Source organism: Stenotrophomonas sp. YJH_SMC_17, from assembly GCF_059371655.1.
The window spans coordinates 167,070-616,140 of record NZ_JCAFUU010000003.1 but is presented as its reverse complement, the minus strand read 5'-3'; the positions used below and the strand labels follow the sequence as shown (position 1 = coordinate 616,140).

Annotated in this window: 408 protein-coding genes, 3 tRNA genes, 1 other RNA gene, 4 pseudogenes and 3 riboswitches (1 of these 419 running past the window's edge); of the genes and pseudogenes, 183 read left to right on the top strand and 233 right to left on the bottom strand. The window is 67.3% G+C overall.

Annotation, left to right across the window (positions count from 1 at the left end; genetic code table 11):
* The 3 genes from AC5P8Z_RS12545 to pepQ form a co-directional block, all read left to right on the top strand.
* Nucleotides 1-2,230, top strand: the 3' portion of a protein-coding gene (locus AC5P8Z_RS12545; protein ID WP_495229157.1) for a DUF1631 family protein. It extends 38 nt beyond the left edge of the window; the window shows 2,230 of its 2,268 coding nt (coding positions 39-2,268); its start codon lies beyond the left edge, outside the window; its stop codon occupies nt 2,228-2,230.
* Nucleotides 2,227-2,601, top strand: coding sequence for a PilZ domain-containing protein (locus tag AC5P8Z_RS12540; protein WP_286069731.1), 375 nt, complete (start codon nt 2,227-2,229; stop codon nt 2,599-2,601). The genes AC5P8Z_RS12545 and AC5P8Z_RS12540 overlap by 4 nt, the downstream gene beginning before the upstream one ends.
* Before the next feature lie 75 nt (nt 2,602-2,676).
* On the top strand, nt 2,677-4,008 hold the full coding sequence (pepQ, locus tag AC5P8Z_RS12535; RefSeq protein WP_495229156.1) for a Xaa-Pro dipeptidase: 1,332 nt from the start codon (nt 2,677-2,679) through the stop codon (nt 4,006-4,008).
* A 471-nt stretch (nt 4,009-4,479) separates the two neighbouring features.
* Here pepQ and AC5P8Z_RS12530 read toward each other — a convergent pair whose 3' ends face one another.
* Both AC5P8Z_RS12530 and AC5P8Z_RS12525 read right to left on the bottom strand, forming a co-directional pair.
* The gene (locus AC5P8Z_RS12530) at nt 4,480-5,802 is read right to left on the bottom strand and encodes an aminopeptidase P N-terminal domain-containing protein (protein WP_286072058.1); all 1,323 of its coding nucleotides are present in this window, start codon (nt 5,800-5,802) and stop codon (nt 4,480-4,482) included.
* A gap of 5 nt (nt 5,803-5,807) precedes the next feature.
* A complete protein-coding gene (locus AC5P8Z_RS12525) occupies nt 5,808-6,356 on the bottom strand; it encodes a YecA/YgfB family protein (protein WP_286069734.1) in 549 nt (182 codons plus the stop codon).
* Nucleotides 6,357-6,509: 153 nt separating this feature from the next.
* Here AC5P8Z_RS12525 and AC5P8Z_RS12520 point away from each other — a divergent pair, with 153 nt between their 5' ends.
* From AC5P8Z_RS12520 to AC5P8Z_RS12485, 8 genes are all read left to right on the top strand, one after another.
* Nucleotides 6,510-6,731: a TIGR02449 family protein gene (locus AC5P8Z_RS12520; RefSeq protein ID WP_005410898.1), complete on the top strand. Its 222-nt coding sequence runs from the start codon at nt 6,510-6,512 to the stop codon at nt 6,729-6,731.
* Nucleotides 6,728-7,024 carry a cell division protein ZapA gene (locus AC5P8Z_RS12515; RefSeq protein ID WP_006467013.1) on the top strand — a complete coding sequence of 99 codons (297 nt, stop codon included), beginning with the start codon at nt 6,728-6,730 and terminating at the stop codon, nt 7,022-7,024. Before AC5P8Z_RS12520 ends, AC5P8Z_RS12515 begins: the two co-directional genes overlap by 4 nt.
* Before the next feature lie 97 nt (nt 7,025-7,121).
* Nucleotides 7,122-7,307: non-coding RNA, 6S RNA (gene ssrS / locus AC5P8Z_RS12510), on the top strand.
* An 83-nt stretch (nt 7,308-7,390) separates the two neighbouring features.
* A complete protein-coding gene (locus AC5P8Z_RS12505) occupies nt 7,391-7,984 on the top strand; it encodes a 5-formyltetrahydrofolate cyclo-ligase (RefSeq protein ID WP_099588705.1) in 594 nt (197 codons plus the stop codon).
* Nucleotides 7,981-8,460: an EVE domain-containing protein gene (locus tag AC5P8Z_RS12500; RefSeq protein WP_099588704.1), complete on the top strand. Its 480-nt coding sequence runs from the start codon at nt 7,981-7,983 to the stop codon at nt 8,458-8,460. Before AC5P8Z_RS12505 ends, AC5P8Z_RS12500 begins: the two co-directional genes overlap by 4 nt.
* 23 nt (nt 8,461-8,483) lie before the next feature.
* Nucleotides 8,484-9,131: a ribose-5-phosphate isomerase RpiA gene (gene rpiA, locus AC5P8Z_RS12495; protein WP_295566743.1), complete on the top strand. Its 648-nt coding sequence runs from the start codon at nt 8,484-8,486 to the stop codon at nt 9,129-9,131.
* A 21-nt stretch (nt 9,132-9,152) separates the two neighbouring features.
* A complete protein-coding gene (locus AC5P8Z_RS12490; protein WP_286069741.1) occupies nt 9,153-9,599 on the top strand; it encodes a DUF192 domain-containing protein in 447 nt (148 codons plus the stop codon).
* 141 nt (nt 9,600-9,740) lie between these two features.
* Entirely contained in the window at nt 9,741-10,586 is an 846-nt protein-coding gene (locus tag AC5P8Z_RS12485; protein WP_286069743.1) for a SirB1 family protein, read from the top strand.
* A gap of 59 nt (nt 10,587-10,645) precedes the next feature.
* Here the strand turns inward: AC5P8Z_RS12485 and AC5P8Z_RS12480 are convergent, their stop codons facing one another.
* The gene (locus tag AC5P8Z_RS12480) at nt 10,646-10,870 is read right to left on the bottom strand and encodes a rubredoxin (RefSeq protein ID WP_080347542.1); all 225 of its coding nucleotides are present in this window, start codon (nt 10,868-10,870) and stop codon (nt 10,646-10,648) included.
* Between the two features lie 34 nt (nt 10,871-10,904).
* Between AC5P8Z_RS12480 and thiE the strand changes: the two genes are divergently transcribed.
* Nucleotides 10,905-11,531, top strand: coding sequence for a thiamine phosphate synthase (gene thiE, locus AC5P8Z_RS12475; RefSeq protein WP_495229155.1), 627 nt, complete (start codon nt 10,905-10,907; stop codon nt 11,529-11,531).
* Nucleotides 11,532-11,547: 16 nt separating this feature from the next.
* Nucleotides 11,548-12,837, top strand: coding sequence for a glutamate-1-semialdehyde 2,1-aminomutase (gene hemL / locus AC5P8Z_RS12470; protein WP_495229154.1), 1,290 nt, complete (start codon nt 11,548-11,550; stop codon nt 12,835-12,837).
* A gap of 106 nt (nt 12,838-12,943) precedes the next feature.
* Here the strand turns inward: hemL and azu are convergent, their stop codons facing one another.
* A complete protein-coding gene (gene azu, locus AC5P8Z_RS12465) occupies nt 12,944-13,393 on the bottom strand; it encodes an azurin (protein WP_495229153.1) in 450 nt (149 codons plus the stop codon).
* A 123-nt stretch (nt 13,394-13,516) separates the two neighbouring features.
* Between azu and AC5P8Z_RS12460 the strand changes: the two genes are divergently transcribed.
* On the top strand, nt 13,517-14,119 hold the full coding sequence (locus AC5P8Z_RS12460) for an HAD-IA family hydrolase (RefSeq protein WP_295566749.1): 603 nt from the start codon (nt 13,517-13,519) through the stop codon (nt 14,117-14,119).
* A gap of 93 nt (nt 14,120-14,212) precedes the next feature.
* Here AC5P8Z_RS12460 and AC5P8Z_RS12455 read toward each other — a convergent pair whose 3' ends face one another.
* Nucleotides 14,213-15,439 (bottom strand): acetylornithine transaminase, encoded by a 1,227-nt coding sequence (locus tag AC5P8Z_RS12455; protein WP_286069749.1) that lies wholly within the window; start codon nt 15,437-15,439, stop codon nt 14,213-14,215.
* A gap of 63 nt (nt 15,440-15,502) precedes the next feature.
* Here AC5P8Z_RS12455 and AC5P8Z_RS12450 point away from each other — a divergent pair, with 63 nt between their 5' ends.
* Nucleotides 15,503-16,375 (top strand): ion transporter, encoded by an 873-nt coding sequence (locus AC5P8Z_RS12450; protein WP_286069751.1) that lies wholly within the window; start codon nt 15,503-15,505, stop codon nt 16,373-16,375.
* A 62-nt stretch (nt 16,376-16,437) separates the two neighbouring features.
* Here the strand turns inward: AC5P8Z_RS12450 and AC5P8Z_RS12445 are convergent, their stop codons facing one another.
* The 3 genes from AC5P8Z_RS12445 to AC5P8Z_RS12435 form a co-directional block, all read right to left on the bottom strand.
* Nucleotides 16,438-17,403 (bottom strand): YiiG family protein, encoded by a 966-nt coding sequence (locus AC5P8Z_RS12445; protein ID WP_295566753.1) that lies wholly within the window; start codon nt 17,401-17,403, stop codon nt 16,438-16,440.
* 17 nt (nt 17,404-17,420) lie between these two features.
* Nucleotides 17,421-18,413: a YiiG family protein gene (locus AC5P8Z_RS12440; RefSeq protein ID WP_495229152.1), complete on the bottom strand. Its 993-nt coding sequence runs from the start codon at nt 18,411-18,413 to the stop codon at nt 17,421-17,423.
* Nucleotides 18,414-18,506: 93 nt separating this feature from the next.
* Nucleotides 18,507-19,325: an SDR family oxidoreductase gene (locus AC5P8Z_RS12435; protein ID WP_495229151.1), complete on the bottom strand. Its 819-nt coding sequence runs from the start codon at nt 19,323-19,325 to the stop codon at nt 18,507-18,509.
* A 108-nt stretch (nt 19,326-19,433) separates the two neighbouring features.
* Between AC5P8Z_RS12435 and AC5P8Z_RS12430 the strand changes: the two genes are divergently transcribed.
* Entirely contained in the window at nt 19,434-20,117 is a 684-nt protein-coding gene (locus AC5P8Z_RS12430; protein ID WP_286069755.1) for a hypothetical protein, read from the top strand.
* A gap of 51 nt (nt 20,118-20,168) precedes the next feature.
* On the opposite strand, the gene AC5P8Z_RS12425 is transcribed toward AC5P8Z_RS12430, so the two are convergent.
* On the bottom strand, nt 20,169-20,657 hold the full coding sequence (locus tag AC5P8Z_RS12425) for a DUF2867 domain-containing protein (RefSeq protein ID WP_495229176.1): 489 nt from the start codon (nt 20,655-20,657) through the stop codon (nt 20,169-20,171).
* Nucleotides 20,658-20,671: 14 nt separating this feature from the next.
* The gene (locus AC5P8Z_RS12420) at nt 20,672-21,334 is read right to left on the bottom strand and encodes a serine/threonine-protein kinase (protein WP_495229150.1); all 663 of its coding nucleotides are present in this window, start codon (nt 21,332-21,334) and stop codon (nt 20,672-20,674) included.
* A gap of 85 nt (nt 21,335-21,419) precedes the next feature.
* Between AC5P8Z_RS12420 and AC5P8Z_RS12415 the strand changes: the two genes are divergently transcribed.
* Nucleotides 21,420-23,414: a bifunctional DedA family/phosphatase PAP2 family protein gene (locus AC5P8Z_RS12415; protein ID WP_286069758.1), complete on the top strand. Its 1,995-nt coding sequence runs from the start codon at nt 21,420-21,422 to the stop codon at nt 23,412-23,414.
* A 145-nt stretch (nt 23,415-23,559) separates the two neighbouring features.
* Here the strand turns inward: AC5P8Z_RS12415 and AC5P8Z_RS12410 are convergent, their stop codons facing one another.
* The 3 genes from AC5P8Z_RS12410 to AC5P8Z_RS12400 form a co-directional block, all read right to left on the bottom strand.
* Nucleotides 23,560-24,138 (bottom strand): LON peptidase substrate-binding domain-containing protein, encoded by a 579-nt coding sequence (locus AC5P8Z_RS12410; RefSeq protein ID WP_495229149.1) that lies wholly within the window; start codon nt 24,136-24,138, stop codon nt 23,560-23,562.
* Nucleotides 24,135-25,499: a UDP-N-acetylmuramate:L-alanyl-gamma-D-glutamyl-meso-diaminopimelate ligase gene (gene mpl / locus AC5P8Z_RS12405; RefSeq protein ID WP_495229148.1), complete on the bottom strand. Its 1,365-nt coding sequence runs from the start codon at nt 25,497-25,499 to the stop codon at nt 24,135-24,137. The genes AC5P8Z_RS12410 and mpl overlap by 4 nt, the downstream gene beginning before the upstream one ends.
* A 327-nt stretch (nt 25,500-25,826) precedes the next feature.
* Nucleotides 25,827-26,390 (bottom strand): adenylate kinase, encoded by a 564-nt coding sequence (locus tag AC5P8Z_RS12400; RefSeq protein WP_014038375.1) that lies wholly within the window; start codon nt 26,388-26,390, stop codon nt 25,827-25,829.
* Between the two features lie 136 nt (nt 26,391-26,526).
* Between AC5P8Z_RS12400 and AC5P8Z_RS12395 the strand changes: the two genes are divergently transcribed.
* Nucleotides 26,527-27,783, top strand: a complete 1,257-nt coding sequence (locus tag AC5P8Z_RS12395; protein WP_286069761.1) for a 6-phosphofructokinase — start codon at nt 26,527-26,529, stop codon at nt 27,781-27,783.
* 26 nt (nt 27,784-27,809) lie between these two features.
* Nucleotides 27,810-28,199: a DUF488 domain-containing protein gene (locus AC5P8Z_RS12390; RefSeq protein WP_286069762.1), complete on the top strand. Its 390-nt coding sequence runs from the start codon at nt 27,810-27,812 to the stop codon at nt 28,197-28,199.
* A gap of 46 nt (nt 28,200-28,245) precedes the next feature.
* Here the strand turns inward: AC5P8Z_RS12390 and AC5P8Z_RS12385 are convergent, their stop codons facing one another.
* Nucleotides 28,246-28,749, bottom strand: coding sequence for a hypothetical protein (locus tag AC5P8Z_RS12385; protein WP_286069764.1), 504 nt, complete (start codon nt 28,747-28,749; stop codon nt 28,246-28,248).
* Nucleotides 28,750-29,036: 287 nt separating this feature from the next.
* Here AC5P8Z_RS12385 and AC5P8Z_RS12380 point away from each other — a divergent pair, with 287 nt between their 5' ends.
* On the top strand, nt 29,037-31,064 hold the full coding sequence (locus tag AC5P8Z_RS12380; RefSeq protein ID WP_495229147.1) for a sodium-translocating pyrophosphatase: 2,028 nt from the start codon (nt 29,037-29,039) through the stop codon (nt 31,062-31,064).
* A gap of 86 nt (nt 31,065-31,150) precedes the next feature.
* Here AC5P8Z_RS12380 and AC5P8Z_RS12375 read toward each other — a convergent pair whose 3' ends face one another.
* From AC5P8Z_RS12375 to AC5P8Z_RS12355, 5 genes are read right to left on the bottom strand one after another with little or no spacing between them, the layout of a single operon-like run.
* Nucleotides 31,151-31,870 carry an energy transducer TonB gene (locus AC5P8Z_RS12375; RefSeq protein WP_495229146.1) on the bottom strand — a complete coding sequence of 240 codons (720 nt, stop codon included), beginning with the start codon at nt 31,868-31,870 and terminating at the stop codon, nt 31,151-31,153.
* Nucleotides 31,867-32,292, bottom strand: a complete 426-nt coding sequence (exbD, locus tag AC5P8Z_RS12370) for a TonB system transport protein ExbD (RefSeq protein ID WP_286069767.1) — start codon at nt 32,290-32,292, stop codon at nt 31,867-31,869. Before exbD ends, AC5P8Z_RS12375 begins: the two co-directional genes overlap by 4 nt.
* A gap of 9 nt (nt 32,293-32,301) precedes the next feature.
* Entirely contained in the window at nt 32,302-33,030 is a 729-nt protein-coding gene (exbB, locus tag AC5P8Z_RS12365; protein ID WP_495229145.1) for a tonB-system energizer ExbB, read from the bottom strand.
* The gene (locus AC5P8Z_RS12360) at nt 33,017-33,484 is read right to left on the bottom strand and encodes a YbaN family protein (RefSeq protein WP_495229144.1); all 468 of its coding nucleotides are present in this window, start codon (nt 33,482-33,484) and stop codon (nt 33,017-33,019) included. Before AC5P8Z_RS12360 ends, exbB begins: the two co-directional genes overlap by 14 nt.
* 31 nt (nt 33,485-33,515) lie before the next feature.
* On the bottom strand, nt 33,516-34,103 hold the full coding sequence (locus AC5P8Z_RS12355) for a biliverdin-producing heme oxygenase (RefSeq protein ID WP_295566775.1): 588 nt from the start codon (nt 34,101-34,103) through the stop codon (nt 33,516-33,518).
* Between the two features lie 106 nt (nt 34,104-34,209).
* On the opposite strand from AC5P8Z_RS12355, the gene AC5P8Z_RS12350 reads away from it, so the two are divergent.
* Nucleotides 34,210-34,467 carry a DUF2789 domain-containing protein gene (locus tag AC5P8Z_RS12350; protein ID WP_006390068.1) on the top strand — a complete coding sequence of 86 codons (258 nt, stop codon included), beginning with the start codon at nt 34,210-34,212 and terminating at the stop codon, nt 34,465-34,467.
* Between the two features lie 126 nt (nt 34,468-34,593).
* Here AC5P8Z_RS12350 and AC5P8Z_RS12345 read toward each other — a convergent pair whose 3' ends face one another.
* The 4 genes from AC5P8Z_RS12345 to AC5P8Z_RS12330 all read right to left on the bottom strand — a co-directional run bounded on the left by AC5P8Z_RS12345 (nt 34,594) and on the right by AC5P8Z_RS12330 (nt 39,832).
* Nucleotides 34,594-37,512 carry a TonB-dependent receptor gene (locus AC5P8Z_RS12345; RefSeq protein WP_295566778.1) on the bottom strand — a complete coding sequence of 973 codons (2,919 nt, stop codon included), beginning with the start codon at nt 37,510-37,512 and terminating at the stop codon, nt 34,594-34,596.
* Nucleotides 37,513-37,748: 236 nt separating this feature from the next.
* Nucleotides 37,749-38,681, bottom strand: coding sequence for a FecR family protein (locus AC5P8Z_RS12340; RefSeq protein ID WP_286069773.1), 933 nt, complete (start codon nt 38,679-38,681; stop codon nt 37,749-37,751).
* A 104-nt stretch (nt 38,682-38,785) separates the two neighbouring features.
* Complete coding sequence (locus AC5P8Z_RS12335) at nt 38,786-39,286, bottom strand: RNA polymerase sigma factor (RefSeq protein WP_495229143.1); 501 nt, start codon at nt 39,284-39,286, stop codon at nt 38,786-38,788.
* A 72-nt stretch (nt 39,287-39,358) separates the two neighbouring features.
* A complete protein-coding gene (locus AC5P8Z_RS12330; RefSeq protein ID WP_495229142.1) occupies nt 39,359-39,832 on the bottom strand; it encodes a hypothetical protein in 474 nt (157 codons plus the stop codon).
* Nucleotides 39,833-40,016: 184 nt separating this feature from the next.
* Between AC5P8Z_RS12330 and ppa the strand changes: the two genes are divergently transcribed.
* Both ppa and AC5P8Z_RS12320 read left to right on the top strand, forming a co-directional pair.
* On the top strand, nt 40,017-40,553 hold the full coding sequence (gene ppa, locus AC5P8Z_RS12325; protein WP_005410935.1) for an inorganic diphosphatase: 537 nt from the start codon (nt 40,017-40,019) through the stop codon (nt 40,551-40,553).
* Nucleotides 40,554-40,704: 151 nt separating this feature from the next.
* Nucleotides 40,705-41,826 (top strand): HDOD domain-containing protein, encoded by a 1,122-nt coding sequence (locus tag AC5P8Z_RS12320; protein ID WP_495229141.1) that lies wholly within the window; start codon nt 40,705-40,707, stop codon nt 41,824-41,826.
* Between the two features lie 56 nt (nt 41,827-41,882).
* Here AC5P8Z_RS12320 and AC5P8Z_RS12315 read toward each other — a convergent pair whose 3' ends face one another.
* From AC5P8Z_RS12315 to thiC, 6 genes are all read right to left on the bottom strand, one after another.
* On the bottom strand, nt 41,883-42,092 hold the full coding sequence (locus AC5P8Z_RS12315) for a hypothetical protein (protein WP_010483987.1): 210 nt from the start codon (nt 42,090-42,092) through the stop codon (nt 41,883-41,885).
* A gap of 172 nt (nt 42,093-42,264) precedes the next feature.
* On the bottom strand, nt 42,265-45,123 hold the full coding sequence (locus tag AC5P8Z_RS12310; RefSeq protein WP_495229140.1) for a TonB-dependent receptor: 2,859 nt from the start codon (nt 45,121-45,123) through the stop codon (nt 42,265-42,267).
* A 49-nt stretch (nt 45,124-45,172) separates the two neighbouring features.
* Nucleotides 45,173-46,072, bottom strand: a complete 900-nt coding sequence (locus AC5P8Z_RS12305) for a helix-turn-helix transcriptional regulator (RefSeq protein WP_495229139.1) — start codon at nt 46,070-46,072, stop codon at nt 45,173-45,175.
* Nucleotides 46,073-46,187: 115 nt separating this feature from the next.
* Entirely contained in the window at nt 46,188-48,521 is a 2,334-nt protein-coding gene (locus tag AC5P8Z_RS12300) for a winged helix-turn-helix domain-containing protein (protein WP_295566788.1), read from the bottom strand.
* Between the two features lie 259 nt (nt 48,522-48,780).
* Nucleotides 48,781-49,452, bottom strand: coding sequence for an ion channel (locus tag AC5P8Z_RS12295; RefSeq protein ID WP_286069783.1), 672 nt, complete (start codon nt 49,450-49,452; stop codon nt 48,781-48,783).
* A 116-nt stretch (nt 49,453-49,568) separates the two neighbouring features.
* Nucleotides 49,569-51,413 (bottom strand): phosphomethylpyrimidine synthase ThiC, encoded by a 1,845-nt coding sequence (gene thiC, locus AC5P8Z_RS12290; RefSeq protein ID WP_495229138.1) that lies wholly within the window; start codon nt 51,411-51,413, stop codon nt 49,569-49,571.
* A gap of 82 nt (nt 51,414-51,495) precedes the next feature.
* Nucleotides 51,496-51,597, bottom strand: a riboswitch (TPP riboswitch).
* A 254-nt stretch (nt 51,598-51,851) separates the two neighbouring features.
* Here thiC and AC5P8Z_RS12285 point away from each other — a divergent pair.
* On the top strand, nt 51,852-53,429 hold the full coding sequence (locus tag AC5P8Z_RS12285) for a BCCT family transporter (protein WP_495229137.1): 1,578 nt from the start codon (nt 51,852-51,854) through the stop codon (nt 53,427-53,429).
* 543 nt (nt 53,430-53,972) lie between these two features.
* Here the strand turns inward: AC5P8Z_RS12285 and ggt are convergent.
* A complete protein-coding gene (ggt, locus tag AC5P8Z_RS12280; protein ID WP_495229136.1) occupies nt 53,973-55,691 on the bottom strand; it encodes a gamma-glutamyltransferase in 1,719 nt (572 codons plus the stop codon).
* Between the two features lie 665 nt (nt 55,692-56,356).
* Here ggt and ilvC point away from each other — a divergent pair.
* From ilvC to leuB, 9 genes are all read left to right on the top strand, one after another.
* Nucleotides 56,357-57,331 carry a ketol-acid reductoisomerase gene (ilvC, locus tag AC5P8Z_RS12275; RefSeq protein ID WP_295566796.1) on the top strand — a complete coding sequence of 325 codons (975 nt, stop codon included), beginning with the start codon at nt 56,357-56,359 and terminating at the stop codon, nt 57,329-57,331.
* 37 nt (nt 57,332-57,368) lie between these two features.
* Nucleotides 57,369-59,105: an acetolactate synthase 2 catalytic subunit gene (gene ilvG / locus AC5P8Z_RS12270; protein ID WP_495229135.1), complete on the top strand. Its 1,737-nt coding sequence runs from the start codon at nt 57,369-57,371 to the stop codon at nt 59,103-59,105.
* The gene (locus AC5P8Z_RS12265) at nt 59,089-59,340 is read left to right on the top strand and encodes an ACT domain-containing protein (protein WP_049428486.1); all 252 of its coding nucleotides are present in this window, start codon (nt 59,089-59,091) and stop codon (nt 59,338-59,340) included. Before ilvG ends, AC5P8Z_RS12265 begins: the two co-directional genes overlap by 17 nt.
* Before the next feature lie 96 nt (nt 59,341-59,436).
* A complete protein-coding gene (locus tag AC5P8Z_RS12260) occupies nt 59,437-60,528 on the top strand; it encodes a threonine dehydratase (RefSeq protein WP_495229134.1) in 1,092 nt (363 codons plus the stop codon).
* The gene (locus AC5P8Z_RS12255; protein WP_495229133.1) at nt 60,525-62,111 is read left to right on the top strand and encodes a 2-isopropylmalate synthase; all 1,587 of its coding nucleotides are present in this window, start codon (nt 60,525-60,527) and stop codon (nt 62,109-62,111) included. Before AC5P8Z_RS12260 ends, AC5P8Z_RS12255 begins: the two co-directional genes overlap by 4 nt.
* A gap of 10 nt (nt 62,112-62,121) precedes the next feature.
* The gene (locus AC5P8Z_RS12250; protein ID WP_495229132.1) at nt 62,122-62,901 is read left to right on the top strand and encodes a class I SAM-dependent methyltransferase; all 780 of its coding nucleotides are present in this window, start codon (nt 62,122-62,124) and stop codon (nt 62,899-62,901) included.
* Nucleotides 62,902-62,961: 60 nt separating this feature from the next.
* The gene (gene leuC / locus AC5P8Z_RS12245) at nt 62,962-64,380 is read left to right on the top strand and encodes a 3-isopropylmalate dehydratase large subunit (RefSeq protein WP_478406777.1); all 1,419 of its coding nucleotides are present in this window, start codon (nt 62,962-62,964) and stop codon (nt 64,378-64,380) included.
* The gene (gene leuD, locus AC5P8Z_RS12240; protein WP_495229131.1) at nt 64,380-64,958 is read left to right on the top strand and encodes a 3-isopropylmalate dehydratase small subunit; all 579 of its coding nucleotides are present in this window, start codon (nt 64,380-64,382) and stop codon (nt 64,956-64,958) included. The genes leuC and leuD overlap by 1 nt, the downstream gene beginning before the upstream one ends.
* The gene (gene leuB, locus AC5P8Z_RS12235; RefSeq protein WP_286069795.1) at nt 64,948-66,009 is read left to right on the top strand and encodes a 3-isopropylmalate dehydrogenase; all 1,062 of its coding nucleotides are present in this window, start codon (nt 64,948-64,950) and stop codon (nt 66,007-66,009) included. The genes leuD and leuB overlap by 11 nt, the downstream gene beginning before the upstream one ends.
* A gap of 122 nt (nt 66,010-66,131) precedes the next feature.
* Here leuB and AC5P8Z_RS12230 read toward each other — a convergent pair whose 3' ends face one another.
* Nucleotides 66,132-66,905, bottom strand: a complete 774-nt coding sequence (locus AC5P8Z_RS12230) for an SDR family oxidoreductase (protein WP_286069796.1) — start codon at nt 66,903-66,905, stop codon at nt 66,132-66,134.
* 117 nt (nt 66,906-67,022) lie between these two features.
* Between AC5P8Z_RS12230 and AC5P8Z_RS12225 the strand changes: the two genes are divergently transcribed.
* Nucleotides 67,023-67,928, top strand: a complete 906-nt coding sequence (locus AC5P8Z_RS12225; protein WP_495229130.1) for a LysR family transcriptional regulator — start codon at nt 67,023-67,025, stop codon at nt 67,926-67,928.
* Between the two features lie 127 nt (nt 67,929-68,055).
* Here AC5P8Z_RS12225 and AC5P8Z_RS12220 read toward each other — a convergent pair whose 3' ends face one another.
* On the bottom strand, nt 68,056-71,217 hold the full coding sequence (locus tag AC5P8Z_RS12220) for an efflux RND transporter permease subunit (RefSeq protein WP_495229129.1): 3,162 nt from the start codon (nt 71,215-71,217) through the stop codon (nt 68,056-68,058).
* A 4-nt stretch (nt 71,218-71,221) separates the two neighbouring features.
* Nucleotides 71,222-72,352 carry an efflux RND transporter periplasmic adaptor subunit gene (locus tag AC5P8Z_RS12215; RefSeq protein ID WP_495229128.1) on the bottom strand — a complete coding sequence of 377 codons (1,131 nt, stop codon included), beginning with the start codon at nt 72,350-72,352 and terminating at the stop codon, nt 71,222-71,224.
* Nucleotides 72,353-72,469: 117 nt separating this feature from the next.
* Between AC5P8Z_RS12215 and AC5P8Z_RS12210 the strand changes: the two genes are divergently transcribed.
* The 3 genes from AC5P8Z_RS12210 (at nt 72,470) to AC5P8Z_RS12200 (ending at nt 75,310) form a co-directional block, all read left to right on the top strand.
* Complete coding sequence (locus tag AC5P8Z_RS12210; RefSeq protein WP_286069800.1) at nt 72,470-73,147, top strand: TetR/AcrR family transcriptional regulator; 678 nt, start codon at nt 72,470-72,472, stop codon at nt 73,145-73,147.
* Nucleotides 73,148-73,287: 140 nt separating this feature from the next.
* Nucleotides 73,288-73,935: a protein-L-isoaspartate O-methyltransferase family protein gene (locus AC5P8Z_RS12205; protein ID WP_286069802.1), complete on the top strand. Its 648-nt coding sequence runs from the start codon at nt 73,288-73,290 to the stop codon at nt 73,933-73,935.
* Between the two features lie 16 nt (nt 73,936-73,951).
* The gene (locus AC5P8Z_RS12200) at nt 73,952-75,310 is read left to right on the top strand and encodes a TolC family outer membrane protein (protein WP_495229127.1); all 1,359 of its coding nucleotides are present in this window, start codon (nt 73,952-73,954) and stop codon (nt 75,308-75,310) included.
* A gap of 69 nt (nt 75,311-75,379) precedes the next feature.
* On the opposite strand, the gene AC5P8Z_RS12195 is transcribed toward AC5P8Z_RS12200, so the two are convergent.
* On the bottom strand, nt 75,380-76,606 hold the full coding sequence (locus AC5P8Z_RS12195; RefSeq protein WP_495229126.1) for an amino acid transporter: 1,227 nt from the start codon (nt 76,604-76,606) through the stop codon (nt 75,380-75,382).
* A 225-nt stretch (nt 76,607-76,831) separates the two neighbouring features.
* The gene (waaA, locus tag AC5P8Z_RS12190) at nt 76,832-78,130 is read right to left on the bottom strand and encodes a lipid IV(A) 3-deoxy-D-manno-octulosonic acid transferase (protein ID WP_495229125.1); all 1,299 of its coding nucleotides are present in this window, start codon (nt 78,128-78,130) and stop codon (nt 76,832-76,834) included.
* Between the two features lie 60 nt (nt 78,131-78,190).
* Between waaA and AC5P8Z_RS12185 the strand changes: the two genes are divergently transcribed.
* Nucleotides 78,191-79,108 (top strand): LpxL/LpxP family Kdo(2)-lipid IV(A) lauroyl/palmitoleoyl acyltransferase, encoded by a 918-nt coding sequence (locus tag AC5P8Z_RS12185; protein WP_495229124.1) that lies wholly within the window; start codon nt 78,191-78,193, stop codon nt 79,106-79,108.
* A gap of 99 nt (nt 79,109-79,207) precedes the next feature.
* On the opposite strand, the gene AC5P8Z_RS12180 is transcribed toward AC5P8Z_RS12185, so the two are convergent.
* From AC5P8Z_RS12180 to AC5P8Z_RS12170, 3 genes are read right to left on the bottom strand one after another with little or no spacing between them, the layout of a single operon-like run.
* A complete protein-coding gene (locus AC5P8Z_RS12180) occupies nt 79,208-80,539 on the bottom strand; it encodes an O-antigen ligase family protein (RefSeq protein ID WP_495229123.1) in 1,332 nt (443 codons plus the stop codon).
* A complete protein-coding gene (locus AC5P8Z_RS12175) occupies nt 80,520-81,635 on the bottom strand; it encodes a glycosyltransferase (RefSeq protein WP_286069808.1) in 1,116 nt (371 codons plus the stop codon). The genes AC5P8Z_RS12180 and AC5P8Z_RS12175 overlap by 20 nt, the downstream gene beginning before the upstream one ends.
* Nucleotides 81,636-81,650: 15 nt before the next feature.
* Nucleotides 81,651-81,848, bottom strand: a complete 198-nt coding sequence (locus AC5P8Z_RS12170; protein ID WP_005410967.1) for a zinc-finger domain-containing protein — start codon at nt 81,846-81,848, stop codon at nt 81,651-81,653.
* 421 nt (nt 81,849-82,269) lie between these two features.
* Between AC5P8Z_RS12170 and AC5P8Z_RS12165 the strand changes: the two genes are divergently transcribed.
* Complete coding sequence (locus AC5P8Z_RS12165) at nt 82,270-85,614, top strand: GH92 family glycosyl hydrolase (RefSeq protein ID WP_495229122.1); 3,345 nt, start codon at nt 82,270-82,272, stop codon at nt 85,612-85,614.
* Nucleotides 85,611-86,354 carry a basic secretory protein-like protein gene (locus AC5P8Z_RS12160; protein ID WP_286069811.1) on the top strand — a complete coding sequence of 248 codons (744 nt, stop codon included), beginning with the start codon at nt 85,611-85,613 and terminating at the stop codon, nt 86,352-86,354. Before AC5P8Z_RS12165 ends, AC5P8Z_RS12160 begins: the two co-directional genes overlap by 4 nt.
* A gap of 501 nt (nt 86,355-86,855) precedes the next feature.
* Here AC5P8Z_RS12160 and AC5P8Z_RS12155 read toward each other — a convergent pair.
* Both AC5P8Z_RS12155 and AC5P8Z_RS12150 read right to left on the bottom strand, forming a co-directional pair.
* Entirely contained in the window at nt 86,856-89,147 is a 2,292-nt protein-coding gene (locus AC5P8Z_RS12155) for an NADP-dependent malic enzyme (RefSeq protein ID WP_021204353.1), read from the bottom strand.
* Nucleotides 89,148-89,377: 230 nt separating this feature from the next.
* Nucleotides 89,378-90,721 carry a dicarboxylate/amino acid:cation symporter gene (locus AC5P8Z_RS12150; protein WP_286069815.1) on the bottom strand — a complete coding sequence of 448 codons (1,344 nt, stop codon included), beginning with the start codon at nt 90,719-90,721 and terminating at the stop codon, nt 89,378-89,380.
* 333 nt (nt 90,722-91,054) lie between these two features.
* Between AC5P8Z_RS12150 and AC5P8Z_RS12145 the strand changes: the two genes are divergently transcribed.
* Entirely contained in the window at nt 91,055-92,221 is a 1,167-nt protein-coding gene (locus tag AC5P8Z_RS12145) for an OprO/OprP family phosphate-selective porin (RefSeq protein ID WP_495229121.1), read from the top strand.
* A 66-nt stretch (nt 92,222-92,287) separates the two neighbouring features.
* Entirely contained in the window at nt 92,288-94,930 is a 2,643-nt protein-coding gene (locus AC5P8Z_RS12140; protein ID WP_495229120.1) for a hybrid sensor histidine kinase/response regulator, read from the top strand.
* 517 nt (nt 94,931-95,447) lie between these two features.
* On the opposite strand, the gene AC5P8Z_RS12135 is transcribed toward AC5P8Z_RS12140, so the two are convergent.
* From AC5P8Z_RS12135 to AC5P8Z_RS12115, 5 genes are all read right to left on the bottom strand, one after another.
* Nucleotides 95,448-96,098, bottom strand: coding sequence for a response regulator (locus AC5P8Z_RS12135; RefSeq protein WP_008268765.1), 651 nt, complete (start codon nt 96,096-96,098; stop codon nt 95,448-95,450).
* A complete protein-coding gene (locus AC5P8Z_RS12130) occupies nt 96,067-96,750 on the bottom strand; it encodes a hypothetical protein (RefSeq protein ID WP_286069818.1) in 684 nt (227 codons plus the stop codon). The genes AC5P8Z_RS12135 and AC5P8Z_RS12130 overlap by 32 nt, the downstream gene beginning before the upstream one ends.
* An 81-nt stretch (nt 96,751-96,831) precedes the next feature.
* Nucleotides 96,832-97,887: an ABC transporter substrate-binding protein gene (locus tag AC5P8Z_RS12125; RefSeq protein WP_495229119.1), complete on the bottom strand. Its 1,056-nt coding sequence runs from the start codon at nt 97,885-97,887 to the stop codon at nt 96,832-96,834.
* Nucleotides 97,884-99,275 (bottom strand): sensor histidine kinase N-terminal domain-containing protein, encoded by a 1,392-nt coding sequence (locus AC5P8Z_RS12120; protein WP_495229175.1) that lies wholly within the window; start codon nt 99,273-99,275, stop codon nt 97,884-97,886. The genes AC5P8Z_RS12125 and AC5P8Z_RS12120 overlap by 4 nt, the downstream gene beginning before the upstream one ends.
* Entirely contained in the window at nt 99,268-99,957 is a 690-nt protein-coding gene (locus tag AC5P8Z_RS12115) for a response regulator transcription factor (RefSeq protein WP_049435331.1), read from the bottom strand. Before AC5P8Z_RS12115 ends, AC5P8Z_RS12120 begins: the two co-directional genes overlap by 8 nt.
* Before the next feature lie 276 nt (nt 99,958-100,233).
* Between AC5P8Z_RS12115 and AC5P8Z_RS12110 the strand changes: the two genes are divergently transcribed.
* The 5 genes from AC5P8Z_RS12110 to AC5P8Z_RS12090 all read left to right on the top strand — a co-directional run bounded on the left by AC5P8Z_RS12110 (nt 100,234) and on the right by AC5P8Z_RS12090 (nt 106,645).
* A complete protein-coding gene (locus AC5P8Z_RS12110) occupies nt 100,234-101,373 on the top strand; it encodes an OprO/OprP family phosphate-selective porin (protein ID WP_286072060.1) in 1,140 nt (379 codons plus the stop codon).
* 75 nt (nt 101,374-101,448) lie between these two features.
* Nucleotides 101,449-102,777: a CitMHS family transporter gene (locus AC5P8Z_RS12105; protein WP_088480529.1), complete on the top strand. Its 1,329-nt coding sequence runs from the start codon at nt 101,449-101,451 to the stop codon at nt 102,775-102,777.
* Nucleotides 102,778-102,801: 24 nt separating this feature from the next.
* On the top strand, nt 102,802-103,542 hold the full coding sequence (gene phbB, locus AC5P8Z_RS12100) for an acetoacetyl-CoA reductase (protein WP_295566844.1): 741 nt from the start codon (nt 102,802-102,804) through the stop codon (nt 103,540-103,542).
* A 125-nt stretch (nt 103,543-103,667) separates the two neighbouring features.
* On the top strand, nt 103,668-104,204 hold the full coding sequence (locus tag AC5P8Z_RS12095; protein WP_495229118.1) for a hypothetical protein: 537 nt from the start codon (nt 103,668-103,670) through the stop codon (nt 104,202-104,204).
* 137 nt (nt 104,205-104,341) lie between these two features.
* Nucleotides 104,342-106,645: a TonB-dependent receptor gene (locus AC5P8Z_RS12090; RefSeq protein WP_495229117.1), complete on the top strand. Its 2,304-nt coding sequence runs from the start codon at nt 104,342-104,344 to the stop codon at nt 106,643-106,645.
* A gap of 527 nt (nt 106,646-107,172) precedes the next feature.
* Here the strand turns inward: AC5P8Z_RS12090 and AC5P8Z_RS12085 are convergent.
* A complete protein-coding gene (locus AC5P8Z_RS12085) occupies nt 107,173-108,426 on the bottom strand; it encodes a flavohemoglobin expression-modulating QEGLA motif protein (protein WP_495229116.1) in 1,254 nt (417 codons plus the stop codon).
* A 123-nt stretch (nt 108,427-108,549) separates the two neighbouring features.
* Nucleotides 108,550-109,659, bottom strand: a complete 1,110-nt coding sequence (rsgA, locus tag AC5P8Z_RS12080; RefSeq protein ID WP_495229174.1) for a ribosome small subunit-dependent GTPase A — start codon at nt 109,657-109,659, stop codon at nt 108,550-108,552.
* A 114-nt stretch (nt 109,660-109,773) separates the two neighbouring features.
* Here rsgA and AC5P8Z_RS12075 point away from each other — a divergent pair, with 114 nt between their 5' ends.
* Genes AC5P8Z_RS12075 through AC5P8Z_RS12065 form a run of 3 tightly spaced genes read left to right on the top strand, consistent with a single transcriptional unit; the run spans nt 109,774 to nt 112,393 of the window.
* Entirely contained in the window at nt 109,774-111,048 is a 1,275-nt protein-coding gene (locus AC5P8Z_RS12075) for a pyridoxal phosphate-dependent aminotransferase (protein ID WP_005414441.1), read from the top strand.
* Nucleotides 111,049-111,051: 3 nt separating this feature from the next.
* Nucleotides 111,052-111,669, top strand: a complete 618-nt coding sequence (locus AC5P8Z_RS12070; protein ID WP_495229115.1) for an SGNH/GDSL hydrolase family protein — start codon at nt 111,052-111,054, stop codon at nt 111,667-111,669.
* Between the two features lie 4 nt (nt 111,670-111,673).
* A complete protein-coding gene (locus AC5P8Z_RS12065; RefSeq protein WP_286069829.1) occupies nt 111,674-112,393 on the top strand; it encodes a class I SAM-dependent methyltransferase in 720 nt (239 codons plus the stop codon).
* 125 nt (nt 112,394-112,518) lie between these two features.
* On the opposite strand, the gene AC5P8Z_RS12060 is transcribed toward AC5P8Z_RS12065, so the two are convergent.
* Nucleotides 112,519-113,298, bottom strand: a complete 780-nt coding sequence (locus AC5P8Z_RS12060; protein ID WP_495229114.1) for a polysaccharide deacetylase family protein — start codon at nt 113,296-113,298, stop codon at nt 112,519-112,521.
* Between the two features lie 59 nt (nt 113,299-113,357).
* Between AC5P8Z_RS12060 and grxD the strand changes: the two genes are divergently transcribed.
* A complete protein-coding gene (gene grxD, locus AC5P8Z_RS12055) occupies nt 113,358-114,284 on the top strand; it encodes a Grx4 family monothiol glutaredoxin (RefSeq protein ID WP_495229113.1) in 927 nt (308 codons plus the stop codon).
* Between the two features lie 109 nt (nt 114,285-114,393).
* Here grxD and AC5P8Z_RS12050 read toward each other — a convergent pair whose 3' ends face one another.
* Together AC5P8Z_RS12050 and AC5P8Z_RS12045 are read right to left on the bottom strand one after the other, a co-directional pair.
* Entirely contained in the window at nt 114,394-114,933 is a 540-nt protein-coding gene (locus tag AC5P8Z_RS12050; RefSeq protein WP_495229112.1) for a DUF924 family protein, read from the bottom strand.
* Between the two features lie 43 nt (nt 114,934-114,976).
* Nucleotides 114,977-115,753, bottom strand: a complete 777-nt coding sequence (locus AC5P8Z_RS12045) for an AMP nucleosidase (RefSeq protein WP_005414446.1) — start codon at nt 115,751-115,753, stop codon at nt 114,977-114,979.
* A gap of 150 nt (nt 115,754-115,903) precedes the next feature.
* Between AC5P8Z_RS12045 and AC5P8Z_RS12040 the strand changes: the two genes are divergently transcribed.
* The 5 genes from AC5P8Z_RS12040 (at nt 115,904) to AC5P8Z_RS12020 (ending at nt 120,681) form a co-directional block, all read left to right on the top strand.
* Entirely contained in the window at nt 115,904-117,313 is a 1,410-nt protein-coding gene (locus tag AC5P8Z_RS12040) for an amidohydrolase (protein WP_495229111.1), read from the top strand.
* Nucleotides 117,313-118,575 carry an amidohydrolase family protein gene (locus tag AC5P8Z_RS12035; protein WP_495229110.1) on the top strand — a complete coding sequence of 421 codons (1,263 nt, stop codon included), beginning with the start codon at nt 117,313-117,315 and terminating at the stop codon, nt 118,573-118,575. The genes AC5P8Z_RS12040 and AC5P8Z_RS12035 overlap by 1 nt, the downstream gene beginning before the upstream one ends.
* A 20-nt stretch (nt 118,576-118,595) precedes the next feature.
* On the top strand, nt 118,596-119,228 hold the full coding sequence (locus AC5P8Z_RS12030) for a 2-hydroxychromene-2-carboxylate isomerase (protein WP_495229109.1): 633 nt from the start codon (nt 118,596-118,598) through the stop codon (nt 119,226-119,228).
* 95 nt (nt 119,229-119,323) lie between these two features.
* On the top strand, nt 119,324-120,265 hold the full coding sequence (locus tag AC5P8Z_RS12025; protein WP_286069841.1) for a DegV family protein: 942 nt from the start codon (nt 119,324-119,326) through the stop codon (nt 120,263-120,265).
* Nucleotides 120,266-120,342: 77 nt separating this feature from the next.
* Nucleotides 120,343-120,681, top strand: coding sequence for a hypothetical protein (locus tag AC5P8Z_RS12020; protein WP_279945304.1), 339 nt, complete (start codon nt 120,343-120,345; stop codon nt 120,679-120,681).
* 236 nt (nt 120,682-120,917) lie between these two features.
* Here AC5P8Z_RS12020 and AC5P8Z_RS12015 read toward each other — a convergent pair whose 3' ends face one another.
* From AC5P8Z_RS12015 to AC5P8Z_RS11990, 6 genes are all read right to left on the bottom strand, one after another.
* Nucleotides 120,918-122,363, bottom strand: coding sequence for a GGDEF domain-containing protein (locus tag AC5P8Z_RS12015; protein WP_495229108.1), 1,446 nt, complete (start codon nt 122,361-122,363; stop codon nt 120,918-120,920).
* Nucleotides 122,364-122,549: 186 nt separating this feature from the next.
* Nucleotides 122,550-123,380 (bottom strand): S-formylglutathione hydrolase, encoded by an 831-nt coding sequence (fghA, locus tag AC5P8Z_RS12010; protein ID WP_286069847.1) that lies wholly within the window; start codon nt 123,378-123,380, stop codon nt 122,550-122,552.
* 22 nt (nt 123,381-123,402) lie between these two features.
* A complete protein-coding gene (locus tag AC5P8Z_RS12005; protein WP_295566877.1) occupies nt 123,403-123,747 on the bottom strand; it encodes a YqcC family protein in 345 nt (114 codons plus the stop codon).
* An 8-nt stretch (nt 123,748-123,755) separates the two neighbouring features.
* Complete coding sequence (locus AC5P8Z_RS12000) at nt 123,756-124,865, bottom strand: S-(hydroxymethyl)glutathione dehydrogenase/class III alcohol dehydrogenase (protein WP_295566879.1); 1,110 nt, start codon at nt 124,863-124,865, stop codon at nt 123,756-123,758.
* Nucleotides 124,866-124,923: 58 nt separating this feature from the next.
* Complete coding sequence (gene frmR / locus AC5P8Z_RS11995) at nt 124,924-125,199, bottom strand: formaldehyde-responsive transcriptional repressor FrmR (protein ID WP_005411009.1); 276 nt, start codon at nt 125,197-125,199, stop codon at nt 124,924-124,926.
* Between the two features lie 71 nt (nt 125,200-125,270).
* Complete coding sequence (locus AC5P8Z_RS11990; RefSeq protein ID WP_286069853.1) at nt 125,271-126,176, bottom strand: LysR family transcriptional regulator; 906 nt, start codon at nt 126,174-126,176, stop codon at nt 125,271-125,273.
* A gap of 127 nt (nt 126,177-126,303) precedes the next feature.
* Between AC5P8Z_RS11990 and AC5P8Z_RS11985 the strand changes: the two genes are divergently transcribed.
* The gene (locus tag AC5P8Z_RS11985; RefSeq protein ID WP_495229107.1) at nt 126,304-127,407 is read left to right on the top strand and encodes an alkene reductase; all 1,104 of its coding nucleotides are present in this window, start codon (nt 126,304-126,306) and stop codon (nt 127,405-127,407) included.
* Between the two features lie 46 nt (nt 127,408-127,453).
* Here AC5P8Z_RS11985 and AC5P8Z_RS11980 read toward each other — a convergent pair whose 3' ends face one another.
* Nucleotides 127,454-128,023: a hypothetical protein gene (locus tag AC5P8Z_RS11980; RefSeq protein WP_495229106.1), complete on the bottom strand. Its 570-nt coding sequence runs from the start codon at nt 128,021-128,023 to the stop codon at nt 127,454-127,456.
* A gap of 285 nt (nt 128,024-128,308) precedes the next feature.
* Between AC5P8Z_RS11980 and AC5P8Z_RS11975 the strand changes: the two genes are divergently transcribed.
* Nucleotides 128,309-128,725: a VOC family protein gene (locus AC5P8Z_RS11975; protein WP_495229105.1), complete on the top strand. Its 417-nt coding sequence runs from the start codon at nt 128,309-128,311 to the stop codon at nt 128,723-128,725.
* 12 nt (nt 128,726-128,737) lie between these two features.
* Here the strand turns inward: AC5P8Z_RS11975 and AC5P8Z_RS11970 are convergent, their stop codons facing one another.
* Nucleotides 128,738-129,433: a DAPG hydrolase family protein gene (locus AC5P8Z_RS11970; RefSeq protein WP_495229104.1), complete on the bottom strand. Its 696-nt coding sequence runs from the start codon at nt 129,431-129,433 to the stop codon at nt 128,738-128,740.
* A 75-nt stretch (nt 129,434-129,508) separates the two neighbouring features.
* On the opposite strand from AC5P8Z_RS11970, the gene AC5P8Z_RS11965 reads away from it, so the two are divergent.
* A complete protein-coding gene (locus tag AC5P8Z_RS11965; RefSeq protein ID WP_495229103.1) occupies nt 129,509-130,171 on the top strand; it encodes a TetR/AcrR family transcriptional regulator in 663 nt (220 codons plus the stop codon).
* 109 nt (nt 130,172-130,280) lie between these two features.
* Here AC5P8Z_RS11965 and AC5P8Z_RS11960 read toward each other — a convergent pair whose 3' ends face one another.
* The gene (locus tag AC5P8Z_RS11960; RefSeq protein ID WP_495229102.1) at nt 130,281-131,165 is read right to left on the bottom strand and encodes a LysR family transcriptional regulator; all 885 of its coding nucleotides are present in this window, start codon (nt 131,163-131,165) and stop codon (nt 130,281-130,283) included.
* Between the two features lie 107 nt (nt 131,166-131,272).
* Here AC5P8Z_RS11960 and AC5P8Z_RS11955 point away from each other — a divergent pair, with 107 nt between their 5' ends.
* A complete protein-coding gene (locus AC5P8Z_RS11955; RefSeq protein ID WP_049428257.1) occupies nt 131,273-132,331 on the top strand; it encodes an NAD(P)-dependent alcohol dehydrogenase in 1,059 nt (352 codons plus the stop codon).
* A 92-nt stretch (nt 132,332-132,423) separates the two neighbouring features.
* Here the strand turns inward: AC5P8Z_RS11955 and AC5P8Z_RS11950 are convergent, their stop codons facing one another.
* Nucleotides 132,424-133,788, bottom strand: a complete 1,365-nt coding sequence (locus tag AC5P8Z_RS11950) for a glutamate--cysteine ligase (RefSeq protein WP_286069867.1) — start codon at nt 133,786-133,788, stop codon at nt 132,424-132,426.
* Between the two features lie 152 nt (nt 133,789-133,940).
* Here AC5P8Z_RS11950 and AC5P8Z_RS11945 point away from each other — a divergent pair, with 152 nt between their 5' ends.
* From AC5P8Z_RS11945 to AC5P8Z_RS11935, 3 genes are all read left to right on the top strand, one after another.
* Nucleotides 133,941-134,645, top strand: coding sequence for a VIT1/CCC1 transporter family protein (locus AC5P8Z_RS11945; protein ID WP_495229101.1), 705 nt, complete (start codon nt 133,941-133,943; stop codon nt 134,643-134,645).
* On the top strand, nt 134,642-135,466 hold the full coding sequence (locus AC5P8Z_RS11940; RefSeq protein WP_495229100.1) for a helix-turn-helix transcriptional regulator: 825 nt from the start codon (nt 134,642-134,644) through the stop codon (nt 135,464-135,466). The genes AC5P8Z_RS11945 and AC5P8Z_RS11940 overlap by 4 nt, the downstream gene beginning before the upstream one ends.
* 667 nt (nt 135,467-136,133) lie before the next feature.
* A complete protein-coding gene (locus tag AC5P8Z_RS11935) occupies nt 136,134-137,108 on the top strand; it encodes an MBL fold metallo-hydrolase (protein ID WP_495229099.1) in 975 nt (324 codons plus the stop codon).
* Nucleotides 137,109-137,213: 105 nt separating this feature from the next.
* Here the strand turns inward: AC5P8Z_RS11935 and yihA are convergent, their stop codons facing one another.
* On the bottom strand, nt 137,214-137,816 hold the full coding sequence (gene yihA, locus AC5P8Z_RS11930; RefSeq protein ID WP_111128274.1) for a ribosome biogenesis GTP-binding protein YihA/YsxC: 603 nt from the start codon (nt 137,814-137,816) through the stop codon (nt 137,214-137,216).
* Between the two features lie 156 nt (nt 137,817-137,972).
* Between yihA and AC5P8Z_RS11925 the strand changes: the two genes are divergently transcribed.
* The 4 genes from AC5P8Z_RS11925 to AC5P8Z_RS11910 all read left to right on the top strand — a co-directional run bounded on the left by AC5P8Z_RS11925 (nt 137,973) and on the right by AC5P8Z_RS11910 (nt 141,258).
* Nucleotides 137,973-138,773, top strand: coding sequence for a c-type cytochrome (locus tag AC5P8Z_RS11925; RefSeq protein WP_295566899.1), 801 nt, complete (start codon nt 137,973-137,975; stop codon nt 138,771-138,773).
* Between the two features lie 106 nt (nt 138,774-138,879).
* Nucleotides 138,880-139,530: a thiol:disulfide interchange protein DsbA/DsbL gene (locus AC5P8Z_RS11920; protein WP_286069875.1), complete on the top strand. Its 651-nt coding sequence runs from the start codon at nt 138,880-138,882 to the stop codon at nt 139,528-139,530.
* Between the two features lie 106 nt (nt 139,531-139,636).
* Entirely contained in the window at nt 139,637-140,467 is an 831-nt protein-coding gene (locus tag AC5P8Z_RS11915; protein WP_295566903.1) for a thiol:disulfide interchange protein DsbA/DsbL, read from the top strand.
* 53 nt (nt 140,468-140,520) lie between these two features.
* Nucleotides 140,521-141,258 carry an endonuclease/exonuclease/phosphatase family protein gene (locus AC5P8Z_RS11910; protein ID WP_286072061.1) on the top strand — a complete coding sequence of 246 codons (738 nt, stop codon included), beginning with the start codon at nt 140,521-140,523 and terminating at the stop codon, nt 141,256-141,258.
* A 113-nt stretch (nt 141,259-141,371) separates the two neighbouring features.
* Here the strand turns inward: AC5P8Z_RS11910 and AC5P8Z_RS11905 are convergent, their stop codons facing one another.
* Nucleotides 141,372-142,247, bottom strand: coding sequence for an EamA family transporter (locus AC5P8Z_RS11905; protein WP_495229098.1), 876 nt, complete (start codon nt 142,245-142,247; stop codon nt 141,372-141,374).
* Nucleotides 142,248-142,319: 72 nt separating this feature from the next.
* Here AC5P8Z_RS11905 and AC5P8Z_RS11900 point away from each other — a divergent pair, with 72 nt between their 5' ends.
* From AC5P8Z_RS11900 to fhuE, 3 genes are all read left to right on the top strand, one after another.
* Nucleotides 142,320-142,793: an Lrp/AsnC family transcriptional regulator gene (locus AC5P8Z_RS11900; RefSeq protein WP_495229097.1), complete on the top strand. Its 474-nt coding sequence runs from the start codon at nt 142,320-142,322 to the stop codon at nt 142,791-142,793.
* Nucleotides 142,794-142,870: 77 nt separating this feature from the next.
* On the top strand, nt 142,871-143,422 hold the full coding sequence (locus tag AC5P8Z_RS11895) for a M23 family metallopeptidase (protein WP_286069881.1): 552 nt from the start codon (nt 142,871-142,873) through the stop codon (nt 143,420-143,422).
* Nucleotides 143,423-143,595: 173 nt separating this feature from the next.
* Nucleotides 143,596-145,737, top strand: coding sequence for a ferric-rhodotorulic acid/ferric-coprogen receptor FhuE (gene fhuE, locus AC5P8Z_RS11890; RefSeq protein WP_286069882.1), 2,142 nt, complete (start codon nt 143,596-143,598; stop codon nt 145,735-145,737).
* Nucleotides 145,738-145,867: 130 nt separating this feature from the next.
* Here the strand turns inward: fhuE and AC5P8Z_RS11885 are convergent, their stop codons facing one another.
* Nucleotides 145,868-148,729 (bottom strand): TonB-dependent receptor plug domain-containing protein, encoded by a 2,862-nt coding sequence (locus AC5P8Z_RS11885; protein WP_495229096.1) that lies wholly within the window; start codon nt 148,727-148,729, stop codon nt 145,868-145,870.
* A 270-nt stretch (nt 148,730-148,999) separates the two neighbouring features.
* On the bottom strand, nt 149,000-149,410 hold the full coding sequence (locus AC5P8Z_RS11880; protein ID WP_286069884.1) for a biopolymer transporter ExbD: 411 nt from the start codon (nt 149,408-149,410) through the stop codon (nt 149,000-149,002).
* A gap of 198 nt (nt 149,411-149,608) precedes the next feature.
* Here AC5P8Z_RS11880 and AC5P8Z_RS11875 point away from each other — a divergent pair, with 198 nt between their 5' ends.
* A complete protein-coding gene (locus AC5P8Z_RS11875; protein ID WP_495229095.1) occupies nt 149,609-151,594 on the top strand; it encodes a transglycosylase SLT domain-containing protein in 1,986 nt (661 codons plus the stop codon).
* A 92-nt stretch (nt 151,595-151,686) separates the two neighbouring features.
* Complete coding sequence (locus AC5P8Z_RS11870; protein WP_286069886.1) at nt 151,687-152,907, top strand: multifunctional CCA addition/repair protein; 1,221 nt, start codon at nt 151,687-151,689, stop codon at nt 152,905-152,907.
* 65 nt (nt 152,908-152,972) lie between these two features.
* Here the strand turns inward: AC5P8Z_RS11870 and AC5P8Z_RS11865 are convergent, their stop codons facing one another.
* The 9 genes from AC5P8Z_RS11865 to AC5P8Z_RS11825 all read right to left on the bottom strand — a co-directional run bounded on the left by AC5P8Z_RS11865 (nt 152,973) and on the right by AC5P8Z_RS11825 (nt 163,963).
* On the bottom strand, nt 152,973-153,407 hold the full coding sequence (locus tag AC5P8Z_RS11865) for an SseB family protein (protein WP_049429399.1): 435 nt from the start codon (nt 153,405-153,407) through the stop codon (nt 152,973-152,975).
* A gap of 49 nt (nt 153,408-153,456) precedes the next feature.
* Nucleotides 153,457-153,792 carry a hypothetical protein gene (locus tag AC5P8Z_RS11860; RefSeq protein WP_286069887.1) on the bottom strand — a complete coding sequence of 112 codons (336 nt, stop codon included), beginning with the start codon at nt 153,790-153,792 and terminating at the stop codon, nt 153,457-153,459.
* A 3-nt stretch (nt 153,793-153,795) separates the two neighbouring features.
* On the bottom strand, nt 153,796-154,833 hold the full coding sequence (locus tag AC5P8Z_RS11855) for a S41 family peptidase (RefSeq protein WP_286069888.1): 1,038 nt from the start codon (nt 154,831-154,833) through the stop codon (nt 153,796-153,798).
* Nucleotides 154,834-155,061: 228 nt separating this feature from the next.
* Nucleotides 155,062-158,088 carry an autotransporter family protein gene (locus AC5P8Z_RS11850; protein WP_286069889.1) on the bottom strand — a complete coding sequence of 1,009 codons (3,027 nt, stop codon included), beginning with the start codon at nt 158,086-158,088 and terminating at the stop codon, nt 155,062-155,064.
* Between the two features lie 227 nt (nt 158,089-158,315).
* Complete coding sequence (locus AC5P8Z_RS11845) at nt 158,316-159,383, bottom strand: acyltransferase family protein (protein ID WP_495229094.1); 1,068 nt, start codon at nt 159,381-159,383, stop codon at nt 158,316-158,318.
* Nucleotides 159,383-160,531, bottom strand: coding sequence for an N-acetylglucosamine-6-phosphate deacetylase (gene nagA / locus AC5P8Z_RS11840; protein WP_495229093.1), 1,149 nt, complete (start codon nt 160,529-160,531; stop codon nt 159,383-159,385). The genes AC5P8Z_RS11845 and nagA overlap by 1 nt, the downstream gene beginning before the upstream one ends.
* On the bottom strand, nt 160,531-161,559 hold the full coding sequence (locus AC5P8Z_RS11835; protein ID WP_286069892.1) for an SIS domain-containing protein: 1,029 nt from the start codon (nt 161,557-161,559) through the stop codon (nt 160,531-160,533). Before AC5P8Z_RS11835 ends, nagA begins: the two co-directional genes overlap by 1 nt.
* Nucleotides 161,560-161,566: 7 nt before the next feature.
* Nucleotides 161,567-162,634 carry a LacI family DNA-binding transcriptional regulator gene (locus tag AC5P8Z_RS11830; protein ID WP_006391719.1) on the bottom strand — a complete coding sequence of 356 codons (1,068 nt, stop codon included), beginning with the start codon at nt 162,632-162,634 and terminating at the stop codon, nt 161,567-161,569.
* Nucleotides 162,635-162,673: 39 nt separating this feature from the next.
* The gene (locus tag AC5P8Z_RS11825; protein WP_286069895.1) at nt 162,674-163,963 is read right to left on the bottom strand and encodes a sugar MFS transporter; all 1,290 of its coding nucleotides are present in this window, start codon (nt 163,961-163,963) and stop codon (nt 162,674-162,676) included.
* 376 nt (nt 163,964-164,339) lie between these two features.
* Here AC5P8Z_RS11825 and AC5P8Z_RS11820 point away from each other — a divergent pair, with 376 nt between their 5' ends.
* From AC5P8Z_RS11820 to AC5P8Z_RS11810, 3 genes are all read left to right on the top strand, one after another.
* Entirely contained in the window at nt 164,340-165,356 is a 1,017-nt protein-coding gene (locus tag AC5P8Z_RS11820; protein ID WP_495229092.1) for a glucokinase family protein, read from the top strand.
* Between the two features lie 149 nt (nt 165,357-165,505).
* Entirely contained in the window at nt 165,506-168,130 is a 2,625-nt protein-coding gene (locus AC5P8Z_RS11815) for a TonB-dependent receptor (RefSeq protein ID WP_495229091.1), read from the top strand.
* Nucleotides 168,131-168,255: 125 nt separating this feature from the next.
* The gene (locus tag AC5P8Z_RS11810) at nt 168,256-170,595 is read left to right on the top strand and encodes a beta-N-acetylhexosaminidase (RefSeq protein WP_495229090.1); all 2,340 of its coding nucleotides are present in this window, start codon (nt 168,256-168,258) and stop codon (nt 170,593-170,595) included.
* A gap of 114 nt (nt 170,596-170,709) precedes the next feature.
* Here AC5P8Z_RS11810 and AC5P8Z_RS11805 read toward each other — a convergent pair whose 3' ends face one another.
* Complete coding sequence (locus AC5P8Z_RS11805) at nt 170,710-171,102, bottom strand: VanZ family protein (RefSeq protein WP_295566930.1); 393 nt, start codon at nt 171,100-171,102, stop codon at nt 170,710-170,712.
* Nucleotides 171,099-172,283 carry a class I SAM-dependent methyltransferase gene (locus AC5P8Z_RS11800; protein WP_495229089.1) on the bottom strand — a complete coding sequence of 395 codons (1,185 nt, stop codon included), beginning with the start codon at nt 172,281-172,283 and terminating at the stop codon, nt 171,099-171,101. Before AC5P8Z_RS11800 ends, AC5P8Z_RS11805 begins: the two co-directional genes overlap by 4 nt.
* A gap of 59 nt (nt 172,284-172,342) precedes the next feature.
* Between AC5P8Z_RS11800 and AC5P8Z_RS11795 the strand changes: the two genes are divergently transcribed.
* Nucleotides 172,343-173,080, top strand: coding sequence for a pteridine reductase (locus tag AC5P8Z_RS11795; RefSeq protein WP_286069904.1), 738 nt, complete (start codon nt 172,343-172,345; stop codon nt 173,078-173,080).
* 75 nt (nt 173,081-173,155) lie between these two features.
* Here the strand turns inward: AC5P8Z_RS11795 and folK are convergent, their stop codons facing one another.
* Nucleotides 173,156-173,641: a 2-amino-4-hydroxy-6-hydroxymethyldihydropteridine diphosphokinase gene (folK, locus tag AC5P8Z_RS11790; protein WP_286069905.1), complete on the bottom strand. Its 486-nt coding sequence runs from the start codon at nt 173,639-173,641 to the stop codon at nt 173,156-173,158.
* Nucleotides 173,642-173,732: 91 nt separating this feature from the next.
* Here folK and AC5P8Z_RS11785 point away from each other — a divergent pair, with 91 nt between their 5' ends.
* Nucleotides 173,733-174,482 (top strand): proteasome-type protease, encoded by a 750-nt coding sequence (locus tag AC5P8Z_RS11785; protein ID WP_286069906.1) that lies wholly within the window; start codon nt 173,733-173,735, stop codon nt 174,480-174,482.
* 72 nt (nt 174,483-174,554) lie between these two features.
* On the opposite strand, the gene AC5P8Z_RS11780 is transcribed toward AC5P8Z_RS11785, so the two are convergent.
* The 4 genes from AC5P8Z_RS11780 to AC5P8Z_RS11765 form a co-directional block, all read right to left on the bottom strand.
* A complete protein-coding gene (locus AC5P8Z_RS11780) occupies nt 174,555-176,066 on the bottom strand; it encodes an ATP-binding response regulator (RefSeq protein WP_286069907.1) in 1,512 nt (503 codons plus the stop codon).
* 4 nt (nt 176,067-176,070) lie between these two features.
* The gene (locus AC5P8Z_RS11775; protein ID WP_005411057.1) at nt 176,071-176,511 is read right to left on the bottom strand and encodes a response regulator; all 441 of its coding nucleotides are present in this window, start codon (nt 176,509-176,511) and stop codon (nt 176,071-176,073) included.
* Entirely contained in the window at nt 176,508-178,325 is a 1,818-nt protein-coding gene (locus AC5P8Z_RS11770; protein WP_495229088.1) for a sensor histidine kinase, read from the bottom strand. The genes AC5P8Z_RS11775 and AC5P8Z_RS11770 overlap by 4 nt, the downstream gene beginning before the upstream one ends.
* A gap of 232 nt (nt 178,326-178,557) precedes the next feature.
* Complete coding sequence (locus tag AC5P8Z_RS11765; RefSeq protein ID WP_049429380.1) at nt 178,558-178,941, bottom strand: BON domain-containing protein; 384 nt, start codon at nt 178,939-178,941, stop codon at nt 178,558-178,560.
* 170 nt (nt 178,942-179,111) lie between these two features.
* On the opposite strand from AC5P8Z_RS11765, the gene AC5P8Z_RS11760 reads away from it, so the two are divergent.
* On the top strand, nt 179,112-180,155 hold the full coding sequence (locus AC5P8Z_RS11760; RefSeq protein WP_286069910.1) for an oxidoreductase: 1,044 nt from the start codon (nt 179,112-179,114) through the stop codon (nt 180,153-180,155).
* Nucleotides 180,156-180,312: 157 nt separating this feature from the next.
* Here the strand turns inward: AC5P8Z_RS11760 and gnd are convergent, their stop codons facing one another.
* The 8 genes from gnd to AC5P8Z_RS11720 all read right to left on the bottom strand — a co-directional run bounded on the left by gnd (nt 180,313) and on the right by AC5P8Z_RS11720 (nt 188,821).
* The gene (gene gnd, locus AC5P8Z_RS11755) at nt 180,313-181,218 is read right to left on the bottom strand and encodes a phosphogluconate dehydrogenase (NAD(+)-dependent, decarboxylating) (protein WP_286069912.1); all 906 of its coding nucleotides are present in this window, start codon (nt 181,216-181,218) and stop codon (nt 180,313-180,315) included.
* Nucleotides 181,219-181,228: 10 nt separating this feature from the next.
* Nucleotides 181,229-182,464, bottom strand: coding sequence for a hypothetical protein (locus AC5P8Z_RS11750; RefSeq protein ID WP_286072062.1), 1,236 nt, complete (start codon nt 182,462-182,464; stop codon nt 181,229-181,231).
* A 17-nt stretch (nt 182,465-182,481) separates the two neighbouring features.
* Nucleotides 182,482-183,072 (bottom strand): DUF2242 domain-containing protein, encoded by a 591-nt coding sequence (locus tag AC5P8Z_RS11745; protein WP_495229087.1) that lies wholly within the window; start codon nt 183,070-183,072, stop codon nt 182,482-182,484.
* Nucleotides 183,073-183,255: 183 nt separating this feature from the next.
* The gene (locus AC5P8Z_RS11740; protein ID WP_495229086.1) at nt 183,256-185,433 is read right to left on the bottom strand and encodes a carboxy terminal-processing peptidase; all 2,178 of its coding nucleotides are present in this window, start codon (nt 185,431-185,433) and stop codon (nt 183,256-183,258) included.
* Between the two features lie 278 nt (nt 185,434-185,711).
* Nucleotides 185,712-186,722, bottom strand: coding sequence for a lipoyl synthase (lipA, locus tag AC5P8Z_RS11735; protein ID WP_286069915.1), 1,011 nt, complete (start codon nt 186,720-186,722; stop codon nt 185,712-185,714).
* Between the two features lie 18 nt (nt 186,723-186,740).
* Nucleotides 186,741-187,451 carry a lipoyl(octanoyl) transferase LipB gene (lipB, locus tag AC5P8Z_RS11730; RefSeq protein WP_495229085.1) on the bottom strand — a complete coding sequence of 237 codons (711 nt, stop codon included), beginning with the start codon at nt 187,449-187,451 and terminating at the stop codon, nt 186,741-186,743.
* A complete protein-coding gene (locus AC5P8Z_RS11725; RefSeq protein WP_005411067.1) occupies nt 187,439-187,717 on the bottom strand; it encodes a YbeD family protein in 279 nt (92 codons plus the stop codon). The genes lipB and AC5P8Z_RS11725 overlap by 13 nt, the downstream gene beginning before the upstream one ends.
* A gap of 168 nt (nt 187,718-187,885) precedes the next feature.
* Nucleotides 187,886-188,821, bottom strand: a complete 936-nt coding sequence (locus AC5P8Z_RS11720; RefSeq protein WP_495229173.1) for a CsgG/HfaB family protein — start codon at nt 188,819-188,821, stop codon at nt 187,886-187,888.
* Nucleotides 188,822-189,212: 391 nt separating this feature from the next.
* Between AC5P8Z_RS11720 and AC5P8Z_RS11715 the strand changes: the two genes are divergently transcribed.
* A complete protein-coding gene (locus AC5P8Z_RS11715) occupies nt 189,213-190,277 on the top strand; it encodes a lipid A deacylase LpxR family protein (RefSeq protein WP_495229084.1) in 1,065 nt (354 codons plus the stop codon).
* 239 nt (nt 190,278-190,516) lie between these two features.
* Here AC5P8Z_RS11715 and AC5P8Z_RS11710 read toward each other — a convergent pair whose 3' ends face one another.
* From AC5P8Z_RS11710 to mltB, 3 genes are all read right to left on the bottom strand, one after another.
* Nucleotides 190,517-191,737 (bottom strand): D-alanyl-D-alanine carboxypeptidase family protein, encoded by a 1,221-nt coding sequence (locus AC5P8Z_RS11710; RefSeq protein WP_286069919.1) that lies wholly within the window; start codon nt 191,735-191,737, stop codon nt 190,517-190,519.
* A 100-nt stretch (nt 191,738-191,837) separates the two neighbouring features.
* Nucleotides 191,838-193,106, bottom strand: coding sequence for a septal ring lytic transglycosylase RlpA family protein (locus AC5P8Z_RS11705; RefSeq protein ID WP_295566958.1), 1,269 nt, complete (start codon nt 193,104-193,106; stop codon nt 191,838-191,840).
* Nucleotides 193,103-194,248, bottom strand: a complete 1,146-nt coding sequence (gene mltB, locus AC5P8Z_RS11700) for a lytic murein transglycosylase B (RefSeq protein WP_495229083.1) — start codon at nt 194,246-194,248, stop codon at nt 193,103-193,105. The genes AC5P8Z_RS11705 and mltB overlap by 4 nt, the downstream gene beginning before the upstream one ends.
* Nucleotides 194,249-194,293: 45 nt before the next feature.
* On the opposite strand from mltB, the gene AC5P8Z_RS11695 reads away from it, so the two are divergent.
* Nucleotides 194,294-194,614: a DUF8588 domain-containing protein gene (locus AC5P8Z_RS11695; protein WP_495229082.1), complete on the top strand. Its 321-nt coding sequence runs from the start codon at nt 194,294-194,296 to the stop codon at nt 194,612-194,614.
* 515 nt (nt 194,615-195,129) lie between these two features.
* On the opposite strand, the gene rodA (AC5P8Z_RS11690) is transcribed toward AC5P8Z_RS11695, so the two are convergent.
* The 6 genes from rodA (AC5P8Z_RS11690) to AC5P8Z_RS11665 form a co-directional block, all read right to left on the bottom strand.
* Complete coding sequence (rodA, locus tag AC5P8Z_RS11690; RefSeq protein WP_495229081.1) at nt 195,130-196,224, bottom strand: rod shape-determining protein RodA; 1,095 nt, start codon at nt 196,222-196,224, stop codon at nt 195,130-195,132.
* A gap of 156 nt (nt 196,225-196,380) precedes the next feature.
* Complete coding sequence (gene rodA / locus AC5P8Z_RS11685) at nt 196,381-197,493, bottom strand: rod shape-determining protein RodA (RefSeq protein ID WP_286069926.1); 1,113 nt, start codon at nt 197,491-197,493, stop codon at nt 196,381-196,383.
* Nucleotides 197,490-199,565, bottom strand: coding sequence for a penicillin-binding protein 2 (mrdA, locus tag AC5P8Z_RS11680; protein WP_495229080.1), 2,076 nt, complete (start codon nt 199,563-199,565; stop codon nt 197,490-197,492). Before mrdA ends, rodA (AC5P8Z_RS11685) begins: the two co-directional genes overlap by 4 nt.
* A 3-nt stretch (nt 199,566-199,568) precedes the next feature.
* Entirely contained in the window at nt 199,569-200,054 is a 486-nt protein-coding gene (gene mreD / locus AC5P8Z_RS11675) for a rod shape-determining protein MreD (RefSeq protein ID WP_005411075.1), read from the bottom strand.
* Nucleotides 200,051-201,151 carry a rod shape-determining protein MreC gene (gene mreC, locus AC5P8Z_RS11670; protein WP_286069928.1) on the bottom strand — a complete coding sequence of 367 codons (1,101 nt, stop codon included), beginning with the start codon at nt 201,149-201,151 and terminating at the stop codon, nt 200,051-200,053. Before mreC ends, mreD begins: the two co-directional genes overlap by 4 nt.
* Before the next feature lie 121 nt (nt 201,152-201,272).
* Nucleotides 201,273-202,319, bottom strand: coding sequence for a rod shape-determining protein (locus tag AC5P8Z_RS11665; RefSeq protein WP_005411077.1), 1,047 nt, complete (start codon nt 202,317-202,319; stop codon nt 201,273-201,275).
* Between the two features lie 283 nt (nt 202,320-202,602).
* Between AC5P8Z_RS11665 and AC5P8Z_RS11660 the strand changes: the two genes are divergently transcribed.
* Entirely contained in the window at nt 202,603-203,541 is a 939-nt protein-coding gene (locus tag AC5P8Z_RS11660; protein ID WP_019660686.1) for a carbohydrate kinase family protein, read from the top strand.
* A gap of 385 nt (nt 203,542-203,926) precedes the next feature.
* Here the strand turns inward: AC5P8Z_RS11660 and AC5P8Z_RS11655 are convergent, their stop codons facing one another.
* The 4 genes from AC5P8Z_RS11655 to ubiE form a co-directional block, all read right to left on the bottom strand.
* Nucleotides 203,927-204,547 carry an HAD family hydrolase gene (locus AC5P8Z_RS11655; RefSeq protein ID WP_495229079.1) on the bottom strand — a complete coding sequence of 207 codons (621 nt, stop codon included), beginning with the start codon at nt 204,545-204,547 and terminating at the stop codon, nt 203,927-203,929.
* The gene (locus tag AC5P8Z_RS11650; protein WP_286069931.1) at nt 204,547-205,278 is read right to left on the bottom strand and encodes a hypothetical protein; all 732 of its coding nucleotides are present in this window, start codon (nt 205,276-205,278) and stop codon (nt 204,547-204,549) included. The genes AC5P8Z_RS11655 and AC5P8Z_RS11650 overlap by 1 nt, the downstream gene beginning before the upstream one ends.
* A gap of 127 nt (nt 205,279-205,405) precedes the next feature.
* On the bottom strand, nt 205,406-207,334 hold the full coding sequence (locus AC5P8Z_RS11645; protein ID WP_286069932.1) for a M1 family metallopeptidase: 1,929 nt from the start codon (nt 207,332-207,334) through the stop codon (nt 205,406-205,408).
* A gap of 243 nt (nt 207,335-207,577) precedes the next feature.
* Nucleotides 207,578-208,339, bottom strand: a complete 762-nt coding sequence (ubiE, locus tag AC5P8Z_RS11640) for a bifunctional demethylmenaquinone methyltransferase/2-methoxy-6-polyprenyl-1,4-benzoquinol methylase UbiE (protein WP_286069933.1) — start codon at nt 208,337-208,339, stop codon at nt 207,578-207,580.
* 81 nt (nt 208,340-208,420) lie between these two features.
* Between ubiE and AC5P8Z_RS11635 the strand changes: the two genes are divergently transcribed.
* The 4 genes from AC5P8Z_RS11635 (at nt 208,421) to AC5P8Z_RS11620 (ending at nt 210,233) form a co-directional block, all read left to right on the top strand.
* Nucleotides 208,421-208,873, top strand: coding sequence for a nucleoside deaminase (locus tag AC5P8Z_RS11635; protein WP_107231974.1), 453 nt, complete (start codon nt 208,421-208,423; stop codon nt 208,871-208,873).
* A gap of 198 nt (nt 208,874-209,071) precedes the next feature.
* A complete protein-coding gene (locus AC5P8Z_RS11630) occupies nt 209,072-209,332 on the top strand; it encodes a hypothetical protein (RefSeq protein WP_286069936.1) in 261 nt (86 codons plus the stop codon).
* A 75-nt stretch (nt 209,333-209,407) separates the two neighbouring features.
* Nucleotides 209,408-209,743, top strand: coding sequence for a hypothetical protein (locus AC5P8Z_RS11625; RefSeq protein WP_005411085.1), 336 nt, complete (start codon nt 209,408-209,410; stop codon nt 209,741-209,743).
* 67 nt (nt 209,744-209,810) lie between these two features.
* Nucleotides 209,811-210,233 (top strand): low affinity iron permease family protein, encoded by a 423-nt coding sequence (locus AC5P8Z_RS11620; RefSeq protein WP_286069938.1) that lies wholly within the window; start codon nt 209,811-209,813, stop codon nt 210,231-210,233.
* A gap of 115 nt (nt 210,234-210,348) precedes the next feature.
* Here AC5P8Z_RS11620 and smeF read toward each other — a convergent pair whose 3' ends face one another.
* From smeF to smeD, 3 genes are all read right to left on the bottom strand, one after another.
* Nucleotides 210,349-211,734 carry a multidrug efflux RND transporter outer membrane subunit SmeF gene (smeF, locus tag AC5P8Z_RS11615; protein ID WP_495229078.1) on the bottom strand — a complete coding sequence of 462 codons (1,386 nt, stop codon included), beginning with the start codon at nt 211,732-211,734 and terminating at the stop codon, nt 210,349-210,351.
* Between the two features lie 97 nt (nt 211,735-211,831).
* Entirely contained in the window at nt 211,832-214,954 is a 3,123-nt protein-coding gene (smeE, locus tag AC5P8Z_RS11610) for a multidrug efflux RND transporter permease subunit SmeE (protein WP_495229077.1), read from the bottom strand.
* A 12-nt stretch (nt 214,955-214,966) separates the two neighbouring features.
* Nucleotides 214,967-216,151 carry a multidrug efflux RND transporter periplasmic adaptor subunit SmeD gene (smeD, locus tag AC5P8Z_RS11605; protein WP_295566980.1) on the bottom strand — a complete coding sequence of 395 codons (1,185 nt, stop codon included), beginning with the start codon at nt 216,149-216,151 and terminating at the stop codon, nt 214,967-214,969.
* Nucleotides 216,152-216,361: 210 nt separating this feature from the next.
* On the opposite strand from smeD, the gene smeT reads away from it, so the two are divergent.
* Nucleotides 216,362-217,021, top strand: a complete 660-nt coding sequence (gene smeT, locus AC5P8Z_RS11600; protein WP_495229076.1) for an efflux transporter SmeDEF transcriptional repressor SmeT — start codon at nt 216,362-216,364, stop codon at nt 217,019-217,021.
* Between the two features lie 114 nt (nt 217,022-217,135).
* On the opposite strand, the gene hslU is transcribed toward smeT, so the two are convergent.
* From hslU to AC5P8Z_RS11560, 8 genes are all read right to left on the bottom strand, one after another.
* Nucleotides 217,136-218,509, bottom strand: a complete 1,374-nt coding sequence (gene hslU / locus AC5P8Z_RS11595; protein WP_087924230.1) for an ATP-dependent protease ATPase subunit HslU — start codon at nt 218,507-218,509, stop codon at nt 217,136-217,138.
* A gap of 94 nt (nt 218,510-218,603) precedes the next feature.
* Nucleotides 218,604-219,155 carry an ATP-dependent protease subunit HslV gene (hslV, locus tag AC5P8Z_RS11590; RefSeq protein ID WP_495229075.1) on the bottom strand — a complete coding sequence of 184 codons (552 nt, stop codon included), beginning with the start codon at nt 219,153-219,155 and terminating at the stop codon, nt 218,604-218,606.
* An 85-nt stretch (nt 219,156-219,240) separates the two neighbouring features.
* Complete coding sequence (gene xerC / locus AC5P8Z_RS11585; RefSeq protein WP_286069949.1) at nt 219,241-220,137, bottom strand: tyrosine recombinase XerC; 897 nt, start codon at nt 220,135-220,137, stop codon at nt 219,241-219,243.
* 13 nt (nt 220,138-220,150) lie between these two features.
* Complete coding sequence (locus tag AC5P8Z_RS11580) at nt 220,151-220,825, bottom strand: DUF484 family protein (protein WP_495229074.1); 675 nt, start codon at nt 220,823-220,825, stop codon at nt 220,151-220,153.
* Nucleotides 220,822-221,673 (bottom strand): diaminopimelate epimerase, encoded by an 852-nt coding sequence (dapF, locus tag AC5P8Z_RS11575; protein ID WP_286069951.1) that lies wholly within the window; start codon nt 221,671-221,673, stop codon nt 220,822-220,824. The genes AC5P8Z_RS11580 and dapF overlap by 4 nt, the downstream gene beginning before the upstream one ends.
* Nucleotides 221,666-221,917: an LPS translocon maturation chaperone LptM gene (gene lptM / locus AC5P8Z_RS11570; RefSeq protein ID WP_286069953.1), complete on the bottom strand. Its 252-nt coding sequence runs from the start codon at nt 221,915-221,917 to the stop codon at nt 221,666-221,668. The genes dapF and lptM overlap by 8 nt, the downstream gene beginning before the upstream one ends.
* A 163-nt stretch (nt 221,918-222,080) precedes the next feature.
* Nucleotides 222,081-222,506 carry a YbaN family protein gene (locus AC5P8Z_RS11565; protein ID WP_286069954.1) on the bottom strand — a complete coding sequence of 142 codons (426 nt, stop codon included), beginning with the start codon at nt 222,504-222,506 and terminating at the stop codon, nt 222,081-222,083.
* A 55-nt stretch (nt 222,507-222,561) separates the two neighbouring features.
* Nucleotides 222,562-224,673, bottom strand: coding sequence for a S9 family peptidase (locus AC5P8Z_RS11560; RefSeq protein WP_286069955.1), 2,112 nt, complete (start codon nt 224,671-224,673; stop codon nt 222,562-222,564).
* A gap of 191 nt (nt 224,674-224,864) precedes the next feature.
* Here AC5P8Z_RS11560 and AC5P8Z_RS11555 point away from each other — a divergent pair, with 191 nt between their 5' ends.
* A complete protein-coding gene (locus tag AC5P8Z_RS11555; RefSeq protein WP_495229073.1) occupies nt 224,865-226,052 on the top strand; it encodes a pyridoxal phosphate-dependent aminotransferase in 1,188 nt (395 codons plus the stop codon).
* Between the two features lie 110 nt (nt 226,053-226,162).
* Here the strand turns inward: AC5P8Z_RS11555 and AC5P8Z_RS11550 are convergent, their stop codons facing one another.
* Together AC5P8Z_RS11550 and AC5P8Z_RS11545 are read right to left on the bottom strand one after the other, a co-directional pair.
* Nucleotides 226,163-228,259 (bottom strand): prolyl oligopeptidase family serine peptidase, encoded by a 2,097-nt coding sequence (locus tag AC5P8Z_RS11550; protein ID WP_495229072.1) that lies wholly within the window; start codon nt 228,257-228,259, stop codon nt 226,163-226,165.
* 69 nt (nt 228,260-228,328) lie between these two features.
* Nucleotides 228,329-228,655 (bottom strand): hypothetical protein, encoded by a 327-nt coding sequence (locus tag AC5P8Z_RS11545; RefSeq protein ID WP_286069958.1) that lies wholly within the window; start codon nt 228,653-228,655, stop codon nt 228,329-228,331.
* Between the two features lie 128 nt (nt 228,656-228,783).
* On the opposite strand from AC5P8Z_RS11545, the gene AC5P8Z_RS11540 reads away from it, so the two are divergent.
* Complete coding sequence (locus AC5P8Z_RS11540; RefSeq protein WP_286069959.1) at nt 228,784-229,386, top strand: lipocalin family protein; 603 nt, start codon at nt 228,784-228,786, stop codon at nt 229,384-229,386.
* Nucleotides 229,387-229,456: 70 nt separating this feature from the next.
* On the opposite strand, the gene AC5P8Z_RS11535 is transcribed toward AC5P8Z_RS11540, so the two are convergent.
* The 3 genes from AC5P8Z_RS11535 to AC5P8Z_RS11525 all read right to left on the bottom strand — a co-directional run bounded on the left by AC5P8Z_RS11535 (nt 229,457) and on the right by AC5P8Z_RS11525 (nt 232,252).
* Complete coding sequence (locus AC5P8Z_RS11535; RefSeq protein ID WP_032961215.1) at nt 229,457-230,146, bottom strand: methionine ABC transporter permease; 690 nt, start codon at nt 230,144-230,146, stop codon at nt 229,457-229,459.
* Nucleotides 230,143-231,150: a methionine ABC transporter ATP-binding protein gene (locus AC5P8Z_RS11530; RefSeq protein WP_014038545.1), complete on the bottom strand. Its 1,008-nt coding sequence runs from the start codon at nt 231,148-231,150 to the stop codon at nt 230,143-230,145. The genes AC5P8Z_RS11535 and AC5P8Z_RS11530 overlap by 4 nt, the downstream gene beginning before the upstream one ends.
* A gap of 205 nt (nt 231,151-231,355) precedes the next feature.
* A complete protein-coding gene (locus tag AC5P8Z_RS11525; protein ID WP_142806776.1) occupies nt 231,356-232,252 on the bottom strand; it encodes a DMT family transporter in 897 nt (298 codons plus the stop codon).
* 91 nt (nt 232,253-232,343) lie between these two features.
* Between AC5P8Z_RS11525 and AC5P8Z_RS11520 the strand changes: the two genes are divergently transcribed.
* Complete coding sequence (locus AC5P8Z_RS11520) at nt 232,344-232,826, top strand: YajQ family cyclic di-GMP-binding protein (RefSeq protein WP_005419468.1); 483 nt, start codon at nt 232,344-232,346, stop codon at nt 232,824-232,826.
* Between the two features lie 35 nt (nt 232,827-232,861).
* On the opposite strand, the gene AC5P8Z_RS11515 is transcribed toward AC5P8Z_RS11520, so the two are convergent.
* The 3 genes from AC5P8Z_RS11515 to AC5P8Z_RS11505 form a co-directional block, all read right to left on the bottom strand.
* Nucleotides 232,862-233,959, bottom strand: a complete 1,098-nt coding sequence (locus AC5P8Z_RS11515; RefSeq protein ID WP_495229071.1) for a helix-turn-helix domain-containing protein — start codon at nt 233,957-233,959, stop codon at nt 232,862-232,864.
* Between the two features lie 348 nt (nt 233,960-234,307).
* Nucleotides 234,308-235,435 (bottom strand): NAD(P)-dependent alcohol dehydrogenase, encoded by a 1,128-nt coding sequence (locus tag AC5P8Z_RS11510; RefSeq protein ID WP_286069962.1) that lies wholly within the window; start codon nt 235,433-235,435, stop codon nt 234,308-234,310.
* Nucleotides 235,436-235,452: 17 nt separating this feature from the next.
* A complete protein-coding gene (locus tag AC5P8Z_RS11505; protein WP_495229070.1) occupies nt 235,453-236,919 on the bottom strand; it encodes a benzaldehyde dehydrogenase in 1,467 nt (488 codons plus the stop codon).
* A 193-nt stretch (nt 236,920-237,112) separates the two neighbouring features.
* On the opposite strand from AC5P8Z_RS11505, the gene AC5P8Z_RS11500 reads away from it, so the two are divergent.
* The gene (locus AC5P8Z_RS11500) at nt 237,113-237,679 is read left to right on the top strand and encodes a DUF1415 domain-containing protein (RefSeq protein ID WP_164147128.1); all 567 of its coding nucleotides are present in this window, start codon (nt 237,113-237,115) and stop codon (nt 237,677-237,679) included.
* Nucleotides 237,676-238,479 carry an SDR family oxidoreductase gene (locus AC5P8Z_RS11495; RefSeq protein ID WP_495229069.1) on the top strand — a complete coding sequence of 268 codons (804 nt, stop codon included), beginning with the start codon at nt 237,676-237,678 and terminating at the stop codon, nt 238,477-238,479. The genes AC5P8Z_RS11500 and AC5P8Z_RS11495 overlap by 4 nt, the downstream gene beginning before the upstream one ends.
* Before the next feature lie 82 nt (nt 238,480-238,561).
* Here the strand turns inward: AC5P8Z_RS11495 and AC5P8Z_RS11490 are convergent, their stop codons facing one another.
* On the bottom strand, nt 238,562-240,592 hold the full coding sequence (locus AC5P8Z_RS11490) for a M3 family metallopeptidase (protein WP_495229068.1): 2,031 nt from the start codon (nt 240,590-240,592) through the stop codon (nt 238,562-238,564).
* Nucleotides 240,593-240,762: 170 nt separating this feature from the next.
* On the opposite strand from AC5P8Z_RS11490, the gene AC5P8Z_RS11485 reads away from it, so the two are divergent.
* Nucleotides 240,763-241,167, top strand: coding sequence for a hypothetical protein (locus AC5P8Z_RS11485; protein ID WP_343229517.1), 405 nt, complete (start codon nt 240,763-240,765; stop codon nt 241,165-241,167).
* 48 nt (nt 241,168-241,215) lie between these two features.
* Here AC5P8Z_RS11485 and AC5P8Z_RS11480 read toward each other — a convergent pair whose 3' ends face one another.
* On the bottom strand, nt 241,216-242,328 hold the full coding sequence (locus AC5P8Z_RS11480; protein WP_495229067.1) for a PLP-dependent cysteine synthase family protein: 1,113 nt from the start codon (nt 242,326-242,328) through the stop codon (nt 241,216-241,218).
* A gap of 124 nt (nt 242,329-242,452) precedes the next feature.
* Between AC5P8Z_RS11480 and gloA the strand changes: the two genes are divergently transcribed.
* Both gloA and AC5P8Z_RS11470 read left to right on the top strand, forming a co-directional pair.
* Nucleotides 242,453-242,971 carry a lactoylglutathione lyase gene (gene gloA, locus AC5P8Z_RS11475; RefSeq protein WP_286069969.1) on the top strand — a complete coding sequence of 173 codons (519 nt, stop codon included), beginning with the start codon at nt 242,453-242,455 and terminating at the stop codon, nt 242,969-242,971.
* A gap of 124 nt (nt 242,972-243,095) precedes the next feature.
* Nucleotides 243,096-243,524, top strand: coding sequence for a VOC family protein (locus tag AC5P8Z_RS11470; protein WP_286069970.1), 429 nt, complete (start codon nt 243,096-243,098; stop codon nt 243,522-243,524).
* 67 nt (nt 243,525-243,591) lie between these two features.
* On the opposite strand, the gene AC5P8Z_RS11465 is transcribed toward AC5P8Z_RS11470, so the two are convergent.
* A complete protein-coding gene (locus tag AC5P8Z_RS11465; RefSeq protein WP_279939423.1) occupies nt 243,592-244,023 on the bottom strand; it encodes a CBS domain-containing protein in 432 nt (143 codons plus the stop codon).
* A gap of 446 nt (nt 244,024-244,469) precedes the next feature.
* Nucleotides 244,470-246,308 (bottom strand): glutamine--fructose-6-phosphate transaminase (isomerizing), encoded by a 1,839-nt coding sequence (glmS, locus tag AC5P8Z_RS11460; RefSeq protein WP_495229066.1) that lies wholly within the window; start codon nt 246,306-246,308, stop codon nt 244,470-244,472.
* A gap of 203 nt (nt 246,309-246,511) precedes the next feature.
* Between glmS and AC5P8Z_RS11455 the strand changes: the two genes are divergently transcribed.
* The 7 genes from AC5P8Z_RS11455 (at nt 246,512) to AC5P8Z_RS11425 (ending at nt 254,313) form a co-directional block, all read left to right on the top strand.
* Nucleotides 246,512-247,789 (top strand): efflux RND transporter periplasmic adaptor subunit, encoded by a 1,278-nt coding sequence (locus AC5P8Z_RS11455; RefSeq protein WP_495229065.1) that lies wholly within the window; start codon nt 246,512-246,514, stop codon nt 247,787-247,789.
* 35 nt (nt 247,790-247,824) lie between these two features.
* Complete coding sequence (locus AC5P8Z_RS11450; RefSeq protein WP_295567020.1) at nt 247,825-248,550, top strand: ABC transporter ATP-binding protein; 726 nt, start codon at nt 247,825-247,827, stop codon at nt 248,548-248,550.
* A gap of 10 nt (nt 248,551-248,560) precedes the next feature.
* Nucleotides 248,561-249,862: an ABC transporter permease gene (locus tag AC5P8Z_RS11445; protein WP_495229064.1), complete on the top strand. Its 1,302-nt coding sequence runs from the start codon at nt 248,561-248,563 to the stop codon at nt 249,860-249,862.
* A 20-nt stretch (nt 249,863-249,882) separates the two neighbouring features.
* Nucleotides 249,883-251,100 carry an ABC transporter permease gene (locus AC5P8Z_RS11440; protein ID WP_495229063.1) on the top strand — a complete coding sequence of 406 codons (1,218 nt, stop codon included), beginning with the start codon at nt 249,883-249,885 and terminating at the stop codon, nt 251,098-251,100.
* A 16-nt stretch (nt 251,101-251,116) separates the two neighbouring features.
* The gene (locus tag AC5P8Z_RS11435) at nt 251,117-251,494 is read left to right on the top strand and encodes a PDZ domain-containing protein (protein ID WP_495229172.1); all 378 of its coding nucleotides are present in this window, start codon (nt 251,117-251,119) and stop codon (nt 251,492-251,494) included.
* 123 nt (nt 251,495-251,617) lie between these two features.
* Nucleotides 251,618-252,964, top strand: coding sequence for a sigma-54-dependent transcriptional regulator (locus AC5P8Z_RS11430; protein WP_495229062.1), 1,347 nt, complete (start codon nt 251,618-251,620; stop codon nt 252,962-252,964).
* Nucleotides 252,961-254,313, top strand: a complete 1,353-nt coding sequence (locus AC5P8Z_RS11425; protein WP_495229061.1) for a sensor histidine kinase — start codon at nt 252,961-252,963, stop codon at nt 254,311-254,313. Before AC5P8Z_RS11430 ends, AC5P8Z_RS11425 begins: the two co-directional genes overlap by 4 nt.
* A 56-nt stretch (nt 254,314-254,369) precedes the next feature.
* Here AC5P8Z_RS11425 and AC5P8Z_RS11420 read toward each other — a convergent pair whose 3' ends face one another.
* Nucleotides 254,370-254,903 carry a GNAT family N-acetyltransferase gene (locus AC5P8Z_RS11420; RefSeq protein ID WP_495229060.1) on the bottom strand — a complete coding sequence of 178 codons (534 nt, stop codon included), beginning with the start codon at nt 254,901-254,903 and terminating at the stop codon, nt 254,370-254,372.
* Nucleotides 254,872-256,239 carry a bifunctional UDP-N-acetylglucosamine diphosphorylase/glucosamine-1-phosphate N-acetyltransferase GlmU gene (gene glmU, locus AC5P8Z_RS11415; protein WP_295567029.1) on the bottom strand — a complete coding sequence of 456 codons (1,368 nt, stop codon included), beginning with the start codon at nt 256,237-256,239 and terminating at the stop codon, nt 254,872-254,874. The genes AC5P8Z_RS11420 and glmU overlap by 32 nt, the downstream gene beginning before the upstream one ends.
* 83 nt (nt 256,240-256,322) lie before the next feature.
* On the opposite strand from glmU, the gene AC5P8Z_RS11410 reads away from it, so the two are divergent.
* Nucleotides 256,323-256,706: a GtrA family protein gene (locus AC5P8Z_RS11410; protein WP_295567031.1), complete on the top strand. Its 384-nt coding sequence runs from the start codon at nt 256,323-256,325 to the stop codon at nt 256,704-256,706.
* Nucleotides 256,707-256,909: 203 nt separating this feature from the next.
* On the opposite strand, the gene AC5P8Z_RS11405 is transcribed toward AC5P8Z_RS11410, so the two are convergent.
* From AC5P8Z_RS11405 to AC5P8Z_RS11365, 9 genes are all read right to left on the bottom strand, one after another.
* Complete coding sequence (locus tag AC5P8Z_RS11405) at nt 256,910-257,332, bottom strand: F0F1 ATP synthase subunit epsilon (protein ID WP_005411127.1); 423 nt, start codon at nt 257,330-257,332, stop codon at nt 256,910-256,912.
* Nucleotides 257,333-257,445: 113 nt separating this feature from the next.
* Nucleotides 257,446-258,852, bottom strand: a complete 1,407-nt coding sequence (gene atpD, locus AC5P8Z_RS11400; RefSeq protein ID WP_049429233.1) for a F0F1 ATP synthase subunit beta — start codon at nt 258,850-258,852, stop codon at nt 257,446-257,448.
* Nucleotides 258,853-258,890: 38 nt separating this feature from the next.
* Complete coding sequence (atpG, locus tag AC5P8Z_RS11395) at nt 258,891-259,754, bottom strand: F0F1 ATP synthase subunit gamma (RefSeq protein WP_006471334.1); 864 nt, start codon at nt 259,752-259,754, stop codon at nt 258,891-258,893.
* 83 nt (nt 259,755-259,837) lie between these two features.
* Entirely contained in the window at nt 259,838-261,385 is a 1,548-nt protein-coding gene (gene atpA, locus AC5P8Z_RS11390) for a F0F1 ATP synthase subunit alpha (protein WP_008266965.1), read from the bottom strand.
* Between the two features lie 44 nt (nt 261,386-261,429).
* Nucleotides 261,430-261,957 carry a F0F1 ATP synthase subunit delta gene (locus tag AC5P8Z_RS11385; RefSeq protein ID WP_286069985.1) on the bottom strand — a complete coding sequence of 176 codons (528 nt, stop codon included), beginning with the start codon at nt 261,955-261,957 and terminating at the stop codon, nt 261,430-261,432.
* A gap of 2 nt (nt 261,958-261,959) precedes the next feature.
* The gene (locus AC5P8Z_RS11380) at nt 261,960-262,430 is read right to left on the bottom strand and encodes a F0F1 ATP synthase subunit B (protein ID WP_005419512.1); all 471 of its coding nucleotides are present in this window, start codon (nt 262,428-262,430) and stop codon (nt 261,960-261,962) included.
* Nucleotides 262,431-262,536: 106 nt separating this feature from the next.
* On the bottom strand, nt 262,537-262,842 hold the full coding sequence (gene atpE / locus AC5P8Z_RS11375) for a F0F1 ATP synthase subunit C (RefSeq protein WP_005411133.1): 306 nt from the start codon (nt 262,840-262,842) through the stop codon (nt 262,537-262,539).
* A gap of 73 nt (nt 262,843-262,915) precedes the next feature.
* Nucleotides 262,916-263,716, bottom strand: a complete 801-nt coding sequence (atpB, locus tag AC5P8Z_RS11370) for a F0F1 ATP synthase subunit A (protein ID WP_057500511.1) — start codon at nt 263,714-263,716, stop codon at nt 262,916-262,918.
* Between the two features lie 30 nt (nt 263,717-263,746).
* The gene (locus AC5P8Z_RS11365; protein ID WP_006471338.1) at nt 263,747-264,112 is read right to left on the bottom strand and encodes a hypothetical protein; all 366 of its coding nucleotides are present in this window, start codon (nt 264,110-264,112) and stop codon (nt 263,747-263,749) included.
* A 459-nt stretch (nt 264,113-264,571) separates the two neighbouring features.
* Here AC5P8Z_RS11365 and AC5P8Z_RS11360 point away from each other — a divergent pair, with 459 nt between their 5' ends.
* On the top strand, nt 264,572-265,390 hold the full coding sequence (locus AC5P8Z_RS11360; protein ID WP_286069988.1) for a hypothetical protein: 819 nt from the start codon (nt 264,572-264,574) through the stop codon (nt 265,388-265,390).
* 269 nt (nt 265,391-265,659) lie between these two features.
* Here the strand turns inward: AC5P8Z_RS11360 and lpdA are convergent, their stop codons facing one another.
* The 3 genes from lpdA to AC5P8Z_RS11345 form a co-directional block, all read right to left on the bottom strand.
* Complete coding sequence (lpdA, locus tag AC5P8Z_RS11355; protein ID WP_495229059.1) at nt 265,660-267,471, bottom strand: dihydrolipoyl dehydrogenase; 1,812 nt, start codon at nt 267,469-267,471, stop codon at nt 265,660-265,662.
* Between the two features lie 107 nt (nt 267,472-267,578).
* Nucleotides 267,579-269,288, bottom strand: a complete 1,710-nt coding sequence (aceF, locus tag AC5P8Z_RS11350; protein WP_495229058.1) for a dihydrolipoyllysine-residue acetyltransferase — start codon at nt 269,286-269,288, stop codon at nt 267,579-267,581.
* 167 nt (nt 269,289-269,455) lie between these two features.
* Nucleotides 269,456-269,971 carry a DNA-deoxyinosine glycosylase gene (locus AC5P8Z_RS11345; protein ID WP_286069991.1) on the bottom strand — a complete coding sequence of 172 codons (516 nt, stop codon included), beginning with the start codon at nt 269,969-269,971 and terminating at the stop codon, nt 269,456-269,458.
* Nucleotides 269,972-270,157: 186 nt separating this feature from the next.
* Between AC5P8Z_RS11345 and AC5P8Z_RS11340 the strand changes: the two genes are divergently transcribed.
* The 3 genes from AC5P8Z_RS11340 (at nt 270,158) to glpK (ending at nt 274,030) form a co-directional block, all read left to right on the top strand.
* Nucleotides 270,158-270,793 (top strand): OmpW/AlkL family protein, encoded by a 636-nt coding sequence (locus AC5P8Z_RS11340; protein ID WP_133935633.1) that lies wholly within the window; start codon nt 270,158-270,160, stop codon nt 270,791-270,793.
* 192 nt (nt 270,794-270,985) lie between these two features.
* Nucleotides 270,986-272,467 (top strand): glycerol-3-phosphate dehydrogenase, encoded by a 1,482-nt coding sequence (glpD, locus tag AC5P8Z_RS11335; protein WP_495229057.1) that lies wholly within the window; start codon nt 270,986-270,988, stop codon nt 272,465-272,467.
* 63 nt (nt 272,468-272,530) lie between these two features.
* Nucleotides 272,531-274,030: a glycerol kinase GlpK gene (glpK, locus tag AC5P8Z_RS11330; protein WP_286069993.1), complete on the top strand. Its 1,500-nt coding sequence runs from the start codon at nt 272,531-272,533 to the stop codon at nt 274,028-274,030.
* Nucleotides 274,031-274,208: 178 nt separating this feature from the next.
* Here the strand turns inward: glpK and AC5P8Z_RS11325 are convergent, their stop codons facing one another.
* Together AC5P8Z_RS11325 and AC5P8Z_RS11320 are read right to left on the bottom strand one after the other, a co-directional pair.
* Complete coding sequence (locus AC5P8Z_RS11325) at nt 274,209-275,003, bottom strand: MetQ/NlpA family ABC transporter substrate-binding protein (RefSeq protein WP_286069994.1); 795 nt, start codon at nt 275,001-275,003, stop codon at nt 274,209-274,211.
* A 27-nt stretch (nt 275,004-275,030) separates the two neighbouring features.
* Nucleotides 275,031-276,002 carry a helix-turn-helix transcriptional regulator gene (locus AC5P8Z_RS11320; RefSeq protein ID WP_286069995.1) on the bottom strand — a complete coding sequence of 324 codons (972 nt, stop codon included), beginning with the start codon at nt 276,000-276,002 and terminating at the stop codon, nt 275,031-275,033.
* A gap of 80 nt (nt 276,003-276,082) precedes the next feature.
* Here AC5P8Z_RS11320 and AC5P8Z_RS11315 point away from each other — a divergent pair, with 80 nt between their 5' ends.
* Both AC5P8Z_RS11315 and AC5P8Z_RS11310 read left to right on the top strand, forming a co-directional pair.
* Nucleotides 276,083-276,685 (top strand): LolA family protein, encoded by a 603-nt coding sequence (locus AC5P8Z_RS11315; RefSeq protein ID WP_286069997.1) that lies wholly within the window; start codon nt 276,083-276,085, stop codon nt 276,683-276,685.
* Nucleotides 276,686-276,791: 106 nt separating this feature from the next.
* Nucleotides 276,792-277,568: a DUF481 domain-containing protein gene (locus AC5P8Z_RS11310; RefSeq protein ID WP_286069999.1), complete on the top strand. Its 777-nt coding sequence runs from the start codon at nt 276,792-276,794 to the stop codon at nt 277,566-277,568.
* A gap of 129 nt (nt 277,569-277,697) precedes the next feature.
* Here AC5P8Z_RS11310 and hemC read toward each other — a convergent pair whose 3' ends face one another.
* The 5 genes from hemC to mdoH all read right to left on the bottom strand — a co-directional run bounded on the left by hemC (nt 277,698) and on the right by mdoH (nt 283,681).
* A complete protein-coding gene (gene hemC, locus AC5P8Z_RS11305) occupies nt 277,698-278,609 on the bottom strand; it encodes a hydroxymethylbilane synthase (RefSeq protein ID WP_495229056.1) in 912 nt (303 codons plus the stop codon).
* A gap of 647 nt (nt 278,610-279,256) precedes the next feature.
* Entirely contained in the window at nt 279,257-279,988 is a 732-nt protein-coding gene (locus tag AC5P8Z_RS11300) for a LytR/AlgR family response regulator transcription factor (RefSeq protein WP_495229055.1), read from the bottom strand.
* Nucleotides 279,989-279,998: 10 nt separating this feature from the next.
* Nucleotides 279,999-281,042 (bottom strand): sensor histidine kinase, encoded by a 1,044-nt coding sequence (locus AC5P8Z_RS11295; protein ID WP_495229054.1) that lies wholly within the window; start codon nt 281,040-281,042, stop codon nt 279,999-280,001.
* Between the two features lie 3 nt (nt 281,043-281,045).
* Nucleotides 281,046-281,705, bottom strand: a complete 660-nt coding sequence (locus AC5P8Z_RS11290) for an alpha/beta hydrolase (protein ID WP_495229053.1) — start codon at nt 281,703-281,705, stop codon at nt 281,046-281,048.
* A 50-nt stretch (nt 281,706-281,755) separates the two neighbouring features.
* The gene (gene mdoH / locus AC5P8Z_RS11285) at nt 281,756-283,681 is read right to left on the bottom strand and encodes a glucans biosynthesis glucosyltransferase MdoH (protein ID WP_286070006.1); all 1,926 of its coding nucleotides are present in this window, start codon (nt 283,679-283,681) and stop codon (nt 281,756-281,758) included.
* 495 nt (nt 283,682-284,176) lie between these two features.
* On the opposite strand from mdoH, the gene AC5P8Z_RS11280 reads away from it, so the two are divergent.
* A complete protein-coding gene (locus AC5P8Z_RS11280; RefSeq protein ID WP_495229052.1) occupies nt 284,177-286,222 on the top strand; it encodes a TonB-dependent receptor domain-containing protein in 2,046 nt (681 codons plus the stop codon).
* A 60-nt stretch (nt 286,223-286,282) separates the two neighbouring features.
* Here AC5P8Z_RS11280 and AC5P8Z_RS11275 read toward each other — a convergent pair whose 3' ends face one another.
* Nucleotides 286,283-286,456: a hypothetical protein gene (locus AC5P8Z_RS11275; protein ID WP_286070008.1), complete on the bottom strand. Its 174-nt coding sequence runs from the start codon at nt 286,454-286,456 to the stop codon at nt 286,283-286,285.
* A 216-nt stretch (nt 286,457-286,672) separates the two neighbouring features.
* Between AC5P8Z_RS11275 and AC5P8Z_RS11270 the strand changes: the two genes are divergently transcribed.
* On the top strand, nt 286,673-287,059 hold the full coding sequence (locus tag AC5P8Z_RS11270) for a DUF2628 domain-containing protein (protein WP_286070010.1): 387 nt from the start codon (nt 286,673-286,675) through the stop codon (nt 287,057-287,059).
* Between the two features lie 98 nt (nt 287,060-287,157).
* Here AC5P8Z_RS11270 and AC5P8Z_RS11265 read toward each other — a convergent pair whose 3' ends face one another.
* The 3 genes and pseudogenes from AC5P8Z_RS11265 to AC5P8Z_RS11255 all read right to left on the bottom strand — a co-directional run.
* Nucleotides 287,158-289,689 (bottom strand): methyl-accepting chemotaxis protein, encoded by a 2,532-nt coding sequence (locus tag AC5P8Z_RS11265; RefSeq protein ID WP_295567055.1) that lies wholly within the window; start codon nt 289,687-289,689, stop codon nt 287,158-287,160.
* Between the two features lie 208 nt (nt 289,690-289,897).
* The gene (locus tag AC5P8Z_RS11260; RefSeq protein ID WP_495229051.1) at nt 289,898-290,791 is read right to left on the bottom strand and encodes an NAD-dependent epimerase/dehydratase family protein; all 894 of its coding nucleotides are present in this window, start codon (nt 290,789-290,791) and stop codon (nt 289,898-289,900) included.
* 98 nt (nt 290,792-290,889) lie between these two features.
* Nucleotides 290,890-291,480 (bottom strand): annotated as a pseudogene (locus tag AC5P8Z_RS11255) (S41 family peptidase); the annotation flags it as partial.
* Here AC5P8Z_RS11255 and AC5P8Z_RS11250 point away from each other — a divergent pair.
* Together AC5P8Z_RS11250 and AC5P8Z_RS11245 are read left to right on the top strand one after the other, a co-directional pair.
* Nucleotides 291,474-291,680, top strand: a pseudogene (locus tag AC5P8Z_RS11250) (MarR family transcriptional regulator); the annotation flags it as partial. The pseudogenes AC5P8Z_RS11255 and AC5P8Z_RS11250 overlap by 7 nt on opposite strands.
* Nucleotides 291,681-291,876: 196 nt before the next feature.
* Nucleotides 291,877-292,176 (top strand): KGG domain-containing protein, encoded by a 300-nt coding sequence (locus AC5P8Z_RS11245; RefSeq protein WP_286070015.1) that lies wholly within the window; start codon nt 291,877-291,879, stop codon nt 292,174-292,176.
* A 10-nt stretch (nt 292,177-292,186) separates the two neighbouring features.
* Here the strand turns inward: AC5P8Z_RS11245 and AC5P8Z_RS11240 are convergent, their stop codons facing one another.
* A complete protein-coding gene (locus AC5P8Z_RS11240; protein ID WP_495229050.1) occupies nt 292,187-292,426 on the bottom strand; it encodes a hypothetical protein in 240 nt (79 codons plus the stop codon).
* 1 nt (nt 292,427) lies between these two features.
* Here AC5P8Z_RS11240 and AC5P8Z_RS11235 point away from each other — a divergent pair.
* Nucleotides 292,428-292,580, top strand: a pseudogene (locus AC5P8Z_RS11235) (TetR/AcrR family transcriptional regulator); the annotation flags it as partial.
* A gap of 15 nt (nt 292,581-292,595) precedes the next feature.
* On the opposite strand, the gene AC5P8Z_RS11230 reads toward AC5P8Z_RS11235, so the two are convergent.
* Both AC5P8Z_RS11230 and AC5P8Z_RS11225 read right to left on the bottom strand, forming a co-directional pair.
* Nucleotides 292,596-292,946: a VOC family protein gene (locus AC5P8Z_RS11230; protein ID WP_495229049.1), complete on the bottom strand. Its 351-nt coding sequence runs from the start codon at nt 292,944-292,946 to the stop codon at nt 292,596-292,598.
* Nucleotides 292,947-293,060: 114 nt separating this feature from the next.
* Entirely contained in the window at nt 293,061-293,261 is a 201-nt protein-coding gene (locus AC5P8Z_RS11225) for a hypothetical protein (RefSeq protein ID WP_495229048.1), read from the bottom strand.
* Between the two features lie 189 nt (nt 293,262-293,450).
* On the opposite strand from AC5P8Z_RS11225, the gene AC5P8Z_RS11220 reads away from it, so the two are divergent.
* Nucleotides 293,451-296,843 (top strand): autotransporter domain-containing protein, encoded by a 3,393-nt coding sequence (locus AC5P8Z_RS11220; protein ID WP_495229047.1) that lies wholly within the window; start codon nt 293,451-293,453, stop codon nt 296,841-296,843.
* A 90-nt stretch (nt 296,844-296,933) separates the two neighbouring features.
* On the opposite strand, the gene AC5P8Z_RS11215 is transcribed toward AC5P8Z_RS11220, so the two are convergent.
* Nucleotides 296,934-297,386 carry a PA2169 family four-helix-bundle protein gene (locus AC5P8Z_RS11215; RefSeq protein ID WP_005419568.1) on the bottom strand — a complete coding sequence of 151 codons (453 nt, stop codon included), beginning with the start codon at nt 297,384-297,386 and terminating at the stop codon, nt 296,934-296,936.
* A gap of 476 nt (nt 297,387-297,862) precedes the next feature.
* Between AC5P8Z_RS11215 and AC5P8Z_RS11210 the strand changes: the two genes are divergently transcribed.
* Complete coding sequence (locus tag AC5P8Z_RS11210; protein WP_495229046.1) at nt 297,863-298,504, top strand: glutathione S-transferase family protein; 642 nt, start codon at nt 297,863-297,865, stop codon at nt 298,502-298,504.
* A gap of 24 nt (nt 298,505-298,528) precedes the next feature.
* On the opposite strand, the gene AC5P8Z_RS11205 is transcribed toward AC5P8Z_RS11210, so the two are convergent.
* The gene (locus AC5P8Z_RS11205; RefSeq protein ID WP_295567068.1) at nt 298,529-298,936 is read right to left on the bottom strand and encodes a hypothetical protein; all 408 of its coding nucleotides are present in this window, start codon (nt 298,934-298,936) and stop codon (nt 298,529-298,531) included.
* 49 nt (nt 298,937-298,985) lie between these two features.
* Complete coding sequence (locus AC5P8Z_RS11200) at nt 298,986-299,405, bottom strand: H-NS histone family protein (RefSeq protein ID WP_495229045.1); 420 nt, start codon at nt 299,403-299,405, stop codon at nt 298,986-298,988.
* 118 nt (nt 299,406-299,523) lie between these two features.
* Here AC5P8Z_RS11200 and AC5P8Z_RS11195 point away from each other — a divergent pair, with 118 nt between their 5' ends.
* Complete coding sequence (locus tag AC5P8Z_RS11195; RefSeq protein WP_286070026.1) at nt 299,524-299,916, top strand: DoxX family protein; 393 nt, start codon at nt 299,524-299,526, stop codon at nt 299,914-299,916.
* Between the two features lie 18 nt (nt 299,917-299,934).
* Here AC5P8Z_RS11195 and AC5P8Z_RS11190 read toward each other — a convergent pair whose 3' ends face one another.
* Together AC5P8Z_RS11190 and AC5P8Z_RS11185 are read right to left on the bottom strand one after the other, a co-directional pair.
* Complete coding sequence (locus tag AC5P8Z_RS11190) at nt 299,935-301,710, bottom strand: serine hydrolase domain-containing protein (RefSeq protein ID WP_495229044.1); 1,776 nt, start codon at nt 301,708-301,710, stop codon at nt 299,935-299,937.
* Between the two features lie 61 nt (nt 301,711-301,771).
* The gene (locus tag AC5P8Z_RS11185) at nt 301,772-302,413 is read right to left on the bottom strand and encodes a hypothetical protein (protein ID WP_286070029.1); all 642 of its coding nucleotides are present in this window, start codon (nt 302,411-302,413) and stop codon (nt 301,772-301,774) included.
* Nucleotides 302,414-302,601: 188 nt separating this feature from the next.
* Between AC5P8Z_RS11185 and AC5P8Z_RS11180 the strand changes: the two genes are divergently transcribed.
* Together AC5P8Z_RS11180 and AC5P8Z_RS11175 are read left to right on the top strand one after the other, a co-directional pair.
* Nucleotides 302,602-303,423, top strand: a complete 822-nt coding sequence (locus AC5P8Z_RS11180) for a hypothetical protein (RefSeq protein ID WP_286070031.1) — start codon at nt 302,602-302,604, stop codon at nt 303,421-303,423.
* Nucleotides 303,420-303,935: a hypothetical protein gene (locus AC5P8Z_RS11175; protein ID WP_286070033.1), complete on the top strand. Its 516-nt coding sequence runs from the start codon at nt 303,420-303,422 to the stop codon at nt 303,933-303,935. Before AC5P8Z_RS11180 ends, AC5P8Z_RS11175 begins: the two co-directional genes overlap by 4 nt.
* Nucleotides 303,936-304,078: 143 nt before the next feature.
* Here AC5P8Z_RS11175 and AC5P8Z_RS11170 read toward each other — a convergent pair.
* From AC5P8Z_RS11170 to dtd, 4 genes are all read right to left on the bottom strand, one after another.
* Nucleotides 304,079-304,154: transfer RNA gene (locus AC5P8Z_RS11170), tRNA-Ile, on the bottom strand.
* Between the two features lie 44 nt (nt 304,155-304,198).
* Nucleotides 304,199-304,354 (bottom strand): hypothetical protein, encoded by a 156-nt coding sequence (locus AC5P8Z_RS11165; RefSeq protein ID WP_495229043.1) that lies wholly within the window; start codon nt 304,352-304,354, stop codon nt 304,199-304,201.
* Between the two features lie 378 nt (nt 304,355-304,732).
* Nucleotides 304,733-306,586, bottom strand: a complete 1,854-nt coding sequence (gene rpoD / locus AC5P8Z_RS11160) for an RNA polymerase sigma factor RpoD (protein ID WP_495229042.1) — start codon at nt 306,584-306,586, stop codon at nt 304,733-304,735.
* A gap of 90 nt (nt 306,587-306,676) precedes the next feature.
* Nucleotides 306,677-307,117 (bottom strand): D-aminoacyl-tRNA deacylase, encoded by a 441-nt coding sequence (gene dtd / locus AC5P8Z_RS11155; RefSeq protein WP_043034581.1) that lies wholly within the window; start codon nt 307,115-307,117, stop codon nt 306,677-306,679.
* 61 nt (nt 307,118-307,178) lie between these two features.
* On the opposite strand from dtd, the gene AC5P8Z_RS11150 reads away from it, so the two are divergent.
* From AC5P8Z_RS11150 to AC5P8Z_RS11135, 4 genes are all read left to right on the top strand, one after another.
* On the top strand, nt 307,179-308,099 hold the full coding sequence (locus tag AC5P8Z_RS11150) for a lauroyl acyltransferase (RefSeq protein ID WP_286070038.1): 921 nt from the start codon (nt 307,179-307,181) through the stop codon (nt 308,097-308,099).
* An 86-nt stretch (nt 308,100-308,185) separates the two neighbouring features.
* Complete coding sequence (gene ribA, locus AC5P8Z_RS11145; protein ID WP_286070039.1) at nt 308,186-309,319, top strand: GTP cyclohydrolase II RibA; 1,134 nt, start codon at nt 308,186-308,188, stop codon at nt 309,317-309,319.
* 75 nt (nt 309,320-309,394) lie between these two features.
* A complete protein-coding gene (locus AC5P8Z_RS11140) occupies nt 309,395-309,895 on the top strand; it encodes a PH domain-containing protein (protein ID WP_495229041.1) in 501 nt (166 codons plus the stop codon).
* Nucleotides 309,892-311,430: a PH domain-containing protein gene (locus tag AC5P8Z_RS11135; RefSeq protein ID WP_495229040.1), complete on the top strand. Its 1,539-nt coding sequence runs from the start codon at nt 309,892-309,894 to the stop codon at nt 311,428-311,430. Before AC5P8Z_RS11140 ends, AC5P8Z_RS11135 begins: the two co-directional genes overlap by 4 nt.
* A 184-nt stretch (nt 311,431-311,614) precedes the next feature.
* Here AC5P8Z_RS11135 and AC5P8Z_RS11130 read toward each other — a convergent pair whose 3' ends face one another.
* A complete protein-coding gene (locus tag AC5P8Z_RS11130; protein ID WP_495229039.1) occupies nt 311,615-312,673 on the bottom strand; it encodes a CDP-glycerol glycerophosphotransferase family protein in 1,059 nt (352 codons plus the stop codon).
* On the opposite strand from AC5P8Z_RS11130, the gene AC5P8Z_RS11125 reads away from it, so the two are divergent.
* Nucleotides 312,672-313,478: a glycosyltransferase family 2 protein gene (locus AC5P8Z_RS11125; protein WP_286070044.1), complete on the top strand. Its 807-nt coding sequence runs from the start codon at nt 312,672-312,674 to the stop codon at nt 313,476-313,478. The genes AC5P8Z_RS11130 and AC5P8Z_RS11125 overlap by 2 nt on opposite strands.
* 30 nt (nt 313,479-313,508) lie before the next feature.
* Here AC5P8Z_RS11125 and AC5P8Z_RS11120 read toward each other — a convergent pair whose 3' ends face one another.
* From AC5P8Z_RS11120 to def, 5 genes are all read right to left on the bottom strand, one after another.
* On the bottom strand, nt 313,509-314,765 hold the full coding sequence (locus AC5P8Z_RS11120) for an O-antigen ligase family protein (protein ID WP_286072063.1): 1,257 nt from the start codon (nt 314,763-314,765) through the stop codon (nt 313,509-313,511).
* A gap of 150 nt (nt 314,766-314,915) precedes the next feature.
* A complete protein-coding gene (locus AC5P8Z_RS11115; RefSeq protein ID WP_286070045.1) occupies nt 314,916-316,625 on the bottom strand; it encodes an ArnT family glycosyltransferase in 1,710 nt (569 codons plus the stop codon).
* A gap of 24 nt (nt 316,626-316,649) precedes the next feature.
* Nucleotides 316,650-317,981: a 16S rRNA (cytosine(967)-C(5))-methyltransferase RsmB gene (rsmB, locus tag AC5P8Z_RS11110; RefSeq protein WP_495229038.1), complete on the bottom strand. Its 1,332-nt coding sequence runs from the start codon at nt 317,979-317,981 to the stop codon at nt 316,650-316,652.
* Nucleotides 317,982-317,984: 3 nt separating this feature from the next.
* Nucleotides 317,985-318,908: a methionyl-tRNA formyltransferase gene (gene fmt / locus AC5P8Z_RS11105; RefSeq protein WP_286070047.1), complete on the bottom strand. Its 924-nt coding sequence runs from the start codon at nt 318,906-318,908 to the stop codon at nt 317,985-317,987.
* 120 nt (nt 318,909-319,028) lie between these two features.
* Nucleotides 319,029-319,541 (bottom strand): peptide deformylase, encoded by a 513-nt coding sequence (def, locus tag AC5P8Z_RS11100; protein WP_286070048.1) that lies wholly within the window; start codon nt 319,539-319,541, stop codon nt 319,029-319,031.
* 126 nt (nt 319,542-319,667) lie between these two features.
* Here def and AC5P8Z_RS11095 point away from each other — a divergent pair, with 126 nt between their 5' ends.
* The 9 genes from AC5P8Z_RS11095 (at nt 319,668) to AC5P8Z_RS11055 (ending at nt 329,453) form a co-directional block, all read left to right on the top strand.
* Nucleotides 319,668-320,801 carry a LysM peptidoglycan-binding domain-containing protein gene (locus AC5P8Z_RS11095; RefSeq protein ID WP_295567128.1) on the top strand — a complete coding sequence of 378 codons (1,134 nt, stop codon included), beginning with the start codon at nt 319,668-319,670 and terminating at the stop codon, nt 320,799-320,801.
* Nucleotides 320,802-321,132: 331 nt separating this feature from the next.
* The gene (gene dprA / locus AC5P8Z_RS11090) at nt 321,133-322,260 is read left to right on the top strand and encodes a DNA-processing protein DprA (RefSeq protein WP_495229037.1); all 1,128 of its coding nucleotides are present in this window, start codon (nt 321,133-321,135) and stop codon (nt 322,258-322,260) included.
* Between the two features lie 43 nt (nt 322,261-322,303).
* Nucleotides 322,304-322,777 (top strand): DUF494 family protein, encoded by a 474-nt coding sequence (locus tag AC5P8Z_RS11085; RefSeq protein WP_005411195.1) that lies wholly within the window; start codon nt 322,304-322,306, stop codon nt 322,775-322,777.
* Nucleotides 322,778-322,816: 39 nt separating this feature from the next.
* Nucleotides 322,817-323,569, top strand: coding sequence for a pilin (locus AC5P8Z_RS11080; protein WP_295567132.1), 753 nt, complete (start codon nt 322,817-322,819; stop codon nt 323,567-323,569).
* A 49-nt stretch (nt 323,570-323,618) separates the two neighbouring features.
* Nucleotides 323,619-324,554 (top strand): RDD family protein, encoded by a 936-nt coding sequence (locus AC5P8Z_RS11075; protein WP_495229036.1) that lies wholly within the window; start codon nt 323,619-323,621, stop codon nt 324,552-324,554.
* Nucleotides 324,555-324,746: 192 nt separating this feature from the next.
* Entirely contained in the window at nt 324,747-327,245 is a 2,499-nt protein-coding gene (locus AC5P8Z_RS11070) for a DNA topoisomerase I (protein ID WP_495229035.1), read from the top strand.
* Nucleotides 327,246-327,344: 99 nt separating this feature from the next.
* Nucleotides 327,345-327,935 carry an L-threonylcarbamoyladenylate synthase type 1 TsaC gene (tsaC, locus tag AC5P8Z_RS11065; protein ID WP_495229034.1) on the top strand — a complete coding sequence of 197 codons (591 nt, stop codon included), beginning with the start codon at nt 327,345-327,347 and terminating at the stop codon, nt 327,933-327,935.
* Between the two features lie 43 nt (nt 327,936-327,978).
* Nucleotides 327,979-328,674 (top strand): DUF4124 domain-containing protein, encoded by a 696-nt coding sequence (locus AC5P8Z_RS11060; protein WP_286070056.1) that lies wholly within the window; start codon nt 327,979-327,981, stop codon nt 328,672-328,674.
* Between the two features lie 35 nt (nt 328,675-328,709).
* The gene (locus AC5P8Z_RS11055; protein WP_286070057.1) at nt 328,710-329,453 is read left to right on the top strand and encodes a hypothetical protein; all 744 of its coding nucleotides are present in this window, start codon (nt 328,710-328,712) and stop codon (nt 329,451-329,453) included.
* A 101-nt stretch (nt 329,454-329,554) separates the two neighbouring features.
* Here the strand turns inward: AC5P8Z_RS11055 and AC5P8Z_RS11050 are convergent, their stop codons facing one another.
* Nucleotides 329,555-330,331, bottom strand: coding sequence for an SDR family oxidoreductase (locus AC5P8Z_RS11050; protein WP_495229033.1), 777 nt, complete (start codon nt 330,329-330,331; stop codon nt 329,555-329,557).
* A gap of 111 nt (nt 330,332-330,442) precedes the next feature.
* Between AC5P8Z_RS11050 and AC5P8Z_RS11045 the strand changes: the two genes are divergently transcribed.
* Nucleotides 330,443-330,655 (top strand): hypothetical protein, encoded by a 213-nt coding sequence (locus AC5P8Z_RS11045; protein WP_286070060.1) that lies wholly within the window; start codon nt 330,443-330,445, stop codon nt 330,653-330,655.
* 120 nt (nt 330,656-330,775) lie between these two features.
* On the opposite strand, the gene sppA is transcribed toward AC5P8Z_RS11045, so the two are convergent.
* The 4 genes from sppA to AC5P8Z_RS11025 all read right to left on the bottom strand — a co-directional run bounded on the left by sppA (nt 330,776) and on the right by AC5P8Z_RS11025 (nt 335,999).
* The gene (gene sppA, locus AC5P8Z_RS11040) at nt 330,776-332,698 is read right to left on the bottom strand and encodes a signal peptide peptidase SppA (RefSeq protein WP_049427515.1); all 1,923 of its coding nucleotides are present in this window, start codon (nt 332,696-332,698) and stop codon (nt 330,776-330,778) included.
* A gap of 115 nt (nt 332,699-332,813) precedes the next feature.
* The gene (locus AC5P8Z_RS11035) at nt 332,814-334,178 is read right to left on the bottom strand and encodes an MATE family efflux transporter (protein ID WP_014038646.1); all 1,365 of its coding nucleotides are present in this window, start codon (nt 334,176-334,178) and stop codon (nt 332,814-332,816) included.
* Nucleotides 334,179-334,426: 248 nt separating this feature from the next.
* Nucleotides 334,427-335,002: a DUF3106 domain-containing protein gene (locus AC5P8Z_RS11030; RefSeq protein ID WP_495229032.1), complete on the bottom strand. Its 576-nt coding sequence runs from the start codon at nt 335,000-335,002 to the stop codon at nt 334,427-334,429.
* The gene (locus AC5P8Z_RS11025) at nt 334,995-335,999 is read right to left on the bottom strand and encodes a hypothetical protein (RefSeq protein ID WP_295567150.1); all 1,005 of its coding nucleotides are present in this window, start codon (nt 335,997-335,999) and stop codon (nt 334,995-334,997) included. The genes AC5P8Z_RS11030 and AC5P8Z_RS11025 overlap by 8 nt, the downstream gene beginning before the upstream one ends.
* Nucleotides 336,000-336,412: 413 nt before the next feature.
* Here AC5P8Z_RS11025 and AC5P8Z_RS11020 point away from each other — a divergent pair, with 413 nt between their 5' ends.
* Nucleotides 336,413-338,590 carry a primosomal protein N' gene (locus tag AC5P8Z_RS11020; protein ID WP_495229171.1) on the top strand — a complete coding sequence of 726 codons (2,178 nt, stop codon included), beginning with the start codon at nt 336,413-336,415 and terminating at the stop codon, nt 338,588-338,590.
* A gap of 96 nt (nt 338,591-338,686) precedes the next feature.
* Here AC5P8Z_RS11020 and AC5P8Z_RS11015 read toward each other — a convergent pair whose 3' ends face one another.
* Complete coding sequence (locus tag AC5P8Z_RS11015; RefSeq protein WP_295567152.1) at nt 338,687-339,307, bottom strand: glutathione S-transferase family protein; 621 nt, start codon at nt 339,305-339,307, stop codon at nt 338,687-338,689.
* A 79-nt stretch (nt 339,308-339,386) separates the two neighbouring features.
* Between AC5P8Z_RS11015 and AC5P8Z_RS11010 the strand changes: the two genes are divergently transcribed.
* On the top strand, nt 339,387-339,578 hold the full coding sequence (locus AC5P8Z_RS11010) for a hypothetical protein (RefSeq protein ID WP_152906551.1): 192 nt from the start codon (nt 339,387-339,389) through the stop codon (nt 339,576-339,578).
* Nucleotides 339,579-339,612: 34 nt separating this feature from the next.
* Here the strand turns inward: AC5P8Z_RS11010 and AC5P8Z_RS11005 are convergent, their stop codons facing one another.
* The gene (locus tag AC5P8Z_RS11005) at nt 339,613-340,392 is read right to left on the bottom strand and encodes an NYN domain-containing protein (protein ID WP_495229031.1); all 780 of its coding nucleotides are present in this window, start codon (nt 340,390-340,392) and stop codon (nt 339,613-339,615) included.
* A gap of 123 nt (nt 340,393-340,515) precedes the next feature.
* Here AC5P8Z_RS11005 and AC5P8Z_RS11000 point away from each other — a divergent pair, with 123 nt between their 5' ends.
* Nucleotides 340,516-341,796: an NAD(P)/FAD-dependent oxidoreductase gene (locus AC5P8Z_RS11000; protein WP_286070070.1), complete on the top strand. Its 1,281-nt coding sequence runs from the start codon at nt 340,516-340,518 to the stop codon at nt 341,794-341,796.
* A gap of 83 nt (nt 341,797-341,879) precedes the next feature.
* Here AC5P8Z_RS11000 and AC5P8Z_RS10995 read toward each other — a convergent pair.
* From AC5P8Z_RS10995 to AC5P8Z_RS10980, 4 genes and pseudogenes are all read right to left on the bottom strand, one after another.
* Nucleotides 341,880-342,334: pseudogene (locus tag AC5P8Z_RS10995) on the bottom strand (hypothetical protein).
* A gap of 3 nt (nt 342,335-342,337) precedes the next feature.
* Nucleotides 342,338-342,769, bottom strand: a complete 432-nt coding sequence (locus tag AC5P8Z_RS10990; RefSeq protein WP_495229030.1) for a nuclear transport factor 2 family protein — start codon at nt 342,767-342,769, stop codon at nt 342,338-342,340.
* Nucleotides 342,770-342,837: 68 nt separating this feature from the next.
* On the bottom strand, nt 342,838-343,254 hold the full coding sequence (locus AC5P8Z_RS10985) for a hypothetical protein (RefSeq protein WP_495229029.1): 417 nt from the start codon (nt 343,252-343,254) through the stop codon (nt 342,838-342,840).
* 144 nt (nt 343,255-343,398) lie between these two features.
* The gene (locus AC5P8Z_RS10980; RefSeq protein ID WP_107231869.1) at nt 343,399-343,674 is read right to left on the bottom strand and encodes a GIY-YIG nuclease family protein; all 276 of its coding nucleotides are present in this window, start codon (nt 343,672-343,674) and stop codon (nt 343,399-343,401) included.
* 40 nt (nt 343,675-343,714) lie between these two features.
* Nucleotides 343,715-343,804, top strand: a riboswitch (glycine riboswitch).
* Nucleotides 343,805-343,817: 13 nt separating this feature from the next.
* Nucleotides 343,818-343,921, top strand: a riboswitch (glycine riboswitch).
* 84 nt (nt 343,922-344,005) lie between these two features.
* Here AC5P8Z_RS10980 and AC5P8Z_RS10975 point away from each other — a divergent pair.
* Nucleotides 344,006-344,623, top strand: a complete 618-nt coding sequence (locus AC5P8Z_RS10975; RefSeq protein WP_033835258.1) for a trimeric intracellular cation channel family protein — start codon at nt 344,006-344,008, stop codon at nt 344,621-344,623.
* Between the two features lie 211 nt (nt 344,624-344,834).
* Here AC5P8Z_RS10975 and AC5P8Z_RS10970 read toward each other — a convergent pair whose 3' ends face one another.
* The 7 genes from AC5P8Z_RS10970 to AC5P8Z_RS10940 all read right to left on the bottom strand — a co-directional run bounded on the left by AC5P8Z_RS10970 (nt 344,835) and on the right by AC5P8Z_RS10940 (nt 350,316).
* The gene (locus tag AC5P8Z_RS10970; RefSeq protein ID WP_495229028.1) at nt 344,835-345,908 is read right to left on the bottom strand and encodes a 3-deoxy-7-phosphoheptulonate synthase; all 1,074 of its coding nucleotides are present in this window, start codon (nt 345,906-345,908) and stop codon (nt 344,835-344,837) included.
* A gap of 295 nt (nt 345,909-346,203) precedes the next feature.
* The gene (locus AC5P8Z_RS10965; RefSeq protein ID WP_286070078.1) at nt 346,204-346,461 is read right to left on the bottom strand and encodes a hypothetical protein; all 258 of its coding nucleotides are present in this window, start codon (nt 346,459-346,461) and stop codon (nt 346,204-346,206) included.
* A 112-nt stretch (nt 346,462-346,573) separates the two neighbouring features.
* Nucleotides 346,574-346,912 carry a DUF6616 family protein gene (locus AC5P8Z_RS10960; RefSeq protein ID WP_495229027.1) on the bottom strand — a complete coding sequence of 113 codons (339 nt, stop codon included), beginning with the start codon at nt 346,910-346,912 and terminating at the stop codon, nt 346,574-346,576.
* A gap of 54 nt (nt 346,913-346,966) precedes the next feature.
* Nucleotides 346,967-347,707 (bottom strand): DNA alkylation repair protein, encoded by a 741-nt coding sequence (locus tag AC5P8Z_RS10955; protein ID WP_295567167.1) that lies wholly within the window; start codon nt 347,705-347,707, stop codon nt 346,967-346,969.
* The gene (locus tag AC5P8Z_RS10950; protein WP_495229026.1) at nt 347,704-348,204 is read right to left on the bottom strand and encodes a MarR family winged helix-turn-helix transcriptional regulator; all 501 of its coding nucleotides are present in this window, start codon (nt 348,202-348,204) and stop codon (nt 347,704-347,706) included. The genes AC5P8Z_RS10955 and AC5P8Z_RS10950 overlap by 4 nt, the downstream gene beginning before the upstream one ends.
* 73 nt (nt 348,205-348,277) lie before the next feature.
* Nucleotides 348,278-349,576, bottom strand: coding sequence for a sensor histidine kinase (locus tag AC5P8Z_RS10945; protein WP_049413048.1), 1,299 nt, complete (start codon nt 349,574-349,576; stop codon nt 348,278-348,280).
* 32 nt (nt 349,577-349,608) lie between these two features.
* On the bottom strand, nt 349,609-350,316 hold the full coding sequence (locus tag AC5P8Z_RS10940; RefSeq protein WP_049413046.1) for a response regulator transcription factor: 708 nt from the start codon (nt 350,314-350,316) through the stop codon (nt 349,609-349,611).
* 105 nt (nt 350,317-350,421) lie between these two features.
* On the opposite strand from AC5P8Z_RS10940, the gene AC5P8Z_RS10935 reads away from it, so the two are divergent.
* From AC5P8Z_RS10935 to AC5P8Z_RS10925, 3 genes are all read left to right on the top strand, one after another.
* Nucleotides 350,422-351,351, top strand: coding sequence for an aspartyl protease family protein (locus AC5P8Z_RS10935; protein WP_286070084.1), 930 nt, complete (start codon nt 350,422-350,424; stop codon nt 351,349-351,351).
* Nucleotides 351,352-351,419: 68 nt separating this feature from the next.
* Entirely contained in the window at nt 351,420-352,574 is a 1,155-nt protein-coding gene (locus tag AC5P8Z_RS10930) for a serine hydrolase domain-containing protein (protein WP_286070086.1), read from the top strand.
* A gap of 73 nt (nt 352,575-352,647) precedes the next feature.
* On the top strand, nt 352,648-352,914 hold the full coding sequence (locus AC5P8Z_RS10925) for a hypothetical protein (protein WP_286070087.1): 267 nt from the start codon (nt 352,648-352,650) through the stop codon (nt 352,912-352,914).
* A gap of 114 nt (nt 352,915-353,028) precedes the next feature.
* On the opposite strand, the gene groL is transcribed toward AC5P8Z_RS10925, so the two are convergent.
* Both groL and AC5P8Z_RS10915 read right to left on the bottom strand, forming a co-directional pair.
* Nucleotides 353,029-354,678 carry a chaperonin GroEL gene (gene groL / locus AC5P8Z_RS10920; protein ID WP_005411226.1) on the bottom strand — a complete coding sequence of 550 codons (1,650 nt, stop codon included), beginning with the start codon at nt 354,676-354,678 and terminating at the stop codon, nt 353,029-353,031.
* Between the two features lie 81 nt (nt 354,679-354,759).
* Complete coding sequence (locus AC5P8Z_RS10915; RefSeq protein ID WP_006396661.1) at nt 354,760-355,047, bottom strand: co-chaperone GroES; 288 nt, start codon at nt 355,045-355,047, stop codon at nt 354,760-354,762.
* A 350-nt stretch (nt 355,048-355,397) separates the two neighbouring features.
* On the opposite strand from AC5P8Z_RS10915, the gene AC5P8Z_RS10910 reads away from it, so the two are divergent.
* From AC5P8Z_RS10910 to AC5P8Z_RS10890, 5 genes are all read left to right on the top strand, one after another.
* Nucleotides 355,398-357,188 carry an endonuclease gene (locus AC5P8Z_RS10910; protein WP_495229025.1) on the top strand — a complete coding sequence of 597 codons (1,791 nt, stop codon included), beginning with the start codon at nt 355,398-355,400 and terminating at the stop codon, nt 357,186-357,188.
* 68 nt (nt 357,189-357,256) lie between these two features.
* The gene (gene cutA / locus AC5P8Z_RS10905) at nt 357,257-357,595 is read left to right on the top strand and encodes a divalent-cation tolerance protein CutA (protein WP_286070092.1); all 339 of its coding nucleotides are present in this window, start codon (nt 357,257-357,259) and stop codon (nt 357,593-357,595) included.
* Nucleotides 357,592-359,964 carry a protein-disulfide reductase DsbD family protein gene (locus tag AC5P8Z_RS10900; protein ID WP_286070093.1) on the top strand — a complete coding sequence of 791 codons (2,373 nt, stop codon included), beginning with the start codon at nt 357,592-357,594 and terminating at the stop codon, nt 359,962-359,964. Before cutA ends, AC5P8Z_RS10900 begins: the two co-directional genes overlap by 4 nt.
* Nucleotides 359,961-360,524 carry a TlpA family protein disulfide reductase gene (locus AC5P8Z_RS10895; RefSeq protein ID WP_495229024.1) on the top strand — a complete coding sequence of 188 codons (564 nt, stop codon included), beginning with the start codon at nt 359,961-359,963 and terminating at the stop codon, nt 360,522-360,524. Before AC5P8Z_RS10900 ends, AC5P8Z_RS10895 begins: the two co-directional genes overlap by 4 nt.
* Nucleotides 360,525-360,657: 133 nt before the next feature.
* Nucleotides 360,658-363,180: a PepSY domain-containing protein gene (locus AC5P8Z_RS10890; RefSeq protein ID WP_286070095.1), complete on the top strand. Its 2,523-nt coding sequence runs from the start codon at nt 360,658-360,660 to the stop codon at nt 363,178-363,180.
* A 125-nt stretch (nt 363,181-363,305) separates the two neighbouring features.
* Here the strand turns inward: AC5P8Z_RS10890 and AC5P8Z_RS10885 are convergent, their stop codons facing one another.
* Nucleotides 363,306-365,846, bottom strand: coding sequence for a methyl-accepting chemotaxis protein (locus AC5P8Z_RS10885; protein ID WP_295567185.1), 2,541 nt, complete (start codon nt 365,844-365,846; stop codon nt 363,306-363,308).
* A gap of 203 nt (nt 365,847-366,049) precedes the next feature.
* Between AC5P8Z_RS10885 and AC5P8Z_RS10880 the strand changes: the two genes are divergently transcribed.
* Nucleotides 366,050-366,889 carry an arylamine N-acetyltransferase family protein gene (locus tag AC5P8Z_RS10880; protein WP_495229023.1) on the top strand — a complete coding sequence of 280 codons (840 nt, stop codon included), beginning with the start codon at nt 366,050-366,052 and terminating at the stop codon, nt 366,887-366,889.
* Nucleotides 366,890-366,954: 65 nt separating this feature from the next.
* On the opposite strand, the gene AC5P8Z_RS10875 is transcribed toward AC5P8Z_RS10880, so the two are convergent.
* The 3 genes from AC5P8Z_RS10875 to AC5P8Z_RS10865 are packed head-to-tail and all read right to left on the bottom strand — an operon-like array spanning nt 366,955 to nt 369,084.
* Complete coding sequence (locus AC5P8Z_RS10875) at nt 366,955-367,326, bottom strand: VOC family protein (RefSeq protein ID WP_495229022.1); 372 nt, start codon at nt 367,324-367,326, stop codon at nt 366,955-366,957.
* Nucleotides 367,327-367,348: 22 nt separating this feature from the next.
* The gene (locus AC5P8Z_RS10870) at nt 367,349-367,987 is read right to left on the bottom strand and encodes a response regulator transcription factor (RefSeq protein WP_286070100.1); all 639 of its coding nucleotides are present in this window, start codon (nt 367,985-367,987) and stop codon (nt 367,349-367,351) included.
* The gene (locus tag AC5P8Z_RS10865) at nt 367,984-369,084 is read right to left on the bottom strand and encodes a sensor histidine kinase (RefSeq protein WP_286070101.1); all 1,101 of its coding nucleotides are present in this window, start codon (nt 369,082-369,084) and stop codon (nt 367,984-367,986) included. Before AC5P8Z_RS10865 ends, AC5P8Z_RS10870 begins: the two co-directional genes overlap by 4 nt.
* A 166-nt stretch (nt 369,085-369,250) precedes the next feature.
* Here AC5P8Z_RS10865 and AC5P8Z_RS10860 point away from each other — a divergent pair, with 166 nt between their 5' ends.
* From AC5P8Z_RS10860 to AC5P8Z_RS10850, 3 genes are all read left to right on the top strand, one after another.
* Nucleotides 369,251-369,673, top strand: a complete 423-nt coding sequence (locus AC5P8Z_RS10860; RefSeq protein ID WP_286070102.1) for a DUF2141 domain-containing protein — start codon at nt 369,251-369,253, stop codon at nt 369,671-369,673.
* 26 nt (nt 369,674-369,699) lie between these two features.
* A complete protein-coding gene (locus AC5P8Z_RS10855) occupies nt 369,700-371,223 on the top strand; it encodes a carotenoid oxygenase family protein (RefSeq protein WP_495229021.1) in 1,524 nt (507 codons plus the stop codon).
* 62 nt (nt 371,224-371,285) lie between these two features.
* Entirely contained in the window at nt 371,286-372,002 is a 717-nt protein-coding gene (locus AC5P8Z_RS10850) for a transporter substrate-binding domain-containing protein (protein WP_286070105.1), read from the top strand.
* A gap of 25 nt (nt 372,003-372,027) precedes the next feature.
* Here the strand turns inward: AC5P8Z_RS10850 and AC5P8Z_RS10845 are convergent, their stop codons facing one another.
* Nucleotides 372,028-372,927, bottom strand: a complete 900-nt coding sequence (locus AC5P8Z_RS10845) for a LysR substrate-binding domain-containing protein (protein WP_286070106.1) — start codon at nt 372,925-372,927, stop codon at nt 372,028-372,030.
* 98 nt (nt 372,928-373,025) lie between these two features.
* Here AC5P8Z_RS10845 and AC5P8Z_RS10840 point away from each other — a divergent pair, with 98 nt between their 5' ends.
* Complete coding sequence (locus AC5P8Z_RS10840; RefSeq protein WP_495229020.1) at nt 373,026-373,229, top strand: hypothetical protein; 204 nt, start codon at nt 373,026-373,028, stop codon at nt 373,227-373,229.
* Here the strand turns inward: AC5P8Z_RS10840 and AC5P8Z_RS10835 are convergent.
* Nucleotides 373,226-374,770 carry an alkaline phosphatase gene (locus AC5P8Z_RS10835; RefSeq protein ID WP_286070108.1) on the bottom strand — a complete coding sequence of 515 codons (1,545 nt, stop codon included), beginning with the start codon at nt 374,768-374,770 and terminating at the stop codon, nt 373,226-373,228. The two genes, AC5P8Z_RS10840 and AC5P8Z_RS10835, sit on opposite strands and share 4 nt — an antisense overlap.
* A 121-nt stretch (nt 374,771-374,891) precedes the next feature.
* Here AC5P8Z_RS10835 and AC5P8Z_RS10830 point away from each other — a divergent pair, with 121 nt between their 5' ends.
* A complete protein-coding gene (locus tag AC5P8Z_RS10830) occupies nt 374,892-375,686 on the top strand; it encodes a D-alanyl-D-alanine carboxypeptidase family protein (protein ID WP_286070109.1) in 795 nt (264 codons plus the stop codon).
* A 6-nt stretch (nt 375,687-375,692) separates the two neighbouring features.
* Here the strand turns inward: AC5P8Z_RS10830 and AC5P8Z_RS10825 are convergent, their stop codons facing one another.
* Nucleotides 375,693-376,286, bottom strand: coding sequence for a TetR/AcrR family transcriptional regulator (locus AC5P8Z_RS10825; RefSeq protein WP_286070110.1), 594 nt, complete (start codon nt 376,284-376,286; stop codon nt 375,693-375,695).
* 16 nt (nt 376,287-376,302) lie between these two features.
* The gene (locus AC5P8Z_RS10820; RefSeq protein ID WP_495229019.1) at nt 376,303-376,899 is read right to left on the bottom strand and encodes an NAD(P)H-dependent oxidoreductase; all 597 of its coding nucleotides are present in this window, start codon (nt 376,897-376,899) and stop codon (nt 376,303-376,305) included.
* A 127-nt stretch (nt 376,900-377,026) separates the two neighbouring features.
* On the opposite strand from AC5P8Z_RS10820, the gene AC5P8Z_RS10815 reads away from it, so the two are divergent.
* Entirely contained in the window at nt 377,027-377,560 is a 534-nt protein-coding gene (locus AC5P8Z_RS10815; protein WP_286070113.1) for a hypothetical protein, read from the top strand.
* Nucleotides 377,561-377,629: 69 nt separating this feature from the next.
* On the opposite strand, the gene AC5P8Z_RS10810 is transcribed toward AC5P8Z_RS10815, so the two are convergent.
* Nucleotides 377,630-378,457, bottom strand: coding sequence for an isocitrate lyase/PEP mutase family protein (locus tag AC5P8Z_RS10810; protein WP_286070114.1), 828 nt, complete (start codon nt 378,455-378,457; stop codon nt 377,630-377,632).
* Nucleotides 378,458-378,625: 168 nt separating this feature from the next.
* Here AC5P8Z_RS10810 and AC5P8Z_RS10805 point away from each other — a divergent pair, with 168 nt between their 5' ends.
* From AC5P8Z_RS10805 to accC, 5 genes are all read left to right on the top strand, one after another.
* Complete coding sequence (locus AC5P8Z_RS10805) at nt 378,626-379,339, top strand: DOPA 4,5-dioxygenase family protein (protein ID WP_295567206.1); 714 nt, start codon at nt 378,626-378,628, stop codon at nt 379,337-379,339.
* 316 nt (nt 379,340-379,655) lie between these two features.
* Nucleotides 379,656-380,105, top strand: coding sequence for a type II 3-dehydroquinate dehydratase (gene aroQ / locus AC5P8Z_RS10800; RefSeq protein WP_286070116.1), 450 nt, complete (start codon nt 379,656-379,658; stop codon nt 380,103-380,105).
* 2 nt (nt 380,106-380,107) lie between these two features.
* A complete protein-coding gene (locus tag AC5P8Z_RS10795) occupies nt 380,108-380,527 on the top strand; it encodes a lysozyme inhibitor LprI family protein (RefSeq protein ID WP_286072065.1) in 420 nt (139 codons plus the stop codon).
* Nucleotides 380,528-380,580: 53 nt separating this feature from the next.
* Nucleotides 380,581-381,060 (top strand): acetyl-CoA carboxylase biotin carboxyl carrier protein, encoded by a 480-nt coding sequence (gene accB / locus AC5P8Z_RS10790; protein ID WP_005419696.1) that lies wholly within the window; start codon nt 380,581-380,583, stop codon nt 381,058-381,060.
* Between the two features lie 10 nt (nt 381,061-381,070).
* A complete protein-coding gene (gene accC / locus AC5P8Z_RS10785; RefSeq protein WP_286070117.1) occupies nt 381,071-382,438 on the top strand; it encodes an acetyl-CoA carboxylase biotin carboxylase subunit in 1,368 nt (455 codons plus the stop codon).
* A gap of 127 nt (nt 382,439-382,565) precedes the next feature.
* Here accC and AC5P8Z_RS10780 read toward each other — a convergent pair whose 3' ends face one another.
* Both AC5P8Z_RS10780 and AC5P8Z_RS10775 read right to left on the bottom strand, forming a co-directional pair.
* A complete protein-coding gene (locus tag AC5P8Z_RS10780) occupies nt 382,566-382,940 on the bottom strand; it encodes a hypothetical protein (protein ID WP_286070118.1) in 375 nt (124 codons plus the stop codon).
* Nucleotides 382,937-383,905: a hypothetical protein gene (locus AC5P8Z_RS10775; RefSeq protein WP_295567210.1), complete on the bottom strand. Its 969-nt coding sequence runs from the start codon at nt 383,903-383,905 to the stop codon at nt 382,937-382,939. Before AC5P8Z_RS10775 ends, AC5P8Z_RS10780 begins: the two co-directional genes overlap by 4 nt.
* A 162-nt stretch (nt 383,906-384,067) precedes the next feature.
* Between AC5P8Z_RS10775 and prmA the strand changes: the two genes are divergently transcribed.
* From prmA to fis, 3 genes are all read left to right on the top strand, one after another.
* Complete coding sequence (gene prmA / locus AC5P8Z_RS10770) at nt 384,068-384,988, top strand: 50S ribosomal protein L11 methyltransferase (protein WP_495229018.1); 921 nt, start codon at nt 384,068-384,070, stop codon at nt 384,986-384,988.
* Nucleotides 384,989-385,030: 42 nt separating this feature from the next.
* On the top strand, nt 385,031-385,795 hold the full coding sequence (locus tag AC5P8Z_RS10765; protein ID WP_495229017.1) for a DUF3426 domain-containing protein: 765 nt from the start codon (nt 385,031-385,033) through the stop codon (nt 385,793-385,795).
* Nucleotides 385,796-385,909: 114 nt separating this feature from the next.
* Entirely contained in the window at nt 385,910-386,185 is a 276-nt protein-coding gene (fis, locus tag AC5P8Z_RS10760) for a DNA-binding transcriptional regulator Fis (protein ID WP_005419706.1), read from the top strand.
* A 103-nt stretch (nt 386,186-386,288) separates the two neighbouring features.
* Here fis and AC5P8Z_RS10755 read toward each other — a convergent pair whose 3' ends face one another.
* The 6 genes from AC5P8Z_RS10755 to AC5P8Z_RS10730 are packed head-to-tail and all read right to left on the bottom strand — an operon-like array spanning nt 386,289 to nt 392,097.
* Nucleotides 386,289-387,284: a phosphatidate cytidylyltransferase gene (locus tag AC5P8Z_RS10755; protein WP_286070124.1), complete on the bottom strand. Its 996-nt coding sequence runs from the start codon at nt 387,282-387,284 to the stop codon at nt 386,289-386,291.
* Complete coding sequence (locus tag AC5P8Z_RS10750; RefSeq protein ID WP_005411260.1) at nt 387,281-387,910, bottom strand: lysophospholipid acyltransferase family protein; 630 nt, start codon at nt 387,908-387,910, stop codon at nt 387,281-387,283. Before AC5P8Z_RS10750 ends, AC5P8Z_RS10755 begins: the two co-directional genes overlap by 4 nt.
* Nucleotides 387,911-387,923: 13 nt before the next feature.
* The gene (locus AC5P8Z_RS10745) at nt 387,924-388,361 is read right to left on the bottom strand and encodes a hypothetical protein (protein ID WP_286070126.1); all 438 of its coding nucleotides are present in this window, start codon (nt 388,359-388,361) and stop codon (nt 387,924-387,926) included.
* Nucleotides 388,358-389,686 (bottom strand): phosphatase PAP2/dual specificity phosphatase family protein, encoded by a 1,329-nt coding sequence (locus AC5P8Z_RS10740; RefSeq protein ID WP_495229016.1) that lies wholly within the window; start codon nt 389,684-389,686, stop codon nt 388,358-388,360. Before AC5P8Z_RS10740 ends, AC5P8Z_RS10745 begins: the two co-directional genes overlap by 4 nt.
* Nucleotides 389,686-391,437 carry a bifunctional alpha/beta hydrolase/class I SAM-dependent methyltransferase gene (locus tag AC5P8Z_RS10735; RefSeq protein WP_495229015.1) on the bottom strand — a complete coding sequence of 584 codons (1,752 nt, stop codon included), beginning with the start codon at nt 391,435-391,437 and terminating at the stop codon, nt 389,686-389,688. The genes AC5P8Z_RS10740 and AC5P8Z_RS10735 overlap by 1 nt, the downstream gene beginning before the upstream one ends.
* 39 nt (nt 391,438-391,476) lie before the next feature.
* On the bottom strand, nt 391,477-392,097 hold the full coding sequence (locus AC5P8Z_RS10730; RefSeq protein WP_286070128.1) for a CDP-alcohol phosphatidyltransferase family protein: 621 nt from the start codon (nt 392,095-392,097) through the stop codon (nt 391,477-391,479).
* Between the two features lie 209 nt (nt 392,098-392,306).
* On the opposite strand from AC5P8Z_RS10730, the gene purH reads away from it, so the two are divergent.
* From purH to AC5P8Z_RS10710, 4 genes are all read left to right on the top strand, one after another.
* Nucleotides 392,307-393,890 (top strand): bifunctional phosphoribosylaminoimidazolecarboxamide formyltransferase/IMP cyclohydrolase, encoded by a 1,584-nt coding sequence (purH, locus tag AC5P8Z_RS10725; RefSeq protein ID WP_495229014.1) that lies wholly within the window; start codon nt 392,307-392,309, stop codon nt 393,888-393,890.
* 16 nt (nt 393,891-393,906) lie between these two features.
* Nucleotides 393,907-394,773 carry a hypothetical protein gene (locus AC5P8Z_RS10720; RefSeq protein WP_286070130.1) on the top strand — a complete coding sequence of 289 codons (867 nt, stop codon included), beginning with the start codon at nt 393,907-393,909 and terminating at the stop codon, nt 394,771-394,773.
* 58 nt (nt 394,774-394,831) lie between these two features.
* Nucleotides 394,832-396,115, top strand: a complete 1,284-nt coding sequence (gene purD, locus AC5P8Z_RS10715; protein WP_495229013.1) for a phosphoribosylamine--glycine ligase — start codon at nt 394,832-394,834, stop codon at nt 396,113-396,115.
* 156 nt (nt 396,116-396,271) lie between these two features.
* Complete coding sequence (locus AC5P8Z_RS10710) at nt 396,272-396,712, top strand: hypothetical protein (RefSeq protein WP_286070132.1); 441 nt, start codon at nt 396,272-396,274, stop codon at nt 396,710-396,712.
* Nucleotides 396,713-396,844: 132 nt separating this feature from the next.
* Here AC5P8Z_RS10710 and rpoH read toward each other — a convergent pair whose 3' ends face one another.
* The 6 genes from rpoH to rhlB all read right to left on the bottom strand — a co-directional run bounded on the left by rpoH (nt 396,845) and on the right by rhlB (nt 403,080).
* Nucleotides 396,845-397,720, bottom strand: coding sequence for an RNA polymerase sigma factor RpoH (rpoH, locus tag AC5P8Z_RS10705; protein WP_286070133.1), 876 nt, complete (start codon nt 397,718-397,720; stop codon nt 396,845-396,847).
* Between the two features lie 276 nt (nt 397,721-397,996).
* A complete protein-coding gene (gene ung / locus AC5P8Z_RS10700; RefSeq protein ID WP_295567228.1) occupies nt 397,997-398,710 on the bottom strand; it encodes a uracil-DNA glycosylase in 714 nt (237 codons plus the stop codon).
* Nucleotides 398,707-399,549, bottom strand: coding sequence for a response regulator (locus AC5P8Z_RS10695; protein WP_049428991.1), 843 nt, complete (start codon nt 399,547-399,549; stop codon nt 398,707-398,709). Before AC5P8Z_RS10695 ends, ung begins: the two co-directional genes overlap by 4 nt.
* 7 nt (nt 399,550-399,556) lie before the next feature.
* Nucleotides 399,557-400,504, bottom strand: a complete 948-nt coding sequence (ftsX, locus tag AC5P8Z_RS10690; RefSeq protein ID WP_099555248.1) for a permease-like cell division protein FtsX — start codon at nt 400,502-400,504, stop codon at nt 399,557-399,559.
* Nucleotides 400,505-400,507: 3 nt separating this feature from the next.
* Nucleotides 400,508-401,194 carry a cell division ATP-binding protein FtsE gene (gene ftsE, locus AC5P8Z_RS10685; RefSeq protein WP_111112972.1) on the bottom strand — a complete coding sequence of 229 codons (687 nt, stop codon included), beginning with the start codon at nt 401,192-401,194 and terminating at the stop codon, nt 400,508-400,510.
* A gap of 170 nt (nt 401,195-401,364) precedes the next feature.
* The gene (gene rhlB, locus AC5P8Z_RS10680) at nt 401,365-403,080 is read right to left on the bottom strand and encodes an ATP-dependent RNA helicase RhlB (RefSeq protein ID WP_286070140.1); all 1,716 of its coding nucleotides are present in this window, start codon (nt 403,078-403,080) and stop codon (nt 401,365-401,367) included.
* 511 nt (nt 403,081-403,591) lie between these two features.
* On the opposite strand from rhlB, the gene trxA reads away from it, so the two are divergent.
* The 3 genes from trxA (at nt 403,592) to AC5P8Z_RS10665 (ending at nt 407,678) form a co-directional block, all read left to right on the top strand.
* The gene (trxA, locus tag AC5P8Z_RS10675) at nt 403,592-403,921 is read left to right on the top strand and encodes a thioredoxin (protein WP_005411275.1); all 330 of its coding nucleotides are present in this window, start codon (nt 403,592-403,594) and stop codon (nt 403,919-403,921) included.
* A gap of 228 nt (nt 403,922-404,149) precedes the next feature.
* A complete protein-coding gene (rho, locus tag AC5P8Z_RS10670; protein WP_005414668.1) occupies nt 404,150-405,895 on the top strand; it encodes a transcription termination factor Rho in 1,746 nt (581 codons plus the stop codon).
* A gap of 208 nt (nt 405,896-406,103) precedes the next feature.
* Complete coding sequence (locus AC5P8Z_RS10665) at nt 406,104-407,678, top strand: sensor domain-containing diguanylate cyclase (protein ID WP_286070144.1); 1,575 nt, start codon at nt 406,104-406,106, stop codon at nt 407,676-407,678.
* Between the two features lie 34 nt (nt 407,679-407,712).
* Here AC5P8Z_RS10665 and AC5P8Z_RS10660 read toward each other — a convergent pair whose 3' ends face one another.
* The 11 genes from AC5P8Z_RS10660 to AC5P8Z_RS10610 form a co-directional block, all read right to left on the bottom strand.
* Nucleotides 407,713-408,603: an energy transducer TonB gene (locus tag AC5P8Z_RS10660; protein ID WP_286070145.1), complete on the bottom strand. Its 891-nt coding sequence runs from the start codon at nt 408,601-408,603 to the stop codon at nt 407,713-407,715.
* Nucleotides 408,604-408,669: 66 nt separating this feature from the next.
* Nucleotides 408,670-410,400, bottom strand: coding sequence for a bifunctional isocitrate dehydrogenase kinase/phosphatase (gene aceK, locus AC5P8Z_RS10655; protein WP_495229012.1), 1,731 nt, complete (start codon nt 410,398-410,400; stop codon nt 408,670-408,672).
* A 165-nt stretch (nt 410,401-410,565) separates the two neighbouring features.
* Nucleotides 410,566-410,925 carry a hypothetical protein gene (locus AC5P8Z_RS10650; protein ID WP_006473505.1) on the bottom strand — a complete coding sequence of 120 codons (360 nt, stop codon included), beginning with the start codon at nt 410,923-410,925 and terminating at the stop codon, nt 410,566-410,568.
* A gap of 52 nt (nt 410,926-410,977) precedes the next feature.
* Complete coding sequence (locus tag AC5P8Z_RS10645) at nt 410,978-411,394, bottom strand: roadblock/LC7 domain-containing protein (RefSeq protein WP_286070149.1); 417 nt, start codon at nt 411,392-411,394, stop codon at nt 410,978-410,980.
* On the bottom strand, nt 411,387-411,935 hold the full coding sequence (locus AC5P8Z_RS10640; RefSeq protein WP_495229011.1) for a GTP-binding protein: 549 nt from the start codon (nt 411,933-411,935) through the stop codon (nt 411,387-411,389). The genes AC5P8Z_RS10645 and AC5P8Z_RS10640 overlap by 8 nt, the downstream gene beginning before the upstream one ends.
* Entirely contained in the window at nt 411,928-412,890 is a 963-nt protein-coding gene (locus AC5P8Z_RS10635) for a hypothetical protein (RefSeq protein ID WP_495229010.1), read from the bottom strand. Before AC5P8Z_RS10635 ends, AC5P8Z_RS10640 begins: the two co-directional genes overlap by 8 nt.
* A 311-nt stretch (nt 412,891-413,201) precedes the next feature.
* Entirely contained in the window at nt 413,202-415,424 is a 2,223-nt protein-coding gene (locus AC5P8Z_RS10630) for an NADP-dependent isocitrate dehydrogenase (RefSeq protein ID WP_495229009.1), read from the bottom strand.
* A 375-nt stretch (nt 415,425-415,799) separates the two neighbouring features.
* On the bottom strand, nt 415,800-416,312 hold the full coding sequence (locus tag AC5P8Z_RS10625) for a hypothetical protein (protein WP_099555121.1): 513 nt from the start codon (nt 416,310-416,312) through the stop codon (nt 415,800-415,802).
* Between the two features lie 45 nt (nt 416,313-416,357).
* Nucleotides 416,358-416,651 (bottom strand): LysM peptidoglycan-binding domain-containing protein, encoded by a 294-nt coding sequence (locus AC5P8Z_RS10620; RefSeq protein WP_495229008.1) that lies wholly within the window; start codon nt 416,649-416,651, stop codon nt 416,358-416,360.
* Nucleotides 416,652-416,822: 171 nt separating this feature from the next.
* Entirely contained in the window at nt 416,823-417,641 is an 819-nt protein-coding gene (gene queF / locus AC5P8Z_RS10615; protein WP_495229007.1) for an NADPH-dependent 7-cyano-7-deazaguanine reductase QueF, read from the bottom strand.
* Between the two features lie 529 nt (nt 417,642-418,170).
* Nucleotides 418,171-419,490, bottom strand: a complete 1,320-nt coding sequence (locus tag AC5P8Z_RS10610) for a M20 family metallopeptidase (protein WP_312662963.1) — start codon at nt 419,488-419,490, stop codon at nt 418,171-418,173.
* A gap of 185 nt (nt 419,491-419,675) precedes the next feature.
* Between AC5P8Z_RS10610 and AC5P8Z_RS10605 the strand changes: the two genes are divergently transcribed.
* The 9 genes from AC5P8Z_RS10605 to AC5P8Z_RS10565 all read left to right on the top strand — a co-directional run bounded on the left by AC5P8Z_RS10605 (nt 419,676) and on the right by AC5P8Z_RS10565 (nt 433,864).
* The gene (locus AC5P8Z_RS10605; protein WP_286070158.1) at nt 419,676-420,920 is read left to right on the top strand and encodes an efflux RND transporter periplasmic adaptor subunit; all 1,245 of its coding nucleotides are present in this window, start codon (nt 419,676-419,678) and stop codon (nt 420,918-420,920) included.
* Nucleotides 420,921-420,994: 74 nt separating this feature from the next.
* Complete coding sequence (locus AC5P8Z_RS10600) at nt 420,995-424,228, top strand: efflux RND transporter permease subunit (RefSeq protein WP_286070160.1); 3,234 nt, start codon at nt 420,995-420,997, stop codon at nt 424,226-424,228.
* 31 nt (nt 424,229-424,259) lie between these two features.
* Nucleotides 424,260-427,382, top strand: a complete 3,123-nt coding sequence (locus AC5P8Z_RS10595) for an efflux RND transporter permease subunit (RefSeq protein ID WP_295567252.1) — start codon at nt 424,260-424,262, stop codon at nt 427,380-427,382.
* A 152-nt stretch (nt 427,383-427,534) separates the two neighbouring features.
* On the top strand, nt 427,535-429,712 hold the full coding sequence (yccS, locus tag AC5P8Z_RS10590; protein ID WP_495229006.1) for a YccS family putative transporter: 2,178 nt from the start codon (nt 427,535-427,537) through the stop codon (nt 429,710-429,712).
* A gap of 118 nt (nt 429,713-429,830) precedes the next feature.
* Nucleotides 429,831-430,625, top strand: coding sequence for an SDR family NAD(P)-dependent oxidoreductase (locus tag AC5P8Z_RS10585; RefSeq protein ID WP_286070164.1), 795 nt, complete (start codon nt 429,831-429,833; stop codon nt 430,623-430,625).
* Nucleotides 430,626-430,723: 98 nt separating this feature from the next.
* The gene (locus AC5P8Z_RS10580) at nt 430,724-432,613 is read left to right on the top strand and encodes an MFS transporter (protein WP_495229005.1); all 1,890 of its coding nucleotides are present in this window, start codon (nt 430,724-430,726) and stop codon (nt 432,611-432,613) included.
* A 181-nt stretch (nt 432,614-432,794) separates the two neighbouring features.
* Nucleotides 432,795-433,082, top strand: coding sequence for a CD225/dispanin family protein (locus AC5P8Z_RS10575; RefSeq protein WP_005419784.1), 288 nt, complete (start codon nt 432,795-432,797; stop codon nt 433,080-433,082).
* 34 nt (nt 433,083-433,116) lie between these two features.
* A complete protein-coding gene (locus AC5P8Z_RS10570) occupies nt 433,117-433,395 on the top strand; it encodes a CD225/dispanin family protein (RefSeq protein WP_019661492.1) in 279 nt (92 codons plus the stop codon).
* Between the two features lie 43 nt (nt 433,396-433,438).
* Entirely contained in the window at nt 433,439-433,864 is a 426-nt protein-coding gene (locus AC5P8Z_RS10565; RefSeq protein WP_286070169.1) for a DUF2752 domain-containing protein, read from the top strand.
* A gap of 522 nt (nt 433,865-434,386) precedes the next feature.
* Here the strand turns inward: AC5P8Z_RS10565 and ampE are convergent.
* The 5 genes from ampE to AC5P8Z_RS10540 all read right to left on the bottom strand — a co-directional run bounded on the left by ampE (nt 434,387) and on the right by AC5P8Z_RS10540 (nt 438,070).
* Nucleotides 434,387-435,274 (bottom strand): regulatory signaling modulator protein AmpE, encoded by an 888-nt coding sequence (gene ampE / locus AC5P8Z_RS10560; protein WP_495229004.1) that lies wholly within the window; start codon nt 435,272-435,274, stop codon nt 434,387-434,389.
* 134 nt (nt 435,275-435,408) lie between these two features.
* A complete protein-coding gene (gene nudC, locus AC5P8Z_RS10555) occupies nt 435,409-436,314 on the bottom strand; it encodes an NAD(+) diphosphatase (RefSeq protein ID WP_286070172.1) in 906 nt (301 codons plus the stop codon).
* Nucleotides 436,315-436,433: 119 nt separating this feature from the next.
* Complete coding sequence (erpA, locus tag AC5P8Z_RS10550; protein ID WP_005411302.1) at nt 436,434-436,826, bottom strand: iron-sulfur cluster insertion protein ErpA; 393 nt, start codon at nt 436,824-436,826, stop codon at nt 436,434-436,436.
* Between the two features lie 31 nt (nt 436,827-436,857).
* The gene (locus AC5P8Z_RS10545) at nt 436,858-437,322 is read right to left on the bottom strand and encodes a bactofilin family protein (RefSeq protein ID WP_286070175.1); all 465 of its coding nucleotides are present in this window, start codon (nt 437,320-437,322) and stop codon (nt 436,858-436,860) included.
* Between the two features lie 4 nt (nt 437,323-437,326).
* Nucleotides 437,327-438,070, bottom strand: a complete 744-nt coding sequence (locus AC5P8Z_RS10540; protein ID WP_019336613.1) for a DUF6776 family protein — start codon at nt 438,068-438,070, stop codon at nt 437,327-437,329.
* Between the two features lie 179 nt (nt 438,071-438,249).
* Here AC5P8Z_RS10540 and AC5P8Z_RS10535 point away from each other — a divergent pair, with 179 nt between their 5' ends.
* From AC5P8Z_RS10535 to AC5P8Z_RS10525, 3 genes are read left to right on the top strand one after another with little or no spacing between them, the layout of a single operon-like run.
* Nucleotides 438,250-438,867 carry a DUF4126 domain-containing protein gene (locus AC5P8Z_RS10535; protein WP_106550932.1) on the top strand — a complete coding sequence of 206 codons (618 nt, stop codon included), beginning with the start codon at nt 438,250-438,252 and terminating at the stop codon, nt 438,865-438,867.
* 44 nt (nt 438,868-438,911) lie between these two features.
* Nucleotides 438,912-440,798: an EAL domain-containing protein gene (locus AC5P8Z_RS10530; protein ID WP_295567266.1), complete on the top strand. Its 1,887-nt coding sequence runs from the start codon at nt 438,912-438,914 to the stop codon at nt 440,796-440,798.
* Nucleotide 440,799: 1 nt separating this feature from the next.
* On the top strand, nt 440,800-443,046 hold the full coding sequence (locus tag AC5P8Z_RS10525; RefSeq protein ID WP_295567268.1) for a hybrid sensor histidine kinase/response regulator: 2,247 nt from the start codon (nt 440,800-440,802) through the stop codon (nt 443,044-443,046).
* Nucleotide 443,047: 1 nt separating this feature from the next.
* Here AC5P8Z_RS10525 and bfr read toward each other — a convergent pair whose 3' ends face one another.
* The 3 genes from bfr to AC5P8Z_RS10510 form a co-directional block, all read right to left on the bottom strand.
* Nucleotides 443,048-443,518, bottom strand: a complete 471-nt coding sequence (bfr, locus tag AC5P8Z_RS10520) for a bacterioferritin (RefSeq protein WP_005419804.1) — start codon at nt 443,516-443,518, stop codon at nt 443,048-443,050.
* Nucleotides 443,519-443,656: 138 nt separating this feature from the next.
* Nucleotides 443,657-443,866: a (2Fe-2S)-binding protein gene (locus AC5P8Z_RS10515; protein WP_286070178.1), complete on the bottom strand. Its 210-nt coding sequence runs from the start codon at nt 443,864-443,866 to the stop codon at nt 443,657-443,659.
* A gap of 108 nt (nt 443,867-443,974) precedes the next feature.
* Nucleotides 443,975-444,595, bottom strand: coding sequence for an RNA pyrophosphohydrolase (locus AC5P8Z_RS10510; protein ID WP_005411310.1), 621 nt, complete (start codon nt 444,593-444,595; stop codon nt 443,975-443,977).
* A gap of 121 nt (nt 444,596-444,716) precedes the next feature.
* Between AC5P8Z_RS10510 and AC5P8Z_RS10505 the strand changes: the two genes are divergently transcribed.
* Together AC5P8Z_RS10505 and AC5P8Z_RS10500 are read left to right on the top strand one after the other, a co-directional pair.
* Nucleotides 444,717-444,793 (top strand) — tRNA-Met (locus AC5P8Z_RS10505).
* A gap of 55 nt (nt 444,794-444,848) precedes the next feature.
* Nucleotides 444,849-444,923: transfer RNA gene (locus AC5P8Z_RS10500), tRNA-Gln, on the top strand.
* A 253-nt stretch (nt 444,924-445,176) separates the two neighbouring features.
* Here AC5P8Z_RS10500 and rpsI read toward each other — a convergent pair.
* Together rpsI and rplM are read right to left on the bottom strand one after the other, a co-directional pair.
* Nucleotides 445,177-445,569, bottom strand: coding sequence for a 30S ribosomal protein S9 (gene rpsI, locus AC5P8Z_RS10495; RefSeq protein ID WP_005411311.1), 393 nt, complete (start codon nt 445,567-445,569; stop codon nt 445,177-445,179).
* Between the two features lie 2 nt (nt 445,570-445,571).
* Nucleotides 445,572-446,000 (bottom strand): 50S ribosomal protein L13, encoded by a 429-nt coding sequence (gene rplM, locus AC5P8Z_RS10490; RefSeq protein ID WP_005414692.1) that lies wholly within the window; start codon nt 445,998-446,000, stop codon nt 445,572-445,574.
* A gap of 198 nt (nt 446,001-446,198) precedes the next feature.
* Here rplM and coq7 point away from each other — a divergent pair, with 198 nt between their 5' ends.
* Complete coding sequence (coq7, locus tag AC5P8Z_RS10485) at nt 446,199-446,843, top strand: 2-polyprenyl-3-methyl-6-methoxy-1,4-benzoquinone monooxygenase (protein WP_286070186.1); 645 nt, start codon at nt 446,199-446,201, stop codon at nt 446,841-446,843.
* Between the two features lie 71 nt (nt 446,844-446,914).
* Here the strand turns inward: coq7 and AC5P8Z_RS10480 are convergent, their stop codons facing one another.
* Nucleotides 446,915-447,235, bottom strand: a complete 321-nt coding sequence (locus AC5P8Z_RS10480) for a DMT family transporter (protein ID WP_005411314.1) — start codon at nt 447,233-447,235, stop codon at nt 446,915-446,917.
* Nucleotides 447,236-447,403: 168 nt separating this feature from the next.
* Nucleotides 447,404-448,198 (bottom strand): adenosylmethionine decarboxylase, encoded by a 795-nt coding sequence (gene speD, locus AC5P8Z_RS10475; RefSeq protein WP_005411315.1) that lies wholly within the window; start codon nt 448,196-448,198, stop codon nt 447,404-447,406.
* Nucleotides 448,199-448,347: 149 nt separating this feature from the next.
* Between speD and crp the strand changes: the two genes are divergently transcribed.
* Nucleotides 448,348-449,037, top strand: a complete 690-nt coding sequence (gene crp / locus AC5P8Z_RS10470; RefSeq protein WP_012481435.1) for a cAMP-activated global transcriptional regulator CRP — start codon at nt 448,348-448,350, stop codon at nt 449,035-449,037.
* The last annotated feature ends 34 nt before the right edge of the window (nt 449,038-449,071 follow it).

The following is a 449,071-nucleotide window of genomic DNA, read 5'->3' as shown; positions in this document are numbered from 1 at the left end:
CCGCCTGGCCACAACCGACCTGCCGCCACGGGTGCGCGAGCTGCTGGGCGCGTTGATCGGTCTGTGCCGGCAGACGCTGGCCGCTCCCCTGATCCTCACCGTCGAAGCGCTGGAGCAGGCGTTGCTGCACGACGCTGATCGTGCGCGCAATCCCACGCAGCAGGCGGACCTGATGGCGCAGCGTGGCCAGCTGCAAGCCTTCGCCGGTCATTTTCCCGACCGCATGCTCGATGCCATCGCCGAGGCCCTGACGCGCCTGCGCGACCCTGCGGCGGTCCCCCCGACGCTTTCCACACCGCCACCGCTGCCCGGCATGCTGGGCCTGTCGCTGGTTGCCGAACACGACGTCGACCGCGACCTGCTGCTGACCGAGATGGTGCGACGCGAAACCCTGCGTTCGACCAACACGCTGAACCTGCTGGGGCAGCGGCTGGGGGTGCTGGCGGCCGCACCCGCATTCGACACCGACACGCTGCCCCTGGCTCCGCAGGCCCTGTGCGCGATGGTGCGCAGGCTGGCCGAGCAGGACACCCTCGGCATCGACGTCCAGCTGGCGCTTTACCGCAGCTTCGAACGCCACGTACTGGAGCGCCTGGGCGATGTACTCGACCGCGCCAATGCCCTGCTGGCCCAGCATGGCGTACTGCCGGGCCTGGTCTATACGCCGTACCTGGCGCGTTCGTCGAGCACGCGACGCATCATCACCCAGACCGTCGGCGGTGGCCGCGCCACGCAGCCGGCCAAGCGCGCCGCGGCGCCGTTGACGGGTTGGACAGGACCCGCCCCCACCGGCTCATGGTCGAACCTGCTGCAGGAGGCGGTGAGTGATACCGGCCCCGCCGTTCCGGGGCTGACCACGTCCGCTGGCAGTGCGCTGCACACGCTGCTGCAGCAGGCCCGGCATGCCACCGCGTCGGCGGCGCCCAGTGCTGCCGTGCCCAGCGCCGCAGTGGATGCCGTGCTCGCGCGCCTGCAGGCGCAGTCCAGCGCCGCTACCGGGGTTGCCGACCTGCAGACAGCCGTGGTCGCCCAGCTTCGCAGCGAACATGGCGACCAGGCGCAGCTGGCAAACCACGACCGCGACAACCTCGACCTGCTGCGCCTGCTGATGCAGCAGGTGCAGCAGCAGCAACGCCCCGACCCGGTACCCGCCGCCCTGCTGGCGCGGCTGCAGGTCCCCCTGGCGCGCGCAGCGATGGCGGACCCGGGCTTCTTCGTGCGCGATGAACATCCCGCCCGCGAGCTGCTCAACCAGATCGCCGAAACCGGCGCCAGCTGGCTGGACGATGATGACGTTGACCCGCAGCTGCTGCAGCGCATGGCGCAGAGCGTGCAGGATCTGCTCGCCCAGGATGTACGCACGCCGGACGTCTTTGCCACCGCCAACGAGGACGTGCAGCAGCACCAGCGTGCGGCGGTTCATCGCGCGGAGCTGGCCGAGCGCCGCCACGTTGAAGCCGCGCGCGGCAAGGAGCGCCTGGAACTCGCCCGGCGCCAGGCCAATGCGCAGATCGACCAGTGCTGCGATACGCAGGCGCCGCCGCGCTTCGTGCAGACGCTGCTGCGCCAGGCCTGGGCCGATGCTCTCACCCTCACCCGCCTGCGCCACGGCGATGATTCACCGCAATGGCAGGAACGCCTGCAGCAGACCCAGCGCATTGCAGCGGTGACCGCGCAGGCCGTGGACACCCCCGGTGGCACCGATGCCGCGCTGGCCGCCGATGTGGAAGCTGCACTGGTGCAGGTGGGCCACCACGCCGAGGAAGCCGCTGCGGTCGCACGCAGGCTGGCCACGCCCGGCGGCGAGGATGAGAGCACCTCGCGCACCGAACTCAGTGCACGCCTGAAGGCGCGCGCACGGCTGGGAGAGCACGCGGGCCTCACCAACACGGCCCCCTCCAGCCCGCGCAACGCTGCCGAGGAAGCCGCTTACCAGCAACTGTCCGCCCTGCCGTTCGGCAGCTGGTTCGACATCGACAATGGCGATGGCACGCTGCGCCGCCAGCGCCTGTCCTGGTACAGCCTGCTGACCGGCCATGCCCTGTTCGTCAATCCGCGCGGGCAGAAGATCGCCGATACGGACCTGGATACGCTGGCCCGGCAGATCAGCGCGGGCCGCGCGCAACTGGTCACCGAAGACAAGGGCCGGCTGGTCGATCGCGCCTGGCAGGCCAGCCTCGATGCACTGCGTGCACTGGCCGACGGCCACGCCGGGGAGGCGTCCGCATGAACACCCAACCGCCACAGGACACCCGTCGCGCGCCCCGCCGCCAGGTTTCGGACCTGGTGCCGGTCACAGACCAGATGCGCGAATGCGTGGTGGGTCGCCTTGGCAACGTGTCCGAAACCGGCATGCTGATGCTGGCCAGTGCGCCATTGCGCGAGGACGCGTTGTATCAGCTGCGTTTCCCGCTGCCGATGGTCGACGGCCGCCAGGAAGTCATCGACGTGGGCGTGCACCTGCTGTGGAGCGAGCCTGCGCACGCCCCCGGGCAGAGCTGGACCGGCTTCCGCTTCCTGACCCTGTCGCGCGAACATCGGCAGCTGCTACGGCAGTGGGTGGGTGAGGACTGCGACGAGGGACCGGTTTCGACGGCCTGAGTGCCGGTTCCGGCACAGCGGTTTTCTGCGGTATGCGGCAGAATCTAGGACCGTTTCCCGTGTCGAGCCACCGCAATGATCCAGCAAGACCCCGGCGCCCTGTATTCCGACCACCTGGCCGTGCTGTGCCGACGCGCCGAACAGGCGCTGGCCCGCGGAGGCTTCGACCACCTGGTGGTGCCCAGCGGCACCCTGCACTACCAGGTGTTCGACGATCGCGACTACCCATATGCGGTGAATCCGCAGTTCAAGGCCTGGTTGCCGCTGACCCGCGTGCCCAACAGCTGGATCGTGTTCACCCCCGGCAAGCGCCCGGCGGTGATCTTCCACCAGCCCTTCGACTACTGGCACGTGGTGCCGGATGCGCCCAGCGGCTGGTGGGTGGAGCACTTCGACATCCACATCATCCGCACGCCCGAAGAGGCGCTGGCCCTGCTGCCGGCCGATCCAGCACGCTGCGCGATCCTGGGCGAGCCGCAGAGCGCGCTGGGCGCCTTCGTGCCGAACAACCCGGCGCCGGTGGTGAACTATCTCGACTGGCATCGCGGCAGCAAGACCCCATATGAAATCGCGCTGATGCGCCAGGCGCAGGTGCTGGGCGTGCGCGGCCACCGCGCCGCCGAGGCCGCGTTCCGCAACGGTGCCGATGAATTCAACATCCACATGGCGTATTGCCAGGCCGTGGGCCAGGATGCCAACGAACTGCCCTACGGCAACATCGTGGCACTGAACGAGCACGCCGCGGTGCTGCATTACACCGAACTGGGCCGCACTGCACCGCAGCCGCTGCGCAGCTTCCTGATCGATGCTGGCGCCAGCGCGCACGGCTATGCCAGCGACATCACCCGCACCTACGCCGCCAAGGGGCATGACGAATTCGCCGCGATGATCGAGGCCGTGGATGCGGCCCAGCAGCAGATGTGCGCGGCGGTACGTGCGGGCTTCGACTACAAGCAGCTGCACGTGGACGCGCATCTTTCGCTGATGGGCGTGCTGAAGGACTTCGGCGTGATCAAGGTCTCGCCGCAGACTGCGCTGGAAACCGGCGTCAGCGCCGCGTTCTTCCCGCACGGCATCGGCCATCTGATCGGCCTGCAGGTGCACGACGTCGCCGGCTTCGCGGCCAGCGACGAAGGCGGCCGCATCGAACGCCCGGCCGGCCACCCCTATCTGCGCCTGACCCGCGTGCTGGAGCCGGGCATGGTGGTGACCATCGAGCCGGGCCTGTACTTCATCGACATGCTGTTGAACGAAGTGAAGGCCGCCGGCCACGGCGATGCGATCAACTGGGAGCGCGTGGACTTCTTCCGTCCGTATGGCGGCATCCGCATCGAAGACGAAGTGCTGTGCACCGAGGGCGAGGCGGACAACCTGACGCGGCCGGTGTTTGCGGCGGCGAACGGCTGAGCCCCTCGTGGTTGGGCGCTTGGAGCAAAAGCCGCGCTTGGCGGGGCGGGGTGGGTTCGCGGGGGACGCCGTGAATCCATCCTTGGAGGCTTGGCCGCGGCATCCATGCCGCGGACACCCCCGCGAACCCACCCCGCCCCACCTCTGACAGTTTCGGTGTGCGTCCAACCACGGAAGAAAGAAAGAAAAGCAAAAGCGGGTCGCCCGCTGCGCTCGCTCCGTGTCGACCCAGGTCGACACCTACCAACAGCCGCACGTCCCAACTACCGCCGTTACCCACCGCCGCGTGAACCTGTCGAAGGCGGGGTACTGTGGGTGTGCGGGGTGTGAGCGGCATGGATGCCGCGACGAAGCCCCCATGGATGGGTTTACGGCGCCCCCGCACACCCACAGTGCCCCGCCATCCCACGGACAGCCTGCTGTTGCTCTGGCTTGTAGCGGGTGCAGGGCTGCAAGCCCTGCCGAACCCCCTTACCCCGCCATCACCGCTTCGATCTCGTCGGCGCTGCGCGCCAGGCCTTCGGTCAGCACCCGATGGCCGTCGTCGGTGATCAGCACATCATCCTCGGTGCGGATGCCGATGCCACGCCAGCGCGGTTCCACCGTCGTGTCATCCACGCCCACATACAGCCCCGGCTCGATGGTGAAGGCCATGCCCGGCTCCAGCAGGCGCGAGTCGCCCGCCAGGCGGTAATCGCCCACGTCGTGCACGTCCATGCCGATCCAGTGCCCGGTCTTGTGCCGGTAGAAGCGCTGGTACAGGCCTTCGGACAGGTTCTTTTCCAGCGTGCCCTTCAGCAGGCCCAGCCGCAGCAGGCCCTCGGTCAGGGTCTGCACCGCGGCGAGGTGGCCGGCCTCGTACGGCACGCCCGGCCTGGCCTGGGCCAGTGCAGCAGCCTGCGCGTCGCCGACCAGATCGTGCAGCGCACGCTGCTCGGCACTGAAGCGGCCATTCACCGGGAAGGTGCGGGTGATGTCGCTGGCATAGCCGCGGTACTCGGCACCGGCATCGATCAGCACCAGCTCGCCATCGCGCGAACGCGCGTTGTTGTCGCGGTAGTGCAGGATGCACCCGTTGCGGCCGGCGCCGACGATGCTGCAGTACGCCGGCACGGCATCGTTGGCGCGGAACACGCGCTCCAGCTCGGCCTGCAGTTCGTATTCATGGATACCCGCCCTGGCCGCCCGCATCGCCGCCAGGTGCGCACGCACGCTGATCTGCGCGGCGTGGTGCATCAGCGCCACCTCCGCGCCCGACTTGAACAAGCGCTGCTCATGCAGCAGATGGCCCAGTTCGAGGAACTCATGCGGCGGCTGCGCGCCGTGGCGCACCTGCGAACGCACGCGGTTGACCCAGCCGATCAGTTTCAGGTCGAAGTCGGCATCGCGGCCGAAGTGGTAGTAGACGCGCGAGCGTCCCTCCAGCAGGCCCGGCAGGATGTCGTCCAGATCGTCGATCGGGTAGGCATCGTCCATGCCGTACTGCGCCACCGCTCCTTCCTGCCCGGCACGGCTGCCATCCCATGCCTCGCGCTCGGCATCGCGCTCGCGGCAGAACAGGATGGCCTCGCCGTGGCGACGGCCCGGGATCAGCACCAGCACCGCTTCCGGCTCCGGGAAGCCACTGAGGTACTGGAAGTCCGAATCCTGGCGGAACGGGTAATGGGTATCCAGGCTGCGCACCTTTTCGGCCGCGGCCGGCAGCACCAGGATCGCGTCTTCGCCGGCCATGTCCATCAGCTGGCGACGGCGACGCTTGTACTCGCCGGCCGCGATGCCGGTGCGCTGCTTGATGTCCATCAGTTCAGGCGCTGCCGATGGCGCGAGGCCAGCACCACGTCGCCATGCAGCAGCAGCACCGCCACCCGGATGAATTCCTCGATCTCCGACAGGGCTTCATCATCATCATCGCCACCGGCCTCGAAATCCTCACTGGAGGCACGGGCCAGGCTGGCCATGTCGGTCAGCGCTTCTTCGCCCTCCTCGGACAGGGTCGGGCGGCGGCCGCCGCTGCCCAGGCCGAAGCCGCCCAGGAACGAGCGGGTCCAGCTGAACATGGCATCGGCCTGCGCGGACACGTCGTCGCTGTCGGTCAGCAGCAGCTCGAAGGCGAAATCGCGGTCTTCCAGCTGCTTGATGGTGGCCTGCAGCAGCTGCTCCAGCACGCTGCCGGCGGCCACCGGCGGCAGGTTGTCGTCGGCCAGTACGCGCGCCGGCCAGTCGTTGCCGGGAGCGCCGCCGGCGGCCAACCAGCCGCACAGCGCACCGTGCAGCTCGGCAGCGGTGGCGCCCAGGCCCAGCGCCTGGCTGGCGTGGGAAACGTCGTCGACGGAGGGAAGTTCGGTCATCGTGCGGCTCGTTCGGAAAGGAAACCCGGAGCGCGCACGCGCGCGCCCGTGAGACCCCGTAGTGTAGCAACCCCACGGCATCCTCTCCGTGGCCGTCCAGCCTTGCTGCGACAACGCTTGACCGCCCTTACCCGGCTTGCCTATCGTGCCTGCATGGAACCCGCCGATCCCCTTGCCCAGCTGCAGGACTTCGCCGCCCGCGTGGAGGCGTTGCTTGAACGCAACCAGCGCCTGGCCGAGGAGAACCGCAGCCTGCGCCACCAGCAGGAACAGCTGGTGGCCGAGCGTTCGACGCTGCTGGCCAAGAACGAGCAGGCACGCTCGCGGGTGGAAGCGATGATCAGCCGGCTCAAATCCCTGGAGCAGCACACATGAGCGCCGAACCGGTCAGTGTCCGCATCCTCGATCGTGAATACACGGTGGGCGTCGGTGGCGACGAACGCGACAGCCTGATGGCCGCCGCGCGCCTGCTCGATGCGCGCATGCGCGAGATCCGCGGCAGCAACCGCATGGCCGCCGTCGACCGCGTCGCCGTGCTGGCCGCGCTGAACCTGGCCCACGAGCTGCAGCTGCTGCGCGACGAAAACGCCCGCCAGGCCGTGGCCCTGCAGCAGACGCTGGCCGACCTGAACCGGCGCCTGGACCGCGCCATCGACGGCGGCGCCTGAAGATCGCGCAGAACGCGTCTTCTCATATCTGAATTGGCACGGACTGTTGCCGACGAACGGCCTATCCAGATTCTGCACGCTGGCTATAATGGCCACGCGTTCTCTGCGGTACTCGACGGCATGTGCAAACATTCGCCTTGTCCCTTAAGAACGACACCGGGAGCGCGACAGCGCCGGGAGTGCAGGTCCGCCTTGTAGCGGGAAGCCCGATGGTTCTCCAGCGTTCCCACTTGAGCCCCCGGGTTCAAGGTCGTTTCGCATGCATCGACATTGCGGAGAATGCAATATTCCAGCAAGGGCGGCGTCTTCGGGCGTCGCCCTTGTTCTTTCCGGCACAATGACGGCTGATCCTTGCCGCACGCTGCCATGACCGACCCGCGCCAGGCCCTGCGCCACGACCTGCGGCAACGCCGCCGCGACCTTTCCGCCGTTGCGCGCATCGCCGCCGCCGAATCGCTTGCCGACGCCCTGCTCGCCCTGCCGTTCGCCCCGCGCGAAGGCGCCGTGGCCGGCTACTGGGCGCTGGATGGCGAGATCGCCCTGCACCGCTGGCAGCTGCAGCTGCCCGAGCAACTCACCTACTGCCTGCCGGTGCTGGCCGGCGAGGTGCTGCGCTTCGCACCGTGGCGGCCGGGGCAGCCGCTGACCAGCAACCGCTACGGCATTCCCGAACCGGACGTGGCGCTGGAAGACACCCTGGAACCGGCGCAGATGGCGCTGGTGGTGACCCCGCTGGTCGGCTTCGACAGCCAGTGCCGGCGGCTGGGCATGGGGGGCGGCTGGTATGATCGCAGCTTCGCCTTCCGCCACGATCGGCCGGCGCCGCCCTGGCTGGTCGGTGCTGCGTTCGCGGTGCAGCAGGTCGAGGCCTTGCCGGTGGCGTCGTGGGACGTGCCGGTGGACGCGATCTGCACCGAAGACGGCACCCTGTTCCCCTCCGCTGCCCCCGTGAACGCATGACCGCCCGCAAGCGCTACTGGCTGATGAAGTCCGAACCGGACGCTTTCTCCATCGATGATCTGGCCAAGGTCAAGGTCGAGCCCTGGAACGGGGTGCGCAACTACCAGGCACGCAATTTCATGCGCGATGGCATGCAGGTGGGCGACGGCATCCTGTTCTACCACTCCAATACCAAGGTGCCCGGCATCGTTGGCCTGGCCACCGTGGCCAGCCCGGCCTATCCGGACGACACCCAGTTCGACCCGACGTCCGACTACCACGACCCCAAGAGCACGCGCGAGAACCCGCGCTGGATGCTGGTGGACGTGGCCTTCGACCGCAAGCTCAAGCAGGTGATCGCGCTGGACGAGATCAAGCTGCACGCCGATGAGCTCGGCGAAGGCTTCCCGCTGGTTGCCAAGGGCAACCGCCTGTCGGTGTTCCCGGTGACCGCTGCGCAGTGGAAGCTGCTGCTGTCGCTGGAAAAGAAATCCTGATTCCCTGCCTGAGAGTTCTTCCCATGTCCGAAGCCAAGCGCCTGGCCGCCGAGAAAGCCATCGAGTACGTCGAAGACGGCATGATCGTCGGTGTCGGCACCGGTTCCACCGTGGCCTATTTCATCGATGCCCTGGCCCGAATCCAGCACCGCATCAAGGGTGCCGTGTCCAGCTCCGAGCAGAGCACCGCGCGCCTGAAGCAGCACGGCATCGAGGTGATCGAGCTGAACCACAGCGGCAACCTGTCGCTGTACGTCGATGGCGCCGATGAGTGCGACCCGAACAAGTGCCTGATCAAGGGCGGCGGCGCCGCGCTGACCCGCGAGAAGATCATCGCCGAGGCCAGCGAGCGCTTCATCTGCATCGTCGACCCGAGCAAGCAGGTGCCGGTGCTGGGCAAGTTCCCGCTGCCGGTGGAAGTGATCCCGATGGCGCGCAGCCTGGTCGCCCGCCAGATCCGTGACATGACCGGCGGCCAGCCGACCTGGCGCGAAGGCGTGGTCACCGACAACGGCAACCAGATCCTGGACATCCACAATCTGGAAATCACCGACCCGGAAAAGCTGGAGCGCGAGCTCAACCAGCTGCCCGGCGTGGTCTGCGTCGGCCTGTTCGCGCGCCGCCGCGCCGATGTGGTGATCGTCGGCGGCGAGCCGCCGGTCGTGCTCTGACCCTTTCGAAGGATCCTGACGATGTCGCTGTTGCGTTCGCTGCTGATGCTTCCGCTGCTGGCCCTGGCCGGCTGCGCCACCGACGCGGCCCGCCATTGGGTCGAGTTGGATGGCGCCCGCTACCAGGTGGAGCTGGCCACCAACGATGAAACCCGCGCGCGCGGGCTGATGTTCCGCGACCAGATGGCGGCCGACCACGGCATGCTGTTCATCCACGACCGCGAGGAAATGCAGGCGTACTGGATGAAGAACACCAAGATCGCGCTGGACATCCTGTACTTCGACAGCGAGCGCAGGCTGGTCAGCCAGCAGCGCAACGTACCGCCGTGCTCGGCCGGCGACATGTGCCCGCCCTATCCCAGCGGTGGCCCGGCCCGGTACGTGCTGGAGCTCAACGCCGGCCAGGCCGAGAAGCTCAAGCTGAAGGACGGCACCGCGCTGACCTTCGGCCCGGGCATCGAAAAGTAAAAGTAACGGTAGTGCCGGCCGCTGGCCGGCAATCCAACCCGGCCGGGGTCGGATCCCTTTCGCAAGCGAAAGGGATCCGACCCCGAAATTTTTCACGCGACACTGCTTGAAACCGTCTGCAATTGCCGCCAGTCTGTGGCCATGCAGGACCGGATCACACTCCCCGATTGGGATGCACTGGCCGACCTCGAAGACGAGGCGCTGCCCTTGTTGCCGACTGCGCTGCTGATCGCGCGCGATGAATACCCCGATCTGCAGCCGTCCACCTACGACGCGCTGATCCAGAGCCATGTCGACCACCTCCGTTCGGAAGTGGAAAGCATCGACAACAGCCCGTTGAAGATGGCGGCGATCAATCGCCACCTGTTCGACGAGCTGGGCTACAGCGGCGACCACGACGAGTACTACGACCCGCGCAACAGCTACCTCAACCAGGTCTTCGAGCGGCGCCTGGGCAACCCGATCTCGCTGGCGCTGGTGCAGATGGAAGTCGCGCGCCGGCTGGGCATCCCACTGGATGGCGTGTCCTTCCCCGGCCACTTCCTGGTACGCCTGCCGGTGGACGATGGCGTGCTGGTGATGGACCCGTTCAATGGTGGCCGCCCGTTGGACGTGGACGAGCTGCGTGAACGCGCCAAGTCACACCTGGGCGGGCAGATGCCCGATGACCAGGTGCTGGCGCAGATCCTCGACCCGGCCCCGACACGCGCGATCCTCATGCGCATGCTGCGCAACCTGCACGGTGTCTATGCCGAAGCCGGCGAGTGGGACCGCGCCGCGCGCAGCGCCGACCGCCTGTTGAAGCTGGCCCCGGAGCAGGACGACGCCCTTCGCGACCGCGGCCTGGCCTACCTGCAGCTGGAGTACCTGGCCGGTGCCCGCCACGACCTGGGGCAGTATCTGAAGCGCCATCCCGAGGCCAGCGACGCGCAGTGGCTGCGCGAAAAACTGATCGATCTGGGTGGACCGGTGCCGCGGTTGCATTGAGGTTATCGGTGTGCGGGCAAACGGTCCGCACCCACGGAAAGGCCTGCAGGCCCCACCGCTCAATCGACTTCGACCATCTCGAAATCGGCCTTGGTCACCCCGCAATCGGGGCAGGTCCAGGTCTCGGGAATATCCTCCCAGCGCGTGCCCGGCGCGATGCCCTCTTCCGGCAGACCTTCCGCTTCGCTGTACAGGAAGCCGCAGACCACGCACATCCAGGTTCGCAGGGTGGTGGGGGTGGCGTCGCTCATCGGATAATCAGGTCTGGATTCACGGGCCGCCATTGTCCCATCGCGGCCCACGCACCGGTAGCCATCGATGACTTCTGCTTCCCCGGCGCCCCGCGGCGTCTACCTGATCACCCCGGACGAGCCCGATACCGCGCGCCTGCTGGCCCGCACCGCGCCGCTGCTGGCTGCCGGCGCCACCTTGCTGCAGTACCGCAACAAGACCGCCAGCGATGCGCTGCGACAGGAGCAGGCGATCGCGCTGCAGGCGCTGTGCGCGGAATACGGCGTGCCGCTGATCGTCAACGACGACCCGGCGCTCGCCAAGGCCGTTGGCGCGGCGGGGGTGCATCTGGGCGGCACCGACGGCGACATCCCCAGCGCGCGCGCCCTGCTCGGCCCCGAGGCCATCATCGGCGCCTCCTGCTATGACCAGCTGGCCAATGCCGAGAGGGCCGTGGCCGCCGGCGCCAGCTACGTGGCCTTTGGCGCCTTTTTCCCGACCACCACCAAGATCACCACCAGCCGCGCGCATACCGACCTGCTGCGGCAAAGCGCCGCACTGGGCGTGCCGCGGGTGGCCATCGGCGGCCTGACGCCGGACAATGTCGGTCCCATCATCGATGCCGGCGCCGACCTGGTGGCCGTGGTCAGCGGCATCTACGCCGCGCAGGACCCGGTCACGACCCAGCGCGCCTACCTCGCCCAGTTCGCGTAATGCCCAGGAAAGCCCCATGAACCACGACCAGTCCCACGCCCTGTTCTCCCGTGCCCAGCAGCTGCTGCCGGGCGGCGTCAATTCGCCGGTACGTGCGTTCAAGTCGGTCGGCGGCGAGCCGTTCTTCGTCGAGCGCGCCGACGGCGCCTACCTGTATGACGTCGATGGCAACCGCTACATCGACTACGTCGGTTCCTGGGGCCCGATGATCGTCGGCCACAACCATCCGGCGGTGCGCCAGGCGGTGAAGAAGGCCATCGACAACGGCCTGTCGTTCGGTGCGCCGTGCGCGGCCGAAGTGACCATGGCCGAAACCATCACCCGGCTGGTGCCGTCGTGCGAGATGGTGCGCATGGTCAACTCCGGCACCGAAGCCACGCTGTCGGCGATCCGCCTGGCCCGTGGCGCCACCGGCCGCAACCGCATCGTCAAGTTCGAAGGCTGCTACCACGGCCACGGTGACTCGTTCCTGGTCAAGGCCGGCAGCGGCATGCTGACCCTGGGCGTACCGACCTCGCCGGGCGTGCCGGCCGGCCTGAGCGAACTGACCCTGACCCTGCCCTACAACGACTTCGACGCCGCCACTGCGCTGTTCGAGCAGCAGGGTGACGACATCGCCGGCCTGATCATCGAACCGGTGGTCGGCAATGCCAACTGCATCCCGCCGCGCGAGGGTTACCTGCAGCACCTGCGTGCGCTGTGCACGAAGCATGGCGCGCTGCTGATCTTCGACGAAGTGATGACCGGATTCCGCGTCGCCCTCGGCGGTGCGCAGGCGCACTACGGCATCACTCCTGACCTGACCACGTTCGGCAAGATCATCGGCGGCGGCATGCCGGTGGGGGCTTACGGTGGCCGTCGCGAGCTGATGCAGCAGATCGCCCCGGCCGGCCCGATCTACCAGGCCGGCACGCTGAGCGGCAATCCGGTGGCAATGGCCGCCGGCCTGGCGATGCTGGAGCTGATCCAGCAGCCGGGTTTCCACGCCGACCTGGCCGGGCGCACCGCACGCCTGTGCGCCGGTCTGGAAGCGGCAGCCGCCGACGCCGGCGTGGCCGTGACCACCACCCGCGTGGGTGCGATGTTCGGCCTGTTCTTCACCAGTGAAAAGGTGGAAACCTATGCGCAGGCCACCGCCTGTGACATCCCGGCGTTCAATCGCTTCTTCCATGCGATGCTGGACCAGGGCGTGTTCCTGGCACCGTCGGCGTACGAGGCCGGCTTCCTGTCGAGCGCGCACGACGATGCGGTGATCGAAGCGACGCTGGCCGCTGCACGCGTGGCGTTCAAGGCTGCCAAGGGCTGAGTCCGCGCCCGGCAGGTGCCAACCTTGGTTGGCACTGCCGCATCTGGTGGGTGCCAACCTTGGTTGGCACAGAGCAGCCGAGCATGGCTCGACGCTACAAACGGCATCAACCGAAGACGAACTTGCCCTTCATCATCGCGAAGTGGCCGGGGAACGAGCAGAAGAAGGTGTAGTCACCCCCCTTCTGCAGGCCCTGCGTGGAGAAGCGCACGCGCGTGGTCTCGCCGCCACCAATCACCTTGGTGTGGGCCAGCACGCGCTTGTCTGCCTTCGGCAGGTAGCTTTCGGCCAGGGTCATGCGCATGCCGGCCATCGCCACCGGCGGGTAATCGGCAGTGCGGGTCAGCACCCAGTTGTGGCCCATCGCAGTGACGGCCAGCTTGCCGGTGTGACGCAGGGTCAGGTCTACGGCGGTGCAATCGGCGGCGACCTTGATCTCGCGGCTGCTGAAGCTCATCTGGTCGGTGCTGTCGATGCTCACCGCACACACCCGCGCCATCGCCGACGGCGCCAGCATCAGCGCACCCAGTCCTACTGCCACCATCCAACCCTTCATCGTTGCGTCTCCTGCGGATTCAAGCGCCATTCTAGGCAGCCCCCTGTGGCCACGTCTGCGACCGTCTGTCGCATGGCTGCTCCAGGGTTTCCCGAGTGTTCACTGCAATGGCATGCTCGGCCGATGCGGATCGATCTGTTGCTGCTGGATGTGGACGGCGTGCTGGTGCAGTACCAGCGCGCGCAGCGTGTGCTGCGTCTTGCGCAAGCGCTGGGGGTTGCCCCTGCCGCAGTGCAGGCCGCGCTGTTCGACAGCGGACTGGAAGCGGCGCATGACAGCGGCGCGCTGGATGGCCCGGCCTATCTGTTGCGAGTGGGAGAGCTTCTGCACAGGACCGTCGACGTGGACACCTGGACGGCAGCGCGGCAAGCCGCCAGCCATCCGCAGCCCGCAGTACTGCAACGGCTGCAGGCCCTGCAGCTGCCGATGGCGGTGCTGACCAACAATGGCGCGTTGATGAAGCAGGCCTTGCCGTCCCTGCTGCCGGAGCTGTTCCCTGCCCTGCTGGGTCGCGTGTTCTGCAGCGCCGATTTCGGCCTGCGCAAACCGGCGCCGGAAGTGTTCCTGCGCACGCTGGAAACACTGGGCGTGGCGCCTGCGCACACGCTGTTCGTCGATGACCTGTTCGCCAACGTGCGCGGTGCACGCGCCGCCGGCCTGCATGCGGAAACCGTGCGCGATGGCCGTGGGCTGGGCAAGGTGTTGAAGCGCTATCGGATTGCGTGAACCACTGTAGAGCCGAGCCCATGCTCGGCTCACCGCCGTATCAGGCAACAGGAGCCGAGCATGGGCTCGGCTCTACAGATGCCTCTGCTGGCGTCAGCGCGCGGCAATGAACGCGGCAATCGCCGCACGCAGGCGCTTGAGGCCTTCGGCCACTTCTTCCTCGGTGATGTTCAACGACGGCACGAAGCGCAGCACGTCCGGGCCGGCCTGCAGGGTCAGCAGGCCCTGCTCGGCGGCGTGGTCGAGGATCGCACCGGCCTGGCCGGCGAAGCCCTCGCTCAGCACCGCGCCCAGCATCAGGCCACGACCACGCACGTCGCTGAACACGCCGAATTCTTCATTGATGCGCGCGAAGCCATCGCGCAGCGCCTTCGACTGGCGGCTGACATTGGCGGCGATCTCCGCCGAAGCCAGCTTGCGCAGTGCAACGCGCGCGACCGCAGCGGCCAGCGGGTTGCCACCGAAGGTGGTGCCGTGCGCGCCGAACTGCATGGTCTCGGCCACCTTGGGGCCGGCCAGCATCGCACCGATCGGGAAGCCGCCGCCGAGTGCCTTGGCCAGGGTGACCATGTCCGGCACCACGTCATCCTGCCAGTGCGCGAACAGGGTGCCGGTGCGCCCCATGCCGGCCTGGATCTCGTCCAGCACCAGCAGCGCGTTGTGCTGGTCGCACAGCTCGCGCACGCGCTTGAGGAAGCCGGTCTTGGCCGGCATCACGCCGCCCTCGCCCTGGATCGGCTCCAGCATCACCGCAGCCACGTCACCGGCGGCCATCGCGGTTTCCAGCTGCACCTCATCGTTGAAATCGATGTAGCGGAAGCCACCGGGCAGCGGCTCGTAGCCCTCCTGGTACTTCGGCTGGGCGGTAGCGGTCACCGCACCCATGGTGCGGCCATGGAAGCTGCCGCGGAAGGTGATGATCACCCGCTTGTCGGCCGGGCGACCCTGGCTGGAGGCCCACTTGCGGACCATCTTGATCGCCACTTCGTTGGCTTCGGCGCCGGAATTGCACAGGAACACGCGCTCGGCGAAGCGGCTGGCCTTCACCAGCTCCTCGGCCAGGTGCAGCGGCGGCGCGCTGTAGAACACGTTGCTGGTGTGCCAGAGCTTGCCGGCCTGCTCGACCAGCGCGGCCACCAGGTCCGGATCGTTGTGGCCCAGGCCGCACACGGCGATGCCGGCGGCCAGATCGATGAACTCACGCCCCTGGCTGTCCCACACGCGGGCGCCCTGCCCTCGCTCCAGCACCACCTGGCGGGGCTTGTAGACCGGCAGGTAGTAGTGCGAAAGGGAGATCAGCGGATCGGTCGCGGCAGTCATGGCAGTCGGCAGGGTTCAGGAATGCCCATTCTCGCGCCGGAACCCCTGCGGCACAATGCGCCCATGCGACCGTTTTCCGCCCCCCAGCTGAACCCCGCCACCGAAACCGGCTGGCGCCGTCGGTGGTTCGACATCATCTACCGCCACGACAGCCGGCCCTCGCGCAATTTCGACCTGATCCTGGTGGTGGCCATCATCGCCAGCATCCTGGTGGTGATGATCGACAGCGTGCAGCACCTGCATGCCGAATGGTCCACCGGCCTGTACATCCTGGAATGGGCCTTCACCCTCATCTTCACCGCCGAATACGTGCTGCGGCTGGCGGTGGTCAAGCGCCCGCTGCGGTATGCGGTGAGCATCTGGGGCATCATCGACCTGCTGTCGATCCTGCCCGCCTACCTGTCGATGTTCATCCCCGGCGCGCAGAGCCTGCTGGTGGTGCGTGCCCTGCGCATCCTGCGCGTCTTCCGCATCCTCAAGCTGACCCGATACATCGAGGAAAGCGGCGTGTTGATGACGTCGCTGTGGCGCAGCCGGCGCAAGGTGCTGGTGTTCCTGTTCACGGTGATCACCATCACCATCATCGCCGGCGCGCTGATGTACGTGATCGAAGGACCGGAACATGGCTTCACCAACATTCCGGCCAGCATGTACTGGGCGGTGGTGACCATGGCCACGGTCGGCTTCGGCGACATCGTGCCGCAGACCGTGCTTGGCCGCTTCGTCACCTCGGTGCTGATCCTGATCGGCTACAGCATCATCGCCGTGCCCACCGGCATCTACACCGCCGAACTGGCCAGCACGATGCGCGAGGCCGAGCTGGCCGCGCGCCGTGACGCACGTGGCTGCCCGCATTGCGGATTGGAAGGCCACGAGCCCGATGCACGGCACTGCCGCAAGTGCGGCGGTGAGCTGCCGGATGCGTTCAGCCATTGAGGCACATGCCGGCCAGCGGCCGGCACGACCTCTTGGCGCTTACGCATGGATGCGCGCGCGGCTCATCGCATGCGGTTGCTGGTCGTTACCAGATCGTTGTATGCGGCAAGGATCGTTGACTGCGCCCCTTCCGGGTCGGTGGTGAGCCAACTGCCTGACGCCTTCCGCTCTGCCGCCAGCGCTTCGGCGGTGATCGGCTTGTGCTGCTCCAGGCGCTCGACCCCACGTCCCGCGGTACGCACCAGCTTGTCCGCCGAACGCTGCACGTGGCCCCACATCGGGTCATCCTTGCCGACGCCACCGTTCTGGATCTCCGTCACCAGTGCCTGGAAGTCAGCCAGCTGCGCGCGCAACGCTGCAACATCCGGTGCGTCGCTCTGGAACGCCATGGCGAGCTGCTTGCCATCGCCCAGCAGGCGGAGATGGTAGTAGGCCAGCGAACGCCCTTCGCTTTCCTCGATCTGCTTCAGCTGCGCCACCCGGCGTTCGTTTTCGTTCTTTTCCAGCGCTACATCCATCGCTTCGCTGGCCTTGAAGAAATCAGCATAGGCCTGCATCAACGGGGCATGCTGGCTGCGCATCCCCTCACCGCCATCACGGCGATAGTCCTCGCGGGTGAAGTAGCCATCGGCGCGCTCGACCAGGGTGTTCAATGCCTGGAATGCCTGCTGGTAGTCTCGCGCGGCGCCATCCATCGGCAGTGCCGGGGTCTTCGCCAATGCATCGGTCACTGGCTGGCCGCAGGACTCGACGCGGTGCGACAGCACCTTGCCGGGCGAACGAGGTTGCGCTTCCTTGCCGGTCGGGCCGGCTTCGGGGTCCTTCATCCAGCGGGTGTAGGCCTGGAAGCCCTCGTGGACGGGCTGTTCAACGCCGTTGTAGCACTCGATGTAGGCGTTCACCTTTCCCAGGCTGGGGTCGGCCACAGCCAGCCCTGCCGATTTGTTGCAGCCGCTCAGGCCCGTCACAGCGCCGATCAGCAGCAGCGGCGCGATGCGCAGGCAGGACGTCGTCATGGTCCCTCGCATGGGTGCTGGCGCGCCGGTCACTGGCGGTTGCTCTGGAAAACGAGCGTGTTGTATTCCTGCATGAGCTTGCTGGCCGAACCGCGCGGCGCCATCGAGGGCGAATCCAGCATGCGTCGCTCGAAATCGCTGTAGGGCGTCTTGCTGCTGACCCGCTGCAGCCGCTCCTTGCCTTCGCGCCGGAAATTCTCGGCCTCACGTTCGAAGCCTTCCCAGTCCGACTTGCCCGGCTCCTGGTCGGCAACCTTGGCATGCGCTTCATCGGAAATGCGATTGAAGGCATCCAGGCGCTCGCGGGCCTTGGCCTGATCGAAATCATCGTCGCTCATCAGATCCATGATGGCCTTGGCCTCCAGCATCATCGCCAGCCGGTAGTACGCGCGCGTGCGGCCCTCGGCCTGCTCCAGCGCCTTGAGCTGCTCGCGCTGGGCGGCGTCGTTCTGACGCTCCAGCTCGGCATTGAACGTTTCGCTTGCAGCCACGAAATCCTTGAAGGCGGCCATCAGCGGCGCGTGCAGCTGCTTGCCCTTGGCAAACTGGTCGTCTTCGTAGTCCTGGCGATCGTAGTAATCGTGCGCGTCCTTGCTGAGCGGCACCAGCGCCTTCAGCGCCTGCTGGTAATGGGCCGCAGCAGCATCGAGATCGGCCAGCGCCGGCTTGGCAGCGATCGCCTCGGTCACCGGGGCGCCGCACTGCTTCATGTCGTAGTCGCTGATCTCGAACGGGCCGTACACGTGCGTCTCGCGCCCGGTCGGGCCAGCGTCGACATCCTTGATCCAGCGCGTGTAGGACTGGATGCTGCCGTGGGTTTTCGAATCCAGCGCGTTGAAGCAACCGATGTAGGCGTTGAGCTTGGCGGTCAACTGCTGCTGTGCATCGGACGGGGCCGCGCTGGCGTCCGGCGTGCCGGAGGAATCGGTGCCGCCCGCAGCTGTGGGAGCCTTGCCACCGCAGGCGGTCAGGATCAACGACAGCGAAGCGGCCAGCGCTGCGACGGAAAGAGTGCGTGACATGTGCTCACATCCCTGTTGGAAACGATTACAGCCGCGCATTCTAGCGCAGCAGGCCGAGTGTCGCAGCCCTCGGCCTCTTCCGGCAGTGGGATATCAATCCAGGAACAGATCCGGCAACAACGGCCGCGACGGATCCACCGCGTAGCCCGAAAGGTCGGTGGCACCGGCCTGCGCCAGCACCTCATCATCGATCAGGAACTGGCCGTGGAAACCGGCCGCTTCGCGCACCAGCACCGCGTGCGCGGCGTCGGCCATGATCTGCGGCGTGCGGCAACCGGCCGCATCCACGCCCGGAATCATGTTGATCGCATCGGTAGCGATCACCGTGCGCGGCCACAACGCGTTCACCGCCACGCCCTGCGGGCCGAACTCCGCCGCCAGGCCCAGGGTGACGAAGCTCATGCCCATCTTCGCCAGCGTGTAGCCGGTGTGTGGTGCCCACCACCTGGGTTCCAGGCTCGGCGGTGGTGCCAGGGTGAGGATATGCGGATTCGGCGCCTGCAGCAGGTACGGCAGGCAGGCCTGCGCGCACAGGAAGCTGCCGCGCGCATTGACCTGCTGCATCAGGTCGAAGCGCTTCATCGGCGTATCCAGCGTGCCGCGCAGCCAGATCGCGCTGGCGTTGTTGATCAGGATGTCGATGCCACCGAAGGTATCGACCGTGGCCGCGACGGCCGCCTGCACCTGCTCTTCCTCGCGGATGTCGCACTTCAGCGCCAGGCCCTGCCCGCCAGCAGCCGTCACCGCTTCGGCGGCGGTGTGGATGGTGCCGGGCAGCTTCGGATTCGGCACCGACGACTTGGCCGCGATGGCCACATTGGCGCCGTCGCGCGCAGCGCGCAGTGCGATTGCCAGGCCGATGCCACGCGAGGCACCGGTGATGAAAAGCGTTTTGCCCTGCAGACTGCCCACGATCCACACTCCAGCGTATGCAATGAGCCGCTAGTATGCCGCGCCGACGCGGAGTTCACCCGGCCTTGACGATACTCGGGCCTCCAGCCAACGCACGAGGTCCACGCCATGCGCCGTTCCCGCCTGTTGCTGCCTGCCCTGGGGCTTGCGCTGCTGACTGCCTGCCAGGGCCGTTCGCCGGAACCCGGAAAGGCGCCGCCCGCCGGTGACGCGCCCAGCGCGGAGAAGGCTGCCGCCGACGGCAGGATGCGCTGGAGCGAGGCCGTGGTCTGGGATGGCGATCTGAACGCGTGCCGCCAGGGTGAGAATGCGGCCACCCGTGACTGCCTGCGCGATGCGATGCGTGCCGGCGGTGCAAGCGCCGATGCGATCACCGCCGCCGAGCAACTGTCCAGCGCCGGGGAACTGGCGTATGTCACCGCGTGGCATGAGAACGAGGGGCTGGGCATTGCCACGGTCGAGTATCCCTTCCGCGCCAACACCAACGAAGGCACCCGCCTGGTCGACGCCAGCGGCAAGCGCATCGATGTGGACGCCGTGCAGCTGGACGACACGCTGCGTGCCGACCCGACCGTGCAGGAGCTGCTGAAGGCCAACCCGCAGGCGACGCCGTTTGCCCCTGCGCAGTCGGCCGGAGCGACACCGCTGGAGGGCGGCGGCATCCGCCTGCTGTACCGCACGCCGCTGCGAGACTGCCACGCCTGCCCGGACGTGGGCCAGCTGCAGATCGCCTATGACTTCGATGCCAAGCGCAACTTCATCGGCCAGCAGGTGGTGCCGGCGACGCCGTAACCCGGAAACACCGCGTATCGCCGGGCATGGCCCGGCGGACGCAGTGTCGCGTCATCGATAGGCCTGCACCTGCTTCTGCAGCAGATGCGGCACGATCAACCGGTGCACGGGCGCGACCGGTAGCATGTAAAGGCGGCCGAACGCGTTGTGCGTATGCACCACCGTCGCCACTTCCAGCACGTCGCCCTGCCATTGCAGGGCCAGCTGTACGCGAAGGTGGCGATCATCGTCTTCCAGCACGATGGCATCGTCATCCAGCGACTGCAGGGTGAAGATGCCCAGCCGCTGGCCGGGGGCCGGATCGACGCTGTCCTGCACCGCCCGCAGCGAGCCCAGATGTTTCATGCCGAGCAGGCGCATGCCCTGGTTGCGCAGCGCCATCAGGCCGTCGAACCAGCCGGGAATGATTGCCGCCATGTCGCGGTAGGCCTGCAGTGCGGTACGCCCGTCGCGCCGGGTGGTGGCCTGGCAGGCGTGCACGAAGTCGGCGCCGGGCAGCTGTGTACGCAGCACGCTGCCCGCGCTCGGCGGGGCGCTCATCACCTGCGATGCACTCACGGCTTCGGTCCCTGCCCTTCGTTGTCTTCCCAGTGCAGGATGCGGCGGGTGACGAAGCGATAGACCGGTTTGCCGGTGGCGAACCAGAGCTCACGCACCCACGAGGTGCGCTTGAGCACGCGCTTCTCCACCGGGGTGAGCGATTCACGGCAATACATGCGCTTGTGCTTGAGCAGGTGGCGCAGGTCCTCGCGCGCCAGCAGGCGCATCCAGCGCGAGCGCGGGTTGCCGATCACTGCCAGCTGGAAGTCGATCAGCGCCGGGCGGCCGTCCTCGGTGACCAGCCAGTTGGCCTCCTTGGCCAGATCGTTGTGGGCCACGCCGTTCCGATGCAGCTGCTGCAGCAGCCGGCGCGCGGAACGGAACCAGGCCACATCGCCGCGTGGCGGGCGCTGGTACATGGCATCGCCGGCCATGAAGCTGCGGTCGAGGTGGCGGGCATCCCATGCAAGCAACTGCGGCACGTCGGCCATGCCGTGGATATGGCGCAACGCGCGTGCTTCACGCCGCGCCAGCCACCACGCGGGCAGCCGCAGCCACAGCGGCGTAGCGCCCAGATCGCGGCGCACGAACCGGCCGCTGGGCCCTTCAACCAGAAGGATCCGGCCGAAACTGTCGGCCTTCAAAGCACGGTGGGGGGCGTCTGGTGTATGCAGCATGGCTCCATTCTAGGCGATGGCGCCGGTTGCAAACGGTCACCAAGCGGCTGGGAACCAGTCACCTTCACGCCCCTATAATCGGGCAATGGACTCTTCATGGATCGACGCCACGCTCGCGTGGATTGCCGCCCACCCCGTGCTGGCGGGCGCCGTTATCTTCCTCATCGCCTTCTGCGATGCGGTGATCATTCTCGGTGCCATCGTGCCGGCCCTGCCGCTGCTGTTCGCTGTGGGTGTGTTCATCGGCCTGGGCCAGATCTCCGGGCCGTACGCGGTGGCGGCGGCGGCACTGGGTGCGTTCGCCGGTGATGGCATCAGCTACTGGATCGGCCGCCGCTGGGGCGATCGTCTGCGCGGTATCTGGCCGTTCAGCCGCTACCCGCAGCTGCTCGACCGCGGCGAGAACCTGTTCCGCCGCAATGCGTTCAAGAGCATCCTGGTGGCGCGCTACGTGGGCGCGATCCGGCCGTTCGTACCGGCCATCGCCGGCATGATGAAGATGCCCGCCAGCCGCTACGTGCAGGCCAGCGGCATCGCCAGCATTTCCTGGGCGGTACTGTTCCTGGCCCCGGGCTGGATCCTCGGCGAAGCGTATGACGCGGTGGCTGCCGTGGCCGGGCGGCTGGTGGTGGTGGTCGGCCTGCTGGCGGTGATCCTTGGCCTGGTCTGGGCCATCGTGCTGTACGGCTACCGCTGGTCGGCCGCGCGCATGGACAACTGGCTGGCACGCCTGCTGGACTGGTCCAACCGCCACCCGACGCTGGGCCGCTACACCGTCGGCGTGCTGGACCCGAAGCGCCGCGAATCGGTGCCGCTGGCGATGCTGGCGCTGATGCTGCTGTTGCTGGGTTGGGGCTGGTTCGCGCTGCTGACCGTGGTGGTCGCACACGGCGAGCCACTCGCCATCGACCTGCTGGTGCACCAGGCCATGCTGGCGCTGCGCAATCCACTGGCCGACTACCCGATGGCCGCGCTGGCGTCGCTGGGGGCGTGGCAGGTACTGCTGCCGGCCACCGCCGCAGCGATGGGCTACCTGATCTGGCGCCGGCGCTGGATGGCGGCCGCACACTGGCTGGCCGCCCTCGCCTTCGGCCTGGCGTTGACCATGCTGCTCGGCGCCACCGTGGACGTGGTGCGCCCGGTCGATGCCAGCAGTGGCTTCGGCTTCCCGTCGGTGTCGGTGACCATGGCCACCATCACCTTCGGCTTCTTCGCGGTGCTGATCGCGCGCGAGATGCCCGGCCGCACCCGCGTCTGGCCGTACTTGGTGTCGGGCATCGTGGTCAGCCTGATCGGCTTCTCGCGCCTGTACCTGGGCGCGCACTGGCTGAGCGATGTGATCGGCGGCATGCTGTTCGGCACGTTCTGGCTGCTGGTGCTGGGCATCGCCTATCGCCGCCGCTTCAACCGCTCGTTCTGGGTGAAGCCGGTGGCGTGGCTGTTCTACGGCGTCTTCGCCGTGGCAGCGATGTGGTACGCGCCGCGCAACATCCCGGTGAAGCTGGAACGCTTCGAGCCGACCCTGCCGGCACCGCAGGCAATGGACATGCAGGCCTGGTGGCAGCACGACTGGGCGCAGCTGCCAGCACGCCGCAACGAATTCGACGACGATCAACGCTGGCCGCTGGACGTGCAGGTGGCCGGCCCGCTGGCACCGCTGCAGGCGCAGCTGGAGGCGCGCGGCTGGAAGCGGCAGGAACAGGCCGGCTGGCAGCAGGCGCTGCTGATGCTGGACAAGAACACCGGCGCCGATGAACTGCCGGTGCTGCCGGCCACCCTGGATACGCGCGTGGAAGCGCTGCTGATGGTGCGCCAGGGTGCGCAGCCGGATGAGCGTTACGTGCTGCGGCTGTGGCCGGCGCCTGCACAACTGCAGCCGGGCAACACGCCGCTGTGGCTGGGCAGTGCGCAGACCCTGCGCTACGAGCGCCACTTCGAGTGGATCGGCATGTGGCACCCGCTGCGTGGCGTCGATCCGGCATTGAATGCCGTGAAGGACGCCGTGCAGAACCTGCCGCAGCGCGAGGACGTGCACAGCGAAACCGGGTTGCCGGTGCTGCGGTTGAAGACGCAGCGGTGATGGTTTCGCCGGGCAGGGCCCGGCGCTACCGGAACGCGTTCCGGAGCGTGTAGAGCCGAGCCTGTGCTCGGCTGATTTTCGCGCGGTCCAGCAAGGCGAGCATGGGCTCGGCTCTACAGTAGATCCACGCAGCGCGTGGATGGCCCTACGGCATCCAGCCCAGCAACTGCTGCAACCGCTGGTGCGGGTCGTCCATCTGCAGCAGCTGCAGCCGCTGCTGCTCGCTCAGCGGCAGCAGCTCGGCCAGCCGCCAGCCGACCCAGCTGGCCTGGTCCAGCAACGCCGGATTGGCCGGCGCATAGGCCTCACCGGCCTGCTCGATGATGTGCCCCAGCACCGTGGCCAGCAGGGCATGCTGCGGCCGCAGTTCGTCATCGGGGTCTTCCTCGCACCAGCGCACATCCGCCACCACCAGGCCGTTGTCGCGCACGCGGGTGCGCTCGACATGGAAGCGGCGGGTGCCGCGCAGGCGCAGCTGCAGCACACCATCGGCGCCGACATCGAAGTCTTCGATGCGCACCTGTACGCCAAAAGCCGCCGGCGTTGCCGGGGCGCCCACTTCGTGGCCATCGAGGATCAGGCAGACACCAAAGCCTTCGCCACTGCGGCCGCTGTCGCGGACCAGATCCAGATAGCGCCGCTCGAACACGCGCAGGCCCACCGCCGCACCCGGCACCAGCGTGGTGTGCAGCGGAAACAGCGGCAGCGCGCCATCGACGCTCATCGGGCCTGCAGCGCAGCGAGGAAGCGGCGCGGCGCGCCGTCGAAGCCACCGTTGGACATGAACACCACGTGGTCGCCGCTGCGCACACTGGACTGCAGCTGCGCCAGCAGTGCATCGGTGTCCGGCACCGCGTGCGCTTCACCACGCACCGCGGCGATCACAGCGGCGGCATCCCAGGCCAGTTCCGGACGGTGCAGGAACACCACCTCGTCGGCCAGCGCCAGCGACGGGGCCAGTGCCTGCGCGTGCGCACCCAGACGCATCGAGTTGCTGCGGGGCTCCATCGCGACCACGATGCGCGCATCGCCGACCTTGGCACGCAGGCCTTCCAGCGTGGTGGCGATCGCGGTCGGGTGATGGGCGAAATCGTCGTACACGGTGATGCCCTCGTGGCTGCCGATCACTTCCATGCGGCGCTTGACGCTGCGGAAGCGCGCCAGCGCCGGAATCACCTCGGCCGGCGCCACGCCCACGGCATGCGCCGCGGCCAGCGCAGCCAGACCGTTGAGCACGTTGTGCCGGCCCAGCAGCGACCACTGCACGTCACCCAGCGCCTGCCCGCGATGGTGCACGCGGAACGCGCTGCCATCGGCGGCCAGCAGCTCCGCATGCCATTCGAGCGAGGGATCGAATCCGAAACGCTCGACCGGGGTCCAGCAGCCCATCGCCAGCACGTCGGCCAGGTGCTGATCCTCGCCGTTGACGATCAGGCGGCCACGCGCCGGCACCGTGCGCACCAGATGATGGAACTGGCGCTGGATCGCCGCCACATCGGGAAAGATGTCGGCGTGGTCGTATTCAAGGTTGTTGAGGATGGCCACCAGCGGCCGGTAGTGCACGAACTTGCTGCGCTTGTCGAAGAACGCGGTGTCGTACTCATCGGCCTCGACCACGAACTCCCGGCCCTGGCCCAGGCGCGCGGAAACGCCGAAATCCTCGGCCACGCCGCCGATCAGGAAGCCCGGCGAACGCCCGGCGCTTTCCAGCAGCCAGGTGAGGATGGTGGTGGTGGTGGTCTTGCCGTGGGTACCGGCCACGGCCAGGGTATCGCGCCCCGGCAGCACCTGCTCGGACAGCCATTGCGCACCCGAAATGTAGCGCTGGCCGGCATCGAGCACGGCCTCCACGGCCGCGTTGCCGCGCGAAAGCGCGTTGCCGATCACCACCTCATCGGTCCCGGCCGGCACGCTGTCGGCGCGATAGCCCTGGTCCAGAGTGATGCCCAGCTGCTCGAGCTGGGCCGACATCGGCGGATAGATGGCCTGGTCGCTGCCGCTGACCGAATGGCCGAGTTCCCGCGCCAGGGCGGCCACGCCGCCCATGAAGGTGCCGGCGATTGCAAGGATATGTACGCTGCTCATGACCGAGGATTGTGACCGATGACGGCTGTATAGGGCCAATGTCCGCTCCCGGGTAAGACAAGTCCTACACGGGATGTGAGAAAACTCCAATCTTCTGTCAGGGAATTCCCGATAGCGATGTTCTGTGAACCCGGACACAATTCGAACTGCCAGCCGCAGTACCCGAACCGGTCCTACTCCCCAAGAGGCCATCCCCAAGGGAGCTCATGCTGCGGGGCCCTGAGCAAGCCCTCTGCTGGCGCCTATCAAACGACACAGGCCTGATCCTCGCGGACCAGGCCTGTGCTTTTTTGCCCGAAGGGCCGGCAGCAGGCCGGCCCGGCCGGGTCAGGCCTTGATCGCCGCCAGGATGCGGGCTTCGATCTCGTCCAGTTCACCGACGCCGTCAACGCGGGCCAGAGTGCCACGGCCGGCGTAGAAGTCGACCACCGGGGCGGTCTGGTCGTTGTAGACCTGCAGGCGCTGACGCACCGCTTCCGGATTGTCGTCGGCGCGACCCTGCTCCTTGGCGCGACCGGCGATGCGGTCGACCAGCAGCTCGGTGGCCACGTCCAGCTGCACCACGGCATCCAGCGGCTGGCCGATCTTGGCCAGCAGGCCGTCCATCGCATTGGCCTGGGCCACATTGCGCGGATAGCCATCGAGGATGAAGCCCTTGGCGACATCGGCCTGGGTGAGGCGCGACTCCAGCATGCCCAGCAGGATGTCGTCCGACACCAGGTTGCCGGCATCCATCACCGTCTTGGCCTGCTTGCCCAGCTCCGTGCCCGCGGCGATTTCCGCGCGCAGCATGTCACCGGTCGAAATGTGGGCGATCCCCAGCTTTTCCTTCAGGCGCGTCGCCTGTGTCCCCTTGCCCGAACCGGGCGGTCCCAACAGAACCAATCGCATTGACCTGACTCCAACGTGTTGAAAACAAAGAAGGTTCGCGTCCCGGACGGACCGGTATCGCTGCACCGCAATAGCGCCACTTTACCGCATCCGGGTAATGTCCCTGCAATGTCCTTTCCCCCGAGCAGGTAGACGCATGCGCAACGGTACTCTCCTCTACGCCCAATCCGGTGGTGTCACCGCGGTCATCAACGCCACGGCGGCGGCGGTGATCGAGCAGGCCCGGGCCAAGGGCATCAAGGTCCTGGCCGCGCGCAACGGCATCCTCGGCGCGCTGCGCGAGGAACTGATCGACACCAGCAGGGAGAGCGCTGCGGCCATCCGTGCCCTCGCCCATACCCCGGGCGGCGCCTTCGGATCGTGCCGGGTCAAGCTGAAATCGCTGGACGCCGACCGCGCCCGCTACGACCGCCTGCTGGAGGTGCTGCGTGCCCATGACGTGCGCTGGTTCCTCTACAACGGCGGCAACGACTCGGCCGACACCGCACTGAAGGTCTCGCAGCTGGCCAGGGCCTCCGGCTACGACCTGACCTGCATCGGCGTGCCCAAGACCATCGACAACGACCTGGCGGTGACCGACACCTGCCCCGGCTTCGGCTCGGCGGCCAAGTACACCGCCGTGTCGGTACGCGAAGCAGCACTGGACGTGGCGGCGATGGCCGAAACCTCCACCCGCGTCTTCATCTACGAGGCGATGGGACGCCACGCGGGCTGGCTGGCCGCGGCCGCCGGCCTGGCCGGCAACGGCGATGACGAAGCTCCGCACATCATCCTGCTGCCCGAGCGGGCCTACGACGAGGCGGTGTTCCTGGCTAGGGTGAAGGCGGTGGTCGAGCGCGTCGGCTACTGCGTGGTGGTGGCCTCGGAAGGCATCGCCACCGCCGACGGACGCTTCGTCGCCGACGCCGGTGGTGGCAAGGATTCCTTCGGCCATTCGCAGCTGGGCGGCGTGGCCGCGCACCTGGCCGGCCGGGTCAAGGACCAGCTGGGCCTGAAGGTCCATTGGGCGCTGCCCGATTACCTGCAGCGCTCGGCCCGCCACCTGGCCAGCAGGACCGACTGGGAGCAGGCGCAGGCGGTGGGCAAGGCTGCCGTGCAGCTTGCGCTGAAGGGCCAGAACGGGGTGATGCCGGTGATCGTGCGCAGCAGCGACGCGCCCTACCGTTGGAAGATCGAAGCGGCGCCGCTGTCGAAGATCGCCAACCATGAGAAGAAGATGCCGGCCGGCTTCATCCGCCGCGATGGCTTCGGCATCACCGCCAAGGCGCGCGCCTACCTGTCGCCGCTGATCAAGGGCGAAGCGCCGCTGCCCTACGGCGCCGACGGCCTGCCGAAGTACGTCACGCTGAAGAACGTGGCGGTGAAGCAGAAGCTGCCGCCGTTCGAGGGCTGACCCGAAAAAGGGGACGGAGGAACACCATGGCACTGCGCGTTGTTCGATTGGGTACACCGCGTGCGCCCGGCGAGGGCCTGCGCATCGGCACCGTGCGGCGGCCGCCGCGCGGTGTGCCGCGCAGCGAGTTCGCCCGGCAGGACTGGTACGACGTCTGGTTCCCGACCCTGTCACCCAGCGCGGCACTGGTGAAGCAGGCGCACGAAGCGAAGACGGCCGCCGACTGGCATGCGTTCTTCCGCCACTTCACGGCCGAGATGAAGGCGCCTGATGCCGCCCACGCGCTGGACCTGCTGGCTGCGATGTCACAGCACAGCGACATCAGCGTGGGGTGCTATTGCGAGGACGAGGCGCACTGCCACCGCAAGGCCCTGCGCGAGCTGCTGGTGGCGCGTGGAGCGACGCTGGCGGATTAATTGCAATGGATCCACGCCACGCGTGGATGCGCCCTGCCACATGGGCTCAATTGCAGGCCTTGCCTTCCACCTGCAACTGCGCCGCAAACATCGTCACCTGCGGAATCTGGCCGGCCGCCGCCTGCTTCTTCGCCTCTTCCAGGTAGATCCGCGATTGGCCCTGCCCGTCCAGCTCCACCTTGTTGCTTGACGGCAGCCGCCACACGCGCACCACCGCCTGCTGCGCCGGGCACGCGGCGTTGGGCACGCGGATCACATCATTTAGCTTCCAGCCCTTGTCGGCACTCGGCTGCGCCTTGGCGTAGTCCACGAAGCGCGCGCGTGGCTGGCATTGTTCGCTGGTGCGCACCGCGGAGAAGCGATACGGCTCGGCGGCCTGGCCGGTGAACGCACCTTCCAGGCGCGCACAGGCCTCGGGGATCTGCCGCAGCGTGTGCACCGCGCCTACCGCCTGTGGTGCACCGACTGCGCGCTGCAGCTCGGGGGTTTCTGCAGCGAAGGCCGGCAGCGCCGGGACCAGGGCGGCAAGCATCAGCAGGGACAGGCGCATGGGGGATCTCCTTCAGGACTGAGCGCAGGCTTGCAGAGATTGGCTTAACGGGGTGCAAAGGCGCGTGGGTCGAGCAGCCGCTGTGCTCGCCGGGCGCGGCGCGGCCCGGCCCTACCATCCAGACGCGGGCGCACGCATACTGCGGGCACCAGGGAATGCTGAACACCGCCATACGTCGGACGACCGCCAAGGTCGGTACGGGTTGGTTCCAGGCTGCAGCCCGTCGTCCCCCTCGTGGTGCCGTTCATCGCCACTGGATGCCTACATCCATTCTGCGGAGGGGTCTAATGCTGGAACGTCACGGGCTGTCATTGGCGCTGGGCTGCGCCATCCTCGCAATCCTGTTCGGAATCGTCTCGGCGCGCTGGATCCTGCGCCAACCCACCGGCAATGAACGCATGGTCGCGATCGCCACCGCAATCCAGGAAGGTGCGCGTGCCTATCTCAACCGCCAGTACCTGACCATCGGCGTGGCCGGCGTGGTGCTGTTCGTGCTGGTAGGGGCGTTCCTCAGCTGGTACACCGCGATCGGCTTCGCCGTCGGCGCAGTGCTGTCCGGTGCTGCCGGCTACATCGGCATGAACGTCTCGGTACGCGCCAACGTACGCACTGCCGAAGCTGCTCGCCACGGCATCAGCGCAGCGATGGACGTGGCGTTCCGTGGCGGTGCGATCACCGGCATGCTGGTGGTCGGGCTGGGCCTGCTGGGCGTGGCCGGCTACTACGCACTGCTGCTGCGCATGGGCCTGCCGATGGAGCAGGCGCTGCACGCACTGGTCGGCCTGGCCTTCGGTTCGTCGCTGATCTCGATCTTCGCGCGGCTGGGCGGTGGCATCTTCACCAAGGGCGCCGACGTGGGCGCCGATCTGGTCGGCAAGGTGGAAGCCGGCATTCCAGAGGATGACCCGCGCAATCCGGCGGTGATCGCCGACAACGTCGGTGACAATGTCGGCGACTGCGCCGGCATGGCCGCCGATCTGTTCGAGACCTATGCGGTCACCGTCATCGCCACCATGCTGCTGGGCAGCCTGATGCTGGCCGAAGCCGGTGCCAATGCAGTGCTGTATCCGCTGGTGCTGGGCGGCGTATCGATCATCGCTTCGATCATCGGCGCACTGTTCGTCAAGGTGAAGCCCGGCGGTTCGATCATGGGCGCGCTGTACAAGGGCGTGATCGTGTCCGGCGTGCTGGCCGCCATCGCGTTCTACCCGATCACCACCGGGCTGATGGGCGACAACGTGCACGGGCCGATGGCGCTGTACGGCTGCGCGCTGATCGGACTGGTGCTGACCGGCCTGATCGTATGGATCACCGAGTACTACACCGGCACCCAGTACAAGCCGGTGCAGCACGTGGCGCAGGCGTCGACCACCGGCCACGGCACGAACATCATTGCCGGCCTCGGCATCTCGATGAAGTCCACCGCGCTGCCGGTGGTGGCGGTGTGTGCGGCGATCTGGGGCGCATTCGCGCTGGGTGGGCTGTACGGCATCGCCATCGCCGCCACGGCGATGCTGTCGATGGCCGGCATGATCGTCGCCCTCGATGCCTACGGGCCGATCACCGACAACGCCGGCGGCATCGCCGAAATGGCCGAGCTGCCCTCGGAGATCCGCGACATCACCGATCCACTGGATGCGGTGGGCAACACCACCAAGGCGGTGACCAAGGGCTATGCGATCGGTTCGGCGGCACTGGCCGCATTGGTGCTGTTCGCCGACTACACCCACAACCTGCAGGCGGCACATCCCGGGCAGGAATTCCGCTTCGACCTCAGCGACCACACGGTGATCATCGGCCTGCTGATCGGCGGCCTGATTCCGTACCTGTTCGGTGCGATGGCGATGGAGGCGGTCGGCCGCGCGGCAGGTGCGGTGGTGGAGGAAGTACGCCGCCAGTTCCGCGAGATCCCCGGCATCATGCAGGGCACCGGAAAGCCGCAGTACGACAAAGCGGTGGACATGCTGACCCGCTCGGCGATCCGCGAAATGATCGTGCCCTCGCTGCTGCCGGTGGCGGTGCCGGTGGTGGTCGGCCTGCTGCTCGGGCCGCGCGCCCTGGGCGGCCTGCTGATCGGCACGATCGTGACCGGCCTGTTCGTGGCCATCTCGATGACCACCGGCGGCGGCGCCTGGGACAACGCCAAGAAGTACATCGAGGACGGCCACTTCGGCGGCAAGGGCAGCGAGGCGCACAAGGCCGCGGTGACCGGCGATACCGTCGGTGACCCGTACAAGGACACCGCTGGCCCCGCGATCAACCCGCTGATCAAGATCATCAACATCGTGGCGCTGCTGCTGGTGCCGCTGCTGTAAAAGCCTTCTGTAGGGCCGAGCCCATGCTCGGCGCTTCGGCTTCGCGGGATCGGAGAACAGCCGCGCATCGGCTCGGCTCTACAAGGTCAACGCCCGCGCAGGAAGAAGGACACCGGCACCATCACTTGCACCGGGTCGCCGGCCACTTCGGCCGGCGGCGCCGGTACGGGGCTGGCGCGCTGCACCGTATCCAGCGTCTCCTGGTCGAGCAGCGCGAAGCCACTGCTACGGCCCAGCGCCAGTGCGGAGACGGCGCCATCGCGGGCGACGGCGAAGCGCACGTACACCACCCCCTGCTGGCGCAGCCGCTCGGCCTGGCGCGGATAGCGCCGGTGCTTCTGCAGGTGCCCCAGCAGGCGCCCTTCCCAGGTCGCCTCGGCACGGCTGCGCTCGCCGGCCGTGGTCTGCGGCGCGGTATAGCGCGTGGCCGCATCGGCAGCGACCTGTGGCAGTGCGTGGGTCTGCGCGACATTGGCGTCGGCGGTATCCGGCGAAGGCGTCGGCTCAGGCGCACGCGGCGGCGGCAGATCACCCTGAGGTTGCACCGGTGCCTTGGGTTGCTCCTGCACGGCCGCCTTCGGCGCCTGTCGCTGCTGTTGCTGCTGCAGGGGCCCGGTTGCCACCTCGCGCGGCGGTGCCGGTGGCGCCTGTGCCATCGGTGCCAGCTCCAGCATCAATGCAGCGGGCGGCGCTGCGGCGGCCACCGCCGGTGCGCGCGCCGCCCACCAACAGGCCACGCCGACCAGCAGCGCATGCACCAGCAGCACGATCACCAGGCTGATCGCCCAGCGCCGCAGTCCGCTCATCGCGCGCCCTGCTCCAGTCCAACCAGTGCCACCTTCAGGTAGCCCGCAGCACGCAGCGCATCCAGCGTTGCCATCAATTCACCGTAAGGCACGCGGGTGTCGGCACGCAGGAACAGGCGTTGCGAGGTGTCACCGTGGGTGGCTGCCTGCAGCGCAGCGGCCAGCCCGTCGCGTGCCACCGCCTGCTCGCCGACGCGCAGCGACAGATCGGCCTGCACGGTCACATACACCGGAGCCTGTTCCGGCGGCGTGGCACTGGCACTGCTGGCCGGCAGCTGCACCGGTACCGACACGGTGGCCAGCGGTGCCGCCACCATGAAGATGATCAACAGCACCAGCATCACATCGATGAAGGGCGTGACGTTGATCTCGTGCGATTCTTCCGGTGTGTCGTCGCGGTCGGACGCGGTCCTGATGGCCATCGCCGCCTCTCAGTGCACCGCACGCAGCGACGCCGCGGCAGCGCGTGGAACGGCGTGGTCGAGATCGCGCGAGACCAGCTGCTGCACGGCCGCCGACAGATCGCCGAGCAGGCCACGCAGACCGGCCAGCACGCGACTGAAGTGGTTGTAGACCAGTACCGCCGGGATCGCGGCGACCAGGCCGAGCGCGGTGGCCAGCAGTGCCTCGGCGATGCCGGGTGCGACCACCGCCAGGTTGGTGGTGTTGCTGTGGGCGATGCCGATGAAGCTGTTCATGATGCCCCACACTGTGCCGAACAGGCCGACAAACGGCGCCACCGCGCCAATGCTGGCGAGCACGCCGATACCACGTCGCTGCACGCGCGCGGTTTCCAGTTCGATGCGGTCCAGGCGGGAGGCCACGCGTTCCTTGATGCCTTCGCGGCCGTCCAGCGCCTGCGACAGGCGCAGTTCGGTACGCGCGGCATCCAGCATCGCCCGCGCGGTGCCCTGCTGCAGGCTTGCCGCTTCGCTCTGCGCCGGCAGCTGTGCGGACTGCAGCAACAGCGCGCGCGCCGCACGCAGCTGCCGTGCCTGCCGGGCCAGTTCCCAGCCCTTGGCCAGCAGCACGGTCCAGGTGGCCAGCGACGCCAACGCCAGCGCGATCATCACTGCCTTCACCACCACGTCGGCGGCCAGGTACATGGCCCACGGGGTCAGCGCAGGGGCGGCCACAGGGGCCAGGTCAGCAGGCAGCATCGTCTCGGGTTCCATCGGTATCGGGGGATGCGGCACGGCGGCGGGCCGCGCGCAGATCGCTGGCGTCGTCCACCTCCACCAGCGGCGTGGGTTCAATGCGTGGCGCGGGTCGACTGAGCACATAGCCGGCGCTGACCGCGAAGAACAGGCCCACGCCCAGCAGCAGGCGCCAGGACGGCTGCGCGCCCCAGCAGAACATCGCGAAGCCGACCGCCATGCCGACGCTGGCAAAGGCCTTGCCCTTGCGCGAAACGGCGCCCTGCTCGCGCCACAGCCGCAGCGATGGGCCATAGCGCGGATGTGCCAGCAGGCGCTGCTCGAACTTCGGCGAGCTGCGCGCGAAGCAGCCCACGGCCAGGATCAGGAAGATGGTGGTCGGCATCACCGGCAGCAACGCACCGATCACCCCGAGGCCAACCATCACCCAGCCCAGCGCGAACCAGAGCCAGCGCATCAGCACTGCACCGGCGGGTGGCGGGCGTTCATCAGGCGAATTCCACTTCAACGTGGCCGTGCACGCTGCGGAACGCGGCATCGGCGGCGTCGATGACCTGCTGTTCCTGCTCGGCGCTCAGCGGCACCGCGTCCAGCGCGGCGGTGAACTCGCGCCAGTGTCGGGCGGCGCCATCCGGATGCGCGGCCAGGTGGCGGGCACCGAAGTCACGGTCCAGGCCGAGCTTGGCCGCCATCTTGTACAGGATGGTACCGCCCAGGTTGGAGCCTTCGGCCACGTACAGCCAGCCCAGCGCGACCGGCAACGCGAGATCCGACGGCAGCGCGGCGATGTCCGCCCCCGGCAGGGTCTGCTCCAGATCCTGGAGGTCGCGCGCGACCTGGGGCAGGCGGCGGCGCTCGCCGAGATCGGGCAGCAGTGCGTCCAGTGCAGGGTTGGCGTACAGCGCGTCGATGCTGCGGTGGAAGCGGTACTGCACGCGCAGGAAACGGGCAAAGTTGCTGCGGTCGGCGAAGATGTCGCCGGCCATGATGCGCTTGTCCAGGGCGCCGTGGCTGTCGCGGGTGGCAGCCTTGAGCCGCAGGCTGCGGCTGTCATCAGGGGCAATGTGTGCGTTCATGGGGGATGCCTAAGGGGTCGTCGTGCTGTAGACGTTCGCCGCGGGGCTTTCCCCAAGCGCGTCTGTGCCGATAATGAGGCATCCCTTCTTCCCGCAGGAACCGACGATGATCACCACCGAACCGCGCATGACCAACCTGTTCCTGCAGCTGGGCCTGGATGCCAGCGCCGAGGGCATCGCCCGCTTCATCCGCGAGCACCAGCTGGCCACCGATGTGGAAGTGGTCGAGGCGCCGTACTGGAACGACGCGCAGCGCCAGTTCCTGTCCGAATCGCTGCAGGCCGATGCGGCATGGACGACCGTGGTCGATGAGCTGAACGAATCGCTGCACGAAGATGCGGTGAAGGCCGCGACCGGGCTGTAAGCGCTTGCCGGGCATGGCCCGGCGCTACCCCGTAGCTCCACGCCATGCGTGGATGGCCAGGCCCGATGGGGTCAAAGCCCCTTCCGCAGGAAAGGGATCCGACCCCGCTGGCAGATCACCCGTCGATCAGTACTTCCAGGTCAACGCCAGGCGCGCGGTGCGGCCCGGGGCCGGCATCACGCCCAGGGCGAGCGGGTCCAGGTAGTAGCGGTCGGTCAGGTTGTCCACGCCCGCTTCCACCGACCACTGGTCGTTGAAGTTCCAGCTGGCAAACAGGTCGACCAGCGTGGTCGGACGGTACAGCTGCTGGATCGCCGACAGGCCGACGTTCCACTCCTTGTCCAGCATGCTGATCGGGCCGGCATTGTGGATCACGCGGGTGCCGAAGGTCAGGCGCTCGTCGAACAGGCGCGAGCCCAGGGTCAGGTTGACCATGTAGCGCGGCGGGTTCTGGGTGTTGGTGTACGAGCCCTCGAAGCCGCCATCCACGCAGTCCGGCGTGCCGGCCAGCTCCGCATTCCTGCGCTGCACGCCATAGGCGCGGCGCTCGGCGGCGATGTCCGGCGCACAGGTCTTGGCCTTGAAGTAGTAGTGCGCGGACAGATCGGCGAACAGCTTGCCGCTGTCATAGCTGGACTGGAACTCCATGCCCGAGACCTTGAACTGGTCGACATTGCGGATCAGGCCCGCCGACAGCGTGCGGTAGTCGCGGGTGATCAGGTCATCGATGCGGGTATCGAAGTAGGCCAGCTTCAGCGCCAGGCGATCGCCAGCGGTGAACAGGTCGTAGCGGAGGGTGCTGGCACCGATCTCCCAGCTGCGCGCACGCTCTGGCTTCAGTTCGCCCACCGGCTTGGCGGCAGTGAACAGGCCCAGCGTGGTCTCGAACAGGCTCGGCAGCTTGGTGCCTTCGGCGTACTTCACGTAGACCATGGTGTCTTCGCTGAAGCGGTAGGCGACGCTGGCGGTCGGCGAGAACGCGGTGTCGCGGCGGCGGATCGGCTGCGACCAGGTCCAGCTGACCGGCACTTCAAGGTCCTGCGGCTTGCCGGCGTCGTAGAAGTTCCAACCGGTGATGTCACCGACCGTGCCCTTCTTGTACGGCGAGGCCAGCAGCGATTCCTGGGTGAAGTTGCCGTTGGCGTCCGGGTACCAGTTCAGCAGCGCGATGCGCTTGGCACGCCACGACGGCAGCGCCGGGTTGCCGTTGAGCAGTTCGGTGTAGCGGTACTGGCCCTGCACTTCATAGGCATCCGGCGTCGCCAGTCGGTTGCGGTCATGCACATCCACCCGGTTCCAGCGGCCACCGGCCAGCAGCTCCCAGTGTTCGTCGGGCTGCCACTTCAGCGACGCCACGGCGCTGTATTCCTTGCGCTCGGCGTTGCGCAGGAAGCGGTTGTTGACCAGGTCATCGTGCATGACCGGGCCGGAGCTGCCCGGCGCGATGTCTTCATCGCTGTAGGACAGTCCGTAGTCCAGCGTGAACACACCGGCACGGGTGTCGAACGTCGACGTGTTGCTGGCATCCAGATTCAGTCGCTTCTGCCGCAGCGGGTTGCGGTAGGCATCCTTGTAGCCGGGGTCGCCGCTGAAGCTGGGGGCGTCATACCACTCGGTGCGGCGGTCGAAGTACCACGGGGTGATACCGGTCAGGCTGTTGTACATCACGCTGTCGGTATCGGTGTAGGCAGCGTTGACACGCAGGTCCACCAGATCGCTGTCCGGGTTGAAGCGGTAGCGCAGCGTGTAGCTGTCCATGTCGACATGGCCCGGGTCCCACTGCGGAATGCGATCGCGGTCGACGCGGATGATCTGCGACGCCATGATCTCGCCGGCGGTGCCTTCGTAGCGGCGGTATCCGGCTTCCAGCGTCTGCGCGTCATCGATGCGCCAGGTGCCCTTGAGCAGCGCCGACTTCGAACGCGACGAGGTGTTGAACACTTCGGTACGCGGCGGATTCAGCGGTGCCAGCGTGCGACGGGTCTGCGGGAAATCATCGTAGCCGTGCTTGCCGGAGAAGTAGTTGCCGTTGTCGCGGTAGGCATAGGCGGCGACCAGATCGAATCGGTCCCAGTGGCCGGCGCCGGCCACGTTGAAGAACTGGCTGCCGGTGGCGCTGCGGTCGCTGCGTGGTGCGCCACCGTAGGCCGGCAGGTTGTTGGCACTGGCATTGGCCAGGCCACCACGCACGCGCACGCCGAAGTCGCGGCCTTCGCGCAGTACGTCACCGATCTTCAGCGTCTCCATCTCGACCACGCCACCGATGCCACCGGAGGCATTGGCCTGCAGGCTCGGGCCCTTGGTGATGGTCAGGCTGGAGATAAGGTCCGGGTCGAGATAGGTGCGCTGCGACTGGCCGGCATAGCCACGGTAGGTGTCCATGCTGGACTGGCCGCCGTCGATGATGACCGGTACGCGGCCCTGGCCCTGGATGCCGCGGATGTTGACGTCGAAGCCATTGCCCACGCGCGGGTCGCCGGCGGTGACGCCGGCCACGCCCTTGACGATGTCGCCATTGGAGGTGCCACGGAAGCGCTCCAGCTGCGTGCGATTGAGCGTCGTGGTGGACCCCACGCTGCGATAGCTGTCGAGCAGTCGCGCTTCGTCGCTGCCTGCGCCGCCGTCGACACGGTCGCCGGCCACGCTGAGCGTATCGGTGACGATCACACCGCTGTCGGCCTGTACCGGCGTTGCCGCTTCCAGGGTGACTGCGTCGGCGCTGATCCGGCGCATCGCCAACCCGCTGCCCTGCAGCAGCTGCTGCAGCGCCTCGTTGGCCGACAGGCTGCCGTTGACTGCTCGCGAGGTCACTCCCTGGGCGAGGGTGGCCGGATACACGACCTGCACGCCGGACTGGCGCATGAAGCTGCGCAGTGCTTCGTCCAGCGGCTGCGCCGGAATGTCGAAGCGCTGCACGGCAGCGTGGTTGCCGGTGGCGCTCTGTGCCAGCACGGATGGTGCGGCGCTGGCCAGGCCGGCGGCCAGCAGGGCGATGCACAGGCGGGACGGGCGCAGCACGCGGCCCGGGCGGTGGGAGTCGAACATGGGGAACCTGTCAGGTAATCGGTGCCGCAGGCGCGGCGTCATCCACGGGGGGCGTGGACACGGCGACGTACGTGGCGGCGGCGGGTACGTTCGCGGGGTAAGACGGTTGGGCACGCGACAACCCCAAGATGAATCTGCAGTCGCGGCAGTTGCCAACCGTTGGTCGCCCGGTTGTAGCGGTGGATGCCGACCGTTGGTCGGCACAGCGGCCATGATCATCCGCGCGTGGCGTGGATCTACTGCACGATGGCGACGCCGAATGGAAGGCGGGTGACCTGGAGACCGGCCGTCGCTGCCAGCGCGTCCAGCGCCTGCTCCGGGCGATCAATGCGCAATGCGGCACTCACTGCGGGTAGTCGCGACAGATCGCCGCGCACGAAGGTCGGGCCGGCGCGGTAACGCCCGACCCACTGCACGGCGTCGGCGACACTGGCCTGCTCCAGCAGCAGCTCGCCCTGCCGCCACGCGCCGACACTGTCGGCAGCCACGTCCTGCAGGCGCGTCACGCCACTGTGTTCGCCATAGATCGCACGCTGGCCCGCCTGCAGATACGTCCAGCCACCGTCAGCCGGACTGGCCACGCGCACCCTGCCCTGTCCGACCTGGGTTTCCACCTGGTCGCTGTCGCGTGCGACGGAGAACGCGGTCGAGATGTCCTCGACCACGCCATCGCCCGCACGCACGCTGAAACGCCGCTGCGCATCCGGGCTGACCTCGAACCAGGCGCGCCCGCGCAGCAGCTCGATCTGGCGTGCGTGCGCGTCGAAGCGCACAGCGATCGCGCTGTCCGCATCCAGCACCGCCCGGCTGCCATCGGGCAGCTGTACGTGCTGCACGGCATGCGTACTTCGGTGATCGGCCTGCAGGCGCAACCAGGCTTCCGGCCATGCCACCAGCATCGCCAGCGCTGCCGCCGCAGCCATCGCCCATCGCAGCCGCTTCGGGGGCCGGCGTTCGACGCGCCCGGCCTGCGGCCGCGGCCCGACGCTGCGCCACAGCGCACGCTCGTGCTCGAAGGCGCGACGGTGCCCCGGCTGCTGCAGCCAGCATTCGAACTCATCCATGCGCACATCGCTGATATCGCCTGCGGCCAGCCACGCGATCCAGCCCCGGGCCTGTTCGGCCAGGGCATCGTCATTGGCAGCGGGCAGCATGTTCGGCGGGCTCATCGGCTGGCAGACAGGCGCGTTCAAGCGCGGGCGGGGAAACTAGACCGCATCCACGGTCCAGTGATCAAGACGTTTCAGCGCGGGCCAGCCCCAAGCCGGGGCGATCATCGGCCGCTGCGCGCCCAGGCCAGGCGCTGCAGGGCAGCGCGCACATGGTTCTCGACCGTGGTCACCGACACGCCCAGGCGGCGCGCGATCTCGGCCTGGGTCAGGCCCTGCAGGCGGTTGAGCCGGAAGATGGTGCGGGTCGGCTCCGGCAGGTGTCCCGCCGCGTCGAGCACACGCTGCAGCTCATCCTGGGCCATCGCCTGTTCCTCGGTCGAGATCACCTCGTCCGGCCCCCACAGGTAGTGGTAGGCCAGCACGCGGTTGCGCCGGGTCGATTCTCTGCCATGGTCGGTCGCCAGATTCGCAGCCAGCCGGTACAGATAGGCGCGCGGGTTGTCGATGGTCTGGCTGTCGTCAACCCCGCGGGCCTTGAACCACACGGCCTGGATCACGTCCTCGGCACCGTTGTCGCCCCCAAGGATGCGCTGCACCCGGCGCAGCAGCGCAGGGCGCTCGCGGATCAGCAGTTCAGTGAGGGAGGCGGCATTGGAGGACATGCGCGGAACCGGGACGACAGGCGGAAGGCGCCGCGCATGCTACTCCGTTAATGAGAATCAGTCACGTTTGCATCAGTGGATGCAGCCGGTCAGCCCGTCATAGACGCTCTCCGACGTGCCAGGCAACGGATCATGCAGCGGATTGCGGGCCGCCAGCGCCGCATGGAAGTCCTCCACCGGGGTACCAGGCACCAGTGGCAGCCGGCACAGCCAGGTCGGCTGCCGGGCCACGATCTCACCGTCATGCCGCGACACGGCCAGATCACTGGCGGCAAATGCCCAGAGGCACTCCTGCACCGTGCCGCGCACCGCATCCACCGAACACCGCAGGCGCAGCGCCTGGATGTCGCTGTACTCGCCCTCGCAGAAGGTGTCGCCGCAGATTCTGTCGAAGCCGTGTTGCAGACGGCCCTCCAGGGCAAAGAAGCGATCCCAGTTGGCTTCCTGCCGCGGGTAATCGATCAGGTCAACGTAGGGGAAGGCCTGGGCGGCGGGCGCGATCAGCAGCGCGCAGAACAGGCCGAGTGACAGGGCGGATGGCTTCATGCGGGAACTCCTCGGGTAGGTGCATCCAGCCTGCGCGCGCACGCCGCCCGGCCCCATCGGTCAACGCCGGCCTGCCGGGTCGGCGCCTTCCTCGCCCTGCGGTCAGCCCCCTCCCCTGCACAGCGCCCGGCAAAGGCATAAAATGGGGGGCTATCCGTCTATATCCCCTACCTGGAGCACGACCATGGGTCTGGAACTCGTCTCGCCCGGCAAGAACCCGCCGGAAGAAATCAACGTCATCATCGAGATCCCGAAGGACTCGGAGCCGGTGAAGTACGAAGTGGACAAGGAAACCGGCGCGATCTTCGTCGACCGCATCCTGTCCACCCCGATGCGCTACCCCTGCAACTACGGCTACGTGCCGAGCACCCTGTGCGGCGACGGCGACCCGGCCGACGTGCTGGTGGTGCTGCCGCTGCCGCTGGTGCCGGGCTCGGTCGTGCGCTGCCGTCCGGTCGGCGTGCTGAAGATGAGCGATGAGGCAGGCAGCGACGAGAAGATCCTGGCTGTGCCGGTCTCGAAGATCTTCAGTGGCTATGCCCACGTTGAAGACATCGCCCAGGTCTCGAGCCACTGGCTGGAGCGCATCGGCCACTTCTTCGAGCACTACAAGGACCTGGAGAAGGGCAAGTGGGTCAAGCTGGACGGTTGGGGCGGCGCGGCTGAGGCCAAGCAGATCCTGATCGAGGCGCACCAGCGCCATCTCGACAGCAAGGCCTGAGCCTGAACCGGATCGCTCCGGCATGCCCTGCCGGAGCGATGCGGGTCACGTTTCATGATGACGGCACATCACTCTTGCCGTCGTATTAGGTAAATTGCGTCACTTCACACGTCGTCGACATCCACCGTCGAGACAGCCAGGGGAATGTGTCGTGCGTATTCTGCTTGTAGGGGATGCAGCCAGCCTGCCGGCTGAGCTGACCGAATTCATTGCCGATCTTGGGGAAGACTGGCAGCCGCTGACCGCCACCGACGGCCACACCGCGATGACTGCGGTGGCCACCCAGGGCGTGGACGCGGTGATCGTCTGCCCGCAGCTGCCGGACCTCAATGCCACCACGCTGCTCGGCCAGATCCGGACCCTGCGTCCGGAAGCCATCCGCATCGCGCTGGTGGACGCCCAGCATGGCAACCGGCCGCCACCGGCACGCCTGATCGGCGTTGCCCACCGCTTCCTGCCGTTGCCGCTGGCGCCGGAAGTGCTGCTGGAAGCACTGACCAGCCTGGAAGAGCTGCGCGAAGTGCTGGACAGCCCGCGCCTGCGCGATGCCATCGGCCGCATCGAGAAACTGCCGTCGCCGCCGCACCTGTACCTGAGCCTGACCCAGGCGCTGGAGCACGATGACGATGCCGACAGCGCCGATGTCGCCAAGCTGGTCGCCGCCGATCCGGCGATCGCCGCCAAGGTGCTGCAGCTGTCGAACTCGGCGTTCTTCAGCCAGGGCCGCACCATCGCCGACCTGCGCACCGCAGTGACCCGGCTGGGATTGGCCACGCTGCGCGACCTGGTCCTGGCCAGCGAAGTGTTCTCGGCACCGACGCTGTCGGCCGCCGAACGCAACTCGCTGCAGCAGCGTGCCCTGCTCGCCTCGCGCCTGGCTGCGCGCCTGCTGCCCGAATCGAGTGCCGAACTGGGCGCGACGGCAGCGCTGCTGGCCGACATCGGCCTGCTGTTGCCGGGCGTGCGCAACGAGCGCAGCGAACAGGCGCTGGACGGCGACCTGCGCCCCGGCCACGCCGAAGCCGGCGCTTATCTGCTGGGCCTGTGGGGCCTGCCGATGCCGATCATCGAGGCCGTGGCGTTCCACCTGCAGCCGCAGCGTGCCAACACCCGCAGCTTCTGGGTGACCGGCGCGGTGCACGTGGCACTGGCACTGGTCAATGGCGACCCGGTGGATGAGGACTACCTGCAGCGCGCGGGCGTGCTCAACAAGCTGCCGCAGTGGCGCGAGCATGCCAACGCGTTGATGGGATGGGTACCCAGCGAGGTCTGAGCCGTCACCGCAGGAAGAACCTCGAAGGCGCGCCCAAGGGCGCGCCTTTTTTTGCATCAGCGCGCGCCGCAGGCATCCTGCACGCAGTGGCGATACTGCAGATCGCACAGAACCTTCGACTTGCCTGCAGCCAGGCATTCCTGACGCAGTTCCTCGCAGTACAGCCCGCCCCCACAGACACCACCGGTCTGGGCGAACACCGCCCCCACCAATGTTGCATAGATCAGTGCAGCGGCAGACAGTTTGTGCAACAGCGTGCTCTTCATCGCTCTCTCCATGTGCAAGTGTCCGCAAGTGGACCTCGCAACTGTGTTGATTGCGACACGACAGGAACGTGACTCCGCTCACCTTCCAGGATATTTCGGAATTCCCTTACAAAAAAAAAGAGGGCGGACCTTGCGGTCCGCCCTCCCGGTACTGCTATCGCACTTCGAACAATCAGAAGCGCTGGGTGTACTTCATGTAGTAGAAGCGACCGATATCGAAGCCACCGTAGTAGGAGAAGCTCGAGTTCGGCTGGCTGTACATGACCGGGCCTTCGTGGTTGAACACGTTGTTGGCGCCCAGCGAGACAGTGGCTTCCCACGGCAGGTTGTAACGCACCTGCACGTCGTGGAAGGTGTTCGAACCCACCTTGCGGGTCGGCTGCGCCAGGGTGTAGGCCGAGTTGAAGTCAGGCAGGTTGCACTCGGTATCGTAGGAGCACGGCTCCTTCATGCCCGAGTAGTAACGCACGCCCCAGTTCACGCCCAGGTTGCCGTAGGTCCAGTCGACGTTGAGGTTCGAACGGACGCGGAAGTTGGCACCCCAATCGCCGGTCGCCCAGCTGGTGTGCTGCTCGACCGGGGTTTCGGCTTCGTTGTCACGCTTGTACTCGAGGTAATCGACGTAGGTGGTCTTCCAGTCGATGACGAACTTGCCGAAGGAGAACTCCGGCAGACGGTACTTGACGCCCAGGTCGTAACCTGCGGTTTCCTGGTAACCACCGTTGATCAGCGTACGGGTGACGTCGACCACCTGGTTGACGGTACGGCCTTCGGTGCCGCGATCGAAACGCTCACACGCCGATGCCACGCCCAGCACGTAGCACTGGTTGAGGATCGAGGTCACCGACTCGGCGGCGATCACGTTGTTGATGCGGATCTTCCACCAGTCGAGGCTGACGTCCAGGCCCTGCACGAAGTTCGGGCTGTACACCAGGCCGGCGGTCCAGGTCTTGGAGGTTTCCGGCTTCAGTTCCGGGTTGGAGCCCGACTCGAAAGCACTGTAGGACTGGGTGCCCGGGCCGGTCGACTGCGCACCGCCGGAGGTGATCTGGCGGAAGTTGGCCGGAACGCCGCGCGCCTGGCAGGCTGCCGCCACCGAGGCGTTGCGCGCGGCCGAGCCGAAGCTGCTGTCACACGGATCGGTGTAGGCGTCGAAGGTCTGCGAGGTGCCGCCGTACATGTCGGCGATGCTCGGGGCGCGGAAGCCGGTCGAGTAGGTCGCACGCACCAGCAGGTCGTCGATCGGCTTCCACTTCAGGCCGAACTTGCTGTTGATGGTATCGCCGAAGGTATTGTAGTCCGAGTAGCGGCCGGCCATGTCGAGCGACAGCTCCTTGGCGAACGGCATGTCGGCCAGCACCGGCACGTTCAGTTCGACGTAGAACTCGTCGAGCTTGTAGCTGCCCTTGGTCGGCTTGCCGGCCAGGTCGGTGCTCAGGCCCGACTGCAGCAGCGCATCCGGGTTGTACTCACCGCTTTCTTCGCGGTGCTCGTAACCGGCCGCAATGGCCAGCTCACCGGCCGGCAGCGAGAACAGCGAGCCACCGATGTTGGCGCTGTAGGCCTTGGTGGTGTTGGTGTAGGTGTCGTGGCTCGGCAGGAACAGGTAGGCCTGCAGGGCCGGGTCGGCCAGCGAGCCGTTGCCGGTCGAGCCGTACGGTGCCAGCGGGTTCCACGGGGTGCAGCCGGCGATGACGTGGCCCGGGGTGCCGCAACGGGCGACGTCGCCGTCCATGAAGGACGGGCCGACCGCGTTCTGCACGTTCGGAATGAACAGGTTGCCGGTGCCGGTCTTCACGCCCTTGTTCTGGTTGTAGACGTAGCCCACGTCCCAATCCCAGAACTTGTCGCCGAACTCGAACGAACCTTCCAGGCCGGCCGAGAAGCGGAAGGTCTCCTGCTCGGATTCGGTCTGGCGCGGGACTTCGGAGGTACGACGGATGAAGTTCGCGTCCGTGCCCAGCGGGTTGTAGATGCTGTTGGCCGACAGCGGGGTCTCATAGACCTCGGACTGGTACGGGTAGCCGGCAATCTGCTGGGTGGCCGTACGCTTGGTGTACAGCACGTTCGCGGTGGCGCGGATGTTGTCGGTCAGGTCGTAGTTGCCATTGGCGAACACCGAACGACGGGTCAGCTTGTTCTGCAGCCACATTTCCTGGCTGGCATTGGTGTAGTCAGCCGGGCCGAACTCGCGGAAATCGGCCATGGTGTTGCCCGTGCCGTTGTTGGCGCGGGTGTACCAGTTGTCGTTGCTGTCGATCAGCACGCCATGGTTGGATGCCGGCGACCAGCCGTTGGCATCCGTATCCGTCGGGTTCGGGTGGAACGGGCCATTCGGGTAGCGGCTGAAGGCACGATCCTTCGCCCAGACCGGATCTTCCTTGCTGTACTCGGCGCCGAAGGTGATCGAACCACGCTCACCGGTCTGGCCGTAGACGAAGTTGTAGACCTGCTTTTCGCCGTCGCCCTTGCTGTACTGGCCGCCGTAGACGCTGGCTTCCAGACCGTCGAAGTTCTTGCGGGTGATGATGTTGATCACGCCGGCGATGGCGTCGGAACCGTAGATTGCCGAAGCGCCGTCGGTCAGCACTTCAATGCGCTCGACCACCGAGGTCGGGATGGAGGCCAGGTCGGTGTAACCGCCGGTGCTGACGCCCATGCGCTTGCCGTCCAGCAGCACCAGGGTGCGCTCCGGGCCCAGGCCACGCAGGTCGACGTACTGGCCGCCCACTTCTTCGCCCGAGCTCAGGGCATCGGCGCGGCTGATGGCCGGCGAACCGGTGGCCGACAGGTTCTGCACGATGTCGCCGACACTGGTGAAGCCCTGCTTCTCGATGTCGGCACGCTGCAGCGCGATCACGGGCTGCGCCGTTTCCATGCTCGCCTGGCGGATGCGCGAGCCGGTGACCGAAATGCGGTCCAGGTCGGTCGTCGCCTTTGCTTCCTGGGCGGAAGCAAAGGCCGGCGCCAGCGCCAGCGCGATGCCGGCAGGCAGCAGGCCGAGCCGCACTGCGGGATTACAAACGTTCATCTATCTCTCCAAGGTACGTGTTAGCAGCGTGTTAAAACACCCCAGCACGTTACGATTGCGTTGCGACCCTGCATTTGCGCGACCCAACCGGAGAGTTTGCAGAGTGTGGCGGCAGCAGGCCGCCGTTCTCGCGGAATCGCGACGCCGACTGCCCGTAACGGGCGCGGAAGGCCCTGGCGAAGCTGCAGCAGTTGTCGAAACCGCTGGCGGCGGCGACTTCGCCGACCATCATGTCGGTATCGCGCAGCAGGTCGGCCGCCCGTTCCAGGCGCAAACGTGCCGAAAGCGACTGCGGACTTTCCTCGTAGAGGCTCTGGAAGGTCTTGGAGAGATACCAGCTGGAGAAGTTGGTCAGCTCGGCCAGTTCGCCGATTCGCACCACGCGGTGGCTGTTGCCTTCCAGATAGAGGCGGGCGCGCTGCATGCGGCCGAACACCTGACGCTTGCGGCTGCGCGAACGCCCGGGGCAACGCTGCACGTTGTCCGCCAGGCCACGCTGAAGGCTGGCCAGATGCAGCAGCAACGGTCGCAGTACATGCGCCGGCTGGCCGCTTGCCAGTGCATCGCGCCACAGCCGCAGGCCCACCCGTGCATCGCTGCGGCCCAGGCGACCGCGTCCCGCGTACAAGCCGCAGTCGGCCATTTCGGTCAGCACCCGCAACGCCTCGGCGTTCAGGTTCAGGCCCACGCAGAGTCCGTTGCGACCCGCCTGCACCAGCGGGCGCGATTCCTTCTCGAAGGCGATCCACTCCCCCTGGCGCAGCCGGAAACGCCCTTCCTTGGCCTCCACCCAGGAGCTGCCTCGCACCTGCATCCAGACGGTGAAGTGGGTCCCTGCGGTCTGCAGGCTGCCCAGCCGGGCAACGGCAAGGCAGGTCGGCGCGACGTCGTCGAGGGCCTTGTCGAGGGAGATGGTTTGGCCGCGATCGGCCAGCGAGAGTTGACGCATGGGGGCACCACGGATTTGCCTAGTACAGGCCTCCGTTTTGCCCAATCAGGCGGGACCGCGTCAGGAAAGACTGCCGAGATCGCCACGAATTCGCGGCGAGAACCACACGAAAGAATTACGAAGAGAAATTCTTCTTCAGAATCAATATCCTGGAGAAGGCCGGGAACAGTGCCGGGGCTTGCTCGGGCAACGGCATGATGCCGATGTCAGCGCCGTCGCTGACCGCCAGCGCCACATAGAGATCGCGCCCGTCGGCGCTGGCACTGAGTCCATTGCCTGCACTGAGCCGCTGCGGATCGAGGCAGCGCTCCGGCACTTCGGTACCGCCCTCGATCAGGACCAGGGTCGTGCCGCATTGCGTGGACGTGCCGAGGTAACCAATGCCACCGTTCCCGGCAACGGTCCAGGTGCGATAGCGCCAGCGACTCGGCAGGTCTTCAGTGACCTGTCGCACACTGCCCGGCGACAGTGCAGGATCGACCGACCACAGCCCGCCCGCGGCGAGGCGTGTGAACAGGACCCGCCCGCCGGCGCGATCGAAGCGTGCCTGCGACACGCCATCGATGCTGGCCAGCCGCCGCCAGGGTTGAGAGGTGCGATCAAACAGGCTCAAGCGCGTGCGCTGGTCGGCATCGCGCTCGACCACCAGCAGCTGGTCATCGCTGGCACCGTACAGCGCCTGCAGCGGTTGTTCGGCGGGCACCGGCAGCGGCTGCAGCCGCTCGTCACGCGGCGAGATCTCGTAAACCACGGTACGTCCGTGGTCATCGCGGCCAACCACCAGCAGGTGCCGGCTGTCGGCGGCCCAGTCCGGTGCCTGCCGGCCTTCCGGCCGCAGGCCTTCGACCAGCCGCAGCGAATCCGGCCGCTGCATGTCGGCCCACCACAAGGCAAAACTGCCGGAACGATCGGAGGTGAAGACCAGCTGGCGTCCATCGGGCGCGGCCATCGGCTGACCATCACGGCCACTGGACGCAAACAGTCGTTCTGCAGGTCCTCCCTCGATGGGAACCTTGAACACGCCGAACTGCGCGCGCCGGTGGACAAACGCCAGCACATCGCCATGCCGGGATACCGCGGGCCACTGCGCATCATCCAGGCCGGCGTCGCGCAGCGTGCGGCGCTCGACGTCGAGGTAATACAGGCGTACTTCGCTGTCCACGCGACGGCCGAACACGATGGTGCGCCCATCTCCCAGCCAGGCCCAGCCCCGCTGCTCCGCCGCTTCATTGGTCAGCTGCTCGGGGGTTCCGCCACCAGCGGGCATCCGCCACAGATCACCCATCTGTGGATTGCGCACGAACACCAGCCACTTGCCGTCAGGCGAGTAGCGCGGCGCATAGTCGAAATCATCGGCACCAACGCGGTAGTCCAGTTCACGCCATTGGCCACTGGCCAGGTCCAGCACGCGGATGCCGCGATGCGCGTAGCGTCCGACCATGCTGCCGAACACCAGCCCGCGGCCATCCGGGGTCCAGTCGAAACTGAGCAGCTCGGTGCCGTCGCAGCGGGTTGCCTGGCGCAGGGCACCGCCGGTGGCACTGGCGATCAGCACCTGGCAGCCGCCACCCGCGCTGAACCGCGCAAACGCGATCTCGCGCCCATCCGGCGACCAGCTCGGGAAGCGGTCGTTGGCACCGGCCGGAGGCGCCAGCAACTGGCGCGCGGGCGCATTGCCCGAGGTCTGCACCTTGATCGCGCCGCCGCCCTCCCCGTCCTCGTTGGCACCTTCGTAGGCGACCTGGGAGCCGTCGGGCGAAAGCGTTGGATACGTCTCAAAACCACTGGTCGCGGTGATCAGCCGGTAAGGCCGCTGCGGGCTGCCGATCACGCGAACGCCGTTCTCCACGGCCGCATCGACCGGTGAACTGACTTCCGGAGCCCGCCGCAGCAACAGCATCGTCAGCACGATCACCGTAACAAGCATCAACGCGCCGATTGCCAACAGCACCTGGCGCCGGACCTGTCGCCACGTCCGGCGAAGCCCCGGCACCGGCGTCGGCAACGCAGCATTGACCTGCGCCCTGCCGCCGGCGTCTGCGGGCGACAGCGGAAGATCGGACAGCTCACCGCTGTCCACCGCAGCCTCGGGCGCATCCAGCGCCTGTACCGGCACCAGCAGCCGATAACCGCTCTTGGCGATGGTCTCGATGTAGGCCTGGCCGTTGTCGTCGTCGTTGGCGAACGCCTTGCGCAGCTGCGTGACGGCCTGGGTCAGCACGTCATTGGTCGGCAGCGTGTCAGGCCACACTTCGGCAAACAGCTCTTCGCGGGTGACCACGCGGCCCGGCTGTCGCAGCAGAACGCGCAGCACACCCAGCGCTTTCGGCGTAAGCCGGCGCGGACGACGCGCACCTGCAACTTCGACCTCTCGCGAGGACAAAGTGACGACGCATTCGCCAACCTGGATACGGTCAGCGTCGGGCGGCTGGATTTCGCTGCTGTTCATTTTCCGATATACAGTAGGGACGGGCCTGGGCAGGTTTGACCAGCAATACCGCCCCCCTGCGGGGACAACAAAAAGCCAGATTCCGCACAAAGCATCGGCGCATACCGCAAAAACAATAACGCCCGCGGATATTAGCCTAAGCCGGTTACCCCGCCTATGACGGGGTCGACACTCAGGCTCTCTCTCGCCGACGCATTCACATAATCTGCATCACTATTCGCGCCCCTTTGGGCGCGAAATTTTTATCTGGCGTTCATTTTCACATTCGCCGAAGCATGGTCAAACCGACCAGTCGCGACACGACAAGGCCGATGTACATGACGCCTGCGAACTGCTCCAGCATGACCAGAGCACGTGCCTGCGGATGGAGAGGCACCACGTCGCTCAACCCTACCCCGGACAGCAAGCTGAAGCTCAGATAAAGCAGCTCCATCCAGCTGCGCTGATCACCGCCGCTGGCGCCGTGGAAACTGCCGGGATACCACTGCTGGCACACCGCGAACGCGAAAGCGAACGCCCAGGCCAGCAGGGTGAAGGTTGCCCCGGCGGCAAACAGTTCGTCGCGGGTGACTTTATGGTCCTGCAGCATGTAGGCGATCAACGCGCCCGCCGTATAGAAGTACAGCAGGCTCTCCAGCAGCTGGGCGGTGGTCAGCAGCCCGCTGCGGTCCAGCAGGGCACCGGCCAGTGAGAACACCACCGAGGGAATGGCCAGCAGCAGTGCCAGCCAAGTGCCCAGCGGGCTGCGCTGGACCACCCACAGCGCCAGGCCCAGTACCGCCATGCCGAACATGCCCAGCGCTGCACGGCCAGCGGCAGTGTCGTCGAGCGCCGGGTACAACAGCACCGCCAGCAGTTGCGCACCCAGCAGCCAGGCCGAGGGATGGCGGCGGGCGATCGCCAGCCAACGGGTGGTCAGAGCAATGGGCATGGTGTCCTTTCCACGGGGCGATGGCCGGAGCATAGCGGGTGGCGCCGGGCCACGCCCGGCGGCTTTCCGGGACCGATGCGCCCGCCGGGGCGGCGCCCGGCGATACCTGCCCGGCATCACCCCTGGTGGTAGACCTCTGCACCTGCGGCGCGGAATTCGGCGGACTTCTCCTTCATGCCGGCCTCGGCGTAGTCACGCACATCCTGGGTGATCTTCATCGAGCAGAAGTGCGGGCCGCACATCGAGCAGAAGTGGGCCAGCTTGTGCGCATCCTTCGGCAGTGTCTCGTCGTGGAATTCCTTGGCCTTCTCCGGATCCAGCCCAAGATGGAACTGGTCCTCCCAGCGGAACTCGAAGCGCGCCTTGCTCAGCGCGTTGTCGCGCACCTGCGCGCCCGGGTGTCCTTTGGCCAGGTCCGCCGCGTGCGCGGCAATGCGGTAGGCCATGATGCCGTCGCGCACATCCTGGCGATTGGGCAGGCCGAGGTGCTCCTTCGGCGTCACGTAGCAGAGCATGGCCGTGCCAAACCAACCGATCATCGCCGCACCGATCGCGCTGGTGATGTGGTCGTAGCCCGGCGCGATGTCGGTGGTCAGTGGCCCCAGCGTGTAGAACGGCGCTTCGCCACACTCACGCAACTGCTTGTCCATGTTCTCCTTGATCAGCTGCATCGGCACGTGGCCAGGGCCTTCGATCATGGTCTGCACATCATGCGTCCAGGCAATCTTCGTCAGCTCACCCAGCGTTTCCAGCTCACCGAACTGCGCGGCGTCGTTGGCATCGGCAATGCAGCCCGGACGCAGGCCATCTCCCAGCGAGAAGGTCACGTCGTAGGCCTTCATGATTTCGCAGATCTCTTCAAAATGCGTGTAGAGGAAGTTCTCCTTGTGGTGCGCCAGGCACCACTTGGCCATGATCGAACCGCCACGGCTGACGATGCCCGTGACCCGCTTGGCGGTGAGTGGCACGTAACGCAGCAGCACGCCGGCATGGATGGTGAAGTAGTCCACGCCCTGCTCGGCCTGTTCGATCAGCGTGTCGCGGAAGATCTCCCAGGTCAGCGCTTCGGCGCGGCCATCGACCTTCTCCAGCGCCTGGTAGATCGGCACCGTACCGATCGCCACCGGCGAGTTGCGGATGATCCACTCGCGCGTTTCGTGGATGTGCTTGCCGGTGGACAGGTCCATCACCGTGTCACCACCCCAGCGGATCGCCCACACCAGCTTTTCCACTTCCTCGGCAATGCCCGAGGACACCGCACTGTTGCCGATGTTGGCGTTGATCTTGGTGAGGAAGTTGCGGCCGATGATCATCGGCTCGCTTTCCGGATGGTTGATGTTGTTCGGCAGCACCGCACGGCCGCGGGCGATCTCGTCCCGCACGAACTCGGGCGTGATGATCTTCTGGATCGACGCGCCGAACGCTTCACCCGGATGCTGCTGCAGCAGGCCCGCATCGCGGATCGCGTCCAGCCGCTGGTTCTCGCGGATGGCGACGAATTCCATTTCCGGGGTGATGATGCCGCGCCGCGCATAGTGCATCTGGGTGACGTTGGCGCCGGCACGCGCACGTCGCGGCAGGGTACGCGCGGGGAAGCGCACGGCATCGAGCTTCGGGTCGTGTTCGCGATCGCGCCCGAACGAAGAGCTGAGGCCATCGAGCTGTTCGGTGTCCCCGCGTTCCTCGATCCACGCACGGCGCACTGCCGGCAGGCCCGCGGAAAGATCGATGCGGGCCTGCGGATCGGTGTACGCGCCCGAGGTGTCGTAGACGGTGACCGGTGCATTCTCTTCGCCGCCGAACAGCGTGGGCGTGCGGGTCAGCGCGATCTCGCGCATCGGCACCTGCAGGTCCGGGCGCGAGCCGGGCACATGGATCTTGCGCGAACCGGGAATGGGCCGGGTCACGGATTCGGAGAGTTGCTGGGCCTGTTGCTGCAGGGCGGAGAGCTGAGCGTTCATCGGGCATCGTCCAGGAGGGTCAGGGACGAAGCGGCGGCGCACGGCACCCGCGCACGGACGGTCCTTGGGCGGAGTCCGGGCACGGCTGCATTGCAAAGCTTCCCTACGCCGGTATGAGCCGGATCAGGTTCCAAGGGACTGTCTCAACCGTGGCCGGATGGCCGCGGTACCCCCGCTTCTTGCTGCGCATTAGAGCATAGACCGCCCGCCTACGGGGTCGGATCCGCTTTCCTGCAGAAAGCGGATCTGACCCCAAACCGCATTCGTTAACGGAACCATGACGTCGCGTTCAGTAAGGTGCACGTCCGTAGCGCTGCCGCGACCGATGCTTCCTTCGCCGCCGACGCGGCCCTTGCCCGGTTCGCGCTGCATGCCGCCGGCCCCTCGCTGCAAGCTCTGCTCGCTCCCCTCAATCCCCTTGATCGGAGAAGCTCCTTCATGGTGTTTCGCGTTTCCATCGCACTGGTTCTGCTGCTGGTGCTGCTGGCCGGCATCGCGCCCGGCCCCTTCAATACCGTGGTGCAGTCCATGCTGGCGGAGGTCATCCGCAGTGTCGGCTGGCTGTACCTGCTGGTGGTGTTCCTGGCCCTGGTGTTCCTGATGTACTTGTCCTTCGGCCGCTTCGGCAACCTGCGCATCGGTGGCGAAGATGCCGAGCCCGAATTCTCGCGTGCCAGCTGGATGTCGATGCTGTTTGCCGCCGGCATGGGCATCGGTCTGGTGTTCTGGGGCGCGGCCGAGCCGATCTCGCATTTCAGCAAGCCACCGGAAGGACTGGCACCGCAAAGCATGGACGCCGCGCGCGCCTCGATGCGCTACGCGTTCTTCCACTGGGGCCTGCACCCATGGGCGATCTATGCGCTGATCGGTCTGGCGATGGCCTGGTTCCAGTTCAACCGCAATGGCCGCGGCCTGGTCAGTGACATGCTGCAGCCGATCATCGGCCGCCACCATCGCGGCTGGATCGGGCGCGTGGTCAATATTGCCGCGGTGGTTGCCACCGCGATCGGTGTCGCCACCACGCTCGGCTTCGGCACCATCCAGATTGCCGCCGGTATCGAACGCGTCTTCAGCGTGCAGGCCACCGTCGCAGTGCAGATGATCATCATTGCCGTTGCCTTCGTGCTGTACATGGCCTCCACCGCCAGTGGCGTGGAACGCGGAGTGAAATGGCTGTCCAATTTCAACCTGGCATTGGCCGCGCTGCTTGCGGCGACCCTGCTGGTGCTGGGGCCGACCGGATTCATCTTCGATACGTTCACTACCACGCTGGGTTCCTACCTCAACCAGCTGGTGACGATGAGCCTGCGCATGTCACCGTTCTCCGGCAGCACGTGGGTGGCGGACTGGACGATCTTCTACTGGGCCTGGTGGATCTCGTGGGCACCGTTCGTGGGATCGTTCATCGCGCGCATCTCGCGTGGCCGCAGCGTGCGCGAGTTCGTGATCGGCGTAGTGCTCGCCCCGACGCTGCTGGGCTTCCTCTGGTTCGCGGTGTTCGGCGGCACCGCGCTGTGGGCACAGATCTTCGGCCACGCCGACCTGGTGCAGGCGCTGGGCAATGGCTATGAGACGGTGCTGTTCACCCTGTTCGACAGCATGCCGCTGCCGCTGTTGCTGTCGTGCATCGCGCTGGTACTGCTGATGATCTTCTTCGTGACCTCGGCCGATTCAGCGGTACTGGTGCTGGCCAGCATGTCCACCGACGAGGCCGGCGATCCACCGTTGAAGCGCAAGCTGGCCTGGGGTATCGCGGTGGCCCTGATCGCAGCCGCCCTGCTGCTGGCGGGTGGACTGGATGCGCTGCAGGGGATGATCACGATCGCGGCATTGCCGTTCGCGTTGCTGATGGTGCTGGTGATGGTGTCGCTGCACCGGGTGCTGGACCAGGAATACACGCGCGAGCGGCGGCAGGCGCAGCGCCAGCGGCACATGATCGATGCGTGGATCGCGCGCGAGATGGCGGCGCAGGAGGAGACCCAGGCCGAGGCCGCACGCGCGCACGATCAGGATTGAGGGTGTTTTGCAGCCTGCGGCTGCACTGCTTTTTTCAAGCAACGGCAACGTCTAAACCGGCTCTGGGATGCTGAGGGTTTGGCGGGGCGGTGTGGGTGGGCAGGACACGCCGTGAACCCATCCTTGGGGGCTCGATGGCGCCATCCATGGCGCCAACGGTCCTGCCCACCCACACCGCCCCACGCCCGACAGATTTTCGGTGACGGTTGGTTTTCCACGCTTTGCGGGGAAGATGTGTATCGGAAAACAAGAAGGGGTCGGATCCGTTTTCCTGCGGAAAACGGATCCGACCCCAACCCAAAGCCCGCGGCTGTTGCCGTTGCCTTTGCTCTTGCTCTTCTTTTTCTTTTCCTGCGGTGACGGACACGGAAACTGTCCGTGGCCGGGCGGGTGGGTTGGCTGGGGGCGTGAGCCGCATGGATGCGGCGACCGAGCCTACAGGGACGTATTCACGGCGTCCCCCAGACAATCCACCCGCCCGGCCAAGCCAAGCATCGCTGAACCATCACCGCAGAGGGGGCTGCGCCCGGTGGCCGGGAACCCTCAATACCCCGCCGCCTGCCCGTCCTTGCGACTCTCCGAAGCTCCGTAATAAACCCCGCTCTCGGGGTCGCGCATGATCGCCTGGTACCCGCCATAAGGCCCATCGGCGAACACGATGCGATGCCCCTTGCGCATCAGCGCACGCACCGTCTCATACGGGAAGCCGGTTTCCAGATTCACTTCGCCACCGTCGGTCATTGCCGTCGCCTGCCCGGTCGGCTCGGTGGAACCTTCATGCTGGATGCGCGGTGCGTCGCCGGCCTCCTGCAGGTTCATCCCGAAGTCCACCAGGTTCATCACGATCTGCGCATGGCCCTGCGGCTGCATCGCCCCCCCCATCACGCCGAAGCTGGCGTACGGCTTGCCGCCCTTGGTGATGAACGCCGGGATGATGGTCTGGAACGGGCGCTTGCCCGGTGCGTAGCCGTTGGGATGGTTCTTCTGCAGCACGAACATCTCGCCGCGGTCCTGCAGGATGAAACCCAGTCCCGGCGGTGCCATGCCACTGCCCATGCCACGGTAGTTGGACTGGATCAGCGAGACCATCATGCCGTCGGCATCGGCCACGGTCATGTAGATCGTGTCGCCCTCCTCCAGCTGCTTCGGCGTACCCGGCTGTACTTCCTTCAACGCCTTGTCCATCGAGATCAGCGCGCGGCGCTGCGCGGCGTATTCCTTGGAAATCAGTTTCTGCACCGGTGCCGGCTGGAACGCCATGTCAGCATAGAAACGCGCACGGTCGGCGAAGGCCAGCTTCTTCGCTTCGACGAACAGGTGCACATGTTCGGGTGAGCCGAATGGAATCTTCGAGAAGTCGTAGCCTTCCAGTACGTTGAGGATCTGCAGCGCGGCAATGCCCTGGCTGTTCGGCGGCAGTTCCCACACATCGTAGCCACGGTAGTTGCTGCTGACCGGTTCGACCCACTCGCCGAGGTGGTCGGCCATGTCCTGGTAGCTCAGGTAGCCGCCGTTGGCCTTGAAGTAATCGCCGATGGTGTGGGCGATCTCGCCCTTGTAGAACGCATCGCGGCCGCCATCTGCAATCTTCTGCAGGGTGCTGGCCAGGTTCGGGTTCTTCCACATCTCGCCCTTGCGCGGGGCGTGGCCGTTGATCGTGAACTGCTCCTTGAAGCCCGGGTACTGCGAGAGCTTCGGCACCGAGCGGTCCCAGTAGTAAGCAATCACCTCGGCGACCGGGTGGCCTTCACGGGCATAGCGGATGGCGGGCGCCAGGTTGTCGGCCATCGGCTTGCGGCCGAAACGCTCGTGCAGCGCGAACCAGCCATCGACCGCGCCCGGCACCGACACCGGCAGCGGACCGGTGGCCGGGATGTCCTTCAGGCCGCGGCGCTGGAACTCGGCCAGGGTGAGCGACTTCGGCGAGCGGCCCGAGCCGTTGTAGCCGTAGAGCTTCTGTGTCTTCGGATCCCAGACGATGGCGAACAGGTCGCCGCCGATGCCGTTGCCGGTCGGTTCCATCAGGCCGAGCGCGGCGTTGGCGGCAATCGCCGCGTCCACTGCCGAACCGCCGCCTTTCATCACATCGAGCGCGATCTGGGTGGCCAGCGGCTGCGAGGTCGCGGCCATCGCGTGCGGGGCGATCACCTCCGAACGGGTGGCGAAGGTGTGGCCGGTGATGCGGTCGGCGGCGAAGGACAGTGCAGGCACGGCAGCGAGCACGGCGGCAGCGAGCAGGGAACGGGCAAGGCGTCGGGACACGGTCGGGTTCCGATGGAAGGGTGGTTCCCCGATCTTCGCCGCTGCGGCCTTCACGCGGTATCGGGCAGAGGTCATGGGCCATGCCCGGCGAGCGAACCGGTAGAGATACCCTCATTCCCGCGCAAAAAACGCGCTGAAAAGAGTGAATTCGGGTTCACCGAAACACTTTCAGCAGCAACCATCCTTGTGCCACAAGCGATTGCGCTGGATGCAGCGGAAACCGATAAAAAATCTGCCGCCAGGGTTGACACCGCCGAAATGGCTGTGTTTCTCTCGATCACATGTTGCATCACAACACGCCACCGCGAACCCACATCGAAGCCGCCGACACCGGCGCCGCCTCGCTGCGTTCGATTCTTGTGCTCGTACTTATTACCCAGCCAACAGGTGCGGGACGAGCCAGCGTGTAAGCAACAAATACACCGGAACTCATCAAAACCCGCACCCGCCCCGGTGCGGGTTTTTTCATTTCAGGACCTGGTTTCAGACGCAACCACCATGCACACCGCCACCTTCAAAACCCGGACCCACACCACCACGGCACCCCGTGGCGGGTGTCCGTGTGCGATGCATGGCGCCTCCCCCACCGCTTTCCCCTGACCGGCCGGCACGTCACCTCGACGACCGGCCGTTCTTTTTTCTTCCCACCGCAAGGAACCTCCCCCATGAGCACCAACGACCTGCCCCAGACCAAGATCGCCGTCATCGGCTACGGCAGCCAGGGCCGCGCCCACGCACTGAACCTGCGCGAATCCGGTTTCGACGTGGTGGTAGGCCTGCGCCCGGGCGGCCCCACCGAGGTCAAGGCGCAGGCCGATGGCTTCACCGTCAAGGCCCCTGCCGATGCAGTGAAGGATGCCGACCTGGTCGCCGTGCTGACCCCGGACATGGTGCAGAAGAAGCTGTACGACGACGTGCTGGCGCCGAACATGAAGCAGGGTGCGGTGCTGTTGTTCGCGCACGGCCTGAACGTTCATTTCGACATGATCAAGCCGCGCGACGACCTCGACGTGGTGCTGGTTGCACCGAAGGGCCCTGGCGCGCTGGTGCGCCGCGAGTATGAAATCGGCCGCGGCGTGCCGTGCATCTGGGCGGTCTACCAGGACAAGAGCGGCAAGGCCGCCGACTACGCCCTGGCCTATGCCGGTGGCCTCGGCGGTGCCCGCGCCAACCTGATCCAGACCACCTTCAAGGAAGAGACCGAGACCGATCTGTTCGGCGAGCAGGCCGTGCTGTGCGGCGGTGCCTCGGCGCTGGTGCAGGCCGGTTTCGAGACCCTGGTCGAAGCCGGTTACCAGCCAGAGATCGCCTACTACGAAGTGCTGCACGAACTGAAGCTGATCGTGGACCTGTTCTACGAAGGCGGCATCTCGCGCATGCTGGAATTCATCTCCGAGACCGCCCAGTACGGTGACTACGTCAGCGGCCCGCGCGTGATCGACGCCGGCACCAAGGAGCGCATGAAGGAGGTCCTGAAGGACATCCAGGACGGCACCTTCACTAAGAACTGGGTGGCCGAGTACGAAGCGGGCCTGCCGAACTACAACAAGTTCAAGCAGGCCGACCTGGAACACCCGATCGAGAAGGTAGGCAAGGAACTGCGCGCCAAGATGGTCTGGTTGCAAGGTCAAGCCGCGTAACAACGCGGCATCCCCACCCGCTCTGCAAGGTTCCCCCATGAACTCTCCCACACACCGCAGCGCGCCGCCCAACGGCGCGCGCTGGCTGACCCAGGCGCTGGAGGCCGAAGGTGTCCGCACGCTGTTCGGCTATCCCGGCGGCACCATCATGCCGTTCTACGACGCGCTGGTGGATTCGTCGCTGAAGCACATCCTGGTGCGCCACGAGCAGGGCGCAGCACTGGCGGCCAATGGCTTCGCCCGCGCCAGCGGCCAGGTCGGCGTCTGCGTGGCCACCTCCGGCCCGGGCGCGTCGAACCTGGTCACCGGCATTGCCGATGCCATGCTGGATTCGGTGCCGATGGTCTGCATCACCGGCCAGGTCGGCACGCCGCTGCTGGGCACCGACGCCTTCCAGGAGCTGGATGTGTTCGGCCTGACGATGCCGATCGTCAAGCATAGCTGGCTGGTGCGCAGCGTCGATGATCTGCCGCGCGTGGTGGCCGATGCCTTCCGCATCGCCCGCGAGGGCCGCCCCGGCCCGGTGCTGATCGACCTGCCCAAGGACGTGCAGCTGGCCGATGCCAGCCATCTGCCGGTGCACCTGCCGAGCAGCGTCGAACCACCGCCGGCACCGGCCGACGCGGCCATCGCCGAGGCCATTGCGGCGCTGGCGGCAGCAGAGAAGCCGGTGGTCTACGCCGGTGGCGGCATCGCGCTGGGTGACGCGGTGCAGGACCTGCGCGACTTCGTCGAAGCCAGCGCGATTCCCACAGTGATGACCCTGCGTGGACTGGGGGCCCTGCCGGCCAACCACCCGCAGTCGCTGGGCATGCTGGGCATGCACGGCACCCGCGCGGCCAACATGGCCGTGCAGGAAAGCGACCTGCTGCTGGTGCTGGGCGCGCGCTTTGATGACCGTGCCACCGGCAAGCTGGCGGAGTTCGCGCCGTTCGCCCGCGTGGTCCACATCGACGCCGACGCCTACGAGATCTCCAAGCTGCGCAGCGCCGATGTCGCGGTGCCGGGCAATGTCAGCCATGCCATCCGCGCCCTGCGTGCGGCCTTCCCCTCCCCCCAGGCCCACCAGGACGCATGGCGCAAGCGCTGCGCCCAGCATCGTGATCGCTTCGCGGCCCGCTACGACGCACCCGGCCAGCACATCTACGCGCCGGCCCTGCTGAAGCGTCTGAGCGAACTGGCGCCGGCCGATGCGGTGATCGCCTGCGACGTTGGCCAGCACCAGATGTGGGTGGCGCAGCACTGCCGCTTCAACCACCCACGCAACCACCTGACCAGTGGCGCGCTGGGCACCATGGGCTTCGGCCTGCCGGCTGCGATGGGCGCGCAGTTCGCCTGCCCCGACCGTACCGTGGTGCTGGTCTCCGGCGATGGCAGCTTCATGATGAACGTGCAGGAGCTGGCCACCATCGCCCGCTGTCGCCTGCCGGTGAAAATCGTGCTGCTGGACAACAGTTCGCTGGGCATGGTGCGGCAGTGGCAGGAACTGTTCTTCGCCGAGCGCTACAGCGAGATCGACCTGTCCGACAACCCGGACTTCGTGGCCCTGGCCAAGGTGTTCGGCATCGCCGCCACCCGCATCGACGCGCGTGATGACGTCGAGGGTGGACTGGCCGCGCTGCTGGCCGAACCGGGCCCGGCACTGCTGCACGTGGCCATCGATGCACGCGCCAACGTGTGGCCGCTGGTGCCGCCCAACACCGCCAACAGCACGATGCTGGAAAGCAACCCCGCCCATGCCCGCCAGGAGACCCCCAATGCACTACCGGCTTGACCTGGTGCTGCACCCGGCCGAAGGCGCGCTGCTGCGCGTGATCGGCATGGCCGAGCGTCGCGGCTTCGCGCCGCGCGCGATCAGCGGCGCGCCGGTGGCCGCCGACGATGGCCGCTGGCACCTGCAGCTGGTGGTGGATGGCCAGCGCCCGGCGGAAACGCTGTGCCGGCAGATCGAGAAGATCTACGACTGCGTGTCCGTGCAGGTCACCGCCGTGGAAGGAGTATCGCCATGAACACCCGTACCGTAGCGACCACGGTGCCGGTACGGAGGCGTCTTCTTCGGCGCCCGTGCCCGCATGCGGCGCTCGACCGCAGCGCGCTGGTGGCCCATGCCGGCCGCTGATGCCAGCCAGGAAAGCGATGTCGGCGACGTAAGCGTCGCCGACGTCCTGGCCGCGCAGGCCCGCCTGCGCCGCTTCCTGCCGCCGACCCCGCTGCACCATGCCGAGCGTTTCGGCACCTGGCTGAAGCTGGAGAACCTGCAGCGCACCGGTTCCTACAAGGTACGCGGCGCATTGAACGCTCTGCTGGCCGGCCGCGAGCGCGGCGACAGCCGGCCGGTGATCTGCGCATCGGCCGGCAACCACGCCCAAGGCGTGGCCTGGGCAGCCTACCGTCTGGACGTGCCGGCCATCACGGTGATGCCGCATGGCGCGCCGGCGACCAAGATCGCAGGCGTCGCCCACTGGGGCGCCACCGTGCGCCAGCACGGCAACAGCTACGACGAGGCCTACGCCTTCGCGGTTGAACTGGCGCAGCGCCACGGCTACCGCTTCCTGTCCGCGTTCGATGATGCCGACGTGATCGCCGGCCAGGGCACGGTCGGCATCGAGCTGGCCGCGCATGCCCCTGACGTGGTGATCGTGCCGATCGGCGGCGGTGGTCTGGCCTCCGGCGTGGCCCTGGCGCTGAAATCACAGGGCGTGCGCGTGGTTGGTGCACAGGTGGAAGGCGTTGACTCGATGGCGCGCGCGATCCGTGGCGATGTCCGTGAGATCGCCCCCGTCGCCTCGCTGGCCGATGGCGTGCGGGTGAAGATCCCCGGCTTCCTGACCCGCCGCCTGTGCACCTCGCTGCTGGACGACGTGGTGATCGTGCGCGAAGCCGAGCTGCGCGAAACCCTGGTGCGGCTGGCGCTGGAAGAACACATCATCGCCGAGGGCGCCGGCGCGCTGGCGCTGGCGGCCGGCCGCCGCGTCGCCGGCCGCCGCAAGTGCGCGGTGGTGTCCGGCGGCAACATCGACGCCGGCGTGCTGGCCGGCCTGCTCACCGACATCCGGCCGCGCCCGCCACGCAAACCGCGGCGACGGCGCAGCGAAACACCCCGCTCGCCTGCCAAGGCCACCGCGCCGCCCTCCCCCACCTCTTCCCCTTCCCACCTGCAAGCCGCAACGCCCGCTGTCGAGGAGATTTCCCTGTGACCACCATCGAACGAATTACCACCCCGCGCATCCGCATCTTCGACACCACCCTGCGTGACGGCGAGCAGTCCCCCGGCTGCAGCATGAGCCCGCCGCAGAAGCTGGTGATGGCGCGTGCGCTGGACGAACTGGGCGTGGACATCATCGAGACCGGCTTCCCGGCCAGCTCACAGTCCGACCGCGAGGCAATGGCACTGATCGGCCGCGAACTGCGCCGCCCGAGCCTGAGCCTGGCGGTGCTGTCGCGCTGCCTGCAGGCCGACATTGAAACTTCCGCACGTGCGCTGGAAGCGGCTGCCAATCCACGCTTGCATGTGTTCCTGTCGACCAGCCCGCTGCACCGCGAGCACAAGCTGCGCATGACCCGCGAGCAGGTACTGGAGTCGGTACGCAAGCACGTAGCACTGGCGCGTTCCTACATCGACGATGTCGAATTCTCAGCCGAGGACGCCACACGTACCGAGCTGGACTACCTGATCGAAGTTTCGCGCGTGGCGATTGCCGCCGGCGCCACCACCATCAACCTGCCCGACACCGTCGGCTTCACCACGCCGGAAGAGATCCGCGCGATGTTCCAGCAGGTCATCGCCGGCGTCGCCGACGTGCCGAATGCCGCCAACGTGATCTTCAGTGCGCATTGCCACAACGACCTGGGGCTGGCCGTGGCCAACTCGCTGGCCGCCATCGAAGGCGGTGCTCGCCAGGTCGAGTGCACCATCAACGGCATCGGTGAACGTGCCGGCAACTGCTCGCTGGAAGAGATCGCCATGGTGCTGAAGGTGCGCCAGGCCTTCTACGAGCAGGACAGTTCGATCAACACCCCGCGCATCGTCGGCACCTCGCAGCTGCTGCAGCGCCTGGTCGGCATGCCGGTACAGCGCAACAAGGCCATCGTCGGCGCCAATGCCTTCGCCCACGAATCGGGCATCCACCAGCACGGCATGCTGCGCCATCGCGGCACCTACGAAATCATGCGTCCGGAAGACGTGGGCTGGGAGGACTCACAGATGGTGCTGGGCCGCCACAGCGGTCGCGCCGCCGTCGAAGCGCGCCTGCGCGCGCTGGGTTTCTGGCTGGACGAAGAGGAACTGAAGCTGGTGTTCGAGCAGTTCAAGGGCTTGTGCGAGCAGCAGCGCGTGGTCACCGATGCCGACCTGCAGACGCTGATGCAGGGCGGCTCCAATGCACAGGGCTACCGCCTGGCCTCGATGACCATCAGCGATGTCGGCAGCCGTGCCAATGCGCTGGTCGAACTGTCCGACCCGGACGGCAACCGCGTGGCCGAAACCGCCCAGGGCGACGGCCCGGTCGATGCCCTGTTCGGCGCGCTGTCGGCCGCCACCGGCGTGCAGCTGATGCTGGACAGCTACCACGTGCACAGCGTCGGCATCGGCGCCGATGCGCGTGGCGAAGCCAACCTGAGCGTGCGCCACGAGGGCGTGGAGTTCGACGGCACCGGCACCAGCAAGGACATCATCGAAGCCTCCGCGCTGGCCTGGCTGGATGTTGCCAACCGCCTGCTGCGCCAGCGCCAGGCCGCCGCCCACAGCAGCACCGACGTTCCCACCCCTGCCACCGCCTGAGGAACCCGAGATGAGCGCCTTCGACACTCCCACCCCGACCAGCGCCGCTGGCCAGCAGTGGAACGCCCAAGACTATGCGATCGATGCCGGCTTCGTGCCGCTGCTCGGCGGCGCGGTGGCGCGCCTGCTCGATCCGCGCGCCGGTGAGCGCATCCTCGACCTGGGCTGTGGCGATGGCGTACTCAGCACCGAGCTGGCGCTGAGCGGTGCGCGCATCCACGGCGTGGATGCCTCGCCGGAACTGGTGATCGCCGCCCGCGCGCGCGGCGTCGATGCGCAGGTGATGGACGGCCACGCGCTGGCCTTCGACAGTGAATTCGATGCGGTGTTCAGCAACGCCGCGCTGCATTGGATGAGCAACCCCGACCGCGTTCTGGAAGGCGTGCGTCGCGCATTGCGCCCCGGCGGCCGCTTCGTCGCCGAGTTCGGCGGCCATGGCAACGTGGCCACGATCATCGCCGCGCTGCAAGCCGCACGCGTGGCCCACGGCCATGGCGCCAGCGCCTTCCAGTGGTACTTCCCGACGGCCGATGCCTACGCCGGCCGCCTGCGCCAGCATGGCTTCCAGGTGCAGCTGATCGAATGCACGCCGCGCCCGACGGCGCTGCCGACCGGCGTGGCCGGCTGGCTGCGCGTCTTCGCCGCGCCGCTGCTGGACGACCTGACCAGTGAGGTCCGCGCCACTGTGCGCGACGCCGCCGCTGCACTGCTGGCCGATCTGCCGCGCAACACCGCCGGCCAGCCGCTGGCCGACTATGTGCGGCTGCGGGTCCTCGCCCGCCGCCGCTGACATGACCTTTTCGCTATCTTTCCTGATGTCCGCTATTTCGTACTTCCGCCAGGCACACGCATGACTTCCGCACCCCGCACCCTGTACGACAAACTGTGGGACGCCCACGTGGTGGTTCCCGAATCCGACAGCGCGCCCGCCGTGCTGTACATCGACCTGCACCTGATCCACGAGGTCACCTCGCCGCAGGCGTTCACCGAGCTGCGCGAACGCGGCCTGTCGCCACGCCGGCCGGACCGCACCAAGGCGACGATGGATCACTCCACGCCGACCCTGCCAGCCGCCGCCGACGGCACGCTGCCCTACGCCAGCGCCGCCTCCGAGGCACAGGTCGCCACGCTGGCGCGCAACTGCGCCGAGCATGGCATCGAGCTGTTCGACATGGCCTCGGACAACCGCGGCATCGTCCACGTGATCGCGCCGGAACAGGGCTTCACCCAGCCGGGCATGACCATCGTCTGCGGCGACAGTCACACCTCCACCCATGGTGCGTTCGGTTCGCTGGCCTTTGGCATCGGCACCAGCGAAGTCGGCCACGTACTGGCCACGCAGTGCCTGCTGCAGCGCAAGGCCAAGACCTTCGCGATCACCGTTGATGGCCCGCTGGCGCCGGGCGTCGGTGCCAAGGACGTGGTGCTGCACATCATCGGCGTGATCGGCGTCAACGGTGGCACCGGCCACGTCATCGAGTTCCGTGGCAGCACCATCGAAGCGATGGACATGGAACAGCGCATGACGCTGTGCAACATGTCGATCGAAGCCGGCGCGCGTGCCGGCATGGTGGCGCCGGACCAGGTCACCTTCGACTTCGTGGCCCGCACGCCGCGTGGCCCCAAGGGCGCCGACTTCGACGCCGCCGTCGCACGCTGGCAGCAGCTGCGCAGCGATGACGGCGCACGCTTCGACAGCGAAGTCCGCATCGACGCCGCCGACATCCGCCCGACCCTGACCTGGGGCACGCATCCGGGCACGGCCATCGCCGTGGACGCGCCGATTCCGGCGGCCAACGATGCCGCTGCACAGAAGGGCCTGGACTACATGCACTTCCAGGCCGGCAAGGCGCTGGCCGGTACGCCGGTGGACGTGGTGTTCGTCGGTTCGTGCACCAATGGCCGCCTGAGCGACATGCGCGAAGTCGCGCAGGTCCTGCGCGGCCGCCGCGTCGCTGACCGCGTGCGCATGCTGGTGGTGCCGGGCTCGGAGATCGTCAAGCGCGAGGCCGAAGCCGAAGGCATCCACGAAATCGTGCGCGCGGCCGGTGCCGAGTGGCGCGAGCCGGGCTGCTCGATGTGCATCGCCATGAACGGCGATCTGGTCGCGCCCGGCCAGCTGGCCGTGAGCACCAGCAACCGCAATTTCGAAGGCCGCCAGGGCCCCGGTTCGCGCACGCTGCTGGCGTCGCCGATGAGCGCGGCGTGGGCCGCTGTGAACGGGCACGTTGCCGATACCCGCGAACTGTTCGCACAGGAGGTGGCGTGATGGCCGGTTTCCGTACCCTGACCTCGGCCAGTGTGGTGCTGCGCCAGACCAACATCGACACCGACCAGATCATCCCGGCGCGGTTCCTGTCCACCACCGAACGCGCCGGCCTGGGCCGCAACGCCTTCAATGACTGGCGCTGGCAGGCCGACGGATCGCCGGTGACCGACTTCGCCTTCAGCCAGCCGCACAACGCCGGCCGCAGCATCCTGCTGGCCGGCCGCAACTTCGGCTGCGGCTCCTCGCGCGAGCATGCGCCGTGGGCGCTGACCGACCTCGGCCTGCGCGCCATCGTCAGCAGCGAGATCGCCGACATCTTCCGCGGCAACGCGCTGAAGAACGGCCTGCTGCCGATCGTGCTGGACGAGGCCGACGTGCAGGTGCTGATGCAGCGCCCGGACGATGAACTGACCATCGACGTGGCGGCGCGCGAGCTGCGCACGCCCGATGGCCGGGTGTATTCCTTCCCGCTGGATGGCTTCTCGCAGACCTGCCTGCTGGAAGGTGTCGACCAATTGGGTTATCTGTTGGGCCGTGTCCCTGAAATCGAACGTTACGAGAGTGAGCATGCACGCTGAAATTGTTGTCCTGCCCGGTGATGGCATCGGCCCGGAAGTGGCCGCCGCCGCGGTTGCTGTACTGAAGTCCGTCGCCGGACGCTTCAACCACACCTTCACGTTCAGCGAGCACGATATCGGTGGCATCGCCATCGACCGCCATGGCGAGCCGCTGCCGGCGTCGACCCTGGCCGCCTGCCAGGCCGCCCATGCGGTACTGCTGGGCGCGGTCGGCGGCCCGAAGTGGTCCGACCCGAACGCCAAGGTGCGCCCCGAACAGGGCCTGCTGGCGATCCGCAAGGCGCTGGGCCTGTACGCCAACCTGCGCCCGGTGCGCACCCACGAGGCCGCACTGCACGCGTCGCCGATCAAGGCCGAGCTGCTGCAGGGCGTGGACTTCGTGGTGGTGCGCGAACTGACCGGCGGCATCTACTTCGGCGACAAGACCCGCGATGCCGGCAGCGCCAGCGACCTGTGCCGCTACAGCGTGGCCGAGATCGAGCGCGTGCTGCGCAGCGCCTTCCGCCTGGCGCAGCAGCGTCGCGGCAAGGTCACCTCGGTGGACAAGGCCAACGTGCTGGAAACCTCGCGCCTGTGGCGTGATGTGGCCGCGCGCATCGGCCGCGAGGAGTTCCCGGACGTTGCCCTGGAGCACCAGCTGGTCGATTCGATGGCCATGCACCTGCTCGCCAAGCCGCGCGAGTACGACGTGATCGTGACCGAGAACATGTTCGGCGACATCCTCACCGACGAAGCCTCGATGCTGGCCGGCTCGCTGGGCCTGCTGCCGTCGGCTTCGCTGGGCGAGCCGGGTGCGGTCGGCATCTACGAACCGATCCATGGTTCGGCACCGGACATCGCCGGCAAGGGCATCGCCAATCCGTACGCAACGATCTTCAGCGCGGCGATGCTGCTGCGCCACTCGCTGGGATTGGAGGCCGAAGCGGCCGCAGTGGAAGCCGCCGTGCATGCGGTGCTGGACGATGGGGTGTTCACCGCCGACCTGGCCGCCAAGGGCCAGGCCGTGAGCACCGCTGCAGCCACCGACGCGGTGCTGGCCAAGCTGCGCTGACCCGTCGGGCAACGCCTGTAGAGCCGAGCCATGCTCGGCTCATTCAACAGCAGTCGAGCATGGCTCGACGCTACAGATAGCAGGCAGCCAGGTAGGAGGCAGCCACGCCATGCGTGGCTGCCTTACTTGGTGGTGTACCCACCATTGACCAGAATCGTCTGCCCGGTCATCCACCAGCCATCGGTCACCAGGAATCGGATCCACGGCACGATATCGGCGATATCGGTCAGGCCGGTGCGGGTGAATGCGGACAGCGCCGCCGCGGTCTTGTGGTACGCCTGCGCGTCGGCACTCTCTGCCGGGTAGAAGAACGGCGTGTCCATCGGACCGGGGCCGATCGCGGTCACCGAGATGCCGCGCTCGCCAAACTCCTTCGACGCCGCGCGGGTGAAGTGCTCCACCGGCGCCTTGGTGCCGGCGTAGCTGGAGTAGAACGGCGTGTAGGCACCCAGCAATGAGGTGACCAGGGTGCAGATGCGGCCACCGTCGTTGACGTGACGGCCGGCTTCCTTGAGGAAGAAGAACGCCGCCTTGGCGTTGACCGCGCTCATCTCGTCGTACTCGGCCTCACTGATCTCCAGCAGCGGCTTCTTCAATACCTTGCCCACCGTGTTGATGGCGATGTCAGGACGACCGACTGCGGCCACGGCGTCGGCGAACAGGCGCTCCATCGCTGCCGCCGACGTCAGGTCGCCCTGCAGGGCCACCGCCTTGCTGCCGGTGGCCTGCACCGCAGCGACGGTCGCCTCTGCATCGGCGTGGGTGGCGGCACTGTTGTAGTGAACCACGATGGCCCTGGCGCCTTGTGCGGCGAAGTCGCGGGCGATCAGTCCGCCCAGATTCTTGGCGCCACCGGCAATCAGCACGGTCTTGCCCTTGAGGGAATGGTCGGTCATGGCCTAGGTCTCGGAAGGGGGCTGCCCGGGGTGGCAACCCTGCCCTGACGACGATATCGTGCAGAAAAGGCGGATAAAGCCCGCCACATTGACTTGACTTTCCAGAGCCAGCGAACAATGGACCGGATCGATCGCTTCCGCATCTTCACCCGGGTGGTGGAGTGCGCCAGCTTCACCCGCGCCGCGGATCAGCTCGGTCTGCCCCGCTCAACCGTCTCGGCGGCGGTGGCGGACCTGGAGCAGCGGCTCGGCACCCGCCTGCTGCAGCGCTCGACCCGCCGCGTCTCCACCACCCACGACGGCGATGTGTTCCATGCGCGCTGCCTGCGCCTGATCGCCGAAGTCGAGGACGCCGAAACGCTGTTCCGGCAGGACGATGCGCAGCCGATGGGCCTGCTGAAGATCGACGTGCCCAGCCGCATCGGCCGCCGCATCATCGCCCCGGCCCTGCCCGACTTCTTCGCCCACTACCCGCAGGTGGAAGTGGACCTGGGCATGACCGACCGCGCGGTGAACCTGATCGAAGACGGCTGCGATGCCGTGCTGCGGGTCGGCCAGCTGGGTGACTCCAGCCTGGTGGCGCGCACGCTGGGGCAGCTGGATTTCGTCAACGTTGCAGCGCCGGCATACCTGCGCGAACACGGCATACCGCAGCAGCCTGCCGACCTGCAGCAGCACCGTGCGGTGAACTATGCGTCGCCGACCACCGCGCGGGTGGAACCGTGGGAGTGGCAGGAGGGCGGCCAGCTGCGCACATTGCCGATGCCTGGCTGGGTGCGGGTGAACAGCGCAGAAGCGTCGATCGCGTGCTGCGTGGCCGGGCTGGGGCTGCTGCAGATTCCGCGTTACGACGTGCAGGTCGAACTGCAGTCAGGCGCGTTGGTGGAGGTGATGCCGCAGCATGTGGCGCAGCCGTTGCCGGTAACCCTGCTGCAGCCGCATCGGCAGCACCGTGCGCAACGTGTGCAGGTATTTCTGGAGTGGCTGCTACCGGTGCTGCGAACCGGCCTGCAATTGAAGTAGATCCACGCCATGCGTGGCGGGATGCCCCCGTGCCCACCAAGGTCGGCCCCCCCGGGAAGGGACCAACCGGCATGGGTGGGGCCAGAGCCCTTTCCCCGAGGGAAAGGGATCCGACCCCGGTCGGGTATTACGCCCCGGCTTCGTCCGGCTTCACCCGGAACCACGCCGCGTACAGCGCCGGCAGGAACACCAGGGTCAGCACCGTGCCCACGATCAGCCCGCCCATGATCGAGATCGCCATCGAGCCGTAGAACGCACTGCGCGACAGCGGAATCATCGCCAGCACGGCCGCCAGCGCGGTCAGCACGATCGGGCGGAAGCGGCGCACGGTGGCGTCGATGATCGAATGCCAACGGTCATGCCCGGCATCGATGTCCTGCTGGATCTGGTCGATCAGGATCACCGAGTTGCGCATGATCATGCCCGCCAGCGCAATCGTGCCCAGCAGTGCCACGAAACCGAATGGCGCGCGGAACAGCAGCAGGAACGACGTCGCACCGATGATGCCCAACGGCGCGGTCACCAGCACCATCGCCGCGCGCGAGAAGCTGCGCAGCTGCAGCATCAGCAGCGTGGCCACCACCACCAGGAACAGCGGCATGCCGGCCTTGATCGAGTCCTGGCCTCGCGCCGAATCCTCCACAGTACCGCCGGTTTCCAGCAGGTAGCCGCTGGGCAGCTCGGCACGGATGCCGTCCAGCGTCGGCAGGATCTGGTGCACCACGTCCAGCGGCTGCATGCCATCGCTGATGTCGGCGCGCACGGTCACCGTCGGCAGGCGGTTGCGGTGCCAGATGATGCCGTCCTCGAAGCCGTACTCCATCGTCGCCACCTGCGACAGCGTGATGCTGCCGCCGTTGGTGGTGGGCATCGACAGGCTCGACAGCAGCTCCAGCTGGTTGCGCTCGTCGGCCGGGCCACGCAGCAGCATCTCGATCTGGCGGTTGCCTTCGCGATACACGCTCACCGACTGCCCGGCCAGCGAACTGGACAGGAACTGGCTGACCTGTGCGCTGCTTACGCCCAGCGCGCGGGCACGCTCCTGGTCGATCACCAGCCGCACCACCTTGCTCGGCTCACTCCAGTCCAGGTTGACGTTCATCACGTGCGGGTTCCCGCGCACCTTGGCCTCGACCTGGCGTGCGATCGCCTGCACCTTCTCGATGTGCTCGCCGGAAATGCGCATCTGCACCGGATAGCCGACCGGCGGGCCGTTCTCCAGGCGGGTCACGCGCATCTGCACGTCCGGGAACTTCGGGATCACCTCGTGCAGCAGCCAGTCGCGGGTGCTTTCGCGCGATTTGATGTCCTTGGCCAGCACCACGAACTGGGCGAAGTTGGTGGCTGGCAGCTGCTGGTCCAGCGGCAGGTAGAAGCGCGGCGAACCGGTGCCCACGTAGGACACATAGTTGGCGATGCCCTCGCGGCTGGACAGCAGTTTCTCCAGCTTCTCGGCCTGGGCCTGGGTCGAGCGCAGCGACGCGCCCTCGGCCAGCTCGATGTCCACCATCAGTTCCGGCCGGGTCGAATCCGGGAAGAACTGCTGCGGCACGAAGCGGAACAGCATCAGCGAACCGATGAACAACGCGATGGTCGCTGCGATCACCCACCAGCGATGGCGCAGGCAGGTATCGAGGAAGCGGCGGAAGCTGCGATAGAACGGGCGCTGGTACGGGTCATGGTCATGCCCGTGCTGCGGCGGCGCGATCAGATTGGCCAGCGCCGGGTAACGGTCGGCCCACTGCTGGCGCTTGGCGTGCCAGCGCGCAGGCAGGCTGCCCGGCTTCGGCGGCTGCGGATTGAACAGGTCCGGCAGCATCTTGTCGCCCAGGTACGGGATGAACAGCACCGCTGCGATCCACGACACCACCAGCGCGATGGTCACCACCTGGAACAGCGAGCGGGTGTATTCACCGGTACTCGATGCCGCCGTTGCAATGGGCAGGAAGCCTGCCGCGGTGATCAGGGTACCGGTCAGCATCGGGAACGCAGTTGATTCCCAGGCAAAGCTGGCCGCGCGCAGGCGGTCATACCCCTGCTCCATCTTGGTGGCCATCATCTCCACCGCGATGATCGCATCGTCCACCAGCAGGCCCAGCGCCAGCACCAGCGCACCCAGCGAGATCTTGTGCAGGCCGATGTCGAAGTAGTGCATGACGAAGAACGTCATCGCCAGCACCAGCGGAATGGTCACGCCCACCACCAGGCCAGTGCGCAGGCCCAGCGAGAAGAAGCTGACCAGCAGCACGATCACCACCGCCTCGGTCAGTACCTGCACGAACTCGCCGACCGACTCTTCCACCGACTGCGGCTGGTCGGACACCTTGCGCAGCTGCATGCCCGCCGGCAGGGTCTTCTGCAGGCGCTCGAACTCGGCATCCAGGTTGGCGCCGAGTTTGAGGATGTCACCGCCATCCTTCATCGCCACCGCCAGGCCAATCGCCTCCTCACCCATGAAGCGCATCTTCGGCGACGCGGGATCGGCAAAGCCGCGCTTGACCTCGGCGATGTCGCCCAGGTGCACGGTGCGCTCACCGGCGCGGATCGGGAACTGGCGGATCGCTTCGATGTCATTGAACTGGCCGGTCACGCGCAGCTGCACGCGATCGGTGGCGGTCTCGAAAAAGCTGGTGCCGGTCACCGCGTTCTGGTCGGCCAGTGCCTGCTGTACCTGCTGCATCGACACGCCCAGCGTGGCCAGCCGGGTGTTGGACAGCTCGATCCACACCTTCTCGTCCTGCAGGCCGACCAGGTCGATCTTGCCGACGTCGGGCACGCGCTGCAGTTCCAGCTGGATGCGGTCGGCGTAGTCACGCATCACCGCGTAGTCGAAGCCTTTGCCGGTCAGCGCGTAGATGTTGCCGTAGGTGTCGCCGAACTCGTCGTTGAAGAACGGACCGACGATCTCACGCGGCAGCGTCGCGCGGATATCGCCCACGCGCTTGCGCACCTGGTACCACAGGTCAGGAATCTGCCTGGAACGCAGGCTGTCGCGGGCCATGAAGATGACCTGCGATTCGCCCGGGCGCGAGTACGAGCGGATGAACTCGTACTCGCCGGTGTTCATCAGCGCCTTCTCGATCGGCTCGGTCACCTGCCGAGAGACCTGCTCGGCGGTGGCGCCCGGCCACAGCGTGCGCACCACCATCGCCTTGAAGGTGAACGGCGGGTCTTCGGACTGGCCCAGGTGCTTGTACGACCACGCGCCGATGAGGGCGAAGGCGAGCATCGCAAACAACACCAGCGGACGATTGGCCAGCGCCCATTCGGAAAGATTGAAGCGGCGCACCGGCTTACTCCTTGGCCTTGGCGGCGGCAGCCGGCGCGGCCGGCTTCAGCACCGGGCGGTTCTGCCGGTCCACCGCAATCACCGGTTGGCCGGCGCGCAGCAGGTGGCCACCGGCGGCGACCACCCAGTCACCGGCACCGACGCCCGACAGCACCGGCACCGATTCGCTGCCATAGGCACCGATGGTGACCGATGCAGCCTTCAGCGTGCTGTTGGCCGGATCGACCACCCACACGCTGGCGGTACCGTTGGCACCGCGCTGCAGTGCGCCCAGCGGCAGCTGCAGGGTGCCGTGGCGGCCGGCGCTGCTGTAGACGCGCGCGCTCTGGCCCAGTTCTACATCGGCCAGCGCATCGGCGGCCAGGCTGACGCGGGTGGCATAAGTGCGTGCCTGCGGATCGGCGGCGGCGGCGATCTCACGGATCGTGCCCGGCAAGCGCTGGCCCGGGCGGTTCCACAGCTCCACCTCGACCGGCTGGCCCACTGCGTAGTCGCGGATGGTGGCTTCGGGCAGGTCGATCAGCACTTCGCGGCCACCGTCGGCGGCCAGGTTGAAGATGGTCTGCCCGGCGGACACCACCTGCCCGGCCTCGGCCTCGCGGCTGGCGATCACGCCATCGGCCGGTGCGCGCAGTTGTGCGTAGTCGGCCTGGTTGCGCAGCACATCAAGGTTGGCACGGGCGGCATTGGCCTGGCCCTGCGCAGCCTTGAACGCCGCGGACTGCTGGTCCAGCTGCGAGCGGCTGACCAGTTGCTGGTCGGCCAGCACCTGGTAGCGCTTGAGATCGTCACGGGCGCGCACCAGGTCGGCTTCCGCCGCCGCCAGCTGGGCCTGCGAGGCACGCGCCTGAAGCGCGAAGTCGGCCACGTCCAGTTCGGCCAGCACGTCGCCCTTCTTCACCCGCTGGCCAGCATCGACATGGCGCTTGACCAGGTTGCCGCCGACGCGGAACGACAGCGGGCTTTCCTGGCGGGCACGCACGGTACCCGGGAACGCCGCCGGCGCCTGACCGGCCTGTTCGCCGGGGTGAACCACCAGTACCGGCACGGCCGCCTGCGGCGCCTGCTCCTGTCCCGAACAGGCTGCCAGCGCAGCCACCCACACCATACCGCCCATCCAGCGCACGATCTTCATCGGTCAACGTCCTGAAAACGCAGGGTTGCAACAAGGGGGAGCCGCGACTGCCGGCCCGATTTAATAAACCGGCCGGTATAGTATAAATATCGAACCGCTTGGTCTAGTATTGTTGCGATGAGTTCTTCCACTTCCCGCAAGCCGTCGGCCAAGCCTGCTGCCAAGGCCGCCGGACCCGGGCGCCCCAAGGATCTGGGCAAGCGCGCGGCGATCCTTGAAGCAGCCAAGGCCCTGTTCATCGAACAGGGCTATACCGGCGTGAGCATGGACGCCATTGCCGCCCAGGCCGGCGTCTCGAAGCTGACCGTGTACAGCCACTTCGGCGACAAGGAAACCCTGTTTTCCGAGGCCGTGCAGTCCAAGTGCATTGAAATGCTGCCCGACGCCCTGTTCGTGGCCGACGCGGACGGCCCGCTGCGCGACCAGCTGATCGGCATCGGCCTGGCCTTCTTCGAGCTGATCACCTCCGATGCGGCGATCTCGATCCAGCGCATGATGATGGCGCCGGAGACCGACGAACGCCTGCGCGAGCTGTTCTGGCGGGCCGGTCCGGAACGCACCTGCGAGGCCCTGGCCGACTTCCTGCGCGCCCGTGGCGAACGCGGCGAGCTGGCGATCCCCGACTACTCCCTGGCTGGCCAGCAGTTCCTGACCCTGGTGAAGGGCGAAGTGCACATGCATATGATGTGCGGAATGCCACTGTCACCGGTGGAATGCGATCCTCTTGCCCATGTGACCGCCAGCATCGACTTCTTCCTGCGCGCCTATGCGCCACGAGGGGCGGGAACCGGCTGAAACGGCAAACCTGAATGAACCGGAGGTCGCGATGACTTCCGGCACTGCGACCCCGGCCCCCCGGCAGCTGATGCTCTGGGCGCGCCGCCGGCCTCCGGCACCGGTAAAATGGCCGGCCCACTGCGCTGGATTTGAACCTCATGACGATTGATTACGCCCACGCCCGCGAACTGATGGTGGAACAGCAGATCCGTCCCTGGGACGTGCTGGACATCAAGGTGCTCGACGTCCTGGCCCGCCTGCCGCGCGAGGCCTTTGTCGCCGATGCACACCGTGCGCTGGCCTACGCCGATGTCGAACTGCCGATCGGCAACGGGCAGAAGATGATGAAGCCGGTCATCGAGGGCCGTACCCTGCAGGCACTGGATCTGCAGCCGGGTGACGAAGTGCTGGAAATCGGCACCGGCAGCGGCTTCCTGTCCGCCTGCATCGGCGCGCTGGCGCGCGACGTGCTGAGCCTGGAGATCGACCCGGAGCTGGCCGCCGCCGCGCGTGCCCGCCTGGACGCCTCCGGCCTGGGCACCAACGTCCGCGTGGACGTGGCCGACGCCCTCTCCTGGCAGACCGAACGCCGCTTTGACGTGATCTGTGTCACTGGTGCCGTCGACGTGGTGCCGTCACAGTTCGCCTCGTGGCTGCGTCCGGGGGGTCGCCTGTTCGTGATCCACGGCCGCTCGCCGGCGATGGAGGCCCTGCTGGTCAAGGCCGACGGCAGCACCGAATCCCTGTTCGAGACCGATATCGATTACCTGCGCGGTGCCGCCCCGGCACCCCAGTTCCACCTCTGAGTCCAAGGAAGCCGCAATGATCCGCCGATCCCTCGCTGTTGCGCTGGCCACTGCCCTGCTGCCGTTGTCCGCCCATGCCGCCGACCTGCTGCAGGCCTACGAGATGGCGCGCAACGGCGATCCGCAGCTGTCCGCCGCCGAATCGACCCGGCTGGTCGACAAGGAAGGTGCCGTGCAGGCGCGCGCCGCCCTGCTGCCGCAGATCAACGGCCAGGCCACGCTGAACCGCACCCGCAGCGAGCCCAACGCCGATGCCAATTCGGGCTCGTTCACCAGCAAGCGCCGCACCTACACGATCGATGGCAGCCAGACGCTGTTCAACTGGACCCAGATCAACAACCTGCGCTCGCAGCGTGAGCTGAGCAAGGCGGCGGATTTCACCCTCGATTCGGCCAACGACAGCCTGATCGTGCGCACCTCGGCGGCTTACTTCAACGTGCTGGTGGCGATCGAATCGCTGAACGCCGCACAGACCAATGAAGCGGCCGCGAAGAAGCAGTTCGACTTCGCCGACAAGCGCCTGGAAGTGGGCCTGGCGCCGATCACCGACGTGCACGAAGCCCGCGCCCAGTACGACCAGGCACGCGCCAACACCATCGTGGCACAGAACACCCTGGCCGATAACTACCAGGCCCTGACCGAACTGACCGGCCAGCCGGTGGTCAACCTGCGCGGCCTGCCGGCCGACTTCCGTCCGGAAGTGCCGGCCAACCGCGGCAACATCGACGAGCTGGTGCACCAGGCCACCACCCAGAATCCGGCGCTGAAGGCGCAGGAACTGAAGGTCAGCGCGGCCGAAGCCGGCGTGCAGGCCGCCCGGGGTGGTCATTACCCCACCCTGTCGCTGGGCGGAAGCTGGGGCAAGTCCGCCACCTGGGGTGACAGCACCGGTGCCGGCTCGCTGTCGCCGGATGCACGCACCAACAGCATCGGCCTGACCCTGAGCGTGCCGATCTTCGCCGGCGGTGCCACCCAGTCCGGCGTGCGCCAGGCGTTGGCCCAGCGTGACATCGCCCAGGACGGCTACGAGCAGCAGAAGCGTGCCCTGGACCGCAACACCCGCAATGCCTACCAGACCCTGGTACAGGGCATCAGCGAAGTGGAAGCGCGCCGCCTGGCGGTGGTCTCGGCACAGAGCGCCTACGACGCCTCGCAGGTCGGCCTGGAAGTCGGTACCCGTACCGTGCTGGACGTGATCCAGAACCAGCGCATCCTGTTCTCGGCGCAGCTGGACTACGCCCAGGCACGCTACACCTTCCTGCAGAACCGCCTCCTGCTGAGCCAGTCGCTGGGTGCGCTGGACGTGGCCGAGCTGCAGGACATCAACCGCCTGCTGACCCAGGACGCGGGCAACCCGGCCACGACCACGCACTGAGTCGTCAGCCTGCCGGCAACGAAGAAGCCACCCGCAAGGGTGGCTTTTTTCGTGGGCGCTGCACGGCCCTCAGCCGGGCCACGCCAGCACCCGCGCCACGGCAGCCAACAGGCAGAGTGCGGCGGCCACAAGCGCCAGCACCGCGCGGGCACCTGCCACCGGTGACTGTCCGCGCAGTACGGCCAGGCACAGGGCCGCCATCACCAGCAGCACGACCGGGCCGGGCAGCACCGGCAGGATGCCCACAGGAACGCCCAACGCCAGCAGCGCCGCTGACAGGACCAACGCGACCGGCACCGTCCGCGCACGCATGCCGAATGCTTCTTCGCGGAGCGCGGTCCACAGCTGCATCGCCAGGCACATGGCCACCCGCAGCAGGACCAGCAGCAGCGCGGCCAATCCGGCTGCGCCGGCCAGCGGCAGCAACGGCATCATCCAATGCAGTTGCGGGTGCTGTTGAAGCGCTACCGACAGCGGTCGCGTGCTGCCCAATGCCGGGAACTCGACCAGACCTGCCTGCAAGGCAGCAACCACGATCAGCAACAGCATGGCCAGCAGCAGCACACCCGGCAGCAGCAGCGACTGTCGCGCCCTCGCCTGCCCGTCCATGCCAGGAAACCCAAGTGCCAGGCCAACGGTGGCGAACACCCCCAGCAGCGGCACGCTCGCTGCCAGTACCCCGCCGGGCCCGAAGCGATAGGGTGCCGTTGCCTCCGGCAGCCAGGGAATCCAATGCGCGTACTGCACGTGGCGGGCTGCCAGCGCCACCAGCAGCAGACCGGTGCCGAGCTTCACCGTCAGCAGCGCACACGCCGCCAGAGCCGCACCTCGTGGCGGCAGCCACCCGACCACACCGATCAGAAGCAGTGCGAGGCTGGCCATCAGCGGATCCGGCACCGCGATGCCCGCATCGATGTCGCAACAGGCGAGCAGCGCGCGCAGATGACGGGCCAGGGACTGCGCCACGCCCCCCAGGGTCGCCACCAGTTCCAACAGCAGCGCGCCGCCGAGCAGACCGGCGGATACCCGGCCCCAGCGCGCCCGCAACACTCCGTGCAGGCCATCGGCAGCCGGCAGCTGCCGGCTCAGGGCATGCAGGCAATACAGCAGCGGCATCGCACCCAGCGCGGCCAGCAACAGGCTCAGCACGATGGCCGGCCCGGCCTCGGCCGCCGTGTGCTGGCCGACCAGCGCGATCACATTGCTCCCCAACAGCAGGGTCAGCGCCACCACCGCAAGATGATCCATGCCGGGCCGGACATCATCGATGCCCTCCGGCCTGCTGTCGCCATCCATCGCAAGCTCCCTTGATATCCGTCCAAGCGCGGTCGACAGCAGGCTGGCAGCCTGCGCCAAGGGGCGGTATCAGATTCGGTGCCGCGCACGCCGCGGTGTGACCGCAGACACGCCCGATGGCGCGCGCCCGGTCCTGTCGCGACAGGAATACGCTCGCTAAGCAGAATTGATGCAGTCGATCACGTCAGTCGACGGCTTGACCGCAGGCTTGTGCGGCCCGTGGACTCAGCTGCGGGGCGGCGGCAGATGCGGTGCCACCAGGGCCAGCGTGCGCTGCAATGCGCCGCGGCCGTTGCTGACCAGGGTGCAGCCCGCGCGCGCCATGTCCTCGCGTACCTGCGGGTCATCCAGCAGGTGCTGCAGCAGGTCGCCGACCGCCTGCGCGTTCTCGCCGATCAGCAGGGCCCCGGCTTCGCGCATGCGCCGTGATATCTCGGAGAAGTTGTGCAGGTGCGGACCAGTCACCGCGGCGGTGCCCATGGCTGCCGGCTCCAGCAGGTTGTGGCCGCCGATGGGCTGCAGGCTGCCACCGACGAACGCCACCTGCGCACACGCATAGAACGGCATCAGCTCGCCCAGGGTGTCGATGACGAACACGTCGGTGTCCGTGTCCGGCCACTGCTTCGCGCGCCTCGTCGCCACGTTCCAGCCCTGCTCGCGCGCCAGTGCCTCCACCTTCGGGAAACGCTCCGGGTGGCGCGGCGCCCACAACAGCAACAGATCCGGATGCTGCTGGCGCAGCCGCCGGTGCAGGTCGATCACCGCCTGCTCCTCGCCATCATGGGTGCTGGCGGCGATCCACACCGCTCGCCCGACGGGCACCCGGGCATGGAACTGCTCGACGAAGTCCTGAACCTCCGGCGTGGCGATGTCGAACTTCAGGTTGCCCAGCGCCTGCACCTGCTCGGGCGCAGCGCCCAGCTGCACGAAACGGTCGGCATCGTCCTGCGACTGCGCGGCCACGCAGGTCACCGTGCGCAGCGCGCGGCGGATCAGCGCCGCCAGCAGCCGGTAGCCACGCAGCGAACGTGCCGACAGCCGTGCGTTGAGGATATAGACCGGAATGCCACGGTCACGGCAGCCGAACAGCATGTTCGGCCACAGTTCGGTTTCCAGGATCAGCGCAAGGCTGGGCTGGAAGTGGCCGAGGAAGCGGTTGACGCTGCCGGGCACGTCATACGGCAGGTAGACATGGTCCAGCGCGTCGCCCCACAGCGCACGTACCCGCTCAGAACCGGTCGGGGTGATGGTGGTGATGACCCAGCGGATGTCCGGGCGCTGCTTGCGCAGGGCGTTCACCAGCGGCGCGGCGGCGTTGACCTCGCCCACCGAAACCGCGTGCAGCCAGACCCGGGGCTGCCCGGTCGGCTGCGGATAGGAGGCGTAACGTTCGTCCCAGCGCCGGAAGTATTCACGGACCCGGAAGCCGCGCCAGACCAGGTGGTACACGGTGATCGGCAGCAGGATGTAGAGCACGACCGAGTACAGGCCGCGCAGGATCCATTCGACAGGGTCTTTACGCATGCGGCAAGGATACGGGAGCCCCCCGGGAAAGACACGCGGCCGCCTTGGTAGAATGGGGCAATGTCCGATGCCACCACTGCCGTCCGCCCGTCGCTGCGCGATCCCCGCAACTGGCCGATGTTCGCCGCCATGTTCGGCGCCTTCGCCATCGCCCGCCTGCCATGGATGCTGCAGCGCGCACTGGGCCGGGGCGTTGGCTGGATCACCTGGCGCCTGCTGGGCAGCCGCCGCCGCGCCGCCGAGGTCAACCTGCAGCTGTGCTTCCCCGAAAAGGACGAGGCCTGGCGCCAGCGCCTGGTGCGCGACAGCTTCGATGCGCTGGGCGTGGGCGTGTTCGAGTGCATCCGCGCCTGGTGGGGCAGCATCGACAGCATCCGCCCGCAGGTGCAGATCGAAGGGCTGGAACACCTGCGGCAGATGCAGGCCGAGGGCCGTGGCGTGCTGCTGGTGTCGGGTCACTTCATGACCCTGGAAATGTGCGGCCGCCTGCTGTGCGACCACGTTGATCTTTCGGGCATGTACCGCAAGCACAAGAACCCGGTGTACGAGTGGGCGGTGAAGTTCGGTCGCCTGCGCTATGCCAAGGCGATGTTCGCCAACGAGGACATCCGTGCCACCGTGCGCCACCTGAAAAAGGGCGGGTTCCTCTGGTATGCGCCGGACCAGGACATGCGCGGCAAGGACATCGTGTTCGTGCCGTTCTTCGGGCACACGGCGTCAACCATCACCGCCACCCACCAGCTGGCGCGGATGACCGGCTGCGCGGTGATCCCGTATTTCCATCGCCGCGAAGGCGGGAAGTACTTCCTGAAGATCGGTGCACCGCTGGAGAATTTCCCCAGCGAGGATGTGGAAGCCGATACCACGCGGGTCAACCAGGCCATCGAAGAGATGGTGCGCGAGGCCCCCGACCAGTACCTGTGGATCCACCGCCGCTTCAAGCGGCAGCCGGGTGGGCGGAGCGATTTCTACAAGTAACGGTGGGACCGGGGGGCGTCATCCACGCATGGCGTGGATTCACCCTGGCAATGTTCGATTGGCACGGGCGCTAGGGCCACGCCATGCGCGGATGTGCCGTTACGTCTCCGTCGGTGTGTCATCCGCGTCCCGCGCCAGCAGGCTGCCGGCGAACAGTGCGGCCAGCAGCACGGTCAGGCCGCCCCAGAACGCCGAATAGAAGGCCAGGTGGGTGTTGAGCGGAAACACGGTCACCGCCAGCGCCAGCATCGCCGGGCGGGCGCGATCACGCGCAGCCGCCGGCGCATAACGCCAGGCCCGCCAGGCCTGGGCCACCGCCGCCAACCACAGCAGCAGGCCGAGCACACCGGTTTCGGCCAGGATTTCCAGCACGATCTGGTGGGCGTGCAGCGCAGGGGCAGTGCCCCACACCGCGGGGCCTTCATCGGCCACGCAGCCCGGATAGGCGTCGCGGAAGCCACGTGCGCCCACACCGTTGATCGGGTGTTCCTCGATCATGCACGCCGCGGCTTCCCAGATCCGCGCGCGCCCGGACAATGCCTGGTCGACACTCCGCTCGCCCTCATCCCAGGCCATCGCCGTGCGTGCGAAGCGTTCGCGCAGCTGTGGCACGCTGGCGGTCAGCGCGCCCGCGCCGAGCACCGCCACCAGCGCCAGCACGGCCAGCCGTTTCCAGCCGAACTGGCGCACGCCGCTGTAGGCCAGCACCAGCGCGAAGGTGATCCACGAGGCCCGCGAACCGGCCAGCAGCAGCACGCTGCCCAGCGCAGCAGCCGCAAGCAGCCAGCCGACGTTGCCGAAGCGGCGCGCCACGGGCAGCAACAGGAACGGCGACAGGCTGGCCAGCACCTGGCCGAACTTCAGGTTGCAGGGTCCCAGCGCGCCACTGAGCCGGTCGGCCACGGCGGCCTCGTCGGCCGGGCACAGGGCATGGCCGCTCACTGCCAGCTTCAGCTGTTCCAGTGACCAGAACCATGGGCTGGTACCGGCCACGGCCTGCACCAGTGCATCCAGCGTCCAGGCGCCAGTGATCAGCGCCAGGCCACCGAAGGTCAGCCGTCGCCGTTCCGGTGTGGCCACCGCGATCGCCACCAGCCACATGAAGGGCAGATAGCGCAGACCGGCGGCCGCTTTGGTCCACGACGCCGCCGGATCGATCGCATCGAACGCGGAAAACGCCTGCGGCAGCCAGTAGCCGAGGAACAGGATCGAGGTCAGTGCCCAGGCTGCCGTGCTCAACAGATGCGGACGACGCTGCAGTCGGCGCATGACCATGCGCGCGGCGGCGTAGACCGCGCCAAGACCGAGAATGGTTTCGGCGATGCCCGGCAACGGCCACATCGCCACGTACGCCAGCACCCACCAGGGCGCCCAGCGTCCGGCGCGGTCGTCGCGCACGATGACGGCAGGGTCAGCCGGCGAGGTCGGCATAGAGGCGGAGGGTATCGCGCTGCATGGCCTGCAGGGTAAACGGGATGCGGGTCGGCAAGGACGGCGGCTGCGCCAGCAGGGCCAGCGCGCGTTCACCCAATGCGTGCGCATCGCCCAGCGGCACGGCACCTGCGGGCTGCAGCTGCCGCAGCAGTTCGCCGACGCCACCGTGGTCCCAGCCCAGCACCGGGCGGCCCACCGACAGCGCCTCGACCACGGTGCGGCCGAACGCTTCGGGCTTGTCCGACAGCTGCAGTACCAGATCGCTGGCCGCGTAGGCCTGAGCGATGCGCGCGGTTGGCGTGCTGATCTGCACGGCGTCGGTCACGCCCAAGGCAGCGGCCTGCCGGCGCAGGTCGGCCACGTAGGCTTCACGACCGGGTTCATCGGTGCCCAGCATCCACAGCTGCGCCGGCACACCCGCGGCGCGCACGTCGGCCAGCAGCTGCAGCGCATGTGCATGGCCCTTCAGGCGGGTGCCCCGCCCCGGCAACAGCAGCAGCGGGCCATCCACCTGCGCCAGCCACGGGTAATCGGCTGCCAGCGCCAGACGCGGCCGGCGGTCGGCGCGCGCCACCCGCGGGAACTGGGCGACGTCGACGCCACGCGGGATCACCTGCAGCGTCTGTTCGGGCACGGTCGGGTAGTGCCGCTGCACGTATTCGCGCACGGTGTTGGACACGCAGATCACGCGTTCACCGCTGGTCATCACCGCGCTGTAGCGGCTGGGCGAATTCAGCCCGTGCACGGTGGTCACCCAGTGCGGGCGCTGCGCGGCGGGCAGGGCGCGGATCGCGTACAGCCCCAGCCAGGCCGGCAGCCGTGAGCGGGCATGCACGATGTCCGCGCCCACCTCGGCAAACAGGCGGCGCAGGGTCGGCAGATGGCGCAGGGTCAGCAGCGACTTTCGGCCGATGTCCAGAGTGAGGTGCTCGGCACCGCTATCGAGCAGCGGCTGCACCAGCCGGCCGCCGGCCGACACTACCAGCGCGCGATGGCCGGCGGCGACCAGGGCCGCAGCGATTTCCAGGGTCGAGCGCTCGACGCCGCCGGAGTGCAGCGCCGGCAGCAACTGCACCACGGTCAATCGGCGCATCGAGGGGGCAGCCGCTTAGTCGGCCAGCACGAACACGGAACCGCAGTACGGGCACTGCGCTTCGCCATTGGGCTCGTCTTCGATCGGCAGGTACACGCGCGGATGCGAGTTCCACAGCGCCATTTCCGGGGTCGGGCAGCTCAGCGGAAGATCGCTGCGGTGCACGGTGTAGCGCTTCTCGGCGTTGGCGGGCGCGGTGGCGGTATGGCTCATGGCGGATGTCGATGAACGGGTTGCGAGGCCTGTGATTCTAGCATCCGGGCCGCCCGGACATGGCGCCACGACAGGTCTTTGGGCGCGCAGGGGCGATTCCCCATGCCATTGGCTGGCACCGCGAGACGGGCCATCGACGGGAATTGCCCGGCCAATCCCGCAGGTTCACGCCGAAAAACGGCTGACCGCGATATTTACTGCATTTGGATCGAACTAAATGGCACTTGTCAGGTCGCTGCCGCTGTTGCAGGATCGGGCCCGGGTCGTGCAGCGACCCGTCCTATCGACCCGATCGCATGGCCCGCCCCCCCCGGACCGGCATCGTCTCTTCCACTGCCATCCCGGCGGGCGGAGCGTTGCTGTCCGTGGTGTCCGCCGATGCGGGTTCTGCCCGCCGCCTGCCCTTCCGGGAGACCCCTGCATGACCCTGTCCGATCCACGCCGCGCCCTGCTTCCGCTTGCCCTGGCCCTGGCCTGTGCAACCACTGCGATGCCGGTGCTGGCACAGGGACTGCAGACCTCGTTCGAACCCGGCGAACCTGCACCGGCGCAGGCCGCTGGCGCGCTGCAGGTGAGCATCGGCAACGGTCCGGCCGCGCCTTACACCGCCAAGCGCAACGCCGGCTACAGCGGGCTGCATGCCCTTCGCTACAGCAGTGCAGGGGGCAACGCGCGGCGCGAACTGTTCAAGACCGACCTGCCGATCGAGGCCGATACCACCCTGTCGTGGCTGGTGCTGCCGGAAATCGTCGGCAAGGACAGCGTGGCCTCGACCTATGTCTCGCTGGACCTGCGGCTGGACGATGGCAGCCGCGTGTCGGCCGGTGCGGCACGCGACCAGCACGGCGTGGCGATCGGCGCACGCGCGCAGGGCGATTCGAAGACGCTGTACCCGCAGCAGTGGGCGCGCAAGGCGGTACGACTGGGCGACGTGCCCGCGCTGAAGGGTCGCCGCGTAGTGGCGATCGAACTGGAGGTGGCCAGCGCCGATGGTGCGCCAGTGTCCGGCTGGATCGACGACGTACGCCTGGATGCTCAGCCGCGACAGCGACCGCAGCGCGTCTCCGACTGGGTGCTGACCACCCGTGGCACCCAGGCCAACGGCACCTTCTCGCGCGGCAACAATTTCCCGGCCACGGCGGTGCCGCACGGGTTCAATTTCTGGACCCCGGTGACCGATGCCGGCGCGCTGAACTGGCTGTACCGCTGGAACGAGCAGAACGATGCGCAGAACCGTCCGCAGCTGCAGGCGCTCGCGCTGAGCCACCAGCCCAGCCCGTGGATGGGCGACCGCCAGACCTTCCAGGTGATGCCCTCGGCCAGCCGCGGCGTACCCGAGGCCGACCGCCGCAAGCGCGCGCTGTCGTTCGACCGCAGCCACGAGAGCGCCCGCCCCTACCGATACGACGTGCGCTTCGACAACGGCGTCGCGGCATCGATCGCGCCGACCGACCATGCCGCGCTTTTCCGCTTTGATTTCCCCGAGGGCGGCGACGCCAACCTGCTGTTCGACAACGTCGATGCACGTGGCGGCCTGACCCTGGACGCCGCCACGCAGACGCTGTCCGGCTACACCGACACGCGCAGCGGCCTGTCCAACGGTGCCAGCCGCATGTACGTGGTCGCCAGCTTCGACAGACCCTGGCGCAGCAGCGGTCGCATCGACACCGGCCGCCCGACGGGCTACATCAAGTTCGATGCCGGCAGCCAGCGGCAGGTGACCATGCGCATCGCCACGTCGCTGATCTCGGTGGAGCAGGCACGACACAACCTGGCGCTGGAAATCGCTGCTGCCGACACGCTGGAGAGCGTGGCCGGCCGCGCGCAGGATGCGTGGGATGCGCGCCTGGCCCGCTTCGATATCGGCACGGCCAGCGACGACCAGAAGACCACGCTGTACTCCAGCCTGTACCGGCTGTACCTGTACCCCAACTCCGGCCACGAGAACGTGGGCAGCGCGGCTGCACCCGACTGGCGCTACGCCAACCAGGCCAGCGCCAGCGACGACAACACCGATGGCAGCGCGACCCGCACCTTTGCCGCCGTGCGCGATGGCAAGGTGTTCGTCAACAACGGTTTCTGGGACACCTTCCGCACCACCTGGCCGGCCTACGCGCTGTTCACGCCCGCCGATGCCGGCCAGATGGTTCAGGGCTTCATCGAGCAGTACCGCGCGGGTGGCTGGATCGCACGCTGGTCGTCGCCGGGCTACGCCGACCTGATGGTCGGCACCAGTTCGGATGTGGCGTTTGCCGATGCGTGGCTGAAAGGCATCGGTGGCTTTGATCCGGCCGAAGCCTACGCCGCCGCAGTGAAGAACGCGACCGTGGTACCGCCGGACCGCCATGTCGGCCGCAAGGGCATGGACCGCTCGACCTTCCGCGGCTACGCCAGCGCCGACGTGCATGAGGGCATGTCGTGGACGATGGAAGGCGCGCTCAACGACTTCGGCATCGCCAACATGGCCGACGCCCTGGCCAAGCGCGCAACCTCGCCCGCCGCACGCGAACGCTACAGCACCGAGGCCGACTACTTCCGCCACCGCGCCGCCAGCTACGCGACGATGTTCGATGCGGCGGCAGGCTTCTTCCAGGGCCGCACGGCCGACGGCCGCTGGCGCGTGGATGCCAAGGATTACGACCCGCGCGTGTGGGGCCACGACTACACCGAATCCAATGGCTGGACCTTCGCCTTCACCGCCGCCCACGACGGTGAAGGCCTGGCCGCCCTGTACGGTGGCCGCGACAAGCTGGCTGCCAAGCTCGACACCTTCTTCGCCACACCGGAAACCGCCGACGCGGCGTTCGCCGGCTCCTACGGCGGCACCATCCATGAAATGACCGAAGCGCGCGACGTGCGCATGGGCATGTACGCGCACAGCAACCAGCCGGCGCACCACATCCCGTGGATGTACCTGTATGCCGGGCAGCCGTGGAAGACCCAGCAGCACGTGCGCGAGATCCTGTCGCGGCTGTACGTGGGCAGTGAGATCGGCCAGGGCTATCCCGGTGACGAGGACAACGGCGAGACCTCGGCCTGGTACGTGCTGGCCTCGCTGGGCCTGTACCCATTGCGCATGGGCGCCCCTGAGTATGTGATCGGCTCGCCGGCATTTGAGCATGCGCGGGTGGAACTGCAGGGCGGTGCCGTGCTGACCGTGAACGCGGCCAACAACTCGCGTGAGAACGTCTACGTGCAGTCGCTGAAGATCAACGGCCAGCCCTGGACCAAGACCTGGGTGCCGCACGAGCTGATCGCCAAGGGTGCGACCCTGGACTTCGTGATGGGCCCGCAACCTTCGCGCTGGGGCAGCGGCGTGGATGACGTGCCGCGCTCGCTGACTGCCCGTGGCCAGCGCCCACAGATGCTGCACGACCTGCTGGGCAGCGGCGCGAAGGCCACGCTGGCCGATGGCCGTGACCTTGCGGCACTTGTCGATGACGATGCGGCCACGACGGTGGGCCTCGGCGGCGGCGCGGCCATCGCGCTGACCGGCCTGGCCGACGGCACCGCGACGATGTACACGCTGACCAGTGGTGACGGCCGCATCCGTGGCGGTGAATGGACGCTGGAGGCGCGCAATGGCAGCGGCAGCTGGACCGTGCTCGACCAGCGCAGTGGCGAAGACTTCGAATCTGCCCGCCAGACCCGTCCGTTCCGCATCGCCAAACCCGGTCGCTACAGCGAGTACCGCCTGCGCTTGGCAGCCCCAGGGCGGCTGCCACTGGCGGAGATCGAACTGCTGGCGGTCGGCACCGTACAATGAGCCGCATGCGCTACCGTCTTCTGCCCCTGGCCCTTGTTGCCCTGTCCTTCTCCAGCTTCGGCCAGACCCAGGCGTTCGATACGCAGCTGACCCGCGACGGCGTGACACTGAACTACCAGGACGCGCGTGGCGCCCTGTCGGCGCCGCAGCGCAAGCGGGTGATCGATACGTTCTTCTTCGCCTACCTGCGCGAGCGGGCTGACTTCCATCCCACCGCGCCGTCGAGGGTGCGCATCGTGATCGATCCGGCCTACACCGGCATCGCCTTCGTCGGCGACAAGGACCAGGCCGCAACCATCACCATCAATCCCGGCTGGTTGGCGCAGCATCCGAACGACATCGACCTGGTCACCCACGAGGCGATGCACATCGTGCAGGGCTATCCCGGCTACGGCGATGCACGGGTACCGGGCTGGCTGGTGGAAGGCATCGCCGACTACGCACGCGACCGCTATGGCATGGACAACGCCGCCGCCGGCTGGGCGTTGCCGGTCAAGGTCGAGAAGGGGCAGAACGTCGACAGTGGCTACCGGGTGACCGGCGCCTTCCTGAAGTGGGCGGAGAGCGAGCATCCCGGCCTGGTGCTGGCGCTGGACAAGGCCCTGCGTGATGGCCGCTATACGCCTGCGCTGTGGCAGAAGCACACCGGAAAGGCACTCCCGGCATTGTGGTCGCAGTACGCCAAGCCGCGTTCGGATGCACCACCGCCGGCCCCGGCACGCCGCGGCAAGCGGCACTGACGCCCAGGCACCACGCATTCGCCGGGCATTGCCCGGCGCTACCGCATCGCTGCCTCAGCGCGACTGCACGAAACCTGCGTACAGCGCGAAAAGCTGCTGGAAATACCGCCGGGTCACTCGATTGCGCATGACACTTTCGCCGATGGGGAGGTGGTCGGGCCCAGGGTGGGAAGGCCGGTCCGGTCCCTTCCCACGGCCGGGCCGCGTGGGCGTATTGGGCCGCAACGGCGTTGCAGGGAAATGACCGGGTTGCGTAGCGTGTGTGGCAGCGATGGCATCGGCATCGGGACCGGCGTTGGGACCGGCGTTGGGACCGGCGTTGGGACCGGCGTTGGGACCGGTAGAGTCGACTGTTAGTCGACTATCGCGCGATCGCGCGGGGTTTTCGGCGTCCGAATCAAGAGCAGTCGACTAACAGTCGCCTCTACCCGTTTCCGCTGCGCGGAAACAGAAACGCGCCCCGTGGGGCGCGTTTCTGCAGATCGAATCGGGAAGAAGGCCTCAGGCCTTCTTCTCCGCTTCGATCTGCTTGCGGATCTGCGCATCGACCGCGGCGATCGCGGTCATGTTCAGGATCCGGCGCGAGGTCGCGCTGGTGGTCAGGATGTGCACCGGCTTGTTCACGCCCATCAGGATCGGGCCGATCGCCACGCCGTCGGTGAACACGCGCACCAGGTTGTAGGCGATGTTGGCCGCTTCCAGATTCGGCAGCACGAACAGGTTGGCGCGGCCCTGCAGGGTCGAGCCCGGCAGCAGCTTCTGGCGCAGCGCTTCGTCCCACGCGGTGTCGCCCTGCATTTCACCGTCCACGTTCAGACGCGGGTTGCGCTTGAGCAGCAGCTCACGCACCTGGCGCATCTTCAGCGCGTCCTTCGAATCATGGCTGCCGAAGTTGGAGTGCGACAGCAGCGCCACCTTCGGCTCGATGCCGAACAGCTTCATGCGGTAGGCCGCCTGCAGGGTCGCTTCGCACAGCTGCTCGGCGGTCGGGTCTTCCTGCACGTGGGTGTCCACGAAGAAGAACACGCCCTGCTGGTTGATCACGCCGGTCATCGCCGAGGTCGAGGTGACCTTCGGCTCCAGCGGCAGCACGCTGCGCACGTAACCCAGCTTCTTGTGGAAGCGGCCGACGATGCCGGTCAGCATCGCATCGGCTTCGCCACGGGCCACCATCACCGCCGCGATCAGGGTCGGGCGCGAACGCATCAGGTTCTTCGCCGCGGCCACGGTCACGCCACGACGACCGGTCAGGCCGTGGTAGTACTGCCAGTATTCGTTGAAGCGCGGGTCGTCGTTGATGTTGGTGACTTCAACGTTCTCGCCGATCTTCAGGCGCAGGCCGAGGCGTTCGATGCGTGATTCGATCACTTCCGGGCGACCGATCAGGATCGGGTGCGCCAGGCCGTCGTCGACCACGTTCTGCACCGCCTGCAGCACCACTTCCTCTTCACCTTCGGCGTACACAACGCGCTGCTTGTCGCTGCGCGCGCGGTCGTAGACCGGCTTCATCATCAGGCTGGTGCGGTAGACGAACTGGGCCAGCTTGTCGCGGTAGGCGCCCATGTCCTCGATCGGGCGCGAGGCCACGCCCGAGTCCATCGCGGCCTGGGCCACAGCGGCCGACAGCTCCACCAGCAGGCGGCGGTCGAACGGGCGCGGGATCAGGTATTCACGGCCGAAGCTCGGGGTCTCGCCGCCGTAGGCCGAGCCCATGTCGGTGGCGGCACGGCGTGCCAGCGCGGCGATGGCGCGCACGCAGGCGATCTTCATTTCCTCGTTGATGGCGGTCGCGCCCACGTCCAGCGCACCGCGGAACAGGTACGGGAAGCACAGCACATTGTTGACCTGGTTCGGGTAGTCCGAACGGCCGGTGCCGATGATCGCGTCCGGACGCGCGGCGCGCGCCACCTCCGGCATGATTTCCGGAGTCGGGTTGGCCAGTGCGAAGATCACCGGGTCCGGCGCCATGGTCTTGACCATCTCGGCGGTCAGGATGCCCGGGGCCGACAGGCCCAGGAAGATGTCCGCGCCGTCGACGATCTCGGCCAGGGTGCGCTTGTCGGTGTCGCGCGCATAGCGCTGCTTTTCCGGATCCAGGTCGGTACGACCGGTATGGATCACGCCCTCGCGGTCGAAGGCCAGGATGTTCTCCGGCTTCAGGCCCAGCTGCACCAGCATGTTCACGCAGGAAATGCCGGCGGCGCCCATGCCCGTGGTCGCCAGCTTCACGTCCTCGATCTTCTTGCCGGTGATCGCCATGGCGTTGAGCACCGCTGCGCCGACGATGATCGCCGTGCCGTGCTGGTCGTCATGGAACACCGGGATCTTCATGCGCTCGCGCAGCTTGCGCTCGACCACAAAGCATTCCGGAGCCTTGATGTCTTCCAGGTTGATGCCGCCGAAGGTCGGCTCCAGCGAGGCGATGATGTCGACCAGCTTGTCCGGGTCGGTTTCATCCACTTCGATGTCGAACACATCGATGCCGGCGAACTTCTGGAACAGCACGCCCTTGCCTTCCATCACCGGCTTGCCGGCCAGCGCGCCGATGTTGCCCAGGCCCAGCACCGCGGTGCCGTTGGAGATCACCGCCACCAGGTTGCCGCGCGCGGTCAGCTCGCTGGCCTGCTGCGGGTCGGCCTTGATCGCTTCACAGGCGTACGCCACGCCCGGCGAATACGCCAGCGACAGGTCGCGCTGCGTCAGCATGGGCTTGGTAGCGGAAACCTTGATCTTGCCGGGCGGAGACATCCGGTGGTAATCGAGGGCGGCCTGTTTGAAATCTTCGTTGGACATCGATGTGGGTTACATGAATGGGCAGAAGGGACAGGGGATGATACCCCCGTTGGAGCGTCTGGACCTGTCGCTATCCTGTCGCAGGCATGCTGCGACCGCACAATCCTGTGCCGTATGCGACGGTACCGCGAGACCAGCTTCGGCGCCTCCCGTGACAGCCGTGGGACGCCTTGAAACGCCGCGGGGCCGTACCACTTTCGTGATCGGCCCCGCGGTACCACACACCTGTGTCAGCCCTTGGCGGGCAGAGCCTCCGGCACGGCATCGACCGGCGGCGGCAGCTCGCTCTCGCGGCCGTCCAGCGCCAGCTTCAGGCGGTCACGGTCCAGCGCGCCTTCCCAGCGCGACACCACCACCGTGGCCACCGCATTACCGATGAAGTTGGTCAGCGAGCGGCATTCGCTCATGAAGCGGTCCACGCCCAGGATCAGCGCCATGCCGGCCACCGGCACTTCCGGCACCACGGCCAGGGTGGCGGCCAGGGTGATGAAGCCGGCACCGGTGACGCCGGCCGCGCCCTTGGAGCTGAGCATGGCGACCAGCAGCAGGGCGATCTGGTGGCCCAGGGTCAGTTCGGTGTTGGTGGCCTGGGCGATGAACAGCGCGGCCAGGGTCATGTAGATGTTGGTGCCGTCCAGATTGAACGAATAGCCGGTGGGGACCACCAGGCCGACCACCGACTTGCTGCAGCCGGCGCGTTCCATCTTCTCCATCAGCGACGGCAGCGCCGATTCCGAGGACGAGGTGCCCAGCACCAGCAGCAGCTCGGCCTTCAGATAGCGGGCCAGCTTGAACACCGAGAACCCGCACAGGCGGCAGACCAGGCCCAGGATCACCGCCACGAACAGGAAGGCGGTGAGGTAGAACGAGCCCACCAGCCAGGCCAGGTTGATCAGCGAGCCGACGCCATACTTGCCGATGGTGAAGGCGATCGCGCCGAAGGCACCGATCGGGGCGGCCTTCATCAGGATGTGCACCAGCTTGAACACCGGGGCGACCAGCGCCTCCAGGAAGTTCAGCACCGGCTTGCCCTTCTCGCCCACCATCGCCAGTGCGATGCCGAACAGCACGGCCACGAACAGCACCTGCAGGATGTTGCCGTCGACGAAGGCGCTGAGCAGCGTCTTCGGGATGATGTCCATCAGGAAGCCGACCAGGGTCAGGTCATGCGACTTCTCGACGTAGCTGTGCACCGCGGTCTGGTCCAGCTCGGCCGGGTTGATGTTCATGCCGGCGCCGGGCTGCACCACGTGCGCCACGATCATGCCGACGATCAACGCCAGCGTGGAGAAGAACAGGAAGTACGCCATTGCCTTGGCAAACACGCGGCCCACCGTGCGCAGGTGGGTCATGCTGGCGATGCCGGTGACGATGGTCAGGAAGATCACCGGTGCGATGATCATCTTCACCAGGTTGATGAAGGCATCGCCCAGCGGCTTCATCTTCTCACCGATCAGCGGTTCGTAGTGGCCGAGGATGGCGCCCAGGACGATCGCCACGATCACCTGGAAATACAGCTGGCGATAGATCGGCAACGGCTTTGCAGGCGCCGGGGCTGCGGACGGGATGTGCATGGCGGACTCCGGAAGGGGCGTTTTCAGGCACGTACGGACCCGGGACAGCGCGGGAACCGTTACCGTGGAAACTGATCGCAGGCCCTGTGCACGACGCGCAGCGGGTGCGACCAATGGACGCCTTTGTACGCGCCGGGCACGCCGGCGCAGATAACCTATTGGTACTAGCCCCCCGGTTCAGCTGGCGGCGATGCCTACACTGGCGACGCACCGCCCGATCCTGGGGGAGGCCGGTGGCCCAGGCTGAACGGCCGGGCGTGTCCTTGCGAAAGTTTCGGCCCCGACGGCCGTTGTTGTCCTGTCCACACGCAATCTGAGAGAGCCGCACCCAACATGCGCCCGATTCCCACCTTGCTGGCCCTGTCCCTGGCCGCCCTTCCCGCCTTCGCTTCGGCTGCGGATTTCGACAACTGGCCGACCAAGTACACCTTCGGCAACGGCACCGAACTGGCCGCCACCGCCAACATCGCCTACGACTACAACGACTTCTCCTCGGGCAGCGGCCTTGAGGACGACGACGCCGTGCGCCGCAAGGAGTTCGGTGCGACGCTGAAGAAGAAGGGCGTCTATGACGCAATGGTCTACTACGACTTCCAGTCCGACACCTGGCTGGACGTGTTCGTGCGCGTCGAGAGCAAGGCCCTCTTCGGCCGTGACGTCGGCCGCTTCCGCTTCGGCTACATGAAGACCCCGGTCGGTCTGGATGCGAACACGTCCTCGCGCGCCGGCACGTTCCTGGAGACCGCGTTGCCCGTGCAGGCCTTCTATGCCGGCCGCCGTACCGGCGTGGAATGGGTGCTGGAGCGCCCGCAGTACCTGCTGCAGGCCGGCGCCTACGGTGGCAAGGACCTGCAGGGCGACAACCCCGGCACCACCCAGGCGGTGCGTGCGGTGTGGACGCCGGTGAAGGCGCCGGGTGACGTGATCCACCTGGGCGTGGCCTATTCGCAGGAAAATCCGCGTGGCTACAGCGATGGCCGTGATGTGCACCATGAGGCCAGCGCACGCCTGCGCGCACGCCCGGAAGCTGGCCTGACCGACATCCGCTTCGTCGATTCCGGCGCGCTGGTCACCGCCGACCAGATCCGTCGCACCGGCCTGGAAGGCATCTGGATCCGCGGCCCGTTCTCGCTGCAGGCCGAAGCGCTGCAGGCCACCGTCACCCGCAAGGGCCTGCCGGATTACACCGGCAGCGGCCAGTACGCGATGGCCAGCTGGGTGCTGACCGGTGAATCGCGCCCGTACAACGCTGGTGCCGTGGCCAACATCAAGCCGGCGCATGACTACGGCGCGGTGGAACTGGTGGCCCGCTACAGCCGCCTGGACCTGGACGACGGCAGCATTCTCGGTGGCCGCCAGCACGGCCTGACCCTGGGCGCGAACTGGTACCTGACCAGCCACTTCAAGTTCCAGGCCAACTACGTGAAGGTCGACGCCAGCCGCCGTGGCGTGCACAGCACGCCGGAGATCTTCGAACTGCGCGCGCAGATGCACTTCTGACCCCTTCCACGTCAGATCCCGGCGGGCGTGCATGCCACGCCCGCCGGCCCTGCGTAGACTGCCGCCATGTACTGGCTCAACCGCCATCGGATGCTGTTGCTGACCGTCCTGGTGATGGTCGGCGGCACCGTGCTGTGTGCCGTCGCCGCAGGCCACTACGCCTGGCGCCGCGCACTGGGCCAGGAAAGCAGCCAGGTACAACGCCAGCTGCAGTTGTATGGCCAGGGCCTGCAACAGCGCATCGACCGCTTCGGCACGCTGCCGCAGGTACTGGCGCTGGACCCGGACCTGCTGCATGCCCTGCGCGTACCGCCCTCGCCTGCCGAACGGCAGCGGCTGAACCTCAAGCTGCAACGCGCCAATGAGGTCACCCGGGCCTCGACCCTGACCCTGGTCGGCCACGACGGCGTGGCGGTCGCAGCGAGCAACTGGGACCAGCCGACCACCAATGTCGGCGAGAACTACAGCTACCGTCCCTATTACCGTCAGGCGCTGGCCAAGGGCCGTGGCCGCTTCTACGGCATCGGCATGACCACCGGTGTGCCCGGCTACTACCTGTCGCAGGCGATCGAGGAAGATGGCCAGCGGCTGGGCGTGGTGGTGATCAAGGTCGAGCTGTCCGCACTGGAACAGGAATGGTTGAGCAGTCCGGACGTGGTGCTGGCCAGCGACGATCACGACGTGATCTTCCTCGCCAATCGCGACAGCTGGCGCTACCGGCTGCTGCGCCCGCTGGGCGCCGACGAGCGCCGCGAGATGCTCGATGCCCGCCAGTACGCCGACCGCGCATTGCAACCACTGCGTGCGCGTACCGAAGACGTGCTGGCCGATGGCGGCCGCATGGTGCGCCTGCTGGACCCGACGTTGCCGCAGCCGATGCTGTGGCAGAGCCTGCCGCTGCCCGCCGAAGGCTGGAACCTGCACCTGCTGCACGATGCCAGTGCAGCCACATCTGCCGGGCGCGCGGCCGCACTCACCGGCGGTGCCGCATGGCTGGCGCTGGGCTTCCTGGTGCTGTTCGTGCAGCAGCGCCGGCGCCTGGCCAAACACCGCCTGCGCAGCCGCCGCGAACTCGAAACCCTGCTCAAGCAGCATGCACAGGAACTGCGCACCGCACAGGATGGCCTGCTGCAGGCTGCAACCGACGCTGACAGCGGCCTCAGCCGCAGCCTGGCGCACCTGCCGCAGGGCGTGGTGGTGATCGACCGCGAGCTGCGGCTGGTGGCATGGAATGCGCGCTATCTGGAGTTGTTCCGGTTCCCGGCAGACCTGGTTCGCGTCGGCCGGCCGATCGAGGAACTGTTCCGTTTCAATGCACGCCGTGGCCTGCTCGGTCCCGGCCCGGTGGACGAAGCCATCGAGCGTCGCCTGAACCACCTGCGCAGCGGTCGCCCGCACATGCGCGAAAGCGAGAAGGACGACGGCACGGTGCTGGAGATCCGTGGCAATCCGCTGCCCGACGGCGGTTTCGTCACCAGCTATGCCGACATCACCAGCTACAAGAACGCCGCGCGCGAACTGCGTTCGCTGGCCGATGCGCTGGAGCACCGCATCGCCGAGCGCACCCGTGACCTGGACGAAGCACGCCGCGAAGCCGAACAGGCCAACCGCTACAAGACCCGCTTCGTCGCCTCGGCCGTGCACGACCTGCTGCAGCCACTCAACGCTGCACGCATGTTCGTCTCGGTGCTGCGCGGCAAGCTGAGCGACCCGGCGCAGCAGCAGACCAGCGACCACATTGATGCCGCGCTGGCTGCGCAGGACGCCATCCTCAACAGCCTGCTGGATATCGCGCGACTGGAATCGGGCAGTCTGCCCACGCGCGTACAGGCGTTCCGGCTGGGCCCGCTGCTGCAGACGCTGGCGCGCGAGTTCGGCATCGCCGCACAGTCCCGTGGCCTGGTAGTCGACTGGGTCGATACCGCTGCGGTGGTGGTCAGCGATGAAGCGCTGTTGCGTCGCATCCTGCAGAACTTCCTGTCCAATGCCCTGCGCTACAGCGAGCGTGGTCGCGTGCTGCTTGGCTGCCGTCGCCGTGAAGGGTTGCTGTGGATCGAAGTGCACGACCAGGGCCCTGGCATTCCGGACGCATTGCAGGGCGAAATCTTCGAGGAATTCCGCCGCCTGCACGACGGCCAGCAGCGCGGCGCCGGTCTCGGCCTGGCCATCGTCGACCGCATCGGCCGCCTGCTCGGCCATCCGATCCGGCTGCGTTCACAGCTGGGCCAGGGCAGCGTGTTCGCGGTGGGCGTGCCGTTCGGCGAGGCCAGCGCGATTCCTGCCAAGGCACCGGCGCCGGTGCTGGTGCAGGAACCGGCTGCGGACAATCCACTGCGCGGGCGCCGGGTGTGGGTGATCGATGATGATCCGCACGTCTGCGCAGCCAGCCGTGCACTGCTGGAGCGCTGGGGCTGCGAGGTGATGCTGGCCGATGGCCCGCAGGCCGCGTTGCAGCTGGCCAGTGTCGAAACGGTGCCGGAGCTGGTGCTGCTGGATGTGCGCATGGGTGATCACCACGGGCCGGTGTTGTACGAGACCTTGGCTGAGCTGTGGCGGGCGCGCCCGCCGGTAGTGCTGGTCACTGCAGAGCGCGATGCCGGGCTGCGCGAGATGGCCGCCGAGCGCGGTTGGGGAATGATGGCCAAGCCGGTGAAGCCGCCGGCGCTGCGGGCGCTGATGAGTCAGTTGCTGATCCGCCATCGCGGGTAGTTTCCAGCCAACGGCGCAGCCCCTCGTGGGTGGTGTCTGGTTGGTCGTGGAAAGCAAAAGCCGTGGGTGGACCGGTCGGGCTGGGTGCGCGGGGGGCGCCGTGAATCCGTCCCTGGAGGCTTGGCAGCCGCATCCATGCGGCTGACACCCCCGCGCACCCAACCCGACCGGCCTCCGACAGATTTCGGTGGCCTGCACCCACGAAGAAGAAAATAAGATCAAAAGCGGGTCGCGCGCTGCGCTTGCTCGTGTAGAGCCGAGCCCATGCTCGGCTTCGCGGATCGGCCGCAAAGCAGCCGAGCGTGGGCTCGGCTCTACAAAAGGCGGCCTGCCAGGCTGCTTTTGCTTTTGATTTTCTTTTTCTTATCCGCGGGTGACGGGCCACCGAAATCTGTCAGCGCTGCGTCCCCCGCGCACCCAACCCGACCGGCCAGGCATGGCCACGCACGGCGCAAGTCGACTAACAGTCGACTGTATCGACTCACCACCCACAAGGGGCTGCGCCGTTGGCTGGAAACTACAGCCCGGCGCCGGCGTCGCCTTCCGGCTCCAGCGCCTTCACCAGCACCGCCGCCTGTGTGCGGCTGTGGCATTCGAGCTTCTTCAGGATCGCGGTGACATGCACCTTCACCGTGTTCTCGGCCAACCCCAGCGTGTAGGCGATCTGCTTGTTGAGCAGGCCATCGGCCAGGCACAGCAGCACCCGGAACTGCTGCGGCGTCAGCTGCGCCAGGCGGCTGGCCAGCAACGCATCAGCCTCGGAACGTTCGGCGGCCATCGCCGGGAACCACAGGCCACCATCAAGTACCGCCTGCACCGCCTCGCCGATGGTCTCGGCGGGGGCCGACTTCGGGATGAAGCCAGCGGCGCCGAACTGCTGGGCGCGGCGGATCACCCGTGGATGATCGTTGGACGAGAGGATCACCACCGGAATGTCCGGATGCGAGCCGCGCACGTGCAGCAGCGCGGAAAAACCGTGTGCGCCGGGCATGGTCAGGTCGAGCAGCACCAGGTCCACATCCGGGTGCGCGTCGAGTGCTTCGGCCAATGCCTCGGCGCTGGCGACCTCGCGCACCTGCGCCAGCGGCAGGCTCTGCCGCAAGGACTGCACCACCGCCGAACGCAGCAGCGGGTGGTCATCGGCGATCAGGATGGTGTATTCGCTCATGAGGCAAGTTTGGCACGTCTCCCACCACCAAGTCGTCCTCCACCGGCTGATCAGTTTCCGGAGGACGAGAGATGGCCATGCTCGCGGTATGCGCCAACTGCTCAATGCGGACAACCACAGCGACATAGAGCAGCAGCTGCACTGCCATTGCCAGAGCCACACCGAGAGGACTTACCAAGGCTTTCATCCACTTCCCATGAACCCCTGAAATGTGATCCCTGTCCCACGCCATCTCGATCCGCCGCAACTGCTGCAGATAGTCCAGCACCATTGCCGAGTAAGCCTTCGCAGCCAGTACTTCCTGGCGACGTTCTTCGAGTATCCCCAGACGCGCCTCCGCGTATAGACGTTCTGCAGCTGGGCAGTGAACTTCAGCATCTGTCGATCCTGACTGACGTGCGATGGAACACTGTTCTGCAGATTCCATACCCGCCTTTACAAGATCCTCCTGCAAGGCTCGCTCATACCGCTCTACCCCTTCAGCCCCTTCCTGAGTCGATTGGTGGAATGACACCAGAAGAATCACGCAGTAGCCGGATACCAGCAGCGATGCGAACGCGAAAACAATGCACAGACGCCGCCAACGATGAAGCGCTGCCCAGCGTAGAAGGACATCGAACCTTCTGCCGGACTCGATGGCAATCGTGGCCAACCTGCTTGCATCCATCCTCGTTCCGCTTCAAAGGGAAGGATCATGGATATCGGCCGACAGCTCCATTCATGAAGCGATAGGTCAGCGCCCGGCCGGCTCCACGCTGCTGCGCCAGGCGTCCAGGAACTGGCGGCGCTTGAGCGCATCCAGGTACACCAGCAGGCCCGGGCCGAGCTGGATCGGGCGGCGGCTGCGGCCGGGGGCATCGTCGCCGCGCGCGTTGCCGGTCACGATCGGCATCAGCCGCGCTTCGCGCGACAGTACCTGCTGGCCGCGCGGCGACAGCAGGTAATCGAGGAAGCGCCGGGCTTCTTCCGGGTGTGGGCCGGTACGCGGGATCACTGCGGTGCGCAGTACCACCAGCGTATAGTCCTCGGGCTCGACGATGGCCAGCGGCGCGCCGGCATCGACACGCGCCTGCGCGTAGGAGCCGAGCACGTTGTAGACCAGTGACAGCTGGCCGCTGGCAACCTGGTCCAGCAGCACGCCGGTGCGTTCCTCGCGCACCACTTCGTTGTCGCCGAGTGCGCCCAGCAACGCGCCGGCGATGCTGCCGCGCTGTGCATCCTGGGTCGCCAGCAGGTAGCCGACGCTGCTGCGCTCGATGTCATAGGTGCCGACCCTGCCGCGCAGTGGCGCGCCTTCGGCACGCAGGCGGTCAAGCAGCTGGCGGCGCGTGTGCGGCACCTTCGCCGCGGCCATCGCGCGGGTGTTGTAGACCATCACCACCGGCTCGTAGCTGATGCCGAACGCCTCGTTGCGCCACTGCGCCCAGCCCGGCAGCGCAGCGGTCTGCGCCGAGCGATGCGGCAGGGCGTGGCCATCGTTGACCAGCTTGGTCTGCAGGTCCATGCCACTGGAGATCAGCAGGTCCGGCGACGCCGGCCCGGCGCGGTCATGCAGGTAACGCGCGTACAGGTCCTGGGTGATGATGTCCTCGTACACCACTTCGGTGCCGGGATGCAGGCGCTGGTAATCGGCGATCACCACCGCGAACACTTCGATATCGGTGGTGCCGTGGATGCGCAGCTGCGCCGTCGCGGCCCCCTTCGCAGGAAAACGGCGCACGTCGCCGGGCGCGGCCAATACCGGCAGGGCCAGCAGCAGGGCAACGGCAGCGACGAACAGGCGGATCATGGCGTACTCCGGGGCAGGCGGATGGTGGCGATCAGCCCCCCCTGCGGGCGATTGCTCAGATCGATACGGCCGCCGTGGCTGTCGACCACGCGCTTGACGATGGCTAGGCCCAGCCCCGCGCCTCCAGACGGTGCTCCGTCGCCACGTGCGAAGCGTTCGAAGACGCGCTCGGCATCGGCGGCCGCGATCCCCGCACCGTGGTCGGCGATGGTCAGCACCGCTTGTCCGCCGTCGACGGTCAACGCGATCTGCAACGGACCGTCGCCGCCGTACTTCAGTGCGTTGTCGACCAGGTTCTTGATCGCCTCGCGCAGCAGCAGCGCGTCGCCATGCACCTGCACCGGCTCGGCGGTCATCGCCAGTTGCACGCGCGGCGCCGGTCCGGCCTGCGGCAAGGCTTCATGCAACGCCTGGTGCACGGTATCGGCCAGGTCCACCGCGGCAAAACGCTGCAGGTGCGAACGGTGGATCACACTGGCATCGCTGAGCAGCTGGTTGAGCAGGCGGCTCATATGGGTGGCATTGCGCTCGATCGCCTGCAGGCTGCGGCGCATGTCGTCCGGATCGTCATCATCGAGCGCCAGCTGTGCCTGCGCACGCAGCGCCGCCAACGGCGTGCGCATCTGGTGCGCGGCCTCGGCCATGAACGCGCGCAGTGTCTCGTTGCTGCTGGACAGGCGCTCCATGAAGCGGTTCAACGCTGCCACCATCTGGTCCATCTCGCGCGGCACGCGCGCGTCGAGGGGCTTCAGGTCGGACGGTTCGCGGCGCGACAGCTCGCGTTCCACCCGCACCAGTGGGCGGAACGCGCGGTGCACGCCAAAGGCCACCAGCGCCAGCAGCAGGCCGGACAGCACGCCGATCGCCAGCAGTGCGCGATTGACCATGTCCTGCGCGACCGCTTCGCGCGCGCGTCGGGTCTGGCCCACCTGCACCTGCACTTCGCCCTGCGCCGACGCCGCGGCGAAGCTGCGGCCGACCACCACGAAGCGCACGGTCTCGCCGCTGTAGGTGGCATCGAACAGTTGCGGCTGCGTGCCGGGGCGACGCGGCGGTGCCGGCAGCTCGCCATAGCCGGTGATCAGGTTGCCGCGGCTGTCGGCCACGCGATAGAACACGCGGTCTTCCGGGGCCATCGCCAGCAGATCCAGCGCGGCGTAGGGCAGATCGACCTGCCACTGGCCGTCGACCAGCGCCACCGAATCGGCGATGGACAGCGCCGAAGACACCAGCAGGTGATCGTAGGAACGGTTCGCCGCGCGCTGGCCATAGTCGCGCGCGGCGAACAGCAGTGCCACCGCGAACACTGCCAGCAATGCACCGAGGTAGAGCAGCAGCGTGCGGCGCAGCGAGCCCGGTGCCGCGTTCGCAGCGCGTACGTCAGCCATCGGCGTCGGCGCTGCCATCACTGGCTTCCAGCAGGTAGCCGACGCCGCGCACGGTAGTGATGCGCAGCGGTGCGCCGGCCAGTTTCTTTCTCAGGCGACCAACATACAGCTCGATGGCATTCGGCCCAGCCTCGTCATCGAAGCCGAACAGGCCGTTGCCGATCTCGTCCTTGCCCACCACCTGGCCCAGCCGGCCGACCAGGATCTCCAGCAGCCGATATTCGCGGTTGGGCAGCTCGATCGGCTCGCCGTCGAGCGTGACCCGGTGCGCTGCGTTGTCGAACTGGAAGCCGCCGATCTGCACCACTTCGCTGGCCTGGCCACGCGCGCGCCGCAGCAGCACGCGGCAGCGCGCTTCGAATTCACGGAAATCGAACGGCTTGCCCAGGTAGTCATCTGCACCGACGTCCAGTGCCTGCACGCGGTCTTCGATGCCATCGCGCGCGGTCAGCATCAGCACCGGCGTACTGTCGCCGCGCTCGCGCATGCCGGCCAGCACGCGCAGGCCGTCGAGCTTGGGCAGGCCGATGTCCAGCACCACCAGGTCGAAGCTCTGGTAGCGCAGCACGCTGGCGGCGGCCAGGCCATCGGCCTGCCAGTCCACGGCATGCCCACTGCGACGCATGCGACGGATGATCGCATCGGCCAGATCCGGGTTGTCTTCGACCAGCAGCAGGCGCATGGGCACGACGGTGGGAGGGGAAGCGAATGCTACCGCATGGCGCCGGGTCCGCCCGCCGGTCATGGACCGGCGCTCCCGGGATACACCACATGGGTAGCGCCGGGGCGTGCCCGGCGGCCTTTTACGCTGCACCGCACAAACCGCTGACAGGACGATGACAGCTACGGCGACCCAGACTGCGGCCGCGCACCGTCCGGTGCCCACGATTGCCGCGCGCCTGGCGCGCACCTGGGAGGGTTTGTGGAATTCACGTTTGCCTGGCGGCGTCCTGCCGCCATGATGGCGCTGGCGGCCCTGTCGGCGCCGGCCTTCGCTGCCGAAGACGATCGTCCGGTCACCGCCACCCTGGGTGGCCGCCTGCACCTGGACTTCGCCACCTTCGACAACGACAACCGCGGCGCCCCGAACAAGGACGACACCGAAATCCGCCGCGCGTGGGTTGACGTGTCCGGCAAGTTCTTCGTAGTCGACTACAAGCTGGAGGCCGATTTCTCCGGCGACCGCGTCGAGGCCAAGGATGTATACCTGGCGCGCAGCTTCGGCAAGGCCGGCAAACTCACCGTCGGCCAGTTCAAGCAGTATTTCTCGCTGGATGACCGCACCAGCTCCAACTACGGCAGCTTCCTGGAGCGCGGCAACGCCGGCACCACGCTGGCACCGCTGTACCGCCTGGGCGCGTCGTGGCAGGCCAATCCGGGTGACTTCACCTGGGCGGCCAGCATCTACAGCCTGGAAAGCATCGATGCCTGGCAGGTGAAGGGCCGCGCCGCCGGTGGTCGCGTTACCTGGGCGCCCTCGCCCGCCGACGGTGACGTGCTGCACCTGGGCCTGTCGCTGGCCCGCGAGGCCTATGACAACCCCGGCGCTAACGGCGTTCCGGGCCTGAAGATCCGCCCGCGCCCGGCCGGCCACCTGTCCGACAACAGCCGCCTGACCCTGGTCGACTTCTCCACCGGCCGCGATACCGACGTCAACAAGTGGTCGCTGGAGTACGCGCAGGTGCGCGGCCCGCTCTCGTGGCAGGGCGAGTTCAGCGGCGCCACCTTCGATGACGGCGCGCAGCGTGGCGACGTGATGGCCGCCTACGGCATGGTCAGCTGGTTCGTCACCGGCGAAAGCCGCGCCTACGACCGCAAGACCGGCCGCTTCGCGCGGGTGAAGGACATCCGCCACAAGGCCGGCGCCTTCGAAGTGGCGCTGCGCTATGACCAGATGTGGGGCGCGCAGCATCTCGATGGCGCACCGGACCTGCGTCGCGGCAGCACCGAAGCGTGGACGCTGGGTGGCAACTGGTACCTGCGCGACAACCTGCGCTTCATGCTCAACCTGATCGAAAGCCGCAACCGCGACCGCCTGGCCGGGGTGACGGTGGATCGCACGCGCGCGGTCACCGGCCGCCTGCAGTACGACTTCTAAGCCCGGATTCCCGGGCATGCCGCCCGGGCCCCTTCCACTCACCCACGTCCTGTTTTCGCAAGGAGTCCGCAGATGATGCTGAGCATCCTCGGCTTTGGCATGGTCATTACGTTCATGTACTTGATCATGAGCAAGCGCCTGTCGCCGCTCGTCGCCCTGATCACCATCCCCATCCTGTTCGCGCTGATCGGCGGGTTCGGCGCCGGCATCGACGAGATGATGCTGGAGGGCATCAAGAAGATCGCGCCCACCGGCGTGATGCTGATGTTCGCCATCCTCTACTTCGGCGTGATGATCGATGCCGGCCTGTTCGATCCGCTGGTGCGGGTGATCCTGCGCTTCGTCAAGGGCGATCCGATGAAGATCGTACTCGGCACCGCGGTGCTGGCGATGCTGATCTCGCTCGATGGTGATGGCTCGACCACCTACATGATCACCGTCTCGGCGATGCTGCCGCTGTACCAGCGCCTCGGCATGAACGCGCTGAACATGACCTGCGTGACCATCCTGGCCGGCGGCGTGATGAACCTGACCCCGTGGGGCGGCCCGACCGCACGCGCGGCCACCGCGCTGCACGTGGACCCGGCCGATGTGTTCGTGCCGCTGATCCCTTCGATGGTGATCGCCTGTGCCGGCGTGCTGCTGCTGGCCTGGTACCTGGGCCTGAAGGAACGCCGCCGCCTGGGCGTGGTAACCCTGCCGCAGGGTGGCAGCTGGATGGACAACAGCGTGTCCGATGACAACAACGCGCTGCCGTCGGTGGAGGACGCCGAAGACATCAAGCGGCCGAAGCTGCTGTGGGTGAACCTGGCCCTGACCGTAGCGCTGATGACTGCGCTGATCATCGGCGTGCTGCCGATGCCGGTGCTGTTCATGGTCGGCTTCGCCATCGCGCTGGTGATCAACTACCCTAACCTGGCCGAACAGCGCCGCCGCGTGGTCAACCACGCCGGCAACGTGCTGTCGGTGGTGTCGCTGATCTTCGCTGCGGGCATCTTCACCGGCATCCTCAACAACACCGGCATGGTCGAAGCGATGTCCCACAGCTTCCTGGCCGTGATCCCGGAATCGTGGGGACCGTACCTGGCGGTGATCACCGCTGTGGCGTCGATGCCGTTCACCTTCTTCATGTCCAACGATGCCTTCTACTTCGGCGTGCTGCCGATCCTGTCCGAGGCCGCCGGCAACTACGGCATCACCCCGGTGGAAATGGCGCGCGCCTCGCTGGCCGGCCAGCCGGTGCACCTGCTCAGCCCGCTGGTGCCGTCCACCTACCTGCTGGTGGGCCTGGCCAAGGTCGAATTCGCCGACCACCAGAAGTTCACCCTGAAGTGGGCCATCGCCATCTCGATGCTGCTGATGATCGGCAGCCTGCTGTTCGGCCTGTATCCCCTCGCCGCCTGACCCTTTGCCAAGGAGCCTTCTGCAATGACGCTTCGAATCGCTTACGTCACCAGTGGAATGGGCAGTGTCGGCACTGCCATCTGCCAGAGCCTGGCCCGCAGCGGCCACACCGTGGTTGCCGGCTGCGCGCCGAACTCACCGCGCAAGGCCAACTGGCTGCGCGAGCAGCGCGAACAGGGCTTCGATTTCATTGCCTCGGAGGGCAACGCGACTGACTGGGCCTCGACCAGTGCCGCGTTCGCCAAGGTGCGTGCAGAAGTCGGCGAGGTGGACGTGCTGGTCAACAATTCCGGTGGAAGCCGTGATCTGCTGTTCCGGCAGATGAACGTGGAGGACTGGAATGCGGTGATCGCCTCCAACCTCAATGCGCTGTTCAACCTGACCAAGCAGGTGGTTGACGGCATGGCCACGCGTGGCTGGGGCCGCATCATCAACATCGGTTCTGTCAGCGCCCACAAGGGCCAGATCGGCCAGGTGAACTACGCCACCGCCAAGGCCGCGATGCACGGTTTCAGCCGTGCACTGGCTGCCGAAGTTGCGTCGCGCGGCGTTACCGTCAACACGCTGTCGCCGGGCTACATCGCCAGCCAGGCGATCAGCAGCTTCCCGCCGGATGTGCTGGACCGGCTGGCGGCGTCGGTGCCGGTGCGTCGCCTGGGCCGCCCCGAGGAAGTGGCCGGCCTGTGCGCCTGGCTGGCGTCGGATGAAGCCTCGTATGTGACCGGTGCCGACTACGCCGTCAATGGTGGCCTGTACATGGGCTAAGCCCTCCCCCACGGAGTGCGCCGGGGCCGGAGAACCTTCGCATGCGAGGGGGATCCGGCCCCTTTTTTCTGCCTGTACTGCGCCCGTGCTATACCGGCGACGAGCCAGGCACCGGGAGTGCGCGCATGCAGCGCTGGGGGTGGACCATCGCGATGATGCTGTTGCCCGCGCTGTGCGTGGCGGCTACACCGGCTGCGATGACCATGGCTGATGAGATGCAGGCCGACCGGCTGGTGGAACTGAGCCGGCGCTGGGCGGCGCCATGGCCGCGCACACCACGGCTCGCCGACCTGCATTCGGTCATTCCTGCGCCAGCGGCGGCCATCGAAACGCGCGCGGCGCCGCCGCACCTGACATTGCCTTCGATGCCGCTTTCACCGCCGCTGCGGGTCACGGCCGGCGTGGTGACGCTGCACCCGGACCATCAACGCGTGCAGTCCGTGCGCCTGGACATCGGCGGTGCCTGCGTGACCCGCCGGCAGATCAATCAGCGCCTCGGCCTTGCTGACCGGGTGCTGCCTCCCAGCGGCCATGCACCGGAACAGGCATTGACGCTGAGCTACGCCAAGCCCGACCGCTGGATCAGCTACCTGTTCCCCGGCGTGGATCACCGCTGTGTCTCGCAGGTGGTTCTCAGGCCGGCGGAGGCGTCTGCTCCGTGACAGTGATGTTGCGGAACACGCATCACGCCCCTGCATCGTTCGTTGGTTTTTCGTAAAGAAGGTTTCATGTTCCGTTCGCATAGTGGCCATGCACCGCGCACGCGTGCCGGTGACCACCCCCAATGCAACGGACCACCATGCAGACCCGACACCTGACGATCGCCGTGGCGATCGCGCTCTCCGCCGCCGCCAGCGCACATGCCGCCACCGTGGCCGACACCGGCGCCAACGCCAGCACCGACACCGCGCTGAGCGCGCAGACGCTGGATACCGTCTCCGTGATCGGCCAGGGCGAGACCCGCCAGGTGCAGCGCATCACCGCCGTCGACAAGCAGGTTCTGCCGCCGGGCACCAGCGGCCAGAAGATCCTCGATCGCCTGCCGGGCGTGTCGGTGCAGTCCAACGATGCCTTCGGCGCCAACGAGGAATCGCAGACCATCAGCCTGCGCGGCTTCGACAAGAGCCGCCTGGGCTATACGCTCGATGGCATTCCGCTGGGTGACAACAGCTACGGCAACTACAACGGCCTGAGCATCGCCCGCGCGATCATCGCCGAGAACCTGGCCGGCGCCGAACTGTCGCAGGGCATCGGCTCGCTGGGCGTGGCGTCGACCAGCAACCTGGGCGGCACCATCCAGTACTTCTCGATGGACCCGTCCACCGAATTCGGTGGACGGGCCAGCGTCACCGTGGGTGACAACAACCAGCGTCGCGGCTACCTGCGCGTGGATACCGGCGACATCAACGGCTTCTCGGCCTATGTCTCCGGCGTGCACCAGGACCAGGACATGTGGGCCGCGCCGTACCAGAACCAGACCACGCGCCAGTTCAATGCCAAGGCGGTGTGGAATGTCGGCGACCACCGCTTCGGTGCGTTCGTGGCCACCTCGCGCGCCAGCCAGGCCAACTACGCCTACCTGTCCAAGGACATGCTGGCACGCGGGCTGGGCTACGACTGGAACATCTATGCACCGGACTGGGACCGCGCCGTCGCTGCCGCGTACTGCGCACCGGGCACCTACAACAAGGCACGCTGCAAGTTCAGCGGCGGCGTCAACAGCATCGACGATGCCTACTACCAGAGCCGTGCGCTGCGCGACGACAACCTGTACTCGGTCGATGCCGATCTGCGCCTCGGCGAGCAGGGCCGCCTGAAGCTGCTGGCCTACCACCATGACAACCGTGGCCAGGGCCACTGGTGGGCCCCGGGCCAGCCGTCCTACCCGGGCACCGACAAAATGCTGCCGATCTCGATCCGCAGCACCAACTACACGATCAACCGCGATGGCCTGACCGCCGCGCTGTCGTGGACGGTGGGCATCCACGAGCTGGAGGCCGGGCTGTGGTACGAGCAGAACGACCATAACGTCTCCCGCAACTTCTACTACATCAGCGGCCCGTTCCTGGACGACCTGTACCTGAAGAACCCGGACCGCCTGCTGTTCAACCAGGACTTCGACATCCGCACGCGCCAGTTCTACGTGCAGGACCGCATGCGCTTCCTGGACCAGCGCCTGACCGTGGATGTCGGCATCAAGAGCCCGAACACCCGCATGCGCGCCACCGCCAAGCCTGGCGTGGAAACCAGCATCGCCTCGGGCACGCTGACCGCCAAGGAATCGGTGCTGCCGCAGGTGGGTCTGGGCTTCAAGCTCAACGCCAACAACGAGCTGTTCGCCTCGTACGCCGAGAACATCGCCGCGTTCGTCGGTGGTGGCAGCGGTGGCCCGCTGCAGGTGTCGCCGGAATCGTTTGCGGCCAGCGCCGGCCTGGAGCCGGAGAAGTCCAAGAGCCTGGAAGCCGGCTTCCGCACCTTCGGTGAGAAGTACCAGGCCTCGATCGCCGCCTACAACGTGAAGTTCGACAATCGCCTGCTGTCGCTGAACCCGTGCTCGAGCATCGAAGTCGGTACGCGTCCGGAGTGCGTGACGCGCTTCATCAACGTCGGTTCGGTGAAGAGCCACGGTGCGGAGCTGACCTTCATCCTCAAGCCGATCGACGGCCTGCAGTGGTACAACGCGCTGTCCTGGAACAAGACCACCTACGAGGATGACTACACCTCGGGCGGCGCGATCGTGCCGGTAGCCGGCAAGATCACGGTGGATACGCCGCAGCGCATGGCCTCCAGCGAGATCAGCTGGAACCGCGACGGCTTCTTCGCCAGCCTGCGTGCCAAGTACACCGGCAAGCGCTACTACACCTACACCAACGACCAGTCGGTGCCGGGCGTGACCACCTTCGACGCCGGCGCGGGCTACGACTTCGGCCCGGGCCTGGGCCTGCGCAACGTGCGGGTGTCGTTGAACGCGACCAACCTGACCAACAAGCGCTATGCGGGCCAGCTGAGTTCGTTCGCGCCGACCGATCCGAAGGGCACGCGGTATGCGATCCATGCGAGCGCGCCGCGGCAGTTGTTCATGACGGTGGCGGCGGAGTTCTAAATCGAAAGCGTTGCCCCGCGGCGTCTTGATTACCGCTGCGGGGCAGGGCCGGATGGGCCGGCGCAGGACACGCCGTAAACCCATCCATGGGGGCTCGATGGCGCCATCCATGGCGCCAACGGTCCTGCGCCGGCCCATCCGACCCTGCTCGACGGTTTCCCGCGCCACGGTGCGGAGGACAAAGAAGAGCAAAAGCAAAGGGCCGGGCATTGCCCGGCTCTTTGCTTTTCAAGATTTTCAAGCGCAATCCCTTCGGTGCGGTGATGTGCTGCCGCCCGCGCGGGAATCTGTCTGGCGGCGGTGGGACACCCTGGCCAGGACCGTGAGGCGCATGGATGCGCCGATCGAGCCCCCATGGGTGAGGGCGCTTTGCTTGCGAAGCACTGCTTCGCAAGCGCCCGAACGCCCAGCCGCCAGCGGCTGGGCCGGACCGCGAAGCGGGGTTTACGGCGTGTCCTGGCCAGGGTGCGCCACCGCCGCCCAGCGATATCAATCGAGGCGCCAGCGCATCATCCCGCCAACGCCTTTCATTCCGGCGCCAGCTGGTCCATCCGTATCCGGTTGGCGAACAGCGAGAACGCCAGCATCCCGGCCAGGCCGTTCGCCCGGCTCACCCAGTGCGGCAGCCAGCGCGGCGGCTTCAGCACAGCCGCTTCGAACAGCGGCGCGAACGCGATCGCATCGGCCAGGCTCATCTTGCCGGCGAACAACCAGCGGCAGACCTGCAGGCGGTCCTCGGCCAGCATGTGGCGGAAGAAAGTGTGCACGGACACCAGGCCGCGCAGATACACCGTGTCTTTGGTAAAGGCCAGGCCGCCACTCGGCGGTACCCCACGGAACACGCGCTGCGCCGAAGCGAAGCTCTCCTCGGCGTTCTGCCCGGCATCGCAGAAGTAGTGGAACACCTCGATGAAGTCGGCGCCTTCGCGGGCCATCGCGATCGCTTCGGTGCGCAGGCTGATGCGCTTCAGGCGCTCGATGTCGATGCTGCCGGTGATCTGCTCGGCAAACGTCGCCAACCCTTCCTGGGTAGCGGTCACTCGCGGCGACGACAATGCCAGGCTGGGCAGCACCGGCTGTTCCCGACCGTTCAATGCGGTCAGCGAATGCACCAGTGCTTCATGGTGGAACAGCTGCGCGCGGTCGTAGGCGCTGAAGCGCGCACTGGTGCGCAGGCGGATGCGGGTCGGGCCGGCAGCGGCCTTGGACACCAGCTCCGGATCCAGCTGCACCTGGATGATGCGCGATTCGAAGAACGCATCGAGGTCGTTCTGCAGCTGCAGCTGCAGGGCAATGGCCGAGACCGGCACCTGCTCTTCCGGCGCCAGCAGTTCGTGATCGAGTTCGGCAGCAATCTGGATGAAGTGACGCGCGGCTTCGCGCGTGCTCGGGCCGTTGCCCGGCAGCGGCTGCTCGGGCGCGCCGAACAGCTGTACTGAACAGGTATCGACCGCCGCGGTTCCCAGACCTTCCAGCAGCTGCGCGGCCAGATCCCAGCTCTGCGCCGACTGCCGCACGTAGTGGCCCAGCGGATGCGTGTCATCGCAGTCGGCGGCAATCGCGGCCAGCGCGCGGCGCTCTTCGCTGAAATCCAGTCGCGGGTAGTCCACCTTCGGCAGCACCGGTTGCCCACGTGCCACACTTTCCAGGAAAGGTGCCTGCAGCGTGGCCGGCCAGCTGGTCAGGCCGAGCAGGCGGATGCCCCCGACGGCCTCGACCAGGCGCGCGTCGAGCGCTGCATGGTGGGCCACATCACGATCCAGCGTTGCGGTCGGTTCCATGGGCGGACTATAGCGCCCTGCCGTATCCGGCGCAGTGCGCCGCCGCCCGAGCATTGGCTCGGGCGCTACAAGGTGTCCCGGGATGCAACCCTTGTAGAGCCGAGCCCACGCTCGGCCGCACTGTCAGCGCCGGCGCGGCTTTCCGGCCGGACGGAACTGCTGGCCCTTGCCCTTCCTGCCACCACGCTCCTGCGCGGTCTCGGCCTGGCGCACGGCCAGCTTGGCCGCGGCGGCGGCCACTTCTTCCTTCAGCTTGAAGTAGTTCAGCAGGCGGCTCTCTTCGATCTCGCCAGCCTCGATCGCGGCACGTACCGCACAGCCCGGTTCCTGCTGGTGCTTGCAGTCGTTGAAGCGGCACTGTGCGGCCAGCGCTTCGATATCGGCGAAGCCACCTTCGGACAGCGTTTCTTCACCGGTCGGCTTCAGCTCGCGCATGCCGGGGGTGTCGATCAGGCAGGCACCCGTCGGCAGCGGCATCAGCGCGCGATGGGTAGTGGTGTGGCGGCCGCGCGAATCGTTGGTGCGCACCGCGTTGGTCTTCATGCGCTGCTCGCCGAGCAGGGTGTTGGTCAGCGTGGATTTGCCAGCACCCGACGAACCCACCAGCACCACCGTGCGGCCCGGCCCCAGCCACGGTTGCAGCACGGCAACGCTGTCGGCATCCAGGCCGTTGATCGCATGCAGGGCAATGCCCTGCATCTCCAGCTCTTCCAGCACCGCCAGTGCGTCCTCGCTGTATTCGGTCTGGTCGGCCTTGGTCAGCACCACCACCGGTTCCGCGCCGCCACCGCCAACCAGCAGCAGGTAGCGCTCGATGCGGCGCGGATTGAAGTCGGCGTCCAGGCCACAGACGATGAACACCGTATCGATGTTGGCCGCGATCACCTGCTGGTGGTAATGCTCGCCGGCCGCACCGCGCTTGATCGCGGTACGCCGCGGCAGCAGGGCGACGATGCGGATGCCGTCGAGCAGCACCCAGTCGCCCACCGCCGGCCGTTCATGGCTGGGGAAACGCGGGCGCTGCCATTCGGGCAGCGACTCGGCCTTGATCGAGGCGTCCGGGCCATCGGCCACCACGTAGTGGGTGCGGTGCTGTTCGATCACCCGCGCCGGGCGGGCCTGCGGGTGCGCGGCCATCGCGGCCTGCCAGTCGGCCTGCTGCGCCGGGCCAGGCCAGGGCCAGCCGATGGTCTGCAGGGCGGTGAAATCGGGGGTCTGGGTCATCGCCACCATTCTACCTGTGCCGATGCCCTGCCAGCCCAACAACGGCAAGCCCTGCGCCCTTGCCATGCAGTGCAGCAATTCCGGTAGGATGGAAGTCCCATGCCTTTTGACGGCCCAGCGCCCATGTCCACCAACTCGCCCAAGCCCCTGGCCATCCGCGAGCGCCTTTCCGAAGTGCGCTACGAAATCCGCGGAGAACTGGCGCGGCGAGCCCGGGAGCTGGAGGCGCAGGGTCGCAAGCTGATCAAGCTCAACATCGGCAACCCGGGCGCTTTCGGTTTCCGCGCGCCCGAGCACCTGCAGCGCGCGATCGCCGACGACATGGGCCGCACCGACCCGTACACCCACCAGCAGGGCCTGCCGGTGGCGCGCGAAGCCATCGCCAGCTACTACGCCCGTCGTGGCGCGCCCGATGCGCACCCTGACCGTGTCTTCCTCGGCAACGGCGTCAGCGAGCTGATCGACCTGTCGCTGCGCGCGCTGCTCAACCCGGGCGACGAAGTGCTGGTGCCCTCGCCCGACTACCCGCTGTGGTCGGCCTCGACCATCCTCAACGATGGACGGCCGGTGTACTACCGCTGCGCGCCGGAGAACGGCTTCCAGCCGGACCCGAGCGAGATCGAGACGCTGGTCTCTTCGCGCACCCGCGCCATCGTGCTGATCAATCCGAACAACCCCAGCGGCGCCAGCTATCCGCGCGAGCTGCTGGAGCGGGTGGTGGAAATCGCGCGCCGCCACAACCTGCTGCTGCTGGTCGATGAGATCTACGACCAGATCCTGTACGACGACGCGGTGTTCCAGCCGGTCGCGCCGCTGGCCGGCGACCACCCGTGCCTGACCTTCAGCGGCCTGAGCAAGGTGCACCGCGCCTGCGGCTGGCGCGTGGGCTGGGCCCACCTCAGCGGTGACGATGCCCGCCTGGGCGACTTCCGCGCCGCGCTGGACCTGTTGGGCGCGCTGCGCCTGTGTGCCAACGTGCCGGGCCAGTACGCCATCGAGGCGGCGGTGAACGGTCCGGACACCATCTCCGAGCTGTGCACGCCAGGCGGCCGCCTGTATGAAACCCGCCGCGCGGTGATCGAAGCCTGCGAAGCCAGCGAGCACCTGTCGCTGGTCGCACCGGCCGGCGCGCTGTATGCGTTCCCGGCCGTGGTCGGTGCCGCTGCGAAGGGCTTCGACGACCACAACTTCGCGCTGGACCTGATGAACAACGAAGGCGTGCTGGTGGTGCCGGGCTCGAGCTTCAACGTGCCCTACCGCCATCATTTCCGCGTGACCCTGATGCCGGAAGCTTCGGTGATGCGCGATGTGTTCGCCCGCATCGACCGTGTGCTGGCGCGCCGTGCCGAGGATGCGACCAAGGTCGTGCCGCTGAAGCCGCGCCGTTCGGTGGCCTGAGCCGTGGCATTGTCCTACCTGGCTCTCGGCGATTCGTACACCATCGGTGAAGCGGTTGCGATCGAAGGCCGCTGGCCGCACCAGCTGGCCGCGGCGCTGCGTGCGCAGGGCATCGACCTGTCCGATCCGCAGACCATTGCGACCACCGGCTGGACGACCGACGAGCTCGATGCCGGCATCGACGCGGCCGCAGCGCAGGGCCCGTTCGATTTCGTCAGCCTGCTGATCGGCGTCAACAACCAGTACCGCGGGCGTCTGCTGGACGAGTACCGTCTCCAGTTCCAGGCCCTGCTGCAGCGGGCAATCGGCTTCGCCGGTGGCCGCCCCGAGCGTGTGCTGGTGCTGTCGTTTCCCGACTGGGGTGCGACGCCGTTCGGTGCCGGCAGCGGCCGCGACCTGGCCGCGATCGAGATCGAAACCGACGAGTTCAACGCCGCCGCCGAGGTGATCAGCACCCAGCAGGGCGTGGCCTTCGTCGACATCACCGATATCAGCCGTGCACAGGGCGACGATCCGGCGATGATCGCCGACGACGGCCTGCATCCCTCGGCGCGGATGTACGCGTTGTGGAGCGCGCGGGCATTGCCGGTGGCCGCGCATCTGCTTGGCGGCACGGACTGAGTCGATGGGCGGCACGCCACGGAACGGCCCGCCCCTGCCCTGCACGCCACTGTCAGCCCTACAGGCCCGTTCGATTGCCGAGGCGTTCCGCCCGGCACACGCCTTGGGCAACCGTCGCGATTACTACTACACCCTCAGCAAGCTCTGCAGCGACCCACTCTACGACGGCGTGCTGCGACACCTTCCGGATGACGCGCAGCCGGTACTGGACCTGGGGTGCGGGCTGGGCCTGTTCGCCCATGTGCTGCGCCAGCGCGGCGGCACCCGGGGCTACGTCGGGGTGGACGTGGATGCCGGCAAGATCACCCGCGCGCAACGTGCCGCCGTCGAGCTGCCTGACGTGCGCTTCGACTGCGCGGACGTGCAGGCGCCACTGCCGGCGCAGGCCGGGCATGTCCTGCTGCTGGACGTGCTGCACTACCTGGACGCGGGCCGACAGCAGGCACTGCTGCGCGTGGCCAGTGCGCGGGTGGGCCCCGGCGGCCGTCTGCTGCTGCGTACGCCACTGGCCACCGGCGATGGCCGCGACCGCACCACGCGGGTGGCCGACCGGTTGGCCTGGCTGGTCGGCTGGATGCGCACGCGGCCGCGGCACTACCCCGATCCGGACGTGCTGCAGACGACGCTTGCCGAAGCTGGATTGCAGGTGACCGCCCCCCGGCCGCTGCATGGGCGTACGCCGTTCAACAGCTGGCTGCTGGTGGCCGAACGCCCCGCGCTGTAGAGCCGGGCTGCGACGTTTTTCCGGTGCTGCGTACCGCCACCCGAGCATCGGCTCGGGCGTTACAGTAGCGCCTCCCTTGTAGAGCCGAGCCCATGCTCGACTGCTCTACATCACCAGGGCCGGCGTTACGGGACCGGCAGCTGCGCTTTCAGCCCGCGTTCGTCCAGCGCCTGCAGCACGCGCGCGATGATCACCAGGTTGTGGCCGTGGGCGGCGCCTTCATGCAGCAGCACGATCGCGCCGGGGCGCAGGTCAGGCAACAGCCGCGCCAGCACACCCTCCGGCGTGCAACCAACGCCGTCATAGCCACGGGCACTCCAGCCCACGCGCACCAGGCCGAGCGCCTTCAACACCGGCGCCACGAACGGGTTGGTCATGCCCACCACCGAGCGGTACCAGCGCACCGGATGCCCGCTCAGGGCCTGCAGCGCATGCTGGCAGCCTTCGATCTCCGCCCGCATCGCCGCTGGACCCAGGCGCCAGAATCGGGCCTGCGGGTGGCTGAGACTGTGATTGCCGAGATCGTGGCCACGGCGCAGGATCTCGGCCACCAGTTCAGGCTGCGCCAGCGCGCGCTCGCCCACCAGGAAGAAGGTGGCACGCGCCTGATGGCGGTCCAGCAGATCAAGCACGGCAGGGGTTTCCGCGCTGGGGCCGTCATCGATCGTCAGCCAGACACTCTTGCCGGGGTCCGGTACCCGGCTCAGTACCGGCGCATAGAAACGGCTGTTGGGCAGGAACACCGGCACCATGAACAGTGCATGGCTGGCCACCATCAGCATTACCGCCCAGGCCCAGCCGGCCAGGGCCCAGACCAGGATCACGGCCAGCTGCGACGCTACCAGCCAGGGCAACCAGCGCCAGGGCCGGCCGGGGATGCGATGCAATGTTCCTGCGTTGCTCATCCCCCATGATGCCATGGGGGGTAGAATTGATGATTCGAATTCCCGGAACCCCGACGTCCATGTCCCTCGATCCCGCCCTGCGTTCGCGCATCGAATCCATCCTCAACGCCAACCGCGTCGTGCTGTTCATGAAGGGCCAGCCGTCGATGCCGCAGTGTGGTTTCTCGGCCAAGGCCGTGGGCGCCCTGCAGGACCTGGGCGTCGAGTTCGCCCACGTCAACGTGCTGGCTGACCAGGAAATCCGTGAAGGCATCAAGGCCTACGGCGACTGGCCGACCATCCCGCAGCTGTACATCAACGGCGAACTGGTCGGCGGCAGCGACATCGTGCTGCAGATGGCCGCCAGCGGCGAGCTGAGCAGCGTGCTGGGCCTGGCCGCACCGGACCGCACCCCGCCGAGCATCACCGTCACCCCGGCCGCCGTGGAAATGCTCAAGGGCGCGCTGGCCGACGCCCCGGGTGCCGCCCTGCAGCTGACCATCGATGCCGGCTTCCAGCCGAACTTCCAGCTGGCCCCGCATGACGAAGGCGCGATCGCTGCCGAGTCCAACGGCCTGCGCGTGCAGTTCGACCTGTCCAGCGCCCGTCGCGCCAACGGCATCACCATCGACTGGGTGGACGACATCCGCGGCAAGGGCCTGGCGATCGACAACCCGAACGCGCCGAAGCCGGTGCAGGAAATCAGCGTGCGTGATGCCGATGACCTGGTGCGCGCCGGCAACATCACCCTGGTGGACGTGCGCCCGGCCGACGAGCGCGCCATCGCCGCCGTCGGCGTGCCGTTCAAGAGCTTCGACGGCAATGGCCGCGCCGAGCTGGAAGCCCTGCCGAAGGACACCGCACTGGCCTTCCTGTGCCACCACGGCGGCCGCAGCGCACAGGCTGCCGAGCAGTTCCGTGCACTGGGCTTCACCAAGGTGTTCAACGTCACCGGCGGCATCAATGCCTGGTCGGAAGATGTCGATAACGGCGTGCCGAAGTACTGATCGGCCGCAGCATGGGGTCGGATCCCCTTTCCGCAGGAAAGGGCTCTGACCCCACCACAGAAAACGCCGGCATTCGCCGGCGTTTTCTGCATCCACGCCTGGCGTGGATCTACCCGGCGAAACCACCTTCGGCCAGGTAATCCAGCTCTTCCGCCGTCGGGAAGCGACCGAGCACGGCATTGCGATGCGGGAAACGGCCGAAGCGGCGGATGATGTCGCTGTGCAGTTCAGCGTACTGCAGGTATTCCTTGTCACCCAGCACGTCGAACATCGCCACCGAACGGTCCTGGTCCATCGGATCCTCGGAGTGCTCGAATGGCAGGTAGATGAAGGCGCGCAGCTTCGGGACCAGCTGCAGGTCCAGGCCTTCCTCGATCGCACGCATGGCGTAATGCCGCGCCAGGCCATCGGTGGCGTAGGAATGGGCGGTCCCACGGAAGCAGTTGCGCGGGAACTGGTCCAGCAGCAGCATCAGCGCCAATGCCCCTTCGGCACTGCCCAGCCAATGCTCGCGCGCGCGCGACGCCGCAGCGAAATGCTCATCCAGAAACAACTGGCGGAACTGCGCGTCGAACGCATCGTCGCGGGCGAACCACTTCGCAGGGCCCGCTTCTTTCCAGAATTCCACCACTTGCGCGGCAACGTCCATCACCTACTCCCCAGGGCCGGCGCGCCGCGCCAGGCCATCATCATCATTCGTCGAAGCGCAGGTGGCGGACCGACTTGCCGTTGCGCCGGATAAGCTTAAGCGCCTCGATACCGATCTGGATATGGTTTTCCACGAACTGGGAGCTGACCTTGGCATCGGAGGCCTCGGTCTTGACCCCGTCGGGGATCATCGGCTGGTCCGACACCAGCAGCAGCGCGCCACTGGGAATATGGTTGGCAAAGCCGGCGGCGAACACCGTGGCGGTCTCCATGTCGATGGCCATGCAGCGCATCGCCCGCAGCCGTTCCTTGAACGCCTCGTCGTGCTCCCAGACCCGGCGGTTGGTGGTGTAGACCGTGCCCGTCCAGTAGTCGTGGCCGAGGTCGCGGATCATGGTCGACACCGCCCGCTGCAGCGCGAACGCCGGCAGCGCCGGCACTTCCGGCGGCAGGTAGTCACCCGAGGTACCCTCGCCACGGATCGCAGCGATCGGCAGCACCAGGTCGCCCAGCTGGTTCTTGCGCTTCAGGCCACCGCACTTGCCCAGGAACAGCACCGCCTTGGGCATCACCGCCGACAGCAGGTCCATGATGATCGCGGCATTGGGGCTGCCCATGCCGAAGTTGATCATGGTGATGCCATCGATGGTGGCACTGGCCATCGGCCGGTCCAGGCCGATGACGGGGGCGCCGGTCAGTTCGGAAAAGGTGTGCAGGTAGCCCCCGAAGTTGGTCAGCAGGATGTGCTGGCCGAACTGGTCCAGGGGCACGCCGGTGTAGCGCGGCAGCCAGTTGTCGACGATTTCCTGCTTGCTCTTCATGGGCGGTCCGGTACGGCGGGGGCGGCTATTTTCGGCCAGCCGGGAGGCGCCGTCGAGCCGCCGTCGGCCAGCCTGTGAAGAAGGTCACTTGGCAAGCCCACCGCCGCCCGGCTAGCGTCGACGGCTGAACCAAGCTGCAAGGGGAACTGCATGGCATCGACGTTGTTGCGCGCCGGGGTGGCACTGGCACTGCTTTCATTGAGCACGGTGCCGGCGGTGGGGGCCTCGCGCTTCGTCGTCGACCCGTACCCCAGCACCTACCAGGCCCATCCTGATGCGCCGGTGCTGATCCAGAACGCCACCGTGCTGACCGGCACCGGCCAGCGCCTGGACAACGCCGACGTGCTGCTGCGCGACGGCCGTATCTTGGCCGTGGGGCCCCGGCTGCAGGCCGACGCCGGCGTCACCCGCATCGATGCGCAGGGCAAGTGGGTCACCCCCGGCCTGATCGACGTGCACTCGCACCTGGGCGTCTATCCCAGCCCGGGCGTCGGCGCGCACAGCGACGGCAACGAGATGACCGCGCCGGTCACCGCCAACGTCTGGGCCGAGCACTCGGTGTGGCCGCAGGACCCGGGCTTCGCCACCGCGCTGGCCGGCGGCGTGACGAGCATGCAGGTGCTGCCCGGCTCGGCCAACCTGGTCGGCGGTCGCGGCGTGACCCTGAAGAACGTCCCGGCCATCACCTACCAGGCGATGAAGTTCCCCGGTGCGCCGTGGGGCCTGAAAATGGCCTGCGGCGAGAACCCCAAGCGGGTCTATGGCGAAGGCAAGGGCGTGGCTCCGGCCACGCGGATGGGCAACGTGGCCGGCTACCGCGCCGCCTTCATCGATGCCGCCGACTACATCGCCAAGAACACGCCCAAGCCGGCCAAGCGCAAGGGCTGGTTCGGCAGCGACAAGGGCGACAGCGCCGGTGATGCCGGCGGCAAGCGCGATCTCAAGCTGGACACGCTGGCCGGCGCCATCCAAGGCGACATCCGCGTGCACATCCACTGCTACCGCGCCGACGAGATGGCCACCATGCTCGACCTGGCCAAGGAATTCGGATTCAAGGTGGCCGCCTTCCACCATGGCGTGGAGGCCTACAAGCTGGCCGACAGACTGGCTGCCGACGGCGTCTGCGGCGCACTCTGGGCCGACTGGTGGGGCTTCAAGATGGAGGCCTTCGACGGCATCCAGGAGAACATCGCGCTGGTCGACCGCCCGAAGAACAGCTGTGCCATCGTCCACTCCGATTCGCCCGAGGGCATCCAGCGACTGAACCAGGAAGCGGCCAAGGTGATGGCTTCCGCGCGCCGTGCGCGCATGCCGGAGATCACGCCCGAGCACGCCATCACCTGGATGACCGCCAACGCCGCCAAGGCGCTGGGCATCGAAGGCCAGACGGGCACCCTGGAGGCCGGCAAGATGGCCGATGTGGTGGTGTGGAACGGCAATCCCTTCAGTTCGTATGCGCTGGCCGAGCAGGTCTTCATCGACGGTCGCCGCCTGTACGACCGCAGTGCGCCGGCAGCGACGCCGCGTTCCGATTTCCAGCTCGGCCAGGAGGTGCACTGATGGGCGCGGTGAACAAGCGTCGCCGGGCATGGCCCGGCGCTACCGTAGTGGCATTGCTGTTGCTGGCAACCACGGCATCGGCGCAGGACCTGCTGGTGCGCAATGCCACGGTGCATACCGCCAGCGCGCGCGGCAGCCTGCAGAACGCCGATGTACTGGTGCAGGGCGGGATCATCCGCGCGGTCGGCCCCGGCCTGTCCGCGCCGGCCGGGGCCAGCGTGATCGAGGCCGAAGGCCGCCCACTGACGCCGGCGCTGTTCGGTGGCATCACCGAGATCGGCATCGAAGAGGTTTCCGGTGAAGCGAGCACGGTCGACAGCACCCTGAAGATGGGCGAACAACCGTTGCGCCCCGAGTTCGACGTCACCCTGGCCTACAACCCGGCGTCGGTGCTGATTCCGGTGACGCGGCTGGAAGGCATCGGCTTCACTGCACTGGGTGCGGCCACCGGCGGTGGCTTCGTGGCCGGCCAGGGCGGCGTGATGCGCCTGGACGGCAGCGTTGACCCGCTTGGTCCGCGCGCGCTGTTCCTGCGCATCGGCGCAGCCGCTTCCGAACTGACCGGTCATTCGCGTGCCGCGCAATGGATGCTGCTGCAGCAGATGATGGACGAAGCACGCGGCCAGGTTGCGGCGGATTCGCCGCACGCGCTGCTGACCCCGGCCGGGCGTCGCACGCTCAGCCGCTATCTGGCCGGCCAGGGCCGCATCGTGGTGGAGGTGGACCGCGCATCGGACATCCGCCAGCTGCTGCGCTGGTCCGCCCGCGAGAAGGTGAAGATCGCCATCGCCGGTGCCAGCGAAGCCTGGCAGGTGGCGCCGGAGCTGGCCGCCGCCCACGTGCCGGTGTTCGTCGATGTGCTGGCCAACCTGCCGGCCAGTTTCGACCAGATCGGCGCCACCCTGGAAAACGCGGCGCGACTGCAACGCGCAGGCGTGGCGGTTTCCTTCGTGCAGCGGGGTGATGCCAGCCACAACGCGCGCAAGATGCGCCAGCTGGCGGGCAACGCCGTGGCCAACGGCCTGCCCTGGGCCGACGGCCTGGCCGGGCTGACCCGGGTGCCGGCACAGGCCTTCGGCGTAGCCGACCAGATCGGCAGCATCGAGCCGGGCAAGCGCGCCGACCTGGTGCTGTGGGAAGGCGACCCGCTGGACGTAGCGCACTATGCCGAACAGGTCTGGCTGGACGGCCGCGCGATGCCGATGCGCTCGCGCCAGACCGACCTGCGCGACCGCTACCTGCAGCGCAACGCGCAGCCCTGATCGCATTGGATGACCCACCCATGACAACACTGCGCTGGTACTTCGATTTCGTCTCGCCCTACTCCTACCTGCACTGGCAGAAGCTGAAGCAGCTGCCGCAGTTCGCGCAGATCCAGACCGTACCGATCGCCTTCGGTGCGGTGCTGCATCACCTGGGCAACCTGGGTCCGGCGGAAATTCCGGCCAAGCGTCGCTTCGCCTACCGCCACCTGCAATGGACCGCGCAGGCCGAAGGCACCCCGATGCGCTTCCCGCCCGGCCATCCGTTCAATCCACTGGCTGCGCTGCGCCTGTGCCTGGCCGCGGGTGCCAGCGCGCGGGCAGTGGACGTGCTGTTCGACTGGATCTGGCGCGATGGCCACGCCGGCGACAGCGCCGAAGCCCTGCGCGAACCCGGCGCACGGCTGGGCATCGAGGATGTCGCATCCGCCATTGCCGGGCCTGCGGTGAAGGAGCAGCTGCGGCGCAACACGGAGACCGCGATCGCGGCCGGCGTGTTCGGCGTACCCACCTTGGCCATCGGCGACGAACTGTTCTGGGGCAACGACGCACATCCGCTGATGGCCGCGGTGCTGGCCGATCCGGGCATGCTGCAGCAACCCGCCTGGCAGCACCTGGACAGCCTGCCTGTGGCGGTGCAACGCAATCGCTGAACAGGGCGCGACGCCTTTCCCTCGCGCGCCCGGCCAGGTTTTGAGATAGTTTTCACATTTCCGAACCTACAACCGCCCTGGAGGGGGAGCTGCGGATGCGCATCGGAATCGTCGTCGACTCGGCCTGCGACCTGCCGCAGGACTTCATTGCCGAGCACAACATCGTGCTGCTGCCGATCACTGTACGCATCGGCGAAGCGGTGCTGGCCGATCACCGCGATGAGCAGGCCACGCTGAGCTTCCTGCACGCGCATGTGGCCGAACATGGGGCTGAAGCGGAGACCATCCCCTTCAGCGTCAACCAGATCCGCGACCTGTTCCTGCAGCAGCTGGTGATCGATTACGACCACGTATTCTGCATGACCATCACCAAGACCCGCAGCCCGATCCACGACAATGCGCTGCAGGCCAGTTTCGCCATCCTCAACGACTACAAGCCGGTGCGGCAGGCGGCGGGCTACAACTCGCCGTTCGCGCTGCGCGTGCTCGACACGCAGAACCTGTTTGCCGCGCAGGCCGTGACCGCGGTGGAGGCGGTGCGCCTGCGCGACAGCAACGCCAGCGTGCAGCAGATCCGCGAACGGCTGGAGGAACTGGCCGGCAACGTACACGGCTACATGGTCACCCGCGACCTGTACTACATGCGCGCACGTGCGCGGCACAAGGGCGACCGCAGCGTCGGCCTGCTCAGCGCGGCGCTGGGCAGCGCGCTGGACATCAAGCCGGTGCTGCACGGCTACCGCGGCGAGACCGGGCCGGTGGCCAAGATCAAGGGCTTCGACAACGCCGTGCAGAAGCTGTTCGCGGTGGTCGGCCAACGCGTGCGTGCGGGGCTGATGACACCGACCGTGTGCGTCAGCTACGGCGGCGAACTGGACGAACTGCGCACCCTGCCTGGCTACGCACAGCTGAAGGAGGTCTGCGCCGGCCACGGCGTGACCGTGTACGAATCGGTGATGAGCCTGACCGGCATGGTCAACGTCGGCAAGGGTGCGGTCACCGTGGGCTTTGCCGATGGGCCGCATCGGTTTGAATGAAGGCCGACCGTGGCGGGAATCTGCACATCGATTCCACCGCGACTGTGCCAGCCTTGCCGCACTTCAAGGAGAACACCATGCCTGCGCAGTACCACATCAGCCTGCCCGACCCGTCCAAGGCCCGCGGCAACGATCCTGACCTGTCCTTCCATTCGCAGGGCGCCGCCGGTTTCGCCGAAGAGCTGCAGGACGCCCTGCGCAGCGGCACGCTGTTCGAGCGCTGGAAGGCCAAGCAGCCCGACCCGGATGCGGTGGAGCCGCAGTGGGGGGCAACCGATCCGGATGCCACCGTGACCGGCGAGCAGAAGGATCTGCGCATCAACCTGGTGGCCACCACCCGCATCGACAGCGACGTGTTCAAGCAGCGCCTGCGCCTGCTGGCCGGCCACCATTGGGAACTGCGCGACGTGCGTTGAGGCATCCGCCGGCGTCGCCGGTGAAATTTGGCGCGCTCGACTCTTCCGGTCGAGCGCACTGTCGTGCCGCCCCCCATGCAGGTTGCACGGAGTGCACACAGCCACTAGCCGGCGCGGCCAGAGTGTCCAGCGTGATGCGCTGGGGGACGGCACTTCAAGCAGGTCGATTCTGAGCGACCAGAGCAGGATGCGGTCCGGAGGCAATGCGCCGTCAGCGCGTCACCGACGGATCCGGATCAGCAATCCATCGTGCCGTGCGTGCTGCCTTCGTCATCCAGCACGTGCGCATGCAGGATCACCTGGTTGCGGCCGGCCCGCTTGGCCGCATACAGGCCGGCATCGGCATCGGCCAGCAGCTGATCGGCACTGGCCATCGCTGGCGGATGCAGGTACCCCACACCGATGCTGATGCTGACCGATCCTTCCGCCAGTGGCAGCGCTTCCACCGCCTCGCGCAGGCGCTCAGCCAGCGCCAGTACGCTGGACAACGGGCTTCCCGGCACGATCACCGCGAATTCCTCGCCCCCGTACCGCGCAACACTGTCGCCCGCACGGCCCGCGCCTGCCTTCAGAATCGCAGCAACCGCCTGCAGACAGCGGTCCCCCGCAGGATGGCCGTGCTGGTCGTTGAAGGCCTTGAAGTGGTCGATATCCAACAGCAGCAGGCCCAGCTCGGTGCCACTGCGCCGTGCGCGGTTCCACTCGGCCAGCAGCAGCGCGTCGAACTCGCGCCGGTTGGCCACGCCGGTCAGGCCATCCTGGCGCGCCAGCTGGTCCAGCGACGCCTGCCGTTCCATCAGGTCCACCTGCAGCAGGATGCTGCGCAGGCCGAAGCCCAGCGTCGCCACCACGAACCCGCTGACCGCCAGCGGTCGCGCATGGTCGACCACCAGGGTGCCGACCACCAGCAGCAGCAACGGCAGGATCATCGGGCCGGCCGCCTGCACCGTGCGCGCCATCCGCGGATGCGGCGCAAGGATCCGCGCGGGTGCCTGGCTGAGTGCGAGCAGCGCCAACAACAGTAACGGCAGATCGATCAGCAGGTCGGCATAGGCACCGAACGCATCGTCGGAGGTGTAGTGGTTGATGTAGTACGCCACCAACAGGTAGGTGACCGCATACATCGCCAGCGCACGGAAAAAGGTGCGCCGCTCGGGAACGTCGCCGGCCAGCCAGCGCACCACCGCGAACATGGCGATGCACAGGTTCTGGATATCGAACATGCGCTGCATGTTGGACAACGCGTGGTCGTCGATGTCAACACGGGCGGCAAACGACTGCGCGTGCACGAAGAACAGCACACCCAGCAGCGCCGCCATCGCCGCATCGATCAGGCTGATGCTGACCCGTTCCCGGCGCGCCCGGGCCAGGATGAACACCAGGGGCACACCGTAAAGCACGTAAAGGAACAGGCTAGCCCGCGGGGTGAAATCGGCACGGCCGGCGCCCAGAGCGTCGATCATGTTGAACGCCATGCCGCCGGCCCACAGCAGCAGCGCCAACGCCGTGGCCCGCCACCCCAGCGCCGCGCGGTCGCGGCGGGCCCGCCACAGGCAGGCGACCGCAGCCAGCAACGGGGCGCCGGTCAGGAAAACGAAGGAACCCGCCCCGGCGGGACCGGGCCACAGGGCCAGCACCACGCCATGGCACAGCACATACAGCAGCGCCAGCACTACCGGCATGCCTTCCCCCATCCGCAAGGCCGTATGGGCGCACGATAGCGCGCCGGCACGCTACAGCGGCGTGATCCACTGCGGCAAAACAACACGCCGCGGGCACCGCCCGGTAGTGCCGGCCAGTGGTCGGCAACCTGCAGTTCCGTATCTCCCTGGGGGGGCCGGCCAGCGGCCGGCACTACCGCAGACGCCTCAGGCGTTGAGGGCGCGGGCGTGGTGGGCGATGTGCTCGCCGATGAAGCTGCCAATGAAGTAGTAGCTGTGGTCGTAACCAGGCTGCAGGCGTAGGGTCAGCGGATGGCCGGCGGCCGCGCAGGCCTCCTGCAGGCGCTGTGGCTGCAGCTGGGTCTGCAGGAACTCGTCGGCCTCGCCCTGGTCGACCAGCAGCGGCAGGCGCTCTTCGGCGGTGGCCAGCAGCGCACAGGCATCCCACGCTGCCCAGTCGGCGGGGTTGTCGCCGAGGTAAGCATGGAAGGCCTTTTGACCCCACGGCACGTGGCTGGGCGCGACAATCGGCGAAAACGCCGACACGCTGCGATAGCGCCCCGGGTTGCGCAGCGCGATCACCAGCGCGCCATGGCCGCCCATCGAATGGCCACTGATCGCGCGGGCATCGGTCACCGCGAAGTTCGCTTCGATCAGCGCCGGCAGCTCCTGCGCCACGTAATCGTGCATGCGGTAGTGCGTCGCCCACGGCACGCGGGTGGCATTGAGGTAGAAGCCAGCGCCCTTGCCCAGGTCGTAGCCCTCGGCATCGGCCACATCGTCACCGCGCGGGCTGGTGTCGGGTGCGACGATGATCACCCCATGCTCGGCCGCATAGCGCTGCGCGCCGGCCTTGGTGATGAAATTCTGCTCGGTGCAGGTCAGGCCGCTCAGCCAGTACAGCACCGGCAGCGCCTGAGTATCCGCCTGCGGCGGCAGGTACACGGCGAACTGCATGTCGCAGCCCAGCGTGGTCGAATGATGGCGGTAGACGTCCTGCCAGCCACCGAAACAGGCGCGGTGTTCAATGCGTTCCATGGGACTCTCCTGCGTGCCGGCGTCAGCCGTCACGTGTGTTGATCAACTCATCCAGCTGCGACAGCAGGCGCAGCAGCGGCTCGACGCCGGGCTGGCCATCCAGGTTGCGGTACGCGGCCACCGCCACATCGCTGCGCGGTGGCCATCGGCCATCGGCGCGGGCCTCGTGCAGCCGCGGCAGGAAGACCTGCGCCAGCCAGTGCTCGAACGGCATCTCATCGATGCCGAACGGTGAATCCACCGGGCGCGGGGCACCGACCTCGCCTTCGACCCAGCCCAGCGCGCGCAGCACCTGCTCGATCGGGGCGACCAGGGCCGCGCGCGGGTCTTCCGCACGCGGCCGGCGCAGGGCATCCAGCCAGCCCATGCCGTGGCTCAGTAATGCACGACCGAACGGATCGACTTGCCTTCATGCATCAGGTCGAAGGCTTCGTTGATCTTGTCCAGGTCCATGGTGTGCGTGACGAACGGGGCGAGCTCGATATCGCCCTTCATCGCGTCCTCGACCATGCCCGGCAGCTGGCTGCGGCCCTTCACGCCACCGAAGGCGGTGCCCATCCACTTGCGGCCGGTCACCAGCTGGAACGGACGGGTGGAGATCTCCTGGCCCGAACCGGCCACGCCGATCACCACGCTCTGGCCCCAGCCACGGTGCGCGCATTCCAGCGCCGCGCGCATCACGTTGACGTTGCCGATGCACTCGAAGCTGTGGTCCACGCCCCAGGTGGTCATCTCGACGATGACCTGCTGGATCGGCGTGTCGAAGTCCTTTGGATTGATGCAGTCGGTGGCGCCGAATTCGCGCGCCAGTTCGAACTTGGACGGGTTGGTGTCCACCGCGATGATGCGGCCGGCCTTGGCCTGGCGCGCACCCTGGATCACCGCCAGGCCGATGCCACCGAGGCCGAACACCGCCACGCTGTCGCCTTCCTGCACCTTGGCGGTGTTGTGCACCGCGCCGATGCCGGTGGTGACACCGCAGCCAAGCAGGCAGACGTGTTCCGGGTTGGCGTCCGGATTGATCTTGGCCAGCGAGACTTCGGCCACCACGGTGTACTCGCTGAAGGTCGAGCAGCCCATGTAGTGGTACAGCGGCTCGCCGTTGTAGCTGAAGCGGCTGGTGCCGTCGGGCATCACGCCCTTGCCCTGGGTCGCGCGCACCGACACGCACAGGTTGGTCTTGCCGCTCTTGCAGAACAGGCACTCGCCGCACTCGGCGGTATACAGCGGAATCACGTGGTCGCCCGGCTTGACGCTGGTCACGCCCTCGCCCACGTCCACCACGATGCCGGCGCCTTCATGGCCCAGCACCACCGGGAACAGGCCTTCCGGATCATCGCCGGACAGCGTGAACGCATCGGTGTGGCAGACACCGGTGTGGGTGATCTTGACCAGCACTTCGCCTGCCTTCGGCGGGGCGACGTCGATCTCGACGATCTGCAGCGGCTGACCGGGACCAAAGGCGACGGCGGCACGGGACTTCATGGTGGTTTCTCCAGAGACAGGCAATGACAGGATGGGCGGCGCCATGTTGCGCCACCGTTTACTTCAGGTACGAGCGGATCAACGCGCTCATGTCGCGCACGCGTTCGGCGCGTTGTTCATCAGAGGCCGCGGGCTGGCCGAATTCCTCGCGCAGATGGGCCTCCATCACCTCGGACATCAGGCCGTTGACCGCGCCACGGATGGCCGCGATCTGCTGCAGCACCGGCCCGCAGTCAGCACCGGCTTCCAGCGCGCGGTCCAGCGCATCGCACTGGCCACGGATGCGGCGCACGCGGGCCAGGACCTTCTTTTTCTCTTCGGGGGAGTGCGGCATGACGGAGGCAGCTCGGAACTATACTGGGGGATAGTATACACGCCAGGTTTCCTGACTCAATCCGGGGGGCCTCAGTCGAACGCTCCCCGACCCGCCAGCCGCGCCAGTTCATCCACCACATAGCGTACCTTCGGTCGCAGGTGGCGGGTCGGTGGCCACAGTGCGTGGATGTCGATATGCCGCTGCATGTGCGCATCCAGCACCGAGTGCAGCGCGCCGGACTCCAGATGACGGCGCACCAGTGAGATGGGCATCTGGCAGATGCCGAGCCCAGCGATGGCCGCGTCGATCACCGCGTCGCCGTCGTTGAGCTGGTAGGCCGCATTCGGAATGAAGGTTCCTTCCGCATCATCGCTACCGATCCGCCACGCCACCGGCTGGCCGTGGCGGAAGCCGACGATGCTGCGGTGCTGCGCCAGCTCCTCGACAATGTGCGGGGTACCATGTGCCTGCAGGTACGCTGGCGATGCACAGGTGACCAGCCGCTGGCGCCCCAGCCGGCGTGCCACCAGATGCTCGGCCTGGTGCAGCCCACCGAAGCGGATCAGCAGGTCGATGCCTTCCTCGACGGGATCGATGAAGTGATCGGTGAAGGTCATCGTCAGCTGCAGGTCCGGGTACTGCCGGCACAGCCGCAGCAGCACCGGCAGCACCACCAGCCGCCCGAACGAGGACGGCATGTCGATGCGCAGCCGCCCGCTGGGCAGCCCGGCCGACCCCAGGCAGGCCTCGGCGGCGGAGATTTCTTCGAGCGCCGCCGCACACGATGCGTAGTACGCCTCGCCGTCGGTGGTCAGCGCGATGCGCCGCGTGGTGCGGTGGAACAGGCGCACGCCCAGCCGCGCTTCCAGCCGGGCGATGGCTTTGCCCACCGCCGAGCGCGAGATGCCCAGCGCATCGGCGGCTTCGGTGAAGCTGCCCGAGCGCGCTGTGGTGACGAAGGTCACCAGGCCATTCAAGGATTCCAGTGGCAACAACTTTCATGCTCCATTGGGGACAAATAGTCCCCAGCTACGGGAAATCGAAGCGCTTTATGCGCCCGCTTGTCAACGCCATCCTGTGTGCATCGCGCCGCTGGCGCCTCCCCGCACCGAGATGACCTACATGACCGCCGCCCTGTTCCAGCCGTTCGACCTGTCAGGCACCGCCCTGCGCAACCGCATCGCGATGGCCCCGATGACCCGCGCCCGCAACCCCGGTGCGGTCGCCAACGAACTCACCGCACAGTACTACCGGCAGCGCGCCAGCGCCGGCCTAATCATCAGTGAAGGCACGCCGGTATCGCCGCAGGGCCAGGGCTACATCGATGTGCCCGGCATCTGGTCGGCCGAGCAGGTCGCCGGTTGGAAGCTCGTCACCGAGGCGGTGCATGCCGCACAGGGCACGATCTTCGCGCAGCTGTGGCACGTGGGCCGCATGTCGCACAGCTCGCTGCAGCCCGATGGCGGGCAGCCGGTCAGTGCCGGCACCCGCCCGGTCGCCAGCGCGCCGAAGAACACCTCGTTCGTGTACCTGGACGACGGCAGCCGCGGCCACGCCGATCCAACCCCGGCACGTGCGCTGGCCACCGACGAAATCCCGGGCATCATTGCCGACTTCGCACGCGGCGCCGACAACGCGATCGCCGCCCGCTTCGACGGCATCGAACTGCACGCCGCCAACGGCTATCTGTTCGAACAGTTCCTCAACCCACTCATCAACCAGCGCGACGACCGCTATGGCGGCTCGCTGGCCAACCGTGCGCGGTTGATCCTGGAGACCGTCGACGCCATGGCGCAGCGCATCGGTGCGCACCGCATCGGCGTGCGCCTGGCACCGAACAACCTCACCTTCGACATGCCGTTCTATGCCGGCAACGAGGCCACCTATCTGTACCTGGCCGAGGAACTGGGCAAGCGCGGCCTGGCCTACGTGCACCTCAACGACAACCTGCAGCAGGGCGAATCGGTGCTGGGCGAGGCATTTCTGCAGCAGTTCAAGCAGTCCTACGGCGGCACGCTGATCCTGGCCGGCGGGATGACGCGCGCACGTGCACTGCAGCTGGTCGAGGCCGGTACCATCGATCTGGCCGCGTTCGGCCAGCCGTTCATCGCCAACCCGGATCTGGTTGAACGCCTGCAGCGGGACGTCGCGCTCGCCACGCCGGACCGCAACACCTATTACGGTGGCGGCGAGGCCGGTTACCTCGATTACCCGCGCGCACAGTAGAGCCACGCCCTGCATGGATGCGATGCAACTCTCGCTGCGGAACGCATCACGGCGCCTTTTCTACCTTGGTCGAGTCCGAATCAAAGGTCAGCACACGGGTGCTGATCTCGCCCCTGGCCGAGTCCTTCCGACTCAGCTCCAGCCGCCCCTGGTTGCCCTGCGCCACCAGGCTGGCGGCAAAGCTGCCCTCGTTGGACAGTGCTGTGATCACGGCGGTGCCATCGGGCGCGACTCTCATGCCCACCCGATCGCGCACCTTGTATCCCACGCCAACCGGCGCATCCAACGCCATTACCGCGCTGCCATTGGCCATGGTGCCGATGCCACCGCGCTCATCGCCCTTCGCGTCGTAGATGGTCATGCCCGTTGCGCGTGAGTTGCGGGCAATGTCACTGGCATCCTCGGCAATCTGCACGCGCGTGCGCCCTTCACTGTCGAGCACGGTCAGCTTGTAGGTACGGATCTCCGGCACCACGCCGGCATCGGGCGTGGCCACGCTGGTTCCGACCAGGGCCAACGTCGCACCCAGCACGAACATCCAGGCGGCGAGCAGATTCCTGCGGCGCAGCCTGCGCTCCAGACGCTCCAATCGTACGGCTATATCCTGCTCATGCATGTTGCGCTCCCTGGTTGGGTCTGTGGTTGTTCCGTCACCTGCCCTCTGCCTCCACATGGATCACACTGGTGGAGGCTCCGCCCGGAACGGGCATTGCCAATCGCAGCCAGCGCCATCGGCCGACGTGGTACCCCAGGGTGCGCGCCCGCGCTTTCTCTTCCCGCCCACGCATGGAATCCTCCCTGGCAACGGAGCCACCGGTCGGAACGACTACGGCACCCGGTCTGGCACTGCAGTTCGATCCTAGATGGCACCTTCGAGCCCAACAACATGACGAAAGTCCCCATGAACTCTGTCACCACGTCGTTCATCGTCAACCTCGACGTCCCCCATCTTGCGGCCGCTGAAACGTTCTACATGCAGGCATTCGGGCTGCGCGTCGGCCGCCGTCTCGGACCAGAGGCCGTGGAACTGCTCGGCGGGCCAACGCCGCTGTACCTGCTGCAGAACGAAGCTGGCAGCGTCGCAACTGAAGATGGCGACGTTCGCGACTACGAGCGCCATTGGACGCCGCTGCACCTGGACTGGGTGGTGGATGACATCGAAGCTGCAGTGGCACGTGCGGTTGCGGCCGGGGCGACACTCGAGCAGTCCGTGCGCGAGCGTCGCTGGGGGTGCATCGCCGTGCTGGCCGATCCGTTCGGCCATGGCTTCTGCCTGATCCAGTTCAGCAGCGAAGGCTACGACGTGCTGGTCGAATGACCATTGCACCACTCACCACGGCAACGGCACCGCTTCGCCGTTGGCACGCTCGCCGTAGTACAGCGACGGCAGCAGGCGCGAGAGGAAGCTGAACTCGGTGTAGCAGTGCTTGAGCAGGCCCAGCCCGACCGCATCGCTGGCATCGCGGTGCGGATCGGTGCTGTCCAGGCCGAGCACGAAGCGGCTGCGCAGCACGCAGCCAAACGGCGTATCGCGCGCCACGTGCAGCATCTGCCCGTCGCAGGGATCACCGTTTGCATCCAGGCGGACGTGGTCGCCGAAGCCGATGCGCGCGGCGATCACCGCCGATACATCGCCTGCATCCTGTACCGCCTGCAGTCGCTCGGGCGCCAGCAACGTGCGCGGGTCATGGAACTTCAGGCGCGCCGCCACCGGCGGAATGTCGGCCAGCGATTCCACCGCATGGATGCTGGCGCCGTGGTAGCTGTGCCCGCGCTGCCAGGCCTCGTCCCAGCCGCGATGCTCGACATGATCGACCGGATGCCACCAGCGGATGTGCTGGGTGGTCTCGAAGAAGGTGAACCACCAGTCCAGCATGCGGCCCTTGCAGCCGTGCAGATCGGTGCGCACCGCCACCAGCAGGGTGCCGTCTTCGCGGCGCTGGATGCCGGTCTCCAGATGCATCGGCGCCGGGTCCAGCAGATCGTGGTGGTCCAGCCAGGCGCGAGCGTTCACAGCGGTATCCATCGGGGTGTCCTACGGGTTGGGAGACCTGACAATACGGAAACGTACATCGTTTCGCAATTAGATGGGTGCGGTAAGATGGGCGCAATGAACAGCCCCCCCCTGCCCGAACCCACATCACCCACCCGCCGTCGCGGCCGCCCTGCACGACCGGAAGCCGAAGTCCGCCACGCCGTGCTGCAGGCCACGCTGGAGCTGCTGCTGGCGCAGGGTTACGAGGCCACCACCGTCGAAGCGGTGGCGGCGCATGCCGGGGTGGCGAAGAAGACCGTCTATCGGCATGCCAGCAACCGCGAGGAACTGGTCGGGTTGGCGGTGCGTGAGTGGACGGACGGCTTCGCGCCACAACTGCAGCGCGATGCGCGCAATACCGACGAGGTGCTGCCGTTGCTGCAGGACATCCTGCACGCGGTGTGCGCACAGGCGCTGTCGGCGCAGGCGGTGCAGGTGTTCCGCCTGCTGGCCACCGATTTCCCCGGCAAGGACGCGCTGCTGCAGGCCTACCTGGACAACGGCATTGAACGCGGCCGAGCGCTGCTGGCTGACTGGCTGGCGCGACAGCAACAACGCGGGCTGCTGCGCGAGGGAGATCCTGTTCGCATGGCGCGATTGCTGCTCGCGATGGCCGTGGCCGAGCCACTGCGCGAACGCGTGATCGGCGTGGTGGCCGAGGATGCGCCGGTGGACGCGCACCTGCGTGAGTGCATGGCGTTGTTGGGGCCGGTGTTGCAGGGGGCGTAGGGTTGCTCCATCCACGCATGGCGTGGATCTACCGGCCGATCCCGATTCGTTGGTCGGCAATGGCCTGCCCCGGTGGGTGCCGACCGTTGGTCGGCACGCCTGCAGCACCTCACTCGCGCAGCATATCCACGAACGCGCGCAGCGCACCGGGCATCTGCCGCTGCTTCGGGTAGTACAGCGCGAAACCAGCGAACGGTTCGCTCCAGTCTTCCAGCACCGCCACCATCTGCCCCGATTCGATGTACGGTCGCGCGGTGTCTTCCAGCACGTAGGCCAGGCCGATGCCATCGAGTACCGCTCTGACCACGGTACCCTGCTCGCACAGGGTCAGCCGCCCGGGCACATCGATTTCCAGCGCCTGCCCATCGCGCTCGAACTGCCACTTGTACAGATGCCCGCTGGCGAAGCGGAAACGGATGCACTCGTGTGCCGCCAGATCACGCGGATGCTGGGGAGCCGGACGTCGCTGCAGATACTCTGGCGAGCCGACGATCAACCCGCGCAGCGGCGGTCCCATCGGCACCGCCACCATGTCCTCGGGCACGAACTCGTGCAGGCGCACGCCGGCGTCATAGCCCTCGGCGACGATGTCGACCAGGCCATCGTTCTCGGTCAGTTCCACCCGCACGTCCGGATGGGCGTGCAGGAAGTGGGCCAGCCGCGGCCCCAACTGGGTCGCCACGGCAGCGCGCGTCGCATTGATCCGCAGCAGGCCGGCAGGGGCGGCGCGGAACTGGTTCATCTCCTCCAGCGCGTCATGCACCTGGCCCAGCGCCGGCTGCAGGCGCTCCAGCAGGCGCTGCCCAGCCTCGGTCAGGGCCACGCTGCGGGTGGTGCGATGGAACAGGCCGACGCCCAGCCGCTCCTCCAGCGCGCGGATCGCATAGCTCACCGCCGAGGTCGACAGGGCCAGTTCGGCACCGGCACGGCGGAAACTGCGATGGCGGGCCACCGCGGCGAACGCGGCCAGATGGGTGAGGTTGTCACTGGCCATGATTGTGCAGTTCCACTTGATGAATCATGCCGATATCCGCGCTTCTTGCCGCTGGGAACGGGGCGTATTGTAAAACGCCTTTCGACAAACCCTGCCAAGGATTCTCCATGTCCCTCGCCCGTGGTTACGCCGCCCATTCACATACCGACCCGCTGGTTCCGTACGAGTTCGAACGCCGCGCGGTCGGCCCGGACGATGTGCGCATCGAGATCCTCTACAGCGGCATCTGCCACTCCGACCTGCACCAGGCCCGCGACGACTGGGGTGGCTCGATCTACCCGATGGTGCCGGGCCACGAGATCATCGGCCGCGTGACCGAGGTCGGCAGCAACGTCACCCGCTTCAAGGTGGGCGACCATGCCGGCGTCGGCTGCATGGTCGACTCGTGCCGTCACTGCGATGCCTGCGAGCACGACCTGGAGCAGTACTGCGCCGAAGGCGCGACTTGGACCTACAACGGCCGTGAACGCGAAAGCGGCGCACCGACCTACGGTGGCTACTCCGACCACGTGGTGGTCGAACAGCGCTTCGTGGTGAAGGTGTCCGACACCCTCGACCTGAAGGCGGCCGCCCCGCTGCTGTGCGCCGGCATCACCACCTGGTCGCCGCTGCGCCACTGGAAGGTCGGCCCGGGCCAGAAGGTCGGCGTGATCGGTCTGGGTGGTCTCGGCCACATGGGCGTGAAGTTCGCCAAGGCACTCGGCGCGCACGTGGTGATGATCACCACCACCCCGGAAAAGGGTGCCGACGCCAAGCGCCTGGGCGCCGACGAAGTGCTGGTCTCGCGCGATGCCGCGCAGATGAAGGCGCATGCCGGCAGCTTCGACTTCCTGCTCAACACCATTCCGGTCGGCCATGACACCAACCCGTACATGGGCCTGCTCAAGCGCGAGGCCACCATGTGCCTGGTCGGCGTGCTGACCGAACTGGACCCGCCGCTGACCGGCGGCAGCGTGATCTTCGGCCGCAAGCACCTGACCGGCTCGGCGATCGGCGGCATGGCCGAGACCCAGGAAATGATGGACTTCTGTGCCGAGCACGGCATCGTCAGCGATGTGGAGATGATCGACATCAAGAACGTCAACGAAGCCTGGGAGCGCATGGCGAAGAACGATGTGCGCTACCGCTTCGTGATCGACATGGCGACGATGAAGAACGCAGCCTGATCCAGGGCAGATGTAAAAAATGAAAAACCCCGGCAATGCCGGGGTTTTTCTTCTGGGATTGCCGGCCAGCGGCCCGCACTACCGCAAGGCGATCAATACGCGAACTCGCGGAAGACCGGATCCACATCGCCGTGCCAGCGGCCATGGAACAGCGCCAGCTTGCGCTCGGCCGGGGTCAGGCCGGATTCGACGATCTCCTGCAGCACGTCCAGGAACTTGCTCTCGTCCTGGCCATCGGCATTGCGCGCGGCACGGCGCTTGAGGCCTTCCACCGAAATCTTCACCGCCTCGCGGGCCAGGTCGCGCACCGTGCCGTTGCGGAACGGCAGGTTCATCGCATGCTTCGGTACACCGTCGCGCAGCGCATGGCGCTCGGCCAGGGTGAAGTCGCGCACCAGGTCCCAGGCGGCATCCAGCGCGGTGTCGTCGTACAGCAGGCCCACCCAGAACGCCGGCAGCGCACACAGGCGGCTCCACGGGCCGCCATCGGCGCCGCGCATTTCCAGGTACTTCTTCAGGCGCACTTCCGGGAACGCAGTGGTCATGTGGTCCGACCAGTCGCGCAGCGTCGGCAGCGCACCCGGCAGCACCGGGAGCTTGCCCTGCATGAAATCGCGGAAGCTCTGCCCGCTGGCGTCGTGGTAGATGCCATCGCGGTAGGAGAAGTACATCGGCACGTCGAGCAGGTAATCGACATAGCGCTCGTAACCGAAGCCCTCCTCGAACACGAAGTCCAGCATGCCGGTGCGGTCGGCGTCGGTGTCGGTCCAGATGTGCGAGCGGTAGCTCAGGTAGCCATTCGGCTTGCCTTCGGTGAATGGCGAATCGGCAAACAGCGCGGTGGCGATCGGCTGCAGCGCCAGCGACACGCGGAACTTCTTCACCATGTCCGCTTCGGTGGCGTAGTCCAGGTTCACCTGTACCGTGCAGGTGCGGGTCATCATGTCCAGGCCGAGCGAGCCGACCTTGGGCATGTACGAGCGCATGATCTTGTAGCGGCCCTTCGGCATCCACGGCATCTCATCGCGCTTCCACTTCGGCTGGAAACCCATGCCGAGGAAACCCAGCTGCAATTCGCCTGCCACCTGCGCCACTTCATTGAGGTGGGTGCCGGTCTCCACGCAGGTCTGGTGGATGGTCTCCAGCGCTGCACCGGACAGTTCCAGCTGACCGGCCGGTTCCAGCGTCACCGAAGCGCCGTCGCGCAGCAGGGCGATGGTGTTGCCGTTTTCCTGCACCGGCGTCCAACCAAAACGGACCAGGCCGTTTAGCAGCGCTTCGATGCCCCGCTCGCCTTCGAAGGTCGGCGGGCGCAGGTCATCCAGGCGGAAGCCGAACTTCTCGTGCTCGGTACCAATGCGCCACCGCGCGCGGGGCTTTTCGCCGGAGGCGATCTCCGCCACCAGCTGCGAGCGGTCGGTAATGGGGGTATCGGCGACGTGGCTGGGGCTCGACAAGGGGGTGGCTCGCTGGACAGTGGCAGGGGATGTGGGGCCCAGGGCCTTCCATCGCAAGGGCGCACTATAGCGTGGCACTCTGCTGCGTCATGCGACGGTGACGGGTTTCAGCATCCTACCGACGCCCTCTTGACCCTCGTACACTCAGGGTCATGAGCCGCCATTCACGACACCCCGAACTGCACCGCTCCGAGCGCGTCGGCTGGCTGCGTGCCGCCGTGCTGGGCGCCAACGATGGCATTGTCTCGGTGGCTGGCCTGGTGGTTGGCGTGGCCGCCAGCGGCGCCTCGGCCAGCACGATCCTGGCCACCGGCGTGGCCGGCACCGTGGCCGGCGCGATGTCGATGGCCGCCGGCGAGTATGTCTCGGTGCAGACCCAGGCCGACACCGAGGACGCCGACCTGGCGATGGAAAAACGCGAGCTGCGCGAAGACCCGCATAGCGAGCTGGAAGAGCTGGCCGCGATCTACCGCCACCGCGGACTGGAACCGGCGCTGGCACGGCAGGTGGCCGAACAGCTCACCGCGCACGACGCGCTCGGTGCCCACGCCCGCGACGAACTGGGCATTACCGATACCCTGCGCGCACGCCCCCTGCAGGCGGCGCTGGCCTCGGCCGGCGCCTTCACCTGTGGCGCCGCACTGCCGGTACTGACCGCCCTGCTCGCACCGGTGGACAAGGTCGCGGTGATGACCACGGCCAGCACCCTGCTCGGCCTGTGCCTGACCGGCGCGATGGCGGCCCAGGCCGGCGGCGCACCGCCGGTACGCGGCGCGATCCGGGTGATGTTCTGGGGCGCGCTGGCGATGGCCGCGGCCGCAGGCGTCGGTCGCCTGCTCGGTGCCCACGTGTCATGACCGCCATGCTGCCCCCGGCCACCGCGCTGCTGGCCGAGATGGCCAGCCTGGCCGGCTGTGAACGCGCCGAGAGCTATGCCTGCATCACCGCACGCCGCGAGCATGGCGCAAGTTCGGTGGAGATTCCGCAACCGCAGTTCGCGATCCTGCTGGAAGGCCGCAAGCAGGTGCGTACCGCTCATCAGTCTCTGGCGTTCGTTCCCGGCGACATCCTGCTGCTGACCCAGCGCTGCCGCATCGATGTGGTAAACACCCCCGATCCCCGCAGCGGCCGCTACCTCAGTGCCATCGTGCCGCTGTGCGCCGAAGTGCTCGCGGCAGCGCGCACGCTGTGGAGCGAAGCACTGCCCAGCGCCGGCCCGGCGATGGCACGGCTGCCCCTGATCGAACATGGCGCGGTACTGCGGCAGTGGCGGCAATCGCTGCAGGACGGGCGTTACAGCGAAGCACGGCTGGCGCTGGCGTCACTGGTGCTGACGCTATGCCGGCAGGGGCATGGCAACCTGCTGCTGCCACAGGCCCCGAGCCTGGGTGAACAGATCCGCGACCGCATCGCCGCCGAACCGGCACGCGACTGGCAATCGCGCGATGTGGAAGAACAGTTCGCGCTGAGTGGTGCGACCCTGCGTCGTCGCCTCGCCGCCGAGGACACCAGCCTGCGCCAGCTGCTCACCGAGGCGCGGCTGGCGCATGGGATGCAGCTGCTCTACACCACCGACCTGCCGCTGAAGACCGTAGCAGCACGCGCGGGCTACCGGTCTACGGCGAGTTTCAGCAGGCGCTTCGCCGAGCAGTATGGGCTGGCGCCCACAGACATCTGAGGGGGTTCTGCAGGGCTGCGCCCTGCACCCGCCGAAGCGAGTGCAAGAGCCGTAGCAACAGCAACAGCATGCATTCCGTGGGATGGCGGGGGGCGGTGTGGGTGGGCAGGACACGCCGTAAACCCGTCCCTGGGGGCTCGATGGCGCCATCCATGGCGCCAACGGTCCTGCCCACCCACACCGCCCCACCTTCGACAGGTTCACTCGGCTGTTGGCAACTGCGGCTTTGTTCCGCGCGGCTGTTGGTAGGTGTCGACCTTGGTCGACACATCTGTCAGATATCGAATGAGTCATCCACGCATGGCGTGGATCTACTGTGTCGACCAAGGTCGACACCCACTAAGGCAATACGTCGTTCCGACAGATCGCGGCCAACTGTCGAAGGCGGGGTGGGTCCGGTTGCGGGAGTGTCCGCGGCATGGATGCCGCGGCCAAGCCCCCATGGAAGGGTTTACGGCGTCTCCCGCAACCGGACCCACCCCGCCATCCCACAGGAAACCAGCTTTTGCTTCGGCCGTTGCCGTTGCCGTTGCCTCTGCGGGTGCAGGGCGCAGCCCTGCAGCCCCCCCCTTCCCTGAGCATTCCACGTAGTGGTTTGAGCGCCGCGCACACGCCAGCCACGGCACGCTAGGCCAACGGAACCACCCGTCATCCACCGAGAACCACCATGACCCTGCGCCACCTGCCCCTGCGCTCCGCCCTGCTGCTGGTCCTGTCTTCCCTGCCGCTGGCCGCGCTGGCCGAGGCTACTTCACCCGCCCCCACCCAGCAGGTGCCTGGCGTCTATCACCAGCGCGTCGGCGCACTGCAGGTCACCGCCCTGTTCGATGGCGTGGTCGCGCTGGGCCGGCAGGAAGTGGTGGACGTGCCGCCCACCCTGGTCAGCCGCCTGCTGGAAGGCCGCTACGTACCGGAGGACAAGAAGGGCCTGCAGACCGCGATCAATGCATTCCTGATCCGCCAGGGCAACCACCTGACCCTGGTCGATACCGGCACCGCGCAGTGCTTCGGCCCTGGCCTGGGCCAGGTGCTGGGCAACCTGCGCGCGTCCGAGGTGGACCCGGCCGAGGTGGACGACGTGCTGCTGACCCATGCCCATCCGGACCACCTGTGCGGCGTGCTCGATGCGCAGGGCAAGCCGGCCTATCCCAACGCCACGGTGTGGCTGTCCAAGGCCGATGCCGACTACTGGCTCAACCCGGCCAGCGAGGCCACCGCGCCGCAGGGCGTGCGCTTCGCCTTCCCGCTGGCGCGCAACGCGGTGGCGCCGTACCAGGCCAGCGGCCATCTGCGTACGTTCAACCCCGGCGATGCCCTGCCTGGCGGCGCCGTGGCGATGGATACCCATGGCCATACGCCCGGCCATGTCTCCTACCGGTTCGACAGCCAGGGCCAGTCACTGCTGGTATGGGGCGATGTGCTGCACTTCCATGCGGTGCAGTTCGCGCACCCGGAGGCCGCATTCGAAGCGGATTCTGACCGCAACGCGGCCACCGCCAGCCGACGCGGCCTGCTGCAGCAGGCCACCACCAGGGGCTGGTGGGTGGCCGGTGCGCACCTCCCGTTCCCCGGCCTGGGCCATGTGCGTGCCGAGGGCGAGGCCTATGCGTGGGTGCCGGCGGAGTATTCGCCGTTGAAATGAGCCGATGAGCCCTTGTAGGGCCGAGCCCATGCTGGGCTACCGGGCCTGGCCGCGCTGCGCGCGGCAGCCGAGCGTGGGCTAGGCGCTACAGGAAAACCGGAAGCCTTATTCCAGCCCCAGCCAGCCGCCGATCACGCCACGGGCTTCGTCCACGCCGGTACGGTCCTCGCCGGAGAACACCTGCACGCTGACGCTGTCGCCGTAGGCCGAGTGCAGCTCCTTGCGCACCTTCTGCAGGGTCTGCATCTGCTGGCTGCGGCTGAGCTTGTCGGCCTTGGTCAGCAACGCGTGCGCGGGCATGCCACGCTGCACGGCATAGGACAGCATCTGCCGGTCGTAGTCCTTCAACGGATGGCGGATGTCCATCACTACCACCAGCCCCTTCAGGGCCTCGCGGGTGCGGAAATAGCGGTCGATGAAGGCCTGCCAGTGGGCCTGCAGGTCCAGCGGCACCTTGGCGTAGCCATAACCGGGCAGGTCGACCAGATGCGCTTCCGGGGTGATCTGGAAGAACACCAGCTGCTGGGTACGGCCGGGCGTCTTGGAGACACGGGCCAGCGCGTTCTGGCGGGTCAGCGCGTTGAGCGCACTGGATTTGCCGGCGTTGGAGCGGCCGGCAAAGGCCACTTCGGCACCTTCGTCGGGCGGCAGCTGCCGCACGTTGTGGGCCGAGAGGTGGTAACGGGCGCGTTCGATGAGCAATGACATATGCCTAGGATCGCATGTTGCGGCGCCGCGCGCCCGTGCCGGCGGCCCCTGCGGACATTTTGCTGCACTGCTGCGTTGACCGTGCGCGGAAACGCCGTTGATAATCCGGGCGATGCCGGCGGCCACCGCCCGGCCCGGTCCATACGGAGCTTCAGCATGCGCCACGCTCGCGTTCTTGCCGTATCCGCCCTTGCCACTGCCGTAGTCGTTGCCGCTGCTGCGTTCGCGCAGACCACGTTGACCCCGCTGCCCGACAACGGGCCGATCAACACCGCCTCGCTGGAGGTGGACTTCAGCAAGACCCACTGGGGCGATGCCAAGGCCGGCCAGACCAAGGCCTCGGCCTGCGCGGCCTGCCATGGCGCCGATGGCAATTCCACGGTCGAGATGTATCCGTCCATCGCCGGCCAGAGCGAGCGCTACGTGGCCCAGCAGATGGCCCTGATCGCCAACGGCCAGCGCAGCTCGGGCGCCGCGGTGGCGATGGTCCCGTTCGTGCAGAACCTCACGCCGCAGGACATGCGCGATATCGGCGCGTTCTTCGCCACCCAGAAGGCCACGGCCGGCATCGCCGACGATACGGCGGTCACCGACGGCCCGTACAAGGGCATGAAGTTCTACGAGATCGGCCAGCAGCTGTACCGCGGCGGTGATGCCAAGCGCGGCCTGCCGGCCTGCATGGCCTGCCACGGCCCCAGCGGTGCCGGCAATCCCGGCCCGGCCTACCCGCACATCGGCGGCCAGCACGCCAGCTATGTCGCGCGCCGCCTGCAGGAATACCAGGCCGGCCAGACCAACGAGACCGACAAGGCCCACTTCCAGATCATGGCCACGGTGGCGCAGAAGCTGAGCGAGCAGGAAGTGCAGGCGCTGTCGAGCTACCTGCAGGGCCTGCACAACAAGGCCGACGACATGGCCGCCACGGTCGCGCCGACGCAACCGGCTGCCGCCCCCTGACCGCCACTGGTCGGCCCGGGCCGCCACCGCGGCCCTCGCCTGCGGTATGTTTCGTTCACGCCGGCGGCTGCGCCGGCGTTGCTTTTTTCAACGGAGATGCGTGTCGATGAGGTTGATTTCCCGCCTGCTGTTGTCCCTGCTGGTCGTGCTGCCGCTGGCGGCCAGTGCCGCCGCCCCTGCCAACGCACCGCTGGTGGAAGGCAAAGACTACGAACGCATCGCCCAGCCGGGCCCGTTCCAGCCGCTGGCCGGCAAGATCGAGGTGGTCGAGGTCTTCGGCTACACCTGCCCGCACTGCGCCCATTTCGAACCGCAGCTGGAAGCCTGGGCGGCCAAGTTGCCGGCCGACGTGCGTTTCACCCCGGTCCCGGCCGCCTTCGGCGGTGCCTGGGATGCCTGGGCCCTGGCCTATTACGCTGCCGATGAAGTCGGCGTGGCCAAGCGCAGCCATGCCGCCGTGTTCAAGGCCCTGCACGAACAGGGTTCGCTGCCGATGCAGAACGTCTCGGCCGATGAGCTCGCCACCTTCTACAAGGCCTACGGCGTGACCCCGGATCGTTACCTGCAGGCCCTGCGCGGCGACGCCGTGCAGAAGAAGGTTGACGCCGCCCGCGCCTTCGCCCAGCGCACCAAGGTGCCGGGCACCCCGGCCATCATCATCAACGGCCAGTACCTGGTGCGTGGCAACAGCTTCGACGATCAGCTGCGCATCGCATCGGCGCTGATCGCCCAGGCCCGCGCCGCCCGCGGCCGCTGAACCAACACCCACCACCGACACGGCGCTGTCGCCGCCGCGTGTCATCATTTCCCCCTGGCCCGCGCATGACGCCGGCCCCACCATTCCAGATGCTGGAGACGTTTCCATGAAGATCCGTTACGCCCTCGCCCTCGCAGCGCTGCTGCCGATCCTGGCTGCCTGCAAGGCCGACGACGGCAGCACCAACACCACCGCAGCCCCGGCCGAACCGGCTGCCGCTCCGGCGACCTCCGAACCGGCCGCTCCGGCTGCGGGTACCGAAGGTGCCGCCCCGGCCGCAGCCGAAGGCGAGAAGGCCGCGGCTGAAGCCGCACCGGCCGCCGCACCGGCCCCGACCACCGCCGCACTGACCGGCCCGGCCCCGGTGGAAGGCGCCGACTACCAGGTGATCCCGAACGGCCAGCCGTTCCAGCCGGCCGCTGGCAAGATCGAAGTGACCGAGATCTTCGGCTACGTCTGCCCGGCCTGCGCCGCGTTCCAGCCGCTGGTCGGCCCGTGGAAGGCCGGCCTGCCGAGCGACGTGAACTTCGTCTACGTGCCGGCCATGTTCGGCGGCACCTGGGATGATTACGCCCGTGCCTTCTACGCCGCGCAGACCCTGGGCGTGCAGGAGAAGACCCACGAAGCGCTGTACGCCGCCATTCACTCGCAGAAGACCCTGAAGGGCGAGCGTGGCCGTGACTCGGTGGAGGACATCGCCAAGTTCTACAGCGCCTACGGTGTGGACCCGAAGCAGTTCGCCGCCACCATGGGCAGCTTCGCAGTGAATGCCAAGACCAACTCGGCCAAGCAGTTCGCGCAGCGCAGCCAGATCAGCGGCACCCCGTCGATCATCGTCAACGGCAAGTACCTGGTGAAGGGCAAGAGCTTCCCGGACATGCTGCGCATCGCCGACCACCTGATCGCCCGCGAACGCGGTGCGGCCCAGGCTCACTGATCCAAGAGAAGCGTTTCCCGGCCGTGAATTCCCCCCGTACACGGACCCTGCGCTTGCTGACGGCCAACATCCAGGCCGGCTCAAGTACCCGCCGCTACAGCGACTATGTGACCCGCAGCTGGTCACATGCGCTGCCGGCGGGCCGCAAGCGCAGCAGCCTTGACGCGATCGCCACCCTGGCGCGCGAACATGACATCGTCGGCCTGCAGGAGGCCGACCCGGGCAGCCTGCGCTCGGGCTTCACCAACCAGACCCACTACCTGGCCCAGCGCGCCGGCTTCAACTACTGGAGCCACCAGCCGAACCGGCGTATGGGCGGGGTCGCCTCCAGCGCGAACGGGTTGCTGAGCAAGCTTGAACCGGTGGAAGTGCAGGACCACGCCCTGCCCGGCCGCATCGGCGGGCGTGGCGTGCTGCTGGCCAAGTTCGGTGACGGTGCCGACGGCCTGGCCGTGGCGGTGGCCCATCTGTCGCTGGGCGCGGGCTCGCGGATGTCGCAGCTGGGCTTCATCGCCGAGCTGCTGTCCGACCACCCCAACGCGGTGCTGATGGGCGACTTCAACTGCCTGGCAGAACGCCCGGAAATGCAGGTGCTGTACCAGAAGACCCGGCTGCAGCCGCCCGGCTGCATCGTGCCGACCTTCCCCAGCTGGCGCCCGGACCGCGCCATCGATCACATCCTGGTCAGCAGCGGCCTGCAGACCCGCACCGTGGAAGCCTTACCGGCCGCGTTCTCCGATCACCTCGCCCTGGCGATGCAGATCGACGTCCCGGCTGACGCCCTGCGCTGACCACTGCTGGTGCGTGCCAACCTTGGTTGGCATGTTGCCCAAGGGCTGCGGACAGCTGCTCTTGTGGGTGCGGACCGTTGGTCCGCACGCTCTCGGCCGCGCATGGCCCGGCGCTACCCGGCCTGCACCACCGGCACCTTCAACCGCCTTGCCGTCATCGTGCTGCCCACCGACGCCAGCACCGTGCAGCCGATCGCCAGCCACTGCAGCCCATGCAGGTGCTCGTGCAGCAGCAGCATCGCCCACAGCGCGGCCACCGCCGGTTCCATGCTGATCAGGATGCCGAACGTCTCCTTCGGCAGGCGCTTGAGCGCCATCATCTCCAGCGACATCGGGATCGCGCTCGACACCAGCGCGACCAGCAGGCCCGCCGCCAGGATCGTCGGATCGAGCAGTGCGGCGCCGGCATGCACCACGCCCACCGGTACCACCACCAGCGATGCCGCCAGCAGCCCCAGCGAGACCGAGTGCCCGGCATGCAGATGACCGGCACGCTTGCCGAACACGATATACAGGCCCCAGCACGCCGCTGCGCCCATCGCATACAGCACGCCGGCCGGGTCCAGCGCCGGGCCACCGCCGATCGGCAGCAGCAACAGCAGCCCCACTGCCGCGCAACCCACCCAGAGGAAGTCGATCGGACGTCGTGATGACAGCATCGCCACCGTCAGCGGCCCGGTGAACTCGATGGCCACCGCAATGCCGAAGGGAATGGTGCGCAGGGCCATGTAGAACAGCAGGTTCATCAGGCCCAGGGTGAGGCCGTAGCGCAGGATGGTGATCGCATCCACGCGACTGGTCTTCCAGCGCCACGGCCGCCAGAACAGCAGCAGCAACAACGCGGAGAAGCCCACGCGCAGCGCGCTGGTGCCTTGGGCACCGATCAGCGGGAACAGGTGTTTGGCATAGGAGGTGCCGATGGCCAGCGAGGTGACCGAGCCGAGCACCGCCAGCGCCGGCAACATCGGCGCAAGTCGTGAGGTCTGCATGCGCAAAGTCTATTGCGCCCGCGCCGAGCACTTGGCTCAATTGGCAGCCTGTTCGTGCAACTTCTGCTCACCATGGCCACCGCCCCCGTGCTCGACAGCTTCGACCGCGCCATCCTCGACCTGCTGCAGCGGAACAACGCCCTGCCACAGCGCGAGATCGCCGAGACCGTGCACCTGTCCACCCCGGCCGTGCAGCGCCGCATCAAGCGCCTGCAGGACAGTGGCGTGATTGCCGCCAACGTGGCAGTGGTCGCTGCGGCCAAGGTCGGGCGGCCACTGACCATCATCGTCGAGGTGCGCGTGGTCAGCGAGCACCGTGAACGCGTGGCACCGTTCAAGCACCGTGTGCAGGACGATCCGGCGGTGCAGCAGTGCTACTCGATCACCGGCGACGGCGATTTCCTGCTGCTGCTTTCGGCCGCGTCGATGGAGGAGTACGAGACGATCACCGAGCGCCTGTTCGGCGGCGATGACAACATCGAGCGGTTCCGCACGTCGGTGGCGCTGGGCACGTTGAAGCGGAGCTTCGAGGTGCCGCTGCTGTAGCGTCGGGCCGTGCTCGACGGCATTTGGACTGCATGGCAACAGCCGTCGAGCATGGCTCGACACTACAATCGAAAACCATGAGCACAACACCGTCCCGCGCCCGTCGCCTGCGCCGCTGGTTGCTGCGCGGCCTGTTCCTGGCCATCGCCATCGTTGCGGCGATGGCGTTGTGGAACAGTCCGTGGGCCGTCGCGCCGAGAATGCTCTGGTCGCTGGCCCGGATGCCGCCGGCCACGCAGCTGCCGGTGCCGGTGGACGGCGTGCGTCCACGGCAGATCGCCGATACGTTCGGTGCGCCGCGTGGCCGTGACCGTTCCCACGCCGGCATCGACATCTTCGCCAAGCGCGGAACGCCGGTGCGCAGCGCAACCGCCGGTGTCATCGCCGACGTCCGTGAAGGCGGGCTGGGCGGCCGCCAGGTGTGGGTGATCGGTCCGGCCCGCGAGCGCTACTACTACGCGCACCTGGAGGATTGGGCCGAGGGCCTGGCGCGCGGCCAGGTGGTGCAGCCCGGCGACCTTCTCGGCCACGTGGGCGACAGCGGCAACGCCAAGGGCACCCCGCCCCACCTGCACTGGGGCATCTACGGCACCGACGGCGCGCGCGACCCGCTGCCGCTGCTGCGCTGACCCACCGGTCCCGTGAACGATGGGCTGCGTGCTCATGATTTGTAAATAGGAATAGTTCGTATTACGATTATTTCGTTTCCGGTAGCGCCAGGACGGCCTGCCCGCCCTCTCGCTACCCATAGCGCCTCGCCTCCTGGATGCCGGCTGATGGCGCGTGCTCGCCCAGGACCCCCATGATCCGTTCCGCCTTCCGTACCCCGCAGCCGCAACGGCTGTCCGTTGCCGTGCTCGCCGTTCTCTGCGCCGTCGCCCCGGCCGCCTTCGCCGAAACCGCCGCCGACCCGACCACCCTCGACAAGGTGGTGGTGAAGGGCGAACGCGCCGAAGGCTATTCGGTGCGCCGCACGTCGGCCGGTACCCGCTTCGACCTGGCCCCGCGCGAGATCCCGCAGTCGATCAGCATCATCAGCCACCAGCGCATCGAAGATCAGAACCTGGACGACATCATCGACGTGCTGGCCAACACCACCGGCGTGACCAGCACCCAGTCCGACAGCGAGCGCACCGAGTTCTATGCGCGTGGCTTCTACATCGATGCCTACCAGTTCGATGGCCTGCCCACGCAGATGGTGCAGAACTGGAGCTATGGCGACTCCGGCCTGGACTTGGCGCTGTACGACCGGGTGGAAGTGGTGCGAGGTGCCACCGGTCTGCTCAGCGGTGCCGGCAATCCGTCCGCGTCGGTGAACCTGATCCGCAAGCACGCCGACAGCGCCGAACTGGCCGGCAGCGTGTCGGTGAACGTCGGCAGCTGGGGCCGCACCCGCACCACCGTTGACGTGGGCAGCGCGCTCAACGCCAGCGGCACCGTGCGCGGCCGCGTGATCGGAAGCTACCTGGACACCGACGGCCAGATGGACCGCTACAACCAGCGAAAGACGCTGGGCTATGCGGTCATCGACGCCGACCTGACCCCGGACACGCAGCTGAGCGTAGGCTACGACTACCAGCACAAGAAGGCCACCGCCCCCACCTGGGGTGGCTTCCCGATGTGGTTCTCCGACGGCACCGAAACCAACTATCCGACCTCGTTCAATCCGTCGCCGGACTGGACCTTCTGGGACACCACCAGCAAGCGTGCGTTCGCCACCCTGCAGCACGCCTTCGGTAACGGCTGGAAGTTCAAGATCGGCGCCACCCACGACCGCACCGATGCCGACGACAAGCTGTTCTATCCGTTCTATGGCGGCGGCTTCAACAAGACCACCGGCGCCGGCGTGCTGCCGATGGCCGGCTACTACAAGACCCACCGCAAGGTGGATGGCGTCGATGGTTACGTTGATGGCCCGTTCCAGCTGTTTGGCCGCGAGCACCAGTTCATGGCGGGCCTGAGCTACAACAAGCGCGAGTACGTGAACACCGGCGACTTCCAGTCGGCCTGGGCGCCACTGGACAACTACCTCACCTGGACCGGCAGCTTCCCGGAGCCGAACTGGGCGGCCACGCTGCCGACCCAGAGCCAGGGCACCATCAAGCAGAAGGCCGCCTACGCCGCCACGCGCCTGTCGCTGGCCGATCCGCTCAAGCTGATCCTTGGCGCGCGCTACACCGACTGGAGCCTGGACGGCACCGAAGGCGCAACCCTCAGCCGCTTCAGCCACAAGGTGACCACGCCGTATGCCGGCCTGGTGTTCGACATCAATGACACCTGGTCGACCTACGCCAGCTACACCGAGATCTTCCAGCCGCAGACCTACCGCAACCAGCAAGGCCGCTACCTCGATCCGGTGGACGGCAAGAGCTACGAAGTGGGCGTCAAGGGCGCATGGTTCGACAACCGCCTGAACGCCTCGCTGGCGGTGTTCCGCATCGAGCAGGACAACGTCGCCCAGCAGACCGGCGGCTTCGTCGACGGCTCGGCCAACGAGTACGCCTACGTCGCCGCGCGCGGCACCGTCAGCCGTGGCGTGGAGTTCGAACTGAACGGCGAACTGGCCCCGGGCTGGAATGCCACCTTCGGTGCCTCGCGCTACGTGGCCAAGGACATCAATGGCAGCGACATCAACACCCAGCTGCCGCAGACCGCGATCAAGGCCTACACCAGCTACACCCCGCAGTCGCTGACCGCGCTGACCTTCGGCGGCGGCGTGAACTGGCAGAACGGCATCTACTACACCGACCCGGTGTATGGCCGCTTCAACCAGGATGCCTACGCCCTGGTCGGTGCCTTCGTGCGCTACCGCATCGCACCGCAGTTCAGCGTGCAGGCCAACCTCAACAACCTGCTGGACAAGAAATACTACGCGCAGATCTACGGCTATGGCGGCTATGGCGAAGGCCGCAACGGCTCGCTGACGTTCACCTGGTCGTTCTGAGTAGGCGCAGGGCACGATCGGCTCCGCACCAGTAGAGCCGGGCCCATGCTCGGCTCAGAGCATCAGCCGAGCGTGGCTCGGCTCTACACCCGCAAGGCGGCGCCGGGCCGAGCCCGGCGCCACTCGCTCATCAGAAGCGCAGATCCGCGCGCAGGTACCAGTAACGGCCACGCGGGATGTCGTACGTCGAGGCGTCGTAGCCGTTCAACGAGCACGACAGGCAGATCGGCGGATCCTTGTCGAACACGTTGTTCAGGCCGGCGGTCAGCTGCAGCCCCTTCATCCAGTCGATCTTGTAGCCCACCTGCATGTCATGGAAGGTGGTGGCCGACAGCGTGTTGGTGCCCGCAGCCTGGTTGCTGCACACCGGGAAGGCCGCAGCATCGCCACAGTTCTCGGTCAGCTCGGAGATGTGGCGCACCGTCCAGTTGGCGCTCCAGCGGTCCATCGTCCAGCCGATGCTGGCGTTGCTGGTCCACTCCGGAATCGAGCTGTCAGCCACTTCCACGCCCGGCTTCTGCGGCTGCTTCTGCCCGGCCGCGCCGGTGGCCTCGTAACGGCCGACGAAGGTGTTCTTCCACGCCAGCTTGAACTGGCCGATGGCGGTCTGTGGCAGCGTCCAGAACAGATCCACGTCCCAGCCGTCGGTCTTGATCGACCCCAGGTTGGTCAGGCGGTTGTTGAAGCTGCTGACCGCACCGGTGCTGGCACGGGTAATGCCGTTGCAGTAGATCGGGTCCAGCGTATCCACGCACAGGTCCAGCTGGGTCTGCGCGTTGATCGCCTGGATCGCGCCGTCGATGGCATGGCGGTAGAAGGTCACCTCCACATCGAAGCGCTCCGACCACGAGGCGTTGTTGCCGAACCACGGGCTCCACACGAAGCCGGCACTGAAGCTGCGCGAACGTTCCGGGTCCAGCTCGCGGTTGCCGCCGGTGGTCACCGAGATCTGCGAGTTGGCCTGCTGGAAGCCGGCCGGCACGCCCAGCGCGGCACAGTTGGCCGCGCTGCCACGCGGCGGCGTACCGCCCAGGCCCACCGAGCACGGGTCGAACAGCTGCAGGTCGGCACGGGCCGCCGAGCCGTACAGTTCACCGATCGACGGCGCGCGGAAGCCCTCGGCGTAGGTGGTGCGCAGCACGAAGTCATCGGTCACCTGCCAGCGCAGGCCGTACTTGGGCGTGAACTCGCCGCCGAAGGTGGAGTAGTCCGAATAGCGGCCGGCCAGGCTCAGGTCGAGCTTCTTGCCGAACGGGGAGTCGGCGAAGATCGGCACGCTCAGCTCCAGGTAGGCCTCGTTGACATCATAGGAACCGGAGGTCGGCTGCGACGGCACGCCGTTGTAATGGCCGATCACCGTCAGCGGATCGGGCTGGTAGGAGCCCTTGTACTTGCGGTACTCGAAACCGGTGGCGAAAGACACCGGGCCGGCCGGCAGCGAGAACAGCTCGCTGGACAGGTTGGCGGTGAACAGGCTCAGCTCGTTCTGGCTGCGGTCTCGCACCACCGGCTGGATCCACTCCAGCATGTCCGGGGTGATCGAGCCAGCGCCGCCGAAGATGTTCAGCGGCACGCAGCCCGGCGTGGCCGCGCACACCGCCGGGTCGCCCAGCGCCATGTTCACCTTGTAGATGTCATAGCTGCCGTAGTTGGTCTGTTCGGCCTTGTTCTTGCTGTACATGCCGTTGACGTCCCAGTACCAGCTGCGGTCAGCGGCGTGGAAGTCACCCAACAGGCCGGTGGCGAAGTAGGTGGTGTCCACCTTCTGCTTGAACACGCGCGCACCGCCTTCCACCGGGCGACGACCGATCAGGCTCATGTTGTCGCCGGAAACCAGATCGAAGCCGAACGGGTTGTACGGGTTGAGGGCGGAAACGGTGATGTTGTCGGCCAGCGGATTGCCGGTTGCGCCATCGGGACCGAAGAACAGCGGCTCGGGGCCGGCCTGGTTGGTCGACTCGCGACGGTTGCCAAGCGCCTTGACGTACCACTGCACGTTGTCGGTGATGTCGAAGCGGAACTGCCCGAACAGGCCTTTGCGCTCCGACGGCGTCAGCACCATGTTGTATTCGGCGAAGTTGAAGCGGTCGGCGGTGGTGAAGCAGTGGTAGTCATCCGTGCGGCTGCAACCGGCACTGCCGTCGTAACGCGGATTGCTCACGCCGGTGTTCGGCACGATGTTCTGCACCGCGCCGGTGTTCGGGTCTGTGAACATGAAACGGCCCTGCGGGATGCCACCGCTGCCGAACGCCAGGCCGGTACCGGGAATCGGGAAGCGCGACTGCTCGCGGTCCTTGGCGAAGACCGGGTCCTGCTTGGTCCAGCTGGCGCCCAGGAACAGGCTGAAGCGATCCCCGCTCTTGCCCCAGGCCAGGTCCACGCCCTTCTGCGTGCCGTCGCCCTTGCTGTACTCGCCGTAGTTCAGCGTCACCTGGCCACCATCGAAATCGCGGCGGGTGATGATGTTGACCACGCCAGCGATGGCGTCGGAGCCGTACAGCGACGACGCGCCGTCCTCCAGCACTTCAATGCGCTCGACGATGGCCAGCGGAATGGTGTTGAGGTCGGTGGCCGAGCCCACGCCGGACGCCGAGGATTCATTGACCCAGCGGATGCCATCGACCAGCACCAGCACGCGCTTGGCCCCCAGGTGGCGCAGATCGACCTGCGCCGAACCGGCGCCCACGCCACTGCCATCGGGCGGGAAACCGAAGTTGCCGGACGAGTTGAACTTGGCGTTGAGCGCCGAGCCGGAGCCGGTCAGCTGCTGCAGCACCTCGCCGATCGAGGTCAGGCCGGTGCGTTCGATGTCACCGCGCGTCAACGTCTGGATCGGCACCTGGCCTTCGACTTCAGCGCGCTTGATGCGGGTGCCGGTCACTTCCACCGCGTCCAGGTTGGTGGTGGATTGTGCAGCGGCACCGAGCGGTGCCAGAGCCGTCACGCACAGCGCAACGGCAACCGCCAACGGGCGGTGGTGCAGGTGAATCATTCGCTCTCTCTCCAAAGGAATGTCGGGACATGGACTGCCGCGCTCCCCCCTGCATGGCGGCAGCGTCTCCTTTGTAAACAAACGGTAAACGCCATGGCGTGATGATCGACACTCTTTCACGCAGATTTGACGTAGTTGGCAACCAATCGCGTCAGATGCATGCCGCCGGATACCGGACGGTACTGTTCGAGGCGACGGGTTTCATGCCGGGCACGACAGCACACGCCGAACTTTGCCAGCGGTCATCAAGCGCTCTCGCAAGTGCCGATGCTAGTAACCCTGCGCTGTGACGCGAAGGCCACGCCCCTCGATGGCGAGCAGCACCCGCACCATGTCGCCGTAATCGGTGCTGTCGGCGGTGGTCAGGTGCAGCGAAGGCTGGAGCGCCGGCGGCAACTGCTGGAGCTGAGCGAGGGCGTGCTGCAGTGACGGGTCGTCCAAGGGGCGGTCATTCCAGTAGACGGCACCGGCCGCGTCGAGGCGCAGCGCGATCGATGCCGGTGGCGTGTGCCCGGGCCCCGGAGGACAGACAGTGCGCTGGTGGAACGGGCGCACCGCCGTCGTCTGCGCCATCGGCAAAGTGGTGACCACCAGTGCCAGCACTACCAGCAGCACATCCACCAGCGGTGCCAGATTGATCCCGGACATCAGCGCACGAGCCTGCACGGATGAATAGCGCATACCACGCTCCTTCGCGGATACAGCGGCCCACGTCGGGCAGACCGCGCTGTGCGGGAATCATCGCACGATCGCGATCCGCGCCAAGGTTGTCGCTTCTGCCGCCCCCCCGCATGCGCACCGTCCCGGCAGGATCCATCGTCTACCCATTCCATCCGCGGCGTGCACACGATGCGAAACTGAATTCAGCCAGCCCCCGCTATGCTCATCGCCATGACCCGACGCACTCCCACTACCCTGTCCCTGCTGCCCTTGGCCACCACGCTGCTGATCGGTTGCGCCAACGCCCAGTCCCTCGACGCGCAGAACGCGCAGCTGAAAGCCGCGATCGCTGCCGCCGAACGCGGCCAGTTCGATCCCGGCCAGGCCGGTGCGCTCAGTCGCCACCCGGCCTATGGCTGGCTGGAGTACGCGAACCTGCGTCGCAACATCGACACCGTCGATACCGCGCAGGCCCAGGCCTTCCTCAAGCGCTACGACGGCCAGGCCGTGGCTACTACCTTCCGCAGCGTGTGGCTGCCCTCGGTCGCACGCCGCCAGGACTGGCCGACCCTGCTGGCCAACTGGGCGCCCACCGACAATGTCGGGCTGCGCTGTGCGCAGCTGACCGCGCGCCAGGTCACCGGCAAGATCGATTCGCAGTGGATCAGTGAGGCGCAGGACCTGTGGCGCAAGAACGGCAAGTCGCTGCCGGACGGCTGCGACGCGGTATTCGCCGTGCTGCAGGCACAGGGCGGCCTGAGCGACGCCCTGCGCTGGGAGCGCATCGATGCCGCCGCCGACGCACAGCAGCCGGCCGTGATGCGCAGCGCCGCACGCGGCCTGCCCGCCGCGGACCTGGCGCAGGCCAACAGCTACGCCGCCTTCGTTGACAAGCCCAACGCCAGCGCATTGAACTGGCCACGCAACGAGCGCAGCCGGCGTATCGCCACCGATGGTCTGGAAAAGCTGGCCAAGGCCGACCCGGGCGCCACCGAACAACAGCTGCCACAGTACGCACAGGCCCTCGGCCTGAGTGCGGCCCAACAGGGCCAGGTGCTGTACCAGATCGCCCTGTGGACCGTGGCCTCCTACCTGCCGGATTCGGCGCGCCGCCTCAATGCGGTGCCCGAATCGGCCTATGACGAACGCCTGCACGAGTGGCGTGTTCGCGAAGCAATGTCGCGCGGGGACTGGCCCGCAGCGCTGACCGCGATCCGCAAGATGGGCAGCAAGCAGCGCAGCGACCCGCGCTGGCGCTACTTCGAAGGCCGCATGCTGGAGAAGACCGGCCAGGCCCAGCAGGCGCAGCCGCTGTTCCGCGAGGCCGCGCGCGCACCGACCTTCCATGGTTTCCTTGCCGCCGACAAGCTGCAGCAGGGCTACACGCTGTGTCCGTGGAAGCCGAATGACAGTGCGCAGGCACAGGCGGTGATCGCGCGTGACCCGGCCATCCAGCGCGCGATGGCGCTGTACCAGATCGACCGCACCGGCTGGGCCGTGGCTGAGTGGAACAGCGCGCTGTCGCGCTTCGATGACACCCAGCGCCGGCTCGCCGTGCGCGTGGCGCAGGACAACGGCTGGTTTGATCGCGCCGTGTTCGCACTGGGCAAGCAGCCGCAGGAGCAGCGCCTGTACGACCTGCGCTTCCCGCTGCACCACGACGCCACCATCCGCCGTGAATCAGCACGCAATGCGATCGACCCGGCCTGGGTGGCTGCGGAAATCCGCGCTGAAAGCACCTTCACCCCGCGCGCGCGCTCGCCAGCCAACGCCATGGGCCTGATGCAGGTGCTGCCGGCCACCGGTGCCAGCGTGGCCAAGTCCATCGGCCTGACCGGCTATGGCGGCGCCGACAGCCTGTACGACCCGGACACCAACATCGCCATCGGCACCGCCTACCTGCGCCAGTTGATGAACAAGTACGACGGCCTGCCATACGTGACCATCGCCGCTTACAACGCCGGCCCGACCCCGACCGCGCGCTGGCAGGGGCAGCGCCCGGGCTTTGACCCGGATCTGTGGATCGAGACGATCAGCTACAAGGAAACCCGCGAGTACGTGGCTCGCGTGCTGGCCTTCAGCGTGATCTACGACTGGCGCCTCAATGGTGATGCGCTGCCGTTGAGCGACCGCCTGATGGGCCGCCTGGTCGACAAGCGCAAGAATTTCAGCTGCGCCGCCAACGCCGACCAGGGCGGGGACTGATCACACTGCGGTGGTGCCGGGCGCTGGCCAGCATCGGCCGATGTTCCGGGGTTGCCGGCCAACGGCCGGCACTACCGTGCGATCATCCCCCCATGAAGATCTATCTTGTCGGCGGCGCCGTGCGCGACCGCCTGCTGCAGCGCCCTGCCGGTGATCGCGACTGGGTCGTGGTCGGCGCCACGCCCGCGCAGATGGAAGCGCTGGGCTACACCGCGGTGGGCCGTGATTTCCCGGTATTCCTGCACCCGAAGACCGGCGAGGAATACGCGCTGGCGCGCACCGAGCGCAAATCCGGCCGTGGCTATCGCGGCTTCGTGGTCGATGCCGATCCGGCGGTGACGCTGGAAGAGGACCTGCAGCGCCGCGACTTCACCATCAACGCGATTGCCTGCGACGAGGACACCGGCACGCTGGTCGATCCCTATGGCGGCGTGCGCGATCTTGAGCAGCGCGTGCTGCGCCACGTCGGCCCCGCCTTCGTCGAAGACCCGCTGCGCGTGCTGCGCGCGGCACGCTTCATGGCCCGTTTTGCGCCACTGGGCTTCAGCGTCGCCGAAGAGACCATGGCACTGATGCGCGAGGTGGCCGCCAGCGGCGAGCTGGACGCGCTGGTGCCCGAGCGCGTCTGGCAGGAGCTGCGCAAGGCGCTGGTCAGTCAGCGGCCCTCCGCGTTCCTGCGCACATTGCACGATGCGCGTGCACTGGGCCCGATCCTGCCCGAACTGGAAGCGCTGTACGGCGTGCCGCAGCGTGCCGAATTCCACCCGGAAGTCGACACCGGCATCCACCAGGAAATGGTCAGCGACATGGCTGCCAGCCTGGCGCCGGGCGATGACCTGGTGGGTTTCGCCGCGCTCACCCACGACCTCGGCAAGGGTCTGACGCCACCGGAAGAATGGCCGCGCCACATCATGCACGAGCAGCGCGGCATCAAGCCGTTGAAGGCATTGTGCGCGCGGCTGAAGGTTCCCACCGAGCACCAGCAGCTGGCCGAGGCGGTCTGCCGCGAGCACTTGAACGTGCACCGCATCGACGAACTGCGCGATGCCACCGTGCTGGAACTGCTGGGCCGCTGCGATGCGCTGCGCCGGCCGGAGCGCGTGGCCCGCATCGCGCTGTGCTGCGAGGCTGACAAGCGCGGACGGCTGGGATTTGAGGACAGCGACTACCCGCAGGGCGAGACGCTGAAGCGCCTGCACCAGGCGGCGTTGTCAGTACAGGCGCGGGATCTGGATACCACGCACCTGAAGGGGCCGGCCATTGGCGAGGCGCTGGCCAAGGCGAGGGTGAAGGCGATTGCGGCGGCACGGTGATCCGCAACGGTCGCCACCGCTATTGGTAGTGCCGGCCGCTGGCCGGCAACCAGAAAATCGCGGGATCAGTGCGCCATGCCGCGGGTAATCGCCGCAGCACGCTGCTTCAGTTGCGCCACCGCATCGGGAATCATCTCCATGCCCACGTCCAGGCCCGGGTTCAGCACAAGCCCGACGCCGTCGCCGATACCGGCCAGCAGCGCGTGCACCGCGATGGGCATGGCATGGGCGAACTGCGGCAGCTGCTCATGCCACAGGCCAGCGCGCTCGGGCGCAGTGAACACCGCGAACATCGGTTCGCCGCTTTCGCTGGTCAGCACCAGCGGCGAGATGCTCTCGTCCCAGGCGCCATCTTCGCCAATGGCCTTGTCCAGCAGCACGAACGCCGTCGAGGTCAGCAGGCCGTCGAGGAACTGCGACGCGGTCAGCGTGCCGTCCTGGGCCTGCAGCAGGCGCACCTCGAGGTCGTTGAGGGGGTCGAACGGGGTGTCGTGGTCCATGGTCGCTTCCGGTACGTGATTGCAGGGCAGACTTTAACAGGCCCGGTCCTCAACCGAGGAATCCGTGCCGCCACAGCCAGCCCAGGGAGGCCAGCCCAGCCAGGCCCACCAGCATCAGTGGCAGGCCAAAGCGGTGCCGCCACGGGATCGGCACCCCGCCCAGCTGCTGGTCCATGGACTCGGTGTCCAGCACCCAGCCGTGTTCGCACCGGGTGCACGCCAGCTCGTAGCGGCGCTGGTAGGTGAAGCCGAACAGCAGGTCGATGCGCGCCATTTTGTAGCGCAGCTGCGGGGCGAACTCGGTTTCCGCCCCACAGCGCAGGCAGTGGTGGGCTTCGGTGGGGCCGACGATCAGCACCCGTTCCTGTTGGCCGATCAGGATCATGGATCAGCGCGCCTGGCAGGCGGGCTGGGCCAGCAGCCAGGCTTGGGCGGCGGCAAGGGTGGCCGCATCGCCTGTCGTCGGTTCATCCGGAGTAATCCTGGCACCGGCACCAACGCCAGTGCGGTCTTTCATCACCGCGGTCGTCATCGAAAACACGCTGCCATCCACCAAGGTGCGCGTGACGTTGCTTGTCGAGAAGCCCGCTGTCGACTGCCCGAAACTCCGCGCCTGTGGCCGCCCCCTGAACGACAGCATCGTTGCTTCGCCAGAGCTGGCGGTATTCGACCCGACCAGAACGGCGACGGGCGCGCCGGGCTGCTTGAGGGAATACCCCGGTCGACCGAATCCCAGCGTGGGACGACCATCGACCTGCACCATGGTCGGCGTCAGACTCCAGCGCTGCGGCCCGCGGGCAGTAGCAAACGACCCGACCTCTTCCACGCCTGTCGACGAAGTGCGCAGCAACGGTGCAACACCCAGCAGCATCGGCCACATGTTGCCCCCACTGTTGCTGCGCAGATCAACAATCCAGCCACAGCGATCGCCGCTGTCCTTGCCACGGATGACATCCTGCCATTGCAGGGCGCGCTGGATGTCCTGATTGAACTCGTCCTGCCGCGTAGCCCGTGGCGTAGGGGCATAGCCTTCGATGACCACCCAGCCAATGCGTGCATCGACTGCACCAGCCACTTTCGCCTTGGCAACGGCCTCAGCGCCGACCTGCTTCGAGCGCTCCGTGACTTCACGCTTGCGTGCAAGCGTCATCCAGACACCATGGCCCCCGGTGCTCTCCACGATGATCTCACGCAGGGCGGTATGCAACGCACCCGGGTACGCCTGCAACGACGCCAGGCGCTTTCGAGCGGCAGGCCAGTCCACCTTGTCCCGATACAAGGCTTCATGCTCGAGCAGATCCAGGATCTGCACCTGTGCATCCGGCGAAGGTATTTCGGTGGTGGACGCAGCGGCGGCCGTTGCGTTGGCTGCCAGAAGGATCAGCATCAGTGCACCAATCCCACGCAGTCCCTTGCGCATCTGCATGCGACGTTTCCTTGTCGTTGGGTCAGATCTACAGCATAGCCGTGGCGGATCATGCTCGCCATTGCGCGGATAGCCGTTGTAGAACCGAGTCCATGCTCGGCTTTGGAGGAGCACGACTGACGCAGCCGAGCATGGCGCGGCTCTACAGAGTCATGACGGTGGCAGGATTCGTGTCGACTCAGGTCGACACCCACCAGAGCGGTTCATGCCGCCGGGCATGGCCCGGCGCTACCAGTCCGCGCGCAGGCCGATGTTGCCTTCGATGATGCGGCGCTTCTCGTTGCGGTCACCGCCCAGTTCGCGGGTGTAGTCGGCCATCGCGTACGCGCTGATGGTGCGGTTGAAGCGCCCGACCACGCCCACACCGGCTTCGAGCGCGCGTGAGCGCTGCGAATTGATGATCGTGTCGTCGTCGAAGCGGATGCGATCCTCTCCAGAACGGCCATGCCAGTAGTTGAGCTTGAAGTACGGCTGCCAGCCGTCGTCAGCCAGCTGGTAATCGCCGGCAACGCGCAGGCCGACGCGGCCGGTCCAGGCGTTGTCGTTGTCGAAACGCACGCGCGACACCTCATCGCGGCGGTCGTCCAGCGACGTGCGTTGCCAGATCACCTGCACCTGCGGTTCCAGCCACCATGCGGACTGCCCGACGTGCAGCAGCGGCTTGCCCGCCTCCACCGACACGCTGGTGCCATCGCCCTTGATGCCGAAGCCGAGCCCACGCGAGGAACGCACGCGGCCGTCGTAGCGGCTCTGCATCGCCACGGCGTCGATGTAGCCGCCACTGCTGTCGGTGAAGGTCCAGTACAGGCCCACGTGCTTGTCGTCCAGGCGGTTCTGGCCCACCTGCACGTTCTCCCAGCCCAGCGCCAGACCCGTGGTCCTGCCCTGCGCGCGGGTGCGACCGACGAACACGCCGATCTGGTTGCGATGGTTGTCGGAGGCAGCGGCCCACACGTCCAGACCCGCCTGCAGGCCCATCACATCGCCATCGAAGCCCGGCTGCGCATCCTCCTTCCAATGGATCTCGCTGCTCTGCCCCACCAACCGCCCCCAGGCGGTGCGGAACGCGCCCTGGTTGTACAGCAGGCGCTGCTCGCCCTGCCGCTCGTGGAAGGTACCGAGGCTGGCCAGCGAGGTCTCGCGCAGCAGCGGCGGCACCACCGCATAGGCGGCGGTCTCCACGCGGTACAGCGGTACCACTGTGCCCTCGGCGGGGCGTGCACCCGGCGTAGGCGGCGCGCCGGTGCCGGGCAGCGCACCGCCGGCCACCGGCACGTCCGGCACGGCCGGATCGCTGGGTGGCGCCACCGGCACCGGTTCCGGCGGCGGTGGCGGCGGTGCGGTCTCGCCCGCGGTCAGGTCCGGATCGGTGGCGCCTTCGGGCGGCGGTGGCGGCGCAGGGGTGATCGGCGGCGGCGGGGCCACGGGAGGCGTCAGCGGTGGCGGTGTCGCGCTGCCGCCACCGTTGGGTGCTGGCGTCGGCCCGGTCACCAGCGTCGAACGCAGGTACCAGTTCTCTGCGGTACCGGCACTGACACCGCCCTTGAACAGGAAGTACTCGTAGGCACCGGCCGCGACCGGTGCGAACAGCGAGAACGCGCCCGGCGCGGTGCGGCCACCATTCAAGGCCTGCACCACCAGGATGCCGTCGGCCAGCGTGGCCGCGCCGCTGCCGCCGGCGTTGAGCACGCCGATGCCGGTGGTCCCGGTGGCAGTACCGCCGTCGATCACCAGACGGTCGCTGGTGGAGTTGTCCGCGCCCAGCACAGTGCGCAGGTACAGGCCACCACCGTCTCCGCGGTAGTTACCACGCACGGTGAACACGTCGCCAGCGCCGGTGCCGGTCAGGTCGATGCGCCCGGCATTGACCATCTCCACCAGTGCACCACTGTTGAACGGACGGATGGCATGGCCGCCGCTGCCCGCGTACACAGTACTGGTGTCATCCACCGTGAGCGTGCCGGTGCCGGTACTGCTGTCGCCCAGCACCAGGTCGCCATCGAAGCTCAGCTCCGTGCTGTTGGCCAGGTTGATGGTCTCCCAGTTCTGGAAGCGGCCCACGCCGGCGGTCTTGACGTTGCTGAGGTTGAGCTGGTCGATGCCGCTGCCACCGTCGAACAGCGGCACCGCGCCAAGGTTGCCCTGGTTGAGGTTGCCGAGGGTGGCCACGTCGTTGTCCGGCCCCATGTCGATCGCACCGTAGACGATGCCACCGCCATTCCAGTTGAAGGTGTCATCGCCGGTACTGAGCAGCACCTGCCCGCGCACGGTGCCGTCGGTGATGGTCACGCTGTCGTTGCCGCCGCTGACGCTGATGTTGCCGCCGATATAGGCCGTGCCAGAAATGATGATGGTGTCGGTGTCGAAGCCGGTCACCACGTTGCCATCCACGGTACCGCCGGACTGGTCCCACAGGTTCTTGTCCAGCTTCATGTTGACGCGGCCGATGCGGCCTGCGGTCATCCAGGCCTGGTCGCCATCCTCGAACGCACCGATGATGCGGCCACCGCTCATGCGGAAGGTATCGATGTTGTCGCCCTGCTGCAGCGCGCCGATCGTGCCGCCACTCATGACGAAATCATCGCGGCCACTGCCCTGCGCCACCACGCCGGTGACGGTGCCACCGGTGACGGTCATCTGGTCATCGCCACTGCCCTGGTCGACGCTGTCGATCGTACCGTTGCCCAGCACCAGCACGTCGTTGCCATCGCCCTGCAGGACGCCGCCGCTGATGCTGCCGGCCTGCATGTCCAGGCGGTCATTGCCGGCACCGAACTGCACGCCGGTGCGCCCGCTGATCGTTCCGCGGTTGACCAGCACGCTGTCGCCCGCGCCGACGAACTGCAGCGCGGTGTTGTTGCCGGTACTGATGCTGCCCGCATTTTCGACGCGGCTGCCACCACCGAGCTGGACCGCCACGCCGCCCACCGAACTGATCGTGCCCAGGTTGGACAGCAGGTGCCCGCCAGCACCCACCAGCGCAATGGCGCTGGCGCCGCCGCTCTGCTGCAGCTGCGCTCCGCTGTCGACGTTGACGGTGACGCCGGCCGCGCCCGTGGCGGTGATCGGCACCGTCTGCGGATTCGGTGCATTGGCATCGCAGGTGACGGTCTGGCCCGCAACCGGAGCGACGGTGTCACAGCCGGCCCAGGCGGCGCCGGCGGTCAGCAGCATGATGGACGGGACGGTCAGGGCCTGCAGCACGGAAACCGTGAGGCGGCATGGACGGAAAGCGCGCGGAACGGCACGGGGCATACAGCACTCCTGGACAGGGGATCAGGAACTGCGGATATGCGGTACTGCGCAGGCAGTCTGCCGTGTGGTGAACGGTTTCGACAGGTGAAATTTCGTGGCGGCCATCACAGTTCAGTTGCGAACTTGATGGAGCATCACCTCACATCCACGTGGCTGAAACTCTTCATCTTTGCGGCGAACACAGGCCGCCGCGGAAAGCATCCACGCATGGCGTGGATGAGATGCCGTCAGATCTTCAGATAGATCTTCCGCCGGTCCAGCCACCCCGCCACGCCCCACCACAGCGCGACGAACGCCAGCGCCTGCAGCATCGATGCCAACTCAAGCGCCTGCGGCATCGCGGCGGCCAGTTGCTGCCAGATCCAGCTCCAGGCACCGCTGGCCATCAACGCCACCGACATCACCGAGGCCCCCAGATACGCGGTGATCGCATTGACGCCGAAGCGCCGGCCCAGCGCCGGCCATCCCTTCTGGTCGATCAGCACGTGGCCCAACCACAGTGCCAGCGCGGCCAGGCCACCGGTCCACAGCACGTAGCTGGGCGTCCACAGCTGCTTGTTCAACGGCAGCACCGTGGCCAGCAGCAGCCCCAGCACGGCGGTTGCCACACCCAGGCCAGCCAATGCCGCCGCACGACCGCTGCGCAGCAGACCACCGGCCAACAGGCCGAGCACGGTACTGGCCAGCGCACCCAGCGTGCTCAGCAACCCTTCCGGGTCATGGCCCAGCCCGGTATCGGCCTGCCACTGGTAGATCCAGGGGGCGAACAGCGTGGTGTCCAGGCGGCTGGCCGGGTTGGTCCATGGCGCCACGTCACCGATGCCCAGCAGCAGCGCGGTGTAGCCCACCAGCAGCGTGACCAGCACGCCCACCTGCACGCGCGGCCGCGCATACACCGCCAGCACACCCACCAACGCTGCGCACACCGCAATCCGTTGCAGCACGCCCCAGATGCGGAAGTGATGGGTATGCAGCGCCCACCAGATCAGCAGGTGCAGCAGCGCACCGGCCACCAGGATGCGCAGCGCGCGCTCCAGTACGCCGCGCGCCAACGCCGGTCGCGCCGCCGTATCCTGCGCGCGCGGTGCCACGCTGAAGGCCATCGACACGCCCACCAGGAACAGGAAGAACGGGAACACCAGGTCGGTGGGCGTGCAGCCGTGCCATTCCGAATGGCGCAGCGGTGCGAACACCGCACTCCAGTCTCCCGGGTTGTTGACCAGCAGCATCGCCGCCACGGTGATGCCGCGCAGGGCATCGATCGAGCCCAGGCGGCGTGGCGGCGTACTGTTCATCAGGCGGCCTCGTACTGTCCGGCAATCCAGGTACCGCGCACCTGCAGGGCTTCGTCCAGCAGCACCAGGTCGGCCTGGTAGCCCTCGGCGATATGGCCCAGGCGGTCGTCGACGTTGAGGAACTGCGCCGGATAGGTCGACGCCATGCGTGCAGCTTCGGCCAGCGGTTGGCCAAGCAGCTGCACGGTATTGCGGACGGCGGTGGCCATGTCCAGCGCAGAACCGGCCAGCGAACCGGCGGCATTGCGTACCACACCATCGATGGCGGTGATGGTTTCGCCATACAGCACGTAACTGGGATCGTCGGCACCGACCGGCGGCATCGCATCGGTCACCAGCAGCAGGCGACCACGCGGCTTGGCCGCCAGTGCCACGCGCAGGCTGGCCGGGTGCACATGCACGCCGTCGACGATGATGCCGATCCAGCTATCGCGGTCTTCCAGCGCAGCGCCCACCGCACCGGGCTCACGGCCCTGCAACGGCGACATCGCGTTGTACAGGTGAGTGAAGCCGCGCACGCCCGCATCCAGGCCGGCGCGGATTTCTTCGTAGGTGCCTGCGGTGTGGCCGGCGGCGACGATCACGCCCCGCTCGACCAGTGCACGGATGGTCTCCAGCGGCACGCGCTCCGGCGCCAGCGTCAGTAGGGTCACGCCGTTGTCCAGCGACGCGGCCAGTGCGATCTCTTCTTCATCCGGCACGCGGAACTTGCTGGCATCGTGCGTGCCCTTGCGCGTCGGCGCGATGTACGGGCCTTCCAGGTGGATGCCGATCACCCCCGGCACGCCCTGCGCGATGGCCTCGCGCATCGCACCGATGGCTTCGCGCATCACCGCCACGTCATCGCTGATCAGCGTGGGCAGCATCGCGGTGGTACCGAAACGGCGATGGGCCTGCGCGATGGTGCGCAGCGCCGCCACGTCCGGCGTGTTGTTGAACAGCGCGCCGCCGCCGCCATTGACCTGCACGTCGATGAAGCCGGGCAGCAGCCAGCCGCCGCCCAGGTCCACCTGCTCGGCCGCGTGGCCGAGCTGCGGCGCGGCATCGGGCAGCAGCGCGCTGATGCGGCCGTCTTCGATCACCACCGCCAGGTCGTCGCGGAACTCATCGCCCGCCAGGATGCGGGCGTTGCGCAGCACGGTCGCCATCACACGGTCTCCGTCACCTTGTTCAGGTGCGGCGGCAGATCCGGATTGAAACCACGGCGCAGCGCCAGCGTGTTGATTGCGCGGTAGAAGCTCTGCACGGTCAGCAACGGTGCGCACAACGGATGCGGCGCGGCGGCCACCGGCAGGTTTCCACCGGCACCGGCCAGCCACACCTGCGCGCCGCGTGCGGTGAACTCATCGACCACCGCACGGGTACCGGCGCCGGTTTCGTCCGGCTGGGCGAAGGCCAGCACCGGGAAGCCGCGGTCGACCAGCGCCATCGGGCCGTGCTTGACCTCGGCCGAGCTGTAGGCCTCGGCGTGCAGGCTGCAGGTTTCCTTGAACTTCAGCGCGGCTTCCTGCGCTGCCCCCAGGCCCAGGCCACGGCCGAGCACGAACAGGTTGGTGGCGTCGACCAGGCCCTCGGTCACCGCGCTCCAGTCGCACTGCCACGCTTCGCGCATAGCATCGGGCAGCAGGTCCAGCGCGTTGCGCAGGCTGCTGTCCTGCTTCCAGTACGCGGCCAGCTGCAGCAATGCGGCCAGCGAGGCCAGGTAGCTCTTGGTCGCGGCCACGCTCTTCTCGGCACCGGCATGCAGCGGAATGACCGTGTCGGCCAGCTGCGCCAGCGGCGAGTCTTCGACGTTGACCAGCGCGACCACGCGCGCGCCCGCCGCCTTGGCGGCCTCGGCGTTGCGCAGCAGGTCCGGGCTCTTGCCCGACTGCGAAATGACGATGAACAGCGCGCCACGCAACTGCAGCGGCGCGGCATAGACCGAGCCCACCGACGGCGACGCGGAGGCGACCACCAGGCCCAGCTGGGTTTCCAGCAGGTACTTGCCGTAGGTGGCGGCATGGTCCGAGCTGCCGCGGGCGCAGGTGACCACGAACGGCGGCGGTGCTGCGCGCAGGCTGGCGGCCAGGGTTTCCATGGTGGCGTGGTTGCGCGAGAACTGGCGGGCAACCACGTCAGCCGCTTCAGCGGCCTCGGCGAACATCAGGGTGGCGGTGGGGTCTGACAGCGACATGGCAGGCTCAGGCAGGATCGGAAGGAAGGGGGCGTGCACCGGCGGGGCGCATCGGCGCGGTCGAACCGCGCACCACCAGTTGCGGCACGAAGCCCTGGTTGTGCAGCGGAGCCGGCGCATCGTCGTAGGCGTCGCTGCGCAGCTGTGCGATCAGCAGGCGGGCGGCGTGGCGGGCAATGTCTTCGGTGGCCTGCTTGGCGGTGGTCAGCGGTGGCCACGACTGGCGCGAGAACGGGCTGTCCTCGAAGCCGGCGATGGACAGGTCGTACGGCACGTTCATGCCGGCCGACTTGGCGGCGGCCAGCACGCCGGCAGCGATTTCGTCATTGGAGCCAAAGATGGCGGTGGGCGGCTCGCGCAGCGCCAGCAGGCGGCGCGCACCGCGGAAACCATCGTCGAAGGTGTAATCGCCCTGCACCACCAGGTGTTTGTCCACGGTCATGCCGTAGTCCTTCAGCGCGGCTTCGTAACCGGCGTAGCGTTCGCCCGACGAGCGGTGCGAGATGCCGCCCCAGAGGAAGCCGATGCGCTGGTGGCCGAGCTGGATCAGGTGCTCGGTGATCTCATAGGCAGCCTCGCGGTCGTCGACGAACACGCAGGCGCCGTCGGCCGGGTCTTCGGTAGCGGCGATGATGCGCACCAGCTTGATGCCGCGCGCGGTGAGCGCCTGGATCAGGTCGCGGCGCTCGGACATCGGCGCGGTCAGCACCAGCCCGGCCAGACGCGAACGCTGCACCCAGTCGGCCAGTTCATCGGCCAGCAGCGGCGAGCTGGAATCGCAGGGATGGATCTGCAGCCCGAAACCGGTCTCGCGGCAGGCGGCGAGCACGCCGTTCTGCACGCCGATGATGTGGTACGGGTTCGGGTTGTCGTAGACCAGCCCGATCACGAAGGTGGTGCCGCTGCGCAGGTTGCGCGCGGACGGATCGGGCTCGTAGTCAAGCTCGGCGATGGCACGCAGCACCCGCGCACGGGTGGCCTGCATCACCGACGGTTCGTTGTTGATCACCCGCGAGACCGTCTTCAGCGAGACCTTGGCCTTCTCCGCAACGTCCTTGATGGTCGCTCTGCGCATGGGTTTTCCCTGGGGTTGGCTGCCGTCCATCATCGCCGATCAGGCCTTGTCCTGCGGCAGGCCGGCGCGATGGCCGATCACCGAGTAGAACAGGATATACAGGTAGCACGGCACCATCAGCAGCACGAACACCAGCTGGAAGTCGATGTGCTGCTTGAGCACCGCGAACAGCTGCGGGATGATCGCGCCGCCGGCGATGCCCATCACCAGCAGCGCCGAACCGGTTTCGGTGAAGCGGCCCAGGCCACGGATCGCCAGCGGGAAGATCGCCGGCCACATCATCGCGTTGGCAAAGCCCAGCAGGGCCACGAAGGCCACCGAGACGTAGCCGTGGGTGGCCCAGGCGCAGAGGCAGAACACCACGCCCAGCACCGCCGAGATGGTCAGGTAGCGCGACTGCGAGACCACCTTCGGGATCAGCAGCAGGCCGACCACGTAACCGACCAGCATCGCGCCCAGGGTGAGCGAGGTGAACATCTTGGTCTGGTCCAGCGGCAGGTCGAAGCCGTGGCCGTAGGTACCGATGGCATCACCGGCCATCACCTCCACGCCGACGTAGACGAACAGGCACAGCACGCCCAGCCACAGGTGCGGAAACTGGAAGATGCTGCGGCGCTCGGCGGCACCGGCCGCGGCCGGGGTGGCGTTGGCTTCGGACGACTTGATTTCCGGCAGTGGCGAGAACAGCACAGCAACCGCCAGCAGTACCAGCAGGCCGGCCATCGCCAGGTAGGGTGCATGGATCTTGGCGGCGAATTCGTTCAGCAGCTGTGCCTTGGTCGCCTCATCGGCCGCGGCCACGCTGGCCGAGAGATCGCCGATGCCGTGCAGCACCACGGTACCGATCAGCACCGGCGCGAGCATGCCCGCGATCTTGTTGCAGATGCCCATCAGCGCGATGCGGCGCGCCGCCGTTTCGATCGGGCCAAGGATGGAGATGTACGGGTTGATCGCGGTCTGCAGCAGGGCCAGGCCGCTGCCGATCACGAACAGACCGCCGAGCGCGCCGGGGTACCAGCGCTGGGTGGCGAATTCGCCGAACAGTGCGGCGCCGCCGGCCATCACCAGCAGGCTCAGGCTCAGGCCCTTCTTCATGCCAGTGCGGCGCAGGATCCACGACGCAGGCAGCGCAAGGAAGAAGTAGGACAGGTAGAACACCATCAGCACCAGGAAGGCGCCGACCTCGCTGAGTTCGAAGGCGAGCTTGACGAAGGTGATCAGCGGGCCGTTGAGCCAGGTGAAGAAGCCGATCAGGAAGAACAGCACGCCGACGATGGCGATGGAGGTGGCCACGTTCGGGCGCACGCTTGCAGCGGAGACGGCGGACATCGGGAAGGGCTCCTGCGGCGACGGCCGCAGAACGCGGCGTCGGAGAGTGGCTGGGAACAACGTTGTCACATTCTTTCGATGGACAACCGCGGTTTGTCAACTTGATTGCACAGGCGCGATGCGGCCGTGCTGCACTGCGCAACAGCACCGTCGCGATCTGGCCTGAATGCGCTCTGCCCCTAGAAGCCCATGGCGCAACGGCTTGCGGGTTAAAGCAGGGCCAAGACCATGTAAACGTTTACGGTGTCTCTCGTTCGTTGCGGCGCAGCAACGAAAGTGTCACGAACTCGTTGACATCGTTGTCAACGCAGTTACAGACTCCGCCCCATCGACGGGCCTTTCGTGGGTCCGCTTCCCACCTGCAGCAGGAGCCCGCGTGACCGCCAGCCATCCCGCCCCGGCCCATGTCCTGTCCCGCGTCGCGCCCTCGTTCCTGGCCGCCGACGTCGGCGGCACCCATGTGCGCGTGGCAAGGGCACAGGCCAGCGGCGACGAGGCCCACCCGGTGCAACTGCTGGAATACCGCAAGTACCGCAATGCGGACTACGCCGGCCTGAGTGCGATCCTCACCGACTTCCTCGGTGACAGCGCGCGGCCCAGCCAGTGCGTGGTCGCCACCGCCGGCTTCGCGCGCGAGGACGGTACGGTGATCACCGCCAACCTGCCGTGGCCGCTGTCGGCCCGGCAGGTGGAAGCCGAGGTCGGCCTGCAGCACGTGCACATCGTCAACGACTTCGAAGCGGTGGCCTATGCCGCGGCGCAGGTTGACGCCAGCGGCGTGCTCCACCTGTGTGGCCCCGGCACAGCGCCACGCGGCCCGACCTTGGTAGTCGGCCCCGGTACCGGCCTGGGCGCCGCGCTGTGGATCCCCACCGCGCACGGCCCGGTGGTCCTGCCCACCGAAGCCGGCCAGCCGACGCTGGCCGCAAGCACCGAACTGGAAATGGCCATCGTCCGCCACATGCAGCGCGACCGCGCGCACGTGTCGATCGAACATGCGCTGTCCGGCCCTGGCTTGATGAACCTGTACCACGCCATCTGCGCCCTGCAGGGGCAGACCCCGGTGCTGGCCAGCCCGGATGCGGTGACCGCCGCAGCGATGGCCGGCACCGATGCCCTCGCCCGCCAGGCGCTGGATGTGTTCTGCGGCCTGCTCGGCAGCACCATCGGCGACATGGCGCTGTTCTATGGCGCGCAGGGCGGTGTGTACCTGGCCGGCGGCATCCTGCCGCAGATCCGCGAATACCTGCATGCCAGCACCTTCGTCGAACGCTACCTGCAGAAGGGGCCGATGGGCGAAGCGCTGGCACGCATCCCGGTGAAGGTGGTCGAGCACGGGCAGCTGGGCGTCATCGGCGCCGCCAGCTGGTTCCTGCTCCACGCCAACGCCTGAACCGCATTACGCAGCAAGCAGTACGCAGCACCGCAGTACGCACGACGCACTGGAATCGCACCATCGCGCCCGGCAGCCCCTGCTGGCGCCAGGCATGACCGCCATTCGTTCGCCGCCGACAACGCACATCAGTGATGAGGAGAGACATCATGAACACCCGCAAGACTCTGCTTTCGGCAGCCATCGTCGGCTGCCTCGCCTTCTCGGCGCACGCCCAGCAGGCTACCCCGCAGGACCTGGACACCGTGCAGGTGGTGGGCATCCGCGCCAGTCTGGAAAAATCGCTGGACACCAAGCGCAACAACGTCGGCGTGTCCGAAGCGATCACCGCCGAGGACATCGGCAAGTTCCCGAGCACCAACGTTGCTGAAGCGCTGTCGCAGATCCCGGGCGTGACCCTGGACCGCCGCTTCGGTCAGGGCGAGCGCGTCAGCATCGACGGCACCGACCCCAGCCTCAACCTGTCCTTCCTGGACAACCACCCGGTGGCGCAGGCCATCTGGCTGTACGGCGAACAGCCCAACCGCGGCTTCGACTACACACTGCTGGCCCCGCAGATCCTGGGCCGGGCGGAGATCATCAAGTCGTCCGAAGCGCGACTGACCGAAGGCAGCCTCGGCGGCACCGTGCTGATGCACACCCGCCAGCCGCTGGACCTGAAGCAGAACGAAGTGGCCGCCTCGGTGGGCTACAGCTACAGCCAGCAGGCCAGCGAAGGCAAGCCAAACGCGGCCATGCTGTACAGCTGGAAGAACAACGACGAGACCTTCGGCGTGGCCGTCTCGGCCCAGCACTACGAAGAAGCCGTCGACCGCCAGGGCAAGGAAGTGTTCGGCTACACCAAGGCCAGCACCTTCCCCAATGCCACCGGCGTGGCTGCCGACGTGGACGTGCCGAACTCGTTCAACGCCGCTTGGTTCCAGCAGGAACGCAAGCGCGACAGCGCCGTGGTCAACCTGCAGTTCAAGCCGACCGATGAGCTCGAGTTCAACCTGAGCGGCATGTACATCAAGGAAAAGTTCGACAACTACAACCAGTCGCTCTATTCCTTCCTGACCTGGAACCCGGGCACCGTCAACGCCGTCAACCAGCTCGGCAATGTGCGCAACGGTGTGGCCACCAGCGGCCATTCCAACGCCAGCGCCATCGCCAACAGCGGCACGCTGATCTATGACAACAACGTGCGCCTGTCCGAAGTGGTCACCAAGGGCGTGGACCTGCGTGGCGCCTGGAAGGGCGAAAGCTGGGGCGTGACCGGTCAGGCCGGCCAGAGCAAGTCCGACAACAAGAACCTGGCCCAGTACTTCATCGAGCCGTTCTACAACGGCGGCTACAGCTGGAACATGGACAAGGGCATCACCTTCGATGACCCGGCAGGCGCCCGCGACCCGGCCAACTGGGGTTCGGCCGGCGGCTGGTTCGGCAACAACGGCGTGTTCTCCACCGAGAGCAAGGACACCTACGCCCAGCTCGACTTCAACGTCCAGTTCGACAGCATCTTCAACCAGCTGCAGTTCGGCGTGCGCCACGGCAAGCACGATGAAGCCTTCACCCTCAACGTGTACGGCGGCGTCACCCCGGGCACCCTGGCCGACGTCGGCACCATCGGCCTGACCGACATCCAGGGCTTCACCAACGACCAGGGCCACCACGTTCAGGCCGGCCGCAACAACGTGCTGAACTGGGTGCGCAACAGCCCGATCGACTACAGCAACCCCGATCCGGCCAGCTACCTCAACAACAGCTGGGCGTTGACCCAGACCAACAACGCAGCCTACGCGCAGCTGAACTTCTCCAATGGCCCGCTGCGCGGCAACCTGGGCGTGCGCTACGTCGATTCCAAGACCGAAGGCAGCGGCTTCGTCTACGGCGGCACGCCGACCCTGACCGATCTGGACAGCAAGTGGCAGACCCGCACCAAGAAGGAAGACTTCGTGCTGCCGTCGTTGAACGTCGCGTGGGACACCGACAACGACTGGGTGTTCCGCTTCGCCGCGGCCAAGGTGATCGCCTGGGCGCCGTACAACCAGATGGTCAACAACACCTTCCTCAACGACACCACTCTGACCGGTTCGGGCGGCAACGCCGATCTGTCGCCGTATGAGTCGTGGAACTTCAATGCCTCGGCCGAGTACTACTACGCGCCGCAGGCCGTCGTGGCCTGGTCGGTGTTCTACAAGAAGATCGACAACTACATCGATACCTCGGCCACCATCGAGCGTCAGTACAACTCGATCCGCGATACCTCGCCGGCCACCTGGGCGAACCTCGTCGGTACCAACGGCTGCACCGCCGACGGCTACTGCGATTACAGCATCCAGCGCCCGCGCAACGCTGGCAGCGGCCATGTCAAGGGCTTCAACATCAGCTTCCAGCAGCCCTTCGGCGAAAGCGGCTTCGGCCTGACCGCCAACTACACCTACGCCAACGGTGAGAACAACACCGGCGATCCGCTACCGTACCAATCGCGCAACGCCATCGCCTTCAGCCCGTACTACGAGAAGGGTCCGATCAACGCGCGCCTGACCTACAACTGGCGTGACAGCTACCTGGCCGGCGGCTACGTGGCCGGTGCTGCCCCGTCCAGCGTGGACGACTACGCGGAACTCGGGGCCAGCTTCGGCTACACCTTCAACGACAACTGGTCGCTGACGGTGGACGCGCAGAACCTGCTGGACGAGACCTACTTCCAGTACCTGGGTGACAAGGAACACCTCGCTGGCAAGTACAAGAGCGGGCGCCGCTACATGGCCACCCTGCACTTCAAGTTCTAAGACTCTACCCAGCTGCACATCGCGACGGGCCCGGATTTCCGGGCCCGTCGTACGATGGGAGATCGGAATCGCCGCCTGCGCGGCGGCCACGCGCGGCACAGCGAGCCGCCCACCACAGGAGTGAGATGATGCGACCCTTCCCCCTTGCCAGTATGCTGCTGGGCTTGGCGATGCTTCCCGCCGCCGGCCGCGCCGCAGAGGCCTCGGCACTGGATGCCCGCCCCGGCCCACAACTGCGCGCCGGCAGCCTGATGCTGATTCCCGCCCCGGCCACCGTGCAACGCAGCCAGAGCAGCGGTATCACCGTTCGCGCCGATACCGTGCTGCAGGCCGAAGGCGAAGCCGCGCAACGCGTTGCCGCCCAGTTCGCCGACCTGCTGGCCCGCAGCGGCGGCCCGCGCCTTGCGCCGGCCAAGGGCACGGCGGCAGCCAAGTCGGGCAGCATCCGCTTCGAGATCGTGCCCACCTTCCGCGACAGCGGCGAAAGCTACACGCTGGAAAGCACCGCGCAGGGCGTGGTGATCCAGGCCGGCAACGAAACCGGTCTTTTCTATGGCGCGACTACCCTCGCCCAGCTCGCCACCGGCGGCAGCAACGGGGTGCTGCCCGCGGTGCAGATCCAGGACGCTCCGCGTTTCAGCTGGCGCGGCTTCATGCTCGATTCCGCCCGGCACTTCCAGAGCCTGGACGAGATCAAGCGCGTGCTCGACGCGATGGCCGCGCACAAGCTCAACACCTTCCACTGGCACCTGACCGATGACCAGGGCTGGCGCATGGAGATCAAGCGCTACCCGAAGCTGACCGAGGTGGGCAGCTGCCGCCTGCCGGCTGGCGATGGCGGCATCGATCCGGCCAGCGGTCAGGAACATCCGTACTGCGGCTTCTACACGCAGGACCAGATCCGCGAGGTGATCGCCTATGCGGCCAAGCTGCATATCCAGGTGATCCCGGAAATCGATGTGCCCGGCCATGCCACCGCGGCGATCGCCGCGTATCCGGAACTGGGCTCGATCAATACCCCGCTGAAGCCGATCAGCGAATGGGGCGTGTTCCCGAACCTGTTCAACACCGAAGACAGCACCGTCACCTTCCTCGAGAACGTGCTGGAAGAAGTAATCGCGCTGTTCCCGGCGAAGTACGTGCACGTGGGTGGCGACGAGGCAGTGAAAGACCAGTGGAAAGCCTCCAGGCAGGTGCAGCAGCGCATGCGTGCGCTGGGCATCAAGGATGAGATGGCCATGCAGAGCCACATCATCAAGCGACTGGAGAACTTCCTGGAGGAGCACGACCGGCGCCTGATCGGCTGGGATGAAATCCTCGAAGGCGGCCTGCCGCCGCAGGCCACGGTGATGTCGTGGCAGGGTACCGAAGGCGGCCTGGCCGCCGCCAGCGCCGGCCATGACGTGGTCATGTCGCCGGTCGGATACCTCTATCTGGATTACCTGCAGACGGCCTCGCCGAACGAGCCGCCGGGCCGCCCGACCCAGGTCAACCTCGGCAAGCTGTACAACTTCGAACCGGTGCCGGCCGAGCTGGCCGCCGACAGGCGCGGGCACATCCTCGGCCTGCAGGCCAACATGTTCACCGAGCACACGCGCACCTACGCACGCCTGCAGCACAACCTGTTCCCGCGCCTGGCCGCCGTGGCCGAGACCGGCTGGAGTACACCGGAGCATCGCGACTTCCGCGATTTCCTCGCGCGCCTGCCTTCCCAGCTGCAGCGCTACCGTGCCTGGGGCCTCGCCTATGCGCAGACCCCGTTCGAAGTGGGCGTGGACTACACCGACAACCGCGCTGCCAATACGGTGACCGTGTCGCTGGCCAATCCGCTGGGCTATGAGGTGCGCTACAGCACCGACGGCCAGCCGGTGAGCGCGCAGTCGCCGTTGTACCAGCAGCCGCTGACCGCACCGCTGCCCGCCACCGTGCAGGCAGCGGCGTTCTACCAGGGACAGATGCTGGCGGCGAAGCCGACGGTGGCGGCATTCACCGCGCAGTCGCTGCTCAGCCGTCGCAGCGATGAGCTGCTCAGCTGCGTGGGCACGAAGGGCCTGGTATTGCGCCTGGAAGACGATGGCCCGCGCGAGGGTACCCGTGCAGTGTTCAACGTGGATATCTTCCAGCCGTGCTGGCGTTGGCCGCAGGCGCAGCTGGACGGCATCGGCAGCGTGCAGGTACGTGCCGGTCGCATTCCGTACTACTTCCAGCTGGCCCACGACGAACCCAAACGTCGCTTCGAGAAGGCCAGGCGTGCGCATGGCGAGATGCTGGTGCGTCGCGGCGACTGCAGCGGCAAGGTGCTGGCTGAAGTACCGCTGCCGGCCAAGCCGGATGCCGATGGCTTCGTGACCCTGCGTGCAACGCTGCCGAAGGGCCCCCAGGGCAATGCGGACCTGTGCATCAACTTCACCGGCGACACGCGTCCGGCGATGTGGGTGCTGGATGAGGTGACGCTGGGGAAGTGACGGAGGTTGCGCTCTCGGGGCATCCACGCATGGCGTGGACCTACTGTAGAGCCGAGCCCACGCTCGGCTGCCTTTCAGGAGGGAGCCGAGCACGGGCTCGGCTCTACAGGAACCTCAGCCGCGCCAGCGCAGCAGCAGGTCGCGCAGCGGGGTCAGGGCCGTCGCCATACCGGCCAGCACACCGATCGTGTTGGCGATGGCATCCATCGGGTCGGCAGTGCGGTTGCTGGTCAGCGCACCCTGCGCGAACTCGATGCCGATCCCCATCAGCACCAGGCCCACGGCTACGCACAGCAGCGGGCGGCCCCGACGGAACAGCTGCACCGCGCTGCCGGCCAGGATGAAGTAGGCGAGGAAGTGCTCGCCCTTGTCGCTGTTTTCCGGCAGCGGAATCGGCGGCGGTGGGATCAGGCAGACCACGACCACCAGCAGTACCGCCAGCATCCACAGCACGGTCCACAACCGCGGCCGCCGCAGCGGCTTGATCACCGGCAACGCACTGCTCACAGGCGCCAGCTCAGGTCACCCAGTTCGAAGGCTGGCTCGAAGTCGACGCCACGTTGCAAGCCGATGGCCTGGAAGCGCTCGCCCATTTCCGTAGGCAGGGTCAGTTTCTTCACCTGGTCGCGCAGCTGGATGCGGCCGACTTCATCGGTGCGTTCCTCAGCCAGCAGCAGCACCTGGTCCAGACCATTGCCGAGCAGGAAACTGGCCTGGCTGCAGTAACCGGCCAGCTCGAAGCCCCCGTGCATGCCTGCTTCGGCCATCGCGGTGAAATCCACTGAGGCGGTGATGTCCTGCAGGCCCGGCCAGCGATACACATCGTTGTGCACGTGGTGGCGGTAGAACGCGCGCACCGTGCCATCGTCGCGGTCATGCTGGTAGAACTCGCCACGGTTGTAGCCATAGTCGACGAACAGCATCGCGCCACGCTGCAGGCCGCCGGCCACCGCCTGCAGCCAGTACGGCAGCTGCGGCAGCACTTCGGAACGGTAGCCTTCGGCAAAGGGCTTTTCCAGGTAGCGCTCGATGTGACGCACCGCGCCGTTGAGCAGGATATCGGCCGGCTGCGCGCCGCGGATGAAACTGCCGTCGCCATCCAGTTCAACGGTTTCCTCGTAGACCTCGCCATCGCGGATCAGGAAGCGCGGGGTCGGCAGCGCGTCGATCACCTCGTTGGCGAACACCACGCCTTCCCAGTCCTCTTCGAACGGGCGGTCGACCCAGTCCACGCGCGCGGCCAGCTCGGCCGGCAGGTTCTGCCGCAGGCGCTGCTGCTGGCGCTCGCGCAGGTCGGCGCTGGGTTCGAGGATGGCATAGCGCGACGGCACAGCGTCCAGCTCGGCCAGGCGCAGCAGCACCGCTTCGGCGAAGGCGCCGGTACCGCCGCCCAGTTCCAGCATCTGCGACTGCGCGCCCAGCTGCCCGAACACCGGGGCCAGCGCGTTGGCCACGCTGCCGGCGAACAGGCTGCCGAGCTCGGGTGCAGTGGTGAAGTCTCCGCCGCCACCAAACTTGCTGGCGCCGGCGCTGTAATAGCCCCAGCCGGGGGTATACAGGCACAGTTCCATGAATCGCGAGAACGGCATTGCCCCGCCCTGGGCAAGGATCTCGGCGCGCAGGGCGGCGGCCAGCTGGTCGCTGTGGGCCAGGGCATCGGCTTCGGGCTGGGGGAAGGTGGGCTGCATGGCGTCTTCGAATGCGGTGACAATGGTGCACAGGATAGCCGAGCCTTGGAGGACCCTCGATGAGCGATACCCACCCCGTGGTCCTGATCACCGGCAGCGCGCGCCGGATCGGTGCGGCCATCGCCCGCCAGTTCCACGCCTGCGGCTGGTCGGTGGTGCTGCACGCCAACACCTCCAGCGCCGAGCTGCAGCAGGCCGCGTTCGATTTCGACAACGTGCGTCCCGGCAGCGTGCTGGCCCTGCAGGCCGACCTGCGTGACGCCGACGCCTTGCCCGACCTGGTGGAACAGGCCGTCACTCACTTCGGGCGGCTGGATGCGCTGGTCAACAACGCCTCCAACTTCTTCCCCACCCCGCTTGGCCAGGTCACCGCCGAAGCAATGGACGCGTTGTATGCGGTCAACGCGCGGGCGCCGCTGCTGCTGTCACAGGCGGCAGCGCCCTACCTGCGCCGCCAGCAGGGCTGCATCGTCAACCTGACCGACCTGCACGGCACCGACCCGATGCGCGACCACATCGCCTACACGATGGCCAAGGCTGCGCTGGAAATGGCCACCCGCTCGCTGGCGCTGGAGCTGGCACCGAAGGTGCGGGTCAATGCAGTGGCGCCGGGTGCGATCCTGTGGCCGGAACAGGGCAAGGACGATTTCGCCCGCGAGGCGCTGCTGGCGCGCACGCCGCTGGCGCGGATCGGCACGGTCGAGGAGATTGCCGAAGCGGTGTACTGGCTGGTGGCCGAAGCCAGCTTCGTCACCGGCCACACATTGCGCGTGGATGGCGGGCGCACGGTGAGTTGACTCCGGGCAGGACGGACGACCGGGTCAGATCCCTTTTCCCTGCGGAAAAAGGGATCTGACCGCAACGCAACCTGATCATTCCAGATCAACGATCTCAAACGCTTCGCCATGCTGCCGGTGCGCACGCCACAGTGTGGCCAGGTCCAACCCGCTCACGGGGTCGATGAAGTCCGGGGCGATGTCGGCCAGCGGCTTCAGCACGAAGGCGTGCTTCAGTTCCGGGCGCGGGATGCGCAGGTGTCCGGGGCCTTCCACCACCAGGTCACCGTAGAACACCACGTCGATGTCCAGGGTCCGGTCCGAGAAGCGTGGCCCGCTGCGGTCGCGGCCGTGCGCGTCTTCCAGCGCGTGCAGCCAGTCGTCCAGTTCCCCCAGCGGCAGGTCGGTGTCGATCGCCACGGCGTTGTTGAGGAAGGCCGGGCCGTCGAAGCCGACCGCGGCGGTACGGTAGGCCGGCGACACCCGCAGCGCGCCGAAGCGCTCGCGCAGGGCCGTCACCGCGGCGTGGAGGTAGCGGCGGGGCTGGACGTTGCTGCCCAGGCTCAGGAGCACGGTGGTCATGCGGTTCAGGTGACAGTGCTTGGGGGGCGTGGACATGCCGTCGTCACGGCGGCCTGCCTACAATCCGGGACGCACATGATAGGGCACCGACATGACCTATTGCGTTGGAATCGAGGTGGACGAGGGCCTGGTCTTCGCTGCCGACACCCGGACCAATGCCTCGCTGGACGATGTGCGCGTGCACCGCAAGCTGCACGTGTTCGAGTATCCCGGCCAGGCAGCCTACGTGCTGATGGCGGCCGGCAACCTGGCCACCACCCAGCTGCTGGTGTCGCGCCTTGGGCGCGATGCCAGCGAACGGCGCACGCCCAACCTGCGCGACATGACCCACCTGTTCGAGGCGGCCGAGTATGTCGGCCAGCTGCTCGTGGACAGCCAGGTGCACAGCAGCCACAGCGAGCACGGCCATGACGGGGTCAACACCCAGGCCACGTTGATCTTCGGCGGCCAGATCGCTGGCGAGCGGCCGGGCCTGTACATGGTCTATCCACTGGGCAACGCCATCGCTGCGTCGCCGGAGACGCCCTATCTGCAGATCGGTGAGTCCAAGTACGGCAAGCCGATTCTCGACCGCATCCTCAGCCCGGCCACCCGCCTGGAGGACGCGGCGCGCACGGCAATCGTGTCGCTGGATTCGACCATCCGCTCCAATCTGTCGGTAGGCCTGCCGATCGACCTGGCGCTGCTGCGCGATGGTGAACTGCGCATCGGCCAGCAGCTGCGGCTCGGCGCGGATTCAGCGTTGTATGCGGACATCCACCAGAACTGGTCGCGGCGGCTGGAACAGGCAGTGGACGCGCTGCCGCGGTTCCCGTGGGAATCCGTGGATCGATCGACCTGACCTGCCGCCGGGCACGGCCCGGCACTACCGAAGGCGGTGGGGTATCGCCGGGCCATGCCCGGCGACGCTTGCTCAGCCCAGCGCTTCGGCCACCGCGCGGAACACCTGCTGCATCTGCAGCGGCTTGTGCAGCACGTGTATCTCCACGCCGGCCGGGAACGCGTCGGCCGGCACCGCCACCGCGGCGTCCTCCAGCACCAGTGCGGGGCCGCGATAGCCCAGCGTGGCCATCTCGCCCAGCAGCTGGCTGGCCGGCAGCAGCTTGGAACCGGCATCGGCGATCACCAGCGCGGGCATCGCCTCCTGCTGCATCCAGCGCAGCGCGGCCGGGCCGTCGGAGGCCAGCTGCAACTGGTAGCCCTGGCTGGACAGCGCATTGCCAAGCAGCGACAAACGCGTGGCTTCGCCATCGACCACCAGGATCGACTGGCCACTGCCCAGTGCCACCAGCTGTTCGATCGGCTCGCTGCCATCGATGGCCTCGTGCATCGGCAGGCGCAGTTCGAAGCAGGTGCCCTGCCCCGGCTGGCTGCTGACATGGATGCTGCCGCCTGCACCTTCGACGATGCGCTTGCAGGAAATCAGCCCCAGTCCGGTGCCGTCGGCCTTGGTGGTGAAGAACGGATTGAACAGGTGCGACAGCGTGTCCGCATCCATGCCGATGCCTTCGTCGGCCACACGGATGTGCATCCAGTCCACGCCATCGCGCTGGCCGGCATGGCTGGCGGTCAGGCTCAGGCGACCGCCGTTGGGCATCGCCTGGATAGCATTGAGCGCCAGGTTCAGCAGCACCTGCTGCAGTTCGGTGTAGTTGGCATCGACCACCAGGCCTTCATCCTGCACCTGCAGCTCCAGGCGCACGGCGTCGGGCACGTTGCTGCGCAACAGTAGCGCCACCGCATCGAACAGGCCATCGATCTCGATGCGTTCGCTCGGCTTGCGCGAACCGCGCACGAACGACAGCATCGATTCGGCCATCTCATGGCCACGGCGGCCGCACTCGGCGATGACATCGGCCAGGTGGTGCAGCTGCGGATCGTCGGTGCGCGCCTTCAGCAGGTCCGGCATGATCAGCAACGGCTGCAGGATGTTGCGCAGGTCGTGGCTGAGGCCGGCGGCGAGCAGCGACAGGCTTTCCAGGCGCTGTGCGCGCATCAGTTCGGTTTCCACCCGTGCACGCTCGATCGCACTGCGTGCATCGCGGATCGCACGCGCCACTGCCGACGGCAGGCGTGCCGGCAGATGCTTGATGATGTAGTCATTGGCCCCCTTCTGCAGCGCCGCCACCGCGTTCTCCTCACCCATGGTGCCGGAGACGAAGATGAAGGGCACTTCCGGCGAGGTCTCACGCACGATGCGCAGCGCATCGTCACCGGAGAACCCCGGCATGCTCAGGTCGGACAGCACGATATCCGGCTGGAACGCGGCCAGTGCCTGGCGCAGTTCCGCCTCGCTCTCGACACGCTCGAAGCGGGCCTCCAGGCCCGCATCGAGCATCTGTTCGGACATCAGCTCGGCATCTTCCGGTGAGTCCTCCACCAGCAGGATGCGCAGCGCTCCCAGAGCGGGATCGGTCAGGGGCATGGGCTCACTCGAGTTCCGGTGCCTGGTTGATCAACGCCCAGAACTTGCCCAGGGTCTGCACCGCGCCGAAGAACTGGTCCACGTCCACCGGCTTGACCACGTAGGCGTTCACGCCCATGTCCCAGCTGCGGGCCAGATCGCTCTCTTCGCGCGAGGACGACAGGATCACCACCGGCAGGCGCTTGAGTTCTTCGTGCTCGCGGATCTGCCGCAGCACTTCCAGGCCATCCATGCGCGGCATCTTGATGTCCAGCAGCAGAACCGCCGGCAGGCCTTCCTCGCGGTTGGCGAAGGCGCCACGGCGCAGCAGGTAGTCCATCACTTCCACGCCGTCCTCGACGTGCACGATGGGATTGGCCAGACGCGCTTCTTCCAGAGCGTCGATCGCCATTTCGGCGTCGGCGGGGCTGTCTTCGGCAAGAAGAATGGTGCGCAGAGTCGTCATGCAGAGGGACCTTGTTTATCCGCGTCGATCGCGGGAGGCAGATAGAAGTGGAAGGTGGCGCCGACGTCCGGTTCGGCCTCCGCCCAGATACGGCCGCCATGGCGGGTCAGCACGCGGCGTACGCTGGCCAGACCAATGCCGGTGCCCGGGTAGTCGCTGGCCTTGTGCAGGCGCTGGAACACGCCGAACAGTTTCCCGGCGTAGGCCATGTCAAAGCCTGCGCCATTGTCGCTGACCGTGAACTGATGACCGCCATCGGGCTGCGGCTGGTAGTCCACGCGGATCTTTGCCGGCTCGCGGTTGCCCGAATACTTCACCGCGTTGCCGAGCAGGTTCAGCCAGACCTGGCGGATCATGTTCTCGTCGGCCACCACGATCGGCAGCGGCGCGATGCTCCACTCCACCTGGTGCGCATGGCCGCTGCCCTCGGCTTCGGCCTGCAGGTTGGCATCGAGCATGGCGCGGGTATCGGCCACCAGCGACTGCATGTCCACCGCCTGCTGGCGCATCGCGGCTCGGCCCAGCCGCGAGTAGACCAGCAGGTCATCGATCAGCGCCGCCATCCGCCGGGCCGAACTGGAGATCACTTCCAGGTAGTGGCGGCTCTTGTCATCGGCAGCATCGCCCAGGTGGCGCGACAGCTTGTCGGAGAACCCGGCGACGTGGCGCAGCGGTGCGCGCAGGTCATGCGAGACCGAGTAGCTGAAGGCCTCCAGCTCGCGGTTGACCTCGGACACCTGGGCAACCTTGCCTTCCAGCTGGCGGTTGAGCTCTTCAACGCGCAGCTGGACTGCGCGTTGCATGGTGACATCGCTGACCGTCATCAGCACCACTTCGTCATCGGTATCGGGCAACGGCATGCGGCGCGCGTTCAGCAGCATGTAGCGCGCCATGCCATCGGCAGTGCGCTGTTCGTGCTCGAAATCCCACAGTTCGCGACCGCGCAGCAGCACGTCGGACAGGCGCTGGCGCACTACGGCGTCCTTCCAGGCGCCGTCACCGACGGCTTCCAGCAACAGGCCATCGGCACGCTCGTCCTGAAGCCCGTACAACTCGGCGAAGGCCGGGTTGTGCAGCTGCACGCGCAGGTCGCCGTCGAGCAGCACGATGGGTTCACGAACGGTCTGCAGCACCGAGGCGGCGCGTGCGGCCGAGCGCAGCGACTGCCGTTCGGCATGCAGGCGGCGGCCGATCTGCCGCTGCAGCAGCCACAGCACGAGACCAAGCAGCGCCAGCTGCACCACCAGCGAACTCCACGACACCAGCTCGGTCTGCTTGCGCTGCCGCGCGGCCTGCTCGGCACGCAATGTCAGCAGTTTCTGCTCGCTGTCCTGCAGTTCTTCAACCAGTCCACGGATCGGGTAGCGCGTGCTGAGATCCTGCACCAGTTCGCGCTGGTCGCTGTTGGGCTCGGATCTGGCGAGCTCACGGGCAAGTGCCATGCGCCCTTCCAGCATCGATTCGATGCGGCCGATCCGGATCAGCTGGTCGGGATTGTCGCGGGTCATCCGGCCCAGCTCGGCCAGGCGCCCGGGGATTTCGTTGGCCCTGGCCATGCGCTCGCGCAGGCCCGGTGCGTCCACGCCCTTGGACAGGGTCAGCGCCGCCGACTCGACGTCACGCACATCGGCCTGCAGCTGCTGCAGGGCCACACTCACGGCCTGGGTATGGTTCACCCAAGCCATCGCCTGCTCGCTGTCCTGCTGCAGTTTGCGCAGGGTCAACCACGGCACCACGATGATCGCGGCAGCCGCCAGTGCCAGGGCCGGCAACCGCCAGCGGTCCCAGATGTCGTCACTGAAAACCAGCGCCATAGTTCCTCTTCAGCACGGCCGCGGAGCGTCGGCCGGGACCTGCCCGGCTGCGGCGGAACCGGCAATATAGCGCAGGCGATCACAACACTGGGCTTTCCGGCCCGGTTGGCTGAACGGGTTGGCAATCCCACCTGTAGAGCCGGGCCCACGCTCGGCTGGAACCCAAAGGCAGGCGAGCATGGGCTCGGCTCTACAGGGTGGCGGGCGCCCCGCTTGGGGCGCCCGATAGGGCTCAGCGCTTGGCGGCAGCGCTGACCTTCAATGCGGCAGCATCAACGCGGGTCACGCCCTTGATGCCCTTGGCGGTGGTGACCGCCTTGTCTTTCTCGGCCTGGGTGGCCACAGCGCCGCTGAGGCTCACCACGCCGTTCACGGTTTCCACCTTGATTTCAGTGCCCGGAACGTTGCTGCTGGCGAGCAGGTCGGCCTTCACTTTGGTGGTGATCCAGGTATCGGTCACCGGCTCGTTGGAGTCATGGCGATCGGCGTGCGTGGCCGGATGTGCGCTGGTCGGCGGGCTCTTCGCGGCCGGATCCTTGGCGAATGCGGCCGAGGAGGACAGCGCCAGGCCCAGGGTCAGGGCAGAAGCAATCAGCGTGCGGGTGGTATTGCTCATCGTGTCGTACTCCTTCGGAATGTGCTGCCAGTCTGGACAAGCAGGCGTGGAGCACGCGTGGCGCTGCGGTCATGCCGCCGTGAATCGAAACGTTTCCAACGGCAACGGTTCAGTTTTGGCCTGCAACGGCCCGTCGTTTACCCTGCCCTTCCCACTGCCGGAGCTCTGTCATGCGCCCCGACCTGCAACTGGCCCTGATCGGCTACGGCCTCGCCGGCCGTGTCTTCCACGCACCGCTGATCCAGCACACGCCCGGGCTGGTACTGCACAGCATCGTCAGTTCGCAGCGTGACACCCTGCTGCGCGCGTTCAGCGACGTGCACGTTCGCGCCACGCCGCAGGAAGTGTTCGACGACCCGGCCGTGGATGCGGTGGTGATCGCCACGCCCAACGGACAGCACGCGCCGCTGGCGATCGCAGCCCTGGCGGCGGGCAAGCATGTGCTGGTCGACAAGCCGTTCGCACTGGACGTGGCTGAAGCGGAAGCAGTGCTGGCTGCGGCGCGCGATGCCGGACGCATCGCGACGGTGTTCCAGAACCGGCGCTTCGATGCCGACTTCCTCACGCTGCAGGCGCTGCTGGCCGGAGGTGTGCTGGGTGAGGTAGCCGAATGCCACGCGCACTTCGATCGCTACCGTCCGCAGGTGCGCGACCGCTGGCGCGAGCAGGACGGTCCCGGTAGTGGCCTGTGGTACGACCTCGGCCCGCATCTGCTGGACCAGATGCTGGTGCTGTTCGGCTGGCCCGAGGCGATCGACGCGGATCTGGCCGTGCAGCGCGAAGGCGGTGCCGGCATCGACTACTTCCACGCCGTGCTCCACTACCCACGGCATCGCGCCATCGTGCATTCCGGTTCGCTGGTGGCGGCGCAGACGCCACACTTCAGCGTTCATGGCAGCCAGGCCAGCTGGATCAAGCATGGGCTGGACGTGCAGGAAGCACAGTTGCGGCGCGGTGTTGCCCCGGGTGCGCCGGGATGGGGCATCGACCCGCGGCATGGCGAGCTGGTGCGCTGTGATGCCGAGGACAACGTGCAGCGCAGCACCATCGACAATCTGCCCGGTGACTACCGGCGGCTGTATGCGCAGTTCGCGGCGGCGGTGAATGGTGATGGCGAAGCTACGGTCAGCCCGGTACAGGCGCTGCAGCTGATGCGGTTGCTGCAGGCAGGCATGGAGAGTTCGCGCGAGGGGCGGCGGGTGCGGTTGGGGTGATCGGCAGGGCTGCGCCCTGCACCTGCCGAAGCAACGGCAACATCACCGTCAAATGCTGGTTTCCTGCGGGATGGCGTGGCAATGATCGGAATGCACTTGTGAGGCCTCATGGGGTCGGATCCCTTTCATGCGGAAAGGGATCCGACCCCGGCAAGACTTACGACTTCTTGATCGCGTGGCCGCCGAACTCGTTGCGCATCGCCGACAACAGGCGGTCGGTGAACGAATTGGATTCGCGCGAACGCAGACGCTCCAGCAGTGACAGGGTGATCACCGGCGCCGGTACGTCCAGCGCGATCGCTTCGGCCACGGTCCAGCGCCCCTCGCCGGAATCCTCGACATACGGCGCGATGCCATCCAGCGACGGATTGCGCTTGAGGGCTTCGGTACTCAGGTCCAGCAGCCAGGAGCGCACCACGCTGCCGTGGCGCCACACCTCGGCCACCTGCGCCAGGTCCAGCTCCATCTCCTGCTTGCGCTCCATCAGCGCGAAGCCTTCGGCATAGGCCTGCATCATTCCGTACTCGATGCCGTTGTGGACCATCTTGGTGAAGTGCCCGGCGCCAGACGGTCCGACACGTGCCCAGCCACGATCGGCGGCCGGTGCCAGCGTGCGCAGCAGCGGTGCGATCTGGTCCACCACGGACGCTTCGCCACCGACCATCAGGCTGTAGCCTTCCTGCAGGCCCCACACGCCACCGCTGGTGCCGCAGTCCACATAGCCCAGATCGTCTTCGGCCAGCGCCTTGGCGCGGCGGATCGAGTCCTGGTAGTTGGAGTTGCCACCGTCGATGACGATGTCACCTTCGGCCAGGTGCGGGGTCAGCTGACCCAGGGTCTGGTCGACGGTTTCGCCAGCCGGCACCATCAGCCACACCACGCGTGGCACCGGCAGCGCGGCCACGGCCGCGGCCAGCGAATCAACCACCTCCAGGCCGGCCTCGGCGGCGCGCTGGCGGGCGCCTTCGCCCGGGTCGTAGCCGACCACGCGGTGGCCGCCGCGATGCAGGCGCTGGGCCATGTTGGCGCCCATGCGGCCGAGGCCGATCATTGCAATATCCATTGTTTCACCTTCAGTTGGGGTCTAGGGTCAGGCTGCCTGGCCTGCCGGTAGCCGCGCAGTGGCGCAGCTGCGCCTCGCGCCAACGCCGGTAGAGCGTGGTATGCAGATTGTGCACCGCCAGATCGATCGAAAACGGGGTTCGCGGATTGCGGTCGAGCAGGCGGGCGATGTGGTAACCGATGGGACGTATACCGCGCGGGTGCACGTAGATCACGAACTGCTGGTAGAACGGATCGTCCAGCAGCTGGTCCATGCGTGCCAGCGTGTCGCGGTAGCGCGGTGCCAGCGTCGCGCGCAGCTGCGCATCGCGCTCGAACAGCAGGCGCTCGAAATAGCGCTGGCCAACGCGCGGAATGCCCTGCGCCAGTTTCCACACCTCGGCATTGCGCTGGTCGTACCAGGCCAGGCCGCCGTGCGCAGCCAAGGCCTGCGCGGCCTCCTCGCCCACCGACACCACCACGAAATTCTCGGCCTGGTTGCTCAGGTCGTCCAGCGTGCCCTTTTCGTAGACATGTTCGATGAAACCGGGCACGCCGACGAAGGCCTGCCGGCCCATCGCCGATGTGCGTACCGCCTTGCCATCGGCGAAGAAATCACCGGCATGCGCGCCGAGCAGGATGCTGTCGGTCTGGTGCAGTGCGAGGAAGGTGCCGATCGACAGTTCCTCTGCAGCAAATTCGGCATCAAATGCCGTGTCGCCATACAGTTCGCGCTGGGTGGCCAGTTGTGCGACCTGGCGACCGACCCCGCATTCGGCACGCACCTTGCCGCTGTAGAACGCCTGCAGCGCCTGGCTGTTGCCCGCAGTGGGCACGAAACCACGGCCGAAGCTTCGCGTGCGCTGCCAGCCTTGCGCCTGTGCGCCGCGTACGCCGAAGCCGATCCAGCCCAGTTGGGGGCCGGAGAAACGAAAGCCTTCGTTGCCCTGCAGTGCGGTCGCGGCACGTTGCGTGGCGGCGCCCAGCTGGAAGGCATAGGCGCAGACCGTGGCCGGATCGTCCAGCAGCTGCTGCAGCCACGCTTCGCGGGCGGCAGCCGGCATTTCCGCCGGCCATTGCACGCGCAGATCACCCGCCGCCTGTGCCTGCGCCAGTGACGCGCGCGTGCATACCGGACCGCCGTGCACCTGCGGTGCACTGATCGCGCGTGTTTCGAAGTGCCACCCCAGGCGCTGCAACAGGCCCTGCGTGCAGTCCAGCGGCGCGGCTGCCGCGCCCAGCGCGGGCAGCAGCAGGGCCACGCCCATCCATCTGCCGCGCACGATCAACCCTGGTCCGTGCTGGCCGGTGCGGGTTCGGGAGTTGCAGCCGCGGGAGGCGCGGGCGTGCCGCTGTCCGATGGCAGGTACTGCTGCAGGCGCTGGAAGAAGCGGCGATAGAACTCGGCATCAGTGACCGTGCTGCTGGCCACCTTCACCAGCGAGTCGTCGTTGCTGCCGAACGGCAGCGATACCGAACCCAACGCGCCGACACCGACACTGGCCGAGGTCGGGCTCTTCTTGAGCGCATAGCGATCCTGCACCGCGCTGACGAACACCAGCGTCTGGCTGCCGCGCGGCGCACAGGAGATGCGCAGCACCAGTTGCTCATGGTCGTCATCGCGGGGCTGGAAATTCTTGTTGCCCTCCACCTGTGCCGCATCGGAACGCGCAATGGCGTAGCCCTGGCTGAGCAGGGTGCGGCGTGCCGCTTCACACGCATCTGCCGGGCGACCATCGACGGTGCGCGAGAAGGTGTCGCCGGAGTCGAAGGACTCACGCAGCAGGGTGCTGTCGGCGGCACGGCCACCACAGGCCGACAGGATCAGGGCGCCGGAGAGCGCCACGACAACGCTGGAAAGACGGGAGGCCCGCATGGGTACTCCTGCGAGGACGGTGCCGCCAAGGGTAGTCCCGTCACCGTGTGCAGCAGGTCGAAACCGGCGCCACGAGCTGCCACCGTTGCTGACGGTTCATGCGCCGGTAGCGCCGGGAACGAGGCCCTCAAACAGGAAAGGGCCGGCAATGCCGGCCCCTCCGTTACACATGCACCTGCCGGTTCAGTCGGCCCAGCGACCGGCACCGGTGGACTGCGGCAGCACCTGCGCCGACAGCGGGCGGTCGTTGGCCAGCAGATTCACCGCGTCGGCCAGGATCGAGGCCGATTCGCGCAGCAGCGGGTCCGGTCGCTTTTCGGCGGCCTTCTCGCGCGCGGCATCCTTGACGATGTCGCGCTCGTTGCCGGTCAGGCCGTCATCGCTGCTGTCATCGGCCAGCGGGTCCAGGGCCAGGCCCAGTTCCTTGCGCTGCTGCTGGCGCTCCTTGCGCTGGGTGTCCTGGCGCTCGCGCTCGGCGCGACGGGTCGCCTCGTTCAACGAGATGTACTTCTTCGCCGCTTCAGTGCGGAACTGCTGCACGTCCTCGTTCCACCACTGGAACTCCTTGTCGGTGGCGATGCGGGCGTCGTGGCGGGTTTCCAGCTTCGGCAGCAGCGGCGCGAAGTTGCCGTACTGGGTGTGCGGCACGGCCGCGATGCGGGTCCACGGCAAGGCGTTGTCGTAGGTGCTCTCGCCAAACTCGGTGGCATCGACGCTGGCCGGGAAGGCCAGGTCCGGCACCACGCCCTTGTGCTGGGTGCTGCTTCCGCTGATGCGGAAGAACTGGGCGATGGTCAGCTTGACCTGGCCGAAGCGCTGGGTCTCGCCACTCGGCCAACGGTCGAGGTCGACGATGTTCTGCACGGTGCCCTTGCCGAAGCTGGTCTCACCGATCACCAGGCCACGGCCGTAGTCCTGGATGGCGCCGGCGAAGATTTCCGAGGCCGAGGCCGAGCCGCGGTTGATCAGCACCGCCAGCGGGCCGTCCCACGCCACGCCCTGGTTGCGATCGCTGTTGACGGTAACGCGGCCACCGGACTCGCGCACCTGCACCACCGGGCCCTGCTCGATGAACAGGCCGGTCAGTTCGATCGCTTCATCCAGCGAACCACCGCCGTTGTTGCGCAGGTCCAGCACCACGCCGTCCAGCTTGTCGTTCTTGAAACCGGCCAACAGCTTGGCCACGTCGCGGGTGGCCGAGGCATAGTCGGCGGCATTGCGGCGACGGCCTTCGAAGTCCTGGTAGAACGTCGGCAGCTTGATCACGCCGATCTTGCGCGCCGGCTCACCATTGGCGGCCGGGATGGTCATGGTCTCGCCCTTGGCGGCCTGTTCGGCCAGGCGCACCTTCTGCCGGGTCAGCACCAGCGTGTGGTGCTTGCCATCGGCACCTTCGGCCGCCGGGATGAATTCCAGCTTGACCTCGGTGTCCTTGGCGCCACGGATCTTGGCCACGACATCGTCGATGCGCCAGCCGATCACATCCTCGACCTGGCCGGACTTGCCCTGGCCGACGCCGACGATGCGGTCGCCCGGCTTCAGCGTGCCGTCCACCGCCGCCGGTCCACCGGCGATGATCTCGCGGATCACCACCACATCGTCCTGGCGCTGCAGCTGCGCGCCAATGCCTTCCAGCGACAGCGACATCGCCTGGTTGAAGTTCTCGGCGGTACGCGGGGTGAAGTAATCCGTGTGCGGATCGACGGCGCTGGTGTACGAATTCATGAAGAACTGGAAGACGTCCTCGCCCTTCAGTTCATTGACCGACTTCTCCAGCGTCGCGTAGCGCTTGTCCAGCGTCTTGCGGATGTCATCCGGCTTCTTGCCGGCCAGCTTCAGGCGCAGCCAGTCGTTCTTGACCGACTTGCGCCACAGCTCGTCCAGCTCGGCGCTGCTGGCCGCCCACGGCACCTTCTTGCGGTCGTACTCGAAGCGCTCGTCGGTGGTGAAGTCCGGCTCCTGCTTGAGCAGCTTGCGCGCATAGGCCACGCGCTCACCGACGCGCTGCTTGTACACGGCGAACACCTGGAACGCGGGCTCCAGCTCGCCACCACGGATGGCCGAGGAGATGTTGGCCTCGAACGGCGCGAAGCGCGCCACGTCGGCCTGGGTGAAGTACTGCTTGCCGCCATCCAGCGTTTCCAGATAGCGCTTGAACACGTCCTTGGAGGTGGCCTCGTCCAGCGCGCGCGGGCGGTAGGCGTAGCGGCTGTCGGACAGCAGGCCGTACACCAGCTTGGAGGTGGTCACCTGGTCGGCGGTGGCCGCCGCGGGCAGCGCAGGCGAGTCGGCCTTGGCCGCCAACGCCAGCGGCGCGACCAGCGCCAGGGCCATCAGGAATGCGGGGGCTTTGAATTTCATTGACGTGCTCGAAGGCGCCTTGCCAAGGGGGAGACTGCGTGGTGTTCAGACACCACGACAGTGCCGAAAGTTGCCGGGTTTGTCACCCGGCCGCGCTCGGTGGAAAACCAGCCTAGCCGGGCCGGTGTAGCGAATTGTGAATGCATGTAGAGCCGAGCCCATGCTCGGCTGGCCGGCAGCAAGCAGCCGAGCATGGGCTCGGCTCTACGGCAGGCAGAGGTGTGCGGACCAACGGTCCGCACCCACAGGAGAAGCAGCTCCCACCCACCGGCAGGGTGTCAGGAAACGCCGGCGCCCTTGGCCTGCACGTCGGCGTGGTACGACGAGCGCACCATCGGGCCGGAGGCTACGTGGCTGAAGCCCAGCTCGTAGCCGTAGTCTTCCAGCGCCTTGTAGTCTTCCGGGGTCCAGTACTTCAGCACCGGGTGGTGGTGCGCAGTCGGCTGCAGGTACTGGCCGATGGTGATCATGTCCACGTCATGCGCGCGCAGGTCGCGCAGGGTGGCCTTGATCTGTTCGAAGTCTTCGCCCAGGCCCAGCATGATGCCGCTCTTGGTCGGCACGTCCGGATGCTGCGCCTTGAAGTTCTTCAGCAGGTTCAGCGACCACTGGTAGTCCGCACCCGGGCGCACGTTGCGGTACAGGTCCGGCACGGTCTCGATGTTGTGGTTGAACACATCCGGCGGGTTCTGCGCCAGGATCTCCAGCGCGCGCTCCATGCGGCCCTTGCCACGGAAGTCCGGGGTCAGCACCTCGATGCGGGTGCCCGGCGACTTGGCGCGGATGGCGGTGATGCAGTCGACGAAATGCTGGGCACCACCGTCGCGCAGGTCATCGCGGTCGACGCTGGTCACCACCACATACTTCAGGCCCATGTCGGCCACGGTCTGGCCGAGGGTCGCCGGCTCATTGGCATCCGGCGGCTTGGGGCGGCCGTGGGCCACGTCGCAGAACGAGCAGCGACGGGTGCAGACCTCGCCCAGGATCATGAAGGTGGCGGTGCCGTGGCTGAAACATTCGTGGATGTTCGGGCAGCTGGCTTCCTCGCACACGGTCACCAGGCGGTTCTCGCGCAGCTTGGCCTTCAGGTTCTGCACGGCATTGCCCGAGGGAATGCGCACGCGGATCCAGGACGGCTTGCGCAGCACCGGCGCATCGGCGAACTGAACCGGCGAACGGTTGATCTTGTCCCCGCCCATCTGCTTGACACCCACCTGCAACGGCGCGGCGGACGGAGAGTCGCCCTGCACGATCTGCAGGGGAATGGAACGGGCGGTGGTTTCAGTCATGGCAGTTCCGGGGGGCGGTCAGGCGGCCGCAGAAAGATCGGGCAGTTCGGGCGTAGGCTGCAGCAGCAGGCCGAACTGGCGGGCCAGGTGGTCCAGCAGCACCGGCTTGACGGCGTCCATCCCGGACGGGCCACCCAAGTCTACCACCGAGGTCACCTGCAACCCCTGGTAGCCACAGGGGTTGATGCGGTGGAAGGGTTCCAGGTCCATGGCCACATTGAAGGCCAGGCCGTGGAAAGTGCAGCCGCGGCGCACGCGGATGCCGAGTGCGGCGATCTTGGCGCCCCCCACGTAGACGCCCGGGGCGCCCTCGCGGCGTTCGGCACCGATGTTCCACTCGGCCAGGGTGTCGATGATGGCCTGTTCGATGCGGCACACGTAGTCGCGTACACCGATGCCCAGCCGCGGCAGGCGCAGCAGCGGATAGACCACGATCTGGCCGGGGCCGTGATAGGTCACCTGGCCGCCACGGTCCACATGCAGCACCGGGATGTCGCCCGGCGCCAGCACATGCTCGTCCTTGCCGGCCTGGCCCAGGGTGAATACAGGGTCGTGCTCGACCACCCACAGTTCGTCGGCGTGTTCGTCGGAGCGCTGGTCGGTGAAGCGCTGCATGGCACGCCACACCGGCTCATAGCCCTGGCGCCCAAGGTCGCGGACCACGGCCGGGCGCGGCGCGCGGTTTTCCGGGGCGGCTTCGGCCGGGCAGCTGTCGGCTACAGCGTCCACTTCACTTCCGGGTGGTCGCGCAGCGCCTGGTGGGCCAGGTCGTACTGTTCGCGGCTCTCGGCCTTGAACACGATGCGGACGGACACGTACTTGCCGTTGGACGAGTGCTTCCAGCTGATGCGTTCATTCACGACATCTATGCCGGCGGCCAGCAGCAGGCGGGGAAGCTCATGTTCCAGGCCGCGGTTGGCCGGGCCCATGGCGCTGAGCTCGAACTGGCCGGGGAACTGGAAGCCGTGGTCGGGGTTGTCGGACTTGATTTCCATGGACCCATTATCGGGCCGCAGGCCAACAAACCCAAGAGTATTCATCAAAGTCAAAGGCGGCACCGGCGAGCCGCTGCGTTGCAGGGGGCCGCGCAACCGACAAGGCCGGCCACGAAGGCCGGCCCGGGCAGCGGACGCGTGCCGGCACGCGGCCGGCACGCAGTCGGCTTACTTGGCCGTTTCCATCAGGGTGGAATTGACCCAGCCCTTGTTGCCCATTTCGTCTTCCACTTCCCACATGGTGCCTTCCTTGACGCCGGTGGGGTACAGCAGCATGCCCGGCTCCAGCGAGCGCACCGGCGCGCCGGTCCCCTTGGCATTGGCCAGCAGGCGGCCCGCCTTCAGCATGGTCACGGCCTGGCCCGCGTTGGCGGCCGAGGCATTGGCCGGCAGGCCGCCCAGCTCGGCCACCATGTTGGTGTAGGCCTGCAGGTACGCCAGGGTGATCACCTGGCCGATTTCGGTGTTGGCATAGCCACCCACGCCCATCGCGCCGATACCGCCACCGCCGAACAGGCCGCCTCCGGCGCCCCAGCCCAGGTCGGTCTTCTTGGAGTTGCCTTCAACGATCGCCACCTGCTCGGAGGAGCGCACGTCGGTCAGGGTCAGGGTCACGTCCGCGGTCTTGCTGCGGAAGTTCAGGCCGCTGACGACAGCACCGGCCTTGCCGCCGATCAGGCCACCCAGCAGGCCACCGATGGCGTTGCCGCCGGCGTTGCTGTTCTGCGAGATCAGGTCCGGCACCAGCACGTAGTCGGCGGCGCGGATCTGGCCCTTGCCGATGTTGGAACGACCACGCAGCTGGCCTTCACTGGCCAGCGCGCGCTCGGCCTGGGCAGCGGCCATGCCGACGCCACGGTCCACCAGCGTGAAGCACTTGGACTTGTTGACGAACACCTTGATCAGCTTGGAAGGCGCCGGCAGCTGCTGGCCGGTCCACCAGTTCACCACGTCTTCCGGCTCGATCACCGAGATGGAACCCAGCGGCTTGGTGCAGACCGGAATCTCGGCCTGGCCCTTCTTGCTCTGCTCCTGGGCGGACGTACGGCTGTTGGCAAAGCTGTCGCGCAGGCCAGCCGACGCCGGGGCACTGACAGCCACCATGCCAACGCCCAGCAGCGCGCAAGCCAACGCATGGGCGAGCGAATTCGATTTGTTCATTTGAGTCATCCAGCGCTTCGCCGACGGCGAAGCACAATCCATGGTTGAGAAAGGGTCTGGGACCTGAATCCTTTGCGACGCCCCCCAGGCGTCGGCGCAGAGAATAGGGCATGCCCACCCCCAACCACAACCGCAGCTGACTGAAAATGTCGATGACGGCACGCTCGGCACACAGGTGCCGTGGCGCCGTGGCTTCCGCCGCCCCCCACGTATCACATTGTGTCAGGGGGACAATGTTGTTTTCGGAACAGACAAGTGAGCGGCATGTGGTCGTTTCGGCCGCCACGTGGGGGTACCGTGTCGCGGCTGAAAACGACAAAAGAATCCGCCCCCCATGAGTCCCCGCTGCCTTGCAGCCTTCGGGCTGTCCAGCCTGCTTGCCGCTGCCCTCCCCCTTGCCGCCCAGGCGGCCGAACAATGTGGCCCGGACGCGATGCGCGACCACCCGCCGCAGGTCAACTTCCGCGTCGACAACGACCTGTTCGGCGGCCGCCACCAGGACCAGGGCTACACCAACGGCGCACAGCTGACACTGGTCTCGCCGAACCTGGTCGACTACACCGACGACCCGTGCCTGCCGCGCATGGCACGCTGGGTGAACCGGTATCTGGAAGGCCTGCACCCGGGCAAGTTCGAGCAGCAGAACATGATCTTCAGCATCGGCCAGGGCATCTTCACCCCGAGCGACCCCACCCGCCGCGACCTGATCGAGGATGACCGGCCGTATGCCGGCGTGCTGCTGGCCAGCTTCGGCTTCAACGCACGCAGCGGCGACCGCCTGCAGACCACCCAGCTGGCGGTGGGCGTGGTCGGGCCGTGGGCACAGGGCAGGCAGGTGCAGGATGCGGTGCACAACATCCTGGGCGACAAGAAGTTCGAGGGCTGGGACAACCAGCTGCACAACGAGCCGGTCTTCATGCTGACCCACGAGCGCATGCGCCGTTGGCCGGCCGACGCCAGCGTCAACGCCGGCGGTTGGGGCTGGGATGCGATCAGCCACTACGGCGGTGCGATCGGCAACCTGGAAACCAAGGCCAACGCCGGTGGCGAAGTGCGCTTCGGCTGGAAGCTGCCGGACGATTTCGGCAGCACGCCGCTGCGCCCGGCCGGCGAGAACACCGCGCCCACCCGTGGCGGCCGCCCCAGCGGCTGGTCCTGGCACCTGTTCGCGACCACCGACGCGGCGTGGGTGATCCGCGACATCACCCTGGACGGCAACACCTTCCGCAGCAGCCACAGCGTGGACAAACGCCACGTTGTCACCCAAGGCGGCTACGGTATTGCGGTGATGCGCGGGCGCTGGAAGTTCGCCGTCGCGCGTTACCACAGCACCCGCGAGTTCTACGGCCAGCGCCAGTCCCCGGTGTTCGGCAGCTTCACCATCAGCCGCTCGCTGTAAGCGAGGGGCTGATGGTGAAGCGGGTAGGTGCCGACCGTTGGTCGGCACACCGGTTTGCATCGATCGCTGTAAGCGAGGGGCTGAGGGCAGTGCCGGCCGCTGGCCGGCAGCGGGCGTATCCGGCTGTGGCCATGAGGAGTCGGCCAGCGGCGGGCACTACCCGCATCCGCAACCGCCATCCCGGAAACGGAAAAGGCCGGCATTCGCCGGCCTTTTCCTTCAGCACGCGGATACGTGGATCATTCCGATTCCCACCACATCCAGAAGCTGTCCCACAGGCGCTTGAAGAAGCCGGCCTGCTCGACGGCAGCCACGGCCACCAGCGGTGCCTCGGCGATGACCTTGCCATCCAGGGTGACCTTCACGGTGCCGATTGGCTGGCCGGCGGTGAACGGCGCTTCCAGGGTCTTGGGCACGTCGATGCTCGGCTTCAGGTCGTTGTAGCGACCGCGCGGCACGCTGACCAGCATCGGCTGGGCCACGCCCAGCTGCACCTTGTCGGTGGTGCCCTTCCAGACCTTGTGCTCGGCCACGGCCTTGCCCGGCTCGTACAGGCGATGGGTCTCGAAGAAGCGGAAGCCCCAGTTCAGCAGGGCCAGGCTGTCATCGGCACGCTGCTTCTCCGACTCACCGCCCAGCACCACGGCGATCAGGCGCTGGTCGCCACGCTGGGCCGAGCTCATCAGGCAGTAACCGGCTTCGGAGGTGTGCCCGGTCTTGATGCCGTCCACGCTGCCATCGCGCCACAGCAGCAGGTTGCGGTTCGGCTGCTTGATGTTGCCGACCTGGAATTCCTTGATCTTGTTGTACGCGTAGGTTTCCGGGTAATCGCGCACCATCGCGCGGCCCAGCAGCGCCAGGTCGTAGGCAGTGCTGTGGTGGCCCTGTGCAGTCAGGCCGTGGGCGTTGACGAAGTGCGAGTCCTTCATGCCGATCTTGGCGGCGTAGCTGTTCATCAGCGAGGCAAAGGCTTCTTCGCTGCCGGCCACGTGCTCGGCCAGGGCGATCGCGGCGTCGTTGCCGGACTGGATCGCCATGCCCTTTTCCATGTCTTCCAGGCGCGCGGTCTGGTTGACCGGGAAGCCGCTGTAGCTGCCGTCGGTACCGGCGCCACCTTCGCGCCAGGCGCGCTCGCTCATCATCACCTGGTCATCTGCACGGACCTTGCCGTTCTTGACCTCGGCGGCGATCACGTAGGACGTCATCACCTTGGTGATGCTGGCCGGGGCCAACTGCTCGTGGATGTTCTGGCCCGCCAGCACCTGGCCGGTGGCGTAATCCATCAGCACCCAGGCCTTGGACACGCTCGGCACCGGGGCCGGCGGAGTGGCGACGGTGGCCGGGGCGGCAGCGGCGGCGGCGGGCGCCGGCGTGGCCGGAGTCGGCAGCGGCGTCTGGGCGGAAGCCAGGCCCACCACCAGGGTGGCGGCCAGGGCGGTGGCGGCGGAACGGAAATTCATTGGACAGCAGGCTCCAGGGGACGGCCGGGAATGGAGGGTGGAACGTAATGGCCATTGTAAGGCCGGGGGAGCACGGGCCGGCAGCACCGGCCCGGGCGGTTCAATCCTTGACGATCTGCGGCGAACCCAGGCCCAGACCGGCGATGCGACCGACAAGTTCCGCGGCACTGGCATGGTCGCTGGCGGGAACGCGCAGGCGGAACAGGGTACGGCCACCGGCGGCGATGTCGCTGATGGTCGCGCCCACGATGCCGGCGGCACTGAGCTGCCCCATCGCGCGGTTGGCGTTGTCGCGGTTGGAGAAGCTGGCGACCTGCACCATCACCGCGCCGACCATCTGCTGCGACAGGCTGGGTGCTGCCGGGGTGGCACGCACCGGTGGCGGTACCACCGCGCGCGGGCCAGCACTGGCCACCACGGCCGATGCCGGTGCCGTACTGCGCACCGGCGGCGCGCTCGGCGGCAGGCTGCTGACCGCCACATCCGGCACGGTGCTGGCCACGCCTTGGGTGGTGGCCGGCTGGCCACGCGCCGGGGCGCCATCGGTGGGCAGGCGGTTGACCAGGCGATCGATGTCGCTGTCGCCCGGCGCACGTGCGGCCGGTACGGGCCGCGCGCTGGCCACGGCGGTGGTCGCGGCCGCTTCGGCCGCGCGACGCTCGCGGCGCGACGGCTTCTGCGCCAGCAGGTTGCTCTCGCCCGGCTGCAGCGCGCGCACCTCGACGTTGCCGGTACCGCGCTGGGTGATACCCAGGCGCACGGCGGCGGCGTAGCTGAGATCGACCACGCGGCCATCATGGAACGGACCGCGATCGTTGACGCGCACGATCACCGACTCGCCGTTGTCCAGGTTGGTCACGCGGGCGAAGCTGGGCAGCGGCAGCGTCTTGTGCGCGGCGGTGAACTGGTACATGTCGTAGACCTCGCGGTTGGAGGTCAGGCGGCCATGGAACTTGGCGCCGTAGTACGACGCGGTGCCGCGCTCGACGTAGTTGCGGGTGTCGTCAAGCACGTTGTACGACTTGCCCAGCACCACGTACGGCGACTTGTTGCCGATCGCCGAGCGTTCCTCGGCGGTTACTTCAGGCTCGGGAATGCAGGCCACGTTGGGAATGTAGGTGGGCGTGCTGTCCTTCACCCCGGGCTTGTACAGGCCACCGGCGGTGTAGTTGCCGCGGGTGCTCAGGTCTTCCTTGGCTGCCGCATAGGGCGAACCTTCCGGGCAGTGCGCCGGGCGCGAACCGCGGCCCTGCACCAGCGTGCCGCTGGACTTGCCACCATGGCCAGCCGTGGCCGGCTTCTTCGGCGCGCTGCTGCAGGCCGCAAGCGCGAGGACGATCAAGCTCGGAACCAGCCATCTGATGTTCATGCCGGGGGCAGCTCCTGTCCGGCGATGGCCTGGGACAGCTGGAACACGGCCATCGCGTACATCTTCGAGAGGTTGTAGCGGGTGATCGCGTAGTAGTTCTGGAAGCCCAGCCAGTACTGCTTGCCGGTGCTGCCTTCAAGCGTGATTGGCGTGGCGGTGGCGCCCGGCTGCACCGGCGCGCTGGGCTGGTAGCCGCGCTGTGCCAGGTCGGCCAGCGACCAGGTGGGCATCCATTCGGTCGGGTTGAACTCTTCGCGGCCCGGCGCCAGCGTGGCCGGCACAGCCACCTGGCCGCCACGCACCCAGCCGCCCTTCTTGACGAAGTAGTTGGCGATGGACGAGAACACGTCGTCGTAGCTGGTGAACAGGTCGCGGCGGCCATCGCCGTTGCCATCCACGGCGTAATCCAGGTAGCTGGAGGGCATGAACTGGCCCATGCCCATCGCACCGGCATAGCTGCCTTTGAGCGTGGTGATGTCCAGCTTCTCTTCGCGGCCCAGCTCGAACAGCTTGGCCAGTTCATCGCGGAAGAACAGCTCGCGGCGCACTTCGCGTTCCAGCTTGGCCGGGTCGCCGCTGCGCGGGTAATAGAACGCCAGCGTGTACAGCGCATCGAGCACGCGGTGGCTGCCGGCATTCTTTCCGTAACTGGTTTCCACGCCGATGATGGCCACGATCACTTCGGCCGGCACGCCGGTGCGCTGCTGCACGCGGTCCAGTTCAGCGCGGTGTTCGGCCAGGAACGCACGGCCGCCATCGATGCGTGCCTTGCTGATGAACATCGGCCGGTATTCGTTCCACGGCTTGACCCGCTCGGCCGGGCGCGACATCGCGGCGATGATCGGCTGGCGCACCTGCGCCTGGTCGAGCACGCTGCTGATCTGCTCCGGCTTCAGGCCATAGCGCTTGGCGGTATCGGCGATGAAACGGGCCCGCGCGACCTCGAACGGCACCGGGGTGAGATCGACCGGCGGCGCGGTGGCGGCGATGGCTTCAGGTGCGGCCTCGGCCGGACCATGGGCCTGGGTGGCGGGCTGGCGCGGCGTACTGCTGGCCTGGGGCGAAGACGGTGGGGACTTCGGCGGGGTCGCGCAGGCGACCAGGCCGAGGGTGAGCATGCAGGCCAGAGTGCGTCGAATCATCGTCGCAGGTTAGCAGGTCATGGATGAATTAAAACCCCTAACACCATGAATCACAACGATTTGCCCGCGTTCAGCGGGAAATGTGAAGACGTCGTGATAAGGCTTCCCCATTCAGATAGAGGTGGCCGGTTGCGTCCCCATCCCCGCAGACGCAACCGGCGACCGGATCCGGTCGGTACCTGCGCGGCTGCCGCTCCCCAGTGGCAGTTCCCCGCGCTCCCTGTACCCGTTGGATCAGTACTGCTTCCCGCCCGACGCCCCCTCGCGCTGCAACGATTGACGGCGCGCCGTGCCGAACGGGCCGTCATTGTGCAGGCCGATTACGACAAGTCCATTGATCAGGATCAACGCGGCGTAAAAGTGTGAACTCATTAACAATTTTTATGGACTTTGGTCGGTGGGCAGGCATGCGCGCGTTGTTGTGAGAACGCTTCCACAACAGGCGTTGCGCAGAGTCAGGAAGGTTCCAGCCGACGGCGCAGCCCCTCGTGAGTGCCCGCGAGAAGCAATTCACGGGTGGGGCCGGGTGCCGAGCGCGTTCCCCCACGGAAAGAAAAGAAAATTCAAAAGCGGGTCGCGGCGCTGCGCTTGCTCGTGAGCCGGGCATGGCTCGGCTCTACAGGAGGCAATGAAGCAACCGGCCAAGCTGCTTTTGCCTTTGATCTTCTTTTTCTTCTCCGTGGATGGAGAACACCCGTGAACTGTCAGGGGCCGGGTGGGTGGGTAGTGCGGGGTGTCCGCGGCATGGATGCCGCGGCCAAGCCCCCATGGAGGGGTTTACGGCGTCCCCGCACGACCCACCCACCCGGCCAGCCCTCAGCAATCCGGCTTTAAGCGACCAGCCCAACCACCCACGAGGGGCTGCGCCGTTGGCTGGAAACCTATCCTCCGTGCACGGGCCGGTGCCCCCGCACCGCCATCACCAACCCGATACCCGCCAGCAGCGACACCGCCGAGGTGCCGCCATAGCTGATCAACGGCATCGGGATGCCCACCACCGGCAGCAGCCCGGAAATCATCCCGCCATTCACCAGTACATAGACGAAGAACGCCAACCCCAGGCTGCCGGCCAGCAACCGCGCGTGCGTGTCGCGCGCATGCACCGCGATCCACAGGCAGCGCCCGACCACGAACAGGTACAACGCGAACACGGTCGCCACGCCGATCCAGCCGAACTCTTCGGCCAGCACCGAGAACGCAAAGTCCGTGGTGTACTCGGGCAGGAAATCCAGCGTGGCCTGCGTGCCCTGCCCCCAGCCACGCCCCTGCCAACCACCGGAACCGATCGCGATGCGCGACTGCAGGATGTTCCAACCGGTGCCGAGCGGATCCGCCGCAGGGTCGAGAAAGGTCAGCACGCGATCCTTCTGGTACTGCCGCAGCAGGCCGAACCAGGCCAGTGGCGCAGCCACCGCCAGGCCTGTCGCGCCGGTGGCCACCCAACCCCAGTGCAACCCGGCCAACAGCAGCGCGAACACGCCGCTGGCGGTGACCAGCGTGGCGGTACCGAGGTTGGGTTGCAGCAGGATCAGCACCGCCGGTACGCCGATCAGCACGGCGGCGATCAGTACGGTGCGCGCCGACGGTGGCAGCGGTTGCCGATGCAGGTACCAGGCCATCATCAACGGCAGGCTGAGTTTCAGCAGCTCGGACGGCTGCAGGTAGAACACGCCCAGATTGAGCCAGCGCTGCCCGTACTTGCCGGTACCGATCACATACACCGCCATCAGCGGCAGCATCGACAGCCCATAGATTGCCGGCGCCCACGCGCGCAGGCGTGGCAGCGAAACACGCGACAACGCCCACATCGCGGCCAGGCCACCGGCGAATCGCGCCGCCTGCCCGGCCACCGGACCGGACACGCTGTGCAGCACCGCCAGGCCCGCCGCCATCAGGATCAACAGCGCGGCCAGCAACGGCAGATCAATCGTGCGCACGGCCTCACGGCAGCCGCCAAGCAGTCGTTTCCATTCCACGCGGGCACGGTAGCAATGCGTGCTTGCGTGAAGCTGTCATGGCCGATGTGCTTATGCAGCGCCGAGTCATTCGCGGCTCGGAACACGTGCGCATTGCACGGAGGGCAGCCGAGCATGGCCCGGCTCTACAAAGAGCAGGAGCAGGAAGCGCGGCGGCTAGCCGTAGCCGCCGTGCACCGGGTTGTGGCTGCGCACCGCCATCACCAGGCCGAAGCCGGCCAGCAGCGATACGGCCGAGGTGCCGCCGTAGCTGATCAGCGGCATCGGCACGCCCACCACCGGCAACAAGCCGGAAATCATCCCGCCGTTCACCAGCACGTAGACGAAGAACGCCAGGCCGGTGGCACCGGCCAGCAGGCGCGAATACGAATCGCGCGACTGGCTGGCGATCCACAGGCAACGCCCGATCACCACCAGGTACAGGGTCAGCACCAGGGCCACACCCATCCAGCCGAACTCCTCGCTCAGCACAGAGAACGCGAAGTCGGTGGTCTGCTCGGGAATGAAGTTCAGGTGCGACTGCGAGCCTTCGCCCCAGCCCTTGCCATCGAAGCCGCCGGAGCCGATCGCGATCTTCGACTGGATGATGTTCCAGCCGGCCCCCAGCGCATCCATCTCCGGGTCCAGGAACATCATGATGCGGTCCTTCTGGTAAGGCCGCAGCAGCCAGAACCAGGCCACCGGCGCAACCGCGGCCACGCCGCCCACGCCCAGGCCGACCCACCACCACGGCAGGCCCGCCAGCAGCAGCACGAACACGCCGCTGGCGGCGATCAGCACGCCGGTACCGAAGTCCGGCTGCAGCATCACCAGGCCGGTCGGCACGCCGATGATGACCAAGGCCACCAGCACCGTGTTGAAGCGCGGCGGCAGCGGCATCTTGTGCAGGTACCAGGCCACCATCATCGGCAGGCTGACCTTCAGCAGCTCGGCCGGCTGCAGGTAGAAGAACTTCAGGTCCAGCCACTGCCGGCCGTACTTGCCGGTGCCGAGCACGAACACCGCCAGCAGCGGAATCATCGAGATCGCATAGATCATCGGCGTGGCTGAGCGGATGCGCAGGATCGGCACCCGAGAGATACCCCACAGTGCCGCCATGCCCACCGCGAAACGCGCGCCCTGGGCCATCACCAGGCCATCGCCACCGGCGCTCTTCAACGTGGCCAGGCCGATCACCATCAGCGCGCCCAGGGCCAGGCACAGCACCCAGTCCAGCGTGCTGAAGAAGCGGCGCAGCATGTCGCCGGCCCAGCGCAGGAACACTTTCATCGGGCGGGCTCCGCAACCGTCGGGCGTGGCGTGGCCGGCAGTACGGCAGCGGCCGGCGCGCCCGGCTGCGGCACAGGGGCCGGTTCGGGCGTGGGTGCCCCCACCTGCACCGGGTGTTCGCCCAGCTGCGCGGCCGCCAGGTCACCGGCCTGGCGTGCGCCGGCGTCTTCGTTGTCGAACGCGGTGGCGCCGATGGCGGTGGTGCCACGCTCGCTGTCCAGCGGCTGCATGCCTTCGGGCATCTTGCCCAGCAGGTAGGCGTCGAACACCTTGCGTGCGATCGGCGCAGCAGCCGAACCACCGTAACCGCCACCTTCCACAGCCACCGCGATCGCGATAACCGGGTTTTCGACCGGCGCGAAGCCGACGAACAGCGCGCGGTGGCGCAGGTGCATCGGCAGGCTCTTCGGGTTCACGGCTGCGGTGCCCTTGCGGCTGATGACCTGCGCGGTACCGGTCTTGCCGGCCATCACGTACGGCGCACCGACCGCCACGCGCCAGCCGCTGCCGCCGGGCCGCATGGTCGCCATCATGCCCTCGCGCACCGCCTGCACGTTGTTGGGGTTGGGGCTGACCGGCTTGCTCTCGCCGGGCGGCGTCGCCGTCCAGTCGCTGTCGAAACCGTCGCGCTGCTGGATCACCAGGTGCGGGGTGCGCAGCTGGCCGTCGGCCAGGCCGCTGACACCGCGCGCCAGCTGCAGCGGCGTGACCTTCCAGTCACCCTGGCCGATGCTGATGTTGACCGTATCGCCGGGGTACCAGGCTTCCTTGCGGCTCTTCCGCTTGTAGGCCGGCGACGGCAGGATGCCGCCGATCTCGCCCGTAAGGTCGATACCGGTCGGCTGGCCGAAGCCGTAGTACTCCATGTAATGGTCGAAGCGCTCGATGCCCAGGTCCAGCGCCAGCTTGTAGTAATAGGTGTTGACCGACTCGGCGATGGACTTGCGCAGGTCGGTCCAGCCGTGGCCGCCGCGATGCGCATCACCCCAGCCACGGCTGGTGCCGGGCAGGTAGAACATGCCGGTGGACAGCACCTTGTCTTCCGGGCGGCGCACGCCCGAGTCCAGGCCGGCCAGGCCGATCAGCGGCTTCAGCGTGGAACCGGGAGCGACACCACCGAGTACCAGGCGGTTGAACTGTGGCCGCGACGGGTTCTCGTTCAGCGCCTTGAAGTCGGCATGGGAAATGCCGTTGACGAACAGGTTGGGGTCGTAGGACGGCAGGCTGACCATCGCCAGCACTTCACCGGTGCGCGGATCCATCGCCACCGCCGAGCCTTCCTGATCGCCGAAGGCGGCCACCATGGCGCGCTGCAGGTCGGCGTCGATCGACAGCCGCAGGTCGGCGCCGGACTGCGCGGCCACCCGGCCGATGGTGCGGATGGCACGGCCCTGCACGTTGGTCTCGACCTGCTCGTAGCCGACCTTGCCGCGGAGCTGCTGCTCGTAATAGCGCTCCAGCCCGGACTTGCCGATGTGGGTCAGCGCGGCATTGCCCTCGCCGAGGATCTCCAGATCCTTGTCGTCGACGCGGCCGACGTAGCCGATGATGTGCGCGAACAGATCGCCGTATGGATAACGCCGGGTCAGGTAAGGCTCCAGCTCGACGCCGGGGAAGCGCCAGCGGTCGACGGCGAAGCGCGCCATCTCCTCGTCGCTCATGCGCAGCTTCAGCGTGACCGGCAGGAACTTGCGGCGCGCCTTGCGCGACTTGTTGAACGCTTCCAGCTCTTCCGGGCTGATGCTGATGATCTTCGCCAGCCCTTCCAAGGTGGCGTCCATGTCCTTGACCTTGTCCGGGGTCACGTCCAGGCGGAACGCTGGCACGTTCTCGGCCAGCAGGCGACCGTTGCGGTCGTAGATCATGCCGCGCCCGGGCACCACCGGCCGCGGCTTGATGCGGTTGGCTTCAGAGCGCGTGGCGTAGACGTCGTGGTCAAGCACCTGCAGCTTGAAGTACCAACCGCCCAGGCCCAGCAGGCAGACCAGCACGCCCAGGAAACCCAGCGCCGCACGGCGGCGGAACTGTTCGGCTTCCGCGTGCGGATTCTTGACCTGGCGGCGCGGGATCATGGCTCAGCGCCCGCGCTTGCCGAAACGCACTGCGTCCAGCAGCACGAACACCAGCGGCCACAGGCCCATGCCCAGCAAGGGCGCCCACCAGTACGACCACGGCAGGGTCGGCTCGCCCACCAGGATATGCACCAGTGCGCTGACGATGCGATCGTTGAACAGCAGGCCACCGATGGCCAGCATCTGCTGCGACATCGGGAAGAAGCGGATGCGGGCGCGGAAACGCTGCAGGATGAAGGCCAGCATCACCAGCCGCAGCGCCTGTTCGCCGAGCACGCCGCCGTACAGCAGGTCGGCCACCACGCCACTGGCGAAAGCGATGCCCAGGCCGACGCGCTCGGGCGTCTCGATCACCCAGTACGCCAGCACCAGCGCCAGCCAGTACGGGCGCAGCGGCTGCAGCAACGCAGGCAGCGGCAGCAGGCCCAGCAGCAGGGCCACCACCAGGCTGGCCGGCAGCACCCACGGGTTGTCGCGCAGGCGGCTCATCGCTGGGCCTCTGCCGCGGGCGGGGGCGGTTCAGTCGGTTGCGGCACGGTTGACGCGGCCTCGGCTGGCGATGGGGCCGGCGGCGCGGCCTGGCGGCGCGCGTTGGTCGCAGCCGGGGTCGCCGTTGCAGGCGCAGGCGTTGCCACCGCCGAAGCCGGGGCCGCAGTGGGCGATGTGGCCGCCGGTACAGCAGCACCGGTGGCCGGGCCACCCGGAGCGTCGGCTTCCAGCTGCAGGCGCAACTCCGGCGGAATGCGGATCGCTGCACCCGGGCGCAGCAGCAGCACATCGCGGCCGCGGTCCAGCTGGGCAGCCGGCTTCAGTTCGCCGACCAGGAAGGCATGGGTGTCGTCCGGGCGCAGGCCGGTGATGGTGCCGACCGGGAAGCCCGCCGGGAAGCGGCCACCGAGGCCGGAGGTGACGATCTCATCGCCCACTTCCACGCCGGCGCTGAGCGGGATGTCGCGCAGCTCCAGCGTGTCGCCGCGGCCGTAGACGATCAGGCGCACGCCGTTGCGGGCCACGGTGACCGGCACCGCGTGGTCAGGGTCGGTCAGCAGCAGCACGGTGGAGGTACCACCTGTGACGCTGATCACCTGCCCCATCAGGCCACCAGCGTCGATCACCGCCTGGCCGACGTGCACGCCTTCGCGGCTGCCGGCGTCGAGCACCAGGCGCTGCTTCACCGGGTCCAGGTCGATGTCCAGGATCGGCGCCAGCTGCACGTCCAGGCCACTGCGCTCGGCCACGTTCAGCAGTTCGCGCAGCTGGGCGTTGTCCAGCGCAGCGGTCTGCAGACGGGTCAGGCGCGCGTTGGCCAGCAGCAGCTGGTTGCGCAGTTCACGGTTCTCGGTGACCAGCTGGGTATGGCTGGCCGCGGAATCCTTGACCTGGTTGCCGAGCTTGCCGGGCAGGCCGGCAAGCGCCCACACAGGCTGCACCAGGCTGTTGGCCTGCTCACGCAGGCGCGCCAGCCAGCCGGCCTGGTCGTCAAGGACGATCAGGGTGATGGCCAGCGCGAGGTAGGCCAGCAACCGCAGGGGGCTGGCGGCATCACCGGATCGGGAGGCAACGGGAGGACCGGCGTAGGGCGGCACGGCAACGATTCAACTGGCAGAAGGCGGGAGGGAAACACGCGGGCGCCCCGCCGGTGCCGGCCCGCCATGACGGCGGGCCGCACCCCGGAAGGGCGCGGCGGGCAGGAACGGCCGGGACGGCTTATTCCGGCGCAAAGAACTCGTTGCCGTGCATGTCCACCAGCTCCAGCGCACGGCCGCCACCGCGGGCCACGCAGGTCAGCGGATCGTCGGCCACCTGCACGTGCAGGCCGGTTTCCTCGGAGATCAGGCGGTCCAGGTCACGCAGCAGGGCGCCGCCACCGGTCAGCACGATGCCGCGCTCGGCAACGTCGGCACACAGTTCCGGCGGGGTCTGCTCCAGCGCCAGCTTGACCGCGCTGACGATGCCCGACAGCGGTTCGTGCAGGGCTTCAAGCACCTCGTTGGAGCTGATCTTGATCATCTTCGGCACACCCTCGGCGAGGTTGCGGCCGGAGATCTCCAGCTCCTGCACCTCGGCCTGCGGGTAGGCACAGCCCAGCTCGACCTTGATGCGCTCGGCGGTGGCTTCACCGATCAGCATGCCGTGGTTGCGGCGCACGTAGTTGGTGATGGATTCGTCGAAGCGGTCGCCGCCGATGCGGACCGAGGCCGAATAGACGATGCCGTTCAGCGAGATCACCGCCACTTCGGTGGTGCCGCCGCCGATGTCGATGACCATCGAGCCACGGGCTTCGGTGACCGGCATGCCGGCACCGATCGCGGCCGCCATCGGCTCTTCGATCAGGTACACGTCACGGGCACCGGCTTCCTCGGCCGATTCCTTGATCGCGCGGCGCTCGACCTGGGTCGAACCGGCCGGCACGCAGACCAGCACGCGCGGGCTCGGGCGCAGCACGCGCGACTTGTGCACCTTCTTGATGAAGTGCTTGAGCATCGCCTCGGTGTAGGTAAAGTCGGCGATGACGCCGTCCTTCATCGGGCGGATGGTGGTGATGTGGCCCGGGGTACGGCCAAGCATCTGCTTGGCCTCGGCGCCCACGGCTGCCACCGAGCGGGTGCCACCGATGGCACGGTCCTGGCGCACGGCCACGACCGACGGCTCGTTCAGCACGATCCCCTGCCCGCGCACGTAGATGAGGGTGTTGGCCGTGCCCAGGTCGATGGACAGGTCGTTGGAGAACATGCCACGGAGTTTCTTGAACATCTGAGGAAGGAGTCCTGAGGGGTGTCGTGCCCGCCGCGGGATGGCGAAAAAATGGGCAGAAATCGAGGCCGACAAGCCTAGCAACCCGCCTGCCGCCGAGCAAGGAAAAAACTAGCTGAACCCGCGTCTTGACAGGCTTTCGGCCGGATCGGGCATCACCCGGTTCTGGCCCTGAGCGGCACCAGCGGGTAACCTTTGCGCCGTCGGGCGCCCAAGGGCGCCGTTTGCTTGCCCGCCGAACCGGGCCGGCCCACCCCAAAATTCACCGCATAGGCTTACATCGATGTCCGCTCTGATCTGTGGTTCTCTTGCCTTCGACACCATCATGGTGTTTCCGGACCAGTTCAAGAATCACATCCTGCCGGACAAGGTGCACATCCTGAACGTGTCGTTCCTGGTCCCGCGCATGCGCCGCGAGTTCGGCGGCTGCGCCGGCAACATCGCCTACAACCTGCACCTGCTGGGCGGCCAGCCGATCCCGATGGGCACCGTCGGCTCGGACTTCGGCCCGTACCGCGAGTACTTCGAAGGCCTGGGCATCGACCTGTCGCGCGTGCGCGTGATCGATGAGCTGTTTACCCCGCAGGCGTTCATCACCACCGACCACGACAACAACCAGATCACCGCCTTCCACCCGGGCGCGATGATGCGTTCCTACGAGAACCACGTGCGCGGCGTGCCGGGCGTGACCCTGGGCCTGGTCGGGCCGGACGGCCGCGAAGGCATGATCCAGAACGCGCAGGAATTCCACGAAGACGGCATCCCGTTCATCTTCGACCCGGGCCAGGCCATGCCGCTGTTCAACGGCCCGGAGCTGCGCGCCTTCATCGACCAGGCCGACTACGTGGTGGTGAACGACTACGAGTCGAACCTGCTGCAGGAGCGCACCGGCTGGGACGAGAAGGAGATCGTCAGCCGGGTCAAGGCCTACATCACCACCCGTGGTCCGAAGGGCGCGGTCATCCACACCCCGGAAAAGAGCTACGACATCCCGCCGGCGCACGAGCGCCGCGTGGTCGACCCGACCGGCTGTGGCGACGCTTTCCGCGCCGGCCTGATCTACGGCATCCAGAAGGGCTACGACTGGCTGACCATCGGCCGCATGGGCAACCTGATGGGCGCACTGAAGGTCGAGCACCCGGGCACGCAGAACCAGCGTTTCACCTTTGATGAGTTCAACGAGCAGTTCAAGCAGCAGTTCGGTTACGCGCTGAGCGCGTAAGCCGAACTGCCCGCGCATCTGCTCGTTGGGTGTCGACCTTGGCCGGCACTACCGCAACCGCCGACCGGCACGTTGCCTGCGCTGTGTAGAGCCGAGCCCATGCTCGGCTCGCACGCGCCAGCGCGATCTGACCGCAGAGCAGCCGAGCGTGGGCTCGGCTCTACATCGTCAGCCGCCCGGCCAGGCCGCCAGCAACGCTCGGCAATCGGCGAGCTGTGCCCTGGTAGGTGTCGACCTTGGTCGACACTGCCGGCCAGCGGCCGGCACTACCGGAACCTCCCACCGGCACGTTGCCTGCGCTCCGTAGAGCCGAGCCATGCTCGGCTTGCGCGCGCCAGCGCGATCTGACCGCAGAGCAGCCGAGCGTGGGCTCGGCTCTACACGGTCATGTGGCCTGCCACGCCGCCAGCAAGGCGCGACAATCAGCGAAATGCCAGTCGGCGCGACCCGGCCACGGGTTCTCCGGCAGGTTGACCAGCACGGTATGCGTGCCGGCCGCACGGCCGCACTCCAGGTCGTAGGCGTGGTCTCCCACCATCACCGCCCCTGCCGCCGCGATGCCCCAACGCCGCAGGTGCTGCTGCAGGCCATCCGGCGAGGGCTTGGGCACCGCTTCATCGCGGCCGATGATGTCGGCATCGTCGAACAGTTCCCCAACCCCGATCGCGTCCAGCGTCAGCTTCGCCAGCGCATGATCGTTGCGGGTCAGGATGCCCAGCCGGCAACCGTCGGCTGCCAGCGCACGCAGCAGCTTCACCGCACCCGGCGCCGGCAGCGCGTCCTCGGCCAGCGCGCGTTCGTGATCCAGCAGCCACTCACGCTTGGCCTGCGCCGGTGCGTCCGGCAGCGCCGCGATATGGTCGAGGATGTCTTCCTCCGCGGCGATCTGCAGTGCGCGGCGGATCGCGGCGAAATCATGCACGGCTACCGTCAGCGTGCCGTCCATGTCGAACACCCAGTGCCGGATCGCGGACAACACGTTCACCGCGCTGTCCGTCGCGATCATCACTGCCACCACTGCGGCATGCGGCTGGCGTCGACGCCCCCGGTCTCGAACACGGCCGTACGCGTGCCGCCCGCCTTGACCGGGAACTCGATGCTGATCGACTTGCCCTTGCGCGCCAGCTTCCACAGCGCCTTCTGGTCGGTGATGAACATCGCGATGGCTTCATCGGTCTTCGGGCGCCACGCCGCCATCGACACCGGCTTGCCGTCGTCCACGGTCACCTTCACCGTGCATTGCGGGCAGCGGAAATCACCGGCCTGCAGCACCAGGTAAGCGTGCCGCTTCCACTCCGGGTGATCGCGGAACACCAGCTGCACCGGCTTGGCACCACTGCCGTCCACATCCACCCGTTCCTTGCTGTAGATCGACGCCGAGACCTGGTTGCCCTTGCTGCCGACCGGAATCTGGTTGTATTGCCACAGCCCCTGCATGCGGCGCAGGTCGTGCGCAGCATCGCCCTTGGCCTTTACATCATCGAAACCGGCGGCGATGCGCTCGGCGGCGGCGGTGTCCTTGTACTGGTCCAGCAGCGAGGCGCCATGCAGGCGCGCGCGCTCCCAGTCCTGTGCGGCCACGGCCATGTCGTACTGCTTGGCGACGTCCTCGGCCTTGGCCTCCTTCTGCGCCTGCACGGCCGCCGCGGCGGCTTCCTGCGCCTTGCGCTCTTCCTCGGGATTGCTGCAGGCGGCCAGGGCCAGGGTGCAAGCGGTGAGCAGGATCAGTCGTTTCATGGCGGAGGTCCTTTGCGGGTGCATCCCGATTCTATCGGCAGCGAAAAGCGGATACACCAACGGCGGGTTTCCCCGCCGTTGGTGGTGAAGCAATGACCGGTTGCCGGCCGGCGGCCGGCACGACCGCTTACTTGGCTTCCGCCTTGGCCAGCATGTCCTGCACCGAGGCCGTGGTGATCGGGTGGTAGCCCGGCTTGGCCTTTTCGAAGGCCTGCTTGGCCAGCTCCAGACCCTTCGGCGTCTTCACCAGTTCGGCGTAGATCGGCATGATCAGCTTGCGACGGCCGACGCGCTCGATGAACGCAGCCGCGCCTTCATTGGCCTGCTCGTAGCCGCTGCGGATCGCCAGCGGGTACCAGCGCATGGCGATCTCGCCATTCGGGGTGCCGGTGAAGTGGAACGCCTTGTCCAGCGTGGCCAGCTTGTCCAGCGGCTGGGTCGCGCCCAGGCCGTCAATGAAGCGCACCCATTCCTGCGTGCTCCAGTCGGCGATGACCTGGCTGCTCGGCACCGTGCCAGCGCTGACGAAGGCGATGCGCGCGGTATCGACGCTGCTGAAGTTGCGCGACTGCGCCTTGACCGCGAACGCCGGGATGCCCGGCTCGTCCAGCCAGGCCTTCAGTTCGGCCTCGGTCACGGCCGACGGGTTCTTCGGCAGCAGGTTCTTCTTCATGTAGTCGACGAACTGGTCGGTGTTCGCGCTCTGGAAGGCGTGGTCATCGAACCAGCCACGCAGGAACGGATCGAAGGTCTCGCGACCGAAGCGCTGTTCCAGGAACTCCAGGAACCACGAACCCTTGACGTAGGCCACCTGGCTGAGGGCTTCGTCGGGGTCGCGCTCGTTCAGCGGCGGCAGCGCCAGCGCCTGGTCGGCCGGGCTCATGTCCTTCACTTCGGCCAGCAGGTCGGTCTGGTCGATCTGCTTCTCCATCTCGGCCATCTCCTTGCCGTACAGGGCTTCGGTGATGCGGCCCTGGACGTAGGTGGTGAAGCCTTCATTGAGCCAGATGTCCTTCCAGCTGGCGTTGGTCACCAGGTTGCCCGACCAGCTGTGCGCGAGTTCGTGCGCGACCAGCGAGACCAGCGACTTGTCGCCGACGATCACGGTCGGGGTGGCGAAGGTCAGGCGCGGGTTTTCCATGCCGCCGAACGGGAACGACGGCGGCAGCACCAGCATGTCGTAGCGGCCCCAGCGGTATTCGCCGTACAGCTTCTCGGCGGCACCGATCATCTTTTCGGTGTCTTCGAATTCCTTGGCGGCCTTGTTGACCATGGTCGGCTCGGCCCAGACGCCGGAGCGGCCGGAGATCGGCTCGAACACCAGGTCACCGGCGGCGATGGCCAGCAGGTAGGACGGAATCGGCTGCGGCATCTTGAAGGTGTAGTCACCGTCACGCGCGGCCTTCGGATCGTTGTCGGCGCTCATCAGCACCATCACGTCCGGGCGCGACACCACGTGCGCGCTGTAGGTGAAGCGCACGCTCGGGGTGTCCTGCAGCGGCACCCACGAACGGGCGTGGATGGCCTGCGACTGGCTGAACATGAAGGGCAGCTTCTTGCCCTCGGTCATCGACGGTGCCAGCCACTGCAGGCCCGAGGCGGTCGGTGCGGTGTGGTAGGTCACTTCCACCTTGGCCGGCTGTTCCGGGGCCTCGATGGTCAGCTTGCTGCCGAACACCTTGTCAGCGGCGGCCAGCTCGAACTTCAGCGGGCTGCGTGCGCCATCGGCGGCGACGGCCTCGACCTTGGACACGGTCAGCTCGCGGGTGTCGAGCACCAGCTGCTTGGCGTCCTTCTGCTTCCATTCCAGGGTGTAGGTGGCGGTGCCGCCGATCTGCTTCTGGTCGAAGTCCAGCTTCAGATCCAGCGCGATGTCCTTGATGACGACCTTGTCCGGCTCGGCGTACGAGCTTTCGTCGTGGCTGCGGTTCTCGGCGTTCACGGGGGCGGCAGGGGCCTTTTCGGCAGTCGGGGCGGCGGCGGGCGCGGCCGCCTCCTGGGAACAGCCGGCGGCCAGGGCCACGGCCAGCGGAAGGAGCATCAGCGGATTACGCATGAATCGGGACCGTTACGGGGTTCAAACCCCAATGGTACCTCCCTCTGGCCCCGCAGGCGTTGCGCGGTGCGGGGTAATGCGGCCAAGGCCGATCCTGCGGCTGCGCCGCGGGCAGGGCCAACCTTGGTTGGCACGAATCTCTCATCGCATGTGGCAGGCCCGTGCCGACCAAGGTCGGCACCTACCAGAGCGGATCACCGCAGCGGCCGAGTGCCAACCAAGGTCGGCCCCCAGGGGCAAGGCTTACAGCTTGTAGCCGGAATGGATCGAGACGATGCCGCCGGTCAGGTTCTTGTAGTGGCAGCGCTCGAAACCGGCCTGCCCCATCATCGCCTTCAGCTCTTCCTGCGGCGGGTGCTTGCGGATGCTCTCGGCCAGGTACTGGTAGCTGTCCGAATCGTTGGCGAACAGCTTGCCCAGCTTCGGCAGGATCCTGAACGAGTGGAAGTCGTAGATCGGCTTGAACCAGTCGGCGGTGACTTCGGAGAACTCCAGCACACGGGCCTGCCCGCCCACCTTCAGCACGCGGTACATCTCGCGCAGGCCGGCGTCCTTGTCGGTCACGTTGCGCAGGCCGAAGGCAATGGTCACCAGGTCGAAGCTGTTGTCCGGGAACGGCAGGGCTTCGGCGTTGCACTGCACGTAGTCCAGGCCGAGCACCAGGCCACGGTTGGTCAGGCGGTCACGGCCGACCGACAGCATGCCGGCGTTGATGTCGCCCAGCACCACCGAGCCTTCATCACCCACGCGCTCCTTCAACAGGGCGGCGATGTCGCCGGTGCCGCCGGCCAGGTCGAGCACGCGGTCGCCCGGCTTCACCTGCGCGGTGGCCACGTAGTAACGCTTCCACGCCCTGTGCACGCCCAGGCTCATCAGGTCGTTCATCAGGTCGTAGTTGCGCGCGACCGAGGTGAACACCTGGCCGACGAGCTTCTGCTTGTCCTTGGCGGCGACGTCGCGGAACCCGAAATGGGTGGTACCGGCTTTGTAGGGGGATTCGCTCATGGCCCCGATTATCGCACCGCCGGGGGCCAGCGGCACCCCCTGCCCGTATCATGGCGGGCCACGACTTACCGGAGCCCCCGCATGATCACCACGCCCGACTACCAGGCCCTGCTGCAGACCGCCATCGCCGAAGCCCGCCAGGGGCTGGCCGAAGGCGGCGTGCCGATCGGCGCGGCGCTGTACCACAACGACGGCCGCCTGCTCGGCTGCGGCCACAACCGCCGCGTGCAGGAGGGCGACCCGTCCGTGCACGGCGAGACCGACGCGTTCCGCAAGGCCGGCCGCCAGCGCCGCTACCAGGACACCATCATGGTCACCACCCTGGCCCCGTGCTGGTACTGCTCGGGCCTGGTGCGCCAGTTCAACATCGGCACCGTGGTGGTGGGCGAATCACGCACCTTCCAGGGCGGTATCGACTGGCTGCGCGGAAACGGCGTCAACGTGATCGACCTGGACAGCCAGGAATGCGTGGACCTGCTGGGCGGTTTCATTGCGCAGCATCCGGAGATCTGGAACGAAGACATCGGTGAATGATCACCTCGCAGTGTCCTGTTGAACCCATTTAATGAACGCTTCAGTGCCGGCACGCCCTAGTGCCGGCAGCGTTTGCGGCCATTGCCGTGAACCCGTGCACAGTCAGCTGCGCAACCCGCACACGCTGCGATAACACCCCGCCCGGCTGCCGCGCCTAGGGTGAGGTTACCGGGACTTCCTTCCCCGGCGGAGCCAGCCATGTGCGCGCACGCCGTACGACCTACGCCAGATTCGATCATCGACCCGATCCGCGAACGCCTGCAGCGGCAATATGCGCTGCACCGGCGCGGCGCCTTGTTCTGGACCGCCTACCAGCGCATGCAGCTGGAGCTGGTCCGTCGTCATCCGCTTGACCACGAGCGCCTGTGCAACGCGATGGCCAACCTGGCCGAAGATCTCGGTGCCGTCGAGCATGCGCAGTTGGTCGGACATGCCAACGCCAGCTCCACATCGCGCTGACGCGGCATGCACCGCCACATACGCCACACTCCGATGAACCCCCACTCCCTTTCCACTCAACCGAACTGGATTGTCATGCACGCTGAAGTTCCCACCATTCCTCCGGTCATCAACGTAGACGCCGAGCTTGACCACTGGCGCCGCCAACATGCCGAAGGCGCACTGCCGCACAACTCGTTCGGCTCCTACGTGCCGTGGATCAAGTTCGCCTGCGATTCGCTGATCACCCAGCCGCGCGCCAGCGAGGCCGAACGTGACGAGATGTTCCAGACCCAGTACGCCCTGCAGATCATGCCGCGACTGAGTGAAGCCCAGGCGCGCGAGTTCGTCGACCGTTGCTGGCAGCACGTCTACCAGAGCAGTCCGGTGCGCAGCCTGCAGGCACCGCGGTTGCAGCGCATGCGCGCCTGATCGCCGTTGCACGGCGCCTGCACGGGCCACTGCCGATCATCCTCGTCACCTGAGTGGGGCGACGACGATGAAAGTACGAAACCTGTTCAATACGATCGCCAAGAAGGCCGCGGCCGCCACCGGCTCGCCGTGGACCTTCCTGGCTGCAGTCGCGATCGTGGTGATCTGGGGCATCACTGGCCCGGTGTTCGGTTTCAACGACACCTGGCAGCTGGTGATCAACACCGGCACCACCATCATCACCTTCCTGATGGTGTTCCTGATCCAGCACACGCAGAACGCAGATACGGCCGCGATGCAGATCAAGCTGGACGAGCTGATCCGGGCGACGGCCGAAGCCAACAACGAACTGTTGGATCTGGAAGAGCTGGACGAGGAGCGACTGGAAGAGATCCGCGCCGAGTACGAGCGCATGGCCCGCGAGGCCGGTGACGCGCTGCTGCGCGTGCGCGCCTGCCGCGCTGCCCCGCGCGATGATGAAGCGATCTGATGCTCGCGCCAGGCCATGCCCGGCGAGCACGAAGCGCGGTCCGTCCCAGATGTCAGTCATGCAGGAACGAAACGCCGCCGGGCGTAGCCCGGCGCTACCGTTATCGAATGGCTGCTCAGCTACGCTCGTGCCAGCCGCCGCCGAGCATCTTGTACAGGGTGATGCGGTTGGCCTGCAGCGCCAGCTGCGCCTGCAGCTGGGTCTGCTGCGCGTTGTAGGCGGTACGCCGCGCATCCAACAGGGTAACGAAGCTGTCCAGGCCGGCGTCGTAGCGAGCCTGCGACAGGCGATTGGCCTGTTCGGCGGCTTCCACCAGGCGCTGCTGCGCGCTCACCTGCTCATCCAGGCTGACATTCAGCGCGAGTGCGTCCGCGGTTTCGCGGAAACCCACCTGGATCGACTTCTCGTACTGCGCCAGCGCGATATCGCGATCCGCATTGGCAATGGCCAGGTTGGCGCGCAGCTTGCCGCCCTGGAAGATCGGCAGGGTGATCTTCGGCAGGAAACTCCACACGCGGGTGCCGCTGTCGAACAGGTTGGACAGTTCATTCGAGCCACTGCCGATGCTGCCGGTCAGCGAGATGCTCGGGAAGAACGCTGCGCGTGCCGCACCGATGTTGGCGTTTGCGGCCAGCAGCTGGTGTTCGGCGGCCATGATGTCCGGGCGCTGCAGCAGCACGTCGCTGGGCAGGCCGGCCGGCGGCGGGGCCAGTGCCAGCAGCTGCGGTTCGATGCTGTCCGGCAGCAGCGCCGGATCAAGCTGGCCGCCGGCCAGCAGCGCCAGCGCATTGCGGTCCTGGGCCAGCTGGCCACGCAGGCGTGCAGCATCCGTACGTGCGGTTTCCACCAGCGTGCGGGTCTGGCTCAGCTCCAGCGCCGAACTGCCGCCACGTTCGTGACGGGCTTCGGCCAGGCGCAGCGAATCCTCGTAGGTCTTCAGCGTCGCCTCGGCGATCTTCAGTTGCTGCGCGTCGGCCCCGTAGGTCAGCCATGCGGTGGCGGTCTCGGCCACCAGGCTCAGCTGCGCGTTGCGGCGGTTGGCGGCGACGGCGAAGTACTGCTGCAGCGCCGCTTCGCTGAGATTACGCACGCGGCCGAACAGGTCCAGTTCGAACTCGGCCACGCCGACACCGGCGCTGAACTGCTCGGTGACGCCCGCATCGGTACCGCGACGTTCCATCTGGCCGGTGACGGCCACGCCGGGCACGCGATCGGCGCGCTGCACGCGGTACTGGCCGCGCGCGCGTTCAACATTGAGCACGGCCACGCGCAGGTCGCGGTTGTTCTGCAGCGACTGCTCGATCACCTGCTGCAGGCGTGGATCGGTGAAGAAGTCCCGCCAGCCGACGGCGGCGACATCGGCCACCTGGCCCTGCGCAGCTTCGGCCGGCCACTGCGCTGGGATGGCAGGTGCAACGGCGGTGTTTTTCGGCGCCAGGGTGGAGCAACCGGCCAGCGCAAGCGCGGCGGCCAGGGATACAGCAAGAGAAGAGCATTTCATGGCGACACCTTGGGGGTCACGGTGGTAGCGCCGGGCCATGCCCGGCGGCTACGCGGTGAGGCATCCGCCGGGCACGGCCCGGCGCTGCCGGATTTCATCACATCGTGGATTTGCGCTTGAACACGCGCTGCACCACCACGAAGAACAGCGGCACGAAGAACACGCCGAGCACGGTGCCGACGATCATGCCGCCGAGCACGCCGGTGCCGATCGCCTGCTTGGCGCCGGAGCCGGCACCTGTGGAGATCGCCAGCGGTACCACGCCCATGCCGAAGGCCAGCGAGGTCATCACGATCGGGCGCAGACGATCGCGCACGGCGTGCATGATCGACTCGATCAGGCCTGCGCCCTTCTCCAGGTTCTCTTTGGCGAACTCGACGATCAGGATCGCGTTCTTGCTGGTCAGGCCCACCGTGGTCAACATCGCCACCTGGAAGTAGATGTCGCGTTCCAGGCCCTTGAAGGTATTGGCCAGCACCGCACCGAGGATGCCCAGCGGGGCCGCCAGCAGCACCGCCGTCGGCACGCTCCAGCTTTCGTACATCGCAGCCAGGCACAGGAACACGATCATCAGCGACAGCGTGTACAGCAGCGGCGTCTGCGAGCCGGCCTGGCGTTCCTGGTAGGACATCGCCGTCCACTCGATACCGAAGCCCGCCGGCAGCTGCTTGGCCAGCTGCTCGATCTCGGCCATGGCGTCACCGGAGGCGACACCCGGGGCCGGTTCGCCCTGGATTTCCATCGCCGACACACCGTTGTAGCGCTCCAGACGCGGCGAACCGTAATCCCAGTGCTTGGTGGCGAACGCGCTGAACGGCACCATCTCGCCCTTGTCGTTCTTCACGGACCAGAGGTCGAAGTCCTCCGGCACCATGCGGAACGGCTGGTCGGCCTGCACGAACACACGCTTGACGCGGCCACGGTCGACGAAGTCATCGATGTACGAGCTGCCCCACGCAGCGGCCAGCGTACCGTTGATCTGGTCGATCGACAGCCCCAGCGAGGTCGCCTTGGCCGCGTCGATGTCGATGCGGAACTGCGGCGTGTCTTCCTGGCCGTTCGGGCGCACGTTGGCCAGCTTCTTGCTGCCCGCAGCGAGGCCCAGCAGCTGGTTGCGTGCAGCCACCAGTGCCTCGTGGCCCTGGCCACTGTTGTCCTTCAGGAAGAAGGTGTAACCCGAAGCGGTACCCAGCTCCGGAATGGCCGGCGGCGGGAAGGCGAAGATGAAGGCATCCTTGATCTGGCCCAGTGCCGCCATCGCCCGACCGGTGATCGGCATCACGCCATTGTTGGCGTCACGCTCGCTCCAGTCCTTCAGCTTGACGAACGCCATGCCCGCGTTCTGGCCCATGCCGGCGAAGCTGAAGCCCTGCACCGAGAACACCGAGTCCACCGCATCCTTTTCGTTCTGCAGGAAGTGGTTTTCCAGTGCTGCGATCGATTCCAGCGTGCGTTCCTGGGTGGCACCGACCGGCGCCTGCACCAGCGCCATCAGCACGCCCTGGTCTTCGTTGGGCAGGAACGAACTGGGCAGGCGCACGAACAGCACGCCCATCAGCACGAACAGCGCCGCCACGATGCCCATGAAGCGCCACGGACGATGGATGATGCCGCGCACGCCGCGCTGGTAGCGTTCGCTGGTGCGATCGAAACCGCGGTTGAAACCATTGAAGAAGCGACCGGCCAGGCCGCGGTGGGCAACATGGTGCTCGCCCTTCTTCAGCGGCTTGAGCATGGTCGCGCACAACGCCGGGGTCAGCACGATCGCCACCAGCACCGACAGCGCCATCGCCGAGACGATCGTGGCCGAGAACTGGCGGTAGATCACGCCGGTGGAACCGCTCATGAAGGCCATCGGCACGAACACCGCCGACAGCACCAGGCCGATGCCTACCAGCGCGCCGGTGATCTGGCCCATCGACTTGCGGGTCGCTTCAAGCGGCGACAGTCCTTCCTCGGACATGATGCGCTCGACGTTCTCCACCACCACGATGGCATCGTCCACCAGCAGGCCGATCGCCAGCACCATCGCGAACATGGTCAGCATGTTCACCGAGAAGCCCAGCATCGCCAGCACGCCGAAGGTACCCAGCAGCACCACCGGCACGGCGATGGTCGGGATCAGGGTGGCGCGGAAGTTCTGCAGGAACAGGTACATCACCACGAACACCAGCACGATCGCTTCGATCAGGGTCTGCACCACGCCCTTGATCGATACGCGCACGAACGGGGTGGTGTCGTACGGGATCTCGGCCTTCAGCCCGGCCGGGAAGAAGCCCTTCATGTCCTCCAGCGCCGCATCCACGCCGGCGGCGGTATCCAGCGCGTTGGCGCCTGTGGCCAGGGTCACCGCCAGGCCGCTGGCCGGCTGGCCGTTGTAACGGGTGACGAAGTCGTAGGACTCGGCACCCAGTTCGACGCGGGCGACATCGCCCAGGCGCAGTTCGGCACCGTCCTGCGCGCCGCGCACGATGATGTTGCGGAACTGCTCCGGGGTCTGCAGGCGCGACTGCGCGTTGATGGTGGCGTTGAGCTGCTGGCCCTTCACCGACGGCGCACCGCCGAGCTGGCCGATGGCCACCTGGGCATTCTGTGCCTTCACCGCCGCGGTCACTTCGGCAACCGACAGGCCGTAGGTGTGCAGCTTGTTCGGGTCCAGCCAGATGCGCATCGCGTACTTGCCACCGAACACCTGGATGTTGCCCACGCCCGGCACGCGGCTCAGACGATCAACGACATTCGAACCGACATAGTCGGCGATGTCGTTGGCGTCCATGCTGCCGTCCTCGGACACGAACGCGATGACGTTCAGGAAGCCCGAGCTGGACTTGGCCACGTTGATGCCCTGCCGCTGCACTTCCTGCGGCAGCAGCGGCATGGCCAGCTGCAGCTTGTTCTGCACCTGTACCTGGGCGATGTCCGGGTTGGTGCCGCTCTCGAAGGTCAGGGTGATGGTGGCCTGGCCGTTGGACGAGCTGTTGGAGGAAAAGTAGATCAGGCCATCAAGGCCCTTCATGTTCTGCTCGATGATCTGCGTCACCGAGTCCTCGACCACCTTGGCCGATGCACCCGGGTAGGTGGCGCTGATTTCAACCGCCGGCGGTGCGACGTTGGGGTACATCGAGACCGGCAGCTTGAACAGGGCCAGGCCGCCGGCGAGCATGATGATGATGGCGATGACCCACGCGAAGATGGGTCGATCGATGAAAAAGCGTGCCATGGGGTTCTCCGCTTACTTCGCGTCGCCGGCCGGGGCGGCAGGCTGGGCGGCAGCTGCCGGCTTGGCCGGAGCAGCGCCCTTCTCGGTGGCCTTGACCGGCATGCCGGGGCCGATCTTCTGCAGGCCTTCGACGATGACCTTGTCGCCGGCCTTCAGACCGTCCTCGACCAGCCACTTGTCGCCAACCGTGCGGCTGACCTTGACCGGGCGCACTTCAACCTTGTTGTCCTTGCCGACCACCATCGCGGTGGTATCGCCCTTCGGATCGCGGGCGATGCCCTGCATCGGCACCAGCACCGCATCGCTGCGCACGCCGCCGCCGATCACCGCGCGTACGTACATGCCCGGCATCAGCAGGCCGTCCGGGTTGTCCACCTTCACGCGCAGGCTGAAGCTGCCGGTGGTCGGATCGACGCTCACTTCCGAGAACTCCAGCGTGCCCTTGTGCTCGAAGGTACTGCCGTCTTCCATCAGGATGCTGACCGGCAACGTCTGGTTGTCCTGCAGGCGGCCGGCGGCCAGCTCGCGGCGCAGCTGCAGCAACTCGGCCGAGGACTGGGTCAGGTCGACGTAGATCGGGTCCAGCTGCTGCACGGTGGCCAGTGCATTGGCCTGGCCGGCGCTGACCAGCGCCCCCTGGGTAACGCTGGACTTGCCGATGCGGCCGCTGATCGGCGCAGTAATGCGGGCATAGCCGAGGGTGACGTTGGCCGCATCCAGCGAGGCCTTGGCGGCACCGACATCCGCCTCGGCCTGCTTCTGCGCGGCCACGGCGTTTTCCAGATCCTGCTGGCTGACCGCATCGACCTTGGCCAGCTCGGTGATGCGCCTGGCGCTCAGGCGGGCGGCATTGGCGGTGGCTTCGGCGCGGGCCAGCTGGGCGCGGGCGCTGTTGGCCTGGGCACGGTAGCTGGCGTCCTCGATCTGGTACAGCGGCTCGCCGGCCTTGACCATGCCGCCCTCGGTGAACAGGCGCTTGGCAACGATGCCGCTGACCTGCGGGCGCACTTCAGCCACCAGGAAAGCATTGGTACGGCCCGGCAGTTCGCGGGTCAGGCCCACGGTCTCGGACTTCAGCGTGACCACGGTGACGTCGCCAGGTCCCTGCTCGGGGGCCTGGGGTTGGCCGCCACAGGCAGCCACGGTCGCGGCGATGACCAGCGATAGCGCGATGGGTCGGATTCGGCTCAGCAACATGACGGAAAGGCTCTTGGGGGAAGGGATCTCAAAACGCGCTGATACAGGCCGAAAGCGCCAGCAGACAACGCTCACCGGCGGGGAGCAGCAGCCGGCAACGGCCTGCCACGCACACGGCGGGAATGATGGGTGCGAAATATACATACATGATTGTTTGTTTGTAAACCGGTACAATTCAGCCACGTTTCACCCGCACTCGTACTCACACCCATGGCCCGCAAGACCAAAGAGGACACCCAGGCAACCCGGGAAGGCATCCTTGACGCCGCCGAAGCCTGCTTCCATGAACACGGCGTGGCCCGTACCACGCTGGAGATGATCGGTGCCCGCGCCGGCTACACCCGGGGCGCGGTCTACTGGCACTTCAAGAACAAGAGCGAGGTGCTGGCCGCGATCGTCGAACGCGTGCACCTGCCTTTCATGCAGGAGCTGGAGCGCACCTCGACCGACCAGCGCGATACCCCCGTGCACGACCTGCGCGCGGTGATGATCCACTCGTTCATCGAGCTGTCCGAGGACGAGCGCCTGCGCAAGACCATGGAGATCATGCTGCGAAGCGATGCCTCCGCCGATACCCGGGTACTGACCGAACTGCAGCAGGCGGGATTCCGCGACGCCCTTGAGCGGATGGAGCGCGCCCTGCGACGTGCGGGTGATCTGGGCCAGCTGCGCGACGGCGCCGACCCGAAGATCGCTGCGCGCATGCTGCACGCCACCATCCTGGGCGTGCTGCATGGCGCGATGGTCGAGCCGGAGCTGATGGACCTCAAGCGCGACGGCATGCTCGCGCTGGACATGACCCTGGCCGCGTACGTGAAGGACGGCGTGTTCGTGCCGGGCACGGTGCCCGAGCCACTGCCGGAGGTGTGAGGGTCGCCGGGCGTGGCCCGGCGCTGCCGTGGTAGATCCACGCCATGCGTTGATGCGAACGGACAAACAAAAAAGGCCGCCTTTCGGCGGCCTTCTGCTGTGGGGAACCTGGCATTACAGGATGTAGCGGCTCAGGTCCGGGTCCTGCACCAGCTCACCCAGGTGTGCATCGACGTAGGCGCTGTCGATGGCCAGGGTCTCACCGTCGCGGTCCGGTGCCTCGTAGCTGAGCGAATCCAGCAGGCGCTCCAGCACCGTGTGCAGCCGACGCGCACCGATGTTTTCCTGGCGCTCGTTCACCTGGAAGGCGATCTCGGCCAAGCGCTCGATGGCGTCGGCGGTGAAGCTGACCTTGACGCCTTCGGTGGCCAGCAGCGCTTCGTACTGCTTGGTCAGCGCGGCCTTCGGCTCGGTCAGGATGCGCACGAAGTCACCCTTGCTCAGCGCGCCCAGCTCGACGCGGATCGGGAAGCGGCCCTGCAGCTCCGGGATCAGATCGCTGGGCTTGGCCAGGTGGAACGCGCCGGAGGCGATGAACAGGATGTGGTCGGTCTTGATCGTGCCGTACTTGGTGGACACGTTGGAGCCCTCCACCAGCGGCAGCAGATCGCGCTGCACGCCTTCGCGCGACACGTCGCCACCACCGACGTTGTCACCGCGCTTGGCGACCTTGTCGATCTCGTCGATGAACACGATGCCGTGCTGCTCGCAGGCTTCGATCGCCGCGGTGCGGATGTCGTCTTCGTTGACCAGCTTGCCGGCCTCTTCCTCGATCAGCAGCGGACGCGCGGCCTTGATGGTCAGCGTGCGCTTGTGCGCCTTGGCGCCGCCGCCGAGGTTGGCGAACATCGACTTGAGCTGCTGGCCCATTTCCTCCATGCCCGGCGGGGTCATGATGTCCATGCTCACGTTCGCGGCCAGGTCGAGCTCGATCTCGCGCTCATCCAGCTCGCCGTTGCGCAGCATCTTGCGGAACTTGATGCGGGTCTCGTTGTCCTGCGCCGACGGCTCGTTGCGCGCCACTTCCGGATCGAAACCGATGCCACCGCTGCGGCGTGGCAGCAGCGCATCAAGGATGCGGTCTTCGGCGCGTTCTTCGGCCTGGGTACGCACGCGGACCTTGGCCTGTTCGCGATAGAGCTTCACTGCGGTATCGGCCAGGTCGCGGATGATCTGCTCCACGTCCTTGCCGACATAGCCGACTTCGGTGAAGCGGGTCGCTTCGACCTTTACGAACGGCGCGTTGGCCAGGGTGGCCAGGCGGCGCGCGATCTCGGTCTTGCCGACGCCGGTGGGGCCGATCATCAGGATGTTCTTCGGCATCACTTCATTGCGCAGCTCAGGGACCAGCTGCATGCGGCGCCAGCGGTTGCGCAGGGCGATGGCCACCGCGCGCTTGGCGTCGTGCTGGCCGACGATATGCCGGTCCAGTTCCTGCACGATCTCGCGCGGGGTCATGGTGGCGGAGGAAACTTCGATCTTCGACATGGATGTGCTCACGGATTCAGATGCATGTAGAGCCGAGCCATGCTCGGCTGACGGGCAGCCCTGCCGAGCATGGCTCGGCACTACAGAAGAGCGGTCAAAGCTCCTCGACCACCACGTTGCGGTTGGTGTAGATGCAGATGTCGCCGGCAATGCCGATCGCCTCGCTGGCGATGGTGCGTGCATCCAGCTCGGTGTGTGCCATCAGCGCACGCGCAACCGAAAGGGCGTAGGAGCCACCGGAACCGATGGCGATGATGCCGTCCTCCGGCTCGATCACATCGCCGGTGCCGCTGATGATCAGCGAGGTTTCCTTGTCGGCCACGGCCAGCAGAGCTTCCAGCTTGCCCAGGCGGCGTTCGGTACGCCAATCCTTGGCCAGCTCGACGGCGGCGCGCTGCAGCTGGCCATGCTTTTCCAGCTTGGCCTCGAACAGCTCGAACAGGGTGAAGGCATCGGCGGCGGCACCGGCGAAGCCGGCCAGCACCTGGCCATCGCGGCCGAGGCGGCGCACCTTGCGCGCGTTGCCCTTCATCACGGTGTGGCCCAGCGTGACCTGGCCGTCGCCAGCAATGGCCACGTGCTCGCCGCGACGGACGCAGACGATGGTGGTGGCGTGGAAAACGTTGGGGTTCTGACTGGGGTCCATGGTGCCTCCGGGGTGACAGAACCAGAGGTGGGGACTGCCCCGCGTCCTTCAAGACACCCGCGACCGGCTGCCGCAGGGACAACGTTCAGCTTTCTCCGCCGCCCACGTTGCCGTTGCGGCGCTTGGCGCGCGGGTGCGCGGCATCGTAGACCTTGGCCAGATGCTGGAAGTCGAGGTGGGTGTAGATCTGCGTGGTAGCGATGTCGGCATGGCCGAGCAGTTCCTGCACACCACGCAGGTCGCCGGAGGATTCCAGGATGTGGCTGGCGAAACTGTGTCGCAGCATGTGCGGGTGCACGTGCTTGAACAGGCCCTGGCGCTGCGCCAGCTGGCGGATGCGGATCTGCACCGCGCGTTGGCTGATCGGCCCGTTGCGGCCGGGGAACACTGGCGAGGCCGGGCCACCGCCACTTTCCGCGCGCCACGCCTGCAGCGCTTCGCGCGCCGGCCGGCCGAACGGCACCCGCCGCTGGCGGTTGCCCTTGCCCAGTACGTTGACCAGGCCACTGTCGAAATCCAGGTCGCGCCAGGTCAGTGCGCATACTTCGCTCAGGCGCAGGCCCGACGAATAGAACAGCTCCAGCAGCGCGCGATCACGGCGGCCCAGCTCGCCTTCCGGCTCCAGCTCGACCAGCTGCACGGCTTCGTCGGCATCGAGCACCTCCGGCAACCGGCGCGGCGCACGCGGCGCCTTCAGCGTCGCGGCTGGGCTGACCTCGATGCGGCCATGCTTGAGCAGCCACGCGTAGAAGCTGCGGCAGGCGGACAGGCGGCGCTGCAGGCTCTTGGCCGACAGGCCACGCCGATGCTCGTCGGCAACGAACTGGCGCAGCGCGTCGGCATCCAGGGCCTCCACCGCCACACCGCGCGGCTCGGCCCACAGCGACAGCGCGTCCAGGTCGCGTCGGTAGGCGTCGAGCGTATGCGCCGACATTCGCCGCTCCACCTGCAGGTGCTGCAGGAAGGCCTGCACCGCGCTCATCGCCGTGTCCTGCTCAGCCCGCGAAGCGCTTCAGGCCGGCGACCAGGGCGTCGCCCATCATGCGCAGGAACAACGTGCCCATGCCCGGGTAGAAGCGGTTCGGGTCATGGCTGCCGACCGCGATCAGGCCCACACCCGGCAGCGGCAGCAGTGCGGTGGTCTGCACTTCCTCGCTGCGCACGCCGTACAGCACGGCGTTCTTTTCCGGCTGCAGGCGGCCGCAGATCGGCTCGCCGTCCTTCAGGCAATCGCGGAATGGGCCCAGCTGCGGATCATCGGCGGCGATCACCTGCAGCCAGTCGGCCTGTTCCAGCCCGGCTACCGGCGTGTGCACCACCAGCCGCACCAGATCACCGGCGAAATCTTCCTGCAGCGACGCGGCCATCGCACGCAGGGTGTCGGCGGCGTTGTCCTGCTTCATCAACGCCAGGGTCAGCTGGTGCGTGCGCACCGCCAGGCGTTCGTTGACCTGGGCAGTCGCGCCCAGATCGGCCAACCGTCGCGACAGCTCGCGGTTCTTCTCGCGCAGCACTTCCAGCTGGTAGCTGGCCAGCGACGCGGTCGGGCCGTCATCGCGTGGCACCACCAGGGTCAATGCCAGGTCCGGGAACTGCTTGAGGAAGCCCGGATGACGCCGCAACCAGGCAGCGATTTCGTGGGCCCCGAGCTTGTCGACGGTTTCGGTCATGCGATCCACTCCCCTTCGAAGACGAATGCGGTCGGGCCGGCCATCACCACCGGCTGGCCATCGCCTGGCCACTGGATGCGCAGGTCGCCACCGGGCAGGCTGATGCGTGCATCGCGCTGCAGGCGTCCACGCTGCATCAGGGTCACTGCGGCGGCGCAGGCGCCACTGCCACAGGCCAGCGTCTCGCCGACGCCACGCTCGAACACGCGCAGGCGCGCATGCTCCGGGCCCATGACCTGGGCAAAGCCCACGTTGACCGAGCGCGGGAACGACGCGTGCTGCTGCAGCAGCGCACCGACGCGCTCGACCGGTGCAGCATCGATCAGGCCCACCTCGATCACCGCGTGCGGGTTGCCCATCGATACCGCGGCGAAGCGCACGCTCTCACCCTGCAGCGGCAGCAGGTATTCCTCGCGCGCATGGGCAAAGCCCATCAGCGGCACGTTGGCCGGCTCGAACGCGGGCACGCCCATGGTCACTGCGTACTGCCCATCGCCCAGCACCGTCACTTCGTGGCTGGCCAGCGGGCTGTCGATGACGAACTGCTCACCCTGTGCACTGCCCTCGCGCACCAGCCAGGCCGCGATGCAGCGCGCGCCGTTGCCGCACTGTTCGGAATTGGAGCCGTCGGCATTCCAGATCCGGTACGAGGCGACCGAGCCTTCCGCGCGCGGCGCTTCGATGGTCAGGATCTGATCGCAACCGACGCCGGTGTGACGGTCGGCCAGGCGCGCGGCCAGTTCAGGCGTGGGCGGCAAGGTACCGTCACGCAGGTCGATCACTACGAAATCATTGCCCGCGCCATGCATCTTGCTGAAACGCAGGGCCTTGGAACCGCCCTTACTCATTCCCGCCGTCCACCGGCTTGATCGGGTCCGGGGTGACCGAAGGGCTGCCGTCACTGGTCGGCTGGGTGGCGGCCGGGGTGGTCGCCGGGGTCGCTTCAGGCGCAGCTGCCGGTTCAACGGTTTCTTCCACCGGCACCGGCTTCTGCGGCAGTACCAGCGGGCCCTTGTTGCCGCAGGCGGCAAGGAACAGCAGCGAGGCCGCTGCCAGCGGAATCAGGATGGCGTTTCGATGGGGGATCTTCATGCCCCGAGTATAGCCATTGGCGGCTGAGCGGTTGGTAGAGTCGGCTGTTGGTCGACCGCTCTTGCAACGGCCGTGAAAAACCCGCGCTGCGCGCGATAGTCGACCAACAGTCGAGTCTACCCTCCCTGACCACCCGCCACGGGCCGCCCACGGCGGGCCATGTTCAGCCTTCTGGCGGCGGCAGCGGCCGGGTCCACAGCCAGATCGCCACCACGGTCATACTGCCGATCGAGAACCACTTCACCCAGGCGATCGGCACGCACCACAGCATGATGCCGGCGCACACCGCCATGGTGATCGTGGCCATCCACTTGCCGTAGCGGCTCACCGCACCATGGGCCTGCCAGTTGGCGATGGCCGGGCCGAAGCGCGGATGCTGCAGCAGCCAGGCATGCAGGCGCTCGGAGCCGCGCGAAGCGGCCCAGGCCGAAATCAGGATGAATACGGTGGTCGGCAGGCCCGGCACGAAGATGCCGACGATGCCGGTGCCCAGGCTGACGTAGGCCAGCAGCCACCACGCCCAGCGGAAACGCACCACGCGCGACGTCGTGGTGGCGTCGCGAGGGGCGGAAGGATCTGGCGCGCTCATGGCCGCAAGGATACCGGTTCAGGGTGCCAGGCAACGCCCGGCACCCCGTTCACCGTCACGGCTGGGCGATGCCCAGCTGCTGCAGCACGAACGCATACGACTCGGACAGTTCGCGGTAACGCTGGAAGCGCCCCGACTTGCCGCCGTGGCCGGCTTCCATGTTGGTGCGGAACAGGATCGGGTAATGGCCGGTGTTGTCGTCACGCAGCTTGGCCACCCACTTGGCCGGTTCCCAGTACTGCACCTGCGAATCCCACAGGCCAGTGCCCACGAACAGCGCCGGGTAGGCCTGCTTCCTGACGTTGTCGTAGGGCGAGTAGGACAGCATGTAGTCGTAGTACGGCTTCTGCTCCGGGTTGCCCCACTCGTCGTACTCGTTGGTGGTCAGCGGAATGGTCGGGTCGAGCATGGTGGTGACCACGTCGACGAACGGCACCTGCGCCACCATCACGCGGTAGTCCTGCGGCGCCTGGTTGGCCACCGCGCCCATCAGCAGGCCACCGGCGCTGCCACCGGAGGCCGCCACGCGATCCTTCGCCGCCCAGCCCTGCGCCACCAGGCCACGGGTGACGTCGATGAAGTCGTTGAAGGTGTTCTGCTTGTGCAGCAGCTTGCCGTTCTCGTACCAGTCGCGGCCCATTTCCTGGCCACCGCGGATATGGGCGATGGCATACACCACGCCACGGTCGAGCAGGCTCACCGCGGTCTGGTTGAAGTACGGGTCCATCGACATGCCGTAGCTGCCGTAGGCGTACTGGAACAGCGCGCCCTTGCCGTCCTTCTGGTAACCCTTGCGGTAGACCAGCGACACCGGCACCTTCACCCCATCGCGCGCGGTGATCCAGACGCGGTCGGTCTCGTACTTCGAGGCGTCATAGCCGATCACCGGCTGCACCTTCAGCTGGCGCCGCTCGCCGGTGGCGGTATTCAGTTCGAACACCGTGGTCGGGGTGGTCATCGAGGTATAGACATACCGCAGCCACGGAGTGTCGGCCTCGGTGTTGTCGCCCAGGCCCATCGAATAGGCCGGCTCGTCGGCCTTCACGTAGTCGCTGCGGCCATCCTTGAACAGCAGGCGGATGCGTTCCAGGCCCTGCGAACGCTCGGCGATGGCGGTGTAGCTGTCGAACAGCTCGAAGCCTTCGATGAACACGGCATCGTCGTGCGCGATCCAGTCCTTCCACTGCGCGCGCGAGGTCGCATCGGTCGGTGCGGTGACCAGCTTGAAGTTCTTCGCACCGTCGTTGGTGCGGATCACCCAGCGGCCATCGTAGTGGTCAGCGTCGTACTCGACGTCGCGCTGGCGCGGCGCCAGCACGGTGAACGTGGTCGGGTCGCTGGCGGGTGCGTAGCGCTCTTCCGAGGACACGGTGCTGTGCACGCCGATGGTGATGAAGCGATCGTCGCGGGTGCGGCCGATGCCCATGTAGAAGCTGTCGTCCTTCTCTTCGTAGACGACGGTGTCGGCGCTGGCCGGGGTACCCAGCACGTGCTTCTTCACCCGCACGGTCAGCAGCGTTTCCGGATCGTTCTCGACGTACAGCACGGTGCGGTTGTCGTCGGCCCAGACCAGGTCACCGGAACTGCCGGTGATCACATCGGGCAGCACCTTGCCGGTGGCCAGGTCCTTGAAGCGGATCGTGTACTGGCGACGGCCGACGTCATCCTCGGCCCAGGCCAGCAGCTGGTTGTCCTGGCTCACTTCCATCGAGCCGACGCTGAAGTAGCCCTTGCCGGCAGCCATCGCATTCACGTCCAGCAGGATTTCTTCGGCCGCGTCCATGCTGCCCTTGCGGCGCGCATGGATCGGGTAGTCCTGGCCGGTCTCGAAGCGGCTGTAATACCAGTAGCCGCGCTCGCGCGCCGGCACGCTGGAATCGTCCTGCTTTATACGGCCGACGATCTCCTTGTACAGGGTGTCTTCCAGCGGCTTCAGCGGCGCCAGCAGCTGGTCGGCATAGGCATTCTCGGCCTGCAGGTAGGCCAGCATGTCCTTGTTCTCGCGCTTGTCGTCACGCAGCCAGTAGTAGTCATCGTTGCGGGTCGCGCCAAACGGCGCCTTGACCACATGCGGATGCTTGGCGGCGTCCGGCGGAACAGGCAGGGGGGCGGCGTTGGCAGTGGTGGTCATCAGGCTGGCGAGCAACAGGCAGAGGGTGGATTTCATGAAATAAGGCTCCAGGCGCTTCAATGCAATGGTCTTCGACGGGGTCAGATCCCTTTTCCCGAAAAGGGATCTGACCCCAATCGCGGCGATGCAGCAACCCTGCGGATCGTCATGGTGCGGTTCCTGCTGGGGTCGGAGCCCTTTTGCATGCAAACGGGATCCTCGCCCGGCGCGCGGCGTACCATGGGCACATGAGTACCCTGCCCCACACGCCGGGCTACAGCCGGCGCAGCCATGAAATCGCCCCGTTCCACGTGATGTCCCTGCTGGCCCGCGCCCAGGCGCTGGAACAGGCGGGCCACGATGTGATCCACCTGGAGATCGGCGAGCCGGACTTCACCACCGCCGAACCGATCGTGCGCGCCGGCCAGGCCGCACTGGCTGCCGGCCACACCCGCTATACCGCGGCACGCGGCCTGCCGACCCTGCGCCAGGCCATCAGCGGCTTCTATCGCAGCCACTACGCGCTGGACATCGACCCCGAACGCATCCTGGTCACCCCCGGCGGCTCGGGCGCACTGCTGCTGGCCAGCAGCCTGCTGGTGGACCCTGGCCGCCACTGGCTGCTGGCCGACCCCGGCTACCCGTGCAGCCGCCACTTCCTGCGCCTGGTGGAAGGCGGCGCGCAGCTGGTGCCGGTCGGGCCGGAGACCGCCTATCAACTCACCCCAACGCTGGTCGAACAGCACTGGAACGCGGACAGCGTCGGCGCGCTGGTCGCCTCACCGGCCAATCCCACCGGCACGGTGTTGTCCGCCGACGAACTGGCGGCGTTGTCGAAGACACTGCACGCGCGCGGCGGCCATCTGGTGGTGGACGAGATCTACCACGGCCTGACCTATGGCGTGGATGCCCCCAGCGTGCTGCAGGTGGATGACAGTGCGTTCGTGCTGAACAGCTTCTCCAAGTACTTCGGCATGACCGGCTGGCGGCTGGGCTGGCTGGTGGCACCACCGGCGGCAGTACCGGATCTGGAGAAGCTGGCGCAGAACCTGTACATCAGCGCATCGAGCATTGCCCAGCATGCGGCGCTGGCGTGTTTCAGCGACGAAGCGATGGCGATCTTCGAACAGCGCCGGGAGGCATTCCGCCAGCGCCGCGACTTCCTGTTGCCGGCATTGCGTGAACTGGGCTTCCGCATCGAAGTCGAGCCGCAGGGTGCGTTCTACCTGTACGCCGATGTCAGCGCGTTCACCGACGACGCGCAGGCGTTCTGCGCGCATTTCCTGGAAACCGAGCACGTGGCATTCACGCCGGGGCTGGATTTCGGCTTCCACCGTTCAAACCAGCACGTGCGGTTGGCCTATACGCAGGAAGTGCCGCGATTGGAGGAGGCGGTGGAGCGGATCGCGCGTGGGTTGAAGAGCTGGGGCACCTGATCGCCCTGCTCGAACAGCATCCACGCATGGCGTGGATCTACTGGCTCCACGCCACGTGGATACGCGGACCCAACGAAAAACGCCGCCCGAAGGCGGCGTTTTTCATTCCATCACTTACCGCCGAGGCGTTCCCACAGGAAGCTGTAGGCCAGCGCCGACATGTGTGCAGCCTGCGCGTTGTTGGCTGCGCCGCCGTGGCCACCTTCGATGTTCTCGTAGTAGGTCACGTCCTTGCCGGCGTCGATCATCTTCGCCGCCATCTTGCGTGCATGGCCCGGGTGCACGCGGTCATCGCGGGTGGAGGTGGTGAACAGCACCGGCGGGTAGTTCTTCTTCGCGTCGAACAGGTGGTACGGCGAGAAGGTCTTGATGAACTCCCAGTCGCTGGTGTCCGGGTTGCCGTACTCGGCCATCCACGAGGCGCCGGCCAGCAGGTGGCTGTAGCGCTTCATGTCCAGCAGCGGCACCTGCACCACCACCGCACCGAACAGTTCCGGGTACTGGGTGAGCATGTTGCCGGTCAACAGGCCACCGTTGCTGCCGCCCTGCACGCCCAGGTGCTTGGCGGTGGTGATCTTGCGCTTGACCAGATCGCGCGCCACCGCGGCCATGTCTTCATAGGCCTTGTGACGGTTCTGCTTAAGCGCCGCCTGGTGCCAGCGCGGGCCATACTCGCCACCGCCACGGATGTTGGCGACCACGTACACGCCGCCCTTGTCCAGCCAGGCGCGACCCATGCCACCGGAATAGCTCGGGGTCAGCGAAATCTCGAAGCCACCGTAGCCGTACAGCAGGGTCGGGTTGGAGCCGTCGAGCTTCATCGCCTTGTCGTGCACCACGAAGTACGGCACGCGGGTGCCGTCCTTGCTGGTAGCGAAGTGCTGCTCAATCACCTTGCCCTTGGCATCGAAGAAGGCCGGCATGGTCTTCAGCGTTTCCGGGGCCTGGCCGATTTCAGCCAGTGCCAGCGTGGTCGGGGTCAGGTAGTCGGTGGCGGTCAGCCACACCGCATCGCTGTCATTGCTGTCGACCGCCGCCACGCCCAGCGTGCCGAAGGCCGGCGCACCGACAAAGCGGCTGGTCTGCCAACCATTGGCGCCCGGAGTCAGCACCGACAGGCGGTTCTTGACGTCGTCCAGCACGTTCAGCACCAAGTGGCTCCTGGTCCAGATGGCGCTGGCCAGCGAGGTGGTCGCGGTCGGGGTGAACAGCACGTCGAACTCGCGCTTGCCGGCCAGGAAGTCGTCCAGCCGGGTTGCCAGCAGCGAACCGGACGCATAGGTCTTGCCACCGACGGTCCACGGATCACGCAGCTCCAGGGTCAGCCACTGCTTGTGCAGGCCCTTCTCGGCCGAGTTCGGCGCGTCGATCTTGGTCAGCCTGCCATCGTCGCCACGCAGGTAGATCTCGTTGTTGTAGAACGCCAGCGTGCGGCTGACCAGGTTGCGTTCGAAGCCCGGGGTGTCATCGTGCATCGCCGCGATGTACATGTCCTCCGGCTTGCCTTCATAGACCACGCTGGCCGAGGCCATCGGCGTGCCGCGCTTCCACAGCTTGGCCACGCGCGGGTAGCCGGACGTGGTCATCGTGCCGGCGCCGAAGTCGGTGTAGACGAACACGGTGTCGCGATCAATCCAGTTGAGGCCACCCTTCGACTCGGGACGGAAGAAGCCGTCCTTGATCCAGGTCTTGTTGGCCAGGTCGAACTCGCGGGTGACGTCGGCATCAGCACCGCCGCGCGACAGCGCGATCAGGCAGCGGCTGTAGTCCGGGCGCAGGCAGTCGGCGCCGTGCCAGACCCAGTTTTCGCCCTCGGCCTTGTTCAGCGCATCCAGGTCGAGCACGGTTTCCCACTGCGGCGAGGCCTTGCGGTACTCGGCCAGCGTGGTGCGCCGCCACAGGCCGCGCTCGTGCTGCTGGTCCTTCCAGAAGTTGTAGTAGTAGTCGCCGATCTTCTGCACGGCGGGAATCTTGGCGTCGGAGTCGAGCACCTCGCGGATGCTGGCCTCCATCTGCTTGAAGGCCGGGGTCTGCGCCAGGCGCGCCTCGGACTTGGCGTTCTGTTCCTTGACCCAGGACAGCGGCTTGTCGCCGGTGACGTCCTCGAGCCAGGCATAGCGATCGGTGTCTTCAGCGGCCACGGCGGTCCCCACCGAGGCAGCGGTCATCATGCCGGCCAGCAGGCAGGCGGAAGCGAATCGTGACATTGCAGCTCCAGGCAGTCATAAGCCGAGGAACGCTAGCACGGATCGCCACGGCCGCCCCCGTGTCGAAGGTCAGGCCGCCGCCGTCGAGCCGCGGCGGCCACCGGCCGCGCCACGGCTGCGGCGACGCGCCTGTCCACCGGTGCGACGCGCCAGCCGCAACCACGACAGGCGTGGCAGCGGGAAGCGCAGCAGCGCCCACCATGCCACCAGCGGCATGCCCACCAGCCACATCGGCAGCCAGCCCAGCCAGGCGTTGCTGCCACGCGCGGCGGGCCATACCAGTACCAGGGCCAAGCCGGCCAGGGCCACCTGCCGCACGCTGCGCAGCAGGCGCGGGTCGGTGCGCTCCAGGCTGACGCGTTCAGTTGCAGGGCGGCGGACGGAACGTGCGTTCATGGGGCTTCTCCGGTGGACGATGCAACACAGCTTGGGCCTGTCCCTTCTCACAGGTTGCGACACCATTGACGGATCCCGCACGCACAGTCGACCATGCTCGGGCAAAGCCCATCCGAGCCCGCTCCCGCATGACTTCGATCCGCCCGTTCTGCGCCGTGCTGCTGGCCCTTTCCCTGGCCGGCCCCGCCGTGGCCGCCAGTGAGCCGCCGTCGCCCCGTACCAGCGCCTCTGGTGCGGCCGCCCTGGACGCACCGATTGACCTGAAGCGCTTCATGGGCACCTGGTATGTGATCGGCCGCGTGCCGAACTTCATCGAACGTGGCCATGTCGCCAGCGTCAACGAGTACGAGCTGCGCGACGCGCACAAGGTCGGCATCACCTACCGCTATCGCGATGGCTTCGGTGAACCGCTGCAGGAAGTGCGTGCCCGCGCCAGCGTCGACCCGGACAGCGGCAACCACGGCTGGCGCACCTGGTTCTACCGCGTAGTGCCGACCCATTCGCGGGTGCTGGAAGTGGCACCGGATTACTCCTGGGCGCTGATCGGGTACCCGGGCCGCGAGATGGCCTGGATCTTCTCGCGCACGCCGGACATGGACAAGGCGCTGTACAAGGAGCTGGCCGAGCGCCTGCGCGACGAGTACGGCGTGAATACCGACAAGCTCAAGCGCGTACCGCAGCATCCCGAGCAGGTCGGCAAGCTGGGCTACGAAGTGCCGAACGTGCGTTGATCGCTCGTGGGATTGCCGGCCAGCGGCCGGCACTACCCGAACGAGATGCCGGGCGCCGCCCGGCATTCTGTTATCTGCGGCTGTAGTGTGCGACCAGGCGGTCGCCGAGCATCTGCAGCAGCTGCACCAGCACCAGCAGCAGGACCACGGTGACCAGCGCCACGTCGGTGTGCGAACGCTGGTAGCCGTCGCGGAACGCCAGATCGCCCAGGCCGCCGGAACCGATGGCGCCGCCCATCGCGGTGAAACCGATCAGCGCGACGGTGGTCACCGTCGCACCGGCGATCAGGCCCGGGCGCGCTTCCGGCAGCAGCACGCGGGTAACCAGCTGCCAGGTGGTGGCGCCCATCGCCTGGGTCGCTTCGATCACGCCGCGGTCAACCTCGCGCAACGCGGTCTCGACCAGGCGCGCATAGAACGGTGCGGCACCAATGACCAGCGGCACGATCGCACCACGCACGCCCAGCGAGGTTCCCATCAGGAACAGGGTGACCGGAATCAGCACGATCATCAGGATGATGAAAGGCACCGAGCGCAGCAGGTTCACCACCAGCGCCAGCACGCCATAGGCGAACGGACGGCGCTTCATCTGCGGTGCGCCGAACAGGTACAGCAGCACGCCCAGCGGCAGGCCGATGGCCAGGGTCAGCGGCAGCGAACCGAGCAGCATCAGCAGGGTGTCGATGGTGGCCTGGCCGATGTCGGCCCACTTGCCCGCATCCAGGTGGCGGAAGAAGCCGCCGGCAGTAGCGATGATCATCGACGCAGTTCCTCAACATGCACGCCGGCGGCCACGAACGCGGCCTGCGCGGCGGACTGGTCGCCGCCCACCAGGGCGACCACCAGCTGGCCATACGGGGTGTCCTTGATCCGGTCAATGCGGCCGGACAGGATGTTGTAGTCGACGCCGGTCTGCCGCGCGACACTGCCGAGCAGGGGTTCGTAGGTGTCGCCACCGAGGAACGTCAGGCGCACGATGCGGCCGCCGACCACGTCGAAATCGCGGTGCAGCGCACCCTCGTCCACATGCTCCGATTCACTGACGAACCGGCGCGTGGTCGGGTGCTGCGGGTGCAGGAACACGCGGGTGACCGGTCCGGTCTCGACCATCTGCCCAGCGTCGAGTACCGCGACGCGGTCGCAGACGCGGCGGATCACATCCATCTCGTGGGTGATCAGCACGATGGTCAGGCCCAGCTCGCGATTGATCTTCGACAGCAGCGACAGCACCGAGGCCGTGGTCTGCGGGTCGAGCGCGCTGGTGGCTTCGTCACACAGCAGGATCTGCGGACGGGTCGCCAGCGCGCGCGCAATGCCCACGCGCTGCTTCTGGCCGCCGGACAGCTGCGCCGGGTACTTCTGCGCGTGCGCCTCCAGGCCAACGGTCTGCAGCAGCTCGGCCACACGCGCGTCGATCTCCGCCTTCGGCGTGCCGGCCAGCTCCAGTGGGAAGGCCACATTGCCGGCCACCGTGCGCGAGGAGAGCAGGTTGAAGTGCTGGAAGATCATGCCGATGCGCCGGCGCAGCGTGCGCAGGCCATCCGCGTCCAGTGCGGTGACATCCTCGCCGCCGATCAGCAGACGGCCACCGCTGGGCTCTTCCAGGCGGTTGATCATGCGGATCAGGGTCGACTTGCCGGCGCCGGAATGGCCGATGATGCCGAACACCTCACCGGCTTCGATGGTCAGGTCCAGCGGTTGCAGCGCGCTGACTTCGCGGCCGGCAACGGCATAGGATTTGTGCAGGCGCTGGAACTCGATCACGGGCGTGGCTCACCGGCTGGGTGACGGAAGGGGGCGTGCAGCCTACCAGCGCCGGCGCTCGCGCGCCCGCGCCATGGGCCAGAATGTTATTCATTTTGGTTCTAAGTCGCGTGTAACGGGGATGACGGTGGGGGTCAGAGCCCCTGCGAGGGTCTGCCCCCGGGGTCGGATCCCCGAAGGGGCTCTGACCCCATCCCGGGCAGATTCAGGGATGGTCCAGCGGCTTCGGCGGCTGCACCCGGTTCAGGCGCTCGCGGTGCAGCAGGTACAGGCCCGAAGCAACGATGATCGCCGCCCCCACCCAGGTGTAGCCGTCCGGCAGCTGGCCCCAGAAGGCCAGGTCCCAGCCGATCACCCAGACCAGGCCGCTGTACTCCAGCGGCGCGATCATCGACGCCTCGCCCAGCTGGAAGGCCTTGGTCAGGGCGATCTGGCCCAGCGCCCCGGCCAGGCCCATGCCGGCGATCAGCGGCGCATGCGCCAGCTGCAGCGGCACCCAGCCGGGAAGGGCCAGCAGCCCGGCACCGATGGCCATGATCACCAGGAACCAGACCACCATCGACTGCGAGGTGTCGGTGCGGGTCAGCAGGCTGACCGTGATCGCGGCCACGGCATAGGCCGTCGCCGCCGCCAGCACCATCAGGCCGGGCACCGAGATGAAGCCGTCCACGCCCGGTCGCAGCACCACCAGCACGCCGATCAGGCCGATGCCGATGGCCACCCAGCGCCGCGGCCCGACCCGCTCACCCAGCAGCGGCACCGAGAGTGCAGCGATCAGCAGCGGCGCAACGAAGTAGATGGTGTAGGCGGTGGACAGCGGCAGGTCGCGCAGGGCGAACACGAAGCAGCCGATCATCGCCATGCCCAGCGCGCCACGCAGCAGGTGCAGGCCCCAGCGCCGCGGCACCAGCGAGCGTGGCCCGGCACTGACCAGCACCCACACCAGCACGAACGGCAAAGAGGCCGCACCGCGCAGGAAGGTCACTTCCAGCGTGGGATAACTGGCCGACAGCTGCTTCATGCCAGCGTCCATCAGCGAGAAACAGGCGACCGCCGCGACCATCCAGGCCACCGCGCGCGAAGGGGAGCGTTGCACGTTCATGGCCCATTATCGCCGACCGCGCGCCCCGCCGGGCGCCGGGCATGGGCGCCGCGATAGAATGGCCGCCACTGAATTCCGCGGAGCCACGCCCATGCCTTCCTTCGACGTCGTGTCTGAAGTCGACACCCACGAACTGACCAACGCCATCGACCAGGCCAACCGCGAACTGGCCACCCGCTTCGATTTCAAGGGCGTCGACGCGAAGTTCGAGCGCGATGGCGATGTGATCAACCAGTTCGCGCCGACCGAATTCCAGCTCAAGCAGATGAACGACATCCTGCGTGCACGCCTGGCCGCGCGCGGCATCGATGTGCTCAGCCTGGAGTTCGGCGACATCGAGACCAACCTGGCCCAGGCCCGGCAGAAGATCACCGTCAAGCAGGGCATCGAGCAGAAGATCGCCAAGAAGATCGCCGCCGCGCTGAAGGAAGCGAAGCTGAAGGTGGAGAGCCAGATCAACGGCGACAAGCTGCGTGTGCAGGGCAAGAAGCGCGATGACCTGCAGGACGCCATCGCCGTGCTCAAGGCCGGCAAGTTCGAGCTGCCGCTGCAGTTCAACAATTTCCGCGATTGATCTGCCCGCCGGGCATGGCCCGGCGGACTGCAACGTCAACCGCGCAGCAGCTTGTACAACGTCGTGCGCGAGATACCCAGCTGGCGTGCGGCCAGGCTCAGATTGCCGTCCGCCGCCTGCGCAGCACGGCGCGCCGCGTCACGCTGCTGATCACGCAGCAGCGGTGCATCCATCGCCACCGCTGAAGGCCGTTGCGCGCTGCGGCCAGCGACCTTCCGCGGCGCCTGCAGGTGCTGCAGGTAAACCGCACTGCTCTCGCCTACCCGCACCCGATGCGGCGCTCCGGGTTGCAGCAGGCGTCGCCGCTGCGCAGCGCTGGCACCGGCAAAGACCGTCTCAAGATTCAACAACGGCAACGGCCCCCGACGCGGCAGGCCCAGCAGGCGCCGCGCAACACGGTTGGCCGCGCGCAGTTGGCCGTCCTCCTGCACCGCCAACAGGCCCTGCAACGGTGACGCCAGCCAACGTGGATCGTGCTGCAGCGCCAACAGGTGCACGTCGGCAAGCGTGTGGAACAGCCGGTTCTCGCTGGCCAGAGCGGCCTGCCGGAAATAGCCCTGCAGCAACGAGGGATCGCGCTCACCCAGGCCGGTGATATCGATCACTCCGCATACCTGCCCCTCAAGATCATGCAGCGGCTCGCTGAGGCAGAACACCGGCGCAAAGCGCTGCAGGTAGTGCTCGTTGCCGCGTACCAGCGCCGGCACGTCGTCAGCCAGGCTCACCGCCGGGGCGGTAGTACCGATCTCCGTCTCCCCCAGCCGCCGACCGACCTGGATCGGTCGCAGCAGGGGCGCATCTTCCAGGCCATGGGCCTGCTGCGCGATCACCACGCCTTCGCGATTGGCGCAGAACATCGTCCATCCACGCCCACCAAAGGCAGCCCACAACTGTTCCAGCTCCGGCCGCACGCAGCGCGCCAGCCGGCGGTCGCCGGGATCGGAAAGATGCCGGCCATCGCCCAGCAACGGACGGTACTCCGGCTCCTGCCCGGGCAGCAGGCCTGCCGCGCGTGACCGCAGCCATGACTGCTGCAGTGGCAGCGGCAACACGCCCAATGAGCGCGGATCGCCCTCCGCGAAGGCGGCACGTGCCGCCATCAACTGCTGCTGCCCGACTGTCGTGGCCATCATGGAGGCAGCGTACACCCGTCGGCGGCAACGCCACGTTACGTTCCGACAACGGAATGTTTCCGCCAGCGGTTCAAACAAGGGGTCAAAGCCGTTTTCCTTTGGAAAACGGATCCGACCCCGTGCCGACCAACGGTCGGCACCCACCAACAGCCGCGGGAACCTGTCGAAGGCGGGGTGGGTCCGGTTGCGGGGGCGTGAGCGCCACGGATGGCGCGACCGAGCCTACACGGACGTATTCACGGCGTCCCCCGCAACCGGCCCCACCCCGCCATCCCACGGAATGCCCGCTTTTGCTTTTGCCGTTGCTTCGGCGGGTGCAGGGCGCAGCCCTGCAATCCCACCCTCTGCTCAGGCCGCGATGCGCAGAATCGGCTTGAGCGTGATTCCCTTCGTACTGTCCTCCGCCGCCTGGTTGATCTGTTCCAGCGGATAGAACTTCACCAGCTTGTCGAACGGGAAGCGGCCCTGCAGGAACAGCGTGACCAGCTGCGGAATGAACACCTGCGGCACGCTGTCGCCTTCCACGATGCCGCGGATGCTGCGACCACCGAGCAGCAGGTTGTTCACATCGAAACTGGCGGTGGTGCCCAGCTTCGGTGCGCCGACCACGCCCATCATGCCCAAGCCGCCCAGCGCCTCGATACCCGCCGACAGCACCTCAGGGCGACCGGTCGATTCCAGCGCGAAGTCCGCACCACCGCCGGTAATCGCGCGTACGGCCTCGATCACGTCGGTTTCGCGGCTGTTCACCACGTGGGTGGCGCCCAGTTCCAGCGCCAGCTCCAGCCGCGAGGGCACCACGTCGATGGCGATGATGGTGGTGGCACCGGCCACCTTCGCCGCCATCACCGCACTCAGGCCCACCGCGCCGGCACCGTAGCTGGCGAAACTGCTGCCCGACCGCACCTGCAGCGAATTGAGCACCGCACCGGCACCGGTCTGGATGCCGCAGCCCAGCGGGCCCAGCAGTTCCAGCGGCGCATCGTCGGGTACCTTGATCGCGTTGATCTCGCGCGCGATGGCGAAGGTGGCAAACGAAGACTGCGCGAAGAAATGGTCGTGCAGCGGCTGGCCCTGCGCATCGGTGATCGCGGTATGGCCGTGGCCATCATCGCCACCGAAGTTCAGCGCAAAGAAGTCATTGCAGTAGGCACCGTGGCCGCCCCGGCAGGGATTGCAGTGACCGCAGGCGCCATAGGTCAGCACCACATGGTCGCCCACCTTGAGGTCGCGCACGTTCGGGCCCACCGCCTCGACGATGCCAGCCCCCTCATGGCCGAGCACTGCCGGCAGCGGCACCGGGTAGTACTGGTCGCGCACGATCAGGTCGGTGTGGCACAGGCCCGTCGCCACCACCTTCACCAATACCTCGTCGTCCTGCGGGCCACGCAGCCGGGCCTGCTCGATGACGAAGGGCTGTTCTTTGCCGCGGACCACGGCAGCGGTGATCTCGTGGGTTGTGGTCTTGTCGTTCATCGTGATGGCTCCTTCGATCAGATCGGGTAAGCGGGCGCTTCGCCCTTGACGGTCAACCACTGCCACTGGGTGAACTCCTCCCCGTTGGCGGGGCCACCGATGCTGGTGCCGTTGCCGGACGCACCGACGCCGCCGAACGGGTTGATCACTTCGTCGTTCACGGTCTGGTCATTGATATGCAGCAGGCCGGTGCGCAGGCGCTCACCGAGTTTCAGCGCGCGCCCGACATTGCTGGACACGATGGCCATCGACAGGCCGTACTCGCTGTCGTTGGCCAGGCGCACGGCATCCTCGTCATCGTCGAACGGCACCACCACCGCCACCGGTGCGAAGATTTCCTCGTTGAACGCCGGATTGTCGGCAGAGACGTTGCCAAGCACGGTCGGTGCGAAGAACAGATCGCGATGGGTACCGCCCGCCTCCAGCGAGGCACCGGCCTGCACGGCCTGTTCGACCACGCGCGTGGCGTGGTCACGCTGGCCAGCATTGATCAGCGGGCCGATCGCCACGTCTTCGCGCGCCGGGTCGCCCACCTTCAGCGAATTGGCCTTGGCCACCAGCTTCTGCAGGAACGCGGCATGGATCTTCCGCTGCACCAGCACGCGGCCGGTCGCCATGCAGATCTGGCCCTGATGCAGGTACACGCCCCATGCGGTGTTGGCCACCGCCAGGTCGAGGTCGGCATCGTCGAGAATGATCAGCGAGTTCTTGCCGCCCAGCTCCAGCGAGACCTTCTTCAGGTGCTTGCCCGCCGCTTCGCCGACCTTGCGTCCAGCTGCGGTGGAACCGGTGAACTGGATCATCGCCACGTGCGGATCGCTGGTCAGCGCTGCACCCGCTGCGCCATCACCGGGCAGCATGTGCAGAACCCCCGCCGGCAGACCGGCCTGTTCGAACAGGCGTGCGATCACCGCGCCGCCGCACACCGCCGTGCGCGGGTCCGGCTTTAGCACCACGGCGTTGCCCAGCGCGATGGCCGGCGCCACCGCGCGCATGGCCAGGTACAGCGGGAAGTTGAAGGGCGAGATGACGCCGACCACGCCCAGCGGCCGGCGTCGCGCCAGGTTCAGCCGACCCGGCTCCGAGGGCAGGATCTCGCCGGTGCTGCGCGACGGTAGCGCCGCAGCTTCGTGCAGCGCCTTGATCGTCACCTTTGCTTCGAAGCCGGCCTTGAGCCGTGTCGAGCCGCTTTCGCGCACCAGCCACTCCACCAGGGTGTCGATGTGTTCCTCGGCCAGGCGTGCCGCGTTGCGCAGCACCTCTGCGCGCTGCTCGTAAGGCGCGGACGCCCACGCCTGTTGCGCCTGTGCAGCGGCCGCCGCCGAGCGCGCTACCTGCGCCGGGTCGGCCAGGCCGATTTCGCCGAGGGTGTTGCCGGTGGCCGGCTCAATCACCGGCTGCCGTTGCTCGGCCGCCTGCCAGTGACCATCGAAGAAGGCGCCGGCCCAAAGGGCATCCGGCAGCCACGGAGAAGATGCAGTCATGGGTGTCCTCCTGTGTCGTGCGCCCATTCCACGCCCGCCGTCCGCGGCAGGCAATCGGCCATCCACCGGCCGCCCGCAAGGGCTTGAATCGGCGGGGATTTCCAGCATGACGACTGTCCAGTTCCTGCACAGTGAACAGCGCGGCGGCGGCACACTGCCTACAATGTCCGCCCCGCCAGCCGACGTGCCCGCCATGACCGATGCCCACCTGCCCACCGATGACCCGATCGCCGCCACCCGCCTGTGGCTGGAGCGCATCGTCATCGGGCTGAACCTGTGCCCGTTCGCCAAGGCGGTGTACGTGAAGGACCAGGTCCGTTTCGTGCTCAGTGATGCGACCACGCCGGAAGCGCTGGTCGAACAGCTGGCCGAGGAGCTGGTGCTGCTGCGCGATACGCCGGCCGAGCAGATCGATACCACGCTGATCGTGCATCCGCAGGTGCTGACCGATTTCCTCGACTACAACGACTTCCTCGACAACGCCGACGCCGCGATCGAGGCACTGGACCTGCAGGGCATCCTGCAGGTGGCCAGCTTCCATCCGGATTACCAGTTCGAGGGCGTGGCCGCCGACGACGCCAGCAACTACACCAACCGCGCCCCCTTCCCCACCCTGCACCTGCTGCGCGAGGACAGCGTGGCGCGCGCGGTGGACGTCTATCCGGACCCGGACGTGATCGTCGAGCGCAACATCCAGACCCTGGACCGCATCGGCGTGGACGGTTGGCATCGCCGCCTGCGTGGCGACGACCTGTCATGAGCGGCGTGCCGCCGATTGCCGCATGGCTGGCCGCGCCGCTGTCGGGCAAGGTGGTGATTGTCACCGGGGGTGCCAACGGCATCGGCCGCGGCATCGCGCAGGCCGTGCTCGGTGCCGGTGGCCGCGTGCTGATCGGCGACCTGGACGTGGAGGCCGGCGAAGCGTGTCTGGTGGAATGGCAGCGCGGTGATGACGCCGCGTTCCAGCGCCTGGACATCACTGACGAAGCCAGCGTGCGCGCGTTCATCGCCGTGGCGCTGCGTCGCTTCGGCCGCATCGACGGGCTGGTCAACAATGCCGGCATCGCAGGGCCACACGGCACGCGGCTGCAGGACATGGAGTGGGACGAGTGGCAGCGCCGCCTGTCGTCGCTGCATGGCGCCTTCCTGTGCAGCAAGCACGCGCTGCCCGCGCTGTCGGCCAGTGCCGCCGGCGCGATCATCAACATCGCTTCGACCCGTGCCTGGCAATCGGAGGCGCACAGCGAGGCCTATGCGGCGGCCAAAGGCGGGCTGGTCGCGTTCACCCATGCGCTGGCGATCAGCGCCGGCCCGGCGGTGCGGGTGAACAGCATCAGCCCCGGCTGGATCGGTACCACGGCCTGGCAGGCACCCTCGCGCCGCCACGAGCCCGATTACTCGGCCACCGACCACGCCCAGCATCCGGTCGGCCGGGTCGGCCGCCCTGAAGATATCGGTGCACTGGGGGTGTATCTGCTGTCCTCGCTGTCCGGCTTCACCACCGGACAGGACTTCATCGTCGACGGCGGCATGACCCGGAAGATGATCTACGCCGAATAAGCACCGCTTTCCGGTGGGTGCGGACCTTGGTCCGCACCATTGCCGGAAAGTGCCAACCAAGGTTGGCACCTACCAGAGCGGTTCACGCCATGCCCGAATGGCGCAGCAGCGCGTCGATCTGCGGTGAGCGGCCGCGGAAGGCCTTGAAGTTCTCAGCCGCCGGGCGGCTGCCACCCCGCGACAGGATCTCATCGCGGAAGCGTGCACCGGTTTCCGCGAGCGCCTGCGGCGCTTCCTCGAACGCGGCGTAGGCATCGGCGCTCAGCACCTCGGCCCACTTGTAGCTGTAGTAGCCAGCCGCATAGCCCCCCGCGAAGATGTGGCTGAACTGGTGCGGGAAGCGGTTCCAGACCGGCGGATGGTTCACCGCCACCTCCGCGCGCACCCGATCAAGCAGCGCCAGCACGCTGTCCTGCGCCGGCTCGAACTGGCTGTGCAGCAGCATGTCGAACAGGCCGAATTCCAACTGGCGCACGGTCGCCATGCCGCTATGGAAGTTGCGTGCAGCCAGCATCCGTTCGTACAGCACGCGTGGCAGCGGCTCGCCACTGTCCACGTGCGCGGTCATCGCCTGCAGGTGATCCCACTCCCAGCAGAAGTTCTCCATGAACTGGCTGGGCAGCTCCACTGCATCCCATTCCACGCCATTGATACCGGCCACGCCCAGTTCGCCGATGCGGGTCAGCAGCTGGTGCAGCCCATGGCCCATCTCATGGAACAGCGTGGTCACTTCGTTGTGGCTGAAGGTAGCCGGCTTGCCATTGGCACCACGACCGAAGTTGCACACCAGATAGACCAGCGGCGTCTGCACGCTGCCGTCCGCGCGCACGCGGCGGTTGCGGCAATCATCCATCCAAGCACCACCGCGCTTGCCTTCGCGCGCGTACAGATCCAGATAGAACTGGCCAACGAGCGCGCCCTGTCCGTCGACCAGGCGGAAGAAGCGCACGTCGTCATGCCACACCGGTGCGCTGTCCTCCTGCACACGCAGGCCGTACAGCTGCTCGATCACCGAGAACAGGCCACCCAGCACCTTCGGTTCGGTGAAGTACTGCTTCACGTCCTGCTCGGAATAGCTGTAGCGCGCCTGCTTCAGGCGGTCGGCGGCGAAGGCCAGGTCCCAGGCCTGCAAAGACTCGATACCCAGCTGCTCGCGCGCAAACTGCTCCAGCTCGGCGCGGTCCTTGTCCGCGAACGGCTTGGCGCGTGCAGCGAGGTCACGCAGGAAGCCGAGTACTTCGGCCGGGTCCTGCGCCATCTTGGTCGCCACCGAATAATCGCCGTACGAACCGAAGCCGAGCAGCGCCGCCAGTTCCGCGCGCAGGGCGAGGATGCGGTCGATATTGCCGCTGTTGTCCAGCGCGTCGTCGCCGAATTCGGATGCGCGCTGCGCGCTGGCGCGATACAGGATCTCGCGCAGGTCACGGTCCTCGCCCCAGGTCTGCACCGGCAGGTAGCACGGCATCTGCAGGGTCAGTTTCCAGCCTGCTTTCCCATCCTTTTCTGCCGCCGCGTGCGCGGCGGCCTTCACGTCATCGGGCAGGCCGGCCAAGCGCGCTTCGTCCTCGATGATCAGCGACCACGCATCGGTAGCGTCCAGCACGTTCTGCGAGAACTTTGCCGACAGCGCCGACAGTTCCTCCTTGATCGTGGCGAAGCGCTGCTGGGCCTCGGGCGCCAGTTCGGCGCCCCCCAGGCGGAAATCGCGCAGGGTGTTGTCCAGCACCTTGCGCTGGGCCTCGTCGAAGGTCGCCGCCTCGGGGCTGCCGGCCAGTGCCTGGTACTGGCGATACAACGCCAGGTTCTGGCCCAGTGCACTGGCAAAGCGGGTCACCCGCGGCAGGTTGCTGTTGTAGGCCTCGCGCAGTTCCGGCGTGTTGACCACGCCCTGCAGGTGGCCGACCAGGCCCCAGGCGCGCCAGAGGCGTTCGGTGGCATCGTCCAGCGGGGTCACGAAGGTCTGCCAAGTGACCGGCTGCACCTGCTCGGCGGCGCTGACTGCGGCTTCCGCCTCGGCCAGCAGCACATCCAGCGCCGGCGCCACGTGCTCCGGGCGGATCGCCTCGAAACGCGGCAGGCCGGAAAAATCGAGCAGGGGGTTGGCAACGGTCACGGCAGGTCTCCAGGGTACGGGCCCGGCGGGCGGGCAGCCCGATAGATATGGCGCTGGCAGGCGTGGCTGACAAGGGGTCTCGGCCCGGCATTCACGTCGGCCTTACGGTCGCGCACCGAAGCTGTGGCTGCGGGGGAGTCCGCAGGGGTACGCACCGAACGAGGCCCTACATGGAAGGTCTGGCTGCAGTTGTATCCGCCTCACCTGCCCGGTCACTGGCATTGTCCGCCAGCCCGGCCGAACTGGCCTGGATCGCCGCATTGTGCGATGCCGGCGACGACGCCCCGCGTCACCTGCATCAGCTGCAGGCAGTGCTGCAGCAGGGCGGCACGTTCAGCGATGCCCAGGAGTGGTACCCGTTCGAAGTGATCGAACGCGGCGCCAGCCAGCTGCGGCTGGGCCATGAGCGCGAGTTCGTGATCTGCGTGCTGCTGTGGCTGCAGGCGTTGGCGCAGGGCCGCGCCAGCACGCTGGACCCGAGCCTGCATCTTGATGACCGCGCGATGGACATCGAGGCGCTGCCCGATGCCCTGCGTGATGCGGTGCTGGATGCGTTCACCGCGGCAGGGTATTGAGACGCCATCGTGATCGCCGGGCGTGGCCCGGCGACAACGTCGACCGTCCTACAGCACTTCCAGGCTGCACCACGGCAATGCCGGCAGCCCCTGCCCGGCCACCGCCGCCGCCAGTTGCGCATCGGCGCCGTCGACATCAATGCCCTGCCGCGCGTACCACGCCGGGTCGTAATAGCTCTGCGCGTAGCGCTCGCCGCTGTCGCACAGGATGCTGACGATGCTGCCCTGGCGGCCCGCCTCGCGCATCCACTGCGCGGCCTGCAGCACGCCGATGAAGTTGGTGCCGGTGGAGCCACCGACGCGGCGGCCCAGCTGGCGGCTGACATGGCGCATCGCGGCCAGGCTCAGCGCATCGGGTACCTTCACCATCGCATCCACGCTGGTAGGGATGAAACTCGGCTCCACCCGCGGGCGGCCAATACCTTCCACGCGCGAACCACCGCTGCAGGTCAGGCCACGCCAGTCCTGTTCACCGGCCACGGCCGCCTTGTAGCCATCGAAGAACACCGACACTTCCGGGTCCGCGCACAGGATGCGGGTGTCATGCCGCCGGTAGCTGACATAGCGGCCCAGCGTAGCGGCGGTGCCGCCGGTGCCGGGGCTGCACACGATCCATTCCGGAACCGGGCTGGGCTCCTCGGCCATCTGCTTGAAGATGGATTCGGCGATGTTGTTGTTGGCACGCCAGTCGGTGGCGCGCTCGGCATAGGTGAACTGGTCCATGAAGTGGCCGCCGGTTTCACGGGCCAGTTTTTCCGAATCACAGTTGAGGTCGCAGGCACGCTCGACCAGATGGCAGCGACCGCCATGGAATTCGATCGCCGCGATCTTCTCCGGCGAGGTCGTGGCCGGGATCACCGCAATGAACGGCAAACCGAGCAGTCGCGCGAAATAGGCTTCGGAGACAGCGGTCGAGCCGCTGGACGCCTCGATCACCGGCCGCCCTTCGCGCAGCCAGCCATTGGCCAACGCATACAGGAACAGCGAGCGCGCCAGCCGATGCTTCAGGCTGCCGGTGGGATGGCTCGATTCATCCTTCAGGTACACATCGATGCCCTCGAACCCGGGCAGCGCCAACGGGATCAGGTGGGTATCGGCGGAACGGTTGAAATCGGCTTCGATCTTGCGGATGGCGGCGGCCACCCATTCACGCTGCGACATGGCGGGCAATCGTTGTCAGGACGGAACGGTGCGATCCGGTCATTGTACGTCGCAGTGCCGTCAGGTGCTGGCCGGTAGAATGGCGCCATCCGGCCGGCAACGGCCCTGTCTGAAGGACCTCCCCATGACCATTCCCGCCCTGCGCGATGTCCCCGGCGTCGCCGCCCAGGCCCCGGCCGAAACCACCGGCTTCGTGTTCAACCACACCATGCTGCGGGTGAAGGACATCACCGCCTCGCTGGACTTCTACACCCGCGTGCTCGGCTACCAGCTGATCGACAAGCGCGACTTCCCGGAGGCCCAGTTCAGCCTGTACTTCCTGGCCTACGTGCCGGCCAACGTCACGGTGCCGGAAGATGACAACGCCCGCCGCCTGTGGATGGCCGGCCTGACGGGCGTGCTGGAACTGACCCACAACCACGGTACCGAAACCCAGGATGGCGCGGTCTACCACGACGGCAACAGCGATCCGCGCGGCTTCGGCCACATCTGCGTGTCGGTGCCGGACATCGAGGCTGCCTGCCAGCGCTTCGAGGACCTCGGCGTGACCTTCCAGAAGCGCCTCACCGACGGCCGCATGAAGAACCTGGCCTTCATCAAGGACCCGGACGGCTACTGGGTCGAGATCATCGCCAACGCCTGACCCGGAAAAGGGCACAATTCCGGAAGCGCCGGGCCATGCCCGGCGGCCTTGAGCAGGCCGCGCTGCGTGCTCGCCGGGCACAGCCCGGCGCTACCGACTCCGTCCCCTTTTTCGCGAGGTTCGTATGGAAACGATGGAACTGCACCGTGGCCGCCTGATCGACCACATCCAGCTGGTGGTGCGTGACCTGGCCGCCAGCCGCCGTTTCTACCAGGCGGTGTTCGACACCATCGGCATCCCGGTGGCCGGTGAGGGCGATGACTACTTCTGGGCCGACGAGCTGTTCATTTCCAGCGCCAGCAGCGAGGCCGCAGCCGGCCAGCTGACCGGACGCCACCACCTCGCGTTCCAGGCCCGCGACACTGCCACCGTCGATGCCTTCCACAGCGCCGCGATTGCCGCCGGCGGCATCGACAACGGCGCGCCCGGCGAACGCCCCTACCACCCGGGCTACTACGGTGCGTTCGTGCTCGATCCCGACGGCAACAACATTGAAGTGGTCTACCACGGCCCGGCCAACTACAGCGCCGACTCGGTGAAGGTCACTTTCTGATATCACCGAAGCCGTGAACGAAGAAGCCGGGCAATGCCCGGCCTCTCTGCTTCCAACGATGCTGCCCTCAGTGGGCCGCCATGTAGATGTCCTGCAGCACGGCCTTTTCCAGTTCCAGCTCGCCCAGCAGGTTCTTCACGATGTCGCCCAGGCTGAGGATGCCGACCAGGCGGGCGCCTTCAGTGACCATCAGATGGCGACGCCGCGAGTACGTCATCAGCGACATGGCCTGCTTCAGGGTGGCCTCCGGCGCGATACCTTCCAGGCCGGTGGTCGGCACGCTGGAAATCACCCGACGGCCAGCCTGAGGGCCGTCGTCGGCCAGCGTGCGCACGATGTCCTTTTCGGAAATAATGCCCACCGGGGCATCGTCCTTCATCACCACCAGCGCAGCGATCCTGTTCGCGCTCATCTTGTGGGCGGCGGCACCGATGGTGTCTTCGGCGTCGATGGTGATGACAGCTTCTTTCTTGGATTGCAGGAGTTCGCGGACGTTCATTCTTGTTTCCTGGTGCAGGTCACTGAAGTCAAAAAAGTGTGCTCTTCCGATGCGCCCCCTCCCCGGGAACAGACCTTTCAGCGCACGTCTGGCGCACCCGGCTGCCGGTGGAATGCATCGACAGGCGACGTGCTGCAACGCGAACGAGGCGGGTTCAACAGCACAGCCCGTATCTCGGTCAAATCGATTCTACGACTGCGTCCCTCGGTCGCTACCGGCATCGATGGGACAGTCCGTCGTGGGAACCAACCGACGATCCAGAGAATGGCACCGTGGCTGAAACCGCCGCTGAATACTGGCGGTGCCACGCGTTAAAGATTGAGTGCGTCCTGCCGAACGCGGGCAGAACACCCGGCGGCTGTCCCACTTGCCACCGCTACCGACGCAAACGAAAGGGGCCCACGCGGGGCCCCTTCGCTTTCAGCATCCAAACAAGCCGACGGGTGTTACTCCACCGTCACGCTCTTGGCCAGGTTGCGCGGCTTGTCCACGTCGGTGCCACGTGCCAGCGCGGTGTGGTACGCCAGCAACTGGACCGGAATGGTGTGCACGATCGGGCTGAGCACGCCGGCATGGCGCGGCGTGCGGATCACATGCACGCCTTCGGACGCGTTGAAGTTGCTGTCCTGGTCGGCGAACACGAACAGTTCACCGCCACGCGCACGCACTTCCTGCATGTTCGACTTCACCTTTTCCAGCAGGCTGTCGTTGGGCGCGATCACCACCACCGGCATGTCCTCGTCCACCAGCGCCAGCGGGCCATGCTTCAGCTCGCCTGCCGGGTAGGCCTCGGCGTGGATGTAGGAGATTTCCTTGAGCTTGAGCGCGCCTTCCAGCGCGATCGGGTAGTGCAGGCCACGGCCCAGGAACAGCGCGCTGCTCTTGCGCGCGAAGCGCTCGGCCCAGGCAGCGATCTGCGGCTCCATGTTCAATGCATGCTGCACGCTGCCCGGCAGGAAGCGCAGCTGCTCCAGGTAGTCCGCTTCCTGCGCCGCGTCGATGCGGCCATTCAGCTTGCCCAGCACCACGGTCAGCTGGAACAGTGCCGCCAGCTGGGTGGTGAATGCCTTGGTCGAGGCCACGCCGATCTCGGCACCGGCACGGGTGTAGCAGACCAGTTCGCTGGCGCGCGGAATCGCACTTTCCGGCACGTTGCAGATCGACAGCGTGTGCTTGTGGCCGAGCGACTTGGCGTACTTCAGCGCTTCCATCGTATCCAGCGTTTCGCCGGACTGGGAAATGGTGACGATCAGGTGCTTCGGGTTGGCATACGCGGCGCGATACCGGTATTCGCTGGCGATTTCCACGCTGCACGGCAGGCCGGCGATGGCCTCGATCCAGTAGCGCGCGGTCAGGCCGGAGTAATAGCTGGTACCGCAGGCAATGATCTGCACGCCCTCGATGCCCGACAGCACGGCCTCGGCGTTCTTGCCGAACAGCTCGGCCGGGAAACCACCGGCATCGATCGCCGCCTCGATGGTGTCGCCCAGCGCACGCGGCTGCTCGTGGATTTCCTTCTGCATGAAGTGGCGGTACGGGCCCAGCTCCAGCGATGCCAGCGACACGTCCGACAGATGCACGTCGCGCTCGACCGGCTGGTCGTGCTCGTCGAAGATGCGCACGCCGTCACGCCGGATTTCGGCGGTGTCACCCTCTTCCAGGAAGATCACCTTGCGCGTGGCCGAGATCACGGCCGAGACGTCCGAGGCGACGAAGTTCTCGCCTTCGCCCAGGCCGATCAGCAGCGGGCAGCCCATCCGCGCGCAGACGAAGCGCTCCGGCTCGGCGCGGCTGACCACGGCCAGCGCGTAGGCGCCGGTCAGTTCCTTCACCGTGTGCTGCAGCGCCACCAGCAGATCGTCGCCATCCTTCAGGTGGTGGTGGATCAGGTGTGCGATGACTTCGGTATCGGTCTGCGACTCGAACGTGTAGCCCATCGCGCGCAGCTTCTCGCGCTGCTCTTCGTGGTTCTCGATGATGCCGTTGTGCACCAGCGCCACGCCCTGGCTGATATGCGGATGCGCATTGGCCTCGGTGACACCACCGTGGGTGGCCCAGCGGGTATGGCCGATGCCCAGCACCGCGTTGAAGCCCTCGGCCTCGGCCGCCGTGGCCATTTCCGACACTCGGCCGGTACGACGCACGCGACGCACCTCCGACCGCTCGGCATGGTCGATCACCGCGATACCCGAGGAATCGTAACCACGGTACTCAAGGCGCTTCAGACCCTCGATCAGCACCGGCACCACGTCGCGATCGGCGATCGCACCCACGATTCCACACATGTCACGCGTTTCCTTGAAGACGATCGCGGCATTCTAGCGTGCGTGTCCGCCTTCCCCCTCCTGTCCGCTTAATGAAAGTGTCCGGAAAGGTGTCCGCGGACACCCGGACACTTCGAACAACCATCCAACCCATTGAACCGAAAGGGATAAAAGTTGGCACGCTACGTGCTTCGTACTGGCTACCACCGTCAGGCACGCACCCGATGATCCGCGACACTTCCGCACAGGACCAGATCGTTTCCTCCGCCCCGGCCGGCACCCATCGTGCAAACTGGCACCGTTACCGCTGGCCCGCGCTGGGCGCCATCGCACTCCTCGCTGGCATCGGCTGGGCGGTGCATGCCTGGTCCAATGCCAGCCGCTCCTTCGACAGCAGCCGCGTGCGCATCGCCGAAGTGAAGCGTGGCGATCTGGTCCGTGACATCGCCGCCGATGGCCGCGTGATCGCCGCCAACAGCCCGATCCTGTATGCCATCTCCGCGGGCACCGTGGACCTGAAGGTGGTCGCCGGCGATGTGGTGAAGAAGGGGCAGGAGCTGGCGATCATCGACAGCCCCGAACTGCGCAGCAAGCTGGCCCAGGAACAGGCCACCCTGGCCGGCCTGGAAGCCGAGGCCAGCCGTGCCGCGCTGGACGCCACCCTCGCCCGCGCCAAGTCGCGCAAGGAAACCGACCAGGCCACCATCGAACGGCAGGCCGCCGACCGCGACCTGCAGCGCTACCAGCGCGGCTACGACGGCGGCGCGGTGCCGCAGATCGACCTGGCCAAGGCCAAGGACTCGCTGAAGAAGGCCGACATCACCCTGGCCAACGCCACCACCGATGCCCGCCTGCAGAGCCAGGGCGCAGACCTGGATGCCCGCAACAAGCGCCTGCTGGCCGATCGCCAGAAGGCCGTGGTGGCCGAAGTGCAGCGCCAGGTCGATGCACTGACCCTGCGTGCACCGTTCGACGGCCAGGTCGGCCAGGTGCAGGCGGTGCAGTCCACCAACCTGGCCGCCAACGCCCCGGTGCTGGGTGTGGTCGACCTGTCCAAGTTCGAAGTCGAGATCAAGGTGCCGGAGAGCTTCGCCCGCGACCTGGCGATCGGCATGCCGGCACAGCTGACCGGCGGCAACGGCCAGCCGTTCCCGGGCGAGATCAGCGCGGTGTCGCCGGAAGTGGTCAACGGTGAGGTCAATGCCCGCGTGCGCTTTGCCAGCGCGCAGCCGGAAGGCCTGCGCCAAAGCCAGCGGATGTCGGTGCGCGTGCTGCTCGATACCCGCAGGAACGTGCTGAAGGTCGAGCGCGGTCCGTTCGTCGAACAGGGCAATGGCGTGGCCTACGTGATGGATGGCCGCACCGCCGTGCGGCGTCCGGTGGAACTGGGCGTCAGCAGCCTGGGCGAAGTGGAAATCAAGTCGGGCGTGCAGCCAGGCGACCGCATCGTGGTCTCCGGCAGCGACCTGTTCAAGGACGCCGAACGCGTCTCCGTCAACTGATACCTGATACCTGAATCCTGGAGAGAGGACACCCCATGTACATGCTCGAAATGCGTTCGGTCGCCAAGGTCTTCCGCACCGAACAGGTGGAAACCCACGCGTTGCGCTCACTGGAACTGCAGGTCAAGGAAGGCGAGTTCGTCGCCGTCACCGGCCCGTCCGGCTCCGGCAAGACCACCTTCCTCAACATCGCCGGCCTGCTGGAAACCTTCACCAGCGGCACCTACATGCTCGACGGCCAGGATGTGAGCACACTGGGCGACGATGCCCGCAGCCGCCTGCGCAACCAGAAGATCGGCTTCATCTTCCAGGGCTTCAACCTGATCCCGGACCTCAACCTGTTCGACAACGTCGACGTGCCGCTGCGCTATCGCAAGATGAGCGCAAACGAGCGCCGCGAACGCATCGAGAAGGCGCTGACACAGGTCGGCCTCGGCTCGCGCATGAAGCACTACCCGAACGAGCTGTCCGGCGGCCAGCAGCAGCGTGCGGCGATCGCACGCGCCCTGGCCGGCAGCCCGCGCCTGCTGCTGGCCGACGAGCCGACCGGCAACCTGGATACGCAGATGGCCCGCGGTGTGATGGAACTGCTGGAGGAAATCAACGCCGCCGGCACCACCATCGTGATGGTCACCCACGACCCGGAACTGGCCGCACGCGCGCAGCGCAACGTGCACATCGTCGATGGCCAGGTCACCGACCTGGTGCGCGAGCCGGTGCTGGCCACGCCGGTGCGCCACATCGTCGCCGTCAACGACTGAGGGCCCGACCATGTTCGCCTACTACGCCCGATTGGCGGCGCGCAGCTTCCGCCGCAACAAGGTCCTGACCGCGCTGATGGTGATCGCCATCGCGCTCGGCATCGGCGCCTCGATGACCACCCTGACCGTGTTCCACGTACTCTCCGGCGATCCGATTCCGGACAAGAGCGACCGCCTGTTCTACGTGCAGCTCGATCCCGGCCCCCGAGGTGGCTACGTGCCCGGTGAGGAACCCAATTCGCAGATGACCCGCTTCGATGGCGAGGCCCTGCTGCGCGAAGCCAAGGCCGAGCGCCAGGCGCTGATGAGCGGTGGCGGCGGCACCATCGAGCCGGACGGCAGCACCCTGCAGCCGTTCTCGATCGATACGCGCTGGACCTCCGCTGATTTCTTCCCGATGTTCGACGTGCCGATGCAGTACGGCCGTGCCTGGACGCGCCAGGACGACGACGGCCGCGCACGCGTGGTGGTCATCTCCAAGGCCCTGAACGACAAGCTTTATCAGGGCGGCAACAGCGTCGGCAAGGACATCCGCATGGATGGCCAGAGTTTCCGCATCGTCGGCGTAATGAAGGAATGGAATCCCGAACCGCAGTTCTTCGACCTCACCACCGGCAGCTTCGGCAAGGACGAGGATCTGCTGCTGCCTATGTCCACCTCGATGGACCTCAAGCTGGGCAGCAACGGCAACATGAACTGCTTCGGCGAAAACCCCGACGGCGACAGCTATTCGGTAAATGCCCCCTGCACCTGGCTGCAGTACTGGGCCGAGATGGACCCGGGCAAGGCCGACGACTACCGCCGCTACCTGGAAAACTACTCCAGCCAGCAGCGTGAGGCCGGCCGCTTCGAGCGCCCGCCGAACGTGCGCCTGCGCAACGTGATGGAGTGGCTGGACTTCAACGGTGCGGTGCCCAGCGATGTGCGCCTGCAGCTGTGGCTGGCGCTGGGCTTCCTCGGCGTCTGCCTGGTCAACACCGTGGGCCTGCTGCTGGCCAAGTTCCTGCGCCGCAGCGGTGAGATCGGCGTGCGCCGCGCGCTCGGTGCCAGCCGCGGCCAGATCTTTCTGCAGTGCCTGGTGGAAGCCGGGGCGGTGGGTGTGGTCGGCGGCGTGCTCGGCATCGGCGTGGCCCTGCTCGGCCTGTTCGCCGTGCGTCAGCAACCCGTGGACTACGCCAAGCTGGCCCACCTGGACGGCAGCATGCTGCTGCTGGCCATCGGCCTGACCCTGTTTGCCAGCCTTGCTGCCGGTTTCCTGCCCGCCTGGCGCGCGATGCAGGTCACCCCGGCCATCCAGCTCAAGTCGCAGTAAGTACCGGAACGAGGACTCCCATGGACATCCGCCCCATCCTCAGCACACTGCGCCGGCACAAGACCGCTGCCGCACTGATCGTGCTGGAAGTCGCCCTGACCTGTGCCATCGTCTGCAACGCGCTGTTCCTGGTCAGCCAACGCGTGGAAAAGATCAGCATGCCCAGTGGCATCGCCGAGAACGAACTGGTGATGGTCCGCGTCAGCGGCATCGGCAAGCAGACCAACGGCATGGCCCGCACCCGCGAGGACCTGGCGTCGCTGCGCGCGATCCCCGGCGTCACCGGCGCCACCATCATCAACCAGGTGCCGTTCCGCAGCGGCTCGTCCAGCAGCAGCATCCAGCGCCAGCAGGACCAGGAGCAGCCGACCACCCAGGCATCGATGTACACGATGTCCGAGGATGGCATCCGCACGATGGGCATCAACGTGATCGCCGGGCGTGACTTCCTGCCCGACGAGTACATGGACTACGCCGTCGTCTCCAAGGCCGGTTCCAAGGACAAGGCGGTCCCGGTGATCTTCAGCCAGGCCACCGCCGCGAAGATGGAGCCCGACGGCAGCGCGCTGGGCAAGACCTACTACATGGGCAAGCAGCCGCTGCATGTCGTCGGCATCGTCGACACCCTGACCACGCCCACTGGCTGGGACGACAACTGGAACGAGTCGATGCTGATGCCGCTGCGCCGCGGCTTCGACGAAGGCGGCACCTACATGTTGCGCACCGCACCCGAGCGCCGCGATGAAGTGCTCAAGGCCGCCGTCGCCGCGCTGGAGCGCAACGATGCCAATCGCCTGATGCGCGACAAGAAAACCTACGAGGAACAGCGCAAGGACTTCTTCAAGAACGACCGCGCCATGGTCGGCCTGCTGCTGACGGTGTCCATCGCCCTGCTGGTGGTCACCGCACTGGGCATCATCGGCCTGGCCAGCTTCTGGGTGCAGCAGCGCAGCAAGCAGATCGGCATCCGGCGTGCGCTGGGCGCGACCCGCGGGCAGATCCTGCGCTACTTCCAGACCGAGAATTTCCTGCTGGCCACGCTGGGCATTGTGCTGGGCATGCTGGCGGCTTATGCGATCAACCTGGCCCTGATGAACCTGTACGAGCTGCCGCGCATGCCGCTGTACTACCTGCCGCTGGGTGCGCTGCTGCTGTGGGTACTGGGCCAGATCGCCGTGTTCGGTCCGGCACGGCGTGCGGCGGCGGTACCGCCTGCGGTCGCCACGCGGGGCGCGTGAGATGCGTGCCTGCGTGATGTGCCTGATGCTGCTTCTGCCACTGCCGGCGCTGGCCGGCGGTGGCAACGCGCAGGCACTGGAATGGCGCCAGGATGCCGCGCGGCTGTCGCTGCGCTCGACCGAGGGCCAGGTGCGCGTGGAGGCCGCCAGCCCGGAGGCGCGCTTCGGCGTGCGCCGCGGCGACCGCATCCTGCGCGTGGACGACACGGCGGTGCGCCGGGTCGAACACCTGGCCGAGGCCCTGCGCCACTCCTACGCGGCCACCGCCTATCTGTTGCTGAGACGCGACAAGCGCGAACTGACGGTGGCGGTCGACGCCGCAGCCTGGCGCCAGACACTGCAGGTGCCGCCGCCACCTGCGCCGCCACCGGCCCCGGCCCGTCCCCGGCGCTGAGCGCGGGCCGCTCCTGCACAGCCACTGCTTTGGCTATGCTGGATGGGTGGCGCCGGGCTCTCCCGGCGTACGGACACGAACGGCTCCAACGGCGCCGCCCCTCCCTTTCTGCAGAACCGCTTGATGCCTGCGATCCTGATCATCGACGACAACGCCAGCGTGGGCACCGCGCTGGACGTGCTGTTCTCCCTGCACGACATTGACACCCTGCAGGCGCAGACGCCCGCCGACGGGTTGGCGCTGCTTGAATCACAGCCGGTCGACCTGGTCATCCAGGACATGAATTTCAGCGAGGACACCACCTCCGGCGAGGAAGGCGAGGCGCTGTTCGCGCAGATCCGCGCGCGCCATCCGGACCTGCCGGTGATCCTGCTCACGGCGTGGACCCATCTGAGCAGCGCCGTGGACCTGGTCAAGGCCGGTGCCGCCGACTACCTGGCCAAGCCGTGGGACGACCGCAAGCTGCTGACCACGGTCAACAACCTTCTGGAACTGTCCGAGGCACGCCGCGAACTGGACCGCCGGCGCGCGCGTGAACTGCGCCAGCGCGATGCACTGGAAGCGAAGTACGACCTGTGCGGTGCGGTGGTCGCCGACCCCGCCAGCGAGCGTGTCGTCACCTTGGCCTGCCAGGTTGCACGTTCGGAACTGCCGGTGCTGATCACCGGCCCCAACGGCGCCGGCAAGGAAAAAATCGCGCAGATCATCCAGGCCAACTCACTGGTCGCCAAGGGGCCGTTCGTCGCGGTCAACTGCGGCGCGCTGCCCTCCGAACTGATCGAAGCCGAACTGTTCGGCGCCGAAGCCGGTGCCTACACCGGTGCCAACAAGGCGCGCGAGGGCAAGTTCGAAGCTGCCGACGGCGGCACGCTGTTCCTCGACGAGATCGGCAACCTGTCGCTGGGCGGCCAGATGAAACTGCTGCGCGTGCTGGAGACCGGCCGCTTCGAACGCCTGGGCTCCAACCGCGAGCGCCAGGTCAAAGTCCGCGTGGTCAGCGCGACCAATGCGGACCTGCCAGCGATGATCCGCGACGGAACCTTCCGCGAAGACCTCTATTACCGCCTCAATACGGTGGAACTGGTGCTGCCGCCGCTGGCCGAACGCCCGGGCGACATCATGCCGCTGGCCGAGCGCTTCCTGACCGCCGGCAAGCCCCTGTCCAGTGCTGCCACCGCGGCGCTGCAGCGGCACCCGTGGCCGGGCAACGTGCGCGAACTGCGCAACGTGATCCAGCGCGCCGAACTGCTGGCCACCGGCAACCGCATCGACGTGGCCGATCTCAACCTGCCGCGCGCGGCCGTCGCTCCGCGCCCGGCACCCAGCGCAGGCAATGATCCCGACCGCGCACGCATCGAGGATGTCCTGGCGCGCAACCATGGCGTCATCGCCCAGGCTGCCGCCGAGCTCGGCCTGAGCCGCCAGGCGCTGTACCGGCGCATGGACCGCCACGGTATTCCGCGCGAATGAAACGGCGCTCGTTCACTTTCCGCCTGTTCCTGCGCCTGCTGCCGGTCTTGGCACTGGCTGCGGCACTGCCGTGGCTGCTGGCCTACTGGATGGACCATGGCTGGGTGGTGACCACGGTATCGGCGCTGATCCTGCTGTCACTGATGTGGTGGACCCTGCGCCGGGCGACAGCCCCGGTGCGGTCATTGATGCGGGCCCTGGCGGGCACGACCAGCAGCTATCGCGACGGCGAATACAACTTCGGTGTGCACTGGCCCGGCAATGACGAGCTCGGCGACCTGGTACAGGCACACCGCGAACTGGGCGATGTACTGCGTGAGCAGCGGCAGGGGCTGGTGCAGCGTGAGCTGCTGCTGGACACGATGGTGCAGAACACGCCGGTGGCCATGCTGCTGATCGCCTCCGGCGGTGATGGCATCGCCCGCGTGGTGTTCTCCAACCTGGCCGCGCGCAAACTGCTGCACGGCGGCTGGAAGCTGGAAGGCCAGCGTCTGGAAGATGTGCTGGAACAGGTACCGGTGGAACTGCGCGATGCCATCGCCCGCGGCGGCGACAGCCTGTTCGCGGTGCATGCCGAGGGCGAGGACGGCGATGAGGATGACGAGCAGGTCTACCACCTCTCGCGCCGCGCCTTCCAGCTCAACGGCCGCCCGCACGACCTGCTGCTGGTGCGGCTGCTGACCGCCGAACTGCGCCGCCAGGAGGTGCAGACCTGGAAGAAGGTGATCCGGGTGATCAGCCACGAGCTCAACAATTCACTGGCGCCGATCGCCTCGCTCGCCCACTCCGGCGGCGTGCTGGTGCAGCGTGAACGCTTCGACCGGCTGCCGGAGATCTTCACCACCATCGAGGACCGCGCGCGCCATCTGGAAGGCTTCATCCGCGGCTACGCACGCTTTGCCAAGCTGCCGCAGCCGCAACTGCAGACCGTGCACTGGGCACCGTTCCTGTCCAGCCTGCGCCAGCAGATTCCGTTCACCATGGAGCGCGAGCCGGACGAGGAGCTGAGCAGTCGCATGGACATCGCGCAGTTCGGACAGGCGTTGTTGAACCTGCTCAAGAACGCGCATGAAGCGTGCGCCGAAGCCGATCCACCCAACGACGATGTGCAGGTGCAGCTGACGCGGCTGCCGCAGTGGCTGCGCCTGGACGTGCTGGATCGCGGCAAGGGCATGAACGAGCAGGTGCTGCAGAACGCGCTGATGCCGTTCTATTCCACCAAGCGCAACGGCACCGGGCTGGGGTTGGCGTTGACCCGCGAGATCGTGGAAGCACACGGCGGGCGCGTGTCGCTGCAGAACCGCGGCGATGGTGGGTTGTGCGTGTCGATCCTGCTGCCGGTGGGCTGAGCGGGCCGATCGGGTGGATCCACGCCGTGCGTGGATGTGCCGACCAAGGTCGGCACCTACCAAACCTGCCGCATCGCCACCCGCAGGTGCATCGGAAACCCCAGCGCGGCCTCTTCGGCCATCACCGACTGCAGTCCGGCACCCCATTCTGCCTCCGGCACGGTGACGAACCCTTCGCTGGCATAGAAGTCGGCATTCCAGGGCACATCAGACAAGGTAGTCAGCACCGCTGCCGCGTAGCCCTCGGCCCTGGCCTGCGCCAACGCATGGCGCAACAACGCGCGACCATGACCCTGCCGCGCCTGCGCAGGATCCACATCCATCTGCAGCACGTGGAACTCACCGGCCAGTTCGCCGGCAAGCAGATAGCCGGCGATGCCACCGCCAGCCGCATCCACCACCCACAGCTGCCGGCGCTCAAGGCCTTCCTGCAGCGTCGGCAGGTCCAGGCCATGACCGGCAAATACCGGATAGGCCTCATGGCCCTTCAGCAGTTCACCGGCGCGCTGTTCGATCCCCGGCAGCACGCCGAGTTCATCGGCGCTTGGAACCCGTGGCTCAGGACTTCTTGATCGGGCGCTTCCAGCCATCGACGGTTTCCTGTCGTGCACGGGCCAACGTCAGCTTGCCGTCCGGCGCGTTGCGGGTGATGACCGAACCGGCGGCAATGGTCGCGCCGTCACCAATGGTCACCGGTGCTACCAGCGAACTGTTGGAGCCGATGAACGCGTTGTCGCCGATGGTGGTGGTCGACTTGTTCACACCGTCGTAGTTGCAGGTGATGGTGCCGGCACCGATGTTCACCTTGCTGCCGATCACCGCGTCACCCAGGTAGGTGAGATGGTTCGCCTTGCTGCCGACGCCGAGGGTGACCTTCTTGGTCTCGACGAAGTTGCCGACGTGCACGCCATCGGCCAGCACGGTACCCGGCCGCAGGCGTGCGAACGGCCCGATCTGCGCGGCACCTTCGGTCACCACGCCTTCCAGGTCGCAGTGCGCGCGCACCTCGGTGCCGGGCCCCAGGTTGACGTCCTTCAGCCGGTTGAACGGGCCGACGGTGACGCCGTCACCCAGCACGATGTGGCCTTCCAGCACAACATCAACATCGATCAGCACGTCGCTGCCGACGGTGACGGTGCCACGGATGTCGAGCCGCGCCGGGTCGCGCACACGTGCGCCCTGCGCGCACAGCGCACGTACCGCTCGACGCTGCCAGGCACGCTCCAGCTGCGACAGCTGCCACGGATCGTTCGCCCCTTCGGCTTCCTGCGCGTCGGCCACCAGCGCCATCTCGGCCGGGGTGTACTCGTGCGCGGCGAATGCGAACACGTCGGTCAGGTAGTACTCGCCCTGCGCATTGTGGTTGGACAGCTGCGACAGCCAGCGGCGCAGCGCAGTCGACTCGGCGGCGATGATGCCGGTGTTGATCGTGCGCACGCGCAGCTGGTCGTCGGTGGCGTCCTTCTGCTCGACGATGGAGCCGACCTTGCCTTCGGCATCGCGCAGCACCCGCCCGTAGCCGGTCGGATCATCGACTTCGGCCACCAGCACGGCCAGGCGGCCTGGCTGGGCCAGCAGGTGGCGCAGCGTGTCCGCGCGGATCAGCGGCACGTCGCCGTACAACACCAGCACCTGCGCCGCATCCGGCACTTCCGGCATCGCCTGCGCCACCGCATGGCCGGTGCCCAGCTGCTGCACCTGTTCGGCCCACAGCAGGTCGGGCTGGTCGGCGAAATGCTGGCGGACGGCTTCCCCGCCGTGCCCATACACCACGTGGATGGCGGCCGGCTGCAGTTCGCGCGCCGCGGCGATCACGTGGGCCAGCATCGGCTGGCCGGCAATCGGCTGCAGCACCTTGGGCAACACGGATTTCATGCGCTTTCCAGCGCCGGCGGCGAGGATGATGACGTGCAGGGCTTGGGTCATGGGAGCGGCGGTCCGTGGTTCGTTGCCGGTGATTCTAGAGCGTGGGCCGTTAACATGGGCATCCCTTTTCCTTCGCCAAGCTGATGAGCCTCGTCCGCCAGGGAAGCGCCTATCTCGCCATCGGAATCGTGCAGTTGCTGCTCGATTGGCTGGTGTTCGTGGCCGCCACCGCGCTGGGGATGCCGGTTGCTCCCGCCAACGTGATCGGACGCCTGGCCGGCATGCTGCTGGGCTTCTGGCTCAACGGCCGCTATACCTTTGCCGAGGCGGGCGCCCACAAACTGGGCTGGAAACGCTTTGCACGCTTCTTCGGGCTGTGGCTGCTGATGACGGCGGCAAGCACGCTGCTGGTGAGCCTGGTCGATCATGCGCTGGGCCTGCAGTACACCTGGCTGGCCAAGCCACTGGTGGAAGGTGCGCTGGCCTTCGTGTCGTTCCTGCTGATGCGCTACGTGGTGTATCGCTGAGACGAGGCGGGATTCGGGATGCCGGATTGGGATCGGGAACGGTAGAGTCGACTGTTGGTCGACTGCTCTTCCGTGAGGTCGCGAAAATCCCGCGCTGCGCGCGGTAGTCGACTAACAGTCGACTCTACCCAATCGGCTCTTCCCCGCTCCAAACAAAAACGCCGGCACAAGGCCGGCGTCTTCGTGGATGCAGCGCGTGAACCTCAGTGCTTGAGGGTCTTGCGCAGGCGTTCCAGGGCCTGCAGCTGGACAACAGCTTCAGCCAGCTTCTGCTGGGCTTCGGCCACTTCCATGGCTTCACCGCGGTTGGCCAGGATGCGCTCGGCTTCTTCCTTGGCCTTGCGGACCGAGGCTTCGTCAATGTCCTGCGCGCGGATCGCGGTGTCGGCCAGCACGGTCACCACCTGCGGCTGCACTTCCAGGATGCCGCCGGAAATGGCGAAATCCAGCTGCTCGCCGTTCGGCGTGGTCACCACCACCTTGCCCGGCTTCAGGCGGGTGATCAGCGGCGCGTGCTTGGGCGCGATGCCCAGTTCGCCCAGCTCACCGGTGGCCACGACCAGGGTCGCTTCGCCACGGAAGATTTCCTGCTCGGCGCTGACGATGTCGCAACGGATCGTGCTCATGCAAATCTCTTCGCTGTTCGCGGCGGCGCAATGCCACCGTGGGGGTCCACCGGCGCGGGCGGTTGCCCGGCGCCGGCGTCAGGTCGGGCAGGATCGCTCCCGCCCGTCCCGGATCAGGCCTTCTCGGCCATCTTCTTGGCCTTCTCGACCGCTTCTTCGATGCCGCCGACCATGTAGAACGCCTGCTCCGGCAGGTGGTCGTACTCGCCATCGACGATGGCCTTGAAGCCACGGATGGTGTCCTTCAGCGGCACGTACTTGCCCGGCGAACCGGTGAACACTTCGGCCACGTGGAACGGCTGGCTGAAGAAGCGCTCGATCTTACGGGCGCGCGACACGGCCTGCTTGTCCTCTTCGGACAGCTCGTCCATGCCCAGGATCGCGATGATGTCCTTCAGTTCCTTGTACTTCTGCAGGGTCTGCTGGACGCGCTGGGCGGTGTCGTAATGCTCGTGGCCGATGACCAGCGGGTCCATCTGGCGGCTGGTGGAGTCCAGCGGATCGACGGCCGGGTAGATACCCAGCGAGGCGATCGAACGCGACAGGGTGACGGTCGAGTCCAGGTGGGCGAAGGTGGTCGCCGGCGACGGGTCGGTCAGGTCGTCCGCGGGAACGTAGACGGCCTGGATCGAGGTGATCGAACCGTTCTTGGTCGAGGTGATGCGCTCCTGCAGGACGCCCATTTCCTCGGCCAGGGTCGGCTGGTAACCCACGGCCGACGGCATACGGCCCAGCAGGGCCGACACTTCGGTACCGGCCAGGGTGTAGCGGTAGATGTTGTCGACGAACAGCAGGACGTCCTTGCCCTTGCCGTTTTCGTCCTTCTCGTCGCGGAAGTACTCGGCCATGGTCAGGCCGGTCAGGGCGACGCGCAGACGGTTGCCCGGCGGCTCGTTCATCTGGCCGTACACCATCGCCACCTTGTCGAGGACGTTGGAGTCCTTCATTTCGTGGTAGAAGTCGTTGCCCTCACGGGTACGCTCACCCACGCCGGCGAACACGGACAGACCGCTGTGCGCCTTGGCGATGTTGTTGATCAGCTCCATCATGTTGACGGTCTTGCCGACGCCGGCGCCGCCGAACAGGCCGACCTTGCCGCCCTTGGCGAACGGGCACATCAGGTCGATGACCTTGATGCCGGTTTCCAGCAGCTCGGTGGCCGGGGACTGGTCCTCGTACGACGGCGCCGCACGGTGGATTTCCCAGTTGTCGCTGGCAGCCACCGGGCCGGCTTCGTCGATCGGACGGCCGAGCACGTCCATGATGCGGCCCAGGGTGCCGGCGCCGACCGGCACCGAGATGCCACGACCGGTGTTGGTGGCGACCAGGTTGCGCTTCAGGCCGTCGGTGGAACCGAGGGCGATGGTACGCACCACGCCGTCGCCCAGCTGCTGCTGGACTTCAAGGGTGATTTCGGTGTTGTCGACCTTCAGTGCGTCGTACACCTTCGGCACCGACTCACGCGGGAATTCGACGTCGACGACCGCGCCGATGATCTGAACGATCTTGCCCTGACTCATTGCTGCATCCTCTAAATGTGTGCTTTGAACGAACGCGGTCAGACTGCTGCCGCGCCGCCGACGATTTCGGAGATTTCCTGGGTGATCGCTGCCTGGCGCGCCTTGTTATAGACGAGCTGCAGGGTGCCGATCAGCTTGTTGGCGTTGTCGCTCGCCGCCTTCATCGCAACCATGCGTGCTGCATGCTCGGAGGCGACGTTTTCCAGCAGTGCCTGGTACACCAGCGACTCGATGTAACGCGTCATCACGTGCTCCAGCACGGTCGCGGCATCGGGTTCGTACAGGTAATCCCAGTCGTGGTGAGCGACCTGCTTCTCAGCCGGCGGCAGCGGCAGCAGCTGATCGAAGCTGGCCTTCTGCGTCATGGTGTTCACGAAGCGGTTGTAGACCAGGTACACGCGGTCGACCTTGCCTTCGGTGAAGGCGTCGAGCATGACCTTGATCACACCGATCAGCGATTCCAGCTTCGGCACGTCGCCGATGTGGGTCACGCTGCCGACCATGTTGACCTTCACGCGGCGGAAGAAGGTCGATGCCTTCTGGCCGATGGTCACCAGGTCCACTTCGGCACCCTTGTCCTGCCATGCCTTGGCTTCGCCCAGCATCTTGCGGAACAGGTTGTTGTTCAGGCCGCCAGCCAGGCCGCGATCGGAGGAGATCACGATGAACCCGACCCGCTTGACCTGCTCGCGCTCGACCAGGAACGGATGCTGGTAATCGGTGCTGGCCTGGGCCAGGTGGCCGATCACCTGCTTCATCGCCTGCGCGTACGGACGCGAGGTCTTCATCCGATCCTGCGCCTTGCGGATCTTGGAGGCCGAGACCATTTCCAGGGCGCGCGTCACCTTGCGGGTGTTCTGCACGCTCTTGATCTTGGTTTTGATTTCGCGTCCGCTTGCCATCTCTTGTTTCCCGTGGCGCGGGGCTGATGCCCCGCGTTGTTCAACCGTCTGAGCGGGGCGAGCCCCGCTCTACGAGCGCTGGATTACCAGCTGCCGGTGGTCTTGAACTCGGCGATGCCCTTCTTGAAGGCACCTTCGATGTCGTTGTCCCAACCGCCGGTGGCGTTGACCTTGCTGACCAGCTCGCCCTGGGTGTTGGCGAAGTGGGCGTGCAGGCCTTCTTCGAACGCCAGCAGCTTGTTGACCGGCACGTCGTCGAGGTAACCCTCGTTGACGGCGTAGATCGACAGCGCCTGGTTGGCGATCGACATCGGCGCGTACTGCTTCTGCTTCATCAGCTCGGTAACGCGCTGGCCACGCTCCAGCTGCTTGCGGGTCGCTTCGTCCAGGTCCGAGGCGAACTGCGCGAACGCAGCCAGCTCACGGTACTGGGCCAGCGAGATACGGATGCCGCCCGACAGCTTCTTGATGATCTTGGTCTGGGCCGAGCCACCGACGCGTGACACCGAGATACCGGCGTTCACGGCCGGGCGGATGCCGGCGTTGAACAGGTCGGTTTCCAGGAAGATCTGGCCGTCGGTGATCGAGATCACGTTGGTCGGAACGAAGGCGGACACGTCGCCGGCCTGGGTTTCGATGATCGGCAGCGCGGTCAGCGAACCGGTCTTGCCGGTGACCTTGCCTTCGGTGAACTTCTCGACGTATTCCTCGGACACGCGGGCAGCGCGCTCGAGCAGACGGGAGTGCAGGTAGAACACGTCACCCGGGTAGGCTTCACGGCCCGGCGGGCGCTTCAGCAGCAGCGAGATCTGGCGGTAGGCGACGGCCTGCTTGGACAGATCGTCGTACACGATCAGCGCGTCTTCGCCGCGGTCCATGAAGTACTCACCCATGGTGCAGCCCGAGTAGGCGCTGATGTACTGCATGGCAGCCGATTCGGAAGCGGTCGCGGCCACCACGATGGTGTGGGCCAGCGCGCCGTTCTCTTCCAGCTTGCGCACGATGTTGGCGATGGTCGACGCCTTCTGGCCGATCGCAACGTACACGCACTTGATGCCGGTGCCCTTCTGGTTGATCACCGCATCGATCGCCATCGCGGTCTTGCCGGTCTGGCGGTCGCCGATGATCAGCTCGCGCTGGCCACGGCCGATCGGGATCATGGCGTCAACCGACTTGTAACCGGTCTGCACCGGCTGGTCGACCGACTTGCGCCAGATCACGCCCGGAGCAACGCGCTCCACCGGAGCAGTCAGGTCGGTGCCCAGCGGGCCCTTGCCGTCGATCGGCTCGCCCAGCGCGTTCACGACGCGGCCCAGCAGTTCCGGACCGACCGGCACTTCCAGGATGCGGCCGGTGGTCTTGGCGACGTCACCTTCGCGCAGGTGCTCGTAGTCACCCAGCACCACGGCGCCGACCGAGTCGCGCTCCAGGTTCAGGGCCAGTGCGAAGGTGTTGTTCGGCAGTTCGATCATTTCGCCCTGCATCACGTCGGCCAGACCGAAGATGCGCACGATGCCGTCGGACACGCTGGTCACGGTGCCTTCGTTGCGCGATTCCGCGGCCAGCTTGACCTTCTCGATGCGGTTCTTGATCAGTTCGCTGATTTCGGAGGGGTTGAGCGTGGTTGCCATCGTCAAGTCCTAGTGCCGGCAGCGGGGCCGGACGTTAAATGAATTCAGTTAGCGAGCGCGGTCTGCAGACGGGCCAGCTTGCCCTTCAGCGAACCATCGATGACCACGTCGCCGGCGTCGATCACGGCGCCGCCGATCAGCGAGGCATCGACCGCGGTGGTCACGTCGACCTCGCGGTTGAAGCGCTTGCGCAGCGCGGCCTTGATCGCGTCCAGCTCACCGGCCGACAGTTCTGCGGCCGAGGTGACGGTGGCCTTGACCACGTGCTCGGCTTCGGCGCGCAGGGCGTCGAACATGCCGGAGATTTCCGGCAGCAGCGGCAGACGATGCGATTCGGCCAGGACGGCCAGGAAGCGCGAGTAGGTCTCGCCGTGGGACACCGGCGCCAGCAGGGCGACGGCGTCGTCACGACCCAGCTCCGGGTTGGCGAGCAGGGCCGCCACGCGCGGGTCGGCGGCGACGTGGGCGGAGAACGCCAGGGCGTCCGACCACGGCGCGAACGCGCCTTCGTCGCGCGCGGTCGCGAACGCGGCGCGGGCGTACGGGCGGGCAAGCGTGAGGGCCTGGCTCATCCTTAGATCTCCGAGGCCAGCTCGTCGAGCAGCGCCTTGTGGGCGTTGGCGTCGATTTCGCGCTTGAGCAGCTTTTCGGCACCGGTCACGGCCAGCGCGGACACCTGCTTGCGCAGATCTTCACGGGCACGGTTGGCGGCGGCGTCGATTTCAGCCTGGGCCAGTTCCTTCTGACGGGTGGCTTCGGTGATCGCTTCGTTGCGGGCAGCATCGACGATCTGGTTGGCACGTGCGTGGGCCTGATCGATGATCTCGTTGGCCTTGGTGCGTGCTTCCTTCAGCGCTTCGTTGACCTTCTCCTGCGCCTGGGCCAGATCTTTCTGGCTGCGGTCGGCAGCAGCGAGGCCTTCAGCAATCTTCTGCTGGCGCTCTTCGATCGCGTTCATCAGCGGCGGCCAGATCTTGGTCGCGATGATCCAGATCAGACCAGCGAAGGCGAGCGCCTGCGCAAGAAGGGTGAAATTGATATTCATGGTTAGCTCGATCGCTGGTTTCGGGGTGGACGCGCCGCCATAGCGGCGCATCCGGCCTTCATCCGAAACCGGGTGCATCAGCACCCGGTCGTCTCAAACCGCTGTATCAGCCGGCCAGAGCCTTGGTGACGGCGCCAGCAAAGGCAGCCGACAGCGGGTTGGCGAAGGCCAGCAGCAGGCCGACGGCGACCGAGATGATGAACGCGGCGTCGATCAGGCCGGCGGTGATGAACATGCGGACCTGCAGGACCGGGATCAGTTCCGGCTGGCGGGCGGCCGACTCCAGGAACTTACCAGCCATGATGGCCAGACCCAGACCGGCGCCCAGCGCGGCCAGGCCGATCATGATGCCGACGGCAAGGGCGGTGGAGCTCTGAATCTGCGCGAAGTTGGTCAGGACGGCGAAGTACATGGTTATCTCCAGGAACTTAAGTTGCTAAGGGTGATGAAACGGATGAAGGTTGAAACGCGTTGAAGCTTGAAACTCAGTGAGCGTCTTCCGACAGGCTCAGGTACACGATCGACAGCATCATGAAGATGAAGGCCTGCAGCGGGATCACCAGCAGGTGGAACAGCATCCAGCCGAGGCCGAACACACCACCGGCAATGGCACCGAAGAAACCGGCACCACCCAGCACCCAGATCAGCAGGAACACGATTTCGCCGCCGAACATGTTGCCGAACAGTCGCATCGCCAGCGAGATCGGCTTGCTCAGCCACTCGACGATGTTGAGGATCAGGTTGAACGGCATCATCCACTTGCCGAACGGCGCCGTCAGGAATTCCTTGATGAAGCCGCCCAGGCCCTTGGACTTGAGCGCGAAGAACAGCATCAGGAAGAACACGCTGATGGCCATGCCCAGGGTGGCATTGACGTCAGCGGTCGGCACCGGCTTCCAGTAGTGCACGCCCGCCCATTCCAGCGGCTTGGCGATGAAATCGGCCGGGATCATCTTCAGCAGATTCATCAGCAGAATCCAGAAGAAGATGGTGATGGCGATCGGCGTGACCAGCTTGCTCTTGCCGTGGTAGGTGTCCTTGGCCTGGCGGTCAACGAACTCCAGGCAGATTTCCACGAAGGCCTGCCACTTGCCCGGCACACCGGCGGTGGCCTTGCGGGTACCCAGCCAGAACGCGACCACGATCACCAGGCCCATCAGGACCGCAGTGAGGAAGGTATCGACGTGGATATGCCAGAACATCCCCTCGCCCTTGCCGACCGGTGCGGTCAGGTTCTGCAGGTGATGCTGGATGTAGCTGGTAGGGGTTAGAGCCTCGCCCGCCATGTGTCCGGAACCTTAGTTAATTGAATTCTGTCAACGCCTGGCCATCGCCAGGACCTGGAACATCAAGCCGACGGCGATACCGGCCAACAGCGCCAACGCAGGCAGCTTGAAGACCAGGAACCCCACCAGCAGGACGCCGAATACCACGACCCACTTGGCCACGATCGCAATGATCAGGCGAGCCATCGCCGATCCTGCTGCCACCGCTCCCCCGCTCAGTGCCATCCGCGCCGCCACCCAGCCACCGGCCGAAATGGCCACACCGGACGCCAGCGCGCCGAGGGCATATTTCGGACCCACCAGCAGGAAGGCCAGGGCCAGGACAGCGACCGCGGCCAGCGGGTAGACCGCGGCGCGCAGCATCAGTCGCCGACCCGCATCAACGGAGTTCAGCACAGGACGTCCCGCGTGGTTGCAAGTGGAGGGCTGAGGCGGCTACAGCAGGGGGGCCTCATCGAGCCGCCAAATTATAGCAATGGGACAATTTGCGAGACAACCGCTGCCTGTTCATCCCGGGAAGCCGCAAGTTGCGGTAACGGTTACATTTTTGCGTACCACCCGGGGGACAATGACGTCCGCGCCATGTTGCGGTGCAGTATTGAACTTTGGTCGCAGGCCGAGGAACTTTCGCCGGGTGCGCCGGTCCGATCTTTCGACCTGCCTGCAGCAACCTCGTCGACGCTTCGCCCCGCAGGTCCCACGATGGCCCCGAAGCCCGGCTCCGGGGCCATCTTTTTGCATCGTGGCGACAGCGCTGAACCGTGCACATCGCGTGGACCATACGTTCACGGATGGTGGACGCGCCTGTCCGGCACAGTGGATTTCATTCTGATGAACCACTGCAAGGACTCTTCGATGCGCTCCGTTCCCACCCTGCTCGCCCTCTCCCTGCTTGCCGCCGGCGCTTCGTTCGCCAGTGCCGCCCACGCCGCCGAAGGCGATGACCGCTTCGCCATCCGCCTGGGTGCGATGAACATCGACTCGGACAACACGCTCCGCGGCAGGACCAATGTGGCCGGCCAGGACATCGCCCTGGACCAGGACTTCAAGCTGGGGGGCAAGGAATGGGAGCCGCGCATCGACGGCATGTTCCGCATCAGCAACCGCCAGCGCCTGCTGTTCAACTACTTCAAGTACGACAAGGACCGTCGGGAGACGCTGGATCAGGGCATTTCCTTCGGCGGTGAGAACGTACCGGCCGGCAGCTTCGTGAAGGGTGAGCTGAAGTACCAGGTGGCCAGCCTGGTCTACGACTACTCTGTCGTTGATACCGACACCTTCGACCTGGGCCTGCAGATCGGTGGTGAGTACGCCAAGGTCAGCACCAAGGGCTATGCCGACCTGGGCACCGTGTACGAAGGCCAGTTCCTCAACGAGAAGGCCGACGGCATCGCACCTGTGGTGGGTGCGCGCATGACCTTCACCCCGTCCGAGCGCTGGATGATCACGCTGCAGGGCCAGTACCTGAACACCCGCTGGGGCAGCTTCGATGACTACAAGGGCGACCTGAGCCGCGCCAATGCCATCGTCGATTACCGCTTCACCAAGAACTTCGGCGTGTTCGCCGGCTACGACTGGTTCAAGCTGGACGTGGACAAGAAGGGCAGCGACGGCACCGTCGGCCTGAAGCAGGAATTCAAGGGTCCGGTGGCCGGCATCAGCTTCGTGTTCTGATCCCCCGTCCCTTCCACGGCACTCTCTCTCCTGACGCGGCCTCCGGAACATCGGGGCCGCGTTTTTTGTTTGCAACGCAGAGCTCTGGGTAGAGTCGGCTGGGTAGAGTCGACTGTTAGTCGACTATCACGCGCAGCGCGGGGGTTTCGCGATCTGATGGGAGAGCAGTCGACTAACAGTCGACTCTACCCCGTCGACTCTATCCCGCCGAGGCCACGCACAAAAAACCCGGCTTTCGCCGGGTTTTTCGTCTACATCACGCGGGCGCCTTACTTCTTCTTCTTCGGCATGTACAGATCGGTGATCGTGCCGTCGTAGATTTCCGAGGCCATCGCCACCGATTCGCTCAGCGTCGGGTGGGCATGGATGGTGTGGCCGATGTCTTCGGCTTCGGCCCCCATCTCGATGGCCAGGCCGATCTCGGCCAGCAGGTCACCGGCATGCACGCCGACGATGGCACCACCGATGATGCGGTGGGTCTCTTCGTCGAAGATCAGCTTGGTGAAGCCTTCGGTACGGCCGATGCCGATCGCGCGACCGCTGGCGGCCCACGGGAACTTGGCCACGCCCACCTTCAGGCCCTTGGCCTTGGCTTCGGTCTCGGTCACGCCCACCCAGGCGATTTCCGGGTTGGTGTAGGCCACCGACGGAATCACCCGGGCCACCCACTCCTTCTTGTGGCCAGCCGCCACTTCAGCGGCCAGCTTGCCTTCGTGCGTGGCCTTGTGGGCCAGCATCGGGTTACCGACGATGTCACCGATGGCAAAGATGTGCGGCACGTTGGTGCGCATCTGGCGGTCAACCGGGATGAAGCCACGGTCAGTGACCTGCACGCCGGCCTTCTCGGCATCGATCTTCTTGCCGTTCGGCGAGCGGCCCACGGCCACCAGCACGCGGTCGAAGGTGCCCTGCACCAACGCGGGCGTCTGGCCTTCCTCGGCGGCTTCGAAGGTGACGGTGATGCCCTTGGCATCGGCAGTGACGCCCGAGGCCTTGGTCTTCAGGTGCACTTCGATGCCCTGCTTCTTCAGGCGGTCTGCCAGCGGCTTGACCAGGTCCTTGTCGGCACCCGGCATCAGCTGGTCCATGAACTCGACCACGGTGACCTTGCTGCCCAGCGCACCATATACGGTGGCCATTTCCAGGCCGATGATGCCGCCGCCGACAACCAGCAGCGAGCCCGGCACTTCGGCCAGCTCCAGCGCGTCGGTGGAATCCATCACGCGCTTGTCGTCCCACGGGAAGTTCGGCAGCTTCACCGCCTGCGAACCGGCGGCGATGATGCACTTCTGGAAGCGCAGCAGCTGAGTGCTGCCGTCAGCGGCGGTGATTTCCAGCTCGTTGGCCGACACGAACCTGCCGACGCCCTGCACGCTGCGGACCTTGCGCTGCTTGGCCATGCCGGCCAGGCCCTTGGTCAGCTGGTTGACGACCTTTTCCTTGTACTGGCGCAGCTTGTCCAGAGTGATGGTCGGCTTGCCGAATTCGACGCCGAAATCACCGGCATGGGCCACTTCGTCGATCACCGCTGCAGCGTGCAGCAGGGCCTTGGACGGAATGCAGCCCACATTGAGGCAGACGCCGCCGAGGCTGGCGTAGCGCTCGACCAGCACCGTATCCAGGCCGACGTCGGCGGCGCGGAAGGCGGCGGTATAGCCACCCGGGCCCGAGCCCAGCACGACCATTTCGCATTCGATGTCGGCCGGCTTGCCGCTGGACAGCGCCGGCTTCGGTGCCGCCGGCTCGGCAGGGGCGCGGTGCGACGGGGTCACCGGCGGCTTGCTGGCCGGGGCGGCTGCCGCCGGGGCCGGCGCAGCGGCCTTGGCCGGGGCCTCAGCGGCGCCTTCAGCGTCCAGCACCACGACCACGGCGCCTTCGGAGAGGGTGTCACCCAGCTTGACCTTGATTTCCTTGACCACGCCGGCGGCCGAGGACGGCACTTCCAGGGTGGCCTTGTCCGATTCCAGGGTCACCAGGCCCTGGTCCTTCTTCACCGTGTCGCCGACGGCGACCAACACTTCGATCACCGGCACATCGCTGTAATCGCCGATGTCGGGAACCTTGACTTCAATCGTGGCCATGGTGGTTTTCCTCGTGCCCGGCCGACGTGGCCGGCGGGCTGTCACTGCATCTGTTCACGCGGCCGCGCCAGGGGCAGCGGCCGCACGGTGGGGGGCGAAGCGGTGCCTTACAGCAGCACGCGGCGCATGTCGGCCAGTACCTGCGACAGGTACGTGGTGAAGCGTGCGGCCAGAGCGCCGTCGATGACGCGGTGGTCGTAGCTCAGCGACAGCGGCAGCATCAGCTTCGGCGCGAATTCCTTGCCATTCCAGACCGGCTGGATGGACGACTTGGAGACGCCCAGGATGGCCACTTCCGGTGCATTGACGATCGGGGTGAACGCGGTGCCACCGATGCCGCCCAGCGAGCTGATCGAGAAGCAGCCGCCGCTCATGTCGGCCGGGCCCAGCTTGCCGTCGCGTGCCTTCTTGGCCAGTTCGCCGGTTTCCTGCGCGATCTGCACCACGCCCTTCTTGTCCACGTCGCGGATGACAGGCACGACCAGGCCGTTCGGCGTATCGGCGGCGAAGCCGATGTGGAAATACTTCTTCAGGGTCAGGTTTTCACCGCTGGCATCGAGCGAGGCGTTGAACTCCGGGAACTTCTTCAGCGCCGCGGCGCTGGCCTTGATCAGGAAGGCAAGCATGGTCAGCTTGATGCCGGCCTTCTCGTTTTCCTTGTTCAGTGCCACGCGCAGGCCTTCCAGGTCGGTGATGTCGGCCTGCTCGAACTGGGTGACGTGCGGGATCATCGCCCAGTTGCGGGCCAGGTTCGCACCCGAGATCTTCTTGATGCGCGACAGCGGCTGGACTTCGGTCTCGCCGAACTTGCTGAAGTCGACCTTCGGCCACGGCAGCAGGTTCAGGCCACCACCGGCAGCGGCAGCAGCACCGCCGGCAGCCGGCACGCCACCGCTGAGTGCGGCCTTGACGAACTTCTGCACGTCACCCTTGGTGATGCGGCCGCCCTTCTCGGTGCCGCTGATCTGCAGCAGGTCCACGCCCAGCTCGCGGGCGAACACGCGCACGGCCGGGGTGGCATAGGGCACCTTGGCCGGCAGCACGCCATCGGCGTTGAACTGCACCGGCGGGCTGGACGGGGCGCCGGCGGAGGCGATCTCGCGGGCGGCGAGCTTGTCCGGCTGCGCCGGAACGGCGACCGGCTCGACCTTGGTGGCGGTCTCGGCAGCGGCCGGTGCGGCGGCAGCGGCGGCCTTGCTCGGGGCCGGCGCGGCGGCGCCTTCGGCCTCGATGATGGCAACCACGGCACCCTGCGAGAGAGTGTCGCCGACCTTGACCTTCAGCTCCTTGACCACGCCAGCAACCGAGGACGGCACTTCCATGGTGGCCTTGTCGCTTTCCAGCGTGACCAGGCCCTGGTCCTTCTTCACCGTGTCGCCCACGGCGACCAGCACCTCAATGACCGGAATGTCGGTGTAATCGCCGATGTCCGGGACCAGGGCTTCAACGGCACCGCCGCTGGCAGCCGGAGCAGCTGCGGCCGGGGCCGGCGCGCTCTGGGTAGCGGCAACCGGGGCAGCGGCCTTGGCCGGCGCCGGCGCGGCAGCCGTCGGCTTGGCGGCTTCGGCTTCGCCTTCAGCCACTTCGATCAGCGCCACGACCTTGCCCTCGGACAGGCTGTCACCGACCTTGACCTTCAGTTCCTTCACCACACCTGCGACGGAGGACGGCACCTCCATCGTGGCCTTGTCGCTTTCCAGCGTCACCAGGCCCTGGTCCTTCTTGACCGTGTCGCCAACGGCGACAAGCACCTCGATTACCGGGATATCGCTGTAGTCACCGATATCGGGGACAAGTGCTTCCTTGATTTCGGCCATGGGGATAACTCCGGCAATCTGGTGTAGGGAAACGTCTATTGTGCGGCCAGCGGGGGCCAGCGCCAACCGTTACAGGTGTTTTCAGTACGCACGCAGCCGGGACACGCTGTTGCCCATGGGGTGCGGCCACGACCAGTCGGTGGCGTATTGTCCGGACGATGTCCGCTTCATGTCGCCAGTGCGTCGGCCACCGGCTGCCAGGCCTGGCGCAGGCGCGGCAATGACCATGCCGCATTGGCCGGGCTGGTGGAGGGCAGCGCCAGCAGCTGCGGCGCGGCGTCCAACCGTGGCAGCACCCAGCGCTGCAAGGCCTGGAATGCGGCGCCGCCATTGCAACCGATCAGCTCCAGCTCAGGAAGGGAAGCGATCAGTTCCGGCAACGCATTGGCCACTTCCGTGCCACGCACGATGTCCGCATCCAGGCTGCCGCGTCGCTCGCAGCGGCCGATCACATCCCACAGGCCGATGCCCGCGGCGTTCAATGCCTGCAGCCGCTGTGCATACGGCAGGGCCGCATCAAACCCGCAGATATCGGCCAGCAACGGCCAGAAACGATTGCGTGGATGGGCGTAGTAGCGCTGCTCCTGCAATGACGCCGCGCCCGGCATCGAGCCCAGCAGCAGCACCCGGCAATCTGGTTTCACCTGCGCTTGCAGGCCGATGCACATCGTCGCCGCGCTCACATCTTCTCCAACTGAATGAATGTCACCCATCGCCGAAAACACCATGAATAGAGGCTTCCCGCGCTGCTCGCTGAACAAGGCAAACCAATTTTTAACGCGCGTCGGATTCGATTCATGTTGAGGCGACTACGGTGTGCTCGCCCCGCAACCGGGGGCCCAAAACAAGAAACATTAGGAGATACCCCCATGCGCTCCATCCGTATCCTGAGTCTCGCCCTGCTGACCTCCGCCGCGTTCGCGCCGGCCGCTTTCGCCCAGGACAGCAGCAGCACCGATACCGCTTCGGGCAAGCATTTTGCCGTTGTTGGCGGCATCTCGCTGCTGGAACCGAAGAACGACCCGATCACCGGCGTGAAGAAGACCGATGGCGGCCCGGCGCCGACCGTCAGCTTCAGCTACTACATCAACGACAACTGGGCCGTTGAACTGTGGGGCGCTGCCGACAAGTTCGAAAACAAGTTCAAGGGCCCGAACAATGCCCGCCTGGGCTCGGTCGAGCAGCAGCCGATCGCGCTGAGCGGCCAGTACCACTTCGGCCAGGCTGACAACGTGTTCCGTCCGTTCGTGGGCGTGGGCTACTACCAGTCGAGCTTCAGCAACGAGAAGCTGGGCAACGGCGCCGACACCGACATCCGCTTCAAGGATGCCAAGGGCGTGATCGGCACCGTCGGCGTCGACATGAACATCAATTCCACCTGGTTCGCCCGTGCTGATGCCCGCTACATGCGCGCCCGCCCGGACATCAAGGTGGGCGGCGAGAAGATCGGCGAAGCCAAGATGGATCCGTGGACCGTCGGCTTCGGCATCGGCGCCCGCTTCTGATCCAGGCTGCACATGCGTCATTGATGTAACGCGACGGGCCCTGCGGGGCCCGTCGTCGTTTCCGTCACCCGCGTTCCGCCTGTAGGCCCGAGCCCATGCCCGGCTGCTTTTTTGTAGAGTCGAGCTTGCCCGGCCACCCGGAAAGCAGCCGGGCATGGGCTCGGCTCTACATAAACAGGACACGGAGGCGCAATGGACGACGTCGACCTGCTGGTGATCGGTGGCGGCATCAACGGTGCCGGCATCGCCCGTGATGCGGCCGGCCGTGGCCTGCGGGTGATCCTGTGCGAACAGCACGACCTGGCCGCGCACACCTCCAGCGCCAGCAGCAAACTGATCCACGGCGGTCTGCGCTATCTGGAACAGGGCGAACTCGGCCTTGTGCGCAAGGCGCTCGGGGAACGCGAGGTGGTGCGCGGGCAGGCGCCGCATCTGGTCCACCCATTGCGCTTCGTACTGCCCTGGGAACCGCACCTGCGCCCGCGCTGGATGCTGCGCATCGGGCTGTGGCTGTACGACCACCTGGGGCGGCGCAGTCCCGCCTTTCCACCCTCGCGCGGCGTCGACCTGCAGCGTGACCCGCTCGGCCACTGGCTCTCCGCCACGTCGCGCCAAGCCTTCAGCTACGCCGATGCGCAGGTCGATGACGCACGGCTGGTGGTGCTCAACGCATTGGATGCCGCCCAGCGGGGTGCACAGGTGCAGGTGGGCAGCCGCTGCATCGAACTGCGCCCCGTGCAGGGCCGTTGGCAGGCCGTGCTGGAAACCTGCGACGGCCGACGGCAGAGCGTGACTGCGCGTGCCGTGGCCAATGCCGCAGGCCCGTGGGCGGGCGGATTGCTGGAGCGGATGCAGGCGCGCAGCGGTGGCTCCGCGCTGCGCCTGGTGCAGGGCAGCCACATCGTACTGCGTCGGCCCTGGCCCGACGACAGTGCGTGCCTGCTGCAGCAGCCCGATGGCCGCGTGGTGTTCCTGCTGCCCTTCGCCCACGACCATCTGCTGGTCGGCACCACCGATACCGACTACCACGGCGATCCGGCGCGTTGCAGCGTGCTGCCTTCGGAGGTGACCTACCTGTGCGAGGCCGCCAACCGCTACCTGCGCGAACCGATCAGCCCCGGCGATGTGGTCTGGCAGTTCGCAGGGATTCGCCCGCTGCTGGCCGACCCGGACCCGCGTGCGGCGAAGCTGAGCCGCGATTACCGCCTGCAGCTGCAGTCCGACCCGGCACCCGCACTGCACGTGCTGGGCGGCAAACTCACCACCTACCGGGTGCTGGCCGAGGAAGCACTGGCACGGTTGCGCCCCGCCCTGCCGCAGATGGGAGCAGCGTGGACGGCCACAGGCGACCCGCTGCCCGGCAGCGACTGGGGCGATGCCGCACAGGCCTGCGTGCGCCTGCGGGCACTGGCACCGTGGTTGCCCTTGGATACCGCGCGACGCTGGGCTGCGGCCTACGGCAGCCGCAGCGCGACGCTGCTGCGGGATGTGCAGGGGCCGGAGGATCTTGGCGAGGACTTCGGTGCGGGCCTGCATGCGCGCGAGGTGGCCTTCCTGCGCGACCACGAATGGGCGCGCAGCGCCGACGACGTGCTGTGGCGACGCAGCAAGCTGGGCCTGCGGCTGGATGCTGCGCAGGTGGCACGGCTGCAGGCGTGGATGGAGCAACGGTAGCGCCGGGCATGGCCCGGCCCTGCCGATGCTTTAGGATTTCCCCATCGCTACCGGAGACGCTGCATGACGCCCCGCTACGTGCTGGCCATCGACCAGGGCACCACCAGTTCGCGCGCGATCCTGTTCGACCGTGCCGGCGACATCGTCGGCAGTGCGCAGCGCGAGTTCGCGCAGATCTTTCCGCAACCGGGCTGGGTCGAGCATGATCCACGCGAGATCCTCACCAGCGTCTATGCCACGCTGACCGAACTGCTCAGCCGCGGGCAGATCGACCCGCGCCATATCGCCGCACTGGGCATCACCAACCAGCGTGAAACCACCGTGGTCTGGGACCGGGCCACCGGCCAGCCGATCCACAACGCCATCGTCTGGCAGTCGCGGCAGAGCCACGCCATCTGCGAACGACTGAAATCGGAAGGGCATGAGGCGCTGATCCGCGAGCGGACCGGCCTGCTGATCGATGCCTATTTCTCTGCAACCAAGGTGCGCTGGATCCTTGACCACGTGGAGGGTGCGCAGCAGCGCGCCGAACGTGGCGAGCTGCTGTTCGGCACCATCGACAGCTGGCTGGTATGGAACCTGAGCGGCGGCCAGGCGCATGTGACCGACTACAGCAACGCGGCGCGCACCCTGCTGTTCAACATCCACACGCTGGACTGGGACGACGACCTGCTGGCCCTGCTGGACATACCCCGCGCGATGCTGCCGCAGGTGCGCGATTCCAGCGCGGTGTATGCACACACCCGGCCGCAGTTCTTCTTCGACCACCCGATTCCGATCGCCGGCATCGCCGGAGACCAGCAGGCGGCGCTGTTCGGCCAGGCCTGCTTCCAACCGGGCATGGTCAAGAACACCTATGGCACCGGCTGCTTCATGCTGATGCACACCGGCACGCAGGCGGTACGATCCCGCAACGGCCTGCTGACCACCATTGCCTGGGGCCTGGATGGCCGCGTGGAATATGCGCTGGAAGGCTCGATCTTCATCGCCGGCTCGGTGGTGCAGTGGCTGCGCGACGGCCTGCGCATGATCGAGCGTGCCGGTGACAGCCAGGCGTTGGCCGCGCAGGTACCTGACAGTGGTGGCGCCTACCTGGTGCCGGCGTTCGTCGGCCTGGGCGCCCCCTATTGGCGCAGCGACGTGCGCGGCGCGATGTTCGGGCTGACCCGCGGCACCCGCAAGGCGCACTTCGTGCGTGCCGCACTGGAGGCGATGGCCTACCAGACCCGCGACGTCCTTGATGCGATGCAGTCCGATGCGGGCATCGCACTGACCGAGCTGCGCGCCGACGGCGGTGCAATCGGTAATGACTTCCTGGCCGGCTTCCAGGCCGACATCCTCGGCGTACCGCTGCTGCGGCCGCGCTTGACCGAGACCACCGCGCTGGGCGCGGCCTACCTGGCCGGGCTCGCGGTGGGGTTCTGGTCCAGCCGCGAGCAGATCGCCGCACAGTGGGGTCTGGACCGCCGCTTCGAGCCACAGATGGAGGTGGCGCGGCGCGAAAAACTGTATGCGGGCTGGCAGCAGGCCGTGGCCGCTACCCTCGCCTTCCACGTCGATTGAAACCGCGTCCCCCCGCCCTGCTGCGACATCTGGGTTGACCTTGTAGAGCCGAGCCATGCTCGGCTGCCGTTGTTGGGGCGCCGCAGAAAAGCAGAGCCGAGCGTGGGCTCGGCTCTACAGGGAAGGCAGTGTCGACCAAGGTCGACACCCACCATTCAAATCAACAAACCAGCCGCAATCAGAACGCCGGCAGCACCGCGCCCTTGTACTTGGTCTCGATGAAGGCCTTCACCTGCGGGCTGGTCAGGGCCTTGGCCAGCTTCTGTACCCGCGCATCGTCCTTGTTGTCCGGGCGTGCGACCAGGAAGTTCACATACGGCGAATCCTTGCTCTCGATCGCCAGTGCGTCCTTGGTCGGATTGAGGCCGGCGTCCAGCGCGTAGTTCGTATTGATAAGCGCCAGATCGACCTGGTCCAGCACGCGCGGCAGCATCGCCGAGTCCAGCTCGCGGAACTTCAGGTTCTTCGGGTTGGCGGTGATGTCACGCTGGGTCGCCAGCGCGTTGGTCGGGTCCTTCAGCGCGATCACGCCGGCCTTGTGCAGCAGGATCAGGGCGCGGCTGTTGTTGCTCGGGTCGTTCGGGATCACCACGTCGGCGCCTTCGCGCAGCTCGGCCAGCGACTTGATCTTGCGCGAGTACGCACCGAACGGTTCGATGTGCACGCCGATGACCTTGACCAGATCGGTCTTGCGATCACGGTTGTAGGCATCCAGGTACGGCTCGGTCTGGAAGTAGTTGGCGTCCACCTGCTTCTGCACCAACTGGTCGTTGGGCTGCACGTAGTCGTTGAACACGCGCACGTCCAGGTCCACGCCTTCCTGCTTGAGGATCGGCTTGACCACCTCGAGGATCTCGGCGTGCGGCACGGCCGTGGCGGCCACCACCAGCTTCTGCGAGGGTTCGCCGGACGTGCCACAGGCGGTCAGGGCGAGCGCAGCGGCAAGCAGGGGCAGCAACAGGGTCTTCTTCATGGGCGGTGGGGTTCTCGTGGGGGAGTGTCAGGCGTTGTCGTAGTTGCTCAGGGCCAGCTCGAGCAGTGCCTTGGCCTGCTCGCGCAGCATCACCGGCTCGACGATCTCGGCATCCGAGCCGTAGTGCAGCACGTCCATCAGCAGCTCGCGCGAGACACTGTACGGCACCTTCAGTTCGTAGCGGCCGTCGGCCAGGAAGCGGCCCTGCTGCTTGGAGTGCCAGTGCTCGTCGGCCACCCAGCGCGCCGCCTTGGCACTGAACAGGATGGTCGCCCAGCCCTTCGGTGCGCCGGAGAAGATGCCGTAGCTGGCCCCCAGCTGCTCGTCCAGCTCGCTGTCGGCCACGTCGCGGGCGGTGCTGTCGACGACCCGCGCCTTGTGGATGCGGTCCACGGCGAAGCTGCGCAGGGCTTCGCGGTCATGGTCCCACGCGTCCAGGTACCAGTTGTCGCGGTAGTGGGTGAGGCGCTGCGGCGAGACGGTACGCTTGGTCGGCTCATCGGTGGAGCGGGCACGGTACTCGAACGCCAGCTGGCGGCGCTCCAGCACCGCCGAGGCCACGCTGCGGAAGCTGCCTTCATCGAACTTGCGGCCGCGGTGCGGGATCACCCGGACGCGGTCCACCGGCCAGTTGGAGACACCGGCCTGGGCCGCCAGCAGGCTCTCGATACGCTGCTGCAGCGGCGCCAGCACCGAGGACAGCACGCCGCCGCCAGTACGCGCCAGCAGGTGTTGCGAGGCCAGCAGGGCATGCAGCTCCTCCGAGCTGAGCCACAGGCCGGGCAGCTCGAAGCGGTCGCTCTCGTCGGCCTGGTAGCGGAAGCCGGCCTCGCCGTCGCCCTCGATCGGTGCCATCAGCGCATCGCGCAGGAAGGCCAAGTCGCGGTAGACGGTGGCGCGGGAACAACCGAGCTTGTCCTGCAGGGTCGCCACCGTCACCGGATAGCGCGCGGACTTGAGCAGACGATGCAGGGCGGTGATGCGTTCGTATCGGTCCATACCCCCGATTATGTCCGAGTCGCGGGTCTTGTGTGGGACGTTTGGGCTATCGTGGTCGCCCCCACCCCATGGAACGCCCGATGCGCCGGTTGCCCGCCCTGTCCCTGCTGGCCTGCCTGCTGCTGGCCGCCTGCGATCGCGCACCGGCGCCGGCCAGCACCGAAGCCCCGGTACCCGCGGCCGATCCGGCACAGGCGGTGCTGGGCGCCAGCCAGCGGTTTGCCGCCCTGCGCAGCTTCCACGCCGAACTTGAAGTGCTGGGCGCGGCGCAGCCGGTGCGCAGCGCCATGGACTTCGTCGCCCCCGACCGCTTCCGGGTGCAGACGCCGGCGGGACCGCAGACGATCATCGGCGACACCCTGTTCCTGCAGGCCGACGGTGCAGTCCGCCAGGTACCGACCCCGCCGGGCCTGCTCGAACAGTGGCGCAACCCGCTGCCGGCCGATGCCCTGCCCGCCGACCTGCAGGCCGAGGACCTGGGCAGCCAGTCGCTGGACGGGGTCGAGACCCGCCGGTATCGCCTGCGCGGTGCCCAGCCGGGCGAGCGCCTGGACTACTGGGTGGACGCCCAGGGCCTGCCACGGCAGATCGTGCGCAGCGGCAGCAGCAATGGCCGCAGCTTCCAGCTGCGCCTGCGCTATTCGCGCTTCAACGACCCGGCATTGCGCGTCGATCTGCCCTGAATGGGCGATCGCGGCAACGTTCGCTGAAGCGCGCTTTGGATCGATTCGGACCGCCATCACGCTTCCAGTATCATCACCGGCTGCCAACCGCTTCGGAGAAGCCTCGATGTCCCTGCGCGTGTCCCTGCTGGTCCCCTTGCTGCTCTGCGCCCCGCTGGCGTATGCGCAGGATGCCTCCGAACTGGCGGCGATGTCCTCGCCGTGGAGTGGCAGTGGTGGCGAACTCGGCTTCGCGTCGGCCCGTGGCAACAGCAGCACCGAGAGCTTCAACGGCCGCCTGCGCCTGCGCTACACCGATGGCGACTGGGTACACAGCATGGACCTGTTCGGCCTGCGCTCCAGCTCCAAGGTGACCGAGACCAACGATGACGGCACCACCACCCGCCGCAACAACACCACCGCCAACCGCTACACCGGCAGCGCCGGCAGCGCCTTGCAGCTGGGCGAGCACCGCCAGCTGACCGCCACGGTACGTACCGAGCGCGACGACTTCGCCACCTACGACCGCCAGAGCTCGTTCGGTCTGGGTTACGGCACCCGCCTGTGGAACACCGAGCGCTTCTCCTTCGATGCGCAGATCGGCCCCGGTGTGCGCCGCACCCACAGCACCGAGGACGACCGCACCCGCACCGGCATGATCGGCCGTGGCCTGTTCGACCTGAAGTACTCGCTGACCGACAACACCGACCTGGTGAACACGCTGCTGGTCGAATCCGGTTCGTACAACACCTTCGGCCAGAACGACTTCGGTGTCTCGGTGAGCATGAACGAGCACCTGGCGCTGAAGGCCGGCTGGCAGGCGCGTTACAACAGTGACGTGGCCGAGGACAAGCGCAAGACCGATACGCTGACCACCATGAACGTGGTCTACAAGTTCAAATAAGCAGAACGGGCGCCCAGGGCGCCCGTTTCGTTTTTGTAGAGTCGAGCCATGCTCGACTTGAGCGCGAAGCGCGGGGTTTTCCCGACCAAGAGCAGCCGAGCATGGCTCGGCTCTACAGAAATCGGGATCTCAGACGTCCAGCAGTTCGCCGGCGCCGGCATCGAGCAGCAGCTTCGCCACGCGTTGGCCCAACGCTTCCGGGTCACTGGCCGGGCCCACGGCCTCGGCGCGCACCGCGCGGCCATCGCTGGCACTGCCGACCAGCCCCTGCAGGTGCAGGTCCTGGCCCTGCCACTGCGCGATCGCCGCCACCGGCACGTGGCAGCTTCCATGGAGCGCGCGGTTCATCGCCCGCTCGGCTTCCACGCAGGCACGCGTCGCGGCGTCATCCAGGCCAGTGAACAGCGCCATCAGGCGCGCGTTGCCGCCATCACACTCCACCGCCACTGCGCCCTGCGCCGGGGCCGGCAGCCACTGCGGCGGCTGCAGGCGCGAGACGATGCGCTCGCCCAGGCCCAGCCGTTCCAGCCCGGCCACCGCCAGCACGATGGCGTCGTAGCCACCGTTGTCGAGCTTGGCCAGGCGGGTGTTGACGTTGCCGCGCAGGTCCAGCAGTTCCAGGTCTGGGCGCAGCGCGCGCAGCTGGGCCTGGCGGCGCAGTGACGAGGTACCGACCCGCGCACCGATCGGCAGCGCATCCAGCGAGGCATACAGGTTGGAGACGAAGCCATCGGCCGGATCGTGGCGGGTCAGCATCGCCGGCAGCGCGAACGGCGCGTCCAGTTCCATCGGCACGTCCTTCAACGAGTGCACCGCGCAGTCGGCCTCGCCGCGCAGCATCGCCAGCTCCAGTTCCTTCAGGAACAGGCCCTTGCCACCGATGGCGGCCAGCGAGCGGTCGAGCACTTCGTCACCGCGGGTGCTCATCGGCACCAGTTCCACATGCAGGCCAAGGTGGGCCTGGCGCAGGCGGTCGGCGACGTGTTCGCTCTGCCAGAGGGCGAGCGGGCTCTTGCGTGTGGCGATGCGGACGGTTTCCATCCGGTCATTATCGCGCCTTCGGCGCGGATACGGCCAACGGCGGAGCCCCTCGTGGCTGGCGCGAACGGCTGGGTCCATGGGCCTGGCCGGGCGGGGTGGGTTCGCGGGGGACGCCGTAAACCCATCCTTGGGGGCTTGGCCGCGGCATCCATGCCGCGGACACCCCCGCGAACCCACCCCGCCCGACCTCTGACAGTTTCCGTGCGCGTCAGCCACGGAAGATCAAAAGAAAAAAGCAGAAGCAAGAGCAACAGCCGGCGGCTTCCGGGGTCAGAGCCCTTTTCCGCAGGAAAAGGGCTCTGACCCCTATTTCCCACCCGATAACACCAATGATCTTGCTGTCCGACGCAGTAGACAACAAGAGGGTTGGGCCGGGGTGGGGTGGCGGGACCGTTGGCGCCATGGGCCCGAGGCATGCCTCGGGCGGGTTGGGCAGGACGCCCAACCCCGGACTTGCCGTGTGCGCAGGACAGCGCACACAAGCAAGGCGCCATCGAGCTTACAGGGATGTACTTGCAGCGTGTCCCGCCACCCCACCCCGGCCCGACCCCGCACGTAGCAACACCGAGCCATGAAACGCTGTTGCTGTTGCTGTTGCTGTTGCTGTTGATCTCGAAGCAGTCGCGGCCGCAGGCCGCGCGGAACACTCACAGATGCCGCAGTTCCTGCTTCAACGTCGCCACGCAGCGGCGGCTGACTTCCAGCGGCTGCTTGCCATGCCGCAGCACCGCCTGCACCTGCCCGCCCGTACCACGACGCAGCTCCACCAGCTCGTGGCGCGCCACCAGGCAGTTGCGATGGATGCGGATGAAACGACTGGCGAACTCCTCCTCCAGCGATTTCAGCGACTCCTCGATCAGGTCCTCGCCGCGCGCATGGTGCACCACCACGTACTTCTCTTCGGCCTGCAGGTAGTGGATGTCATCCAGCGGAATCAGCCGCAGGCTGCCGCGCAGGCGTGCGCACAGCATGCTGCGGGCCTGCTGCCCGCCGCTGTCCTGCGGCTGGCCATCGCGGCCGGCCAGAAACGTGCGTGCACGTGCGATCGCTGCAGCAAGGCGCTCGGCACGTACCGGCTTCATCAGGTAGTCGATGGCAGCCGCCTCGAACGCCGACAGCGCATGCGCGTCGTAAGCCGTGCAGAACACCACCGCCGGACGCGGCTCGAAGCTGGCCAGATGGCGCGCCGCTTCCAGGCCGTCCAGCCCGGGCATCGCGATATCCAGCAGGACCAGGTCCGGCTGCAGCTCCGCGCATGCATGCAGGGCCTGCTCGCCGTTGCCGGCCTGGGCTACCACATCCACGCCCTCCTGCGCGGCCAACAGGCTGCGCAGACGCTCGCGCGCCAGCGGTTCGTCATCGGCGATGACTACCCTCACGATCGTTCCCTCACTGGATCGGCACTGTCACCTGGCAGGCATAGTAGCCCTCGCTCCAGCCAGCCGTCATCCGCGCGGCGCTGCCGAAGCGCCAGGCCAGCCGATGACCAATGCTGTGCTGGGCATGTCCGGCACCACGCGCCAGTGCCAGCCCCGGTGCCTGCGGGTCCGGCGCGGGATTCCGCACCTGGATCTGCAGTTCATTGCCGTCGCGGTGCAGCTGCAGCTCGATGGTGCCGCCCTCGGGCAGGCGTGAAATGCCATGCAGCACGGCGTTTTCCACCAGTGGCTGAAGTACCAGCCTCGGCAGTGGCAGGTCCCACGGCAGCGGCTCGTCGCGTTGCCAGCGCACCTGCAGGCGTTCGCCCAGGCGCAGCGATTCAATCGACAGATAGCGCTCGGCCAGCTCGCATTCGTCGCGCAGGGTGGAGTCGCCCTCGCCCGCGCCCAGCGCGGCACGGAACAGGTCGGACAGGTCCAGCACCGCGCGTTCGGCCACCGCCGGATCGCGATGCAGCAGGCTGGCGATCAGGTTCATGCTGTTGAACAGGAAATGCGGGCGGATGCGCGCCTGCAGCGCGTCAGCCTGCGCGCGCGCGTTGGCCTGCACCTGCGCCGCCCAGCGATCGCTCACGTAGAAGTAGCGCAGGGCCAGCGCGGCGATCAGTGCCGTGGTCGCCGCACTGCCAAGGGTGAAGCGCCAGAAGCTGATGCCGCGGGCGAAGCTGTCGCCCAGCACCGCGTAGAGTGCGTGCACGATGCCGGCGCAGACCACCGCGATCAGGGTCGCCAGCGCGATCGCCGCGATGGCACCCAGCATCTGCGGCAGCCTCGACAACGCCTGCCGCAGCAGGCACAGGCTGGCGGTCACCGCCAGCGCCAGCCACAGCGCAAAGCCGCTGGCCGACAACAGTTCGCCGAAGGTCCAATGACGACTGCCATCCGGAGCCAGGGCCAGCACCACCACCACCAGCTCGGCCAGGCCGAGCATCGCCGCCAGCCGCGGCAGGCGGCACAGTTCCGGCATCCACGGCGGTGTGCTGGCCGGGGGCATGGCTCAGGCGGCGCCCAGCCGTTCCTGCAACCAGTCACCCAGCGCCTGGATCTCTTCAGCGCAGACCTGGTGGGCCATCGGGTAGCTGTGCCATTCCACGTCCAGGCCCAGCGCCTGCAGGGCCTGCGCGCTGTGTACGGCCACCGCCTGCGGAATCACCGGGTCGATGCTGCCATGGGCCATGAACACCGGCACCTGCACCGCACCGTCAACGCGCTTGGCGCTCTCGGCTTCCGGCAGATAGGTGGACAGTGCGATCAGGCCAGCCAGTGGCGCAGTGCGCGACAGTGCGGCGGTGAGGATGATCGCGCCGCCCTGCGAGAAGCCGGCCAGGAAGATCTTCTCCGGCGCGATGCCGCGCTCGATCTCACGCGCAATCAGCGCATCCAGCTGTGCCACCGATTCCCGCACCCCGGCCATGTCGGCGCGCGAGCGGAAATCCATGCCGACGATGTCGTACCAGCCGCGCATCGGCACGCCGTTGTTGATCGTGATCGGCCGCACCGGTGCGTGCGGGAACACGAAGCGCAGCGCGGGCCAGTGCGGGCGTACCAGTTCGGGCACGATCGGCGCGAAGTCATTGCCGTCGGCGCCGAGGCCGTGCAGCCAGATCACCGACCACTGCGGCGATACGCCGGTTTCCTGTTCGACCGTTTGCAGCATGATGCGGCTCCTTCAAGTTCGAGCCGCATTATGCCGCTGGCGCGGGGCGATCAGTACAGCGGCGGTTGCTCGGCCGCTTCCCGGCGCAGCTGGGCGGCGCGCACCAGCACCGTCGGCGGAATGTTCTCCTCGGGAATGTCGAGCAGGCCCAGGCGATGCAGGAAGGCACCGGGGCCGCGCGAGGACGTCAGGGCGACCACCGGCACCGCCAGCACCATGCCGATCACCACCGGCGCCATCCAGGCCGCCAGCGACGGCGATACCGCCCAGGCCACCAGACCCATGAAGGCACCGAACACGCCCAGCCCGCCGTAGCCGCGGACCAGGGCCATCCACGAGATGCCACCATCGTCACGCTGCTGTGCGTCCCAGCCGGAATCGCGCCCGGACAGCACTTCGGCCACGCCGCGCGACTGCACGTACATCACCACAGGCGCCATCAGCGCGGCCAGTACGGTTTCCACCAGCATCGACACGAACGCGCGGATCGCGCCGCCACAGCCACGGCGGTCGACCGGGTCCAGCAGCATCGCCAGGTAGCCCAGCACCTTGGGCAGCAGCAGCACCGCCATGGTCGCGGCGAACAGGCGCACCACCTGTTCCTCGTCCTGGGCACGCCAGTACACGCTGGGGGACAGGTGCAGCAGGGCGTTGAAGTCGATGCCCTCCTGGAACAACGGAATGGCGATGCCGATCAGCATCAGCATCGCCCACATCGGCGCGGTGAAGTAATGGCCGATGCCGATCAGCATGTGCGTGCGGCTGATCCAGTGCAGGCCGCGGCTGCCGACCACCTTGCCGTGCTGCAGGTTGCCCTGGCACCAGCGGCGGTCGCGCACCAGCAGGTCGGTCAGCGTCGGCGGGCCTTCTTCGTAGCTGCCGCCCAGGTACGGCACCATGTGCGCGGCCCAGCCGCCACGCCGCATCAGCGCCGCTTCGACGAAATCATGGCTGAGCACGTGGCCGCCGAACGGCTTGCGCCCCGGCAGCGCCGGCAGGCCGGCGTGGTCGGCGAAGGCACGGGTGCGGATGATCGCGTTGTGGCCCCAGTAGTTGCTCTCGGCGCCATGCCACCAGGCCACGCCCCGGGCGATCACCGGGCCGTACACGCGGCCACCGAACTGCTGCATGCGGGCGAACAGGGTGCGGCCGCCGATCACCGACGGCAGGGTCTGGATCAGGCCGACATCGGCGTTGTGCTCCATGCCGGCCACCAGGCGCACGATGCTGTCGCCGGTCATCAGGCTGTCGGCGTCCAGGATCAGCATCTGCGGGTAGGCGCCACCGAAACGGCGCACCCAGTCGGCGATGTTGCCGGCCTTGCGTCCGCTGTTGTCGCCGCGACGGCGATAGAACAGGCGCGTCTGCCCGTCCGGCACGCGGTCGCGCAGTTCGGCGAAGACCTGTTCCTCGGCCGCGGCAATATCCTCGCGTCGGGTATCGCTGAGCACGAAGAAGTCGAAGCGTTCGAGCTGACCGGTGGCCGCCACCGATTCGTAGATCGCCTGCAGGCCCGCCAGCAGGCGCCGCGGATCTTCGTTGTAGGTGGGCATCAGCAGCGCGGTGCGGCTGTGCACTGTCGGCAGCGGCTTGTCCGGGTCGATGCCGAGGCGATAGCCACGGTCGAACACGGCGGTCAGGAAGCCGGCCAGGGCGCTGGCGAAGGACAGCGCGATCCAGGCGAACAGGCCAACGAACAGCACCAGCAGGCACGCTTCCAGCACGCTGATGCCATTGGCCGACAGCACCCGCCACATCATGCGGGTGGCGATGGCGGTCATGGCCAGGGTGCCGCCGAAGATGTAGAACCGGCGCAGGCCGATCAGGCGTGGCGAGGTTCGGTGGCGACGGACCTTCAGCGCACCCTCGCGCAGGGTCTGCTCGGGCATCGGCAGCGGTGATTCGGCGGGCAGCAGCGCCCAGCCGGCGTCGAGCCGGGGTGCATCCGCTTCTGCGTGGATGGTTTGCCCCCCCATCACCGCTTACTCCCCACGGTCGGCATGGCCGGCCGTCCCGGCCGGGCTGCATGCACGAGGGTTCCCGGCGCGCCTTCCCGGCGCCCGCACTTGTCCTGGCTGTGCCGGCCCTTGGCCGCACAGTCGCTGTCTGTCACTACCGGAACCCACACGATCTCCAACGGGGCGGAATCGAAAATGCGGCCCAGTCTAGGGCGCCGGATGTAAGCCGAGTGCGAAGGTCTACGCCGGGATTTATCCCCATTCAGCAAACAGCAGGCGACGCCGCGCCCTGCGGCGCGATGTCGCTTCTTTGCATGGTGTACTGGATCGTAACAAACGCGAACGGTTATCATTTCATTAACCAGGCAGGTCACCGTCTTCCGGACGGCTGAGACCCACCCAGCTGCGCCGGCCCGAACCGAGCGCCCTACGACCCATGGAAGGGGGGCCTGCCTGCTTGTCTGCGCGCGCCCGTCGCTTCCATCCGGTCCCTCTCATCCGATGGAAGCCGTCATGTCCCAGCTGTCCCGTTCCCGTTCCGCGCGCCTGCCGCGCACTCGCCTGGCCAGTGCCCTGGCCACCGCCTGCCTGCTGACCGTGCCCGGCCTTGCCGCCGCCGAGGCCAGCGCCGATGCCTCCACCAAGGACCTGGATACCGTGGTGGTGACCGCTTCGGGCAACCAGCAGTGGATCAAGGATGCGCCGGCCAGCATCAGCGTGATCAGCCGCGAGGACATCGCGCGCCAGCCGGTGCACGACCTGGCCACCCTGCTCAGCCGTGTGCCGGGCGTGACCGGCGGCCTCAGCGCCGTCGGCGAGCAGTCCAAGATCAAGCTGCGCGGCATGCCGTCCAACTACACGCTGGTGCTGGTGGACGGCAAGCGCATGGGCAGTTCGGCGTCGACCCACTACCGGCCGGACCTTGGCCGACAGGACCTGAACTGGATTTCGCCCGACCAGATCGAGCGCATCGAAGTGGTGCGCGGGCCGATGTCGTCGCTGTACGGTTCCGATGCCATGGGCGGCGTGATCAACATCATCACCCGGCGCATCGGCGATGAATGGAACGGCAGCGCGACGCACAGCTATACCCGCCCCGGCGATGACAAGCGCGGTGACACCCAGCAGATCGGCGCCACGTTCTCCGGCCCGCTCGGCGAACGCTTTGGCCTGCGCGTCGGTGCCAACAGCATGCGCCGCGACTCGGACCAGTCCAACGGTGGTGTCTACGGCAACGCCTACGCCGGCGAGAAGGATCGCAATGTCGACGCGCTGCTGCAGTGGACGCTCAGCGACGCGCAGGAACTGTCGCTGGAAGCCGGCCATGGCGTGCAGCAGGCCTTCATCGACGCCTCGCTGGAAAAGCAGGATGAAGGCGCCTGGGGTGCCAGCGAACTCAAGCGCAGCTCGCTGGCGCTCAACCACGATGGCACGTGGAGCTTCGGCAATTCGAAGATCAGTGCGTACTGGACCAAGTACAAGAACGACATCGGTGCTACCGGCCGTTCCGAAGCGACCGATACGATCATCGAAGGCAGCCTGACCACGCCATTCACCCTCGGTGTTGAACATCAGTTCGCCGTGGGCGGCCAGTGGAAGCGCCAGGAGCTGACCAACACCGACACCATCGGCCGCGCGCCGATCGACTATGCCGGCAATGCCGTCAGCGGCTCCGATCTGGAAGTGGATACGTGGGCCCTGTTCGTCGAAGACGAGCTGAAACTGCACCGCACCCTGGCGCTGACCCTGGGCGCGCGCCTGGACCATCATGGGAAGTTTGGCGGCCATGTCAGTCCGCGCGCCTACCTGGTCTGGCACCCGGCCGAACAATGGACGATCCGTGGTGGCATTTCCAAGGGCTTCCGCGCGCCCAGCCTGACCGAGAACTCCGCCACCGCCGCCACCCAGTCCGGTGGCCGTGGCTGCACCTCGCTGATCCCGCTGGGCTATACGCGCGGCGGCTGCTACATGGCCGGCAATCCGGACCTGGACCCGGAAACCAGTACCAACCGCGAGATCGGCATCAGCTTCGACAACGACCTGGTCGATGCCGGCCTGACCTACTTCCATACCGACTTCAGGAACAAGATCGAGTACGCCCCGCTGGGCAGGTTCAACGGCATCTGGTGGACGCGCATGAGCAACGTGCAGCGCGCGCGCACCAGCGGCATGGAGGGCAACCTCAATTTCCGCTTCGGCGAGCACTGGCGCTGGCGCACCTCGGCCACCTGGATGAAGGAAGCCAAGAACCTGACCACCGGCCGCAACCTGATCGACACACCGGAATTCTCTGGCTATTCGTCGCTGGACTGGACGCCCGGCACGGTGTTTTCCAGCAGCCTGTCGGCGCAGTACACCGGCAAGCAGACCGGCACGGCGACGACCTTCCTCAAGGCCTACACGCTGTATGACCTGACCGCGGCCTGGAACGTCAACGAGGTGCTGACCCTGCGTGGCGGTGTCAGCAACCTGGCCGACAAGAAGCTGTATGCGGAAGGCTCCACCGACTACTTCGTGGCCGGGCGCAGCTACTTCCTCAGCATGACCGCGCGGTTCTGACCAGCAGCATCCGCCGCGATCGCGCTGGCGACGGGCCAGCGCGATCGGCGGTGTTGCGGATTACTCGCTTTCCAGTGCGGCGGCCGGCGCCGCGCTCTGCACAGCCGCCGTGCGTGCACGGTCCATCGCTACCGCCAGTTGCTGGCGTGCGAGCAGCTGTTGTGCCTGCACCACTTCAGGTGTCGGCAGGAGCACCGGTCCCGGTGCGTTTTCCGGTGTAGCAGGTGTGGTCATGCAGCCTCCATGGACATCCCGCCGCCGCACGGATTCAGCGGGTGCGGCAGCGGAACTGCGCACCCTATCCTAAAAACAAGGCGGGTGGGTGACGGTGCGCCCCTGCGCCGCACCACCATGCAGGATAGAGCGTCACATTTCCGACGCTGCAGGGTGGATTCCTGAACCGGCCGCACCGTATCATGTAAACGTTTTCCCACAAGGACGTGTACGTCAATGAACACAGTCGACCTCTCCCGCTTCAGCCCGAAGTGGCAGTTCCGCTTCAACTTCTTCCAGCAGCACGGCGCACCCAAGGAACCGGGTTTCAAGCAGGCCTGGAAGGCGTTGTCCTTCGGCGACCGCCTGAAGGTCAACATCAACTTCTTCGCCTTCTTCTTCGGCTTCATCTACCTGCTCATCCTGGGCATGTGGCGCAAGGCACTGGTGGTGATCGGCATCGGCATCGTGCTGACCATCGTCTCGCTGTTCCTGCCGGATGTCGTCGCGCGTCCACTGTTCATCGCCATGAACTTCCTGGTTGCTTCAAGCACCAACTACAGCTACTACCTGGAGCAGGTGAAGGGTCGCGCCAGCTGGAACCCCTTCGAAGGGATGTTCTGAACCCAAGCCGTCACCGGACCTGGATCCGGTGCGCTGTGACCGGCTGAAACGAAAACGCCCGGCCTTGGCCGGGCGTTTTCATGTGCGCGTAGCGGACCTCAGGCCGCGCGGCGTGCCACGGCCACCGGCTCGGCCTGCAGGCGGAAGCGCGAGACCGCCACCGCCAGTTGCTCGGCCTGCTCTTCCATCGCGCGTGCCGCAGCGCTGGCTTCCTCCACCAGCGCGGCGTTCTGCTGGGTGGTCTCATCCATCTGCACCACGGTCTGGTTGACCTGCTCGATGCCGGCTGACTGTTCGCGCGAGGCGGCCGAGATCTCGGCCATGATCTCGTTGACCCGCCCGACCTGGCCGACGATCTCCTGCATCGTGCGGCCGGCGCCGTGCACCAGCTGCGCTCCGGCACCGACCTGGGCCACCGAAGCATCGATCAGCTCCTTGATTTCCTTCGCGGCACCCGCCGAGCGCTGGGCCAGCGCGCGCACCTCGCTGGCGACCACGGCGAAGCCGCGGCCCTGCTCACCGGCCCGCGCGGCTTCCACCGCCGCGTTCAACGCCAGGATGTTGGTCTGGAACGCGATACCGTCGATCACCGAGATGATCTCGGCGATGCGCTGCGACGATGCTTCGATCTGCTCCATCGTCTGCACCACCTGGCTGACCACCTGGCCACCTTCGCTGGCCACGCCCGCTGCGGAGCCGGCCAGGGTGTTGGCCTGCAGCGCGTGGTCGGCGTTCTGGCGCACGGTGGAGGTCAACTCCTCCATCGACGCGGCCGTTTCTTCCAGGTTGGCCGCCTGCTGTTCGGTGCGGCGCGACAGGTCGCTGTTACCGGCAGCAATCTCACCCGCCGCCAGGCGGATGCTGGCCGCCGACTGCTGGATCTGCCCGACGATCCCGGTCAGCTGCTGCACGGTGCTGTTGGCATCATCGCGCATCACCGCGAACACACCGTGGAAGTCGCCCTGCATGCGCGCGCTCAGGTCGCCTGCGGCAATCGCGCGCAGCAGCGTCGACAGCTCGGCCAGGTTGTGGTCGCTCACCTCCATCATGGTGTTGAGGGTCTGCACCATGCGGCGGAAATCGTGGTCGAAGCGCAGCGCATCACCGCGCACCGCGAAGTCGCCGGCGGCGGCCGCAGCCGCCAGTTGCCGGATCTGCTCATTGATCGCGGCCAGGTTGTGCTTGGTGGTGGCCATGGCGGCGGTGAACACCGCCTTCTCGCCCGGCAGTGCTTCCATGTCCACGCTGAGGTCACCTACGGCGTAGCGCTGCATCACCTCGACCAGGCGCTGGGTGACCGCATTGCTGGAGGCCACCAGCTGGTTGCTGTCGGCCACCATGCGGCCGTACTCGCCCGGAAACGCCGAGGCGTCCATGCGGTAGCTGAGCTCGCCGGCATCGTGGCGGCGCGCCATTTCCGCCTGCGCGGCCATCACGGCCTGCAGCTGGCCACGCATGCCCTGCATCGCCTCCAGCAAGCGGCCCACTTCATCGTTGCTGCGTGCCGGCAGCGTGCTGTCCAGCTTGCCGGCGGCCACGTCGCCCGCCACGCGCACGGCTTCGGCCAGCGGGCGGATCGCCAGGCGGCGCAGCAGCACGTAGACACCGGCACTGAGGGTCAGCGCGGCCACCACGCCAACCAGCAGGGTCAGCCACAGCAGCTGGCGGGCCTCGGCAACGATCACCGCATGCGGCATCACCACGCCCAGCGCGAAGCGCTGCGGGGCATCGCCCACGCGCAGCGGCACGTACACGCGTACGTTGCCGGCCGCGTCCGGGGTGAAGGCTTCAAACCTGCGGTCGGCGGCAATGTCGGCCAGCATGCTGCGGGTCAATGCGTCGCTGCGCGGCTTGCCGATCTCGGCCGCATTGGCCGATGCCAGCACTACGCCCTTGGGCGAGAGCAGTTCGACGCGGCCAGCGCCCATCGGCGTCAGCGTCGCCAGATGCTTCTGCAGCGCCGCCAGCGAGAAGTCCACGGTGAACACACCGAGGAACGTGCCGTTCTCCACGATCGGCGTGCTCAACGTGCTCATCAGCACCTGCTGGCCGGCGATGTCGTAGGCGTAGGGCTCGCTGACCTTGGGCAGCTTGTCGCGGCTGGGCACCACGTACCAGTCGGCCGAACCGTCGGCGGCTTCGGTGTAGTCGGTCATGGTCGACTGCTGCGGCTTGCCGTCATGCCAGGCCCAGTAGCTCATGTAGCGGCCGCTGGCATCGTGCATCTCGGTATTGGCGAACTCGGCATCCTTGCCATCGAAGGCGTTGGCCTCCCACATGGTGCTCTTGCCCAGCCATTCGGGGTGGGTGCGCAGCTGCTCGCCAATCACCGCGGCCAGGCTGGCGCGGTCGGGCACGTCGCCACGCGCGCGCTGGGCCAGCACGGCTTCAACCATCGCATCGTTGCTGGCGAAGGCGGTGCCCAGGTCGGCCGCGACCTGGCGCGCCTCGGCATTGGCCTCGCTGGTCATGGTCTGGCGCGAGGCATCGATCAGGCTGGCGCTGGCCTGGCGATAGATCAGGAACGCCGTCAGGCCGAAGCACAGCAGCGCGATGACGGCGGTACCCAGCATCAGCTTGTGGGCGATGCTGCCCGGGCGGCGGGCAGCGGCGGAACGGGAAGAAGGCATGGAAGGATCCGCAAGGCAGTTCAGGACAACCGGCACCGCAAGGGCACCGCGCAGGCGCGCGATCCATCGCGCAGGCTGCCGGCCGCCGGGGACCGCCCGGCGCTGGAAGCGCACCGGGTTAGCGGCCGCCAGCCCACCAGGTTGAGGCGCCCGGCGTGCACATTCCTGAATCCGCTCAGGGACGAGCCGGAAACCCGTCCCGTCTCCCCTACTCGGCCACCCGGTCCCTGATCCACTCCGCGCGTGGCAACACTTCGATGCTGCCTGAGGCGTACTGCTGCAGCACGTCGTCCGGCCCGAAGCGCGGCTGCCAGCCCAGCTCCCTGCGGATACGGGCACTGTCGTAGACGCGATCGACGCTCAGCGGCAACGGCCAGCCACGGCGCTCGAACTCGGCCAGCAACTGCGGCACGCGCCGGGCCAACACGTTGCGCGGCTGGGTGGCCAGCTCCAGGCAGTCCTCGCGCCGGAACGGTGTCGCCGCGCAGGCGATGTAGCGGTCGAAGGCCGCGCCCTCATCGAGCAGCAACGCCGCATGCGCGCTGGCCACGTCACGCGCGTCAATGCCGCGGTGCAGGCGGAACATCGCCATCCGCTCCGGCGGTTCCGGGAAGCAGCGCCCCATCCGCAGCACGCGCACACTGAACTCCGGCGCAGCGGCGGCTTCAGCCAGGGCCTCGGCCTGCAGTTTGGTGCAGTGGTAGATCGTGCGCGGCAACGGCTCGGTATCCTCGTCGATCCATCGGCACCCCCCCGCCACCACGGCATGGCCGTACAGCGCCGTGGTACTGGTCAGCACGAAGCGCCGAGCACCGGCTTCGCGCGCCGCCTGCAGCAGGTGCGCAGTGGCGTCCACGTTGATCTGCTGGAACACCGTATCCGGTACCAGGCCAACGTGCGGGGCATGCAGGGCCGCGGTATGGATGACCGCGTCGACGCCCTGCACCGCGCGTACGACGGCCTGATGATCGGTGACATCGGCAATGATGCGCGTGGTGGCAAACGGGCTGCGATCCAGGCCCACCACTTCATGGGCAGCCGCCAACGCACCGAAGATCGCGCGCCCGATCCGCCCGGAACTGCCGGTCAACAGAATCTTCATTGAGTCCATTCACTCGAAGCGCCCGGGAACTACCGGGATGCCTCGATTCTAGGCATGCTGCATGTCGTCTGCGATAGGGCGGTGTTGCAGATGTGCGTTCATCCTGACGACTTCGAGGGCGCCAGCAACTGCCGTGCGATGAACAACGGATCTTCGCCACCTGCAACATCGGGCGTCACACCGGTGCGCTCCCAGTTGCCGCCGGTACGCAGGTTGATGGGCTGGCGGTCCGGAATGCTGATCTGATAACCGTCCGGCAGCAGCACAGGATCATCGAACATATGTGCGGCGCCACCACTGCGGCCGCCGACGATGCGCGCACGTCCCAGGGCCTGCAGCGAACAGGCGACGAACTCGGCCGCCGAGCCGGTGCGGCGGTCGATCAGCACGACCAGCGGCTTCAGGTACAGCGGCAGGCTCGCCGGCGGCAGTGGTACCGCCGTGCGCTGGCCGCGATGCTCAACGGCCTGCACCTGGGTAACGCTGGCCTCCAGCAGCGTGCGTACCAGCAGGTCCGCGCTGCCATCGTCACCGCCGCCGTTCTGGCGCAGGTCCAGCACCAGGCCATCGGTGTCGGCCAGCAGGGTGAACGCCGCCGCCAGCTTGGGGCGAGCCAGATCGAGCGGATGGAAGGTGCTCAGCCGCAGGTAGCCGATGTTGCCCTCCAGCACCCGCACCTCGCGACAGCCGCGAACGCATCCTGCAGTTGAGCCCGCTTGCCCTGCAGGCACTGCCGGCGCTGCAGGCGCAATGGCAGGCCACCGCACGTGCCGCACGCAGCCTCGATGCGGATCTCGGACAGTCGTTGGAGCAGGTGCTGCGCGAGGCACTGCAGGCGCTGGAGCAACGACCGTTCGCGCAACGCCTGGGCGACGCCCGTCGGCGCTGACACAGCGCCGTCTCGATGACGCCCCGCATCTTCGCTGATGCCTGCCGCAGCGTTCGTCTGAATGGCGCCGCCATCAACCAGGTGCGCACATCGCGTGAAGGCCACGACCGCGATGGCGACCTGGACTTAGCACGCGTTGGCCAAGCATGGGCGCCGTCGCCGACCACGGCGCCACCCATGCAGCAGGAGACTTCCCATGACTGAGCAGAATCACCGCTCCAACCGGGGCTTCGCCTCGATGGACCAGGCCAAGCAGCGCGCGATCGCTGCCAAAGGCGGGCGTGCCGCGCATGCTTCCGGCAATGCGCATGAGTTCAGCCCCGACGAGGCACGCGCGGCAGGCCGCAAGGGCGGCGAGGCGATCAGCCGTGATCGGCAGCACATGGCCGCGATCGGACGTGAAGGTGGGCATGCCCGCCACGCCAATGCCCGCCAGCAGCAACAGCAACAGCAAGCCGGGCATGGCGCAGAGGATCCACATCACCAGCAGCGGTGATACCGCGCCCTCAGGCCGCGGCCCGTCGACGGTACAGTTCCGCAGCCACGAGCAGGACCAGCGTGCCTGCCACTGCCATCGCCCAGCCGACGCCGGCGGCCATGGCACTGCGATACTGCGGCGCGGCGTGCAGCGATCCCGGGCGCAGGATGAGATCACGCGCCTGCGCAACAAGCCGCTGCTGACCTGGGCCCTGCGCGGACGCGGCGAACTGCTGCACGGCGTGTTGACCCATCAGGCTGCCCAGCAAGGCGATGATCCAGGCCGGCGTGCACGGCGGCACCGATGACCTGATCGCCATGCCAGCGCAGGATGCGGAGGTCTTCATCGCAGCGGTGGTGGCTGATCGCCTGCGCATGGTCGGCGTTCCGGCAGCGCCGACGCACGGCGGCAGACGCCGCTGAAGCGACGCTGCCCGCTCAGGCGTGAGCGAGGATGTTCAGCAGCCGCCCGAAGGGATCGCGGACGAAGAAGCGGCGCACGCCCCAGGGTTCGTCGGCCGGGCCATACTCCAGCGCGACACCAGCCGAACGCATGCGCTCCAGCACCTGCTGCAGGTCGTCCACTTCGATCGACAGGTCCGGCACCGGCGTGCCGGAACCGCCCTCACTGGCAAAACTGACCTGCGCCAGTGCACTGCCCTGCCCGCCATGGGTGACGATCCAGCCATGGTCCATCACCACTGGCATGCCGAGCAGCTCGCCGTAGAAGGCAGCGGCCCGTTCGGGTTCCGGTGTGGCGATGTTGGGAACGATGCGTTTGACGGCCATGACATTCCTCACCATGAAGACATGCCGAGCCTACCGTATCGAGGCTGACATGCCCGGCGGAAACAGAAGAGCCCCGCCGATGGCGGGGCTCCCACACGGCTCAATCGGCGCGACTCACACGCCCATGCACAGATCGACCACGCAGGTGTTGTACGCCTGCTCGCATTCCCCAGCATCGGCGCCACTGGCCAGGCACATCTGATAGGCCCGCCAGCACGGCTTGTCGCAAGGTTCTACCGGCCCCGCCACTGCCACCGAACCGGTACACGCCAACGCGAACACCGCCACTGCGATCACCTTCCTGATAACACGCATCGACATCACTCCCTGATAAGCCTGGTGAGCCCAGGCCGGCTCACGGTAGCCGGGGAGCCGGGAGGCCAGGTGAATACCCGTGTCACACTACCTTAACGCGTTCATAAAAATTCCTTCACATCACTGGGGGTGATCGGCGCCCTGCGGGGTTAACGGCGTTGTTGTCCGTCAACCAAGGAATGTTGTCCGATGAATCACCCGCTGCACGGCCGTTCGTCCCACTCCCGCTCCCCGCTGCACAGCCGCCTGGCGTTGGCCGTAGCCAGTTCCCTGTTGCTGGCTGCCGCGTTGCCCGCCATGGCCAGCGACTCACTCGACGCCTGGCAGCAGCAGCGCCAACTGCAGGCCGCGTGGGCGCAGCCCGCGTCGCTGGCAAGCTCGCCGGCCGGCGCGAACCGGGTGGCCGCAACGCCCGCAGCAGCAGCCAGCACCACCTCGATCCTCGGTAATCCGGGTGATCCGGCCAGCTGGCGCACGGAAGAATTCAACGCCGACTGGGGCCTGGCCGCGACCCATGCCGACGACGCCTACGCGCGCGGCCTGACGGGTACCGGCATCCGCCTTGGCGTGTTCGACAGTGGCACCGGCCTGGATCATCCGGAGTTCGCCGGAAAGAACCATCGCAGCATCCACATCGCCGACGTGCTCGCTGATGGCACGCGCTGCACCAACACTGCACAGCTCACGGGTCCCGGCGCCTGCTTCTCCAGTGATGGCGACGACGTGCAGGTCAGCTACGTCGGGTTCAACGCAAACGTCCCCCAGAACATCCGCGATCTGATCGTGGCGGGTCCCTATGTACAGCCCGGTATCGGCTACGAAGTACACGGCACCCATGTGGCCGGCACCATTGCCGCCAATCGCGATGGCAACGGCATGCATGGCGTCGCCTTCGGGGCAGATCTCAGCGTCGCCCGCCTGTTCTTCAACAGCGCCAGCGAATGGCAGCGTACGGCGACCGGCTATTCCGTGGTCTCGCTGGGCGGCGTAGGTCCCGACTCGTCCGCCGTAGTCGACATGTACGCGCAGATGAACGCCCAGGGCGTTCGCGCGGTCAACCACAGCTGGGGCCTGACCAAGGAGCCCAATGCAGTACTGATGGATCAGATCTACAACGATCCAGACTATCGCGACTACCTTGCCACTTATGCAGACGGGTCCCGCGCCAGGGGCATGATCCAGGTCTGGGCCGCGGGCAATTCACCTGCACGGGATGCTGCCGCTCCTGTATCTGCCAGCCCTATCGCCGGTATGTACGCCACCCTGCCGCGTGCCTTCGCCGACATCGAAAAATACTGGCTCAGCGTAGTCAACGTTGGACAGGATTTCACCCTCAGCCTGACCTCCAACAAGTGCGGCCTCAGCGCCAACTGGTGCCTGGCGGCCCCGGGCTCCAACATCAACTCCACGGTCTACGGCGATGACTCCGCGGTTGCGGCGTCGTTGGGCGTTGATGCCAACGGCAACCTGTCGCTCGACGTCACCCAGCGCGTGCCGACCTACAGCTACGGGCTGCTCAGCGGCACGTCGATGGCCGCACCGCACGTCACCGGTGCGCTCGGCCTGCTGTTCGAACGCTTCCCCTACCTGGACAGCGCGCAGGTGCGCGACGTGCTGCTGACCACCGCACGCGACCTTGGCGCACCGGGTATCGACGAGATCTACGGCTGGGGCCTGATGGATCTGCGCAAGGCCATCGAAGGCTACGGCTCGCTGCGCGTGGATACCAACGTGGTGATGAACCAGAAGGCCGGTGGCCTGAAGGTCTGGGAAGGCGACGCCTGGGATGACTGGACCAACGACATCGGTGGCCCCGGAAAACTGACAAAGTCGGGCATCGGCTGGCTGCGCCTGAGCGGCGACAACAGCTTCAACGGCGCAGTGCTTCGTGAGGGCACGCTGGAGTTGAACGGCGCCAACACCCTCACGTCTGCGGTCGAGGTACAGGCGGGGCAGTTCCTGCTCAACGGCAGCCTGGTTTCCACCGCACTGACCACCACCGGTGGCGTCAGTACGGTCAGCGCCAGCGGCGTGCTGAAGGACAGCAACCTGACCGTCAACGGTGGCGTGGTGTCCTTCAACGGCACGCAGACCGGCGGTACCACCACGGTCGGTGCCAACGGCCTGCTGAAGGGTGTCGGTACGCTCGGCAGCACCCACGTCGACGGCATCATCGCGCCCGGCAATTCGATCGGCACGCTGACCATCAACGGCAACTACGTACAGGGTGCAACCGGCGTCTATGCCGCCGAACTTGCTCCGGGCGGGCGCAGTGACCAGTTGCACGTGACCGGTACCGCCACCCTCGGCGGTACGCTGGTCGCGTTGCCGGAACCGGGCACCTACTATCTGGGCGAACAGTTCAACTTCATCCGCGCCGACGGCGGTGTCAGCGGCCAGTTCGCCAAGACCGACTTCAGTGCATTCTCGCCGTTCCTGCAGTTCAGCCTCGCCTACGGTGCCAATGGCACCCGTATCGACGTGGCACGCGGTGCCTCGCTGGCCAGCGCCGCCACCACGCCGAACCAGCGCGCGGTGGCCACGGCGGCGGACCTGCTGGCAATCAACCAGGGCCTGCCCAGGCCGCTGACCCAGCTGTTCCCGCAGCAGCTTGGCGGTGTACTGGACGGCCTCGGTGGCGAGCTGCATCCTGCCACGGCCCTGGCCCTGGTTGAAGGCAGCCGCTATGTGCGCGATGCCGCACTGTCACGTCGTGCCGGTGCAGCGTCACCGGGGGCCGATACGGGCGACGCCAGCGGCGCGTGGGTGCAGGCCCTTGGCGGCAACAGCAAGCTGGACGGCAACGCCAATACTGCGCGTACCGAAGCCAACAGCACTGGTCTGCTGGCCGGCATCGACCGCGAGTTTGGTGGCTGGCAGATCGGCGTTCTGGCCGGCACGGGGCGCACCGACGTGAAGCAGCAGGAACGTCGCGCAAAGTCGAAGATCGACAACACCCACTTCGGTGCGTATGCCAGCCACGCATGGGGCGGCTTCGGACTGCGCGGTGGCCTGGCATGGAGCCAGCACAAGGTGAAGAGCACGCGTGATATCGCCTTTGCTGGGTTCAGCGACAGCCTGAGTGCGCGCTACGACGCGCGTACCCGCCAGGCCTTCGTCGAAGCCGGCTACCGCTTCGGCGGCCCGGAGGCCGGGTTGGAGCCCTACCTGCAGGTTGCACGCGTGGAGGTGGACCTGAAGCAGATCAACGAACAAGGCGGCGCTGCAGCGTTGCACGGCAAGGTCGAGGACACTGCCACCACAGTCGCCACGGCCGGCGTGCGCTTCGACAAGGGCCTGAAGGCATCGTTCCAGCAGGACAGCTGGCTGCACCTGCGCGGCGGCCTGGGCTATCGCCACGCCTCGGGCGACCGCAGCCAAGTGGGCAACCTCGCCTTCGCCAACAGCAGCACCACGTTCGGGGTCGAAGGCGCGCCGATCGCCGACGGCGCCGTGGTGGCCGAGCTGGGCCTGTCGGCATGGCTGACCCCGCGCCAGCAGCTGGAGCTCGGCTACAGCGGCCAGTTCGGCAGTGAGAGCCGCGATCACGCCGCAAACGTGCGCTGGTCGGTTCGTTTCTGAACACGCGCGCCCTTCCGGGCGCGTGCTCTCTTGACGGTTTGGGGCGGCCTCGCGGCCGCCCCTTTTTTCTTTATGCTCGGTGCAGTTTGATCAAGCCGCCTTCATGGCGTGCTTGCGGGCGCGCATGACGTTATGGCATTCCTGCACTTCGGGCAACAGCTGGGTGACTTCCTGGCGCACGGCCGGCGGCAGCTCGTTGTCCTTCAGCACGTCCTTGAACGCGCCCAGCAGGCGATCCTCGGACTCCTCCAGCTCGGCCACGTAGCCGTAGTTGGTATCACCGAACGCAGCGCGGACCTTGCCGTAGAACTGCTGCATCGAACCGACAACGGTGCCGTGCTCGGCCGGCTTTCCGCCACTGGCAGCAACCGAGCCACTCAGTGCGGCCACGATGCGGCCCTTGACGCCGGCGATGCGGGTGAACAGTGCCGACAGCTCGGCATCCTTGACCTTGGTCGCCGCTTCTTCATAGAAGGACTTGCCATCGCGGGCGATCTCGATCAGGTCGTTGAGGCGATGTTCGATGGTCGACTGGGTGCTCATGTCATTGCTCCTGTGGGATCGATATGCGGGGGAGAAAAGCAGCATCGCGACGCTGCCTGTGGGACCACTGTGGACACCTCGGCGTGGTTCGCGGGTGAGTACCGATTGATGCGCACGTCACTTCACCCAACCCGCACTGACTGCTTCACGCCATAGCGTTGGGCCGTTCACATCGAACAGCCCTTCGCCTGCATCACCACGGCACGAAGAGGATGATCAGCACGATCACCAGTACCGCGGCGAGCGCTCCCATCAGTACGTTTCGCTGGCGCCAGCTTGGCGTGGGTTTGCCTGGAGTATTCATGTCTGCCTGCCTGTCTGTACGGATGACCCCGGCAGCCTGATGGAAGTGCGCCAGCGTGTGCGTGCAGAGTCCGTGCAGGCCACGTGTACATCGATATCGGCGATGTCGATTCCGAGGACCGTCATTCGTCGGAGGAGTAAAGGCAGGCCTTTCGTCCTGCGGGAGCGTCCCGATGTCGCCGGTTCTCACTGCTTTCGCCACCTCCCCCGACCGCGGCCAGGGGCTGGCCCGCGACATGCGCGTGCGCTGGGCACTGGAGGAACTTGGCGTGCCCTATGACGTGCAGCCGCTGAGCTTCGCCGAGATGAAACAGCCCGCGCATCTGGCACGGAACCCGTTCGGGCAGATTCCCACTTGGCAGGATAGCGACCAGGTGCTGTTTGAATCCGGAGCGATCGTCCTGCAGCTGGCCGAGCTGCACCCTGGCCTGCTGCCGCGCGCCCCGGACGCGCGCATGCGCGCGATCATGTGGGTGTTCGCCGCCCTGAACACGGTGGAACCGCCCATCGTCGAGCGCTCCATGGCGTGGGTGCTGGAGCGCGAGCAGCCCTGGTATGCACAGCGATTGGTGATGCTGGACGAGCGCGTGCGGATGCGTCTCTCGCAGCTGTCTGCGTGGCTGGGCACAGCGGCATGGCTGGAAGGCACGTTCAGCGCGGGCGACCTGATGATGGTCTCGGTGCTGCTGCGCCTGAAGAGCAGTGGCCTGCTCGATGAGTACCCGCTGCTGGTGGCCTATGTGGCACGGGCGACGCAGCGTCCCGCCTATCAGCGAGCGTTCGCGGCGCAGTTGGCGGTGTTCCAGAATGCGTAATCACCACGCCATGCGTGGAAACGCTCAGCGCACCCTGCGTCGGCAGGCGGCCTGCACCAGCATCAACTGCGCCACCAGGATCAGCATCGCGCAGCCGGACAACAGCCATGGGTCGATATACCATTGCGCGTTGAAACTGAAATCACCGGCGGAAATGCGCTTCCAGCCGTTGAAATGCTGCATTGCCGCGACCACGAAGGCGAAGCCGCCCGTGGTGAACGCCAGCCACGGCACGATGAGGCCACCCGGCCGCGCGAACAACGTCAGCAGGCCCAGCAGGCCGATGGCTGTGCGCTGCACGCGGCAATAGGGGCAGACGTAGGCCAACCCGCTCCACTCCACCGACCAGGCCAGCAAGCTGATCAGCACGGCCGCGCCTGCGGCGGTGTACAGGACTTTCGGCGTGATCGTCACGCCGCCCTCGTGTGCCATCCCGTGCTCCTTGGTTGGAAGACCCGCGCAGGGTAGCAGTGCCGCAGCCTCATCCCTTCTTGATGACGGTCCGCTTGCCGATGGTGCTGGTCTTGCCAGCGGTCGGCCTGGCCAGGCCAGGAATCAGGAAATCGGTGACCTTGTGGCCCATCGACACCTTGGACGCCAACCAGCGCGGCATGCGGCCGCGACCGGTCCAGGTCAGGCGCTTGTATTCCGGATCGCGATATTTTGGCGCGACTTTGCCGGATTTACGGCGGGCGGGCTTGCGGGACGGCTCTGGTGCTTCCGGGGTTTCGTCACCGAAGAGTTCTTCAATGGTGTAACCGGCTTCCGCCGCGGCGGCCTTCAAGATCCGCCGCACCGCACTGGCCGGACGGCGGCGGGAAATGAGCTGTTTCCGCTGTTCAGCGGCAACCACCAAGGCGCCCAGCTCCCGAAGGCTGAGCGATTCAATATCGATCGTCATGGTGGAAAGGTCTCCTGCGGGCGGTCAGCTGTCAAGGCGCCTCACCCGGTACGTAGACACGGGCTTCACTGCCGGTGGGCTCCGATCGCCTTCGCCAGCCGTCTCCGAGGAACCGGACGTGAGCAACTCACCGCATTCGCTCGCCTACCTGCTTGCGCGCATCCTGCTGATGGCGCTGTTCCTGGTCTCCGGGCTGGGCAAGCTCGGCGATCTCAGCGGTACCCAGGGCTACATGGAGGCCATGGGGGTACCCGGCATCCTGCTCTGGCCCACCATCGCCTTCGAGATCGGCAGCGGCCTGTGCATCCTGCTCGGCTTTCAGACCCGGCTGGTATCGATCGTGCTGGCAGGCTTCAGCCTGGTCACCGCTTTCATCTTCCACCACAACGTCGCCGATCAGACCCAGCAGATCATGTTCCTGAAGAATCTGGGGTTGGCCGGTGGGTTCCTGCTGCTGGCCTGCACCGGGGCCGGGCGGTACAGCGTTGATGGGCGTGGGCGACGCGGATGAGCACGCGGCATGCCGCCATCACCCCTGGCCCACGGGCGCGACGCGCTGCAGGCGCAGGTTGCGCCATGTCGGCTGGGAGCCGCGAAAATCCACCGCTTCGCCATCGCTGGTGAACAACAAGCCGGGCTCCACCTCAGCAACCAGGCGGATGCCATCGATGTACAGCCAGCCGTGTCGTTGCTCCAGCACAACGAACATCGATGGTTTGCCCCATTGGTCAACGCGATAGCGTCCAAGCCAGGGTTGCCAATGGGGCGCCTGCGACCCGGTGGGCCCATCGATGGGATCGTTCTGGTCCAGGCCATCCTCGCCGTTGCTGCATTCCAGGTGCGCCGGCAGCATGTCCGTCGCCGCATGGTAACGATACGTCGCAACCTCTCCATCGGTGTCCACAGTGAACAGTTGATCGCCGTCGATGGCCGCAAAGCGGGTACCCTCGGCGTGCGCCCCTCGATGCAGTTGCAGCTCGCCGTTTCCAGCAACCCCGATCTTCGCCTTGCCGCTGCGCCCGATCCAGCTTCCCGCCATCCGCTGCACCTGGTCCTGGTTCAACCTGATCGGCGCCAGGGAAGACAGGGGCACACGCGGCTGACGGGTCCCGAAACGCGCCGACAACAGCTGATCGAGCAGACGCTCGCCGATGCCGTACCCCGCAGACGTCGCGCGATTGAACATTGCGGAAAATCCAGCGTTTGCCTGCCTGCAGTAGGTGAATACGCACCCGAATCCGAAGCCCCCGCCGCGGTGGTGCAGCAGCCGCACCGGTGTACTGCCGTAGAGGCGTTCGCTGCGCATGACACCGAGCCCGTAGTCACCGCCCAGGCCGAAACCATGCATCTCGTCCCAAAGGTGTGGCTCGAGCAGTTGCTGCGCACCGGATCGGCCGCCACCGAGCAGGAAGCCAAGATACTTCGCCATGTCGGCGGCACTGGTCCAGACGCCTCCCGACACCACCAGCGGCGTCACTGGCGGCACCTGCGCAAACCCTTCCAGGGTTCCCAGTGCTCGTCCCTTGCTTGCCAGGTAGACCGACGCATCGGCTGTACTGTCGTGCATTCCCAGCGGCTCGAAGATCCGGCGCTGCAGCCAGGCCGGATAGCTGATGCCCGCAACATGCTCAAGGACATGACCGGCAAGGTCGAAGCCCAGGTTGGAGTAGCGATAGCGCGCACCCACTGGAAAGCGCAGCCATGTCTGCGAGATGCTGCGGACGTGCGCATCAAAGCCCGGCGACGCCGGTTCGTAGTTGTTGCCCAGTGGCGCCTCGTGCGTGAATCCCGCGCGATTGGCAAGCAGCAGGCGCAGGCTGATGCGCTCCTGTGGAGCATGCTCGAAGCGGCTGCGCACCGTGAACGACGGCAGATAGCGGGTAATGGGCGCGTCCAGATCAAGGATGCCGTCCTGCACGGCCAACAGCACCGCCACCGCCGCGAAGTTCTTCGAGGTGGACTGGATGCTGAACATCGTGCTGGCGTCTACGGGCACGCTGCCCTGGCCTGATACGTGACCGAAGCCTTCAGTCCAGCGCACCTGCCCGCCTTCGACCAGGCAGACGGCAGCGGCTCCGATGCCGCTGCCGGCCATGGCCGAGCGGATCACGCCGCGTTCCGCGTCGATCAGGTTCCCGGTGGTGACGGTTGGCTGCGCCACCGCAGCAACGCCGGTGGGCATGAGCGCGGCCGCCGGAACAGCCGCGGCATTGGCCAGGAAGGTGCGACGGCTGAGCGTACCAAGCATCAGATCACTCCACTTCAGGATGCCGCCATCTTCCCGCCAGCAGAAATGGCGCGGCATGTGTCATTCGGCACAGAGTGCGGTGATCGATGGAGCTGCGCCTTCGCTGGCTGAGCAGGCCTCAGCCCGGAGGGTCCGGCAAGCGGATTCCCTGCGCCGAAACAAAGGCGCGGGACTCGCTCCAATAGGCCTGTGGCGGTTCCCGCAGCTCTGGTCGTGACCAGTAATCGTTGCCATGCAGTGTGCTCATCACATGGCACCAGCCGTCACGCGGATCGTGAACCTGAAGTCGTCCGCGATGATGGCGCGGATGATACGCGTAGTGGCCAAGCGCCTCCTGGCGTGCTTCATCCGGCGAGCGACCCGCCTGATGGACCAGCGTCCATGCACGCATGTGGCGTGCATGCGCGAGCGCGCCAAGGTACTCGTCCTCATCCAGCAGTGGCACCTGCTCACCGCGGGCCAGGGACAGTGCGTCCGATTCGGCTTCGTAGTCCAGCGACGGCTCCGCCAGTTCCGGGTGCTGCTGCCAATACCCTTCGCCTTTCACGTGCAGCATCGCCCAGTGCCAGGGCTCGTCGTGGAAGATCAGCGCGTGTTCGTACTCGCAGCCGGGGGTCTGGTCGGGATAGCGTTGGCGCGCGTGTTCCATTGCCAGTTCTTCGGCAACCTGCCCGTAGCGCATCAGGCACCAGGCAAACCGGTGCCGGCTGTCTTCGATCTCGGTGGTGAAGTCTTCTACCGGCGTATCGGTGTTGGGCATGGTCGATCCCTGCATGCGAGCCACCCGCCATCGGGCCCGCAGAGTGTGCCGGAATGCACCTGTGCGCAGGGCATCTTCGAAGTCAGCTGAATGACCAGACCACAACAATGTAAACAGAAAATGAATCCGGGCCACGGGGGACTGGGGGAGGGTGCACCCCTTGTCCGTTCTTTGCAGGCGATCCAGATATGCGCAATCCGAATTCAACGCAAGGAACTCCTCCCGGCATCATGGAAAACCGAAGTACATCGCAGAAGTTCGCCGCAGCGCTCATCGTTGCCGTGCTCGTCACGGGGGCAGCAACGGCATTTCTTCTCTTCCGCCCTGCGTCACAGTCCTCGCAGGCAGCACCGGGTGTTGAACAGGCCGGCAGGCAACGCAGCGGCCCCGTCAGCTCGACCCCCCCAGTGGCATCAACCGCGTCACGGCCTGCAAGCAGCACGAACATGCTGTTTCCTGGTGTTCCGCAGAATCGCGACGCCATGGAACCGAAGGAAGATGATCCATTTGATGGGCGTAGCCGCGAAGAGCAGCGCTGGCTGGACGAACACGGCTATCCGAATACCGCGCAATGGGCTTCCTACTCCAGCGCGCCCGATGCGTTGCTGGAACAGGCCGCCAACAACGGCGACAAGCTTGCCCGCACGATGCTGGACTCGCGACGGCTCCCCGATCGAGCGGCCCTGGACCAGATGATGTCGTCCGCAGTGGACGGCAACTACTTTGCGCTGCAGTTGCTTGCGACTCATTTTGCATCCACCGGCCGAGCGGGAAACATCAACGCATACGCGATTTCGCGCGTCCTGGAGATGCGCGCAGACCCTTCCGCTGCGCTTGGCAGGGAAATCATGTTCTCTGCGCCACTCACTATCGAGGAGCGGATGCAGGGGGAGGCCGAAGCGCTTCGTCTGAACGCTACTTTCAATCAGCTCTACCAGGGAAGAACCGGCAACGCGTTCGTTCCCGACTACCGCCCGTTCCCCGTTGACAACTCGCAAGGATGGCAATGAAACCTGTAAGTAAATTCGCCCTGGCCGCCGCAGCTTTCACCGTTACCGGTGTTGCTCTGGCCTGCACCGTTCTTCCAATGCTCCCGTTCTCGATATCGGTCGACCTGAAGGATATCGCGGCGGCCAAGCAAGCCGGGGCCTCGTCCGCAGAGGCACCCAACCGGGCATTCCTGAAGAAGCTGGATGAGACCGCTGAAAGGACCTTCGGTGCGGATGCCTGGCGCAATACGTCCTTCGTCGGCAACGTCATGTACAAGACAAAAATCATGATGATGACCGGCTCAAGCATGATCACCGTCAGCAAGCCGTGCGGGAAGTCGGCAGAAGAGTCTGGCGGCACTGAAGACAGCTTCGCCTCGACTCCCCCGTCAGGCGGCGGCGGCGGCGGTGGCAGCACTGGCGGTGGTGGCGGGATCGGCGGCTGGTTCCCCGGTGGTGGCGGATGCTTCGGCAACTGTCAGCCGCCTCCGCCCGGTCGCGTGGGCCCGATCGAGAATCTTCCGCGATCCTGAGGGCACTGCAACGAAAGGGCATCGCCGTAGGGTGCTGCCCTTTGCTGCCGCTGATGCAACAACCGGGAGCCATCAGGGCTTGGGCCATACGTGTTGTTCATGCTGCAGCATCGGACGTCCTTGGACTTTGAAGGACGTCAATATGGTGGGCCCACCAGGATTCGAACCTGGAACCAAGGGATTATGAGTCCCCTGCTCTAACCGTTGAGCTATAGGCCCTGCGCCGCGCCACAGTGTAGTGGAGCGCGCCCCTGCCCGGCTACTCAGGCATCAACGGCCAGTGCCTTGGCCACCTGCTTCAGCCGCACCTCCGCTATCTCAAGTGTGTCGTGCTCCACATCGTTCATGGTGTAACTCCAGATGCACAAGGGGCGGTACAGCAGGCCGCCCGCGATGTGCGTTGCACTGCGCGTCTGCATCGGTGCCGGTGATGTCCGGCCCGCCTACGGGATGGTTGAGCATCTGTCCGTCCAGACTGCGTCCGCCATTGAGAGAGTTCAAATGGCAGATGCGACACAGGGCAGTTCGCCGGGCGTGGCCCGGCGCGACCGGGCGGGCGTTATGGGACGAATAGTGTTACGTAATTTCCAGCAGTCACCGCCTTCCCAACGCCGGCAGCATTTCACAAACCTTTGCTTGGAAATGGATTTCTCCCAACTCCGAGCGTTCCGCCGCCGGAATAGTGTTACGTAACCAATACGAATCCCGTGACGAATCCTCTGGGCATGGCCCGGCGCGACCAAAGAAAAACCCCGCCGAAGCGGGGTTTTCCTCAACACATCAGCGGTCGCCGGATATCAATCGATATCCAGGAAGCTGCGCAGCTGCTCCGAACGGCTCGGGTGACGCAGCTTGCGCAGGGCCTTCGCTTCGATCTGGCGGATGCGCTCGCGGGTCACGTCGAACTGCTTGCCGACCTCTTCCAGCGTGTGGTCGGTGTTCATGTCGATGCCGAAGCGCATGCGCAGCACCTTGGCTTCCCTCGGGGTGAGGCCGGCCAGCACGTCGCGCACGGTTTCAGACAAGTTGATGTTGGTGGTGTTCTCGATCGGGGACTCCACGTTGGTGTCCTCGATGAAGTCGCCCAGATGGGAATCCTCGTCGTCGCCGATCGGGGTTTCCATCGAGATCGGCTCCTTGGCGATCTTCATCACCTTGCGGATCTTGTCTTCCGGCATGTCCATTTCCTTGGCCAGCTCCTCCGGCGTGGCCTCGCGGCCGTACTGCTGGAGCATCTGGCGGGAAATGCGGTTCAGCTTGTTGATCGTCTCGATCATGTGCACCGGAATACGGATGGTGCGTGCCTGGTCGGCAATCGAGCGGGTGATCGCCTGGCGGATCCACCAGGTGGCATAGGTCGAGAACTTGTAACCGCGGCGGTACTCGAACTTGTCCACGGCCTTCATCAGGCCGATGTTGCCTTCCTGGATCAGGTCGAGGAACTGCAGGCCACGGTTGGTGTACTTCTTGGCGATCGAGATCACCAGGCGCAGGTTGGCCTCGACCATTTCCTTCTTGGCCTTGCGCGCCTTGGCTTCACCGTAGGCCATGGCACGGCTGATTTCCTTCAGCTCTTCCAGGTCCAGCTGGGTCAGCGTCTCGATGTCGATCGTCGCCTGCTGTTCGGCGATGATCTGGTCCTTCACTTCGCGCAGAGCCGAGGACCACTTCTGCTTGCGCTTCAGTGCGTCTTCCACCCACTCCAGGTTGGTCTGGTTGCCTTCCCAGGAACGGATGAAGTCCTTGCGCGGCATGCGGGCAGTGACGGTGGCCAGGTTCAGCACGCGGCGCTCATGGGCCTTGATCGACGCCATGGTGTCGCGCAGCTGCTTAGTCAGCACATCGGTCAGCGGCAGTGGCAGCTTCAGGGTGACGAACACCGCCGACATTTCTTCGCGCAGGCGCGGCAGGTTCTTCTTGTCGCCCTTGGTCGCGGCCTTCTTGAAGGCGTTGAAGGCATCGCTCAGCGCCTGCATGCGCGCAGCGACTTCCTCCGGGTCCGGACCGGTCGGTGCGGCTTCTTCATCGGCACCGTCGACATCCTCGTCCTCGTCCTCGTCGCCTTCGGCGTCCGCATCGCTGCTGTCATCGGCAGCGGCCGCCGGCGGAGCCGGCTCTTCATCGGTCAGATCGTTGAAGCCGACGATCACTTCGGCCAGGCGCTTCTTGCCTTCCTTGTGGGCTTCGTAGTCGGTCAGCAGCGACTCGACCGAGACCGGGAACTGGCCCAGGGCCGCCTGGACCTGCGAAAGGCCTTCCTCGATGCGCTTGGCGATGGCGATTTCGCCTTCGCGGGTCAGCAGCTCAACGGTGCCCATTTCGCGCATGTACATGCGCACCGGGTCGGTGGTGCGGCCACCTTCGGTGTCGAGCGCGCTCAGCGCGGCGGCAGCTTCTTCGGCCGCGGTGTCATCGACTTCGCGGTTGCCGGTGTTGCCGTCGTTGAGAAGCAGGGTTTCCACATCCGGCGCAACTTCATGGACATCGATGCCCATGCCGTTGATCATGCCGATGATGTCTTCGATCTGTTCCGGGTCGACCATGTCGTCGGGCAGATGGTCATTGACTTCGGCGTAGGTCAGGTAGCCCTGTTCCAGGCCCTTGCTGATCAGTTGCTTGATTTCGGATTGGGCAGGACGTTCGTTGGCCATGTAGTGCTCGCGCCACCGGCTAGGGAGAAATAGGGAACGTAGCATTATACCAGCCCGGGGCCCCGCCTGCCGGGCGGTGGTCCCGCAGGCTCAGGGCCGGAGAAGGAAGGTCACGGGACCGTCATTGACCAGGCTGACGACCATATGGGCACCAAATCGGCCCGTTTCCACCCCGGGTGCGTGATTTTCACGACAGATCTCGACAAAGCGATTGAACCCGCGTTCAGCCTCGTCGGGCGGCGCGGCCGTTGTGAAGCTCGGCCGCATGCCCGAACGGGTGTCGGCGGCCAGGGTGAACTGGCTGACCAGCAGCAGGCCGCCGCCGGTATCGCGCAGCGAGCGGTTCATCTTCCCGGCCTCGTCAGCGAATACCCGGTAGCCCAGCAGGCGCTCGGCCATCCGCCGCAGCTGGGCCTCGGTATCGCCCGGCTCCATGCCGACCAGGGCCAGCAGGCCGGGCCCGATCTGCCCCACGGCCTCATCGTCGACATGGACGGCGGCCTGGCTGACACGCTGGATCAGGACGAGCATCGTAGGCTTCCAATGAACAGGGCCGGTCACGATAGCAGCGCCCTTGGCTAAACTGGCGCCGATGAATCCGCAACGCAAAGCCCGGCTGGTCTACCGCGCCACCACCCTGTTCGCCCGCCTGCCCTGGCCGCTCTTGCGGGCGTTCGCGCGCGCCCTGGCGTGGGCGTGGATCGCCCTCAATGCCCGCGAGAGCCGTGTCACCCGGCGCAATTTGGAGCTGGCCTACCCCGAGCTGGACGGCGCTGCCCGCGACCGCCTGCACCGGGAACTGCTGCGCTCCACCGCCCTGCAGGCCATCGAAACCCTGCGGCTGTGGAGCCAGGCGCCGGCCGACAACCTGCGCCTGCACCTGAAGCAGCGCCATGGCGAGGCCCTGTATGACGCGGCCCTGGCCAGCGGCAAGGGCGTGATCGTGGCCGCGCCCCACTTCGGCAACTGGGAGTTGCTGAACCAGTGGCTGGCCTCGCGCGGGCAGATCGCCATCGTCTACAAGCCGCCGGAGGACGAGGCCAGCGATGCCTTCCTGCAGCTGGTGCGCGGCGGGCAGAACGTGCAGCAGGTGCGCGCCGAAGGCCCGGCCGTGCGCCAGCTGTTCAAGGTGCTCAAGGACGGCGGTGCCACCGGCATCCTGCCCGACCAGCAGCCCAAGGCCGGTGATGGCGTATTCGTGCCGTTCTTCGGCGTGCAGGCGCTGACCATGACCCTGGTCAACCGCCTGGCCGAGCGCACCGGTGCCACCGTGCTCTATGGCTGGTGCGAGCGCATCGGGCCGGACATGGAGTTCGCCCTGCACATCGAGCCGACCGACCCGGCCGTGGCCGATCCGGACCCGCTGGTGGCGGCCACCGCCCTCAACGCCGGCATCGAACGCATCGCCCGCCGCGACCCGGCGCAGTACCAGTGGACCTACAAGCGCTATACGCTGCGGCCACCGGGCAGCGACGAGGAAGACCCCTACGCGACCGAAGAGCATCCTCACTGACGGCCGCCCGCCCAAAGCCGCCCGGTCCCTGCGACCCGCGGCCGCACCACGTTGAATACGACGCCGTCGCCCCCATAGAGACTGCGATGTCCGCCTCCCCCGGTCCTGCCATGTCTGCTTCTTCCCTGTTCGGCGATCCGGCCGCGATCCGCTGTGAGCGCGCGGTTGCCGAACTGCGCGCCGGTCGCCCGGTGCTGCTCCACGATGGCCAGGGCCAGCGCCTGGCGGTGATCGCGCTGGACAGCGCCACGGCCAGCAGCTTCGCCGCCTTCGCCACTGCCGCCCGCGAGCGCCACTACCTGTTCCTGACCGCCACCCGTGCCCGCGTGCTCGGGGTGGAGGCTCCCGAGGGCGCGCGCCTGCCGCTGGCCGGCGTCGCCTTCGATGCCCTGCCCTCGCTGGGCTACCTGCGCGAACCGGGCCCGATGCCGGAGGGCTGGAGCGCCGGTGACGCCTTCGATGCCGGCGCGGTGGAGCTGGCCCGCTTGGGCCTGCTGCTGCCGGCCATGGTTGCGGTGCGCCTGGATGCCGATGACCGCACCTTCGACGACGCTGCCGACGTGGCGCTGTGCGACCTGGCCGAAGGCGCAGCACATGCGGCCCACGACTACGAACTGGTGGCGCGTTCGCCGGTGCCCTTGCGCGACGTCGGCATGACCACCTTCGCGGTGTTCCGCGGCGGCGTGGCGCAGCGCGACCAGGTGGCGATCATCGTCGGCGAGCCGGACCTGTCGGCGGTGGTGCCGGTACGCGTGCACTCCTCGTGCCTGACCGGCGACCTGTTCGGCTCACTCAAGTGCGACTGCGGCGACCAGCTGCGACGCGGCCTGCGCAAGCTGAAGGAACTGGGCGGCGGCGTGCTGCTGTACCTGGACCAGGAAGGCCGTGGCACCGGCATCGCCGCCAAGATGCGCGCCTACGGCTACCAGCACGACGGCCTGGACACCATCGACGCCGACGCCCAGCTGGGCTTCGGTGCCGACGAGCGCCGCTACGGCAGCGCGGTGGCGATGCTGCACGGCCTGGGCATTTCGCGCGTGGCCCTGCTCAGCAACAACCCGACCAAGGCGCAGCGCCTGCGCAATGCCGGCATCGAGGTGCTGGACTGCATTCCGGTCACCGGCGAGATCACCGCCGAGAATGAGCACTACCTGCGCACCAAGGCCGACCGTGCCGGCCATATGCTGGATGTCGATGCGCTGATCCAGGCTGCCCAGTAACGCAGCCGACCTGCTACCGTCTGCGCGGTGTGGCCACGGCCGCCCCAGCCCGCCCTGCCGCCTGACGGAGCCCGCGTGACCGACGCATCGATTCCTGCACCGCCCCCCTCTGACTGGCAGACACTGCCGCAACGCGCCGCCCGCCTGGCCGCGCTGGAAGGCGCCCTTGGCGGCCTGTTCGTCCCGGGCCTGCCACTGGCGGCGGCGGCATGGTTCTTCGATCTGCCCGGCAGCCTCTGGACCGCTGCGGCCGGGCTGGTGCTGGGCATCGCCTTCGGTGCATGGCTGGGCCATCGGCGTTTGACCCGCACCCGTTGGCGGCTGGACGCACAGGGCCTGGGCCTGCGCCGCGACCTGATGTGGCAGCTGGAAACGCGCATTCCCATTTCGCGCGTGCAGCACCTGGATCTGCGCCGGGGGCCGCTGGAGCGCCGCGCCGGTCTGGCCACGCTGATCGTGCACACCGCCGGCACCCGCATGAGCGCGGTCACCGTCAGTGGCCTGGACGAAGCCGACGCCGAGCGTCTGCGCGACACCCTCTCGCACCAGTTGGACCAGGACGCCGACGCCCTGTGAGCCTTCCGCCTCCCCTGCCTGCACCGTCGCCTGCCGGTGGCGAGGATCACCGTCTGCACCCGTGGTCGTGGCTGTTCGTGCTGCTGATGCAGCTGCGCCATTACTTCCTGCCGCTGGTCGCGCTGCTGGTGTTCGGCCAGCGCGGCGACCGCGACCCGATGTGGGCGCAGTTGATCCCGCTGACCGCAATCGCGGCGCTGGTGCTGGTATCGGTGCTGCAGTACCTCAGCTACCGTTACCGCATCGGCCGTGATGCGATCACCGTGCGCAGCGGCCTGCTGGCGCGCAACCGTCGCGAGATCCCGTTCGCCCGCATCCACAACGTCGAGGTGCGGCAGAACCCGCTGCACCGCCTGTTCGGCGTGGCCGAGCTGCGCCTGGAATCGGCCGGCGGTGTGCGCCCTGAAGCGGAGATGCGGGTGCTGAAGCTGGACCAGGCGCTGGCACTGGAACGGCTGGTCCGCCAGCGAGGGCAGGCGCCGCACGCCGACGACGCGGTGGATGCGCCGCCCATTGCCGATGTCGACAGCGAACACGTGCTGCTGCGCCTGTCCAGCTGGGACGTGGTGCGCATGGGCCTGTTGTCCAACCGTGGCTGGGCGCTGGCGATCGCCGCCTTCGGCGTACTGTTCCAGGCCGTGCCACGGCCGGTGATGGACGATGCCCTGCAGCGCGGCGGCCGCGAGGCTTTCGGCTATGTCAGCCACCTGCATCCGGGCATGACCGGCGCGTTCCTGCTGCTGGCCGGCGCGCTGCTGCTTGGCTGGCTGGGGCTGCGCGTGCTGTCGGTGGTGCTGACCCTGCTGCGTTACCACGGCTTCACCCTCAGCGAGCAGGAACGCCGGTTGACCGTGTCGGCCGGGCTGCTCAGCCGCACCCGCAGCAGTGTCGCGCGTCGCCGCATCCAGGCCTGGACGCTGCGCGAAGGCACCCTGCAGCGCTGGTTCGGTCTGCGCCAGCTGCGCATCGACAGCGCCGCGGGTGGCCCCTCGCGCGATGAGGACCGCGTCCTGCGCGAACTCGCGCCGCTGGCGTCGAGCGAGCGCTGCACGCAGCTGGTGCAGCATCTGCTGCCACAGCTGCACTGGCCGCCAACGCACTGGCAGTCCATTCCGCAGCGTGGCTGGTGGCGGCTGTGCCTGGGTGCGCTGGTGGTGGTGCCGCTGCTGGCCGCCGCCGGCTACTGGCGCTGGGGCCAGTGGGGCCTGCTGCTGTTGGCCTGGCTGCCGGTGGCGCTGTGGGTCGCGCAACGGCAGATGGCACGCATGGGCTGGTATCTGGACGACCACTACGTGGCCGTGCGCGGCGGCTGGTGGAAGCGCTGGTGGCGCTGGGCCGAACTGGACAAGGTGCAGGGCCTGCGCCTGCAGCGCTCGCCGCTGGACAAGCTGCTGGGCACCAGCAGCCTGCAGCTGGATACCGCCGGCGCGCATGGCGACGTGGCGCTGACCCTGCACTACCTTCCGCAGGCACAGGCGCAGCAGCTGATGGAGCAGCTGGCGGCAGCGCTGGCGCGGCGCAAGCTGCGCTGGTGAGGCGGGCATCCACGCATGGCGTGGATCTACCGGACATCACTGCCTGCGTGGACGCCCGACGGTAGAGTCGACTGTCAGTCGACTGTCGCGCGCAGCGCGGGGTTTTCCGCGGCCAATGGAAGTGCAGTCGACTGACAGTCGACTCTACCCAGTCGGAGCCACCCAGTAGACCTGGCGCCTCCCGTCAACGTTGCGACGGCCCCCAATAGCCCAGATCCTTGCGGATCTGCAGATCACGCACCCAGCTGCCGAACGGCTTGCGGCGCAATGCTCCCATTTCGCCAGACAGGAAATCCTCGGTGGCGGTGATCACACGCTCGCTGGACAGGCCATCGCGGTACGGGTGGATCGCATCGGCATAGCGCACGATCTCCGCCTGCAGCGCGGCGTCAGGATGCAGCGCGCGCTGCAGCATCGCCGGCAGCTGAGTGGCATCGTCGAAGTCGATCATGTGCGGCTTCGGCACGCGGTTGCGGAAGGTCACCACCGGCTTGTGCTGGACGATGAACTCCGAAACGATCGACGAGGTGTCCGACACCAGTACGTCAGCCGCGCGCTGCGCGGCCATCACCTGTTCGGGCTCGATGAAGCGCGCATTGGCACCGGCCAGCGCGCGGTAGCGCTCGAACAGTTCCGGCGGGCACTTCGGGTGCAGGGTCAGCAGCCAGTAGCGCTCGCCGGCAGCGATGTCGGCGGCAATCGGTTCCAGCAGGTGCGGGGCCGCGCTCAGCCGCTCGGTGAAGGTGGAACCAAACAGGATCACCGGGCGGTCGCCGGCCGGCGCGCGCAGTGCGACGCTCTCGCCACCGTCATCGCGGAACAGCGGGTCCAGCTTCGGCCAGCCGGTTTCGGCCACCGCGAAATGGCCCTGCTGCTCGGCGATCTGACGGAACGGCACGGTGGTGGCCGGCCCCTGCGTGCAGTACAGGTCGAACATGCCGCGCACCCGGAAGTGGCCGCGCGCACTGTCGCGCTTTTCCACGTTGAAGCCATGGAACAGCTGTACCTTGGCTCCAGACAGGAAGGTCGGCACCCAGTTGGCGGCGCTGAACACCGCGCGCGGGCGCATTGCCAGCGCCTGTTTCAGGCCCACCGTGGGCACCCCCGGAAGGCTGCTGCCGGCCGCGCCGCCCTCGAACCAGGCCGCCACCTCCTGCCCGGAGGCGTGCAAGGCCTGCGCCAACGGGGCGAGAATAGGCAGCGCATAACGCTCCGTCGCAAACAACAGGTACCCGGCCATCATGTCCTCCACGACCGCTCCCATCGAACGGCCTCGCATCTCGGCGTGCATTATCGCGTTCAACGAGGCCGGACGCATCGGCGACTGCCTGGCCTCGCTGGCCTTCTGCGACGAGATCGTGGTGGTGGACTCGTATTCCACCGATGCCACCGTGGCCATCGCCGAGGCCGCCGGTGCCCGCGTGCTGCAGCGCACGTTCGAGGGTTTCCGCAGCCAGAAGGCGTTCTGCGTGACGCAGGCGCAGCACGATTGGGTGCTGTGCCTGGACGCCGACGAACGCATCAGCCCGGAACTGCGCGCGGCCATCGAGGCCGCGCGCGACGGCGGATTCAGCGGCCACGCAGGCTTCCGCTTCGCGCGCCTGTCCGAGTATTTCGGCAGGTTCCTGCGCCACGGCAATGCCTACCCCGACCGCGTGCTGCGTCTGTTCGACCGGCGCCACGGCGGTTGGCGCGGCAAGCGCGAGATCCACGAAGCGGCCAGCGTGGACGGCAGCGTCGGCACCCTGCGCGGCGATCTCATCCACTACCCGTACCGCTCACTGCAGCAGCAGCTGGCCAAGACCGAGAAGTACGCACGGATGATGGCCGAACACGAGTTCGCACGTGGCAAGCGGGCCACCCTGGGCAAGCTGGTACTGGCCCCGGCGTGGCGGTTCTGGCGCGGCTTCGTGTTCCGCGGCGGCTTCCGCGATGGCTGGCACGGCCTGGTCTACGCCTATGTTCGCGCCAACTACGTGCGCCAGAAGACCATCATGCTGTGGATGCTGGGCAACGGCCAGGCCGTGGCTGACCCGCCGAATCCGTGATCGCCGGGGCCTGCCCGGCGCGCCGGTGCGTCACGACCCGGTGACGGCCCGGTGGCGCGTGCCTTCGACGATCGACAGGCCGGTCAGCAGACCGACCAGAGTCACGTAGAAACTGGCGGTCATCTGATGCGCGAACATCGACTGGGTCAGTCCACACAACGCGTAGGTGGTCACCAGCATGATGCCGGCTGCGGCCGGCCCACGGAAGGTCGGCCGTCCGCTGCGGCGGTGCAGGCGCACGAACACTCCCAGCGGGATGCCATACACCGCCAGCAACAGCAGCAGGCCGGGGACGCCCTGGGTCGCTGCCCATTCGGCTACGTCATTGTGTGCATGCCCCAGGTGGCAGCGCGCCTCTGCCGGGTTCTCGCGGCAGACCGGCACGCGTTCCATCGCACTGTCGAAATGACCGATGCCAACGCCCACCAGCGGGTGATCGAGGAAGGTCTGCCAGGCTACCTGCAGGCGCTCCACGCGGGCGCCGGCGGAAGAATCACTGTCACCCAGCTCCATCCGCTGCACGTCACTGTGCAGCTCGCTCAGGCGGACCTGGTGGCGCAGCTCCGGTACTGACAGCAGCAGGGTCGCACCGATCGCCAGCATGCCGGCCAGCACCGACAGGCGCGCCGCGCCGGTGCGCCAGCGCAGGCTCAGTGCCAGTACCACCAGCAGCGCCAGCAAGGCGGCGAACACGCCGCGGCTGCCGGTCAGCACAATGGTGACGCAGCCGGCAGCCATGCCCAGGATCACCAGCGACCAGCGCCGCGACGGGCGGCAGAACACCAGCAGCACCATCAGCACCATCACGATGTCGGCCAGCACGATGGCATTGGTGAACAGTTCCGCGCGCGGGGCACCAGCGAGTACCTGCCACAGCGACATCGCGAAGGTAGCGAGCAGGCCGGTCAATGACCCGTACCAGAGCCACCGCAGGTTAGGGCGCAGCGCGCAGACCCAGAGCGCAATCCATGGGATCACCACGAACCGGGAACGGTTGTCGACGTCGCGCAGGCCCTGCTCGAACAACACCACCGACAGCACGCCGAGCGCCAGCACCGCCAGCATCAGCCAGGCCAGCACTTTCACCGGCTGACCGGCCATGCCCCGCGCGCGCCACAGCAGCTCCGGCGCCAGCAGGGTGCTGAGCAGCAGCAGGACCCCATACGGCAAGAGGTTGATCGGCACGGTCAGCACGAGTGCCGGCAGGCAGAACAGGCCCAGCTGGGCCAGCGCGTGTGCGGCCCCGTGGCGGCCACCGACGGGAACGCCCAGCGGATCGCCGGCCATGCGGTTCAGGTTGTCCGGTGAAGCTGGCACGTCGGGAAGTATCGCTGCGATCTGCTGGAAAACGGGGGACCCATCGAGGCCGGTCCCAGCCTGTTGTTTTACTGCCTTTGGCCACGCTTGGGCAGACTGGACAAGGAGAAATCGCGGTGGCTAGTCATGTTCCTGTAAACGCCGTTCACGTTCGCGCTCTTCTGCGGTAACCACGCAGGGCACCGTGACCGCCGCCGCCGGTACCAGCCACCAGCGCCGCCGGTTGGCCACGCCGGCCAGTTCAGCGCGGTTGCGATCGATGCACGACAGCATTGCGTATTCGTGGACCAGCAGCCAACGGCGTCCGGGCGCCAGCCGCTGCCAGCGCGTGGCGGCTATCAGCTGCTCGTCCCAGGCGGTCTCGAAGCCGAAGGTCGCCGCGGGGCGGTCGGCCAGCAGCAGATGCTGTTCCTTCCAGGCCACCAGCCCCAGCTCGGCATCCGGGCGCAGGCGTGCTCCGACCGTGCGCATCAGGCCGCGGGCGGAACTGGAATCGTTCAGCAGGGGGTAGCCGACCAGGCTGTACAGCGCCCATACCATGGCCAGGGTCGACACCAGCGCATGATGCCGGCGACGGCCGCAGGCCAGCAGGCTCAACCCGCCCCACAGCCCCATCGCCAACAGCGCCCACGCCAATGTATCGGTCGCGCCCGGCGGCAGCCCGCGCCCATGGGCAAGGCCCACCTCGAAGTGCGGATCACCCAGCAGTGCAAGCGCCCCGGCCAGGCCCAGGCCGATCGCCAGCAGCGCGGTGAACCCTGCCAGGACCGCCTGCACATCGCGCCGTTTCAGCAGCCCGGGCAGCAGCGGGGCCAGCGCCAGGCAGAACATCGGCAACGCCGGCAGGATGTAGACATCGCGCTTGCCCTGTGGAATCGAGAAGAACAGTACGACCAGCCCCCACCAGGCCAGCGGCAGCAGGTAACGGGGGTCGCGGCGGCTCAGGCGCCGGCGCCACGCCGGGATCGCCCATGGCAACGCCAGGAACGCCGGTATCCACATCGACGGCATCACGCCGAGGAAATACCACCACGGCTGGTGGTGGTCCCAGGACTGCGTGTAGCGTCGGGCCGTCTGCCGGAACAGGATGTCGTCGATGTAGGCCCGGTACGCGTCCGAACCGGTACCCCAGCCGGCCAGCAGCATCGGTACCAGCCACAGCGATACCGCCAGCAGGAAGGCCAGCGGTGCCAGCCAGAAGCGGCCGTCGCGCGCATGCAGGCAGACACGGGGCCAGTGCAGGGCCGCTGCGATGGCAGCCGGCACGATCATCAGCAGCGCCAGCATGCCCACGCCCTTGGTGATCACCCCGATGCCGGCGAAGAACCAGCCCAGCCACCACCAGCGCCAGGCGGGGCCCAGCAGCAGGTGGCGCAGAAGGCCATAGTTGGCCAGGGTGATGAACAGCACCAGCAGCGGATCGATCTGCGCCTTCTTCGCCTGGAAGGTGAACTGCAGCGCGAACAGCAGTGCCCATCCAGCGTAGAGCCCGACCTGGCGCGTCCACAGCCGGCGCCCCAGGTCGACCACGCACCACAGCGTGCCCAGCGCGGCCAGCAGCGAGGGCAGCAGGAAGGCCACGCGCCAGTGGCCGACCAGGCCGTACAGCGTGGCCTGCCACCACATCAGCATCGGTGGCTTGTCCGAATACAGCTCGGTGCCACGGTGCGGGAACAACCAGTAACCGCTGTCGACCATCTGCCGGGCCACCAGCGCGAAGCGTGGTTCGTCAGAGGGCCACGGATCGCGGAGACCGAGACCGGCCCCCAGCACCAGCAGGGCCACCACCACGAACAACCACGTCTGGCGCGACGCGTGGGTTTTCAGCATGGGACTCGAAACGGCAGCGGGGGGTCAGCCTGCTTTTATCAGACGCGCGTAGAAGAAACCGTCAGCATCGTTGTCCCCGGGCAGCCGCTGGCGTGCCACGCCCTCGCAATCCACGCCAAATGCGTCACCCAGGGGCTGTGCCATAGCGTCCGGATGCCACTTCAGGAACGCGCGCACCTGGTCGATGTTTTCCGCGCGCAGGATCGAGCAGGTGGCATACAGCAGCACGCCGCCCGGGCGCAGCATCGACCAGCAGGCCTCCAGCAGGCGCGCCTGCACGCCCACCAGTGCATCGATGTCTTCGGCACGGCGGTGGAACATCACATCCGGCTGGCGACGGATCACGCCGGTGGCCGAACACGGCGCATCCAGCAGGATCGCGTCGAACGGCACGCCATCCCACCACGCGCCGGGATCGCTGGCGTCGGCGACCAGGGTCTGCGCATGCTCGCCCACGCCGGTGCGGGTATAGGTGTCGCGCGCACGGGCCAGCCGACGCGCGTCGATATCCAGTGCCAGCAGGCGCAGGCTCGGGTCGCGCTCCAGCAGGTGCGCCGACTTGCCGCCAGGTGCCGCGCAGGCATCCAGCACGCGCGCGCCGGTCGCAGGCGCCAGCGCGTCGGCCGCGCATTGCGCCGACAGGTCCTGCACCGACAGTGCACCATCGGCGAAACCCGGCAGCTGGTTGACGGCAACGGGAGCCGCCAGGCGCAATGCATCGGTGCAGAGCGCGCTCGGTTCAGCGGCAATGCCGGCCTCGGCCAGCGCCGCCATGGCTTTGTCGCGGCCACCGTGCTGACGGTTGGCGCGCAGCCACAGCGGCGCAGGCTGCAGGCTGGCATTGAAGATCGCCTCGGCCTGCGCCGGCCAGTCGCGTTCGATCGCATCAGCCAACCATTCCGGGAAGGCGTCGCGCGCAGGCTGTTCGGGGAACCCTTCGCGCTGGGCGCGGCGCAGGATCGCATTGACCAGGCCGGCCTGGCGCTCACGACCTAGCGCGCGCGCCGCATCGACCGTAGCCGAAAGCGCAGCGTGAGCAGGCAGTTCGAGCACGTCCAGCTGGGCGAAGCCGACCATCAGCAACGTACGCAGGTCGGCATCGCGCGCCGACAGCGGCTTCTGCATCCAGGCCTGCAAGGCCGCGTCGTAGGTGCTGCGACGGCGCAGTACAGCGAAACACAGGGCTTCCAGCAGCGCACGGTCGCGGCTGTCGGCCAGCTTCGGCAGCGCCCAGGCCAGTTCGGCCTTCAACGAACGGCCACGGGTGAACACCTGTGCCAGCACGCGCGCGGCCAGCATGCGCGTGGCCGCACCCGGCGCCGCCCTGGCGACGGAGAAATCGTTCTGCTTGGACACCGCTTATGCCCCCACGCGCAGGTCGCGGCGAGCGTTGAGATAGTCGGCGGCGGTGATCGCCTTGCCGCCTTCACGCTGCAGCACGCGCAGGCGCAGTGCGCCCTGGCCACAGGCGATGTCGATGCCATCGCGGCTGGCGGCCAGTACGGTGCCCGGTGCCTGGCCGTGGTCCGCCTCCAGCGCCACCGCACCATGGATGCGGACGCGTTCGCCGGCCAGCGTCGCCTCGGCGATCGGCCACGGATTGAACGCGCGCACGGTCCGCGCCAGCGCGCCGGCGTCCTGCGCCCAGTCCAGCTTGGCTTCGGCCTTGTCCAGCTTGTGCGCGTAGGTCACGCCCTGTTCCGGCTGCGGCCGCGCGATCGGCTTGATGCCGGCACGCAGCAGGCCCAGGCCATCGGACAGCACCTGTGCGCCCAGCTCGGCCAGCTTGTCGTGCAGCTGGCCACCGGTATCGGTGGCAGCGATCGGCAGTTCCTGGTGCAGCAGCACCGGGCCGGTATCCAGGCCCGCTTCCATCTGCATCAGGCACACGCCGGTCTTCGTGTCACCGGCCTGGATCGCACGCTGGATCGGCGCGGCACCGCGCCAGCGCGGCAGCAGCGAGGCGTGCACGTTCCAGCAGCCATGGGTCGGGATGGCCAGCACCGCCTTGGGCAGGATCAGGCCATAGGCCACCACCACCATCAGGTCCGGCTGCAGCTCGCGCAGCTGCTGCTGGGCGGCTTCGCCCTTCAGCGACTCCGGCTGGTAGACCGGAATGCCACGGGCCACGGCCTCAAGCTTGACCGGCGAAGGCGCCAGGCCACGGCCACGACCGGCCGGGCGGTCCGGCTGGGTGTAGACCGCCACGACCTCATGGTGGCGCGCAGCCGCGCGCAGCGACGACACCGCGAATTCCGGCGTACCGGCAAAGACAATCCTCATGGCTACCCCACTTGCAGGATGGATTCGTGCAGGAAAGAAAACGGCGCCGTCGGCCGGCGCCGTACAGCCCACGCGTGCGGCGCGGGCAAGGGCCACCCGGAGGGCGGCCCGGATGGGCGATCACGCCACGTGCTTGCGCTGCTTGGCCAGCTTCTTGCGCACCATCTCGCGCTTGAGCGGCGACAGATAGTCGATGAACAGCTTGCCGTCCAGGTGATCCATCTCGTGCTGGATGCAGGTGGCCAGCACTTCGCCGGCTTCCATCTGCTGTTCCTGGCCGTTGCGGTCCAGGTACTTCACGGTGATGGTGTCGGCACGGGTGACGTCGGCGAAGATGCCCGGGACCGACAGGCAGCCCTCCTGGTACACCCGGCCCCCGTCCCTGGCGACGATTTCCGGGTTGATGAACACATGCGGTTCATTCTTTTCTTCGCTGACGTCGATGACCATGAAGCGCTTGTGCACGTCCACCTGGGTGGCGGCCAGGCCGATGCCCGGGGCGTCATACATGGTCAGGAACATGTTGTCGATCAGTTCCTGGAAGGCCGGCGTGGTGACTTCGGCAGCTTCGATCAACGCGGCCTTGGTACGCAGACGCGGATCGGGGAACTCGAGAATGGGGAGAAGGGCCATGGCTGTTTCCGGATAGGGGGCCGGCACGCCGGCATACGTCGCAGATTCTAGCTCCAACGCTTGCCTTGCGCCCCGGTTTCTGGACTATAGTGCGCGGACCTGTTGGGGAATCAGGGCTTCACACCTATGTTGCTTCGTTTTCGTACGGTCGTCGCCGCGGCGATGCTGACCGTGGCTGCCTATGCTACCGCCGTGGAAGTGAATGGCGGGCACCCGGACACCTATGTGGTCCGAAAAGGGGATACGTTGTGGGATATCGCCGCACGTTTCCTGCAGAAGCCGTGGCTGTGGCCGGAGATCTGGCAGGCCAATCCGCAGATCGCCAATCCGCACCTGATCTATCCCGGTGACGTGCTCAGCCTGGCCTATCTGGACCGGGTGACCGTGGCTGCCCGGCCGGGCCCGCGCCAGGAGGCGCCGATCGACGCCATTCCGCTGGCCCAGGTCGAGCCGTTCCTGAAGCAGCTGAGCGTGGTCGACAGCATCGAGCAGCTGCCGTCCGTGGTTGGCCTTGAAGAGGAACGCCTGCGCGCCACCAGCGGCCACGCCGTCTACGTGCGCCTGGCCGAGGCCCAGCTGGGCCAGCGCTGGGCCGTGGTCCGTCCCACCGTGCGCTACGCCCAGCCCAAGCCGACCGAGGACCTGACCGCCAACGGCAGCGTCACCCCGGGCAGCGGCAACCTGTGGCGGGACTACAACGCCCCCAACCACCGCCGCGGCGTGCTCGGCTATGAACTTGCCCAGGTCGCCACCGGCACCATCACCCAGGTCGCCGGCGGCAAGGTCCAGGCGTCCACGCTGGTGCTGGACAAGAACGAAGGCGGCCGTGAAGTCCGCGCGGGCGACCGCCTGGTCCCGATCGAGGCCAGGCCGTACGACCTGCAGTTCGTGCCGCATGTACCGGCAGCCAGCGTCGAAGGCGTCGATGTACGCGTGCTGGCGGTCACCGACATGTTCACGACCGGTGGTCCGCGCGACGTGATCGCAATCTCGGCAGGCCGCTTCCAGGGCGTGGACAACGGCACCGTGTTCTCGCTGTGGCGGCCGGGCCGCCATGTGGCGGACCGCCTGAAGTACCCGACATCGTCGCGCACGGATGATGCCCTCGCCGGCAGCGTCGGCCGGGTGGTGCTGCCGGACGAGTACGCCGCGCACGCTATGGTGTTCCGCACCTTCGACAACGTCAGCTACGCACTGGTGATGCAGGGCGTGAAGCCGGTGCGCGTGGGGTACAACGCACTGCACCCGGATGCGCGGTAAAAAGTCGACTGTTGGTCGACTGATCTTCACCGCCCCCCCCCCGAAAGCGCCCGCGCTGCGCGCGGTAGTCGACTGACAGTCGACTCTACAGGGGCGGTCTCCGGCAAACCCTGACAATCACATGCGAAGGCGCCCTAGGGCGCCTTTGTTGCATGCCCTCCGTAGAGTCGACTGTTAGTCGACTGCTTTTCACCCGGCCACCGGAAACGCCCGCACTGCGTGCGATGGTCGACTGACAGTCGACCCTACAGGGCGGTCTCCGGCAAACCCTGACAATCACATGCGAAGGCGCCCTAGGGCGCCTTCGTTGTATCCGGCCGATAGTGGGGGAATGACCAGACAGGTGGATGAGGCGCTGCTGCGCCTGGTGATGGCAGGCGGCGCGCTGGCGCCACGGCGGGCCCTGCTGCAGGCCGCGGGCAACGCAGAGATTGCGATCACGCAGGGCGCTGCGAACTGGCGCGCACACGGCTGTACGCCAGAGCAGTGCGCTGCACTGGAACGCCCTGACGTCCGGGCCTGGACCGTGGCACGGCACTGGCTGGAAGACGACGACCACCATCTGCTGTCCTTCGCCGACGCAGCCTTTCCGCCGCCCCTGCTGGACGTCCCGAACCCGCCGCTGGCGCTGTTCGTTGCGGGCGATCCGAGCCTGGCCTGGCGCCCCTCGGTGGCGCTGGTCGGCAGCCGCTCGCCAACCCCGGGAGGACGCGCGCTGGCCGCGCGCTTTGCCAGCTGCTTCGTCGATGCCGGACTGGCCGTAACCAGTGGCCTGGCGGCCGGCATCGACGCGGCCGCCCACCTGGCCACGCTGGAGGCCGGCGGCTGTACGGTGGCGGTGATCGGGACCGGCCCTGACCGCGCCTATCCGGACAGCAACGCCCGCTTGCAGGCACGCATCGCTGCCGAAGGCGCGGTGCTCAGCGAGTACCTGCCGGGCACACCGGCACGCCCGGGCCACTTCCCCGCGCGCAACCGGCTGGTGGCCGGGCTGGCGCTGGCGACAGTGGTGGTCGAGGCCGCGCAACGCTCCGGCGCCCTGATCACCGCACGGCTGGCTGCCGAGGCCGGCCGCGAGGTCTGCGCCCTGCCCGGCTCGGTGCTCAATCCGCGCGCGGCCGGCTGCCACCGGCTGATCCGTGAAGGCGCCGCGCTGGTCGAACGCCCCGAGGAAGTACTGGAACTGCTCGCCCCCGCCCTTCGCCAGCAGCTTCCGGGCTTGCAATCGCGGCTGGCCACCCCCACTGAACAGGCACCGCCGGCACTCCTGCCGGCGCGCTGGGCCGACGACCCTGACTACCAGCGCTTGTGGCGGGCCCTGGACCACAACCCAAGCAGTATGGATTCACTGATCACGTGCTGTGGATTGACGGCGCCCCAGGTGTCCTCCATGCTGCTGGCCATGGAACTGGCGGGAATCGTGGTGTGCGTACACGGCCGCTACTGTCGAACTCCCTAGTTTCTTCACCTCCACAGCGTCGCGCGACGCAGGCCGAGGGGCAATGAAAGAGAGCATCCTGGACGTACTGCTGTACCTGTTTGAACACTATTTCAGCGAAGATGCGGACCTGATCCGTGACCGCGATTCGCTCCAGAACGGCCTGATCCAGGCCGGTTTCAGCCCAACCGAGATCAACAAGGCGTTCGACTGGCTCGATGCCCTGGCCGCGCAGCGGCCGAGCGTGGCCCAGGCGAGGGTCGATGGCCCCGTGCGCGTCTACCACGGCCCCGAGCTGGACAAGCTGGACGTGGAATGCCGCGGTTTCCTGCTGTACCTGGAACAGCACGGCATCCTCGACGCCGACCAGCGCGAGCTGGTGCTGGACCGGGCGATGGCCCTGGACCAGGACGAACTGGACCTGGACGACCTGAAATGGGTCGTACTGATGGTGCTGTTCAACCAGCCCGGCTCCGAGGCGGCGTATGCCTGGATGGAGACGCAGATGTTCATGGACGAGCCAGAACCCCTGCACTGACCGTACACTTGGGGGCATAGCGCATTCAGGAGCGTCCCCGTGAGCGAGTGGTTCCATGCAGAAGGCAACCGGCAGCAAGGTCCGCTGCCGGCGGAACAGTTGGTGGAGTTGTTCCGCAACAACCAGATCTCCCTGGACACCCTGGTCTGGCGCGACGGCCTGCCGCAATGGCAGCCGTTGCGTACCGTCGTGGACGAACTGGGCCTGATCGTGCCGGCGCTGGACGCCGCTGTACCGCCGGTCGAACCGGATCCCGAACCAGTCGCACCGCCTCCGCCACAGCCTCCGGTACTGCCGGCGCCCACGCCGTATGCCACCAGCGCATCGGCCGGCGTGCTGCCGCCGCCGAAGAAGAAGCTGTCCGGCTGTGCGTTGACCGCCATCATCGGGGGTGGCCTGTTGCTGGTGATGGTGCCGATCCTGGCCATCCTCGCCGCCATCGCGCTGCCGGCGTACAAGGACTACACCGTGCGCAGCAAAGTCGCCGGCGCCGTAGCCGCGCTGCAGCCGCTGAAGGACCAGGTGCAGCATTTCGCCGATGACGAAGGCCGCTGCCCGGGCGCCAATGACGCCGGCTTCCCGGCCCCGGGCGATTTCGCCCATGCCGGCCTGTCGGCAGTGAACATCGGCCGCTTCAACAACGGCCACTGCGGCATCGAAGCGACCCTGGCCATGCCGGGCAAGAGCATCGACGGCGATCTGCTGTGGCTGGAATACGACCGCGACAGTGGCCGCTGGGAATGCAGCGGCGCCAGCGACGACAAGTACCTGCCGCCGTCGTGCCGCGGCTGAGCCGCATGCACGCCGGTACCTCCAAGGACGATCCAACAGGAAACATGCAATGACTGAGTGGTACTACGCTGAAGGGCAGCAACGCCAGGGCCCGCTGCCGGTCCAGGAGATCCGCCAGCGCTTCCAGCGCGGGCAGCTGAACCTGGACACCCTGGTCTGGCGCGAAGGCATGGCACAGTGGGCTGCGCTGCGCCAGGTGGTCGATGAGCTCGGCCTGCAGACACTGGCCGATGCCAATGCAACAGCGGCCGGCAGCAGCGGTTTCGACCTGCGCAACGACTATGCGGCCATCGACAACGGCACCGCGCCGCTGCCCGGCACCGGCGCCCTCAGCAGTTCGCCCTACAGCGCCCCGGCGGCGCTTGGCGCCGGCACCCACGCACAACCGGTGGTGGGCGGCGAAGTGGTCTACGCAGGCTTCTGGAAGCGCGTCGCGGCATACATGATCGACTACTTCGTGCTGGTCATTCCCGGCAGCATCATCGGCGCCATCATCGGCGTGGTGCTCGGTGCCAGCATGGGCGCGATCGGCAGTGGTGAATCGACCATCGAAGTCGTCGCCCAGCTGTCCAGCGCGCTGATCAACTTCGCCATCGGCATGGCGTACTACACCTGGTTCCATGCGTCGAAGGGCGGGGCCACGCTGGGCAAGATGGCGGTCGGCATCAAGGTCGTGCGCAGCAATGGCGAGCGCCTGACCAAGGCCCGCGCGTTCGGTCGCTACTGGGCCATGCTGCTGAGCAGCTTCACCCTCGGCATCGGTTTCCTGATGGCGGCCTTCACCGAGCGCAAGCAGGGCCTGCACGACATGATCTGCGACACCCTGGTGGTCGACCGCTGGGCCTTCACCGACCAGCCGCAGCTGCAACGGCGCGAACTGGGCGCGGTCACCATCGCGATCCTGGTGGTGACCGGCCTGCTGACGCTGACAGGCCTGGTCCTGCTGGTCTTCGCCGTCGGCTTCATCGCCAAGATGGCCTCCTGAGCGACCATCCTCACGCCCCGCTGCTTGACATGGGCGGGCCGGGCGTGATTCCTCTAGCAAGGTGAAACCTGAACGCCCGGCACACTACCGGGCGTTCAGTTTATGGATTTGCCCGTGGCCGCTTCACTAATGCGGCCGTTTGCTCCACCCTAGCGGCCCCTTCCCCCGGTCCGCCCACAGACCTTTCCCGACATGCCCAAGCACCTGCTCATCGTCGAATCGCCGGCCAAGGCCAAGACGATCAACAAATACCTCGGCAAGGACTACACCGTCCTGGCCTCGTATGGGCATGTGCGCGACCTGATCCCGAAGGAAGGCGCGGTCGACCCGGACAACGGGTTCGCGATGCATTACGACGTCATCGACAAGAACGAGAAGCACGTCGATGCCATCGCCAAGGCCGCCAAGGGCGCCGACGACATCCTGCTGGCGACCGACCCGGATCGCGAGGGTGAAGCGATCAGCTGGCACATCGCCGAGATCCTGAAGGAGCGTGGGCTGGTCAAGGACAAGCCGATGCAGCGCGTGGTCTTCACCGAGATCACCCCGCGCGCCATCAAGGAAGCCATCAACCAGCCGCGCGCCATCGCCAGCGACCTGGTGGACGCCCAGCAGGCGCGCCGCGCGCTGGATTACCTGGTCGGTTTCAACCTGTCGCCGGTGCTGTGGCGCAAGGTCCAGCGCGGCCTGTCCGCCGGCCGCGTGCAGAGCCCGGCGCTGCGCATGATCGTCGAGCGCGAGGAAGAGATCGAAGCCTTCGTCGCCCGTGAGTACTGGTCGATCGCCGCCGAGTGCGCGCACCCCAGCCAGCACTTCAACGCCAAGCTGATCAAGCTGGACGGGCAGAAATTCGAGCAGTTCACCGTCACCGACGGCGACACCGCTGAAGCGGCACGCCTGCGCATCCAGCAGGCCGCGCAGGGCTCGCTGCATGTCACCGACGTGGCCAGCAAGGAGCGCAAGCGCCGCCCGGCGCCGCCGTTCACCACCTCCACCCTGCAGCAGGAAGCCTCGCGCAAGCTCGGTTTCACCACCCGCAAGACCATGCAGGTGGCGCAGAAGCTGTATGAAGGTGTGGCGATCGGTGACGAAGGCACCGTCGGCCTGATCTCGTACATGCGTACCGACTCGGTGAACCTGTCGCAGGACGCGCTGGCCGAGATCCGCGACGTGATCGCCCGTGATTACGGCATCGCCTCGCTGCCGGACCAGCCCAACACCTACCAGACCAAGTCGAAGAACGCCCAGGAAGCGCACGAAGCGGTGCGCCCGACCTCGGCCCTGCGCACCCCCGCCCAGGTCGCGCGCTTCCTGACCGACGACGAGCGCCGCCTGTACGAGCTGATCTGGAAGCGCGCCGTCGCCTGCCAGATGATCCCGGCCACGCTCAACACCGTCAGCGTCGACCTGTCGGCCGGCAGCGAGCACGTGTTCCGTGCCAGTGGTACCACCGTGGTGGTGCCCGGCTTCCTGGCCGTGTACGAGGAAGGCAAGGACAACAGGAGCGCCGAGGACGAGGACGAAGGCCGCAAGCTGCCGGCGATGAAGCCGGGCGACCGCGTGCCGCTGGAACGCATCCTGGCCGAACAGCATTTCACCCAGCCGCCGCCGCGCTACACCGAAGCGGCGCTGGTGAAGGCGCTGGAAGAGTACGGCATCGGCCGTCCCTCGACCTACGCCTCGATCATCCAGACCCTGCTGTTCCGCAAGTACGTGGAAATGGAAGGCCGCAGCTTCCGCCCGTCCGACGTCGGCCGTGCGGTGTCCAAGTTCCTGTCCAGCCATTTCACCCAGTACGTGGATTACGACTTCACCGCCAAGCTGGAAGACGAGCTCGATGCCGTCTCGCGCGGCGAGGAAGAGTGGATCCCGCTGATGGCCCGCTTCTGGGAACCGTTCAAGGAGCTGGTGGAAGACAAGAAGGAATCGGTCGACCGCGCCGAGGCCAGTGGCGCGCGCGAGCTCGGCACCGACCCGAAGACCGGCAAGCCGGTCAGCGTGCGCCTCGGCCGCTTCGGGCCTTACGCCGCCATCGGCAGCACCGCCGAGGACGCCGAGGAGAAGCCGAAGTTCGCCTCGCTGCGCCCCGGCCAGTCGATGCACACCATCTCGCTGGAAGACGCGCTGGAGCTGTTCTTGATGCCGCGCGCGCTGGGCGAGGACAACGGCGAGCCAGTCAGCGTCGGCATCGGTCGCTTCGGCCCGTTCGCCAAGCGCGGCAGCACCTATGCCTCGCTGAAGAAGGAAGACGACCCGTACACCATCGACCTGGCCCGCGCCGTCTTCCTGATCGAAGAGAAGGAAGAAATCGCGCGCAACCGGATCATCAAGGAATTCGACGGCAGCGACATCCAGGTGTTGAACGGCCGCTTCGGGCCGTACATCAGCGACGGCAGGATGAACGGCAAGATCCCCAAGGATCGCGAGCCGGCATCGCTGACCCTGGCTGAAGTGCAGCAGCTGATGGAAGAAACCGGCAAGCCGGTGCGCAAGGGCTTCGGCGCCAAGAAGGCCGCAGCGAAGAAGGCACCGGCCAAGAAGGCGGCAGTGAAGAAGGAAGCCGTGCCGAAGAAGGCTGCTGCCAAGAAGGCCCCGGCCAAGAAAGCGGTAAAGAAGGCGGTGAAAAAGGCCGCCGCGAAGAAGGCGCCGGCCAAGAAGGCCGCTGCAAAGAAGGCCGCTGCAAAGAAGTAGATCCACGCCACGCGTGGATGAGGGTCAAGGTGTGCGGACCAACGGTCCGCACCCACCCGGGGTGCGGGTTCCACCCCATCTGCACGCTGCAGGGGGATAATGAAGGCCCACGCCGGGCCGGTCGCCGCCATGAAAGAACTCACCCTGGACTCTGCCGTCGCCACGCTCCGCGCGGGCGGCGTGATCGCCTACCCGACCGAAGCGGTCTGGGGCCTGGGCTGCGATCCCTCGCACGAAGCGGCCGTGCACATGGTGCTGCGGCTGAAGCAGCGTCCGATCGAGAAGGGCATGATCCTGGTCGCCGCCGAGTTGCCGCAACTGGAAGGCTGGGTGCGCCTGCAGGCCCTGCCAGATGCCCGCCAGCGCGCGGTGCTGGCCAGCTGGCCCGGCGCCAATACCTGGATCCTGCCGGCGGGCCCGCGTGCGCGGCCCTGGGTGACCGGCGAACACAGCGGCATCGCAGTACGCATCAGCGCCCACCCGCTGGTGGCCGAACTCTGCCGCGCCTGGGGAGGCCCGCTGGTGTCCACCAGCGCCAACCTGGCCGGCGAGCCCCCAGCACGCAGCCGCGAAGAGCTTGACCCGCGCCTGCTGCGCCTGCTCGACGGCATCCTCGATGGGGAGACCGGCGGCCTGGCCCAACCCACGCCGATCCGCGACGCCCTCAGCGGCAACGTGCTGCGCTCCTGAGCGGCCGATTGCGCTGCCCCGGACAATCACGCACCCTGCCGCCATGAACCTGTTGCGCGCCGCCCTCAGTCTCAGCCTGCTGCTGCCGTGGATGGCGCCCGCTGCGGACGCCGAGGACGTGCGCGTGTACCGCTGCGTGGCCAGCAACGGTGCCGTCGCCCTGCAGGACAAACCCTGCAACAGCGGCCGCCAGGAAGTTCGCGACCTGCAGCGTCCACGCGATCCGGCGCCGCGCGTGGTGCGCAGCGATGCGGCACCCGCACCGCCGGACGCGGTTCCGGCCGTGCGCGATCGCGAAGTCCGCCACGTCTACATCCAGCCGCCGCAGCCGATGTACGAGTGCGTGAGCGACGACGGGCAGCGCTATACCAGCGACAACAACGAAGGCAATCCGCGTTGGGTGCCCTTGTGGACCAGCGTCTGGCTGCCGCACGGGCATCGTGGCCCGGCCTACCCTGGTCCACGCCCGGCCATCGGCACACCGATCGGTCCACCCGTCGGCGAAGGCGCAGGCTACCGGCCGCCTGCGGTCGGCGTAGGCGTGCAGGTCCCGGCCGGCAGCGTGCTGGTGCGCGACAGCTGCCATGCGCTGCCGCCACAGGAGGTGTGCGCGCGGCTGCGCGATCGCCGCTGGGAACTGGATCGTCGCTACAACAGCGCATTGCAGAGCGAGCGCACCGCCATCAGCAATGAACAGCGTGGCATCGACGCGCGCCTGTCGCGCGACTGCCAGCGCTGAGCGCAGCCCGGCATCGCAGCCTGTACGCTGTAGGCATGAAGAGACTGATCTGGCTGGCCCTGGCATTGCTGCCTGGCAGCGCACTGGCTGAGGAGAGTGTGATCTACCGCTGCACGTCCAGCAGCAGCGACATTCCGACCCTGCAACGTACGCCCTGCCCGTCCGGCAGCAAGCAGCAGGTGCTGCGCGTGCCCGACCCGTCCAACGCGCAGCCAGCGGTGGTCGTGCCGACGGCGGCGCCACCACCTGCGGTCGCCGAGATGCCCGCCGCAGCGCCGACCAGGTCCGCTGCAGTGCCTGCGGCCGCAGCGGCTCCAAGGCGCGCGGACGAAGGGCGCACCATCATGGAAGCGGGAATGGTCGAACGCGAAGGCGGCAACCAGATTCTCGACAGCGCGACCCTGCGTCGAGACGCCGAGGCCCGCGCCGAAGCGGGCAACGGGCCACCGAAGCCGCCGCTGCCCTCGATCTTCCAGTGCACCGACAGCCAGGGCGGTGGTTACCTGTACGAATACGAGGCCGCGCCTGGTCGCTGCGAACCGATGACGGTGCAGGGGCTGGGCGGTGTCACGCCGGCCAATGCGGCCGGTTGCGAAGTCGTGCGCGACCGTTGCGAGGAATTGCCCGAAGCACAGCGATGCGGCGGCTGGCAGCAACGCTTCCGCGACGCACGCGGCCGCGAGCGGTTCGCCACGCCGGAGAAGCGCGACGCCGCACGCGGGGAGCGCGAACGGCTGCAGGGTGTGCTGGAGGCGAGCAACTGCCCGGTACCAGGGTGACCGCTTCCACGCGTGGCGTGGATCTACGCTACCTCCGCCGGGCATGACCGGGCACGGTCCCGGTGGCGCCGGGCCATGCCCGGCGAAAAGACCACCCGAGATCAGAACCCGTAACGCAGGAAACCGCCATCCACCGCGATGCACTCGCCGGTGACATAGCTGGCGGCAGGCAGGCACAGGAAGCCTACGGCCGCGGCCACTTCCTCCGGCTCGCCAATGCGGCGCATCGGTGTGCGGTTGACCACTTCCTCGTAGTAATCCGGGTCGGACAGCGGCCCGGACGTGCGCCGCGTGCGGATGTACCACGGCGCCACCGCATTGACCCGGATGCCATCCTCGGCCCACTCGACGGCCAGATTGCGGGTCATCTGGTGCATCGCGGCCTTGGTCATGCCGTAGACCACGCCGCTGCGCACATGGGTCAGGCCGGACACGCTGCCGACGTTGACGATCGACGACGATGCGTGGCGTGCCAGCAACGGATGCGCGTAGCGCGACAGCTCGAACGCCGAGAACAGGTTGGTCTCGAAGATCTTGCGCCATTCGTCCTCGGAATACTCCGTGGCCGCCTTGGTGACGTTGCCGCCGGCGTTGTTGACCAGGATGTGCAGGCCATCGCTGTGGTCTTCCACCCAGTCCAGGATCTGCCGGCGGTCCTCGTCGTCGGAGACATCGGCGGCCAGCGCGTGTACCTGCATCTGCGGATACACGTCCAGCAGTTCGTCGCGCGCGGTCTCCAGCATGTCGATATCGCGGCCGACGATCATCAGGTCAGCGCCGAAGCCGGCCAGTTCATGCGCGATGGCCAGGCCGATGCCGGCGCTGGCGCCGGTAATCAGAGCCATCTGGCCATCCAGGCGCCACCGTTGCTGGGTCATGTGTCCTCCGGGGCCGCGCCCGCTGCATTTCGATGCGGCAAGGATACGCGCTCACGGCCGCGCCCTGCCGGGGATGCGACACTGCACGTACGCCCACCGCGGAGATCCGCCATGCGCATCCTGATCCTGTCCTCGCCCCTGCTGGCCAGCGTGCTGCTGGTGGCCTGCCAGCGTCCGCCGACACCGAACCCGGAGAAGCCACCGGTGCCCAAAGCGATCTCGCGTGCGATGCAGGAGCCGCTGGACCGTGCCAAGGGCGCGCAGAAGGCCGTGGACGAAGCGGCCGCACGCGAGCGCAAGGCCGAGGCCGACGCGACGCAATGACGGGTGGCCTGTGGGGTCAGAGCCCTTTGCGACGCAGAGGGCTCCTACCCCATGAACGAAAACGCCCGGCCGAAGCCGGGCGTTTCCAGTAGATCCACGCCATGCGTGGATGCTTTCCGATCAGAATCCGCAGAAGCAATACGCCAGCGCCTTCACCGGCGCGCCGTTGCCCTTCTCGCGGGCCGCGTTCTCGACGAAGCGCAGCTGCGTATCCACTTCCGGCATCGTGCGCGCCAGCATCATCCGCGCCATGCCCGAATCGGACAGCATCCAGGCGCCGGCACGGCTGCCGGCGAAACCGCTGACGAACTGCGCGAACGGCGTCGCCGCCTTCTCGATGTAGCGCACGCGGTAGGCATCGGCCTTGCCCAGCTTGGCACGGCTGGCGGCGTCGGCCACGGCGTCCTTCAGGCCACCGAAGGCATCGACCAGGCCACGTTCCTTGGCCTGCGCACCGCTCCACACGCGGCCACGGGCCACTTCATCGACCGCCTCGACCGGCTTCTTGCGGGCATCGGCCACGCGACCGGTGAAGTCGGCATAGCCCTTGTTGATCACCGTCTGGATGACCTGGCCGACGGCCGGATCCATCGGGCGGGTGACGTCGAAGGCGCCGGCAAAGCGGGTGGTGCCGACACCATCGGTGTGCACGCCGATCTTGTCCAGCGCGCGGCTGAAGTTGGGCACCATGCCGAAGATGCCGATCGAACCGGTGATGGTCGACGGATCGGCATAGATGCGATCGGCGTTCATGCTGATCCAGTAGCCACCGGAAGCAGCCAGGTCGCCCATCGACACCACCACCGGCTTGCCGGCAGCCTGCAGGGCAACCACTTCGCGGCGGATCTGCTCGGAGGCGAACACTTCACCGCCCGGCGAATCCACGCGCAGCACCACCGCCTTCACGTTTTCGTCGTCACGCGCGGCTCGCAGCAGCGCCGAGGTCGACTCGCCGCCGATGCGGCCGGCCGGCAGGTCGCCACCGCTGATCTCGCCTTCGGCCACCACCACCGCCACCTGCGGACGCGAGTCCACCGGGTTGCGGCGCGCGTCGAGCAGGGCCAGGTAACGACCGAAGTCGACGTTGCGGAAACCGCCGTCGGCATCGTCGTCGGCCACGCCGCGCTCGATCATCAGATCCTCGAATTCCTCGCGGGTCTTCAGCGCGGTCACCAGCTTCTGCTGCAGGGCGAACTTGGCCAGGTCGCCACCGGCGGCGGCGATGCCTTCCGGCAGGGTGTCGATGCCAGCCGCCAGCTGCGCCGGATCCAGGCGGCGGGCCTTGGCGATGTCGGCCAGGTAGCGCTGCCACACGTCGTTCATCCAGAACAGGTCGGCTTCCTTGGAGGCCGGCGAGGCGGCGTCGAGCACGTACGGCTCGGCAGCGGACTTGTACTCGCCCACCTTGAACAGGTGCACATCCACGCCCAGCTTGTCCTGCAGGCCGGTGCGGAAGTACTGGCGGTAGCGGCCCAGGCCCTCGAGCACCACCGACCCCATCGGGTCGAGGTAGACCTCGTCGGCCTGTGCGGCCAGCAGGTACTGCGACTGGCCCATGCTCTCGCTGTAGGCCACCAGCTGCTTGCCGGAGGCGCGCAGGTCCTGCAGCGCGGCGGCGACTTCACGCAGCGAGGCAAAGCCCGACGGCTGCAGCTTGTCCAGCTCCAGCACCACGCGCTCGATCTTCTTGTCTTCCTTGGCCGACTCGATCACCCGCAGCAGGTCGCGCAGCTGGATCTCTTCGGCGCCGTTGTCGCCCACCGCCTTGGCCAGCGCACGGCTGACCGGATCGGCGCTGAACTGCTCGACCAGGCGGCCTTCCGGCGCGATCACCAGGGTGGTGCGGTCCTGCAGCGACTTGCTGGCGCCGGCACCCATGCCGGCGGCGATGACGAACATCACCAGCAGCAGGAACAGCAGGCCGAAGAACACCAGGTTGAGGATCAACCGGCGGGTGAAGTTCATGACGTCCCACAGCCCGATGAAGAAACTGGCGACGGGATTGCGACGCGCCGGGGGCAGTGGGGGCACGGGTTGATTCATGGAGCGCTCCGGATGGCTTCTTGCCGTGGTACCAGCATAGCCGGTGCCGCGTGATGCGGCATCGGACACAAGTCAGGGGATCGCCCGCCATGGGTCGGCATGGCAGGCGGGAGGATCAGGACAGCATCGACTGGCCGATGCGCAGGCTGCTGCGGCGCAGGCGCCAGCCCATCAGGATGGCGGCGGCAGTCAGGCCGACGATCAGGCCGATCCACATGCCCTGCGGGCCCATGCCCAGGCCCAGGCCGAGCCCGGCGCCGAGCGGCATGCCCAGGCCCCAGTACGCGAACATGGCGATGAACATCGGCACGCGGGTGTCCTTCAGGCCACGCAGCGCACCGGCCGACAGCACCTGGATGCCGTCCGGGAACTGGAAGGTGGCCGCGTACAGCAGCAGGGTCGAGGCCAGGCCGGCCACCGCCAGGTCATTGGTGTAGACACCGACGATGGCGTCGTGGCCGAACAGCAGCACCGCCGCCGACAGCGTCTGCGTGCCCATGATGATCGCGTAGCCGGCCCACGCCGCGCGGCGCACGCCGAAACCATCGCCGCGGCCGACCGCATGGCCGACGCGTACGGTGGTGGCCTCGGCCACGCCCATCGGGATCATGAAGCACAGCTGCGCCACGTTGATCGCGATCTGATGTGCGGCCGCTTCATTGGCACCGAGGCGGCCGATCAGCAGCGCGGTGACGATGAACAGGCCGCCTTCCATCAGCACGGTAATGCCGATCGGCAGGCCGGTGCGCAGCAATTCCCAGATCGCCTTCCAGCGCGGCCCCTCGAAGTGCGAGAACAGCTGCAGGTGGGCGAAGCGCTTGGTGAACCACAGGTAGGTGGCGAAGGCGATCGCCTGCAGCCACATCATCACCGCCGAGGCGATGCCGAGCCCTTCGGCGCCCATTTCCGGGAAGCCGAGCTTGCCGTTGGCCAGCACATAGCCCATCGGGGCCAGCACCAGCAGGCCACCGAAACCGAGCAGCATGGTCGGCAGCGTCCAGTGCATGCCCTCGCTGAGGTAGCGCATGCAGAAGTACAGGGTCAGCGCCGGGCCACCCCAGCGCACTGCATGCAGGAACGCGGTGGCGCCCGGCACGATGTCCGGCGCGATGCCGAAGGCCGGCAGCAGCGGCGGCACCACCGTGAGGAAGGTGAACATGATCAGGCCCAGGCCCAGCGCCAACCACAGCGCCTGGCGGAACAGCGGGCCGATCTCGCGCTCGCGGCCGGCGCCATGCAGCTGCGAGACCGAAGCGGTAAGCGAGATGAGCGTGCCGATCGGGATCAGCATCGGCAGCCACAACAGCGCGGTACCGATGGTCACCGCGGCCAGGGTCGCCGTGGCGTGGTGGCCGGCAATCACATTGTCGACGAAGGAGATCAGACCGGTGGACACGTGCCCGAGCACAAGCGGCAGGGCGAGCAGACCGGTGGCGCCGACTTCCTTGCTGAAGCGCGGCGTGGAGGTTGCAGTAGACATAAGGTGCTTGACGCGAACTACGGTTGCGCGCGAAGGGCACAGGCACCGGGTTGCGGCCGGTCATCTTACGCGCGCCGCGCGCGCATTCCCATGACATGGCGTGAATACCGGGTCCCGGCAGACCTCGGTGCAGTCGACTGCGCTTTGGGTCGACTGCGCTTTGGGTCGACTGCGCTTCATACAGAACCGCGAAAACCCCGCGCTGCGCGCGGAAGTCGACTCTACCCGTCGACGCTACGCCTCGGGGTCTATTGACCGGCCTGGCGCTTGAGCCAGGTGTCGCGCTCGGCGGCCGGCACGGCGAGGAACGCGCCGCGCACCGCGTCGCGTTCCTGCGGTGGCGTGCGCTGCGCGACCAGGGTCAGCTGGGCCAGCTGCGCCGGGCTGAGCTGGCGCAGCACGGCCAGCGCGGCCTCGCGCTGTTCCGGTGGCACGAAGCCGAACAGGCCGTGCAGCTTGGGGAATTCCAGCCCCAGCTGCGGGCCCAGCCGCCAGCCTTCACGGAACGCCTGGTCCTGCGCCTGGAACTGCTGGCGCAGGCGCTGCTGCTGGTCCGTCGGCAACGCATTGAATCGCGCCGCGGCCTGTCGGATGCGCTCGCGCTCGCTCTCCGGCAGGGCGCGCCAGGCTGCGTAATCGGCACGGCGCTGACGCTGCTGCGGGGCATCGAGCTGGGCAAACGATGCGGGTGCGACCGGGGGGGCTGGCGCGGCAGACGCAGCGGCCGGCACCGGCGGCGGCAACGGCACGTTCAAGGTCTGCGGCGCGGCCGAAAGCGACAACGGCAGGGCCAGCAGCACGCTGGCGAACACGGTCTTATTCATCGGCAGCAGCGGTTTCCAGCGTGGCGCTGGCCGGCTCCGGCCGGCTCGGCTTGGATTGGGATTCATCCACCGGCAGCGGGCCGCCGGCGGCAGTCCAGGCGTACAGATCGGCATCGGCCACCAAGGGATAATCACGGTCTGCGAGCATGGTGGCGTCGTCGGCGGCCTGGGCCGGGGTCGCATCCGGCGTGGCGTTGACCTTGCTTGGCGGAAGAGCTTCCACGGTCACCGGACCGGCCTCGCCCACCACGCCTTCCGGCAACGGTGCATCACTGCCCAACGAACGGCCCTGCCAGTGGCGCCAGCCCAGCGCGGCAACCAGCAGCACAGCCACGGTCACCAGCAGGATCAGCGGGCCGCGCCAGCGTGGCTTGGCATTCGCGCGCCGGCGCTTGCCAGGGGCGGCCGCACGTTCATCGCGCTGCGGTGCGCGCCAGCTGGTCGTGGGCGCTTCATTGCTGGCGGCCGGTGCGGCTGGCTGCTGCAGCTGCTGCAGACGCTTGGCCGGCAGGTCGCGGATGCGCAGCTGCACCTGCTCGGCCAGCTGGCGCCAGGCCGAGGCATCGGGCTGGCCGTGTGCATCGCGCGGGCAGGCATCGGCCAGCAGGTGCTGATAACCGGCCTCGTCCTGGTCGAGTACGCGCATGGCAATGCCTTCGTCCAGGCTGCCGCCCACCCGCAGCAGCAGCGCCAGACGCGGCAGCGGCCCCATCTCGCCCAGCGCGGTCAACGGTGCGGCCCACTGCCCGCCCGCGGGTTCGCGCAGTGCCTGGCGCTGGCCGAGCAGGGTCCAGAAGCGGGTCGGCCATTGCGCCATCGGCAGGTCGCTGGCGACGGCGGCAAAGGCGCGCATCACCGCCACCAGGGTCTGCTCGGCACGCGCGGCATCGCCGCACTGCAGTTCAGCCACCACCAGGGCGCGGCGTTCGACGCCACGCAGGAACGCCGACAGCGCGCCGGCCGCGGTCGAGGAAACAGGGGCGGGCACAGCCGTCATCGGTCACTCCAAAGGTCTGCCGGCATGATAGCGGCAGCCCATCGGCACCCGTAGGACTTGCGCCCACGGGCACTTCGTGCTGCAGGTTGTGCACAGCACCACGCCCCCCGGGGGAAAAACGGGGGCATCCGGCTGAATCCACTCTGTTTCAACATTGTTTCACACTCAAGTTATTGATTTTAATTGCTTTTGATGTGTGGCTATTTTTTGACCAACTCAAGTGGCAGGCCGTCGCCATCGGCCTTCTGCGCGTCCGCCAGCCGGTAACGCACAACGTTATCCACAGAACATGTGGATAAGACTGAATCTCCAATGGACACCGATATTTAGGTGACATTTATGATTCAACGGAGGCTCCCCGGCTGCCTTTGCCCCCTGCCATTGGCGCGCGCATGGCCCGTTACACTGGCCCGATGCTTTCACCCATTCCGACCCTGCAGGTCGCCCTGCCCGTCCCGCTGCCGCGCCTGTTCGACTACCTGTCGCCGGAGGGCGATGGCCCCACGGTCGCGGTCGGCTGCCGCCTGAAGGTGCCGTTCGGCAACCGCGAGCTGGTCGGCGTGGTGGTCGGCCACGGCCAGACCGATGACGGCCAGGGACTTCGCCAGGCCTTGGCCTGGTGCGATCCGCAACCGCTGCTGCAGGGCGAGCTGTGGCAGAGCCTGCAGTGGCTGGCGCGCTACACCCATGCACCACTGGGCGAGGTGCTGAGCACCGCCCTGCCCGGCCCGCTGCGCCATGGCGACGCCCTGCCCGACACCCACCACTGGGGCTGGCAGCTGACGACCGAAGGCCGCACCCAGCGCGAAAAACTGCGCGCCGGCAGCCGCCCCCGGCAGTTGGCCGAGTTGCTGGCCGACGCCATCGTCGATGAAGACGTACTGGGCGAACGCATGGAGGACTGGCGCACCGCCGCACGCAGCCTGGCCAAGCGCGCGCTGGCCGAACGCGTCGCGTTGAGCGTGGCGCCGCAGCACGCGCAGCCGCTGCCCGGCCCCACGCTCAATCCGGACCAGGCCGAGGCCGTGGCGGCGATCAACGCAGTCGAGGGCTTCCAACCGTTCCTTCTGGATGGCGTAACCGGCAGCGGCAAGACCGAGGTCTACCTGCAGGCCATCATCCACTGCCTGGCCCAAGGCAAGCAGGCGCTGGTGCTGGTGCCGGAAATCGGCCTGACCCCGCAGACCCTGGCACGCTTCCGTGGCCGCCTGGGCATTGCCGTGCATGCCCTGCATTCGGGATTGAACGACAACGAGCGCGCTCGGGTCTGGGCGGCGGCTTCGCGTGGCGAGGCACGGGTGATCGTCGGCACACGGTCGGCAGTGTTCACGCCGTTGCCGCAGGCCGGCCTGCTGATCGTCGACGAAGAACACGATGGCAGCTACAAGCAGCAGGACGGCATCCGCTACCACGCCCGTGATTTCGCTCTGGTGCGGGCCAAGGCGCTGGGCATCCCGGTGCTGCTGGGCAGCGCTACACCCTCGCTGGAAACGCTGCACAACGCCTATGCCGTGCGCTACACCCACCTGCGCCTGAAGCAGCGCGCCGGCGATGCGCGGCCACCGCGCGTGCGCATCCTCGATGTGCGCAAGCGACCGCTGCACGACGGCCTGTCGGCCGATGTGCTGGCCGGCATCGGCGAGCATCTGCAGCGTGGCCAGCAGGTGCTGGTGTTCAAGAACCGCCGTGGCTACGCGCCGGTGCTGCTGTGCCACGACTGCGGCTGGACCGCACCGTGCAACCGATGCGATGCACCGATGACCGTGCATGGCGGCGGCCGTCGCCTGCAGTGCCATCACTGTGGCGCACGGCAACCGGCACCGCTGGCATGCCCCGCGTGCGGCAGCCTGGCGCTGCAACCGCAGGGCATCGGCACCGAGCGCCTGGAAGAACATCTCACCGCCGCCTTCGCCGATTTCCCGGTGGTGCGCATCGACCGCGGCACCACGTCTCGTCGCGATGCACTGGAACAGCAGCTGGCGAAACTGGGCGACCAGCCCGGCATCCTGGTCGGCACGCAGATCCTGGCCAAGGGCCACGATCTTCCCAAGCTGACCCTGGTGGTGGTGGTCGGCATCGACGAAGGGCTGTTCTCGGCGGACTTCCGTGCCAGCGAGAAACTGGCACAGCAGCTGATCCAGGTGGCGGGCCGCGCGGGCCGTGCACGTGATCCTGGCGAGGTCTGGCTGCAGACCCATCATCCGGGGCATCCGCTGTTGGAAACCCTGGTCAGCGGTGGCTACCACCCGTTCGCGCAGGCCGAATTGAACCAGCGCCAGGCTGCCGGATTCCCACCCTTCGCACACCTGGCGCTGATGCGCGCCGAAGCGCAGCAGGTGGAGCATGCCAACGCGTTCCTGCTGGCTGCGCGGCAGCTGCTGGGCGAGCAGAACGTAGTGGAGGCGTATGGGCCGATGCCGGCGCCGATGCCGCGGCGGGCCGGCTACCAGCGCACGCAGCTGTTGCTGTCGGCGACGCAGCGGCCGCCATTGCACGGCGTGCTCGGGCAGTTGGTACCGCAGCTGTACGCGCTGCCGGAAGCACGCAAGGTGCGCTGGTCCCTGGATGTGGATCCGACGGATCTGTATTGAGGGGTCAGAGCCCACCCGTCGGGCGGGATCCGACCCCGATGCCCTGGGGTCGGGTTCCTTTTCGCAGAAAATGACTCTGATCCCGAATGCTTTCGCTTACGTCAGCGGCGACATCACGCCGCGCTGGTAGGCGGGGCGCTCGCGCAGGCGGGCGTACCAATCAGCCAGGTGCGGCAGCTCCGGGCGCTGGATCGGCAATTCGAACCACGCGTAGATCAGCGAGCCCAGCGGGATGTCGCCCATTGCGAACCTGTCGCCGGACAACCACGGCTGCTTGGCCAGGGTGGCGTCGGCCATGGCCAGGTAGTCACCGGCGCGCACGATCGCGGCATTGATCCGCGATTCGTCGCGGTCGGCCGGGGCGGTACGCATGATGCCCCAGATCAGGTCGCTGTACAGCGGCGCCATCCGCGAGGTACTCCAGTCCATCCACTTCTCGGCCTGGGCACGCTCCATCGGGTCTTCGGCGTACAGCGTGCCCAATGCGTAGCGTGCGCTCAGATAGCGCACGATGGCGTTCGATTCCCACAGCGGCAGGCCATGGTCTTCGATCACCGGCACCAGGCTGTTGGGATTCATCGCCTGGTACTCCGGCGTCTGCGTGCCGCCGTGGCTGCCACCGACTTCGATGGATTCATACGGCAGGCCGATCTCCTCAGCGCACCACAGCACCTTGCGGACGTTACTGGAATTGCGGCGGCCCCAGATCTTCAACATTGCGGATTTCCTTGCCTGCAGCGGCGCGCCACGGTGGCGCGGAAGCGCTACGATACGCCCATCCACAGGGAGAGACGACGTGACTGCATGGGATGCTTTGAACTACGTTCTGCTGGCAGCAGGGCTGGGGATGCTGGTGCTGGGCTACCGCCGCTCCAATCGCAATCTGCTGCTGTGTGCGGGCCTGTTGCTGCTGGCCTTCAACGGCGTTGAGGATTTCGCCGCCGGGTTCGCCGACGGCTATGCGAATTCGGAAGCACGGGTGATCTGACCCGTTTGGGTGATGTGCCGGCCAGCGGCCGGCACTAGCGGTTTTTCTTCGGCAGCGCGCGCACGTAGGAGGATTTGCCGTCCTTCTTCAGTTCGAACAGGCCGATCGCCGCCAGCAGATCGCTGAGCTTGCCGTAGCCGTAGTTGCGCGGGTCGAACGAGGCCTGGTTGCCGATCTGGCTGCCGACCGGTCCCAGGTGCGACCAGCCATCCTCACCCTCGGCCGCGGACACCGCGCGACGCAGCATCTTCACCAGCCGCGAGTCGCTGCGCATTTCCGCACCACTCTTGCGCGGCCGCGCATCGTCGTTGGCCACCGGCTCGCTCGAGGCCTGTTCGCTGGACGCCTGTTCGGCATCCGGCACGCTGGCGTGGGTCTGGCCCAGTGCCTCCAGATAGGTGAATTTCGAGCACGCGTTGACGAATGGTTCCGGCGTCTTCTTCTCGCCGAAGCCATACACCTTCACGCCATCGGTCAGCAGGCGCATCACCATCGGGGTGAAGTCCGCATCGCTGGACACGATGGCAAAGCCGTCGAGGTTGCGCGCGTAGAGCAGGTCCATGGCATCGATCACCATCGCCATGTCCGAGGCGTTCTTGCCCTTGCTGTAGGCGAACTGCTGGATCGGCCGGATCGCGTATTCGTGCAGCACGGCTTCCCAGCCCTTCAATCGCGGGCTCTTCCAGTTGCCATAGGCGCGGCGCACGTTGGCCACGCCGTAGCGGGCCACTTCGGCCAGCACCTCGTCGATCTTCGAGGCCGGCGCGTTGTCGGCGTCGATCAACAGGGCGATGCGCTTTTCCGGTTCGCTCATGGGCTCCTCAAGGGCGGTTGCCTGAACCCGAGTATCGCCGATCCACGCGGGCGCTGACGTGACAGGCGGTCAGCGTGCGAAGATGCCAGGCGCTTCCCCCAATGCCCCCACTGGAGTGAGTCGATGAGTCGTGAGCGCGTTCCGCATCTGGTCGTTGTCGGCGGCGGTTTTGCCGGTCTCTGGGCCACCCGTGCCTTGGCCCGCGAACGCATACGCATCACCCTGGTCGACCGCCGCAACCATCATCTGTTCCAGCCGCTGCTGTACCAGGTGGCCACCGCCGGCCTGTCCGCGCCGGATATCGCCGCACCGCTGCGCCACATCCTCGGCCACCAGCGCAATGTGGAAGTCCGTCTGGGCGAAGTGGTGGCCATCGACAAGCAGGCCCGGCAGATACGCATGGCCGACGGCAGCACGCTGGACTACGACAGCCTGCTGCTGGCCACCGGCGCCACCCACGCCTACTTCGGCAACGATCAGTGGGCCGATGACGCGCCCGGCCTGAAGACACTGGACGATGCCATCGCGCTGCGCCGCAAGCTGCTGCTGGCCTTCGAACGCGCCGAGGCCGAACCGGACCCGGCAAAGAAGGCGGCGTGGCTGAGTTTCGCCATCGTCGGCGGCGGCCCTACCGGCGTCGAGCTGGCCGGCACCCTGGCTGAAATCGCGCGGCATACGCTGCGCAATGAATTCCGCCACATCGACCCGGCCAGTGCCAAGGTGCGGCTGGTCGAAGCCGGTCCGCGCGTACTGTCCTCGTTCCCGGAAGTGCTTTCGCTGAAGGCGCGCCGGCAGCTGGAAAAGCTTGGCGTGGAAGTGCTGACCGGCACCCCGGTGAGCGACATCGACAGCCACGGCTTCACGCTCGGCGATCAGTTCGTGCCGGCGCGCACCGTGGTGTGGGCCGCCGGCGTGGCTGCTTCACCGCTGGCGCGCACGCTGGAGGTGCCGCTGGACCGCGCCGGACGCGTACAGGTGCAACCGGACCTGACCCTGCCCGGTCACCCGGAGCTGTTCGTGGCCGGCGACCTGGCCGCGCTGAGCCAGGCCAATGGCAAGCCGGTGCCCGGTGTGGCGCCCGCGGCCAAGCAGATGGGCAAGTACGTGGCCGAGGTGATCCGCGCTCGCCTGCACGGCAAGCCCGAACCCGGTCCGTTCAAGTACGCCGACTATGGCAACCTCGCCACGATCGGCCGCATGGCCGCGATCGTGCACCTGGGCCGCCTGCAGCTGTCCGGTGTACTGGCGTGGTGGTTCTGGCTGGCCGCGCACGTGTTCTTCCTCATCGGCTTCCGCAACCGCATCGTGGTGCTGCTGAACTGGGCGGTGGCGTACTGGAGCTACCAGCGCAGCGCACGCATCATCTTCGGTGATGACCGCGACGACCGGCGGCCGAAGCGGTAGGGCTGCACGCAACGGGGTCGGATCCCTTTCCGCAGGAAAGGGCTCTGACCCCTTGTTGCAGTAGTTCCACGCCATGCGTGGCTCTACCTCCTCATCGGGCCGCCCGCACCCGCCGTTTCGACCCTGCCCGGCAGAAACCCTCTTCTCTCGCGGTGTCGGCAATCTGCGCGGTACTCCAATGCCGGGTGATCCAGATCGTCAATGCGGTGCTGCTGAGATGCCAGCGCAGCATGTCTTGCTGCGGTTGCCGCCACAGGTGGCGTCGGGCAATCCAGAAGGTCTCCCGCTCCACTTCAGGCACCTTCTTCTTCATCACGGCCTTGTCGAAGAACCGGGCGATGAAACGCCACGGGTCCACCGTCTGGTATCCCGTTCGTGGTTCACTGGTGCACGCAGCCACACCACTCGGCACACGGTCTGCCGGCTGCGGCCGGCCTTCGGCCAGCGTCAGCCCGAGCAGGTACAGAAGGCCAGGCAGCAGCGCGATGCCGGCGATTAGCACGACGACGGAGATCCATGCTTTGCCGGCGGCACGCATCGCTCACTGTGCCTTCGGCTTCGGGTACCACAACGCGTTGACGATGACCCAGCGTTGGTCAAAGCGCCCCATGTGGAAGTAATCGACGAACCATGGGGTTTCCAACCACACCGAGGCCGCGTTGCCGGTCAAGTCCAGCACCGTGCAGCGACGGTCCCATTGATCCTTCGGCGTCTTCAGCGCGCCCTGCTTTGTCAGCGAAACCAGTTCCTCCTTCGACATGCGGCGCAGGCCAAGCCGCTCGTCGGGCGTATCGCCGAGCACCGCGCGCTTGGCCAGGTCCGGATGCAGGGAACGGGCGACGCGCTGCGGGTCGGCTTCCAGCTGGCCATCGACGTAGTCGTGGCAGGTGGCTTCGATGGCCGCGAGGGTGGCTGGGTCGGCGGCAGGACTTGTGGCTGCGGAAAGGGCGAACAACAGGGCGATCGTGGACATCCGGGTCTCCAGGGCTGAGGGCTGGGCGATCATGGCATGTGCAAGCCGCATCCCCGCATGGCGTGGATCTACGGCATCAGGCCCATTTCGTCGGTGCCCAGCTGCATGTACATGAACGCAGCGGCTTCTACAGACATGGGCTGCCCCTGCGGGAAGCTGTCCAACCAGGTGGTGATGCGCGCATGGCGCCCCGCCAGCGCATCCGCCAATGCCTGCTTTTCCGCGTCAGTGGCGCGCTCCTGCATTTCGTTGCGAAGCACGTCATCGCCGATCCCCCACCTTTCTGCGAACGGGATCAGATCGATCAGATCGGGAGGGACCCGGTCACGACGCAGGTGGATCGGTTCGGGTGTCCTCGGGCCATACGCTGCCAGCTCAGCGGCGGTGCCGATCTGCCCCTGCTGCAGTGGCGGTGGGGGTGGTTCCTGGGTGCAGGCCAGAAGGGCCACGCAGGCAGCCAACAGCAGTATCCCGCGGTTCTTCATCGGACGGATCCATGTGTCGATGGGTGTGGCGATCATGGCATGGACAAGGCCTACCCACGCACGGCGTGGATCTACCGTAGAGCCCAGTCCATGCCCGGGCCCCGCATCGTGCAGACGGAACAGAAGCCGAGCGTGGGCTCGGCTCTACAGAAGCGCGGGATCCGGCGCCTGCAGCCAGGCCAGCTTGCGTTCGCGCGGCTGCTGCTTGAGCTGCCATTCGGCGCGCGAGGCGGCGGCGCGGTCCGGGTACTCGCGCACGGCAAGGATGCGCAGCGGCGGCCGGGCGCGGGTATAGCGGGCGCCCTTGCCGGCCTGGTGGGCGGCGAAACGCGCGTCCACGTCGGTGCTGATACCGGCGTAGAAGCTGCCGTCGCGGCATTCGAGCAGGTACAGGAACCACGGGCGGAGGGACGGGGCCATGGCCGGATTATGCCGTGCTGCACTGCAGCGGATATACTGGCGCCCGAATGCAGGAGAGAGGCGCCGTGCTGGCGCCCGCCGAAGGCGCAGGCTCCCATGATCGCTCAGGCCGGTGGGCTGGAATCCCACCAACCATGCATTCGACTCGCCGAGCTGGAGAGAGGTCACCGGGCACGCCCGGGACGATCCGCCGAAGGGGCACGCGGCCTACGCCGCTGAACTCTCAGGCAAAAGGACAGCGGGAGCGGCACCGGTCATCGTCATCCCGTCATTGCGCAGGCAGTGGCGGTATAGGCGCATGGCCGGCCCCACCGCGCCCGGAGCCTGCCCCATGCTGCTGTCCATCATCTACCTGATCGCCATTTCCGCCGAAGCCATGACCGGCGCCCTGGCCGCCGGCCGCCGCCGCATGGACCTGTTCGGTGTGGTCATGATCGCCTGCGTCACCGCGCTCGGAGGCGGTTCGCTGCGCGACATCCTGCTCGGCCACTATCCGCTGGGCTGGGTGAAGCATCCCGAGTACCTGGGCTTCACCGTGTGCGCGGCGCTGATCGCCACATGGGTGGCTCGCTGGATGCACCACTTCCGCCGTACCTTCCTTGTGCTCGATGGCCTGGGCCTCATCGCCTTCACCCTGATCGGCTGCTCGATTGCGCGCGAAGCGGGCCATGCGATGCCGATCGTGCTGATCGCCGGCATGCTGACCGGCGCGTTCGGCGGCGTGCTGCGCGACATCCTCTGCAACGAGGTGCCGCTGATCTTCCAGAAGGAGCTGTACGCGATCATCGCGTTGCTGACCGGCGCGGCGTACCTGTTGCTGCTGCACTGGGGCGTGGCCGACGCCACCGCGATCCTGTGCTGCCTGGGCGGCGGCTTCGCGTTGCGCCTGCTGGCGATCCACTACCGTTGGGAAATGCCGAAGTTCGTGTATCACGACGAAGTGCATTGAACGATAGCGTGTTCGCCGGGCATGGCCCGGCGCTACCCTTCGCGCCCTGCACCACCCCGGCGATGTACCTGGCGCTGTCGCTCATGCGCAGCGCCAGGCGCATCGCCGGTGCAGATGGGCCGGTCTCCAACTCCGACCGGCCCTGATCGCGGCCGCACCCCCGCAGGCGCTGGCCGCCATCCACACTCGTGCCGCCGTGAGGCGGCTTTCATCAGGCCGCTTCGGACACCTTCACTTCGCGACGGGCGCGCACGGCCGCAGCCAGTCGCTCCAGCACCGTCACGGTGGTGTCCCAGTCGATGCAGCCATCGGTGATGCTCTGCCCGTAGACCAGCGGCTGGCCTTCCACCAGTTCCTGGCGGCCACCCACCAGATGGCTCTCGATCATCACACCCACGATGCGCTGTTCCCCGTCTTCCAACTGAACGGCGATGTCCTCGATCACCTTCGGCTGGTTCTCGGGGTTCTTCAGGCTGTTGGCGTGGCTGGCGTCGATCATCAGGCGCGTCGGCAACCTGGCCTTGGCCAGTGCCTGGCAGGCCTCGGCCACACTGCCCGCGTCGTAGTTCGGCTGCTTGCCGCCACGCAGGATCACATGGCAATCCGGGTTGCCGGTGGTCGAAACGATGGCGGTGCCACCCTGCTTGGTCACCGACAGGAAATGATGCGGATTCGAAGCGGCACCCACCGCGTCGGCGGCGATCTTCACGTTGCCGTCGGTGCCATTCTTGAAGCCGACCGGGCACGACAGCCCCGACGCCAGTTCGCGATGCACCTGGCTTTCAGTAGTGCGCGCACCAATGGCACCCCATGCCACCAGATCGGCGATGTACTGCGGCGAGATCACGTCAAGGAACTCGACACCGGCGGGCAGGCCGAGCTTGTTGATGTCGCGCAGCAGGCCGCGGGCGATGCGCAGGCCCTTGTCGATCCTGAAGCTGCCATCCAGGTCCGGATCGTTGATCAGGCCCTTCCAGCCCACCGTGGTGCGCGGCTTCTCGAAGTACACGCGCATGACGATTTCCAGTTCGCCGGCCAGCGCATCGCGCAGCGGCTTCAGGCGCTGTGCGTACTCGATGGCGGCGTTCGGGTCGTGGATCGAGCACGGGCCCACCACCACGGCCAGGCGGTCATCACGGCCATGCAGGATCTGGTGCAGAGCCGCGCGCGAGGCGCTGACGGTGTCGGAGGCTTCATCGTCACAGGGCAGCATCGCCAGCAGCTGGGCCGGCGGTGTCAGGGGTTCGATGGTGCGGATACGCAGGTCGTCGGTGTGCGGGGGCATTGGGGGAGATCTCCGGAACGTTGGGGGTCCCCAGCGTGGCGACATGAAAAAAGCCGCCAGGTTCGCTGGCGGCTTTCGGGAATGCGTCTGAAGCTTTCTTCAGGGTGAGCGCAGTCCTTCCTCCGCCAGTGGCTTCGGAAAGTAATACCAGTAAAAGCTGGTGGGGGCTGCGTTCATGGGATGTATTGATAGCACAGCTTTTGCGCAGTGCAAAATGTTTCATCCGCAACTGGGCACGCGGTGCAGCGTGGGGCCCGCCCGGCGCATCCCTGCGGCAGCTGGCACGCGAAGTCGCTCATTTGCCATGCACTTCCACGTCCAGCAGCAGGCCTTCATGGATGTCAGCCCAACGCTCCAGCACGCGGCCCAGTTCCTGCCGCGCTTCCTCCAGCTGTTCCGGGTTGAGCAGGGACCGGGCGGTGTAGAGGTCGGACACCAGCCGCCGCAGGACGGGCTCAGGGATGGCCACCGACGGCCCTTCCGCCTCCGGCAGCTGCAGTGCCGGGGTGTCGCCAAGCGGGCCGTACAGCGTTATCTGGAGCGTGCTCTGCATGATCGACTTCCGCGCGGATGACAGGGGGAATGCACTGTTTACCGCGTCCGGGTGACAGGCGCATGTGCCCCCCCATGCCGAGGACCGGCATCCACCGGCATCTGCCATCCTGCTACAAGGCGGCCAGGTCGGCCAGGTGCTGGGCCATGCTGTCCATCGCGCCTGCCGCATGGGTGGTGGTGAAGTACTCATGCCAGCCGGTAGCGGCAATGCCAGCCATCAGCGCATCGACCTCCTCGCGGCCCGCGCAGCGCCAGACCGCATAGAACTGCGCATCGCTGCTGTGCGGCACGCCCGCGGCAATGCGGCCCATCGCCAGCGGAGTGATGCGGACTGGATCGAACTGCTGCATGCCGGCTCCGATGCGGGCGAAGAAAGCGCTCCGCTGCTCGGGCGGGAGTGTGGTCCAGGCAGGCGTGGCGGTATAGAGCTCGATGAAGGTGTGCGACATGGTGGTTCTTCCTTGAGGTTTACGAAGTTGGGCGGAGGCGGCCGGCAACCTGCACTACCGCAGCGAGCGCAGTGCACGTTGGCGGATGTAGGCGTTGGCGCCGCTGTGGCGCTCGTGCTGCCAACGCGTGCACAGCTCACGCAGCCACTGCGGCTGCGTCTTGCCGGCATCATTGAGCCAGTTGCCGACCGAATCCTGCACATAGCGTTCCGGGTCATCAGCCAGTGCTTCCAGCAGCGCGGATGCATGCTCCGGGTGCTGCTTGAAGAGTGCGATATGCGTGGCCCATACACCGCGTGGACGCAGCGCTTCGCAGGCGAAGCGTCGCAGGTGCGGCGATACTTCCTGTGTCCACGATTGCAGGTACTCAAGCGCCTGCATCGGCGCGGCAACGATGTTCATGCGTAGCGCCAGCCACGCCCATTCGCGCACACCGAAGTGTGGATCATCGGCCAGCGCGCGCATCTGCTGCAGCTTCTCTGCCAACGTCGCGCGGACATCGCTGCCGATCAGATAGCAGGCCCAGCCGCGCACGGTGTCGGACACATGGTCCTGCCATTGCACGGGATCACCGTGCCCCGCCTCACGCAGCAGTTGCGCAGCCAAGGCCATGCGCAGTGTGATGCCCTTGCCTGAGGCATCCTGCATGCGTTGCAGCGCTTCCGGTGCAAGCGCAGGCGCCACCATCTGCAGCAGCGCGGCGAAATCCACTGCCAGGCATTCGGCCAGATGGGTCGTGGGGGCATGGCCGGTGTTGAGTGCATGCAGCCGTTGTGCCGCGATCGCCGGGCTCATGCTGCACGTTCTCGTCCAGCATCGGTGTGCTGCCAGACCTTGTGCAGCAACTGCGACAGCTGTTGCTGTTCATCCGTATCCAACCCATTGAACAGGCCAGCGATCCATTGCGTGTGCTGCTCGAACAACGTCCCAGCCATGCGCGTTCCCTGCGCAGTCAACACGATCTGGAGGCGACGGCCATCTTCGGCATCGCTGCGCCGCTGCAGCAGTCCTTCGCGTTGCAGGCCATCGAGCAGGCCGCTGATGGTGGCGCGGGTCACGCCGGCGCGCTCGGCCAGTTCGTGCGGGGGCAACGTGCCGCCGGCGCCATGCAGCAGGAACAGCACGATGAAGCGGGCTTCACTGAGCCCGTGCGGTGCGAGACGGGTGGCGCAGTCGCGGTCGATGGCGGTGGACAGGGAAAGCAGCTGGAAGCACAGTCGCAGCTGCGCGATGTTGGCTTGCCCGCGTCGCTGCGCCTCATCCATCAGGGCATGGTGCTTGGGTTCGATCATCCTATGAACAACGTATGATTAGGCGCCTAATCATAAATCGGGACATCTGATCCAGGCAAGCCGGGAATGCGTTTCAGCAAGCGCTTCCCAGCAGCAGGCGCGCGATCAGTCCACCACCCTCCCGGTGCAGCAGCTGCAGTTCGCCCGCATGCCGCCGCGCCACGTTGGCGGCGACCGCCAAGCCCAGCCCGGCCCCACCCGTGGCGCGGCTGCGTGAGCTCTCGCTGCGCTGGAAGGGCTGCAGCAGGCGGGTGCGGTCGGCCTCATCGATGCCTGGACCGCGATCCATCACGTCAAGGTGCGCCACGTTGCCGCACACGGCTGCCCGCAGTTGTACCGCCCCCGCGTAGCGATCGGCGTTGTCGATGAGATTGTCGATCGCCCGTCGCAGCAGTAGCGCATCCCCCTGCCACCGCAACGTATCCGGCCCGTCGAAGGAGATGTCGATGCCCCGCAGCAGTGCGCTCTGCACGCACTCCTCCAGCAACACGGCCAGATCCAGCGGATGCATCTGCAAGGGCTGCAGCTCACCACGCGCGTAGTCGAGAACCTGCTCGATCATCGCGTCCATGCGCTCGATGTCGGCCACCATCCGCGCCGCCTGTTGCGGTGGCGCGAACTCCGCACGCAGGCGCAGGCCGGTCAACGGTGTGCGCAGGTCATGCGCGACGGCGGCCAGCATGCGGGTCATCTCCTGCGCCTGTTCGTGCAGCCGCTCGCGCCCGGCACTGATCGCGCGGGCCAGAACCTGCACCTCGCACGGACCATCGTCCGGAAGCGGTGTACTGGCCTGCAGGTCCACGTTGGCGCTGGCCTCGGCCAGCCGCCGCAGGGGCCGGCCGAGGCGGATTGACGCCCATGCCGCCAGTGGTGCCAGCAGCACGGTTCCTGCCACCAGCGCCAGCACGACCTGCCGGCGCCATGCCGCCAGATCGCTGTGGTCGCTGCCCACCACCTGCCACCGACCATCTGCCTGGCGCACGGCCAGTTCGAACGGCGTCCACTGCATTGCGGTCAGCACCGCGACCTGTGCCTGCAACGCGTCCGCGCGCGCTTTGGCGTCAAGCACGGCCCCGCCTTCGATGACCTGCACCTCCGGCGCCTTGCTCCGCCTGCCCCAGACCAGCTTCACATGCTCCAGCGGCTGGCGCAGCTGCGCGGCAACCAGGTGGGTGAGCCAGTCATTGCTGGTGCCCTCCGGCGCAGACGCGCGGGTTTCGAGATGCAGGCCCAGCGCCGCGGCCGACCGTTCACCGCGCAATACCTGAATGGCTTGGTCCAGGCGCATCGGCGGCGGTGGCGGCCGCGGCATCCAGCCGACCACCGCCACACTGACCAAGGTGGCCAGCACCAGGCTTGCCAGCGCCAGCATCGCGATCCAGCGCGCGGTGGACCAGCGCGCCCTCACAGCACCTGCACCTCAGCGTCGAAGCGATAGCCTTCGCCGCGCAGCGTCTGTACCAGTGCCTCGGCACCCGGTGCGGCGTGGCCCAGCTTGCGTCGAAGGCGACTGATCGCCAGATCAACGGCGCGGTCGACGCTCTCGCTGTCCTCACCGCGGGTCAGGGACATCAGCTGCTCGCGCCCCAACACGCGCCCGGCGCGCTCGGCCAGCGCCAGCAGCAGAGCGAACTCGCCGCGGCTGAGCGCCAGTTCGCTGCCATCGGGTGCAAGCAGGCGGCGCTGATCGGGCAGCAATCGCCAGCCGGAAAAGCGCAGCTCGCTGGCCACCTGGGTACGCAGCTTGTCCTGGCGGCGTAGCAGGGCGCGGACCCGCGCCAGCAGCTCGCGTGGGTCGAAGGGCTTGGCCAGATAGTCATCGGCTCCCATTTCCAGACCGATCACCCGGTCCGGTGCTGTTCCCATCGCCGACAGCATCAGGATGGGGATGGCCCGCGCCTGCAGCCGGCGGCACACCGACAGGCCGTCCTCGCCGGGCATCATCCAGTCGAGCACGATCAGGTCCGGACGTTCGACTTGCAGCAGCACATCCAGCGCCGCCGCGTCGGCAGCCACTCGCACGTGGTAGCCATGCAGCAGCAGGCAGTCGGCAATGGCATCACGGATGCTGGCATCGTCATCGACAACGATGACCCGGGCGGGAGTGTTCATGCGGCCAGTATCGTGCAGGCGTGTATCAGGACGGTATCAACACCGATGTTCCGGTGATACGCCGCTGCGCGCCAATGGACCTCCGCATTCACTCTGGAGTTTCCTGTGCGCCTCACCTTGCTGCCCCTGTTTGCTGCCGCCTTCCCCACGCTGGCCGCCGACACCCCCGAACATGTGCTGCCGATGTGGATGCAGGGCGGCCACCCGACGGTAGCGCTCTCGCTGGATGGTCAAGCCGAGCCGCTGCGCTTCGTGGTCGACAGTGCAGCCGGGGCCACGCTCATCGATGGGCGTGTGGCACGCCGCTACGGCCTGGTCGATGGAAAGGCCGACGTTTCCACTGCCCAAGGCGCCAGTGCCTCGGGGGCACAGCTGAGGCGCACGCGCACTACCACCTGGCAGCTGGGTAGCTGGCAGCTGCGGGCCAGCGCACTGCAGGCTGATCTGGGGTCACTGTCCGGGGGCGACGACCCCGCCATCGACGGCCTCGTCGGCAACGACCTGACCGCGCGCTGGGACACCCGCTGGGACTTCGCTCGAGGTGAGCTATCGCTGTCGAGGACCGGCACTCTCCGCTTCGACGATGACAGCTGCCAGGCCAACGCGCTGCAGGACCGCACTGAAGGCCTGCGCGATTTTGGATTCATCACCCTCACCTTGGACGGAACGAACGTCGCCGCTGTTGCCGTGGTCGATACCGGCGCGGCGCAGACCGTACTCAACAATGCCGCCGCGCACGCGCTCGGGTTGCGTACTGATGGAAGCGATCCCCGCCTGCGCAAGCGAAGCAAGGGCACCGAAGGCCTCGGCGGCAAGCCGCACCCGACCTGGCTGTACACGCTGCCCGGCATGCGCGGCACCGCCTGGCGGCAACCGGCCATGGAGGTCAGGATCAGCGAGCTGCCCGTGTTCAAGGCTATTGGCCTGGACACCCGCCCGGCTCTGATCCTTGGCGCCGATGCCATGCGTGGCGGCCAGGTCGACATCAGCACGGGTGCCGCGCGGATCTGCCTGCGCCGCCAAGCGGCCACGTGATCCTGGGGCCATGACGTGTGCGGCGGGCCGGCGTAGCATCGCGCCACGTCCCACCAGGAGGTTCACGCTTGCACCGTGCTGCCCTGTTGTTGCTGACGCTGTTCCCGCTGGCCGCGCCGCCCCCGTTACCCACCCCGGCCCACATCGACGCCGAAGCCCAGCGCTTGATGCATGCCGCCCACGCGCGCGGCATGGCGCTGGCGGTGATAGATGGCGGCAAGGTGGTGCATGTGGCCGCCTACGGCGAGCGAAATGCCGCAGGCGAACCGCTGCGCACCGATACCGTGATGTACGCCGCGTCGCTGACCAAGATGGCGTTCGCCCATCTGGTCGCACAGTTGGCGCAGGACCGGAGGATCGAGCTGGATGCCAGCATTGCTGCGGCGCTGGACACGCCCCTGCCGGAATATCCGCCGGAGCCGAAGAAGTACGCCGACTACCGTGTGCTGGCCGACGATGCGCGCTGGCGCCAGCTCACCCCGCGCCTGCTGCTCAACCATTCCAGTGGCTTTGCCAACTTCGGCTTCCTGGAGCCCGATGGGCGCCTGAAGTTCCACTTTGATCCGGGTAGTCGATATGGGTATTCCGGAGAGGGACTGATCCTGCTGCAGTTCGTGATCGAACGCGGGCGGCTGGGCGAGGATGTGGGCGCGTTGATGCAGCAGCGGGTGTTCGACCGCTTCGGCATGACCCGCACCAGCATGATGTGGCGCGAGGATTTCGCCGCCAACCTGGCCGATGGCTGGACGGTGGAAGGTGTGCCCGAACCGCATGATGAGCGCAGCCGCGTACGTGCGGCAGGGTCCATGGATACCACCATTGCCGACATGGCCCGCTTCGCCGCCGGTTACGTGCGTGGCGACGGGCTATCCGCACCGATGCGCAGGGAGCTGGTGCGGCCGCAGCTGCCGATCACCACGGCCAGCCAGTTCCCCACCCTGCAACCGGAGTTGCCGAAGGCGCAGCAACGCAAGGACCTGGCGGCAGGTCTGGGCGTGGTGACGTTTCTCGGCCCGCAGGGCGCAGGCTTCTACAAGGGCGGCCACGACGATGCAGTGGGCAACACGCTGGTATGCGTGGAGCAGCACCAGCGCTGCGTGGTGATCCTGGGCAACGATGTGCGGGCAGAGGCGGCCTTCCCGGCCCTGGTAGCGTTTGTGCTGGGCGACACCGGCGTGCCGTGGCAGTGGGAGTACGGCGCGGCGAAGGCGTTCGTCAGATGATCGAAGCGTTGCCATTGCACACAGGTCCCGCAGTCGTGCAGCATGCAGACACGGACGCAATGCAGGAGACAGGATGAATCGCCCAGAGATCGATGCCATTGCCGAAGCGGTGTTGCAGCCGGATGCACGGCGCCTGCGCATCGCCGCACGCCATCGCCAGGCTGCACATCGGCAGCGGCGGCAGCGGGTGGGCGCCGGCGCCAGCCTGATCGGCATGGCGGCGGGCCTGCTGCTTGCGCCGATCACGGAGCTGCCGTGGGTACAGGGCATGATCGCGGGTGGCGCGCTGGCCCTGCTGGCGGCCCACCTCTGGCTGCAGCGGCGCGAGGACCGCGCGTAGATACCCGCCTGGGAGCGGTATCCACGCATGGCGTGGATCTGCTTCGATTCCGACCGGCCCCAAAAAAACCCCGCCTTCCGGCGGGGTTTTTCATTGCATCGGTAACGCGGGGACTTAGAAGTCCATGCCGCCCATGCCACCCATGCCGCCCATGCCACCGGCGCCGCCCATGGCCGGCTCGTCCTTCTTCGGAGCTTCGGCAACCATGGCTTCGGTCGTGATCATCAGGCCAGCGATCGAGGCTGCGTTCTGCAGCGCCGAACGGGTCACCTTGGTCGGGTCCAGGATGCCGAACTGCAGCATGTCGCCGAACTCGCCGGTGGCGGCGTTGTAGCCGAAGCTGCCGGTGCCTTCCTTGACCTTGTTGATGATGACCGACGGCTCGTCACCGGCGTTGGCAACGATCTCGCGCAGCGGGGCTTCCATCGCACGCAGGGCGATCTGGATGCCGTGGTTCTGGTCTTCGTTGGCGCCCTTCAGGCCGGCCAGCGCGGTGATCGCGCGGACCAGCGCAACGCCGCCGCCCGGAACCACGCCTTCTTCAACGGCCGCACGGGTGGCGTGCAGGGCGTCGTCGACGCGATCCTTCTTTTCCTTCATTTCGATTTCGGTCGAGGCGCCGACCTTGATCACGGCAACACCGCCGGCCAGCTTGGCCACGCGTTCCTGCAGCTTCTCGCGGTCGTAATCCGAGGAGGTGTCCTGGATCTGGGTCTTGATCTGCGCCACGCGTGCATCAACGTTGGCCTTGTCGCCGACGCCGTCGATGATGGTGGTGTTCTCCTTGGAGACCTGCACCTTCTTGGCGCGGCCCAGGTCCTTGATGGTGGCCTTCTCGAGCGACAGGCCGACTTCTTCGGAGATCACGGTGCCGCCGGTCAGCACGGCCATGTCTTCCAGCATCGCCTTGCGACGGTCGCCGAAGCCCGGCGCCTTGACGGCCACGACCTTGACGATGCCACGGATGGTGTTGACGACCAGGGTGGCCAGCGCTTCGCCTTCAACTTCCTCGGCCACGATCAGCAGCGGCTTGCCGGCCTTGGCGACGCCTTCCAGCACCGGCAGCAGGTCGCGGACGTTGGAGATCTTCTTGTCGTGCAGCAGGATGAACGGGTCATCCAGGTCAGCGGTCTGCGACTGCTGGTTGTTGATGAAGTAAGGCGACAGGTAGCCGCGGTCGAACTGCATGCCCTTGACCACGTCCAGCTCGTTGTCCAGGCCCGAGCCTTCTTCAACGGTGATGACGCCTTCCTTGCCGACTTCCTTCATCGCGTCAGCGATGATCTGGCCGATCGACTCGTCCGAGTTGGCCGAGATGGTACCGACCTGGGCGATCGCCTTGTCGTCGGCGGTCGGCTTGGAGATGTTCTTCAGCTCGGCCACGGCGGCCGAAACGGCCTTGTCGATACCGCGCTTGAGGTCCATCGGGTTCATGCCGGCGGCCACAGCCTTGGCGCCTTCGCGGATCAGGGCCTGGGCCAGCACGGTGGCGGTGGTGGTGCCGTCGCCCGCGTCGTCGTTGGTGCGGGAAGCAACTTCCTTCACCATCTGCGCACCCATGTTCTCGAACTTGTCAGCCAGTTCGATTTCCTTGGCGACGGAGACGCCGTCCTTGGTGATGGTCGGCGCGCCGAAGCTCTTTTCCAGCACGACGTTGCGGCCCTTCGGGCCCAGGGTGGCCTTGACGGCATTGGCGAGAACGTTGACGCCGCGCACCATGCGCGAACGGGCGTCTTCACCGAAACGAATATCCTTGGCAGCCATTGCGATTACCTCGATGTTTGCGCCGGGCCGGGCCCGGCGACGAAAAGGGATGTCTTACAGAAAAGCAGGTCGCGCCGAGGCTCAGCCGATGACGGCGAGCACGTCGTCTTCGCGCAGGACCTTGTACTCGACGCCTTCGCTCTTGTACGAGCTGCCGGCGTACTGGCCGTAGATGACCTTGTCGCCAACCTTCAGCGACGGAGCGCGCACGCTGCCGTTGTCCAGCGGCTTGCCCGGGCCGACGGCCACGACTTCACCCTTGGTGGACTTTTCCTTGGCCGAATCCGGAATGACGATGCCACCGGCGGAGATTTCGTCGGCTTCGATCGGCTTGACCACAACGCGGTCGTGCAGCGGCTTGATGCTCATGAGAGACCTCTTAAGTTATTGATTGGTCTAAAAAAGTCCGGCGATGTTAGCAGTCGCACCAGGCGAGTGCCAGCAACGCGCGTGAAAAAGCCCGACAAGTCGGGAGCACGACAGAGATGGAGACCTCCACAGGCCTTTCAAGGGCTGATCCCGAAATTTTTCTCCGGGCCAGGAAACCTCCCTCCCTGGGTGGACGGCTGTATAGGGATGCAGTGCGGCAAGCCAAGGGGGAAGGGGGGCCATTTAGTGATAGATGTCCCACTGTCAGATATCTGACGTTCATTTACGACAAAGTGTCATCGGATCGGCCTTAGGCTCGGCCGCGCATTCCCAATCACAAGGAGTTGTCGATGCGATTGCTGTCCCCGCTTGCCGCCGCCTGCCTGCTGGCGCTGGCCGCCGCGCCGGCCCAGGCCGAGGTCTTCATCAACGAACTGCACTACGACGACAGCACCGCCGCCGGTGACGTCGGCGAAGCGATCGAGGTCGTCGCCACCGCCGGTGAGGATCTGTCCGGCTACCGCCTGTACCTGTACAACGGCAGCACTCCGTCGGCCGCCACGGTCTACGCCAACAACCCGGTTCCGGCCGGCAGCGCCGCCGGCTGCGGCAGCGCCACCATCGCCGTGGTCAATTACCCGACCAACGGCATCCAGAACGGTCCGAACGACGGCATCGCCCTGGTCGATGCCAGCGGCAAGGTGGTCCAGTTCCTCAGCTACGAGGGCGCCATCACCGCCTCCGGTGGCCCTGCCGCCGGCATGACCAGCCAGAACATCCCGGTGGCCGAGACCAACAGCACGGCGCCAGGTACCTCGTTGCAGCTGACCGGCAGCGGCAGCCAGTACGCCCACTTCACCTGGGCCGAATCGGCCAGGCAGACCTTCGGCAGCTGCAACAACGGCCAGACCTTCATCGGCGGCGGCACCCCGGGCCCGAACACGCCACCTTCGGTGTCCACCACCACCCCGGCGCAGGGCAGCAGCACCTTCCCGGCCGCCGCCGATCTGGAAGTGGTGTTCAGCGAAACCGTGAACCTGGCCAGCGGCGCGTTCGCGCTGAGCTGCGGCACTTCCGGCAGCGTGCCGCTGACCTTCCCGGCCAGCGGGCGCAGCGTGAAGCTGTCCACCAACACCGCGCTGGTGGCCGGTGAGGCCTGCCGCTTCGACATCCGCGCCGCGCGCATCACCGACCTGCAGGGCGCGCATCCGGCCGCCGACAGCCGCATCGCCTTCACCGTGGCCAGCACCGGCGGCAATCCGGACCCGGGCAACCCGGGCGTGCCGGCCGGCTACTACTCGAAGGTGAACACCTCCAGCCCCAGCCAGCTGCGCTGCTCGCTGCACGCCACCATCAAGGGCCACACCGCCTATCCGTACAGCGGCTCGGGCACCAGCACCTGGACCATCCTGGAGATTGCCGACGAGGACCCTAACAACCCGAACCGCATCCTCGACGCGTATCGCAACCGCAGCTATGCCAAGGTCACCGATCGCGCCGGCAGCGGCAGTGGCCTGAAGTACAACCGCGAACACACCTGGCCGAACTCGCTGGGCTTCGCCAGCACCACCGGCGACAAGGGCCTGCCGTACGCGCCGTACACCGACACCCACATGCTGTACCTGACCGATGCACAGTGGAATGCCGACCGTGGCAACAAGCCGTTCGCCAAGTGCGACGCCAGCTGCGGCGAGCGCGCCACCGAAGCCAACAACGGCCAGGGCGGCGGCAGCGGTGGCTATCCGGGCAATTCCAACTGGGTGCGCACGCCGGACGGCAACACCGGCACGTTCGAGGTGTGGGGCAAGCGCAAGGGCGACATGGCGCGTGCGGTGATGTACATGGCCATCCGCTATGAAGGCGGCAAGGATGCGGCCACCGGCCAGTCCGAGCCGGACCTGGAGCTGACCGACGACCGCAGCAAGATCGTCAAGACCAGCAGCTCGCCGGCCTATATGGGCCTGCTGTCCACGCTGATCGACTGGCACCTGTCCGACCCGCCGGATGACGCCGAACGTGCGCGCAATGACGTGATCTACAGCTTCCAGGGCAACCGCAATCCGTTCATCGACCACCCCGAGTGGGCGACCCCGGGCCTGTTCACCTCGGCCAGGCCGGCGACCTGCCAGCTGGCCAACTGACCGCGCAACGCAGCGGTCCACTGCCGCCGCCGGGTCCTGACCCGGCGGCGGCCCTATACTCGACGGCCATGTCGACCGTCGATCCCGTCCTGCTGCTGTTGACCACCTGCCCGGACCGGGCCAGTGCCGAGCGCATCGCGCACGCACTGGTCGGCGAGCGCCTGGCCGCGTGCGTGACCCGCCTGGAGGGCGCACAGTCGACCTATCGCTGGCAGGGCGAGGTGACCACCGACGCCGAGCTGCAGCTGCTGGTGAAGACCACCGCAAGCCGCGTCGATGACGCGATTGCCCGGATCGTCGAACTGCATCCGTATGAACTCCCGGAGTGCATCGCGGTCGAAACCCGGGCCGGCCTGCCGGCGTATCTGGATTGGATCCGGGCACAGACCCGGGAGGAAGCTGATTGAAGACTCTGTTTGCGCGTGGCGCCGCCCTGTGCGCTCTGTTGTGGTTCTCGCTGCCAGCGTCCGCGCTGGATGAGAAGGACCTGCTGCCGGTGGACCAGGCGTTCGCGCTGACCGCCACTGCCCCCGAGCGCGGCCAGGTGCAACTGCAGTTCACGATCGCACCCGGCTACTACCTGTATCGCCACCGCACCAGCGTCAAGGCCGATCCGGCGTTCAATGCCGGCGCGCTGCAGATGCCCAAGGGTGACAGGCACCACGATGATTTCTTCGGCGAAGTCGAAACCTATCGCGAACGCCTGCAGGCCACCCTGCCCGGCACGCCGACCGACGCCGCCGGCACCATCAGCCTGGAAGTGCGTTACCAGGGCTGCGCCGATGCCGGTGTCTGCTATCCACCGCAGAAGCGCGTGGTTCAGGTCACCCTGCCCGGTGGCGGTGCCCAGGCCGCGGCTCCGGCCACGCGTGCCGGCGCCACCAGCCCGTTCAACAACCCGCTGGCCGGTGCCGGCAACAGCGGCGGGCTGCGCCTGCCGGGTGCCGCCAGCAACAGCCAGGCGCTGCCGCTTCCGTCCGAGCAGGCATTCGGCTTCGATGCCATCGCCAGCGACGGCAACACCCTGCTGCTGCGCTTCAGCCCGGCGCCGGGCTACTACCTGTATCGCGACCGCACCTCGCTGAAGCTGGAAGGCAGCACCGGCGTGCAGGCCGGCACGCCGCGCTGGCCGGCTGCGCAGTCGCATCGTGATGAACACTTCGGTGATGTCTCGGTCTACTTCAACCAGGTGGAAGTACCACTGCCGCTGCGTCGTTCCGCTGCCGACGCGGTTGACGGCACCCTGCTGGTGACCTTCCAGGGCTGCCAGACCGATGGCATCTGCTACCCGCCGATGACCCGCCGGGTGAAGCTGTCGATCCCCGCCGGCAAGGTCAGCGCCAGCGCCGACCAGGCACCGCCGCGTAACGAGGTGATCAGCCCGTTGGCTGCGGCGCCACGCGAAGGCGCCAACGGCGCCCCCCTGCGCCTGATGCCGACGGTGCCCAATACGGATGCGACCACCCCGGCCGTTGCAGGCGCCGGAAGCGGTAATGAATTCGCCGCCGATGCGCAGGGTGACAACGCACTGCGTACGCGCCCGCCGGCAACCACGCCGAACCCGGACCGCTCGTTCGTGTGGGTGCTGTTGTTGGCCTTGGCCGGTGGCCTGGTATTGAACCTGATGCCGTGCGTGCTGCCGATCCTGTCGCTGAAGGTGCTGAGCCTGGCGCAGAGCGGCGAGAGCCCGCAGCGCGCGCGCAGCCACGCGCTCTGGTACACGCTGGGCGTGCTGGTCGCCTTCGCGGTGATCGGCGCCTTGATGGTCGGCCTGCGCGCAATCGGCAACGCCGTCGGCATCGGCTTCCAGCTGCAGCATCCGGGTGTGGTGGCTGCGCTGGCCTACATCATGTTCGCGGTGGGCCTGAGCCTGTCCGGTGTGTTCACCCTCGGCGGCGGCATCGGCAATCTTGGCCAGTCGCTGGCCAGCCGCAGCGGCCCGGCCGGTGACTTCTTCACCGGTGCACTGGCCTGCGTGGTCGGCAGTGCCTGCGTCGGCCCGTTCATGGGTGGCGCGATCGCCTACGCCTTCATTGCCCCGCCGCTGAAGGCGATGACCGTCTTCCTGTTCCTCGGCCTGGGCCTGGCGCTGCCGTTCCTGCTGATCGGCTTCGTGCCGGCGCTGGCGCGCCGCCTGCCCAAGCCGGGCCCGTGGATGGAAACGCTCAAGCACGTGCTGGCCTTCCCGATGTACGCCACCGCGCTGTGGCTGCTGTGGGTGCTGGGCAAGCAGCGTGGCGTGGATGGCATGGCGCTGGTGCTGGGTGGCCTGCTGCTGCTCGCCTTCGGCCTGTGGCTGTTCGAGCGCAACCGCTGGACCGGCTCCCGTGCAGTGACCCTGCTCGGCGTGCTGCTGGCGATCGGCGCGCTGGTGCCTGCCTGGGGCGTGACCCAGCTGGCACCGCCGGCACGCGCCGCACAGGCGGCCAGCGACAACGTGGTGGAGTACTCGCCGCAACTGCTTGACCGCCTGCGCGCCGACAACCGCGTGGTGTTCGTCAACATGACCGCCGACTGGTGCGTGAGCTGCAAGGCCAACGAGCGCGCCGTGCTGTCGCGCCCGGAGTTCAAGGACCTGCTCAAGCGCACCAATGCGGTGTACATGCGCGGTGACTACACCAACGTCGATCCGCAGATCACCACCTTCCTGGAAGAGCACAAGGCGGTGGGTGTGCCGTTGTACGTGGTGTACGGCCCCGGCGCACCGCCGACCGTGCTGCCGACCCTGCTGACCCAGGCGGTGGTGGAGGAAGCGCTGTTGCGCACCGCACGATGAAGTGGCAACGGCCAGCGCTGCTGTGGACAGCGGTGCTGGCCGCCGGCCTCGGCCTGTGGGCTGGGCATCGGCTGGCACCGGCGCCAGCTGTACCGGCTGCTTCGCCAGATGCGTCCGCAGCGGCTCCCGCGGCGCCGGCCCTGCAGGTGGGTGACCCGCTGCCGGCACTTTCACTGCCCGACCTCGAGGGCCAACCGCTGGACCTGCGCCAGCGCTTCGCCGGCCGCCCGCTGCTGGTCAACGTCTGGGCCAGCTGGTGCGCACCCTGCGTGGAAGAAATGCCCGAACTGGCGCGTTTCGCACATGTCCAGGCCGAGGACGGTGTGCAGGTGTTGGGCCTGGCGCTGGATACCCCGGAGGACGTGCGCCGTTTCCTGCAGCAGGTGCCGGTGGATTACCCGATCGTGATCGAGACACCGGGCCCGCGCGACGCGAGCGTGCAGCTGGGCAACGCGCAGGGCCTGCTGCCCTACAGCGTGCTGTTCGATGCACAGGGGCGGATGGTCAAGGCGAAGCTGGGGCCGTTCGCCCACGGTGAGATCGAACGCTGGGTGAAGTGAGGGTTCGGCCGGGCGGCGCCCGGCCGATACCCCTGCTTGACCGCAGGCAGGGCGCCCCGGACAATTCCGCGACTAATTCTCATTTGCTGTTGCGCAGGATGCGGGCGGCAGCCGTCCGGGCCCCTCTCCTTCGATGTTCAAGAACGTCCTGTTCCAACTGCACTGGCTGCTGGGCATCACTGCCGGTGCTGTCCTGGCCGTGATGGGCCTCAGCGGCGCCGTGCTGTCCTTCGAGGACGAGCTGCTGCGTGCCGCCAACCCCGGCTTCGCCGAAATTGCCGAACACCATTCCGAAGGCCAGCATCCGCTGGCGCTCACGGAACTGGTGCCGCTGCTGCAGGCAGGCAGCGAGCGCCCCCTGCAACGCCTGCGCATCGATGCCACCGGACAGCGACCGTCAGTGGCACGTTTCGTCGGCGGCAAAGAACACTGGGTGTATTTCGACCCCTACAGCGGTGAGCGCTTCAGCGCCTTGCGCGGACAGGCCTTCTTCGATTTCGTCGAAGACCTGCATCGCCACCTCGCCGCCGGCGAGCGCGGCAAATGGATCACCGGCAGCTGTGCGATCGCCCTGCTGTTCTTCACCCTGTCCGGTCTGTATCTGCGCTGGCCGCGGCGCTGGTGGCACTGGCGCAGCTGGTTGGCGGTGGAGTGGAAACGCAGCGGCCGCGGGTTTCTGTGGAGCCTGCACTCGGTGGTCGGCACCTGGGTACTGCTGATCTACCTGATGAGCGCACTGACCGGCCTGTGGTGGTCGTTTGACTGGTACCGCAGCGCCGCCAACATCCTGCTGGGCGTCGCGCCGGCGGCCAAGCACAAGGTGGCCACCGACGCGACGCTGGACCTGCGCCGCGTCGAAACCACCTTGTACGCGCTGCCCGGCGTGCGTACCGGCTTCATCGACCTGCGCCTGCCGGAAAAGCCCGGCCAGGCGCTCAACGTGCGGGTGATGGCCGGTGATCCGTCGCAGCGTGGCGGCCACCATGACCGTGCACACGACCTGCTGCAGCTGGATCCGGCCAGCGGAGCGATCCTTGATTCACGCCCCTACGCGCGACAGGGCGCCGGCGCACAGCTGGCCACCAGCGTGTTCGCATTGCACTCGGGCAGCTACTTCAGCACACCCGGCCGCGTGGTGGTGATGCTCAGCAGCCTGGGCATGAGCCTGTTCTTCATCACTGGCTGGATGCTGTACCTGGACCGTCGCCGCAGCCAGCGCGTTGCGCGCGGGCTGCGCCAGTCGCTGCCGACTGCCGCCGCCGATGATGGCCGCGCGCCTTGGCTGCTCGTGCATGCCAGCCAGAGCGGGCTGGCCGAACAGCTGGCCTGGCGTGCGGCCGCGCAGCTGCAGGCCGCTGGCCATGCCGTGCAGGTACTGCCATTGGCCCGGGTCGATGCCACGCAGCTCGCGCGCACTACGCAGGCTTTGTTCGTGCTGAGCACCTTTGGCGATGGCGAACCTCCGGATGCGGCGCGGGGCGCTGCGCGACGGCTGCTGGCACAAGCGCCCGATCTGTCGGGCCTGCAGTTCGGCCTGCTCGCCCTCGGTGACCGCCAGTACCCGCACTACTGCGGTTTTGGCCGCCAGGTCGATGGCTGGCTGCAGGGCAACGGTGCGCGTGCACTGTTCGAGCGCATCGATGTCGATGCCGCTGCGGTACCGGCGCTGCGCCAGTGGCAGCAACAGCTGGGCGCTTTGACCGGCATCGCCACCGATGACAGCGTGCTGCCGCCCGCCACGCAGATGCACGAGTGGCGCCTGCTCGGCCGCGACCACCTCAACCCGGGCAGCGTCGGCGGTGCGATCTGGCGCATCCGCCTTGCGGCGCCGGCGGAGGTGCGGTGGCAGGCGGGCGACATCCTGCATATCGCGCCCCGCCACGATGCGCGGCACGCCAGTGCGGTGCTGAAGGCACATGGACTGGACCCGCTGCAGCCACTGCTGGCCGACGGCGCAGCACGCACGCTGCTGGCCCTGGCCAGCGAACGCGAACTGCCCGATGCCGATGCTGCGCTGGCGGTACAGGATCCGTGCCTGTGGCTGGCAGGGCTGCCGATGCTGCCCGGACGCGAATATTCCATCGCCTCGTGCACCGAGGATGGCGCGGTGGAACTGGTGGTGCGGCTGGTGCACGACGACACGGGACGCGCCGGGCTCGGTTCGGGCTGGCTGTCGCTGCATGCACCGATCGGTGCCAGCATCGTCGCCCGCGTGCACCGCAATCCCGGCTTCCACCGCGTTGCGGGTGCACCGATGGTGCTGATCGGCAATGGCACCGGCATCGCCGGCCTGCGCGGCCTGCTGCGCGAAGCCGCACACGCCGGCGAGCAAGGACACTGGCTGCTGTTCGGCGAACGCCAGCGTGCGCACGATTTCCTGTTCGCCGACGAGATCGAGGCCTGGCAGGCCAAGGGTCATCTTGCGCGGGTGGACCTGGCGTTCTCGCGCGATGGCGACGGTGGCTATGTACAGGATCGCCTGCGTGCGGCGGCCGATGCACTGCGCGACTGGATGCAGTGTGGTGCCGTCATCCACGTGTGCGGTTCGCTGCAGGGCATGGCCGAAGGCGTGGACCAGGTGCTGCGCGAAGCGCTGGGCGATGAAGCAGTGGAAACACTGCTGGAGAACGGCCGCTACCGCCGCGACGTGTATTGATTCCTGCCAGCGCGCATTGGCGTGAGCCGAGCATGGGCTCGGCTCTACAGCGTTTCCCGGGCCTGATGATGTAGAGCCGAGCCTGCGCTCGGCTGATTCCCCGCCGGCCCACAGAACAGCACCGCCTAGGCCGCTGCGCGTGCCGCCCGCTGTTCCGGCTGCAGCCGGAACGCGCCAACGGCTTCCGCCAGCGCATGCACCTGCACCTGCATCTGCGCGGTCGAGGCACCAGCCTCTTCCACCAGGCTGGCGTTGCGCTGGGTACTGGCTTCCATCTGCACGATGGTCTGGTTCACCTGCGCGATGCCAGCATGCTGGTCCTGCGATGCACTGCGGATACCGGCCAGCAGCTCGGCCAGCTGCTGCACGCTGCCAACGATCTCGCCCATGGTGGTACCCGCCTGCTCGGCCTGCCGGTTACCCTGGCCGACCCGCGCCACCGAATCCTCGATCAATCCCCTGATCTGCTTCGCCGCCTCGGCACTGCGCTGGGCCAGCAGGCGTACTTCTGCCGCCACCACGGCAAAGCTGCGGCCCTGCTCGCCCGCGCGTGCCGCCTCCACGGCCGCGTTGAGCGCAAGGATGTTGGTCTGGAAAGCGATGCCATCAATCAGCTGGGTGATGTCGCCGATCCGTCGCGAGGCCTCGCTGATGCCCTGCATGGTCGCGACCACCTGGCCAACCGCCTCGCCGCCGCGCTGCGCCACCGCTGCGGCACCCTTGACCAGCGCGTCGGCACGCCCTGCGGCATCCGCATTGCGGCCAACGGTGTCGGTCAGCTCATGCATCGATGCGGCCGTCTCTTCCAGGTTGGCCGCCTGTTGTTCGGTACGCTGCGAGAGGTCGTGATGGCCGGCGACGATCTCGCCGACGCCGGTATCCAAGCTGGACGTGGCGTGCTGGATGCGGGTGACGATGCGGCCGAGCTGTGCGACGGTGGCGTTGGCATCGTCGCGCATGCGTGCGAACACCCCCTGCAGTTCACCCTCCATGCGCACGCTGAGGTCACCGCGGGCCAACGCAGCCAGCAGCGCCTGCAGGTCGCCGAGATTGGTTTCAAACGTCGCCAGCAGGCGGTTGATGCTGGTCGACAGGGTGCGTACGAAGCCCTGCTTGCCCTCCAGCGCGATGCGGCCGTGCAGGTCACCGTGCGCGGCGGCATCGACCAGCGCGGCCACTTCGGTTTCCAACAGGGTTTCCAGCGCACGGCTGCGCCATTCCACCGCCACGCCAAGGAACTGCGCTTCGTCGATGATGGCGTTGGCGATCAGCTGGTAGCGCACGCCGGCATGGCCGATCTCGCGCTCCTCGCGCTGGCGCACACCGGCCAGGCCGGCCAGGGCCGGATGCAGGTGTACCGCGTCGCTGCCCACCAGATCCTCGTACCGCAGTCCAAGCAGCTGCAGCAGTGCCGGGTTGGCGTAGGCGACCTGTCCTTCCGCATCGATCACCATCAGGCCGGTCTGCGCGCTGTCCAATGCCTGGCGCACGCGGGTGTTGCCGCGCGCCACCGCGCGCTCGGTCTCGATGCGCGCGCGCAGGCGCTGCTGCATGTCGACCAAGCGCTGGGCCAGCTGGCCGATCTCGTCGTTGGTGTTGTAAACGCGCAAGGTGGTGTCCAGGCGGTCGTCAGCGATGTCGCTGGCGAAGCGCAGGGTGTCCTGGATCGGCTGGCGCACCGCGCGCAGGACCAGCACCAGACTGGTGATCAATACACCGGCAACCAGCAGCAGCGTCAGTGCGAACAGCACGCTCATGGTGCGCGCGCCCGTCTGCTGCCGTGCCTGCGCACTGGCCAGCGCCGCGACCTGCGCCTGCTGGAATGCGGCCAGTGCCGGTGCCACGCCAGCGGCGGTTTCCAGCAGTGACTGTGCCTCCACGTCCAGGCCTACACGGGCCGCGGTATAGCCCAGCAATGCGATCTGGTAGCTGTCCATTCCGCTGCGCAGGGTGTCCTGCACATCGGTGGACAGGCCCGCCAGCGCCAGATCAAACGGCAGTTTTTCTTCGCTCGCACGATCGGCATGTGTGGAATCACCATCGAGCAGCAACAGCGCTTCCTGACGGCGCATCTTCTGCAGGGACAGCGCCAGTGACGGCCGCTGCTGGGCGTCCACCTGGGTCTGCAGGGCATCGGCCGCCTGCTGCAGCTGCGCGGCAAGGCCAGCGTCACCGCGCCCCATTTCATCGACACGTTCGAACAGCGCCACCACACCCTGCGAGAACGCATCGGCGGCTTCGGTCAGCGCCTGCAGGGCCTTGCGCCGGCTGGCATCCATCGGCATCGCGCGCAGCGCCCGCAGGTCGGCCTGCAGGGCGTTCTGGGTCACCAGCAGCTGGTCGCGGTCGGCATCATTGAAACTGCGTGCATACTGGGTCTGCAGGCGGCGCGCTTCGGCCACCCGTGTGGCCAGGCTGGCGGCCAGATCACTGCCGTGCTGGTAGCTGGCCTGGTCGCGTGCAGCCTGTGCGCTGGCGTGGCCGGTCCAGGCGTAGACGGCGGCGATCGCGACCAGCCCCAGGCCGCATACCCACAGGGTCGCCTTCAGCTTGTTGGCCACGCTGAGGCGGTGCGGCTGCAGCCACAACAGCAGGTCGGGGGACGCCGAGCGCCACGTGCCAAGGCGCGTGCGCAGGGACCGGAGGTGGAAAACAACGGCCGACATGACAGACTCCAGGCGGAAAGACGCATCTGTATCGGCCAGATCTGAAGCAACTTTAGGAATTCTTTGGTTCGACCGCGCCGATCGCTGGCGGACACGGCCTTTGTACCGGGCACAGGCGACGGGGGGATGACATCGCCGCCGCGCTTGACCTCAACCCCGGTTGGGGGAACACAGTGGACCTCCCTCCCCCGCCCGGTGCCGCCATGACGACGCTTGATGTCCCCCGCTACCTGCAGCGCCTGCAGCTGGATGCGCCACCACCGTTGACGCTGGCGGGCCTGACACTGCTGCAGCAGCGTCACAACGCACTGTTGCCGTTCGAGACCCTCAGCTGCCTGTTGCGCGATGCGGTGCCGATCGACCTGGACAGCGTGCAGCGCAAGCTGCTCGACGACCGCCGCGGTGGGTACTGCTTCGAACTCAATGGCGGCCTGCTGGCCCTGCTGCAGGCACTGGGCTTTGATGCGCAGCCTCTGAGTGCGCGCGTGCTGCTGGCAGCGCATGACGGCGAACTGACCGCGCGTACCCACCTGCTGCTGCGCGTCCAGGTAGAGGGCGATGACTGGCTGGTGGATGCCGGTTTCGGCAGCCTGACCCCGACCGTTCCGCTGCGGCTGCGTGACCCGCAGCCGCAGGCCACGCCACACGAGCGCTACCTGCTGCAGCGCCTGCCCGATGAGGGGGACTTCGTGCTGTCGGCCGAATCCGGCGACGGCTGGCGGGCGATGTACCGCTTCGATCTGCAGGCGCCTGCACCGATCGACAACGTGGTGGGCAACTGGTACGTATGCACCCACCCCGATTCCAGCTTCCCGGGCCAGCTACGCGTGTCGCTGACCGGACCGGACTGGCGCCGCACCATCGGCAGCGGCAACTACACCGAGTACCGCCCCGGGCAGGCGCCGGACAAGCGCCCGCTGCATGATGTGGATGATGTGCGTGACGTACTGCAGCAGCGCTTCGGCATGCAGCTGCCGGACGACCCGCGACTGGACCCGGCCATCAATGACTGGCTGCAGCGCTCGCGCGCCGCGACCTTGTAGGGCCGAGCCCATGCTCGGCTGAGCTGGAGCGGCTGGGCCAACAGCAGCCGAGCGTGGGCTCGGCTCTACAGAGCTGCGCGCGCCTGCAGCGCAATGCGGTTGCCTTCGCTGTCGCGGATCTCGGCCACACGCCAGTCACCCGCGTCGGCCGGGCCGAAGCGCAGCTCAGCTCCCGATTGCAGTGCACGGTCGAGGCTCGCATCCAGGTCATCGACGCCGATGTAGATGCGGGCGCCCTGCTCGGAGGGCCGGTAGTCCGCGCCGTGCACCAGCGCAATGCTGGCACCGGCGGCGTCATCGGAGAACGGCAGGTAGGCCATCCGGCAGTCGTGCAGCACGATAGGTTCGTTCACCGCGACCTGCAGCCACCGCTGGTAGAACGTGATGGCCCGGTCCAGGTCACTGGCCGGGATTTCCACATGCAGGATCGGGTTCACTGGCACTCCTTGCTCGGTCCACTCAGATGATGCGCAGGGTAATCGCCTTCAGCACTGCACGGGTGCGATCGCGGGTGCCCAGCTTGTCGAGGATGGCCGAGACATAGTTCTTCACCGTGCCCTCGGCCAGGAACAGGCTGCGCGCGATCTCCTTGTTGCTGTAGCCACCGGCCAGCAGGCGCAGGATCGCCACTTCGCGCTCGCCGAAGGTGTCGGTGGGCGGTGCTTCATCATGGAAGCGGTAGCGCGCGCGCACGGGCTCGGTGCTGACCGGCAACAGCAGGGTTTCGCCGGCGGCGACGCGCTCGATCGCCTCGCGCAGGTCGGCCGGCGCCGCGTCCTTGAGCAGGAACCCCTGCGCTCCTGCCTCGCTTGCGCGCAGCAGAAGATCGCTTTCATCGAAGGTGGTCAGCAGCAGCAGCGGGGTTCCATCACCGCGTGCACGCAGCTGGCGCAACGCTTCGATGCCATCCATCCCGGGCATGCGGATGTCACTGAGGACCACGTCCACCGGCTGGGTGGCCAGCGCATCCAAAAGCGCCTGGCCGTCTTCAGCTTCCAGCACCACGTCCACGCCCAGCCCCTGCAACAGCGCACGCAGACCCGCACGCACCAGCGCCTGGTCATCGGCCAGGGCAACGCGGATCGCGGCGCCGCTCATGCCGGCACCCAGGCAGTCAGGTGCATGCCACCCTGTGCGGTGCGGGCCAGTTCCAGCTGGCCGCGCACCGCCGCCAGGCGCTCACGCATGCCGGCGATGCCGTTGCCCTCGCGGATACGCTCGGCGCGCTGGCCGTCATCACGGATGTCGATACGCAACCGGGCGTCCTCTTCGTTGATCGTCAGCCATACGGTGTCTGCGTTGCCATGCCGGGCGGCATTGGTCAGCGCTTCCTGTACCAGGCGCAGCACGGTCTCTGCCAGCAGCGGGTCGGTCACGCGCACGCCCTCGCCGATACGCAGTTGCAGCGTCGGACGCGGGAACGGCGCGGCCAGGGCGTGCAGTGCGGTCGCCAGATCGAGGCCGCGGTCGTCACGCATCGATTGCACCACCTGGCGGATGTCGGCCAGCAGCTCACCGGACAGCTGCTCGGCCAGCACCAACCCTTCGCGCCCGGCCAGCACCGGATCGGCCGCAAGCGCACGCAGGTTCAAGCGCATCGCGGTGAGTTTGTGGCCGGCCACATCGTGCAGCTCGCGGGCCAGGCGCAGGCGCTCGGCGTCGCGAGCACTGTCGGCCAGCAGCGCACGCGTAGCCAGTAGATCGGCATTGACGCGGGCCAGGTCGTCACGGGCCAACGCGGTGCTGCGTGCGTAGTGTGCGGTCAGTGCCGCGAACGCCTGGAAGCCGCCATACAGCAGCACCACCAGCAACGGCTGGGTGAAGCCACTGTGGCGCAGCACGAGATACATGGCGAGGTTGGCCACCAGTGCAATCCCCAGCACGAAGCGCGGCGGCCAGTGCTCGGCCAGCTGCGCGACCAGCACCACCAGCAGCACCGGCGCGGTCCCGGTACGCGGCTGCAGGGCGACCAGCGCGATCGCCAGCACAGCCTGCAGCACCGCAGCCAGTGCACGCACGCGGGTCGGCATTGCCGCCCATCCGTGCACCACGAACAGCAGCAGGAACATGCCGAGCAACGCTTGGCTGCGGCCGGCAACGGGGCCCTGCACGCCGAATGACAGGCCCACCACCAACACGGTGACCAGGCCAGCGAGGCTGAGGGGACGCAACAGGTGGCGGAACAGGCTGGGCATGACCCGATGCTGACGGCCGCGACTGCAACCGGCAATGGGTCCAGTGCAGAAAGTGACTTCTGGCACGTCGGATCGATGACCTCTGGCCCTGAACCCGGCGCCGTGCCCCGCGCAGACTGGCCCCACACCGCGGCACACCACCACGTCCTCTTCCGGAGCTACTGCCATGATCCGAATCGCCCTGCTCAGCACCGCCCTGACTGCCCTGGCCCTGGCCGGCAGTGCCCATGCCGCCGACCTGGCGGTGACCGTGCACGATGTCCGCGTGCAGACCGGCACCCTGCGGGTCGCTCTGGTCAACAGCACGGCCGCCTGGGACGGCAAGGCCGCACCGGTGCAGGCACAGCAGGCCAAGCCCAGCGGCGACAGCGCCCACTTCGTGTTCAAGGGCGTGCCCGCCGGCAGCTACGCGGTGCTGCTCACCCACGATGAGAACGACAACGGCAAGCTCGATACCAATCTGGTCGGCATGCCGGTGGAAGGCTACGGCTTCAGCAACAACCCGCAGGTGATGCGCAAGCCGACCTTCGACGAGGCGCGCGTCGACGTGCCGGCCGCCGGCGCTGCCATCGACATCACCCTGCGCTGATTCCTGCATCCAGACCCGAGGCCATCATGGACCGTCGCCGCTTCCTCCGTACCCTGCTCAGCAGCAGCGCCTGCCTGGCCCTGGGCGCCACCGCACTGCGCAGTGCGCCGGCCTTCGCCGGTGACCCGGCCCGTTTCGCGCAGGGCCTGCAGGAGCACCCGTGGCTGCTGGGCTGGCGCAGCGCCACCAGCGAGAGCCTCGGCCCGGCCACCGTGCAACTGCAGGGCCGGCTGCCGGCCGGCCTCGCTGGAACGCTGTACCGCAATGGCCCGGCCTGGACCGAGCGTGACGGCTTCCGCTACGACCACTGGTTCGACGGCGACGGCATGGTGCATGGCTGGCGATTCAATGGTGATGGCAGCCTGACCCATCACGGGCGCATGGTCGCCACGCCGAAGTTCACCCGCGAACAGAAGGCCGGCCGTTTCCAGTACCCGGCCGCCGGCACCAGCGTTCCCGGCGCACTGGCCGTGCGCAACAACGATGACGCCAACGTGGCCAATACCTCGGTGACGATGATCAACGGCCGGCTGTTCGCGCTCTGCGAATCCGGCTCGGCGTTCGAAGTGGACCCCGATTCACTGCAGACGCTCGGCCCGGTCACCTGGCGCCCGGACCTGGCGGCGCTGCCGTTCTCCGCGCATCCGTTGCCCGATCGCGATGGCAGTGTGTGGAACTTCGGCTCGATCAGCCTGATGGGAGGCCATGGCCTGCTGGTCTGGCACATCGGCGGGGACGGCCAGCTGCGCAGCGCCAATGTGATCGAAACGCCGGAACACGGCTACCTGCATGCGTTCGCGATGACCGGGCAGCACCTGGTGTTCGTGCTGATGCCGTTCGACTTCACCGGCACCGGCGGCAGCTTCTTCGAGCGCATGCAGTTCGCGCCGCAGCGCCCCGCGCGCATCGCGGTGGTGGCCAAGGACGCGCCGGACAAGGCGCAATGGTTCGAGGCACCGTTCGCGGCGATCTACCACTTCGGCGATACCTTCACCCGCGATGGCGGCATCGTGCTGCGTGCGGTGCGTCACGACGATATCAACGAGGCGCGCTCGCCGATGAAGGAGGCGATGGCCGGGGACGGCGCCCACGCCGCGAACAGTGGTGCCAGCCTGGTCGAGCTGCACCTGGACCTGCGCCAGGGCCGCGCGCGCTGGGAGACGCTGGGCATCAGCGCGGTGGAGTTCCCGCTGTTCGACCCGCGCTCCGCCAACACGCGTGGCGCGCGGCTGTACGCCCCCACCATCGACGGCCCGGCTCATGCACCGTACTTCAACGCGGTGGCCGCGTTCGATATCGAGCGCGGGCGTCGCCAGCTGTGGCACTACGGGCCGGACATCATGGCCGAGGAGCACGTCTTCGTACCGCGCCCGGGCAGCCGCAACGCCGATGACGGCTGGCTGGTCGGCACCCTGCTCGACCCGGTGAACAAGCGCAGCGGCCTGGCGGTGCTGGATGCGTGCCATGTGGATGACGGCCCGCTGGCACAGGCGTGGTTGCCGTATGCCGTGCCACTGGGCTTCCACGGCACCTTCGCCGCGCGCGGCTGAGTCCACGCCGCGCGGACACCCTGGCAGGCATGCTGGAGCTCCCCTGCACCGCGGAGCCCTGCATGTCCCTGGCCGACCATCGAAGTGCGCTGGCACCGCAGGGCTTCCTGCGCGTGGCGATCAACCTCGGTAATCCTGTACTGGCACAGGGCGATGCACGCTCGCCGCGCGGGCCGTCGCTGGAACTGGCCACCGCATTGGCGCAGCGACTGGGCGTGCAGGCCCGCTTCACCTGCCACGACGCAGCGGCCTCGGTCGTTGCTGCGGCCGCCGAAGACGCCTGGGACCTGGCCTTCCTGGCGATCGATCCGGCGCGTGCCGACCGTATCGCCTTCAGCGCGCCCTATGTGGAAATCGAAGGCACCTACCTGGTGCGTGAGGACAGCCCGGCGCAGCAGGTGGCCGATCTTGACCGCGAGGGCCTGCGCATCGCGGTCGGCCGTGGCGCAGCCTACGACCTGTTCCTGAGCCGCGAGCTGCGCCACGCCACGATCGAGCGCGCGGACACGTCTGCGGCGGCCATCGACCTGTTCGAGCAACACCATCTTGATGCCGCAGCCGGTGTACGCCAGCCACTGGAAGCCTGGGCGCGGTCGCATCCTGGCCACCGCGTGCTGGCCGATCGCTTCACAGCGATCCGGCAGGCGGTAGCGGCGCCGGCTTCGCGCCCGGTCGAGGCGTTGCAGGCGCTGTTCGATGAAGTGGAAGCGATCAAGGCCGGCCCGTTGCTGGGCGAAGCGTTCGCACGCGCCGGGCAGGCCGTCACGCTGGTGCGGTGACGGTAGCGTCGGGCATGGCGCGATGCTAAAGATGCGCGCCTGCCATGTGCCGCACATGCTCGGCGGCCTGCGCGTGCAGCCAGTCGCGGAAGGCGAGGAAGCCGCGATGGCGGGCCGAGCGTGGCGGGTACACCAGCCAGTGCGGCCAGTCGGTCTTCAGGCGCTGGCTGGACAGCGCGACCAGCTGGCCGGAGTCCAGCAGCAGGCGTGCGCGGGTGATCCGCCCGAGCGCCACGCCCACCCCGTCCAGTGCGGCCCTGTGGTGTGCCTCCGAATCATCCAGCACCGCCACGAAGCGCGACGGTGGCCTCTGCCCGCTCAACGCGAACCACGCGCCCCACGCACCGTCCGGGTCACCGAGCAGCGGCCATTGGTCCAGCGGCACGCGGTCGATGCCGCCCATGCGCTCGATCAAGGCCGGGCTGGCCATCGGCAGCAGCCATTCGTCGAACAGCGGCTCCACCACCAGCCCCGGCCAGTTGCCGGTGCCCAGCCGCAGTGCGGCGTCGAACTGCCGCTGCCGCTCGAAATCGACCAGGCGTTCGCTGGACTGCAGGTTGATTTCGATCTGCGGGTGCGCGGCGACGAAATGCCCCAACCGCGGCACCAGCCAGGCCGAGGCCATCGACGGCACCGCACTGATCGTCAGTACGTGCTCGGCGCGCGCCGCATAGGGTTGGAACGCCTCGTTGATCGCATCCAGGTGCGGGCCGACCTGATCGAGCAGGCGCTGGCCCTCCAGGGTGAGGGTGACGCCACGCGCCTGGCGGATCAGCAACGGTTGGCCGAGGCGCTCCTCCAGCTGACGCATCTGATGGCTCAGCGCACTGACGGTCAGGTTCATCGACGCCGCCGCGCGCGACAGGTTGCCGAGGCGGGCAGCGGTGACGAAGCCCTGCAGGGCGTGGAGGGGCGGACGAGACATCAGACTTGAATCCTTCTCAAGGCCACCTTGCGGAAATGTCGCTTTTTGCCACCTCATGCTGCCCGTATCGTGCAACCCACTCAAGTGGAGGCACGCTCATGAACCTCTTCAGCAGCCTGTTGTTCCTGCACGGCCACATCGCCAGCGCCGAGCTGGCGCGGCAACTGGCCAGCCCTTCCCCGACGCCGTCGCCGTCGCCGTCGCCGTCGCCCAGCGGTACAGCTGGCAGTGCCGGCCGCTGGCCGGCAACCTCGCCGACCCGGCATCCCGCGGCTGCCGGCCAGCGGCCGGCGCTACCCTAGCGTTGCAGGGCTTGCTGCACCGCCGCCGCCACATCGGTGTTGTCGATGTAGCTGCCGTCATTCCAGCCCACGTGCTTCTGGTAACCCGTATCGACGCCACGCACGCGCTGGCCGAGCAGCTCCGCACCCGCGCCCTTGGCCCACAGCGGCACCAGCGCATTGGAATGATTGCCGGTTGGACGGAAGCTCATCCCCGGCATGCGGCCGCGTCCATGGTTCCTTACCGGATCGAAGGCCACGTTCTGCGCATCCGGGCCCATCGGCATGCTGTTGTCGTGGTCGGTGGTCACGATCAGCAGGTTGCGTTCCCAGCCACCGTTGCGTTCGATCCATTCGACCACCGCCGCTACCGCGTCGTTGAACTCCACGGTTTCCTCGATCAGCCGACCATACTGCGGCTGGTCAGTGCATTGGCCGTAGTGCCATTCGGTACCGCAGGCACTGGTGTGCGCGGCCCAGTCGGTGGCACCGCCTTCCACCATCAGGAACAGGCCGCGGGGTGAACGCTGCTGCAGGAACTGCAGCGCGCCACGGGCCATGGTCGCCAGGTCGGGCACGCTGTCGATCTTCCGCACGCCGGAGGGGGTGCCTGCGTCCTTGCCCAGCACCTGCAGCTGGCGCGCCTGCTGAAGCGTGTTGGCCACGCGTGGCACGCCGATCAGGGGCCGATCAGCCGGCAACCGTCCCTGCGCCAATGCGGCGAATTCCTCCCTGCTGCGGACCAGGCGCCACGGACCGGCCGGGTTTTCCCCGATGGTGCGTCCCGCTTCCAGCTGCTGCCAGTCCTGCTGCGACACCCACTCCCACGGGTTCGCGCAGCCTTCCAGTGGTGTGCCCGTGCCTTCAGTGCAGGCGCGGCCGTCGACGCTGTAGCCGGGGCCGCCGGTGCCCATCACCAGGTCCATGTGGCCCTGCGACAGCATCTGGTGGGCAATGGCGTGGTAGTTGTTGCGCGATGCATTCTGCGCCGCAAACGCTGCGGGCGTGGCGTGCGCGAACGGCACCGAGGTAACCACGCCGGTGGCCATGCCCAGGCGCTTGGCGCGCAGCGTGTTGAACTCGACGGCGTCGCCATCGTTGTTGACGTTGATGGCGTTGTTGTAGGTCTTGATGCCCGAAGACAGCGCGGTGCCTGCTGCGGCGCTGTCGGTCGCCACCGCGGCCAGGTACTGGTAGCCCGCGAACGGCAAGTCCTGCGCCGGCACCGGCTCGGTATCCCAGGCCTTGCCCGCGTCGTAGCCGAGGGTCTGCGCGTTGTCGCCGGTCGGCTGGCTGCTGGCGTTCAGCGGGAACGTGGTGACCGCCAGGCGCTGCGGGAAATCCGCATAGGGGGCGCCTTCGCGGCTGCCGTACTGCCAGAAGGCTGCGGCATCCCAGGTTCCCCAGCCGGCCCCGTCGTTGATCATCACGATCACGTTGTAAGGCGCGCGTTCGTCGGAAGGTGCCGTGCCGGCGCGCAGGTCCGATTGGCAGGCGGCGAGCGCGGACAGTGCAAACAGCAACGGCAGCAGACACCCGCGGCGCTTCGAGGGGGCAGTCATCAGGGGTCCTGTCGGGCCGACGGCGGGCCGGAATTTCGTTACGTTATAGCATCGCAATATTGCAGCTTCATGCAGCCAGCGCGCGATACCCTGCGCACTCCCCTTCGCCACCGCCGCATCCATGCCGTCGTCTCCGCCTGCGCGCGCACCGCTGTCGTCCATCACGCTCGATGCCGCGACCCGCGCGGTGATCCACCAGCACAACGCCGACATCGCACGGCAACCCGCGTCACTGACCAAGCTGATGACGGCCTACGCAGCCTATGCATGCATCGGAGCGAGCGGGCGCTCGTGGGACGAAACGGTCACCATCGCTGCCGATGATGTGCATGCGGTGGCCGATGACGAAACGCGCATGGGGCTTGTCCCCGGAGAGACCGTCACCCTGGGGCGTCTGCTGGAAGGGTTGATGATCGTCTCCGGCAACGACGCCGCGCTGGCCATAGCGCGGCATCTGGGGGGATCGCAGCCCGCGTTTCTTGAATGCATGAACCACCACGCGCGCCTGCTCGGCCTGCGCGATACCTGGTTTGCCAGCGTATCCGGCATCACCACGCCACAGCATGCGTCGAGCGCGCGCGACGTGGCCGTACTGGCAGCCGCCCTGCTGGCCGATCATCCGCAGGTCCTGGCCATCACCGCGCAGCGCGCGTTCGCGCATGGCAGCTTCCGCCGCAACAACCAGAACGCACTGCTCGGCGATGACGGCGTGGACGGCCTGAAGACCGGCTACACCCAGGCTGCCGGTTTCTGCCTGGCCGCCACCGCCTGCCGGGTGCTGCCCGGGCAGGCGCAGCCGGTGCGCCTGATCACGGTCGTGCTCGGTTCGGACAGCCGCGAAGCGCGCGATGCGCGGGTGCGCGAGCAGCTGGCTGCCGGCTTCGTCGCACGTGCCGGCTCCGCTCTCGAAGCGTGAGGTGGGTCAACGTCGTTTGACGGTCGCCACGATCAGCCGCTGCAGCTCGGCCTCGGCGTCGGCCTTGGCCAGTGCCGCGGCGGCCACGCCTTCGGACAGGGCTTCGGCCGCACCGAGGATTGCCCAGCGCCCGGCCAACGGCACCGTGCCGTCGGCAGCGAACGGTCCCAGCCAGACCTCGCAGTTGTCGATGAAATCCTGCTGGTAACGCCGCCGCACGTCATGCAGTTCCGGCGCGCCTACCAGGGCGGCGAGGATGCCCTGCACCTCACTGCCCTGGCTGAGGATGCAGTCGATGTAGCCGGACGCGATCGCAGCTGCGCGGTCGGCCAGCTGCGCCCTGGCACGGCCGATACGCTCGTGGAACACCACGGTCTGGCGCGCATCGTAGTCATCGTAGAGCGCCGCCAGCAGACCGTTGCGGGTTACGAAATGGTCGTAGGCCACCGGCTTGGTCACGCCCGCCGCTTCGGCCAGCCGCCCCAGCGTCAGCGCATCGGTGCCTTCCTCGCCGACCAGCGTCCATGCCACCTCCAGCAACTGGCGGGCGCGTTGCGCTCGGGTCAGGCGGCGGCGCGTGGGAGCGGCGTTGGCAGGCATCGGCGGAACACGGTGATCAACTCATTGGAGCACCGATTTTACGGCCGATTTCCAATGCGGTCTGCAGATGCACCTGCGCGGCATCGCTGTCGGCGTCGAGCAGCAGTTCGGACGACAGCACGCGTGCGCCACAGTAGTCGAAGATACCCATGTCGATCTGGGTCTTCATCGCCGTGCCATAGCCGCGCCGTTCGATCATGTCCGCGCCCGCACCGCCAATGCCGACCAGATGAACGCGCAGGCGCTGCAGCTTCTTCTGCACCTTGCCATCGGCGCCGTCCTGGTACGCCCAGCCCTGGGTGAACACGCGATCGATCCATCCCTTCAGCAGGGCAGGGAACGACCACCAGTACAGCGGGTAGACCAGCACCAGGGTATCGATGGCATCCAGCCGCGCATGCTCGGCCGCCACATCGGACGGAACCGGACCGGTCCCGCGGAAGAGGGCCTGGTCCTCGCGGTTGAAGCGCGGATCGAAGCCTTCGGCGACCAGGTCGGCGTGGATTACGTTGTTGCCGGCGTCGGTGGCCCGGATGGCGTCGCCGATGCGCTGGGCGATGGCATGGGTGAGCGATCCGGTTTCCGGGTGGGTGGTGACGATGAGACTGTGCATGAGTGACTCTCCAGGAACCATTAACTACCAATGGTAAGTAATGATTCCCGGATCACCAGCGCCACCGGTGGGACGCTGTTTTTGTGTTCACCGTATAGTGCGCCGCATCCCGTGGAGGTCCCCGACGATGCACCGACGCCTGCTTGCTCCCCTGCTGTTCCTGCTGCTGGCCACGATGGCACCGACGGCCGTGGCCGGCGCGCTCACCCCATCCGAATCGGCCGTCCTGCGCCAGGACGTGCAGGGGATGCTGGCCGCGTTCGCGCGCGGCGATGCCGAGCTGATCATCGCCCGCACGCATCCCAGCCTGAAACGCCTGGCCGGCGGTGATGAGGTCTACGCCCGATCGACCCGCGACACGGTCAAGGCGTTGCACCAAGCCGGCGTCACCATCATCAGCGACGAAGCCGGGGTGCCGACCCGTACCTATGCCGCCGGCGACGAGGAGGTCTGCTTCGTCCCGCGCTACTCGTTGCTGCGCGTACGTGAATCCCCTATCCGCAGCACCTCGTTCATGGTCGCCGTGCGGCGCGTCGGCACCGCGCAATGGAGCTATCTGGATGGCGCCGGGTTGCTCGACAACCCGGAGCTGCTCTGGCAACTGCTGCCGGCACTGGAGCCGGGCGTGACCCTGCCCAAGGGCGGAGTGGAAACGCTGTAGCGCGATTGCTGGGCGTCGGTACGCTCCGGCCCCTCCATCCACGCATGGCGTGAATCCACCGGCTGTCCGCTAGCGGAACAACGCGTTCAATGCCGCGCCCGAGGCCGCCTGCTGCAGGCCATCGAAACGTCCCTCCTGCGTAATCGGCTGGGTGGCCTGCATCAAGCCGCCCCAGGCAGCGCGCGCCAGCGCACCCCCCAGGCTGACGCGGCGCACGCCCAGTGCCGCGATGTCCTGCAGGCGCAGCGGCGTCGGCCCACCCACCAGCAGGTTCACCGGCCTCGATCCCGCAGCGGCAACCACCGCGCGGATCTGCTCCGGGGTCGTGATACCGGGTGCGTACAGCACGTCGGCGCCAGCCTCGGCATAGGCACGCAGGCGCTGCAGGGTGTCCTGCAGGTCCGGCACGCCAACGAAGAAGTTCTCCGCGCGCCCGACCAGCAGCACATCGCCGCCGGACCGATCGATGGCCGCACGCGCTGCACGCAGACGCTCGACGGCCTGGTCGACCGGGCGCAGTGGCGCATCGGCCACGCCGCTGGCGTCCTCGATCGACAGTGCGGCGACGCCGGTATCGATGGCGGCAGCCACCGCCTCGGCGACCTGCTGCGGTGTGGCACCGAAGCCATCACCGAAATCGGCATTCAATGGCAGCGGGGTTGCCGCGGCGATCAGCCGCAGGTGCGCCAGCGTGGCCTGCAGCGAAACCGCGCCATCCGGTCGTCCTTCACTCCAGGCACAGCCTGCGCTGGTGGTGGCCAATGCAAGGAAGCCCTGCCGCTGCAGGTAGCGGGCACTGCCCACGTCCCACGGATTGGGCAGCACGAAGCAGCCCTGCGCATGCAGTTGGCGGAAGGTTGCGCGCTTGCGCTGGGTGTCGGCGTCGGGCGGGGTCATGACGGGTTCCGGGGCGGCAGGCCTGCACCCTAGCCCGCCCGGCGGACGCGCTCAATGACGACGGGAGCAAACCGGCATGAAGTGATGCCGCCTGCTTATTGGACGCCACCGGCAGCACTGCCCGAGCGTGCCTGTCTGCCCTTGCCACACCCTGCCACGGAGCCCCGCATGCCCACCGATCCACACCTTCCTGCCGATGATGACGCCCACTGGGCCGACCTGCTTTCGCCGGCACGGCGACGCCTGATCGCCTCGGCCGGGCTGGCCGCCGGAGGCCTGGCCAGTGCGTCGACGACCACGGCATCGCCGCACGCCGCGGCGAACACCACCGAGCCTGGACGTCCCGGCTTCCGAGCCATCGTGCCGCCGGCGCCGACGGGTCGCAGCCCCTGGGGCGAGGCCACGGCCAGCGAACCCACCCCGCGGCCGGCCAGCGTGCGCCCCGGCGAGGCCACGCTGCCGGCCAGGCCGCGCGCCTATACCGACATCAAGAGCTATCACGCCCACATCTACTTCGACGAGGACAACTTCGAGAAGGCGGCCCTGCTGCGGCGCTGGGCCGCCGAGCGCTTCCCGGTGGAGCTGGGCAACTGGAACCTGGAGCCGCGCGGCCCGCATGTCACGCCGTCGTTCTACTTCGGCTTCAACAACGATCTGCTGCCGGTGCTGGTGCCGTGGCTGCAGCTCAACAGCCTGGGGCTGACCATCCTGATCCATCCCAACACCGGCGATGGCCGCGCCGACCATCTGTACTACGCGCTGTGGGTGAACCGCGCGCAGCCGGTAAACGCCTACAACTGGCCGATGCCGAAGCCGGGCGAGCGCGAGGCATTGGAAGAAGTGTTCCCGAACGTGGTGCCAACGGTGCCGCTGGAGACCTGACCCGCCGTCCGAGGGTGCGTAGCTTGCTGCGCACCGAACTTCCTTCATCCACGAGTGGCGTGGATCTACCGATCGGTGGCCCTTCACCCGCACATGGCGCGGGTCCCCCGACAAGGCGCTTGGCGCCATCGTCGGCCTACGTGCACGCATCCCCTGCCCGCACGCCGTTCAGCGCGCCTTGATCCGCCGCTCCGCATAGGGCCGCAAGCGCTTCGACAGATTTCAAACAATCGATTGAAACGCAGCAAACTTCGCCGAACTGGACAGCATCCGCCGGTTCCGCCAGACTGCCGCCCTTTCCCGTCTTCCGGATCCCATGGCGAAGCTGCTGGTCCTGCACGGCCCCAACCTCAACCTGCTCGGCACCCGCGAGCCGGAGGTCTACGGCCACACCATGCTGGCCGACATCGACCAGGCGCTGACCGCGCAGGCCGCCGCCGCCGGCCACACCGTGGAGAGCCTGCAGTCCAACGCTGAACATGTACTGGTGGATCGCGTGCAGGCGGCACGCAACGACGGAACCGCGTTCATCCTGATCAACCCCGCCGCCTTCACCCACACCTCGGTTGCCCTGCGCGACGCGCTGGCGGCGGTGGCGCTGCCGTTCATCGAGATCCACCTGTCCAACCCGCACACCCGCGAACCGTTCCGCCAGCACAGCTACTTCAGTGACAAGGCGGTGGGCGTGGTCTGCGGCTTCGGTGCCGACAGCTACCGCTATGCGATGGATGCGGCTCTGCTGCGCGTACAGGCGGCCGCCGCGTGAAGATGCTGCCGCACGTGCTTGCCAGCATCCTGCTGTGGGCTGGCCTGTGCGGTGCCGCCGCGGCCTTCGACCGCAAGGACGAAGGCATCGACTGTGCGCACCCTGCCACCACGATGGAGAGCGACCTGTGCGCCTCTGACGTGGCCGCGGCCGCTGACGCCGAACTCAATACCGTATACGCCCTGGCGCGCAAGCAACTGCGCTCGCCGGCCAAAGGCGGCAGCTGCAGCTACTGCGGCGATGCCGAGCAGCAGCTGGTGCTGGCGCAGCGCGCCTGGGTGCAGCTGCGCGACCACGACTGCAACGCCGTCTATGCCCTCAGTTCCGATGGCACGGCGCGCAACGGCGCACAGATGCGCTGCCTGACCACACTCGCGCGCGACCGCACACGGCAGCTGCGCGAGTTCTACGAACTGCTTTGACCCGAGCGCGCTGCGCTTCCCACCACACTGACATCAAGAGCAAAGAGGCCACCATGGATCTCCGCAAAATCAAGAAGCTGATCGACCTGCTGGAAGAGTCGAACCTGGCTGAAATCGAAATCAAGGAAGGCGAAGAGTCGGTGCGCCTGTCGCGCGCCCCGGTCGCTGGCTATGCCGCGCCGGTCGCCGCCCCGGTGTACGCCGCCCCGGCCGCCCCGGCACCGCAGGCGATGCCGATGCAGTCGCCGACCGAAGCGTCCACCGGCGGCAGCGCCAAGCCGGGCCCGGCGCTGCCGGAAGGCCACGTGCTGCGCTCGCCGATGGTCGGCACCTTCTACGCCTCGTCCGCTCCGGACAAGCCGGCCTTCGTCACCGTGGGCCAGCAGGTCAAGGAAGGCGAGACCCTGGCCATCATCGAAGCGATGAAGATGTTCAACCCGATCGAAGCCGACACGTCCGGCACCATCGTCGCCATCCTCGGCGAGAACGGCCAGCCGGTGGAATTCGACCAGCCGCTGTTCGTGATCGGCTGAGGGGCACGCCATGCTCGACAAAGTCGTCATCGCCAACCGAGGGGAAATCGCGCTGCGCATCCTGCGCGCGTGCCACACCCTCGGCATCCGCACGGTGGCCGTGCATTCCACGGTCGACCGCAACCTCAAGCACGTGGCCATGGCCGACGAGTCGGTCTGCATCGGCCCGGCGCCGTCGCCGCAGAGCTACCTCAACATCCCGGCGCTGATCGCCGCCGCTGAAGTCACCGACGCGCAGGCGATCCATCCGGGTTACGGCTTCCTGTCGGAGAACGCCGACTTCGCCGAACGCGTGGAAGAGTCCGGCTTCATCTTCATCGGCCCCAAGGCCGACACCATCCGCATGATGGGTGACAAGGTCGAAGCCATCCGCGCGATGAAGGCCGCCGGCGTGCCGTGCGTGCCCGGCTCGGGCGGCCCGCTGGGCGACGACATCGTGGCCAACACCAAGATCGCCCGTGAGATCGGCTACCCGGTCATCATCAAGGCGGCCGGTGGCGGCGGTGGCCGCGGCATGCGCGTGGTGCACGCCGAAGCCTCGCTGAAGACCTCGATCGAAACCACCAAGAGCGAAGCCAAGGCCGCGTTCGGCAATGGCGAGGTCTACATGGAGAAGTTCCTGGAGAACCCGCGCCACGTGGAGATCCAGGTGCTGGCCGACGGCCAGGGCAATGCCATCCACCTGGGTGAACGCGACTGCTCGATGCAGCGCCGCCACCAGAAGGTGGTGGAAGAAGCCCCGGCACCGGGCATCAGCGCCGAACAGCGCGAGCAGATCGGCAAGGTGTGCACCGAAGCCTGCGTGCGCATCGGCTACCGCGGCGCCGGCACCTTCGAGTTCCTGTACGAAGACGGCCGCTTCTACTTCATCGAAATGAACACCCGCATCCAGGTGGAGCATCCTGTCACCGAGATGGTCACCGGCATCGACCTGGTGGCCGAGCAGCTGAAGATCGCCGCCGGCCAGAAGCTGTCGATCAAGCAGAGCGACGTGGTGCTGACCGGCCACGCCATCGAGTGCCGCATCAACGCCGAAGACGCTGAAACCTTCGTGCCGAGCCCGGGTACCATCACCGGCTTCCATCCGCCGGGTGGCCCTGGCGTGCGCGTGGATACCCACATCTACAGTGGCTACCGCGTGCCGTCGAACTACGACTCGATGATCGGCAAGCTGATCGTGCACGGCCCGGACCGCGAAACCGCCATCGCCCGCATGCGGGTGGCGCTGAGCGAGATGGTGGTGGACGGCATCAAGACCAACATCGCGCTGCAGCAGCGGATCATGCGCGACAAGGGCTTCCAGGCCGGTGGCCAGAACATCCATTACCTGGAAAAGCGTCTTGCCGAGCGCAAGAACAAGCCGATCGCACTGACCTGATCGGCAGCAGATGCTGGACATGGAAAGGGCGGGGATCTCCCCGCCCTTTTTTGTTGCTGTAGAGCCGAGCGCACGCCCGGCCTGCTGGAAAAGCAGCCGAGCATGGCTCGGCGCTACAGATGCAGGTTCAGCGCTTGCTGGCCGCCTGCGCCGGGATCTGCGAATTCGCCAGCGGGCGGACACCATTGGGCGAGGTCGGGTCGACGATCACCATGGTTTCGGTGGAACCATCCGGCCACACCACCTGGAAGGTACTGCCGGCCGGCAGCGAAGCGAACGGCATGCCACTCTGCGCGCGGTAGACCGCTGCGACCTGGCTGGCACCCACGCGGCGCACATCTTCCTGCGCCTTCACCGTGGTCAGTTCCACCTTCGACAGGTGCCGGTAGCGATCCTCGTAGGTATCGATCATCAGCAGGCCGACCGCGCCGGCCGAATAGGCCACGAACAGCGCCACCCAGAACCAGAACTTGGCCCCATGCAGGAATCGACGGTAATTCATTGCCCGTCCCTCTTTCCAACCAATCGCTTGATCCACTGCTTCATTTTCCCCGCACCTTGCCGCGACAGCGCAGCGTCATACACGAAATCCCGGAAATCCTGTGTCTCATCCTGCGAACAGATCCCTCCGTTCGCACAAAAACTGTTGACCAGCACACTGTCGGCACCACACGGTAGACCGAGTTCACAGGCGGCAAGCCGCCATGCCAGTTCACTGAGCTGTTCGCCCGCCACCAGGCCATCGAGCGCCCTGTCCCCCGCCGCACGCGCGCCCATGCCCGGCGCGATCGCCATGAAGGCCTCCGGATCGCGCGATGTGCGCACCCGCTCGACCAGGTCCCGGCGGTACTCGGGGCTGTCATGCAGCGGTTCGCCCTCGGCGAACAGCGATGCTTCCGCAGCCAGGTTGCCCTGTGCGGCCGCCTTGCGACGCTCGGCCAGCACCAGCGCGGACCCCAGCTTGTCACCGGGTACGAAGCCGCCGCAGCGCTGTGCCACGCGCTCGCGGGCCTGCACCATGGCCGGCGCGGCGGTCAGGCCCAGGCCGGCCAGCACGTTGTTGTCCAACCGATAGCCGCCCGGATCGATCGCGTACTGCGCGCAGTAGTCATAGACCCGGCTGAGCATCCAGCGGGCTTCGTGGTTGCCGTCGTCGGCCTGCACGCGCAGGCGCTGGGCGTAGGCATACAGATCGGTGGCATCTTCGATGTCCGCGCGCAGGTCCAATGGCAGGCCCGAAGGCAGCGCATTGCCACGCTCGAACGCCGCCAGGCGCCGCGCCAGCGCTTCCGGCACGACCGGCAGGGGCGCGGCATCGTCCGCCGCCGCAACCTGCGCCGTCGGCGGCTCGCCGGCGGTCACCGGTGCCGATCCCACGTGGCCGCTGGCCCGATACCCGGCCACGCCCAGCACGGCCACTGCCGGCAGCACGAGCAACCAGGTTTTCAGGGTAGGAGCGAAGGCCATCGCGGCAGTGAGCTCTTGCGGCGCACAGTAAAGCAGCAAGTTTAGCAAGGCCCGACAGGGCTGTCTGAACCGGCTCCGTTCATCTCGGCTCCGCATCTCAAGCAATACGGAGACGCTCCGATGGTCTAGCATGGCCCCTTTCCCGCGATTGCCCCCACCGCCATGCCGTTCCTGGAACTGACCCTGCGTTGCACCGAAGCCACCCAGCCCCGCTACGAGAATGCGCTGGAGGACGTCGGCGCACTGGCCGTCACGCTGCTTGATGCCGAGGCCGATACCAGCAACGAACAGGCCATCCTCGAGCCGGGCGTGGGCGAGACCCCGCTGTGGGACACCCTGGTGCTGAGCGCGCTGTTCCCGGCCGACAGCAATGCGCTGCTGCTGTTGGCCGCCCTGGAATCCTTCGATCCGGAGCTGGACTGGAGCAGCGGCAGCTTCCGTGCGGTCGAGGACGAAGACTGGGAACGCGCCTGGCTGGACCAGTTCCAGCCGATGGATTTCGGCAGCCGCACCTGGATCGTGCCGTGGAACCATGAACTGCCGGAGGCCGCGCAGGCCGCCGACGCCGCCGTGGTGCGCCTGGACCCGGGCCTGGCGTTCGGCTCGGGCACCCACCCCACCACCGCGTTGTGCCTGCGCTGGCTGGACCAGCTGGCCGTGGATGGCCTGCTGCAGGGCCAGCGTGTCCTCGATTTCGGCTGCGGCTCCGGCATCCTCGCACTTGCCGCGTTGAAGCTGGGCGCCGCCGAAGCCATCGGCGTGGACAACGATCCGCAGGCGCTGGTCGCCACCGCCGACAATGCCGAGCGCAACGGCGAGCAGGCGCGCATGCACGTCTACCTGCCGCAGGACGAGCCGGTCGCCACCTACCCGATCGTGGTCGCCAACATTCTTGCCTCGGCCCTGGACGCGTTGGCCGAGCTGCTGGCCGCGCGCGTGGCCGCCGGTGGCCGCATTGCCCTGTCCGGCATCCTGCACGGCCAGGAAGGTGAGCTGCTGCAGCGCTATGCCGCATGGTTCAATGACCTGCAGGCCACCCAGGATGGCGACTGGATGCGCATCACCGGCGTGCGCCGCGCCTGATCGTGGTTGAATGACCGCTGGATCCGAGCCCGCACCCTGAGCATGTCCGAGCCGAACCCACCGCGACGCCCCCTGGCGACTTTCCTGCGCACCGCGCCGGAAGATCAGCCCGTGCCTGCGACCGATGCGCGCACGCAGGATGACGCCGGGCACACAACGCCTGTGCAGCGGATGCCGGTCGAGCCCATCGACCTGCCGCGGACGCCGGAGACGCGACAGGACGATGACGCTGTCATCGTTGACGACGCCGCGCCTATCGAGCCGGCGCCGCTCGCGGTGCAGGCAGCAGCGGCCGCCAGTGATGCTCCCAGCTTCCTCGGCAGCGCGCGTGCCCGCACGCTGCCTGCACCCCGCTGGCACTGGCTGCTGGTCGCGGGGCTGGCGCTGCTGCTGGTGCTGCAGAGCGTGCTTGCTGATAGAGCGCGGCTCGCCGCAGACGCCGGCAACCGTGCATGGCTGGGCACGCTCTGTGGCGTCCTGCGCTGCAGCCTGCCGGCCTGGCATGAACCCACCGCCTTCACCATGACCAGCCGCGAAATCCGACCGTTGCCCGGGCAGGCCGGTGTGCTGCAGGTGGAGGCCAGCATCCGCAACGATGCACGCTGGGCACAAGCCTGGCCGAACCTCCGCCTGTCGCTGTCCGATGCCGATGGCCGGGTGATCGGCAGCGGCGTGTTCACCCCCGCACAGTATCTGGGCGAGAACCCCGGTGCGGGCCTGCTGGACCCGGGCCAGAGCGCACGCGTCGCCTTCCGCGTGCAGGAACCCGCCGCATCCACCGTCGCATTCACCTTCGACTTCCTCTGACCGTGGAAAGGCGACCGGCCGTGGCAGGCCGGGCACGCTCGCGCTAGACTGGCCGCCACCACCTCGTCCGGCCGCGCGCTCCGCGCGCACGGGCCAACCGAATCGGGAACCCCCTTGAACGCTGTCCTTTCTCGTCCTGACAACAGTCGTGGCGCTCCCCGGCCACCGCTGCGTGAACATGTCGCCCAGTCCGTGCGCCGCTACCTGCGTGACCTCGATGGCTGCGACGCGGACGATGTCTACGAGATCGTGCTGCGCGAGATGGAGATTCCGCTGTTCGTGGAAGTGCTCAACCACTGCGAAGGCAACCAGAGCCGTGCCGCAGCGATGCTGGGCATCCACCGTGCCACCCTGCGCAAGAAGCTGAAGGAATACGGCATCAGCGCGTAAACGCGCGTGTGGGTAGTGCCGGCCGCTGGCCGGCAACCGCATGAACGATGGCAATCAGGGTCAGAGCCCTTCGCTGTGCGAAGGGATCCGCCCCCGGCGGTGATCACCCCACACCGCCCGCCTTCCAGTAATACCGCACCACGTGGAAGAACACCGGCGCGGCGAAGCACACCGAATCCAGCCGGTCGAGCATGCCGCCATGGCCCTCGATCATGTGGCCCCAATCCTTGATGCCACGGTCACGCTTGATCGCCGACATCACCAGGCCACCCCAGAACCCCATCAGGTTGATCAGCAGCGACAGGCCGAACGCCTGCAGCGGCGTGAACGGGGTGATCCACCACAGCGCTGCGCCCAGCGCGCTGGCACTCAGCACGCCGCCGACGAAGCCCTCCACCGTCTTCGACGGCGACAGCTTCGGTGCGATCAGACGCCTGCCCAGCAGCTTGCCCCAGATGTACTGCAGCACGTCCGAGGACTGCACCACGATCACCAGGAAGGCGAACAGCAGCACGTTGCGCGACGGATCATGGCCGGGCACGTGCAGGTTCAGCAGCAGCGGCACGTGCGAGATGCAGAACACGCAGATCATCAGCCCCCACTGCACCTTCGCCGTGCGCTCCAGGTAGTGCGTGGTATCGCCACCGATGGTCGACAGGATCGGCAGGAACAGGAACGCATAGACCGGAATCAGCAGCGTGTACATGCCGTACCAGTCGATCCACACCAGGTAGTACTGCCACGGCAGCACAATGTAGAACGCCGCCAGCAGTGCGTAGTAATCACCCGAGCGCGTCGGCGCCAGGGTGATGAACTCGCGCAGCGCGAACAGCGAGATGATCGCGAACAGCACGATGACCCCGGTACGGCCGAAGAACAGCGCGAGCCCGACCACGATCGCCATCACCCACCACGCGCGGATGCGCGATACCAGGTTGGCGATCACCGGGCTGGGCTGGCCGCGCTGGCGCCAGCGCAACGTTTCAGCCACCAGCGTGGCCAGTACCAGCACCGCACCGACACCGGCGAACAGCAGCCCGGTCTGCTGGCCCACGCTCTGCGCTGCCAGGTCGCCGGACACATCGATCAGAAAACTCATGCGCGCCCTCCGTTCGGCGCCAGGTCCAGCAGCGCCTGGCGGCTGCGGGCCAGGAATGCAGCCTTGTCCTCGTCGGCCTGCAACCGCAGCGGCGTGCCGAAGGTAGCCGTGCACAACAAGGGCAGCGGCAGGAAGCGGCCCTTGGGCATCACCCGCTTCAGGTTGTCGATCCACACCGGAACGAATTCCAGCTCCGGGCGTTGCCGGGCCAGGTGGTAGATGCCGCTCTTGAACGGCAGCAACGGCTCATCGCCCACGTTGCGCGTGCCTTCCGGGAACAGGATCAACGAGCAGTCCTCGTCCACGGCATCACGCAGGGCCTGCAGCGGATCCTGCTGGCGATGCCCGGCCTCGCGCTCGACCAGCACGCCGTTGAACACCGCATCGATCAGGTAGCGACGCAGGCCATCGCGCTGCCAGTACTCGGCAGCAGCAACCGGGCGCACCTGGCGCCGCAACGCAGGCGGCATCGACGACCAGATCAGCACGAAGTCACCATGGCTGGCGTGGTTGCCGTAGTACACGCGACGCTCGCTGGACGGCGCGCAACCGATCCACAGCGCACGCGCGCCGGTCACCACATGGATCGCGCCACTGCAGGCGCGGGCAATCAGTTCGGCGAACATGTGTCCCTCCCGTTCACGTCTGCGGCCACAACACGGCCAGCACCAGCAGCGCGAACTGCACCGCGGTCAGCAGGTACTGGCGCAGCAGCAGGCGGCGCATGCCGGCCCAGCGCGCGTCCCAGCCGCGCAGGGGCGCATCGGGCGACGCGCGGCGCAGGCCGCTGTCCCGCAGCAGCTGATCGGTGCGGCGCGCGGCGGCATCGCCGTCCAGGCCCTCATCGCGCAGCAGCTGCAGCAGGCTGGCGTCCAGCGCCACCCGCCACGCGTGGTACGTCTGTGCCACCCCCGCAAACATGCTGGCCAGCAGCAACCCTGCAGCGATCATCGCCAGGCCCGGCTCGGTGCCGAGCAGCAGCAATGCCACCAGCAGCAGCCCCAGCGACAGGCCTGCCGGCCAACGCCCCTGCCGCAACAGCAGCTGCATGGTCGCAATGTCAGGCGTCGTGCTCATGCAGGGTCTCCGGCGGCAACGGTGATCGCGCGCAGGTGTGCCTTGCCCAGCACGATGCCCGGACGCGCGGCACGCACGATCGCCACCGCCGCATCGGCATCCGCCGCACGACCGCTGCGCAGCAACCAGGTCGCCACGCTGGCCGAACTGCGCGAATAGCCCAATGCACAGCACACCAGCAACGGCCCCTGCGCCCGCAGGCGCGCGATGGCCTCGGCTGCCTCGCGCAGCTGCTCCGGTTCCGGCACCACCAGGTCCAGCATCGGCACACCGGCGTAAGCCGCACCCGGCGCGCAGCAGGACAGCTCGGCGCAGGCATCGACCACGCCCCCCAAAGGTGTCGGCAACGCCGTGCAGGGAATCCGGCCCAGCCACACGCCATCCAGCACCGGCACCGGCTGCGCCGCGCGCCGGGTCCATAGCCGTGAGTTGATCCACGCTGCCGCCAGATATGGAGCCAGCAGCCAGCGTGCCGCCATCGTCAAGCGACCATCGGCGCGCTTCTGGAACACCGCCGTACCCAGCCCGGCATAGGCAAGCGCCACCAGCAGCAGCGACACCACCGGCCAAAGCAGCCACAACGCCGCGCCACGCAGAAGCACCACCGGCACCAGCAATACGGCGGCCCCCAGCAGGTACAGCGCTGCCAATCGCCACCGTTTGGCATCACGCACGGTGCGCCAGGCCCGCAACGGTGGCGTGCCCTGCTCCGGCCACAGCCACACGCACAGCCACCCGGCCAGCAGCCCGGTCGGGATATCGATGAAATGATGCTGGAACGTGGTCAGCACCGAGACACCGATCAGCAGTGCCCACACATGCAGCACCCAACGCCACACGCCGTGCAGGTACTGCGCGAACTTCACCCACAGCACGATCAGCAGCACGATGTGCAGCGATGGCGCCTGGTTGAACGGCTTGTCGAAGCCCAGCAGCACATCGAACAGCCAACCGAACACGCCGCCGATCTCCGGCCGCTCGAAGCTGAAGCGCAGCGGCCACAGCAGGAAGCAGCTCACGGCGATCAGCTGTGCACTGAACAGCCGCAGCGCATGCCGGTCCAGCTCCAACCGTTGCCTGCACAGGAAGAAGGAGACCGCGTAGAACAGGTCGATCGACCAGTAGGGCACGATCGTCCACGGCACGAACGGAATGCGGGTCTCCCAGGCGAACGCCATCACCGGCAGTTCGGCATGGCGACCGGCCATCCAGTTGGCAAAGCCATAGCTGGCGAAGAAGAAGGGGCCCAGCAGGGCCAGCCACAGCAGGGCGCGCCGCCAGGGGCGCCCTTCCGCGGCCAGCGGGGTGGCGGCGAGCGTCGCCATCACGCGGTCCGGCGCGCCAGCGACACGGTGAAGATGCCGAAGTCATCGATACGCTGCGCCACCTTCTCGAACCCAGCCAGGCGCACCAGCTCATCCATCTCCTGCTGGGTACGGCGGCGCATCACCCACGCGGCGCCGCCGCGGTGGCTGGTCAGCGCGCGCGCGATGAATTCCAGCTGGGGGTGCCAGGGCTGGCCGGTGTAGGCCAGGTAGCCGCCCACCGGCACCGTTGCGGCAATACCCTTCAGCGAGCGCAGCACGGCATCGTTGTCGGGGAACAGTTCGTACAGGCCCGATACCACCGCCAGCGTCGGCGCCGGGTCCACCGCCGCCAGTTGCGCCGGATCGAACGCATCGCCCTGCTCGAAGCGTGCGATGTCGGCCGCACCGAGGCGCTCGATCAAGCCCTGGCCCTGGGTCACGTTCAGATCGCTGAAATCACGCAGCACGATGCGGTCGGCGCGCTGTTGGCCCTGGCCCAGCGCTTCCAGCACATAGCGGCCATGGCCGGCCGCCACGTCCAGCACGCGCACCGGCGTGCCCTGCCCGCGCAGGCGCTGGGCGGCATCGCGCAGCAGTTCCTGCAGGTGCTGGCCACGGATGCGGATGCCACGCCAGCCGATCGCATCGAGATAGTTGCGGTCGACCATGCGGCCCAGCGGGCCCTTGCCGCGTGCTTCGTCACGGTAGATGTAGTCCAGCGTGCTGCCCGAATCGAAACCGGTCTGCAGGCCCAGTGCGATGCCTTCGGACAACGTGCCGCCGACGCGCAGGCCGCCGCGCACCACGCGCCAGCGCAGGTCGGCGAGGCTGTTGCGCTCCGGTGGCCAGGCCAGGATCTCCGATTCCTCGAAGGTCGGCCCATGCCGATGTGCGTCACGACGCGACAGCTCGTGCAGCGGTTCGGCGAAGCGCGCCTGGATGAAGCTGCGGATACGCGCCAGTGCCGGTGCGCGGTCGCGCTCACCCAGCGTGTCGTGGAAGAAGCCCGGCAGGTGCACGCGCTCCTTGATCGGACTCGACAGGCGTTCGTAGAAGCGATCCTGCGGGCCACGGTGCACCACGAAATCCGAACCGGACACCAGCAGCTGCACCGGCACGCTGATCGCCTGCGCATCGGCGACAATGCGATCTGCCGCTTCGTACAGGCCCAGCAACACGCGCACCGAGATCGGCCGGGTGATCAGCGGATCGGTGCGGTAGCTTTCCACCCGCGCCGGATCGTGGGTCAGCCACTGCGGCTTGACGTAACTGTTGACGAAGAAGTTGCCGCGCAGCTTCTGCATCAATGCCAGGCCCGGCCGCGCGAACGGTACGTACAGCTTCACCTTGAACGCCGGCGAAGCCATCACCAGCGCGCGCAGGCGCGGCGCGTAGTCATGCACCCAGGTCGCGGCGACCACCGCCCCCACGCTCTGCGCGATCACCACGATATCTTCCACCGCGATGCCATGCGCCGCGCCGATGTGGGCGATGAAGCTGTCCAGGTCGCGTACCAGCGCCGGGAAGCCCGGTGCATCGCCTCGCGCGCCCGGCGACCGGCCATTGCCGCGCGCATCCCAGGCGAAGAAGGCGGTGTCGGGCAGGTCCAGCTCATCGACCAGGTGGGTGACCCGGCCGGAATGTTCATGGCCGCGATGCAGCAGCACGATGGCCCTGGTGGCCGGGGTTGCAGTGGTGCCCGCCCAGTACCGGTAGAACAGCGGTACCTGGTCGAAGCTGTGGAATTCCCGTTCCTGCGCCTGACGCATGCAATCTCCTGACTGATGTGGCGTGTTGTCTTGGTGTGTCTATCGCTGCGGCGTCGCCGCGGATTCCTTCAGCCCGCGCCGTACGCGATTGATCATCGTCAGCACGCACAACGCTGCCATGGCTGCGGCCACGCCGCTGACCGTCAGCGCGCCGACCCAGCCGAAGGCCAGCAACAGGCCCAGCACACCGATCACGAAGGCGCGGTCGCTCTTGCCCATCGGGCCGTCGTAGCGGCGGCTGGCACCGACCATCAGCCCCAGCACGCCGGCGTACTCGCTCAGCGCCGCGGTCCAGGCCAGCAGCCACAGCGTCTCCGGGCGCACGCCCGGTACGCTGAGCAGGCTCAGGTACAGCGCCGCATCGGCGATCACATCGCACACTTCGTTCAGATAGGCGCCCAGCCGCGATTGCTGGCCGAATTCGCGGGCCAGCATGCCGTCCACAGCGTTGAGCCCCATGCGCAGCAGCATCCACAGCGGCAGCAGCAGGTACAGCAGCGGCCGGGCAGGCGCACAGCACCCCACGGCTGCGGCCACCAGCAGCGAGACCACGGCAGCGGCCACGGTCACCGTATTGGCGGTGATGCCCATGCGATACAGGCCACCTACGGCCGGGCGCAACAGGTCCTGGAAACGTCCTTTCAATGCATAGATCGACACGATCTGTACCTGCTGATCCTTGGCAGTCCGGGCACAGCCTACCCGATCAGGGCGCTGTCGCCCCATCGGATTGCGTGCCGCCTGCAGCCGACCGGGCTGTGCCGAAGGCGGCCACCGGCCCCTGCCCTCGGCCGATTTCGCCCCGCGGCGCCCGCCACCGGCCCCCACCGCCTACAATATCGGCCCCGCTCCGCTGCCGATTCTGTCCCATGACTGCTGATCTGTTGCCCGTCCGCCGGGCCCTCCTCTCCGTTTCCGACAAGACCGGTCTGGTCGAGCTGGCCACTGCGCTGGCAGCACGCGGCGTGGAGCTGCTGTCCACCGGCGGCACTGCCAAGGCGATCCGCGATGCGGGCCTGGCCGTGAAGGACGTGGCCGAGGTCACCGGCTTCCCGGAAATGATGGATGGCCGGGTCAAGACCCTGCACCCGATGGTGCACGGTGGCCTGCTGGGCCGTTCGGGCCTGGATGATGCGGTGATGGCCGAGCATGGCATCGGCGCCATCGACCTGCTGGTGCTGAACCTGTACCCGTTCGAATCGGTCACCGCCAAGGCCGACTGCACCCTGGCCGATGCGGTGGAGAACATCGACATCGGCGGCCCGGCCATGCTGCGCTCGGCGGCCAAGAACTTCGCCCGCGTGGCGGTGGCCACCGACCCGTCGCAGTACGCCGAACTGCTGGCCTCGCTGGACGCCCACGATGGCCAGCTGACGGCTGCCACCCGCTTCGCGTTCTCGGTGGCCGCGTTCAATCGCGTTGCCCAGTACGATGCCGCGATCAGCAACTACCTGTCGGCGGTGACCGCCACCGACGCCGCCGTGCCGGCCCGCGCCGAGTACCCGGCGCAGATGAACTCCACCTTCGTGAAGGTGATGGACCTGCGCTACGGCGAGAACCCGCACCAGAGCGGCGCCTTCTACCGCGACCTGTACCCGGTGCCGGGCACGCTGGCCACCTTCCAGCAGCTGCAGGGCAAGGAGCTGAGCTACAACAACCTGGCCGACGCCGATGCGGCGTGGGAATGCGTGCGCCAGTTCGACGCGCCGGCCTGCGTGATCGTCAAGCATGCCAATCCGTGCGGCGTGGCCGTCGGTGCCGGCAACGGCGATGCCTACGAGCTGGCCTACGCCACCGACCCGACCAGCGCCTTCGGCGGCATCATCGCCTTCAACACGCCGCTGGACGCCGCCACCGCCAAGGTCATCCTGGACCGCCAGTTCGTGGAAGTGCTGATCGCCCCGGACTACGAGCCGGCCGCGCTGGAGTACGCACAGAAGAAGGCCAACGTGCGCGTGCTGCGCATCCCGCACGGTGATGGCCTGAACAACTTCGACAGCAAGCGCGTGGGCTCGGGCCTGCTGCTGCAGTCCTCGGACAACCGCGGCATGACCCGCGACGAACTGAAGGTGGTCAGCAAGCTGGCGCCGACCGACAAGCAGTTCACCGACCTGCTGTTCGCCTGGAACGTGGCCAAGTTCGTGAAGTCCAACGCGATCGTCTACGCCAGGGACAACCGCACGATCGGCGTCGGCGCCGGCCAGATGAGCCGCGTCTACTCCGCGCGCATCGCCGGCATCAAGGCGGCCGACGCGAACCTGGTGGTGGAAGGTTCGGTGATGGCCTCCGATGCGTTCTTCCCGTTCCGCGATGGCATCGACGCCGCAGCGGCCGCCGGCATCAAGGCCGTCATCCAGCCGGGCGGTTCGATGCGCGATGCCGAAGTGATCGCCGCCGCCGACGAACATGGCCTGGCCATGGTGTTCACCGGCGTTCGCCACTTCCGCCACTGATCCTGGAGCGACACGGATGTCCGCAGTTTCGATCAAGCCCCTCGTTCTGCCCGCCCTGATGGGCGCGGCCCTGCTGGCCGGCTGCAAGCCGGCCGCCGAACCGGCACCCGCCGCTGCCCTGCAGGCAGAGGCGCCGGCCGCAACCAGCACCGCAGCGGCCGGGCATGTCAGCCGCACCGCGCGACTGCAGGCTTTCCTGACCGCGCATTACGGCGAGGACGCGCAGCTGTCCGACGGCTGGCGCGGCAACTGGGCGCAGGGCGGCGACACCCGCCCGGTTGACTGGGCGGTCTGTGCCGAGCAACCCGTGGTCAGCGGTGACAGCTGGCAGCAGCTGCTGGCGGTGTGCGGCGAAGTGGTCGACGCTGGCCATGCCGACGCGGGCACCATCGACTACTACGTGCTGCGCCCGGCCGGCGATGGCTTCGACGTGGCGGCCGAGCTGACCGGCGGCACCTATGGCAGCAGCGGCCGTCCGGGCAGCGTCGAGATCCTGCGCTTCGGCAGCGATTTCTACGGCTTCCGCAACGTCAGCGGCTGGTACGGCCAGGGCTATTCGCTGCAGACGCAGAGCTTCATCCTGCCCGGCCCGAACGGTCTGGTGGATGCCGGCAGCGTGCGCAGCCACATCGACAACACCGCGGCCTACGACTGCGACGACGCCGAGCAGGCCGAAGACTGCCGCACCCGCATGTTCGACGTCGACTTCGAACTGCGCATGGACGACAGCAACCGCAGCGCGCGCACCTGGCCGCTGCTGATCGAGGAAACGGGCAGCAGCTGTGGCGGCAGCAACGTGCGCCGTACGCACCGCTTCACGCTGGACCCGAAGACCTGGACCTATTCCTTCCCCGACGCGCTGCAACGCGAAGGCTGCGAGTGAACCACGCGCGCCGCCGGGGACATCGCCCTTCCCTTCCCACGCAATCTGGAATCTCGTGATGAACGTACTTGTCATCGGCTCTGGCGGCCGCGAACACGCCCTGGCATGGAAGCTGGCCCAGTCCTCCCGTGTCACCGAAGTGATCGTGGCGCCCGGCAATGCCGGCACCGCCAACGAAGACAAGTGCCGCAACGTGGCGGTGAAGGTGACCGACATCGACGGCCTGCTGGCGCTGGCCCAGGCCGAAGGCGTGGCGCTGACCGTGGTCGGCCCGGAAGTGCCGCTGGTGGCCGGCGTGGTCGACCGCTTCCGCGCCGCCGGCCTGCGCATCTTCGGGCCGACCGCCGCCGCCGCGCAGCTGGAAGGCAGCAAGGCCTACGCCAAGGACTTCCTGGCCCGCCACAACATCCCCACCGCGTTCTATGCCGTGCACACCGACGTGGACGCGGCGCTGGCCTACATCCGCGAGAAGGGTGCCCCCATCGTGGTCAAGGCCGATGGCCTGGCCGCCGGCAAGGGCGTGATCGTGGCGATGACCCTGGCCGAAGCCGAGGACGCCGTGCGTGACATGCTGTCGGGCAATGCCTTCGGAGACGCCGGTGCGCGCGTGGTGATCGAAGAGTTCCTCGATGGCGAGGAAGCCAGCTTCATTTCGATGGTGGACGGCGTGCATGCGCTGCCGATGGCAACCTCGCAGGACCACAAGCGCGTCGGCGACGGCGACACCGGCCCGAACACCGGCGGCATGGGCGCGTACTCGCCGGCCCCGGTGGTCACCCCGGAGGTGCATGTCCGCGTGATGCGCGAAGTGGTGAACCCGACCGTGCAGGGCATGATCGCCGACGGGATTCCCTTCACCGGCTTCCTCTATGCCGGCCTGATGATCGACGCCAGCGGCGCGCCGAAGGTGATCGAATTCAACGTGCGCTTCGGCGACCCGGAAACCCAGCCGGTGATGCTGCGCCTGCAGTCCGACCTGGTCGACCTGGTGGAGGCGGCCATCGACGGTCGCCTGGACCAGGTGGAGGCGCAGTGGGACCCGCGCCCGTCGCTTGGCGTGGTGCTGGCCGCCAAGCCGTACCCGGAATCGCCGATCACCGGTGACGTGATTTCCGGCCTGGCCGATGTGCCGGCCAGCGCCAAGGTGTTCCATGCCGGCACCGCGCTGGACGCGCAGGGCCAAGTGCTCAGCGCCGGCGGCCGCGTGCTGTGCGTGGCGGCACTGGGCGACAGCGTGCGCGACGCACAGGCCAATGCCTATGCCGGCGTGGCCAAGGTGACCTGGGCCAACGAGTTCCACCGCAACGACATCGGTTGGCGCGCGATCGCACGCGAGGGGTGAGGTGTGGGGTGCAGCCACGCGTGGCGTGGCTCTGGGTGAGTTCCACCGACGAGAAGGCCCGGCAATGCCGGGCCTTTGCTCTAAAGAACAGCGCCCAGACCCTTCCGGTCGATCAGGTTTAGAAGTGTCGCGGCTTCAGGGACGGGAGGAAGCAGAATGCGCCAACATCAGGAATATCCGGATGGCTTTGATTGCGTCTGGCTGGGCGTGGACCAGACCGGCGCCGTGGCGGCATTCGTCACCGCAGGCGAGGGAGACATCCCTGCCGCGCTTCTGAGTCAAGCGGCGGTGGACATCTTCGATATCGAAATGATGTTGATGGAGCTGCCGGTGGTTGGCAGGGCCATCACGCACATGAAGGTTCCCCGGGACGATGACGGTGTGGCCATGGCTTCGCGCGGCATCCATGTGTACGACTGGAACCGCGGCGGCTACGCGCGCTTTGCCACCCCTACTCTGGCCATTCAGCGCTCGGCGCTCAGCCGGGAACTGCAGGTGCTGGCGGGTCTGGCGACCTTCAACACGATCGACTTCCGGCAGCACGCCTCTATCCCGGTCTGGGCTCTGATGCAAACGACGGGAAAGCCGATGCCATGACGCAGTATCAGTGCCCGGCATCCACGCATGGCGCGGCTCTACCTTAGACCCACGCCATGCGTGGATGAACCCAACCAAACGAAAAAGGCCCGGCAGTGCCGGGCCTTTTCTCTGCTTCAACGCCACCCCGCCTTACGCGGTGAACAGCGCCTTCATCTTCTTCAGCGCGTTCGCTTCCACCTGGCGGATACGCTCGGCCGACACGCCGTATTCGTCGGCCAGTTCCTGCAGCGTCACCTTGCTGTCGGCATCCAGCCAGCGGCGGCGGATGATGTCGCGCGAACGGGCATCCAGCTCGGCCAGGCCTTCGCGCAGCAGCTGCATCTGGTTGTCTTCGCTGTCGGCACGCTCATAGGCCATCGACGGGTCTTCGTCGTTGGCAACCAGGAACGCGGCCGGCGACGGCGGCGCATGTTCGTTGTCCTCGTCGGTGGGCGCATCGAAACCGATATCGCGACCGGACAGGCGCGATTCCATTTCCATGACCTCGCGCTCGGACACGTTCAGGTCCTTGGCCACCGCGCTGACTTCAGCCGCGTTCATCCAGCCCAGGCGCGTCTTCGACTTGCGCAGGTTGAAGAACAGCTTGCGCTGCGCCTTGGTGGTAGCGACCTTGACGATGCGCCAGTTCTTCAGGATGAACTCGTGCATTTCGGCACGGATCCAATGCACGGCGAAGGACACCAGACGCACGCCCATGTCGGGGTCGAAGCGCTTGACCGCCTTCATCAGGCCGATGTTGCCTTCCTGGATCAGGTCGCCCAGCGCAAGGCCGTAGCCGTTGTAACCGCGGGCCACGTGCACCACGAAGCGCAGGTGCGAATGCACCAGCTCACGTGCGGCGTCCAGATCGTCACCGTCGCGGAAACGACGGGCCAGGTCCTGTTCGTCATCGACCGACAGCACCGGGATCTGGTGCACGGCACCGATGTAGGCGTCCAGCGAACCGAGCGCACTGGGAATCGGGAGATTGTTTGCCACAAGGGCAGTAGAGGTGTTCTGGCTCATAGGCACCCATCTTAGCAGTCCGGGATTTGGACTGCTAAAGGAGGAAAAAGTTCCAGCATCCTATTGATGCAACACTGGTCCCAAACAGAGCCCTACCGTAGCGCGATTTGATGACAGTGGCGAGCACGCTTTTCGGGATTCACAATCCCTTGGAATTCAACCAATTACCCACCATAAACGGCCGATTCCGGTCAAGCGGAGCTGAACGGGCCGTCCAGAAGGCCCATTCAGGACCAGAAACGTTGCCCGGTGTTCAGGCTTGGCCCCCGCCCGTGCTCAGAGCGCCGAGCGCGGCGGAAGCGACCAGTCGATCGGGGCCTGCCCGCGGCGCTGCAGGTACTCGTTGGCCATCGAGAAATGCCGGCACCCAAGGAAGCCACGGTGGGCCGACAGCGGCGACGGGTGCGGCGACTTCAGCACGCGATGGCGCCGGGTGTCGATCACCTTGCCCTTCTGCTGTGCATAGGCGCCCCAGAGCATGAACACCAGGCCTTCGCGTTCGCGGTTGAGCACGTCCACCACGTGATCGGTGAAGCCTTCCCAGCCACGGCCCTGGTGCGCGCCGGCCTTGCCCTCTTCCACCGTCAACACGGCGTTGAGCAGCAGCACGCCGCGCTGCGCCCACGGGATCAGGCAGCCGTGGTCCGGGCGCGGGAGGCCGAGATCGCTCTCGATCTCCTTGTAGATGTTCAGCAGCGACGGCGGGACCGGTACGCCCGGCGGCACCGAGAAGCTCAGGCCATGGGCCTGGCCTCGGCCGTGGTACGGGTCCTGGCCGAGGATGACCACCTTTACCTGCTCGAACGGCGTGGCGTCGAACGCAGCAAAGATCTGCGGGCCAGGCGGGAACACTGCCGCACCAGCGGCCTTGCGCTGGCGCAGGAAGCTGGAAAGCTCGCGCATCTGCGGCTGCAGCAGGTAATCGCCGACATGCTGCTTCCAGCTCGGTTCCAGCTGGATCGTCGGGGTGTCGGCTACTTCATCCATCATCGAATCAGGGGTCCATCGTTCAATCGGGCCAGCCGCAGCTGGAACAGCACCTTGGTGACCAGCAGCCGTTCTTCGATCGGCTTGAGCACCAGGTCGTTGGCACCGGACTGCAGCAGCCCGGTCTGGTTGTGCGGGTTGCCGTCGCCGGTCATCACCAGCACCGGCAGGCGGCGCTTGCCGTAGCCAAAGTCCACGCGCACGCGCTGCACCACATCGCGGCCGCTCAGTTCGCCCTTCAGGGTGACGTCGGTCAGCACCAGGTCGATGCGGTGGCGGCTGCGGCCTAGCGACTCGGCAGTGAGCAGGGTGAACGCCTCTTCGGCGCTGACCACGTGCAGCACGTTCAACTGCTGGCGTTCCAGCATGCGCTTGGTCGCTTCGGCCACCACGCGGCTGTCCTCGATGTAGAGGATGGTGGCGCCGGGAATGGTCTGCGGCTGCACGTAGCCGCGGATGAAGGTCGCCAGCGCTTCATGGCCGAGCGATTTGTCGAAATAGTCGGTGACGTACTCGGTGAAGCGGCGCTGCTCCAGGTGCTGCTGGGCGTCGCCGGACACCACGATCACCGGCACATAGGCCTGGCCAGCGGCTTCGCGGACCATCCGCGCCAGCGCCAGGCCGTCGCCATCACGCAGCGTCAGTGAGGTGGTCACCAGGTCCACCGGGCCCTGCGCCAGCGCTTGCTGCGCGTCCTCGATGCTGTCGCAGCCGATCACGTCCACGCCGGGCAGGTCGCGCTTCAGCACGTCGGCGATCAGCTTGCGCACCAGCTTCGAGCCATCGACCACCATCACCCGCGTCGCGGGCCCTTCAAGGTGCTTCAGCGCTTGCGGTTGCATGCCGGTCTCAGGTGTCGGTCGGGCGTGTCTGGCGCAGGAAGTGGCCGGTCACCAGCCACGCACCCAGCCAGCCCAGCAGCAGCGTGCCGAGCAGGACCAGGCCGCCATGCAGCAGGTCCAGGCCGTGCAGCACGAACGGGCTGCCATAGCTGCGCGAGAGTTCGGCCAGCGGCACGCGCAGCGCGGCACCGGCGGCGCCGATCAGGGCCAGCGCCACCGCACCGGCACCCAGGCCATACCACGCGCCCAGGTACAGGAACGGGCGGCGGATGAAGCCATCACTGGCGCCGAGCAGCTGCAGCACGCCGATCTCTTCGCGGCGGGCCTGGATGTCCAGGCGCACGGTGTTGCCGACCACCAGCGCGGCGCCGACGCCGAGCAGCACCGACAGCACCTGCACCAGCCGTGCACCGAATGCCAGCCAGGCATCCAGGCGCTGGCGCCACAGTGCATCGTGCTGCACCAGGTCGGCCTCGGGCAGGCTTTCCAGCGCGCGCGCGAGGCGTGCGTCGTCCTTGCCCTGGCCCGGGGTGATCACCAGCAGCGAGGGCAGCGGGTTGTCGTTGAGGGCGTCGATCGCCTCGCCGAGGCCGGCATCGCGCAGTTCCTGCAGGCCCTGCTCGGGCGTGCGCACGTTCACTTCGGCCACGTCATCGCGGTCGCGCAGCTGGCCGGCCAGACGCAGCGCGCCGGGGCCATCGACGTTGCCCTTCAGGAACACGTTGATGTCACGCGACTGCTGCACGCTGCCGGCGAACTGCTTGAGGTTGTCCAGCGCGATCGACAGGCCCAGCGGCAGGGCCAGCGCCAGCGCCATGACCATCACCGTCAGCAGGGTCGCCCACGGCTTGCGGAAGGCACGGCCGAGGCTGAACACCACGCTGTGCGCGTGGTGCTGGAACCAGACGCCCACGCGCGAGGGGGCGGCGGCTTCGCTGTTTTCGTTCTTCGCCATGCGTTACTCCGCCAGGTCCTGCGGCGAGATGTCATCCACCAGCCGGCCGTGGTCGAGGATCAGCACCCGCTTGCGCATGCGGCGCAGCAGCGGCAGGTCGTGGCTGACCACCAGCACGCTGGTGCCGCGCGAGGGCAGCTCGGCAAACAGGGCCATGATCTCCGCCGCCAGGGTCGGGTCGAGGTTGCCGGTGGGCTCGTCGGCCACCAGCAGCTTGGGTTCGCCGACGATGGCGCGGGCGATGCCGACGCGCTGCTGCTCGCCGGCTGACAGCTGCGAGGGCAGCGCCTTCTCGCGATGGCCCAGGCCCATCCGCTCCAGCACCGAGCGCACGCGCTTGCCGATGTCGCCACGGCGGGTGCCGCGCAGGATCAGCGGCAGCGCCACGTTCTCGGCGATCGAGCGGTCCATCAGCAGGCGATGGTCCTGGTAGACCGCGCCGACCGCACGCCGATGGCGCGGAATGTCGCCGCCGCGCACCTTCAGCAGGTTGCGCTCATCGAACACCACCGCGCCGCGGCTGGGCCGCTCGTCTAGGTGGATCAACTTGAGCAGGGTGCTCTTGCCCGCACCGGAATGGCCGGTGACGAACAGCATCTCGCCCGGCGCAACCTCGAAGCTGACATCGGTCAGCGCCTCGTGGCCACCGGCGTACTGTTTGCTGACATTGTCGAAGCGCAGGACACTCATGCCCCGATTATGCAGGAGCGGCGCGACGTCGTGGAGATGGTGGGGCGATTGGCGGTAGCCGCAGTAGCAGCCGAGCATAGGGCTCGGCTCTGCAGGGCGGCATGGGGGCTGTAGAGCCGAGCCCATGCTCGGCCCAGTGCGGACCAAGGTCCGCACCCACCCCCGGCGGCTTAGCTGCCCGACAGCATCCGGCGGATCTTGCGGCCGATGCGGGTCAGGAACGAATCGCCGGTATCAGCGGCCGTGCGCACCGGCTTGGCCACCACCTGCACCGGGGTGACCGGGCTGGCGCCGTTGCCGGTATTGGCCTGCACGCCCTCGGCACCCTCGACCGGACGGCCGTGGCGACGACGACGGCGCTTGCGCGGCTTGTGCGCGCCGTCCACTGCACCTTCCGGTGCGCCTTCGGCACGCGGCGGGCGCGGCGGACGCGGGGCCTGGGCAGCGGCGCCTTCGGCACCGGCGACCGGCGCGGCTGCACCCTGTTCGCCTTCCACGCGCGGCTTGCGCGGGCCACGCGGACGGCGCTCGCCGCTGCGCTCGCCGTCGCGACCACCGCGGCCACCGGAACGGCCGCCACTGCGGCCACCGCCTCGACGCTCTTCCTCGGCGGCGCGGGCTTCGCGCGCCTCGCGGAAGATCTGGCCGACGCTTTCGTTGTCCTCGCCTTCCTCGCCTGCCGCCGGGGCCGGGCGTTCCGGACGCGGCAACGGCGTCAGCAGTTCCTTGGTGACCGGCTCGGACGGAATCTTCTGCTCGATGTAGGCCTCGATGTCCGGCAGGCCCATGGCGTAGCGTTCGCAGGCGAAGCTGATCGCGTCGCCCTCTTCACCCAGGCGCGCGGTGCGGCCGATGCGGTGCACGTAGTCTTCGGCATCGAACGGCAGGTCGTAGTTGTAGACGTACTTGATGCCATCGATGTGCAGGCCGCGCGCGGCCACGTCGGTGGCCACCAGGATTTCCAGCTGGCCCTTCTGGAAGCGGTTGAGCAGGCTCTCGCGCTTCTTCTGCGGCACGTCGCCGGACAGCACGCCGACACGGTAGCCGGCCTTTTCCAGCGCGCGGGCGACGCGCTCGACGAATACCTTGGTGTTGACGAAGACCATGGTGCGCGCGCCTTCGCTGCGCGACAGCAGGCCCAGCAGCAGCGGGATCTTCTCGTCGTCGGCCGGGAAGTAGATGCGCTGGCGCACGCGGGCAGCGGTAATGGTCTCGGCTTCGACCACCAGCTTCTGCGGCTCGTTCATGTGCTCATAGGCCAGCTCCAGCACGCGATGGCTGAGGGTGGCACTGAACAGCAGCGTCTGGCGGGTGGTGCGCTCCGGCATGCGACGCAGCAGGAAGCGGATGTCCTTGATGAAGCCAAGGTCGAACATGCGGTCGGCTTCGTCCAGCACGCAGATCTCGCAGGCATGCAGCGAGACCACCTTGTGCTGCTTGACGTAGTCGATCAGGCGGCCCGGGGTGGCGATGATCACGTCCACGCCCTGCTGCAGCAGTTCGCGCTGCTTGTCGTAATCCACGCCGCCGTAGACCAGGGCGAAACGCAGGCCCAGGTCGGAACCGAACTTCACCGCATCCTTGTGGATCTGGATGGCCAGTTCGCGGGTGGGGGCGAGGATCAGGGCGCGCGGATCTTCCGGCTTGCGGTCGGCCAGCGCCGGACGCGTCAGCAGGCGGTTCACGACAGCGACCAGGAAGGCCAGGGTCTTGCCGGTGCCGGTCTGGGCCTGGCCGGCAACATCACCGCCGGGCAGCGCGACCGGCAGGGTCAGCGCCTGGATCGGGGTGCAGCGGGTGAATCCGGCTCCTTCAAGGCCGGCCTGCAGGGCCGGATGCAGTTCGAAGGAGGAGAAGGTCAAATCGGTCAGCGGTTTGTCGCTCATGAGTCCGTCTTGGTATGGCCGCCGGCCCGTGGGGCGGCTGGCACTTCATCGTCTAGGGGCACCGTCGCAAACTGCGGCCCCTGCGGCGGGTTGGCATGCTGGGACCACCCGGTCCGCACGCCGCACAATGGCCCAGTTTAACGCACTCGGGCCGGCAAACCGGAATGGCGCGTCTCAGCAGGCCCGGAGACGCCCAGCCTTCACCCAGCCACACCGGACTTGAACGGCCTGGCCAGGCCTACTGGTGTCGCCCGCTGCCACCCCCATCTTCGGGAAGACAGTGAAATCCGACACATACCGAGCTTCGAAGCGATCACGATACGCTGGGTTCCAGCCGGCGCCTGTCCCCGCCCTGCGATAGGGGTACACTGCCGGCCGTGAGCGTCCAGGCATCCCGCCGAACGCACCGCGGCAGTGTGCCGCGAGGCAACGACGAGGGTCGCGCCACCGGGCATGGCCCAGTTCACCCACCTCCGGCATGGCCGGGTGCAATCCAAGACGAGAAACCAAGATGAGCGACAAGGTTGTACATGTCGGCGACGCCGACTTTGATAGCGCAGTGCTGAATTCCAAGGAACCGGTGCTGGTCGATTTCTGGGCCGAGTGGTGTGGCCCGTGCAAGATGATCGCCCCGGCGCTGGACGAACTGGCCGACGCCTACCAGGGCCGCGCCAAGATCGCCAAGGTCAACGTCGATCACAACCGTGCGCTGGCCGCCAAGTACCACGTGCGTTCGATCCCCTACCTGGTCGTGTTCAAGGACGGCGAGAAGGTCGGCGAGCAGATCGGTGCGGTGGGCAAGGCCCAGCTGGCCGGCCTGCTGGACAAGGCCCTGGCCTGATCCTGCCGTTTTCCGGCAGCCGCGGCCCGCGGCTGCCGGCGGACGCCCCGCGTCCATGATGAATGTTGTTCCCGGCAGCCCTTGCACGGCGCCGCAGGCCGATGATAGTGTCGGCACATCCGGCCGCGTTCGCGTGCCGCACCCTCTGGACGCAGTTTCTTCCAGACCCATTCCCAACGTTCGCCGCCCCAGCCGGGCGCTCGCACCTTCAAGCGAGGAATAACGCTCTTGTCCGATAACACTTCCGAAACCGGCAGCGCCGATGCGCCCGCCGAAAAGCGCGTGCGCAAGCCCCGCGTGAGCAAGGCCGCCGCCCCGGCAGCCGCCGAAACCAGCGCCGCTCCGGCGCAGCCGACCCTGCCGCTGGCCGCCGCGCCCGAGGCACCAGCCCCCGCCCCCGCACCGAGCGCGCCCGCCGCCGAGGCCCCTGCCAGCAGTGGCGGCGGCGAAGGTGGTGAAGGTCGCGAATCCGGCCAGCCGCGGCAGCAGAACCACCAGGGCGGTGGCCAGAACCAGGGTCAGAACCCGTACAACCAGAACGGCCAGCAGGGCCAGGGGCAAGGCCAGGGCAACCGCCGTGACCGCTTCCGCAACCGTCGCGACCGTGACCGCAACAACAACCGCTTCCGCGACGACGGCATGCCCAACGACGGCGGCGAGCAGCAGCCCTTCGTGCCGCGCCCGCACGCCAACGTGCCGGAAGGCTTCCCGGTCTATTCGCTGAGCGACCTCAAGCGCATGCCGGCACAGAAGCTGCTGGAAATCGCCGAGCAGCTGCAGATCTCCGAAGGCGTGGCCCGCGCCCGCAAGCAGGATGTGATCTTCGCCCTGCTGAAGGTGCTGACCCGCCATGGTGACGGCGTTGCCGCCGACGGCGTGCTGGAAATCCTGCCGGACGGCTTCGGCTTCCTGCGCGCGGCCGAAGCCAGCTATCTGGCCGGCCCGGACGACACCTACATCTCGCCCAGCCAGATCCGCCGCTTCAACCTGCGCACCGGCGACCACATCTCCGGCCGCATCCGCTTCCCGAAGGACGGCGAGCGCTACTTCGCGCTGAACATCGTCGACACCATCAACGGTGAGCCGATCGAAGCGTCGAAGAACAAGGTGCTGTTCGAGAACCTGACGGCGCTGTTCCCGCGCCGCCGCTTCACCCTGGAGCGCGGCAACGGTTCGTCGGAAGACATCACCGGCCGTATCCTCGACCTGATGGCACCGCAGGGCAAGGGCCAGCGCTCGCTCATCGTGTCCCAGCCGAAGGCCGGCAAGACCATGATGATGCAGCAGGTCGCCACGGCCATCACCACCAACCACCCGGACGTGCACCTGATCGTGCTGCTGATCGACGAACGCCCGGAAGAAGTGACCGAAATGCAGCGCACCGTGCGCGGCGAGGTCATCAGCTCGACCTTCGATGAGCCGGCCGCGCGCCACGTGCAGGTGGCCGAAATGGTCATCGAACGCGCCAAGCGCCTGGTCGAGCACAAGAAGGACGTGGTGATCCTGCTCGACTCGATCACCCGCCTGGCCCGCGCCTACAACAACGTGGTGCCGAGCTCGGGCAAGGTGCTGACCGGTGGCGTGGACGCCAACGCCCTGCACCGCCCGAAGCGCTTCTTCGGCGCCGCGCGCAACGTGGAAGAAGGCGGCAGCCTGACCATCATCGCCACCGCGCTGGTCGACACCGGCTCGAAGATGGACGAGGTGATCTACGAAGAGTTCAAGGGCACCGGCAACAGCGAAGTGCACCTGAGCCGTCGCATCGCTGAAAAGCGTGTGTTCCCGGCCATCGACATCAACCGTTCCGGCACCCGCCGCGAAGACCTGCTGATCGAACCGGAGCTGCTGCAGAAGATCTGGATCCTGCGCAAGCTGCTGCATCCGATGGATGAAATGGCCGCGATGGAGTTCCTGCTGGACAAGATGAAGAACACCAAGTCCAACGACGAGTTCTTCGGTTCGATGAAGCGCTGAACCCAACCCTGCGCTTGAAGAAGCCTGCCGCCGCGTGCGGCAGGTTTTTTTTTGCCTGCAGGGTGACCCACTTCATTTCACCGCCGCCCGGTTTTGGCGATAATCCGCCCGATGCCCTGCCCGGCCCCGAGGGCCTGGCCACCGATTCCCGCTGTCGCCCCTTCCGGAGAACCGGTCGGGTCCAGCCTCCTGCCGGATCCGTCGACGCATGCGAACGCTGTCTCCCCGCCTCAACCTGGGCAAGCTGATCCTCGCCCTGGCCCTGCTCAGTGCCATCATCGCGCTGGCCAACACCCTGCTGGCCAGCTACCGGGTACAGCGCGACCAGCTGGTTGGAAACACCCTTGAAGCGAACCGCGTCTATGCCACCAAGCTGGCCGAGACCACCCAGAACTTCCTGCTGGCCGCCCAGCAGGAACTGGCCTACGCCGCCACCCGGCTCGGCCAGGGCAACCTCGATCCGGCGCAGGCACAGGACGAGGCCAGCCGCCTGCAGCTGCAGACCAACAGCTTCAATTCCTCGCTGGTGGTGGATGCCGATGGCCTGGTCATCGCCACCTCGCCGCAGACCCTGCAGCTGCAGGGTGAGGTGCTGCACAGCGTGGGCAACAACGCCGCGCTCGCCGCGCGCCAGCCGATGATCAGCGACCCGTACCAGTCGGCCACGGGCAAGCTGCTGGTGTCGCTGTCGCACCCGATCTTCGACCGCCAGGGTCGCTATCGCGGCTATGTAAGCGGCACCCTGTACCTGCGCCAGCGCAGCGCGCTGCACACGCTGCTGGGCAAGCACTATTACCGCGACGGCTCCTACCTGTACGTGGTCGACCGTCATGGCCGGCTGCTGTACCACGCCGATGGCAAGCGGGTGGGCGACTACGTGGTCGGCAATCCTGCAGTGAAGGCCGTGGTGCGTGGTGAGCGCGGCGCGCAGCAGGTGCGCAACAACCTGGGCGTATCGATGCTGGCCGGCTATGCACCGGTGGCGGCCACCGGCTGGGGCATCATCGCCCAGCGGCCGACCGAGGCCACGCTGCAGCCGCTGTCGAGGCTGATGACCGCCGTGATCTGGAACGCGATCCCGCTGGGCCTGCTGTCGCTGCTGATCACCTGGTGGTTCGCCCGTCGCATCTCGATGCCGCTGTGGCAGCTCGCACGCAACGTGCAGGGCGGCGAGGATACCGGCAACGCGATCAGCCACGTCAGCGGCATCCGCGCGTGGTATTTCGAGGTGGCCCAGCTCAAGCAGGCGGTGCTGCACAGCTTCAATGCGCTGCAGGACCGCATCGGCACGCTCAACCGCGCCAGCCGCACCGACCCGCTGACCGGCCTGCTCAACCGCCGCGGCCTGCAGCAGGCGCTCGACGCCCTGCAGGTGCAGGGCATCCCGTTCGCGATCCTGGCGCTGGACATCGACCGCTTCAAGTCGATCAACGACAACCACGGCCATGATGTCGGCGACACCGCCATCGTCCATATCGCCGACCAGATGCGCCGCTACTCCCGCGACAGCGACATCCTCTGCCGCGCCGGTGGCGAGGAATTCCTGCTGCTGTTGCCGGGCATCAGCGCCGAGTCGGCGCGACAGGCCGGTGAGCGCCTGCGCCAGCGCATTGCCGACCATCCGTTTGAACCGGTCGGCACCATCACCGTCTCGCTGGGCGTGGCCCATTTCCCAAGCTTCCACACCGACGCCGAGCAGGCGCTGCGGCTGGCCGACAAGGCGCTGTACATGGCCAAGGAGCAGGGCCGCAACCGGGTGGTGGTCTACCCCTACGCCGATTGACGCAGAGCCGGGCTGCCCGGCCCTGCAATGATCGTCAACCCTGCTCCAGCGGCGTCAGCAGGCGCAGCCCGCGCTTGGCACCGTCCACCATGTAGACGCCGCCCTCGGGCAGCAGATCGCTGCCGGCCTGTTCGATCGCGTCCGCCTTGCGCCACGGTACGGTCTGTCGCGGGCCCGGAATGAAGGCACGCCAGCGGCCATAGCGCTCCAGCCCTGCGTTGCGGTCGTCGCCCAGGGCGAAATTCACGGGAACGCGCACCGTCCAGCTGTCGCGGGTGCTGTCCTCGCCGGTGGTCGGCGGATTGAAGGTCCAGCCGCGGGCGCTGCTGATACTGGCCTTGGCCAGGATGTCGCGCATCTTGGCCATGGTCCGTTCCGGGCCGACCACGGTCATGTTCACCTGCTCGGCGATCACATCGGCCACCGTACCGTCACGCGCCACCTTGAGCGCCAGCAGCACCTCGCCCTGCCCGCCGTTGCGATACGCGTCTTCGGGATAGCGCGGCGGGGTCATGCGCTTGCGGGTCACCGAGTCGGTGGCCTTCGGATCATATTCACTGAAATCGACACTGGTCATGCTGACTTCGTAGCCGCCGTCGGCCATCGACTTCCCTCGCAGGCGCACCCGCATCGGCGAACGGGTCGCGACCGCTTTGCCATCGCGCAGCGTGGGCTCGAAGCGCCAGCCACCGATGGTGCCTTCGACGAAGGAGGCGATGCTCGGCGTGAGTGTCGATTTCTGGTCCAGCACGAGCGCGCTGACCACGCCCTCCGGAGTGACATCGATACTGCCGGAAAGCACCATGCTCATCTCTGCGGTGGCACGCACGGCACGCGTGGTCTGCGCACTGGCATCGCCGGCAAGCAGCGGAGCGCCGGCACCAACGGCCAACGCGAGAGCGAGGAACAGGGGGGAACGCATCATTGCCGGATCCTTGGTGATGAGTGCTGAGCGTAGCGCAGTCTTCACATCCGGGACAGTTCGGCGTGGCTACGCCAACCGGTGCGTGCCTGCATAGGGTGGCGTATCCGGATAGTCACCACGGGCAAAACGGTCCTGCAGACCCTGCCACCAGGCCGGGTCGAACAGGTGCCGGTAGTGCTCGCGGAGCGCCGCCAGCTCGCCGGCAGGCAGGCCCATGAACGGGCCGAAGCGTTCGGGGAACACATCGCGCGGCCCCACATGGAACCAGGGCTCGTCGGCCATCGCCTCCTCCGGCGTGCGCGGCTGCGGCCAGGCACGAAACACGCAGTCGCTGACCAGGCACAGCTCGTCATAGTCGTAGAACACAGCGCGACCATGCCGCGATACGCCGAAGTTCTTCGGCAGCATGTCACCGGGGAAGATGTTGTTGCGCGCCATGTCGGTGATCGCCTGCGCGTAGTCGAGTACCGCCGCGCGCACCGCCTCACCGCCCTGCTCGCGCAGGTACAGGTTCAATGGACGAAAGCGGCGTTGCACATAGCACAGCGCGATCTCCACCTCATCGCCATCGACGCGCACGCTCTGCGCGCATTGCTGCAGCAGTTCCTCCAGCAGCGCTGGTGCGAAGCGCTCACGCGGGAAGCGCAGGTGGCGATAGGGCTGTGCATCGAGCAGGCGGCCGACGCGATCGAGGTTGAACACCAGCGCGTACTTCTCTTCCACCTGCTGCCGCGACATCGCCTTGGGCCACGCGAAACGGTCGCGGATCAGCTTGAACACCAGCGGATAGCTGGGCAGGGTGAACACCGCCATGACCATGCCCGGCGTGCCCTCGGCATGCACCAGCCGCTCCTGCGGATGCTCGTTGAAGTGGCGGAAGAAGGTGCGGTAGCGCTCGGTCTTGCCCTGCTTGGCGCGGCCCAGCACGGTGTAGATCTCATCGATGGGCTTGCCCGGCAGCAGACTGCGCAGGAACACCACCGCGTCGCCGACCGTGGCCAGGTTGGCCTGGAAATAGCTGCGCGACACGCCGAACAGATGGGCCACGTCGCGGCGCCGGGTCAGTACCGCATCGGCGCGCAGGCCGCGCTCGTCGTTGACCAGCGCGATCACGCACGGCGAGAAGCGATGCTCGCCGAACACGCGGCCGACCAGGTAGGCGCGGCGCTCGCGATAGAACACGGTGTCGAGCAGCTCGATGCTGCGCACCGGCGTATCGCCCCAATGGGCAAGGTCATCCTGCAGGCGCACCGCGATCGCCGCGGCACAGCGCAGCTGGTGCGCATAGGGGATATCGAACCGGTAATCGGCCAGCACCCGCTGCAGCGCCTCCACCGGCCGCGTCGGTGAAACGGCGTAGGTATGCCGCGCGACCGGATGGGTGATGGCGTCCGAAGGCTCGACATCGAAGGCGATGAACTCCAGCGCCGGATCTACGCCACGGGTGGCGAACAGGCGCCGTGACAGTGTGTTGTAGAAGGTCTTGTACAGCTCGGCATCGATCGGGCCCTGCAGCAGCGCGCTGTACTGTGCATGCACCTGCAGCCAGAGCGTGCGTTCGCCGATCCGTTCGCCGGCAAGGCGGCGCAGCGTATCCATCTGCTCGGCGACGCACAGGTCGTACAGCGCGATGCGCTCGACTGCATCCCGGCGGGCACCGGCCCAGTCGCGCTGCTCGAAGCGCTGCCGCGCACGGGCGGTGATCGCCGCGAAGCGGGCGTGGTACTGCTCGAAACCATCGCGGATGACGCTGGCAATGCGCGTCGCCAGCTCGGCAGCGATGTCAGGCTCGGACATGCGTGGCTCACCCGGTAGGACCGGCTTCACCATACGCTGGCGTGGGGTGGCTTGTGTAGAGCCGAGCCCATGCTCGGCTGATCCAGGCAGGAGCAGCCGAGCATGGCTCGGCTCTACAGTTGCAAAGCGCAGCCGGGTGGGCCCGGCTCTACGGAAGCCGGTGGCTCAGATCGCCAGTTCGGCCTCCACGTCCTGCACCTTGCGCCGGGCCAATGCCAGATTGGACTTGGTACGGTCCAGCACGATGTAGAAGAACAGTCCCTTCTTCTTCGCCACCGGGCGCATGATGTGGTACGCCTTGCCCAGCGAAATGAGGATGTCCTCGATCGTGTCGTTGAGGTTCAGCGATGCAGCAGTCTTCATCTTGGCGCGGATCACTTCGGTGTTGCCGGCGGCGGCCACTTCCATGTCCATGCCGGCACCGGCTTCGCCCAGCAGCATGCCGCTTTCGTAGTCGACCAGCGCCACGGCCTGCGCGCCGTCGATGCCCATCAGTGCGTTCAACGATTCAGTCAATCCAGCCACGTCGCTCCCCTTTCAGGTATGGTTCGAGCCCCACGTTTCCCTGCGGACGGGCTCACGATCCGCCGAGTTCGGCCAGGATCGCCTGGCCACATTCCCTGCTCTGCCACAGCACCTGGCCGATCACGGTGCGCTGGTCGCAGGCCGCCATCAGCAGCAGCGGCGCGCGTCCTTCGGCCTGGACCGCCAGCATCAGCACCTTGCCGCCTGCGGCCTCCAGCATCAGCGTCTGCAGATCGCCCAGTACCAGTTCGCGCCCTACCGCTGCGGCCAGAGCCAGCATCGCGCTGGTCATCGCCGCCAGCCGCTCGCCGCGCCCCTCGGCACCGGCGCTGACCAGAGCAAAGCCATCGACACTGGCCAGCACTACCGTGCGCACGCCTTCGACCCGCTGCCGCAGGTCCTGCAGCAGCGGCTGCAGGCGCTCACGCTGGCCGGCGTCAGGCAGTACCGCCACCTGCCCGTCAGCCATGCGCGGCCACCAGTGCGTGCGCTTCCATCTCGCCCATCAATACATCCATCAGCAGCAATCCCTGTTCGCGGTCGCGGGCATCCACCGCCAGCAAGGGCAGCGGCTGATCATCGAGGCGGGCACGTGCGGCCCAGTCGTCCACGGCCGCCTGCGGCGCCTGGTCCAGGTGGGTGATGGCCACCACCAGCGCCAACGACGATGCGAACGGGCGCAGTACCTGCAGGTAGTCTTCCAGTTCGGCAGCCACGCCCGCGCGGCGCGCATCCAGCAGCAGCACGGCGCCGCGTGCGCCCTGCAGCAGGATCGGCCACAGGAAGTCGAAGCGCTGCTGGCCCGGCGTGCCATACAGGCGCAGCCGCTCGCCGTTGGGCAGGTCGATGTCGGCATAGTCCAGCGCCACGGTGGTGGAGGCCTTGTCGGCACCGAGCCGATCGCTGTTGGCCACATCGGTATCCACCACTGCGCCGGCCGCGATGCTGCGCACCAGGGTCGACTTGCCGCTGCCCATGCCGCCCAGCACCACCACCTTGTGCTCACGCATTGCGCTCGCTCCCGCGCAGGTGCCGCCACAGGCGGGCGAGCAGGCCGCTTTCCGTGCCGGCGGTGCGCACAGCCATGGGCGTCGCTGGGGCGGCCTGCAGCTGCGCGTAACCGCACAGGTAAGCGGCATGGATGAAGTCGCGCACGGCCGCAGGCGGCAGATCAAGCAGCATCGCGCACTCGTCCACCGTGCACGCGCGCTTGAGCAGCAGCGAGCACAGGCGGAAGCCATCGTGGTCATGGCCCAGCACGCGGAAGTCGGGCCAGCGCAGCAGCTTCACCGCAGCACTGCGCAGGCGCTCGTCCAGCGCCTGCCAATGGCGGCTGCGTTGTGCCCACTGCCACAGCAACGGCCGCAGTGGCTGGCGTGGCCGTTCGCCACCCAGGGCCTGCAGGCGCGCCGCTGTCAGAGCATCGAGCTGCAGGCGCTCGAAGGCATCAGCCAAGCGTTCCACCAGCGCAGCGGCAGGCTCCTGCAGCAACACGGCCTGGTCCTGTTCCAGATCCATCAGCAGCAGCGGCTCGCCTGCGTCACCCAGCAATGCCTGGCCCTGGCGCAGCGGCAGCCGCTCGCGCAGAAGGCGGGTGATGGCGTGTGCACCATCGGCCAGGCGGATCGGTGCAGGTGCGTGCATGGCCAGCGGCTCCGTGGGCAACTGCATGCCGCGCAGCGCGCGGCCGATGGCACCGTCATCAAGTACGTCCTGGTGGCCATCGCCGTCGCGCAGCTGGCCGCCGAGGTCCTCGATCCAGCACTGCAACCGCGGGCGCTGCTGGCGCATGCGCAGGGCCGCATTGCGCAGCGCCGGCGTATCGCGGATGACCAGCAGATCGCAGTCATCCAGATCCTGGCTGCGGCGGATCTGCCCATCGGGCAGCGCCGACGCCACGCGCAGCCGTTGCAGCAGGGCCTGCTCGCCCTGGATGTCGGTTCCCACTACCAGCACGCGTGCCATCGGTGTTCCCCGTGCGGCCACCTCCCCGGTGGCCTCGCGTCGCCAAGGCTAGGACATCGCCAGCGGCAGCCGTCGTGATCGACTGCTCAGATTGAGGGCGGTTGCAGACCGTGTCCTATCGGTTCTGCGACGGCCATCGCGGGCAAGTTTCATGCCCTCTTGACGGCATTACGACGGCTGACGGATTTCACGGTTCTGGACGCTGGGGGGATGGGGTCGGAGCCCTCTGCGGGCAGAGGGGTCCGACCCCCGGAGGCAAAAAAGAAACCCGCGCCGAAGCGCGGGTTCCGGGGTCAAGCGGGCGACGGGGATCAGCCGCGCAGCTGCTCCAGCGCGGCGTTGAAGGTCGCGCTCGGGCGCATCGCCTTGCCGGCCTTGGCCAGGTCCGGACGGTAGTAGCCGCCGATGTCCACGGCCTTGCCCTGCACCGCGATCAGCTCGTCGACGATCTTCTGCTCGTTGTCAGTCAGTGCCTTGGCCAGCGGTGCGAAGCGAGCCTTCAGCGCAGCATCTTCGTCCTGCGCGGCCAGGGCCTGGGCCCAGTACAGCGCGATGTAGAAGTGGCTGCCACGGTTGTCGATGCCGCCCAGCTTGCGCGACGGCGACTTGTCGTTGTCCAGGAACAGGCCATTGGCTTCGTCCAGCGCCTTGGCCAGCACACGGGCGGCGGCGTTGTCGTAGCGGTTGCCCAGGTGTTCCAGCGATGCGGCAAGCGCCAGGAATTCACCCAGCGAATCCCAGCGCAGGTAGTCCTCTTCGACGAACTGCTGCACGTGCTTCGGGGCCGAACCACCGGCACCGGTCTCGAACAGGCCGCCACCGGCCATCAGCGGCACGATCGACAGCATCTTGGCGCTGGTGCCCAGTTCCATGATCGGGAACAGGTCAGTGAGGTAGTCGCGCAGCACGTTGCCGGTCACCGAGATGGTGTCCTCGCCCTTGCGGATGCGGTCGAGCGAGAACGCGGTCGCTTCCACCGGCGGCAGGATGCGGATGTCCAGGCCGCTGGTGTCGTGGTTCTTCAGGTAGGTCTCGACCTTGGCGATGACCTGGGCGTCGTGCGCGCGGGCGGCATCCAGCCAGAACACGGCTGGGGTGCTGCTCAGGCGGGCGCGTTCGACGGCCAGCTTCACCCAGTCCTGGATCGGCGCGTCCTTGGTCTGGCACATGCGCCAGATGTCACCGGCTTCCACGGCGTGCTCGAACACCACGGTGCCGGCCTCGTCGGTGACCTTGACCACACCGTCGGCGGCGATCTGGAAGGTCTTGTCGTGCGAGCCGTACTCTTCGGCCTTCTGCGCCATCAGGCCGACGTTCGGCACCGAGCCCATGGTGGCCGGGTCGAAGGCACCGTGCGCCTTGCAGTCGTCGATGACGGCCTGGTACACGCCGGCGTAGCAGCGGTCCGGAATGACCGCCTTGGTGTCCTGCAGCTTGCCTTCGGCATTCCACATCTTGCCGGAGTCGCGGATCATCGCCGGCATCGAGGCGTCGACGATCACGTCGCTCGGCACGTGCAGGTTGGTGATGCCCTTGTCCGAATTGACCATGGCCACGCCCGGACGCTGTGCGTACTCGGCAGCCAGGTCGGCTTCGATGGCGGCGCGGGTGGCTTCCGGCAGCGACGGCAGGCGCGCGGCCAGGTCACCGATGCCGTTGTTGGCATCGAAACCAGCCTGCTTCAGCACGTCGGCGTGCTTGGCCAGCACGTCCTTGTAGAACTCGTTGACGGCCACCCCGAACATGATCGGGTCGGAGACCTTCATCATGGTCGCCTTCAGGTGCAGCGAGAACAGCACGCCCTGGGCCTTGGCATCGGCGATCTGCTCACCAATGAACGCGGCCAGCGCCTTGCGGCTCATCACCGCGGCATCGACGATCTCGCCGGCCTTGACCGCGGTCTTTTCCTTCAGCACGACGGCGCTGCCATCCTTGCCGTGGAAGGTGATCTTCAGCGAACCGGCGTTGGCCAGGGTGGCCGACTTCTCGCTGCCGTAGAAATCACCGGCGGCCATGTGCGCGACGTGCGACTTCGAATCCGACGCCCAGGCGCCCATGCGGTGCGGGTGCTTGCGCGCGTAGTTCTTCACCGACAGCGGTGCCCGGCGATCGGAGTTGCCTTCGCGCAGCACCGGGTTCACTGCACTGCCCTTGACCTTGTCGTAGCGCGCCTTGTAGTCGCGCTGCTGGTCGTCAGCCGGGGTTTCCGGGTAATCCGGCAGCGGGTAACCCTGGTCCTGCAGTTCCTTGATGGCCGCCTTCAGCTGCGGCACCGAGGCGGAGATGTTCGGCAGCTTGATGATGTTGGCGTCCGGCGTGGTCGCCAGCTGGCCCAGCTCGGCCAGGTCGTCGCTGACCTTCTGCGCATCGGACAGCAGTTCCGGGAACTGCGAGAGGATGCGGCCGGACAGCGAGATGTCACGGGTTTCCACCACGATGCCGGCGGTGGCGGTGTAGGCGTCGACGATCGGCAGCAGCGACTGGGTCGCCAGGAACGGGGCTTCGTCGGTCAGCGTGTAGAGAATCTTGGACATGGGGGACTTGGACTCTGTAGCAATGCTCAGGGGAAGGCCGGCGCCAGCGCCGGGCCACGTGCAACCGTGTCGCTTTCCCCCGCCGCAGTCAGGGTGGGCGCGCGGCGGGGAAACCCCTGCATTGTCGCGTTTTCAGCCGCGCGGGGCAAAGCCGCGCCATACGCGGCGGTACTGCACGGCAGCAACGCTGTGATCCAGCCACATGCATCGGATGCACGCCTGCCCACGCATCCAGGCATTCACGCATTCACGCATTCACGCATTCACGCATTCACGCATGGCGTGGATGATGACGCCAGCCATCGCCCAATAAAAAAGGACGCAGCCTCGCGGCTGCGTCCATTGTGAGTCCTGCCGGGAGAGAGTCGGCAGGACTTACTTGACCTCGAACTCCTGCGGCGTTCCAGCCGCCTTGCCATCGACCATGACCTCGGCGCGGTACTTGCCGGCCGGCCAGCCCTTTGCATTCTTGAACGTAACGTTGGTGGTCTCCGCGCCGCTGGCATTCAGGGTCGCAGTCTGTTCGCCGGCCACCTGGCCGTCCTGGAAGGTCAGCTTGGCACCGACATTGACGTTGTTGGCGGCGCCATCGGTCTTGACCGAGACGATGACGTCATCCTTCGGCGAGAACAGTGCAGCCGGGGCGACCGACTTGTCGGCGGCCGCGGTCTTGCCCACGGTGACGGTGGAAACGCTGACCGCAGCAGCTTCCGCCATCGGCGGCGGTGCACCGGTCATCGGCGCCGGCGCTGCCGGCTCGGCCGGAGCCGTGGCGGCCGGAGCCGCGTTGGTGTCGGTCGACTCTTCCTTCTTCTTGCAACCGACCAGGGCAACGCTGCCCAGCAGGGCGGCGATCAGGGCGGTCTGGAGCGGGGTGGTCTTGATCATTCGGGGTTCCTCCCAGGGATTGTCGGACGGCGTTCGATCGCCGGCTTAATTCGGCGGCAGCTTCAGGGTCTGGCCCGGGAAAATCTTGTCCGGGTCGTCGAGCACGTCGCGGTTGGCTTCGAAGATCTTTTTCCAGGCGTTGGCGTCGCCCAGATGCTGCTTGGCGATCTTCGAGAGTGAGTCGCCCTTCTGCACGGTGTAGGTGCCACCGCTGACGATCTCGGCGGTGCTGTCCACCGAAGCGCTGACGCCGGAGAAGTCCGCCTTCGGCACCTGCTCGGCGGTACTGTCGACGCTGGCACTGACGCCGGAGAAATCGGCTTTCTTCTCGGTACTCATCCACAACTCCCGTCTGCATGACTACGTGGCTCGCACGGTGCCATGGCGGTTGTTAAACGGGGATGGTGCGGATGTGAAGCCGCCCCGGGGGGCGGCTGAACAATCGGGGCGGACGGTGGCCGCTGCGCTTGCCGGGCGTGGCCCGGCGCCAGCCGTAACCGCCTGTGGCGGCTACTGGCGCAGCTCGCGATACGTCGCCGCCGGGGCGACGATGCCGGGGCTGGCGCGCCACGGGTTGATGTCCAGGCCCCCACGGCGGGTATAGCGAGCTTCCACTTCCAGCCATTGCGGCTGGCAGCGCGCAGACACCTCGCTGAAGATCCGCTCAACGCATTGCTCGTGGAACTCGGCGTGTTCGCGGTAGCTGACCAGATAGCGCAACAGGCCAGCACGATCGATCCTCGGCCCGCGGTAGCGCAGGCTGACTGTCGCCCAGTCCGGCTGGCCGGTCACCGGGCAGTTGGACTTCAGCAGTGCCGAGACCAGGGTCTCCTCCACCACTTCACCAGCATCGGCCGAGAGGAAGTCGGCCTGCGGCGGACCGTAGCAGTCGATCTCCAGCTCCAGCCCGTCGATGGATTCACCGAGCGGCGTCTCGCGCAGGCCCGGCAGGCCGAACTCGACCTGGACCGGCGCACCGGCGCAGTCCGACAGATCCGCCACGACACGCGCGCGCAGCGCCTCGGCGCTGTCGATACGGGTGCTGTTGAGGGAGTTGAGGTACAGCTTCAACGACTTCGATTCGATCAGCCGCGGCGAGGTGCACGGCACCTGCACGGTGGCGACGGCGACCTGCGGCTTGCCACGCGGGTCGAGCCAGCTCAGCTCAAAGGCATGCCAGCGGTCGTGGCCGACGAACGGCAGCGCGGCATCGTCGAGGCCGATCTCGGCGCGGGCGCCACTGCGGGGGATGGGAAACAGCAGGCCGGGATCGTACTGCGACGGGTAACTGACCTCGCGACCGAGGCTGGAATCCTGTGGGGTGTTCATGGTGGGCATTGTATCGCGCGGAGGGCGGGCCTTCGGCCGGACCGGCCAACGGCGGAGCCCCTCCGTGGTGGTTCAGGCACGATCTCGGGGTCGGCCGGGAGGGTGGGTTGGCTGGGGGCCGCTGCAAGTACGTCCATGTAAGCTCGGTCGCCGCATCCATGCGGCTCACGCCCCCAGCCAACCCACCCTCCCGGCCACGGACAATTTCTCGCGCCACCACGGGAAAGATCAGGAAAATCAAAATCAAAAACCGATCCTTCAGACGTTCCTGACGCCTGCCGTGTCGACCAAGGTCGACCCCCACCAGAAGCAGAATGTCGTTCCGACAGCCGCAGGAAACTGTCGAAGGCGGGGTGGGTCCGGTGGCAGGGGCGTGAGCCGCATGGATGCGGCGACCGAGCTTACATGGACGTACTTGCAGCGTCCCCTGCCACCGGACCCACCCCGCCATCCCTCAGGAAACCAGCTTTTGCCGTTGACGTGGCTTAGGCCTCGGCGGGTGCAGGGCTGCAAGCCCTGCCGGTAACCCTCACCCCGCAGGAGTGCCTGCACCGTGCAGGTAATCCAGGCTCACCTGCAGCAACGCGCGCAATCCCACATCCAGCGCCTTCTCATCCAGCAGGAACTTCGGCGAATGATTCGCCGGCGCCGTCGCCGGGTCGATGCCCACGCTGGTCGAACCCACGAAGAAGAACATGCCCGGCACTTCCTTCGCATACAGCGAAAAATCTTCCGCGCCCATCTGCAACGGCGGCTCGTACACGTTGTCCTTGCCCACCACCGCCTGCAGGCTCGGCAGCATCTTCGCGGTCAGCGCCGGGTCGTTCACCGTCGCCGGGTTGCCTTCCGACTCGTAGATGTCGGTCACCGCCTTGGCGCCATGCGCGGCCGCGGTGTGCTCGGCCACGTTGCGCAGGTCGGCGAAGATCTGCTGGCGCATGCCTTCGTCGAAGGTGCGGATGGTGCCGACCATCTCCACTTCGTCGGGAATGATGTTGTAACGGATGCCACCGTTGATCGCGCCGAAGGTCAGCACCGCCGGCTGCTTGGACAGGTTGGCGCGGCGGCTGACGATGGTCTGCGCGGTGCCGACCAGATCGGCGGTGGCCACGATCGGGTCAACACCGTTCCACGGCGCCGAGCCATGCGTCTGGCGACCGATCACCTTGATGCCGAAACGATCCGAGGCGGCCATCAGCGGGCCACCGCGCACCGCGATCTGCCCGGCCTGCACACTGGAGAACACGTGCAGCCCGAACACTGCCTCCGGCTTGAAGTCGGCGAACAGGCCTTGCTTCAGCATCAGTGCGGCGCCGCCCTCTTCCGGCGGCGGCGCGCCTTCTTCGGCCGGCTGGAAGATCAGCATCACCTGGCCCGGCAGGTCCTTCTTCATCGACACCAGCGCCTCGGCCACGCCCAGCAGGGTGGCGGTGTGTGCGTCATGGCCGCAGGCATGCATCACGCCCACGGTCTGCCCGCGGTACTGGTCGGTGGCCTTGGACGCAAACGGCAGCCCGGTCTGCTCGGTCACCGGCAGCGCGTCCATGTCCGCGCGCAGGGCGATCTTCGGGCCCGGCTTGCCGCCCTCGATGATCGCCACCACGCCGTGATGGGCGATGCCGGTCTTCGGCTTCAGCCCCATCGCACGCAGGCGCTTGGCGACCTCGGCCGAGGTGCGCGCCTCGCGGTTGGACAGCTCCGGGTGCTGGTGGAAGTCGCGGCGCCATTCGACCACCTGGGCCTGCAGGCGCTGCGCGGCGGCGGTCACTTCCGGGCGTTGCCCGTCCTGGGCATGGGCAAGCGCCGGCAGGGCCAGCAGCAGGGCGGACAGCAGCAGCGAACGGCGCATCGCAATCTCCACAACAAGGGGTTCCAGCTGAATGTAGGGCAACACCGGCGCTACGGGAACCACCGGCGCCTCACCCGGTCTTAGCGCCCGTCCCATCCGTCATGCAGGAAACGTGATGTGGCACAGGTATGCTTTGCGCATTGTCCCGGGGTCCCGCCCGGTCCAGCCCTCTCGGAGTCCTCGTAATGTCACGTGTTTGGAAGATCGTGCTGCTGGTCGTGGCGGTACTGGTGCTGGCCGTGGTCGGCCTGCGCGTCATCGGCGGGGGCAAGGACAAGGCTGGGAAACCCGCTGCGGGCGCGCGCCAGGGCGGCGAAGACCCGGATGCCGGCCCGGTGCCGGTCACCGTGGTGGATGCCACGCGCCAGGACGTGCCGGTGTATGCCAGCGCGCTGGGTACGGTGACGGCAATGAACACCGTCACCGTCAGCCCGCAGGTCGGCGGCCAGCTGATGAGCCTGAATTTCCGCGAAGGCCAGGAAGTGAAGCAGGGCGATGTACTGGCGGTGATCGACCCGCGCACGGCCCAGGCCAGCTATGACCAGGCCGCTGCTGCCAAGCGCCAGAACGAAGCCCTGCTGGCCACTGCGCGCTCCAACTACCAGCGCTCGAACGCACCGGAGTATCGCCAGTACGTCGCCAAGACCGATCTGGATACACAGCGAAACCAAGTGGCACAGTACGAAAGCGCGGTCGCAGCGAACGAGGCCAGCATGCGCTCGGCACAGGTGCAGTTGCAGTACACCAAGGTCACCGCACCGATCTCCGGCATCGCCGGCATCCGCGCGGTCGATGCTGGCAACGTCGTCAACGCCGGTACCGCGCTGGTCACGCTCACCCAGATCCATCCGATCCACGTGCTGTTCAACCTGCCCGAGCGCCAGCTGGGTGACGTGCGCCAGGCGCAGGCCGCCGGCCCGGTACCGGTGGCGGCGCTCGACCGCGCCGATTCGCACGTGCTGTCCGGTGATGGAAAGCTGGACGTGGTTGACAACCTGATCAGTGCCGACAGCGGCACGTTCAAGGCGCGTGCCCTGTTCGACAACACCGACAACGGCCTGTGGCCGGGCCAGTTCGTCAACGTGCGCATGCAGCTGCGTACCATCGCCGGCGGCGTGGTCATCCCCACTCAGGCGGTGCTGCGTGGTCCGGATGGCGAGTACGTCTACGTCGTCCAGGGCGACAACACGGTGAAGATGCAGACCGTGCGCAGCGGCGTGGAAGTGGGCGACAGCCAGGTGCAGATCGCCGAAGGCCTGAAGGGCGGCGAGCGGGTGGTCAGTGAAGGCCAGTTCCGCCTGAAGCCAGGCAGCAAGGTCACCGCACTGAAGCCGGGCGAGACCCCGGCCGCACCGACCGAGGCCGAACTGAAAGCGGCCGAGCAGAAGAACGCGGGCGGCGGTGGCCGTCGCGGTGGTGGCCCGCGCTGAGCGCAGGCCACTGATCTCCCTCGCGCCGGCGACCCTGCCGGCGCCGACATTGAAGTGCCAGCAAGGATCAGTCCGTGGGCTTTTCGACGATCTTCATCCGCCGCCCGATCGCCACCTCGCTGTTGATGGCGGGCCTGTTGCTGCTGGGCATCCTCGGTTACCGCAAGCTGCCGGTGTCGGCGCTGCCGGAAATCGATGCGCCCAGCCTGGTGGTCACCACCCAGTACCCCGGCGCCAACGCCACCACCATGGCCTCGCTGGTCACCACCCCGCTGGAGCGCCAGTTCGGGCAGATTTCCGGGCTGGAACTGATGACGTCGGACTCGTCGGCCGGGTTGTCGACGATCATCCTGCAGTTCTCGATGGACCGCGACATCGACATCGCGGCGCAGGACGTGCAGGCGGCGATCCGCCAGGCCACCCTGCCCTCGTCGCTGCCCTACCAGCCGGTCTACAACCGGGTGAACCCGGCCGACGCGGCCATCGTCACGCTGAAACTGACCTCCGACACGCGCCCGCTGCGCGACGTCAACAACTACGCCGACTCGATCCTGGCCCAGCGACTGTCGCAGGTGCAGGGCGTGGGCCTGGTCTCGATTGCCGGCAACGTGCGCCCGGCCGTGCGCATCCAGGTCAATCCGGCGCAGCTGTCGAACATGGGCCTGACCCTGGAGCAGCTGCGCAGCGCGCTGACCCAGGCCAACGTCAATGCGCCGAAAGGCTCGTTGAACGGCAAGACCCAGTCCTACAGCATCGGCACCAACGACCAGCTGGCCAGCGCCGCCGAGTACCGCGACACCATCATCAGCTACAAGAACGGCCGCCCGGTGCGGTTGTCGGACGTGGCCGAGGTGGTCGATGGCGTGGAGAACGACCAGCTGGCCGCCTGGGCCGATGGCAAGCCGGCGGTGCTGCTGGAAGTGCGCCGCCAGCCCGGCGCCAACATCGTGCAGACCGTCGAGCGCATCCGCGCGATCCTGCCGCAGCTGCAGGGCGTGCTGCCGGCCGACGTGCACCTGGAGATCTTCAACGACCGCACCGAGACCATCCGTGCCTCGGTGCATGAAGTGCAGTTCACCCTGATCCTCACCATCGGCCTGGTGGTGGCGGTGATCTTCGTGTTCCTGCGCCGGCTGTGGGCGACGATCATCCCATCGGTGGCAGTACCGCTGTCGCTGGCCGGCACGTTCGCGGTGATGGCCTTCGCCGGCATGTCGCTGGACAACCTGTCGTTGATGGCGCTGGTGGTGGCCACCGGCTTCGTGGTGGACGACGCGATCGTGATGATCGAGAACATAGTGCGTTACATCGAGCAGGGCAAGAGTGGCAAGGAAGCGGCCGAGATCGGCGCACGCCAGATCGGCTTCACCGTGCTGTCGCTGACAGTCTCGCTGGTGGCGGTGTTCCTGCCGCTGTTGCTGATGCCTGGCGTCACCGGTCGCCTGTTCCACGAATTCGCGTGGGTGCTGAGCATCGCGGTGGTGCTGTCGATGCTGATCTCGCTGACGCTCACCCCGATGATGTGCGCCTACCTGCTCAAGCCCGACGCCCTGCCCGAGGGCGAGGACGCGCACGAACGCGCGGCCGCCGCCGGCAAGCAGAACCTGTGGACGCGCACCGTGGGCCTGTACGAACGCAGCCTGGACTGGGTGCTGGGCCACCAGCGCCTGACCCTGGCCGTAGCGGGCGGTGCGCTGGTGCTGACCGTGCTGCTTTACGTACTGATTCCCAAGGGTCTGCTGCCCGAACAGGACACCGGCCTGATCACCGGCGTGGTGCAGGCCGACCAGAACATCGCCTTCCCACAGATGGAACAGCGCACCAGGCAGGTGGCCGAAGCACTGCGCCATGATCCGGACGTGACCGGCGTTTCGGCCTTCATCGGCGCCGGCAGCATGAACCCCACGCTCAACCAGGGCCAGCTGTCGATCGTGCTGAAGGAACGCAGCCAGCGCGATGGCCTCGACGAGATCCTGCCGCGCCTGCAGAAGGCGGTGGCCGGCATTCCGGGCGTGGCGCTGTACCTGAAGCCGGTGCAGGACGTGACCCTGGATACCCGCGTGGCTGCCACCGAGTACCAGTACTCGCTGTCGGACGTGGATTCGGCGACGGTGGCGACCCAGGCCACGCGCCTGACCGAAGCGCTGCGCAAGCGTCCGGAACTGGCCGACGTCGACAACAACCTGTCCAACCAGGGCCGCGCGCTTGAACTGAACATCGACCGCGACAAGGCCAGCGTGCTGGGCGTGCCGATGCAGACCATCGACGACACGCTCTACGATGCGTTCGGCCAGCGCCAGATCTCGACCATCTTCACCGAACTCAACCAGTACCGCGTGGTGCTGGAAGTTGCGCCGGAGTTCCGCACCAGTACCGCACTGATGGAACAGCTGGCCGTCGCCTCCAACGGCGCCGGTGCGCTGACCGGCACCAATGCCACCAGCTTCGGCCAGGTCACCTCGTCCAACTCGTCCACCGCCACCGGCATCGGTGCGCAGAACACCGGCATCACCGTCGGCGCCGGCAACATCATCCCGTTGTCTGCGCTGGCCGAAGGCAAGGTGAGCAGTGCGCCGCTGGTGGTCAGCCACCAGCAGCAGCTGCCGGCGGTGACCGTCTCGTTCAACGTGGCACCGGGCTATTCGCTGTCCGAAGCGGTACGGGCGATCCAGGAGACCAAGGACAGCCTGGACATGCCCACCCACCTGCATGCCGAGTTCATCGGCAAGGCCGCCGAGTTCACCGGCAGCCAGACCGATGTGGTGTGGCTGCTGCTGGCCTCGCTGGTGGTGATCTACATCGTGCTGGGCGTGCTGTACGAGAGCTACATCCACCCGATCACGATCATCTCGACCCTGCCGCCGGCCGGTGTCGGTGCGCTGCTGGCGCTGATGCTGTGCGGGCTGAGCCTGTCGGTGGATGGCATCGTCGGCATCGTGCTGCTGATCGGCATCGTCAAGAAGAACGGCATCATGATGGTGGACTTCGCCATCGAGGCGCGCCGCGCCGGTGCCAACGCGCATGAAGCGATCCGCCGTGCCTGCCTGCTGCGCTTCCGCCCGATCATGATGACCACTGCTGCGGCCATGCTCGGCGCGCTGCCGCTGGCGCTGGGCACCGGCATCGGCTCGGAACTGCGCCGCCCGCTGGGCATCGCCATCGTCGGCGGCCTGCTGTTGTCGCAGCTGGTCACGCTGTACACCACGCCGGTGATCTACCTGTACATGGAGCGCTTCTCCGAATGGCTGGCCCGCCGCCGCGAACAGCGCGCGCTGCGCAACGGTTCGCTGCAGGAGCCGCAGGCATGATCCACGCCCCGCTGCTGCGGGGGGCCGCACGATGAACCTGTCCGGCCCCTTCATCCGCCGCCCGATCGGCACCGCGCTGCTGGCCATCGGCCTGTTCATGGTCGGACTGATCTGCTACCTGCGGCTGGGCGTGTCGGCGCTGCCGAACATCGAGATCCCGGTGATCTTCGTGCACGCCAGCCAGTCCGGCGCCGATGCGGCGACCATGGCCTCCACGGTCACCGCGCCGCTGGAACGCCACCTCGGCCAGCTGCCGGGCATCGACCGCATGCGCTCGTCGAGCTCGGAAGGCAGCTCGCTGGTGTTCATGATCTTCCAGAGCGGCCACAACATCGATTCGGCCGCGCTGGACGTGCAGACCGCGATCAACTCGGCGCAGGCCGACCTGCCTTCGGGCATGGGCTCGCCGATGTACCAGAAGGCGAATCCGAACGACGACCCGGTCATCGCCATCGCGCTGACCTCGCAGACGCAGTCGGCCGACGAGCTGTACAACGTGGCCGACTCACTGCTGGCGCAGCGCATCCGCCAGATCAGCGGCGTCGCCTCGGTCGACATCGCCGGTGCGTCGACGCCGGCGGTACGCGTGGACGTCAACCTGCGCCTGATGAACGCGCTCGGCTTGACCGCCGACGACCTGCGCAACGCCGTGCGCGCGGCCAACGTGACCTCGCCCACCGGCTTCCTCAGCGATGGCAATACCACCACCGCGATCATCGCCAACGACTCGGTGGCGCGCGCCGCCGACTTCGCCGACCTGGTGGTCAAGACCCAGGGTGACGGCCGGGTGATCCGCCTGAAGGACATCGCCAACGTCTACGACGGCCAGCAGGACGCCTACCAGGCGGCGTGGTTCGACCACAAGCCGGCGGTGGTGATGTACGTGTTCACCCGTGCCGGCGCCAACATCGTGGAGACCGTGGACCGGGTCAAGGCGCAGATCCCGACCCTGCGCGACTACCTGCAGCCCGGCACCACGATGACGCCGTACTTCGACCGTACGCCGACCATCCGCTCGTCGCTGCATGAGGTGCAGATCACTCTGCTGATCAGCCTGGCGATGGTGGTGCTGACCATGGCGCTGTTCCTGCGCCGGCTGGCACCGACGCTGATCGCCGCGGTGACCGTGCCGCTGTCGCTGGCCGGTGCCGCGCTGGTGATGTACGTGATGGGCTTCACGCTGAACAACCTGAGCCTGCTGGCGCTGGTGATCGCGATTGGTTTTGTGGTCGACGATGCGATCGTGGTGATCGAGAACATCATGCGCCACCTCGACGAGGGCATGCCGCGCATGCAGGCGGCACTGACCGGTGCGCGCGAGATCGGCTTCACCATCGTCTCGATCACCGCCTCGCTGGTGGCGGTGTTCATCCCGCTGCTGTTCGCCAGCGGCATGATGGGCGCGTTCTTCCGCGAATTCACCGTCACCCTGGTGGCGGCGATCGTGGTGTCGATGATCGTCTCGCTGACGCTGACACCGGCGCTGTGCAGCCGCTTCCTCAGCGCCCATGACCACACCGCGCCGCCGTCGCGCTTCGGCCGCTGGCTCGATGCCGGCCACGAACGCATGCTGCGCGTCTACACGGTGTTCCTCGACTTCTCGCTGCGCCACGCGCTGCTGATGTCGCTGACCCCGCTGATCCTGATCGGCGTGACCGTGTTCCTGTTCGGCGCGGTGAAGAAGGGCGCATTCCCGCCGCAGGACACCGGGCTGATCTGGGGCCGCGCCAACTCCAGCGCCACCGTGTCCTTCGAAGACATGGTCGCCCGCCAGCGTCGCATCACCGACATGCTGATGGCCGATCCGGCGGTGAAGACCGTGGGCGTGCGCCTGGGCAGTGGCCGCCAGGGCTCCAGCGCACAGTTCAACATCGAGCTGAAGTCGCGCAGCGACGGCCGTCGCGAAACCACCGCGCATGCGCTGGCACGGTTGAGCGCCAAGGCCGATCGTTACCCGGACCTGCAGCTGCGCCTGCGTGCGATCCAGGACCTGCCCAGCAACGATGGCGGCGGTTCCAGCCAGGGCGCGCAGTACCGCATCTCGCTGCAGGGCAACGATCTGGCCGCACTGCAGGAATGGCTGCCCAAGCTGCAGGCGGAACTGAAGAAGAACCCGAAGCTGCGCGACGTCGGCACCGACGTGGACAACGCCGGCCTGCGGCAGAACATCCAGATCGATCGCGCCAAGGCCGCGCGGCTGGGCATCACCGTCGGCGCCATCGACGGCGCGCTGTACGGTGCGTTCGGCCAGCGCCAGATTTCCACCATCTACTCGGATATCAACCAGTACAGCGTGGTGGTCAACGCCCTGCCCTCGCAGACCGCCACCCCGGCGGCGCTGAACGAGGTGTACGTGCGTGCACGCAACGGCGACATGGTGCCGATCACCGCGGTGGCGACCCAGGTGCCCGGCCTGGCGCCGTCGCAGATCACCCATGAAAACCAGTACACGACGATGGACCTGAGCTACAACCTGGCTCCCAACGTGAGCATGGGTGAGGCCAAGGCGATCATCGATGCCACCGTGGCCGGCATGCGCATGCCCGGTGACATCCGCCTGGCCGACGATGCGGGCTTCGGCTTCAACTCCGACCCCAGCGACATGCTGATCCTGGTGCTGGCGGCGATCCTGACTGTCTACCTGGTGCTGGGCATGCTCTACGAGAGCCTGATCCACCCGGTCACCATCCTGTCCACGCTGCCGGCGGCGGGTGTGGGCGCGCTGCTGGCCCTGTTCGGCACCAACACCGAGCTGTCGGTGATCTCGATGATCGCGCTTGTGCTGTTGATCGGCATCGTCAAGAAGAACGCGATCATGATGATCGACTTCGCGCTGGTGGCGCAGCGCGAGCACGGGCTGGCGCCGCGCGATGCTGCCCGTGAGGCCAGCATCGTGCGCTTCCGCCCGATCATGATGACCACGATGGTGGCGATCCTGGCAGCGGTGCCGCTGGCGATCGGCCTCGGCGAAGGCTCCGAGCTGCGGCGCCCGCTGGGCATCGCGATGATCGGTGGCCTGCTGTTCTCGCAGAGCCTGACGCTGCTCAGCACGCCGGCGCTGTACGTGATCTTCTCCTGCCTGGCCGAACGCTGGCGGGCACGTCGCGCACGCAAGCGCGAAGCAAAGCTGCTAAAGCGCGCGCAGCGGGCGTAGAAGGGCCCATCCGCGCATGGCGCGGATCGACTGAAACGGTAGCGCCGGGCCATGCCCGGCGGATGCGGATGGTGGGTGCGGACCGACGGTCCGCACTCCATATTTCACGCGCGCCCCGCAATAATGGAGCTCGACCCTTCCACCGAGCCTGCATGTCCGCCTGTCAATCCCGCCTCAGCCGCCTGTGGGCCCACGAGAAGGCCAGTTATGGCCTGCGGGTGTTCATCGCCCTGACGGCGGCGCTTGCCGTGTGCTGGCATCTGGACGCGCTCACGGCGCTGCCCGGCGTGTTCCTCGGCATCATCGCCAGTGCCATCGCCGAAACCGACGACAACTGGTGGGGCCGGACCAAGGCCGTGGCGCTGTCGCTGCTGTGTTTCTGCATTGCCGCGGCGTCGGTGATCTGGCTGTTCCCGTGGCCATGGATCTTCATCGGCGCGCTGGCGCTGTCCACCTTCGGCCTGACCCTGCTGGGCGCGCTCGGCGAGCGCTATGCCTCCATCGCCCAGGCCACGGTCACGCTGGCGATCTACACCATGATCGGCCTGGAGCAGCATGGTGCAAGTGACCTGCGCACTGCGCTGGACGCGGTCAGCCACCTGCTGGCCGGCGCGATCTGGTACGGCCTGCTGTCGATCCTGTGGACGGCGCTGTTCGCCAACCGGCCAGTGCGCGAGCGCGTGGCGCGCCTGTATCAGGAACTCGGGCGCTACCTGCAACTGAAGGCTGCCCTGTTCGAGCCGGTGCGCGAGGCCGACCTGCAACGCCGCCAGCTCGATCTGGCCGAGCAGAACCGGCGCGTGGTCGGCGCGTTGAACGAGGCCAAGACGGCGATCCTGGCCCGCTTCGGCCGTTCCGGCCGGCCCGGCGTGAATTCCGGCCTGTACCTGCGCCTGTATTACATGGCGCAGGATTTCCACGAGCGCGCCAGCTCCTCGCACTACCCGTATGGCGCCCTGGTCGACGCCTTCTTCCACAGTGACGTGCTGTACCGCTGCCAGCGCCTGCTCGACCTGCAGGGCCAGGCCTGCGCGCGGCTGGGCGAGGCGATCCGCCTGCGCCGTCCGTTCGTGTATGGCGAAAGCAACCAGCAGGCCGGCCGCGACCTGGGCGATGCGCTGGCCTACCTGCGCGACCAGCAGCGCCCGCAGTGGCAACGCCTGCTCGGCTCGCTGGACCTGCTGGTGCACAACCTGCGCAGCATCGAACGCCGCCTGCTGGACGCCGAGCGTTCCGAGGCCAGCCTGGACAACGTCGATACCCGCCTGCGCGACAGCAACCCGCACACCCTGCGCGAAATGGGCGTGCGCCTGCGCCAGCAGCTCACGCCCGGCTCGGTGCTGTTCCGCCACGGCCTGCGCATGGCCTTGGCGCTCATCGCCGGTTTCGCGGCAATCCGCCTGTTCAATGCGCAGAACGGTTCATGGGTGCTGCTGACCATCGTGTTCGTGTGCCGGCCCAACTTCGGTGCCACCCGCCAGCGCCTGGCACAGCGCATCGTCGGCACCGTGGCCGGCCTCGTGCTCACCTGGGCGCTGCTGCAGCTGTTCCCGCAGCTGCACGTGCAGCTGCTGATCGCGCTGCTGTCGGCACTGCTGTTCTTCTTCACCCGCACCGACCGCTACCTCGTGGCGTCGGCAGCGATCACCGTGATGGCCCTGACCTGCTTCAACCTGATCGGCGATGGCTTCGTGCTGATCGTGCCGCGCATGGTCGATACGTTGCTGGGCTGTGCGATCGCCGCCGCCGCCGCGTTCCTGATCCTGCCCGACTGGCAGGGCCGCCAGCTGCACCTCGTGCTGGCGCGCGTGCTGGACACCGCGGCGCGCTACCTCGATTCGGTGCTGGGCCAGTACCGCAGCGGCATGCGTGATGACCTGGCCTATCGCATCGCCCGCCGCGACATGCACAACGCTGACGCCGCGCTGTCCACCGCACTGTCGAACATGCTGCGCGAACCCGGCCATGTCCGCCGCAACCTGGATGCAGGCTTCCACTTCCTGGCCCTGTCCAACACCCTGCTGGGCCATCTCTCGGCATTGGGTGCGCACCGCGACCAGGTGGACAGCTACGCCGGTGATCCGCTGGCATTGGCGGCCGGTGATCGCGTGCGCAAGGCGCTTCAGCAGCTGGCCACGGCCCTGGCCGCACGCCAGCCGGTCGCGGAAGATGACAACGACGCCGATCGCGCGGTGGCCGCCGAGCTGGAACAGATCGATGAAGCGATGCCGCCGAAGCTGCAGCTGATCCGCACGCAGATGGCGCTTGTGCTGCGGTTGCTGCCGAAGGTGCGGGCGGCGGCGAATGAGGCGGTGCGTACGCTCACGTGACAGCGTGCCGCCGGGCATGGCCCGGTGCATCGTGTGCAACAGCGCGTTGCGCCTGGCGCTGCAGCTTGATCACGCAGCCGCGAGGATACTGGGTGATCCGCTGCTCACGGATTCCCCCATGAAGATCGATCTTGCCGGCCGCACCGCGCTGGTCACCGCTTCCACCGCCGGCATCGGGCTGGCCATCGCCGAGGGCCTTGCCGCAGCAGGCGCGCGGGTCATTCTCAATGGCCGCAGCACCGGCAGCGTCGAACGCGCCCGCCAACGCCTGCTCGCCGCCGTTCCGGGTGCCGAGGTGACCGGCGTCGCCGCCGACCTCTCCGATGCCGCCGGCGTCGATACCCTGCTGGCCGGCCTGCCCAAGGTCGACATCCTCGTCAGTAACGCCGGCATCTTCGGTCCCGAGGACTTCTTCGAGACCGAAGACGCCACCTGGGAGCGCTACTGGCAGACCAACGTGATGTCCGGCGTGCGCCTGTCGCGTGCGCTGCTGCCGGCGATGGTGGCGGCCGGTTGGGGCCGTGTGTTGTTCATCTCCTCCGAATCGGCACGCAACATCCCGGCCGACATGATCCATTACGGGGTCAGCAAGACCGCGCAGCTGTCGCTGTCGCGCGGCCTGGCCAAGCGCGTGGCCGGCAGTGGTGTCACCGTCAATGCGGTGCTGCCCGGCCCGACCCTGTCCGATGGCTTCGCGGCAATGTTCGAAGATGAACGCCAGCGCAGCGGCAAGCCGCTGGAGCAGATCGGCCGCGAGTTCGTAATGGCACACCGGCCGTCTTCGGTGATCCAGCGCACCGCCACGGTCGAGGAAGTGGCCAACATGGTGGTGTACCTGTCGTCGCCGCAGGCCTCGGCGACCTCCGGCGCGGCACTCCGCGTGGATGGCGGCGTGGTCGACGACATCGTCTGAGTCCGCCGGCAGGTGTGCGGACCAACGGTCCGCACCCACAGGTCCGCGCTCACAGCGGATAGGCAGGAATGCTAGGCTGCGCCGGTCAAGGAGGCTCCATGTCCGGTCACAACCAGTTCGCCCTGCTGCGCCAGCGCCGTTTCCTGCCGTTCTTCGTGGTCCAGGCGCTGGGTGCGTTCAACGACAACGTGTACCGGCAGGCGATCATCAGCATGCTGCTGTTCATGGCCGTGCCGGAGGAAGAACTCGGGCTGTACGCTACGCTGGCGCCGGCCATCTTCATCCTGCCGTACTTCCTGTTCTCGGCCCTGGCTGGGCAGATCGCCGACAAACTGGAGAAATCGCGGCTGATCGTGATCACCACCACCATGGAGATCGTGATCATGTCGCTGGCGGCCACCGGCTTCCTCACCCAGAGCCTGCCGGTGCTGCTGGTTGCCCTGTTCTGCACCGGCATGCAATCGACACTGTTCGGCCCGGTGAAGTATTCGGTGCTGCCGTCGGTGCTCAAGCCCGAAGAACTGACCGGTGGCAACGGCCTGGTCGAGATGGGCACCTCGATGTCGATCCTCTCCGGCATGATCGTCGGCGGCCTGGTGTTCACCGTCGCGGGCAGCCACGGCACCGTGGTGGCAGCGTGCGCGATCATCGCGCTGGCCATCTGCGGCAACATCGCCGCGCGGCTGATTCCCAAGGTCGATGCCGGCGACCCGGAGCTGAAGATCAACTGGAACCCGCTGCCCGAATCACTGGCAGTGCTGCGCATGGCGCGCCAACAGAAGGCCGTGCGCAACTCGATCCTGGGCGTGTCCTGGTTCTGGTTCGTCGGCACCGTGCTGACCTCGCAGCTGCCGGCCTACGCCGTAACCAACCTCGGCGGCGAGCCGATCCTGTACATCTTCGCCCTCGCCCTGTTCTCGGTCGGTACCGGGGTCGGTTCGCTGCTGTGCGAAAAGCTGTCCGCACGCACGGTGGAGATCGGGCTGGTGCCGCTGGGCGCGTTCGGCATGACCGCCTTCCTGCTCGACCTGTACTTCGCCCGCAGCGGCGAGGCGACCGCGCACGGGCTGACCGTCGGCACCTTCCTGCAACAGCCCGGCAGCCTCCGCATCGTCATCGACCTGATCGGCATCGGCCTGTTCACCGGCATCTTCGTGGTGCCGCTGTTCGCGCTGATCCAGAGCCGTACGCCCAAAGCGCAGATGTCGCGCGTGTTCGCGGCGCTGAACATCCAGAATTCCGGCTTCATCGTGGCTGCCGCACTGCTGTCGCTGGCCGCGCACAAGCTGCTGCACTGGAGCATTCCGCAGCAGTTCCTGGCACTGGCCATCGCCAATGCGCTGGTGGCGATCTACATCTTCACCATCGTCCCCGAATTCCTGATGCGCTTCCTCAGCTGGGTGATGGTGCGCACGCTGTACCGGCTGCGCCCGCACGGCATCGAAGCCAACGTGCCCGACGAAGGCGCCGCGCTGCTGGTCTGCAACCATGTCAGCTACATGGACGCACTGATCCTGTCGGCGACGATCCCGCGCCCGGTGCGCTTCGTCATGTATTACAGGATCTTCAATATTCCGGTGATGCGCTGGATCTTCCGCACCGCCAAGGCGATCCCGATTGCCGGTGCTCGCGAGGACCTGGCGCTGATGCAGCGCGCGTTCGATGAGATCGATGCCGCGCTGGCCGAAGGCGAGCTGGTCTGCATCTTCCCGGAAGGCGCGCTGACCAGGGATGGCGCGATGACACCGTTCAAGTCAGGCGTCGAAAAGATCCTGGAACGGCGCCCGGTGCCGGTGGTGCCGATGGCGCTGCGCGGCATGTGGTCGAGCATGTGGAGCCGGCGCGACAGCCGCCTGGGCCGGATGCGCGTGCCGCGCCGTTTCCGTGCCACCGTCGAGGTGGTGGCGGCACCGGCCGTGGACGGACACTCGGCCAACGCCCCGTCGCTGGAAGCCCAGGTCCGGGCCCTGCGTGGCGATCACGCCTGACGGGACCGGCCCACGAGGCGGTTCCGGCAACCTCTCCGCATACGCCACCGTCAAGTGGAGAACACGTCATGTCGTGCATGTAAACGCATACATGCAACGCGGGTTGCGGTAGATTACGCACCCACAGGGGGGAGGTTCGGCCGATGCATCACGGCCGGCCACCATGGAATGGAGTCTTGCTTTGAATCAACCACCACCGCTCAGCCGTCCGGTCTACATCCCCAACCATCTGGTCTGGGCGATCCTGACGACGCTGTTCTGCTGCCTGCCGCTGGGCGTGGTGTCGATCGTCTATGCCTCCCAGGTCGATGGCCGCCGCGCGGCCGGCGACCTGCCGGGAGCCTACAGCGCGTCGCGCAAGGCGGGCTGGTGGGCAGTGGCTTCGGCCGTGGCCCTGCCGGTCCTGTTGCTGTTGTGGTTCGGGCTGTTCGGCGGCTTGGCCGTACTGGGCGCTCTTTCCGACCAATGATTCACCACCACCACCCATCAAGGAGCTTGAACCCATGAATACCGCTACTCCGCAGGTCCCGAACAATCTGGTCTGGGCCATCCTGACCACCCTGTTCTGCTGCCTGCCGGCCGGCATCGTGTCGATCGTCTACGCCGCGCAGGTCAACGGCAAGCTGGCTGCTGGCGACATCGCCGGCGCCCAGGACTCCGCCGCCAAGGCCAAGAAGTGGGCCATCTGGTCGGCCATCGCCTGGGCCGTGGTGGTCGTGCTGTACGTGCTGTTCTTCGTTGTGCTCGGCGGCATGGGCGCGATGAGCAACAGCGGCTACTGATACGCCTGGACGGATCCGGCGCCTGCGCCGGATCCGTTGTTGCATGTCCGCGCTTCCCACCCGTTCCCGACTCGCCCGCTGGGCGCCGCTGCTGGTTTCCGCCGGCCTGGCCGTGGGTGCCACGGTGGTGCTGCGCAACGTCAACCCGTATATCGCCGGCAATCCGTTGCCGAGCTGCCCGCTGTACGCGCTGACCGGCCTGTACTGCCCGGGCTGTGGCAGCACGCGCTGCCTGTATTCCCTGGTCCACTTCGACCTGCCAGGTGCGATGGCGATGAACCCGCTGCTGGTCATCAGCCTGCCGTTCCTGTTGTTGATGCTGCTGAACATCGCCGGCATCCGTCCACGCGTGCTCGACCCACTGATGCGGGTACTGGCCAATCCCACGTTCTGGCTCTGGGTGCTGCCCGGGTATGCGCTGCTGCGCAACCTGCCGTGGGCACCGTTTACCGCGCTGGCACCGATCTAGGATTCCAGCCAACGGCGCAGCCCCTCGTGGTGGGCGGCGTTTGAAGGCAGAAGCCTTGGGGTTGGCCGGGCCGGATGGGGTTGCGGGGGACGCCGTGAATCCGTCCGTGGAGGCTTGGCCGCGGCATCCATGCCGCGGACACCCCCGCAACCCCATCCCGCCCGGCCACGGACAGTTTCCGTGTGCGTCCACCACGGAACAGAAAAAGAAGATCAAAAGCGAAAGCGGATCGCTTCGCTCCGCATCCACGCACGGCGTGGATCTACCGTGTCGACCAAGGTCGACACCTACCGGCAATCGCAGTTGACCCACCGTCACCGGGAAACTGTCGGGGGTGGGGCGGTGTGGGGCTGCAGGACCGTTGGCGCCATGGATGGCGCCATCGAGCCCCCAAGGATGGGTTTACGGCGTGTCCTGCAGCCCCACACCGCCCCGCCCAACCCTAAGCAATCCAGAGCCGCTGTTGCTGTTGCTGTTGCTGTTGCTTCTGCAGGTGCAGGGCTGCAAGCCCTGCCAAGACACCTACCTCACCCAGCCTGCAATCACCAGCAGGGCGAGAATCGCCAGCCACAGCAGCAGCATCCGCCACACCAGGCTCATCGCATCGCGCAGGTCCGGCAGCCGCTGCCACACCGGCAACAGCCCCGCCTCGGTGTAATCGTGCGCGTCCTCGCGCAGTTCGGCGTTGACGCTGGCCCGCGCCACCGCGCCCAGGAACCCGATGTTGCCCGCCAGACGCTCGCCGTGCGCCTGGCGCCAGGCCTTCCACGCCGTATCGAAATTGCCGACCAGCGCCATCGAGAACGCCATCAGCTGCGCCACCGGCCACTCAACCCAACCGAGCAGGCGCTGCGCCAGCGCCAACGGCTCCACCGGCACACGGGCACGCATCGGGCTTTCCGCCATCAGCGCCAGCAGCCGGTAACCGAGCGCACCGGCCGGGCCCAGCAACAGGAACCAGAACAACACCGCGAACCAGCGCCGCAGTGCGTTGAGCACCGTCGCCTCGACCAGCGACGGAATGTCCGCGCGCAGGCTGCCGCCGGCCGACTGCAGGTTGCGCACTGCAGCCTGCCGCGTCGCTGCATCGTCGGCATCGATGATGGCCTCGATATCTCGGTCCAGGTCACGCGGGCCCCAGCACCAGGCCAGCACCGCCACGCCCAGCAACAGCGACGGCAGGCCAAACAGCACGCCGCGCAGCAACCACGCCAGCAGCGCCATCAACAGCAGCGGCGGCAGCAATGCCAGGGCCACGCCTGCCGGGCCTTGCCAGACCTTGCCCCCGCGCGCGTCCAGCCAGCCCAACCAGCGCCGGAAGCCGTCGAAACGGCGCAGCGAGGCAGCAGCGGCCGGAGCGACATGGCCCAGGGCCAGTGCAACCAGCACGGCGGCCAGAGTGGTGAACATGGCGGGTCTCCCTACGAAACAGATCGCTCGGCGTCGCTACCTTACCTGTCGCAGCGCCCCCCTCAGCGGTGAACCGGACTGTAACCCGGGCCGTGTTCAGGTGGCGGCAATACAGGCGCCATGGCCACCCCGGCTCAGCCCTTCTGCTGCCGGTACCAGTGTTCGATCAGGCTGCGCGAAATCGAGATCGGCGGTGACAGGCGGATGCCCTGGCCGTCGTCCTCCACATCACGCGCCAGCGCTGCCCCCACCTCTTCGGCACTGAACCAGCGTGCATCTTCCAGTTCGCCATCCACGGTCGGCAGGTCGTCCTGCGCCTGTGCACGGAAGCCGACCATCAGCGCACCGGGGAACGGCCATGGCTGCGAACCGAGGTACTGGCAGGCGGTCACCCGCACCTTGCTCTCTTCGTGGACTTCCCGCACCACGGTCTGCTCGAAGGTCTCGCCCGGCTCGACAAACCCGGCCAGCACCGAATAGCGGCGCGGTGCCCAGTTCGACTGGCGGCCGAGCAGCAGCCGGCCCTGGTTCTCCACCGCCACGATCACCGCCGGGTCCACGCGCGGATAGTGTTCGGTGGAGCACTGCGCACAACGGCCCACGAAGCCACCCCGGGCGAAGGCCACCGCGCCCCCACACACGCCGCAGAAGCGGGTGCGGGAGTGCCAGTAGGACATGCCACGGGCGTAGCTGAAGGCGGTCGCGTCGGCCATCGTCCAGAGCAGCGCGGCCTGGCGCAGGTCGAGGCGGCGGGATGCGGTGACGGTGACGTTGGTGGCTTCGACCGAGAACCACGCCTGCTCCCCGCGCAGGCCAAGGAAGATCGCGGCACCCGGGCCACCACCGATGTCGGCGCCGGTCAGCGCCAGCGGCTGATCGTCATCGCCGGTGAAGGCGCTGCCGTCCTGATCGAGCACGAGAATGCGCGCGCCCGGCCACAGGCGCGCCAGTGCATCGGCATCTTCGCGCAGGGCATCGGCGCGCTCCAGCGGTTCGCCGACGAAGGCGAAACCGGAAAGCGGCGAAGGAGTATTGGGCATCCGGCAAGCGTGCCGCCAATCGATGCGGGTGGCAAGCCGCAGGCTTTGCGGAAACTGTCTGTGGGTGTGGAGCCTGCTCCACACACCTTGTAGCGCGGGACGCAGGCCCTGCGCCCTGCCTACATGCTGAAGCTGCTGCCGCAGCCGCAGGTGGTCTTGGCGTTCGGGTTGCGGATCACGAACTGCGCACCGGTCAGACTCTCGGTGTAGTCCACCTCGGCGCCCATCAGGTACTGCAGGCTCAGCGGGTCGACCAGCAGGGTCACCCCGCTGGTCTGTACCGCCAGGTCGTCCTCGGCACGGTTCTCGTCGAACTCGAACCCGTACTGGAAGCCCGAACAGCCGCCGCCTTCGATGTACACACGCAGGGCCAGGTCGGGGTTGCCCTCTTCCTGGATCAGGGATTTGACCTTGGCGGCCGCCGACTCGGTGAAGTTCAGCGGGCGCTCCAGCGACTGGTAATCGGGCGCGGCGGCCGGGGTGGCGCCGGGCAGGGAGACTAGCGTGCTCATGCCGTCAGCATGGGGGCGCCGACGATGGCTTTCAAGCCATCGCCTCGGCCAGCTTGCGGCGCGCGGCGGTGTCGCCCTTGCCGGCATTGGCCTCATCGCCGTCCGGGGCTGGCAGTGCTGCCATCGGGGCGCTGGCGTGGATCAGGCGACCGTTCAGCTGGGCGCCCGCATTCATTTCCACCACCTGGTAATGGACGTTGCCGTTGACCCGCGCGCTCGGGGTCAGCTCGACCTTCTCGGTGGCATGCACGTCGCCGTCCAGGCGGCCACTGATGACCACCACCTGGGCGCGGATCTCGCCCTCGATCACGCCATGCTCGGCGACCGTCAGGGTCGCGCCACTGGCACCTTCGGCGGCGATCACCTTGCCGTGGATGCGGCCTTCCACATACAGCCCACCACTGAATTCCACATCGCCGCGGATCACCACCTGGTTGCCGATCAAGGCATCCACCACCAGCTGGCCGTCACGGTTGGATTTGCTGCTTCCGAACATCTGCCTACTCCCCTTTGGCGGCCGGCGCACCGGCCTGTTTCCAGTCGAATACCTGGGTGGTACCCCCCGTACCACTCCCCAATGTCACCCGCACGCGTTGCGGGGTGAAGTCAGCCGGCAGCATCACGCTGCCGGTGAGCTGCTGGAAGTACCGGAACGAGTAATCCTGTCCCGGCACCTTGCTGCGCTGGTGCAGATCATCCCAGCTGATCGTCGCCAGCTTGCCGTTCTTCACGCCTTCCACGGTGAAACGCATCTGCCCCTGGCTGATGGCACCGCGGTTGAGGTTCTGGGTCAGCACTGCGGTGTACTGCCAGGTGCCGGCCGCTTCCGGGCTGAACTCGATCGAATGGGTGTTCAGGCCCTTGCGCTGGCTGGTTGAACCGACCAGGCGCTCGTAGAAGGCCACGTCGGCGCGCAGGCCGGCAATTTCCTCGTCGCGCTCGGCCAGCGAGGACTGCACCTCGGTATTGGCGGCGCGGCTGATGCGATCGGAAGCTTCCAGCGTGGCCTGCTTCTGGCGCAGTTCGGTCAGCTGCGCCTGCAGCGTCTCGGCACGCTTCTCGGCGGCCTGCAGGCGCTGGCCCTGGGCATCGCGCGGGGTGGCCATCCAGCAGCCACCGAGCACCGCCAGCACCAGGCTGAGCAGCCAGATGCCGCCGATCACCAGCAGGCGGCGGCGGTCGGCCGGCGGTTGTGGCGCGCCCGGCAGGCGGACCTGCACGCGCATGGGAGGACGGTTGGTCATGGGTGGATTCCGGGGCATCGCGAGGGCGACACCGGTACGGCCCCTGTGGCAAACGACGGGCTAGTGTATGACAGGACGGGCAGGTTTCCTGCGCACTGGCCGGCCACGGTCTGTGGCGTTCAGGCACGCCATCGCCGATAGTGTGGCCCCCTGCACAGTTCCGTCGCCGGAGCACCGCCATGACCGAAGCCCACCTGTTCGTGATCGGCATCCTGCTGGCCTGGCTGGCCGGCATCCGCGTCTACCTCACCGTATTCGGTGTCGGTCTGGCCGGCCTGCTCGGCTGGGTCGACCTGCCCCCCGCCCTGCAGGCCACCGAATCGTGGTGGGTGCTGGGTACGTCTGCGGCACTGGCGGTGACCGAATTCTTCGCCGACAAGATCCCCGGCGTGGACTCGGCCTGGGATCTGGTGCAGACCCTGGCACGCGTGCCTGCAGGTGCTTTCCTCGCCGCGGCCACACTGTCGCCGGATGGCCAGCTCGGCACCGGTGCACTCGCCGCCGGTGCGGGTGTTGCGCTGGCCAGCCATGGCTTGAAAGCCGGCACCCGTGCCCTGCTCAACACGTCGCCGGAACCGGCCAGCAACTGGGTGGCCTCCGCCGCCGAAGACACCGTGGTGATCGGTGGCCTGGCCCTGGCCCTGGCACACCCGTGGATCGCACTGATCGTGGTGCTGGCCTGCAGCCTGGCCGGCGCATTGCTGGTGTGGCTGGTCTGGCGCGCCCTGTGGAAAGGCGTGCGCTGGCTGGCACGCACGGCGTCGCCCGACAGTCCACGCCAGCCCGGCACCGGTTGATCGCCGGGCTTGTCGCATAATGGACGCGAACACCAGGAGCACCGATGGCCGCAAACGAATCCCCCGCGGGCGCCCGCCCGGGACGCGCTGAAACCCCTCCGGCCGATCATTGGCAACGCTGGAGCCCCAGCGTGGCGGACCCGTCCACGGCAGCACCGGTGGCAGCCGCGCCGCTGGCCGCCATCGATGCCCCCGCAGGAATCGGCAGCGCACCGCCGCCGGTGCCCGGCCCTTCCGTGCTGGCCGAGACCGGCAGCAATGATCCGGCACCGGCGCCGTCCGATTCGCCGTACCGCGTGCTGATCGTCGAGGATGATCGCGCCCAGGCGCTGTTCGCGCAGAGCGTGCTGCACGGCGCCGGCATGCAGGCGATCGTGCACAGCGATGCCGATGCTGCCTTGCAGGCCATCAGGGAACACCGCCCCGACCTGATCCTGATGGACCTGCACCTGCCCGGCCTGGATGGCATGCGCCTGACCGCGCTGATCCGCCAGCAGCCCGGCCTGCAGCTGCTGCCGATCGTGTTCCTCAGCGGCGACCCGGACCCGGAGCGCCAGTTCGAGGTGCTCGACAGTGGCGCCGACGATTACCTGAGCAAGCCGATCCGGCCACGCCACCTGATTGCCGCCGTGGCCAACCGCATCCGCCGCGCGCGCGCGCAGGCCGCAACCCTGCCCGGCGTTTCCAGCACCCCGGCCACCAGCAATCCGGAAACCGGGCTACCGACACGGCATCACGTGCTGCAGCAGCTCAACGCCGCGCTCGCCCACCGCGACCAGGGCGGCGTGCTGTTCGTCGAGATCTCCAGCGCACTGGGCCTGCGCGAGCGCTACGGCTATGCCGCCTTCGAGCGCCTGATGGTGCAGGCCGGGCAGCGCCTGGCCGAAGCCGGCCATCCGCACCTGCTGGCACGCCTGAACGACAACAGTTTCCTGCTGCTGGCGCGCGATGCCGACGAGGACAGCCTGGAAGGCATCGCGGCGGCCCTGCGCGAGCAGCTGTCCTCGCGCGCCTTCGTGATCCGCGATGATGAATCGGTGCACCTGCGCGGCGTGGTCGGCTACGCGCCGCTGTCGTCCGGCTTCGACGATGCCAACAGCGCCCTGGAAGCGGTGGAGCGCACCACCCTGCAGGCACGCCTGCTGAGTGCCGGCGTGGCCGGCCACGTACACCGTGACGTGGTCAGCGAGCAGGAACACCTCGCGCTGCTGGAAGGCCAGCTGGAACTGGCCTACCAGCCGATCGTCGCCGTCGCCGGCGGCAACACCGCGCAGTACCAGCTGCTGCTGCGCCTTCGCCAGGCCGACGGCACCCTGCTGGCGGCCGGCCAGGTGATTCCGGCCGCGGAAGCCGCCGGGCGCATTGCCGATCTCGACCAGCAGGTCATGGACCACGCATTGGGCCTGCTGGACCTGTACCGGCACGCGACACAGCCGCTGAACCTGTTCGTCTCGCAGTCGCTGCGCACGCTGCAGCGCGATGCCTTCGCCGACTGGCTGCTGGAATCACTGCAGCAGCGCGACCTGCCCGGCAGCGCGCTGGTGATCGACGTGCGCCTGCCCGACGCACTGATCCACGCCGTGCCGCTGCAGCAGTTCTGCCAGCGCATGGCAGGGGCCGGTGTGCGCTTCTGCCTGAGCCAGTTCGAGCCCGGTGGCGAAGCCGATGCCCTGCTGACCCAGCTGCCGTTGTCATTCGTACGCATGGCCGCGCGCTTCTCCAGCAGCCATTCCAATCCGGCCACGCGCGAGGAGCTGCGCCGGGCGATTGAACGGGCACATGCGGCTGGTCAGCAGATCATCGGCCAGCAGATCGAAGATCCGCAGGCCGCCGCCGCGATGTGGGTGGGCGGTGTCGACTACATCCAGGGCAACATGGTGCAGTCGGCCGGCAGCGACCTGAACTTCGACTTCCACAACGCGGTGCTCTGACGTGCCGCTGTGGGTCGTGCTGCTGGCGGCCCTTGCCGCAGCCGCCATCGCGTTGCTGCTGATGGGCCTGCGCCTGCGCGCAGGCAACCGTGCACTGGCCCTGCTGCAGCGTGAGTGCAGCGCGTTGGCCAGCGAACGGGACCAGCTGCGCCACACCACGGAGCGTCAGGGGCAGCTGGAACAGCAGCTGCTGCAGGCCAAGCAGGCCGCCGAGGCAGCAGTGCTGGCCAAGGGCGAGTTCCTGGCCACGATGAGCCACGAGATCCGCACGCCGCTCAACGGCATCCTGCCGATGCTGGAACTGATCGCGCGCGGCCCGCTGGGCGAGGACCAGCGGCAGATGCTGGCCACTGCCTCGGCCAGCTCGCAGCAGCTGCTGCGCATCGTCGATGACATCCTCGACTACTCGCGGCTGGAAGCGCAGGCACTGGAACTGGAGATCACCAGCTTCAACCTGCGCGATCTGCTTGATGGCGTGGTGCAGCTGATGCAGCGTGCCGCCGACGCCAAGGGCCTGTCGCTGGGACTGCAGCTGGACCCGTCGGTACGCCTGCCGGTGCGTGGCGACCCGGTACGACTGCGCCAGGTGCTGAGCAACCTGCTGGCCAACGCGATCAAGTTCACCGCGCGCGGCCAGGTGCAGCTGCGCGTGCAGCGCCTGGGCGAAGGTGCGGCACAGCACCAGCTGCGCTTCGAGGTCATCGACACCGGCATCGGCATCGACGAAGCACTGCAGGCGCGCCTGTTCCAGTCCTTCAGCCAGGCCGATGCCTCCACCACCCGCATCTACGGTGGCACCGGCCTGGGGCTGGCGATCTGCAAGCGCATCATCGACCTGATGCACGGGCGCATCGGCGTGCAGTCCACGCCTGGCCAGGGCGCCACGTTCTGGTTCGAGATCCCCTTGTTGAAGGTGCCCGGCGACCTGCCGGCCATGGCGCGCACGCCGGCCTCGCTGCTGCTGTTCAGCAGCGATGCGATCCTGCAGGCACGCATCGAGCGCATCGCGGCCCATCATGGGCTGCTGGTGCACGCCATGGCGCAGTTCGACGCCGTGGTCGAGCGCCTGCGCGCGACGCCACGGCCAGGCCAGCCGGCACCGGCCTGGCTGCTGGTCGATGCACGTGCGCGCCGCGTCGGTGAAGCGACCTTGCAACAGGCGTTGGCCGAGCGTGGCGAGGATGACGCGCTGCAGGTGCTGTGGCTGCAGGACGATGCACCTCCAGCGCGCCCGCGCCAGCGGCAGCTGCCCGCGCATTTCGACGATGCTGCGCTGCACGCACTGCTGGCGGCACCGGTCGCGCATGCACGCCCTGCCGCGCTGCTGGCCAATGCCGAACCGGGGCAGCCGACGCCCCTGCCGCCGCCGTTGCACCTGCGGGTGCTGCTGGTGGAGGACAACACGGTCAACCGCATGGTGGCCGAGCAGCTGCTGCGCGTGTTCCAGTGCGAGGTCCGCAACGCCGCCGATGGCGAGCAGGCATTGGTCGCCCTTCGCGAAGGGGGCGTGGATGTCGTGCTGATGGACTGCCAGATGCCGGTGCTGGACGGCTATGCCGCTACCCGCCGCTGGCGCGCCGAGGAAGTGGAGAACCGGCGGCCACGCCTGCCGATCATCGCGATGACCGCCAATGCCATGGCCGGTGACCGCGAGCGCTGCCTGCAGGCCGGCATGGACGACTACCTGTCCAAGCCGATCGCACGTGCCACCCTGCATGCGCTGCTGCAGCGCTGGGGGGGCGGGAAAGCTGCATCACCCGGGCAACCGTCTCTAGAGCCGACTCTAGAGCCGAGCCATGCTCGGCTGACAGCCAACTACAGTCACACTCCATCCGCCGAGCATGGCTCGGCGCTACAGACCCCGGAGAAGCAGGTGGCGCTACCACCGCAACCGGTGCTGGACCGCGACGTGCTGGACGAACTGCATGCGGTGATCGGCGAGGCCGTCATCCAGATCATCACGGTGTTCCTGGACGACGCGCCGGCGCTGGTGCAGCAGCTGCAGCAGGCAGCACAGGCTGGCGACGCTGAGCGCCTGCAGTCGGTCGCACACAGCCTGAAATCTTCCAGCGCGAACGTGGGGGCGTTGTCGTTGTCGGCGGTGGCGCGGCGCATCGAACTCGAAGCCCGCAGCGGCCACCTGCCGCGCCCCGCAGTGGCGGTGGCGCTGCTGGTGGCCGAATTCGCCCGCGCGCGCGTGGCGCTGACGGGCTACCTGGCACAGCATCGCGCCGGCCAGGTGGACTGAATTACTCTTCCAGCTTGCTCAGCAGGTACTTCGGTTCGCCGATGCGCTCGATCAGGTCCAGCTGGGTTTCCAGCCAGTCGATGTGCTCTTCTTCCGAATCGAGGATCTTCACGAACAGCTGGCGGCTGACGTAGTCACCGACCGAATCGGAATAGGCCACGGCCTCGCGCAGGGTGACCACGCCATCCCGTTCCAGCGACAGGTCGCACTGCAGGATCTCGGTCGGGTTTTCACCGATGCGCAGCTTGCCCAGCGCCTGGAAATTCGGCAGGCCTTCGAGGAACAGGATGCGGTCGGCGAGCATGTCGGCATGCTTCATCTCGTCTATCGATTCCTTGTACTCGTGTTCGGCCAGTTCCTTGATGCCCCAGTTCTTCAGCATCTTGGCGTGCAGGAAGTACTGGTTGATCGCGGTCAGCTCGTTGTAGAGGACCTTGTTGAGGAATTCGATGACCTTGGTGTCGCCCTTCATGGGGATGCTCCTGCACGCTGAAAACGCAGGCACTTTAGCGCCTTGCGTGCAGCCGTGAAGGAACGCGAATCGTGCGCATTGGCCAGTGCGGCCAGCAGTGAAGGACGAGGAAGCGGCGTCAACGCGCCGCGAAAAAGATCAGGCGACCTGGGCCAGGCCGAGTACCGGCAGGGGCAGATCGTGGGTGGCACGTGCCTTGGCCAGCAGATCGCCGGCCATTTCCAGGCAGGAACCGCAGGTGGCGCCACAGCCGGTACGCATGGTCAGTTCGGCCACCGTGCTGACGCCATGTCTGGCGGCTTCGCGGATCTGGTGGTCGGTGACTCCGTTGCAGATGCAGACGTACACAGGCGGGAACCGGGCTGACAGGCCAGAAGCGGCCTGTTGGGTATTCCAATGGAAACGAGAATGGTTGTCAATCATAGACCTGAACCATTCTCGATACCGTTCAGCCGGTCAGCTCGCCGGGCCGTCGCCCGTCGCCTTCTTCGGCCAGTAGCCGCGGGTGCGCGGGCGCTTGCGCGGGCGGTCATGGCCGGCGGTGTGGCCCGGCATCCAGGCCTCGGCGGCACTCTTGGGCATGGCGGTCACCCCCTGCCCGGCCACCCCGCGCGCCAGCGGCGCCAGATGTCGCAAGGCACGCGCGTAGACGCCGCGCTTGAACATCACCACGTGCTCCACCGGATACCAGAAGTCCACCCAGCGCCAGTGGTCGAACTCGGGCGAGTCGGTGTGGTCCAGCTTCACGTGGGATTCGTCGCCGGTCAGGCGCAGCAGGAACCAGACCTGCTTCTGGCCGATGCAGACCTGCCGCTCGTTGCGGCGGATGGCCCGCGCCGGCAGCTTGTAGCGCAGCCAGCCGGGCGTTGCCCCGAGCACTTCCACATGCTCAGGCAGCAGGCCGGTCTCTTCCTGCAGTTCACGATACATGGCCTCGACAGGCGTCTCGTCGGTGTTCATGCCTCCCTGCGGGAACTGCCAACCATCCCGGCGCACGCGTCGTGCCCAGAACACCTGGCCGTCCTGCCGCATCAGCACGATGCCGACGTTCGGTCGATAGCCGTCCGGATCGATCACGATGCGGACTCCTAAGAAAATCTACTGGTCGGGACTATCCCATGCCCTCTGTCGGCCCACAAGCGCGATACAAAAGTGTTGACAGGGGCGATACACATCCGCAGAATAGCGGGCTCACCAAGGCTATGTAGCTCAGCCGGTTAGAGCACAGCACTCATAATGCTGGGGTCGGTGGTTCGAGTCCACCCATAGCCACCACACTGAAAATCAAGTTGTTTTTCAGTGTGAAAAGTGAGAAAATAGTTGCACGTTTTGCCCCGTCGCCAAGCGGTAAGGCACCTGACTCTGACTCAGGCATTCGGTGGTTCGAATCCATCCGGGGCAGCCAAATTAAACGCAAAAGGCCAGATCTTTCGATCTGGCCTTTTGCGTTTAGTTTAGGTCACGCATACCACCGACCAGGAGCAGGCGAGCATCGGCTCGCTCTACAGGAGACACAGGGTCGGATCTTTTCCGCAGGGAAAGGCCCTGACCTCACTCTCTCCAATGCACACCCCCAGAACGACAAAAGCCCGGCCGAAGCCGGGCTTTTGCGTTTCCATCCAGCGGGCTCCCGAAGGAGCCCAACCAGGCGCGGTAAATCAGCGCTTGGAGAACTGGGTGGCGCGGCGGGCCTTGTGAAGACCGACCTTCTTACGCTCGACTTCACGGGCGTCACGGGTCATGAAGCCGGCCTTGCGCAGCTCGGACTTCAGGGTTTCGTCGTACTCGACCAGAGCACGAGCGATGCCCAGGCGGATCGCACCGGCCTGGCCGGTGGTGCCGCCGCCAGCGGCGGTGACCAGGATGTCGAAGCTTTCGGTGTTCTTGGTCAGCTCGAGCGGCTGGCGCACGATCATGCGCGCGGTCTCACGACCGAAGAACTCGTCCAGCGGACGGCCATTGACGGTGATGTTGCCCGAACCCTTGCGCAGGAACACGCGAGCGGTGGAGGACTTGCGGCGGCCAGTGCCGTAGTTTTGAGTGATAGCCATGATTAGATATCCAGAACCTGCGGCTGCTGTGCGGCGTGCGGATGCTCAGTGCCGGCGTAGACCTTGAGCTTGCGGTACATCTGGCGACCCAGCGGGCCCTTCGGCAGCATGCCCTTCACGGCGATCTCGATCACGCGCTCCGGGTGGCGCTCCAGCGCCTGGGCCAGGGACTCGGTCTTCAGGTTGCCGATGTAGCCGGTGAAACGGTGATACATCTTGTCCTGCAGCTTCTTGCCGGTGACGGCAATCTTTTCTGCATTGATGACGACCAGGTAGTCGCCGGTATCAACGTGCGGGGTGTAGACCGGCTTGTGCTTGCCACGCAGACGGCGGGCCAGCTCGGTGGCGAGACGGCCCAGGGTCTTGCCCTCGGCGTCGACGAGGTACCAGTCGCGCTGGACGGTCTCGTTCTTGGCAGTGAAAGTGCTCATGAAGAACTCTAGGTTAGGTCGGGCTCATTGCGGCGAAAGGCTCGCCGGAACTCTGCCACGCGTTGTGAAAAGGTGAAGCGTAAGAGGCGGGATTGTACTCACCTTGCAGGGCGCACGCAACCCTGCCCCAGTGCCGGGTTGGCAGGGGCGCGGGGCCGGGCGAGAATCGAGGGGTCTTCCGCCCCACCGCTTACTGCCATGCCCGTGCTCCGCCAGACCACCCCACTGGACCACCTGCTGACCGAGGCGCAGCGCGCCCTGGACACGGTGTTCGGCAATCCGCCGGCGGCCCGCCCCTACCCGGCGGCGGACACCGACGAACCCGGCATGGACAGCGCCGAGCGGCGCCATGCCGCGGGCCTGATGCGGATCAACCACGTGGGCGAAGTCTGCGCGCAGGGCCTGTACTTCGGCCAGGCGGCCGTGGCCCGCGACCCGGCCACGCGTGAACACCTGCTGGAAGCGGCGCAGGAAGAAACCGACCACCTGGCCTGGTGCGCCACCCGGCTGGGTGAGCTGGACAGCCGTCCGAGCCTGTTCAATCCGCTGTGGTACGCCGGCAGCTACACCATCGGCACCCTGGCCGGGTTGCGCGGCGACGGCTGGAACCTGGGCTTCGTGGTCGAGACCGAGCGCCAGGTGGAGGCCCATCTGGACGAGCACCTGGTCGACCTGCCGGCCGGGGACCTGCGCAGCCGCGCGGTCATCGCGGTAATGAAGGAAGACGAGGCCCGCCACGCGGACCACGCCGAGCAGGCCGGCGCACGCCGCCTGCCATTCCCGATTCCCGGGGCGATGGCGCTGGCCTCCAAGATGATGAAGACCATCGCCTACCGGTTGTAGCCGCGACACGGGGTCGGATCCCTTTTCCATCGGAAAAGCGCTCTGACCCCATCATGGATCGCGCCCGTCAATCAGTTGGGCGAAACCAGCTTCAGGCCGATCACGCCGGCCACGATCAGCCCCACGCATGCCAGGCGGGCCGGCGATGCGCTGTCGTTGAACAGGTAGATGCCCAGCACCGCCACGCCCATGGCGCCGATACCGGTCCAGATCGCATAGGCCGTACCAACCGGGATGCTCTTCATCGCTTGGCTCATCAGGTACAGGCTGATCAGCGCGGACACTACCGTGGCAGCGGTGGGCAGGGGTTTGCTGAAGCCTTCGGAGTACTTCATTCCGAGGGCGAAACCGATCTCGAACAGGCCGGCCAGCAGCAGGTAGATCCAGGGCATGGGTGGGGGCTCCTTACCTTTCTTGAAAAAAACGAAACGGCCCGGTGTTTTCACACCGGGCCGTGGGTCGGTACATCACCGTGGAACCATATCGCCTGCGCGACACCAGTTCCACGGGGCGGGTCGTCCCGCCTGGGCGGCGATGCCTGCGGGCATCGCGCATGGGGCTTACTCGGACAGGTTCCGGCCGTGGAACAGCTCTTCGATCTCGCGCTTGAGCAGCGCTTCGATCTTCATGCGTTCCTTGAACGACAGGTTCTTGGCCTTTTCCTCGAACAGGTACTGGTCCAGGTCGAAGTCCTTCAGGTGCATCTTCGTGTGGAAGATGTTTTCCTGGTAGACGTTGACGTCGAACATCTCGTAACGCGACTTGATGTTCTTGGCCAGGAAGTTCTGGATCGAGTTGATCTTGTGGTCGATGAAGTGCTTCTTGCCCTTCACATCGCGGGTGAAGCCACGGACGCGGTAGTCCATGATCACGATGTCCGACTCAAGGCTTTCGATCAGGTAGTTCAGGGCCTTCAGCGGGGAAATCACGCCACAGGTGGCCACGTCGATATCCGCGCGGAACGTGGCGATACCTTCCTGCGGATGGGTTTCCGGGTAGGTGTGGACAGTGATGTGGCTCTTGTCCATGTGCGCGACCACGGCATCGGAGATCAGCTCCTTGCCGGCCAGCTTCTTGTCGATCACCGGCTCTTCGGAGATCAGGATGGTCACCGAGGCACCCTGCGGGTCGTAGTCCTGGCGGGCCACGTTCAGGATGTTGGCGCCGATGATCTCGGCGACATCGGTCAAGATTTGAGTCAGCCTGTCGGCGTTGTACTCTTCATCGATGTATTCAATGTAACGCTGACGCTCCTCTTCGGTGCGCGCGTAACACACGTCATAGATGTTGAAGCTCAGCGCCTTGGTGAGGTTGTTGAAACCCTGCAGCCTCAGGCGAGGCAACGGCTTGACCACGGCGGTCGATTCCTGTGTAAGAAGGGAAAGGGGGAATTATGGGGCAAACTGCCCCCGGGGGGAACGTGAAGACGCAAGAGTTCTGGCACACTGTTTGCCCTTAACAATTGCGCTGGTTAAGCTCCGCTATCGACCCCGTGAATCCGTTCATGCGCAGAGGGAGCGCTCCTATCGTGTCAACCGTGCGCCTAGCTAGCAGTCCACTGGCCTTGGATATCGCCACCATCGATCGTTTCCTGGCGCACAGCCACCGGCGGCGATATCCCACCCGTACCGACGTCTTCCGACCCGGTGACCCGGCGGGAACCCTGTACTACGTTGTCAGCGGCTCGGTTTCGATCATGGCCGAGGAAGATGACGATCGCGAGCTTGTGCTGGGCTACTTCGGTGCCGGCGAGTTCGTTGGCGAAATGGGCCTGTTCGTCGAATCGGACCGCCGCGAGGTGATCCTGCGGACCCGTACCGCCTGCGAGCTGGCCGAAATCAGCTACGAGCGCCTGCACCAGCTGTTCCTCGGCCCGCTGTCGGCTGATGCCCCCCGCCTGCTGTACGCGCTGGGCCAGCAGATCTCCAAGCGCCTGCTCGATACCAGCCGCAAGGCCAGCCGCCTGGCATTCCTGGACGTCACCGACCGGATCGTGCGCACCTTGCACGACCTGGCCCAGGAACCGGAAGCGATGAGCCATCCGCAGGGCAGCCAGCTGCGCGTGTCGCGCCAGGAACTGGCCCGCCTGGTCGGCTGCTCGCGCGAAATGGCTGGCCGCGTACTGAAGAAGCTGCAGACCGACGGCCTGCTGCATGCACGCGGCAAGACCGTGGTGCTGTACGGCACCCGTTGACCGTTGAGCACCCGGTGGGTGCGGACCTTGGTCC

Excerpts from the sequence above, each read along its gene's own strand:
- AC5P8Z_RS12540 (WP_286069731.1), top strand. The coding sequence starts at position 2,227 with ATGAACACCCAACCGCCACAGGACACCCGTCGCGCGCCCCGCCGCCAG.
- pepQ (WP_495229156.1), top strand. The coding sequence starts at position 2,677 with ATGATCCAGCAAGACCCCGGCGCCCTGTATTCCGACCACCTGGCCGTG.
- AC5P8Z_RS12525 (WP_286069734.1), bottom strand. The coding sequence starts at position 6,356 with ATGACCGAACTTCCCTCCGTCGACGACGTTTCCCACGCCAGCCAGGCG.
- AC5P8Z_RS12520 (WP_005410898.1), top strand. The coding sequence starts at position 6,510 with ATGGAACCCGCCGATCCCCTTGCCCAGCTGCAGGACTTCGCCGCCCGC.
- AC5P8Z_RS12515 (WP_006467013.1), top strand. The coding sequence starts at position 6,728 with ATGAGCGCCGAACCGGTCAGTGTCCGCATCCTCGATCGTGAATACACG.
- AC5P8Z_RS12505 (WP_099588705.1), top strand. The coding sequence starts at position 7,391 with ATGACCGACCCGCGCCAGGCCCTGCGCCACGACCTGCGGCAACGCCGC.
- AC5P8Z_RS12500 (WP_099588704.1), top strand. The coding sequence starts at position 7,981 with ATGACCGCCCGCAAGCGCTACTGGCTGATGAAGTCCGAACCGGACGCT.
- rpiA (WP_295566743.1), top strand. The coding sequence starts at position 8,484 with ATGTCCGAAGCCAAGCGCCTGGCCGCCGAGAAAGCCATCGAGTACGTC.
- AC5P8Z_RS12490 (WP_286069741.1), top strand. The coding sequence starts at position 9,153 with ATGTCGCTGTTGCGTTCGCTGCTGATGCTTCCGCTGCTGGCCCTGGCC.
- AC5P8Z_RS12485 (WP_286069743.1), top strand. The coding sequence starts at position 9,741 with ATGCAGGACCGGATCACACTCCCCGATTGGGATGCACTGGCCGACCTC.
- AC5P8Z_RS12480 (WP_080347542.1), bottom strand. The coding sequence starts at position 10,870 with ATGGCGGCCCGTGAATCCAGACCTGATTATCCGATGAGCGACGCCACC.
- thiE (WP_495229155.1), top strand. The coding sequence starts at position 10,905 with ATGACTTCTGCTTCCCCGGCGCCCCGCGGCGTCTACCTGATCACCCCG.
- hemL (WP_495229154.1), top strand. The coding sequence starts at position 11,548 with ATGAACCACGACCAGTCCCACGCCCTGTTCTCCCGTGCCCAGCAGCTG.
- azu (WP_495229153.1), bottom strand. The coding sequence starts at position 13,393 with ATGAAGGGTTGGATGGTGGCAGTAGGACTGGGTGCGCTGATGCTGGCG.
- AC5P8Z_RS12460 (WP_295566749.1), top strand. The coding sequence starts at position 13,517 with ATGCGGATCGATCTGTTGCTGCTGGATGTGGACGGCGTGCTGGTGCAG.
- AC5P8Z_RS12455 (WP_286069749.1), bottom strand. The coding sequence starts at position 15,439 with ATGACTGCCGCGACCGATCCGCTGATCTCCCTTTCGCACTACTACCTG.
- AC5P8Z_RS12450 (WP_286069751.1), top strand. The coding sequence starts at position 15,503 with ATGCGACCGTTTTCCGCCCCCCAGCTGAACCCCGCCACCGAAACCGGC.
- AC5P8Z_RS12445 (WP_295566753.1), bottom strand. The coding sequence starts at position 17,403 with ATGCGAGGGACCATGACGACGTCCTGCCTGCGCATCGCGCCGCTGCTG.
- AC5P8Z_RS12440 (WP_495229152.1), bottom strand. The coding sequence starts at position 18,413 with ATGTCACGCACTCTTTCCGTCGCAGCGCTGGCCGCTTCGCTGTCGTTG.
- AC5P8Z_RS12430 (WP_286069755.1), top strand. The coding sequence starts at position 19,434 with ATGCGCCGTTCCCGCCTGTTGCTGCCTGCCCTGGGGCTTGCGCTGCTG.
- AC5P8Z_RS12425 (WP_495229176.1), bottom strand. The coding sequence starts at position 20,657 with ATGAGCGCCCCGCCGAGCGCGGGCAGCGTGCTGCGTACACAGCTGCCC.
- AC5P8Z_RS12420 (WP_495229150.1), bottom strand. The coding sequence starts at position 21,334 with ATGCTGCATACACCAGACGCCCCCCACCGTGCTTTGAAGGCCGACAGT.
- AC5P8Z_RS12415 (WP_286069758.1), top strand. The coding sequence starts at position 21,420 with ATGGACTCTTCATGGATCGACGCCACGCTCGCGTGGATTGCCGCCCAC.
- AC5P8Z_RS12410 (WP_495229149.1), bottom strand. The coding sequence starts at position 24,138 with ATGAGCGTCGATGGCGCGCTGCCGCTGTTTCCGCTGCACACCACGCTG.
- mpl (WP_495229148.1), bottom strand. The coding sequence starts at position 25,499 with ATGAGCAGCGTACATATCCTTGCAATCGCCGGCACCTTCATGGGCGGC.
- AC5P8Z_RS12400 (WP_014038375.1), bottom strand. The coding sequence starts at position 26,390 with ATGCGATTGGTTCTGTTGGGACCGCCCGGTTCGGGCAAGGGGACACAG.
- AC5P8Z_RS12395 (WP_286069761.1), top strand. The coding sequence starts at position 26,527 with ATGCGCAACGGTACTCTCCTCTACGCCCAATCCGGTGGTGTCACCGCG.
- AC5P8Z_RS12390 (WP_286069762.1), top strand. The coding sequence starts at position 27,810 with ATGGCACTGCGCGTTGTTCGATTGGGTACACCGCGTGCGCCCGGCGAG.
- AC5P8Z_RS12385 (WP_286069764.1), bottom strand. The coding sequence starts at position 28,749 with ATGCGCCTGTCCCTGCTGATGCTTGCCGCCCTGGTCCCGGCGCTGCCG.
- AC5P8Z_RS12380 (WP_495229147.1), top strand. The coding sequence starts at position 29,037 with ATGCTGGAACGTCACGGGCTGTCATTGGCGCTGGGCTGCGCCATCCTC.
- AC5P8Z_RS12375 (WP_495229146.1), bottom strand. The coding sequence starts at position 31,870 with ATGAGCGGACTGCGGCGCTGGGCGATCAGCCTGGTGATCGTGCTGCTG.
- exbD (WP_286069767.1), bottom strand. The coding sequence starts at position 32,292 with ATGGCCATCAGGACCGCGTCCGACCGCGACGACACACCGGAAGAATCG.
- exbB (WP_495229145.1), bottom strand. The coding sequence starts at position 33,030 with ATGCTGCCTGCTGACCTGGCCCCTGTGGCCGCCCCTGCGCTGACCCCG.
- AC5P8Z_RS12360 (WP_495229144.1), bottom strand. The coding sequence starts at position 33,484 with ATGCGCTGGCTCTGGTTCGCGCTGGGCTGGGTGATGGTTGGCCTCGGG.
- AC5P8Z_RS12355 (WP_295566775.1), bottom strand. The coding sequence starts at position 34,103 with ATGAACGCACACATTGCCCCTGATGACAGCCGCAGCCTGCGGCTCAAG.
- AC5P8Z_RS12350 (WP_006390068.1), top strand. The coding sequence starts at position 34,210 with ATGATCACCACCGAACCGCGCATGACCAACCTGTTCCTGCAGCTGGGC.
- AC5P8Z_RS12345 (WP_295566778.1), bottom strand. The coding sequence starts at position 37,512 with ATGTTCGACTCCCACCGCCCGGGCCGCGTGCTGCGCCCGTCCCGCCTG.
- AC5P8Z_RS12340 (WP_286069773.1), bottom strand. The coding sequence starts at position 38,681 with ATGAGCCCGCCGAACATGCTGCCCGCTGCCAATGACGATGCCCTGGCC.
- AC5P8Z_RS12335 (WP_495229143.1), bottom strand. The coding sequence starts at position 39,286 with ATGTCCTCCAATGCCGCCTCCCTCACTGAACTGCTGATCCGCGAGCGC.
- AC5P8Z_RS12330 (WP_495229142.1), bottom strand. The coding sequence starts at position 39,832 with ATGAAGCCATCCGCCCTGTCACTCGGCCTGTTCTGCGCGCTGCTGATC.
- ppa (WP_005410935.1), top strand. The coding sequence starts at position 40,017 with ATGGGTCTGGAACTCGTCTCGCCCGGCAAGAACCCGCCGGAAGAAATC.
- AC5P8Z_RS12315 (WP_010483987.1), bottom strand. The coding sequence starts at position 42,092 with ATGAAGAGCACGCTGTTGCACAAACTGTCTGCCGCTGCACTGATCTAT.
- AC5P8Z_RS12310 (WP_495229140.1), bottom strand. The coding sequence starts at position 45,123 with ATGAACGTTTGTAATCCCGCAGTGCGGCTCGGCCTGCTGCCTGCCGGC.
- AC5P8Z_RS12305 (WP_495229139.1), bottom strand. The coding sequence starts at position 46,072 with ATGCGTCAACTCTCGCTGGCCGATCGCGGCCAAACCATCTCCCTCGAC.
- AC5P8Z_RS12300 (WP_295566788.1), bottom strand. The coding sequence starts at position 48,521 with ATGAACAGCAGCGAAATCCAGCCGCCCGACGCTGACCGTATCCAGGTT.
- AC5P8Z_RS12295 (WP_286069783.1), bottom strand. The coding sequence starts at position 49,452 with ATGCCCATTGCTCTGACCACCCGTTGGCTGGCGATCGCCCGCCGCCAT.
- thiC (WP_495229138.1), bottom strand. The coding sequence starts at position 51,413 with ATGAACGCTCAGCTCTCCGCCCTGCAGCAACAGGCCCAGCAACTCTCC.
- AC5P8Z_RS12285 (WP_495229137.1), top strand. The coding sequence starts at position 51,852 with ATGGTGTTTCGCGTTTCCATCGCACTGGTTCTGCTGCTGGTGCTGCTG.
- ilvC (WP_295566796.1), top strand. The coding sequence starts at position 56,357 with ATGAGCACCAACGACCTGCCCCAGACCAAGATCGCCGTCATCGGCTAC.
- ilvG (WP_495229135.1), top strand. The coding sequence starts at position 57,369 with ATGAACTCTCCCACACACCGCAGCGCGCCGCCCAACGGCGCGCGCTGG.
- AC5P8Z_RS12265 (WP_049428486.1), top strand. The coding sequence starts at position 59,089 with ATGCACTACCGGCTTGACCTGGTGCTGCACCCGGCCGAAGGCGCGCTG.
- AC5P8Z_RS12260 (WP_495229134.1), top strand. The coding sequence starts at position 59,437 with ATGCCGGCCGCTGATGCCAGCCAGGAAAGCGATGTCGGCGACGTAAGC.
- AC5P8Z_RS12250 (WP_495229132.1), top strand. The coding sequence starts at position 62,122 with ATGAGCGCCTTCGACACTCCCACCCCGACCAGCGCCGCTGGCCAGCAG.
- leuC (WP_478406777.1), top strand. The coding sequence starts at position 62,962 with ATGACTTCCGCACCCCGCACCCTGTACGACAAACTGTGGGACGCCCAC.
- leuD (WP_495229131.1), top strand. The coding sequence starts at position 64,380 with ATGGCCGGTTTCCGTACCCTGACCTCGGCCAGTGTGGTGCTGCGCCAG.
- leuB (WP_286069795.1), top strand. The coding sequence starts at position 64,948 with ATGCACGCTGAAATTGTTGTCCTGCCCGGTGATGGCATCGGCCCGGAA.
- AC5P8Z_RS12230 (WP_286069796.1), bottom strand. The coding sequence starts at position 66,905 with ATGACCGACCATTCCCTCAAGGGCAAGACCGTGCTGATTGCCGGTGGC.
- AC5P8Z_RS12225 (WP_495229130.1), top strand. The coding sequence starts at position 67,023 with ATGGACCGGATCGATCGCTTCCGCATCTTCACCCGGGTGGTGGAGTGC.
- AC5P8Z_RS12215 (WP_495229128.1), bottom strand. The coding sequence starts at position 72,352 with ATGAAGATCGTGCGCTGGATGGGCGGTATGGTGTGGGTGGCTGCGCTG.
- AC5P8Z_RS12210 (WP_286069800.1), top strand. The coding sequence starts at position 72,470 with ATGAGTTCTTCCACTTCCCGCAAGCCGTCGGCCAAGCCTGCTGCCAAG.
- AC5P8Z_RS12205 (WP_286069802.1), top strand. The coding sequence starts at position 73,288 with ATGACGATTGATTACGCCCACGCCCGCGAACTGATGGTGGAACAGCAG.
- AC5P8Z_RS12200 (WP_495229127.1), top strand. The coding sequence starts at position 73,952 with ATGATCCGCCGATCCCTCGCTGTTGCGCTGGCCACTGCCCTGCTGCCG.
- AC5P8Z_RS12195 (WP_495229126.1), bottom strand. The coding sequence starts at position 76,606 with ATGGATGGCGACAGCAGGCCGGAGGGCATCGATGATGTCCGGCCCGGC.
- waaA (WP_495229125.1), bottom strand. The coding sequence starts at position 78,130 with ATGCGTAAAGACCCTGTCGAATGGATCCTGCGCGGCCTGTACTCGGTC.
- AC5P8Z_RS12185 (WP_495229124.1), top strand. The coding sequence starts at position 78,191 with ATGTCCGATGCCACCACTGCCGTCCGCCCGTCGCTGCGCGATCCCCGC.
- AC5P8Z_RS12180 (WP_495229123.1), bottom strand. The coding sequence starts at position 80,539 with ATGCCGACCTCGCCGGCTGACCCTGCCGTCATCGTGCGCGACGACCGC.
- AC5P8Z_RS12175 (WP_286069808.1), bottom strand. The coding sequence starts at position 81,635 with ATGCGCCGATTGACCGTGGTGCAGTTGCTGCCGGCGCTGCACTCCGGC.
- AC5P8Z_RS12170 (WP_005410967.1), bottom strand. The coding sequence starts at position 81,848 with ATGAGCCATACCGCCACCGCGCCCGCCAACGCCGAGAAGCGCTACACC.
- AC5P8Z_RS12165 (WP_495229122.1), top strand. The coding sequence starts at position 82,270 with ATGACCCTGTCCGATCCACGCCGCGCCCTGCTTCCGCTTGCCCTGGCC.
- AC5P8Z_RS12160 (WP_286069811.1), top strand. The coding sequence starts at position 85,611 with ATGAGCCGCATGCGCTACCGTCTTCTGCCCCTGGCCCTTGTTGCCCTG.
- AC5P8Z_RS12155 (WP_021204353.1), bottom strand. The coding sequence starts at position 89,147 with ATGTCCAACGAAGATTTCAAACAGGCCGCCCTCGATTACCACCGGATG.
- AC5P8Z_RS12150 (WP_286069815.1), bottom strand. The coding sequence starts at position 90,721 with ATGCACATCCCGTCCGCAGCCCCGGCGCCTGCAAAGCCGTTGCCGATC.
- AC5P8Z_RS12145 (WP_495229121.1), top strand. The coding sequence starts at position 91,055 with ATGCGCCCGATTCCCACCTTGCTGGCCCTGTCCCTGGCCGCCCTTCCC.
- AC5P8Z_RS12140 (WP_495229120.1), top strand. The coding sequence starts at position 92,288 with ATGTACTGGCTCAACCGCCATCGGATGCTGTTGCTGACCGTCCTGGTG.
- AC5P8Z_RS12135 (WP_008268765.1), bottom strand. The coding sequence starts at position 96,098 with ATGAGCGAATACACCATCCTGATCGCCGATGACCACCCGCTGCTGCGT.
- AC5P8Z_RS12125 (WP_495229119.1), bottom strand. The coding sequence starts at position 97,887 with ATGATCCGCCTGTTCGTCGCTGCCGTTGCCCTGCTGCTGGCCCTGCCG.
- AC5P8Z_RS12120 (WP_495229175.1), bottom strand. The coding sequence starts at position 99,275 with ATGGCTGACGTACGCGCTGCGAACGCGGCACCGGGCTCGCTGCGCCGC.
- AC5P8Z_RS12115 (WP_049435331.1), bottom strand. The coding sequence starts at position 99,957 with ATGCGCCTGCTGCTGGTCGAAGACAACCCGGATCTGGCCGATGCGATC.
- AC5P8Z_RS12110 (WP_286072060.1), top strand. The coding sequence starts at position 100,234 with ATGATGGCGCTGGCGGCCCTGTCGGCGCCGGCCTTCGCTGCCGAAGAC.
- AC5P8Z_RS12105 (WP_088480529.1), top strand. The coding sequence starts at position 101,449 with ATGCTGAGCATCCTCGGCTTTGGCATGGTCATTACGTTCATGTACTTG.
- phbB (WP_295566844.1), top strand. The coding sequence starts at position 102,802 with ATGACGCTTCGAATCGCTTACGTCACCAGTGGAATGGGCAGTGTCGGC.
- AC5P8Z_RS12095 (WP_495229118.1), top strand. The coding sequence starts at position 103,668 with ATGCAGCGCTGGGGGTGGACCATCGCGATGATGCTGTTGCCCGCGCTG.
- AC5P8Z_RS12090 (WP_495229117.1), top strand. The coding sequence starts at position 104,342 with ATGCAGACCCGACACCTGACGATCGCCGTGGCGATCGCGCTCTCCGCC.
- AC5P8Z_RS12085 (WP_495229116.1), bottom strand. The coding sequence starts at position 108,426 with ATGGAACCGACCGCAACGCTGGATCGTGATGTGGCCCACCATGCAGCG.
- rsgA (WP_495229174.1), bottom strand. The coding sequence starts at position 109,659 with ATGGTGGCGATGACCCAGACCCCCGATTTCACCGCCCTGCAGACCATC.
- AC5P8Z_RS12075 (WP_005414441.1), top strand. The coding sequence starts at position 109,774 with ATGTCCACCAACTCGCCCAAGCCCCTGGCCATCCGCGAGCGCCTTTCC.
- AC5P8Z_RS12065 (WP_286069829.1), top strand. The coding sequence starts at position 111,674 with ATGGGCGGCACGCCACGGAACGGCCCGCCCCTGCCCTGCACGCCACTG.
- AC5P8Z_RS12060 (WP_495229114.1), bottom strand. The coding sequence starts at position 113,298 with ATGAGCAACGCAGGAACATTGCATCGCATCCCCGGCCGGCCCTGGCGC.
- grxD (WP_495229113.1), top strand. The coding sequence starts at position 113,358 with ATGTCCCTCGATCCCGCCCTGCGTTCGCGCATCGAATCCATCCTCAAC.
- AC5P8Z_RS12050 (WP_495229112.1), bottom strand. The coding sequence starts at position 114,933 with ATGGACGTTGCCGCGCAAGTGGTGGAATTCTGGAAAGAAGCGGGCCCT.
- AC5P8Z_RS12045 (WP_005414446.1), bottom strand. The coding sequence starts at position 115,753 with ATGAAGAGCAAGCAGGAAATCGTCGACAACTGGCTGCCGCGCTACACC.
- AC5P8Z_RS12040 (WP_495229111.1), top strand. The coding sequence starts at position 115,904 with ATGGCATCGACGTTGTTGCGCGCCGGGGTGGCACTGGCACTGCTTTCA.
- AC5P8Z_RS12035 (WP_495229110.1), top strand. The coding sequence starts at position 117,313 with ATGGGCGCGGTGAACAAGCGTCGCCGGGCATGGCCCGGCGCTACCGTA.
- AC5P8Z_RS12030 (WP_495229109.1), top strand. The coding sequence starts at position 118,596 with ATGACAACACTGCGCTGGTACTTCGATTTCGTCTCGCCCTACTCCTAC.
- AC5P8Z_RS12025 (WP_286069841.1), top strand. The coding sequence starts at position 119,324 with ATGCGCATCGGAATCGTCGTCGACTCGGCCTGCGACCTGCCGCAGGAC.
- AC5P8Z_RS12020 (WP_279945304.1), top strand. The coding sequence starts at position 120,343 with ATGCCTGCGCAGTACCACATCAGCCTGCCCGACCCGTCCAAGGCCCGC.
- AC5P8Z_RS12015 (WP_495229108.1), bottom strand. The coding sequence starts at position 122,363 with ATGCCGGTAGTGCTGGCGCTGCTGTATGTGCTGTGCCATGGCGTGGTG.
- fghA (WP_286069847.1), bottom strand. The coding sequence starts at position 123,380 with ATGGAACGCATTGAACACCGCGCCTGTTTCGGTGGCTGGCAGGACGTC.
- AC5P8Z_RS12005 (WP_295566877.1), bottom strand. The coding sequence starts at position 123,747 with ATGGGCTGGCTGGATGCCCTGCGCCGGCCGCGTGCGGAAGACCCGCGC.
- AC5P8Z_RS12000 (WP_295566879.1), bottom strand. The coding sequence starts at position 124,865 with ATGAAGTCCCGTGCCGCCGTCGCCTTTGGTCCCGGTCAGCCGCTGCAG.
- frmR (WP_005411009.1), bottom strand. The coding sequence starts at position 125,199 with ATGCCGCACTCCCCCGAAGAGAAAAAGAAGGTCCTGGCCCGCGTGCGC.
- AC5P8Z_RS11985 (WP_495229107.1), top strand. The coding sequence starts at position 126,304 with ATGACCGCCGCCCTGTTCCAGCCGTTCGACCTGTCAGGCACCGCCCTG.
- AC5P8Z_RS11980 (WP_495229106.1), bottom strand. The coding sequence starts at position 128,023 with ATGCATGAGCAGGATATAGCCGTACGATTGGAGCGTCTGGAGCGCAGG.
- AC5P8Z_RS11975 (WP_495229105.1), top strand. The coding sequence starts at position 128,309 with ATGAACTCTGTCACCACGTCGTTCATCGTCAACCTCGACGTCCCCCAT.
- AC5P8Z_RS11970 (WP_495229104.1), bottom strand. The coding sequence starts at position 129,433 with ATGGATACCGCTGTGAACGCTCGCGCCTGGCTGGACCACCACGATCTG.
- AC5P8Z_RS11965 (WP_495229103.1), top strand. The coding sequence starts at position 129,509 with ATGGGCGCAATGAACAGCCCCCCCCTGCCCGAACCCACATCACCCACC.
- AC5P8Z_RS11960 (WP_495229102.1), bottom strand. The coding sequence starts at position 131,165 with ATGGCCAGTGACAACCTCACCCATCTGGCCGCGTTCGCCGCGGTGGCC.
- AC5P8Z_RS11955 (WP_049428257.1), top strand. The coding sequence starts at position 131,273 with ATGTCCCTCGCCCGTGGTTACGCCGCCCATTCACATACCGACCCGCTG.
- AC5P8Z_RS11945 (WP_495229101.1), top strand. The coding sequence starts at position 133,941 with ATGAGCCGCCATTCACGACACCCCGAACTGCACCGCTCCGAGCGCGTC.
- AC5P8Z_RS11940 (WP_495229100.1), top strand. The coding sequence starts at position 134,642 with ATGACCGCCATGCTGCCCCCGGCCACCGCGCTGCTGGCCGAGATGGCC.
- AC5P8Z_RS11935 (WP_495229099.1), top strand. The coding sequence starts at position 136,134 with ATGACCCTGCGCCACCTGCCCCTGCGCTCCGCCCTGCTGCTGGTCCTG.
- yihA (WP_111128274.1), bottom strand. The coding sequence starts at position 137,816 with ATGTCATTGCTCATCGAACGCGCCCGTTACCACCTCTCGGCCCACAAC.
- AC5P8Z_RS11925 (WP_295566899.1), top strand. The coding sequence starts at position 137,973 with ATGCGCCACGCTCGCGTTCTTGCCGTATCCGCCCTTGCCACTGCCGTA.
- AC5P8Z_RS11920 (WP_286069875.1), top strand. The coding sequence starts at position 138,880 with ATGAGGTTGATTTCCCGCCTGCTGTTGTCCCTGCTGGTCGTGCTGCCG.
- AC5P8Z_RS11915 (WP_295566903.1), top strand. The coding sequence starts at position 139,637 with ATGAAGATCCGTTACGCCCTCGCCCTCGCAGCGCTGCTGCCGATCCTG.
- AC5P8Z_RS11905 (WP_495229098.1), bottom strand. The coding sequence starts at position 142,247 with ATGCAGACCTCACGACTTGCGCCGATGTTGCCGGCGCTGGCGGTGCTC.
- AC5P8Z_RS11900 (WP_495229097.1), top strand. The coding sequence starts at position 142,320 with ATGGCCACCGCCCCCGTGCTCGACAGCTTCGACCGCGCCATCCTCGAC.
- AC5P8Z_RS11895 (WP_286069881.1), top strand. The coding sequence starts at position 142,871 with ATGAGCACAACACCGTCCCGCGCCCGTCGCCTGCGCCGCTGGTTGCTG.
- fhuE (WP_286069882.1), top strand. The coding sequence starts at position 143,596 with ATGATCCGTTCCGCCTTCCGTACCCCGCAGCCGCAACGGCTGTCCGTT.
- AC5P8Z_RS11885 (WP_495229096.1), bottom strand. The coding sequence starts at position 148,729 with ATGATTCACCTGCACCACCGCCCGTTGGCGGTTGCCGTTGCGCTGTGC.
- AC5P8Z_RS11880 (WP_286069884.1), bottom strand. The coding sequence starts at position 149,410 with ATGCGCTATTCATCCGTGCAGGCTCGTGCGCTGATGTCCGGGATCAAT.
- AC5P8Z_RS11875 (WP_495229095.1), top strand. The coding sequence starts at position 149,609 with ATGCTCATCGCCATGACCCGACGCACTCCCACTACCCTGTCCCTGCTG.
- AC5P8Z_RS11870 (WP_286069886.1), top strand. The coding sequence starts at position 151,687 with ATGAAGATCTATCTTGTCGGCGGCGCCGTGCGCGACCGCCTGCTGCAG.
- AC5P8Z_RS11865 (WP_049429399.1), bottom strand. The coding sequence starts at position 153,407 with ATGGACCACGACACCCCGTTCGACCCCCTCAACGACCTCGAGGTGCGC.
- AC5P8Z_RS11860 (WP_286069887.1), bottom strand. The coding sequence starts at position 153,792 with ATGATCCTGATCGGCCAACAGGAACGGGTGCTGATCGTCGGCCCCACC.
- AC5P8Z_RS11855 (WP_286069888.1), bottom strand. The coding sequence starts at position 154,833 with ATGCAGATGCGCAAGGGACTGCGTGGGATTGGTGCACTGATGCTGATC.
- AC5P8Z_RS11850 (WP_286069889.1), bottom strand. The coding sequence starts at position 158,088 with ATGCCCCGTGCCGTTCCGCGCGCTTTCCGTCCATGCCGCCTCACGGTT.
- AC5P8Z_RS11845 (WP_495229094.1), bottom strand. The coding sequence starts at position 159,383 with ATGAACAGTACGCCGCCACGCCGCCTGGGCTCGATCGATGCCCTGCGC.
- nagA (WP_495229093.1), bottom strand. The coding sequence starts at position 160,531 with ATGGCGACCGTGCTGCGCAACGCCCGCATCCTGGCGGGCGATGAGTTC.
- AC5P8Z_RS11835 (WP_286069892.1), bottom strand. The coding sequence starts at position 161,559 with ATGTCGCTGTCAGACCCCACCGCCACCCTGATGTTCGCCGAGGCCGCT.
- AC5P8Z_RS11830 (WP_006391719.1), bottom strand. The coding sequence starts at position 162,634 with ATGCGCAGAGCGACCATCAAGGACGTTGCGGAGAAGGCCAAGGTCTCG.
- AC5P8Z_RS11825 (WP_286069895.1), bottom strand. The coding sequence starts at position 163,963 with ATGTCCGCCGTCTCCGCTGCAAGCGTGCGCCCGAACGTGGCCACCTCC.
- AC5P8Z_RS11815 (WP_495229091.1), top strand. The coding sequence starts at position 165,506 with ATGAACACCCGCAAGACTCTGCTTTCGGCAGCCATCGTCGGCTGCCTC.
- AC5P8Z_RS11810 (WP_495229090.1), top strand. The coding sequence starts at position 168,256 with ATGATGCGACCCTTCCCCCTTGCCAGTATGCTGCTGGGCTTGGCGATG.
- AC5P8Z_RS11800 (WP_495229089.1), bottom strand. The coding sequence starts at position 172,283 with ATGCAGCCCACCTTCCCCCAGCCCGAAGCCGATGCCCTGGCCCACAGC.
- AC5P8Z_RS11795 (WP_286069904.1), top strand. The coding sequence starts at position 172,343 with ATGAGCGATACCCACCCCGTGGTCCTGATCACCGGCAGCGCGCGCCGG.
- folK (WP_286069905.1), bottom strand. The coding sequence starts at position 173,641 with ATGACCACCGTGCTCCTGAGCCTGGGCAGCAACGTCCAGCCCCGCCGC.
- AC5P8Z_RS11785 (WP_286069906.1), top strand. The coding sequence starts at position 173,733 with ATGACCTATTGCGTTGGAATCGAGGTGGACGAGGGCCTGGTCTTCGCT.
- AC5P8Z_RS11780 (WP_286069907.1), bottom strand. The coding sequence starts at position 176,066 with ATGCCCCTGACCGATCCCGCTCTGGGAGCGCTGCGCATCCTGCTGGTG.
- AC5P8Z_RS11775 (WP_005411057.1), bottom strand. The coding sequence starts at position 176,511 with ATGACGACTCTGCGCACCATTCTTCTTGCCGAAGACAGCCCCGCCGAC.
- AC5P8Z_RS11770 (WP_495229088.1), bottom strand. The coding sequence starts at position 178,325 with ATGGCGCTGGTTTTCAGTGACGACATCTGGGACCGCTGGCGGTTGCCG.
- AC5P8Z_RS11765 (WP_049429380.1), bottom strand. The coding sequence starts at position 178,941 with ATGAGCAATACCACCCGCACGCTGATTGCTTCTGCCCTGACCCTGGGC.
- AC5P8Z_RS11760 (WP_286069910.1), top strand. The coding sequence starts at position 179,112 with ATGCGCCCCGACCTGCAACTGGCCCTGATCGGCTACGGCCTCGCCGGC.
- gnd (WP_286069912.1), bottom strand. The coding sequence starts at position 181,218 with ATGGATATTGCAATGATCGGCCTCGGCCGCATGGGCGCCAACATGGCC.
- AC5P8Z_RS11750 (WP_286072062.1), bottom strand. The coding sequence starts at position 182,464 with ATGGGCGTGGCCCTGCTGCTGCCCGCGCTGGGCGCGGCAGCCGCGCCG.
- AC5P8Z_RS11745 (WP_495229087.1), bottom strand. The coding sequence starts at position 183,072 with ATGCGGGCCTCCCGTCTTTCCAGCGTTGTCGTGGCGCTCTCCGGCGCC.
- AC5P8Z_RS11740 (WP_495229086.1), bottom strand. The coding sequence starts at position 185,433 with ATGAAATTCAAAGCCCCCGCATTCCTGATGGCCCTGGCGCTGGTCGCG.
- lipA (WP_286069915.1), bottom strand. The coding sequence starts at position 186,722 with ATGACTGAAACCACCGCCCGTTCCATTCCCCTGCAGATCGTGCAGGGC.
- AC5P8Z_RS11725 (WP_005411067.1), bottom strand. The coding sequence starts at position 187,717 with ATGGAAATCAAGTCCGACAACCCCGACCACGGCTTCCAGTTCCCCGGC.
- AC5P8Z_RS11720 (WP_495229173.1), bottom strand. The coding sequence starts at position 188,821 with ATGGTGGCTGTCAGTGCCCCGGCGTCGGCTGGCCTGCGCGACAGCTTT.
- AC5P8Z_RS11715 (WP_495229084.1), top strand. The coding sequence starts at position 189,213 with ATGAGTCCCCGCTGCCTTGCAGCCTTCGGGCTGTCCAGCCTGCTTGCC.
- AC5P8Z_RS11710 (WP_286069919.1), bottom strand. The coding sequence starts at position 191,737 with ATGAATTTCCGTTCCGCCGCCACCGCCCTGGCCGCCACCCTGGTGGTG.
- AC5P8Z_RS11705 (WP_295566958.1), bottom strand. The coding sequence starts at position 193,106 with ATGAACATCAGATGGCTGGTTCCGAGCTTGATCGTCCTCGCGCTTGCG.
- mltB (WP_495229083.1), bottom strand. The coding sequence starts at position 194,248 with ATGATTCGACGCACTCTGGCCTGCATGCTCACCCTCGGCCTGGTCGCC.
- AC5P8Z_RS11695 (WP_495229082.1), top strand. The coding sequence starts at position 194,294 with ATGAATCACAACGATTTGCCCGCGTTCAGCGGGAAATGTGAAGACGTC.
- rodA (WP_286069926.1), bottom strand. The coding sequence starts at position 197,493 with ATGAAAGTGTTCCTGCGCTGGGCCGGCGACATGCTGCGCCGCTTCTTC.
- mrdA (WP_495229080.1), bottom strand. The coding sequence starts at position 199,565 with ATGATCCCGCGCCGCCAGGTCAAGAATCCGCACGCGGAAGCCGAACAG.
- mreD (WP_005411075.1), bottom strand. The coding sequence starts at position 200,054 with ATGAGCCGCCTGCGCGACAACCCGTGGGTGCTGCCGGCCAGCCTGGTG.
- AC5P8Z_RS11665 (WP_005411077.1), bottom strand. The coding sequence starts at position 202,319 with ATGTTCAAGAAACTCCGTGGCATGTTCTCCAACGACCTGTCCATCGAC.
- AC5P8Z_RS11660 (WP_019660686.1), top strand. The coding sequence starts at position 202,603 with ATGTCCGCTCTGATCTGTGGTTCTCTTGCCTTCGACACCATCATGGTG.
- AC5P8Z_RS11655 (WP_495229079.1), bottom strand. The coding sequence starts at position 204,547 with ATGATCGCGACGGACAGCGCGGTGAACGTGTTGTCCGCGATCCGGCAC.
- AC5P8Z_RS11650 (WP_286069931.1), bottom strand. The coding sequence starts at position 205,278 with ATGAAACGACTGATCCTGCTCACCGCTTGCACCCTGGCCCTGGCCGCC.
- AC5P8Z_RS11645 (WP_286069932.1), bottom strand. The coding sequence starts at position 207,334 with ATGCGTAATCCGCTGATGCTCCTTCCGCTGGCCGTGGCCCTGGCCGCC.
- ubiE (WP_286069933.1), bottom strand. The coding sequence starts at position 208,339 with ATGAGCGAATCCCCCTACAAAGCCGGTACCACCCATTTCGGGTTCCGC.
- AC5P8Z_RS11635 (WP_107231974.1), top strand. The coding sequence starts at position 208,421 with ATGATCACCACGCCCGACTACCAGGCCCTGCTGCAGACCGCCATCGCC.
- AC5P8Z_RS11630 (WP_286069936.1), top strand. The coding sequence starts at position 209,072 with ATGTGCGCGCACGCCGTACGACCTACGCCAGATTCGATCATCGACCCG.
- AC5P8Z_RS11625 (WP_005411085.1), top strand. The coding sequence starts at position 209,408 with ATGCACGCTGAAGTTCCCACCATTCCTCCGGTCATCAACGTAGACGCC.
- AC5P8Z_RS11620 (WP_286069938.1), top strand. The coding sequence starts at position 209,811 with ATGAAAGTACGAAACCTGTTCAATACGATCGCCAAGAAGGCCGCGGCC.
- smeF (WP_495229078.1), bottom strand. The coding sequence starts at position 211,734 with ATGAAATGCTCTTCTCTTGCTGTATCCCTGGCCGCCGCGCTTGCGCTG.
- smeE (WP_495229077.1), bottom strand. The coding sequence starts at position 214,954 with ATGGCACGCTTTTTCATCGATCGACCCATCTTCGCGTGGGTCATCGCC.
- smeD (WP_295566980.1), bottom strand. The coding sequence starts at position 216,151 with ATGTTGCTGAGCCGAATCCGACCCATCGCGCTATCGCTGGTCATCGCC.
- smeT (WP_495229076.1), top strand. The coding sequence starts at position 216,362 with ATGGCCCGCAAGACCAAAGAGGACACCCAGGCAACCCGGGAAGGCATC.
- hslU (WP_087924230.1), bottom strand. The coding sequence starts at position 218,509 with ATGTCGAAGATCGAAGTTTCCTCCGCCACCATGACCCCGCGCGAGATC.
- hslV (WP_495229075.1), bottom strand. The coding sequence starts at position 219,155 with ATGGACCCCAGTCAGAACCCCAACGTTTTCCACGCCACCACCATCGTC.
- xerC (WP_286069949.1), bottom strand. The coding sequence starts at position 220,137 with ATGAGCGCGGTGCAGGCCTTCCTGCAGCACCTGCAGGTGGAGCGGCGA.
- AC5P8Z_RS11580 (WP_495229074.1), bottom strand. The coding sequence starts at position 220,825 with ATGACCGAAACCGTCGACAAGCTCGGGGCCCACGAAATCGCTGCCTGG.
- dapF (WP_286069951.1), bottom strand. The coding sequence starts at position 221,673 with ATGAGTAAGGGCGGTTCCAAGGCCCTGCGTTTCAGCAAGATGCATGGC.
- lptM (WP_286069953.1), bottom strand. The coding sequence starts at position 221,917 with ATGAAGATCCCCCATCGAAACGCCATCCTGATTCCGCTGGCAGCGGCC.
- AC5P8Z_RS11565 (WP_286069954.1), bottom strand. The coding sequence starts at position 222,506 with ATGAGCGCGCCAGATCCTTCCGCCCCTCGCGACGCCACCACGACGTCG.
- AC5P8Z_RS11560 (WP_286069955.1), bottom strand. The coding sequence starts at position 224,673 with ATGAAATCCACCCTCTGCCTGTTGCTCGCCAGCCTGATGACCACCACT.
- AC5P8Z_RS11555 (WP_495229073.1), top strand. The coding sequence starts at position 224,865 with ATGAGTACCCTGCCCCACACGCCGGGCTACAGCCGGCGCAGCCATGAA.
- AC5P8Z_RS11550 (WP_495229072.1), bottom strand. The coding sequence starts at position 228,259 with ATGTCACGATTCGCTTCCGCCTGCCTGCTGGCCGGCATGATGACCGCT.
- AC5P8Z_RS11545 (WP_286069958.1), bottom strand. The coding sequence starts at position 228,655 with ATGAACGCACGTTCCGTCCGCCGCCCTGCAACTGAACGCGTCAGCCTG.
- AC5P8Z_RS11540 (WP_286069959.1), top strand. The coding sequence starts at position 228,784 with ATGACTTCGATCCGCCCGTTCTGCGCCGTGCTGCTGGCCCTTTCCCTG.
- AC5P8Z_RS11535 (WP_032961215.1), bottom strand. The coding sequence starts at position 230,146 with ATGATCATCGCTACTGCCGGCGGCTTCTTCCGCCACCTGGATGCGGGC.
- AC5P8Z_RS11525 (WP_142806776.1), bottom strand. The coding sequence starts at position 232,252 with ATGAACGTGCAACGCTCCCCTTCGCGCGCGGTGGCCTGGATGGTCGCG.
- AC5P8Z_RS11520 (WP_005419468.1), top strand. The coding sequence starts at position 232,344 with ATGCCTTCCTTCGACGTCGTGTCTGAAGTCGACACCCACGAACTGACC.
- AC5P8Z_RS11515 (WP_495229071.1), bottom strand. The coding sequence starts at position 233,959 with ATGATGGCCACGACAGTCGGGCAGCAGCAGTTGATGGCGGCACGTGCC.
- AC5P8Z_RS11510 (WP_286069962.1), bottom strand. The coding sequence starts at position 235,435 with ATGAACGACAAGACCACAACCCACGAGATCACCGCTGCCGTGGTCCGC.
- AC5P8Z_RS11505 (WP_495229070.1), bottom strand. The coding sequence starts at position 236,919 with ATGACTGCATCTTCTCCGTGGCTGCCGGATGCCCTTTGGGCCGGCGCC.
- AC5P8Z_RS11500 (WP_164147128.1), top strand. The coding sequence starts at position 237,113 with ATGACCGATGCCCACCTGCCCACCGATGACCCGATCGCCGCCACCCGC.
- AC5P8Z_RS11495 (WP_495229069.1), top strand. The coding sequence starts at position 237,676 with ATGAGCGGCGTGCCGCCGATTGCCGCATGGCTGGCCGCGCCGCTGTCG.
- AC5P8Z_RS11485 (WP_343229517.1), top strand. The coding sequence starts at position 240,763 with ATGGAAGGTCTGGCTGCAGTTGTATCCGCCTCACCTGCCCGGTCACTG.
- AC5P8Z_RS11480 (WP_495229067.1), bottom strand. The coding sequence starts at position 242,328 with ATGTCGCAGCGTGAATGGGTGGCCGCCGCCATCCGCAAGATCGAAGCC.
- gloA (WP_286069969.1), top strand. The coding sequence starts at position 242,453 with ATGACCATTCCCGCCCTGCGCGATGTCCCCGGCGTCGCCGCCCAGGCC.
- AC5P8Z_RS11470 (WP_286069970.1), top strand. The coding sequence starts at position 243,096 with ATGGAAACGATGGAACTGCACCGTGGCCGCCTGATCGACCACATCCAG.
- AC5P8Z_RS11465 (WP_279939423.1), bottom strand. The coding sequence starts at position 244,023 with ATGAACGTCCGCGAACTCCTGCAATCCAAGAAAGAAGCTGTCATCACC.
- glmS (WP_495229066.1), bottom strand. The coding sequence starts at position 246,308 with ATGTGTGGAATCGTGGGTGCGATCGCCGATCGCGACGTGGTGCCGGTG.
- AC5P8Z_RS11455 (WP_495229065.1), top strand. The coding sequence starts at position 246,512 with ATGATCCGCGACACTTCCGCACAGGACCAGATCGTTTCCTCCGCCCCG.
- AC5P8Z_RS11450 (WP_295567020.1), top strand. The coding sequence starts at position 247,825 with ATGTACATGCTCGAAATGCGTTCGGTCGCCAAGGTCTTCCGCACCGAA.
- AC5P8Z_RS11445 (WP_495229064.1), top strand. The coding sequence starts at position 248,561 with ATGTTCGCCTACTACGCCCGATTGGCGGCGCGCAGCTTCCGCCGCAAC.
- AC5P8Z_RS11440 (WP_495229063.1), top strand. The coding sequence starts at position 249,883 with ATGGACATCCGCCCCATCCTCAGCACACTGCGCCGGCACAAGACCGCT.
- AC5P8Z_RS11435 (WP_495229172.1), top strand. The coding sequence starts at position 251,117 with ATGTGCCTGATGCTGCTTCTGCCACTGCCGGCGCTGGCCGGCGGTGGC.
- AC5P8Z_RS11430 (WP_495229062.1), top strand. The coding sequence starts at position 251,618 with ATGCCTGCGATCCTGATCATCGACGACAACGCCAGCGTGGGCACCGCG.
- AC5P8Z_RS11425 (WP_495229061.1), top strand. The coding sequence starts at position 252,961 with ATGAAACGGCGCTCGTTCACTTTCCGCCTGTTCCTGCGCCTGCTGCCG.
- AC5P8Z_RS11420 (WP_495229060.1), bottom strand. The coding sequence starts at position 254,903 with ATGGCTGGAAGCGCCCGATCAAGAAGTCCTGAGCCACGGGTTCCAAGC.
- glmU (WP_295567029.1), bottom strand. The coding sequence starts at position 256,239 with ATGACCCAAGCCCTGCACGTCATCATCCTCGCCGCCGGCGCTGGAAAG.
- AC5P8Z_RS11410 (WP_295567031.1), top strand. The coding sequence starts at position 256,323 with ATGAGCCTCGTCCGCCAGGGAAGCGCCTATCTCGCCATCGGAATCGTG.
- AC5P8Z_RS11405 (WP_005411127.1), bottom strand. The coding sequence starts at position 257,332 with ATGAGCACGATCCGTTGCGACATCGTCAGCGCCGAGCAGGAAATCTTC.
- atpD (WP_049429233.1), bottom strand. The coding sequence starts at position 258,852 with ATGAGTCAGGGCAAGATCGTTCAGATCATCGGCGCGGTCGTCGACGTC.
- atpG (WP_006471334.1), bottom strand. The coding sequence starts at position 259,754 with ATGGCAAGCGGACGCGAAATCAAAACCAAGATCAAGAGCGTGCAGAAC.
- atpA (WP_008266965.1), bottom strand. The coding sequence starts at position 261,385 with ATGGCAACCACGCTCAACCCCTCCGAAATCAGCGAACTGATCAAGAAC.
- AC5P8Z_RS11385 (WP_286069985.1), bottom strand. The coding sequence starts at position 261,957 with ATGAGCCAGGCCCTCACGCTTGCCCGCCCGTACGCCCGCGCCGCGTTC.
- AC5P8Z_RS11380 (WP_005419512.1), bottom strand. The coding sequence starts at position 262,430 with ATGAATATCAATTTCACCCTTCTTGCGCAGGCGCTCGCCTTCGCTGGT.
- atpE (WP_005411133.1), bottom strand. The coding sequence starts at position 262,842 with ATGTACTTCGCCGTCCTGACCAACTTCGCGCAGATTCAGAGCTCCACC.
- atpB (WP_057500511.1), bottom strand. The coding sequence starts at position 263,716 with ATGGCGGGCGAGGCTCTAACCCCTACCAGCTACATCCAGCATCACCTG.
- AC5P8Z_RS11360 (WP_286069988.1), top strand. The coding sequence starts at position 264,572 with ATGCGCTCCGTTCCCACCCTGCTCGCCCTCTCCCTGCTTGCCGCCGGC.
- lpdA (WP_495229059.1), bottom strand. The coding sequence starts at position 267,471 with ATGGCCACGATTGAAGTCAAGGTTCCCGACATCGGCGATTACAGCGAT.
- aceF (WP_495229058.1), bottom strand. The coding sequence starts at position 269,288 with ATGGCCGAAATCAAGGAAGCACTTGTCCCCGATATCGGTGACTACAGC.
- AC5P8Z_RS11340 (WP_133935633.1), top strand. The coding sequence starts at position 270,158 with ATGCGCTCCATCCGTATCCTGAGTCTCGCCCTGCTGACCTCCGCCGCG.
- glpD (WP_495229057.1), top strand. The coding sequence starts at position 270,986 with ATGGACGACGTCGACCTGCTGGTGATCGGTGGCGGCATCAACGGTGCC.
- glpK (WP_286069993.1), top strand. The coding sequence starts at position 272,531 with ATGACGCCCCGCTACGTGCTGGCCATCGACCAGGGCACCACCAGTTCG.
- AC5P8Z_RS11325 (WP_286069994.1), bottom strand. The coding sequence starts at position 275,003 with ATGAAGAAGACCCTGTTGCTGCCCCTGCTTGCCGCTGCGCTCGCCCTG.
- AC5P8Z_RS11320 (WP_286069995.1), bottom strand. The coding sequence starts at position 276,002 with ATGGACCGATACGAACGCATCACCGCCCTGCATCGTCTGCTCAAGTCC.
- AC5P8Z_RS11315 (WP_286069997.1), top strand. The coding sequence starts at position 276,083 with ATGCGCCGGTTGCCCGCCCTGTCCCTGCTGGCCTGCCTGCTGCTGGCC.
- AC5P8Z_RS11310 (WP_286069999.1), top strand. The coding sequence starts at position 276,792 with ATGTCCCTGCGCGTGTCCCTGCTGGTCCCCTTGCTGCTCTGCGCCCCG.
- hemC (WP_495229056.1), bottom strand. The coding sequence starts at position 278,609 with ATGGAAACCGTCCGCATCGCCACACGCAAGAGCCCGCTCGCCCTCTGG.
- AC5P8Z_RS11295 (WP_495229054.1), bottom strand. The coding sequence starts at position 281,042 with ATGCCCCCGGCCAGCACACCGCCGTGGATGCCGGAACTGTGCCGCCTG.
- AC5P8Z_RS11290 (WP_495229053.1), bottom strand. The coding sequence starts at position 281,705 with ATGCTGCAAACGGTCGAACAGGAAACCGGCGTATCGCCGCAGTGGTCG.
- mdoH (WP_286070006.1), bottom strand. The coding sequence starts at position 283,681 with ATGGGGGGGCAAACCATCCACGCAGAAGCGGATGCACCCCGGCTCGAC.
- AC5P8Z_RS11280 (WP_495229052.1), top strand. The coding sequence starts at position 284,177 with ATGTCCCAGCTGTCCCGTTCCCGTTCCGCGCGCCTGCCGCGCACTCGC.
- AC5P8Z_RS11275 (WP_286070008.1), bottom strand. The coding sequence starts at position 286,456 with ATGACCACACCTGCTACACCGGAAAACGCACCGGGACCGGTGCTCCTG.
- AC5P8Z_RS11270 (WP_286070010.1), top strand. The coding sequence starts at position 286,673 with ATGAACACAGTCGACCTCTCCCGCTTCAGCCCGAAGTGGCAGTTCCGC.
- AC5P8Z_RS11265 (WP_295567055.1), bottom strand. The coding sequence starts at position 289,689 with ATGCCTTCTTCCCGTTCCGCCGCTGCCCGCCGCCCGGGCAGCATCGCC.
- AC5P8Z_RS11260 (WP_495229051.1), bottom strand. The coding sequence starts at position 290,791 with ATGAAGATTCTGTTGACCGGCAGTTCCGGGCGGATCGGGCGCGCGATC.
- AC5P8Z_RS11245 (WP_286070015.1), top strand. The coding sequence starts at position 291,877 with ATGACTGAGCAGAATCACCGCTCCAACCGGGGCTTCGCCTCGATGGAC.
- AC5P8Z_RS11230 (WP_495229049.1), bottom strand. The coding sequence starts at position 292,946 with ATGGCCGTCAAACGCATCGTTCCCAACATCGCCACACCGGAACCCGAA.
- AC5P8Z_RS11225 (WP_495229048.1), bottom strand. The coding sequence starts at position 293,261 with ATGCGTGTTATCAGGAAGGTGATCGCAGTGGCGGTGTTCGCGTTGGCG.
- AC5P8Z_RS11220 (WP_495229047.1), top strand. The coding sequence starts at position 293,451 with ATGAATCACCCGCTGCACGGCCGTTCGTCCCACTCCCGCTCCCCGCTG.
- AC5P8Z_RS11215 (WP_005419568.1), bottom strand. The coding sequence starts at position 297,386 with ATGAGCACCCAGTCGACCATCGAACATCGCCTCAACGACCTGATCGAG.
- AC5P8Z_RS11210 (WP_495229046.1), top strand. The coding sequence starts at position 297,863 with ATGTCGCCGGTTCTCACTGCTTTCGCCACCTCCCCCGACCGCGGCCAG.
- AC5P8Z_RS11205 (WP_295567068.1), bottom strand. The coding sequence starts at position 298,936 with ATGGCACACGAGGGCGGCGTGACGATCACGCCGAAAGTCCTGTACACC.
- AC5P8Z_RS11200 (WP_495229045.1), bottom strand. The coding sequence starts at position 299,405 with ATGACGATCGATATTGAATCGCTCAGCCTTCGGGAGCTGGGCGCCTTG.
- AC5P8Z_RS11190 (WP_495229044.1), bottom strand. The coding sequence starts at position 301,710 with ATGCCGCGCCATTTCTGCTGGCGGGAAGATGGCGGCATCCTGAAGTGG.
- AC5P8Z_RS11185 (WP_286070029.1), bottom strand. The coding sequence starts at position 302,413 with ATGCCCAACACCGATACGCCGGTAGAAGACTTCACCACCGAGATCGAA.
- AC5P8Z_RS11180 (WP_286070031.1), top strand. The coding sequence starts at position 302,602 with ATGCGCAATCCGAATTCAACGCAAGGAACTCCTCCCGGCATCATGGAA.
- AC5P8Z_RS11175 (WP_286070033.1), top strand. The coding sequence starts at position 303,420 with ATGAAACCTGTAAGTAAATTCGCCCTGGCCGCCGCAGCTTTCACCGTT.
- AC5P8Z_RS11165 (WP_495229043.1), bottom strand. The coding sequence starts at position 304,354 with ATGCAGACGCGCAGTGCAACGCACATCGCGGGCGGCCTGCTGTACCGC.
- rpoD (WP_495229042.1), bottom strand. The coding sequence starts at position 306,586 with ATGGCCAACGAACGTCCTGCCCAATCCGAAATCAAGCAACTGATCAGC.
- dtd (WP_043034581.1), bottom strand. The coding sequence starts at position 307,117 with ATGCTCGTCCTGATCCAGCGTGTCAGCCAGGCCGCCGTCCATGTCGAC.
- AC5P8Z_RS11150 (WP_286070038.1), top strand. The coding sequence starts at position 307,179 with ATGAATCCGCAACGCAAAGCCCGGCTGGTCTACCGCGCCACCACCCTG.
- ribA (WP_286070039.1), top strand. The coding sequence starts at position 308,186 with ATGTCCGCCTCCCCCGGTCCTGCCATGTCTGCTTCTTCCCTGTTCGGC.
- AC5P8Z_RS11125 (WP_286070044.1), top strand. The coding sequence starts at position 312,672 with ATGTCCTCCACGACCGCTCCCATCGAACGGCCTCGCATCTCGGCGTGC.
- AC5P8Z_RS11130 (WP_495229039.1), bottom strand. The coding sequence starts at position 312,673 with ATGATGGCCGGGTACCTGTTGTTTGCGACGGAGCGTTATGCGCTGCCT.
- AC5P8Z_RS11120 (WP_286072063.1), bottom strand. The coding sequence starts at position 314,765 with ATGGCCGGCGATCCGCTGGGCGTTCCCGTCGGTGGCCGCCACGGGGCC.
- AC5P8Z_RS11115 (WP_286070045.1), bottom strand. The coding sequence starts at position 316,625 with ATGCTGAAAACCCACGCGTCGCGCCAGACGTGGTTGTTCGTGGTGGTG.
- fmt (WP_286070047.1), bottom strand. The coding sequence starts at position 318,908 with ATGAGGATTGTCTTTGCCGGTACGCCGGAATTCGCGGTGTCGTCGCTG.
- def (WP_286070048.1), bottom strand. The coding sequence starts at position 319,541 with ATGGCCCTTCTCCCCATTCTCGAGTTCCCCGATCCGCGTCTGCGTACC.
- AC5P8Z_RS11095 (WP_295567128.1), top strand. The coding sequence starts at position 319,668 with ATGTTGCTTCGTTTTCGTACGGTCGTCGCCGCGGCGATGCTGACCGTG.
- dprA (WP_495229037.1), top strand. The coding sequence starts at position 321,133 with ATGACCAGACAGGTGGATGAGGCGCTGCTGCGCCTGGTGATGGCAGGC.
- AC5P8Z_RS11085 (WP_005411195.1), top strand. The coding sequence starts at position 322,304 with ATGAAAGAGAGCATCCTGGACGTACTGCTGTACCTGTTTGAACACTAT.
- AC5P8Z_RS11075 (WP_495229036.1), top strand. The coding sequence starts at position 323,619 with ATGACTGAGTGGTACTACGCTGAAGGGCAGCAACGCCAGGGCCCGCTG.
- AC5P8Z_RS11070 (WP_495229035.1), top strand. The coding sequence starts at position 324,747 with ATGCCCAAGCACCTGCTCATCGTCGAATCGCCGGCCAAGGCCAAGACG.
- tsaC (WP_495229034.1), top strand. The coding sequence starts at position 327,345 with ATGAAGGCCCACGCCGGGCCGGTCGCCGCCATGAAAGAACTCACCCTG.
- AC5P8Z_RS11060 (WP_286070056.1), top strand. The coding sequence starts at position 327,979 with ATGAACCTGTTGCGCGCCGCCCTCAGTCTCAGCCTGCTGCTGCCGTGG.
- AC5P8Z_RS11055 (WP_286070057.1), top strand. The coding sequence starts at position 328,710 with ATGAAGAGACTGATCTGGCTGGCCCTGGCATTGCTGCCTGGCAGCGCA.
- AC5P8Z_RS11050 (WP_495229033.1), bottom strand. The coding sequence starts at position 330,331 with ATGACCCAGCAACGGTGGCGCCTGGATGGCCAGATGGCTCTGATTACC.
- AC5P8Z_RS11045 (WP_286070060.1), top strand. The coding sequence starts at position 330,443 with ATGCGCATCCTGATCCTGTCCTCGCCCCTGCTGGCCAGCGTGCTGCTG.
- sppA (WP_049427515.1), bottom strand. The coding sequence starts at position 332,698 with ATGAATCAACCCGTGCCCCCACTGCCCCCGGCGCGTCGCAATCCCGTC.
- AC5P8Z_RS11035 (WP_014038646.1), bottom strand. The coding sequence starts at position 334,178 with ATGTCTACTGCAACCTCCACGCCGCGCTTCAGCAAGGAAGTCGGCGCC.
- AC5P8Z_RS11030 (WP_495229032.1), bottom strand. The coding sequence starts at position 335,002 with ATGAATAAGACCGTGTTCGCCAGCGTGCTGCTGGCCCTGCCGTTGTCG.
- AC5P8Z_RS11025 (WP_295567150.1), bottom strand. The coding sequence starts at position 335,999 with ATGACGGCTGTGCCCGCCCCTGTTTCCTCGACCGCGGCCGGCGCGCTG.
- AC5P8Z_RS11020 (WP_495229171.1), top strand. The coding sequence starts at position 336,413 with ATGCTTTCACCCATTCCGACCCTGCAGGTCGCCCTGCCCGTCCCGCTG.
- AC5P8Z_RS11015 (WP_295567152.1), bottom strand. The coding sequence starts at position 339,307 with ATGTTGAAGATCTGGGGCCGCCGCAATTCCAGTAACGTCCGCAAGGTG.
- AC5P8Z_RS11005 (WP_495229031.1), bottom strand. The coding sequence starts at position 340,392 with ATGAGCGAACCGGAAAAGCGCATCGCCCTGTTGATCGACGCCGACAAC.
- AC5P8Z_RS11000 (WP_286070070.1), top strand. The coding sequence starts at position 340,516 with ATGAGTCGTGAGCGCGTTCCGCATCTGGTCGTTGTCGGCGGCGGTTTT.
- AC5P8Z_RS10990 (WP_495229030.1), bottom strand. The coding sequence starts at position 342,769 with ATGTCCACGATCGCCCTGTTGTTCGCCCTTTCCGCAGCCACAAGTCCT.
- AC5P8Z_RS10985 (WP_495229029.1), bottom strand. The coding sequence starts at position 343,254 with ATGAAGAACCGCGGGATACTGCTGTTGGCTGCCTGCGTGGCCCTTCTG.
- AC5P8Z_RS10980 (WP_107231869.1), bottom strand. The coding sequence starts at position 343,674 with ATGGCCCCGTCCCTCCGCCCGTGGTTCCTGTACCTGCTCGAATGCCGC.
- AC5P8Z_RS10975 (WP_033835258.1), top strand. The coding sequence starts at position 344,006 with ATGCTGCTGTCCATCATCTACCTGATCGCCATTTCCGCCGAAGCCATG.
- AC5P8Z_RS10970 (WP_495229028.1), bottom strand. The coding sequence starts at position 345,908 with ATGCCCCCGCACACCGACGACCTGCGTATCCGCACCATCGAACCCCTG.
- AC5P8Z_RS10965 (WP_286070078.1), bottom strand. The coding sequence starts at position 346,461 with ATGCAGAGCACGCTCCAGATAACGCTGTACGGCCCGCTTGGCGACACC.
- AC5P8Z_RS10960 (WP_495229027.1), bottom strand. The coding sequence starts at position 346,912 with ATGTCGCACACCTTCATCGAGCTCTATACCGCCACGCCTGCCTGGACC.
- AC5P8Z_RS10955 (WP_295567167.1), bottom strand. The coding sequence starts at position 347,707 with ATGAGCCCGGCGATCGCGGCACAACGGCTGCATGCACTCAACACCGGC.
- AC5P8Z_RS10950 (WP_495229026.1), bottom strand. The coding sequence starts at position 348,204 with ATGATCGAACCCAAGCACCATGCCCTGATGGATGAGGCGCAGCGACGC.
- AC5P8Z_RS10945 (WP_049413048.1), bottom strand. The coding sequence starts at position 349,576 with ATGCTGGCGCTGGCAAGCCTGGTGCTGGCCACCTTGGTCAGTGTGGCG.
- AC5P8Z_RS10940 (WP_049413046.1), bottom strand. The coding sequence starts at position 350,316 with ATGAACACTCCCGCCCGGGTCATCGTTGTCGATGACGATGCCAGCATC.
- AC5P8Z_RS10925 (WP_286070087.1), top strand. The coding sequence starts at position 352,648 with ATGAATCGCCCAGAGATCGATGCCATTGCCGAAGCGGTGTTGCAGCCG.
- groL (WP_005411226.1), bottom strand. The coding sequence starts at position 354,678 with ATGGCTGCCAAGGATATTCGTTTCGGTGAAGACGCCCGTTCGCGCATG.
- AC5P8Z_RS10915 (WP_006396661.1), bottom strand. The coding sequence starts at position 355,047 with ATGAGCATCAAGCCGCTGCACGACCGCGTTGTGGTCAAGCCGATCGAA.
- AC5P8Z_RS10910 (WP_495229025.1), top strand. The coding sequence starts at position 355,398 with ATGCGATTGCTGTCCCCGCTTGCCGCCGCCTGCCTGCTGGCGCTGGCC.
- cutA (WP_286070092.1), top strand. The coding sequence starts at position 357,257 with ATGTCGACCGTCGATCCCGTCCTGCTGCTGTTGACCACCTGCCCGGAC.
- AC5P8Z_RS10895 (WP_495229024.1), top strand. The coding sequence starts at position 359,961 with ATGAAGTGGCAACGGCCAGCGCTGCTGTGGACAGCGGTGCTGGCCGCC.
- AC5P8Z_RS10890 (WP_286070095.1), top strand. The coding sequence starts at position 360,658 with ATGTTCAAGAACGTCCTGTTCCAACTGCACTGGCTGCTGGGCATCACT.
- AC5P8Z_RS10885 (WP_295567185.1), bottom strand. The coding sequence starts at position 365,846 with ATGTCGGCCGTTGTTTTCCACCTCCGGTCCCTGCGCACGCGCCTTGGC.
- AC5P8Z_RS10880 (WP_495229023.1), top strand. The coding sequence starts at position 366,050 with ATGACGACGCTTGATGTCCCCCGCTACCTGCAGCGCCTGCAGCTGGAT.
- AC5P8Z_RS10870 (WP_286070100.1), bottom strand. The coding sequence starts at position 367,987 with ATGAGCGGCGCCGCGATCCGCGTTGCCCTGGCCGATGACCAGGCGCTG.
- AC5P8Z_RS10865 (WP_286070101.1), bottom strand. The coding sequence starts at position 369,084 with ATGCCCAGCCTGTTCCGCCACCTGTTGCGTCCCCTCAGCCTCGCTGGC.
- AC5P8Z_RS10860 (WP_286070102.1), top strand. The coding sequence starts at position 369,251 with ATGATCCGAATCGCCCTGCTCAGCACCGCCCTGACTGCCCTGGCCCTG.
- AC5P8Z_RS10855 (WP_495229021.1), top strand. The coding sequence starts at position 369,700 with ATGGACCGTCGCCGCTTCCTCCGTACCCTGCTCAGCAGCAGCGCCTGC.
- AC5P8Z_RS10850 (WP_286070105.1), top strand. The coding sequence starts at position 371,286 with ATGTCCCTGGCCGACCATCGAAGTGCGCTGGCACCGCAGGGCTTCCTG.
- AC5P8Z_RS10845 (WP_286070106.1), bottom strand. The coding sequence starts at position 372,927 with ATGTCTCGTCCGCCCCTCCACGCCCTGCAGGGCTTCGTCACCGCTGCC.
- AC5P8Z_RS10840 (WP_495229020.1), top strand. The coding sequence starts at position 373,026 with ATGAACCTCTTCAGCAGCCTGTTGTTCCTGCACGGCCACATCGCCAGC.
- AC5P8Z_RS10835 (WP_286070108.1), bottom strand. The coding sequence starts at position 374,770 with ATGACTGCCCCCTCGAAGCGCCGCGGGTGTCTGCTGCCGTTGCTGTTT.
- AC5P8Z_RS10830 (WP_286070109.1), top strand. The coding sequence starts at position 374,892 with ATGCCGTCGTCTCCGCCTGCGCGCGCACCGCTGTCGTCCATCACGCTC.
- AC5P8Z_RS10825 (WP_286070110.1), bottom strand. The coding sequence starts at position 376,286 with ATGCCTGCCAACGCCGCTCCCACGCGCCGCCGCCTGACCCGAGCGCAA.
- AC5P8Z_RS10820 (WP_495229019.1), bottom strand. The coding sequence starts at position 376,899 with ATGCACAGTCTCATCGTCACCACCCACCCGGAAACCGGATCGCTCACC.
- AC5P8Z_RS10815 (WP_286070113.1), top strand. The coding sequence starts at position 377,027 with ATGCACCGACGCCTGCTTGCTCCCCTGCTGTTCCTGCTGCTGGCCACG.
- AC5P8Z_RS10810 (WP_286070114.1), bottom strand. The coding sequence starts at position 378,457 with ATGACCCCGCCCGACGCCGACACCCAGCGCAAGCGCGCAACCTTCCGC.
- AC5P8Z_RS10805 (WP_295567206.1), top strand. The coding sequence starts at position 378,626 with ATGCCCACCGATCCACACCTTCCTGCCGATGATGACGCCCACTGGGCC.
- aroQ (WP_286070116.1), top strand. The coding sequence starts at position 379,656 with ATGGCGAAGCTGCTGGTCCTGCACGGCCCCAACCTCAACCTGCTCGGC.
- AC5P8Z_RS10795 (WP_286072065.1), top strand. The coding sequence starts at position 380,108 with ATGCTGCCGCACGTGCTTGCCAGCATCCTGCTGTGGGCTGGCCTGTGC.
- accB (WP_005419696.1), top strand. The coding sequence starts at position 380,581 with ATGGATCTCCGCAAAATCAAGAAGCTGATCGACCTGCTGGAAGAGTCG.
- accC (WP_286070117.1), top strand. The coding sequence starts at position 381,071 with ATGCTCGACAAAGTCGTCATCGCCAACCGAGGGGAAATCGCGCTGCGC.
- AC5P8Z_RS10780 (WP_286070118.1), bottom strand. The coding sequence starts at position 382,940 with ATGAATTACCGTCGATTCCTGCATGGGGCCAAGTTCTGGTTCTGGGTG.
- AC5P8Z_RS10775 (WP_295567210.1), bottom strand. The coding sequence starts at position 383,905 with ATGGCCTTCGCTCCTACCCTGAAAACCTGGTTGCTCGTGCTGCCGGCA.
- prmA (WP_495229018.1), top strand. The coding sequence starts at position 384,068 with ATGCCGTTCCTGGAACTGACCCTGCGTTGCACCGAAGCCACCCAGCCC.
- AC5P8Z_RS10765 (WP_495229017.1), top strand. The coding sequence starts at position 385,031 with ATGTCCGAGCCGAACCCACCGCGACGCCCCCTGGCGACTTTCCTGCGC.
- AC5P8Z_RS10755 (WP_286070124.1), bottom strand. The coding sequence starts at position 387,284 with ATGAGTTTTCTGATCGATGTGTCCGGCGACCTGGCAGCGCAGAGCGTG.
- AC5P8Z_RS10750 (WP_005411260.1), bottom strand. The coding sequence starts at position 387,910 with ATGTTCGCCGAACTGATTGCCCGCGCCTGCAGTGGCGCGATCCATGTG.
- AC5P8Z_RS10745 (WP_286070126.1), bottom strand. The coding sequence starts at position 388,361 with ATGAGCACGACGCCTGACATTGCGACCATGCAGCTGCTGTTGCGGCAG.
- AC5P8Z_RS10740 (WP_495229016.1), bottom strand. The coding sequence starts at position 389,686 with ATGGCGACGCTCGCCGCCACCCCGCTGGCCGCGGAAGGGCGCCCCTGG.
- AC5P8Z_RS10735 (WP_495229015.1), bottom strand. The coding sequence starts at position 391,437 with ATGCGTCAGGCGCAGGAACGGGAATTCCACAGCTTCGACCAGGTACCG.
- purH (WP_495229014.1), top strand. The coding sequence starts at position 392,307 with ATGACTGCTGATCTGTTGCCCGTCCGCCGGGCCCTCCTCTCCGTTTCC.
- AC5P8Z_RS10720 (WP_286070130.1), top strand. The coding sequence starts at position 393,907 with ATGTCCGCAGTTTCGATCAAGCCCCTCGTTCTGCCCGCCCTGATGGGC.
- purD (WP_495229013.1), top strand. The coding sequence starts at position 394,832 with ATGAACGTACTTGTCATCGGCTCTGGCGGCCGCGAACACGCCCTGGCA.
- AC5P8Z_RS10710 (WP_286070132.1), top strand. The coding sequence starts at position 396,272 with ATGCGCCAACATCAGGAATATCCGGATGGCTTTGATTGCGTCTGGCTG.
- rpoH (WP_286070133.1), bottom strand. The coding sequence starts at position 397,720 with ATGAGCCAGAACACCTCTACTGCCCTTGTGGCAAACAATCTCCCGATT.
- ung (WP_295567228.1), bottom strand. The coding sequence starts at position 398,710 with ATGATGGATGAAGTAGCCGACACCCCGACGATCCAGCTGGAACCGAGC.
- AC5P8Z_RS10695 (WP_049428991.1), bottom strand. The coding sequence starts at position 399,549 with ATGCAACCGCAAGCGCTGAAGCACCTTGAAGGGCCCGCGACGCGGGTG.
- ftsX (WP_099555248.1), bottom strand. The coding sequence starts at position 400,504 with ATGGCGAAGAACGAAAACAGCGAAGCCGCCGCCCCCTCGCGCGTGGGC.
- ftsE (WP_111112972.1), bottom strand. The coding sequence starts at position 401,194 with ATGAGTGTCCTGCGCTTCGACAATGTCAGCAAACAGTACGCCGGTGGC.
- rhlB (WP_286070140.1), bottom strand. The coding sequence starts at position 403,080 with ATGAGCGACAAACCGCTGACCGATTTGACCTTCTCCTCCTTCGAACTG.
- trxA (WP_005411275.1), top strand. The coding sequence starts at position 403,592 with ATGAGCGACAAGGTTGTACATGTCGGCGACGCCGACTTTGATAGCGCA.
- AC5P8Z_RS10665 (WP_286070144.1), top strand. The coding sequence starts at position 406,104 with ATGCGAACGCTGTCTCCCCGCCTCAACCTGGGCAAGCTGATCCTCGCC.
- AC5P8Z_RS10660 (WP_286070145.1), bottom strand. The coding sequence starts at position 408,603 with ATGATGCGTTCCCCCCTGTTCCTCGCTCTCGCGTTGGCCGTTGGTGCC.
- aceK (WP_495229012.1), bottom strand. The coding sequence starts at position 410,400 with ATGTCCGAGCCTGACATCGCTGCCGAGCTGGCGACGCGCATTGCCAGC.
- AC5P8Z_RS10645 (WP_286070149.1), bottom strand. The coding sequence starts at position 411,394 with ATGGCTGACGGGCAGGTGGCGGTACTGCCTGACGCCGGCCAGCGTGAG.
- AC5P8Z_RS10640 (WP_495229011.1), bottom strand. The coding sequence starts at position 411,935 with ATGCGTGAGCACAAGGTGGTGGTGCTGGGCGGCATGGGCAGCGGCAAG.
- AC5P8Z_RS10635 (WP_495229010.1), bottom strand. The coding sequence starts at position 412,890 with ATGGCACGCGTGCTGGTAGTGGGAACCGACATCCAGGGCGAGCAGGCC.
- AC5P8Z_RS10630 (WP_495229009.1), bottom strand. The coding sequence starts at position 415,424 with ATGTCCAAGATTCTCTACACGCTGACCGACGAAGCCCCGTTCCTGGCG.
- AC5P8Z_RS10625 (WP_099555121.1), bottom strand. The coding sequence starts at position 416,312 with ATGATCAAGACCACCCCGCTCCAGACCGCCCTGATCGCCGCCCTGCTG.
- AC5P8Z_RS10620 (WP_495229008.1), bottom strand. The coding sequence starts at position 416,651 with ATGAGTACCGAGAAGAAAGCCGATTTCTCCGGCGTCAGTGCCAGCGTC.
- queF (WP_495229007.1), bottom strand. The coding sequence starts at position 417,641 with ATGAACACCCCACAGGATTCCAGCCTCGGTCGCGAGGTCAGTTACCCG.
- AC5P8Z_RS10610 (WP_312662963.1), bottom strand. The coding sequence starts at position 419,490 with ATGCGCCGTTCGCTGCTGCTGTCCGCCCTGCTGCTGGCCCTGCCGGCG.
- AC5P8Z_RS10605 (WP_286070158.1), top strand. The coding sequence starts at position 419,676 with ATGTCACGTGTTTGGAAGATCGTGCTGCTGGTCGTGGCGGTACTGGTG.
- AC5P8Z_RS10595 (WP_295567252.1), top strand. The coding sequence starts at position 424,260 with ATGAACCTGTCCGGCCCCTTCATCCGCCGCCCGATCGGCACCGCGCTG.
- yccS (WP_495229006.1), top strand. The coding sequence starts at position 427,535 with ATGTCCGCCTGTCAATCCCGCCTCAGCCGCCTGTGGGCCCACGAGAAG.
- AC5P8Z_RS10585 (WP_286070164.1), top strand. The coding sequence starts at position 429,831 with ATGAAGATCGATCTTGCCGGCCGCACCGCGCTGGTCACCGCTTCCACC.
- AC5P8Z_RS10580 (WP_495229005.1), top strand. The coding sequence starts at position 430,724 with ATGTCCGGTCACAACCAGTTCGCCCTGCTGCGCCAGCGCCGTTTCCTG.
- AC5P8Z_RS10570 (WP_019661492.1), top strand. The coding sequence starts at position 433,117 with ATGAATACCGCTACTCCGCAGGTCCCGAACAATCTGGTCTGGGCCATC.
- AC5P8Z_RS10565 (WP_286070169.1), top strand. The coding sequence starts at position 433,439 with ATGTCCGCGCTTCCCACCCGTTCCCGACTCGCCCGCTGGGCGCCGCTG.
- ampE (WP_495229004.1), bottom strand. The coding sequence starts at position 435,274 with ATGTTCACCACTCTGGCCGCCGTGCTGGTTGCACTGGCCCTGGGCCAT.
- nudC (WP_286070172.1), bottom strand. The coding sequence starts at position 436,314 with ATGCCCAATACTCCTTCGCCGCTTTCCGGTTTCGCCTTCGTCGGCGAA.
- erpA (WP_005411302.1), bottom strand. The coding sequence starts at position 436,826 with ATGAGCACGCTAGTCTCCCTGCCCGGCGCCACCCCGGCCGCCGCGCCC.
- AC5P8Z_RS10545 (WP_286070175.1), bottom strand. The coding sequence starts at position 437,322 with ATGTTCGGAAGCAGCAAATCCAACCGTGACGGCCAGCTGGTGGTGGAT.
- AC5P8Z_RS10540 (WP_019336613.1), bottom strand. The coding sequence starts at position 438,070 with ATGACCAACCGTCCTCCCATGCGCGTGCAGGTCCGCCTGCCGGGCGCG.
- AC5P8Z_RS10535 (WP_106550932.1), top strand. The coding sequence starts at position 438,250 with ATGACCGAAGCCCACCTGTTCGTGATCGGCATCCTGCTGGCCTGGCTG.
- AC5P8Z_RS10530 (WP_295567266.1), top strand. The coding sequence starts at position 438,912 with ATGGCCGCAAACGAATCCCCCGCGGGCGCCCGCCCGGGACGCGCTGAA.
- bfr (WP_005419804.1), bottom strand. The coding sequence starts at position 443,518 with ATGAAGGGCGACACCAAGGTCATCGAATTCCTCAACAAGGTCCTCTAC.
- rpsI (WP_005411311.1), bottom strand. The coding sequence starts at position 445,569 with ATGGCTATCACTCAAAACTACGGCACTGGCCGCCGCAAGTCCTCCACC.
- rplM (WP_005414692.1), bottom strand. The coding sequence starts at position 446,000 with ATGAGCACTTTCACTGCCAAGAACGAGACCGTCCAGCGCGACTGGTAC.
- coq7 (WP_286070186.1), top strand. The coding sequence starts at position 446,199 with ATGCCCGTGCTCCGCCAGACCACCCCACTGGACCACCTGCTGACCGAG.
- AC5P8Z_RS10480 (WP_005411314.1), bottom strand. The coding sequence starts at position 447,235 with ATGCCCTGGATCTACCTGCTGCTGGCCGGCCTGTTCGAGATCGGTTTC.
- crp (WP_012481435.1), top strand. The coding sequence starts at position 448,348 with ATGCGCAGAGGGAGCGCTCCTATCGTGTCAACCGTGCGCCTAGCTAGC.